Here is a 363,721-nt window from a genome sequence, read left to right on the forward strand (position 1 = left end):
TCCGCTGCTAGGTGAAATCCGCTTGGCCACCGGCCTCAGCTTCCAGAGCAGTGCCCTGCTTACCAGCTTGCCGGTGGTGTGCATGGGGCTGGTGGCGTTGGTGGGCGTGCGCGTGGAAGCGCAACTGGGCGAACGGCGCGGTATCGCCCTGGGTTTAATGATGATTCTGCTGGCGTGCCTGGCGCGCTGGGTGATGGGCCAAGCGTCGGCGCTGCTGGTCACGGCGTTGCTCGGCGGTGCCGGTGTGGCGCTGATCCAGGCGTTGGTGCCCGCGATGATCAAGCGTGAGTTCCATCATCGCGTGCCGGTGGCGATGGGCGTCTATTCGGCCTCGCTGATGGCCGGTGGTGGCTTGGCGGCGCTGCTCAGTCCGCTGGTGGCCACGCATTTCGAGGAGTGGCAGGCAGGATTGGGCGTGTGGCTGTTGCCAGCGCTGGGCGCCTTGTTGCTGTGGGCCTGGCTGCCGCTGGGCGCAGCAAAAAATCCCCAGGTGGTGCCCGCATTCAAGGGCCTGCGCAATCGTCGCGCCTGGCTGCTGGCGGTGTATTTCGGGCTGGTGAACTGTGGCTACATGAGCCTGGTGGCGTGGCTGCCGGCCTACTATCAGCAATTGGGCTGGGGCGTGCTGCCCAGCGGTTCGCTGCTGGCGTTCATGACCATCTTCCAAGTGATTGCCGCGCTGCTGATGCCAGTGCTCGCGCAACGCGGTATCGACCGTCGCCCCCTGCTCGGGATCAGCCTGCTGGCACAAACGGTGGGCTACCTCGGTCTGCTGCTGGCGCCGCTGCAATTTCCTCATCTGTGGGTGGCGTTGTGCGGCTTCGGTCTGGGCGCGTGTTTCGCCTTGAGCCTGCTGTTGACCCTCGACCACCATCGCGACCCTCGGCAAGCCGGGCAACTGGCGGCCTTCGTACAAGGCGTAGGCTTCCTGATCAACGCGATCTCGCCGTGGATGACCGGCTGGCTGCGCGAGATCACCGGCAACTTCACCAGCGCCTGGGTGGTATTGACGGTGACTGCAGTGGCGATGCTGATGGTGACGCGGGTGTTCAGCCCGACGAGTTACCGCGCGGCACCCGCTCTATAGATATGCTTTTAAGATCTAGTTAAACCAATAAAGCTTCGTTGACGACATAAGCAATCCCCTTAAAATCCCGGTTCTTTTAAAGGATGCCGGGCACACCATGGACCTTCGCCAACTGCGCTATTTCATCGCGCTGAATGAGTACCGCAGTTTTGTGCGCGGCGCCGAAGCCATGGGCATCACCCAGCCGGCTTTCAGCCGCAGCATCCAGGGCCTGGAGCAAGAGTTCGGCTGCGTGCTGGTGGATCGCGCCCATAAAGACCTGCGCCCGACCCCCGAAGGCCAGGTGGTGTTGCAGCATGCCTTGAGCCTGGTTCAAGGCGCCGCATTGCTCAGCCATGAAGTCACACGCATGACCAAGCTCGACGCCGGTGAAGTACGCTTTGGCAGCGATGCGGTGGCGGCGGTCAACTTGGTGCCCCAAGCGATGGCACGGTTCATCACCGCCTACCCCAAGGTACGCAGCGCGTTGCAAGTGGATAACTGGGAAAGACTCGGGCGCAGCCTGAGCCGTGAAGAGATCGATTTTTTTATCGCCGATGTGCGCCACTTCGAAGCCGACCCAAACTTCCAGACTCAGGCGCTCACGCCGCGGCGCAGTGTGTTTTTCTGCCGTGCCGGGCACCCGTTGCTGGCCAAGGACAGCCTGTCGACCAATGACCTGTTCGACTATCCCCTCGCCACGCCACTGATCGCACCGGGCATTCGAAAACTGTTGGCGAACCTGAGTGGGCGCATCGACTTTGCCCCCGCTATCGAGCTGGAGCAGTTTGCCGCGTTGGCCCTCATCGTGCGCGAGTCAGACACCATCGGCCTGGGCGCAGAAGAAGCCTTCGCCGCCCCCTTGGCCAGCGGCGAATTGAACGTGCTGCACTGGCGCAATGTGCCTCATGCCTTGGAAAGCCTGAACAACCGTTGCGCAGTGATCAGCCGCGCTGGGGTTCGCTTGTCGCCTGCGGCGAAGGCACTGATCGAAACGCTGCTGGCGGTGGAAAACCAAGCCGATTGGCCCGCGCAAACGTCCCAAAATCATTGAACCGCACGCCCATCTCGGCCATGACCTTGTGCGCCACCTTGGCGGTCATCTGGCGGATGTAAAACGGCTCTTTCACCACAAAATGGTGAATCCCGTGAGTGCTGCCGAAGTTGAAGCAAAACGCCTGCAACGGCCACATCCACCAGGGGTTCAGTACTTGGGTTTGCTGGATCACGTTGCCCAGTTCCACATCGCCGTAGTAGTGCATGTTGGAGCTGACAAAGTGCAAGCAAAAGGTGCGCAACACGTTGGGCCCGATGATCACCACGGCGGCAATATCGATCACCTGCATCATCTGCAGGGTGCCGGCGGACCATTCGATAGGCGCGCCCAGCAGACTGGCGACGCCGTTGGCTGCATGGAAGCCGAGGAAGATGTACCACGCCCCCCAATGCAGCAGTGCCAGCGGTGCGTAGACCAGCAGTGAGCGTTTCAGGATCTTGAGTTTGTGGCCCCAGGTTTTGGCGCGCAGCATGCGGATAAACGCCGACATCACGTTATCGCCCACCATCAGCAACCGCGCAAAGCCCCAAGGCTCGCCATTGGTGATGGCGCGCTCTTCCATATCGGTCTCGGTGCCGGAGACTTTGTGATGGTTAAGGTGCAGGTGCCGGCGAATCCACGGATTGATGGTGCTTGGCCGCGCAAGCCACACCAGGCCCATCATCAGATTGTGGGGCAGGCGCTGCTTGCGAAAGTACATGCTGTGGATCAGGTCGTGTTCCAGCTCGTGGGTCAGCGAGGCAAGGAAGGCGTTCAATAACAGGCACGCCCACCAGGCCATGTGACCGGTGATGTAGAGCGCCGCCGAGCCAATCATGCCCAGCAGCGCGAAGGCTAAAATGCCCGCGCCCAGGGCGTCTTGATGCAGCAACCACGGGTGCTGCTGGCGTAGGCGCACGCCTTCGGCGAGTACGACTTCACGGATATGCGCTGAACGCTGTTGTGCGTTCATCTGCTGGGGACTTGCAGAAGTACCGTCCATGCTCCCATCCTCTTGTTCATAGATGGTTACATCCTGCACCAGGCCTTCATGCAGGACGCTAGCCCCACACGCCAACCTGTTGACCGCAAGCGCCAATCGCCATGACAGAACCCACGTCCCTCGCCAGCTGGACCCGCGCCCTGCGCAAGCAGCTCGACGCCCTCGGCCTCGACAGCGCCGCGCTGTGCATCGAGGCTGGGCTCGACCCGCAGCAGATGGAAGATCCCAATGCGCGCTATCCGCTGTCGGCGACCACGCGCCTGTGGGAGCTGGCAGTGCAGGCCAGCGGCGATCCGGCAATTGGATTGCGCGTGTCGCGTTTTGTCAGCCCTACCACTTTTCACGCGTTGGGATACGCACTGGTGGCCAGCGGCAGTCTGCGGGAAGTGTTCGAACGCATCGTGCGTTATCACCAAGTGGTCAGCGATGCGCTGAAGCTGGAGCTGAGTCGGGACGGCGAACGCTACCGTTTCCGCCTGCTGCAACCCCAAGGCAGCCCCGCACCGGCACTGGAAGCCATCGATGCGTTCGCGGCGATCTATGTGCGCACCTGCCGCAATCGCCTGGGCCGTGACTACGCGCCCTTGGCCGTGCATTTGCGGCGCCCGGAACCGGCAGATCCCAAGCCTTGGCACACGGTGTTCCGCGCGCCGGTATTTTTTGGCGCCGATGAGGACTGCCTGGAATTTGCAGCCCAGGACTTCGACAGCCATCTGGACGACGCCAACCCCGAGTTGGCCGAACACAACGAAACTGTGCTCAAACGCACCCTCGCCCAGCTGCAACCGCTGACCTGGGAGCGCAAGGTGCGCGCCACGATCGAGGCACAATTGCCCGACGGCGAGCCGAGTGCCGAGCGGATTGCCCAGGCGCTGCACTTGAGTTTGCGCAGCTTGCAGCGGCACCTGGCGGATGAAGGGTGTCGGTTTGATGCGTTGCTCAACGAGTGCCGGCAGAACCTGGCGTTGCAGCATCTGCGGGACCCGCAGTGCTCATTGGCAGAGATCAGCCATTTGTTGGGGTTTGCCGATACCAGCAGTTTTAACCGGGCGTTCAAGCGTTGGACGGGGGTGACGCCAGGGCAGTTTCGCGATGGGTTGCGGTAGGTGGATTCGCGCAGAGGCTGAAGGCCTCATCGGGGCAAGCCCCCTCCCACAGGGGAACGCATTTCAAATGTGGGAGGGGACTTGCCCGCGATAGCAATGGTTCAGGCACTCAACATGCCGGGGCAATCAGAGCCCGCGATCGCGCCGCAATAACTTCCTCACCCGCGCCACCAACGCCTTGGCCTCAAACGGCTTGAGCAGGTAATCATCCTCATGTAATTCCAACCCACGCAGGCGATCTTCGATGCCGCCCGGCGTGGTCAGGAACAACACCGGCGTCTTGCCCTTGTGCCGAATCGCCTGCTGCAATTTCCAGGCATTCAAGCCCGGCAGCATCACGTCGAGAATGACCAAGTCGTATTCGGTGCTTTCCACAAAGCGCTGCGCCGCCATGCCATTGGCCGCGACTTCCACCGCGAAACCGGCCTCGCTTAAGCCTTGAGCCATGAGCTGCGCCAGTTGCGGCTGGTCTTCCACTAACAACACCTGCATGCCTTACCTCTGGGTTTGATTACAAACCTGTCATCAAATTGTGCGGTTTCTGACCCTGTTGACTGGCTACGGTAGCGGCCTGTTTTCCGGAGTCGTCTTTATGTCCCGCCATGCCTTGTTCTTGAGCCTCGCCGTCTGCACCGGTGCGTTCGCTGCACCGCAGCTGCCACGCCATGCCGAACTCGATTTGCACACCGCACGCCAACTGGCCGATGCCAGCCTTGCCCACTGCAGCGCCGCGCTGACGGTACTGGACCGGGGCGGCAACCTGCTGCTGAGCCTGCGCGCCGACGGCGTCGGCCCGCATAACAGCCTCGCCAGCCAGCGCAAAGCGTACACCGCGCTGTCGACCAAAACCCCGACGCGGCTGTTTGCCGAGCGCGCGCGTAACAACCCCGAGGCCGCCAACCTTAACAGCTTGCCCGAGTTGCTGTTACTCGGCGGCGGCGTGCCGCTGTTTGCCGAGGCCGAACTGGTCGGCGCGCTGGGCATCGCCGGTGCCGGCGGCGCAGCACAGGACGAGTCCTGCGCAATAAAAGCCGCCGAGCAACTGGGCCTGAAAACTTCCCTCTGATTCCCCTCCAAAGGATCTCTCGATGAAAACCCTCAGCATGACCCTCGCCGCCCTGAGCCTCAGCGGCCTGTGCAACCTGGCCCTGGCCGACGGCAACCCTCTGAGCGTGCATGTGCTCAACCTGGAAAACGGCCTGCCGAGCGCCGGTGTCAGCGTCACCCTGGAACAGCAGGTAGGCGACAAATGGCAGTCGCTGTCCGAAGGCGTCACCAACCAGCAGGGGCGCATCGCCGAACTGTTCCCCGCCAACCGCAGCATGACGCCGGGTGAGTACCGCGTGGTGTTCAAGACCGGCGACTACTACAAAAAGGCCAACCGCGAGACGTTCTTCCCTGAAGTGCCAGTGATCTTTCAGGTGAAACAGGCGGACCAGCATTACCACATCCCGTTGTTGCTCAGCCCTTACGGTTTCTCCACCTATCGCGGGTCGTAGTTCATAGGCCAGCGGCCTGCTGCAAACCGCGCAGGTCCAGCACTTCAATCGCGCCGTAACTCAGGCCGATAAGGCCTTGTTGCTCCAGCGCCTTGAGCAGACTGTTGGTGGTCTGGCGCGACAGGCCCAGCATCGCGGCCAGGTCCTCCTGGGGCAGTTGCAAGGTGCGGCGCGCCTGGTCTATTTCGCCGTAGCCCTGCGCGATCATCAGCAGCCGATGGGCCAGACGCGCCGACGCGGGCATCAGGCTCATCTGTTCAATATTGATCAACGACAAGCGCAGTTTGTGGCTCATCAACAGGGCCACATCGCGCCAATACGCCGGATGGTCTTCGAGCAGGGCGAGTATCGCCGCCTGCGGCACCTGCAACAACGTGCATGGCCCCATGGCCAGGGCATCGTGGGTGCGCGGCAGGTTATCGAACAGGCAGATTTCGCCGAACCAGTAAGGCGTTTCCACCAGGCTCAATACTGCCTCCTTGCCTTGGGCATTCACCGCGCTGATGCGCACCGCACCTTCCAGCACCGCATACAGGCCGCAAGGCGGGTCGCCGCGCTTGAACAGGCACTGCCCCGCCACGAGCGTGCGCAGCTGCGCCGCCGCCAGCAGACTACGCTGTAGATCTACAGGCAGATGGCTGAACCAATGGCCGCTGGCCAAGCGGGCGTGCCATTTCTCTGCGTCCATGAGAACTCCGAAGATTGTCGCCCAGCTGACAGTCAGGCGCAGGCTGACAGGGCATGATCAAACATCCTACAGGAGGAACAACAATGAAAAGCCTCGTCGACCACCTCAGTCAATACGCCGCCTACCACCGCGACCCGCGCAATATCGCCAGCCACTTTATTGGTATCCCGCTGATTGTGGTGGCAGTAGCCGTGCTGCTGTCGCGTCCCGAATGGACCGTGGGAGGCCTATGGATTTCACCGGCGGTAATCGTGGCGTTGTTTTCGGCGTGGTTTTACCTGCGCCTGGAACTGGCCCTGGGCGTGCTGATGACGGTGCTGATGGGCTTGTCGGTATGGGCCGGGCATGAGTTGGCGGCGCAGAGCACGATAGTGTGGCTCAGCAGCGGCATCGGCATGTTCGTGGTGGGTTGGGTGATTCAGTTTGTCGGGCACTACTACGAAGGCAAGAAGCCGGCGTTTGTGGATGATGTGTCGGGATTGATCGTAGGGCCGTTGTTTGTGGTGGCGGAGGTGGCGTTTTTGCTGGGGTTGCGGCAGGGCTTGAAACAACAGATTGAAGAGCGCTCGGGGCCGGTGGTTCGACGCGATCTGAAGCCGAGAGAGGTCTAAATGTGGGAGGGGGCTTGCTCCCGATGGCGGTGGGCCAGTGACATATTTATCAGCTGACCCACTGCTATCGGGAGCAAGCCCCCTCCCACATTGGCCCCATTTTCACATTAGGTAATGCGGGTTATCAGGCTTTTTGCCAGACCTTGGGCTTGAAGAACAAGGTTTCGCCCCGCGCCAAACCGGTCAGGCTGTCGTGGTCTTTCACCACTTCGGCTTCGATCAGGTCTGTCTGGCCTTCGACCTTCAAGGTCACCCGCGTGGTCGCGCCCAATGGACGAATATCACGCACTTCGGCCGCGTGGTGATCTTCCAGTTCATGGCGCGACAGCGACACTTCGTGGGGACGGAACAGCACGTGCTTGTCTTCACCCAGATGCAGGCGGTTGGAGTCACCAAGGAAGTGATAAACAAAGTCGCTGGCCGGGTTTTCGTAGACGTCGCCCGGTGAGCCGATCTGCTCGATCACGCCCTTGTTCATCACGACGATACGGTCGGCAACTTCCATGGCCTCTTCCTGGTCGTGGGTCACGAACACCGAGGTCAAGTTGATGTCTTCGTGCAGGCGCGCCAGCCAGCGGCGCAGTTCTTTACGCACCTTGGCGTCGAGGGCGCCGAACGGTTCGTCCAGCAGCAGCACTTTCGGCTCGACCGCCAGGGCGCGGGCCAGGGCGATACGCTGGCGCTGACCACCGGAGAGTTGTTCCGGATAACGATCAGACAGCCAATCGAGTTGCACCATGTTCAGCAGCTCGTGAACCTTGGCCGCGATCTGGCTTTCGTTCGGGCGCTGGTTCTTGGGCTTCATGCGCAGGCCGAACGCGACGTTGTCGAACACGGTCATGTGGCGGAACAGCGCGTAGTGCTGGAACACAAACCCGACGTTGCGATCGCGCACGTCGTGGCCGGAGACGTCTTCACCGTGGAACACGATGCTGCCGTCATCCGGAGTCTCCAGGCCTGCGATGATGCGCAGCAGGGTGGTCTTGCCGCACCCGGATGGGCCAAGCAACGCCACCAGCTCGCCACTCTGGATATCCAGATTGATGCTGTTCAGGGCCTTGAAGGCGTTGAAGTTCTTGCTGACATTACGGACTTCGATCGACATGACTTATTCCTCACCGGCACTTTTGCGCAGGCGGTTGATACGGTTCTCGCTCCACTGCTTGAGCAGCAGGATGAAGAGCGCCAGGATCAGCAGCAGGCTGGCCACCGCAAACGCGGCAACGTGGTTGTATTCGTTGTAGAGAATCTCGACGTGCAGCGGCAAGGTGTTGGTCACGCCGCGAATGTGGCCGGACACCACCGACACCGCGCCGAACTCACCCATGGCCCGCGCGGTACACAGCACGACGCCGTAGATCAGGCCCCATTTGATGTTCGGCACAGTCACATGCCAGAACATCTGCCAGCCATTGGCGCCGAGCAGGCGTGCAGCCTCTTCTTCCTGGGTGCCCTGCTCCTGCATCAGCGGGATCAGTTCACGGGCCACGAACGGCACAGTCACGAAGATGGTCGCCAGCACAATGCCGGGCAAGGCGAACACGATCTGGATGTCATGCTCCTGCAACCACGGGCCAAACAGGCCCTGGGCGCCGAACATCAGCACGTAGACCAGGCCTGCGATCACCGGGGAGACCGAGAACGGCAGGTCGATCAGCGTCACCAAGATGCTCTTGCCACGGAACGAGTACTTGCTCACGCACCAGGCGGCGCTGACGCCGAATACCAGGTTGAGCGGCACCGAAATCAGCACGGCGATCACCGTGAGTTTCAGCGCGGACAACGCGTCCGGTTCAAGGATCGCGGTGAAAAACGCACCGAGGCCGTTCTTCAAGCCCTGGGACACCACGATAAACAGCGGTAGCAGCAAAAACAGGAAGAACACCAGCCAGCCAAGGCCGATCAGGATACGTCGCGACACCGCACTGCCACGCCGGGCAGCGTTGGCCGAGGACGCGGCGGAAATAGACGATTGGGACATGTTCCGCGCCTCCTTATGGACGTTCGATGCGCCGCTGCAACAAGTTGATCAGCAGCAGCAGGACAAAGGAAACCACCAGCATCAACACGCCAATGGAGGTGGCGCCGCGGTAGTCGTACTGGTCAAGCTTGACCATGATCAGCAGCGGCAGGATCTCGGTTTTCATCGGCATGTTGCCGGCGATGAAGATCACCGAGCCGTACTCACCGACGCCACGGGCAAACGCCAGGGCGAAGCCGGTCAGCCAGGCGGGCAGCAGCGCGGGGACGAGGATGTAGCGGAACACCTGCAACGGCTTGGCGCCCAGGCAGGCAGCGGCTTCTTCGATTTCCCGGGGGATATCGGCGAGTACCGGCTGCACCGTGCGCACCACGAACGGCAGGGTCACAAAGGTCAGCGCCAGGGTGATGCCCAACGGGCTGTAGGCGATCTTGAAGCCCAGGTCAGCGGCGAACTGGCCCACCAGCCCGGTCGGCGTGTACAGCGCCGTCAGGGCGATACCGGCCACAGCGGTGGGCAGCGCGAACGGCAGGTCGATCATCGCATCGATAATCTTGCGGCCGGGGAAGGTGTAGCGCACCAACACCCAGGCCAGCAGCGTGCCGATCACGCCATTGATCAGGGCGGCGTACAGCGCGGTGCTGAAGCTCAGTTTCAACGCCGCCAGCACACGGGGTGCGGAGATGATGTTCCAGAACTGATCCCAGGTGAGTTGAGCGGCGTGTACAAACATCGCCGCGAGGGGGATGAGTACGATCAGGCTGAGGTACACCACGGTGTAGCCCAGCGTCAGCCCGAAGCCGGGTATGACGGGGGAAATACGACGCGACATAAGAGTCCTTGGTTAGCGGAACTGACACACAAAACCCGCAGGTGAATGCGGGCTCCGTGGGTGTGTATTTCTCGGGTTACTGCGCCGTGTAGATCTGGTCGAACACGCCACCGTCGTTAAAGAATTTCGGTTGGGCAGTTTTCCAGCCGCCGAAGTCTTTGTCGATAGTCACCAGGTCCAGTTTCGGGAACTGCTGGGCGTATTTGGCGGCTACTTTTGCATCGCGTGGGCGGTAGAAGTTTTTCGCCGCAATCTCCTGGCCAGCCGGGCTGTACAGGTGCTTGAGGTATTCAGTGGCGATCTCGGTATTGCCCTTTTTCTCGGCGTTCTTGTCGACCACGGCCACTGGCGGCTCTGCGAGGATCGACAGGGAAGGTACAACGATGTCGAACTTGTCGGCGCCGCCGTCTTCTTTCAGGGCCAGGAAGGCTTCGTTTTCCCAGGCCAGCAACACGTCGCCCTGACCGTTGTTGACGAACGTGATGGTCGAACCGCGCGCGCCGGTGTCGAGGATCGGCACGTGCTTGAACAGTTCTTTCACGTATTCCTGGGCCTTGGCTTCGCTGCCACCGGATTTCAGGCCGTAGGCCCACGCGGCAAGGAAGTTCCAGCGCGCACCGCCGGAGGTTTTCGGGTTCGGCGTGATCACGGAAACGTCTTTCTTGATCAGGTCGCCCCAGTCTTTGATGCCTTTAGGGTTGCCCTTACGCACCAGGAACACGATGGTCGAGGTGTACGGGGTGCTCGCATCCGGCAGGCGGGTCTGCCAGTTTTCCGGCAGGGTTTTTCCCAATTTGGCGATTTCGTCGATGTCGCCAGCCAAGGCCAGGGTCACTACGTCGGCGCGCAGGCCGTCGATCACCGCCCGGCCTTGCTTGCCCGAACCACCGTGGGACTGCTGGATCTTAACGGTGTCACCAGGGTGGGACTGCTTCCAGAAGTTGGTGAACTCAGCGTTGTAATCCTGGTACAGCTCGCGAGTCGGGTCGTACGAGACGTTGAGCAACTCGTAGTCCTTGGCAACAGCGGAACCGGCAAACACGGCGCTGGCCAGTGCGGCCAGGGCATAACGGCGAATCGACGACATAGAAGCTCCTGAAATTCTGGGGTGTTGGCTTTTTCTTATAGTGACGGGTCTATCGCCGCGGTTGCTTAGCTCGGTTTGTTACCCGGGTTCTGCAGACGGAATTTTTCTTTGCGTTCGATCTGGACCACTTGGGCGTTATGCACAGTGATTTCCACCGCGCCAAACCGCAGATCGCGCAGGGCGCTCTGGATCTCACGCAAAATGGCTGCTTCGTCCTGGCCGTCGACGCTACGTAGAGATGCGCTCATGGTCTCGCTCCTTAAATGAATAGTGCCTGGCAGTGGCGGCACTGCTTGCGGCGTAGGGCGATAGTAGATAAGCGCAGATATTCTTAAAAATACTATTTAAGAATGTTTATATAACCAGAAAGAATTTTCTGATGGGACGTGGGGTTGCGAGCGGGTTTTGCGCCCGAGCGCCGAAATAACGCGTTTTGAAGTTCCAAAATGCGGGTGGGGGCTTGCCACCGATGGTGGTGAATCAGGTACCAATGTTCGGCCTGACACACCGAAATCGGGGGTAAGCCCCCTCTCACATTGGAATGCGTTTCAAGTCTGGATGGTGGGCGCGCGGCCCCAGTCAACGTCCTGCGCCGGCACCGGCTTTCCAAACCAATACCCCTGCCCCAAATCGCAGCCCTGCTCCAACAAGAACCGCGCCTGTTCCATCTGCTCAATCCCCTCAGCGTGTACCTGCATGCCCATGCTTTTCGCTAATGCGATCACCACGCGCACAATCGCCGCGTCGTCGTCATCCCATGGCACCCCGGCAACAAAGCCCTGGTCGATCTTCAGCTTCTGCACCGGCAGGCGCTTGAGGCGCAGCAGGGACGAATAGCCGGTGCCAAAGTCATCAATGGCCAGGCGCAAGCCCAACTCACGCAGGCGGTGCAGTTGCTCCAGGGCTTCCTCAGGGTCGTCCATGACTGCACTCTCAGTGACTTCCAGCTCCAGGAAAGCCGGATCCAGGCCGGTGGCGTGCAGCACCTGGGCGACTTGCTCGTACAGTTCGCGACGGGCAAACAGACGGCTGGACACGTTGATCGCAATAAAGCTCAGCAGCACGCCATCGGCCAGCCATTGGCACATCTGGCGGCAGGCCTGCTCCAAGACCCACGCGTCGATATCGGCGATCAAACCGGTACGTTCGGCGATGGGGATGAACTCGCCCGGAGGCACCAGGCCACGTTCCGGATGTTGCCAGCGCACCAAGGCTTCGACGCCGACCAGACGGCTGCCTTGCAGGTCGTGTACAGGCTGGTAGTAGACGCGCAACTCCTGCTGGTCGAGGGCGCGGCGCAGTTCGCTGGCGATTTCCACACGGTTTTGCGCGTGGGCGGTGAGTTCTTCGGTGTACAGGGCATAGCCCTCGCGGCCCACGCTTTTGGCCTTGAACAGCGCAGAGTCGGCGTTGCGCAGCAGTTGTTCCGCGCTCAATGCATCGTTGGGAAACAGGCTGATGCCGATGCTGGCGCTGATAAACAGTTGATGGCCGTCGAAGATGAACGGTTGCTTCATCACGTCCAGCATGCGCTGCGCCAATGCCGCCGCCTGCATCACCTGTGAACAACTTTCCGCCAGCACCGCGAACTCATCGCCGCCCAGTCGCGCCAGGGTCACTCCGGGGCCGAACAGCGTATTGAGCCGCTCGCCCACCAGCTTGAGCAACTGGTCGCCGACGTTATGGCCAAGGCTGTCATTGATAATCTTGAAGTGGTCCAGGTCCAGCAACAGCAGCGCGCAGCCGCGTTTGTGCAGTTGCGCCGAGGCCAGCGCCTGCTCGGCGCGGTCGGTGAACAGTAGGCGGTTGGGCAGGTCGGTCAGTGGATCGTGATGCGCCAGGTGCGCCAACTCGTGCTCGGAATCCTTGATGGCACTGATGTCGGAAAACACCGCGACGTAATGGCTGATGTGGCCTTGGTCATCGTGAATCACCCGGATGGTTTGCCACTGTGGATAAATCTCGCCGCTTTTGCGCCGGTTCCAGATTTCTCCGCTCCATTCACCGGTGCGCTCCAGGGTCTGGAACATCTGCTGGTAAAAATTCGACGAATGGCGCCCGGACTTGAACAGGCTGGGCTGCTGACCCATGACGTCTGCGCGCTGGTAGCCGGTGATCTCCATGAATGCCCGGTTTACGTGCACGATCAGGCCCCTGGTGTCAGTGACCAACACGCCTTCACGGGTGCAGTCGAAGACCGCAGCCGCCTGGCGCAACCGATCGAGGTTTTCCTTCAGGGGTTGCTGCAACTGCTGGGCCCGAGCAAAGCGCGCGCATAAGAAGTAAATGGCCAAGGCACTCAGGGCCACCCACACGTAGCCGCGCATCTGCAGCCAATACCCCAACTCCCCCCGTTCATCGAGAAAGTTGATCAATATCTGATTGCTGAGCTGGAGCCACACAATCGAAACCAGCAGGTATACCAGCCCCACACGCAGGGCACCTCGGTATGAAAACAGCATATGGCCAGTAGTCCTTACTAAAAAAACAGAATCGTCCTACAACGCGCCGAGATTATAGATTAGGAAACACCTTGTAAGTCTTATCTGAAACGGTGACTGGTTTTATCCTTAAAGCCAGTGATAATGCGGGTGCTATTTTTTTCTTTATCAGAGGGCCAAACAGCCTATGTGGTACAACGGTTTTCTTGACCTGTCAGCCTGGCAACTGGTTGCAGTCACTCTGTTGATGACCCACGTGACAATTGTTGGGGTCACGGTTTATCTGCACCGCTATTCAGCCCATCGCTCCCTGGAGCTCAATGCCGGCCTGAAACACTTCTTCCGCTTCTGGCTGTGGCTGACCACGGCGCAGAACACCCGCGAGTGGACCGCTATCCACCGCAAACACCACGCCAAGTGCGAAACCGTCGACGACCCGCACAGCCCTGTGATCAAGGGCCTGTCCACGGTGCTGCGCAAAGGCGCCGAGCTCTACCGCGCCGAGGCCGAAAACCCCGAAACCCTGCGCATCTACGGCAAGAACTGCCCGGATGACTGGATCGAACGCAAGATTTACACCCCCTACCCGCTGCTGGGCGTGGCGATCATGGGCGTAATCGACCTCCTGCTGTTCGGCACCATCGGCATCACCATCTGGGCGATCCAGATGATGTGGATCCCGTTCTGGGCCGCCGGCGTAATCAACGGCCTGGGCCATGCCGTGGGCTATCGCAACTTCGAATGCCGTGACGCGGCGACCAACCTGGTGCCGTGGGGCATCATCGTCGGCGGCGAAGAGCTGCATAACAATCACCACACCTATCCCAACTCGGCCAAGCTGTCGGTTAAGAAGTGGGAGTTCGACCTGGGCTGGGCGTGGATCAAGCTGTTCAGTTTCCTGCGCTTGGCCAAGGTCCAGCGTGTGGCGCCGATTGCTCATCGCGTCGAGGGCAAAGGCCATCTGGACATGGACACTGCCATGGCGATCCTCAACAACCGCTTCCAGATCATGGCCCAGTACCGCAAGTTGGTGATCGGCCCGCTGGTCAAGCAGGAGCTGGAAAAGGTCGATCACTCGGTGCGCCACCAGTTCCACCGTGCCAAACGCCTGCTGTCGCGGGAAACCAGCCTGCTGGATGACCGCCACCACCTACGCATCCAAAGCATGTTGGAACACAGCCAGGCCTTGAAAGTGATCTACGAAAAGCGCCTGGCATTGCAGCAGATCTGGCTCAAGACCAGCACCAACGGCCACGATATGCTCGCCGCCATCAAGGAATGGGTGCACGAGGCCGAGGCCAGCGGCATCCAGTCCCTGCGGGATTTCGCCCACCAATTGAAGACCTATTCGCTGCGTCCTGCGGCAGTCTGACAAAGCCGTGGGAGGGCTTGCCCTCCCACGCATCCTCTTTTTGGCGTCATTTTCCGGGCACCGCCAATCGGCACCGTTCACGGAACTTCATCGCATTTACCCTCTCTCAATGAACACTTCGCCATCATGGTGGCCCCTTGTTGTGACCGCTGCTAAATCCTGCGGCGCGCCCAGAGAGAGTTGTGCCGATGGTTCACGAAATGCCCTTTCCTACCGACATCGCTACCGCTGACCCCCCGCGTCCGGCTGCGGCAGCGACCCTGCTGGCACTGGTGCATGCCCAGGGCGAAGTCGAGCGGTTGAGCGAGCGCGAGCAATTGCTGAGCTCACTGCTGGTCAGTGTGAATGCCGTGCTCTGGGCCATCGATTGGGAGACCCGCCGCGTGCTCTACGTGAGCCCGGCCTACGAGCGGATATTCGGCCGTTCGACCGGGCTGTTACTGGCCGATCATCGGGAATGGCGCAACAGCATTCACCCCGAAGACCTCGACTACGCCGAACACAGCCTGGCCCGCGTGCTGGAACAGGGCGCCGTGGAAGATCGCGAATACCGCATTATCACCGCCGACGGTCAGATCCGCTGGCTGAGCGACAAGTGCTACATCAACCAGCAGGCTGAGCCCGGCGAGCCGCTGATCGTCGTGGGCATGGCCGAAGACATCACTGACAAGAAGCAGCTGGAACTGGAGCTGCACCGTCTCGCCACCACCGACGTACTGACCCAGAGCAGCAACCGCCGGCACTTCTTCGAATGCGCCAACCAGGCCTTCGACACCGCCTGTGCCCAAGGCGCGCAACTGGCCTTCCTGTTGCTGGACATTGATGATTTCAAGGACGTCAACGACACCTATGGCCACCTGGAAGGCGACCAGGTGCTGCGGCGTATCGCCGAGAGTGGTCGTGGCGTATTACGCCGTGGTGATCTGTTCGGGCGCATTGGCGGCGAAGAATTTGCGGCCGTACTGCCGGGTTGCGCGCCGGAGATGGCCTTGCAAGTGGCTGAGCGCCTGGGCAAGGAAATCCAAGAGCTGAGTTTCAGCTACGAAGGCCAAGCGTTCGGCGTGACCATCAGCCAGGGCCTGGCCAGCCTCACTGAAGAAGACTCGACCCTGGACAGCCTGTTCGCCCGGGCCGATGCCGCCATGTATGAGGCGAAGCGCCAGGGCAAGAACCGCGTGATTGCGGGTTAGGCTCATCCCCCACTCTATGCAACAGCAGAGATGACCTGTGGGAAGGGCTTGAATGTCATCACCCTCTAGGCCTTGCGCACCCGCGTCAGCTCAGACAAACCGATCTTGAGCAAGCGCGCGGTCTTGCTCACGGCCAGCGCTTCCAGACCTTCATGTTCGGTCAGTCGTGCCATCTGCGCCGCCAGGTTCACCACTAGCGCATCCCGGGCATACACCCCGCCCTCCAGTGAATAAATCGCGGCGATCAGCTGGCGCAACTCCAGCGGCAAGCGCCAGCGCGCCCGCAACGCCGAACCAAAGGCGGCGCCGAAGGTGTAAAGGGACTCACCAATTGCTTCGTCATCCAACGCCCCGCCGCCCTGGCGCCAGTCTTCCAGGCAGCGCAGCAATGCCAAATCACCCAGCCGATGCAGAATGCCGGCGGCGTAACAGCGCTCGTGATCCAGCTCCAACATGCGCGCCAGGCGACCGGCAAAGTCGGCGGTGTCCTGGGACACCTGCCAATGACGCTCGGCGTAGGCCTCCAAGCCCGGGTCGCCCAGCACCACATTGTGCTTGAGAGCCAGGCCGAGGATCAGGTTCATGCTTTGCCCAGCGCCGAGCTTGTGCAAGGCCGACGGTAGCGTCTGCACCGGCTTGCCGTGATGGCCGGCGCTGTTGGCGGCAGCGACCAGCACGGCGGTGATCTGCGGGTCCATGCGCACGAGGTCTTCCAGGCGTTTGAGGTCCAGGCCATCAGGCCCGAGGCTGGCTTGTACGGCAGCTTTCACATCGACACGCAACGGCGCGCCATCAGACGCTTCGCGACGACGCTCCAGGAACACGGGCAACGTCATGCCGGGCGCCAGCGGCGGAATTTCGCAGTACACGTTTTCGCCTTCATTAAGCAGCAGATCCTGCAGGCGCTGGGTCAGGCTTTCCATGTTCAGGGGTTTGGTGAGGTACGCCGTGGGCGCCAGGGGCAAGGCTTCACGCACGCTGGCGCTGTCATTGCGACTGCTCAGCAAAATAAACGGTAACGCGGGCGAGCGGCGTTGCTGGCGGACATTGCGCAGCAGGCTCAGGCCGTCGATGCCCGGTAGCTCCCAATCCGCCAGGATCAGGTCGTAGCCCTTTTCGCGCAGCAACGTAGCCGCGTGCTGCCCATCGGCACACACATCCAGCCGCGCGTCGCAACGCACATTCAACAGCACTTGCTTGAGCAGATCCCGCGACCAGGGATCCGCCTCGGCAATCAACACACGGGGTACAGCCGGTAAATCAACAGCAGTCATCCAGCACGCTCCATCGGCAATGCTGCAACCTTAGACAACGCAAGCCCATACGTACAATGAACAAGGCCTGAATACGCGGCAACGGGCACAAAAAAACCCGCCGAAGCGGGTTTTTTCTGTCGCAGAGGTCAGCTTGCGCTTACAGCTCCGAGAAGCACTCTTCGATGATCGCCAAGCCTTTGTCCAACTGCTCGTCCGGCGAGGTCAGCGGGACCAGGACGCGCAACACGTTGCCGTAAGTGCCGCAGGACAGCAGGATCAGACCCTTGTCGCGCGCCTTGGCTACCACAGAGGCAACGGCCGCAGCGTTTGGCTTGTGGCTGTCGCCGTCTTCGAACAACTCGACCGCGATCATTGCGCCCAGGGCACGCACTTCACCGATCACCGGGTACTTGGCCTGGATAGCTTTCAGACCGGTCACCAGACGCTCGCCCACTGCTTTGCAGCGGTCCAGCAGGTGCTCTTCTTCGAACACTTCCATCACCGCCAGCGCAGCGGCGCACGCGATCGGGCTACCGGCGTAGGTGCCGCCCAGGCCGCCTGGAGCGATGGCGTCCATGTATTCAGCCTTGCCGCACACACCGGCCAGCGGGAAGCCGCCAGCGATGGATTTGGCGAAGGTGGTCAGGTCGGCGGCAACGCCCATCTGTTCCATGGCAAAGAAGGTACCGGTACGGCCGGCACCGGTTTGCACTTCGTCAGCGATCAGCAGGATGCCGTGCTTGTCGCACAGCTCGCGCAGGCGCTTCATGAACGATTTAGGCGCGACGTAGAAACCGCCTTCGCCCTGCACCGGCTCAATGATGATGGCTGCGATGTCACGCGGCTCGGCATCGTTCTTGAAGATGCGTTCGATGCTGGCGATGGAATCGTCGTCGCTCACACCGTGCAGCTCGTTCGGGTACAGCGCGCGGAACACGCCGCCTGGCATCAGGCCCATGCCGGCCGAGTAAGGCACGACTTTGCCGGTGAGGCCCAGGGTCATCATGGTGCGGCCGTGGTAAGCGCCGGTGAAAGCGATCACGCCAGCACGGCCCGTGGCGGCACGGGCGATTTTCACGGCGTTTTCAACGGCTTCGGAACCGGTGGTGACCAGTAGGGTTTTCTTGACGAAATCACCTGGCACCTTGGCGTTGATCTTTTCGCACACTTCTACGTACGGCTCGTAAGCCAGTACCTGGAAGCAGGTGTGGGTCAACTTGTTCAGTTGCTCGGTCACGGCGGCGATGATTTTCGGGTGCACGTGGCCGGTGTTCAGCACGGCGATACCGCCGGCGAAGTCGATGAACTCGCGACCTTCAACGTCGGTCACGGTGGCGTTCTTCGCGGATTCGGCGAAGATCGGGTGAATCTGGCCAACACCGCGTGGTACAGCGGCTTCGCGGCGTTTCATCAGAGATGCGTTGGTCTTGCTCATAAAGTCCTCATTCGCCACTCATCGGGTGGCGTGGTCCAAGGAATACGTGGCGGGGAGGCAACTACGGCAGCATGCGATGATCGACTGCCACAGCTTTCCCGGCCACTACGAATAACGGTGTGAAACACGCAAAGGGTCAGCGCTCTCGTGCCCTTTGCGTTTACTGCAATGCCAAACCGGGGCTTAGATGCCCAGGCAGAGGTATTTGATTTCCAGGTAGTCCTCGATCCCGTACTTGGAGCCTTCACGGCCCAGGCCTGAGGCCTTGATGCCGCCGAACGGCGCCACTTCGTTGGAGATCAACCCGGTGTTGACGCCGACCATGCCGTATTCCAGGGCTTCAGCCACGCGGAACACACGGCCCAGGTCGCGGGCGTAGAAGTAGGAAGCCAGGCCGAACTCGGTGTCGTTGGACATCGCGATCACTTCGGCTTCGTCCTTGAAACGGAACAGCGGCGCCAGCGGGCCGAAGGTTTCTTCCTTGGCGACAGCGGCGTTTTTCGGCACGTCGACCAGGATGGTCGGTTCGAAGAAGTTGCCTTCCATGACCTTGCCGCCGGCCAACAGCTTGGCGCCTTTGCTCAAGGCATCCGCGATGTGCTCCTGAACCTTGGCCACGGCTTTTTCGTCGATCAGCGGGCCGGTGGTGGTGCCGTCTTCCAGACCGTTGCCGATCTTCAATTTGGCCACCGCCACTTTCAGTTTTTCGGCGAACGCGTCGTAGACCGAGTCCTGGATGTACAAGCGGTTGGCGCAGACGCAGGTCTGACCGTTGTTGCGGTACTTGGAGATGATCGCGCCTTCGACGGCCTTATCCAGGTCCGCGTCGTCGAACACGATAAACGGCGCGTTGCCGCCCAGTTCCAGGGAGACTTTCTTGATGTCCTTGGCGCATTCAGCCATCAGTTGACGACCGATTTCAGTCGAGCCGGTGAAGGACAATTTACGCACGATCGGGTTGCTGGTCAGCTCGCCGCCGATGTCACCAGCGCTGCCGGTGACCACGCTCAACACGCCTTTCGGAATACCGGCACGGTGGGCCAGCTCAACCAGAGCCAGGGCCGAGAACGGGGTTTGCGACGCAGGCTTGATCACCATGGTGCAACCGGCGGCCAGGGCCGGGCCGGCTTTACGGGTGATCATCGCGGCAGGGAAGTTCCAAGGAGTGATAGCTGCGGTCACGCCGATTGGCTGCTTGATCACGATCAGGCGCTTGTCGGGCTGGTGGCCGGGGATCACGTCGCCATAGATGCGCTTGGCTTCTTCGGCGAACCACTCAATAAAGGACGCGGCGTAGACGATTTCGCCCTTGGCTTCGGCCAGCGGCTTACCTTGTTCGAGAGTCATCAGGCGACCGAGGTCGTCCTGGTTTTCAATCAGCAGTTCGAACCAACGGCGCAGCTTGTTGGCGCGCTCCTTGGCGGTCAGCGCACGCCAGGCCGGCAGGGCCTTGTCGGCGGCTTCGATGGCACGGCGGGTTTCCGCGGCGCCCATCTTTGGCACGGTACCGAGAATCTCGCCCGTGGCAGGGTTGTTGACCTTGATGGTTTGACCATTGTCCGCATCGACCCAAGCGCCATCGATAAAGGCTTGCTGGCGGAACAACTGGGTATCTTTAAGCTGCATGTCGGCTTTCCTTAACAGCACCGCGCGCACGCGGAGCGAATTAGAGTTGTTGAAAGGCGCCTTGTGGGCTGCCGTCAGGGAAATCAGCCCCAGCACGCGAGAAAGATGAATGCGCACGGGAGACAGAGCGTTTGAAATCTCAAACGAATCCTAGGATCAATGGGGGTACAGGGCAATAGTCTGTTCGAAAAAAAGAACGAAAATGGCGCATTAGCCAGAACTTTCAGATCAGCGCGCTCCCGCCACGTTCCCACACCGTTACTACCGGCGCCCGACTTAGGGCCTTTTCCTACCGGTCTAGCGCCAAACACCAGCATGGACGCCCAAGGACGACATGGGTATGATGTCGCCCGCACAAGCATCCGTAGCTCAGCTGGATAGAGTACTGCCCTCCGAAGGCAGGGGTCGTGGGTTCGAATCCCGCCGGGTGCACCACCTTCTTTCCCTTGTATTACAAGGGGATAGCGCTCCTGACAGAAACCTGTCCTAGTCCTGAAAGTCGTTTTTGCCACAAATTTGCCACACTCAAAAGTGGCGGGAATGGTCGAAATGGCAACAATCAGGAATCGCGGCGAGTATCAGTGGGAAGCGCAAATACGCCGTAAGGGCTACCCAGCCCAGCGCAAAACCTTCGAAACCAAATCCGATGCCCAAGCTTGGGCACGCATGATCGAAAGCGAAATCGACCGGGGTATTTTTGTCTCTCGCGTCGAGGCTGAACGCACCGCCTTTCATCAACTCATTGATCGCTACATCTCCGAGATCGCACCGAAACACAAAGGCGCGTATTCGGAAATCAAACGTCTGGAAGCGCTCAAGCGTCACCCGCTGGCGACACGCATCGTTGCCACCCTCACCTCTTCAGATTTTGCACGCTACCGTGATGAGCGCCTGAAGATCCGGAAGGGCAATACGGTGAAACGTGAACTCGCACTGTTCCAATGCGTGATTGAGGTCGCTCGCCGCGAATGGGGAATTCATCTTGCCGAGAACCCAGTCAGGATGGTCAGCCGTCCCAGCTACAACGACGAACGCTCGCGGCGGCTCGACCCAGTTGAAGAGCAATACATCCTCAACGCCCTGGAGCTTCGTGAACGCCGTGCTGACGGCACCTATGCCGACGCCTCACACAATCCATGGATACGGCCCATCGTCCAACTGGCGATCGAGACAGCCATGCGCCGTGGCGAAATTTTTGAGCTGCGCTGGAAGCACGTAAACTTAGATCGCAGAACCGCGCACCTTCCTGCTACGAAAAACGGCCTGTCCAGAACCGTCCCGCTGTCACCAAAGGCCGTTCAGTTGCTAAAAGACTTGCCTCGCTCGCTGTGCGGTCGCGTCTTCCCCACCACGCCTGATGCGCTCAAGAAGGCCTTTGTGCGGGGCCTGGAGCGAGCCAGGCTGAAATACTTGAAAGATTGCGGGGTGGAAAAAGTAACGCCACAGGAAGACTTCCTGATCGATCTACGGTTTCACGACCTGCGGCATGAAGCAACCTGTCGACTTGCGACTAAGCTGCCGAACTTGATTGAGCTGGCCAGCGTGACGGGGCATCGGGAGGTGAATATGCTGAAGCGTTATTACAACATTACCGCCGAAGAGCTCGCAGCAAAGCTAGCTTGAACGAACCACACCCGTCAGTGATTAATTGCACAGACGGGCCCTTATTTGCACTCGACTTGAACAGTCGTTTGCTTCGGACTTGACTAGTACAGTTGACCTAGGCTGGTAGAAGTCGCCCCATTACCGTCATTGTTCAACGGCCGAACCGGCCAGGAGCGTACAAGTCAGCAGAGACGACACGGCTGACGAAAACAGCAAACCGCTGCAAGAGGAACGTTAGCGACCATCTCAGGGCTTGGTAACTCGTTACTCCTCAAACTGAGGCCTTATAGCTACAGCTAAGGGAAACGCACGTTGCAGCTTAAACCGGCCCCATACGAAGCCTTCGCAAAAGCGTACTGGCCGTTATGAGCGTGAGATGGAACTTGAACGTAGAGTGTTCCTCGTTAGAGATTCCGGGATGCGACCCTTCGCTATGAAGCATCCGGAGCAACCCTTGTATGTAGCCCTTGCCGTCGTTCCCCCATTCGCCCCTAGGTTCTGACAAGAAACCCTCTCTACCCAGTAATTGAATTCGGTTGTTCAACGTGTGACTGGCAGCATCCTGTCCCGGAAATGCCTTGGCCGATATGTCATTAATCAACTGCTCTATGAAAGTCCTAAACTGTGCATTCGCGGCAGCCCAATCTCCGCGTGTATGACAGTCGATGGCCTGGTCTAGGTGGGCGACGGCTATACGCATATCGAAGTGATTGAGCAGAGCGTGAAGTTCGTTGTCGGCCTGAGGAAGATTCACATTCGTAGGTAGCGAGCACCGCAGCCAGGGAGGGGTGCCTTGAGCGCACGCGCCACCATTCCACGAGACCTCAAAACCATCCCTCGCCAAGCAACGCCTCAGGCGCTCCTGAGGCGCTTCTGTACTACCTTCATGCATCAGCGCAACAGCCTCCCGAATAAGCGCCTCCGCGACAGTTATTAGTCCTTCTTTCGTTACTAACTGTTGATGAGGGTTGAGCAAAACCTGGTGACTCAGTTGAACCACCTTCTTGGGCACGCTGGTTCCGTCTCCAGACGGTACTTGGTTGTCCAAGCTCAGTCGCTGAACCATCTGGTCAAATTTTGCCTGTGTCATCTTTTCCAGTAGTACAGCACTGGCCAAGATAGTCGCTCGAGTGAATTGAAGCGCTCCTTCCATGTTCCTCTCCATAAGGCTGTCGCAAAAAATCCATTGATCGTGTTGCCAACTTCTACCTTGGTCGAGCTGCTCGGGTGGGGCTGCGGTGGGTGTACAGGCTTAAGAATAGTACTGGAAAGACAATACCCATTACTCCGTTATTGACCTAGGAGCCAACATATCTGAACAGATCAGATTTGAAAAAGCTCTGGTGACTGCTGAAATGCTTCCTGATGAGCTATCCCAAGATGTGCTGTGATCTTAATTTCGTGCCAAACAGTAGGATGGTGTTTTTCGCTGATTTCAGCTCGTTTGCGCGTGAGGTCTGCCTGGCTGCTACCACTCTCTTTGAGCCTTGTATAGACGTCTAGGGAATCTTTGTAGCTCGCATATGCGTTCCTCCGCGCTCGGCTCAGGTAGTCCCTGGTATTCAAGCCAAGAATTTTGATGGTGTATTCGGCCCGTTGAAATTCGCGAGTATCTTTTGGCGGCAGTGGCACGAAAAGTCCGGTTTGCAAATCCAATGAAATAAACTCAGTAGGATCCTCGGATGTGGGGTCGATGAAAAGTGGGGAGCCTGTCAGTGGCTGTATGACCGGGTCATCTTTTTTTCGAACAATATCAAATCGATTTCCCTCAGCATTGAAAACTGAAAACTGATCCCTTTTATTAGAGCCATTGCAAGAGCCACAGGCGAATAAATAGTTTTGCCAGATGAACGTTTTTTCGGGGTAGAATTTTTTTGGCCATACGTGCTCGACTTCATCGGCCGCAGAATCCTCGCAGTAGTGGCAGCGTCGTGCCCCTGAGCAAATGATCTCCAATGTAGCGCGAACCTCCTCGAAAACAACCTTACTTTTACCATCCCAAGCCTTTTTTGCAGAAACTACTCTTTCGGTATAAGTGGGAAGGTTATCAATGAGCTGCTGCTGAGCCTCCAGATACGTTCGCGTACGGCCAAAGGCACTGATCTGTGGAAGTTTAAGCATCGCCCGCTGCCCCCACCGTTTCAGTCATCGAGCCAAATATCGATTGGAGCTCTGTACGTCGCACTAGCTCGATCTCATTAAGCGATCGACGGCGAGATTGGATATTTAGCGTAGCCAACTCGTAAAACATCTCTTTCGCTATTTCCGAGCGTTCAATGCCCTCACCGAACGCCCCAGAACTCAATGCTTCAAGAATATCTCCGAACAGTAGTCGATCTAGCGCGACGCCAGACACTCTTCCTTCATTCTCATCACCACCAGGTGAGGGCAGTCGTGTAATCGAGCCATTGACAGCACCTTGGCAGACTAGCGGACTATGGGTAGAAACAATAAATTGAATGGCAGGAAAGTGGGTGGTCATCCACGGACCAATGGCGCGTTGCCAGCGTGGGTGCAGATGGACGTCAATCTCGTCAATGATGACCACGCCAGGCACGACAATTTGGGTGCTGTCACTGCTAAACAAATGACCCTGCCCGAAATTGATACTTAATAGGCGAATTAATTCAAGCGTCATACTCAGGACGGATCGGAAGCCGTCACTAAGTTCAGTAATTTCAATAATTTCTCCATTAGGGTCTTTAAAGGTAATTCCTTTTGGAGTTACTTCTTCAAGCTTTGAACCGTTAGGAAGAAAGCCGTCCTGATTGATAAAGTTTTTAATGTTAGCCAGAAGGCGTCCCGACGAGGAGTTACTAACACCACTACTTTCGTCATTTAGTTTGGTATAGTGAAGATCTTTTAACCAGCTAAGCGTTTCACTGAGTGCTACGTCCTCTCCAAAAAGAGAAAGATGGCTTGCAAGTTTTGGCGTCGAATAAAACAACTTTTCATGATCTTTGTTACCACCCGAGAAGCGTCGATAAGGACCGAACGAAGACGTAAACCAGCCAGCACCACCCCAAACATGTCTGTTAGGTGACGGAGAAACTTCGGCAATGGTTATTCCGTGCTCATTGATCTTGACGGCAGCACGCAATTTTCCCGCAGTAGTGTTTCCTTTACCAGTCCACTGATCGACCGAATCTTGTGTAAAACCAATGCTGATCCTCGCTTCCTTTTCACCATGCTGAACCCAATCTTGCCAAGGCAACCTCAACCCCATTGCATTTTTAGGCCCCATCAGCGCAATGGCACAGGCTCTCAGGAATGTCGATTTTCCTGAACCGTTATCACCTAATAGAACATGCCATCCCGTAAGTGTATCGTCACCAGCTAATTCCCAAGTAAAGTTACCGAGCGACTTAAGATTTTTTATTTCTACTTTTGTAAGGTGCATTGTAATCCTTTGGGCTGACGATCTTACATATTTTCGAACGATACATAACTGTAACGGCTTATACTTTACAGCGTTTTTTAAATCAAAAAGTTAAAAAGCAGCTACCTAGTATAGCTAGAGCACGAAATTGCGACAGATTTGTTGTGAAGATTTTTTAGGTAATGGCCAACAAATTGGGGCGAGGTTGCTTTTGGCCGGTTTTTACCTGCCTTCACCGACAGCAATGGGTCGACCTCTGCGGGTCACCGCCACGCGTCAAGCATTACAAAGTGTAATGTACTTGATCAACTGGGTGGATGCGAAAAAGTGATCCCGTAAAATGCAATTACGCACGTCTGAACGGTCGTTTTCCAAAGCAGGCTACGACCCCTTCTTCCTCCCTCACAATCCATCTGTAAAAAAAATGTCCTAGCTGTTAACCGCTTAACTGGCGAAATCTGTATCGAACAGATCAATCGAGCGATAACCCGATGCCAGTAGATTACGAAACCATCCAAAAAATACAGAAGCTTGGCGACGACGTCCTAATTGGCGTATCTGAAGTTGCTGCGTTGACGGGATTCAGCGTGCTTACGGTCCGTCAGCGTAAGTTGCCAGGGCTTGAGCCTGTGCCAGGACTATCAAGGCTGCGATGGAGGCTAGGTGACTTAAGAGCGTGGATGCGCACCGGCAATACCAAAAACCCTCCTCGCCCCTCCCTGACAAACGCATCATCAAAACCAAAACACACAGGGAGGCCAACCAAGAAAGCGCAGGTGGAGGCGCGACAATGATCGTCCTTTACGTCATCCCCGTACGTTTGCACCAGGAGACGTGAGCATGGGCAGACAACGAACCATCAGGGATCAGAATTTTTGGCGCTGCCCGCGCCTGATGAATTGCACCACTGAAGACAAAGTTGCGTTGCTACACCTTCTAACAGCTCCTGACAGCAACATTACAGGCGTGTACCCACTTGTGCCACGCATCGCAGGAGCCGAGATTGGCTGGACGGCAGATCAATGGCTACAGGTCATTCATCGACTACAAGATGAGGGCTTGGCTAGATACGATCAAGTCAGATACGTCGTTTGGGTACGTATCTGGTGGGATCACCACACCGCTACTCAGGTGACGGGGCCAAAGCTAAGAGCGAGAGCTCTTGAAGAAATTCGCCGCATTCCGAGCGAGTGGCTTGACGATTTCCTGCGCGACTTTAAAGAAAGACTGACGGTGGATCAGCAGCGATGGATCAATGAGGCTCTCCGCCCGCCCTCAGAGCCAGGTTTGGAACAGATATCGATACCCCACGGATGCGGTATCGATACCGTATCGGACCAGGTTCGGCATAACACTAAACCTCAACCTCAACCATTAACTGAAACCCAAACGTCGTATTTTGCTTCCAACAAGCTGGATATGTCCGGAATTCCCGCAGAGCATCAGACGGATGTTCACAGAGCGATTGTGAAGGCAATGACCAGCGGAAAACTTCGATTTGGGCCTCAGCTCGTAGTCAATGCGATGGCAGAAAGCTACCGATCTGCATCAGGTAAGCCGCAGAATGCTATGGCCTTAACCTTGTATCTAGCTGAAAATTTGAGTGGATCTGTTCCACGGTGAGAAGTAGGTGGCAGGGCATGACAGAGGTCGGCCCCCATCGAGAGGAAGGATGCTGTGGCAGGAAGAAATCGTGGAGCTGTTGAGCGGATAATCGTCCAAGCCCGAATATGGAGGTGGGATATGTCATGGTCATTTAGCATGGCCACCGCTACGGATACCAAGCCAATCGGTGACTATTACTTAGAGCATGCTGCGCTTAGGCTCTACGGTTCCGTCCGACATCCCGAAGCATTCAAATATCCAACAATAGAGTGCTACCTATACGCTGACCCGCTACTTCTACAGGGCAAGTCAGCACCTCTCTGTATCGGCTCAATGCAGGGGTCTGACAAAAAGTTGGTCGTGTATGTAGCTATTCACAACGACCGCTTCAACAGCCTAGTCAACGCTGCAAGCCGCCTCGTTGCCTTGGAGATCAATGCAGAGCCATTGAAGTACCGCAAAGCAAGGATTATGGGCATCCACCTCAGCACAGAGCTAGAGCCTGATTGGTAACGGCATTACCTTTAATCGCGACGGCTTTGCCAAATGTAAGTTATGGCGCGATCAAAACCCTCTTTCTTCGTCAAAGTAATCGCTATCCAGTTTCGGAAGCTTGAGAAGCCTGGACGTTACGCCTACCTCGTGGTCCATCATCAGGTTAACTAGACGGATCCCGTCCACGAGCACCATGCCCTCCACAGAGCTGGCAAAGTCTATAGCTTGCTTGGTGAATCCGGAGGTGGTGATAAATACCCCTCGTTTGGCCTTTTGACCAGCAAGAGCACCATAGAATGCTTGCAACTCAGGCCGACCGACAGTGCCTTGCCAGCGCTTGGCCTGGACATACACTTTTTCCAGACCGAGCTTATCGAGGGAAATTACTCCATCAATTCCGCCATCTCCGCTACCTCCCACACGCTGCAAATCTGTTCGGCTAGCTCCGTAGCCGAGGCTGTGCAATACGTCGAGCACAATAACTTCAAAACGGTTTGGACTGACTTGAAGTAGGCTATCGAGTAGGTCTCTTGCGGTTGCATCACGTAGCTCGCGCAAAGCCTGATCCAACCGATCGTCAGGGCTAACTGTTGCTGATACTGGCGTGTCTTCGCCTTGCTCTACCCCGTCAAGCGGGACGGCATCGGTAGGGCTCCTCAGCCTCACGTCCATAAAACCTATGGCAAGTTTTTCCACCTGATCGGCTGTTAGCGGTGACGGGTGCTGGACGTAATAATCCGTCCCAGCTTCGGTAAGCTTCCAGTAGCCTCGCTTGGCGCTGGAAGATAAACCGGCACGTTTGAGGCGGTCGTGAGCCCATCCGGCGCGGTTTTTATAAGTCGCCTGCCCACTCGCGATTAGCTCTTGAAGTTGTGACTCGGATAAATCTAAAGCCCTGGCCGCAGCCTCATGGGTGTCGCGTGCTGTAGCGCCTTCGGGATTAGCTGCCAAGTAGCGCAAGATCGGTTCAATGAATTTGTCGTATGTCGGAACGGACATCAGGATTCCCTTCACAAGTGGCAGCGCATAAAAATAAATAGGGATTTTGTGTCAAAAAAAGCGCCCCGGAGCAAACGCGAAGTGGCAGCGCATGTCGGTGTCACCGAGCATCGCGAGGTAAACATGCTGAAGCGTTGGTAGCCAAGCTGGCCCGAGGCTAATCAGCTGTATCTAATCCCAGGGAGCGCGCGAGCTCTCTGACTTCATCGTATCTTCGAATAGATGGGACTGCTTTTTTCTCTTGCTCTAAGTCCTTGAGTGCGAGGTTTTCATAAAAGCGCGTGACCATTTCCTCTCTGCGTATTTCAGTCGCTGAAATAAGGCGCTTACGCTCGTTCAAAAGCTCGCGCGCACTGGTTTGAGCAACCTCGCAGAGATGGGCTTTCGATATCAAGTCGCAGCACGTCCACGTGCTAATCCACTTCTGTTCCCGCGCCCAGAAAACCAATCGTTGAAACGCCCACCATGTCATCCGGGCATGCCCGCTGACGTACCGCCGTAACGTCCTAGCCTCGACAGCAAGCTCTAATTTCGATATGGCCTCTTCAAGCTGAATTTTCGGCAAGCGAGATTTCCGCAAAATCCCAGTGAACAAATAGCTCACTAAATTTAAGGGCACTCGCACCGCAAAATTTTTCCGCCCGCTTGAAAAATGGGTATGGAGCTCCCGAGCCACGAGCTCGAATGCTTCATACTCCTCAATACCCAAAGTTTCTGATTCTGTTTTGTGCATGCAGCCATTCTTCAGCTAACAACAGCGTCTGTCAAAACGTGCCCTAGATCCCGGGATGTTGCACAGCTACCAATCGATGCAGTCCACAGCAGCCGAGCTACAGTCACGATGAGCATCGATTACGAAAGCATTCAAAATTCAGAAACTCGCACATAACGTACTGATCATGATCAGCAGGAGATCTCAACGATGATCCAACCATCAGATGCTCATAGACTGGAAATCGCCCAGGACGTCTTGGGCTGCTTGATAGCGCTCCGTTCCGAGTCAATATTCTACGAGCGAAAGAAAGCCGAGCCGAATGCTGAAATCATCAGCTTGTGGAAGGCGGAGCGAAACAGCTTTTTCGATCTGACCCGTAGTTTGAGCTGTAACGATCGGGATACCATCGAAAATGTCATCGCGACCTATGGCCCCTATGCCAGAGCTCTGTTTGATTCAGGAAAGTAGTCTGAGCAGCTAGCCCTGCGCTCCGGCTACGCAAGGTGCGTATCAGTTCACACGGTCCACTTTGACTCACATGCGTTCAGCCAACCTAGATGCTGCACTCAATCTGAATCCGGCAGCGTGGCGCGTCTGACAGGTTTTGACTCGGGAATGAGCTCAGATATCAGCTTGAGCTCACCCGAATAGACCATGAGGGTTCCGCACCTGGTAAAGGGCTTACCACCGTTCATCGCGTCTACAGATTTCCGTCCCAGTGCAAGCGACCACATTTTTTTCAGCCAGCTTTCACTCATAGCGTTTACTCCAGTCGTGGATGACGTACCCAGATTTGCCTACCGCATGCCTCCCTCAGCATCACCAGATTTACCTTTCGCTGTGCTGCCAGATGTTTTTCTCTTCTTGCCCGAGCGATGCACGCACAATCACCAACGGCAAACGCGCGCACTTCAAAATACTGACACCATCACAGGCAACGTCCCGCTTCGTACAGCGTCGTGCTGCGGTGTTTTCTGAAAATTACCGCGCTCACTTCGCAAAATATTTTGATGATTAATTTTGTTAGGCCGATGGCGTCTGATTCTTGTGTCTATCGAGTCATTGGACGATTCCCTGTGCCCGCCCAACGATGCTTTTATTTATCGAGGGCTAAAAAATTCAGGACCAACGTACAGACAACTTTTAGTCACCAACATCGTCCACAAAGGCTGCAACCATTTGGAGGATAACGACTGGGACAGGGTAGGGTTTGTACTCCCGCCATGAATGGCGTACGTACAACCGGCAACGCGGCAGTCGTTTCACTCCCTTGCTTTGCCTACCGTACCTGCTCAGGGCAAGCCCCGAGACCCCACTACACCCATTAGCCGGAAAGTTTTGTTGGAATCTGCTCCCGTCGATGGCTCACAACTCGGTAGAGATGCCCCGCAGCGCGAGAACCTCATGATACGCCAGCCCTTGCCCCCGCTGGGCCAATCCGAGGGGCGAAATGAGCGCCTTGTGCTCGACAATTTGCTGTTCAAGCAACCGCCCTAAAAGGAGCAGCTCTCCTTGCACCTCAAGTGCCCGAAGTCTTTCGGGAGAATTAAACGCCCAGCGATCAAGAATCTGCCAGCCGCATGCATGATACGAAGCGGATCGGCGGACAGACTCGATCGTCGTAGTAGCCAGAACGCCAGACGCGATTTTCAATGGCATGTGGTCAATGAGCATGTGCAGGCCCCCTTTTTTGTAAGCAATTGATCATTCGTGTGTTCTGCACAATGGAAGATGGCCTGAAGCAACCTTTGCGCCTCAGCTCTCGAATGTGAGCGAGCGAAAAACCGAGAGCGGCTAGGATGGCAACATCGTCAGAAGCCAGCGCTTGATTGGCCAAACGCATGGTGGCGTTAGCTAGCTTCAGTTGGGCGATATCTACCTGCCAAACACTGCGTGCGGTTACGTCGGTCATCGGCCACTCCGAATAGCTAAGTGAAGGCTCCATCATCCAGCTAAGTACTGAAGATTGAATGCAGCCGTGCCTCCGTATTGGTCACGTCCGCCGTTTTAAGCGCGAGGCTGAACGTCGGAATAGCCAAATCGCTCGTCAACAGCTCCAATCGATGGTTGCTCTTGCCGATTGGAAGGATGCGCCAGGAAAGAATCTCATCCAAACGGAAGAGATGACCATCCCGCCCAACGGGGTAGGCCAGCAACCTTTTCGATTGCAGGTCGATACCAACGTAGGCGTCATTGATCTTAGCGAACACCTCTACCTGCGGATGGAACCCTTCAGCCTGATAGCCAGCGACCATTCTCCTCAGTTTATCGGCATAGCGTTGGTTGACTCGCGAGAACAGCCATCCGCCCCCAACGAAGTAGAGAACCAACACCCAGAACATCCACCGAATCGCTGGGTCTTCGCTACTGGTCAAACCCAGAAAGAATGTCAGGTTGAAGCCAGAAAAAACCACCACGACTAGCAAAAGCGCGCCCACCGGCAAACACCCGACGGCCCATGCCACGCGAAACAACTCCCAGACCTGTCTCATGCAGCCTCCTAAACCATCGAAATACAAACAAAATAACTGAAAATCAGATATCCGAAAAGCAGATATAGCGTGATGAGCCGAACCATGAACGGATGCGGCAATGACCAAGGCTATTTATCGAAGGGAGCACGTTATCTTTTTGCAGGTGCTGAAGCGTACGCGCCTTGAATCAGGGATGACCCAAGCGGAGTGCTCAGCTGCATTAGGAAGACCGCAATCTTTCATGAGTGATGTAGAGAGAGGGGTGAGGCGGATAGATACGGTTCAACTCCGTGATTTGTGCCTGGTACTGAAGACCGACCTCATACGTTTTACGGAAAACTACGAACGGGCCTTAAATATAAGGAAGTAGGGGGCACGCCTCCCACAGAAGCTAATCCATATATGGGTAGTGATCTAATTTATCGACCCTTGAAATAACTAGCTCAGTCGTAGGTTTAACCGCTCCTCCACTACCTCCCATACTTGAGTACAGACAGGATACCTCCGGATAATTCATCGCCGCTAGTATTGATGCAAGAGCATGTGGCTTTGGTCCAAAAGGCACCATTACAATGCCAGCCTTGCCAAGATATGGAAAGAAAATCTCCCGGAGCACTGAATAACACTGAGCAACGCTATGAAGCGGAGGATATATAGTGCTCGATGAGAAATTATCCAAAAAGAACCTATTACACTGCAAAGTTCTTTCTGTATAGTCATCTAACGCCCCGGGGCGGGCAATGATAGAAAACGCTACATCCGGCTCAATTTTATGATGCAAACAAATTGGACCACCCTCATTAAACCCAAGACTGAATATACCAACTGTTTCTTTACTAAATGTTGAAACAGCTGCGCACCCTGGCAAGACTATAGGATCACTTAGCTGCTTAGCTTGCCCAATCCCCGAGTGTTCACCAATCGAATAAGCGAAATCACACCGCACCGGAATTGAAAACTCATAATTCTTAATAAAGTTCAAAATCTCCGAATACCACAATCGAGGCATAGAGGAATAATCAACGAGAATCTTAAAACTTTTATATTTCGAAAAGTCCACTAAGGACACAGCCCTAACAAGGTAAGAAAAAATCTTGTTGGCATCAGAATAATCGAGAAGCGTAGGCGAAACTTTATACCTAGAAGTACGCGCATAATAATTACTATTTAAAGCATAGTCTTCATTTCCTTCGCTACCTGCGAACCCGAATACCATAACATCATCATAGCTAGACTCGAATACACCGGGAAAAAATATTGAACGCTCTTCATAACCGCATGCGAAAAGCACTAGGTTATAGTGAGAACTTTCTACATCATCAAGCGAAATATCCGTTACATCTAGGTATACCATTACAACAACTCCATTTGCTGAGAGCCAATGTGACGTTCAACACCTCGATCCACGCCGAAGGATAATATGCTACTAAGCGCTACATCGTCGCCTCTTCTTGGAAGAAGACTAAAATGTGGTGCGAGAACATATGACAATCTGAAAACGCCGCTTTTCACGGGAAGCGTGTCGTAGCTCGATCGCTCAACAATAGGGCGTACAAGACCCAGCCCAATCGCATCAGCTATCACGCTCCAGATACTCTCATCATCCACGTTAAATCTGAACGAGAGAACCATATCAGTAGACAGCTTTTGATTGTGTAGACAATATTGAAAATATTTGCCTATTAGCGATAACACATCATGGACCTTTTGACCCTGATTCGGTTCGTAAACCATTCTTTTGTATTCATCATAGGAGTATGCTCGCAATGTCCTATCTTGAACTGCAGGCGAAATAGGTTTGAACCCGCCAGTCTCGCCGCTTGCATTATAAAATGCATTAAGCAAACTGATAAATCTTCTTGGGTTACCATCAGCGCAACGAATCACCATTTCGTAACCTGAAAAAGCGACTACGTGTGCATTGCCTCTATGAGAAGACTTAAGTTCCCTTATTAATAGAGCTCCTTTTAATTTGCGGCCTATTTCATCATCAAATCGCTGAGTTCCTGCTAGTTCTCGAGCCCTTAGCCGAGTTCTTTCATTACAATGCTTGTCCACCAACGAGAGCATTTTTTCCTGATCTATCTTCTCATCACTGGACAGTAGATATGACGTACCTAGCAACGATTTTAAATTCACACCACTGTCAGCCCAGGCACTATTCTTTAATCGCTTACTGAATATATCTTCACAAAATTTCTCAAGTATTTCAAACTCGTTACCTTTAGACGCCCTTGAGGCCACATCTAAATTATCTAAATATATATAAGAAAAATCATCTTTCCTATTTAAAGGAACACTTGTATTGGTCTCAAGCGTGTAATGCTTGTAAGGCATTGTAGTGATTTTAAAAACGAGACCATCCGCAAATGTACGCAGATGTGAGTTAAGTATCACATGGTGAAACTCACTCAGATATTCCGCCTCATCTAAACATACCGCCCAGGCGACATCTGGAGGAAATTGAATGTACTGCTTAGTAATTGCAATAGCACGCTTTAAAGGCTCAAAAAGTCCTAATTCAAAGGCGACACCAATTGCCGCTGGATTTATCTCCGAGTTAACCCTTGCCTTCTGCTCAGCAATTAACTTCTCGTACTCTAACTCCGAAAGCGTTTCCCTAAGTTCACGTAAGCTTACTATATCATCACGATCGAACCAAGCCATAGATATCTTACGGGCTATGCTTCTTTCAGTAATAATTTTTTGCGCAACATCCCCAGCATAGCAATCAATACAACTGCCCAAAGTATTTAGGTAGGACGCGCAACATGATGCATTCAACCGCCACTTGAAGTGCAACTCTTGTTCCGAGTCAGTAAGCCAAACGGAGCTTTTCAACTCACCAACCCATGACAATCTCATGGGTACATAAATACCAACAAAAGCTCTCGACTTGATAACCTGCTTGGCTTTAGGGTGATTAAGCTTAGCGAGATACTCATGCGACAGCATTTTAACGATCGCGGTTTTTCCTGACCCGCGAGCACCAAGTAAAATATGATTTTTCTGAGAAATCAAACGACCAAATATTTTTGTCCACACAAACTGCTTTGGTAAGTCCTCAATAGTACTGTTACGAGCATTATCATTTTCAAACGGGTTGATCAACTTCGTCGAATCGAAGATTGCCATCATTCACCCCTTGAGGATCACAAGTTTATCCAAGCCGAAAGCATCTATTTCATGAAGTATCAAACCCATAGAACCGGCGACTTCTTTTAACGATGCACGAAGAGTTTCACTAGTAAAATACCTAAACTCCGGATTGCTTGAAACAAAGTCCGCCCACTTAATAAACTGAGCGCTTATAAATATTTTTTGGAACTCAGCGGCGATTTTTATTACTAGCTGAGCGCGAGGTAGAAATGCGCCAAAGTTTTGATGATGTTCAGCCCCTGGCCTGCGCAGGCTAGGCATCCATCCCCGCCCTACGAAATGAGTCCAAGTTTTCACCGCGCCCCGTGCATAAGTACTTATTGGACAACGATCGTGAAATTCGACGAGATGAAATCGATTCCCCACAGCCTCAAAATATTTGTTATCCAAGTAAGCGCTAAAACTGCCTGCACATAATATATTTAAAGGATGACCTATATCTCTAATTTCCATATTAAAACGAGGTATGTGTTTGTGCCCGTGAACAACGAAGTCAAATTCATGCTTAGACAGCAGATCAAGAAGCCCGACAGCATTTGACATCACACTAAAATCCGGCTGATTAAAGGTGTCATCCAGATACTGAACAGGGTGATGATGGAACATAAAAAGCTTCAGCTTCTTTGTTCTTCCAATGCTAGAAAGATAGGCGTCTATTTTTTGCAATTGATCTGGCCTTACTTCACCACAGTGAGGCTTTTTATCAGGACCATCGAATACAGATGTATTCAAAGCGCAGATTAAAGCATCATCGAAATCCCAAACTGCCAAATACGGAGACTCATCAAAACTGCCAGTCGCGCTAGATAAATTTCGACTAAAAACAGACCCTGCTGAATTAAAATTAAAGTACTTAGCTTTTATTACCTGGGACTCTGGATGATTAAGGCTGCTTAATGCTTTAATTGTCTCCCAGTCGACATCATGGTTTCCAGGACAAAATAGAATATTTGACTCAGGTACGGTCAGGAATGACGCGATCTGGGAAATCCGCTCCGAAGCCAACTCGAACTCAGGCTTACATGCCGAGTTAGTAATATCCCCCGGAACTATTAGGTAATTGGCACGCAGTCCTTCTGACTCGACAAAATTACGAAACTCAGAAATATAGTTATCAACGATTCCGCCGCCAGCCCCAGGTAAAGAAAAATCCTTTGCCTTCGCGCCGCTGCCAATGTGGAGATCGCTGATTACAGCGACACCGATGTTCATCGAATACTCCACACTACGCTCCTTAGCAAGCTGAAAAATTGCTTACAATTAATTCGTCCACGACTTTCCTGTGGGCGTTAAAACCAGCAACGTGACGTCTGACACTAACAACCTCAACAACCCATTCACTTCGAAGATTTTGTCTAATAATTTCACAATCACTATACGAAAATATGAAAAAAGCGCCGACGGAGTTAATATATTCCAAAAATACAATCAATCGTTCTATATCGCTGAAGTGAAACGAACCTAATCCGTACTCACCTCGCTCACGACTTTCCGGCTTAGAATACGGCGGGTCCAAATACACCAAATCTCCAGATTTAATATTTTTAGCGGCCTCAGCAAAATCACCGCTTATAACTCGGGCATTTTGAAGCGCTTCTGAAATAGCTAACAGCCCTTCCAGCGTAGGCATTTTTCCCGTTTTCGAGCCCATCGGCACATTGAAAAAACCGGACTTGTTAGTACGATACACACCATTAAAACAGAGCTTATTCAAGTATATAAATCTTGCTGCCCTTTCGGCGTTAGTCATCGAACCTACATCTAGAGCTCTAATCTCATAGTACTTATCCTTCGATACTTCGTACGAAACTAGGTAATCAAATACTCCCTTAGGGCACTTCTGGAGTTCCTGATAAGCGAGAATAAGCTCTTCATTCATGTCAGAGAGAACAGCGTGACCAGGTAAGATATCAAAATAAAGACATGCGGAGCCGCAGAATGGCTCATGGTATGTGCCGTATGAACGCGGAAATCTTGACTTGATATTGGGTAGCAGCTTTCTTTTGCTCCCTGCCCATCTGAATAAGGGATCCACCCAGTACCTGCTTACTTATCTAAAATTAGGAAATTCCGGCACCGGTCGTGCGTGGCGTTATCCATCGTACTCCATAACCATTCGCCTGTGTATCAGCAAACGCCCCTTCCCTATCTGAAGGAACCTGTTCCGTCAACGGCAAAATGGCTCGATACGAAAATTCGACGCCAGCCGTATAAATCTGAAGCAATTGAAGTCACATTGGAATGGGATGGGTTACCGCCCGAATCACCGGCTAGTGAATCTCGATGTTGCCAAATTGAACACTTGTCAGCGTATCGATGACGATCTTAGGGCGCCGCACTTGTGGGTAACCTGCCACAATTTTGCCACACTCGCCCAGCTATCCGGGGCGAAAACTCGCTAACCCCAGCTAACACAACCCGTTGATTTCCCAGCTCATCCCCGCTAACGTATTGATTCTAAACGTCGACTTTTAGGACTCCGAAGGCAGGGGTCGTGGGTTCGAATCCCGCCGGGGCACCAGATACAGATAAAAAGCCCCAGGTCGAAAGACCTGGGGCTTTTTTGTGGGTCAATGCTTGTACAACGCCTCCAGCCGCGCTGGCAGGTCTTCCTCGGGGAAGCGCGCGTGCAGCGCCAGCAGTTTTTCATCCGCGGCTTTGCTTTCACCCGCTTCACGCAAGCGCACAATCGCCTGCAACTCCTCCTCCAATGACGGCAGCGCGAGCGGCGCGCGCTTGCTCAGCTTTGCCGCGGACTGATCTGCCAGCGCTCCGGCGATCTCAGCCTGAACCGGTGCACTTTCAACCTTGGGCGCGGCCGCAATGCGAGCCATCGGTGCAGGGGCGGACAACGCTTGCGGCGCAGGGCGGGCGGCTTCTTCGTGCAAGGCGGAGAAGGTCGCTGTGGATATCTCGGCTTGCGGCACCGGTGAGCGCATGACCACGCCGATCATCAGCGCCAAGCCGGCCACGGTGGCGAATGCCATTTGCCAGCGCGGGCGTTGGCAGGCGTGCAGCCAGCGTTGCCACAAGCTCGGTTGCGGCGCCGGGGCTTCGCGGCGGGCGGTGTTGAGGATGAAGGCGTCGAGGGACGCGGGCGGTTCGCCAGGGCTGTGTTGACGAAAGTGCTGGAGCAGCTCGTCGTCAGGGGTATGTCGGGAGTCAGTCATACAGGTACCTCCTCGGCCAGCAGACGACGCAATTTCTGCTGGGCGTAGCGCAAGCGGCTTTTTACGGTTTCCAGCGGCGCGTGGGTGAGCGCGGCGATTTGCGGCACGTCCAAATCGCCGTGCAGGCGCAGCAGGAAGACTTCGCGCTGGTCTTCGGGCAAGGCTTGCAGGGCGGCGTCGAGGCGCGCTTGGTCGCGGCTCAGGCTTAGCTGTTGCTCAGGACCGGCGCTATCGTCGGGCTGGGCGTGCAGTTGCTCGTCGTAGCTGTCGTGCAACGGGTTGTGGATGCCGTGCTTGCGCCAGTAATCGATCAGGCGGTTGCGGGCGATCTGGAACAGCCATGTACGAAAGCTCGCCCGACCTTGTGGCTGGGTGCTGCTGCGGATCAGGCTGAGCCAGGTCTCCTGGTAGATTTCCTCGGCCAGCTCGGCTTTGTTGCTCAGGGACACGAGGAAGCGGTAGAGGCCCTGGCGGTGGCGCGCGTACAAGACTTCGAACGCGGCGGCCTCGCCGGTGCGGTAGCGGGCCAGCAGGGATTCGTCGCTGGGTGGATCATCGGGAACAGCCATGTAGGGGGCAAACTCCTTTTGTAAAGTTAACGCTGTTCAAGTGTGGGAGGGGGCTTGCCCCCGATAGCAGTGGGTCAGTCAAAAATGTACTGATTGATCTACCGCCATCGGGGGCAAGCCCCCTCCCACATTTGATCCGTGTCGTGGTTAAGATCAGGGTTTTAGGCTTTGGGCCAATTCCACCAGTTGCACGAATTCATTTCTCAGGCCGAACGGGTCATCGCCTCGCGCCGAGCGGGCCAGTGCGGCGGTGTCCTTCAAGCTCATGTTGCCAGTGTAGCGGCCATCGCCCTTGAGCTGTTGGGCGAAGGCGGCCACCGCCGCCGCGAAACGCAGGTCGTCGCTGGCCTTAGTGGTTTCGTTGCTGATGGGCCGTTCGATCAAGCGGCTATCACCGCCCGCCGCAGGCTTGTAGCGCACGCGCACCATCGCCAGTTCATTGGACTTACCTTCCGCCGCAGGCGCGCTGGCATAACGCAAAGGCTCCAACCAGCCCTTCTCGCCCTTCGGCACAATTTCGTACAGCGCTGTCACGGTATGCCCTGCGCCGATCTCGCCGGCGTCTACCTTATCGTTGTTGAAATCCTCACGCTTCAAGGCGCGGTTTTCATAACCCAGCAGGCGATATTCGCTGACTTGGGCTGGGTTGAATTCCACCTGCAATTTCACATCCCGCGCAACCACTGCCAGGGTTGAACTAAGTTGGTCCACCAGCACCTTGCGGGCTTCGCGCAGGGTGTCGATGTAGGCGTAGTTGCCGTCGCCCGCATCGGCCAGTTGCTCCATCAGGTGTTCGTTGTAGTTATCCACTCCGAAGCCGAGGGTGGTCAGTGAGACACCGCTTTTTCGCTGCTCGGCGGCCATCTGCTTGAGGCTGTCGAAGTCGCTGATGCCGACGTTGAAGTCACCGTCAGTGGCCAGCAGGATGCGGTTGATGCCCTTGTCGATAAAGCCTTCGCGGGCCATCTGGTAGGCCAGTTCGATGCCGGATGCGCCTGCCGTGGAACCGCCGGCGGTGAGTTGATCAATGGCATTGCGGATCTTGGCCTTGTCGCGCCCCGATGTTGGCTTGAGCACCACGCGGGATTCACCGGCATACACCACCAATGAAACTCGGTCCTGATCACGCAACTGGTCCACCAGCAATTTCAGTGTGCTTTGCACCAGCGGCAAGCCTTCGCGGCGATCCATGGAGCCGGACACGTCCACCAGAAACACCAGATTGGCCGGTGCGAGCTCCGCCACTGCACGGTCGGTGGCCTTGATGCCGATGCGCAGCAGTTGGGTGCGCGGGTTCCATGGGGTGGCGGCAACTTCGGTGGTCACGCCAAACGGTGAGCCGTCGGTGGGGAGTGCGTAGCTGTAGGGAAAGTAGTTGACCATTTCCTCCAATCGCACAGCGCCTTCGGGCGGCAGGCTGCCTTGGTTGAGGAAGCGTCGTACGTTGGCGTAGCTGCCCGTGTCGACATCGACGCTGAAGGTGGACACCGGAGTCTCGGACGCACGGTGCACCGGGTTGTCCGGCAGGTTGGCGTATTGCTCGCGGGGTTCGCTGCGATAGTCCATCGCTGCTGATTCCTGCATGCGCATTGGGGCGGGCATTGCCATGCGTTTGACCAACGCGCCTTGGGCCGGCGCGCTTTGCAGCTCGGCGACGGGGGCCGCCGGTTGGGCCAGCTCAGGCGAAGACGATAGCCCACACCCGGCCAGCGCTACCAGCACGGTAACCGCAAAGCCTTGGGCAGCAGGACGCAGGAAGAGCAGAGGGTAGGACATGGGCTGAGCCTCGTGAGTGAATAATCCGTTCACAAGGTCAGACGCAAGGTGCGGGTGGTTCGGGTTAAACCTGATTCAGAAAACACTGCAGTTCAAGTGTGGGAGGGGGCTTGCCCCCGATGGGGATGGGTCAGTCACCCGATGCAGTGATTGACACTAAGCCATCGGAGGCAAGCCCCCTCCCACATTGATCTGAGGCGCGTTCAGAATCGAGGTCAGTCCGTGCCGTACTTCGGGTTACGCGGGCCGTACAGGATCCCGGCGCGTTGACCCGGCGACAGCAATCGCGCACTGGTGATGCCGGCAATCGGGTGCGCCGCATCGGTGGAGCTGTTGATCACCTGCTTGACCGCTGCCGTAATCAACATGCCCACCAGGCCACCACCGTTGTTGTTGCCTTCCTCGCTGGACGCACGTGCGGTGCCGGTCCACAGGGTGGTGCCGGTGCGCAGGTCCACCAGTTTGGCCGAGGCGGTCACGGCAGTGTCGCTGGTGATCAGCATGTACTTGGTGCCGTACTCGCTGACGGTGATGTACAGCGCCGCGTCCGCGCCGAAGATGTCATGCAGCTTGGTCGGCGCCAGGCCTTGGATATCGTTGGCGGTGGTCAGGCCGTTCTGGCGGAAGGTTTCGTCCACCAAAGCGATCGGCAACACGTAGTAACCAGCTTCGGCCAGCGGGTAGGTCACTTGCGAGACCAAGCTGTACGAGGCCTGCACTTCCGGCGATTCGTTGATCGGTGGCAGCACCAGGATCGATTTCGGCCGAGCCTGTTTATACGCCGTGTAATCCACGGTCTTTGGCGTCGCGCAACCGCCGAGCAAAGCCAAGGCCAGCAGGGCGCCAGTGAGTTTCAACAGGCTCATTTGGTGGCCACTCCGGTCTTGGCGTTTTTCAGCAGAAAGTCCATGTAAGCAGCGGACTCGGGGAACAGTGCCTTCTCGGTGCGGAACTCCTGCACCATCTGGTCATCCTTGCCCATGCTCAGGTACAGCATGCCCAGGTGCGCGTGGTAACCCGGCGGTGCCTTGCGACCACTGGCGTTGATCTTTTGCAGATCGCGCTCCAGTGCCTCGACCTGCGCTTCCTTGGGCTCGCCCTTGAAGTACTCGTAAACCTGCGGCTGGTAGCTTTCCCATTGATACAGGGGCTGGGGCGCCGTGTGGCACCCGGCGACCGCCGCGATTGCTGTCAGCATCAGCGCCAACTTCACTGCCTTGCTCATCCGTGTACTGCTCCTTGAGGTGTTGCTGATCAGTTGCGCGGGTTCCAGGCGCCGGCGTTGATGCCGTCGACAAGGCGGTTGATCGCTTCGCGCATGGCCAGGTCCAGAACCTTGCCATTGAGGGTGGAGTCGTAGCTGGCGGTGCCGCCGAAGCCGACCACTTCACGGTTGGACAGCGCGTATTCACCGGCGCCCTGGGTGGAATACACCACTTCGGACGTGTTGATGTTGACGATATTCAACGCGACTTTGGCGTAAGCCACTTGGGTCTTGCCACGGCCGAGGATGCCGAACAACTGGCGGTCGCCGGTTTCTTTACGACCGAACTCGGTCACGTCGCCCGTTACAACATAGTCAGCACCCTTGAGCTTCTGCGCGGTGCCTTTGATCGCAGCTTCCTGGGAGATTTCGCCCATGTTGTCGCGGTCCAGCACGCTGAAGCGATTGGTTTGCTGCAGGTGAGTGATAAGGATGGTCTTGGCCTGACCGCCGAGGCGGTCGACACCATCGGAGAAGATGCCGCGCATGTAGCTGGAGCGGTTGTCGAACTTACCTACAGCAATCGGCACGCGCACGCCGGAATAGGCGACGTTTGCACTGGCGACTTGCTCTACCGGCAGGGCTCGGTTGCTTTCGGTGGCGCAACCGGCCACGGTCAGCAGCGCTGCGGCGGTGAGGCCTGACAGCAGGATTTTGGAGAGTGCTTTCACGTAGTGCTCCTGGGGTGATAAATCGGGGGGTAGACAGCGTTAGCGAGAAGGAATGGCGCGCAGGTCATCGACGATGTCGCGACTCAAAACGCCGGTATAAAAACGCTCGACGCTGGAGTTACCGGAGTTGGTGATAATGCCGCCCATGGTTCTCCATTTTTGCGCCTCGCCCATTACGCCAGCAGGCACAAGGTTGTTACGCGTCTTGGCAAAATGCAGCACCTCGCCAGCGCCCTTCTTGACCTTGACCTGATAGCTGAAATCGACAGCGGCCAGAATGGTGTTGTCATCAACGATCAACGTCGAGAGGCCGCCTTTTGAGTCCGGGATATGGCGCGTATAGACAATGCTGACATCCAGCAGGTAATCGGCCTTTTCTTTGCTCGGCGCATAACGCTTGGCGCTGAGCAGACGGTCGACCAGATCGACGCCGAGTTGTTGGCGAACCTTGTCATCCGGCAAAAAACGCTCGTTCTTGCCCACGACCTCAACATCAAACGTGTCGAGCCAGTAAGTGGCGTTCTTGGGAATGGTGACCGGCGCCGGGGAGATGTAGTACTCCGGCTTGGAGGCGCAGCCCGCCATCAGGCAGGCAGCAATGAAAATGGCGAACACGCGCATGTATGACTTCTTCCCTGAAAAGTATCGTGCTTTAAACAATCGCGGCATTTTACGGGGTTGAGAGGGCTTCTCAAGTGCTTTTGGTCGCCTGCGTGCGCCGCCGCACATTCCTCAAGTTGTGTAACATCCTGTCGAGACACTGTTTTGTGTTTGTTTATTAATAGGGATATTGCGTGTTTAAAGTTTTCCTTCGGGCTACGGCCCTGATCGCGACGCTGTCGATGACCGGCTGCGTTTCCTACACCGTCACCGGCCCTATCGCCGCCCCGCTCCACCCGGTAGCTGTCAGCAGTCCACGCAGCGCGCAAATCGCTGATGTGGCGGTGAGTGCTGCCGACGTTAACGAGGCCAACAAGGCTGCCATCAGCAGCTCCCTGACGGCCCAGATCAGTCAGTACGTGCGCACTGCGGGTTACTTCAAGCAGGTCACCGAGTATCCGGTACGCCTGGGAGAGCAAGATGTAACGCTCAAATTCAACATGACTTCTCTCAAAGGCCATCGCAGCCCGCACCCGGCGTACGTACCCGGCGCGCTGCTGACGCTGACCATCTGGATCTGGGTCAACGGCCCGATCTACGTCGACAGCTTCGAGGTGGCCGGCGACCTGGTGATCGTCGACCGCAACGGTAAAGAGCTGGCCAAAGCCAAGGACTCGATCAAATTCGAACATAACGTCGGGCTTTACAGCGGCCAATATTGGGCACCTTCGATGGGCGGCCAACAGCTGACCAAACTGGTCGGGCAACTGCTCGATACCGCCACTGCCAACTTGGCCAAGCCATAATTTCAAGGAGCGAAGCATGAAAGGATTGATGAAACACAGCCTGGTACTGGCCGCCGTGTTGTTGACCGGTTGCGTGTCGTATTCACAGCACGAACTGCCAGCCGTGCAACCCTGGCCGCCAACCGCTAACACCCCGGCGCAAAAACCCACGGCGTACGTGCACACCACAGCGCAAAACCACGTCAACGGCGGCCCGGGCAACGCTGCGGTCGGCGCCCCGGTGGTGCTGTGGGAAAAGGCCGTGGCCGATTCCTTTCGCGAGTCCAACCGTTTTACGCGGGTGAGCACCGACAAGGTCGACTCGGATATCTACGTGGATGCCACGCTGCATAACAACGAAGAGTACAGCCCGGTGTCGGCGTTCATCACCGGCTTCACGTTCTTCATCATTCCGTCCACGGCGAAGAATATTTTCACCTTGGAGACGGTGTTCAAAGACAAGGATGGCAAGGAACTGGGTCGGGTCAAAAAGAGCGAATCGGTGCGCACCTGGATGCATCTGGTGCTGATCGTAGGCATCCCATTCCAGGCCGATACACGCGAAGTCGTGGAAGCGCTGACGCGCAGTACGCTGGATGAAGCGGTGCAGCGCAAATTGCTCTGACCTCACCCCACTGAAGCAGGCACAGTGGGACTTGTTATGTGATGAACAGAAGCTTTTTTGTGGTGAACAGGGGCTTTTTTGTAGTGAGCAGGGGCATTTTTGTGGTGAGCGGGCTTGCCCCGCGCTGGGCTGCGAAGCAGCCCCTGGTACAAACACCGCACCCTTTCAGACAGAACGCATTGTCTGGCCGTGGGGCCGCTTCGCAGCCCAGCGCGGGGCAAGCCCGCTCACCACAGATCGGTGTTGCAACCTGCTAACCCGTGCAGCGCAAGTTGCTCTGACCTCACACCACTGAAGCAGGCACAGTGGGACTTGTTATGTGATGAACAGAAGCTTTTTTGTGGTGAGCAGGGGCTTTTTTGTAGTGAGCTGGGGCATTTTTGTGGTGAGCGGGCTTGCCCCGCGCTGCGCTGCGAAGCAGCCCCTGGTACAAACACCGCATCCTTTCAGACAGAACGCATTGTCTGGCCGTGGGGCCGCTGCGCAGCCCCGCGCGGGGCAAGCCCGCTCACCACAGATCGGTGTTACAGCCTGCTAACCGGTGCAGCGCAAGTTGCTCTGACCTCACACCACTGAAGCAGGCCCAGTGGGGCTTGTTATGTGATGAACAGAAGCTTTTTTTGTGGTGAACAGGGGCTTTTTTGTAGTGAGCTGGGGCATTTTTGTGGTGAGCGGGCTTGCCCCGCGCTGGGCTGCGAAGCAGCCCCTGGTACAAACACCGCGTCCTTTCAGAAAGAACGCATTGTCTGGCCTTGGGGCCGCTTCGCAGCCCAGCGCGGGGCAAGCCCGCTCACCACAGATCGGTGTTGCAACCTGCTAACCGGTACAGCGCAAGTTGCCCTGATCACAACCCAAGCAGGGCTGATCTGTGGTGAACAGCCTCACCACAAATCAGTGTTACGGCCCGAAGGTTGCTTAGAACGCGTAGCGTGCTTTGAGCATTACGCCGTCAGCATCAAAACCACTGCGCGCCTGGCGCGTATAGCTGGCGCCCACGCTGAAGTCCGACACCTGATAGTTAACGCCAACACTGGCCTCATAGCTGTCACGCGCCACCGACGCACCGGTCACGGTAAACGCTGAACCACCGGCCACGAAGCTGGAGGTTTGCGCCACGCGATCACCCATCAGGTCGTGATAGGCCATCAAGGTCGCTTCCGGTTGCAGGCTACCAGCACCCATCGGCAGGTTGCCCGCCAGACGCACACCGGCGCCCAACTCACCCACTTCATAACGCTGCGAACGCGTGCTCAGTGCGGCCGAGGAGCCTTTCTCGTCGTAGCCATCCATGCGCACGTTGGAATAACGCGCAGCCACCCGTGGCTCGACCACCACCGCTTGCGACGGCTTGAAGCTGTAGCCACCGATCACACTGGCCGACAACACATTGCTGTCGTAGCTGCCCTTGGCCGTGGTACCGGCGATGTGGCGCTTGCTGTCGTTTTCGTTGTGGCCGTAGCTGAGGCTGCCATCGACAAACCAGTCTTGCAGCGACCAGTTGCCATACAGCGACAGTGCGTGCCCCTCGACGTCGGTCTTGTTGCCCAGGTCCGAATGAATATTCGAATTGAGGTAGCTGTAAGCCACGCCCAGGGTCGTGGTGTCGCTCACACGACTGTCCACACCCACCGCCATGCCGCTGCTGTTGGCCGAGTAGCCGTTGTTGCCGCCGCGACCGTCCTGATCCATGTTGCTGCTTAGGCCCTGCACCCACACACCGCCGGCTTTTTTGGCTTCACGCTGCTCGGTGAGGCGGTTGAAGATCGCGCCGTTGACCACGGTCTGCCCGGACAAGGCGATGTCCAACGCGCCACGGTTGACGTCCGGCGCGAGCTGGTCACCAACCCGTGCCAGTTGGTCGGCGGTGCCGGCGTTGGCCAGCGCCTGGAAGACTGCATCGTCTGCGCTGAGACGGCTCAGGACACCGTTCTTGAAGGTATTGACCGCCGTTGCCGACGCACGGCTCGCGCCCACGCCAGAGAGGTCTGTCTCAACTTGCTGGTCAGCCTTGACCGCCACCACGGCCTTGACCGTCTGCGCATCGGACGAGTAGCTGAGCACATTCAGCAACGCAGAAGAGCTGCCCACGGACAGCCCGTTGTCTTGCACGCTGGTGGCTTGCAACAGGGTGTATTGCGTGCCGTCGTTGGTGCTGGCGAAGTCGCCAGGGTTAGCGCTCACAGTCAGCTTCGACGCCTGGGCGAAATTGGCGGCACCGTTGACGGTCAGGTACGGCGTAGTCGGCACGACGCTGTCGGACAGGTGCATATCGATGCCCGCGCCGCTGGCGACGTTGAGGCTGCCGGTGATGGCGGTGCCGGGCGCCGACAGGTTCAGCGACCCTGAGTTGACCGACACCGGTGCGATGATGCGGTTGCCGGTGAACCCCGCCTGGCCGTCGATATTCACCGCGCTCAGGTTGAGTACATCGCCAATGATGTCGCCACCGGTCCAGTTCAGGGTTGCCAGGTTGCGCGCATCGATGGCCGTGCCGGCGTTGCTGCGGATTTCGCCGGCTTGCTGGTTGATCTCGAACGATGACGTTTGATCGGGGCCGACCAGAATCGCCGTGCCATCGGCGATGACCGTGCCACGGTTGACGATACCGCGCGAACCACTCGCGCTGTTCTGGGCGAAGGTGGCCTCCAGGAACTCAAAGGCATTGGCATTGGCGCCCTTGGCCTCAAGCGTGCCGGTGTTGAGGATGTAATCGATGGTGCCGTTATAAAAAAATATGCCTTTGGCGTCATTGCCGTTGGCAGAAATCAAACCGCTGTTTTCGATACGCAGCGGGCTGGTATCCGTTTCCACTTCGATGCCCCAAGCGCCTTCACCCGTGGCCTTGATAGTGCCGGAGTTGAGGATCTTGCCGCCGATGGTGGTGGGGGTGAAGTTGTCGCGATCCAGCACGATGCCGATCGCGCCTTCGCCGGCCATGTCGATCAGACCAGTGTTGGACACATCGCCGCCGATGGTGGTGCCGTGCAGGTAAATGCCCTCGCCCCCACCGATATAGAACGGCGGCGGTGCAGGCGCCGACGGTGCCGTCGAAATGATCGTGCCGGAGTTGATCACGCTGCCGCCAATGTTGGTCTTGCCGATTTCCAGGCCTTCGTCGCCACCGTTGTTCATCAGGATGTTGCCGGCCTGCACCACGTCACCGGTGACAGAGCCCGGGTTGAGGTTGGGCGGGCCAGTCCAGTACATCGGGTCCAGGGCAAAGCCTCGCACGGTGTAGCCGTCGGCATTCAGCGTGATGTCAGCGCGGTTGATCAACGAACCCTGGATATGGGTATCGGCGACACCCAGCCCGGCTGGGGGCGCACTGGTCGGTGTGGTCACTTGGGTGGTTTGCCCGGTGAGGATCAGCGACTCGTTGTAGGTCTCGCTGACAAACTGGGTCTTGCCCGCGCCAAGGTCCACTTCCACCGCGAGCACCTGCGTGCTGATGGCGCCGACCATGATTGCCAACAGGCTTTTCTGGAACTGCTTACGCTTCATTTCAAACTCCATGAACTACAGGTCAAAGCCGCCAACAGGCCCGGCGGCAGTAGGTGTATCGAGTGAGGGATCAACGGATCCAGAGGCATGCCCTCGGCGCGTTTGCGTAATACGCGCGCGCAGCCATTCGCACCGCACAAGGCAGTGGCGAAGAAGGGAATAGGGGGAAAAAGGCTCACATCAATCCTTAATGTTTTTGAAAACGCTGCAGTCCATGCAGCCCGACCGCGTGCGGGTGGGCGCGGTAAAGACCTTCAAATGTACGAAAAGGTTCAGGATTGTGTCGGAAAGTTGTGTAGTCGATCACAATGCGGCGGTGTTTGCGGGGAGCGGGATTCCGCTGGGCGGGGGCTTATCGTCCGGCCGTCGTCCAAATGGCAACCGGGTTTGGCGATAATTGAGTGAACCGCTCACCTGCTGGCGATTCTGCTGCGCAACGGCTTTGATCGGTTGGATGCGATCAGTCCAGGCTCAATGCCAACCCGGCCTGAGTTAAATCAGGCGGCCGTGGTGCCGCCCATCCCATCATTGCCCACGGCACACGTTGTAGGCCCGGTTCTCGGCGACCTCTTCCATATGCTTGCCGACGATTGAGTTCAGCACCAACAGGCGTTCCGACTTCCCCGTCGGTCGGTAGGCAGGTCCCTGAGCATCACTGTGCAGACTGAAACCGCTGGCGGCCAACGCCTTGACCAGTTGCGTGCGCTTGAGCACATCGCCGTTGCCACGAAAGTCGCTGACAGTCAGAAACACGATGCGGTCTTTCTGCAACAGCCAGATCGGCCGATCACTGGTCTGGCTTTCGAAGATGTAGGCACAGTCCACAACGGCAGCGGGAAAACTGGCCTGGCGAACATAACGCCCACTCTCATACCCCACCAGCGTCACCAGCCCAGGTTGCACCACGGCGATTGCATCCTTTGTCTGGCCGCCCTCCTGAACGCCGTAGTTCGTATAAGCCCAGCGCAACCTTGTGAACTCAGCGGGCGTCGCCTCCAGCGCCAGGTCGGCCCGGATCCGCGCCTGATCTTCCGCACCCCGGTAGGGCAGGCCCTGGCAGCCCGCGAGCGCCGTCAGGCAAAGGAGGATAAAAGCTCTGTACAGCATCTGAAATGTCCTTGTTTGTTGATTGTCAGCCACAGGATTTACCGCCATCAAAACGGTCCGCGAGGCTGAGCACCTGGGCCAGATTGCCGGGCTGGATCATGATGGTATTAGCGTCCAGCAATGCACGCTCAGGCTCAATCCAAAGCGTGCCGACCAAATAGGCGGCCGCTGCTGCGAGCACCCCCACCCCAGCAATCCGACTGACCATAAATCGCAGCGTTGCCCACGGCGTGCGAGGCTGCTCAAACACAAACGCGAACAACAGCCCGATGGCGCACCACAAAACACCGGCCGCCGCCGAGCCCAACATTGACGCACGCCTATCGAAGTAGACCCAGACCAGCATGAACGCAGTGGCACTGACGGCCATTACCAGCAGGCACAACCCCTGCGCGACTCGACAGCCGATACTCAACGTGCGCGCCAGTGGTGTCGGAATACGGGGATTCATTGATCATCCTTGAAGAGAGAAAATAACTCAGCGCGCCGATTATCCGGGTTGTCGAGGCCAGTCGTCCTGCACATTATAGCGACACACTAGTTTAAATTAAAAAAGCAGTTTCACTTAATAGCTCACCGATCAGAGTTACACCCTAACCAAGAGGTCTCTTCTATTACAGGAACACTAACGGACATTAAAAAACCAAAGCACGAAACCTAAAGCAAATCCAGCCACGGCCATTTGCAGATAGAAAAATACATGCGCCTCCAAGAGGCTAATAATATCCTCACCACCACTCAGCCAATAACCCGCCACCTGAAAAAACATACACATAAACACTAGCGCTAACGCCGAGGCACAAGGCAGATAAACAGCTACCCACCAAGGTTCATTTTTTCTCATGGCCACTCCTTGCTATGTAAATACGCTGTCTCCTTTCAACTTTATGCAGAGACGCTAAGTACGACGACACTTCCATACAATTGCATAAGGCAACTCATCATCCAGCGAGTCTAGCGACCGAAAATGATACACCACTGACGCGCTCTCCAAGCTTTTATGAATAAAGGCGCCATCAGACATTATTCGATAAGAAGCATGCTCCATGACGTCACCCATCGCCGTCAATGCTTGTTTTATTTGACTATAGGTCGCCCCTGCCCGCTCAGGTATTAGCACTTCTGGTGGATAACCGAGAGCCATATCATCACTTTCAACTTCTCTGAAACAGGCTCTCCGAAACGCACCCTGACTGGCAGCCCAGTAAAACGAGAGCACCCTCAGCGTGTCCTGTCCGTTCTCATTAATCACATCGGCCAGACAGTATTGAGTGTCTGAAATGCTGTAGACACCCTCATCAATGAGTGAACGGGAGCCCTCGGGTATATCAAGGACATCATCCTGTTTGAATCTAAGCAAGCGAGGCCATTGGATCATCACCGTGACTTCCTGATTTATTTGATAAATTCGTGGTTCCCTGTCAACTAGCAGGGGCAATGGGAAAACCACAGGGATCAGACCACTATTAATGTAATAGTGGTCTAACCCCTATTTCAAGGGCAGGGAAACTAACATCAAACTTTGACCAACCAAAGAATCCGAGCTAGTTGGACATTCGCGCTACTTAAAGCCCCAACACATTGATTGATAACAATAAATAATTATCAAAAAGTTTGGCGACCTGAGACCGAATCTATTAATCCGACAGGCGGCAGCTGTTTTGATATCGATTCGTCGGAGAACTTAGAAGCTGCCACTAGTTGGCCGCCAAGTTATTGCGCAGTAAATTAGTAATGGGAAATGCAGAAAAGTTCGCGGGGGTGGGCCTGGGAACTGGATCGCAATAATCACTATTGGCAGGATGAAACAGCCGCCGATGAGGGAGCGTCAGCTAATAAATCTGTAACTGACCCACCGCTACCGGTGCATGGATATAGACGCAAATATTAAAGGCTGCCACACGACTCTGTGGTGAGCGGGCTTGCCCCGCGCCGGGCTGCGAAGCAGCCCCATTAAGACCGGCGCGTTTACTCAGTAAAACGGCGGAGGCAGGTTTTGGGGCGGCTTCGCAGCCCAGCGCGGGGCAAGTCCGCTCACTTCAGAGTTATGGGTCGGCCTTTAGGCGTTGTTTAGCGCACTAGCTGGCGTCTTTGTTCTGGACAGCGCCAGGTACCAAGGTCAACCCCGGTTTCTCCACGTCACGAGAGACATGGGATTTCACTTCCGACACGCCGCCCTCTTCGTCGTTATGAATCACCAGCACGCCTGGCCGGCGCAGTTGCTCCAGGTCGCCTTCTGCCAGGCTGAAGCTTTCGCTTAGGCTCTTGTCGCTGAGGGCCTTGGCCTGGGCGCGACGCTGGGCGAACTTGCGCCCTTTGCGCTGCTGGTAGCGTGCCCAACTGACTAGGATCACGGCGTTGAACAACGCGATCCAGAGGTAGATCTGCAAGGTGTTGAGCGCCGCAAAAATCGGCGCGTCAATGCGCGGGCCGCCGTGGGTATCCAGCATCGAGGTAATCCCTCGCGCCAGCAGCCAAACCAATCCGGCCCAGGCCATCAGGGTCAACACCACGTCGATGATCCACATGACGGTACTTTGGCGAGTTCTGACCAGTTTCATGATCACGCCTCCTCTTCAACAGGTTTGATGCCACGATCCGGGCTGACCCAGCGCGCGCGCTTCTGGTGCTGGTTGAACAGCACCTTGGGGAAACTGACCAGGGTGGTGAATAGACTGACCAGCCAGAACACCATCGGGTACCACACGGTCCAGAACAGGGTTTTCCACAGGTCTTTCTCGTAGCGGCGGTCGATCAGGATGCTCACGGCAAATTGCAGCAGGCATACCATCGCCAACACCAGGCCGGTAAACGCGGGCGGCATCAGTGAGTCCACCGCGATCGCCTGGGGCAGCGGCGTGAATTTGCCCACGCCCCAAAAGATGACCGACAGCATGAAGGTGAACGCCCAACCGGTGGACAGGCAGTATTCGAACAACAGCGGCCACAGGTAGCGGTGACGCCATTGCCAGATGCCACGGATGTTTTTGAACAGTACTTCGGCGCCACCCTGGGCCCAGCGCAGCCGTTGTTTCCACAGGCCGCCGACGGTTTCGGGCATCAGAATCCAGCACAGCGCGCGGGGCTCGTAGAAGATGCTCCAGTGGTCGAGTTGCAGCTTCCAACTGACGTCGATGTCCTCGGTGATCATGTCGGTGGACCAGTAGTCGATGCGGTCCAGCGCCTTTTTACGAAACGCCACCACCACACCCGACACGGTGAAGATCCGACCAAACACTCGTTGCGTGCGCTTGATCAAGCCAATGATCGACGAGAACTCGCCCACCTGCACGCGGCCGATCAAGGTCGAGCGTGTGCGGATACGAGGGTTGCCGGTCACGGCACCCAGGCGCGGGTTGTCGAGCATCGGCGCGACCATATAAGCCGCCGCGTTTTTATCGAGCAATGCATCGCCGTCGATGCACACCAGGTATTCGCTGCGCGCCGCCACGGCACCCATGCGCAAGGCCACGGCCTTGCCCTGGTTCTGCGCCAGGTGCAGCACCCGCAGGCGTGGATGCTCCAGCGCCAGGGCGTCGAGCACTGCGGCGGTGTTGTCTTTGGAACCGTCGTTGACCGCGATCACTTCGATGTTCGGGTACATCTGACCGAGGGCCGCATGAATGGTGTCGGCGGCGTTATCACCCTCGTTGTAGCAAGGGATGATGATCGAGATCAGCGGGTTGCCGGCCAGGGTCGGCGCCGGGGTGTCTTCTTCCCAGGGCCAGTGGCGCTCCCAGTGCAGCCAGAAGTACAAGCCGCCGGAGATCCACAGCGCCGACATGAACAGCGGGTAGAAAAACACGAAGTCCATCAGGAACTGCCCGGTGACCAGGAAGATCAGTCCCAGGGGCACGCCTAATACCAGTGCCAGCACGAATAAAGCCAGGATTCTGTCGAACATGGTCAAGGGTTCCATTGGTTGGAAAGGGCCGGACGCACAGTCTTCAGGTCCGGGGAGTTTTCCAGGAAATTGTCCGGGTAGTAGCCAAAACTCGTGACACCCTGGCGCTTGAGTACACCCATCCATTCAGCCATTTGCTCGGCGGACAGGTCGGGGGCTGCTGGGGTGCGCCAGTCTTTGGCTTGCAGTTCGAATACCGTTCGCTGCATCGCACCGGGGCGGGCTTTGACCGTCGCCACCAGTTTCTCCAGCCAGGCGTTGGAGTTCTTCAGCGTCTCCCCTTCCATCAGCGGCATGGCCATGGGCGCGGTCCAGTCGTAGGTCTGGAGGAAATCGTCGAGGTTCTGCGCGAACCAGGCTTCGCTTTCTGGGTTGAGCATCGGCTGCGCGAAGATGTTGCGCGCGGTCAGCACCTGCGGCCCAGAGATAGCGCGGACCTTGGCGGTCAGCTCCTTGGTGAAGTCGATCAGGTAGCGGCTCTTGAAGCGCGTCCAGCGCTGCATCACCGCAGGGTCGGCGCGCAGGGCCTCGATGCTGCCCGGCAGGCCGTTGGCAGCATAGGCCTTGAGCGCGGCGGGGCTGGCGTCTTCGAAGTCCGAGAACACCGCATCGTCGTGGTACAGCACACCGTCGATGGCACTGTTGCGCGCCAGGTCTTCATAGATCTCGCCAATGATTTTGCGCACTTGCGGGTCGAACGGCGACAGGCGTTTGTATTGATCCGGGTCGATGCCCACTTTGCCGGTTTCCGGGTCCCAGCGCGTCACACGCGGCAGCTTGGGATCAAGGGCGAAACTCAGCACTGGCATCCAGGCATACACGCTGGCATGGGCACGGGTGTGCAGTTGCCAGGCGACGCGGTTGAACAGGTCGGCGCGCACTGGCAGGTGGCGGTTGGGGAAGTACAGCGAGCGGACCAGGCCGTCACCCTTGGGGTCGGCGAAGGCTTGCAGGAACACCGTGCCGGCGCCCATGTCCACCACGCGCTGCACCAACTGGTCGAGGTTGCGCGCCTGTTGGGCCGGGTCCGGGTCGTAGACGTTATCCAGGTCCACATGCAACACCCGCAGCGGTGCCGGGGTTTGCACAGCGACGATGCTGTTGGCGAAATGCTCGCCGTCCGGGTCGGAGGCCACCAGAAAGCGCGGGCTGTTCATCAGGTCATCGGAGCTGTCGAGGCCGTCTTCCAAGGTCAGGGCCATTTGGTAGCCCTGCTCGCCAACGATGGCCAGCGAGGTGCCTTTGGCGGCGCCATACGGCCATACCCAGACCCGTGGTTTCTTGCCGGTCACGGTTTGGATCTTGTTGGAGATCGCGACCATATCCGCACGCAACCGCGCATCGAACTGGGCCTGGCTTTCATAACGACCGGTGGCCGGGTCATAACGCAGGGAAGTCGCAGCTGGCTCCAGGTTGCCCTGGGGGTTGGCCAGGATGCCTTTGTGATTGGCATCGGTGTGCGCGGCGATTTCCACCAGGCCGGACTGGGACACTTCGCGAATCTGCTGCCAGGTCAGGAACTCACCACGCGGCCGGGGTGAACCGGCAAAATCCACCGGCTGGTTGAGCGGTGTGTCGATCCAGCTGCCCACCGGCGCCAGCAACGCCGGCCAGTGGTAGGCGCGCAGAATAGGCAGCACGCGGGTGTAGAAGCTCGAATAGCCGTCGTCGAAGCTGAGCATGATTGCTTTGGGCGGCAATGCCGGGCCGCCATGGCGGGCGGCCAGGATCTGGTCAACGCTGACCGCCTGGTAGCCGTTCTCGCGCAACCAAGCCAACTGCTCGATCAAACGCTCGGTACGCACCGCCACCACGGCCTGGTCAGGATCACGATCCGACACATCGTGGTAGGCAATGCCCAGGAAGTGGTTTTTCGGCCACGCCTGTTCGTTGAGCGGTGTCGGCCGCTCGGCGGGTGGAGTGAAAGGTGCGGGTTGCTGGGCGCAGGCACTGGCCAGCAATACGCCCAGAACCAACAAGCAACGGCTGAGGAAGGTCATGGTCAGGCTCTTTTAGAAACGGTAAGTGAGGTCGACGAGCAGGCGCAGATCGCGTTCGCGATCACCGTCGTAAGGTCGGCTGATCAGGCTCAGGTTGGCGCCAGCGTCGAGTACATCGTTCCAGCGATAGCGTTGGCCGTAGCCGATCAACGCCATGCCGCCGGTGGAGTAATCGCGCTGGCTATAGGTACCCGCACCGACCTGGAACTGCTGACTCCACTGGGTCTCGTAGCGGTGATAGAGCACATGGTTGATGTTGATGACGGGCAGCACGGTCAAATCCGACTTCGGATTGAAGTACACCGTGTCTTCCTTGCTGTTGCGGCTGGCGCCGACTTCCAGGCCCAGGTCCACTTGCACGCGCGGCGAGCTGTAGAGGCCCTCGCGGCCGCTGAGCAAGGCTTCGAAGCGGTCGTTGCCGTCGCTGAAGTGGGACGGGCTGAGGGTCAGTTTCCACTCGCGGCTTTCGTTGGCGCGCCAGCGAATAAAACCGCTGCCGCCGTTGGCGGTGATGCCATCATTCAGCGCGCGCAACGGCGTGGTGCTCAGCAGGTAGCCGAGGCTGCCGCCGTATTGCCAGTTGTCGTTGATGTCGCGGGCAATCGAGATCGCGGCGCCTTGTTTGGAGCCATCGCCGTAGGAATGGTTGGAGACCTCGGCTTCGATGGTCATGTCTCGGGTGCGCCGCTCCACGCCGACAACCTGCCAACGATGCTGGCCGGTACCCTCTTCGAAATCTGCGCGGGCATAGCCGGCACCGGCAAACAGGCGCCAGTCTTCGTCGATAGGCGGCGTGTAGAGACGGCTTTCGATGCCCCAGTCACGGCTCCCCGACACCGCACCCGATTCGCTGTCGTTACCGCCGCCGAAGCTTTTACCCGTGTAGGCCTCGACGCGCAGCTCGGCCATGTCATGCACATCGCGCAGGCGGCTGAGGCGCTGCACCTGACGGTTATCCGGGTTGCGCGCAACCACATCGTCGGTGAGCACGTCGAGCTGGCGCCACTCCTGCAGGTCCATGGCGGTGTAGGCCTGGCTCACTTCCAGGCCGATGTCGCGCGGGGCCTGGGCTTCGGTTTCCTTGAGAATGCCTTCGGCGCGCCGGGGCAGATCGCGGGCGCGGTACATGTCAGCCTGGGCCAGACGCAGGCCGACGTTGCCCGGTGCTTTTGCTACCAGCGCTTCCAAACCGGCTTCGCTGCCCGGCAGGTCGCCACCGTAGACGCCGGCCTGGGCCGACAGTTGCTGGGCGTCCATCCACGCGTCGTTGGGGTTGCCGATGGGCAAGCCCTTGAGTTCGACCCGAGGGTTCTGGCTGTTGGCGAGTCCTTTGGCGACCTCGTTGGCATCCTCGCCTTTGTCGCTTTCCTGCAAGGCGTAGAACAGCGCGGTGGTGTCTTCGACCCGATCATCGGGCTCCGCGTCGGTGGCGCTCAGCGCCTGGCGATACAGCGGCTCGGCTTTTTCCGGCTGGCGCTGGTCGAGGTAGGACGCGGCCACCCAACGCACGGCGTAGGTCGGCAGTTGCACACCTTCGGCCTTAAGCGTTTCGTACTCGCGGATCACCTCGGCGGTACGTGCACGCGCCTTGAGTGCACCCAGGCGGTCGATGCGCCAGCGCACCACATCGTCATGGGCGGTGGCGTCCGGGGTCCAGCGGGCGAGCAGTTTGTCGTAGTCCGCCAGGGCGCGGTCGGCAATCACATAGCGTTCTTTTTCGCTGCGCGTGGCGAACTCGGCCATGCGCACCCGTTCGGCGGCGAGGTCACCTTCGAGGCGGCGCTGGGTCACCGGGTCCAGCAGGCCCGGACGCTGGGCCGACAGGCGCAAAGCGGCTTCCGGCAAGCGAGCCTTTTGCAGGGCGACGATGTATTCGCGGGCGACTTCGGGCTTGTCGCCAGCACGGATAAACGCCTGATCGAATTCAAACAGCGCGTCGTAGTTCAAGCCGGCGCGGGTCAGCGCATATCCCAGGGCCATGCGCCGGTTGGGGTCGTCTGGCTTGGCGGCCACCAGCGCGCGGGTGCGTTGCACGGCTTCATTGGCTTTGCCGCCGTCAGCCTGGGTCAGGGCCAGGCCCAGTTGCAGGTCGACGTTATTTGGTTCACGCAGCAGCGCCTGGCGATAGGTCGCCTCAGCCTGGGGCCACTGCTTTTGATTGCGATAGGTGCGCGCCACGGTGGCGAGCGCCTGGGTACTGAGGTTGCGATGTTTACCCTCAGCTTCGTACACCTTCAGCACTTCGGCGTCCTGCCCGGCCCAACCGGCGATCACCACATGATCGCTGACCTGGCCTGGCGTCTGGCGCTCGGCAGACAGCTGACGCAATTGCGTAAGGGCGGGTGTGAAGTTGCCGTTGCGCGCCTGGATAATCAGCGCGTCATAGGCCGGATCGGCCATGGCGAAAGTAGGCATCAACAGCTGGCTGCATAAAGCTGCCCCGATGAGCAGTCGCAACCGGCCTGATGCACTGAGTGGTAGGTTTCGCAACATATCGTGAGCTTCCTTACACACGGAAAGCTGTAACGATAGGTGATCCTGAGCGACATGCTACAGGGTGCCGGCGTCTAATGACCCGGCCTAGCTTTCCTGTGTGAACTATCTCTTAGGAAAGTAGGGAGAAGACCAATTCAGAACAATTGTTCAGAATTGATGGGTAGCCGCTGAGTCGGGCCTGCACAAAACAAATGTGGGAGCGGGCTTGCTCGCGAATACGCAGTGGTGACTGATCCACTGCATTCGCGGGCAAGCCCGCTCCCACATTTTGACTGCATTTCAAGCAGCCTCACGAAGAGGCTGGGTGTTGAGGCGTTACTGTGCGCCGCTGACCGCGCCGACTTTGGCCATTACAAAACCAATGAACTGCTCGACGGTCATCTTCTGGCCGTTGAACGTCACTTCATTGTTGGCGTAGTGCAGCTTGGAGACCACGTCGCTACCGACCAACGTTGCCAACTGCGTGCCAACCGCCATGCCGCTGACCATCTCGGCGGCCATCTGGGATTGCTGCTCGATGGCTTTCGGGTCGGTCACGCCACCGAGTTGGGCTTGCAGTGCGGAAACGTCAGCGATCATCGGCTTGGAAAGGGTCAGATTGGCCTCCAGCAGCGCAATCATCTGCTTGCCCAGCTCAACTGGCGGCAGTTCCATGGACACCGGTTTAGCCAGGTCTACCAGCAGGCTGAACTTGCTTTCACCGTGGGTGGTTTTCAGCGACAGGTTTTCCACAGCCACTTGCGGCTTGGCAGCCAGGACCTGATTGACGTTGGCTTCAGCCAGGGCTTGCTCGGCTTCAGTCAGTTGCAGCTCGGGGGCCGGCTGGTTGGCGGCGGCGGCGGCTTGCACCGGTTGCATCTTGTCCTGGTACAGCTTGGTCAGCACCAGCATGGCCGGGATGTCGACATTCTTCATGCTCACGGCCAAGGCCGCCGAACCTACAGGTTTACCCTGGTAGCCGATCTCGTCGATCTTATAGTCGACACGGCCGGCCAGGTTGTTGTCCTTGGTTTCGCTGGAGTCTTTCTGCTCGAAGCCTTTGACGGTCAGCACGGCTTTCTGCGGGCCGAAGGTGAACTTGCTGTCGGTCAGCTCAACGGTGTTTTGCCCGGTGTAGAAGCCGAAGGTGGATTTTTCCAGGTTGCTGGCGATGGTCAGCCCAGACAGCTCAGCTTCGAAGTGCTCGCCCTTGGCGTCTACCGCGGCGACCTTGACGCTGTTCATGAAGCCGTCGGCCTTGACCTTCTGGCCTTCGGCAGTGCTGTCGAAATTCATGTTCGCGCCGGAGAAGCTCACCGAAGACGTATCGTCCTTGAACTCCAGGGGCAGCAATTCGATATTGCCGTTGACCGAACGGGTGTAACCAATGTTGGCCACGCCTTTGAGTGGCGATACGTCTTTGGCGGCGGCGAACCACTTCTCGGTGGTGGCGTTCTTTTCCAGCTCGTAGTGACTGGTGGCCATGACCGGCAGCCACTTGAGTGTCACCAGGCGCGAGAACGGCAGCGGGCCGTGTTCGATATGGTCGACGAACAGCAGTTCCGGGTTAGGATTTTCTTCGCCGAAGACCGACCCCTGGCCTTTCAAGCGGTAATGGGCGGTGCTGCTGAACACGCCACGGTCCAGGGAGACCAGCTCCAGGGCCACAGTGCCATCGACGCCGGCCATGGAGGTCTGCAGTTCCTTGTTGGCGTTCTGGATCGCGGTTTGCAGCACCGGCTCCAGTTGTTTACCCGTGTACCAGGCGCCGCCTGCACTGACGACGCCTACGGCGACAACAAAACCCAAAAGAACGACTGCTGGCTTATTCATGAAGTGACCTGATCAAATCCTGTGAGAAGTGGGCTGTCTTCCTTGAACCCCGATGGGGTTGGCTCAAGCCCGCCGAAAACGGGGGAAGATTAGCACTGGCGGCCGCGAAGGGCCCAGATTTCTCAGAGGTTCAGGCGAGCAGTTGGTTCACGAGTATTCCAGTTCGATCTCGTCGAGTTGGTGATCGAAACTCTTCAGCCGTGCGGTCCAGGTGTACACCAACACCTCAAATTCGCGGTGTATCACCGCGTTGCCGGGGGTATCGGCCTTGGGGTCGCAGAAATCCAGTTGGTAGCGTTCGCGGGCCATCTGCGTCGCGACGTCAGACAATTCACGCGCATTGTTAAGCCAATGCCTACCATCGGCGACCTGCTGATCGAGGGCCACGCACTGTTTTTTCAGAACTTCGAGGCTTTTTTCCAGGGGGGTGCCGGTGAGGTCGCCCATGACCTCCTGAAAGGTGCGACCCGGCTGCCAGTAGCTGCCCCAGAAATAACGATCGAACACGGTTTCCACACGCCGCAGCGCGACCTTGGTGTCCCAGATCGCCACGCGGGTCTTGCCTTGTTCGAGAAGTTTTTTCTTGATCCGTTGATTTTGGTAAGAGGCCCAGGCCACCACGCCGATGGACAAGGTGCCGATCACCAGGCAGGCGCTGTCGAGAAAGACCATGGCCTTGTCGAGCTGGTGGGCGAGCATGACGCCGTAGAAATACGCGGCCGATAACAGCACCAGTGCGAGGAGCACGCACCAGAAAGCGGGAGCATAAGGGTTTTTCATTATTGGAATCCCCATGAGCAAACGCGAGCAGTGTCAGGTAGGCCATCACGGCGGCCCACCTGACAAAGCATAGCTACCCGCTCAGGGTTTGCCGGGCTGTGACGCTTGCGTTCGTCCGCTTTCCCAACCGCCGCCCAGGGCCAGGAACAGATCGATCTGGCTCATGGCGACCTGGGTATTTGCCGCCGCCAATTGCGCACGCACATCGGTGTAAGTGCGGGTGGCTTGCAGGTCGGCCAGGAACGACGCGCGGCCGGCCTGGAAGAAGCGATGGGTCTGCCCCGCCGCTTCCTTGGCCGACTCGCCGGCTTCGGCCAACGCATCACGGCGTTGCAGTTGCGCGGTGTATTGCGCCAGACCGGTCTGGGTTTCGCGAATGGCGTTGAGCACCACCCCATCGAAATGCGCCAGGGCGCCCTGGGTGGCGGCTTCGGCTTCGTGGACGCGGGCCCGGGCGCCGTTGGTCGGCACGGTCCAGCTGATCATCGGGCCAAAACCCCAGCGGTTGGTCGCAGGCGTGCCGAGGTTGTCGAGCAAGCCGACGGTGCCTACGGTGGCGCCGATGGCGATGTCTGGGTACAGGGCGCCGGTGGCCACGCCGATACGTGCGGTGGCAGCGGCCAATTGGCGTTCGGCCTGGCGCACATCGGGACGCCGCTTGAGCAGCGCCGCGCCGTCACCCACTGGCAACAACTGGGCAATGTGCGGCAGCTCGGCGCAGTTGCCGGTGCCCGCCGGCAGTTGGTCCAACGGCTTGGCCAGCAGCATCGACAGGCGGAACAGCCCGGCCTGGCGCGCAGCTTCGTAGCGCGGCATGTCGGCGCGAAGGGATTTGTACTGGGTTTGCGAGCGGGTGACCTGGGTTTCATCGCCACGGCCGGCGTCACGCAGGCGTTGGGTCAGCTTGGTGCTCTGGGCTTGCAAGTCCAGGGACTCGTTGGCAATCGCCAGCTCTTCGTTGGCCGCACACACCTGGGTGTAGGAACGCACCACGTCGGCCACTAGGGTGATGCGCGCGATATCGGCAGCGGCCTGAGCGGCATCGGCGCTGGCCTGGGCGCTCTCGATGCCCCGTTGCAAGGTGCCGAACAGATCGAATTGATACGAGGTGGTAATACCGACGCTGCCGATGTTACCCACCGGCACTTTGTCGGCCAGCAAAAATGCTTCGCCGGACTCCTGCAGGCGCTGCGCCTCTGCCTTGGCGCCGAGGCTCCAGCCGCCGGCGGATTCAGCCTGTTGGGTCTGGAACCGCGCGCGCTGCAAATTGGCAGCGGCCACGCGCAAGTCGGTGTTGGACGCCATGGCCTGGCGCACCAGCTCATCCAGGCGCGGGTCTTTGTAGAGTTTCCACCAGTCGGTCGGCACCGGCGCTGACACCACGTTGGCGCCCTCGCCCGCGAGTTGCCCTTGCAGGTCGCCACGGTTGACCGCGGCCTTGTCCGGCAACTGGTAGTCCGGGCCTACCACTTGGCAGGCCGACAGCAGCAAACCCAACGCGGCGGTTGCCAACAGTTGCTTCATGGCGTGGCTCCGTCATTGGGCTTGTCGCCAATGATCGACACCGTGGCCGTACGCCCGGCGATCATGCGGAAGTCCGCCGGCACGTCGTCAAAGGCGATGCGTACCGGAATGCGCTGGGCCAGGCGCACCCAGCTAAACGCCGGGTTGACGTTGGGCAACAGGTTGGAGCCGCTGCTGCGGTCGCGATCTTCGATACCGGCGACGATGCTCTGCACGTGGCCGCGCAAGCGAGCGTTATCACCGATCACGCGGATATCCACCGCCATGCCGACGTGGATACCGTCGAGTTTGGTCTCTTCGAAATAGCCGTCGATATGGAAGGAATTGCTGTCCACCACTGACAGGACCGGCCGGCCGGCGGTGACGAATTCCTGGTTACGCGGCGCCCGGTCGTTGACGTAGCCGTCCACCGGGCTGCGGATTACTGAGCGATCCAGGTTCAGTTGGGCCGAATCCACCGTCACTTGCGCTTCAGCCAGGGCCGACTGGGCACGGGCCACGCGGGACTGGCTTTCTTCCAGTTGCTCGCTGGGCACCAGGTTGCCGAGGCCACGGTTACGCTTGTACTCGCGCTGGGCCTGGGCCAGGGTTTCCTGGCGGTCGGCCACGGCGGCCTGGGCTTGGCGCAGGGCCAGCTTGAAGCGGTCCTGGTCGACGGCAAACAGCACTTGGCCCTTGGTCACCAACTGGTTGTCGCGCACGTCCACGCGCTGGATCAGCCCGGACACGTCCGGGGCGATCTGCACGATGTCGGCACGGATGTGCCCGTCGCGGGTCCAGGGCGCAAACATGTAGTACATGACCATGCGCCACACAACGACGACCGCGAAGCTCACGATCAGCAGCGTCAGGACTACACGGCCGATGGTCAAAAAAGGTTTTTTCATGTCATCAGGTATCGACTGAGTGAGTCCACCGCGCCCAGCAACAGCGCGTAGAGCCCCACATTGAACAATGCCCGGTGCCAGACCAGGCGATAGAAGTGCATGCGCGTCAACAGCCCGTGCACCACCAGAAACAACACGTACGTAATGCCCATCAGCACCAGCAGCGTGGGCAGGAACACCCCGCTGATATCCAGATCACCGATCATAAAGGCGCTCCATCAGGCAGCGGCGCCTCCATCTCGGTGCCGCCAATAAATTCGACGCCAGGCAACAACGCCAGGCGCAGGCCGGCCAGGGCGTGCAACAGGTGCAGGCGAGTATCGTCCTCGTCTTGCAGACCCTGGCCGTTGAGGGCGCGGCGCGTGCGGTCGAGGGTCATCAGCAGACCGCTGGGCGCGGGCAAGCGTTCACCCGCCTTGAGGCAGGCTTTGAAGTAAGCGCCCACCCCTTCGACGACCTGGTTGAGCAACACCCGTGGCACTCCAAGGATGCGCGGCGAGTACGCCAGCAGGTCGAGCAGGTTCAGCGCCACGCGCAAATCGCGCAGGGCGATGCCGGTGTCCTGGCCGGTGAGTGCCAGGCGCGGCAGGTGCTGCATGAGGCGATCGAGCATCTGCACGGCGAGGTGTCGGTGTTCGGCCAGGGTTGCGGGCTCGGTGAGGCCGACGATGTCACGCCAGCTGAAACGGGTCAGGCGCTTGGCGGCGAATTCGGCGCCGAAAGGCCGCGCAACCAATGTCCACACAAACGCAAACAGCAGGCCCACGGGGCCGGCGAGGTTGACGTTGGCGAAGTTGAGAAAGTCCGCGTCGTAGGCACCCTGGATGCTGATGAACGACGAGGTGTTCACCAACGTCAGCAACATGCCCAGGTAGAAGCGCGGCTGCACAGTAAGGGTACCGATGCAGATGAACGGCACCGCAAACGCCAGCACCAGCATCGGGAAATCGTGCAGGTTGGGCAGCACCAGAAACAGATACAGGCTGGCGAACAGCACCGACATGGCGGTCCAGAAAAAGAACCGATAGATCTGTGGCGCCGGATCGTCCATCGAGGCGAAGAAGCTGCACGCCACGGCGGCCAGAATCACCGCGCTGCCGCCGTCGGTCCAGCCCAGCAGAATCCACAGCACCGAGGCGACGATGATCGCGGTGACGGTAGAAAACGCCGAATAGAACATCAGACCACGGTCAAGGAATGGCGTGAGCCGACCCAGCCGCCAGTGACGATACACGGCGCGCCAGCTGTCCTGGCTTTCGCACTGGATGGCCGCTTGCAGGCTGCGGCAGTCTTGCCACAGGTCGATCCATTCGCCCAGGCGATAAAGCGCGTTGGAAAACAGCAGGGTGTGGCGGTCGTCCAGCGCCTCGCCTTGGGGTTGCAGGGCGTCGACCTGGTCACGCAGGGCGCGCCAGCTTTCCAACGGTGCGCTTTGTTGAGTGTTTTCCAGCCACTGGCTTGTGGCTTCCAGAATCGGCTGGATGCGGTCGAGAAATTCCGGCGCCCGATGTTCGATGGCGTAGAGCGCATCGTCGAGGGCATCCACCACCGGCAGCAGGTGGATCATGCGCCCGCGCAGTTCCTTGGTGTTACGCACCGTTTGCGGCCGCGCGCCTTCGTGAGGCAATTGGCCGATCATCAATTCGAGGGTGTTGAAGGTGGCGACCATGCCGCTGCGCAAAGTGCTGACTTCTTCACGCTGCACATTGCGCGTCAGAAAGCGTTGGCTGTAGACCTGAGCATCGGCAAACCACTTGGCCACCGAGCCATCGAACACGGGCATCAGGCGGCGCGGCCAGAACATCGCACCCACTACGGCGGCGACCGCAATACCGAGGAAGATTTCTTCGGTTCGCGCCTCGGCCACATCCCATACCGCCAACGGGTTATCCACCACCGGCAGGGCGATCAGCGGCAAGGTGTAGCCAGCGAGCATCAAGGCATAGTTGTTGGCGGTGCGCAGGTGCATCGAGAGGAACAGCAAAGTGCCCGTCCACAGTGCGATCACCACCACCAAAATGTACGGCGACTGCACGAACATCGGCACAAAAAACACCGCCGCCGCCGCGCCCATCAAGGTGCCGATGGCGCGGTACAGGGCCTTGGAACTGGTAGGGCCGACAAACGGGCTGGAGACGATGTACACCGTGGCCATCGCCCAGTACGGACGCGGCATTTGCATCAGCATGGCGATATAGAGCGCGATCATCGACGCGGCGAAAGTACGCACGCCGTAGAACCAGTCGCGGGCCGGCGGAAAACCGGTAAAGAATCCGTTCAAAGCGTCGCTGCCTCAAAGGCCCGCAGCACACGCAGCGCGGCTTCCATATCGGTGGAGTCGATGTCCGCCAGCACTTCACGGCGCAGGCGCACCAATTGGACTTCCACCGCTTGCACCAGCTCACGGCCACGCTCGGTAAGGCTCAAGGCCTTGGCGCGACGGTCGTGGACATCTTCGGTGCGGCATACGTAGCCGTCACTGCACAGGCGATCGAGCAGGCGCACCAGGGATGGGCTCTCCATACCGGATGCCTGGGCAACTTTGACCTGGTGCACACCGTCGCCCAAGCGGCCGATCATCAACAGCGGCACGGCGCAGGCTTCGGAGATGCCATAGCTCACCAGCGTGGTCTGGCAGATTTTGCGCCAATTACGGGCGCCCACCACCATGCTGCTGCTGAGGTTCATCTGGAGTTGTTCGAGGGATTGGGGCACTGGATAGTTCGCATACAGTTAGTTTGCTAACTATCAATATGGTGGAAGGAGGAGGATGCGTCAAGTTTTGAAACAATTTTGCGGATGGGGAGGGGCTGATTTCTGCGCTTCGCAATATGGGCCGGCTTGCCCAACCATGGCGTCATGGTTTCGTACATACCCCCGACGTTTCAAAACTCACCGCTTTTTAGCGCGCTCATAAACATCGCTACGCTCACGCTTACCTACCGCGACGACCGCGACTACTACACGCGCCTCGATTACCTGATAAACCAAGCGATAGCCTGAAGCCTTGAGTTTTATCTTGTAGCAATCTGGCATTCCATGCAGCGCGTCAGACTGTATGCGCGGCAACAAAAGACGCTCGGCCAACTTCTTTTTAAACTGCTCTCGCAATGTGTGTCCGAGCTTGTCCCACTCCTTACGTGCCGAAGGCAGAAATTCAAGCTTATAGGTCATCCAGGTTCACCGGCTCAGGCGTCTCGTGGCTACGCTGACGAACGAGTTCAGCCAACTCCAAGTCATCTAAACGATCCATCATCGCTTCGAATACTTCGGCGGGGACCATGTAACCCATCACACGGTTATGGTTGAGCACAGCAACCGGGCCACCGTGCGCACCACTCAGCACTGCAGAGGGGTTTTTTTTAAGTTCGGAAACACTGACGGCCATATCGGCCAAGACAATCTGCATAATAAAGACCTCAATTAGGTGCTTTATTCTGGTCTATTTTTGTCCCACTCAGCAACACCGCAGTTTGATTACAGAGCGTTCTACACAGATCCTTCATCCTTTCATCAGATTTTTCAAATCCGACGGTGTTGCCTAAGCTTTCTGCCCTCCTCGCCTACCCCTCAACATCAAGTTCAACTCATCCACCACTTCAGCCCAATCCGCATCCTCCAGAATCTCCTCACGCAAAAACGCCCGTTGACTGCCCGTCCAGAAAAACGCGTCCGCCAGATGCAGCTCAGACTTGAGTGGCGAGTGAACGGCCACAAACTTTTCGATGCTCACCGGGTCATCCGGCAGGCCCAGCTGTTTGAACAATGACGACAAGCTATGCACAGGCGATTCCATGATGAGCTCCTGATAAAGGCGGTTGAAACGAGTCTAGCGGCAGCCCTCGGGTTGCGCCGATGGCGCGTTGCAAAGCACGAACAACCGCGCCCTGGCGCCACCACCGTCCTGGCGGCTGAGTTCGCGCCAGCCCGCAGGCAGTGGGGCGAAATCGTCCGGGGCTTCGTTGCTGCTGATCAGCCAAACGCGGCGGGTGCCTTCGGGCAATGCCGACAAGTGGTCGAGGTATATACGACCACCGTCCTGGTCCACCAGGGTGCCGAAGCCGTAGGCGTTGGGACGGGTCGGCGTGCCATCGGGTTTTGGCGGGGTGTAGAGCTGCAACTGGGCATCGGTCTGGTCGTAATACACGTAGCTGAGGTACCACATCATGTCGCTGAGCACGATGCGGTCGTCTTCCTGGTAGTTACGGTTGACGAATTCCACGGGCACGTTGAACTGGTCGTGTTCATCCACGGCAAAGTTGTTCTTCAGCCCCACCAACTCAACGCCGACAAACAGCACAAACACCGCCGCACCCAGCCACGACAAACGGTCGATGGCCAGCGCCAACAGGATCGGCAAAGCCAGGGCGTACACCGTGAGATAACGCTCGATAAACACCGGTGAAATAAACGACACGGCGTAGACCAGCAGCAGCGGCAGCAGAAAGAACAACGCCAGCAGGCTCGCCGGTCGATAGCGCTCGCGGTCGCGCCAGGCGGTCACCACGACGACCGCGACCAGCAGCAACGGAAACAGCCAGAACAGCGGCGGCCAGAAACCAACACCTTCATCCTGCAGCACGAACTGCCAGATCATCGACGGCAGGGACAGCAGGTTGACCGGTTCTTCCCAGCCAATGTCACCGCCCACTTTGAGCTGGTCGACGTGTTGCACCAGGTCCAGCAAGTTCGGCAACCAGGGCAGGTACAGCAACACAATCACGACATTGGCGCCCCACCACGCCGGGCGCTTGATCAAACGCTGACCGGGGGCGGCACTCAACAGCCCCAGGTACGCCCAATGCACCAGCACGCACAGTGCCGTGAAGTAGTGGGTATAAAACCCGGCACTCATCAGCAGTACATACACCGCCAGGTAGCGCGTGCGCTCAGGTTGGCGCACCCAGTACACCAACGCCAGCGTGGCACCCAGCAGCCACACACCGAGCAGTGAATACATGCGCACTTCCTGGCTGTAGCGCACGGCGGTCGGCAGCAGGGCCAGCAGCACGCCCGCCAGCACTGCAGCGCGACGGGTGGACAGTTTCCGCGTCAGCCAGATGCCCAGCCCCACCGCAATGACACCGGGAATGGCGCTCATGCCGCGAATGGACCAGATGCTGTCGCCAAACAGCTCGATCCAGCCGCGCAGCAGGAAGAAATACAGCGGCGGGTGCACATCATGGGCGGCGTGAAACCACAAGTCGCCAAGGGCGTACTCGCTGAGCAGGAGGCTGGAACCTTCATCTCCCCAGATCGCCGCCGACGTGAGGTGATAAAACCGCAGGGCCATGGCCAACGCCAGGATCGGCACCCACCAAAGACGGCTCAGCCAAGCAGCCCCCTCCCACGTGAGACGGTTGATTGCGGGCAACGCCCCGACCTTTTCATTTTGCTCTACCACAGACCGACGCACCCCGATTCCCCTGCCACTGCCTTGATTGCTCATGTGCAAACTCCCGCCACTCTAGGACAAAAGCCCCTGAGTCGCTGCTGGAATCGGACAAATCGGCAATTTGTGTAGGGCTTCAACGAAGCATGCGTCGGATCAGGCTATGATTGCCTCCCTCCAAGGACTCAGGATCAAGGACACGTCATGCGCATCGGTTTTCTGTCACCCCTGGCACTGGCCCTGCTGGCCGGTATTTCCCTGCCGGCCCAGGCCAGTTCCGACGATTCGTGCTACCCGGACTGGCGGGTGTCGCGTGACAGCCTCGATCCCTGCAACAACCTACCGTTTCTGAGCCCTGGCAATGACAGCCGGGCCAACCTGCGCCTATTGCTGGCCGACAAAAAGAACGCGGCGCTGACGCCCAACGCGCTGAGTGAAGATGATCTGTCCCAGGGCTTTGGCCCGGTGCCGTTTCCGGTGTATCGCCTGATACCCGCCTCAAGCGCAGAGACGCAGCCCGACTCCGACCAATCGCCCACCGCCGAGCTGGACACCTTGTTGACCGGTCTGGGGATCAAGCGCGAAGAGTACAAGACCGCTGGCGAAGCCTTCGTCGACGGCGAAGGCAGCCGCTGCCGCAGCAATGACGATGACAGCGCCACCGCGTTTATCAGCCAGGTCATCAACGCCGACATGCCGAGTACCGAGCGCACGGCGCTAGTGAAGGCCCGCCTGCAATTGCTCACCACCTGCGACTGGGATGGCCAGGTGGTGACCGATCCCATCGAGTCAGCCCACGGCCTGCTCTTTCGCACCTACCTGCAAGCCGCCGCTGACTTCTACAGCGGCCGCTTCAGTGACGCCGAACGCGGATTCGCCGCCGCTAACCTGTCGACGATCCCTTGGCTGAAGGAGACCGCGCTGTACATGACCGCGCGCAACTCACTCAACCAGGCCCAAGCTGAGGCCTTCGATGAGTACGGCATGCCGCAGCTTGAGCATGTGGATAAGTCTGCACTGGGCCAGGCGGAAGCTGGGTTTCTGGGCTACCTGAACACTTATCCACAAGGTGTTTACGCGACGTCCGCCCACGGCCTGCTGCGCCGCGTGCACTGGCTGGCGGACGACAACGACAAACTGGCCGAAGACTTCGCCTGGCAGTTGACCCAAGCCACCGACGCCCAGCGCAATGTGTCGGTGGACGAACTGGTGGAAGAAGCCGACCTCAAGCTGCTGATGGTCAACAGCGCCAACCTCAAAGAGCCGCTGCTGCAAACCGTCACCGATCTGATGCTGATGCGCGCCAACACTCCGCCACGCCTGACCCGCGAAGCCCTCGCCCAGCAGAAAGCCACGTTTGCCAACACGCCAGCACTGTACGACTACCTGCAGGCGGCCTTTGCGCTGTACGTCGAGCATCAGCCCGACACCGCCTTGAAGCACCTACCCCAGGACATGCCGTCGAACCTGGATTATTTCGCCTTCAGCCAACAAACGCTGCGTGCATTGGCGCTTGAAGATAAAAAGGACTGGAAAAGCGCCGAAGCACTGTGGCTGAAACTGCTCGCGCAGGCCAAGTTGCCATTGCAGCGTGACCAACTGGAACTGGCCCTGGCCATGAACTACGAACGCAGCGGCCAATTAGCCAAGGTGTTTGCCAGCGACTCGCCCATCAGCGCCAAGCAGGTGCGCTACATTCTGCTGCGCAACGTCGCTGGGCCTGAGTTACTGCGCCAGCAGATCGCCCAGGCCAGCGATCCGCTGGAGCGCCAGACCGCGCAATTCGTCCTGCTTTATAAAGACCTGCTGCGCGGCCAGTACGCCACCTTCGCCGAAGATCTCAAGCAACTGCCCGCCTCGCCCACTGAGGACAAATTGGGCACCAGCCTGGGTTACGTCTACAGCGGCAACCAGACCCTGAAGTTGTTCCAGTGGAGCGGTGACAAAGCCGAATCCGGCTACGCCTGCCCGAGCATCGCGCAAACCGCAGCGGCGTTGCAGGCTGACGCGAAAAACCCGCAAGCCCTGAACTGCTTCGGCGAGTTCATCCTGCGCAACAACTTGGACGGCATGCCCCTGGAACAGGCCCGCGCCGCCGGTAGCCTGGGCAGCACCGCGTCGGACTTCAAAGGAGAAACCTTCTCGCGCCTCGACGGTTACAAGCAGGTCATCGCCAATGCCAAGGCGCCGAAGAACGACAAGGCTTACGCGCTGTTCCGCGCCATCAACTGCTACGCGCCGGCCGGCTATAACAGCTGCGGCGGCCAGGACGTGGAACCGGCTGTGCGCAAAGCCTGGTTCCGCCAACTCAAGACCGGGTTTGGCGACACCCAGTGGGGCAAATCCCTGCAGTACTACTGGTGAAAAAGCTGTGGCTGGGCTTGCTGTTGCTGGCAAGCCCGGCCTTCGCCGCCGTCGACGCTCGCGACTATGACGCCTTCTGGCTGTGGAGCGGCGTCACGCCCCAGCCGGTACTCAAACAGGCGAAAACCCTGTACATCCTCCAGGGCCAGATCAACTCAACGCGCCGCGCGCCCCAACGCGGCGTGCAATTTATCGCCCAGGGCATCAGCGTGCCGCGCATCACTCAGGGTGAAGTCTGGGTGGTCTACCGCGCCCACACCCTGCATTGGCCGGAACGGGTCTACACCCAACTGCTCGGCCAGGTGCAACGCTGGCGCGACGCGGGCAACCCGGTGGTCGGAATCCAGATCGACTTCGACGCCCGCACCCAATACCTGCACGAATACGCCGACTTCCTGCGCGACCTGCGCCACCGCCTGCCCGCCGACCTGCGCCTGAGCATCACCGGCCTGATGGACTGGAGCAGCAACGCCGACCCGGCCGCCATCGCCCAACTCAAGGGCGTGGTGGATGAGGTGGTGGTGCAAACGTATCAAGGCCGCCACAGCATCCCGGATTACGCGGCGTATTTACCGCGTATGAATCGGTTGGGGCTGGCGTTCAAGATTGGTTTGATCCAGGGCGGGGCGTGGGAGGAGCCGGAGTATTTGAAGGGGAGTGAGTGGTTTCGGGGGTATGTGGTGTTTTTGCAGAACCGCTGATGAACGCTAGAAAAACATCAACAAATACGCGTGCATTCTGCATGCACGCGGCGACTGCTGGCCCTTCGCGAGCAAGCTCACGTCTACTAAGCGGTAAGGAACGCAGACGCTATTCCCAGCGCCCACAAACTCACGCCTATGACGATCCAAATTCCGTTGGCCCATGTAAAACGGCTGTTGGCTGTGCCTTTTGGATCATCCTCAAGGTGGTTCACCGCAAGCTGAATCTGCACCATCAGGGCAACCTGAACAATGGTGAAGCAGACACCCACTTTTACTACCGTCAAAGGCGATACAAACCAGATGTAGGTATAGGGTAAAAAGGCGCAGCCTATCCAGCCCAGGGCGAAGCAACGAGGCCACCATCGATAGGACGCATCTTTCAAATCGAGCGCCCGCTTGATTTTCAGGACGAGCGAATAAGCAAAAAAAATTGAAAAAAATGCCCGAACCACAGGCAGCACTCTGGCACCGGTAGCGCTGCGATAGGCATCCCAGTGCTTATACAACCAGTAAAAGCCATAAAGGCCGTAGGACAACAGCATCATCACCAGCAGCTTGCGGTGGGCCACCACAAAAAAGGCAGCGGGCCGGGCCGCTGCGAGGGTGAGATCGGCTTGCGGCGGTGCGTAAGGGTTTTCAGCAATGGACATAGCGAGGGCTCTTTAAGGAATAGCCCGCCACAGTACTGCTCGCGTTCCCGATTTTTTGGCCCGCGCCAAAATAGAGAGCCTTCCTACTCTCGACTTCGTGAGTTCATCGGTTAACAGCTTGCAGCGGATACACCGACTCCCATCCTCCCCCCAACGCCTTGTACAACCCCACCATCGCCAACGACACGCCGGTCGAGCTTTCCACCCACTGCTCTTGCGTCGCCAGCAACGCGCTTTGCACGGTGAGGACATTGACGAAATCTGCCACACCTTCCACGTACTGATGTTGCGCGGTGGTCAGGGCGATCTGGTTCTGACGCACGGCTTCGGCCAGGCTGTCGCGGCGCAGTTGGCTGGCGTTGTAGCGGGTCAGTTGGTCGTCGATTTCATGCCAGGCGCGCAGCACGGTTTGCTGATAGGCCAGCGCCGCTTCCTGTTGCTGGGCTTCGCGCAGATTCACCATGCCTTGCAGGCGCCCGCCGTTGAACAGCGGCAGGCTGAACTGTGGACCGAAGGCAAAGGCGCGTGAGCCCCAGGAGCCGAAATCCGACAGTTGCATGGCCTGTGAACCGAGGCTGCCGGACAGGGTGATACGCGGATAGAAATCGCCCTTGGCCACGCCGATGTTGGCGGTGGCGGCATGCAAGCGAGCTTCAGCCTGGCGGATATCCGGACGACGTTCGGCAAGCTCCGACGGTAGGCCGATAGCAACTTGGCGCTGGGTCTGCGGTACGGCGGCGTCCTTGGACAACTGCGCGTGCAGGGCTTGAGGTGGCTCGCCCATCAGCAGGCTAAGGGCGTTGATCAACTGGTCCTGGCGTTGCTGCAAATCCGGCAGGCGCGCTTCGATGGCGGCGACTTGGGCGGCGGCTTCGGCCACGTCCAGGTCGGTGGCGACGCCATCAGCCAGCCGCAGTTGCGAGAGCTTGAGGCTATGGCGTGCGACGTCGAGGTTTTGCTCGGTCACCGCGCGGGTATTTTGCACGCCGCGCAGTTGGATGTAGTCCTGGGCGGTCTCGGCCAGCACCGACAGCAGCACGGCACGACGGTCGTTTTCGGCGACTTGCAAGGTGGCATCGGCGGCTTCAGTTTCGCGTTTGACCCGGCCCCAGAAATCCAGCTCCCAAGAGGCGGAGAAACCCGAATCCCATTGGCTGAACGCCGCGCGGCCATTCTCGCCGGACGGGTCGTTCAAGCCTTTGCCACTGTTGCGTTTGCGCTGGTAAGCCCCCGTGGCATCAACCTTGGGGTAACGCTCGGCAGTGGTCACCTGGCGCACGGCGCGGCTTTGTTCCAGACGGCTGCTGGCCAGTTTCAAGTCGAGGTTATCGGTGAGGGCGCGGCGCGTCAGGGCCGAGAGTTGTGCATCGTGGAACACGTCCCACCAACGCTCCTGGAGCGGGTCGCTGACGGCGCGGCTGTCGGCTTGGCGGCCTTGGGGTGCGCTCCATTGCGTCACTTGAGCGTTCTGCGGGCGCTGAAAATCCGGGCCGACGGTGCATGCACTCAGGCTGATCAAACTGAGGGTGAGCCAGGCAACTCGTTTCATTGCTGGGCCACCTCAGGCTGACGTGCGACCGGCTGAGTGTCGACGCTGGCCTCCACCGACATACCGACGCGCAGGCGCTCGGTCAGCGGCTGGTTGGGCTCCAGCACAATTTTGACCGGAATGCGCTGCACCACCTTGGTGAAGTTACCCGTTGCGTTGTCCGGTTTGACCGCGGCGAAGGTCACCCCAGTCGCGGGTGCGAGGCTCTCCAGATGGCCGTTGAGCAACTCGCCGTCGAGGCTGTCGACACGCACCTGAACGGCTTGGCCGGCTCGCATGTGAGAGAGTTGGGTCTCTTGAAAGTTAGCCACCACGTATGCCTGCGCCAACGGCACCACGGCGAGGATCTTGCTGCCCGGCGTCACATAGGCGCCGACCCGCACGGCGCGCTCGCCGACCATGCCATCCACCGGCGCAACGATGCGCGTGTAGGACAGCTGATAGCTGGCCATCTCCAACGCGGCCTGGGCACGCTTGAGCCCGCCTTCAGCCGCATCGCGCTGGGCGGTGAGAATCTCCACCTGCTTACGTTCGGCCGCCAGCACCGCCGTAGCATTGGCCAGGCGTGCGGTGGCCTGGTCGATGCGAGTCTTGGCTTGCTGGGCGTTTTGCACAGTACCGGCGCCCACACCGGCGAGGTGGTTGTAGCGATTCAGTTCGTGCTCGGCGAAGGCCATTTCGGCGCGATCCGCCGCGACGGTGGCTTGGGCTTGGGCGATCACCGAGCTTTGGCGTTCCAGGGTCGCGGTGGCGTTTTTCAGCTGGGCCTGGGCAACCAATGTGTCCGCATCAGCGGCCTGGGCGGCGGCGCGAAAATCACGGTCGTCGATCAGCGCCAGTAACTGTCCGGCCTTAACTCGCTGGTTGTCCTCCACCAGCACTTCCTTGATAAAACCCGCCACGCGCGGGGCAACCAGGGTGAAGTCTGCCGCAACAAACGCGTCGTTAGTGCTCTGATGCTTGCTGCCCAGCAAGCCTGGCGCGACCAGATAGAACAGCACACCGACGGCAAATACGGTGATGACGGAGACGGCAATTTTGTCTTTGCGTTTCATGGAAAGTCCTTGTGGCTAGGTCGGTGCGCGAGGCGGGAAGATCCGCGTGGGCATCCAGAAAATCAGCAGGATCAACGCCACGGCGACACCGCCCATGACGTAATAAAGATCCGAAGAAGTGAGCACCACCGCCTGCTCGTGCAGCCGATGGGCGAGGCCCGGCGCGTCGCCGTCGGCCAGGGGCGAATTGCCCAGGCGATCCACCAACATGGTCGAGTGAAAGTGCAGGCGCTGGGTGGTCAGCGCGTCCAGCACGCCGGTGGCGACTACGGCCGCCAGGCCTTTTACGGTGTTGAACCAGGCCGAAGCGAACGGGCCGTCCTGTGGCTGAATGCTGCCGGTGGACAGCATCAACAGCGGTAACACAGCCATGGGCTGCCCAAAGATTTGCAGCACGTACAGGCCGTAAAAATCGTCGCGGATCCACGCCGAAGTGAGGTGCGCGCTGCCGATGCAGCACAGCACCAACATGCTCAAGCCGATCCCCAGCACCCAGCGGCAATCGACCCAGCGCAGGTTGCACAACGCGGCCACCAGCGGCAGCGCGATCAACTGCGGCAACGCCATCAGCAGCATCACTGGCGCGGTTTGCAGCGGTCGATAGCCTTGGACTTGGGCGAGGAAACTCGACGGGATGATGATCACTGAGGTCAGCACCATCAGCACGCCCGCCAGCACGATCAAAGCAAACGAGAGGTTACGCAGGCCGAGCATCTGCAACTTGAAAAACGGCATCGGGTGCGACCATTCATTGAGCATAAACAGCACCAGCAGCAGCGTGCCGCCACTCAGCAAAAAGGTGATCAGGCCCGACTCGAACCAGTCCAGCCGATTGCCTTGCAGGATGCCGATCACCAGCATGCAGATCGCCGGGAAGCCCAGCAGCAGACCGCGCCAATTGAACTGCTTGAAGCGCTCCAAGCGCAGCGGGTCTTGGGGCAAGCCATAGGCCACGGCCGCCATCGCCAGCAGGCATGGCGCGACGATCTGCCAGAACGCCCACTGCCAGCCGACGTATTCGGTCCACAGCGCCGCCAGTGGTGTGCCAAGGCTCGGGCCGAAGGTAGCGGTGAGCGCGTAGCCGGCCAGGCCATACAGCTTGACGTTGGCCGGCAGGAAGCGCAGCGCCACGGTCATTAGCATTGGCGGCAATGCGCCACCGGCCAAACCTTGCACGGTGCGCAGCAGCAACAGGCTTTCGTAGTTCGGCGCGAAGGGGCACAGGATCCCGAGTACGGTGAACAGGGCTATGGCGCACAGAGTGAAGCGGCGTAGGGAGAACGTCACCGAGCACCAGGGGGCAAAGGCCATGGCCGCGACCGAGGTGGCGGTGTAGGCCGCGACAAGCCAGGTGCCTTCGTCAAAACCGATGTAAAGCGCACCACGGATATCGGCGAGGGCCACCTTAGTGACCATCTCGTTGAGACCGGACACCAGCACCGCCAACAACACGCCGACCAGGCCGATGATGATGCGCGGGCCGAATACGGGCGGGGTGATGGCGGTGGATTTGGCTGCGGCCGCGAGGGTGGGGGCAGCGAGGGAAGTCATGAACGGGTAACTCAGGATTAGAAATACCCGAGCAGTTTAATCAGGCACACACATGACAAAAAGTTACATGTTGGCAGGGTATAAGTGCGCCAGACGCAATCCTGAATCCATCACAGATCTCTCGTGGGAGGGGGCTTGCCCCGATTGCCGTGTGGCAGGCTCAGACTCTCTGTCTGATCCACCGCGATCGGGGGCAAGCGCCCTCTCACATTTGCCCTGTGTACGCTTGATGTTCAGGTCGGCTGGGCTTCCAGCCACGTGGCGTGGCAGCTCTCGCGCATGGTTTCGCGCAGCCATTTGTGAGCGGGGTCTTTATCGAAGCGAGGGTGCCAGGATTGGGCCAGGACAAGGGTCGGCAAAGAGATCGGCAGCGGGAAGGCGCGCAGGGGCAGCTTCAGGCGATTAGCGCTGTAGAGCGCCTCCTTGGGCACCGGCAGGATCAAGTCGGAGTCAGGCAGCATGAACATCGCACCGTGAAACCCCGGGGCGATCATCGCCACACGGCGCTCCAAACCCTGGGCATTCAGCGCGGTATCGATCGGCCCCCGGGCGATGCCGCGTCGCGAGATGCTGATGTGGGAGTAACTGGCGAAACGTGCGGCGGTGATCTCCTCGTCGAATAACGGGTGATCCTGCCGGGCCAGGCCGACGAAGGTGGTGGAGAACAGGTTCTGCACCTTGACCTCGGGGCTTGCCGGCTGGGTGTTGCTCACGCGCAAATCCAAGCGTCCTTCGCGCAACGCTTCGTCGTCGGTGTCGCCTTCTGGCACGAAACACAGCTCACACAGCGGTGCCATACGCTCCATGGTGTCGAAGAGACGACCGCCATACACGCCAATAAAAAAGTCATTAGCGCGCACGCTGAAGCGACGGCGCAGGGTGGTCAGGTCCACTTGATCCGCCGACCGAAACAGCAGCGCCGCCTGTTCCACCACGTTGCGCACCTGACCTTGCAGTTGCAGGGCCTTGGGCGTTGGCACCAGGCCCCGACCGGCCCGCACCAGAATCGGGTCGCCCACCGCTTCGCGGATACGCGTGAGGGTACGGCTCATGGCTGCCGGACTGAGGTTCATCCGCCGGGCGGCGCCGACCACACTGCCCTCGTCGAGCAAGGCGTCGAGGGCGACCAGCAGGTTCATGTCCGGTAGTTGCATGCCAAGCACTCGTGATCAGAAGGGAGTGAACTGGGCGCAATCGTAGCAGGCTTTACAGGTAACGCTTGAGGTTGCGTGGCAGGTAGTCGGCGTAGGTTCGTTTGGGATTGGCCTGGCATTTGCGCACGATGTCCGGCAGAGCGCTTTCAAGCTCGTCGGCCTTGGACAGGCCTTCGTTGTAGTCGCTTTTACCGCTTAACGCCGGGAACATCACTGCCACACGGGTAATGGCAAAGCTCTTCATGGCGATCAGTGGCCGGGAGGGATGATCGCGCCGGAACTGGCTGACTTCCTCGTTCAACGCGCTGCAGGATTGATAGGTGGTTTGCGTAAAGGTCAGTCGCGTACTTTCTTCACTCGTCGGTACGGGCGAGAAAATCATGTCGTTCTGAGCATCGATTACCTCTGGCCGATCGGCATTCACCGTCCAGGGTTTGAAGCGCCATTTTGAGGCTGCAGCCACGGCCGCCTCACCGAACTCCGGCTTGGTGGCGCTGAGTGCTTTGACGTCACTGACGGTGCCGTCGCTGTGAATGTTCAGGCTGATGCGCGCATGCCCTTGGGTGTTAGTCAGGTTGCCAGGGTAGACCGGCTTGGGCATCGATACCGTTTCGGGTATGAACTCGGCCAACGCAGAGGTCGACAGCAACAAGGCCGCAGCCAAGACAAAAAAACGCATCGTCGTAAATCCTTTTACCAAGCCTATCCGACGCCGGAGCAGCGTCGAATTCGGCCGGCATTATCAGGTTCACGTCGGACAAAGAGCAATCATTCCTGTTTAGCGCTGCATGCCCCAACGCTTCACGGTGAGCCGCTCGAAGGTGTCAAACACGAGGTTTTCCACCAGTAGGCCGATCAGGATCACCACCGCCAACCCGGCAAACACCTTGTCGGTATACAGCTCATTGCGGTTCTGGAAGATGTACCAACCCAGCCCGCCCTTGCCGCTGGTGGCGCCGAACACCAACTCGGCGGCGATCAGCGTGCGCCAGGCAAACGCCCAGCCGATTTTCAGGCCGGCGAGGATCGACGGCAGTGCAGCCGGGATCAGGATAAACAGCACAAAGCGCATGCCCTTCAGACCATAGTTGCGACCCGCCATGCGCAGCGTCTCGGACACACCGAGGAACCCCGAATAGGTGTTGAGCGCCAGCGCCCACAACACCGAATGCACCAGCACGAAAATCAGGCTGTTCTGGCCCAGGCCGAACCACAGCAGCGCCAGCGGCAGCAACGCAATGGCCGGCAGTGGATTGAACATCGAGGTCAGGGTGCTCAGCAGGTCGCGGCCCAATTGGGTCGACACAGCCAAGGTGGTCAGGGCAAAGGCCAGCACTATGCCGATCAGGTAACCCTTGATCAGCACCACCAGCGAGATACTCACCTTGCTCAGCAGTTCACCGCTGAGCAGGCCGTCGGACAGCGCATTAAAAGTCTGCAGAAAACTCGGCAGCAGCAAGTCGTTGTTCTGATAGCGCGCCACGACTTCCCAGAGGATCGCAAGCACGATCAGGATCAGGCCCTTGCGCAGCCAGCCTTGTTGCCAAAGGCGTTGGCGCAGGCGCAACTCGCGCTCCACGGGGACACTGAGCAGCGGTTCGAGGGTGACTTCATATTCCTGGCGCATGGGTTACCCCCTTAGTAAGCGATGCGGATGTCGGCAAAACCCAACTCGGGTTCCGCTGCGCTGGTTTCATCGAACAACAAGCGATGAATACGCCGCGCCGACGCCTGGAAGTCCACACCGCCCAAGCTGTGCAGGTCGTATTGATGGCTGTGGATTTCTGCACGTACGCGCCCCGGATGGGGGGACAGCAACAGAATGCGATTGCCCACCACGAGTGCTTCTTCGATGGAGTGGGTGACGAACAACAAGGTGAAGCGCACCTCCTCCCAGAGCAGCAGCAATTCTTCCTGCATCTTGCGCCGGGTCAGGGCATCAAGGGCGGCGAAGGGTTCGTCCATCAGCAGGATTTTCGGCTGCATGGCCAGCGCGCGGGCGATGGCCACACGGGCTTTCATGCCGCCGGAAAGCGTGTGGGGGTAAGCGTCGGCGAAGGCACTCAGGCCCACCTTGTCCAGGTAGTGCAGCGCGCGTTCTTCGGCCTCACGGCGCTTGAGGGTCTTGGACGCCAACAGTGGGAACATCACGTTCTGTTTGACGGTTTTCCACGGTGGCAGTTGGTCGAATTCCTGGAACACCACAATGCGGTCCGGGCCGGGTTGTTCGACCTTTTGCCCCAGCAAACGAATCTCGCCTTCGCACGGTTTGATAAACCCGGCGATGGACTTGAGCAACGTGGATTTGCCGCAGCCCGAAGGGCCCAGCAGCACGTAACGGTCAGCCGGATCGATCTCGAAACTGACTTGGTGCGTAGCCCGTACCACGCGCTCGGGAGTACGGTATTCGAGGCTGACGCTATCCACCGCCAGCAACGGCTCGGCGGTGTGCAGGTCGCTGGCCGTGTGGCCTTGCAAGGGCGCGTTCATCTCAGCTTCCTTGCAGGGGCTTGGCGTCCTGGAAGAAATAGTCCTTCCACGATTCAGGCTTGTTTTTGATGGCGCCGACGCGGTAGAGGAATTCCGCCAGCGGGTAGGTGTTTTTCGGCGTGACGCTGAACTCGAACTGTGGGTTGTCGATGATCTTGAGCAGCTCGGCGCGGTCGATCTTGGCCTTGGTCACGCGGATGTAAGTGTCGGCTGCGGCGCCCTTATCGTTCTGGGCGAATTGTGCGGCTTCGGTCAACGCGTCCACAAAGGCCTTGTAGGTTTTCGGGTTGTCGTTGCGGAATTTTTCGGTGGCGAACAACACCGTCGGTGAGTTCGGCCCCAGCAGGTCATAGGTGTTCAGCACCACATGCACATTGGGGTTGGCCAGGGCTTGGTCCTGGAATGGCGGGTTGGAAAAGTGCCCGGTCAGTTCAGTACCGCCTGCGATCAATGCGGCGGTGGCGTCAGGGTGCGGGACGGCGACGGTGTACTTGTCAAGGCGATTGAATTCCTTATCACCCCACTGCTTGGCGGCGGCGTATTGCAGGAAGCGCGACTGTACCGAAACGCCCACCGCAGGCACGGCGATACGGTCCTGGTCGGTGAAATCGGCAATGGTTTTGACCTTGGGATTGTTGCTGACCAGGTAGTACGGGAAGTTACCCAGGGACGCTACGGCCTTGACGTTCTGCTTACCGTGGGTGCGATCCCAGATGGTCAGCAGCGGACCGACACCGGCACCGGCGATATCGATGGAGCCGGACAGCAGCGCATCGTTGACTGCCGCGCCACCGGAAAGTTGGGTCCAGTCGACCTTGATGTCGATGCCTTCCTGCTTGCCGTATTTCTCGATGAGGTTCTGGTCGCGCACCACGTTGAGCAGCAGGTAGACGATGCCGAATTGTTCGGCGATGCGGATCTCGCCTTCGGCCTGGGCCGCTGTTGGAGCGACGAGGCTGCCCGCCAACAGACTGATACCCAATCCAACTGTGGCGGCCAATCGTGCAAATGGAATGTTCCTGGACATGGTCATGCTCCGAATCAGAAAGGCGCGTCGCCCTGGATGGTGGTGCGAAACAGCTTGCGGCGCAGATGGCTCGGGCAACCGGCGGCCAAGTGGATCAGCGAACGGTTGTCCCAGAACACCAGGTCGTGGGGCTGCCATTGGTGGCGATAGATGTTGTGCGGCAGCACGCTGTGGGCGTACAGCTGAGCCAGCAGATCGCGGCTTTCGTCTTCCGGCAGGCCGACGATGCGGGTGGTGAACCCTTCACTGACGAACAACGCTTTGCGGCCGTTTTCCGGGTGGGTGCGCACAATCGGGTGTACCACTTCTGCGACTTGCGCCAACTGCTCGGGAGTAAGCGTGGGGCGCCAATTGCCTTCGAACTTGGTCTCGCTGTAGCGCGCGGTGTAGGAATGGGCGGCGCTGCGGCCTTCGACAGCTTTGCGCAGGTGCTCGGGCAGTTGATCCCAGGCTTTGTGCATGTCGGCGAACAAAGTATCGCCCCCTTCAGAGGGCAACTCCTGCGCATGGAGCATCGAGCCAAGGCTCGGCAGTTCTTTATAGGACAGATCCGAATGCCAGAATTTACCCGCGTCACCCAGGCCGATGGATTGGCCGTTTTCGATAATGTTGGAAACGATCAGGATTTCCGGGTGGTTGGCCAGCAGAAACTGTTTGAGTACGTGGATCTGCAGCACGCCAAAACGGCGACTGAAGGCAATCTGTTGTTCGGGGGTGATGCGCTGGTCGCGAAAGACCACCACATGGTGATCCAGGTGCGCGCGATGAATACGCGCGAAATCCTGGTCATTGACTGGCCGGGACAGGTCCAGACCGATAATCTCCGCACCGACGCTGCCGGGCAGCGGGCGAACCTCGAAATCCTGGGCGGAAAAGATCGCTGTTGGAACAGTAGAGGTGGCAGACATGAGTTCACTCCCGGTCAGACAGGAGAGTGACTTTATAGGTATAAGAACGGCATTTTAAATACCGTTAATGAATATCGATATGCGGGAATGTCGCAACATGGCAGCAGCGTGTAAGACCCCGGAAAGCTCGGATGTGGGCCGCCGGAGCCCCGCGTTGAAACGCTTACAAGCCGAAACCGTGGCCGTTTGACAAGCTTATTGGCAGCCACTAGTGTGCATTGGATCCAATTAGCCACCACTCTTTGAATAAGGAGGATAGCGTAGCCGTGACGCAGAAGCCGAACCCTTTGAACAGCATCAAGATCAGCGGTCCTATTCCCGCCCATCTCGCTCGCTCCGTGATTGAAGAAACATTGCGCAATGCCATCCTCGATGGCCGGTTGCCCTGCGGTACCGCCATGCGCCAGCAGGAGCTCGCCAGCCTGTTCGGGGTCAGCCGCATGCCCGTGCGTGAAGCCTTGCGCCAGTTAGAGGCGCAGTCACTGCTGCATGTGGTCACCCACAAGGGCGCCGTCGTGGCACCGTTGATCGAAGACAACTCAGCTGAGACCTATGAGCTGCGACTGTTGCTGGAGTCTGAAGCGCTACGCTTGTCGATTCCCTTGCTGACCGAAGCAGATCTGGCCGATGCAGAGAATTTCATTTGTGCCCTCGAACAGGAAAAGGACTACACCGAGATCGGTCGTCTCAACCGCCTGTTTCACATGACCCTTTACAGCAAGGCGCCTAACCAACGGCTACTCAAATTGGTAGAGCACGGGTTAAATGAGGAAGAGCGCTTCCTGCGTTTCAACCTAGAAGCGATGGGGCTGGGTGAGACATCCCAGGAAGATCACCGTGAACTGCTAAACCTTGTGGCGCAGAGGAAAACCGACGAAAGCATCCTGACACTGCGTAATCACTTGATGCGCGGAATGGAAGTGATCACAGCCTATCTCAACAGCCCGAATACCACTGTAAAAAACACCCCATAACAAAGCGCCAGGTCTCTCGTCTTGACGCTCAAGAGCTGCGGGGCTTCCTACCTGATCAGGTAGCACACCCCGCGCCGAAGAAACTTCTCACTCTTATAATGCAAGTTGCCGACAGCTAATATTATTTAGCAAAACATCTAATGCATTCATATGCTTACCAACTTGTTTAACCCGCTTATTATCCACCGCCACTAAACCAGACACTTAACTCGACGGCGCAGCCCCAATCGCGCGAGCGTTTGTGCGCGCCAAGTCTGGCTTATATCTCTTTATCTCCTTGCCACTCACAACAACCCAATACTGCTTAAACAGCAGACGCAACAACTCATAGGCATCAACCATGTACCCACCATTACTTGAAAAAAGAAAACTGAAGTTGTGCAACCATCCGTTATTTCTGGAAATAACCTCACTGCAAAAATTACAACTATTCATGGAGCACCATGTGTTTGCAGTTTGGGACTTCATGACACTCACCAAACGCCTGCAACAGGACCTGACATGCACTCGCCTGCCTTGGCTGCCACCGGCCGACCCGAACGCTGCACGCCTGATCAATGAGATAGTGCTGGGCGAAGAGTCGGACTCACACCCCAGGCAAGGCTATTGCAGCCACTTCGAGTTGTACTTGGAAGCCATGGTCGAAGTCGGCGCCAGCACCTCGTCGATAAACCGTTTCATTGCACTGCAACACCAAGGCGTTGATGCAAATACTGCCCTGAGCATGTCGAACGCTCCTGCTGGTGCTGCACGCTTCGTCAGCGACACATTGCACATGGCACTGAACGCACCCACCCATTGTGTAGCCGCCGTATTCCTTCATGGCCGTGAGTGTGTCGTCCCACGCATGTTCGAACGCATCCTGCAGACTGATACGTTTATCCATCGCCAAGCACCCACCTTGCGCGGCTACTTCGAGCGCCACATTGAGTTAGACGCTGAGCATCATGGGCCGGCAGCTGAGCAGTTGCTCGAACGCTTGCTGGCAGTGGCTCCGAGTTACCCGAAACAAGCCGACGAAGCAGCCCTCGCCGCCGTAGAAAGCCGTATCACGTTCTGGGACGAGGTGCGGGCCGCGCTGCAAGAGGTGCGCCCATGAATACCGCGGGCTACACCCCCATCGCCGACGACTGGGAACGCCGCGCGACCATCCGTACACGCCCTCGCCGCTTGCTGGAAAACGATGACAATCTGATCTATCCGATGTGCCGCCAACCCTTGGTACTCAGCAAGACCTTTGTTGAACACTGCGCACAATGGCGCGACTTCGTGCTGGTGCAAAGCTTCTACAAATTCATCAACGACGTGGTCATTTTTGAAACCGAAATCGTCGAAAAAACTGCGCGCAATATTGCCAAGAATCGCTTCTCGCTACCCTTCCCCCTAGCCTGTCGCGTTGATGCGATGACGGTGGTGGTGGATGAGGACTACCACGCCCTGGTAGCGCTGGATTTCCTGCAACAGGCAGTGGAAATGACCGGCATACAACCGCTCGACCTGCCGGAGCATATCGAACTGAGCCGTGCGCTGCCGGCGGCACAGGCGCAGGCCCCCGCCCATCTGAGCGATGCTGTAGAACTGATTGGCGTGGCTATCGCCGAAAACACCGTAACCCACGATGTCGCAGCGTTCTCTAAGGACAGCAGTGTCAAAGCTTCCGTTCGTGGCTTGATGGCCGACCACCTGTTTGACGAAGGCCGCCATGCGCAGTTCTGGACCCGGCTGGTGCGTATTTACTGGCAAACCGCGAGCCCGGACGACCGTGACAGCATCGCTCAGGTACTGCCCACATTCCTGGCGCATTACCTGACCAACGACCTGCAGAAAAACTTCGACCTGCAACTGATCGAGCACCTCGACATCAGCGCTCGCCTACGCGGGAATCTGCGCGATGAAGTCGCAGCGCTGGCGTTTCCCATCACCCGCCAGCACCCATTGATGGGCAATATCATGGGTTTCCTGCAACACAGCGGCTTGCTGCAAACGCCAAGTGTGACACAGGCGCTGAACGACTACCTGCCGGTGTCGCCATGAGGTGCCTGACAATCGGCTGGCTCGGAACAAGCAAGGCACTTGGCGCCATCAGGCCCGTATTGGAGCAATACGGGCATGTGTCGGGCGATAAGAACATCGACCTGTGGATTGAAGACGGTAGCCTGCCGTTGCCGGATGACGTGGGCAAAGCCTCCTGTATAAGTCTGCGCCTTGGGGTCGGTCCGGTAACCGATTGCGGGTTGCCCCTGTTGCAACTGCGCGCCTATGACCGTGAGCGACGTTTGTCTGCCGTGCTGGACATCGCCGAAGAACCCAGTGGTAACGGCCAGCGACTGCGTCGGCAGGTCACAGACACAGTGGTGGACTGGGTCGCGCTGCTCGTCAGTGGTTTTTCACGTGATCCCGGGGCTCTCTCTACGAGCGCGATTGCCACTGACTGGCCCGAGCAGAGCTTGCGGGGGCTGGAGACGCTGGCCTTTATGCACCGATTCAATCGTACGGCAGACCCCAACCTGATCCAGAAAGCCCAGGTGCCTGTGATCGAACAGCTCCAGTCCAGCCTTTATGCCTTCGCTGACCGGACGGCTCTGAATATCGCCGGGCACACGGTGACCTACCGCGAGTTGCACCTTCAAGCCATAGCAATCCAGCAACGATTACAGCCCTTGCTGGACGCTGTTGAAACACCGTGGATAGTTGGCGTGTGCATGGAAAAGTCCATCGAACTGTACGCCAGCATTCTTGCGCTGCTCGGCTGTGGCGCGGTGTACCTGCCACTGGAATCTGAGCAGCCTCTTAAACGGCATCAGACCATGCTCGCAAGCGCCGGGGCTCAAGTGTTGCTGGATACCGGCCAGCACCCGTTACGGGCGCATTTCACTTCACTCGATGTCAGCACCGTTAAGCCACACACCCTCAAATTTGCTCATCCGTTGATGCACAATCGCCCCTGCTCGGATATGCCGTGCATGGTGCTCTATACCTCTGGCAGCACGGGCCAGCCCAAGGGGGTGCTCCTCAGTCAAGGTAACCTGGCGCACTTCACTGCTTGGCTTGGGTCCTGCATGAAGCCAGATGAATGGAGCCGCGTTGTACAGTTTTCGCCCCTGGGTTTCGACTCGTCATTGATCGACATTTTCCCTGCGCTGATTGCAGGTGCGCAGTTGATCGTGCCCAGTGAAGAACAACGACGCGACCCTGAGCAACTGGTGGAACTGCTCCGTCGACAGTGCGTTACCCATGCCTTCCTACCGCCCGCGCTGCTCAATATCCTGCCGCTGGATCAACCCTTGGGTGTGACGCACCTGCTCACCGGTGGCGATGCCTGCGAACCCCATGTCGTCGAGCGACTGGCAGCGCAGTGTCAGCTTCACAACCTCTATGGCCCCACCGAAACCACAGTGCTGATTACGCACCGGACGCTCGCACCCGATGACAACAATCGCAACGTTGGCCACCCCATCGCCAATAGCCAGGTGCTGATACTCGATGACGATCTGCAACCTGTGGATGAACAGGTGATCGGCGAGTTGTACATCGTCGGCCCCGGATTAAGTCTGGGCTATGTGAATGCGCCGCATCAGGCTGACAGCCCATTCGTCGAACTGCTGATGCCGAGCGGCCAACCGCTGCGGGCCTACCGCAGCGGCGACTTGGCACAGTGGACGGCCCAAGGGATTGTGCTGGGTGGGCGTCGCGACGATCAGGTGAAGATCCGCGGTTTCCGGGTCGAACCCCGAGAGATTGAACAATGCCTACGCAATAGCCGGCTGTATCGCGAACTGGCGGTAGTGATCGACCATGAAAGCAGGATCTGCGTCTTTGTCGCCCAGCCCGCACCCGGCGCCACGCCGGTGGCCCTACAGCAGCATGCGCGCCACCGGCTACCGGACTATATGCAACCCGGTTTCTGGGTGGAACTGCCAGGCATGCCGTACACCAACAACGGCAAGGTCGACCGGAAGACGCTGCTGGCGCTCCCCTTCCAACCGATTTTCAGCGCTGCGCACCGGGCTGCACACACACCGCTTCAAGCACGATTGAGCGAGGTGTGGAGCGAGCTGCTGGGTGTGCCCAGCCATCAGTTGTCCATCGACGAAAGCTTCTTCGCGTTGGGCGGCCATTCAATTTTGCTGTCGACTCTCTTGTTGCGTGTACGCGAGCAATTTGGCCGTAGTTTCGCGTTGAGCCACTTCATTGAAGTTCCGACGATTCGTACGCTCGCAACGCTGATGGAGGACGGAGAACCACCCGACGCATCCTCTGGCCAGGCAGTCTTGGATGCCCAACGGGATTGGGTGATCACTCCCTTGCATAGGAATTGCGCTGGTGATCCGCACAAGGTGATTGTGACGGGGGCCAACAGTTTCGTCGGCGTCCATATTGTCGAAGCATTGCTGGCCTCTGGTGTAACCGAGGTGGCATGCCTGGTACGTGAGATGCCGGGGAAGCCTGCAATGGCACGCTTTACCCAGTCGCTGCGCGAATACCACCTGGAACACCTGGACTTGAGCCGGGTACGGGTAGTCTCCGCCGACATCAGCCTGCCGCGATTGGGTTTGACCTGCGAAGTGTATGACACGCTCGCCGCAGACTTTGGCGTGCTGGTGCATAACGCGGCGCAGGTCAACCACGTGATGGACTACGCGTCACTGGCCAGAGACAACGTTGAACCCATATTCGAATGCCTGCGCCTGTGCGAAACCCGCTGCAAGAAGGTCTTCAACTTTGTCTCAACGTTGTCGGCGTCCAGCAGCATCGACCCGCAAGGGTATGTGCTCGAAGCAGCGGCTGCGACCACCCTGCCGCTGTACATCCGCAATGGCTACAACCTATCCAAGTGGGCAGCCGAGCGAGTGTTGGGGCGTGCGGTCGCGCAAGGTGCCTGGGTAAATATCCATCGCCCTGGAAATATCAGCTTCAACAGTCGCAACGGTGTCTGCCAGCCGCAGAAGAATCGCCTGATGCTGATGCTTAAGGGGTCTCTGCAGTTGGGAATGTTGCCTCGGCTGGATCTGAATTTCGACCTAATGCCCGTGGACTTCCTGGCTCGATTCATTGCTTACCACTGCACGCGCTTTGAAGCGGACAAAAGCGTATTCAACCTGCACAACCCACAGCCATTGAGCTGGGATCACTACCTGGATGCGTTCAGCCGGGCGGGCCATCGGTTCGAACGAGTGAGTACTGCGCGTTGGCAGCAGGCGCTGCGAACAGCGGGCCAGGACAATGCGTTGTTTGGCGTAATCGGGTTTTACCTGGATCGACTGGATGAAGACATTGGCGACACGTTGATGATCCGTCATGACAACGCACAACACGGCGTCCAGCAGATGGGCGAGCAGTACCCCGAAAAGAACGCGGCGCTTCTGAGTAAAGGCTGCAATTACCTTAAGACCATCGGCTTTCTCTGAACCGCTTCAGGACAACTTCATGAAACCGCTGCAACCCGATACGTTAATTCATAACCCAAACGGCCGGCCGATCGTGGCCTCTGTGGTGATCGACTGCCATGCCACCCGCCTATGGAACACGGTGGGGCGGTTTGCAGGCTTCGATACCTTCATACCGGCCCTGACGCATATCGAAATGACCGGCACCGGTGTGGGCGCCTTACGCACGAAATTTTTCCGCGATGGCAACCGAGTGGTGGAACAGCTAAATAGCTGGGATGAGCACGCGATGCACATGACCTGGACCACGATCTACAACACCCTGGGCGTGGCCAGGCTGTGGGCGGCAATCAAAGTAGACGCTCTTGGAGAGCACTGCTCCAAGGTAACCTGGACCATCATTGCCGAGCCCTTAGACGCAGCACAGGTGGGATTTGAGCAGTTTGTGCAGGGGTTCGCCGATGGCGCCCTGGAGAATGTTCGCCGCTTGCTGGGTAAGCGATAGGAGCGAGATCGCTCGCTCCTACACACTCAGCAGATCAAATTTTGAAGCTATCGACCAACTGCTTCAACCGATTGGCCTGTTGAGACAGCGCATCGCAGTCTTTCAGGGTTTCGTTGAGGTTGGTCACACCTTGCTGGTTCAGCAGGTTGATCTGGTTGATGTCGACGTTGAGGGTTTCCACCACGGCAGTCTGTTCCTCAGTAGCGGCGGCCACGGACTGGTTCATGCCGTCGATCTCGACGATTCGCTGCGTTACGCTGACCAGGCGCTCACCGGCCTGGTTGGCCACCTGAACGCTTTCTTCGCTGGAGGTCTGGCTGGCATTCATGGTGGTCACCGCCTCACGCGAGCCCACTTGCAGCGAAGTGATCATCTTATGAATCTCTTCAGCCGACTCCTGGGTACGGTGAGCCAGGTTACGCACCTCATCGGCGACCACGGCGAACCCGCGTCCGGCTTCACCAGCACGTGCTGCTTCGATTGCCGCGTTCAATGCCAGCAAGTTGGTTTGCTGGGAGATGCCTTTGATCACATCAAGGATGTGGCCGATGTTGTCGGTGCTGGCGTTCAGCGTTTCGATCTGGGTGCAGGACAGGCTGATCTTTTGCGACAGTTCCGACATTGCCAGGATGGTTTGCTCAACCACTTTGCGCCCATCGTCGGCCTGCTCGCTGGCACCACTGGCGTGCTGTGAGGCGTCAGCGGCGTTACGGGCGATTTCCTGAGTAGCGGCGCCCAGCTCGTTGATTGCTGCGGCGACGCTGTTGGTACGTGCGCTCTGCTCGTCAGAGCCTATGATCGAAGCGTTGGATGACGCCATCACACGCTGGGACAGGTCATGCACCTGGCGCGTTGCTGAAGACACTTCGGAGATCGAGGCGTGGATACGTTCTACGAACCGGTTGAACGCACTGCCCACTTCACCGAACTCGTCTTTGCTGGTAACCGTCAAGCGGCGGGTCAGGTCACCCTCACCCTGGGCGATGTCCTGCATGGCAATGCCCATGGTGGTCAGAGGGCGCAGCAATACTTGAATAAGCAGGCTCAAGAGCACGGCAATCGCGACGACAGCGATCAGCATGGCGATCAACGCGGACGTGCGGAATTTGCCCAGCGGTGCATAGGCTTTGTCTTTATCGATCGACAGACCGATATACCAATCAGCACCGGGCAAACCGCTAATAGGCGTGAACGACAGGATGCGGTCCTGACCTTTGAGGACGACCTCTTGGTTAACTTTCTCAATACGGACGCTGGTACCTGGATAGATGTCCTTGAGGTTTTTCATCACTTGGTCTTCGTCAGGGCTGACGATGACTTGGCCGTCGCCGCTGACCAGGAACGCATGGCCGATACCGCCGAAGTCCACCGAGTTGATGATCTTCACCAGGGTTTGCAGGCTCAGGTCACCGCCGACCACACCGAGCAACTCGCCGTTCTTTTTCACCGGCATGGCGATCGTTACGATCTGCCCACCCACTGCGGCCATATAGGGCGGCGTCAGCATGGGCTTATCGGCAGCCACCGCTTGCTTGTACCAGGGACGCTGGCGAGGGTCGTAGCCGTCAGGCATCTTTGCGTCGGGACGCTGGGTGAACACGCCGTTGGTTTGACCAACGTAGGTGAACTGGAAGTTCGAGGTGAACGCCGGTTGATCGACCAACCCCGGGAGGTCAGCCGCACTGCCTTGGTGGGCAACGTTTTGCGTCAGACTTTCGAGCACCAATATCCGACCGCTGAGCCAGTTCTGCACACTGCTGGCGGTGAGCTCACCCGACTGCTGGATAGACGACTCCAGGTTCTGCTTGATGGTGCTGCGCTGCAGGTAGTCGTTGTAAAGAGTAAATAACGCGAAGGCTAGAACCACGACGCCTGACGCGGCCAACAAAATTTTATGACTGAACTTGAGATTCATTTCATCGACTTCTTTTTGCCAAAGGGGGGGTGAGCGGGCCGAATGGAGCATTCCATGTACGGTCTAGGCAGCGTCTCGGGCCGCTCTATTTCGGTGCACACATGGCTTATCAGGCTTTCGGCCACACCGAAGTAAAACTTAGTGATTTGTGGGAAAGATCTTCTTTTTAGGTAGGAAACCGACAAAAGGTTGTCGTACAAGGAGCGAAGTAAAAAATTTTTCCGCCTGCCAAGCACTGAGACAAATTGACATCTGTGACGTCTGGACGAGCTCGTCTACAGGCCTCTTTCTGAATACACCTCGCGTGAAGATAGCGTTGTGCAGACGCTTTACTGCACCCACCACAACTGGCTTAACACGTGGCTGCGCGGCCGTATGGCCAATGTCGCAGATGCAGCAGAACTGCCTCAAAACGCCTTCATGCGACTGCTGTAGAGAATCGAACGTTTTGAACTCAAGGCGTTACGGGCATTGTTGCGCACAAGTGCACGAGGGGTGGTCGTTGATCACTGGCGCCGCGAGGAGATCGAACGAGCCGATATCGAGTCAATCGCCCATCTGTCCGAAGCGCTGGCGCCAAGCGCTGAGGCGCGGGCGTTGATATTGGAGTTACTGGAGGACATCGCCCGGCTTTTGGAAGGGTTAAAACCTAAGGTGCGTAAGGTATTTCTGATGGTTCAGTGTGATTGGCTAACGTACAAGCTGATCACAAAACAGATGGGTATATCACTGAGGTCAGTTGAGCGTTATGTCGCCGAGGCGCTTTACTACTGCTCCGTCCTGCGTTACGGCGCCAATGAATAACACCACACGCTCCGGGCCAGACTCTAGGGTGGTCAAGCAGGCCATCAGTTGGATGCTGCGCTTACGTCACAACCCCGCCAATACACGGCTGCGCCTGCAATGCGAGCAATGGCGCGAAGCTCATCATGATCACGAACTGGCCTGGCAACGGGTACTGGCGCTACAACAGGAGCTCAATAGCCATCTGACCGCGATCCCCGGGGTACATAAAGCACTGGAAAACAGTACACAAGGCCTGGGACGGCGGCAGGCACTGAAGTTATTGGCCGGCGCACTGCTGGTGGGCTCAACAGTATGGCTAAGCCGGGACCTGACCGGTTTGCAGCGCTGGACTTCTGACCTCGCAACAGCCCCCGGCGAGCGCCGCAGCATGCAATTGCCCGATGGCACTCGCCTGCAACTCAACACAGACAGCGCGGTAGACCTGGACTTCAATCCGCAGCAGCGTCTGATCACATTGGTGCGTGGGGAAATACTGGTGACCTGCAGTGCTGCTTCCTCTGCCCCATTGTTGGTTCAAGCTCAACACGGCTTGCTGGAAGGCATCGAAGGGCGTTTTACAGTTCGTCAGTACAGTGACCGCACACGCTTGAATGTGGTCAGCGGTACTGTAGCGATTCACTCACCGCACAGGCCGGATGGACTTTCGACGCGCGTTCACGCAGGTGAGAGTTACGTCGTGCGTCAGACCGAAGCCATGCTTGCTCCGCCGCGAGATATGGACGTTGCTGCTTGGTCAGATGGGCTGCTAGTGACCCGAAATATGCGATTGATCGACTTCCTTGCAGAAGTTGGGCGTTATCGCCCTGGTTATCTGGGCTGCTCAATGGATATTGCAGATCTACGGCTGTCGGGTGCATTCCGCCTGGAGGACACCGATAAATTGCTAGCGATACTGCCACGCATACTGCCGGTACACGTGCGCTATCGCACGCGTTGGTGGGTGAGCCTGGAGCGAAGGGTCTAATTTTTCACTTTTTTGGCGGCTTTTTTCCGTGAGTCCGGCTTAGACAGTGAGCCAGTCAATCTGCGCTCACCAGGCATCTACAGATGCTGAACATGCCAGCGTGTTTTCCCCGCAACACACTCGACTCTTCTTACCCGCTATTGGGTCAAGCCATACGCGCAGCATTGCTGTTGAAAGCGCTGGGTAGCGGTACGGTACTCATCAGTGTCTCAGCGGCAGAAGCCCGCACCGAGCAGGTCAATCAACCCTACAAGATAGCTGCAGGCCCACTGAGCCAGGTACTCAATCAGTTCTCACGACCGATAGGCGTCACTATGTCCAGCATGCCAGCGCAAACTCAGGACCGGCACTCGGTGGGGTTACAGTGTGATGCGCTGCTTAAATGATCGCTCGGTGGATAACATTTACCTTGATGGCTTGAAGTCCATGAGGGACAGAGGCACCTATAGCACGATGTAAGTTGATCCGTACTTCTTGGAGCGCGTGGACATTCTCAAGGGTCCTTCCTCACTACTCTATGGGCGCAGATGTCCCGTCTGAGCATCGACTTTACCGATGACACTTCACTGACGTTACAGGCCTATCTCCACTAGGGCGACCAAGCAAACCATGCTGATAGGTGCGGGCTATCAAGGGCGTAAACAGTGGTGGATTGGACAAGTGGGTCGCTTGAGCCAATCAATGCGTTTAACCCAGCCTATGGTAACTCTGCTATCCGCTATTACAGCCCTACCAGCTACTTGCGCCGGGTGGAGCAGACCGGGTCTTATCTGCAAGACCTGATCGAATTGATCAGGAAAATCTGGCAACCAAGCTAACGCAGGAAAGCTTTTATCGTGCTGTCGGCGCTGTACGCTCGCTGGGGCTGGAATTGGAAGCACATATGGAGCTAAGTTCTTGGGCAGCTATACCTTTAAGGTAACGTCGACTTGAAGGGCGTGGATGTGAGGCTGAATGCTAAGAATCTGACCAATGAAACTTATGTAGCGTCCTATGCCAGTCTGAACTTCTGCTATCTGGGTGAAGAGCGCAGCGTAAGCGCAAGGTAAGTTACCAGTTCTGAGCCATTGTTGTGACCCCCACCCACCAGCGCCTCTAAACGACAAAACCCCTGTCTGTATAACAGACAGGGGTTTTGGAATTTAATCTTGACGATGACCTACTCTCACATGGGGAAACCCCACACTACCATCGGCGATGCATCGTTTCACTACTGAGTTCGGGATGGGATCAGGTGGTTCCAATGCTCTATGGTCGTCAAGAAATTCTGTGTATCGGATCGTTGCATTCGCATCGCGCCGATGAGATTCATGAGTTTCTACATAAAACAAAACCCCATCTGCTTTCGCAAATGGGGTTTCGGAATTTAATCTTGACGATGACCTACTCTCACATGGGGAAACCCCACACTACCATCGGCGATGCATCGTTTCACTACTGAGTTCGGGATGGGATCAGGTGGTTCCAATGCTCTATGGTCGTCAAGAAATTCGGGTACTGAGTCGTGACCAGCTGGCCTCGCTTCAGCAAATTGGGTATGTGATAGCTTTCGGTGTTTGCAAGAGTCGAACTTTCGGTTCATTTCGTCTTCACACACCGCAATCTGGTGCTCTTTCGCTTTTCAGCTCGAAGCAAGCAAATTGCTTGGGTGTTATATGGTCAAGCCTCACGGGCAATTAGTATTGGTTAGCTCAACGCCTCACAGCGCTTACACACCCAACCTATCAACGTCGTAGTCTTCGACGGCCCTTTAGGGAACTCAAGGTTCCAGTGAGATCTCATCTTGAGGCTAGTTTCCCGCTTAGATGCTTTCAGCGGTTATCTATTCCGAACATAGCTACCCGGCAATGCCACTGGCGTGACAACCGGAACACCAGAGGTTCGTCCACTCCGGTCCTCTCGTACTAGGAGCAGCCCCTCTCAAATCTCAAACGTCCACGGCAGATAGGGACCGAACTGTCTCACGACGTTCTAAACCCAGCTCGCGTACCACTTTAAATGGCGAACAGCCATACCCTTGGGACCGGCTTCAGCCCCAGGATGTGATGAGCCGACATCGAGGTGCCAAACACCGCCGTCGATATGAACTCTTGGGCGGTATCAGCCTGTTATCCCCGGAGTACCTTTTATCCGTTGAGCGATGGCCCTTCCATACAGAACCACCGGATCACTAAGACCTACTTTCGTACCTGCTCGACGTGTCTGTCTCGCAGTCAAGCGCGCTTTTGCCTTTATACTCTACGACCGATTTCCGACCGGTCTGAGCGCACCTTCGTACTCCTCCGTTACTCTTTAGGAGGAGACCGCCCCAGTCAAACTACCCACCATACACTGTCCTCGATCCGGATAACGGACCTGAGTTAGAACCTCAAAGTTGCCAGGGTGGTATTTCAAGGTTGGCTCCACGCAGACTGGCGTCCACGCTTCAAAGCCTCCCACCTATCCTACACAAGCAAATTCAAAGTCCAGTGCAAAGCTATAGTAAAGGTTCACGGGGTCTTTCCGTCTAGCCGCGGATACACTGCATCTTCACAGCGATTTCAATTTCACTGAGTCTCGGGTGGAGACAGCGCCGCCATCGTTACGCCATTCGTGCAGGTCGGAACTTACCCGACAAGGAATTTCGCTACCTTAGGACCGTTATAGTTACGGCCGCCGTTTACCGGGGCTTCGATCAAGAGCTTCGCGTTAGCTAACCCCATCAATTAACCTTCCGGCACCGGGCAGGCGTCACACCCTATACGTCCACTTTCGTGTTTGCAGAGTGCTGTGTTTTTAATAAACAGTCGCAGCGGCCTGGTATCTTCGACCGGCATGAGCTTACGGAGCAAGTCCTTCACCCTCACCGGCGCACCTTCTCCCGAAGTTACGGTGCCATTTTGCCTAGTTCCTTCACCCGAGTTCTCTCAAGCGCCTTGGTATTCTCTACCCAACCACCTGTGTCGGTTTGGGGTACGGTTCCTGGTTACCTGAAGCTTAGAAGCTTTTCTTGGAAGCATGGCATCAACCACTTCGTTAACTAAAAGTTAACTCGTCATCAGCTCTCGGCCTTAAGATCCCGGATTTACCTAAGATCTCAGCCTACCACCTTAAACTTGGACAACCAACGCCAAGCTGGCCTAGCCTTCTCCGTCCCTCCATCGCAATAACCAGAAGTACAGGAATATTAACCTGTTTTCCATCGACTACGCTTTTCAGCCTCGCCTTAGGGACCGACTAACCCTGCGTCGATTAACGTTGCGCAGGAAACCTTGGTCTTTCGGCGTGGGTGTTTTTCACACCCATTGTCGTTACTCATGTCAGCATTCGCACTTCTGATACCTCCAGCAAGCTTCTCAACTCACCTTCACAGGCTTACAGAACGCTCCTCTACCGCATCACTTACGTGATACCCGTAGCTTCGGTGTATGGTTTGAGCCCCGTTACATCTTCCGCGCAGGCCGACTCGACTAGTGAGCTATTACGCTTTCTTTAAAGGGTGGCTGCTTCTAAGCCAACCTCCTAGCTGTCTAAGCCTTCCCACATCGTTTCCCACTTAACCATAACTTTGGGACCTTAGCTGACGGTCTGGGTTGTTTCCCTTTTCACGACGGACGTTAGCACCCGCCGTGTGTCTCCCATGCTCGGCACTTGTAGGTATTCGGAGTTTGCATCGGTTTGGTAAGTCGGGATGACCCCCTAGCCGAAACAGTGCTCTACCCCCTACAGTGATACATGAGGCGCTACCTAAATAGCTTTCGAGGAGAACCAGCTATCTCCGAGCTTGATTAGCCTTTCACTCCGATCCACAGGTCATCCGCTAACTTTTCAACGGTAGTCGGTTCGGTCCTCCAGTTAGTGTTACCCAACCTTCAACCTGCCCATGGATAGATCGCCCGGTTTCGGGTCTATTCCCAGCGACTAGACGCCCTATTAAGACTCGCTTTCGCTACGCCTCCCCTATTCGGTTAAGCTCGCCACTGAAAATAAGTCGCTGACCCATTATACAAAAGGTACGCAGTCACCCAACAAAGTGGGCTCCCACTGCTTGTACGCATACGGTTTCAGGATCTATTTCACTCCCCTCTCCGGGGTTCTTTTCGCCTTTCCCTCACGGTACTAGTTCACTATCGGTCAGTCAGTAGTATTTAGCCTTGGAGGATGGTCCCCCCATATTCAGACAAAGTTTCTCGTGCTCCGTCCTACTCGATTTCATGACTAAGAGATTTTCGCGTACAGGGCTATCACCCACTATGGCCGCACTTTCCAGAGCGTTCCGCTAATCTCAAAGCCACTTAAGGGCTAGTCCCCGTTCGCTCGCCACTACTAAGGGAATCTCGGTTGATTTCTTTTCCTCAGGGTACTTAGATGTTTCAGTTCCCCTGGTTCGCCTCTTACGCCTATGTATTCAGCGTAAGATAACCATCTTATGATGGCTGGGTTCCCCCATTCAGACATCTCCGGATCAAAGTCTGTTTGCCGACTCCCCGAAGCTTTTCGCAGGCTACCACGTCTTTCATCGCCTCTGACTGCCAAGGCATCCACCGTATGCGCTTCTTCACTTGACCATATAACCCCAAGCAATCTGGTTATACTGTGAAGACAACATTCGCCGAAAATTCGATTTGGCTCTTTCGAGCCACTCACAAATTTTACCTTAGCCTGATCCGTTACCAGTGAAAGTAACGTTCAGTCTATCTTTCTATCACATACCCAAATTTTTAAAGAACGATCTAATCAAAGACTAGAAATCAACATTCACCATCATAACAATGGAATGCTCATTTCTAAGCTTTCAACAAACAGAAGCAGTAGTGGTGGAGCCAAACGGGATCGAACCGTTGACCTCCTGCGTGCAAGGCAGGCGCTCTCCCAGCTGAGCTATGGCCCCGTATTTCTACAGGCGTTTCCCACACAAAATTGGTGGGTCTGGGCAGATTCGAACTGCCGACCTCACCCTTATCAGGGGTGCGCTCTAACCAACTGAGCTACAGACCCAATTTCGGGCTGCTTCTTTATCGTCTTCTTCAATGAATCAAGCAATTCGTGTGGGAACTTATGGAGCAGCTGATGTCGTCGATTAAGGAGGTGATCCAGCCGCAGGTTCCCCTACGGCTACCTTGTTACGACTTCACCCCAGTCATGAATCACACCGTGGTAACCGTCCTCCCGAAGGTTAGACTAGCTACTTCTGGTGCAACCCACTCCCATGGTGTGACGGGCGGTGTGTACAAGGCCCGGGAACGTATTCACCGCGACATTCTGATTCGCGATTACTAGCGATTCCGACTTCACGCAGTCGAGTTGCAGACTGCGATCCGGACTACGATCGGTTTTATGGGATTAGCTCCACCTCGCGGCTTGGCAACCCTCTGTACCGACCATTGTAGCACGTGTGTAGCCCAGGCCGTAAGGGCCATGATGACTTGACGTCATCCCCACCTTCCTCCGGTTTGTCACCGGCAGTCTCCTTAGAGTGCCCACCATTACGTGCTGGTAACTAAGGACAAGGGTTGCGCTCGTTACGGGACTTAACCCAACATCTCACGACACGAGCTGACGACAGCCATGCAGCACCTGTCTCAATGTTCCCGAAGGCACCAATCTATCTCTAGAAAGTTCATTGGATGTCAAGGCCTGGTAAGGTTCTTCGCGTTGCTTCGAATTAAACCACATGCTCCACCGCTTGTGCGGGCCCCCGTCAATTCATTTGAGTTTTAACCTTGCGGCCGTACTCCCCAGGCGGTCAACTTAATGCGTTAGCTGCGCCACTAAGAGCTCAAGGCTCCCAACGGCTAGTTGACATCGTTTACGGCGTGGACTACCAGGGTATCTAATCCTGTTTGCTCCCCACGCTTTCGCACCTCAGTGTCAGTATCAGTCCAGGTGGTCGCCTTCGCCACTGGTGTTCCTTCCTATATCTACGCATTTCACCGCTACACAGGAAATTCCACCACCCTCTACCATACTCTAGTCAGTCAGTTTTGAATGCAGTTCCCAGGTTGAGCCCGGGGATTTCACATCCAACTTAACAAACCACCTACGCGCGCTTTACGCCCAGTAATTCCGATTAACGCTTGCACCCTCTGTATTACCGCGGCTGCTGGCACAGAGTTAGCCGGTGCTTATTCTGTCGGTAACGTCAAAACAATCACGTATTAGGTAACTGCCCTTCCTCCCAACTTAAAGTGCTTTACAATCCGAAGACCTTCTTCACACACGCGGCATGGCTGGATCAGGCTTTCGCCCATTGTCCAATATTCCCCACTGCTGCCTCCCGTAGGAGTCTGGACCGTGTCTCAGTTCCAGTGTGACTGATCATCCTCTCAGACCAGTTACGGATCGTCGCCTTGGTGAGCCATTACCTCACCAACTAGCTAATCCGACCTAGGCTCATCTGATAGCGCAAGGCCCGAAGGTCCCCTGCTTTCTCCCGTAGGACGTATGCGGTATTAGCGTCCGTTTCCGAACGTTATCCCCCACTACCAGGCAGATTCCTAGGCATTACTCACCCGTCCGCCGCTCTCAAGAGAAGCAAGCTTCTCTCTACCGCTCGACTTGCATGTGTTAGGCCTGCCGCCAGCGTTCAATCTGAGCCATGATCAAACTCTTCAGTTCAAACATCTTTGGGTTTTTAAGAAACCCTAAACTTGGCTCAGCAATCGTTGGTTACATCTTTGATTTCTCGCGGAGTAACTTGTGATGCTGATAATCTTGTTGACTATCAGTCTGACTCCACAAGCACCCACACGAATTGCTTGATTCAGTTGTTAAAGAGCGATTGGTTAAGATCTTTCGTCTCAACCGAGGCGCACATTCTACAGCAGCCTCATTTGCTGTCAAGTGATTATTTTCAGAAGCTTTCGAAGATTTCTTCAACAACTTCAACCACTTGCGCTTCTGATCTCTCATCAGCGGGAGGCGAATTCTACAGCGTTACACGCTGCTGTCAACACCTCTTTTTCAACTTCCTTTTGGCTTCGATGAACTGAAGCAACCTACTGCCGAAAACTGCGTAACTCATTGTTTACCAAGGAGTTTTCCGTTTCGACTGCACCGGAAGTGGGGCGAATTATAGGCTCCCAGAATCTCACGTCAACCTTTTAATTTGCTATATCTATCAATTGGCTAGGATTGATTAAAAAATGGTCAACCGAGCGCCTTATATATAGAACAGAACATCTAGATGACACCTGCCCCCCTTAAAGCAGCCACATTCGCAGCCCCCAACCCGAGCACACGCTGTAGTACCTGAGCTGTATGCTCACCCAACAGCGGAGGCGCACTGCGGTACTCCACAGGCGTCTTGGACAACCGAATGGGGCTGGCAACCTGAGGCACCATCCCCGCCAGCGCATGTGGTAGCTGCATAGCCAACCCACGCGCCTTGACCTGCGGATCAGCAAACACCTGGGCCAAATCATTGATCGGCCCACAAGGCACACCCACCCGCTCCAGCCGCGACACCCACTCAGCCGTCGTTTTGAAGACAGTAGCCTGGCGAATCAACGGAATCAGCTCTGCACGGTTAGCCACTCGTACCTTATTAGTAGAGAAGCGCGGATCATCCGCCCACTGCGGCTGACCAGCCACTTCGGCGAACTTGCGAAATTGGCTGTCATTTCCCACCGTCAGAATGAAATCACCATCGGCTGTAGGGAAGTCCTGATAAGGCACGATATTCGGATGAGCGTTACCCAGACGCTTTGGGGACACCCCTGTCGTTAGGTAATTCATCGCCTGATTAGCCAGACACGCCACCTGCACATCAAGCAATGCCATATCGATATGCTGACCGCCACCGTCGTGATCGCGATGCGCCAGCGCAGCAAGAATCGCCACCGTCGAGTAGAGCCCAGTAAGGATGTCAGTTAACGCCACCCCAACCTTCACCGGCCCCGCACCCTCATCACCCTCCGGTCGACCGGTCAGACTCATCAGCCCGCCCAGCCCCTGGATCATGAAGTCGTAGCCCGCACGGCCGGCATACGGTCCGGTCTGGCCAAACCCAGTGATGGAGCAATAGATCAACTCCGGATTAACGGCCTTGAGTGACTCATAGTCCAGCCCATATGCCGCCAGGCCACCGACCTTGAAGTTCTCGATCAGGATGTCGGACTTGGCCGCCAGGTCCCGCACCAATTGCTGACCCTCCGGTTGCGTAAAATCGATAGTCACCGACTCTTTATTACGATTAGCGGATAGGTAGTACGCCGCCTCACTGGTGTTCTCGCCATAAGCATCCTTAAGGAAGGGCGGGCCCCAGGCACGCGTATCGTCACCGTTACCGGGACGCTCGACCTTGATCACCTCAGCCCCAAGATCCGCAAGAATCTGTCCGGACCAAGGGCCCGCCAACACTCGCGATAAATCCAGTACCCGCAGATGCGAAAGCGCGCCCATACCGCTCTCCTATTAATAGAACGCCTGAAGACCGGTTTGCGCGCGCCCCAGAATCAAGGCGTGAACGTCATGTGTGCCCTCATAGGTGTTAACCACTTCAAGATTCACCAAATGACGCGCCACCCCGAACTCGTCGGAAATCCCATTGCCACCCAACATGTCCCGCGCCATACGAGCGATATCCAAAGACTTGCCGCACGAGTTGCGCTTCATGATCGACGTAATCTCAACCGCAGCCGTTCCCTCATCCTTCATACGCCCCAGACGCAAGCAACCTTGCAGCGCCAGAGTGATCTCGGTCTGCATATCCGCCAGTTTCTTTTGGATCAGTTGGGTAGCCGCCAATGGACGACCGAACTGCTGACGATCAAGCGTGTACTGGCGAGCGGTGTGCCAGCAGAACTCGGCAGCGCCCAACGCCCCCCAGGAGATGCCATAGCGCGCCGAGTTAAGGCAGGTGAAAGGACCTTTCAAGCCACGCACATCCGGGAAAATGTTCTCTTCCGGCACAAATACGTTGTCCATCACGATCTCACCAGTAATAGAGGCGCGAAGGCCGACCTTGCCGTGAATCGCTGGCGCACTCAGGCCCTTCCAGCCTTTCTCCAAGACAAAACCACGGATATCACCGGCGTCATCCTTACCCCACACCACAAACACGTCTGCAATCGGGCTATTGGTGATCCACATCTTGGCGCCCGTAAGGCTGTAGCCGCCGTCCACTTTGCGCGCACGCGTAATCATCGCGCCTGGATCAGAGCCGTGGTTAGGCTCGGTCAAACCAAAACAGCCAATCCATTCGCCGGAGGCCAGCTTGGGCAAGTACTTCTGCTTTTGCGCTTCGGTGCCGAACTCATTGATAGGCACCATTACCAATGACGACTGCACACTCATCATGGAACGGTAACCGGAGTCGACGCGCTCAACTTCACGCGCAATCAACCCGTAACTGACATAGTTCAAGCCACTGCCACCGTACTGCTCAGGAATCATCGCCCCCAGCAAGCCGGTTTCACCCATTTCACGGAAAATCGCCGGATCTGTTTTTTCATGGCGGAAGGCTTCGAGAACACGGGGCGCCAGCTTGTCCTGGGCAAATTGCTCAGCACTGTCACGCACCATGCGCTCTTCTTCGGTGAGCTGTTGATCCAGCAGTAGCGGATCGATCCAGTTAAAGCTTGCCTTGCCAGCCATGAATAAGTCCTCGCAAAGAAATCAGATGTCGTGGGGGGAGCCTAGGCCGAGCGAGCGGGGAGAGCAAACGAGGTTTCCGCATAGCCTTGTGCTAATTTCTCACTCCGTAACACTCAAAAACTGCGCAAGCGCGCTTTATATGTGAGTACAAGGTACATGCGCAGAAAAATACCCAGCACAACCGCCCTCGTCAGTTTTGAAGCGGCCGCACGCCACGAGAGCTTTACCAAGGCTGCGCACGAGCTCTCCATTACCCAGGGTGCCATTTGTCGGCAGATAGCCAGCCTTGAGGAGTTTTTGAGTGTCGAGCTATTTCGGCGATCACGGCGTGGGGTAAAGCTGACGGAAGCAGGTCTGTCCTACAGCCGCAGAGTGGCAACTCAGCTGGATGCCGTGGAACGCGACACCCTGTCAGTCATGGGCCAGCAGGGCGCCAACACTATCGAGTTGGCCGTAGTACCCACCTTTGGTACCCAATGGTTGATCCCTCGCCTCAAGGACTTTCAACGGCAGCACCCAGAGGTGACTGTAAATCTGACCAACCGCACACGCCCCTTTCTGTTCGCCGATACCGACTTCGACGCGGCGATCTACTTCGGCGACGCTGATTGGTCCGGCACCGAGTCCCACCGGCTGCTGGGAGAAAATCCCGTCCCCGTGTGCAGCCCGCGCCTTTTGGGTGACCGCAAGCGTTTCACGCCACAGGAGATCGGGGAACTGCCACTGCTTCAGCAGACCACCCGTCCGTATGCCTGGCGCCAATGGTTCAACGCTCAGCAGTTGAACGTCCCGCGCGACATGACAGGCCCGCGTTACGAGCTATTCTCGATGCTGTCCCAAGCAGCCATGCACGACATGGGCATTGCGCTGATCCCACCGTTCCTGATCCAGCGAGAACTGGACGAGCATCAACTGGTGATCGCCAACCCTGACGCGCTAACAAGCACCAAGGCTTATTACCTGATGATTCCTGACAGGAAAGTCGAATCAGCCTCATTGCAGGCGTTTCGGGACTGGCTCATTGACCAATCCCAGCGCTATAGCCCCAGCAATTAAAGGCCAAAGCCCTCATGCTGACTTTGTAGTCAGTTAATTTTTGATCCTACAGATATACGTATATGTCGCATTTTCACAGACTGTATCTATCCATCAAAAATAGGGCTTAACACCATGATTTTAGTGGCTTGCAGCGACTCCAACAGGCCAATGCCCGACTATTCACATCAATCATGGGCAAACACCAAAAAATCACCTAGGGCCCTTTAATTACCTGTATTTAAAGAGGTTATTTCAGCATGTTGCGACAATCAGTCACAGGGTGACTTGTAGTTAATTTTTCGTCACCCGTCATAATCCCTTGAAGGCCGTAAAGTTCGCCTGCAAAATGCCGCGCCCCGCTGTCATTTCAGCGGGATCGTGCTGATCGGCCGCCCCAGTTGCGCCACTCGCGGTGCACTGGCCTTTTTACAAAAAGATCAAAAGCAAAAAGATCATGCAGGAGATTTGACGTGCACATTGGTGTTCCTCTCGAAACCCAGACCGGTGAAACGCGGGTGGCTGCCACCCCGGAAACCATCAAGAAGCTGATCGGCCAGGGCCATAAGGTCACTGTACAAAGCGGGGCTGGCCTGAAAGCCAGTGTCGTCGACAGTGCCTATGAAACGGCAGGCGCAACCATTGGCAGTGCCAACGATGCTTTCGGCGCCGAGCTGATCCTCAAGGTGGTAGCGCCCAGCGACAGCGAACTTACGCTGATCAAAAGCGGCACCGTGTTGGTGGGCATGCTCAATCCGTTCAGCAACGAAACCATTGCCAAGCTGGCGGAGAAGGGCATCACCGCTTTCGCTCTTGAAGCCGCGCCACGCACTTCACGGGCACAGAGCCTCGACGTGTTGTCGTCTCAGGCCAACATCGCGGGCTATAAAGCCGTACTGCTGGCTGCTCATCACTATCCGCGCTTCATGCCGATGCTGATGACCGCCGCCGGCACCGTCAAAGCCGCGCGCGTGCTGATCCTCGGCGCCGGTGTTGCTGGTCTGCAGGCGATTGCCACGGCGAAACGCCTGGGCGCAGTGATCGAAGCGTCTGACGTGCGCCCGGCCGTCAAAGAGCAAATTGAATCCCTCGGCGCCAAGTTCGTCGACGTGCCCTACGAGACTGACGAAGAACGCGAATGCGCCGTCGGCGTCGGTGGTTACGCACGCCCGATGCCAACCAGTTGGATGCAGCGCCAGGCCCTGGCCGTGCACGAGCGCGCCAAGCAAGCCGATATCGTCATCACCACCGCACTGATTCCCGGGCGTAAAGCACCCACACTGCTCAGCGCCGAGACCGTCGCGCAGATGAAGCCTGGCTCGGTGGTCATCGACCTCGCCGCCGCCCAAGGTGGCAACTGCCCGCTCACCGTGGCTGACGAAACCGTCGTGGAAAACGGCGTGATCATCTGTGGCCCGACCAATCTCACCGGTGCTGTCGCCGCCGACGCGTCAGCCTTGTACGCGCGCAACCTGCTGGACTTCCTGAAGCTGGTCTTCAACAAGGAAGGGCAGTTTGAACTCAACCTCGAAGACGACATAGTCGCCGCGTGCCTGATGTGCCGCGACGGCCAAGTCATCCGCAAAAACGCCTAAGCAGGGATTCAGACGATGGAAGAGCTTATCTCCCCCGGTATCTACAACCTGATCATCTTTGTGCTGGCGATTTATGTCGGTTACCACGTGGTCTGGAACGTTACCCCCGCGCTGCACACGCCATTGATGGCGGTAACCAACGCCATTTCCGCGATTGTGATCGTCGGCGCCATGCTGGCCGCCGCCCTCACAGTGACGCCATTGGGCAAGACCATGGGCACGCTGGCGGTCGCTTTGGCGGCAGTCAATGTGTTCGGCGGCTTCCTGGTGACTCGTAGGATGCTTGAGATGTTCAAGAAGAAAGCGCCCAAAGCTGTGAAAGAAGAGGTGCAGAAGTAATGAGCATGAATCTGGTAACGACGCTCTACCTGATCGCGTCGATCTGCTTCATCCAGGCCCTTAAGGGCCTGTCGCACCCGACCACATCGCGACGCGGCAACCTGTTCGGCATGCTTGGCATGGCGCTGGCGGTGCTCACCACTGTGGGCCTCATCTATAAGCTGGGCGCTGAGCTCGCCACCGCCGGTATCGGCTACGTAATCGTCGGCCTGTTGGTCGGTGGTACCGCCGGCTCGATCATGGCCAAGCGCGTAGAGATGACCAAGATGCCGGAGCTGGTTGCCTTCATGCACAGCATGATCGGCCTGGCTGCGGTGTTTATCGCTATCGCAGCAGTGGTTGAGCCGCAATCGTTGGGCATCGTTAAGCACCTGGGCGATTCAATCCCTGCCGGTAACCGCCTGGAACTGTTCCTCGGCGCTGCTATCGGTGCAATCACCTTCTCGGGTTCGGTGATCGCCTTCGGCAAACTGTCGGGCAAGTACAAGTTCCGCCTGTTTCAGGGCGCACCGGTACAGTTCGGCGGTCAGCACAAACTGAACCTGGTGCTGGGCCTGCTGACCCTCGGCCTAGGCCTGGCCTTTATGTTCACCGGCAACCTCACCGCCTTCGCGCTGATGCTGGCCCTGGCCTTCGTGCTGGGCGTGCTGATCATCATCCCAATCGGCGGCGCCGACATGCCGGTCGTCGTGTCGATGCTCAACAGCTACTCCGGCTGGGCAGCGGCGGGTATCGGTTTCTCGCTGAACAACTCGATGCTGATCATCGCCGGCTCCCTGGTGGGCTCCAGCGGCGCGATCCTGTCGTACATCATGTGCAAGGCGATGAACCGTTCCTTCTTTAATGTACTGCTCGGCGGTTTCGGCAATGCGCCGGATGCCGGTGCTGCGGCAGGCTCGAAAGAAGCGCGCCCGGTGAAGTCCGGCTCGGCCGACGACGCAACCTTCCTGCTGACCAACGCCGACACCGTGATCATCGTTCCAGGCTACGGCTTAGCGGTGGCACGTGCGCAACACGCGCTGAAAGAACTGACCGAGAAGCTGACTCACCGCGGCGTGACCGTGAAGTACGCGATCCACCCGGTGGCAGGCCGCATGCCTGGGCATATGAACGTCCTGCTGGCCGAGGCGGAAGTGCCTTACGACCAAGTGTTCGAAATGGAAGACATCAACTCGGAATTCGGCCAGGCCGACGTAGTCCTCGTGCTGGGCGCAAACGACGTGGTCAACCCGGCCGCGAAGAACGATCCGAACTCGCCAATTGCAGGGATGCCGATTCTGGAAGCCTTCAAGGCCAAAACCATCATCGTCAACAAGCGATCGATGGCCAGCGGGTATGCCGGTTTGGATAACGAGTTGTTCTACTTGGACAAGACCATGATGGTCTTCGGTGACGCGAAGAAGGTCATCGAAGACATGGTCAAAGCCGTCGAGTAACACTGCTTCAGCGCAATACTCAAAACCCCGGCCTGCGATAGGCTGGGGTTTTTTATTACCGCATGAAACCCGACCAAAGGCTCTAAAACACTACTCGGCATTCGACCATGGTAGCGGGCCGAAACTTTTTGAAATCACTACACTGCCCACCTTGCTTCCGTAGCCTGAGATAACAATTCATGTACCGTGATCGTATCCGCTTGCCTTCGTTGTTGAACAAGGTCATGAGCGCGGCAGACGCCGCCGCACTGATCGAGGACGGCATGACCGTCGGCATGAGTGGCTTCACCCGAGCCGGTGAAGCCAAGGCCGTCCCCCACGCCCTGGCCGAACGCGCCAAGACGTCCCCGCTGAAAATCACCCTAATGACCGGTGCCAGCCTGGGTAATGACCTGGACAAGCAACTGACCGAAGCTGGCGTGCTGTCACGACGCATGCCGTTTCAAGTCGATAGCACGCTGCGCAAGGCAATCAATGCCGGCGAAGTCATGTTTATCGACCAGCATCTGTCGGAAACCGTCGAGCAACTGCGCAACAACCAGCTCAAGCTGCCAGACATTGCTGTGATCGAGGCCGTGGCGATCACCGAGCAAGGGCATATCGTGCCCACCACCTCTGTGGGTAACTCGGCCAGCTTCGCGATTTTCGCCAAGCAGGTGATCATCGAGATCAACCTGGCACACAACCCGAATCTCGAAGGGTTGCACGACATCTATATCCCAACCTACCGCCCGACTCGCACGCCGATCCCGCTGGTAAAGGTCGATGACCGCATCGGCAGCACCGCGATTCCCATCCCGCCGGAAAAGATTGTCGCCATTGTCATCACCAACCAGGCGGACTCAGCTTCTACTGTTACACCTCCTGACAGTGACACCCAAGGGATCGCCAATCACTTGATTCACTTCCTTAAACAGGAAGTGGATGCCGGTCGCATGACCAACAAGCTCGGCCCGCTGCAGGCGGGTATCGGAAACATCGCCAACGCGGTGATGTGCGGATTGATCGATTCGCCGTTCGAAGACCTGACGATGTATTCCGAAGTGCTGCAGGACTCGACTTTCGACCTGATCGACGCCGGCAAGCTGAGCTTTGCGTCGGGCAGCTCGATCACGCTGTCGGAACGGCGCAACGCCGATGTGTTCGGCAATCTGGAGCACTACAAGGACAAGCTGGTGCTGCGCCCGCAGGAAATCTCCAACCACCCCGAAGTGGTGCGTCGCCTGGGCATTATCGGCATCAACACGGCGCTGGAGTTCGACATCTACGGCAACGTCAACTCCACCCACGTCTGCGGCACGCGGATGATGAACGGCATTGGTGGCTCAGGCGATTTCGCGCGTAACGCGCACTTGGCGATCTTCGTAACCAAGTCAATTGCCAAGGGTGGCGCGATTTCCAGCGTGGTGCCGATGGTCAGTCATGTGGACCATACCGAGCATGATGTCGACATCCTTGTCACCGAAGTCGGCCTCGCTGACCTGCGCGGCCTGGCGCCACGGGAGCGCGCACGGGTGATCATCGACAACTGTGTGCACCCGGCGTACCGCGATGCGCTGAACAATTACTTCAATGCGGCCTGCGCCATCGGCGGACACACCCCACACATCCTGCGCGAAGCACTGAGTTGGCACATTAACCTGGAAGAAACCGGGCATATGCTCAAGGCTTGATTGATACAGATCCGGGCTGATGCAAACACACCTTCATCAGCTCGGCTTCCTGATCGTCACTTCTTAATAAAACTGTACTGCTGTACTGGTCTTTTCCGACAGAAAAATCTTACGCATATCCCCATAACTACCAATTTCGCACCATTAAAGTGCAGACAAGTACAGTTGCCCCATTTTCGTACCGTACAGCACCTATAAACAGTTAACTGGCCCCTCACAATACAGGTGAACTGTATCTAGAGAGTCTTGCGCCGGAGGAGGATCATTGGCATCAGTTAAACCACTACCTAATGCCGCCATAAGCGGAAGGATGTCATCATGGAACGTACACTCAGTTCCGAACTGTTCTTCGAAGAAAAAGCTGTAAACACCCAGGCTTCCATGCCTTTGCGCGTTCTGGCCAACCTGATGTTGTGGCAGCGCCGCATCTCCAGCCGCCACCAACTGGCTCGTCTGGATTCGCGTCTGCTGGCTGACGCCGGTATCAGCGAAGCTCAACGCTACGAAGAGCTGAGCAAGCCGTTCTGGCGCTAATTAGCGCTCGCTGGCCCTGACCCACCGGGTCCACTGCCAGCACTGATTTTTCAAAACAAAGCCCGCCCCGGGAGACCGGAGGCGGGCTTTGTTGTTTTAGGCGCGTGCGTTTCCAGCAATGCTTTTAGAGGAACAGGTACAGTTTCATAAATAAATAATATAATAGGTACAGTTTTCAGAACTGCACAAAACCTATCCGAACTGATAAGCCGCGGCCTAATATCCAATCAACATTCGGCGAGTCTCTGCGCCACCTTTATTGCTCATCTATAGGAGTCACCCCATGTCCCGTCTTCGCCTGCTCAGCGCCGCCGCCCTGTTGGTCCTGGCTGCAAACGCCAATGCCTCCAGCTTTATAGTGACCACCGACTCCATCGTCGGCGCATTGAAGGCCACTTCAGACGCCACCTCCGATGCAACTTCGTCCCTTCGCGATAACAAAGTCGTGCGTGCCGCCCGAGACGACGCTGCCAGCTTTGTCGCCAGCGAAGGAGCCATTCGTGGTGTGAAGCTGGAAAGCGCCTTGGCCCAGATCCGCCAACAAGCACCACAACTGAATACCGCGACTGACGCACAGCTGGCTCAAGCCATCCTGGCTATCTGATCGCACCTGATATGAGCGAGCGCCAGTTGCTCTTGAATGCCTCGGCGCTGGCTCTCGCCGGGGCATTGCGCTAGCCTTGGCGCTCGTTTTCAGTTGTCGAGTCCCATGGCTTTTTCATACCGCCTGTTAATTGTCCCTGTCGTGTTTTTCGCTGGCTGGTCGTCACTGGCTTCGGCCTTTGACCTGACCATCCAGAGCACCGTTGCGAGCGCGTATGCCACCAGCAAGGTGACCTCCGCACCGTTCGACCGCAAAGTAGTAGTGGCCGCTCAGGATGACGCCGCCGCGTTCATCGCCACTGACGGCCAATGGCGTGGAGCGCGGCTGGAATCGGCACTGGATTACCTGCGCCGGAACCAACCAAAACTTCATGCAAGCGACCTTGAACTGGCGCAGGCAATTCTCGTCCAATAATCATCTTTGTGTTTCCATCTTTGTATTCGGAGTTCTTCCATGCGTAGCCCGTTGATCGCCGCCACCCTTGGCCTGCTGTTGTTGGCCGACGTTGCCCAGGCGCATACCCTGGTGGCCACCAGTAACATCATTGTCCGCGCCTCCGGCCGCACCATTGATTTCACCTCGGACACCACCACCTCCATCCGCGACTCCAAAGTCGTGCGCGAAGCTCACGACGACGCCGCCAGTTTCGTCGCCACCAATGGCGAAATCCGAGGCGCACAGTTGGAAGCCGCCTTCGATACCCTGCGCACCCGCCTGCCGGAAGCCCGCGACGCCAGCGACCAGACCCTCGCCGAAGCCATCCTCGCTCTGTGAGGCGCCTTGCTGCCTGGCTCCTGGCCGGGACTGTGCTGCTGTGTGCCAGCGCAGCCCAGGCCAGCCTGCAACTGCGGCTCAAGACAGAAGGCTTGAGCCCGGCCGAACAGCAGGCCAGCCAGGCATTGCTCGATGAAGCGATGCGCTCACTGCCGCCGCGCTTTATCGAGCAGTTGGACCGACGCATCGATGTCGGCTGGACCGACAAGATGCCCGAAAATGCCTATGGTCAGGCCTCGTTGGTGTCCGAACTGGACCTCAACCGCAATCTGCTCGCTCCCCTGACCGATGGCAGCGCCGCCACCCAGAAAACCAATCGCCCCCACGGCACCGTGCGCCGGGAAATGCTCGCCACCGTGCTGCATGAATTGACCCATATCTATGACCGTGCGCGCCTGTGGTCCAAGGACGAGCGCGCGCTGATCCAGCGCTGCAGCCGCCAGAACAGCATCACCGGCCTGATCGGCCTGCCCGATCAATGCCGTGGCCAGAATGAACGCCGTTTCACCCTCAGCGATGACCCGCGCCTGCTGGACCTCGCCGGCTGGCCGCAGTATGTCGGCCGGCGCGGTGAGCGCGAGCAGCACAACCGCCAGATCGTGCGCAGCCCAGACATCTACGAAACCAGCAGCCCGCTGGAGTTCGTCGCGGTCAACATGGAGTACTTCCTCCTCGATCCAAGCTACGCCTGCCGACGCCCCGCACTGTTCCGCTATTACCAGCAACACTTCGGCTGGGCACCGCCTGAACAGGATGCCTGCGCCAAGGCCTACCCGTTCCTCAATGCGGGCAACGACTTTGCAAAGACGCCGTTGGGCCACGTGGACCCGGAGCGGGTCTATGAAATCGACTATCTGCTGGCCGAAGCCAACCAGAACCTGGTCAGCCGCTGGGGCCACAGCATGTTGCGCCTGGTGATCTGCGCACCGGGCCGTCCCCGCGGACCAGATTGCCGGCTGGACCTGGACCAGCATCTGGTCTTGTCCTACCGCGCGTTCGTCGGTGACGTACAACTGTCGAGTTGGGATGGCCTGGTGGGCAAGTACCCGTCACGCCTGTTTGTACTTCCGCTGGCCCAGGTGATCGACGAATACACCAAGACCGAGCTGCGCGGCCTGGCTTCCGTGCCGTTGAGACTGTCACGACAAGAAATCAACGACACCGTCGAACACGCTGCAGAGATGCACTGGAGCTACGACGGCAACTACTTCTTCCTGTCCAATAACTGCGCGGTCGAAAGCCTGAAGCTGTTACGCAGCGGCAGCGCCAACCCGCAACTCACCGGCCTGGACAACATCACCCCCAACGGCCTGCTTGAAGTGCTACAAGCCCGCGGCCTGGCCGATACCAGCGTGCTGAATGACAAACGTGAAGCCCTGCGCCTGGGCTATCACTTTGACTCGTTCCGCGAGCGTTATCAGGCGATGTTCGATGTGCTGCGCAAACACCTGCCGATCAAACAGACCCAGGTTGAAGATTGGCTATCGCTCAGCGCAGCGCAACGGCGCCCATGGTTCGACCAGGCCGATCTGCGCACCAGCGCCGCGTTGTTGCTGCTGGAACAGGCAAGCTTTCGCAAGCAGCTGATGCTGGCGCAGGATGAGGTTAAACAGCGCTATCTCGGTGCCCGCGAGCTGAAAAACGGCGGCATGGAAAAAGCCAACGCCACGCTGCAACAGATCCTCGCCAACAGTGGGTTCCTCAGCAGGCCAGCAGAATTGCTCGGCAGCGGCGGCTACGGCCTGCCACAACCGTCGGAAGCCAAACGCCTGGAATCGGAAAGCGCCGAACGCCAGAAACAGCTGCAATCGCTGACCGGCGAGCTGGATAAAGAGGTGAGGGCGCTGCTGGACCCTGCTCGCGCCGCAGAAATCGCCGCATGCGAAGCCAACCTCAAGCAGGTGGGCGAACACCTGCGCAAACTGCACAAAGCAGCGGGCGGCCTTGAGCTGCCCTGAAGCAGCCGAAATAAACACATATCAAATGTGGGAGGGGGCTTGCTCCCGATGGCGGTGGGTCAGCTTGCACATGCAGTGACTGACACTCTGCTATCGGGAGCAAGCCCCCTCCCACATTTTCACCTGTGCACCCTTGAAGACCGTGCGTCTTTTCCACATCACCTGTTTAGCCAGCGAAAGCTGGCTGAAAGCTTTCACGTCTAGGATCGCCCCCACTGCCGGCAAAAGACCGGCTGTTTACAACAACAATGGTGATTCCCGATGTCCGTCCGTACCCGCCTGTTCGCCCCAACTCCCCCCGTACGCCTCGTGCCTTTCGTTCTGCGCTGACCCATCCCGGTTCGCCATTCCCTAGCCGCGCTACGCCTGGAGTATTCCTATGCTGACTTTCCTTGGCTTTGCCATGGTCATCACGTTCATGTTCCTGATCATGACCAAGCGCCTGTCTGCGCTGATCGCCCTGATCATCGTGCCAATCCTGTTCGCGCTGTTCGGCGGTTTCGCACCGAAGATCGGCCCGATGATGCTCGAAGGCATCACCAAGCTCGCGCCAACCGGCGTGATGCTGATGTTCGCCATCCTCTACTTCGCCTTGATGATCGACTCCGGCCTGTTCGACCCGGCCGTGCGCAAGATCCTCAAGATGGTCAAAGGCGACCCGCTGAAGGTTTCAGTCGGCACCGCCGTACTGGCCCTGGTGGTGTCCCTGGACGGTGACGGCGCCACCACCTACATGATCTGCGTGGCCGCCATGCTGCCGCTGTACAAGCGCATCGGCATGAGCCCGCGGATCATGGCCGGCTTGATCATTCTCGCCGGTGGCGTGATGAATATGACCCCTTGGGGTGGCCCGACCGCCCGCGCCGCCAGTGCGCTGCATGTGGACCCTTCGGATATTTTCGTACCGATGATTCCGGCCATGGCCGCCGGCGTCGTCGCTATCCTCGCGATCGCCTATATGTACGGTAAGCGCGAACGTGCTCGCCTGGGCGAACTGCACCTGCAGGGCGACGAGATCGACCATAGCGAAATCAGCGTGTCGCAATTTCCAGACGCCCGCCGTCCGAAGCTGATCTGGTTCAACGGCGCACTGACCCTGGCCCTGATGTGCACACTGATCGCCGGCCTGTTGCCGCTGCCGGTGCTGTTCATGGTTGCGTTCAGTATCGCGATGATCGTGAACTACCCGTGCCTGCAACAGCAGAAAGACCGCGTCGCCGCCCATGCTGGCAGCGTACTGGCGGTGGTAGGGCTGATCTTCGCCGCGGGTATTTTTACCGGCATCCTGTCGGGCACCGGCATGGTCGATGCCATGTCCAAGAGCCTGCTGGCGGTCATCCCTGACGCCTTGGGCCCGTACCTGGCCGTTATCACCGCACTGGTGAGCATGCCGTTCACCTTCTTCATGTCCAACGATGCGTTCTACTACGGCGTACTGCCAGTACTGGCCGAAGCCGCCAGCCACTACGGCATCACCGCAGTGGAAATGGCCCGCGCCTCCATCGTTGGCCAACCGGTGCACTTGCTCAGCCCGCTGGTACCGTCGACCTACTTGCTGGTCGCCCTGGCCGGTATCGAATTTGGCGATCATCAGCGCTTCACCCTGAAGTGGGCAGTGCTGGTGTGCCTGTGCATAATGTTCGCCGCATTGCTGATGGGGATTTTTCCGCTGTTCAGCACTCTATAATCGTACAACCCAGCTGCGCCGGCCCTACGCCGGTGCGGTCTAACACACGCTCAAAGGAATACACATGGAATGGCTGACCAATCCGGAAATCTGGATTGCCTTCTTCACCCTGACGGCCCTAGAGATCGTCCTGGGCATCGATAACATCATCATGATTTCGATCCTGGTCAGCCGCATGCCTAAGCATATGCAGGCTCGCACCCGGATATTCGGCCTGGCGCTGGCCATGGTCACGCGCATCCTGTTGCTGCTGTCGATCACCTGGGTCATGCAACTGACTGCCGACCTGTTTGTGGTGTTTGGCCAAGGCATTTCCGGTCGCGATCTGATTCTGTTCTTCGGTGGCCTGTTCCTGCTGTGGAAAAGCTCCCAAGAGATGTACCACGCACTGGAAGGTGAAGACGAAACCCAGGACGAGCCGAAAGGCGCCGGTGGCAAGTTCATCTACACCATCATCCAGATCGCGATCATCGACATCGTGTTCTCCCTGGACTCGGTGATCACCGCCGTCGGCATGGTCTCCCACGTACCGGTCATGGTTGCCGCGATTGTGGTTGCCGTATTGGTGATGATGCTGGCTGCCGGCACCATCAGCGATTTCATCGACAAGCACCCGTCGTTGAAAATGCTGGCGCTGTCGTTCCTGCTGGTGGTGGGTACAGTGCTGATCGCCGAATCCTTCGACGTGCACGTGCCTAAAGGCTATGTCTACTTCGCCATGGCATTCTCGCTGGCGGTAGAAGCGGTGAACATCAAGATGCGCACCGCCATCGCGAAAAAGAAGAAACAGCAGGATCCTGTGAAACTGCGTAAGGACATCCCGGGTCAATAACCCGAGCCAGTCGTAAAAAACGGGGCGCTTGCGTCCCGTTTTTTTTCATCCGCAAAAAGCTGATTTCATGACAGTTTTGTTTCAATCCCCACTTTAGCTATGCGATGCTGGCGCCGAGCCCATTCGCCAACTACAGCTTAAGTACAAGACGTAGAGCGGCACGCGGCAACTTTCCTTCGCTCCTGTTGGAGCACACCTACACGGGGGGCCGAGCATGCTGACCTTGCTCAATCTGCTTTCCGCCGTGACCCTACTTATCTGGGGCACGCACATCGTCCGTACCGGGATCCTGCGGGTCTACGGTTCTAACTTGCGTCAAGTCATCGGGCATAACATGTCCAAACGCTGGCTTGCGTTTGTCGCCGGCATCCTGGTGACAGCCATGGTGCAGAGCAGCAACGCCACGGCCATGCTGGTGACCTCATTTGTGGGCCAGGGCCTGATGGGCCTGATGCCCGCACTGGCGACTATGCTCGGCGCCGACGTCGGTACCGCGCTGATGGCGCGGGTGCTGACCTTTGACTTGTCCTGGCTGTCGCCGCTGTTGATCTTTCTCGGCGTTATTTTCTTTCTGTCGCGCAAACAGACGCGGGCAGGGCAGTTGGGGCGAGTAGGAATAGGCCTCGGTCTGATCATCCTCGCGCTGCAATTGATCGTGGAAGCCGCCGGCCCGATTACCCACGCCCAGGGCGTGAAAGTGCTGTTCGCCTCGCTGACCGGCGACATTTTGCTCGACGCACTGGTCGGCGCCTTGTTTGCGATGATTTCCTACTCCAGCCTGGCCGCCGTATTGCTGACCGCCACCCTCGCCGGCGCCGGCGTGATCGGCTTGCACGTGGCCATCGGCCTGGTGATCGGCGCCAACATCGGCAGCGGCGTGCTGGCCTTCCTCAGCACCAGCATGCAGAACGCCGCCGGGCGCCAAGTGGCCCTGGGCAGTCTGTTGTACAAACTGATTGGCCTGCTGCTGATCATCCCGGTGCTCGACCCACTGGTACTGTGGATGGACGGCCTGGACTACAACACCCAAGGCATGGTCATCACCTTCCACCTGCTCTACAACGTCAGTCGCTGCCTGATCCTCCTACCGACCATCGGCCCAATGGCGCGCCTCTGCGCGTGGTTGCTGCCCGAGCGAGAAGAGGCCAACGGCAAGGCCAAACCCCGTCATCTTGACCCCACGGCCCTCACCACGCCCAGCTTGGCACTGGCCAATGCAGCCCGCGAAACCCTGCGCCTGGGCGACCTGATCGACAACATGCTCACCGCCATGCAAGAAGTACTGCGCGGCAAGCAAACTGCGATCACCCAGGAGATGCGCAGCCTCAGCGATGACGTCGAAGCGCTCTACAGCGCAATCAAGCTCTACCTGGCGCAAATGCCCCGCGAAGACCTGAGCGAACAGGACAGTCGCCGCTGGGCCGAGATCATCGAACTGTCGATCAACCTGAAGCTCGCCGGCGACCTGATCGAACGCATGCTGCGTAAAGTCCAGCAGCAGAAAACCTCTCAGCGCCGCCAGTTTTCCGAAGTAGGCCTGGAAGAACTCACCGGCCTGCACAGCCAGTTGATAGCCAATCTGCGACTCGGCCTTTCGGTATTCCTCAGCGCCGACCCGGAAAGCGCACGCCAATTGCTACGCGAAAAGCGCCGCTTTCGCGCTCAGGAGCGCCGCTTGGCCCACGCCCATGTGAGCCGTCTGCAACGCAAAATCGTACAGAGCCTAGAGACCAGTTCCCTGCACCTAGAGCTGATTGCCGACATGAAACGCCTCAATTCGTTGTTTTGTAGCAGTGCGTATGTAGTGTTGGAAACGTCCGACACAGGCGCGCTCTCGGCCGAAGATATTGCCGACATCACGCATTCGCCCTGAACGTACGATGGCCCGTGAAGTCAGTTAGAGCTGACCTCACTCGCCAGGAAGCCAGTTATGCGTCGCCTGTTATTCGCCTGCCTGCTTATGGGTTCTGCCCACGCTTTTGCCTTTGACCGCCTGCAAGTCGAGGGCTACACCTTGCCCAACGGCCTGCAATTGCTACTCAAGCCGGGCACCGAACGTGGGCACGTGGCGATCCGTTTGGTGGTCGGTGTGGGCCTGGATGACTTCGGCTGTGAGGAAAAGGAGTTGCCGCACTTGCTCGAACACTTGCTGTTCAGTGGCATCGACGGCGGCGGCGAAGGCGACCTCGAAGAGCGCATGCAGGCCCTGGGCGGCGAGTGGAACGCCTACACCAGCAATGCCGACACCACCTTCGTAATTGAGGCTCCCGCGAAAAACCAGCGCAAGGTGCTCGACCTGTTACTGGCAATCATCACCCGCACTGAATTGACCGACGCCAATATCAATGCGGCCAAACAAGTAGTAGAGCGCGAAGACGGCGGCCATTACTCGCACCTGCAACGCCTGCTGGACCGTCAGGACCTGGGTCACACCGCCAGCAATCAACTGGCCGTCGAGTTGGGCCTCAAATGCGCCGAACGCGCCGAGGTCGAGCAACTGACCCGCGACCAGTTGCAGACACTGCGCAAGAATTGGTACGCCCCCAACAACATGACCCTGATCGTCGTCGGCGAACTCGACAAACTGCTGCCGGCCTACCTGGAACGCACCTACGGCGAACTCGACCCGGTAGACCCCACCGAGCACAGGCCCCTGCCGGAAATCCAGCACACCGCCAACAGCCACCGCGAACTGATCCACGGCTGGGTAGGCAACAGCGCCAAACTGCACTGGCTGTTCCCAGAACCGGTACTGGACGACCAGCACGACGAAACCTACGACCTGCTTAAGGACTACCTCGACTGGGCGCTGTACCGTCAACTGCGCCTCAAGCACGGTTTGTCCTACGGCCCCTGGAGCGAACGCGAAGTGCTCGGCGGCGTCGGTTTCCTCAGCCTGAATGCCGACCTTGAGCGAGAAAACCTCCCTGAGGCCGAACAGGTACTGCACGACCTCACCGCGCAGTTGCTCAAAGACGGCCTCGACCCGGCCACCTTCGCCCGCCTGCAACAGGCCGCCATCGCTCGGCAAGCCTGGGCCGTGCAGGGAAATAGCGCGTTGGCCGACTACTATTGGGCGGCATTGGCCGACTACGACAAAGGCCGCTTCAGCGACCCGGTCAAACGCATCAAGGCCGTCAACTTGGATCAGGCGAACCAAGCCATGCGCCAGGTACTCAAGCAGCCTGGCTACTGGCGCATCGAAAAACCGCTGTTAAGTTACGACATGCTCAATTGGATCGGCGCCGGCGTGCTCGGCCTGATCGCCATTGTGTTGATCGGCGTGCGGCTTTATCGCAAACGGATCACGTAATCGGGCACCGAACGCCGGGCTAAGACGTTATTCTGTCTGGGATTTTTTCCTACAAAGACTGCGAACCGCCGAATGCAAAACGTAACCCGTTTAATCACCCGCATCCTCGAACTGATGAAGCGCTACCCAGGGGTGATTGCACTCGGCGGCTTCATCTCGGGTGTGTGCAGTTTCATTCTGGTGGACCGTCAGCAGGGCATGGCCAGTTGGATCGCGGTCATCATGCTGGTGAGCTGGTTGTGGCTGATGCTGGAGAACAGCTTTACCCAGCTGTTCACCAAGGTGTTCAAGCGGGAAATTCCCGAACCCCTGCTGCGCTACGCCACCCAGATGATCCACCAGGAAAGTCTGTTCTTCGTGCTGCCGTTCTTTTTCATCACCACGGCGTGGAACAGTGGCCAATCGATATTCACCGGCCTGCTCGGCGCAGCGGCACTGGTGTCGATCATCGACCCGCTGTACTACAAATGGCTGGCGCCCAAGCGCTCGCTGTTCCTGGCGCTGCACACCCTGACGCTGTTCGCCGCGCTGCTCACCGCGCTGCCGATCATCCTGCACCTGACCACCGCCGAGAGTTACAAGCTCGCCCTCGGCGTAGCCATGGCGTTGTCGATCCCGAGCCTGGCAGTGAGCATGCCGCTGCGCAGCCTCAAGGGCTGGGCGATGCTGCTGGGGGTGACCGCCGCGATTGGTTGCGCAGGCTGGTTCCTACGCAGCTGGGTACCGCCGGCCACGCTGTGGATGACCGAAGTGGCCATCAGCACCCAGCTGCAAGACCGCACGCCAGGCGATGACCTCAAGGAAGTGACCGTCGCTCAACTGCGCAGCAGCGGGCTGTATGCCTATACCGCAATCAACGCGCCACGCGGGCTGAATGAGCGGATCTACCACGTGTGGAAATTCAACGGCAAAGAGGTCGACCGCATTGCCCTGGACATCCACGGCGGGCGCAAGGAAGGCTATCGCGCCTGGACCCACAAACAGAACTTCCCGCCCGATTCGGCGGGCCGCTGGCAAGTTCAAGTGCTGACCGAAGACGGGCAGGTGATCGGCGTGCTGCGCTTCAAAGTGACTGACGCAGCACAAACGGACAACCCGAAGTAGGCTGTATCGTGCTATTACGTAGGAATTGTGGATAGCCAATACAAGCTCGGAGCTTATGACCAGTAGTCCCACGGCCGGCGCAGCCCACCTCGATACCTCCACCGCCCCTCCGTTACTGCGGATTACGGGGGACTGGACGCTGGCCCACTACGCAAACCTAAAGAAGCTGTCGGACAAACTCGACGGCCAATACGACGCCGGCGCACGCATAGACCTCAATGGGCTCGGCGCCCTGGATACCGCCGGCGCCTCGCTGCTGGTGGAACTGCTTGGGCCAACCCGTATCGAGCAATCCGCCGAACAGACCGATTGCAGCCTGTCCGCTGCCGACCGCGCGTTGCTCAAGACCGTCTACCGCTCACTCAACGATTTTTGCGTACCGGAAAAAGCACCGGAAGAGGCTGCCGGTATCCAGGTGTTGGCACGCATCGGGCGGGCGGTGGATACCGTCTGGCAGGACAGCAAGCAATTATTGGGTTTTGTCGGCCTGATCCTCGAAACCTTTGCCCGTGGCATTTTCCGCCCCAAGCGCTGGCGCCTGACGCCGATGGTTGCCCATCTCGAACAGGTCGGCCTCGATGCTGCGCCTATCGTGGCGTTGCTGACCTTTCTAGTCGGTGCCGTGGTGGCGTTTCTTGGCGCCACGGTACTCAAAAGCTTCGGCGCGACCATTTTTACGGTGGACCTGGTGGCGTTCTCCTTCCTGCGGGAATTCGGCGTGCTGCTCACTGCGATCCTGATCGCCGGCCGCACCGCTAGTGCGTTTACCGCGCAGATCGGTTCGATGAAGGCCAACGAAGAAATCGACGCCATCCGCACACTGGGCCTGGAGCCGATGGAGTTGCTGGTACTGCCCCGCGTACTCGCGCTGCTGGTCGCGCTGCCGATGCTGACCTTTCTGGCGATGCTCTCGGGGATCGTCGGCGGCGGCGTGGTGTGTGCCGTAGCGCTGGATATTTCCCCGGCGATGTTCCTCTCGCTACTGCAATCGGACATTGGCGTGCAGCACTTTTTGGTGGGCATGGTGAAAGCACCGATCTTCGCCTTTTTGATCGCGGCCATTGGCTGCCTGGAAGGCTTCAAGGTCAGCGGCAGTGCCGAATCGGTCGGCGCCCACACCACCTCCAGCGTGGTGCAATCGATCTTTGTGGTGATCGTGCTGGATGCGGTTGCCGCGCTGTTCTTCATGGAGATGGGCTGGTGAGTCGTCTACACCGTTCGCCCACCGAGGCGGTGATTGAAGTGCGTGGCCTGTGCAATCGCTTCGGCAGCCAGAGCGTGCACGAGAATCTCGACCTGGATTTGTACAAGGGCGAAATCCTTGCGGTGGTCGGCGGCTCCGGCAGTGGCAAGTCGGTGCTGTTGCGCAGCATCGTCGGCCTGCGCCGCCCCAGCGAGGGCGAAGTGCGGGTGTTCGGCAAGAATCTGCCGAACCTGCCGGAGCATGAGCGTTCGCTGGTAGAGCGGCGCTTCGGCGTGCTGTTCCAGAAGGGCGCGCTGTTTTCCTCGCTGACCGTGACCGAGAACGTCGCGCTGCCACTGATCGAGCACGCAGGCCTCAGCCGCCGAGACGCCGAGCACTTGGCGGCCGTCAAACTCGCCCTCGCTGGGCTGCCGCTGTCGGCCGCCGACAAATACCCCGCGTCGCTCTCCGGTGGCATGATCAAGCGCGCCGCACTGGCCCGGGCCCTGGCGCTGGACCCGGACATCCTGTTCCTCGACGAGCCCACCGCCGGCCTCGACCCGATTGGCGCGGCGCAATTCGACCAACTGATCCTGACCCTGCGCGACGCGCTGGGCCTGAGCGTGTTCCTGGTCACCCATGACTTGGACACGCTGTACACGATCACCGACCGCGTGGCGGTGCTGGCGCAGAAGAAAGTGCTGGTGGCGGACGCCATCGATATCGTCTCGGAAACGGACGACGCCTGGATTCACGAATACTTCCACGGCCCCCGGGGCCGCGCGGCATTGGATGCCGCTCAACCGCTCAACGAGGTATGACATGGAAACCCGAGCCCATCATGTGATGATCGGTCTGTTCAGCGTGATCGTGGTGGTCGGCGCGATGCTGTTTGGCCTGTGGCTGGCCAAATCCAGCGTCGACAGCGCCTTCCAGGATTACGAAGTGATCTTCAACGAGGCGGTCAGCGGCTTGTCTCAAGGCAGCTCGGTGCAATACAGCGGGATCAAGGTGGGCGACGTGATCAGCCTGAGCCTGGACCCCAACGACCCGCGCCGCGTACTCGCGCGTATCCGCCTGGCCGGGCAGACGCCGATCAAGGAAGACACCCAAGCCAAACTCGCGCTGACCGGCATCACGGGCACGTCGATCATCCAACTCAGCGGCGGGACACCTCAAAGTGCGGTGCTCAAGGGCAAGGATGGCAACCTGCCGCAGATCATCGCCTCGCCATCACCCATCGCGCGGCTGCTGAACAACAGCAATGACCTGATGACCGGCATCAACCTGCTGCTGCACAACGCCAACGAGATGTTCTCCTCGGATAACGTCGAGCGACTGAGCAAGACCCTGGATAACCTGCAACAAACCACTGGCGCCATTGCCGACCAACGCGGCGATATCAAGGTGGTGATGCAACAACTGATGCAAGTCAGCAAACAAGCCACCGCTGCTCTGGAGCAGACCACGGTGCTGATGCGTAACGCTAACGGGTTGCTCAACGATCAAGGCAAACAGGCGTTCGGCAGCGCCGAACAAGCGATGAAATCCCTGGAGCAAAGCACCGCCACCATCAATACCTTGCTGACCAATAACAAAGACTCGGTGAACAGTGGCATGCAGGGCCTCAACGAACTGGCGCCGGCGGTGCGCGAACTGCGCGAAACACTCGGTTCGCTGCGCGCCATCTCCCGCCGCCTGGAAGCCAACCCCAGCGGTTACCTGCTGGGCAGTGATAAGAACAAGGAGTTCACGCCATGAAGCGTGCTTATCAAATGATCGCTCCTGTGGCGCTGGCACTGGTGAGCGCATGCTCGATCCTGCCTAAAGCCGACCCGTCGGACGTCTACCGCCTGGCCTCCGCCCAGACGACGACTCAAGGCACCCCGGTAGGTTGGTCGCTACGCCTGACCAAGCCACAAACCAGCGAGTTCCTCGACAGCCCACGCATCGCCGTGGTGCCCAATGGCGACCTGATCAGCAGCTACGCTAACTCGCGCTGGAGTGATCCCGCGCCGGTGCTGTTGCGTAATCGCCTGCTGGACGGCTTTCAGCGCGACGGCCGAGTGACACTGTTGAGCACCGACGACACTAACCTGCAGGCCGACTATGAGCTGGGCGGGCAGTTGCAGGCGTTTCAGAGTGAGTACCGGGGCAGTGCGGTGGAGGTGGTGATCCGCCTCGACGCACGCCTGGTGCGTGGCAGTGATCAGCGGATTATTGCCAGCCGGCGGTTTGAAGTGCACCAAGCGGTGAGCGATACCAAGGTGCCGGCGGTGGTGGCCGGGTTTGGAGTGGCCGGGGATCAGTTGAGCAGGCAGGTGGTGGAGTGGGTTGTTCAGCAGGGCAACGGTGTTGCGAAACGCTGAGGGCCTCATCGGGGGCAAGCCCCCTCCCACATTTTGAATGTGTTCACAGATCAACATGTAGGAGGGGGCTTGCTCCCGATAGCGATCCGAGCCTCAGCCAAAGAACCAGTAGCACACCGCAATCGCCGCCACGACACCCGCAAACTCAGCCAGCAACGCACAGCCCACCGCATGCCGCGCCCGCTGAATGCCCACCGAGCCGAAGTACACCGCTAACACATAAAAGGTGGTTTCCGTACTGCCCTGGATCGTCGCCGCCACCAGGGCCGGGAAGCTGTCCACACCTTGAGTCTGCATGGTCTCGATCAACATCGCCCGCGCAGCGCTGCCGGAGAATGGTTTGACCATTGCAGTCGGCAAGGCATCGACAAAGCGCGTGTCCATGCCGGTCCAAGCGACCAGATGGCGAATCCCCTCAAGGCCAAAGTCCAAGGCCCCGGAGGCGCGCAAAACACCCACGGCACAGAGCATCGCAACCAAGTAAGGCAACAGGTTCTTGGCCACGTCGAAGCCTTCTTTGGCCCCTTCGACAAACGCCTCGTACACCTTCACCTTGCGCAACGCGCCGATCACCAGGAATAGCATGATCAATCCAAACAATGTGAGGTTGCCGAGGATCGACGACAAACCGGCCAGCGCCGTGGCAGATAGCGTGGCCAATAACGCCATAAAGCCGCCCAGCACCAACGCACCCGGAATCAGGTAAGCCAGCACCACCGGATCCCACAGCCGCAGACGCTGCATCACCGCCACCGACAGCAGGCCCACCAGAGTAGAAGCGCTGGTGGCCAACAGGATCGGCAGGAACACCAACGTCGGGTCGGCGGCGCCTTGCTGGGCGCGGTACATGAAGATGGTCACTGGCAGCAGTGTCAGAGACGAGGCGTTGAGCACCAGGAACAGAATCTGTGCATTACTCGCCGTGTTGGGGATGGGGTTGAGCTCCTGCAACGCCTTCATGGCCTTTAGGCCTATGGGAGTGGCCGCGTTATCCAGGCCCAGGCCGTTAGCGGCGAAGTTGAGGGTGATCAGACCGATGGCAGGGTGGCCGGCCGGCACTTCCGGCATCAGCCGGCGAAACAGCGGGCCAAGGGCCTTGGCCAGCCAATCGACGATCCCGGCTTTCTCGGCGATACGCAGAAAGCCCAGCCACAGGGTCAGGGTGCCGAACAGCAGCACCATCACTTCCACCGACAATTTGGCCATGGCGAAAATGCTTTCCACCATCGCCGCAAAAATCCCGGCGTTACCCCCCACCAGCCATTGCGCCAGTGCTGACACCATCGCCACGACAAAGAAGCCAAGCCACAGGCCATTGAGCATCAGTTAAATCCCCCGAAAGATGGGGCGAATGATAGCGGGGCTGGCAGAAACGACAAACCCCGGATTTACCGGGGTTTGTCTTAGAGCCGTCGGACTATCAGCCGCGAGTGGCTTGGGCAGTCGGCAGGGCTTGCTTGGTGCGCCAGTGCGGCAGCGAATTCCAGTAGCGCTCGCCTTTGGCGTCGTCGTACATGCCTTCCCAACGGGAGATGACCAATACCGCCAGGGCATTACCGATCACGTTGAGGGCGGTACGCGCCATGTCCATGATGCGGTCCACACCGGCGATGAACGCCAGGCCTTCAAGCGGGATGCCGACGCTGCCCAAGGTGGCCAGCAGCACCACGAAGGACACGCCCGGCACGCCGGCGATGCCTTTGGAGGTGACCATCAGAGTCAGCACCAGCATAAGTTGCTGGCCGATCGACAGGTCAATGCCATACAGCTGGGCGATAAAGATTGCCGCGATGCTCTGGTACAAGGTCGAACCGTCGAGGTTGAACGAGTAACCGGTCGGCACCACGAAGCTGCAGATAGCCTTTGGCGCGCCATAAGCTTCCATCTTCTCGATCACGCGCGGCAGCACGGTTTCGGAACTGGCGGTGGAGTAAGCCAGTACCAGCTCATCTTTGAAGATGCGGATCAGCTTGAGAATCGAGAAGCCGAACAGGCGGGCGATCAGGCCCAGTACTGCAAAAGCGAAGAACAGGATGGCGACGTAAACCAGGATCACCAGCTTGGCCAGCGGCAGCAAGGAGGCAAAGCCAAAGTTAGCGACAGTCACTGCGATCAGTGCGAATACGCCGATCGGGGCGTACTTCATGATCATGTGGGTGACTTTGAACATGCTCTCGGACACGCCTTGGAACATGGTCACAAGCGGCTCACGCAGCTCAGGCTTGAGGCTCGACAGACCCAGGCCGAACAGCACTGAGAAGAAAATGATCGGCAGCATCTCGCCACGGGCAACAGCGGCGAAGATGTTCGACGGGATCAGGTTGAGGATGGTCTCGATAAACGCATGCTCATGCTGCACCTCGGCGGCGGTCGCCTGGTACTTGGAGATATCCACCGTACCGAGGGTACTCATGTCGATGCCCGCGCCCGGATGGAACAGGTTGGCCAGCAACAGGCCGACCACAATGGCGATGGTGGTGACGACTTCGAAGTAAAGGATGGTTTTGACGCCGATACGACCGAGCTTTTTCGCGTCACCGACACCGGCAATGCCGACGATCAACGAGGAAATCACAATCGGGATCACGATCATCTTGATCAGGCGGATAAAGATATCGCCCGCTGGCTGCAGCACGTTGCTGATCCACCAGGCCTTTTCAGCACTGAAATGGTTGAGCACTGCGCCGATTGCGATCCCCAGCACCAAACCGATGAGGATCTGCCAGGCGAGGCTTAGCTTTGCCTTCTTCATGTCATTACCCTTACTTCAAGTGAACTTAAGGCAAATGCGCCAGCTGGACCGCTCGAAAGCGAAAAAGTGTGTGCATCTGCCTCCATGAAAGGTCACCGCAGCGTGGCCGAAATGGCTTACTGGCAGGCGAAAAAAGGCGCAACTATTCCGATGCAAGGGAGCGACGTCTAATGCCGTAAACGCCTACCCTATGCCGAATCGGCATGACTTTTTTTCATAATAACTGTCCGAACGGTCAGTTCATATGCGACATATTGTCAGGTGAATATGCCGTGAACCGGCCAATTTAGGCTCGCGCAGAGATTCTGCACGTGTTTGGTGCGTTGGCAGAAATGCCTGGGAATCACGCGGCATTGCGTCAGAAATGTCCTATAGCGGCGACAAAACTTTCTCGATAGATGGTCGTCCCGACACACCAAGTAATGGTTGGGAACAAGCAAAAAGAAAATTCGCAGCTATGGGCGGCATAAAAGGCAGGGATGAAAGTCATAAGCCCGCCGCAAGTTCAGCAAGCAGGGGGCTTGTGAACTTGCGTCGCAGCTTTTCGCCTGACCCGGCCCTTGCGCAGGCACTCCCTGTACCCGTAGGTCACGCCGATCCCATTTGATCAGAGCAACCCAGCCCCTTGGTCATGCACCGCTCTTGGCGAGCGGTGCAAACAGAAAGAAGCAAGGGTGCTTCTTTCTATGGACGCTGGCCCCGTAGCCGGGACCTAGTACCAATTCGGATCTTTCTTCAGCTGCTCCATCAGCAGCTTCTGCATGCCTTCATCCGGCTTACCGATAAAACGGTAATCGGCATGGCGTGTTGGGGATTTATCTGCCGGCAAACCGGCGGGCACTTCCACCAACATGGCGTAGGCATCTTCCTTGTCGAAGCTGAAGGCGACGATCAGGCGCTTGTTCTTGCACGTGTCTGCAGTTTCGCAAAGCGGCCCGACCAAGTACTTGTCACCATCTTCTTCCACGGCGTTCATCTGCTCGGCTGTGCCTGACAGGTTCATCACCCATTCCGGCAAGCGCTCTTCTTTTTTCACCACGTCTTGCCAAGTCTCGCGGTACTGCGGGTCCGCGGTCAGCAATTGGTTGGCCCGGGATTGGCCGTCATTGGCGGCCATCGCCAGGCCGCTGCCGCCCAAGAGCAGGGCGACAGCCATGGTTTTAAAGCACAGAGTGGTCATATTCAGCCTCGGCCGCGACGACCAAAGAAGAACGAAGCAATGAACATCACCAGGAAGACTACGAACAGGATCTTAGCGATCCCAGTGGCGGTGCCCGCGATACCACCAAAGCCCAGAACTGCAGCCACAATGGCGATGATCAGAAATGTGATTGCCCAACTCAACATGGTGATTCTCCTTACGCTTCGATAGAGGTAACAGCGGTAGTGCCGTGCCGTACGGCCGCCCTACACAAGCGGCCGCTTTTATTGCCTAAAACACCCAACGTTCTTGGGTTGGCAGCTCGCCCAGGGTGGAATCCTGCTCGGCCACTCTCAATTGCGGTGCAGTTACATCAGCAGAAGCAGCACCGACGGTACGGCTGCCAATGGAACTGAAATGTGTCTGCGTCATCGCCGGACGTTCGAAATGCGGGGTTTGCTGCTGACTCTGCTGCCAATGTTGCATCTGCTGGCCTGCTATCAGCGTGACCATTACGGCCAAGCTGGCAAACATGCCTTGCTGTAAGCGCAGTGGCGATACACACAATTGGCTGAGGATTTGGCGAGTCATGCTGATGTTCTCCCGCATTTTGATTATTCGTTGAGAGAGGTATTGCAGCGTGCATGCCAGCTTTTTTACAAAATAAAACTCAATAAAATCAGTAGCTTATGCATTAAAGACACAATGGCAGTGCAGCATCCTGCACGATCGCCCTTTATAGGCCGTGCGAAATGCACGACGGTCAGTGGTCGGATCAAAGGATCGAAAGCGATGGAGTAGTTGCCGAAGTGGCAAGAAGGCATGAAAACGCCATCAGGCGGGGCTCTGTAGGAAAAGATGCAGATACCTGCACGGCAATGCCTTTTATCAATCAGAATAAACCATGCAACTTGCCCGATTATTCCGGGACTAAACACCATCATTTATAGTTAAGGAGCGCGGGACAGATGGAATCAGCCAAGGAACTTCAAGGCCGCATTCTTTTAGTGGATGACGAGTCCGCGATCCTCCGCACCTTCCGTTATTGCCTGGAAGATGAAGGCTACACCGTCGCCACCGCCAACAGCGCCGCCCAGGCCGATGCCCTGATGCAACGCCAGGTGTTCGACCTGTGCTTCCTGGACCTGCGCCTGGGCGAAGACAACGGTCTGGATGTGCTGGCACACATGCGTATCCAGGCACCGTGGATGCGCGTGGTGATTGTCACCGCTCACTCCGCCGTCGATACCGCCGTAGACGCGATCCAGGCCGGTGCCGCCGATTACTTGGTCAAGCCTTGCAGCCCCGATCAACTGCGCCTCGCTACGGCCAAGCAATTGGAGGTGCGCCAACTGTCCGCGCGCTTGGAGGCTTTAGAAGGTGCAGTGCGCCAGCCCAAAGACGGCCTCGACTCTCATAGCCCGTCAATGATGGTGGTGCTGGAAACCGCGCGCCAGGTGGCGGGGACCGACGCCAACATCTTGATCCTTGGCGAGTCAGGCACCGGTAAAGGCGAACTGGCCCGCGCTATTCACGGCTGGAGCAAACGCGCCAAGAAATCCTGCGTGACCATCAATTGCCCGTCGCTGACCGCTGAGCTGATGGAAAGCGAGCTATTCGGTCATAGCCGTGGCGCCTTCACCGGCGCCAGTGAGAGCACGCTGGGCCGAGTCAATCAGGCAGACGGTGGCACGCTGTTTCTTGATGAGATCGGCGATTTTCCCCTCACGTTGCAGCCCAAGTTACTGCGCTTTATCCAGGACAAGGAATACGAGCGCGTGGGCGACCCGGTCACCCGCCGGGCCGACGTGCGTATCCTCGCCGCCACCAACTTGAACCTGGAAGACATGGTGCGCGACGGACGTTTCCGTGAAGACCTGCTGTACCGCCTCAACGTCATCACCCTGCACTTGCCGCCGCTGCGCGAGCGCAGTGAAGACATCCTGACGCTGGCAGACCGTTTCCTGGCGCGCTTCGTCAAGGAATACGCCCGGCCGGCGCGGGGTTTCAGTGATCAAGCACGTGAAGCGCTGCTCAACTATCGCTGGCCCGGCAACATCCGTGAGCTGCGTAACGTGGTGGAGCGGGCGAGCATCATCTGCCCGCAGGAAAAGGTAGAAATCGTCCACCTAGGCATGGCCGAACAACCGACCAACAATGCACCGCGTATCGGGGCGGCGTTGAGTCTGGACGAGCTGGAGAAAGCCCATATCGGTGCGGTTCTGGCCACCAGCGACACCTTGGACCAGGCGGCACGCACCCTCGGCATCGACGCGTCGACCCTGTATCGCAAACGCAAACAGTACAACCTGTGAGCTGCACCCTATGAAGTTAGCGATGAAACTGCGCACTCGTTTATTCCTGAGCATTTCAGCGCTGATAACCGTCGCTCTGCTGGGGTTGATCCTGGGCTTAGTCAGCGTGATGCAGATGGCTAAGACCCAGGAATCGCTGATCCGCAGCAACTTTGTCACCCTGGACCTGGGCCTCAAACTGCGCCAGATCCTTGGCGACCAGTTGATCATGATGCTGGAGCAGCGCCCTGACCCCGAGGCGCTGCAAGCCTCCAAAAAACGTTACTTCGACTTGCTGGAACAGGGTATCGCCCACGAACAGCGCGATGGCCATGGCAACGGTTTCAGCCAGGCACGCCTCCAATACCAAGACTTGCTTGAAGCCTTCGACCAATCCCAGCAAGCGTCGCCGCCGCCGGGCAGCAAGGAAAAACTCACCGAAACCTTCAATGTGCTGCGCAACGGGCTGATTACCGAACATAAGCAGGCCCTGGATAACATCAGCGCCAGCGAGCATAAATCCCGTGAGCGGGCGTTGCTGATCGCTGGTTTGCTGGGGTTGGTGGGGCTCGCGGTGCTGATCATCGGATTTGTCACCGCCCATGGCATCGCCCGGCGATTCGGCGGGCCAATTGAGGCGCTGGCCAAAGCGGCGGACAAGATCGGCCAAGGTGATTTCGAGGTGACGCTGCCGATTTCTTCAGCAGCGGAAATGAACCTGTTAACCCGCCGTTTTGGCCTGATGGCCGAGGCGGTTCGTCAGCATCAAGCGACCAACGTTGACGAACTGCTGGCCGGCCAGCAGCGCCTGCAAGCTGTGTTAGACAGCATCGACGATGGCCTGCTGATGATTGACCGCCAAGGCCGCCTGGAACATCTCAACCCCGTCGCGCAGCGCCAGTTGGGCTGGGACGAGGAACGCCTCGGCCAAGGCCTGGGCGAAGCCCTGATGCGTCCCGAACTGGATGAACAGCTGCAAATGGTGCTGCGCGGCGGCAACCTGGAACGGGCGCCGGATGATCTGGAAGTGGAAGTCGAGGGCGAACTGCGCCTGCTGACCTACAGCCTCACACCTGTCAGCCATACCGAGGGGCATATTCTCGGGGCGGTCATGGTGCTGCACGACGTGACCGAACAGCGCGCCTTTGAACGGGTACGCAGCGAGTTCGTCCTGCGGGCATCCCACGAATTGCGCACGCCGGTGACTGGCATGCACATGGCGTTCGGCCTGTTCCGCGAACGTGCGAAATTCCCGGCGGACTCCCGCGAAGCGGACCTGCTGGATACGGTCAATGAAGAGATGCAGCGCCTGATGCAGTTGATCAACGACTTGCTCAATTTTTCGCGCTACCAGAACGGCCTGCAGAAACTCACCCTGGGCCCGTGCGACGTGACCGACCTGCTTGAAAACGCTCGTGCGCGCTTTGTGGAGCCCGCCAATGCGCAGAACATAGAGTTGCTGGTAGAGGTTCAATCCGACCTGCCACGCCTGTATGCCGACCAGGCGCAATTGGAGCGTGTGCTCGACAACCTTTTGGGCAACGCCCTGCGTCACACCGCCGACGGCGGGCAGATTCACCTGCAGGCTCGACGCCATGGCGAGCGGGTAATCATCAGTGTCGAGGACAATGGCGAAGGTATCGCCTATGGCCAACAAGGGCGCATCTTCGAACCCTTCGTCCAGGTGGGCCGCAAGAAAGGCGGCGCCGGCCTTGGACTGGCGCTGTGCAAAGAGATTGTGCAACTGCACGGCGGTCGCATGGGGGTGTATTCGCGGCCGGGGCAGGGCACTCAGTTCTACATGGCGTTACCGCTTTAACCTTTAGCGCCGGTTGAGGGCACGCAAAATAGCGGCACTTTCGGCGTCCGGCTCCCCAGCAAACAGGGAAGGCCGAAAACGCATCTGGAACGCCGCGATCACATGACGCGTTGCGACATCCAACACACCGGTCTGGGGTGTCGGGTAACCAAGAAGCGCCAACTCCTCCTGGAACCAGGTGATGCTCGGCAGTTCAGCAGCATATTGCACCTGAAAGCGCGCGACCGCCTGAGCATCCGGCCACACACCCAGACCTTCATCGGCCAGGCGCTTCCAAGGGAACAACGGTCCCGGGTCCAGCTTGCGCAGCGGCGCTATATCGCTGTGACCAATGATGTTCTTGGGGTCGATGCCATTGCGCTTGCTGATGTCCTTGAGCAGCACTACCAGCGATTTTACCTGGGCCTCGGAATACGGGTACCACAGGCGACCTGTGGGCGTGTCCTTATAGCCGGGGTTCACAATTTCGATCCCGATGGAGCTGGAGTTGAGCCAGGTACGCCCCATCCACTCGCTTTCGCCCGCGTGCCAGGCGCGTTGGCTTTCATCCACCAGCTTGTAGATGGTGGCAGAGGCGTCGTCGCCGATCAGGTAATGCGCACTGACCTCGCCGTGGGTCAGCAGGGCCAGTGATTGTTCAAGATTGGTGGAGGTGTAGTGGACAACCACGAACTGCACGCGATTGTCGTGGTTCGCCGAGGGGTGGCTGGTGTTCAGGCGGGGACCGCTGGCGCAGCCGGCGAGCAGAAGAAGCACAAAGGTGAAGTACAAGAATTTCATGGCGGAAGACAGCACGCTGAAGACGATAATGCAACAGTGTAACGTACGGTCCGTGGCCAAGCGGTCAAGTTACAAAATAGAACAACTTTTATGCCGCTTGCACTTGGTTACGACCTGCCGCTTTAGCCCGGTACAGCGCCTCATCCGCTCGTTTGAGCGCCAGGTCACTGCGTTCTCCCGGTTGGAATTGCGCCACCCCCATGGATACCGTAATCGTCACCGGCTCGCCCTTGAAGTGGAACGGGCAGGCCTCGATCGCCGCACGCAGCACTTCACCCACGCCCAAGGCATCCGACAGGGATGAATCAGGCATCAGCAGCACAAACTCTTCACCGCCAAACCGCGCGATGAAATCGTTGGAGCGCAGGCGCTTGCGCAGCACGTTGGCGATAATCTTCAGCACCTTGTCACCGGCCAGGTGGCCGTAGCCATCGTTGATGCGCTTGAAGTGGTCCAGGTCCAGCATCGCCAGCGACAAATTATTGCCGTGCTGGTGCCAAGCATTGACCTCATGGTCGAGGCGCTCGCTCCAGGCGGCGCGGTTGGGCAAGTCGGTGAGCGGATCGATCAGCGCCTTCTGGCGCTGCACCTCGAGGTGCTCGCGATAGCCCTGGGCCTCCTGCTCCATATTGGCAACCCGCTCGGCCAGCCCTTTCAAGCGCGCCGCCACTTCCTGCTCGCGTTGGTCACGCTGCTGCTGGTGCTCGTCCATGGTGCCGAGCAAACCCTCAAGATGGCTTTCCAGCACCTGCTTGAGGCTGTCCAAGTCCGCGGCGTCCTGCACACTGCTTTGCAGGCCGTCGACCTGCTCGCGAATCTGCGTGTCCAGCTCCCGGGCTGCGGAGCGGCTGTCGGCATGGCCGTCGCTGGCCACTTGCAGGTGGCCCTGGAAGGCCTCAAGACGCTCGTTAAGCTGTTTCAGGTAGGCCTCGAACTCGTGCTGGCCGCTGTCGGTGATCGCCAGCATCAGCACCGCCAAGTCATCAAGGATCGGCAGCAGTTCGTACCAGTTCAGACCGTGGGCCAGGCGCTCGCGCATGGCTTCGGCCTGTGGCCGATGGCGCTCGGGCAGTGACAGCTCTTCCAGCAGGCCGAGCAGGGTGTCTTCAATATGCTTGGCCACGGAGCTGTAGGACGGCTCGGGTGAGTCAGGCAGGGAATAGGGGCCGTCCGATTGCAGCTCGTTGGGGTCAGGCTCATCGACCTCCAACACAGGCGGGAGCGAGAGACTACCGATCACCGTCTCATCCGGCGTCTCGACCGCTACCGGCGGGGTCTCGATTAAGGCCGCGAGGGCGCTTTCGGCCGCTGGCTCTTCCTCCTGAGGCTGTGGCGCCTTAGGCGCTGGAGCTTCGGCGACAGGCGCAACCTCTGCCACCCCCTGCGCAGGCGCCTCGTACACAAACGCTTCGCTGACGGCCTTGGCGGGTTCAGGTTGTGCAGCAACCGGCTCCTGAGTCTGCGGCGCAAAGGCCCGCAGGGCTTGCGTCAGCTCATCGTTTTGCTCAGGTTCCTGAGGCTCGGCGGCGGCGTGGGTCACAACGGGGGACGGCGCTGGGCTGGCAACGGGCTCAGTGGCTACCGTTTCGCTCGCGGCGTCCTTGGCACCAAACAGACGCTGCAACAAACCTGGCCCAGGACGCGGAGCTTCACCCTCCGGCTCCAGGTTATTCAGCGCCTGCCCTTGCAGGCTGCTCAGCTCGCTGAGCAACAAAGGAATCTCTCGAGCCTGGCTGACGCGGCCATCCAACTGCTTGGCAAAGGTTTTCAGCGGACGGGCTACCTCACGGGGCAGCGGCAACTTTTGCAACTGCGTAACCAGAGACGTCAGTGCGGTGCTCATCTGGTCAATGCGGGTTTCGCGGCGTTGCTCAGAATCGAGCACGGCTTTTTCCAGGCGCGGCAGCAAGGCCGCGAGGGCGGCGTCCATGTCGTCGGTGCGCACAACGTCGCGCATTTCCTTCATGCATTGATCAACGGCACGGTCGGTACCTTCCGCCGCCAGCGTGCTACGCACCAGCCCGCGGCGCAGCAGATCAAGGCGTGCAGCCCAACGGCGTTCGAGCTTTTCTTGTTGCTCGATACTTAGCAGGTATTTTTCTTTCCAGCGCTGGGCGTCGTCGCTCATGCAAGGGGTCCGCGAGGGCCAGGGCTCAACGCGGGTAATGCATCTGCCGTGAGCGAGCCCGGCAGACGAATCTCTACCGCGACCGGCAGGTGATCGGAAATGGGCTGCGCCAGCACCTGCACACTTTCCAGTGTGAGGCTCGGGCTGAGCAGGATATGGTCAAGACAGCGTTGCGGTCGCCAGCTCGGAAACGTGGCTTCGACTTGCGGCGCCAATAGCCCTAGGTCGCGCAACGGGGAATTCTGCAGCAGGTCGTTGGCATGGGTGTTCATATCCCCCATCAGCACCTGATGCTTGTATTTGCCAATCAAATCGCGCACGTAAGCCAACTGAAGGTTGCGCGTACGCCCCCCGAGCGCCAAGTGCATCATTACCACCACCAAGGCTTCAGGCCCTTCGCCAAAACGCACGAGGATCGCCCCACGCCCCTTTGGACCCGGCAATGGATGGTCTTCGATGGCAGTCGGCTTCAAGCGGCTGAGCACACCATTGCTGTGCTGCGCCAAGCGCCCGAGGTTGCGATTGAGTTGCTGATACCAGTAGGGGAAAGCCCCAAGATGGGCTAGATGCTCGACCTGATTGATGTAGCCCGAGCGAATGCTGCCACCATCGGCTTCCTGCAAGGCGACCAGGTCGAAGTCACTCAACAGGTCGCCGATCTTCTGCAGGTTACCGGCCCGCCCGTTGTGGGGCAGCAAATGCTGCCAACCACGGGTGATGTAGTGACGGTACTTCTCGGTGCTGTTACCCACCTGGATATTGAAACTGAGCAGACGCAGACGATTGTCCGCCGGCAAGCCTGTCGATTCCAGGTGATGTTCATTGACCTGCGGGTCATGCAGGCCAACGACACGTTCGGTGGTGCCCCAGCGGCGCATGGGAAGCCCCTTACTTGGCTGCGCGCTCTTTGGCGATCAGCTGGTCTGCAACGTTGAGGGTATTTTCAGGACCACCAGTAGTGCCCAGGTCGAAACGGTATTTGCCGTTGACGATCATGGTCGGTACGCCTTGTACGCCGTACTTCTGTGCCAGTTCCTTGGCCTGCTTGATCTGGCCTTGGATGGCGAACGAGTTGAAGGTGGCCAGGAACTTGTCTTTGTCGACGCCTTGGGTCGCGACGAAGTCAGCCATTTCTTCTGGCTTGGTCAGGCGCTTGCCTTCTTTCTGGATCGCGTTGAATACCGCGTTGTGGACCTTGTGCTCCACGCCCATGGCTTCCAGGGTCAGGAACAGCTGGCCGTGGGCATCCCATGGACCGCCGAACATGGCCGGGATGCGCTTGAAGTTCACGTCTTTAGGCAGCTTCTCGACCCAAGGGTTGATGACCGGCTCAAACGCGTAGCAATGCGGGCAGCCGTACCAGAACAGCTCCACCACTTCGACCTTTCCCGGCACAGAAACAGGCACTGGGTTGGCCAATTCCACATAGGTTTTACCGGCTTCAAGCGGCACGTCGGCAGCCTGTGCGGTCATGCCGAAAAGGCTGACAGTGACGAGAGCGGCGCTGAGGATCAGATTACGCATGCTTTACTCCTGGACAAATAAAGTCGCCTTACGCGACCTTTAGGTGTGACAGGTCTACGCGGGCATGAGTTCGTTAGTGTAACGGCACCGGCCACAAAAAAGGGCGGCCTGGGCCACCCTTTTTATGCTTGCATCGCGGGATTAATCGAGCGTTAACGTTGCAGGCGCTTAGTGCAGGCCCTGGATGTAACTGGAGAGGGCTGCGATGTCTTCATCGCTCAGCTTGCGGGCGATGGTACGCATGATCGCCGCGTCGCCATCGTTAGCTCGACCACCTTCTTCCTTGCGGAAATCCGTCAGCTGCTTGGCGATGTATTGAGCGTGCTGACCACTCAAGTGAGGAAAGGCCGCTGCCGCAATACCTGCGCCGTTCGGTGAATGGCAGCCGGTGCAGGCCGGCAGGCCTTTATCCAGATTGCCACCGCGAAATAGCTTCTTGCCGCGTGCCACCAATTTAGGATCAGCAGCTCCCACGCTGCCCTTCTGGCTGGCAAAATACGCCGCGATGTCTGCCAGGTCCTGATCGCTGGAGTTAGCCAGTAGGCCGGTCATTTCCAGCACAGTGCGCTTGCCGCTCTTGATATCCTGCATCTGCTTGGTCAGGTAACGTTCACCCTGGCCAGCGAGTTTGGGGAAGTTCGGCGCCGGGCTGTTGCCATCCGGTCCGTGGCAGGCACCACACACAGCGGCTTTCGCTTGACCGGCAGTGGCATCACCTTTAATGGGGCCCTCTGCAGCGACGGCAGCGCCAGTGATGCCCAAGGTCAACAGCAGACTCACGATCAGTTTGTTCATCAGCTAATCCAACTACGGCTAAGGGTTTAAGAGTTATCTACCGGGTTTACTCACCATCAACTCAATGACGGCATGGTAATCCTCAGTACTGCAGTCCATGCACAAACCACGCGGCGGCATTGCCTTGAAACCCTCGCTCACGTGTCGCACTGTCGTGGCCACGCAAACTCGGTTGTACAGCGCTTCCGGTTCCTGTGTAGCCTGAGCGCCGTAAAGCGGGATCAGGGCACCAAAAGCGAGCAACCATCAGGTCATACATCGACCTTTTCAGGGTTTGAGAGCGTTTTGCGTTCTAATGCGCAATAAAGGTCTTTCGCTCCCGTGTACCTCATCCTTCGCTGGGACAAAGCACACACAAAATCTGCGGCATTATATACTGGCGCTACTGAAACGGAAACGACACCGCTTGCCGCACCCTTTCTCGGCACCGCCCACATCGGAAATCTCATGCAACTCAAGAATCCCATCCTAGGCCTGTGCCAACAGTCCACCTTTATGCTCAGCGCCGCCAAAGTAGACCAATGCCCCGATGACGAGGGCTTTGAAGTCGCCTTTGCCGGCCGTTCCAACGCCGGTAAGTCCAGCGCGCTGAACACCCTGACCCACGCCAGCCTCGCGCGCACCTCAAAAACACCGGGCCGCACGCAACTGCTCAATTTCTTCAAGCTAGACGATGATCGGCGTCTGGTCGACCTTCCGGGCTATGGTTATGCAAAAGTACCTATCCCGCTGAAGCTGCACTGGCAGCGTCACCTGGAGGCTTACCTGGGTGGCCGGGAGAGTTTGAAGGGTTTGATTCTGATGATGGACATCCGTCATCCAATGACTGACTTCGACCTGCTGATGCTCGACTGGGCCGTCGCCAGCGGCATGCCCATGCATATCCTGCTGACCAAAGCCGACAAGCTGACCTACGGCGCCGCCAAGAACACTCTGCTCAAAGTGCAGGCCGAAATCCGCAAAGGTTGGGGTGACACAATCACCATCCAGCTGTTCTCGGCGCCTAAGCGCATGGGTCTGGAAGAGGCCTACACCGTACTGGCAGGCTGGATGGAATTAGCAGACAAGGGCGCGGAAATCGCCGAGTAACTTTTCTGCGGGCAAAAAAAACCCCGGACTTCGTATGGGGAGGGGAAGTTCGGGGTTCAAGTTCTGGACCGCTAGGGCGGGGCCCAGATATCTGCCAACACTTAACACAACATAGGAGCATTGAAGGGCTTCACCACCCATTCAGTAACTCTGAGTAGCAGTTCACGGGTTAAGTTCCGGCAGGATCAGAAAACTATTGGAAATAACCAACGTCGACTTTTGAACTAAAGCACTCTGCCACCACGCCTGGTGGTGGCAAACGCCCGATATCAGTGTGCTTCGTCCCAGTTATCGCCAACGCCCACGTCGACCACCAACGGCACATCCAACTGTGCCGCCGCACTCATGTATTCGCGAATCTTCTCACTGACCTGCTCGACCAAGTCCTCACGCACCTCAAGCACCAATTCGTCGTGTACCTGCAGGATCACCTTGGCATCGAGGCCCGAGTCGGTCAGCCAGTTATCCACCAGCACCATGGCTTTCTTGATGATGTCCGCCGCCGTGCCCTGCATCGGCGCGTTGATCGCGGTGCGTTCTGCAGCCGCGCGCTCCTGAGGCTTATTGGAATTGATATCCGGCAAATACAGCCGGCGACCGAAGAAGGTTTCCACGTACCCCTGATCGGCAGCCTGGGCGCGGGTGCGCTCCATGTAGTCGCGAACCCCTGGGTAGCGGGCGAAGTACACGTCGATGTAAGCCTTTGCAGTCTTGGTATCGACGCCGATGTCCTTGCCGAGCTTCTGTGCCCCCATGCCGTAGATCAGACCAAAGTTGATTGCCTTGGCACTGCGACGCTGATTGGACGTGACCTCAGCCAATTCGACCTTGAATACCTCAGCCGCCGTCGCGGTATGCACATCCAGGTCGTTGCGGAACGCATTCATAAGCCCCTCATCCTTGGACAAGTGCGCCATGATCCGCAGTTCGATCTGCGAATAGTCCGCCGCCAGCAGTTTGTAGCCCTTGGGCGCCACGAATGCCTGACGAATCCGCCGCCCTTCGGCGGTACGCACGGGGATGTTCTGCAGGTTCGGGTCACTGGAAGACAAGCGCCCGGTTGCCGCCACGGCCTGATGATATGACGTGTGAACACGCCCGGTGCGCGGGTTAATCTGCTCCGGCAGGCGATCGGTGTAAGTGCTTTTGAGCTTGCTCATGCTGCGGTACTGCATGAGTACCTTAGGCAGCGGATAGTCATCTTCGGCCAGCTTGGCCAGCACTTCTTCGGCGGTAGACGCCTGTCCTTTGCCTGTCTTCTTCAACACCGGCAGACCCAGCTTTTCGTAGAGAATCGCCCCGAGTTGCTTAGGTGAACCCAGGTTGAATTCCTCACCAGCGATCTCGAAGGCCTGGCGTTCCAGCTCAACCATCTTGTTGCCCAACTCAATACTCTGAACGCCGAGCAACTTCGCATCGACCAAAGCGCCCTGGCGTTCGATGCGGGCCAGCACGGGTACCAAAGGTATTTCGATGTCCGTCAGCACACTGGCCAGGCTCGGGATAGCAGCGAGTTGCGCATGCAGTTCCTGATGCAACCGCAAGGTTACATCTGCGTCTTCGGCCGCATAGGGACCCGCTTGTTCAAGCGCGATCTGGTCAAACGTCAACTGCTTGGCGCCTTTGCCAGCGATGTCCTGGAAGCTGACAGTGTCGTAGTCCAGGTACTTCTTGGCCAGGCTGTCCATATCATGGCGCGTCGCGGTGGAGTTCAGCACGTAGGACTCAAGCATTGTGTCGAACGCGATGCCACGCACGGTGATGCCGTTTGCCGGGTCGCCGCCAATGGCGCAGTTGGCCAAGATATTCATGTCGAATTTGGCGTGCTGGCCTACCTTGAGCTTGGACGGATCTTCCAGCAACGGCTTCAAGGCCAGCAGTACGGTGTCACGATCCAGCTGTTCCGGCGCGCCAATGTAGGAGTGGGTCAGCGGGATGTACGCAGCTTCATGGGGCTGCACAGCGAAGGAAACCCCGACCAGTTGCGCCTGTTGGGCGTCGATCCCGGTAGTTTCAGTGTCGAAAGCGAACAACTTCGCGTCGTTTAGCTTCTTCAGCCAAAGATCGAACGTGGCCTGGTCGAGGATTGTGGTGTACGAGGCTTCTACGGGCGCTTGGGGTTCAACAGCTTTCTCAGCCACCGGTACCGCCTTCAGTTCAACACGCTTGGCATCGCGCTGAATCTCATCAATCCAGCTCTTGAACTCCAACAGTGTGTAAAGCTCCAGCAGCTTCTCGCGGTCTGGTTCAATCAGGTGCAGATCGTCCAATCCCACGTCCAGCGGCACATCAATCTTGATCGTCGCCAGTTGGTAGGAAAGAAACGCCATCTCCCGGTGCTCTTCAAGCTTGGCCGGCAGCGTCTTGGCACCACGGATCGGCAGAGTCGGCACAATATCCAACTGTTCATAAAGCTCTTTGAGGCCGCCATTCACACCCACCAGCAAGCCGGAAGCGGTCTTAGGACCAATCCCCGGAACGCCCGGGATGTTGTCGGACGAGTCACCCATTAACGCCAGATAGTCGATGATCTGCTCCGGAGCGACGCCAAATTTCTCCTTTACGCCGTCCACGTCCATGGCGCTACCGGTCATGGTATTGACCAAGGTAATGTGCCCGTCGACCAACTGCGCCATGTCCTTATCGCCGGTGGAGATCACTACCGGACGGTCAGCCGCCGCGCTGCTGCGGGCCAGGGTGCCGATCACATCATCGGCCTCAACGCCTTCAACGCACAGCAGCGGGAAGCCCAAGGCGATCACACTCTGATGCAGCGGCTCAATCTGCACGCGCATGTCATCGGGCATGCTCGGACGGTTAGCCTTGTATTCGGCGTACATATCATCACGAAAAGTCCCACCCTTGGCGTCGAACACCACCGCAAAGGGGCTGTCCGGGTACTGCTTGCGCAGGCTTTTGAGCATATTCAACACGCCCTTGACCGCACCGGTCGGCAGGCCTTTGGAAGTGGTCAGCGGTGGCAGCGCGTGGAAGGCGCGGTACAGGTAAGAAGAACCGTCCACCAGGACGAGGGGCGCTTGGCTCATGAGCAGGATCAACCTTTTCGGCGGGTCTGGCGCTAGAATAGCCGGACCAATGAAAACAAAGGGACAAGGTTATCATGCGTACATTCAATCGCCTGCTGTTGACTGGCTTGATTGCACTCGCTCCGATGGCTGCCATGGCGGCAGACGATGCGCCTTCGGGCGACCCGGAAGTGACCATTCGCACGGAAGGCAACAGGACTATTCAGGAGTACCGTCAAAACGGCTTCCTGTATGCAATCAAGGTGACCGTTAAAGGTGCTCCTCCCTATTTCCTGGTGCGCGCGGACGGAACCGACGCAAACTTCATCCGCTCTGACCAGCCGGATATGCTGATCCCGTCATGGAAGATCTTCGAATGGAAATGATTTCTTAACTTCAATTGGCGCCGCCCACAGCGGCGCCCGTAATGGCAGTTTTAACCATGTCTGTGTTCACCCCCCTGGCTCGGCCCGAGCTGGAAACCTTTCTCGCCCCTTACGGGCTCGGCCGCCTGCTTGATTTCCAGGGGATTGCTGCCGGCAGCGAAAACACCAATTTCTTTATCAGCCTGGAGCAGGGCGAATTCGTCCTGACCCTCGTTGAGCGCGGCCCTGTCGCGGAGATGCCGTTCTTCATCGAACTGCTCGACGTGCTCCACGACGCCGATCTGCCTGTGCCATACGCCCTGCGGACCACCGATGGCATGGCTTTGCGCGAATTGAAGGGTAAACCGGCACTGCTGCAACCACGCCTGGCCGGCAAGCACATCAAAGACGCCAACGCACAGCATTGCGCCCAAGTAGGTGAGTTGCTTGGTCACCTGCACTTGGCGACGCAAGGCGAGAAGGTGCTGGAACGCAAAACTGATCGCGGCCTGGACTGGATGCTCAGCGAAGGTGCGCAGCTAATTTCGCATTTGAACGATGCACAGAAAAGCCTGCTGAACGCTGCATTGACTGAAATCGAAGCCCATAAGGCCGAGATTCTCGCCCTGCCGCGCGCCAACGTGCACGCCGACCTGTTCCGCGACAATGCAATGTTCGAAGGTACACACCTGACGGGCTTGATCGACTTCTACAATGCTTGCTCGGGCCCAATGCTCTACGACGTGGCAATCGCGCTGAATGACTGGTGTTCGGATGACGATGGTGTGATCGACGGACAACGCGCTCGTGCGTTGTTGGGCGCTTATGCTGGACTGCGACCGTTTACAGCGAAGGAAGCGGAGCTTTGGCCGACCATGTTGCGAGTGGCATGCGTGCGGTTCTGGCTGTCACGGCTGATTGCCGCTGAGTCATTTGCCGGCCAGGACGTGTTGATCCACGATCCCGCCGAGTTCGAACATCGGTTGGCGCAGCGCCAGCAGGTCACCGTCCACCTGCCATTCGCGCTCTAAGGACCAACCCGGTCAAAAATGTGGGAGGGGGCTTGCCCCCGATGGCGATGCATCAGTCAAATTATCATCGACTGAAGCGCCTTCATCGGGGGCAAGCCCCCTCCCACATTTGATCTTCGTTGTGAGGCTTACAACGACTCCAGGCAACCGGCCAAGTCATTCCCCAGCTTCTCCAGCACCTGCTCATAACCCTGAGCCGTCGCCGGTGTATACCCGCCCAACGCATCCAATTCAGCCAGTTTCACCGGCAGCCCGGCCACCAGCGTCTCTGCCAAGCGCGGGCGCAACGGCGGTTCACTGAACACGCAGGTCTTGCCCACTTCCTGCAAGCGAGTACGCATTGCCGCTACATGCTGGGCACCTGGCTGTACTTCGGAGGCGACGCTAAACACGCCGGTGTGCTTAAGCCCGTAAGCATCTTCGAAGTAATCAAAGGCTTCGTGGAACACGAAATAAGGCTTGTCGCCGATGCTCGCCATGCGTTTTTTCAGGCGTGCATCCAGGGCGTCCAGACGGCCGGCAAACGCCTTTGCGTTGCTCTGGTAACGCTCGGCATTCACTGGGTCAGCGGCGCTCAGGTCGGCTGCCATACGTGCAGCAATCACCCGGGCGTTTACCGTGGACAACCACAAATGCGCATCCAGGCTGCCCGGGCGGTGATCGTGGTCATGTTCGTCGGCATCGTCAGCGTGAGAATGGCTATCTTCGCCGAAACGACGCAGTTTCATTCCCGGCAAGTCTTGCACCGCTACCGTCGTCGCTGTACGACCTTTCAACACGCGAGGCAGGAAACTCTCCATATCCGGCCCAATCCAGTACAGCAGATCCACCGACTGCACACGCCGTACGTCGGATGGGCGCAACGCGAAGTTATGCGGCGATGCGCCGGGGGGCAACAACACCTCCGGCACGGCCACGCCGTCCTGCACAGCCGCGGCTATCAACTGCAGAGGCTTGATGCTGGTGAGTACCCGTACCTCGGCCTGAACTGTGCCTGCGATGAACAAACTGGTGATGAAAACGACAAAAACGGGAAAAAGTCGGGACACGATGACCACTCAATGACGTAGGAACGGGTAACATAATAACGTCTCTATCAAATATCTGTCGCCGCTCATGCCTAAAACACCGCTTGCCAGCCGTCCCCACGACCACTCTCACTGCGTGCACACCGCGCTGTCGGAAGCCGACACCCTGTGTGCGCAGAAAGGCCTGCGCCTGACCGCATTGCGTCGCCGGGTGCTGGAGCTCGTGTGGCAGAGCCACAAGCCGCTGGGCGCCTATGACATTCTGGGCGTGCTCAGCGAGCAGGACGGCCGCCGCGCCGCGCCTCCAACCGTGTACCGCGCGCTGGACTTCCTGTTGGAAAACGGCCTGGTACACCGCATCGCATCGCTCAACGCCTTTGTCGGCTGCAACCACCCAGAGCACGCACACCAGGGTCAGTTCCTCATCTGTCGCGAGTGCCACGCCGCCATCGAACTTGAACAAAAAAGCATCAGTGACGCCATTATCACAAGCTCCGCCGACGTTGGCTTCAGGGTCGAAGGGCAAACGGTCGAAGTGGTCGGCCTGTGCGCGGGCTGCCAGGGGGCTTGATGAGCAACGCGTTAATCCGACTGGAGCAGGTTGGGGTCACGTTCGCCGGGCAAAGCGTGCTGGATAACATCGCACTGAGCGTAGAGCCGGGGCAGATCGTTACCCTGATCGGCCCAAATGGCGCCGGCAAGACCACCCTGGTGCGTGCCGTGCTTGGCCTGCTCAAGCCCGACAGCGGCAGCGTATGGCGCAAGCCCAAGCTGCGCGTCGGTTACATGCCGCAGAAGCTGCACGTCGACCCGACCTTGCCCCTCTCTGTACTTCGCTTCCTGCGCCTGGTGCCTGGCGTAGACCGTGTCCGCGCACAGGCTGCACTTAAGGAAGTCGGCGCCGAACAAGTGATCGACAGCCCGGTGCAGAGCATCTCCGGCGGCGAAATGCAGCGCGTACTGCTGGCCCGCGCCCTGCTGCGCGAGCCCGAGTTGCTGGTGCTCGATGAGCCCGTGCAGGGCGTCGATGTCGCCGGCCAGGCCGAGTTGTACAGCCTGATCACACGCCTGCGCGACCGCCACGGCTGCGGCGTACTGATGGTCTCTCACGACCTGCACCTGGTCATGAGCACCACTGACCAAGTGGTGTGCCTCAACCGCCACGTGTGCTGCTCCGGCCACCCGGAACAGGTCAGCGGCGACCCGGCGTTTGTCGAGTTGTTCGGCAAAAATGCCCAGAGCCTGGCGATCTACCACCACCATCACGACCACGCCCATGACCTGCATGGCGCTGTGGTTGACGATCCGGCCACACCTCATACCCACGTTCATGGAGATAGCTGCAAGCATGGCTGATTTTCTGCTTTACGCCCTGCTGGCAGGCTTGGCTTTGGCGCTAGTGGCTGGCCCGCTGGGCTCATTCGTGGTCTGGCGTCGCATGGCGTACTTTGGCGACACCTTGTCCCACGCCGCGCTGCTGGGCGTGGCGATGGGCTTCCTGCTGGATGTAAGCCCGACCATTGCCGTGACCGTGGGCTGCCTGCTGCTGGCGGTGCTGCTGGTAACCCTGCAACAGCGCCAGCCGCTGGCCTCGGATACCCTGCTGGGCATTCTGGCGCCGAGCACGTTGTCACTAGGCCTGGTCGTACTGAGCTTTATGCATGAAGTCCGCATCGACCTGATGGCCTATCTGTTCGGCGATCTGTTGGCGATCAGCCCAACGGACCTGGCCTGGATCCTCGGCGGCAGTGCTGCTGTTCTGGTGCTTCTGGTAGTCCTGTGGCGCCCACTGCTGGCAATCACGGTGCATGAAGAACTGGCCAGGGTCGAAGGCTTGCCCGTATCGGCTTTGCGCATGGCCCTAATGTTGTTGATCGCCGTGGTGATCGCTGTCGCGATGAAGATTGTCGGCGTATTGTTGATCACGTCGCTGCTGATCATCCCCGCCGCCGCCGCCCAACGCCACGCCCGCTCACCAGAGCAGATGGCCATCGGTGCAAGCCTTCTGGGGATGCTGGCAGTGTGCGGAGGCCTGGCGCTGTCCTGGTTCAAGGACACGCCAGCCGGACCATCGATTGTGGTCGCGGCCGCCGCCCTGTTTCTGCTGAGTTTTGTCCTGCCCCGTCGAGGGGTGTAGACTTGCTCGCTTTTTGCGCAAATAGAGAGTCGCAGGAATGAAGCCGTTCACCTCCCGTTATCTGCTCCTTGCCGCATTTTCCCTGCTGCTGGGCGCCTGCCAAAGCACACCGCCCGCCGCCCCCGAGGCTCCGGACCCACGTGCTGCGGCCATCGCGCAGCTGGAGCAAAACCTCGCCAGCAGCGAGCTTGCCACTGCCGAAGACCAGTTGGCAGCGTTGCAGGCCCAGTCGCCTAACGACCCGACACTAGAGCCTTATCAGCGCCAATTGGCCGAAGCCTACCTGCAGCGCAGCCAGATCGTGCTGCAAAAAGGTGACGTCAACGCCGCCGCCACCGCCCTGAGCCGCGCCCGCGCGCTGATGCCCAAGGCGCCAGCCCTGACCGGCGGCGTCAACAGCGCTATTACCCACGCCCGCAAGGTGGAACTGGATAAAGCCGAAGAGGCGCTCAAGGCCGCCGAGGCCAAGCCCGCCGCCAAGGTCATCGACCCGGCGGCGCCCAGCACCACGGTGGCCTTGAACCTCACCAATATCGAAGAATTGCGCCATCAACTGGATGCGATTGCCACCGACGTGGTGAATTACCAGTGCGACGTGAGCATTCAGGCGCCACGCACCGAGGATTACCCGTGGTTGGCTACGCTGCTGACCAAACGGGTGAAACGCATTGATTCGGCGTATGAGCTGAAGATTCACAGGCAGATTCTGAAACACATCCCGGCGCAGGTTGTGTTGATTCCGCGCAAGGCGCAATAAACGCATCGGGAGCAAGCCCCCTCCCACATTTTGAGTGTATTCACAGTTCAAAATGTGGGAGGGGCATGCTCCCGATAGCGGTCTAACAGACACCCAATTAGTTAAGCCGGAATCGCTTTGGCCTTAGGCTCACGATCCCATACCCGATGCTGCCCAATCGCGGCAAAGAACGCTTTGAACGCCTTCGCATCCGACCCCACGATCAGCCCCGCATCCACCTCAAGCTTCAACAGATCCAACAGCGACTTGGCATCAGTGGCGACGGTAATAGCCTTCAAGTGCTTGTAAGCCTCCAGCACGTAGTGCAACGCCACACCATCCGCGCTCAACGCCTTCACTGACTCTTTACCGCCAGGCACAAAGACCGCATCAAACGCAATGGACGGCAACCCTTCCATCGTCGCGTCCACCGGCAGGCTCTTGCCATCCGCCGTGGTGACCGGTGCCGAGGTTGGACCCAGCAATTTGGCGTGCGCACCCTCGGCTTCCAAGGCCTTCTTCAATGCCGCAATCGCCACGCCGTCCACGCCATTCGCCGCCAAGATCGCCACCTTGCGCGTCTTGATATCCGCAGGCAGCAAGTTCGCCTGGCTCAAAGCAGGCGAGCGTGCCAACGCGGTCTCGCGTTCTTCCACTGTGCCTTTCTTCGGTACCGGCAGGCCGAGGTTCTGCGCCACGCGCTTGGCCAGCTCCAGGTCAATATTGGCCAGGATCTCGTTGACCTGCCGCGCACGAATAAACTCACGTTCGACCTTGCCCAGCTCAAAGCTGTACGCCGCAATGATGTGCTCTTGCTCATGCTTGCTCATGCTGCGGAAAAACAGGCGCGCCTGAGAGAAGTGGTCGCCGAACGATTCACTGCGCTCACGCACTTTATTGGCATCAACACGCTCGTAGTACGACTCGAAACCACCGTCCTGCGCCGCAGGTGGCGTTTCTTTCGGCCAACCGCCATCGATCGAATTGGGCTCGTAAGCAGCACGCCCCTTGTCAATCACCGTGCGGTGCATAGCATCGCGCTGGCCGTTATGAAATGGCGCTACCGGCCGATTGATCGGCAACTCATGAAAGTTCGGGCCGCCCAGGCGACTGATCTGCGTGTCGGTGTAGGAAAACAGGCGCCCCTGCAGCAGTGGGTCATTGGAGAAGTCGATGCCCGGAACGATATGCCCAGGGCAGAACGCCACCTGCTCAACTTCAGCAAAGAAGTTATCCGGATTGCGGTTCAGCACCATTTTGCCCAGCGGCGTAATCGGCACCAATTCCTCCGGAATCAGCTTCGTCGGGTCGAGAATATCGAAGTCGAAGGCGTGTTCCTTGTCTTCAGGGATTACCTGTACGCCCAGTTCCCACTCAGGGTAATCACCGGTTTCAATGGACTCCCACAGGTCGCGACGGTGGTAGTCGGTGTCTTTACCTGCGAGCTTTTGTGCTTCGTCCCACACCAACGAACACGTACCGGCGGTAGGGCGCCAGTGAAACTTAACGAAATTGGAGACGCCTTCGGCATTGATGAAGCGGAACGTATGTACGCCAAAACCCTGCATGCTCCGTAGGCTTTTAGGAATAGCCCGGTCGGACATGGCCCAGATCACCATGTGTGCCGACTCCGGTTGCAGAGAGACGAAATCCCAGAAGGTGTCGTGCGCCGAGCCGCCGGTAGGAATCTCGTTGTGCGGCTCAGGTTTTACCGCGTGCACAAAGTCCGGAAATTTGATCGCGTCCTGAATGAAGAACACTGGCATGTTGTTGCCCACCAGGTCGAAGTTGCCTTCATCAGTGAAGAACTTCACGGCAAAGCCACGCACGTCACGCACCGTATCGCCGGAACCACGCGGGCCTTGCACGGTGGAAAAACGCACGAACACCGGGGTTTTGTGCCCAGGGTCGCGTAGGAAGCCGGCCTTGGTCAGCGCCGAATGGTTCTCATAGGATTGGAAATAACCATGGGCGCCCGTACCTCGGGCATGCACGATGCGCTCGGGGATGCGTTCATGGTCAAAATGCGTGATCTTTTCACGCATGATGAAATCTTCCAGCAGCGAAGGCCCTCGCGCGCCGACCTTCAAGCTGTTCTGGTTGTCGGAAATCTTCACACCTTGGTTGGTGCGCAAGGCTTGGCCAGTAGCGTCTGAGCGAAACTGTTCCAGGCTGTGTAATTTGGCGTTGGTGTTACCACGATCCAGGGTATCGGTGCCCGCAAGGTCACTCTTCGGCGGTGTGGCTGGCTTCTTGGTACTCATCAGTCAAAACTCCTTATTCAAAGTGGCCAGAGCGGTGCCCGGCTCGTTTGAGCAAAACCCCAGGCACGGCACCTGGGAAATCGAGTTGCTTAAGTAGTGACTGATGGGGTTTTGGGCCGTTCCTTTTTTATGACCTTTGATCGCGTTATTGCCAAATCGCAGGTTGAATGCGAAATAAATGCTAAGAAACACTAGATGGACAGGCTAAAATGCGCGCCCGGCTAACCGCTGATCCCTTTTCAATGCGCCCCACAAGGTTCGCTACGTGATCGAGTTTCAAAACGTCCATAAAACCTACCGCGTCGCCGGTAAGGATATCCCAGCACTGCACCCCACCAGTCTGCGCGTCGAAAACGGCCAGGTGTTTGGCCTGATTGGCCACTCGGGTGCGGGTAAAAGCACCTTGCTGCGCCTGATCAACCGCCTGGAAGAGCCCAGTGGCGGCCAGATCACGGTCGACGGCGAAGAAGTCACCGCCCTGGACGCCAACGGCCTGCGCCGCTTCCGTCAGCAGGTCGGGATGATCTTCCAGCACTTCAACCTGCTGGCGTCCAAGACCGTCGCCGATAACGTGGCATTGCCACTGACCCTGGCCGGCGAACTGTCGCGTAAAGACATCGACCTGCGCGTGGCTGAACTGCTCGCCCGCGTCGGCTTGTCGGACCACGCCAAAAAGTACCCCGCGCAATTGTCCGGCGGCCAGAAGCAGCGCGTCGGCATCGCCCGCGCCCTGGCGACCAAGCCAAAGATCTTGCTGTGCGACGAAGCCACCAGCGCCCTCGACCCACAGACCACCGCGTCGGTCCTGCAACTGTTGGCTGAGATCAACCGCGAGCTGAAGCTGACCATCGTGCTGATCACCCATGAAATGGACGTGATCCGCCGCGTATGCGACCAGGTGGCCGTGATGGACGCCGGCGTGATCGTCGAGCAAGGTTCGGTAGCCGACGTTTTCCTGCATCCCAAGCACCCGACCACCAAACGTTTTGTACAAGAAGCCGAACAGGTCGACGAAGGCGAGCAGCGTGATGACTTCGCCCACGTACCGGGCCGCATCGTACGTCTGACGTTCCAGGGCGACGCAACCTACGCGCCGCTGCTGGGTACCGTCGCCCGCGAAACGGGTGTGGACTACAGCATCCTCGCCGGCCGTATCGACCGCATCAAAGACATCCCTTATGGGCAACTGACCCTCGCGGTCACCGGCGGTGACATGGAAGCGGCCTTTGCCCGCTTCACCGCCGCAGACGTCCACATGGAGGTGCTGCGCTAATGGAAATCTTCCTGAGTTTCTTCGCCAATATCGACTGGTCCGAAATCTGGCTCGCCACCGGCGACACCATGATCATGCTGTTCGGTTCGCTGTTTTTTACCGTGCTACTAGGCCTGCCGTTGGGCGTGCTGCTGTTCCTGACCAGCCCGCGCCAGCTGTTCGAGCAAAAAGGGCTGTACGCGCTGCTGTCGCTGATCGTGAATATCCTGCGCTCGCTGCCGTTCATCATCCTGCTGATTGTGATGATCCCGTTCACCGTACTGATCACCGGCACCTCGCTGGGCGTGGCCGGTGCAATCCCGCCGCTGGTGGTGGGCGCCACGCCATTCTTCGCGCGTCTGGTGGAAACCGCCTTGCGTGAAGTGGACCGCGGCATTATCGAAGCCACCCAGTCCATGGGCGCAACCACTCGCCAGATCATCACCAATGCACTGTTGCCCGAAGCACGCCCCGGCATCTTCGCGGCGATTACGGTGACGGCGATTACGCTGGTGTCCTACACGGCCATGGCCGGTGTGGTCGGCGCTGGCGGCCTGGGCGACCTGGCGATCCGTTTCGGTTACCAACGTTTCCAGACCGATGTGATGGTGGTCACCGTGGTGATGCTGTTGATCCTGGTGCAAATTCTGCAAACCGTCGGCGACAGGCTGGTGGTGCACTTTTCTCGAAAATAACGGCCATTGCCGGCCAAAAGCCGGCACATGCCCGAACAAGGAGCTTGTTGGATGAAAAAACTACTGGTTGCTTTCGCCGCCGTTGCCGCGTTTTCCGCCCATGCCGAGACCCTGACGGTCGCTGCTTCGCCGGTACCCCACGCGGAAATCCTGGAATTCGTGAAACCTGCCCTCGCCAAAGAAGGCGTGGACCTGCAGGTCAAAGTCTTCACCGACTACGTACAGCCCAACGTACAGGTAGCGGAAAAACGCCTGGACGCTAATTTCTTCCAGCACCAGCCGTACCTGGATGAATTCAACAAAGCCAAGGGCACTCACCTGGTGAGCGTCGGCGCGGTGCATTTGGAGCCTCTGGGCGCCTACTCCAGCAAGTACAAAAAGCTGGACGAGCTGCCAAGCGGTGCCAACGTCGTGATCCCTAACGACGCCACCAACGGCGGCCGCGCGCTGCTGCTGCTGGATAAAGCCGGCGTGATCAAATTGAAGGACTCGACCAACATCCTGTCGACCATCAAAGACATCACCGAAAACCCGAAAAACCTGAAGTTCCGCGAACTGGAAGCCGCCACCCTGCCGCGCGTGCTGACCCAGGTCGACCTGGCGTTGATCAACACCAACTACGCCTTGGAAGCCAAGCTGGACCCGTCCAAGGATGCATTGGTGATCGAAGGCAGCGACTCGCCTTACGTGAACATCCTGGTCACCCGCGAAGACAACAAGGATTCGGACGCGGTGAAGAAGCTGGTAGCCGCCCTGCACACGCCTGAAGTGAAGCAATTCATCGAAGAGAAGTACAAAGGCGCGATCAAGCCGGCGTTCTGATCTACCCGATCTCCAATACACCAGAGATCAAACAATGTGGGAGGGGGCTTGCCCCCGATAGCAGTGGGTCAGTCACCAGATGCAGTGACTGGCACTCAGCAATCGGGAGCAAGCCACCTCCCACATTTGTTTTGGGGGTGCATCTAATTGCGCTGCAACAACCCCGGCAACTGCGCCACCAATTTCTGGTTGTTCAACGGCGAACGAATAAACCCACGCTGCGTGCCATCCGGGCCGATGAGCGCCAGGTTACCGCTGTGATCGACGGTGTAGTTCGGCTTGCTGGTATCTGCCGGAATAAACGGGATGCTCACCGCATTCGACACCTTCTGCACATCCTCCACATTCGCGCCGGTCAGGCCCACAAATTGCGGATCGAAGTAGCCCAAGTACTGCTTGAGCTGAGTCGGGGTATCGCGATGCGGGTCGACGCTGACCAGGATCACTTGCAACTTATCCACAGCCTCTTTCGGCAGTTCGCTTTTGATCTGGCGCAATTGGGCGAGGGTGGTCGGGCAGATATCCGGGCAGAACGTGTAGCCGAAGAACAACAGGCTCCACTTCCCCTTCAACTCGTTGAACGCCACCGGCTGGCCGTCCTGATTTGTCATGGTCACAGGCGGTAGCTGACGGCTTTGCGGCAGCAGGATGATGCCGGCGTCGATCAGCGCGGTGGGGTCGCCCTGGCCTTTTCCGCTAAGTACTTTGTTGACGGTCAGGCCCATGATCAACGCGACGATGGCCACCAGGATGAAGACGGTTTTTTGAGTTCGAGTCATAGGTTCAACAGTAGGTAGTGGTCTACGAGCAGGGCGATAAACAGCAGGAACAAGTACCAGATAGAGTACTTGAAGGTGTTGATCGCCGCGTGCGGCCGACCGCCACGGTACAACACCCAGGCCCATTGCAGAAAGCGTGCGCCCAATACCAGCGCGCACGCCAGGTACAGTGGGCCGCTCATATGGATCACGTAGGGCATCAAGCTCACCGCCAGTAGGGCAAAGGTGTAGAGCAGGATATGCACCTTGGTGTAGTGCTCGCCGTGGGTCACTGGCAGCATGGGGATGTCGGCCTTGGCGTATTCCTCTTTGCGGTGGATGGCCAGGGCCCAAAAGTGCGGCGGGGTCCAAGCGAAGATGATCAGCACCAGCAGCAGCGGTTCAGCGCTGATGTGACCGGTGACGGCGACCCAACCCAACAGCGGCGGTGCAGCGCCAGCCAACCCGCCGATGACAATATTCTGCGGCGTCGCGCGCTTTAGGAATCCGGTGTAGATCACGGCGTAGCCGAGCAGCGAGGCCAAGGTCAGCCACGCCGCCAGGGCATTGGTGAACGCCAGCAACAGGCCCAGCCCTGCAACAGCCAAAAACAATGCAAAGGCCAGCGCCGCAACCGGCGACACGCGACCCTCCGCCAGGGGCCGCTTGTGAGTGCGTGCCATCACCGCATCGATCCGCCGATCCACAACATGGTTGACGGCCGCAGCGCCGCCCGCGCACAGGGCAATGCCCAAGTTGCCAAAAATCAGCACCGTCCACGGTACGCCCGCGCGGGTGGCGAGGAACATTCCCACCAGGGACGTGATGAGCATCAGCACCACTACTTTCGGCTTGGTCAGCTCTAGATAGTCACGCCAGATCGCCTGATCGTGACGCGCGCCGATCAAGGTCGCCATGGCATCTCTCCTTTAAGGGTGATGAGGCCTGATACGTGTTTGCGCGGGATGAAGCGCCAGCCGAACGGCAACTGATTGCGCACCCGAACCAGGCTGGTGCGGGCGTGGTAATTGACCAGCACCAGGGTCAGCAGCAACCCGGCACCGCCCGCGTTATGCCCGACCGCTACCGCCAGCGGCAGGCCGAACATCACATTGCTCAACCCCAGGCAGATTTGCACGCCGAGGGCGATCAGCAACAAGCCCGACAGACGCGTCATGCCCACCGCGCGCAGCTGCCAGGCCAGGCCGAGCAGGACCAGGGTCACGAGTACTGCGCCGATACGATGGGTCAGGTGAATGGCCGTGCGCGCCTCGCTGTCGAGCTGGCCGCCCAAATAATTTGGGCCGATGTGTTGGGTCAGGTGAAAGCCATTGGCAAAGTCTGCCGCCGGCCACCACTGTCCATGGCAGGTGGGCAAGTCGACACAGGCTACGGCCGCGTAATTGGAGCTGACCCAACCACCGAGCGCAATCTGCCCGATCACCAGCACCAAACCAGCCGTCGCCCAATATTGCAGGCGCTTGGGCACGATTAGCGCGGGCAGTACACCGGACAGGCGCAAGGTCAGCAAAAACAGCAGACTCAAGGTGGCAAAGCCGCCAAGCAGATGCCCTGTCACCACCTGCGGCCACAGCTTCAAGGTCACCGTCCACATCCCAAACGCCGCCTGGGCAAACACCACCGCCAGCAGAAACAACGGCAACTTGACCGGCTGGCCTGGGTCACGCCGATGACTCCAAGAGCGCGCCGCCAACAACGCAATCAAAAGACCCAGAGTGCCAGCGAAGTAGCGATGGGTCATTTCGGCCCAGCCTTTGTCGGCCTCCACTGGCGTGTCAGGAAAATGCAATTCGGCATGGGCCAACTGGGCTTCACTTTGCGGCACGCTGATAAAACCATAACAACCCGGCCAGTCCGGGCAACCGAGGCCGGCGTGAGTCAGGCGGGTATAGGCGCCGAGCAGCACGACGATCAGCGCCAGCAAGGTGGCAAACAACGCGAGGCGAAATCCAGGTTTGGCCATGACGATGCCCTTATCCGATGTTCGACAATTTCAGCAGGTGGCGCAGGTCGTTGAGCAGGTCCTTGCCCTTGACCTTGGCGTCGTAGCGCAGCACCAGGTTGCCGTGGGGATCGACGATCCACAGCTGCGCATCGCCCGGCGCGGTAGCGTTTTTGTTAAACGTCGAAAGGTCCAGTTGATAGCGCTGCAATTGCGGGTATTCGGCTTTCAGCTTGGCTTCGTAATCGGCACCGACCGGTTGCGCACCGGCCAACGCGTGACTGGCGCGCGAGGCATCGCGCCCCAGGCCGATCTGCAATTGCCGCGCGAGGTACACCAACTGCTGGCAATCGGCGGCGCAGGCGGCGGGCGCAGTCACCAGCAGTTGCCAGCGCAGTTCATCCGCCTGCACGCCGATATCGGCGCGGGTCTGGCCATTGCCGATCATCTCGCCGTGATAACTGCGGCTGTCCGGCACCCAGAACTGCAGCTTGTACATAAACGTGGCCAGCACCATCGGGCCGATCACCATCAGCAGAATCAGCAGCAGTTGCCAGCGGCCTTTGCGCCGATCGGGCAGGTCAGACATGTTGAGTGGATTCGTGGCCGCTCCCATGGGGCTTCTCCTTCTTGTTATGCGATCCGAGATAGAGGTAAAGAACCAGCAGCGCCAGCGCCATGGCGAACCACTGCACGGCATAGGCCAGGTGTTTCTCCGGGCCCATGGCGACCACCGGCCAAGTCGTTTCGTAGGTACCGGGGCCGGCTTCAGCGCGCAGTTCGTAGGCAAAGCCACTGCGGCCCAACTCTGTCCAAAGCGCTGCGGGATGCAGCGCCGTGAGTAATCGCGGCCATTGCGTGGCTGCGGGGTCGGCATGCAGTTGGAAAGTTTCGCCAGGGGCGACGTACACCCACGCGTCAATATTCAACGGCTGCTCTGGTGTGGTGAAGGCGGGCGGTGTGCGGCGGTCCGGCCAGGGCAGCCAGCCGCGATTGAGCAGTAGCCACAGGCCGCTGGCCTGATCGTGGAAGGGTTGCAGCAACTCGACACCGGCCTTGCCATTGCGCATGCGATTGTCGAGCAAGACGCTATGGTCGGCGTCGAATTGACCGCGCAAATGCACACGGCGAAACGCCGGATCTGCCGTGTCATTGAGTTGTTCACTGCTCATCGGCTCAGCCGCGCGGCGCTCGGCATAGCTGTCGAGCAACAGCTGCTTTTCATGCCCGCGCGACAGCTGCCAGCAACCCAATCCCACCATCAACGGCAGCAGGACCAACACCACCAATGTCGGCGCAATACCGGGGCGAAACTGTTTTATGGCGCTGGCTATACTTGTTTTCATTGCCCGCCGCTCTTCATCAATGCCCATCAAAATCCAGGAGCCAGACCATGCTCAAAGCAGCCATTGCCCTGATGCTGATCGCGACTGTTGTGAGCCTGTTCAGTGGCCTGTTCTTTCTGGTCAAGGACGAAGGCAACTCCAACCGCCTCGTCACTGCCTTGACCGTGCGTGTCGTACTGGCCGTGATCACCCTCATGCTGATCACCTGGGGATTTTTCAGCGGCCAGCTGGTTTCTCACGCGCCGTGGTAAGACGCCTCACAGTACGTAGACGAAGAAAAACAGCCCGATCCACACCACATCCACAAAGTGCCAATACCAACTGGCTGCCTGGAAACCAAACTGGTGCTCGGCGTTGAAGTGGCCACGCAGAATGCGCATCAGCATCACAAACAAAATGATCGTGCCGATGGTCACGTGGGCACCGTGGAATCCGGTGAGCATAAAGAACGTCGCGCCATACACACCGGAGCCCAGCGTAAGGCCCAGCTCTTTATAGGCGTGGATGTATTCCTCGGCCTGGAACCCGAGAAACGCCAGGCCCAGCAGCACGGTAAGCGCCAACCAGATTTTCAGCGCGCCACGATGGCCCTTGCGCAAGGCATGGTGGGCGATGGTGATGGTCACGCTGGAGCTCACCAGCAGGATGGTGTTGACCAGCGGCAAGCCCCACGGGCTGATGGTGCCCTCGGGGGCGGGATAGAGTTTCGGGTCAGGGTTGTTGAGCAATGGCCAGGCAAATTCGAAATTCGGCCACAGCATGTGCGCGACGCCCTTTGAGCCTTCACCGGCCAGCCAGGGCGCGGACATGTGCCGCAAATAAAACAGCGCACCGAAGAAGGCGATGAAGAACATCACTTCGGAAAAGATGAACCAGCTCATCCCCCAGCGAAACGAGCGGTCCATCTGCGGACTGTACAAACCCGCGCGGCTTTCTTTGATCACCGCACCGAACCAGCCGAACAACATATAGGCCAGCAGCAGCCCACCAACGAAAAAGATCCACGGGCCGTGGGATTCCGGGCGAGCAGCCTTGAGATCGTTGAACCACACGCCCAGGCCATACACGGTGATCAGCAGGCCAAACGTGGCAATTATCGGCCACTTGCTTTGTGCCGGTACGTAGTACGTATCATGATTCGACATGTATTCACTCTCCCGATTGAGGGGGCAAACAGTAGCTAGCCGCCGGTATGCAAAGCCACGGGCGGTTGGCGCGCAGTGATATCAAATAGCGTGTACGCCAGGGTCAAATGCTTCACATCCTTGGGCATGTCTCGATCGACGATGAAACGCACGGGCATCTCGATACGCTGGCCTGGCTGCAGCACTTGCTGGGTGAAGCAAAAACACTCGGTCTTGTGGAAGTACATCGCCGCTTCGGCCGGGGAAATACTTGGCACGGCCTGGGCGGTCATCGGCTTGTCAGTGGGGTTGTGGGCCACGAACAGCATCTCGGTCACAGCGCCTGGGTTGACCACCACCTCGTCCGCCTTGGCGTAGAAGTCCCAGACCATGTCGATGGCGTTTGTAGACAGGAACTGCACCCGCACCTGGCGCGTCGGGTCGACGATCTGCTCGCCTTCATACTGCCCGGCAGTCTTGCCGTTGATGCCAAACGCCTTGCACATCACGTCGTAGATCGGCACCAGGGCGAAACCAAAGGCGAACATCGCCACGACCATGATCAGCAGGCGAGTGACCAACCGTTTGAGGGGCAGGGATTCAGCCATGACACACCCCTGAAGCGAATGCGATCAATGCGTGAGGGTGCTTGCCGCCCTCACCGTTGCTGTGTGGCAACCGGTTCATTTGACCTCCGGCGGCGTGGTGAACGTGTGGTACGGCGCAGGCGAAGGAATGCTCCACTCCAGGCCTTCAGCGCCATCCCACGGTTTGGCCGGCGCCGGCGGTCCACCTCGAATGCACTTGATCACGATGAACAAAAAGAAGATCTGCGTGGCGCCAAACATAAACGCGCCAATCGACGAGACCATGTTGAAGTCGGCGAACTGCAGGTTGTAGTCCGGCACCCGACGCGGCATACCGGCCAGCCCCACAAAGTGCATCGGGAAGAACGCCATGTTCATGCCCACGAAAGACAGCCAGAAGTGCAGCTTGCCCAGGGTTTCGTCGTACATGTGGCCGGTCCATTTCGGCAACCAGTAGTAGGCCGACGCGAAGATCCCAAAGATCGCGCCGGGCACCAGTACGTAATGGAAGTGCGCCACCACAAAGTAGGTGTCGTGGTACTGGAAGTCAGCCGGAGCAATCGCCAGCATCAACCCGGAGAAGCCGCCGATGGTGAACAGGATCACGAAGGCCACCGCAAATAACATCGGCGTCTCGAACGTGAGCGAGCCTTGCCACATGGTGCTGACCCAGTTGAACACCTTTACCCCGGTCGGCACGGCGATCAGCAACGTGGCGTACATGAAGAACAATTCGCCCACCAGCGGGATACCGACCACGAACATGTGGTGCGCCCACACGATAAACGACAGGAACGCGATGCTTGCCGTGGCGTAAACCATTGAGGTGTAGCCGAACAGCGGCTTGCGCGAGAAGGTCGGAATGATCGAACTGACGGCGCCGAAGGCCGGCAGGATCATGATGTACACCTCCGGATGACCAAAGAACCAGAACACGTGCTGGAACAGCACCGGATCACCACCGCCAGCCGCACTAAAGAAGCTCGTGCCGAAGTGAATGTCCATCAGCATCATGGTCACGCAACCAGCCAGCACCGGCATCACCGCAATCAGCAGGAAAGCGGTAATCAGCCAGGTCCACACGAACAGCGGCATCTTCATCAACGTCATGCCCGGCGCGCGCAGGTTGAGGATGGTAGCGACCACGTTGATCGCGCCCATAATCGAACTGATGCCCATCAGGTGGATGGCGAAAATGAAGAATGTCACGCTTTCCGGCGCGTAGGTGGTGGAGAGCGGGGCGTAGAAGGTCCACCCGAAGTTCGGTCCGCCGCCGGGGGTGAACAGTGTCGAGACCAGCAACAGGAAAGCCGCTGGCAACAGCCAGAAGCTGAAGTTGTTCATGCGCGGCAAGGCCATGTCGGGCGCGCCGATCATCAGCGGGATCATCCAGTTGGCCAGGCCGACAAATGCCGGCATCACCGCGCCGAACACCATGATCAGGCCGTGCATGGTGGTCATCTGGTTGAAAAATGCCGGTTCGACGATCTGCAACCCGGGCTGGAACAGTTCGGCACGGATCACCATGGCGAACGAACCGCCCAGCAGGAACATCGTGAAGGCGAACCACAGGTACATCGTGCCGATGTCTTTGTGGTTGGTGGTCAGCACCCAACGCATTAACCCCTTGGCGGGGCCGTGGGCATGGTCACTGGTGTGTCCATGGTCATCGATCACAGCGCTCATGGCCGTTCTCCTGCAAACGAATGGGCGGGGCGGGGCGGCGCAAATGTAATGAGGGCTGTCATTTGCTTTCCGCCTGTTTGATGGCCAGCACGTCTTTTGGCGTGACCATGTCGCCTTTGTTGTTGCCCCAGGCGTTGCGCTCGTAGGTCACCACGGCGGCGATATCCACTTCCGAGAGCTGCTTGCCGAACGCGGCCATCGCAGTGCCCGGCTTGCCGTGATAGACGATGCTCAGGTGGTCGGCGGCCGGTCCGGTAGCGATTTTCGAGCCCTTGAGCGCCGGGAACATCGGCGGCAGGCCCTGGCCCTCGGCCTGGTGACAGGCCACGCAGGTGGTGTGATAAACCTTGTCACCACGGGCCACCAACTCTTCAAGGGTCCACTCTTTGGAGGTCAGTTCCTTGAGCTTGGCGGCCTCGGCCTTGCGTTCACCCAGCCAGGTTTCGTAGTCAGCCTTGGATTTGACCTCGACGACGATGGGCATGAAACCGTGGTCTTTACCGCACAATTCGGCGCACTGCCCACGGTAGATGCCGGGCTTCTCGACCCGAGTCCAGGCCTCGTTGACGAAGCCGGGAATAGCGTCGCGCTTGACCGCAAAAGCCGGCACCCACCAAGAGTGGATCACGTCAGCGGCGGTAACCAGAAAGCGCACTTTGGCGCCCACCGGCAGCACCAACGGCTGGTCGACTTCCAGCAGATAGTGCTCGCCCTTGGTGGCCTGGTTATGGATCTGCTCGGCGGGTGTGGCCAGGTTGCTGAAGAACTCCACATCCTGGCCCAGGTATTTGTAATGCCACTTCCACTGGTAGCCAGTGACCTGGATATCGATATCCGACTCACTGCTGTCGTAGATGTTGATCAAGGTCCTGGTTGCGGGAATAGCCATCGCGATCAGGATCAGCAAGGGCACGACGGTCCAGAGGATTTCCACGGTGGTGCTCTCGTGGAACTTGGCTGCGACCTGGCCGGTGGAGCGCCGGTGGACCATCATCGACCAAAACATGGCGCCAAACACGATGATGCCGATCACCACACAGATCCAGAAAATGGTCATGTGCAGATCGAACACAGCGTGACTGACTTCTGTTGCACCTGGCGCCATATTCGTTGTCCAGGCGGCGTGGGCCTGGCCGAATACTGACCACAACAGGAGGCCCATCCAAACGTGTGGATGTCGCATCATTGCGGGTTCCCCTTATCGTTCTTGTTATCCCGCCGGTTTGCACCTGCGTCGAAGGGAGCGGCTTCCATACTGCTTACAACCGCTTAGCCTTGCCTGCTTATGCAGTCTGGCGTCATCAGCTAATCGCGTACAAATCCGAGTATAGACAGGGTATGCAACCCCGCAATGTGTAGGGACAAATGAGGCAAAATGGCACGGCCGGAACCAATGAAACCGGGAGCGGAATCGATTTTCCGACGAACGATGGCAATTCAATATAACGCCTGCGCATAACCATGAAATAATTATGACAAATGCGTCTTAGGCGCTCGTATAAACGAGCTAACTTAACCTCTCCCTTTTCCTACGCCTGCATCACTGGAGCCTTCATGAACACCGCCGCATTGCGCGAGCAGATTTCCCGTGCCCATCAACACGAAGCCACTACGGGCCAGCTTGCCCAGCAACTGGAAAAACAATTGCCGCACCTGCATTCGGCCATTGCTCTGGCTGAAGGTGATCGCAACGTTGTCATGGCGCGTTTTGTCACCGCCTACATCGACTTGGTCCCGGATTTGCTCGACGCGGCCAATGAAGTTGCCCGCGAGGCCGGTATCGAAAGCCAGATCAAGCCGGTGCTGAAGATTGCCGAGCATTTCTTCCTGCAACCGCCAGCTATTCTGGCAGGCCACGAAGGCCTGGACGGGCTGCTGGACGAGGCCTACCTGGCTCATCGTCTGGTGGAGGAAGTAAACGATCTGTATATCAAGCACTTCGGTCGGCCGTTGATTCCGGCGGATACCACCGTGGCTAACTTGATTGCCCATCAGTTGATCGGCGAAGCGTTTGCCAACCAACTGGATGAAGCCGTCCACCTGGCGGTGGATGAGATGCTCAACGAAGACAGCTTTGCGCTGGAGTCGGTCGAGGCGTACCGCGAGCAGTTGAAAAGCCCTGACACAGACGCCGCGTGGAAGCGCTGGCCGTGCCTGTCTCGGCAACTGGGGGTTGAATTGGCGCTGGATCAACCCGCCTGAATCCTGAGGTAGACGCAGAAAAAATGTGGGAGGGGGCTTGCTCCCGATAGCGGTGGCTCAGTCACATATGCTTAGACTGACACTCTGCTATCGGGAGCAAGCCCCCTCCCACATTTTGATCCGGCTTCATCAGCCGATTGATGGCGCCGAGCCGATTCCCGTCGTCGTCCTAACCCGGCCTTCGAGCCGGCGCTTCAACCCGCGCGCCTCAATCACCAACTTCGAGCCCTTCGCCGCATTCGCCCGACCCCATTCTTCCAGTAACTCCAGGCAGGAATGGTCGATATAGCTGAGGTTGTTGAGCGGCACATGCACCGTGGTCCCCGCAGGTACCGTCGACAGCACTTGGGTCAGCGCAGGCACTTTGAGAAAGGTCGCCGCTCCGGTCAGCCGTAGCTCCATCTCTCCATCCTGAGGCAGGTCAATCAGGCTGACTTTCAGCCGGGACGCCTTGAGCGCCAGTTTGACCAACGTGAGGCCAAAGCCCACCAGCACACCCGTCAGCAGGTCAGTAAAGATGATCGCCAAGGCCGTGGCCGCATAGGTAAACATCGGCATCCGCCCGTAGCGCCCCAAGGCCTTGAACGCCTTGACGTCTACCAGCTTGATCCCGGTGTACACCAACACGCCGGCCAGGCTCGCCACCGGAATGCTTTGCAGCACGCTCGACAACAGCAACACGAAACCCAGCAACCACACGCCATGGAACATGGCAGACAGACGAGTGGTTGCACCCGCCTGGACGTTGGCTGAGCTGCGTACGATCACGCCGGTCATCGGCAAAGCACCGACCAGGCCGCAGAGCATGTTGCCGACACCTTGGGCGGACAGCTCTTTGTCGAAGTCGGAACGCTGGCCATTATGCATGCGGTCGACAGCCGCGGCGGAAAGCAGGGTTTCGGCGCTGGCGATAAATGCCACTGCGAAGGCAGCGATCAGTAGTTGAGGATCGGCCAGGTTCAGCAGGTCGCTGGGGCGCAGCCAGTCAATGGCGTCAGCCAGGTTTTCCGGGACTTCCACGCGTTTGACCTGCAACGCCAGCACCAGGCTGGTGACCGTAGCCAGGCCGACGCCAAGCAAAGCGCCCGGCACAAACCGCAGCGGTTGCGGACGGAATTTATCCCACAGGTACATCACCAGCATCGTCGACAGCCCAAGCAAACCCGCTTGCCAGCCAAGCCCGCCGCCAAAGGTCGGTATGGCTTCAGCCAGTGCAGCCGGGAAACCCGCCAGGTTGTCCAGCCCCGAAGGCTTGGGCGCACCGTCGAGCATCACATGAATCTGCGACAGCACAATCAACACGCCAATGCCCGCCAGCATGCCGTACACCACTGCGGGCGCTGTCACGCGGAACCAGCAGCCCAGGCGCAAACGTCCGGCCACCAGTTGCAGAAAGCCCGCCAGCAGCAGGATCGGGCCCAGCATCAACATGCCGTGCTGGCGCACCAATTCAAACACCAGCACAGCGAGACCCGCCGCCGGACCGCTGACCTGCAGCGGCGACCCCGCCAACCAACCCACCACCAGGCCACCGATGATCCCGGTGATCAGGCCCTTGGCCGGCGGCATGCCGGACGCAATCGCGATCCCCATGCACAGCGGCAGGGCGACCAGAAACACAACCACCGAGGCGAGCAGCTCCCGTGGCAATACAGCTTTCAATTGAGCAGCACGCATGATGACTCTCCCGAGGCATTCGCCGGGCGCGGTAAAGCCTGGCTGCATCCATGGCAGCCACCGCATTACCCGGCAGGGAAGTGTTTTAGAAGCGCGCTTTAGGCGTCGCTGAAGGGATCGGCCCGTCACCGCCCAACGGTCGGAACGCCGACTGGTCGGCATCGTAGGCGCGGATTTCGCTGGTCTCGATGTTGTAGATCCAACCGTGGATGAACAGCTGACCATTAGCCATGCGCGAAGCCACGGAAGGGTGGGTGCGCAAATGTTGCAACTGGGCGATGACGTTTTCTTCGGTGAGCACCTTCATGCTCTCGCCTTCGCTGGCGCAATCGCAGTTGTCATGGACCATGGTCTTGGCGACCTCGGCATGCCGCAACCAGGCTTTTACCGTCGGCATTTTTTCCAGGCTGTCGGGGTTGAGTACCGCCCGCATGGCGCCGCAATCGGAGTGTCCGCACACGATGATGTGCTGCACACCGAGGGCAAGTACCGCGTACTCGATGGCCGTGGAGACACCACCGTTCATTTGGCCGTAGGGCGGCACTACGTTGCCTACGTTACGGGTCACGAACAGGTCGCCAGGCGAGCTTTGGGTGATCAGCTCGGGCACGATGCGCGAGTCGGCGCAGGTAATGAACATCGCTCGCGGGCTCTGGGCCGTGGCGAGTTTCTTGAAGAGTTCTTCCTGCTGGGGGAAGACGTCGTGATGGAAATGCAAAAAACCGTCAACGATATGCTTTAGCGCTGCATCGGCGGACTCCGCCACTTGAGAGGCTGAAGCCGACGCAGCCAACGGCTGTTTATCCTTATCACTCATGATTCATCCTCTTGATTAGTGCAGGGGGCGTGTTCAGGACAGTTCGACGCCCGGCCAGTGGAATAGTTGTAAAACTCCAATAACCCGGGTGTCGACTCATCAGTCACTCGCTGAGCAAGGTAACCGCCGAAACTTAACTCAAACTGAATGAACCGCTCTAGATCGCGGGTTTCAGTGATGTCAAAACGCGACTATTCCTACAAGAAAGGTGCGTTCTTCCTGATAAGTCTACAACAATGCCATCTGTCTGCCCGGCGGACAGAACGCCGTGCAATCCAGATTGAATCCTTCACGGCGATTGAGCCCCAGGCGTTTGATTGCCTTGCTGAAACGCTGGGCCAACAAATCAGCAAAAGGTCCTTCGCCCCGCATACGCACACCGAAGCGGCTGTCATACACCTCGCCACCTCGCACCTGCCGCACCAGACTCATTACGTGGGCCGCACGCTGCGGGTAATGCGCCGTCAGCCACTCTTCGAACAACGGCGCCACTTCCAGGGGCAGGCGCAGCATCATGTACGCTGCGCTCTGCGCACCGGCGGCGTGCGCCTCGGTCAGCAGGCTCTCCAACTCACTGTCGTTGATCATCGGAATCATCGGCGAGCACAACACACCCACGGGAATCCCCGCCTCTCGCATCACACGGATCGCTCGCAACCGCGCCTTAGGCGCTGCCGTGCGCGGCTCCAGGATTCGCTTGAGCTCGTCGTCCAGACTGGTGAGGCTGATCATCACCGCCACCAGACGCTGGCGGGCCAACTCGGTGAGCAGGTCGAGGTCACGCAGGATCAGCGAACCTTTGGTAATGATGGTCACCGGATGTCGGTAGCGCAGCAGCACTTCGAGGGTCTGACGCGTGATCTTGTATTCACGCTCGATGGGCTGGTACGGATCGGTGTTGGAACCCAGGTTGATCGGCGCACACACATAGCCCGGCTTGGACAGCTGCTGCTCCAGCACGTCGGCCGCATTGCTCTTGGCGATCAGCTTGGTCTCGAAATCCAGCCCCGGTGACATGTCCCAATAGGCGTGGCTGGGCCGCGCATAGCAGTAGATGCAGCCATGCTCGCAACCGCGATACGGGTTGATCGAGCGATCAAACGGCAGGTCCGGTGAGTTGTTGCGGGTGATGATGGTTTTAGCCGTCTCAATACGCACCTCGGTGCCTTGGGTCGGCGGTACTTCCTGATACCAGCCATCGTCCTCGGCCACGCTGACCGAAGGCGCAAAGCGGTTGTGCAGGTTAGTGGCCGTGCCCCGGCCACGGGGCGGCAACGGAGTAGACATGAATACGCCTCGATACTGTTTTTATATACAGTATCGAGGCGCGACGTTTCTGACCAGTGCCGTTTGGCGGTCAGTGTTTTTGTGTGACCTGCCCCAGGTCATCGCCCGAGGTGGTGCGCATATCGTTTTTACGCTTATCAGCCACGTCGCTGGCTTTCACCGGCGCACCTTTATTGCCCCAACTGCCACGGATGAAACTGACTACGTCCGCCACTTCCTGGTCCGACAGGCGCCAGGCAAATGCCGGCATGGTGAAGGTCGATGGCGCCGCGTGAGTGGCTGGCAAGGTGCCGCCGTTCAACACGATGTTGATCAGCGAGGTGGTATCCGCCGTCTGCAATACCGGGTTGCCCGCCAGCGCCGGGAACACGCGTGTATAGCCATGGCCGTCGGTGCGGTGGCAGGCCGCACAGTTGTCGATGTACACCGACGCACCCGGCTGGCTGTCATCGCCTTTCCACAGCGCCTGCGCTACCTGCTTGTCGTACACATGCGGCTGGTCCTTGGGATCGACTGCAGGCAGGCTCTTGAGGTAACGGGCGATAGCGGTCAAATCGTCTTCCGACATGTACTGCATGCTGTGGACTACAACGTCGCTCATACCACCAAACACCGCGCTGCGATCACTGCGACCGGTCTTGAGGAATTGCACCAGTTGCTCCTCGCTCCAACTGCCGAGGCCGTCCTTGTGGTCGCCGCGCAGGCTCTTGGCGATCCAACCTTCCAACGGCGCGCTGCCGGACAGGAAGGCATCGCCGTCTGTGGCACTCAGGGCTTTTTCCTGCATGGTCAACGCACGGGGGGTGTGGCACGCCCCGCAGTGGCCGAGGCCTTCCACTAGGTAAGCGCCACGACTTGTCACCGGGTCGGCACCCGCTACCACTGGTGTGTCAGCCACTTCAGGGGCAAACATCCAACGCCACGCCGCCAACGGCCAACGCATGCTCAAGGGCCAGGGAATATCGCTGTCCTTATTTGCTTGGGCGACGGGCTCCACGCCCTTCATGAAGTACGCATACAACGCCTGCATATCGCTGTCGCTGACACGCGCGTAAGACGGGTACGGCATCGCTGGGTAAAGCGTACTACCGCTCTTGGCGACGCCATGGCGCACGGCCTTGTCGAAGTCTTCGAAGCTATAGTCGCCAAGGCCGGTCTTGTCCGGGGTGATGTTGGTGGAATAGATCACGCCAATCGGGGTTTCCATCGGCAGCCCGCCTGCGAAGGGTTTGCCGCCCTTGGCGGTGTGGCAAGCCACGCAGTCACCGGCGCGGGCCAGGTATTCGCCCTGTCTGATCAGGTCGGTTTCGGCGGCGCTTATCGAGCAACTGCTGAGCAGCGCAAACGTGGCGATAACAAGTGCTTTCATGGTCATCGCTCCTTATGCCTGAACCAGTGGGCCGGGGTTTTTCAGGTACTGCTCACGGATCGCCCGTGCCGACCAGTAGGTCAGCGCCGCCACCAGGCCGGTAGGGTTGTAGCCCAGGCCCTGTGGGAAAGCGGACGCGCCAGGGACAAACACGTTGTGTACGTCCCAGCTCTGCAGGTAACGGTTCAACGCACTGGTTTTCGGGTCGGTGCCCATGATCGCGCCACCATTGAGGTGGGTGGTCTGGTAAGACGCAGTGTTGAAATGCTCACCGACTTTTTTACCAAGTACAGCGATGGCCTTGGGGTTCATCGCTTCGGCAACCTTGCCCATTTTCTCGACCATGAAACGGTTCATCTTGATGTCGTTCTCCTGCCAATCGAACGTCATACGCAGCAGCGGCAGGCCGTAGGCATCGCGGTACACCGGGTCCAGATCCAGGTAGTTGCCTCGGTAGGATTGATGGGCACCGTGGGCGTCCATCGACACCTGATGGGTGTAGTAATCGGCGGTGGCGCGCTTCCACGCACTGCCCCAGGCCGGGGTGCCGGGCGGGTTGGACGTACCCGCAATCGGCCGACTGCCGGCCTGGTTGACCCACATCGGCGAGCCGCCCACAAAGCCGTGTGGGCCGTGGTCGAAGTTGTCCGCATTGAAGTCGTCCATCGCCACGCCATTACCGCCCGCGCCGATGAAATTGTTGGTGTGGGTGTCCTTATCGAAGAAGGCCTTGATGGTTGCCATGTTCTGGTAAGCGAAGTTCCGGCCCACCACGCCTTCATTGGTAATCGGGTCGTACGGCTTGCCGATGCCCGACAGCAGCATCAGGCGCACGTTGTGAAACTGGAACGCGCCGAGGATTACCAAGTCCGCCGGCTGCTCGATTTCACGGCCCTGGGCGTCGATATAGGTCACGCCCGTGGCTTTCTTCTTGGTGCTATCGAGGTTGACCTTGAGCACGTGGGAATTGGGCCGCAGTTCGAAATTCGGCACCTGACGCAGCGCCGGCAGGATGTTCACATTCGGCGAGGCCTTGGAGTACATGTAGCACACGTAGCCACTGCAAAAACCGCAGAAGTTGCACGGGCCCATCTGCGCGCCATAGGGGTTGGTGTAAGGCCCCGAGGTGTTGGCGGATGGTAAGTTGTAGGGTTTGTAACCCAGATCGGCAGCCGCTTTCTGAAACAGCTGTGCGGAGACCGTATTTTTCTGCGCTTCCAACGGAAACGGGTTGGAACGATCCGGCGCGTAAGGATTGCCGCCACGGCCTTCACCCACCAGCTGACCTTTAACGGTCCAAGCTTGGCCGGAGGTGCCGAAGACTTTTTCCGCATAGTCGAAGAACGGCTCCAGTTCTTCATAGCTGACGCCGAAGTCCTGGATAGTCATGTCCTTCGGAATGAAGTTTTTCCCGTAGCGTTCTTCGTAATGGCTGCGCATGCGCAACTCGATCGGGTCGACACGAAAGTGCACACCTGACCAGTGAAGGCCCGCGCCACCCACGCCATTGCCCGGCAAAAAAGCGCCGAGCTGACGGTTAGGTAGGGCGACATCATTCACGCTATGGCGAATGGTCACCGTCTCTTTGGAAATGTCCTGGAAGAGTTTCTTACGCACGCTGTAGGTCAATTCGTCGATGACCTGGGGATAGTTGCCGTCCGGGTACGTGTCCTGCATCGGGCCGCGCTCCAGCACCAGCACGTTGAGGCCCGCTTCTGTCAGCTCCTTTGCCATGATCGCGCCGGTCCAGCCGAAGCCGACGATCACTGCATCCACTTTCTTCATGATGGTCGCCACGTTTATGCCCTCTCGCCACGGATGGAAACAGCCGGGAAGGGGTATTGCTCGTTGCGTTCCACCCAATCCATAAAGTCGGCGCGCGCGCCGGGGAAGCCGATCATGGTCCAGCCGACCATGCCTTTATTGCCACCGTGGATCGGGTCGCAAAAGAAGCCTTCCTTGGTGTTTTGCAGTAACAGGTTGAAGAAGATTTTCGGCGGTACGGCGTCGAAATGCGCCGCCACTTCGCCGCCACCAGCCTCCAGACGGCGCAGCATATCGTCTCGGGTAGCGCTGTCTTGCGCAGCAAAAGCTTTACCGTTGAAAGCTTTCGACCACGCATCCGTCGCAGCAATGCCCAGGCGATAAATTTCTTTGGGGACCAACTTGCTCTGCCAGCCCATCTCCGGCGGGGCGTCCGCGTTGAACGGACCTTGCATGTACCACAGCGCGCCGCTGGCGTACGGCGTGTTCATCTGACGGTCGATGTATTCCGGCACGCCTGCTTCCAGGGCACCTGGGCCTTGAGCATCTGCGGGGATCAAACGCTCGACGGCGGCGTTGATGAACGCCCATTCCTCAGCGGTGAAATAGCTCGGCTCGTAGGCCTTGTCGTTCTTCGCAGGTTTGGCCGGCGCGGCGTGGGCAGGCTCAGGCGTGGCCATCAGTATCGAGCCACCAAGGCCGGTACTCGCAACCGTGACCACCGGGATCAAGGTCAAGGATTTGCGCAAAAAATCACGCCGGGGGTTGTCTTGATCTTGATCAGACATGGGTGCACCTCATCATGTGGTCACGGGTTTATTCGGCCACTTCTGGGGAGCGGCTCGTCGGTATTTGGGCAATCAATAGTTACAAATGATAGCAGGCTAAGGATGTAGATTATGGATTCAGCGACCTAAGTCGAATAATTGCAGGCAAAAAAATGTGGGAGGGGACTTGCTCCCGATAGCGGCGGGTCAGCCAATCCAGAGGCTGGCTGACCTTGCGCTATCGGGGGCAAGCCCCCTCCCACATTGGCCCGGGTAGGGCCGTTAGTCTTTTTTCAATTTCGGATTCGGGAAGAATTGCACTGCCTGAACCTTGGGATCGGCTGGCGCTTTAAGCGCAGACGTATTCACCCGCGTACCCAATTCCTTGGGCACCGACAGCCCTTGGTCATTGAGCGTATCGGTATACCCGCAGGCCACGCACTCGCGGTGCGGTACGTTGTCCTCGGTCCACATTTTCAGCTTGTCCGGCTCGCTGCACGCCGGGCAGACAGCCCCGGCGATGAATTGTTTTTTGGTGATCACAGGCCCGTCATTCATGCTGCCGCGTCCTCACTCAGGCCGCTGTGGCGCAAGAGCGCGTCAATCGACGGTTCGCGTCCGCGGAAGTCGACGAACAGCACCATCGGCGCCTGGGAACCACCACGCGCCAGGATCGCCTCGCGGAATGCGCGACCGGTCTCAGCGTTAAGTACGCCGTCCTCTTCGAACTTGGAGAAGGCATCCGCCGACAGCACTTCAGCCCACTTATAGCTGTAATAACCCGCCGCATAACCGCCCGCGAAGATGTGCGCAAAACTGTTAGGGAAGCGGTTGTAGGCTGGCGGACGCATGACCGACACCTCGTCGCGTACGCCTTCCAACACCTGCGCCACGCTGCGGCCATCACCGTGGGTGGCGTGCATTTCAAAGTCAAACAGCGAGAATTCCAACTGGCGGACCATCATCAAGCCGGATTGGAAATTCTTCGCCGCGAGCATTTTTTGCAGCAAATCCTGAGGCAGCGGCTCACCGCTTTCATAGTGGCCGGAGATCAGCGCCAGGCCTTCGGGCTCCCAGCACCAGTTCTCCATAAACTGGCTCGGTAACTCCACCGCATCCCAGGCGACACCGTTGATGCCGGACACGCCAGCGTGCTCGACGCGGGTCAGCAGGTGATGCAGGCCGTGGCCGAATTCGTGGAACAACGTGGTGACTTCATCGTGGGTCAGCAGGGCAGGCTTGCCACTGTCAGCCGGGGTGAAGTTGCACACCAGGTTGGCCACCGGGCTTTGCAGCGCGCCGTCAACGGTGCGGCGACGGTCGCGAGCGCCGTCCATCCAGGCACCGCCACGCTTGTTGGCGCGGGCGTAGAGGTCGAAAAAGAAACGGCCGACGTGCTGGCCGTTTTCCTTGATCTCAAACAGGCGAACATCCGGGTGCCAGGTGTCGAAGCCTTTCTGCTCGGCAATCTCGATGCCATACAGGCGCTGCACGATGGCAAACAGGCCGCCCAACACTTTATCGATGGGGAAGTAAGCGCGCAGGGCTTCCTGGGACACGCTGTAGCGCTGCTCGCGCAGTTTTTCGCCGTAGAAACCGCTGTCCCAGCTTTGCAGGTCGACGCAGCCTTGTTCGGCGGCATAGGCCTTGAGTTGCTGCAGATCCTGGGCGGCAAACGGCTTGCTGCGTTTGGCCAGGTCGCGCAGGAAACTCAGGACCTGATCGCTGGATTCAGCCATTTTGGTGGCTAGGCTCAGTTCGGAGAACGATGCGAAACCGAGCAGTTGCGCCAATTCCTGACGCAGGTCGAGGATCTGTTCCATCACCGGGCCGTTATCGTTCTGACCGGCATTCGGGCCTTGGTCCGACGCGCGGGTGCAGTAGGCCGCGTAAATTTCCTCACGCAGGGCGCGGTCGTGGGCGTAGGTCATCACCGCGTAGTAGCTGGGGAATTCCAGGGTGATCAGCCAGCCGTCGAGGCCTTTGGCTTGGGCAGCCGCTGCCATTTGCGCCTTGGCCGAGTCGGTCAGGCCAGCGAGGGTTGCCTCGTCGGTGACGTGTTTGGTCCAGGCCTGGGTCGCGTCCAACAGCTGGTTGGAGAACTTGCTGCCCAGCTCGGAGAGTTTGCTCTGCACTTCGGCATAACGCTTCTGCTGCTCGGGCGGCAGGTCGATACCCGACAGACGGAAGTCACGCAGAGAGTGCTCAAGGATGGTTTTTTGCGCCACGTCGAAGCCGGCGGCTTCAGGGCTGTTGGCCAGGGCTTCGAAGGCCTGGAACAGTTCGCGGTTCTGGCCCATCTCCGTGGAGTAGGCACTCAATGCCGGCAGGCAGCTTTCATAGGCCTCACGCAATTCGGCGCTGTTGCACACGGCGTTGAGGTGGCTAACGGGGCTCCAGGCGGCGCCCAGTCGGTCATTCAGTTCGTCCATGGCCAGCACCAGCCCGGCCCATGTCGGATTTTTACCCTGGCTTTGCAGGATGCCTTCGATGGCAACGCGGTTATCGGCGAGGATCTGTTCGATGGCCGGCTGCACGTGCTCGGCACGGATCGCCGAGAACGGCGGCAGGTCGTAGGACTGCAGAAGAGGGTTGTTCGCGCTCACGGTTGGCACCTTGGCTGAAGAAACATGTAAGAACAAAGATGGGGCCATCTTAATTACAATCAACGCCCACCGCAGCTATCAGCAGAAGAGAGAGAGGCTATCGTGACCCTTCGCACCTATCAGAACCACACGCCAACCCTGGGCGCCGGGGCTTTTGTCGATATTTCGGCGGTGGTGATCGGCGATGTCGAAATCGGCACCGACAGCTCGGTTTGGCCGCTGACCGTGATTCGCGGCGACATGCACCGCATCCGCATCGGTGCGCGCACCAGCGTGCAGGATGGCTGCGTGCTGCACATCACCCACGCAGGCCCCTTCAACCCGGACGGTTTCCCACTGCTGATCGGCGACGACGTGACCATCGCTCACAAAGTCATGCTGCACGGCTGCACCGTGGGCAACCGCATCCTGATCGGCATGGGCAGCATCGTGATGGACGGCGCCGTGGTGGAAGACGACGTGATTATCGGCGCCGGCAGCCTGGTGCCACCGGGCAAGAAACTCGACAGCGGCTTCTTGTATGTCGGCAGTCCGGTTAAACAAATCCGCGCGCTGACTGACAAGGAGCGCGCATTTTTCACCTACAGCGCCGCGAACTACGTGAAGCTCAAAGACCTGCACTTGGCTGAAGGATTTGACCAATGAGCCTGCATTACCAAACCGTTTTGTTCGACCTGGACGGCACCCTCACCGATCCACGCGAGGGCATTACCCGCTCGATCCAATACGCCCTCGGCAAACTGGGCATTGATGAACCGGACCTGACCAAACTCGAACACTTCATCGGCCCGCCGTTGCTGCAAGCATTCATGCAGTTCTACGACTTCGATGAAGCCAAGGCGTGGGAGGCGGTGAATTTCTATCGCGAGCGCTTCAAAGTCACGGGGCTGTATGAAAACCGCGTGTTCGACGGCGTGATGCCGCTGCTGGAAGACTTGAACAGCCAAGGTCGCCAGCTGTATGTAGCCACCTCAAAGCCGTGGGAATTCGCCCGTGAAATCGCCAGGCATTTCGACTTTGCCAAGCACTTCAAGGTGATCTACGGCAGCGAACTTGATGGGACGCGGACCAACAAGGTCGAGCTGATCGCCCATCTGATGCGCGAGGAAGGCCTGGACCCGGCGAACACCTTGATGATTGGTGATCGCAAGCACGACCTGATCGGCGCGCGTAGCAACGGGCTGGATTCGGCAGCCGTCGGTTATGGGTTTGGTAGTTTCGAAGAGTTGAACGCCGAGGCGCCGACCTGGCACTTCGAGACGTTGGCGCAGATGCATCAGGCGTTTTTGCAGCGCCCTTGAAGCCGCCATTGGGGGCAAGCGTCTTCCCGCATGTTGAAAAACTGTGGGGGACTTGCCCCCGATGAGTCCCTAGAGCTCAACCTCCCTCCAACTGCCTCAACGCAGCCTTGCGCTGCACTACAGGCAACCCACCCAACTTCTCCACCGCAGCATAGAACTTCAGCCAATCCCCACCTTCCTGCCGGAACAACGCCGCAAATGCCGGCACCCACTGGTCATACAGCCCGAACGGTAGCAACCGCGCGTTGTTCATCGGCTGGTTGATCCAAGCGTCATAGCGCTTGTCCCCACCCCATTGGTTGTCGCGCATCTTCCCGTACTCACGGCGCAAGTACTCGAATTCGGCCGCCTTGGCCTGGCGCATCTGCGCGGCGACCAAAGGCTGGGCGTAGAGCTTTTCCAGGCGCTTTCGAGTATCGAGGATCAGTTGGATAAATTGGTCACGCTGCTTTAACGTCGCATCGCTCAGCGGAGCCAGACCTCGGGCGGCGCGCCATTGGCGAGTGCCTTCCTGCTCGACAAAGTTGGCAAATGACTCGTTGAACTCGGTGTCGTCCTTCACATAAAAACGCTGATGCGCCAACTCATGGAAGATCAGCGTGGCCAGACGTTCATCGCCCCAGTTCATCATTGAACTGATGATCGGGTCATTAAACCAACCCAGCGTGGAATAGGCCTCAACACCGCCAATCGATACATCCATGCCTCGCTGGCGCAACAACGCAGCCTCACCCCGCGCGGCACCTTGGCTGTAATAGCCGCGATAAGCGACGCAACCAGCGATGGGGAAGCAGTGGTTTTCAGGAGACAGGGAAAATTCCTGCGTGGCGAACACATTCCAGACTACATAAGGCCGACCAATATCGGCGTACAGCCGGTAACTCTGATTGTCAGGCAGGTGCAGATGTTCACTGGCGAAGGTTCGCGCTTTCTGAGACTGCGCCAAATGGTCACGTAGCTGCTGCGGGCGGGAGGAGTCAGCGACGACCGCTGAAACCGGCTGCCGAGCCTGCAAAAGCTGCCATTGGCCACCCGCCAGTTGGCCGTAATAGCTAATGCTGGAACAACCGCTGAGCAGCACAACCATCAACCCCGGAAGAAAACGCCTGACCATGCCCTCACTGCTCCTGGGTGATAGGTTCGTGTTTATACTGACCGCGATACCCGTCCTATCACCGAGTGCCTGTCATGCGTCAGCTCTTGCTTTGTGTCGCCGCCGTGTTCATCAGCGCCTGTACGTCGACCCCGATGCCTGCCGCCGATCCGCAACAAGCCTGGATTGATTTTGCGACGCCGACGCCGGGTGCCAAGCTGGTGATGGCGCAGCGCCTGGACGGCAAGAACCTTAACGATGGACGTTACTTCCAATTCCCGGCTGGCAGCCACGAGCTGATGGTTCGTTTCGATTTTGAAGTGCCTACGGGCGGAAATTTCAGCAGCTTTGGCCAAACGACCGAGCGAACCTGCTTCATAACCCTGCAGTACGACCATTTCGAAGCTGGCCAACGCTATCGCCTGGAAGGGCGCTCACTGGGCTACACGCCGAATATCCGCCTGTATAACGCTGCCCGCCAATTACTGGCTGAAGAACGCAGCGTGAACTGCCTCTGATCAGTCGTTGTTTTTTTGGTAAACGATTGCTTTGGTGCCGTTCTCACAACTGCCGACGACCATGGCCACGTCGTGCTTCTCAGCTTCTTCCTTGCTAACGATCTCAAGCGTGTAGGACGGCACAGCGTTAGCCTGGATCTTGACCTCGATCTCTTTCCTAAGCTCTTCACAATCTTTCGGCGCGGCCACGGCCGAAGTGGCCAACACACCGCAGATGATCGCCAAGGCAAAACGTTTCATGTGTGAAGCTCCCTGAATACAGTGCGCACGGGTGTGCGCCTAGGCTGCATATGGCTATTCGACCACAGTTTGGAAACCCGAGTTCTGATTTAACTCAGAATTGAACGTGAAAGGGGGCTTGCTCCCGATAGCGGCGCATCAGTCAACATTTCTGTAACTGACCGACCGCTATCGGGAGCAAACCCCCTCCCACAGTGGACCTGCTGTGTTAGTTAACCAGCGTGGCATCCAGGCTGATTTTCGCATTCAGCACTTTGGACACCGGGCAGCCTTCTTTCGCCTTCTTGCTCAGCTCATCAAACTGCGCCTGGCTCGCGCCGGGAATTTTGGCCTTGAGGACCAGATGCACCGCAGTGATCGCGAAGCCGCCATCCACTTGGTCCAACGTCACTTCGGCCTGGGTGTCGATGCTGTCAGCCTTAAGCCCCGCATCGCCCAGAATCATGGAAAACGCCATGGAGAAGCAGCCGGCATGGGCCGCGCCGATCAGTTCTTCTGGGTTGGTACCCTTGCCACCCTCGAAACGGGCCTTGAAGCCGTAAGGCGCTTCGCGCAGCACGCCGGTTTCCGTGGAGATGGAACCCAGGCCAGTCTTAAGGTCGCCTTCCCAATGCGCGGATGCTTTTTTAACGATACTCATAGCTTTCTCCTCGAACGGTGGTTTTGCGTCAGTAAGGGTTCTGAGGATAGTCAGCATGGCAAAGTTCATCTTGTCGGAGAAACCTAGCAATTCAGTAGGAAATTTCCACCCTCGCTATTGAATCTCGGGTATATGCCCTCATTGCATAGAACATGCACATGAAGCGGCAGGTTTTGGATCGTCTAAAAAGCCTGCGCCCCAATTGGAGAAGCAGGCTTATGAAATCGCTGTCCGACGTGAAGTTCTCGACCCTCGACCTGGTGCCCGTACGGGCCAACGGCAGTGTGGCGCAGTCGTTGCGCAATTCCCTGGATTTGGCCCAGCACGTGGAAAAGTTTGGCTACAACCGTTTTTGGGTGGCTAAACACCACAATATGGACGGCATCGCCAGCTCGGCCACCTCGGTATTGCTGGGTTACCTGGCCGGCGGCACGTCGACTATCCGCGTCGGCTCCGGCGGCGTGATGCTGCCCAACCACGCGCCGCTGGTGATCGCCGAACAGTTCGGCACCCTGGAAAGCCTCTACCCCGGACGTATCGACCTGGGCCTTGGCCGTGCGCCAGGTTCCGACCAGATGACCGCCCGTGCCCTGCGCCGTGAGCGCTCCGGCAGCGCGGATGACTTCCCGCAAGACGTGGCCGAACTGATGGCCTACTTGGGCCCACGCACGCCGGACCAACGGGTGATCGCCGTACCCGGCACCGGCACCAACGTGCCGGTCTGGTTGCTCGGTTCCAGCCTGTTCAGCGCACAGCTGGCAGGCGAACGCGGTTTGCCCTACGCCTTCGCCTCGCATTTCGCACCGCGTCTGATGCACGAGGCGATTCGCGTCTACCGCAATCACTTCAAGCCGTCTGCTGTGCTGGACAAGCCCTACGTGATGCTCGGCATTCCGCTGGTGGCGGCCGACACTGACGAACAGGCCGACTACCTGGCCACCTCGGTTTACCAACGCATCCTTGCGCTAATGCGCGGGCAAAGCCTGGTGCAGCGACCGCCGGTCGATACCATGGATGGCCTGTGGCTGCCCCATGAAAAAGACGCTGTAGGCAGTTTCCTCGGCCTGGCGATGGTGGGTAGCCCGGCGAAGATCCGCGCCAAGCTGGAGGTGTTGGTAGAGCAGACCAGCGCCGATGAGTTGATCTTCACCAGCGACCTGTACGAACACGCCGACCGGATTCATTCCTACGAGCTGCTGGCGCAAGTGATGAAGGGCTAACACCCAGGCGAAAAAAAACCGACGCACCTGCGTCGGTTTTTTATGTCTGCAACACAGGATTAACCGCGCTTGTAGACGATTTCCTTGGTACCACCTTCACAGCTACCGACCACTTTAGCGTCGGTTGAGGCGCCTTTATCCACCACTTCCAGCGAATAACCCGAAGCGCCCTTGGCGTCGATTTTCGCTGCAATTTCGCTTTTCAGTTCGTCACAAGGCTTGCCCGCCGCCAGGGCTGTGCCCGCAATGCTCAACAAACCTACCGCTAACAGGAACTTCTTCATCCGTTACTTTCCTTGCGCTGATCGAAAAGAGTGTGCCGACGCTCATCACGTCGGCACCCATTGTTTGTAGCGCAGGTTATGGCAATCGGCCAGCCAGCAAAGTTCAACTCGCCCTATCAACTACTGGCAATTCGGAACCCCACCTTGAGGGTGACCTGGTAGTGGGCGACCTTGCCATTTTCGATATGCCCACGAGTTTCAGTCACCTCAAACCACTCCAAGTGCTTGATGCTTTTGTTGGCTTCAGCAATGGCGTTGTTGATGGCGTCTTCGATGCTCGTGGTCGACGAGCCAACCAATTCGACTTTCTTGTAGGTGTGATGATCACTCATGGCGTTTCTCCTAGGGGTCGTCAATCAAGACTAGCAGTGAATATTCGTACTGCTTCTGGCGGTCATTCCCACTCGAAAGTTCAGATTTACTGCACTTTCTGAAACCGCTGGAGTCGGTATCTACACACGCCACTCAATCACTTCAGGAGAGTCCAAATGGCCAACACTTCTTTACGTAAAGCGTCGCTGGAAAGCATGGAAGCCGAGATTTCGAGCCTGCTCAAGTCCCTTGAAAGCCTCAAGGACGATGCGTCCGATGAGTCGCGCAAAACGTTGAAGGCCCTGAAAAGTAACGCCGAGAATGCTCTCAAGCACTCCCGCCACCTGATCAGCGACGCCTATGAAGAAAGCAAAGTCAAAATCCGCGAAACCAGCGTTGCTACCCGCGACTACGCCCAAGAGCACCCATGGACTACAGCCGGTGTGGCGGTAGGCGCATTGGGCCTGCTGGCGGCGTACCTGCTCTGCAAACGCGGTGACTGATTGACCGGCTAAACAGGCTGGCGCATCAGCTCAGCTTTGAGCCACTGCGCCAGTTGCCCGGCGCGCCCGTCTGCGGCGCGCTTGGGTAGCCACAATGCCAGGTGCGCCGGGGTTTCACTGAAACCCCACGGCGCCACCAGGCGACCTGCACGCAAGTCCTCCGCCACCAACGGCTCCGGAGCGATCGCTACACCCAGCCCGGCCACCGCCGCTTCCAGCAAATAATACAAATGCTCAAAACCCTGGCCGTGTTTCAACGCGCCGGACGCGATGCCGTGTTGCTGCGCCCAACTGGGCCAGGCTTGCGGACGCGATGTGGTGTGCAGCAGCGCTTCGCCACATAAAGCCGAGGCGGGCGCGAGCCGCAGACGCTCGTAACCGATAAAGCGCGGGCTCATCACCGGGCCGATGCGTTCGCTGGCCAGCTCATACACCTGCATGTCCGCCGGCCAAGGTGGCTCGGCGAATAGCAGCAGGGCATCGAGACCGGGACGCCGAGGATCAAGGTCGCCGTCACCCGCCGACAAGTGCAGGCGCAAGTCCGGCAAGTCTGAGTTCAGACGCCCCAAGCGCGGGATCAACCAACGCGCCAGCAAACTCCCCGAGCAGCCGAGCACGAAGGGCGCATCGGCGCTGGCCTGAGTCAGTTCGGCGCAGACATCCCTTAAACGTTCGAACGCCTCGAAACTGGCATCCCGAAGTCGAACGCCGGAATCTGTGAGTTTAAGGCCGCGCCCATCTTTGGCGAAAAGGCTCACCCCCAGGTGCTCCTCCAGCACCCTCAACTGCCGGCTGACTGCACCGTGGGTCACGTTTAATTGCTCAGCAGCTTGGCTGACGCTATTAAGCCGAGCGGTGGCTTCAAAGGCGCGCAGGGCATTGAGGGGCGGAAGGTCTCGACTCATCTGTGAGTTTTCCTGACAGGTTGCGGCAATCTTATCGGTTTTCAGCCTGGGGCGTGAGAGGTAGAGTGGCCCTCATTGTTTCTTACACATCTTCTTTCCTGGAGCGTCCCATGACTCAGTCCCAGACCGATCTGCGCAACGGCCCTGACGCCAGCGGCTTGTTTGGCGCGTTCGGCGGCCGCTACGTCGCCGAAACCCTGATGCCGTTGATCCTCGACCTGGCCCGCGAATACGAAGCGGCCAAGATTGATCCGGCGTTCAATGAAGAATTGGCCTACTTCCAGCGCGACTACGTCGGCCGCCCAAGCCCACTCTATTTCGCCGAACGCCTGACCGAGTTCTGCGGCGGCGCCAAGATCTACCTCAAGCGTGAAGAGCTTAACCACACCGGCGCGCACAAGATCAACAACTGCATAGGCCAGATCCTGCTGGCACGGCGCATGGGCAAAAAACGCATCATCGCCGAGACCGGCGCCGGCATGCACGGTGTGGCCACTGCCACCGTCGCAGCGCGTTTCGGCCTGCAGTGCGTGATCTACATGGGCACTACCGACATCGAGCGCCAGCAGGCCAACGTATTCCGCATGAAACTGTTGGGCGCTGAAGTAATCCCCGTGGTCGCCGGCACAGGCACCCTGAAAGACGCCATGAACGAAGCCCTGCGTGACTGGGTAACCAACGTCGACGACACCTTCTACCTGATCGGCACCGTGGCCGGCCCACACCCGTACCCGGCGATGGTGCGCGACTTCCAGGCCGTGATCGGCAAGGAAACCCGCACTCAGCTGCAAGCCCAGGAAGGCCGCCTGCCGGACAGCCTGGTGGCGTGCATCGGCGGCGGGTCTAACGCCATGGGCCTGTTCCACCCCTTCCTGGACGACACCAGCGTCGAGATCATCGGCGTTGAAGCCGCCGGCCATGGCATCGAAACCGGCAAGCACGCCGCCAGCCTCAACGGCGGCGTACCGGGCGTGCTGCACGGCAACCGTACCTTCCTGCTGCAGGACGACGATGGCCAGATCATCGATGCCCACTCGATTTCCGCCGGTCTCGACTACCCCGGCATCGGCCCGGAACACGCCTGGTTGCACGATATCGGCCGCGTCCAGTACACCTCGGTGACTGACCACGAAGCCCTTGAGGCCTTCCACAAATGCTGCCGCTTGGAAGGGATCATTCCTGCCCTGGAAAGCGCCCACGCGCTGGCCGAAGTGTTCAAGCGCGCACCGTCCCTGCCGAAGGATCACCTGATGGTGGTCAACTTGTCCGGACGTGGCGACAAAGACATGCAGACCGTCATGCATCACATGGAAACCGCCCAGCAGGAGAAACACTGATGAGCCGCCTGCAAACCCGCTTTGCGCAACTGAAAGAACAAAACCGCGCCGCCTTGGTGACCTTCGTCACTGCCGGTGACCCCGGTTATGACACCTCGCTGGCGATCCTCAAAGGCTTGCCTGCTGCTGGCGCCGATGTGATCGAACTGGGCATGCCCTTCACAGATCCGATGGCCGACGGTCCAGCCATCCAACTGGCAAACATCCGTGCCCTGGAAGCCAAGCAGAACCTGCTGAAAACCCTGCAGATGGTTCGCGAGTTCCGTAAAGACAACAACGACACTCCGCTGGTGTTGATGGGTTACTTCAACCCAATCCACAAATACGGCGTGCCTAAGTTCATCGCCGACGCCAAAGAGGCCGGTGTAGATGGCCTGATCGTGGTCGACATGCCACCTGAGCATAACGGCGAGCTGTGCGACCCGGCGCAAGCGGCGGGTATCGACTTTATCCGCCTGACCACGCCGACCACCGACGACGTGCGTCTGCCAACCGTCCTCAACGGCAGCTCAGGCTTTGTGTACTACGTTTCGGTAGCCGGCGTGACCGGTGCCGGTGCCGCCACTCTGGAGCATGTCGAAGAGGCCGTGACCCGCCTGCGTCGCCATACCGACCTGCCGATCAGCATCGGTTTTGGTATCCGCACACCGGAACAAGCCGCCGCTATCGCGCGCTTGGCGGACGGTGTGGTGGTGGGGTCGGCGTTGATCGATCACATCGCCAATGCCAGCAACGACCAACAAGCCATCGACGGGGTGTTAAGCCATTGCGCGGCGCTGTCGGAAGGTGTGCGTAACGCCCGTAAGTAAGCGCCATGTAGCGAGAGGTAAAGTTCCTGATACAGAGGAATCAACTCGCAGCTTCACGGCCTAAACAGCAAGACCAAGGGATTTCGAACCTCGTTCGAAATCCCTTTTTTGTTTGTGTGCCCTGAGGAATACCCGATGAAAATGCCCAAATCCGTGATTGCAGGTCTAGGCGTACTGGTGCTTGGCGCCAGCGCCCTGGTGCAAGCCGCACCGCCTGACCAGCGAGGTGATGACCGTGGCGGCCCACAGGGCCAGCACGAGCAACGTGGCGACGACCATCGCGGTCCGCAGGCCAACCGTCGCGGCGGCCCACCTCAGGACTTCGGCCCGGTGCGCCAGATCATCCACGATAACCACGGCCAGTTCTCCCGTGGCGCGCCGCCGCCGCCGAATGTGCGCCTGGTACGCGGCCAGCCGCTACCGCGCGGTTACTACGGCGAACGCCTGGACAACCGCGCCCTGGCGCGCCTGCCGGTTTACCCGGGTTACGAATGGCGCCGTTCGGGGCCGGATGTGGTGTTGATCGCGGTGGGCACCGGCATCGTTTACGAAATTCTTGATGGTGTTCTGAACTAAGGTCTTACTGGCGAGCGGGCTTGCCAGAGCAAGCCCGCTCGCCACAGGTTATTCATTCAGCTCAATACGTTCGACTTTGCCTACAAGCAATATGTAAGAAAGCGCCCCAAGCAACGCCAGCACCGCAATATAGGTAATCGCCGGCGCAAACGAATCGCCGCTGGCCAAAAAGCCAATCACGATGGGCGTGGCAATCGCCGACAGGTTGCCGATGAAATTGAATACGCCGCCGGTCAGACCCAGCAAACGCGCAGGCGCGAGGGTCGATACCAGCGACCAGGTAATCGACGCCAGGCCGTTACCAAAGAACGCCACCGCCAGGAACGCAATCACCCACGCCGTTGAGTCCACGTAGTTGGCGCCGATGATCGCCGTGGAAATCAACAGCCCGCCAATGATCGGCAACTTACGCGCAAAACCCACCGAAGCGCCTCGGCGAATCAGCCAGTCGGAAAAAATCCCCGAACACAGCACACCCACAAACGCGGCCAGGAACGGCAGCGACGCCAGCAGGCCGGACTTGATGAAGTCCATGCCGCGATATTTCACCAGGTAGGTTGGGAACCACGTCAGGAAAAACCACAGCGTTGAGTTCAGGCAAAACTGGCCCAGGTAGATGCCCCAGAGCTTGCGCTTGCTCAGCACGATGCCCAGGTCGACCCAGCTGAATGGTGCCTTGGTGGCTTTTTCCTGCATATCCACGAGGCCGCCGCCATCACGGATCAGTTGGATTTCAGCGTCGTTGGCGCCTTTGAAGTCCTTCGGCTCGCGGTACACGGCGTACCAGATCCCCGCCCACAAAATACCGACACCACCGGTCACGACAAACACCATGTGCCAGCCGTAATAGTGTTGAAGCCAAGCCAGTACCGGCGTGAGGAACGCCAACCCGACGAATTGCCCGGAGGTGTAGAAACCGATCGCCGTCGCGCGCTCACGCTCAGGAAACCAAGTGGTGACCACGCGGCTGTTGATCGGGTAGGCCGGGGCTTCGAGCGCGCCAACGGCCATGCGCAATACAAACAGCGCGATGAAGCTGGCAGCGAAGCCGAGCATCACCGTGGCGATGGACCATAACAGCAAGGCGACGGTGTAGAGGATACGCGGCGGCACTCGATCCACCAGCCAACCGCCGGGGATCTGCATGGCGGCATAGGTCCAGCCGAACGCCGAGAAAATCAGCCCGACATGTACCGGGTCGATGCCCAGCTCGCTGGTCAACGCCGGGGCGGCAATCGACAGGTTGCTGCGGTCGAGGTAGTTGATCACCACGGTGATAAACAACAGCACCATGATGAAGAAGCGCTTTCTGGTAGGCGTGACTAAAGAAGCCTGCCCGGTGAAGGATTCAGGGTGCATGGGGGTTGCCTCTTCTTATGTTTGTTGAGGACTGAAACTGAGCTGACTGAAGAAATCGGATCAACCTGTGGGAGGGGGCTTGCCCCCGATTGCAGTCTGCCTGCTATGGATGTGCTAGCTGACACACCACTATCGGGGGCAAGCCCCCTCACACATTTTTTGACCGCATTAATTCAGTCAGAGGCTATTACCACTCGGCAAAGCTGCCATCAGCATGACGCCAGATCGGGTTGCGCCAGCGGTGGCCAATGGCGGCGCGTTCGATCACGTATTCCTCGTTGATCTCAATGCCCAGGCCCGGCCCGTTAGGGATCTTCACGAAACCCTGGTCATAGTCGAACACGCCCGGATCACGCACATAGTCGAGCAGGTCATTGCTCTCGTTGTAGTGAATGCCGAGGCTTTGCTCCTGGATAAACGCGTTGTAGCAAACCGCATCCAGTTGCAGGCACGCCGCCAGGGCGATCGGGCCCAGCGGGCAGTGCAGGGCCAGGGCCACGTCGTAGGCTTCGGCCATGTTGGCGATCTTGCGGGTTTCGGTGATGCCGCCGGCGTGGGAGGCATCCGGCTGGATGATGTCGACGTAGCCTTCACTGAGCACGCGCTTGAAGTCCCAACGCGAGAACAGGCGCTCGCCCAGGGCAATCGGCGTGCTGGTCAGCGGTGCCAGTTCCTTGAGCGCTTCGTAGTTTTCGCTAAGCACCGGCTCTTCGATAAACATCAGCTTGTACGGGTCCAGCTCTTTCATCAGCACCTTGGCCATGGGCTTGTGCACCCGGCCATGGAAGTCGACGCCGATGCCCACGTTAGGGCCGACCGCATCACGCACGGCAGCCACGTTGGCCAGGGCCAGGTCGACTTTTTCGAAGCTGTCGACGAATTGCAATTCTTCGGTGCCGTTCATTTTCACGGCGGTAAAACCGCGAGCCACGGCCTCTTTGGCAGCGCGGGCGGTGTCGGCCGGGCGGTCGCCGCCGATCCACGAGTACACGCGAATCTTGTCGCGCACCTGGCCACCCAACAGGTCGCTGACGGACACACCGAGGGCCTTGCCCTTGATGTCCCACAGCGCCTGGTCGATACCCGCGAGGGCGCTCATGTGAACAGCGCCGCCACGGTAGAAGCCGCCGCGGTAGAGCACGGTCCAGATGTCTTCGATATTGCGTGGGTCTTTGCCGATCAGGTAGTCGGACAGTTCCTCGACGGCAGCGGCCACAGTGTGAGCGCGGCCTTCGACCACGGGCTCACCCCAACCGGTCACGCCCTGGTCGGTTTCAACCTTGAGGAAGCACCAGCGCGGCGGGACGATAAAGGTCGTCAGTTTGGTGATTTTCATCTGTTATCTCTCTTATAGATGCAGCGCCAGGGGCGCGGAACTTGATATCAGCTCAGGGCTTTCCATGCGGCGACATACGCTTGGGCGCGGCTCGCTACCTGATCCACTGTCATACCCGGTTTGAACAACCCGGAACCCAGCCCGAACCCTTTGGCGCCGGCATCGGTAAACACCTGCATGTTGTCCGGGGTGATGCCGCCCACCGGCAGCAACAGCGTGCCGGCTGGCAATACTGCAAGCCACGCCTTGATCACCGCCGGGCCCATTTGCTCGGCCGGGAACAGCTTCAACACGTCGGCGCCTTCGTCCAGCGCGGCGAACGCTTCGGTGGGCGTGGCCACCCCCGGCGACAGGTACAGGCCTGCGGCTTTCGCGGCGCGCAAGACCTTGGCATCGCTGTGGGGCATAACGATCACCTGGCCGCCAGCGGCTTTGACCTGCTCGACCTGCTCCGGCGTCAACACCGTCCCGGCACCGATCAGGCAATCGGCGGGCAGGCTGTCGCGCAGGGTGCGGATGCTGGTGTAAGGGTCCGGCGAATTCAGCGGGACTTCGATCACACGAAAACCGGCGTCGTACAGCACCTGGCCGACCGCCTGGGCCTCGTCAGGGCGCAGGCCGCGCAGGATCGCGATCAAACCGTTTTGTGCGAGTGCTTGCTTGAGCATGTCAGGCCTCCGTTGCAGGTTGAGTGAGCCCGGCGGCCACTGCCAGTTGCCACAGGCCGCGCTCGGTCGCTTCCTGCGCCAGGCTGACGTGGGCGAAACCGCAGAGGGCGAGGGCGCGTTGGTAGCGCACGCACAGCGGGCCGGCGCCTACCAGGATGATGGGGATGTGCCGTGCACTGGCTGGCAAGCCGGCCAGTTCATGACCGATCAGCAGGCCGGATAAGTAATCGGGCTGCTGCTCAGGGGTGAGTTCGGCGGTCAGGCCCAGGGTGCGCGCACTGAACAAGGTCGACAGCACGCCGCGCTGGCCATCTTTTGACAGCGCCACTTGAACGCCGCGGTCGAAAGCCTCGGCCTGGAACTGCTCGGATACCTTTTGCGTACGCCCCAAGAGGCTGTGCTTGCTCAGCACCGCGAACAGTTCACCGGTCATGAAGGTATCGAAGTGGGTGATGCAACCTTCCACCACCTCGACCCATTTGGAATGACTGCCGGGCAGGCCGATCAGCAATTCACCAGCGACCGACAGGCTTTGCAGCACACCCAGCACCTGGGTTTCTTCGCCGCGCATCACGTTGGGCAAGCCGACCTGCTCGATCACGCCGGGCACGATATGCACATCGACACCGCGCAGGCTGCGTACCGTGTGCAACGCCTTGCCCAGGCTGGCGACGTCGACCGGCGTACTGCGATACGCCGCTTCGCTCCAGCCTTGGGCGCTGCCGACCATACCGCAGGCAATCACCGCAAGATTGGGTTGGGCGTCGAGCCAATCGCCGCACGCCGTATCGAACGCCAACTCGAAGCCATCGCTGCAGCGCACACCGGCGATGTCCCGGGGCTCGCTGGGCAAATGCATGATGCCCGACGCCAGCGAGCGCTGTTCCAGCACTACGCCCGCGGGGCCGAGTTTATAAGCACGAAGGGAGCTGGTCCCCCAATCGAGCGCGATCAATTGCGCCTGCATCGCTTCACCTGAAATGAGTGGGTGCTGAAAAAAGCAGATGGGCGAATATAAACCTATGGCCGGATATATCTCAATATATAAATAACAGTCCCATATAGTGAGACGAAACAAGATAAATCCTACAACTTCCTCGCCTTTTACTGCGGGAAGGAACGGGTTTCATCTGATAAAGAGAGGTTAAAAAACCGACAGGTCCAGCTCGCGCATCGCACCCATCCAGATCGCGTAGTCGGTGTGATCCTTCAAGTCATCACCGGTATCAGGGTGCAGGAACACCACCAAACCGTTGCGATGGATCACCAGCCACGGCAGCACCACGCCGATGTATTCGGGGTCGAACGCCAACTGGCAGCTCCAGTCCGGGTGTGGGCCTACGGGTTTTTCGTGCACACGTCCCATACGCAGTGGGAAGAGTTTGGCGGCGTCTTCGCACAGGGTGCGCGCCTGCTCAATGGTGCTTGCGTCAAAGTAGATATGGGCGTGGTAACCCTTGATACGTTGCATGACGGACTCCGGATCCAATGTGCGGCAAATCCTAGACCGCAATCGACGGCAGGGCCAGTCCGGTCAGGGACTGCGCGCTGCTGGCCTGTTCTGCCTGCAACCAGTCGACGAAACGTTCGACCAACTGTCCACGCCGCTTGCGCTGGGGCTGCACCACGTAATAGCCAAAGCGCGAAATCACCGTGTTGCCGATCGGTCGGCACAACCAGTTCTGTTCCAGCAGGTTATCCACCAAATGGCGCCAGCCGATCGCCACCCCTTGGCCGGCAATCGCTGCCTGGATCAGCAAGGTGTAGTTGTCGAAGCGAAGCTGGCCGGGAGTGGGCGCAGCGCTGATGCCCAGCTCGCGGAATACGCCACTCCAGTCGAACCACTGGCTGTTGTTTTCCTGGCGCAAGTGCAGCAAAGGCACATCGTGCAGATTCTGTAACGTCAGCGGCGCGGATTGGTCCTTGAGCCACTGCGGGCTGCACACCGGGAACACTTCCTCATTGAACAGCCACAGGCTGTCGCCCTGCTTGAAGCGGCCATCGCCAAACAGCACCGCCACGTCGATATCACTGCGCAAGGTGGCGTGGTTGCGCTCGCTGGTCACCAGGCTCACATCGACCTGAGGGTTGGCCTGATGGAAACGGTGCAGGCGCGGCATCAGCCAGTAGGCCGCGAAGGCGAAGTCGGTGGCCACTTGCAGGACTTCGTGCTGATCCTGCTGGGTGATGGCGCTGAGGCCCTGATTAATGGTTTGCAGGCCACCTTGCACATGCTCGAACAGCAAGGCGCCGGCGTCCGTCAGTTCGATGCCGCGGTAGATGCGATCAAACAGGCGGACCGCCAACTGTTCTTCCAGGCGCTTGATCTGCTGGCTGATCGCTGGTTGAGTGGTGCCCAGCTCCATCGCGGCGGCGGTAAAGCTGCGATGACGTGCCGCCGCTTCAAACGCGCGCAGCAGGTCGAGGGACAGGTCACCAAGGGATTCATACATAAGCTGTGCTTATCCTAGACATTGCTTTTCATGGGCTTTACCCCATTTTCCATGGGCCGCATGCTCAATCGCATAAACACCGCCTATGGAATGCCGAGAACCCATGAAGCGCAAGAACATTCTTTTCATCATGGCCGATCAAATGGCCGCGCCGATGCTGCCGTTCTACGGTTCCTCCCCGATCAAGCTGCCGAATCTGAGCCGCCTCGCCGAGCAAGGCGTGGTGTTCGACGCCGCCTATTGCAACAGCCCGCTGTGCGCGCCGTCGCGCTTTACCTTGGTCAGCGGCCAATTGCCGAGCAAGATTGGCGCCTACGACAACGCGGCTGATTTCCCCGCCGATGTACCGACCTACGCTCACTACCTGCGTCGTCTCGGTTACCGCACTGCGCTATCGGGCAAGATGCATTTCTGCGGCCCCGACCAACTGCACGGCTACGAGGAACGCCTGACCAGCGACATCTACCCCGCCGACTACGGCTGGGCAGTGAACTGGGACGAGCCGGACGTGCGCCCCAGCTGGTACCACAACATGTCCTCGGTGCTGCAAGCCGGTCCTTGCGTGCGCACCAATCAGCTGGATTTTGACGAAGAGGTGGTGTTCAAGGCCCAGCAGTACCTGTTCGACCATATTCGTGAGGACGGCGACCAGCCGTTCTGCCTGACCGTATCCATGACCCATCCCCACGACCCGTACACCATTCCCAAGCCGTTCTGGGATCTGTACGACGACAACGACATTCCCTTGCCTGCAACGCCCGCGCAAAGTGATCTCGACCCGCATTCCCAGCGCCTGCTCAAGGTTTATGACCTGTGGGACAAGCCGCTGCCTGTGGATAAGATCCGCGATGCGCGCCGGGCTTACTTTGGCGCCTGCAGTTACATCGACAGCAATGTCGGCAAGCTGCTGCAAACCCTGGAAGACACCGGCCTGGCCGACGACACGGTTATCGTGTTCTCCGGCGACCACGGCGACATGCTCGGCGAGCGCGGCCTCTGGTACAAAATGCACTGGTTTGAAATGGCAGCCCGCGTGCCGCTGCTGATCTGCGCTCCGGGGCAGTTTGCGGCGGGCCGCGTGTCCAACGCCGTGTCCACCGCCGACCTGCTGCCGACCCTGGTGGAACTGGCCGGCGGTCAACTCGACCCACACCTGCCACTCGATGGCCGCTCGCTGATCCCGCACTTGCAAGGGCAGGGCGGGCACGACGAAGTGTTCGGCGAATACATGGCCGAAGGCACCATCAGCCCGCTGATGATGATTCGCCGTGGCGCCTACAAATTCATCTACAGCGAAGACGACCCTTGTCTATTGTTCGATGTTCACAACGACCCACGGGAGCAGGAAGAACTCAGCCAGTCGCCGCAGCACCGGGCACTGTTCGACGCCTTCCTGGCTGAGGCGCGGGCCAAATGGGACATCCCGGCGATCCACCAGCAGGTGCTCGCCAGCCAACGCCGTCGACGCCTGGTGTTTGAGGCGCTGACCCAAGGCAAGCTGAAGAGCTGGGATCACCAGCCACTGGTCGACGCCAGTCAGCAATACATGCGCAACCATATCGACCTCGATGACCTGGAGCGCAAGGCACGTTATCCACAACCCTGCCAAAACCAATAAATACAGAGGGAAGGCCATGCAAAAGTTATCTGTGATAGTGGGCATGCTGGTGCTGGGCAGCGCCAATGTGTATGCAGACACCAGCTGTGAAACCGTAAAAATGGCCGATCCGGGCTGGAGCGATATCGCGGCCACCAATGCCATCACCGGTTTTCTGCTGACGGGCATGGGCTACAAACCCAAGGTCGACACCCTGGCGGTGCCGATTACCTTTGGCGGGCTCAAAGACGGCCAGGTGGATGTGTTCCTCGGCAACTGGATGCCCGCGCAGCAGGGTTTTTACGACAAGTTCGTGGCCAATGGCGATGTGGTGCAACTGGCGAAAAACCTCGACGGCACCGAGTTCACCCTCGCCGTGCCGGACTACGTGTGGGACGCGGGTGTGCATGACTTCGCCGACCTGAACAAATTTGCCGACAAGTTCGACAAGAAGATCTACGGCATCGGCTCCGGCGCGCCGGCGAATATCTCGTTGCAGGAGATCATCAAGAAGAATGACTTTGATCTGGGCCAATGGAAGCTGGTCGAGTCCAGCGAACAAGCGATGCTCGCGGAAGTGTCGCGGGCGGTGAAGAAACAGCGCTTCGTCACCTTCCTCGGTTGGACCCCGCATCCGATGAACGTGCAGTTGAAAATGCACTACCTCAAAGGTGGGGAAAAGTATTTTGGTGACACCGGCAGCGTTTATACCTTGACCCGCAAAGGTTATGCACAAGCCTGCCCGAACGTAGGAAAACTGCTGACCAACCTGAGTTTCACCCAGGAGATGGAGAACAGCATCATGGCCGAAGTGGCCAACAACAAGGTCAGCAACGCCGATGCGGCGAAGGCATGGATCAAGGCCAATCCGGCAGTATTGGATAAGTGGCTGGATGGGGTGAAAACCGTGGATGGCAAGGACGCGTTGCCGGCAGTAAAGGCCAAACTCTAGGGCCTTGCGCTATTCCAATGTGGGAGGGGGCTTGCTCCCGATAGCGGAGTGCCAGTCAGAGAGATTTAGACGGGTCCACCTATATCGGGAGCAAGCCCCCTCCCACAAGGACCAGTGTGTACTGATACCCTGAGTCAAACCTTTTCAGCCGAGTTATAAATGCCCCGGCCCAACCGCCATACACTCTTCCCCTTCCTCAGCTGGCTCCCGCGTCAAACCCGAGCCACTGTGGGCCGGGACGCGCTGGTCGGCCTCAGCGGCGCCGTGCTCGCACTGCCCCAATCGATTGCCTACGCGCTGATCGCCGGTCTTCCACCGGAGTACGGTCTGTACGCCGCCATCATCCCGGTGCTGATCGCGTGCCTGTGGGGTTCATCCTGGCACCTGATCTGTGGCCCCACGGCGGCGATTTCCATCGTGCTCTATGCCAGCGTGAGCCCATTGGCCGTGCCGGGGTCGCAGGACTACATCACCTTGATCCTGTTGCTCACCTTTCTCGCCGGCGTATTCCAGTGGCTGCTGGGCATGCTGCGCTTTGGCGCACTGGTGAACTTTGTCTCCCATTCGGTGGTGTTGGGTTTCACCTTGGGCGCCGCCGTGGTGATTGCCCTGGGGCAGTTGCCGAACCTGTTGGGGCTGGATTTGCCGAGCCAGGCCACCGCAATCAATAGCCTGCTGGCGCTGATCCACCATGCTGGCGAGTGGGACCACGCGTCCCTTGTCCTGGGGATCGGGACGTTGCTGGTGGGTGCTTTGCTCAAATACCTCGTGCCTCTCTGGCCAACGCTACTGATCGCACTGACCCTGGGTAGCCTGGCAACGTGGCTATGGCCGGCGATGCTCGGGCATGTGGCGTTGGTCAGTTCGTTTATCGGCAAACTGCCGCCGTTCAGCCCGTTACCGTTGGACCTGGACATGATCCTGCGCCTGCTGCCCAGTGCCGTGGCGGTGGGCATGCTGGGACTGGTAACCAGCCTGTCGATTGCCCGCTCGCTGTCGGCTCGTTCGCAACAGTTGCTCGACGCGAATCAGGAAGTTCGCGCGCAGGGTTTATCCAATATCGTAGGCGGATTTTTCTCCGGCTATCTGTCGGCCGGTTCCTTTACCCGCTCAGGCCTCAGCTACGAGGCAGGCGCCTGCTCGCCGTTGGCCGGGGTGTTTTCCGCGTTATGGGTGGCGCTGTTTGCGTTATTTGGTGCGGCATTGATCGCGCATATTCCAATTCCGAGCATGGCGGCGAGCATCCTGCTGATTTGCTGGGGCTTGGTGGATCATCGTGCTATTCGCGCGCTGTTTCGCGTCAGCCGTGCAGAGTTTGTGGTGATGAGCCTGACCTGTGTCGCCACGTTATTACTGGAGCTGCAAACGGCGATCTATGCAGGGGTGCTGGCGTCGCTGTTTTTCTATCTCAAACGCACGTCGCAGCCACGGGTTCAACAATGGCGAGACGGTGACGAAGATATATTGCGAGTCGGCGGCTCGATCTTTTTTGGCGCCAGCCATTACCTGCAAGTGCGCCTGCAAAGTTTGCAGGGCAAGCGGGTGGTGATCGAGGCGCAGCAGATCAACTTTATCGACTATTCCGGGGTAGAGATGCTGCACCAGGAGGCGCGGAGATTGAAGGGGTTGGGGCGTAGCCTGACACTGCGCGGGGCACGGCCGCAGGTGGTTGAAGAGCTGAAGAAACTGGAAGGGGCCGATAACTGCCCCATCCAGTTTGAAGATTGATTACTGCGCCAACTGACGGCGCAGTTCAGCCAACACCGGCGCCGAATCCGGGCGCACACCGCGCCATAGAAAGAACGCTTCAGCGGCCTGTTCAACCAGCATGCCCAGGCCATCCATTGCCACAGCTGCACCTTGCTCAGCCGCCCAGCAGCAAAACGCGGTCGGCTCCTTGGCATACATCATGTCGTAGCAAAAGGTCTTGCCCGGTTCTATCAAGCTGCCGGCAATCGGCGGTAAATCGCCTGACAGGCTGGCAGACGTGGCATTGATGATTACGTCCACCGGCTCACGCAGCCAGTCGAAACCACTGGCCGACACCGGGCCCAAGTCGTCGAACAACTCGGCGAGCAATTCAGCCTTTTCCACAGTGCGATTGGCGATGATCAATGAAGCAGGACGCTCAGCCAGTAACGGTTCCAACGCCCCGCGTACCGCGCCACCGGCACCCAGCAACAGGATGCGTTTGCCTTGCAGGCTCAACCCGGCGTTTACCGTCAGGTCGCGCACCAGGCCCGCGCCGTCGGTGTTATCACCCAGCAGCGTGCCATCGGCCAACTTGCTCAGGGTGTTCACCGCACCGGCGCGTTGAGCGCGCTCGGTGAGGCTATTGGCCAGACGGTAAGCGTCTTCCTTGAACGGTACGGTGACGTTAGCGCCACGGCCTTGCTGGAAAAACTCACGGGCACAACCGGTGAAATCCTCCAAGGGCGCAAGCAAAGTGCTGTAGTCCAATTGTTCGCCGGTCTGCTCGGCGAACATGCGGTGAATCAGCGGCGACTTGCTGTGACCGATGGGGTTGCCGAAGACAACATAACGATCCATCAGACCGCCGCCTTAGGCGCGACAACGCCAAGCCAGTCGCGGTCTTGCAGGAAGTAATCAGTGAGCCGCGCCTCTTCGCTGCCGGCCTCGGCCTTCCAGTCATAGCTCCAGCGCACTTGCGGCGGCAGCGACATCAGGATCGATTCGGTACGCCCGCCCGATTGCAGACCAAATAGGGTGCCACGGTCGTAGACCAGGTTGAATTCAACATAGCGGCCGCGACGGAATTCCTGAAACTGGCGCTGCTGCTCGGTATAGGCCATGGCTTTGCGACGCTGCACGATCGGCAGATAAGCATCGATATAGGCATCGCCGATGGCGCGGATGAAGGCGAAGCAGGTGTCGAAGTCCCACTCGTTCAAGTCATCGAAAAACAGGCCGCCGATACCACGGGGTTCGTTGCGATGCTTGATATGGAAGTAGGTGTCACACCAGGCCTTGTAGCGCGAGTACACGTCCGGGCCAAAAGGTGCGCAGGCCTGCTCGGCAACACGGTGCCAGTGGATGCAGTCTTCTTCGTTGCCGTAATACGGAGTGAGGTCAAAGCCACCACCGAACCACCACACCGGCTCTTCGCCTTCTTTTTCAGCGATGAAAAAACGCACGTTGGCATGGGACGTCGGCACATGAGGGTTGTGCGGGTGGATCACCAGCGACACGCCGAGGGCTTCAAAGCCACGACCGGCCAGCTCTGGGCGGTGTGCACTGGCGGACGGTGGCAAACCGCTGCCGAATACGTGAGAAAAGTTAACGCCGCCTTTTTCGATCACCGAACCGTTTTCGATCACACGGGTGCGACCGCCACCGCCGGCAGGCCGGGTCCAGGCGTCTTCGATAAAGCGAGTGTCCGTCTCAAAGGTTTCCAGGGCGCTGCAAATGCGGTCTTGCAGGTCAAGCAGGTAGGCCTTTACAGCCTCGGTGCGGGTAGTCATGGCATCACCTTGAATCGGGCAAAGCTACGCGAGGCCATTGGGCGTCGGCGGCAAATGGGCGCACAGGATACCACTGCACCCTATGCCGTCGCAGTTGACGAAGATCAAGCTTAGGAGTCCGATAGGGGGCTACGCGAATTCGACCCAAGGAGAAGTGCAGATGGCCAAACGTATCCAGTTCAGCGCCCATGGCGGCCCCGATGTACTTGAATATGTGGACTACACGCCGGCGGAGCCGGGCCCGCAGCAGGTTCGTGTGCGTAACGAGGCCATTGGCCTGAACTTCATCGACACCTATTTCCGCAGCGGCCTGTACGCGCCACCGGCCTTGCCGTCCGGTCTGGGCGCAGAAGGCGCCGGCGTAGTTGACGCGGTTGGCAGCGAAGTCACCCAATTCAAGGTCGGCGACCGCGTGGCCTACGGCAGCGGCCCGCTCGGCGCGTACAGCGAACTGCACGTACTGCCCGCCGCTAACCTGGTGCACCTGCCGGACGACATCAGCTTCGAACAAGCCGCCGGTGCCATGCTCAAGGGCCTGACCGTGCAGTACCTGTTGCGCCAGACCTATGAACTGAAGGGCGGCGAGACCATCCTGTTCCACGCTGCGGCCGGTGGCGTGGGCTCCCTGGCCTGCCAATGGGCCAAGGCGCTCGGCGTGAAGTTGATCGGTACCGTGAGTTCGCCAGAGAAAGCCGCTTTGGCCAAATCCCTCGGTGCCTGGGAAACCATCGACTACAGCAAGGAAAACGTCGCACAGCGCGTGCTGGAATTGACCGACGGCAAAAAGGTCCCGGTGGTGTACGACGGTGTCGGCAAGGACACGTGGCTGACTTCCCTGGACAGCGCGGCGCCCCGTGGGTTGGTGGTGAGCTTTGGCAATGCCTCTGGCGCGGTGGATGGGGTGAACTTGGGGATACTCTCGGCCAAGGGCTCGCTGTACGTGACCCGACCGACCCTGGCGACCTACGCCAACAACGCGGCGAACTTGCAGGCGATGGCGGATGATCTGTTTTCGATGATCCAAAGCGGCAAGGTGCGCATTGATATCAACCAGCGGTATTCGCTGGCGGACGCGGCGAAGGCACAGACGGAGTTGTCGGCGCGGCGTACCACTGGGTCGACCATCCTGTTGCCGTAAGGCTTCAGAACGCTATCGCCGGCAAGAGCACGTAACCCTCTGTAGGAGGTGCCTTGCCGGCGATCAGCCACACCTCAGTATTACGACGGTCGCACCACCTCACCGGTTGCCAGATTGCGAATCAGGCTTGGATTCTTGCGACCGCCGAGGGCGCCGCCCAGTACCAAGTCGACCTGACCACGGAAATACTGCTCCACGCGAATCCGCGAGCGCGCAGCCGGGCGGCCTTGAGGGTTGGCCGACGTGGAAATCAACGGCCCGACCAGCGAACACAAATCCCGCACCAGAGGATGGTCAGTGACCCGAAGCGCGACCGTGTCGTGCACACCGGTCACCCATGCCGGCAGCAAGTCCTGATGGGGCACCAGCCAAGTGTTCGGCCCTGGCCAGGTGCTGGCCATACGGTCGATCCAGTCTTGGGGGAAATCTTCGAAGAGAAAATCAAACTGACGAATGTTGTCGGCCACCAGGATCAGGCCCTTGTCCACCGAGCGATTCTTGATGGCGAGCAAACGGTCGACTGCTTCTTCGTTCCACGGGTCGCAGCCCAAGCCCCATACCGCCTCGGTTGGATAGGCAATCACCGCGCCTGCGCGAATTTCTCGTGCGGTTTCCAACACACGCCACCTGTTGACCATTGCTCATTCTCCGGACTAAAGCTCTGGGCAGTTTACCGATCTTCTTTACAAAACCTAGTTCCAAAAAACCGGCAGCTATAAAAGCTGACCACGCGCCAGCCAGCGACCGCTTTCGCAAATCACCTGGCCTTCAAGCTCCAGCTCCGTGAGGGTCGCCAACACTTGGGACAAAGGCCGACCGCTGGCAATCGCCAGGGCTTCGCTGGTGTGGGGCGCCGCGTGCAGCAACGCCACCAGCGGATGGATCACCGGCATCGGCGCCGGGCGCGACAAAGCCTGCCAGCCCCGCAAGCCTTCGAGGATGTGCTCAATGGTTTCCACCAGCATTGCACCATCGCGGATCAACTGATGACAGCCTTTGGCCCCAGGGTGATGGATGGAACCCGGGATGGCATACACCTCCCGGCCTTGCTCGGCCGCCAGCTTCGCGGTGATCAGCGAGCCACTGGCCACACTGGCTTCCACCACCAGCACGCCCAGCGACAGGCCACTGATGATTCGATTGCGCCGCGGAAAGTTGCTCGCCTGAGGCCCAGCGTCCAGTGGGAACTCGGAAACCACTGCGCTGCCCTGGGCAATCATCGCCTCTGCGAGCCTTCGGTGGCGCTGTGGATAAACATTTTCCAGGCCGGTGCCAAGCACGCCGATGGTGTGTCCACCCACATCCAATGCCGCTTGATGCGCCGCGCCGTCGATACCCAGTGCGAGGCCACTGGTGATGACAAAACCGGCGCTGGCCAAACTACGGGAAAAAGCGGCAGCGGTGTCCATGCCAGGGCGCGACGCGCGCCGGCTGCCGACCATCGCCAGTTGCGGTTTTTCGAGGATTGAAGGGTCGCCAGCGACGAATAACAGCGGTGGCGCATCGTCGATCTGGGCTAGTAATGCCGGATACTCAGGCTGGTCCCACATCAGCAAATGCTGGGCTGGGCGGCCCAACCACGCCAATGCCTCACTGGCGCCATCTCGGATTTCGGGACTGCGGCGAGCGTCTGCGCTGATGGGTGGCAAGCCCAGTGCACGCCAGGCACTGGCAGGTGCGCTGATGGCCTTTGAAGCGCTGCCGAACGCTTCGATCAACAACCTAAAACGCTTCGGGCCTACTTCTGGCAGCCTGTGCAAGCGTAGTCGGGCCTCCAGTTCTGAAGGGGAAATTTCACTGCTGTTTATCGGAAACATCTGATCATCCTTGACCGGAACAAGCTGTGGATAACTCTGTTGGTAACTTATTTAGCAGGCTATTTATTGCGTTTGCGCAGCAGTCTCGAAACGGTCCATGACTGCCAACGGGCGTGAGGCGCTGAGAACCAGGCCATAACTGAGTTTTTCGTAGGTGCGGAACACCAGCAGAGTGCCGGCGCGCTCATCGGGTAGCTTCGTGGGAACACCGGTGAGCGGGTCGCGGACGGTGGCGCCGGTTTTAATGACGGTCAGCAGTTGACCCTCCACCAGACCGTCGCGCCGGCCTTTGCTCAGGGTGACAGCGTCCAGCACGCCAATCTGGGTGACGCCCCTGGAGATATCGATGATTTTTCCTTCGATGAAAGGCGCTGACTTCACGGGCTCCAGCGCCGTAGGCAATTGCGCGCGGAGCAGGCGGTCGCCGGGGCGTACCTCCTGAGTTACCCGTTGCACAGCGAGGGTGGTGAGGTCGCCCGCCATCACAAAGCGCGCGGTACCGATGTCATCGGCGTTGATACCCAGCAATTCCTGCGTTTGAGGGTCGGCGTAAACCTTGCCTCGGCGAAAGATCCCATAGCTTGGCTGGGCCGGATCCAGGTCGCCTCTGGCGTGCACACGTTCGCCATTGGCCCCCAGCACGCGCCCGCCGTCGGTCGCGACAATGTAAGGCGCATTGTCCAGATCCTGAGGCGTATCAAGAATACGGTTATGCAATAAAAACCGCTGAATGGCCTGTTGCGTCGGTTGATCCAGACGCGAGCCAGGTTGGGGAAGCAGGGCTGCGGCGAACGGGGCCCATAGCAGCAAGACGAGTAGCGATTTCCTCATGGGGTGAATCTCCTTTATTATGTGCGTTCGCGTGAAATGCCAGAGCCTTCGCGGCTTTCGAACCTTTCACACCGGCCGTATGGGTCCATCCCACCGCCGATTTGCCTTTACCTCACATGTGCAGCAATTACGCTTATGGCTATTTTGAACATCCTCGAATTCCCCGACTCGCGCCTGCGCACGATCGCCAAACCGGTGGCCGTAGTGGACGACAAGGTTCGTCAGTTGGTCGATGACATGTTTGAAACAATGTATGAAGCCCCGGGCATTGGCCTCGCCGCCACCCAGGTCAACGTGCATCAGCGCGTCGTGGTCATGGACCTGTCGGAAGACCGTAGCGAGCCGATGGTGTACATCAACCCTGAGTTCGAACCACTGACCGAAGAGATGGGCGAATATCAGGAAGGCTGCCTGTCGGTGCCGGAGTTCTACGAGAACGTCGAGCGCCCGCTGCGCGTGAAGATCAAAGCCTTGGACCGTGACGGTAAGCCGTTCGAGCTGATTGCCGAAGGCCTGCTGGCAGTGTGCATCCAGCACGAATGCGACCACCTCAACGGCAAACTATTTGTCGATTACCTGTCCACGCTCAAGCGCGACAGGATCAAGAAGAAGCTGGAAAAAAAGCATCGCCAGCAAGCTTGATGCCCTCCTTCCAAAGGCTTGCTGCGGCAAGCCTTTTTCTTTTGTGACTGTTTTTAACCGAGACTTCCCATGACCGAGCCATTGCGCATTGTTTTTGCCGGCACCCCTGAATTCGCCGCCGAACACCTCAAGGCGCTGCTTGCCAGCCCTCACGATGTCATTGCGGTGTATACCCAGCCGGATCGCCCGGCCGGTCGCGGGCAAAAACTGATGCCGAGCCCGGTCAAGCAGTTGGCGCTTGAGCACAACATTCCTGTACTGCAGCCGCCTACCCTGCGCAACGCCGAGGCCCAGGCCGAGCTGGCTGCGCTCAATCCTGACCTACTGGTGGTGGTGGCTTACGGCTTGATCCTGCCGCAAGTGGTGCTGGATATCCCGCGCCTGGGTTGCATCAACAGCCATGCGTCGCTGCTGCCACGCTGGCGCGGTGCGGCGCCGATCCAGCGCGCGGTGGAAGCCGGTGATGCGCAAAGCGGTGTGACCGTGATGCGTATGGAGGCAGGTTTGGACACCGGCCCGATGCTGCTCAAAGTGGTTACGCCGATCACCGCCGAAGACACTGGCGGCAGCCTGCACGACCGCCTGGCCGAAATGGGCCCAACTGCCGTCATCCAAGCCATCGCCGGCCTCGCCGAAGGCACCTTGGAAGGCGAAGTGCAGGACGATAGCCTGGCCACCTACGCCCATAAATTGAACAAAGACGAAGCACGCATCGACTGGAGCCGCCCGGCGGTGGAGCTGGAACGGCTGGTGCGTGCCTTCAACCCGTGGCCGGTCTGCCACAGCACCCTCAACGGCGAAGCCTTGAAAGTGTTGGCTGCCCATTTGGCGGACGGCAAAGGCGCCCCCGGCGAGATCATCGGCGCCAGCAAGGAAGGCCTGTTGGTCGCCTGCGGTGAACAGGCGCTGTGCCTGACGCGTCTGCAATTGCCCGGCGGCAAGGCGCTGAATTTCAGCGACTTGTTCAACAGCCGTCGTGAGAAATTTTCCCTGGGCACTGTACTTGGGGTGGCCGCGCAATGAACCCACGTCTGGCCGCCGCCAAGGCTCTCGCCGCCGTACTCAACGGCAAGGCTTCGCTGAACAGTTCACTGCCCACGCAGTTGGATAAAGTCGAAGACCGTGATCGCGGCTTCACCCAGGACCTGGCCTTTGGCACCGCCCGTTGGCAACCTCGTTTGTCGGCGCTGGCGGCCAAGCTGCTGCAAAAGCCATTCAAGGCGGCCGATGCTGACGTCGAGGCGCTGCTGCTGGTAGGGCTTTATCAGTTGCTCTACACCCGCGTGCCGGCCCACGCCGCCATCGGTGAAACCGTCGGATGCGCCGACAAGCTGAAAAAACCTTGGGCCAAGGCCCTGCTCAACGCTGTGCTGCGCCGTGCCCAACGCGAAAGCGAGGCGCTGCTGGCGGAGCTGGAACATGACCCGGTAGTGCGCACCGCCCACCCGCGCTGGCTGCAAAAATCCCTCAAGGCGTTCTGGCCCGAGCAGTGGGAAGCCATTTGCGCGGCGAACAATGCGCACCCGCCGATGATCCTGCGGGTCAACCGTCGCCATCACAGCCGTGACGCGTACCTGCAATTGCTGACGGCCGCAGGCATCAACGCGACGCCGTGCGTGTACAGCACCGACGGCATCGTGCTGGAGGCCGCCGCCGATGTACGCAGCCTGCCGGGCTTTGCCGAGGGTTGGATCAGTGTGCAGGACGAAGCCGCGCAACTGGCCGCCGACCTGCTCGATCTGGCACCGGGCCAGCGCGTGCTGGACGCTTGTTGTGCACCAGGCGGTAAGACATGTCACATCCTGGAAGTCGAAAAAGGCTTGGCCGGTGTCGTCGCTGTTGACCTGGAAGCCAAGCGCCTCGTGCGTGTAAGGGAAAACCTCGCACGCCTGGGCCTGAGCGCCGAACTGATCGCCGCCGACGGCCGTGACACCGCCGCATGGTGGGACGGCAAACCGTTCCAGCGCATTCTGCTGGACGCGCCTTGCTCCGCGACCGGTGTGATCCGCCGCCACCCGGACATCAAGCTCACACGCCAACCCGACGACATCGCCGCCCTGGCCGCGCTGCAAGGTGAACTGTTGGACGCGATGTGGCCGACCCTCGAAGTCGGCGGCATTCTGCTCTACGCCACCTGCTCGACATTGCCCACCGAAAATACTGAGGTAATCGAAGCCTTCCTCGCTCGCACCAGCGGCGCCCGTGAGCTGGATCTCGCCACGACGGCCGGTATCAAGCAGCCTCACGGTCGCCAACTGCTCGCGCAAGAAGGCGGACACGATGGCTTCTACTACGCCAAACTGATCAAGATCGCCGCCGCGCGTGGCTGAATGGTTATTGAGGGAGTGACCGGATGAAAATCATCATCCTTGGGGCAGGGCAGGTCGGCGGCACACTGGCCGAACATTTGGCCAGTGAAGCCAACGACATTACAGTGGTCGACACCGATAGCGAACGCCTGCGCGACTTGGGCGACCGCCTGGATATCCGCACCGTACAAGGTCGTGCATCGTTTCCTACGGTGCTGCGTCAGGCCGGGGCCGACGATGCCGACATGCTCGTGGCCGTGACCAACAGCGACGAGACCAATATGGTCGCCTGCCAAGTCGCCCATACCCTGTTCCACACCCCGACCAAGATCGCCCGGGTCCGCGAAGCCGCCTACCTGACCCGCGCCGGTCTGTTCGATAACGACGCCATTCCTGTAGATGTGCTCATCAGTCCTGAGCAAGTGGTGACCCACTACATCAAGCGCCTGATCGAAATCCCGGGCGCCTTGCAGGTGATCGACTTCGCCGGTGGCAAAGCCCAATTGGTCGCAGTGAAGGCCTATTACGGCGGTCCACTGGTCGGCCAACAACTGCGCCAACTGCGTGAACACATGCCCAATGTGGAAACCCGCGTAGCGGCGATTTTTCGGCGTGACCGGCCGATCCTGCCGCAGGGCGATACAGTGATCGAAGCCGACGACGAGGTGTTTTTCATCGCGGCCAAAGCGAATATTCGCGCCGTCATGAGCGAAATGCGCCGGCTCGACGAGAACTACAAGCGCATCGTTATCGCCGGTGGCGGCCAGATCGGCGAACGGCTGGCCGAGGCCATCGAGAGTCGCTACCAAGTGAAGATCATCGAGATGAATCCGGCGCGCTGCCGGCATTTGTCCGACACCCTCGACAGCACCGTCGTCCTGCAAGGCAGCGCCTCGGACCGCGACCTGTTGATGGAAGAGAACATCGCCGACGCCGACATCTTCCTGGCCCTGACCAACGATGACGAAGCCAACATCATGTCGTCGCTGCTGGCCAAGCGGCTGGGGGCGAAGAAGGTGATGACCATCATCAACAACCCGGCCTATGTCGACCTGATCCAGGGCGGCGATATCGACATCGCCATCAGCCCGCAACTGGCGACCATCGGCACCTTGCTGGCCCACGTACGCCGTGGCGATATCGTCAGCGTGCACTCCCTGCGGCGCGGCGCGGCGGAAGCCATTGAGGCGATCGCCCATGGGGATTCGAAGTCGAGCAAAGTGATCGGCAAAGCCATCCGCGATATCGGCCTGCCGCCGGGCACAACCATTGGCGCGATCATTCGTGACGAAGAGGTGATCATTGCCCACGACGATACGATGATCGCCACGGGTGACCACGTGATCCTGTTCCTGGTGGATAAAAAACATATACGCGATGTGGAGAAGTTGTTCCACGTGGGATTGAGCTTTTTCTGATCAACCGGAGTGACCGACATGCTCGAATCCCTGGAAAAAATGCTCGCCAAGGGTGTGGATAACTCGCTGCTGCGCTTTGGACTGGGCAAGGGTTATTTGGATCTGAAGGACAACGCCAAGGCGGCGGAGCATTTGCAGAAATGCGTCGAGTTCGATCCGAAGTATTCGGCGGCGTGGAAGTTGTTGGGCAAGGCACAGTTAGGCCAGGGTGATAACTCCGCAGCGCGACAGGCGTGGGAGAAGGGCGTTGAAGCGGCCCAGGCCCATGGCGACAAGCAGGCCGAGAAAGAGATGACGGTGTTCCTGAAGAAACTCGACCGCCAAAGCTAAGCAGATCGAAAATGTGGGAGGGGCAAGTCGAATCGTCGCACCGCCCCTCCCACATTTGGTTTTGTATTGTCTTTGAGTCAATACCACCGCTCTTCACCCGGCGGGCGTTTCTTGAAGCGCTTCATGCTCCACATGTACTGGCTCGGGTAGGCGCCGACATAACGCTCAACGACCTTGCTCATGGCGGCGCAAGACGTGGCGGTGTCGGTGCTGTACATGTCTTCCGGCGCAGCTTCCAGGATCACTTTGTAGCCCGAACCATCCGGCAGTCGCAGGGCATGCAGGAATACACCGACCGCCTTATGGCCCGCGAGCATATTCGGCACGAACTTGCTGGTGAGCGCCTGGGTTGCAAAGAATGGCACGAAGATCCCCGCCGATTCCGCCGGCTCCGGGTCAGCGGGAATACCCACTTGGCCACCTTTACGCACTTCCTTGATCACACTGAGGATGCCTTCCTTAGTGGAAGCCGCCACACGGTTGCCCAACTGCACGCGCTGCTTGCGCAGCAACTCATCCACTGCCTTGAGCTTGGGCGGGCGGTAAAAAATGATCGGCTTGCACTGGTTGCAGTAAAAGTGGTTCAACACTTCCCAGTTGCCCAGGTGGCTGGTGATGCCGACTACGCCTTTGCCCGAGGCCAGAGCTTCGTGCAGCACTTCCAGGCCTTCGACTTCACGCACTAGGTCGATGGAACGCTGGGCCGGCCAGATCCAGGCGCAGGCGCTTTCAGTCAGGGACTTGCCGATGTCCATCAGGCTTTGGCCGACCAAGCGCTCCCGGGCGGCGGGGTCCATGTCCGGAAAGCATTTTGATAGGTTGATCCGCACCGTTTCGCGGGATCGGTTGGGGGTTTTCCACATGATCCAGCCGATGGCCGAACCCACGGCTTGCACTGCGCGCCATGGCAGCAGGGCAAACAACCGAAGAGCGCCTACCAGCAAGGCGCCTTTAAACTTTTCCACAGGTCACTCCTGATCGTGTGTGGTGCGCAAAGCGCGCATTCTAACCGGCGTTGACCAAGTCCGCGTAACGGTCGCAGTCCTGAGTGTGGTCCATGACCATGCCAGAGGCCTGCATGAACGCGTAACAGATGGTCGGGCCAACGAAGGTGAAACCGGCTTTCTTGAGTGCTTTGCTCATGGCTTCAGCCTCCGGCGTAATCGCCGGCACTTCGCTGCGGTCCTTGAAATGGTTGACCTTGGGCACCCCGCCGACAAACGACCAGAGCAACCCCACCGGGTCCTCCAGCGCCAGCCAAGCCGCAGCGTTGCGCCGGGTGGCGTTGAGCTTGAGGCGGTTGCGCACGATACCTGGGTCGAGCATCAGCGCTTCGATCTCGTCATCGCTCAATTGCGCCAACCGCTGCGGATCAAAACCGAACAAGACCTTTCGATAATGCTCGCGTTTGCGTAAAACGGTGATCCAGGAAAGGCCCGCCTGGAACCCTTCGAGTAAAAGCAACTCGAACAAACCCTGCGCATCGCGTAGCGGCGTTCCCCACTCCTGATCGTGATAAGCCATGTACAGCGGATCTTCAGAACACCAAAAGCAGCGTGGCATAAGGCTCCAGGGGATGGTGGCTCGGCCGAATCGGGTATACTCCCGCTCTTTAAATCGCAGCCCAAGTAACAGGTGAATTTCGTGAGCCAGCCTACGCCAGCCGTGCGTACCTTCCAAGACTTGATCCTCGCCCTCCAGCAATACTGGGCCGAGCAAGGTTGTGTGGTACTTCAGCCCTACGATATGGAAGTAGGCGCCGGCACTTTCCACACCGCTACCTTCCTGCGGGCCATTGGCCCGGAAACCTGGAACGCCGCTTATGTGCAGCCCAGTCGTCGCCCGACTGACGGCCGCTACGGCGAAAACCCGAACCGTCTGCAGCACTACTACCAGTTCCAGGTGGTATTGAAGCCGAACCCGGACAATTTCCAGGAACTGTACCTGGGCTCGCTCAAGCATGTTGGCCTGGATCCGCTGGTCCACGATATCCGCTTCGTCGAAGACAACTGGGAGTCGCCGACCCTGGGCGCCTGGGGCTTGGGCTGGGAAGTCTGGCTCAACGGCATGGAAGTGACGCAGTTCACTTACTTCCAGCAAGCCGGTGGCATCGAGTGCTACCCGGTGACCGGCGAAATCACCTACGGCCTTGAGCGCCTGGCCATGTACCTGCAAGGCGTGGACTCGGTCTACGACCTGGTGTGGGCTGACGGCCCGTTCGGCAAAGTGACCTACGGCGATGTGTTCCACCAGAACGAAGTGGAGCAATCCACCTACAACTTCGAACACGCCAACGTCGAGAAGCTGTTCGAACTGTTCGACTTCTACGAAAGCGAAGCCAAGCGTCTGATCGAACTCGATCAGCCGCTGCCGCTGCCAAGCTATGAAATGGTGTTGAAGGCATCCCATACCTTCAACCTGCTGGACGCCCGCCGTGCCATCTCGGTAACCGCGCGCCAGCAATACATCCTGCGTGTACGCACCCTGGCGCGTTCCGTCGCCCAAGCCTACCTGCTGGCTCGCGCCAAGCTGGGCTTCCCGATGGCAACCCCGGACCTGCGTGATGAAGTGTTGGCTAAGCTGGAGGCTGCACAATGAGTGCTCAAGATTTCCTGGTTGAACTGGGCACCGAAGAGCTGCCACCGAAGGCACTCAACACCCTGGCCGATGCGTTCCTGGCCGGGATCGAAAAAGGCCTGCAAAGCGCTGGCCTGAAGTTTGAAGCCAAGAAAGTCTACGCCGCGCCACGTCGCCTGGCCGTGTTGCTGACCGCGCTGGAAACCCAGCAACCGGACCGCAGCATTAACCTCGACGGCCCGCCGCGCCAGGCGGCTTTCGACGCTGAAGGCAATCCGACCCAGGCTGCCCTTGGTTTTGCCAAGAAGTGTGGCGTGGAACTGAGCGAGATCGACCAGAGCGGTCCGAAACTGCGTTTCAGCCAAGTCATCACCGGTAAGCCGACTGCCAGCCTGCTGCCGACCATCGTTGAAGACTCCCTGAACGACCTGCCGATCCCCAAGCGCATGCGCTGGGGTGCACGCAAAGAAGAGTTCGTCCGCCCAACCCAATGGCTGGTGATGCTGCTCGGTGACCAGGTCATTGACTGCACCATCCTCGCCCAGAAGGCCGGCCGCGATTCCCGCGGTCACCGCTTCCACCATCCAGAAGCCGTACGCATCACCTCGCCGGAGAACTATGCCGCCGATCTGCGTGCAGCCTATGTGCTGGCCGACGCCAACGAGCGTCGCGAGCTGATCAGCAAGCGCACCGAAGAACTGGCCCGCCTGCAGGAAGGCACCGCCATCGTGCCGCCAAGCCTGCTCGACGAAGTGACCGCGCTGGTTGAATGGCCTGTGCCGCTGGTGTGCTCGTTCGAAGAGCGCTTCCTCGATGTGCCGCAAGAAGCACTGATCACCACCATGCAGGACAACCAGAAGTACTTCTGCCTGCTGGACGTGGACGGTAAGTTGCTGCCGCGCTTTATCACCGTAGCCAACATTGAAAGCAAAGACCCGCAGCAGATCATCGCCGGTAACGAGAAAGTCGTTCGCCCGCGACTGACTGACGCTGAGTTCTTCTTCAAGCAAGACAAGAAGCAGAAGCTCGAAGACTTCAACCTGCGCCTGCAAAACGTGGTGTTCCAGGAAAAACTCGGTAGCGTCTACGACAAGGCTGTGCGTGTTTCCAAACTCGCTGCCTACATCGCACCACGCATCGGCGGCGATGCGGCCTCGGCCGCCCGCGCTGGTTTGCTGTCCAAGTGCGACCTGGCGACCGAGATGGTCGGCGAATTCCCAGAGATGCAAGGTGTTGCCGGCTATTACTACGCCCTCAACGATGGCGAGGCCGAAGACGTCGCCCTGGCGCTGAACGAGCAGTACATGCCACGCGGTGCTGGTGCAGAACTGCCAACTACCTTGACCGGTGCGGCCGTGGCCATCGCCGACAAGCTGGATACCCTAGTGGGCATCTTCGGTATCGGCATGCTGCCTACCGGTAGCAAAGACCCGTACGCCCTGCGCCGTGCGGCATTGGGCGTGCTGCGTATCCTGATCGACAAGAAGCTCGACCTGGACCTGACACAGGCCATCGTGTTCGCGGTGGGTCAGTTCGGTACCAAGGTCAAGCAAGCGGGTCTGGCCGAGCAAGTGCTGGAGTTCGTGTTCGACCGCCTGCGTGCGCGTTACGAAGACGAAGGCGTGGACGTTTCCGTCTACCTGTCGGTTCGCGCCCTGCAGCCGGGTTCGGCGCTGGACTTCGATCAGCGCGTACAAGCCGTACAGGCCTTCCGTAAGTTGCCGGAAGCCGATGCCCTGGCCGCTGTGAACAAGCGTGTGTCGAACCTGCTAAGCAAGGCCGAAGGCCTGGGCAATGGCGACGTCGACCCTGGCCTGTTTGCCGATGCCAAAGAGTTCTCGCTGAATTCGGCCATCGCCAAGGCAGAAAACGCCGTCAAGCCGCTGATCGCCGAGCGTAACTACGCCGAAGCGCTGGCGCGCCTGGCCACCCTGCGTGAGCCGGTGGATGCGTTCTTCGAAGCCGTGATGATCAATGCCGAAGATGCCGGCGTGCGGAAAAACCGTTACGCCATGCTGGCGCGTCTGCGCGGCTTGTTCGTCAACATCGCTGACATTTCGACACTGAGCTGACCATGTTGAAACTGCTGATTCTCGATCGGGACGGGGTGATCAACTACGACTCCGACGCTTACATCAAGTCGGTGGCGGAATGGATTCCACTGCCCGGTTCGATCGAGGCCATCGCGCAGTTGAGCAAAGCCGGCTGGACGGTGGCCATCGCCACCAACCAGTCCGGCATTGCCCGTGGCTATTACGACATCGCTACCCTGGACGCCATGCACGCGCGCTTGCGCACGCTGGTGGCGGAGCAGGGCGGTGAGGTGGGGCTGGTGGTGTACTGCCCTCACGGGCCGGATGAGGGCTGCGATTGCCGCAAACCCAAACCTGGCATGTTGAAAACCATTGCAGAACATTACAAGGTGCCCTTGGCTGGGATATGGTTCGTCGGGGACAGCCTCGGTGACCTGGAGGCGGCCAAAGCCGTCGACTCTCAGCCAGTTTTGGTAAAGACCGGGAAAGGCGAAAAGACCCAGGCGAAAAACCTGCCGGTAGGCACCTTGATTTTTGACGATCTGGCGGCGGTTGCCGCAGAACTTATCAACAACTAGCCGCCCTCGACTTCCTGACCAAGGACTGTTCGGGAGTGCGCTTTTAACAGGCGGGCCCTGTCCCGCAACGGTAAATGCCGCCATGTCGATTTTGCAGGCCATCAGAACCTTTTTCTTTTACCTGCTGCTGGGCACCAGTTCGTTTCTCTGGTGCACCCTGAGCTTTTTTATTGCGCCGTTCCTGCCGTTCAAGGCGCGCTATCGCTTTATCAACGTCTATTGGTGCCGCTGCGCGTTGTGGCTGACCAAGGTGTTCCTGAACATTCGTTTCGAGGTCAAGGGCGCGGAAAACGTACCGGACCAGCCGTGCGTGATTTTGTCGAATCACCAGAGCACCTGGGAGACCTTCTTTCTCTCGGCTTACTTCTCGCCATTGAGCCAAGTGCTCAAGCGTGAGCTGCTGTACGTGCCGTTCTTCGGCTGGGCCATGGCCATGTTGCGCCCGATTGCTATCGACCGTGACAACCCCAAGGCAGCGCTCAAGCATGTCGCCAAGAAGGGCGATGAGCTGCTCAAAGACGGCGTGTGGGTGCTGATCTTTCCGGAAGGAACACGAGTCCCCTTTGGGACCGTAGGCAAGTTCTCCCGTGGCGGTACAGCATTGGCGGTCAACGCCAACCTGCCAGTGTTGCCGATTGCACATAACGCCGGCAGGTTCTGGCCGAAGACCGGTTGGGCAAAACGCGAGGGCACCATCACGGTGGTGATTGGCGAGCCAATGTACGCAGAAGGCGAAGGCCCACGCGCTATTGCAGCGCTGAATGAGCGCGCCCAGGCGTGGAATGAGGCACAGCAGCGGGCCATGGGTTCTCTACCGCCGGAGCCAGTTGTTGTGGATACGCCGGTGATATGAGGATCTGTGGATAACCTGTGTACGGTTTGTTGGCGAATCAGCTTTTTTGAGTCATAAGAAGCTGATTTACTTACATATTTCCAGAGCCGATAAAATCTCGAAAAACGTGCATAAGTTTTTTCCGCATAAAAAAACCGGTCCTTGTGACCGGTTTTTTATGCACAGCAGAAAAGGACGTTTTAACAGTCTTCCAGCAAGGGCAATTGCAGTCTGAATGTGGTGCCTTTGCCTAGGGTGCTTTCACATTCGATACGTCCTCCATGGCGCTCCACGACTGCCTTGACCATGGTGAGCCCTAGCCCCAACCCTTCGCTGCCTTGGGCTGAATCAAAGCGTTTGTACTGGCTGAACAGCTCCGGTAAATCCTTGGAGGCTATCCCGGGGCCCTGGTCGCTGATAAGGCATTCCAACCAACCTTGTTCGCTGCTGTGTCTCAACCGGACGGTGGTGCCGGATGGCGAGTACTTGATCGCGTTCTCCAGCACATTGAATAACGCGCGAGTGAGTAGGGACTGATCGGCTGACACCATCCCTTCATCCGCCTCTTCAAGATCGTGGACCAGGTGAATACCTTTGAGCTGGGCGATCAGTGCTACCTGGTCAAAAGCATCCATTACCAGCATGGCAAACAGCGTCGGTTGGAAGTGGTAACCATCGGCCTCCGCTTTCGCCAACTGGACGAAGGATTCAGTCAGGCTCAAGGCTCGGCGTACTTGCTGCTCAATCTGAGAAAATACTGGCGACTCGGCGTTGTGCACGTCGAGCAGCGCGAGGATCGCCGAGTGCGGTGCACGCAGGTCATGGGAAAGGAAACGCAGCATGGTTTCCCGGTGCTGCTGGGCCTCGCGCTCTTTGCTCAGGTCTGTGAGGCTTAGCAACCAACCCAGCGCCACATCCCCTTCGGCAGGTAGTAAAGGAGCAAGCTCCATGCGCAGGCTGCGTTGGTGAATATCACGGAACTCAACAAGCTCCAACGCAGAAAGGGCAGGGCGCACGCCGTTGTGCAGGGGTGGATAACCCAGATCAACCAATTGGTCCAATAGGTTTTGGTTGACCAGATCGCTGCCGAACACGTCGCGGGCAATGCGATTGGCCAGCAGGATATTGCCTTGTGTGTCTGTGATCAGCGTCGCCACCGGCAGGCACTCCAGCCCATCGGCCATAAAGCGTCGTGTGTCCCTTGTACGGCTTACCGCTTGCTCTAGGGCAAAGATGCGCCCCTGCAACACATCACCTTTGCTGGCAGGCGCACGTCGGCGCTCGGGCAGAACTTTGGGTTCGTCATCCAATCGGGCCAACTCCCAGCCAAAGTACGCCAGGATCACGCTGAGACGTCGCCAGTTCCAGATCAGGTAGCTGAGCAGCAATCCGATCAGGCAGGCCGCAGGCGACCACCAGTAGCCGATACGCAATAGGGCAAATGAGCCGAGCAAAGCCGTGAACATACAGCCAAGGGTCATCCACAGTGCAAAGCGTGGGCGGTAGAGCAGCAGCCCCAGTAGTGCCGCCACCAGGGATGTTGCCATCAGGGCTGCCACCCAGTCGGGCAAGTCCACAATGCTGCGACCTTGCAGCAATCCATTGAGCACGTTGGCCTGAATCTCCACGCCCGCCGTGGTTCCCACCATGGGTGAGAGCGGCGTGACATAGCGATCACCCATTCCCGATGCTGGCGCTCCTACCAGAATCAGACGATTGCGCAGCCGCTCGGGGGAGACTTCTCCACGTAATACGCTGACATAAGAGACGCTTGGAAAATGGCTGTCGGGGGCGATATACGGGATGCGAACTGCATACTCTCGATGCCAATCCTGGGAATTCGAATCCACAGGCTCACCTGGCATCTCTGAAGGCTGGCCGCTCATCGTGAACGCCAACCACGCCAACTGAGGTGCCGTCGCATTGGGTGGGCCCTCACGTAAATAAAGGCTGCGCACCACGCCATCGCTGTCAGCCTCCACGTTGATATGCCCAACCCCCTTGGCACATTTGAGCAGCGGCCGCATTTGTACTCTGGGTGGGCTATAACTGGCAGAGTCGTCACGCCCCAAGGGCAACAGTACGTTGCCGGCGTTGCACACCGCATCTGCCAAACGTTTTTCTTGGAGGGGATCGGCGGGATCGCTGAAGATTACATCCAACAGAATGCTGGCGGGTTGTGCAGCGCTCAGACGATCGATCAGGTCGGCGTGCAAACTAGGGGGCCAAGGCCACTGGCCGAGCTTCTTCAGGCTGGCGTCATCGATAGTAACCAGCAAGATACGCGGATCCACCGGCAGCGGTGTTAGACGGCGAAGGCTGTCATACAGCGGGTTGTTCAAAGCCAGGCCAGTACTCATTGAGAGGTAGGCTGTGATCGGCAACAACAGCAAACCGATCCACAACCACTCACGAACCAGACCGTGGAACAGCCGTTGGGCATGGGTGGGTTGACGTTTTTCGGCCTTGCCCCAGAGCATCATTGATCAGCGTGTCCCTGTTGTTGGCATGCGGTAGAAGGTGGCATAGCGCCCAGTGAAGCTCATTTTTGACGCGGTGGAAAAGTTTTACTGCTTGGGACTCGTAAAGGTGCGAATTCCAAAGGGCATCCACTATCAGGGCACAGGAGTTTACGACAGCGCACGCGTCGGCTGATCCTTTTCCTTAAGGCTTGGAGCCGGTATCTTTCCCACGTAGGTACCGAGGACTTTAACTGGGTTAATCACTTATTGATCCCAGCGTACCGAGAGATCCAAGGGGCCGACGAATCTGCGCACAATTCTTCAGATTCGACGACCGGCATCTGTGTAGTACGTGCCTTCACTACGGCTGCAGTACTCTTCGAGAAGAAAGGACCCACCCATGCGTGTCGCAATACTGGATGACGAACCCGCTGAATTGAGACGGGTGGAACAGACACTGCGACAAATCCCCAGCACCGCCGAACAGCCCTGGACCCTTCATTGCTTCGAGCGTGGCGAAGACCTGCTGCGCCAATTGCGTCGGGAAACCTTTGACCTGCTGATACTCGACTGGCAACTGCCCGATATCACTGGCATCGCATTGCTGCGCTGGACCCGTGAACACATGGAGTCCCCACCCGCCGTGATCATGCTCACTAGCCGCGATGCTGAAAGCGATATCGTCACCGCGTTGAACAGTGGCGCCGATGATTACGTCAGCAAACCCTTTCGCCCCAATGAACTGAAGGCTCGGGTGACCGCCGTTCTACGTCGCCATGGCCTGCAGAAGCCGGCGACCCAGGAAGTACAGAGCTTCAATGATCTGACCTTTGACGATGCCGAATTGACCGTCACTCGTGCGGGAAAACCGATCAACCTCACCGAGCGGGAATACCGCTTGGCGAGCTGCTTGTTCGCCAACCTGGCCCGGCCACTGTCCCGCGAGTACCTCTATGAGCGGTTCTGGACCCATGAAGAAATGGTGTCATCGAGACCCTTGGATACGCATATCTATCGGTTGCGTAACAAGCTGGGGCTTACTGCTGACAGGGGTTGGCAGCTGTTGACGATCTATGGGTATGGGTACCGTTTGGAGAGTGTGGCGACAGCTTCCCATGGGTGAAAACGGTGATGTTCCACGTGGAGCATTTTAGAAAAACTGATTTTCACGTAATAAAAAAGGCCAACGCATAGCGTTGGCCTTTATTCTGTGGGTCTCGCCTGGATCAGAAATCCAGGTTAGACACTGCCAGAGCATTACTCTCGATGAAGTCACGGCGAGGCTCGACCGCATCACCCATCAGGGTGTTGAAGATCTGGTCTGCCCCAATGGCGTCTTCGATGGTCACGCGCAGCATGCGACGCTGAGCAGGGTCCATGGTGGTTTCCCACAATTGATCAGGGTTCATCTCACCCAAACCTTTGTATCGCTGGATGGTGTGGCGCTTGGTGCTTTCTGCCATCAACCAGTCCAGGGCCTCTTTGAACTCCTTGACTGCTTTCTTACGCTCGCCACGCTGAATGTAGGCGCCGTCGTCCAGCAGGGTGCTTAGTTGCGCGCCCAAGGTGACCACAGTTTTGTAGTCATTGCTGCCGAAGAAGTCGCGGTTGAAGGTGACGTAGTTCGACAGACCATGGGAGATCAGTTCGACCTCTGGCAGCCATACGTTACGTTCACGGTCTTCACGCAGACTGGCTTTGTACACCAGGCCAGATTTCTCCACAGTGCGCAGACGTACTTCGTACTGGGCCAGCCACTCCTGCATCGCTGCATGATCGCCCAACTGCTCCAGGCTCACGGCCGGCAGATAGATGAAGTGTTCGGTCAGTTCCTGTGGGTATAGGCGCGACAGCCGCTTGAGGGTCTTCATAACCATGCGGAAATCGTTAACCAGACGCTCCAACGCCTCACCGGAAATACCGGGTGCTTCGTCGTTCAAGTGCAGGCTCGCATCTTCCAGGGCCGACTGCGTCATGTACTCTTCCATGGCGTCGTCGTCTTTGATGTATTGCTCTTGCTTACCCTTTTTCACTTTGTACAAAGGTGGCTGGGCGATGTAGATGTAGCCACGCTCGATCAGCTCCGGCAACTGACGGAAGAAGAAAGTCAGCAGCAGAGTACGGATGTGAGAGCCGTCGACGTCAGCATCGGTCATGATGATGATGTTGTGATAGCGCAGCTTATCGATGTTGTACTCGTCGCGACCGATACCGCAGCCCAACGCCGTGATCAAGGTGCCAACTTCCTGGGAGGAAATCATCTTGTCGAAGCGAGCTTTCTCTACGTTAAGGATCTTACCCTTCAACGGCAGGATGGCCTGGGTGCGACGGTTACGGCCCTGCTTGGCGGAACCGCCAGCAGAGTCACCTTCCACCAGGTACAGTTCGGAGAGGGCAGGGTCTTTTTCCTGGCAGTCAGCCAGTTTGCCCGGCAAGCCGGCGATATCCAACGCGCCTTTACGACGGGTCATCTCGCGAGCCTTACGCGCGGCTTCCCGGGCGCGCGCAGCATCGATCATCTTACCGACGACCAGCTTGGCTTCGTTCGGATTCTCCAGCAGGAAGTCCGAGAAGTATTTACCCATTTCCTGTTCAACGGCTGTCTTCACTTCGGAAGACACCAGCTTGTCTTTAGTCTGGGAACTAAACTTAGGATCCGGCACTTTCACCGAGATAATCGCGGTCAGACCTTCACGCGCATCGTCACCGGTGGTGGCAACTTTATGCTTCTTCGCCAGGCCTTCGGCTTCGATGTAGGTGTTCAGGTTACGCGTCAGCGCGGAACGGAAACCCACCAAGTGAGTGCCGCCATCGCGCTGGGGAATGTTGTTGGTGAAGCACAACAGGTTCTCGTTGAAGCTGTCGTTCCACTGCAGGGCGATTTCCACGCCGATGCCGTCATCGCGCTGGATGTTGAAGTGAAACACCTGGTTGACCGCAGTCTTGTTGGTGTTCAGGTATTCAACGAATGCACGCAGACCACCTTCGTACTTGAACAGTTCTTCCTTGCCGCTGCGCTCATCCTTGAGGACGATACCCACACCGGAGTTGAGGAAGGAGAGTTCGCGAATACGCTTGGCCAGGATGTCCCAACTGAAGTGGATATTCTTGAATGTTTCATCGGACGGCTTGAAGTGGATCTGAGTACCGGTGGTTTCACTATCGCCAACGATTTTCATCGGCTCCTGTGGAACACCGTGGACGTAGGTCTGTTCCCAGATCTTTCCGCTGCGGCGAACGGTCAGGATCAGCTCTTCGGACAGCGCGTTTACTACCGAAACACCTACACCGTGCAACCCCCCAGATACTTTATAGGAGTTGTCGTCGAACTTACCGCCGGCGTGGAGCACGGTCATGATGACCTCTGCTGCCGAAACACCTTCTTCTTTGTGCACATCTACCGGAATGCCACGACCGTTGTCGCGCACGGTGATTGATTCGTCCGGGTGGATGATGATGCTGATGTCGTCGCAGTGACCGGCCAAAGCTTCGTCGATGGAGTTGTCGACCACCTCGAACACCATGTGGTGCAGACCGCTACCGTCATCAGTGTCGCCAATGTACATACCGGGACGTTTGCGTACGGCATCCAAACCTTTCAGCACTTTAATGCTGGTCGAGTCGTACGTGTTTTCTTCGCTCATGCCTTCACTCCCGATGGTCGTGGGTCTGGGTGATACGGCCTTGTTCCACGTGGAACAAAGCGACTGGCGTTTCCGTCTGCCAGCCTTCCCTCAATAATTCGTGGTCTACACAGGTGATAAAAACCTGGCAGCGTAATTCTTCCAACAAGCGGCATAACGCACGGCGATGTTGCTCGTCGAGTTCAGACGGCAAGTCATCCACCAGATAAATACACTGACCACGTCGGGCTTGGCTAACCAGATGACCCTGGGCGATACGCAGTGCACACACCACCAACTTCTGCTGGCCACGGGACAAGATGTCCGCAGCATTGTGTGCGCCTAATCTAAGACGCAAATCAGCCCGTTGGGGTCCGGCCTGGGTATGGCCAATTTGCTGATCCCGTTGCAGGGAAGTCGCGAGCACTGCACTCAGCTCACGCTCTTTATCCCAACCACGGTAGTAACTCAGCGTCAGCCCCTCGAGATCCAACAACTCACTCAAGGTCTGCTCAAAGACTGGTTTCAAGGCTTTGATATAGGCGCGGCGGTATTCATCTATTTCATCGCTGGCCAGGCACAATTCCCGGTCCCAGGCCGCTTGCGAAGCGGCGTCAAGTGTACCATGCCGCAGCCACGAGTTCCGCTGCCGCAGGGCCTTCTGCAGGCGCTGCCATGTGGCCATGAATCGTGGTTCCACGTGGAACACTCCCCAGTCGAGGAACTGCCTGCGGATTTTCGGCGCACCTTCCAGTAATCGGAAGCTGTCAGGGTTGATCAGTTGCAACGGCAGGATCTCTGCCAGTTGCGCAGCACTGCGAGCGTTTTGCCCGTCGATGCGAATCTGGAACTCACCGCCGCGATCACGAGAAATCCCCAGGCTGCTGTGGCCCCCTTCTGCCAGTTCGACTTGGCCGAAGACCGTGCAGGCCAGTTGTTCGTACTGAATCACCGGCAACAAGCGGGCACTGCGAAAGGAACGGGCAAGCCCTAGTAGGTGGATGGCTTCCAGCACGCTGGTTTTGCCACTACCGTTGGCGCCGTGGAGGATGTTGATGCGGGGGGAGGGGGAGAAGGTCACCGGGTGCAAATTGCGCACCGCGGTGACCGAGACGCGACTAAGGGACATCTAGCTTCTGCTGAGCATGATTACAGGCGCATCGGCATAACAACATAAGCCGAGTCGTCGTTGTCGGATTCCTGCACCAGAGCGCTGCTGTTGGAGTCAGACAGGATCAGGCGAACCTGTTCAGTGGTCATCACACCCAACACGTCCAGCAAGTAGCTCACGTTGAAGCCGATTTCCAGGGAACCACCGTTGTAGTCAACGCCGACTTCTTCTTCCGCTTCTTCCTGCTCCGGGTTATTGGCCTGAATTTTTAACTGACCGTTGGCCAATTGCAGACGAATACCACGGTACTTTTCGTTGGACAGAATCGCGGTACGGCTGAACGCTTCACGCAGGGCCTGACGGTCACCGATTACCAACTTGTCACCACCTTTAGGCAGCACACGCTCGTAATCCGGGAATTTGCCGTCGACCAGCTTGGACGTGAACGTGAATTCGCCGGTGGTCGCGCGGATATGGTGCTGACCCAGTACGATGCTGACATTGCCATCCGGCTCGGTGAGCAGGCGTGCCAGTTCGAGAATACCCTTACGCGGAACAATCACCTGGTGACGATCAGGTTGACCGATATCGGCCCGCATTGAGCACATTGCCAGACGGTGACCGTCGGTAGCCACGGCGCGGATGATGCCTTCCGACACTTCCAGCAGCATTCCGTTGAGGTAGTAACGCACGTCCTGCTGGGCCATGGCGAAGCTGGTGCGTTCGATAAGACGGCGCAGTTTACTTTGCTCAAGGCTGCAGGTCAGTGAGCCTGGGCCTTCTTCCACAGTCGGGAAATCATTGGCCGGCAAAGTGGACAGCGTGAAACGACTGCGACCCGCCTTGACCACCAACTTCTGCTCATCAACCTTAATGTCGATCAGCGCGTCGTTCGGCAGGCTCTTGCAGATGTCCATCAGCTTACGCGCTGGCACAGTAATCTCGCCAGGCTCTGCAGGCTCTTCCAGCTGCACGCGGCCAACCAATTCGACTTCCAGGTCGGTACCAGTCAGGGACAACTGCTGGCCCTCGACAACCAGCAATACGTTGGAGAGCACCGGCAAGGTCTGTCGGCGCTCGACGACGCCTGCGACCAGTTGCAGGGGTTTCAACAGGGCTTCGCGTTGAATGGTGAAATGCATGGTCTAGTCCCTTGCCTTAATAAGCTGCGCTGGTGTCATCAAGTGGTCAGTGTACGCAGCAGGTTCTTGTAGTCCTCGCGAATATCCGCGTCGGATTCCTTAAGTTCGTTGATCTTGCGGCATGCGTGCAAGACTGTGGTGTGGTCGCGACCACCAAACACATCGCCGATTTCCGGCAGGCTATGGTTGGTCAACTCCTTGGAGAGGGCCATGGCCACTTGTCGCGGACGAGCCACCGAGCGAGAACGGCGCTTGGACAGCAGGTCGGAAATCTTGATCTTGTAGTACTCGGCCACGGTGCGCTGGATGTTATCCACACTCACCAGTTTGTCCTGCAGTGCCAGCAAGTCTTTCAAGGATTCGCGAATCAGCTCGATGGTGATGTCGCGCCCCATGAAATGCGAGTGTGCGATGACTCGCTTGAGCGCGCCTTCGAGTTCACGCACGTTGGAACGAATACGCTGTGCGATAAAGAAAGCAGCGTCGTGTGGCAGATCGACTTTTGCCTGATCGGCTTTTTTCATCAGGATCGCAACGCGGGTTTCCAGCTCCGGCGGCTCTACCGCAACGGTGAGGCCCCAGCCAAAGCGCGACTTCAAGCGTTCTTCCAGGCCTTCGATTTCCTTCGGATAACGGTCACTGGTCAAGATGACCTGTTGGCCGCCTTCGAGCAGGGCGTTGAAGGTATGGAAAAACTCTTCCTGTGAACGTTCCTTACGAGCAAAGAACTGAATGTCATCGATCAGCAAGGCGTCAACGGAACGGTAGAACCGCTTGAACTCGTTGATGGCATTGAGCTGCAAGGCCTTAACCATGTCCGCCACAAAGCGCTCCGAGTGCAGGTACACGACCTTGGCATTCGGGTTCTTCTTTAATAGGTGGTTACCCACAGCGTGCATCAAGTGAGTTTTACCCAAGCCCACGCCACCATAAAGGAAGAGCGGGTTGTAACCATGCTTGGGGTTATCCGCCACTTGCCAGGCCGCAGCGCGAGCCAGCTGGTTAGATTTACCTTCGACGAAATTCTCGAAGGTAAAGGTGCGGTTCAAGTAGCTGGTGTGCTTGAGCGCGCCTTCGACCTGTACGGTGCGCTGTTCGGCGCGAATCGGTGCCTGCTGCGAGCTGGCACCAGCCATGGGGTCAAAGCTGTCGCGAGACGGCTCTTCATTAATAGGTGCGTTTTTCTGTGACGCCGATTTGGAAGGCGTCTGGGCAACGGGAGCAGGCGAGTTATTAACAGGTGCCGCTGCGGCCTGAGCTTGAGAAGCGCTCGCCGCCAATGGCGCATTCGGCGCAGCGCGAGGCGCCGAGCTGCGTTTGCTGCCTATTAATAAGGAGAGCACAGGCGCAAGGCCATTGCCGTGTTCGTCGAGCAATTCGAGAACGCGGCTCAGGTACTTCTCGTTGACCCAGTCGAGAACAAAACGATTAGGTGCGTAGACACGCAACTCGTCGCCTTCGGCTTCGACCTGTAGCGGACGGATCCAGGTGTTGAATTGCTGGGCAGGCAGCTCATCGCGCAAAAGCTCCACGCACTGCTGCCAAAGTTCCACTGACACGGATATCCCCTAAGTTGAAAGCCGGTGAGGCAAAAACAGCCGCCATTGTAGCGGCGAGCCGCCCACTTATCCACATGTAGGTTGCCCACAGGGCACCCAAAATCAATGTCTTATCCCGGAAAAAGCCGACCAGTGGTCTGTGCATAAGGTCTGTGGATAAGCGGCCCTGAGCTCGTTGTACAAGTGGGGGTGAAAGTCTGTGGGTAACTGGGCTGTGGATAACATGCCATTCCACACACAGCTTATCCGACAGCGCAGCACAGGCAGAGCACCGCTTCTCCCCCATGTTGTCATCCTCTGTACATCAAGTGGAATATGGCCTCAAGGCAGTTATCCACAGAGGATGGTCTGCATAGCTTTTATAAGCTTTACAGAAAAGCTTTAAATAACTTCCTTCTTTATTTTTATATCTATGACATTGCTCATGGAAGCCAGGCGGATAGAAGAGGGGGTTTTACCCGATAGAGATCTAATTGAAGGAAAAGCTGGTTGGAAATTGACCTAGAGGCTTGCTTTCTCTAGAATCGCCGGTCTCTTAAAACGGGGGCCATTCCGGCCCGTTGTGGACGAACCAGGTAACAACGCCATGAAACGTACTTTCCAACCAAGCACCATCAAACGCGCCCGTACTCACGGCTTCCGTGCTCGCATGGCTACCAAGAACGGCCGTGCTGTCCTGTCGCGTCGCCGCGCCAAAGGTCGTGCGCGTCTGGCAGTTTGATAATCCGGTACTGGTGGTGAGTCAGGACTTCAGTCGGGAAAAGCGTCTGCTAACACCCCGGCACTTCAAGGCAGTCTTTGACTCCCCCACCGGCAAGGTTCCGGGGAAAAATCTCCTGCTCCTTGCGCGTAACAACGATCTTGATCACCCCCGTCTCGGGTTGGTGATTGGCAAGAAGAGCGTAAAGCTCTCCGTTGAGCGCAATCGCCTCAAGCGTCTGATGCGCGAATCGTTTCGCCTCCACCAGGACACTCTGGTTGGTTGGGATATTGTTATCGTCGCGCGCAAAGGCTTGGGGGATGTAGAAAACCCCGAATTGATTCAGCATTTCGGCAAGCTCTGGAAACGTCTGGCGCGTACCAACAAACCAGCACCAGCAGTCAGCACCGAAACTGTAGGGGTAGACAGTACCAATGCGTAAACTGGCACTCGTTCCGATCCAGTTTTATCGCTATGCCATTAGTCCTCTGATGGCCAGTCACTGTCGTTTCTACCCCAGTTGTTCCTGCTACGCGTTAGAAGCCATAGAAAATCATGGTCTTCTGCGCGGTGGCTGGCTGACCTTTCGTCGTTTAGGTCGCTGTCATCCGTGGAATCCCGGTGGTTATGACCCGGTTCCACCTATCCCTACCTCCCGTTCTTCTTCGATGGCCGAGTAATCATGGATATTAAACGCACGATCCTGATCGTCGCCCTGGCAATCGTGTCCTACGTCATGGTTCTTAAGTGGAACCAGGATTATGGCCAAGCTGCCCTGCCGACTCAGAATGTTGCTACCAATCAGGCTGCCCCGGCTATTCCGGACACCCCGCTGGGTACCAATGCGTCCGCGAGTGCAGATGTTCCCAGCGCGAATGGCGAGACAAGCGCCCCTTTAGAAACGCCAGTGGTCACCAATAAAGACCTCATCCTCGTGAAAACGGATGTGCTCGACTTGGCTATCGACCCACAAGGTGGTGATATCGCGCAGTTGAAACTGCCGCTGTATCCACGTCGCCAAGACCATCCGGATGTACCGTTCCAACTGTTCGATAACGGTGGTGAACGTACTTATCTGGCGCAAAGCGGTCTGACCGGCACTAATGGTCCGGATGCGCGCGCTACCGGTCGTCCGGTTTATTCGACCGAAAAGAAGGTTTATCAACTGGCGGATGGCCAAAACCAGTTGAACGTCGACCTGAAATTCAGCCTCGACGGCGTCAACTACATCAAGCGTTTCAGCTTCACTCGCGGTTTGTACGACCTGAAGGTCACTTACCTGATCGACAACACCAGCGAAAAACCTTGGAGCGGCAATCTGTTTGCCCAACTCAAGCGTGATGGCAGCTCCGATCCTTCTTCCAGCACCGCTACTGGTACCGCTACCTACTTGGGCGCAGCCCTGTGGACAAGTAACGAGCCGTACAAAAAAGTGTCGATGAAAGATATCGACAAAGGCGCGCTGAAAGAAACCGTCCAAGGCGGCTGGGTTGCCTGGTTGCAACACTATTTCGTGACCGCCTGGATCCCGAACAAGGGTGAAGCCAACCTGGTTCAAACCCGTAAAGACAGCCAAGGTAACTACATCATTGGCTTTACTGGCCCGGCGTTGACCGTCGCTCCAGGTGCCAAGGCTGAAACCAGCGCTACCCTGTACGCCGGCCCGAAAAGCCAGGCCGTGCTGAAAGAGTTGTCCCCAGGTCTGGAACTGACTGTGGATTACGGCATTCTGTGGTTTATTGCCCAGCCTATCTTCTGGCTGCTGCAACATATCCACAGCATTGTGGGTAACTGGGGCTTCTCGATCATATTCCTGACCATGCTGATCAAGGGGATCTTCTTCCCACTGTCGGCTGCCAGCTACAAGTCGATGGCCCGTATGCGTGCCGTTGCTCCGAAACTGGCTGCGTTGAAAGAGCAGCATGGTGATGATCGGCAGAAAATGTCGCAGGCCATGATGGAGCTGTACAAGAAAGAGAAGATCAACCCGTTGGGTGGATGCTTGCCTATTCTGGTGCAGATGCCGGTGTTCCTCTCGCTGTACTGGGTACTCCTGGAAAGCGTGGAAATGCGCCAGGCACCGTTCATGCTGTGGATAACTGATCTGTCGATCAAGGACCCATTCTTTATCCTGCCGATCATCATGGGCGCGACCATGTTCATCCAGCAGCGTCTGAACCCAACACCGCCGGATCCGATGCAGGCTAAAGTGATGAAAATGATGCCAATCATCTTCACCTTCTTCTTCCTGTGGTTCCCAGCTGGTCTGGTTCTGTACTGGGTGGTCAACAACGTGTTGTCGATCTCTCAACAGTGGTACATCACACGTAAAATCGAAGCGGCTACCAAAAAAGCCGAGGCGTAATTTACTCTGTGGATAACCACTCAAGACGCCCCCTAGTGGGGCGTTTTGCTTTCCGTCACTTTTGTTATGGAACCTGCTGATGAGCGCTCCTCGTGAAACCATCGCTGCTGTCGCAACCGCTCAAGGTCGCGGCGGTGTGGGTATCGTTCGAATTTCCGGGCCCCTCGCCGGCATGGCAGCCAAGGCCATCAGCGGCCGGGAATTGAAACCGCGGTATGCCCATTACGGCCCGTTTCTGGATGCAGACCACAGCGTATTGGATGAGGGCCTGGCCCTCTATTTCCCTGGACCTAACTCTTTCACCGGTGAGGATGTCCTGGAACTGCAAGGCCACGGTGGTCCTGTAGTCCTGGATATGCTGCTGCAGCGTTGCTTGCAATTAGGCTGCCGTCTCGCCCGGCCGGGTGAGTTCAGTGAACGCGCGTTCTTGAATGACAAGCTCGATCTGGCCCAGGCCGAAGCTATCGCGGACCTGATCGAAGCGAGTTCCGCACAGGCCGCACGCAATGCGTTGCGTTCGCTGCAGGGGGCATTTTCCCTGCGTGTGCATAACTTGACCGAGCAATTGATCAGCCTGCGCATCTACGTAGAGGCGGCGATTGATTTTCCTGAGGAAGAGATCGACTTCCTCGCCGATGGCCACGTATTGGCAATGTTGGATAAAGTCCGCGAGGAGTTATCCACAGTGCTGCGTGAAGCGGGGCAAGGCGCCTTGCTGCGCGATGGCATGACGGTGGTCATTGCCGGTCGCCCCAACGCGGGTAAGTCCAGCCTTCTGAATGCCTTGGCCGGACGTGAGGCTGCCATCGTCACCGAGATTGCCGGCACCACCCGGGACATCCTGCGCGAACATATCCACATCGACGGCATGCCGCTGCACGTGGTTGATACCGCAGGCTTGCGCGATACCGATGACCAGGTGGAAAAGATCGGCGTAGAGCGCGCCCTCAAAGCCATCAGTGAAGCAGACCGCGTATTACTGGTGGTTGATGCCACTGCGCCTGAGGCTGCGGATCCTTTTGCCCTTTGGCCGGAGTTTCTTGAACAACGACCTGACCCGGCTAACGTCACCTTGATCCGCAACAAGGCTGACCTGACAGGCGAAGCCATCGCGCTTGAAATGGGTGAGGATGGCCACGTCACGATCAGCCTGAGCGCCAAGTCGGCGGGTAATGGCCTGGAATTGCTGCGCGACCATCTCAAGGCCTGCATGGGTTACGAGCAGACCTCGGAAAGCAGCTTCAGTGCGCGTCGCAGGCACCTGGAGGCACTGCGTCATGCCAGTGCGGCCCTTGAGCACGGACGCGCGCAGCTGACCTTGGCGGGGGCAGGGGAGCTGCTGGCCGAGGATCTACGTCAGGCACAGCAGCTGCTGGGGGAAATCACCGGCGCCTTCAGCTCCGATGATTTGTTGGGACGGATCTTTTCCAGCTTCTGCATCGGTAAATAGCAACGTTATCCACAATGGTTTACCAGTTGTAGGACACCGTACCGAGCAAGGTACGGCTGTCACCCCAGTAACAACGCCCTGCATCGTTGCAACCGGATACATATTCCTTGTCGAACAGGTTCTTGGCATTCACATCAACCGACCAGTTTTTGTCGAACTGATAGCCAACGGATGCATCCACCAAGGTGACGCTTCCCGCGTCCAATTTTCCGTACAGCGTGGGCGCGGTGTAGGAAAAGGTACTGTCGAAATAACGCACGCCCGCCCCCAGGGACAACCCCTTGAGCTGACTGTCGAGGAATCGGTATTTGCCCCATACAGACGCCTGATTCCGCGGCACCCCGGTCAGCTGGTGCCCTTCGACCAGAGAAGTAGCGGAGTCCTTAGTGATTCGAGCGTCAGTGTAGGTGTAGGCCGCCGTTAAATTCAGGTTAGGCGTGACGTTGCTGTTGACCTCGACTTCAACGCCCTTGGACCGACTTTCGCCTACTTGGCGGTAGCTGTTAGTGGTGGCGTCGAGGTAGGTGTCATCTTCCTTGCGCAAGTCATACACCGACACAGTCATCGCCGTATCCCAGCCGATCGGTTCGTACTTCACGCCTACTTCGTATTGGCTGCTGGTAATCGGCTTCAAGGGTGAACCGGCGTTGGAAATCTGCTGCACCGGCACGAATGCAGTGGAATAGCTCACATACGGCGTCAGGCCGTTGTCGAACTGGTACATCACCCCGCCCTGATAGGTGAACTTGCGATCTTCAGAGCCGGTATCGCTGGCCTTGTTGACCTTGTCGCGGAAATCACTCTCGACCCAGTCCTGACGGCCACCCAACAGGAATAACCAGCGGTCATACTTGCTCTGCAGCTGTGCATAAACCCCTTTCATCTGCTGTTCGAGCAACGTGTTCTGTACTGCCAGAGGTGTAGTCGGATCGCGCAAGTAAACAGGGTTATACACATCGATGGTGCCGGCGAACCCGGCATTCCAATCCTGATTGAAAGAAGTGCGGTCGTAGCTGGCGCCGAACAGCAGAGTATTTTCCAGCCCGCCGACCTGAAATTTGCCTTCCAGCTGGTTATCCAGGGAATAAACCATCGACTTGTTGTAGCGATCGTAGGCGTTCATGTTCAACCGGGTCCCGAAACCGCCGTTGTTCAATTGGCCCGGCCAGGTTTCGTGACGGTTGATACGCGACTGCATGTAGCGCGAGTTCTGGCGGAACTGCCAGTCGTCATTGAAGCTATGAGCGAGCTCATACCCCGTGCTCCAGGCTTCACGTTCGAAGGTGTTCCAGTCTGGATTCCCGAGCATGGTGTGCTTGGACAACTTACCGTTGGGATTCGTCAGTAACGTGCCGGCAGCTGGTAGGCCGAGTTCCAGGTTGGTGTGATCCTTCTGGTAGCTGGCGAGCAGGGTGAAGGTGTTGTAGTCGTCGAAATTCAGGGTCAGGGAGGGAGCAACGTAGAGGCGATCATCCGGCACATGATCAGTCTGGGTATCAGACTTGCGCCCCAGCATCACCACGCGTCCAAGGATGTCGCCGCTGTCGTTGAGCGGACCGGAGATATCTACACCCACCTGACGGCGGTTATTCGAACCATAGCCCAGTTGTACCTCGCCTTGCGGCGTGGCGGTTGGATGTTTACTGACCAGGTTTACCAAGCCACCGGGGGCATTTTCACCGTAGAGCAGCGACGAAGGCCCACGGAATATTTCGACCCGCTCCAGGCCATAAGGCTCGCTGGTGGTGTCGTACCGATTGCCCTGAACACGTAGTCCATCACGCAGCAGGCCGTAGCCATAGTCTGTGGCGTTGAAACCGCGAATGAAGAACAGGTCACCGGCCAGACTATCGCCGGCAGCGAAGGGCGGGGCGAAAATACCCGGCACGTAGCCCAGTACTTCGGTAAGGGACTGGGACTTCTGGTCCTTGATGCGCTGACCGGTGACGACCGATACCGACCGCGGTGTTTCCGACAGTGGCGTGCTGGTTTTGGTCCCAACCCGGCTGTTTTGAGCTTTGTAGCCCACATCCCCGGCGATCTCCTGATTGAAACCGTCCAGTTGAACCGTGCTTACAGTCGTGGGCGCAAGGGTCAGTTCGCCTGTGGGCGCCGCTTGCAATATGTAGCTACCAGGCGCCTGGGCCACAGCCTCTAACGCCGAGTTTTGCAACAGCAGCGCAAAGCCCTGCTCCACCGAATAGTCCCCCTCAAGCCCAGGGGTGTTCAAATGAGCGGTCTGCTGGGGCGAAAAGGACAGGATCACATTGGCCCTGGCCGCAAATTGGCTCAAGGCGCTGTCGAGCGGACCTGCGCCAATAGCGAAGTGCTGCACCACGCTGGCTGCAAGGGCGCCTGTTGATAACAACCCGCAGGCAGCGGCGGTAGAGGTAAGCAGCAAACCGTAGGTCAGGCCGTGGCAGGAGAGTCGCTGGCGAAGCTTAGGAGGAAGGCGCATAGGTGGATAAACCCTGAAGGTAGCGTCGTGATTACCTGTAGGGCCGCGTCAGGTAAAAAAAAGATAACCCTGTGGATTATTTTTTTGCTCAGCCGATTCGCTTCACCGAAACCCAGTAACGGGTGAAGTAATTGACCTGGATCGGCAGCGTCGCTTGCAGGTTGGCCAGCACCGCATCGGTGGAATCCAATCGGAATGTGCCGGAAACCCGCAGGCGCGCCGAAGCTGGATCGCATTGCAGGACCCCAGGTCGATAACGACCGAGCTCGTCGATCACATCGCCGAGCCGGGCATCGAGCACGATCAGTTGTCCGTCGACCCAAGCAGCTTCAGCCCCGCTGTAAGGTTGGCTTACCCCTACGCTTTGCCGATTGAATTGCGCACTCTCGCCTGCAATAAGCAGTCGGCTGAGGTCTGGTCGATCAGTGGGTGAAATGCTGACGCGGTCTTCCAGCACTCCGACCTGTGTGAAATCCGGCAGTTGGCGCACAGTAAAGTGTGTCCCCAAAGCCTGGATGCGACCCTGCTGAGTCTCAACATAGAAGGGCATCTGCGCGCCCGACTTGCCAGTGTGGATAAGAACTTCGCCTTCGCGCAGGCGTATCAAGCGCTGGCGTCCGTCGAACAGCACATCAATGGCGGTTTGGGTATTCAGGTCAATCCGGGTGCCGTCGGCCAGTTCGATGCGCCGGCGCTTGCCCAAAGGTGTACGGAAATCGGCCCAAACATTGCCCAGGGACGTATGTTGCTGAACATTCCACCCCAAGTAACCGGTGCTGCCGAGTACCAGCATCCACTTGAGCACCTGGCGACGTTGCTGTGTGGCCGACAAAGCGCGGCGAGTGAAATCCTGGGGCAAGGCACCCAGGCTGCGTTGCAATTGCTCCATCTGATTCCACGCCGCCTGATGGGACGGATCGATGTTGAGCCATTGCTGCCAGGCATGGCGCTCGGCCGCTGTGGGCGTCTGGGATTGAAACTGCACGTACCAGCCGGCGGCAGCCTCGAAGGTCTTGCGATCAGGCGCTGCCATTACAAGGAGGCCATGATCATTGAACATTCGGTCAACGCGCGAACCATGTGCTTCTTCACGGTCGTCAGTGACACCTGCAGTTGATCGGCGATCTGTTGATAAGTCAGGCCGTCAATCTGCGACAGCATGAAGATCCGCCGCGAGCGTTCGCCCAAGCTGGCGAGAGCTTTATCCACAGCCACCAGGGTTTCGATGATGATCGCCTTATCTTCTTCACTGATGGCAGTGGCATCAGGACGCTCGGCCAGGCTTTGCTTATAAGCCTGTTCAATGGCGTGACGCCTGTAGCGGTCAATTACCAGACCCCTGGCGATGGTCGCCAGATAATCACGTGGCTCAAGGATCTGCGCCGCATGGCGCCCACCAAGAATGCGCACGAACGTATCGTGTGCGACATCGGCCGCATCGCAGGCGTTATGCAACTTACCTCTGAGCCACCCGTGCAACCAAGAATGGTGCTGTTCGTAAATATGCTGGACGGCAACCGTGTGTGAAGGAGTAGGCATAGGGTGCGAGAGGGCAGGTTAATGATAATCGCTATTATTAACTGCACTGCAGATTTCTCACAATAGATCTCTTTTTACGCTGTTCACTTCCGAGTCGAAGGATTTCGGTGGCTTCACCGTGACCTCGGTATAGCGTGTTTGCTCGATTTCTGCGGATTAAGCCCTGTGAATAACCGCCCCTGTGCCCAGTTGATAACAGGGCTTGAAACCTGAGTAAAAACCCATCTGTGGATAAGTGAATGTTTAATCCACAGGCTTAGCGTACTTATCCAAGGGCCTCATTGGCACATGACCACAGACTTTTGAATCTCTGTACATACCGTAAATAAAGGCCTGTAGAGATCTATCCACAGAAATGATGCTCAGTAGAAATAAACATAAAAACAAAGATTTAATAAATTTCTCTCTTTTAATTTCTATTGTCTGTGATTCATCCACAGCTGGTTAAATTTTGTGCAAAGGGTTCTTTAGGAAGGGCTAAGTCCCTATACTTGCCGCCAAAGCTCTAAAACCAGTTCAATCAATCGATTCCTAATTACCTACTTAAGCAGGCACGAGGTGCGTGGTGGATTTCCCTTCCCGTTTTGAAGTGATCGTCATCGGCGGCGGTCATGCCGGTACCGAGGCAGCACTGGCGTCAGCACGCATGGGCGTAAAAACCCTGTTGCTCACGCACAACGTGGAAACCCTCGGTGCAATGAGTTGCAACCCCGCCATTGGTGGTATCGGCAAAAGCCATCTGGTCAAGGAAATCGACGCCCTTGGCGGCGTAATGGCCATGGCAACCGATAAGGGTGGTATTCAATTTCGCGTTCTCAACAGCCGCAAAGGCCCGGCAGTGCGCGCCACTCGGGCACAAGCTGACCGCATTCTGTACAAGGCTGCTGTACGTGAAACCCTGGAAAACCAGCCGAACCTGTGGATATTTCAACAAGCAGCGGATGACCTGATCGTCGAACAAGACGTGGTGAAGGGCGTTGTCACCCAAATGGGTCTGCGCTTCTTCGCAGAATCTGTGGTTTTGACCACCGGAACCTTCCTTGGCGGACTTATCCACATCGGAATGCAGAATTATTCCGGTGGCCGTGCCGGTGATCCTCCGTCGATTGCCTTGGCAAAACGCCTGCGTGAATTGCCGCTGCGTGTCGGTCGCCTGAAAACCGGAACCCCGCCGCGTATCGACGGGCGTTCTGTGGATTTCTCGTTGATGACTGAGCAAGCGGGCGATACGCCGATCCCGGTGATGTCGTTCATGGGTTCCAAGGAGCAACACCCCAAACAGGTGAGTTGCTGGATTACCCACACCAATGCCCGAACTCACGAGATCATTGCCGCGAACCTCGACCGTTCGCCGATGTATTCCGGTGTGATCGAGGGGATTGGCCCGCGCTATTGCCCATCGATCGAAGACAAGATCCACCGCTTTGCCGACAAGGAGAGCCATCAGGTCTTCATCGAACCCGAAGGTCTGACTACTCACGAGCTGTACCCGAACGGGATATCTACTTCCCTGCCGTTCGACGTGCAAATCCAGATCGTGCAATCGATTCGCGGCATGGAAAACGCACATATCGTGCGACCTGGCTATGCCATCGAGTATGACTACTTCGATCCTCGTGATCTGAAGTACAGCCTGGAGACCAAAGTGATCGGCGGGCTGTTCTTCGCCGGCCAAATCAATGGCACAACCGGTTACGAAGAAGCCGGCGCCCAAGGTTTGCTGGCCGGGACCAACGCCGCATTGCGTGCACAAGGCAAAGACAGTTGGTGCCCGCGTCGCGATGAAGCGTACATCGGTGTGTTGGTGGACGACCTGATTACCCTGGGTACCCAGGAACCGTACCGGATGTTCACTTCCCGGGCGGAATACCGTCTGATCCTGCGCGAAGACAACGCCGACCTGCGGCTGACCGAAAAAGGCCGCGAACTGGGGCTGGTCGATGACGTGCGCTGGGAAGCCTTCTGCAAAAAACGTGAAAGCATTGCGTTGGAAGAGCAGCGCCTGAAAGGCACTTGGGTTCGCCCCGGTACCGAACAAGGTGATGCAATTGCCGAGAAATTCGGCACGCCGCTGACTCACGAGTACAACTTGCTGAACCTGCTGTCACGTCCGGAAATCGACTACGCTGGCTTGGTCGAAGTGACGGGCGGCGGCGCAGAAGATCCACAGGTTGCCGAGCAGGTCGAAATCAAGACGAAGTACGCCGGTTACATTGACCGCCAGCAGGACGAGATTGCTCGTCTGCGCGCCAGTGAAGACACCAAGCTGCCTGTGGATATCGACTACACCGGGATTTCCGGGCTTTCGAAAGAAATTCAGAGCAAGCTGGGGATAACTCGACCAGAAACCCTGGGTCAGGCTTCACGTATTCCCGGCGTCACCCCGGCAGCCATTTCGCTGTTGATGATTCATTTGAAAAAACGCGGCGCGGGCCGTCAGTTGGAGCAAAGCGCTTGAGTTCGTTGGTCACCCTGCAACACGCCGAAGAGTTATCCACAGGTGCACGCCAATTGGGCGTCGATCTGACGTCCGCCCAGCATGAGTTGCTGTTGGGCTACCTAGCCCTGTTGATCAAATGGAACAAGGCTTACAACCTCACGGCAGTGCGCAATCCCGATGAGATGGTGTCCCGGCATTTGCTCGACAGCTTGAGCGTGATGCCATTTATTCAAAACGGTCGCTGGTTGGATGTGGGCAGTGGCGGCGGCATGCCAGGTATCCCCTTGGCCATCCTGTTTCCCGAGTCCCAAGTGACCTGCCTGGACAGCAATGGCAAGAAAACCCGCTTCCTGACCCAGGTCAAACTCGAACTCAAGCTGGATAACCTTCACGTTATCCACAGCCGTGTCGAAGAATTCACGCCTGAACTGCCTTTCAACGGAATTGTTTCCCGGGCGTTCAGCAGCATGGAGAACTTCAGCAACTGGACACGCCACCTGGGTGACCGCGATACCCGCTGGCTGGCAATGAAGGGCGTCCATCCGAGTGATGAGCTGTTAGCATTGCCGGCAGACTTCCACCTCGATAGCGAACACGCCTTGGCCGTACCCGGTTGCCAAGGCCAACGCCATCTGCTGATACTGCGCCGCACGGCATGATTGGGAACACAAGCAAGAATGGCTAAGGTATTCGCGATAGCGAACCAGAAAGGTGGCGTGGGCAAAACCACCACCTGCATCAACCTCGCAGCATCCTTGGTCGCTACCAAGCGACGGGTGCTGTTGATCGATCTCGATCCACAGGGCAACGCCACCATGGGTAGCGGTGTGGATAAACATGGCCTGGAAAACTCGGTCTACGACTTGCTGATCGGCGAGTGTGACCTGGCCCAGGCCATGCACTATTCCGAGCATGGCGGTTATCAATTGCTGCCGGCCAACCGCGATCTGACTGCGGCGGAAGTGGTGTTGCTGGAAATGCAGATGAAAGAAAGCCGTCTGCGCAGCGCCTTGGCGCCGATCCGCGAGAACTATGATTACATTTTGATCGATTGCCCACCGTCGCTGTCGATGCTGACGCTCAATGCGTTGGTGGCTGCCGATGGGGTGATTATCCCCATGCAGTGTGAGTACTACGCACTGGAAGGTTTGAGCGACCTTGTGGATAACATCAAGCGTATCGCCGAATTGCTCAACCCAAACCTGCAGATCGAAGGCCTGCTGCGGACCATGTTCGATCCGCGCCTGAGCCTGATGAACGATGTGTCGGCACAGCTCAAGGAACACTTCGGTGAGCAGCTTTACGACACCGTGATTCCGCGCAATATCCGTTTGGCCGAAGCGCCAAGCTATGGCATGCCTGCGTTGGCGTATGACAAATCGTCCCGTGGCGCCATCGCCTACCTGGCTCTGGCTGGCGAGATGGTTCGCCGCCAACGCCGCAACTCCCGCACCGCTGCAGCCCAGCCAACTTAAGGAATCCCCATGGCCGTCAAGAAACGAGGTCTCGGACGTGGACTGGATGCACTGTTGAGTGGTCCGACCGTCACATCGCTTGAAGAACAAGCGGTGCAGGCCGACGAGCGCGAGCTGCAGCACCTGCCTCTGGACTTGATCCAGCGCGGCAAATACCAGCCACGCCGTGACATGGATCCCCAGGCGTTGGAGGAACTGGCCAATTCGATCAAAGCTCAAGGCGTGATGCAGCCGATCGTGGTGCGCCCGATTGGTGGCGGTCGTTTTGAAATCATCGCCGGTGAACGTCGCTGGCGCGCCAGTCAGCAGGCCGGCAAAGAGACCATTCCCGCGATGGTGCGTGATGTGCCTGATGAAACGGCGATCGCCATGGCGTTGATCGAGAATATTCAGCGCGAAGACCTCAATCCGATCGAAGAAGCGATCGCCTTGCAGCGCCTGCAGCAGGAATTCCAGCTGACGCAGCAGCAAGTGGCCGAAGCGGTGGGTAAGTCCCGCGTCACCGTGTCCAACTTGCTGCGCCTGATCGCTTTGCCGGAAGTCATCAAGACCATGTTGTCCCATGGCGATCTGGAAATGGGCCACGCCCGTGCTTTGCTCGGTTTGCCGGAAAATCAACAGGTTGAAGGGGCGCGACACGTTGTCGCACGAGGGCTTACCGTTCGTCAGACTGAGGCCCTGGTTCGCCAGTGGCTGAGCGGCAAACCTGCACCGGTCGAAACGGCCAAACCTGATCCGGATATCGCGCGTCTCGAGCAGCGCCTGGCCGAGCGCCTGGGCTCTGCGGTACAAATTCGCCACGGCAAGAAAGGCAAAGGGCAATTGGTCATCGGATATAACTCCCTTGATGAGCTTCAGGGTGTCCTTGCCCACATCCGCTGAAACATTTGCTTATGTAGCGTGTGATCGGAAATCACTACCCGGCAGTTGAATAGGGGCAGAACCGCCCCTATACTCTGCGCGCATTTTGTCGGCACAAATTATGCCAAGTTATTGATTTCCGGCAGCCGACTATTGAGGAGCAAGAGTGATGGAAACCCGCACGCCAAACACGTTGCCCTTCCATCGCTTGGCTGTTTTTCCGGTTTTATTGGCTCAATTTGTCATTTTGCTAATCGCCGCATTGGCGCTTTGGTACCGGCATGGAGTCGTAGCCGGATATTCGGGACTTTGCGGAGGCCTGATAGCCTTGCTGCCCAATATGTATTTTGCTCACAGGGCCTTTCGGTTTTCCGGCGCCCGAGCAGCCCAGGCTATCGTCCGGTCTTTTTATGCCGGCGAGGCGGGGAAACTGATTTTGACGGCAGTGCTGTTTGCACTGACCTTTGCAGGTGTGAAGCCATTGGCGCCGCTGGCTGTATTCGGCGTCTTCGTGTTGACCCAACTGGTCAGCTGGTTCGCTCCCCTGCTAATGAAAACAAGACTTTCGAAACCTTAGGGCGTTTGAGGCAACCATGGCAGAAACAACCGCTTCGGGCTATATCCAGCACCACTTGCAGAACTTGACCTTCGGTCAGCTTCCCAACGGCGGCTGGGGCTTTGCCCACTCCGCAGCAGAAGCCAAAGAAATGGGCTTCTGGGCTTTCCACCTGGATACTCTGGGCTGGTCGGTCGCTTTGGGTCTGATCTTCGTCCTAATTTTCCGCATGGCGGCGAAGAAGGCGACTTCCGGTCAGCCAGGTGCTTTGCAGAACTTCGTTGAAGTATTGGTCGAATTCGTCGATGGCAGCGTGAAAGACAGCTTCCATGGCCGTAGCCCGGTGATTGCACCGTTGGCACTGACCATCTTCGTCTGGGTGTTCCTGATGAACGCCGTCGACTTGATCCCGGTTGACTGGATTCCTCAGTTGGCCATGGCGATTTCCGGCGACCCGCACATTCCATTCCGTGCCGTATCGACTACTGACCCGAACGCTACCCTGGGCATGGCCCTGTCGGTATTCGCGCTGATCATTTTCTACAGCATCAAGATCAAGGGCATCGGCGGCTTCATCGGCGAATTGACCCTGCACCCGTTCGGCAGCAAGAACATCTTTGTTCAAGCCCTGCTGATCCCGGTGAACTTCCTGCTGGAATTCGTGACCCTGATCGCCAAGCCGATCTCCCTGGCCCTGCGACTGTTCGGCAACATGTATGCCGGCGAGCTGGTGTTCATTCTGATCGCTGTGATGTTCGGCAGCGGCCTGCTCTGGCTTAGCGGCCTGGGCATTGTTCTGCAGTGGGCGTGGGCTGTGTTCCACATCCTGATCATCACCCTGCAGGCCTTCATCTTCATGATGCTGACCATCGTCTACCTGTCGATGGCGCACGAAGAGAACCATTAAGACCAGTCTCGACTAGTCTGATGTCCTTCCCGGTGAAACGGGAAGGTGGCCCACCAGGGCTATGAAACGATTTGTTTTACCGCTTTAAAATCTAAAAAACCTAAACCATACGACGTAAAAGTCGGGAGGAAAGATGGAAACTGTAGTTGGTCTAACCGCTATCGCTGTTGCACTGTTGATCGGCCTGGGCGCCCTGGGTACTGCCATTGGTTTCGGCCTGCTGGGCGGCAAATTCCTGGAAGGCGCAGCGCGTCAGCCAGAAATGGTTCCAATGCTGCAAGTTAAAATGTTCATCGTCGCCGGCCTGCTCGACGCCGTGACCATGATCGGTGTTGGTATCGCTCTGTTCTTCACCTTCGCGAACCCTTTCGTTGGTCAACTCGCCGGTTAATCACTCGTCTTTTCGAGTGATTGGTGTGTTGTGCAACGAATGAGCGAGGTATTGGCGTGAACATTAATGCAACCATTATTGGTCAGTCCTTAGCGTTCTTGATTTTTGTCGTTTTCTGCATGAAGTTCGTATGGCCTCCGGTCATCGCAGCTCTGCACGAACGTCAGAAGAAGATCGCGGATGGACTGGACGCTGCAGCACGAGCAGCTCGCGACCTGGAGTTGGCCCAAGATAAAGCGGGTCAACAACTGCGCGAAGCGAAAGCTCAAGCAGCCGAAATCATTGAGCAAGCCAAGAAACGCGGTAACCAGATCGTTGAAGAGGCTGTTGAAAAAGCCCGTATCGACGCTGACCGTGTGAAGGTTCAGGCTCAGGCCGAGATCGAGCAGGAACTGAACGGTGTCAAAGACGCGTTGCGTGCCCAACTGGGTGCTCTGGCCGTCGGCGGTGCTGAGAAGATCCTGGGTGCCACAATCGATCAAAACGCGCACGCGGAGCTGGTTAACAAACTGGCTGCTGAAATTTAAGCGAGGGCGATCATGGCAGAATTGACCACGTTGGCCCGACCTTACGCTAAGGCAGCCTTCGAGCACGCCCAGGCCCACCAGCAGCTGGCCTCTTGGTCAGCCATGCTCGGCCTGGCTGCAGCAGTGTCGCAAGACGACACCATGCAGCGCGTGCTCAAGGCCCCGCGACTGACGAGCGCAGACAAGGCCGCCACTTTTATTGAAGTGTGCGGCGACAAGTTTGATGTGAAAGTGCAGAACTTCTTGCACGTCGTTGCCGAAAACGACCGTCTCCTGCTTCTGCCGGAGATTGCCGCTCTGTTCGACCTGTACAAGGCCGAGCAAGAGAAATCGGTAGACGTTGAAGTCACCAGTGCTTTTGCATTGAACCAAGAACAGCAAGACAAACTCGCCAAGGTTCTCAGTGCACGACTCGACCGGGAAGTGCGCCTGCAAGTTGCGGAGGATGCCACCCTTATTGGTGGTGTCATCATTCGCGCCGGCGACCTGGTTATCGATGGCTCGATTCGCGGCAAACTCGCGAATCTTGCCGAAGCATTGAAATCTTGAGTTTGAAGGGGCAGCAGAGCAATGCAGCAACTCAATCCTTCCGAAATAAGTGAAATTATCAAGGGCCGCATCGACAAGCTCGATGTGACCTCCCAAGCCCGTAACGAAGGCACTGTCGTCAGCGTATCTGACGGCATCGTGCGGATTCACGGTCTGGCCGACGTAATGTACGGCGAGATGATCGAGTTTCCGGGCGGCGTCTACGGTATGGCCCTCAACCTGGAGCAAGACTCCGTAGGTGCCGTTGTATTGGGCGCATACACCAGTCTGGCTGAAGGTATGAGCGCCAAGTGCACAGGCCGCATCCTGGAAGTTCCGGTTGGTAAGGAACTGCTGGGTCGCGTAGTCGACGCACTGGGTAACCCTGTTGACGGTAAAGGTCCACTGGGCAACACCGAGACCGACGCGGTCGAGAAAGTTGCTCCAGGCGTGATCTGGCGTAAGTCGGTAGACCAGCCTGTACAGACTGGCTACAAGGCTGTCGATGCCATGATCCCTGTCGGCCGTGGCCAGCGTGAGCTGATCATTGGTGACCGTCAGATCGGTAAAACCGCTCTGGCAATCGACGCGATCATCAACCAGAAGAACAGCGGCATTTTCTGCGTCTACGTAGCTATTGGTCAGAAGCAATCGACCATCGCCAACGTGGTTCGCAAGCTGGAAGAAAACGGCGCCCTGGCCAACACGATCATCGTGGCTGCCAGTGCTTCGGAATCTCCTGCGCTGCAATTCCTGGCACCGTACTCCGGTTGCACCATGGGTGAATTCTTCCGCGACCGCGGTGAAGACGCGCTGATCGTTTATGACGATCTGTCCAAGCAAGCAGTGGCTTACCGCCAGATTTCCCTGCTGCTGCGCCGTCCACCAGGCCGTGAAGCTTACCCAGGCGACGTGTTCTATCTCCACTCCCGTCTGCTGGAGCGTGCATCGCGCGTTTCCGAAGAGTACGTAGAGAAGTTCACCAACGGCGCAGTGACCGGCAAAACCGGCTCCCTGACCGCTCTGCCGATCATCGAAACCCAGGCTGGCGACGTTTCCGCGTTCGTTCCGACCAACGTGATTTCCATCACCGACGGTCAGATCTTCCTGGAATCGGCCATGTTCAACTCGGGCATCCGCCCTGCAGTGAACGCCGGTGTTTCGGTATCCCGTGTGGGTGGTGCCGCTCAGACCAAGATCATCAAGAAGCTCTCCGGTGGTATCCGTACCGCTCTGGCTCAGTACCGTGAATTGGCGGCATTCGCCCAGTTCGCTTCTGACCTGGACGAAGCGACCCGTAAGCAACTTGAGCATGGTCAGCGCGTTACCGAGCTGATGAAGCAGAAGCAATACGCCCCAATGTCGATCGCTGACATGGCGTTGTCGCTGTATGCCGCTGAGCGTGGGTTCCTGACCGACGTTGAAATCGCCAAGGTCGGCAGCTTTGAACAAGCGCTGATTGCTTACTTCAACCGCGATCACGCCGAATTGATGGCGAAGATCAACGTGAAGGGTGACTTCAATGACGATATCGACGCTGGCATGAAAGCCGGTATCGAGAAGTTCAAGGCCACCCAAACCTGGTAAGCCGCAGCGGGAGCCGCAAGGCTCCCGCTTGCTAACCTGATAGGTGTTACATGGCAGGCGCAAAAGAGATTCGCAGTAAGATTGCGAGCATCAAAAGCACGCAAAAAATTACCAGCGCCATGGAAAAAGTGGCGGTAAGCAAAATGCGCAAGGCACAAATGCGCATGGCTGCTAGCCGTCCTTATGCGGAGCGTATCCGCCAGGTAATTGGGCATCTGGCCAACGCCAACCCGGAATACCGCCACCCGTTCATGATCGACCGCGAAGTTAAGCGTGTGGGTTATGTGGTAGTGAGCAGTGACCGTGGTTTGTGCGGTGGTTTGAATACCAACCTGTTCAAGGCCCTGGTCAAGGACATGGCGGTAAACCGCGAAAACGGCGTCGAGATCGATCTGTGTGTTGTTGGTAGCAAGGGTGCGGCCTTTTTCCGTAACTTCGGCGGTAACGTCGTTGCAGCTATCAGCCACCTGGGTGAAGAGCCGTCGATCAATGATTTGATCGGCAGTGTGAAGGTGATGCTGGATGCGTACCTGGAAGGCCGGATTGACCGCCTCTCCGTGGTATCCAACAAGTTCATCAACACCATGACCCAGCAGCCAACCGTGGAGCAATTGATTCCACTGGTGGCGACTCCGGATCAGGAACTCAAGCACCACTGGGACTACCTCTACGAACCAGACGCCAAAGAGCTGCTTGACGGCTTGATGGTGCGCTACGTGGAGTCGCAGGTGTACCAGGCGGTGGTCGAGAACAACGCAGCTGAACAAGCGGCGCGGATGATCGCGATGAAAAACGCTACCGATAACGCCGGTGATCTGATCAGCGATTTGCAGCTGATCTACAACAAGGCGCGTCAGGCTGCGATCACCCAAGAGATCTCGGAAATCGTCGGCGGCGCTGCCGCGGTTTAACGGTTCAAATATTCAGAGGATCCAGCTATGAGTAGCGGACGTATCGTTCAAATCATCGGCGCCGTTATCGACGTGGAATTTCCACGCGACAGCGTACCGAGCATCTACAACGCGCTGAAAGTACAAGGCGCGGAAACTACTCTGGAAGTTCAGCAGCAGCTGGGCGACGGCGTAGTTCGTACCATTGCGATGGGTTCCACCGAAGGCTTGAAGCGCGGTCTGGACGTAATCGACTCTGGCGCAGCCATCTCCGTACCGGTCGGTAAAGCGACTCTGGGCCGGATCATGGACGTGCTGGGCAACCCGATTGACGAAGCTGGTCCGATCGACACCGAAGAGCGCTGGGGCATTCACCGTCCAGCACCTTCGTTCGCGGAACAAGCTGGCGGCAACGACCTGCTGGAAACCGGCATCAAGGTTATCGACCTGGTTTGCCCGTTCGCCAAGGGCGGTAAAGTCGGTCTGTTCGGTGGTGCCGGTGTAGGCAAGACCGTAAACATGATGGAACTGATCCGTAACATCGCCATCGAGCACAGCGGTTATTCCGTGTTCGCCGGTGTGGGTGAGCGTACTCGTGAGGGTAACGACTTCTACCACGAGATGAAGGACTCCAACGTTCTGGACAAAGTGGCACTGGTTTACGGTCAGATGAACGAGCCGCCGGGAAACCGTCTGCGCGTAGCACTGACTGGCCTGACCATGGCCGAGAAGTTCCGTGACGAAGGTAACGACGTTCTGCTGTTCGTCGACAACATCTACCGTTACACCCTGGCCGGTACTGAAGTATCCGCACTGCTGGGCCGTATGCCTTCCGCAGTAGGTTACCAGCCGACCCTGGCTGAAGAGATGGGCGTTCTGCAAGAACGTATCACTTCGACCAAGGAAGGTTCGATCACTTCGATCCAAGCGGTATACGTACCTGCGGATGACTTGACCGACCCATCGCCTGCGACCACCTTCGCCCACTTGGACGCCACCGTCGTTCTGTCCCGTGACATCGCTTCCCTGGGTATCTACCCAGCGGTCGATCCACTCGACTCGACTTCGCGCCAGCTGGACCCGAACGTGATCGGCCAGGAGCACTACGACACCGCTCGCGGCGTTCAGTACGTGCTGCAGCGTTACAAAGAACTGAAGGACATCATTGCGATCCTGGGTATGGACGAGCTGTCGGAAGCCGACAAGCAGTTGGTAAACCGTGCTCGTAAGATCCAGCGCTTCTTGTCGCAGCCGTTCTTCGTGGCTGAAGTCTTCACCGGTGCTTCGGGTAAATACGTTTCCCTGAAAGACACCATTGCTGGCTTCAAAGGCATCCTCAACGGTGACTACGACCACCTGCCAGAACAAGCGTTCTACATGGTCGGCGGCATCGAAGAAGCGATCGAGAAAGCCAAGAAACTGTAATCCAGGCGCCCGGAAACGGGCGCTCATCAGGTTGAGGCAATCAGATGGCTATGACAGTCCATTGCGATATCGTCAGCGCGGAAGGGGAAATCTTCTCCGGTCTGGTAGAAATGGTGATTGCACACGGCGAACTCGGTGACCTGGGTATTGCCATGGGCCACGCGCCGTTGATCACCAGCTTGAAGCCAGGTCCGATCACTCTGACCAAGCAAGGCGGGGAACGTGAGGTGTTTTACATCTCCGGTGGTTTCCTTGAGGTTCAGCCGAACATGGTCAAGGTACTTGCCGACACTGTGCAACGTGCTGGCGATCTGGATGAAGCCTCCGCTCAGGAAGCCGTCAAGGCTGCTGAGAAGGCCCTGAACGAAAAGGGTGCGGACTTCGACTACAGCGCTGCTGCTGTACGTCTGGCCGAGGCTGCAGCTCAGCTGCGCACTCTCCAGCAGATCCGCAAGAAGTAAGCGGCTACGCCGTGATGCTTATGCGCGATTGATTAAAAAGGGTAGCCTCGGCTACCCTTTTTCTTTTTTAGCAAAACACATCTTTGGTCTGAAGCCGGACCGTCCAGGATTGGTAGCCATTCATGTCTCTTGAAATCGTCATTCTCGCCGCAGGCCAGGGCACCCGCATGCGCTCGGCCCTGCCCAAGGTGCTGCACCCGGTGGCCGGCAACTCCATGCTTGGCCATGTTATCCACAGCGCCCGGCAGTTGGACCCGCAACGCATCCACGTAGTGATCGGCCACGGTGCCGATGCAGTGCGTGAGCGCTTGGCTGCGGATGACCTGAATTTCGTATTGCAGGACAAACAACTGGGGACCGGCCACGCCACCGCGCAAGCTGTGCCGTTCATTACCGCTGACACCGTGCTGATCCTCTACGGCGACGTGCCGCTGATCGAAGTGGAAACCCTGCAACGCCTGCTTAAGCACGTAGTGCCTGGTCAGATGGGCCTGCTCACCGTGGAGCTGGAAGACCCCACCGGCTACGGACGCATCGTGCGCAATGCCGATGGCAAGGTCGCGGCCATCGTTGAGCACAAGGACGCCAGCGAGGCCCAACGTGCCATCACTGAAGGCAATACCGGTATTCTCGCCGTCCCTGGCAACAAGCTCGCCGACTGGATGAGCCGTCTGTCCAACAACAACGCTCAGGGTGAGTACTACCTCACCGACGTGATTGAGATGGCCGTGAGCGATGGCCTGCTGGTAGCTACCGAGCAGCCCCACGACCCTATGGAAGTGCAGGGCGCCAACGACCGCAAGCAGTTGGCCGAACTGGAGCGTCACTACCAACTGCGAGAAGGTCGCCGCCTGATGGCTGAGGGCGTGACCCTGCGCGACCCTGCGCGTTTTGACGTACGCGGTGAGGTCACCGTGGGGCGCGACGTGCTGATCGACATCAACGTGATCCTCGAAGGTCGCGTAATCATCGAAGACGACGTAGTCATCGGCCCGAACTGCGTGATCAAGGACAGCACCCTGCGCAAGGGCGTGGTGATCAAGGCCAACAGCCATATCGACGGCGCGGTGATGGGCGAGGGCAGCGATGCTGGCCCGTTTGCTCGGTTGCGTCCGGGCACTGTGATGGGGGCCAGGGCGCATGTCGGCAACTTCGTCGAACTGAAAAATGCACGAATGGGCGACGACGCAAAGGCCGGCCACCTGGCCTACCTTGGTGATGCGGTTATCGGTGCTCGCAGCAACATCGGCGCTGGCGCAATCACCTGCAACTACGACGGCGCCAACAAGTACCAGACCACTATTGGCGAGGACGTATTCATTGGCTCGAATAACTCGCTGATTGCGCCAGTGACGATCGGTGATGGTTCGAACACTGCCGCAGGCTCAACCATTAACCAGGATGTGGATAAATCCCAACTGGCCGTGGCTCGAGCCCGCCAACGCAATATCGACGGCTGGAAACGCCCGGTCAAAATCAAAAAGACCTGAGTTATCCACAGCCTCATCAGCAGTGCTATCCAAATGTGGGAGGGGGCTTGTCCCCGATGGCGGATTTTCAGTCAATGTTCTAGATCGACTGATCGACTGCAATCGGGGGCAAGCCCCCTCCCACATTTGGCCTGCGTTGTTTGAAGAATCTGTTCCAGACTCTTGACGATATAGTCCTAATAGGTTTTGATTGCCTTCGTTATCTTTCGAAACGAAACTTATCAATACCATGTCGAAACGAAATACACCCCAACGACGCCACAACATCCTGACCTTGCTCAACGAACAGGGCGAAGTCAGCGTGGACGAATTGGCCAAGCGTTTCGAAACCTCCGAAGTCACTATCCGCAAGGACTTGGCCGCCCTAGAAAGTAACGGCCTGTTGCTGCGCCGCTACGGTGGTGCGATCACCATGCCTCAGGAACTGGTAGGCGATCCTGCCCAACCGATCTCGGCCTACAAGCGTGCGATCGCCCGTGCTGCCGTGATGCGTTTGCGGGAACACGCCCGCATCATCATCGACAGCGGCAGCACCACCGCCGCCATGATCCCGGAACTGGGCCACCAGCCCGGACTCGTGGTCATGACCAACTCCCTGCACGTAGCCAGCGCCTTGAGCGAATTGGAACACGAGCCGGTGCTGTTGATGACCGGCGGCACCTGGGACCCGCATTCGGACTCTTTCCAGGGCCAGGTCGCCGAGCAGGTGTTGCGTTCCTACGACTTTGATCAATTGTTCATCGGCGCCGACGGCATCGATCTGCAGCGTGGCACTACCACCTTCAACGAATTACTGGGTCTGAGCCGTGTGATGGCCGAGGTCGCCCGTGAAGTGGTGGTGATGGTCGAATCCGACAAGATCGGCCGCAAGATTCCCAACCTGGAACTGCCCTGGAGCAGCGTCCATACCCTTATCACCGATGATCGCCTGCCGCTTGAGGCCCGCGACCAGATCCAAGCCCGCGGCATTACGCTGATATGCGCGGCAATCATCTAGGAGAAGCACCATGTGTGGAATTGTTGGCGCAGTCGCCGAACGTAACGTTACCGCCATTCTGATCGAAGGCCTCAAGCGCCTTGAATACCGTGGCTACGACAGCGCCGGCGTGGCCGTCTTCACCAACGCCGGCAAGCTTGAGCGCATGCGTCGCCCGGGCAAGGTCAGTGAGTTGGAGCAGGCCCTGGCCGGCGAACCGCTGGTAGGTCGTTTGGGGATTGCCCACACTCGCTGGGCCACTCACGGCGCACCGTGCGAACGTAACGCCCACCCGCACTTTTCCGGTGACCTGGCCGTGGTGCACAACGGCATCATCGAAAACCACGAAGTGCTGCGCGAACAGCTCAAGAGCCTGGGGTACGTGTTCACCTCAGACACCGACACTGAAGTCATCGCCCACCTGCTCAATCACAAGCTCAAGGACCACAGCGACCTGACCACCGCCCTCAAGGCCACGGTCAAGGAACTGCACGGCGCCTATGGCCTGGCCGTCGTCAGTGCCAGCCAACCGGACCGTGTGGTAGCCGCCCGCAGCGGCAGCCCGCTGGTGATCGGCCTGGGCCTGGGCGAGAACTTTCTCGCTTCCGACCAACTGGCCCTGCGTCAGGTCACCGACCGATTCATGTACTTGGAAGAAGGCGATATCGCCGACATACGCCGTGAAAGCGTGGCGATCTGGGACGTTAACGGTAATTCCGTCGAACGCGAAGCTGTGCAATACCGCGACGGTGCCGAAGCGGCCGATAAAGGCGAATACCGCCATTTCATGCTCAAGGAGATCCACGAGCAACCGGCCGTGGTCCAGCGCACGTTGGAAGGTCGACTGAGCCAGAGCCAAGTGCTGGTCAACGCATTCGGCCCCCAGGCCGCCGAGCTGTTCGCCAAAGTGCGCAATGTGCAGATCGTCGCTTGTGGCACCAGCTACCACGCCGGCATGGTTGCCCGTTATTGGCTGGAAGACCTGGCTGGCATCCCGTGCCAGGTCGAAGTCGCCAGTGAGTTCCGCTACCGCAAGGTGGTGGTGCAGCCCGATACCCTGTTCGTGACTATCTCCCAGTCCGGCGAAACCGCCGACACCCTGGCCGCGCTGCGCAACGCCAAAGAGTTGGGCTTCCTCGCCAGCCTGGCGATCTGCAACGTCAGTATCAGCTCCTTGGTACGTGAGTCCGACCTGACCCTGCTGACCCAGGCGGGTCGCGAAATCGGCGTAGCTTCCACCAAAGCCTTCACCACCCAACTGGTTGGTTTGTTGCTACTGACCCTGTCCCTGGGCCAAGTGCGAGGCACCCTGGCCGAAGGTGTTGAAGCTACCTTGGTGGAAGAATTGCGCCGCCTGCCGACTCGCCTGGGCGAAGCACTGGCCATGGACAGCGTCGTGGAAAAAGTTGCCGAGCTGTTCGCCGACAAGAACCACACCCTGTTCCTTGGCCGTGGCGCGCAGTACCCGGTGGCGATGGAAGGTGCCCTCAAGCTCAAGGAAATCTCGTACATCCACGCCGAAGCCTACCCGGCCGGCGAGTTGAAACACGGCCCGTTGGCCCTGGTGGATGACGACATGCCGGTGGTCACTGTGGCGCCGAACAACGAACTGCTGGAAAAGCTCAAATCCAACCTGCAGGAAGTACGCGCCCGTGGCGGCCAACTGGTGGTATTCGCCGACGAGAAGGCGAGCATGATCAATGGCGAAGGCACCCACGTCATCAACATGCCGCACATCAACGACACCTTGTCGCCGATCCTCTACACCATCCCGCTGCAGCTGCTGTCGTACTACGTGGCCGTGCTCAAGGGCACTGACGTAGACCAGCCACGTAATTTGGCCAAGTCGGTGACAGTCGAGTAATACCTCGCTCACCTGGAGGCCCATCGGGTCTCCAGGTTTCAACGCAAGGACGCCACGTTGATGCCATCTTCCTTTCCCCACCTCGGCGAGCGTTTGCACAATCGCCGATTTGTGGTCGCGAATAACACCCATGGGCTTTCCGGTACCGGCACGGTGTTTCATTACCGTGTCGACGGTGATGCCCTATCCAGCACCTACCAAGGCGGCCGAATCCGTACGGGGACGCAAGTCGGTCGCGTGACCGGCGCCGATACCATTGAGCTGCTTTTTCAGTGCCTGACGCTGGACGGTGAGCTGCTGTCCGGTTGGTCGCGAGGTACAGTGAGTGTGGATACGTCTGGGCGTACCAGCCTGAGCTTTGTATGGGGTTGGTTATCGGGTGCGACCGGAGGCGGGGAATCGAATTATGTTGAGCTTGCTGAGGGTGATAACTGCCCCTAAGGCACAAACTCCACCCGCAACCCCCGACTCGTGCTGCGCCCTTGATCATCACTCACCCGCAACCGATATTCCCCTGACTTGCCTGGCCTCCAGTTCAGCGTGGCTTGCGGCGGGCCTTGGCCGATCAAGGTTTGATCAGCGAACCAGTACAGCGTCGCCGCATCGCTGGCCGCATTCGCGTTCAGCGGGATGCTTTCCTGGGGTTGAGACAGGCGCAGTTGGTAGCTCACCTGAGTCAGTGGCGAGCGAATCTGCGGCGCTTCGCTCTGGTCGGTGATGCGGTTGGGTTGGCAGTTTTTCATCACGTTGGGCGGGGTTCGGCGGGGCAGGCCGGCTGCTCGGTACAGGCGTTGAACGTCGCTGGGCCAGAACTCGAAGATGTCCTCTCGTGTGTATTGCGGATCGAACGGCGGGCACGCGGCTTTGCCGGTGCGGGTGTCGATCAGCACCGGGCGGTGCAGGTTGGAAACACGGATCGGCGAGACGCCGGGGATGTACCAGGTCTTGCGGGTTTGCGGGCACCAGCGGTTGGGCAGCTCACCGGAGGCAGCGCAGACATCAATGCGCACCAGCCCCGCGGGCGGCTTGTCGGCTTTGATCGCGACGTTGGGTAATGCCAGGGGCAAAGCGTCAGCAATGCGGAAGAATAGCGGCGCGGCGGTCTTGGCACCAATAAACGCTGGATTTGGCCGACCATCGAAGTTACCCACCCACACCACCAACACATACGGGCCGACCAGTCCGGCGCTCCACGCATCGTGAAAACCCCATGACGTACCGGTTTTCCAGGCGGTTCGCCAATGGCGGCCGGGCAGGCCATCTGGGCGTGGGTTGCGGCGCAGCATGTCGCGCACCATAAACGCGGCCTGCGGGCTGAGCAGTTGTGCGCCAGTGGTTTGCGGCTGTTGCTGCAAGTAGCGCAACGGCCGTAAATGCCCGTCTCCCGCCAACATCACATACAGCCGCGCCAGCTCCTCCGGGGTCATCTCGCCGCCACCCAGTGCCAGGGCCAGGCCGTAATGGCTTTCGTCGCGTAGGCCTTTGATGCCGGCGCGTTGCAGCAAGCCGTATAGAGAAGGCGACTTGACCTGGCTGGCCAGCCACACGGCGGGGATATTGCGACTACGGATCAACGCATCCCGGGCCGTCAGTGGGCCGACAAAACTGCCGTCGAAGTTTTCCGGTTGGAAGTAGCCGAAGTTACTCGGTAAGTCTTTAAGGATGCTCATGGGGTGGATCACCCCTTGGTCCAGCGCCAGCCCGTAGAGAAACGGTTTGAGCGTAGACCCCGGCGAGCGCCGTGATAGCACACCATTCACCTGTCCATGGATGCCTGTGGATAAGTAGTCCGCTGAGCCTACCAGCGCCTTGACGCTCTGATCGCGGCTGTCGATCAGGATCGCGGTGGCGTTCTCCACCCCGGTGCTGCGCCGTTCGGCGATAAACCCGGTGATCAGACGTTCCAGCAATTGTTGCAAAGGCAGATTGAGCGTGCTGTTCAACTCATTACCAGCTTGAGATGCCAGCAATTGCTCGCTCAAGTGTGGCGCCAAAAAAGGAATTTGCTGGCGGTTGCGCGCTTCCAAGGGCAAGTCCAGCAAACTGTCATTACGCGGGTCTTGTGGATAAGTCTCGCGCCAATCAGCCATCAAGCGCAGCCGCGCGTTTTGCAGCGAAGGCCCGAAGCGTGCTCGACGGCCGGGCTGTTGGGGGATTACCGCCAATGCCAACGCTTCGGACAGCGACAACTGCGCCGCCGCCTTGCCAAAGTAGATGCGACTGGCCGCTTCGGCGCCTTCGATATTGCCGCCCATGGGCGCCAGGTTCAGGTAGGCCTCAAGGATGTCGTGCTTGCTGTAGCGCGCTTCCAGCCACAGCGCCAACGCCATCTGCTGCAATTTTCCGGGCACTTGGCGGGTGTTGAGATCCCACAGGCGACGCGCCAGTTGCATGCTCAACGTCGAGCCGCCTTGGCGCTGGCCTCCGCTGTAGGTGGCCATGGCCGCCCGCAACAACGCCGGGGGATTGATCCCCGGGTGCCAGTAGAAATTGCGGTCTTCCTTGAGCAGCAGTGCCTCAATCAATGAAGGTGAAATGCGCTCCAGTGGTAGCCATAGGCGATATTGACCGTCCTGGGCCAGCGTCATACGCAACAGCGAGCCGTCATCGGCCAATACGACCCTGGAGGAGGTAATGGCCTGTTCCAGCGGCGCATGGGGCCAAAGTCGCACGCCGGCCAGTAACGCCGCAGCTGCCAGCAGCGGCGTCAGACGTTTAAGGCTTGGTAATTTCAAGCTGGCCTACTTTGCCGCGTCCCTGCAGGGTGGTTTCGTACATGCCTTCGGCGTAGGCCGGTGGCGTATTGAACGTCCCTGCGTTGGTGGCGCGTACGCGGTAAACGAAAGTGCCTACATCACGTAGCGCAGTGCCGTACAACACCACCCGATCATCCCGCACATCCACGTAGTCTGGCTGCCAGTTGCTCAGCTCGGTTTCGCCGATGGGGGCCTGCCAGGTGTCAGCTTCTTCTTCGCTGGCTTCAACGTACTCGGATTCTTCGCCTTCGCTTTCCTCGCTGCTCGCGGCTTCCGGCTCTGGAGGCAAGTTATACACAGGCTCGACACCGCCGGGCAGCAAGTCGACCACGGCCACTTGCTGCACTTGGTCACGGTCGGTAGCCCGTAGGCGCAAGCGCACCAGGAACTCATCACCCACGGCTACCTTACTCACCGGCTCGCCTTTGAGGTCGAGGTATTCGTGGATGATTTCCAGGCCGTTGTTGATGGCTTTGAGCTTGGCTCCTTTATCAAAACCGGCTTCGCTGAGCATGTAGAACGCTGCCGGGCCATCGGATTTTTCCATGACCAGCTTCTGCGTGGCGCGCGGTACGGCGGCGCGCGGTGGCTGGCCGGCCATTTCCAGCAATTGTTGCTGTTTATCGCCCAGCCAGGCGGTGGCCTTGAGGGTCATGTCGCTTTGCGCGCGCTGGCCATAGTTGTCCAGGGCGCGCAGCAACAATGCCGCCGACAGCGAATTGTAGCGCTGCTCGTTGAGGCGTTTGCCGAGCTTATCCAGTAGCGCGGTGGGCACGTCATCCATCAGTTCAGGGAAATGGCGCGCCAGCAGATGCAAGTGTTCGGCGTCGTGCACCAGCGGGTCGTAGTACAGGCCGTCGCTGTCCCACTTATCCACAAGCGAACGCCACGGGATTTTGCGGAACAGCGTATCGGCCTGCCGATCCTGCTTGAGCAGTTTGTAGCTGGCAGCCAGGTAGGCGGCGCCCAGGTCGTTCTGCCAGCTGTCCTTGAAGTAACTCTCGTAGCGTTCGCGTATATCGCTCAAGGCGCCGCTCACCAGAATCCCCTGACGGCTCAGCAGGTAACTGGCGTAGGCACGGTTGCGCAATTCCGACAGGCCTTCGCTCGGGCCGTTGGCGAGGTCTGTCAGATACGCGTTGGAACGCACCAGCAGGTCTTCCGGCACCGGCAGCCCGCGCTCCTTGGCTTCGATCAGGAAATCAGTGGCGTACAGGCTGGCGTACGGCGCCACGTCAGGGTTGGCTGCCCACAATCCAAAGCCACCGGCCTGGTTTTGACGCTGGCGCAACATGCGGACCGCGCTGCTGAAGGCTTGTTCAGCCTCGGGTGCGGTGCCGCCCCAGATCAATGCCGGCATGGCCTTGGACACCAATTGCTCGGTGCATGCATAGCCGTAGTCATCCAGGTAATGCTTGAGGCCGTTGGCCCATACCAGCGGCGAGGCGGCCACGCCCAACTGCACATCACGCAGCTGGCTGAACAGTTCACGTGTGGGCTTGAGTTCTTTGCTGGCGCTCTCGAAACGGCCCAGGCTCAGAGCGACGCGGTGTTCGCTCAAGGGCCGGATTGACGTGGTTTCCGCCACCTGGATCCGTTTGCCATCCGGCAGCACCGCGACAAAGCGCAGGTCTGCCGAACCGAGGGTGTCGCCGACTTTGATCTTGAATTCGGCAGTGCCTTCTTTGCGCGGTTGCAGTGACAAGGTGCTGCCCTTGTCGCCCTGCACCACGAGGCCGGCGCTGGTCTGCACTTCAAATTTCACATCCGCTGCCGCGTCGAGGTTGCTGAACACCCCGGCGCTGACGTTGAACACATCCCCCGGCGCCACGAAGGCCGGCACATTGGGCGTGATCACGATCGGCCCGCGCACGTCGGTAGTGGTCTCGCTGACGCCCACGCTGTCGGTATCCACCGCGACGGCAAATAGGTGCAACTTGCCGTTGAAGCTGTCGGGTACCTGGTAATGCAGCACGGTTTCACCGACCGGCAAATCCACCAGCCCGGACCACCACGCCACTGGCGGCTGATGTTTACGTTTGAACGGGTTGAGGTGATTGGCCAGGGCGCCTTCCGTATCGCCTCCAGGCGCCGCCCCACTGAGCAGGCGGCTGAACTCCGGCAGGATCAGGTCAAGAATCTGACTGGTGCCGACTTCCAGCGCACGCTTCTGGAAGAAGAAACCCAGCGGATCAGGCGTTTGATAGCGCGCTACTTGCAGGATGCCTTCGTCCACCGCGTAGATCACGGCGCGGCCCGGGCGGTCGGTGTTGACCTTAATGTCGAGGATTTGCCCCGGCTCGATCTTCGCCGGGCCGTCGACCTTCAGTGCCATGCGCCGCGCGTCCAGGTTGATGCTGAAGGGCACCACACCGTAGGAAAGCGGGCTCATATAAACCTCGGACGAACCGATGTCTCGCACGAACTGCACGTTGACGTAGGCATTGCCCTCAAGGCCCGCAGGCACGCGGATATGTTGCACGCTGTTGGTACTGTCAGCCTTGAACCACTGCTGGGTGTAAACCTTGTCGCGCTCGATGGTGATCAAGCCCGCGCCGGTGTACGGCGCGCGAATGCTGATGGCGATCTCATCACCGGTGGCGTAGCTGCGTTTATCCAGGCGCAGTTGCAGCTCGGCGTTACGCTCCAGGGAGCGCGAGGTGTTGCCGCGCCCGGCCACGCTGTAGTCGATCTGGTTGAGCAGGTTGCCGTTGGCGTCCTTGAGTTGCAGGGTGAAATCCCCTGGCGTGCCGGTGTTCAGGGTCTGCTTGGCGCCGTCTTTGGTCATCACCAGCGGTGAGGCCGGTTGGCTGATGTTCTTGATACGTGACTCGTACTTGTAGGTGCCGTTGGATTGCTTCACCAGCACCGACACATAACGGTGCTCGACCACTTCGCTGGTCAAGCCATCCACGGCAAGCGGTGTGAGATCTGGCGCGACGGCCAGCCATTGCACCTGGCGTGGGGCGTCCTTAGCGACGTATGACAGCGAATCCTGACTTTTCACACCCACTAGGTACGGCGCGGACGACACCAGCAACGCACTTTGCGCCGCCACGTTGCGGCCACCTTCAGCCTCGAACACCTGGGTCATCACTTGCAAACGATAGGTGCTGTTGGCGAAACGTTGCAGGTTGAGGTCGAGCACGGCCTGGCCGTTATCGTCGACGGTGGTTTCGGCCAGGTCTTCGGTGCTGGCGTCTTCCAGGGAATCATTGAGGCGGAAGCGGTAATCGGGGTAACGGTCGAATGCCGCGAGCGTCGGGCTCAGTGACATTTTTGCAGTAACGCGACGGCCCGAGGCCGGGGCGCCGAACAGGTGCATGGCGGTGACTTTAGCCACCACTTGGTCCGGGGAAATCCAGCCCTGCACCGGCGTGTCGTGCAGGCTCAAACTGACCTTCATGCGGTCCGGCTCGAAATCGCGGACTTTGAAGCTGACACTGCCCAGGTCTGTGCGCGTTTGCTTCTGGCCAATCAACTGCAAGGTCGCGGTGTATTCCCCGGCTGGGGCCACTTCGCTGCTGGGGAAATCAAAGGTTTCAAACCCGCTGGCGGAGAGCTTCAGTGGCTGGCGAATCACTTCCAGACCGCGCGGGTCGGTGATTTGCAGCTCCACCGGCAGACCTTGCAAGGCGCCTTTCCAGTTGCCGCTGCGCACGATCATGCCCAGGTGGGCGGTTTCGCCGGGTCGGTACAGGCCGCGGTCGGTAAACAGGTAGGCGCTGAGGCGATCAATCGCACCGTCTTCTTCCAAACCGCCTACATCAAAGCGCGACAAATCCAGCTGCTGGGACTGACGGGCGATTGGCAGGAACGATTGGTCATTGCCGCGACTGACCACATACATAAGCGGCGTTTTCTCACGGCGCAGTTCATCCAGCTTGGCGAAATGCACATGGCCTTCGCCGTCCGTGTGACCGCTGCTCACCGGCAAGCCATTGCGACCGATGATGTCGACTTGCGCGTCGGCCACCGGCGAACCATTACCGATGGACTGCACATACACGTCATGACTGCCGTCGCTGGAGCGTTTGGCGATGATGCCGAGGTCGGTCACTACGATAAACCGCAGGTCGCTGGTACTGCTGCGTTCATATTCGAACGTACGCTCGGCCGGTTCATCCTGTGGGCTCAGCTTGAGCACGAAAATGCCGCGACGGCCGCCGTTGGCGGTGAGGTAGTGGCTCAAATCTACGTTGTCGTAGACGGTTTTGGCCGGGTCATTGGATGACAGAGGAATGTCCAGAGACTGACGCTCGACCATACGATCGAAGTACTCATTGCCAAAGTTCGGCCGCGCAAAACTGCCGCTGCTCTGGTCCACCAAGTGTTGCAACTGGTTGGGCAACAGGCGGGCGATTTCCACGTGGGCGCCGGGCACTCCCCTGGCCATGAAGCCCAGGCGTTTCTCGCCAGTGAGGCTGAGCAGGGCGCCGTCAGACAGGAACTGCAAGGTGCGCGGATACGCCGGCATGCTGACCAGCGACGCCGTAGGATCCTTCGCCAGATAGCCGCCGATGGCCTCCAGGTTAGCGGGCACGCGTACATACAGCGCACGTCCGGCAGGGGCCTTGAACTTGAAGGCGTGCAGGGTGTTCAGCGGTTCGACGCTGGGCACGTGGGTCAGGTTGACCTTGGTGCTGCGGGCGAGCAGGGCGTCGTCGATCTCATTGGTGTTATAGGGGCGGGTGTCGTCCTGGGCTTTTTCCGGCAACAGCCAGGCTTGGACTTTACCGGCGATGGTGTCATCGGCTACAGCGCTGGAACTGCTGAACATCAGCACAGGCTCTGGCTCTGCGCGTTCGTTATCCACAAAGCTGATTTCGGCGCCCGTAAAGGTCAGGCGATAGCGACCGGGTACGGTGACTTTGGCCACCAACGATGCGGCGCTGGCGTTGCCGCCATCGCGAGCCTTGATGCCTTCGTCGAGTTTGGCGCTGACCGGGGTGCTTTCCAGCGGGGTGGCCAAGGCTGCGGAGCGTACGTAGGCGTTGAGTTTTTTCTCGTCGAAGGTGATTTCCGGGCGATTTGGCAATTGGGCGTCGCGGTAGGTCAGGCCTTTGTCGAGGGTCACCGTTACGTGCTTGCGCAGGCTGTCTTCATCCACAGGGTGGGAAAAATGGAAGGTCGCCACCAGCTGCTTCAGCGTCGGGTTGGATGGATCCTGGTACAACTCGTTGGCGGCCAGGGTGGCGCGGAACGGTTGGGTGGAGAACTGAGTGCTGTACTGATCCAGCAATACGCCATCTGCCAACAGGTTTCTCTTGGCCAGATCAAGGGTGTAATGGGCGTCGATAGGCCAGTCTTTCTCCGGCACGAACAACAGGCTACGGTCATCCGCCCAGCGCCAGGTGCCTGCGACCTCGGGCTTTAGGGTAATGCCCTCGGTGACGGGTTTGCCGATGGCCGCAAGGGGCGCCACGGACTCGGCGAAGCGCACCTGTAAGTTATCCACAACTGGTGTTGGCTGGGTGTAGTCAGTCAGGTTGGGCTTGTGCAGCGAGTAGCTCGCGGTATGCGGCTGCGGCAGATTGGAATACCAGTGCCAGCCGTAGAAGCCAGCGGCCACGAGCAGTGCTAGCCCGAGCACTCCGGCACCCGTTTGACGCGGGTAAGCACGGGCTTTACTCCCAAGTTTTTCCACGCCACGGCCGATAGCACGCAGCCACAGCGGAGGATGCCATTGGCCGAAAACGGCCCCCACCACGGTCAGAAACACGCCGACAACACGACGGCTGATGGCTTTGAGCGAATCGAACATGGTGAGCATCCCTGGCTAAGTGCGGCGTATCTTACAGCGTCTTTGATACAAAAGATGACGCCGATACGCCGTATGGCGGGATGTTTATGGGGGGGTTAGTGAGCGCCCATGCATGCCAGCGAGCGGTCGACCATGAGGTTGGCCATGTCCTTCAGGTGTCCGGCGGCTTTTGTGGGAGTGGGCGAGCTCCCGATGACGGTGGATCAGTCAACATCTTCAGCGACTGACACTCCGCCATCGGGAGCAAGCCCCCTCCCACATTTATCGCTCCATTGGGCTGAGAATGCTGGTGGTCAGGTCCACCAGTAGCGTACGAGGTGGAAGAAAATCGGCGCGGCGAAGCACACCGAATCCAGCCTATCCAGCATGCCGCCGTGGCCTTCGATCATATGCCCCCAATCCTTAACGCCCCGATCCCGCTTGATGGCTGACATGACGATCCCACCGGCAAAACCGAGCAGGTTGATCAGCAAGGCGATCAGGAACGACTGCCATGGGTTGAACGGCGTGGTCCACCACAGCGCGGCGCCGATCAGGGAGGACAGCAGAATCCCGCCGACAAAACCTTCCACGGTTTTGGACGGTGACAGGTTGGGCGCGATCTTGTGTTTGCCGAACAGCTTGCCGCACACGTACTGCAACACGTCCGAGAGTTGCACCACGATCACTAGATAGGCGATCAGCAGCAGGTTGCGGCCTTCGTAGCCGGGGATGTCCAACGTCAGCAGGGCCGGGACGAAAGACACGCAGAACACCGCGATCATCAAGCCCCATTGCACTTTCGAGGCACGTTCGAGGAAGTGTGTGGTGTCGCCGCCCAATGAGGCGAGGATCGGCAGCAGCAAAAACACGTACACAGGGATGAAGATCGAGAACAGCCCGTACCAGTCCGAATAAATCAGCAGGTATTGCAGCGGCAGGGCGAGGTAGAACGCGGCCACCAGCGCCGGGTAGTCGCTGCGTCGGGTCGGGGTGAGGGTGAGGAACTCGCGCAGGGCGTAGAAGGACACCGCGTAGAACAACAGGATCACCGCACCGGTGCCGAGCCAGAAGGCGATACCGATCACCACCACCATCACCCACCAGGCATTGATGCGGGCGTTGAGGTTGTCGATCACCGCGTTCGGCGTGCCACGGGTGCGCAGTTTGAGGATCAGGCCGATCAGTGAGGCGAGCACCAGGATCGCGCCGATTCCGCCGAACAGCATCAGGGTTTGGCTATCCATGTCAGACATGCTCCGGGGCGAGGGCGAGCAGGGCGTCGCGTGTGCGGGCTAGAAACAGCGCCTTGTCTTCACCGTCTTCCAGTTGCAGCGGTGCACCGAAGCTGGTTGTGCATAACAACGGCAGCGGCAAAACGCGCCCCTTGGGCATGACCCGGTTGAGGTTGGCGATCCACACGGGGATCAATTCGGCCTGTGGGTAACTTTTTGCCAGGTGGTACAGGCCGCTTTTGAACGGCAGTAAGCCGTCCTCCGGATTGCGCGTGCCTTCAGGGAAGATGATCAGCGAATCGCCACCCTCCAGGGCAGCGAGCATAGGCTGTAGAGGGTTATCCACAGGGTCCTTGCGTTCGCGGTCGATCAGCACACCATTAAACACGCGGTTGATGATGTAACGACGCAGCGCGCTTTTATTCCAGTAATCACTGCCGGCCACCGGGCGCGTGAATTTGCGCAGGTTTTGCGGTAACGAGGCCCACAGCAGCACAAAGTCGCCGTGGCTGCTGTGGTTGGCGAAGTAGATGCGTTGCACCGGCACGGGGGCGCAACCCAGCCACAGGCTGCGGGCGCCGGTGACGGTGCGGGCCATGGAGGTAATCAGCGTGGCGACCACAGGTTCGAACATGGGGATTCCTTATCCGGCGAAAGGCAGCCAAGGGCTGGCGAGGATCACGCCCAGGGTCAGCAGCGCTTGCGCGCCCAGCAGCCAGGCTTGTTTGCGCAACAATTTGAGGGCGCCGCGACGGCGCTCGGCCCAAGGTCGGCCGGCCCGATTGGGCGATTGCAGGCCGAGGGTCTGCAGGGCTTGGTCGAGGTCGGCGGTGCGCTCAGTATCGCGGGCCAGCAGGGCGAACAGGTCGGCGTCGAAGGCCACGCGCAGCGCCCAGTACTTTTGCAGCAGGCCGAGGATAATCATCCACAGGCTGAGCAGCAGGCAGATGATCGAAATACTCGCCATCAGCAATTGGGCCAGGCCGAATAGCACACCGGCCACGGTCAGTCCTGTGGATAACTGATCCAGCGAACGGCCACGGCGCAGCAGGCTGGCCACCACCTGGAGTTCCATATCAGCGGGCATGGGGCAAACCCTCCAATGCTTCACGGTGAGCGGGGTGCAGGACCACATCGGTCCGTGCTGCACGAATAATAGTCAGCGCTTCGTCCACCGTCGTGGCGCGCCCGCTGTGTAACAGCCAGGCGGCGACGGCGGTAGCGCTGCGTGAGTAGCCGAGGGCGCAGCACACCAACAGCGGGCCGCGTGCGCGGAGGCGTTCGATGGCTTGAGCAGCTTGCCGGCATTCGGTGGGTGTCGGCGCTATCAGATCGAGCACCGGGATGCATTGATACGCGCGGCCCTGTGGATTAATCGGCAGTTCGGCACATAGATCCACAATGGCGCCGAATGAACTCTGCTCCTTTGAGGTAGGAATCCGCCCCAGCCAAACGTTATCCACAATCATGTTGGGCTGTGGATGGTTGCGTGTCCACAGCCGGGAATTGATCCAGGCAGCCACTAGATAGGGCGCATATAACCAGCGCGCGGCGGGTGTGAGCTGACCATCAGCGCGCTTCTGGAAACCCGCCGCGCCCAGCACGAAGTAATTCGCCTTGATCAACCCAAGGGAAACCGCTGGCCACAGCAGCCACAGCCACCAACCGCCCAGGCTTAACGCCACGATGATCAGCGCCAGGGCGCCCAGGCCGTAGCGCACGCCCAGCTGCCAGCGCTTGCGGTCTTGGGTAAGCCGCGTATTCAGCAGCGGGCTCGGATGTTCGAGCGGCCACAACCACACGCAAATCCAACCCGCGAGGGCGCCTGTGGGTAAGTCGATAAAGTGATGTTGATAAGTGGTCAGCACCGAAATTCCGATCAACGCGAACCAGCCATGCACCAGCCAGCGCCAGAAACCTTGGGTATGACGTTGGAACATGACCCACAGGATCACCAGCAGCGCGATGTGCAGCGACGGTGCCTGGTTGAATGGCTTGTCGAAGCCCGCCAACACCGCAAACAACCAGCCAAACACGCCATCCAGCTCGGGCCGCTCGAAGGTGAAACGCAGTGGCCAGATCAGGAAGCAGCTCACCGCGATCACCTGGGCACTCAGCAGGCGCAGTGCGTGTTGCTTGAGTTCATGACGGGTGCTGGGCAGCAGCAGGGAGAAACCGTAGAGCAGGTCGATGGACCAGTAAGGCACGATGGTCCAAGCCCAGAACGGCATATGGGTTTCCCAGCCGAACACCAGCGTGCCCACGTCGCTGCGCTGGCTGGTGACCCAGGTGGCAAAGCCGTAGGTGCTGAAGAACAACGGCGCTAATAGCAGCAGCCACAGGACGGCTGGTTTCAACAAACCGGGTTCGCGCATGCTCAGATCTTCTGTGCCAGGGACACGGTAAAGATGCCCCACTCATCCACACGCTGGGTGATTTTGCGGAAACCGGCGGCTTCCACCAGTTGGTCCATTTCCGCCTGGCTGCGACGGCGCATCACCCAGGCCTGGCCTTGGCGATGGCTGGTCAATGCGCGGGCAATCAGCTCCAGTTGCGGGTGCCATGGCTGGCCGGTGTACACCAAGTAGCCACCGGGTTCGACCGCTTCGGCGAGGCCGGCCAGCGAACCGCCGACCATGCTGTTATCGGCAAACAATTCATACAGCCCAGACACCACCGCCAACGTCGGCTTGGGTTCCAGCGCCGCCAGGTCCGCGCGATCAAACGCATCGCCTTTGACGAACTGCGCGATATCCCCCAGGCCTTTCTCGCGGATCAGCGCGCCACCGTCGCGCACGTTGATGTCGCTGTAGTCGCGCAGCAGGATCGATTCCGGCAGCGGCGTCACGCCCTGCAAGGCTTCCAGAATGTAACGCCCGTGGCCGGCGGCGATGTCGACGATACGTACTTCACGCTGTTCATCCCTCAACTTGGCCATGGCCAGGCGCAGCAGTTCTTCGACGTTCAGCTTGCGCTGACGGATGCCGCGCCAGCCGATGGAGTTGAGGTAGTTGGTGTCGATCATCCGCCCCAGCCCGCCCTTGCCGGTGGGTTTGTTGCGGTAGACGTAGTCCAGGGTACTGCCGGAGTCGAAACCGGTGTCGAAGCCCAGTTTCACCCCATCTGACAGGTTCTTGCCCAAGCCCATGCTGGCGCGGGTCATGCGCCAGTACAGGTCACGCAGGGAGTTGCGCGGCAGCGGCGCGGCGAGGGATTCGGACTCGGCGCAGGTGGCGCCCAGTTTGTCGGCGTCGAGCAGGGAGGCGCGGTCCAGCGGGTGAGCAAAGTTTTGCAGGATAAAGCGCCTGGCACTGCTCACCGCCACGGTGCGGTCACGTTCGCCGAGGGTGTCGTGGAAAAAACCGGGCAGGATATGCAGCTCTTTTTTCAGGCTGCCTAGGCGGTCGAAAAATTGCTGCTGGGGTTTGCGATGCACCACGAAGTCGGAGCCGGAGATGAGCAACTGAGTCGGCACTTGGATGGCCTGGGCATCCGCTACAACCCGGTCGGCTGCTTCGTACAGACCCAGCAGCACATTCACTGAAATCGCCTTGGTGATCAGCGGATCGCTGTCGTAGGACGCCACCCGCTCCGGGTCATGGCTGAGGAACTTGGCCTTGACGTAGCTGTTGACGAAAAAGTTGCCGCGAAACTTGCGCATCAGCGCCAGGCCTGGACGAGCGAACGGCACGTACAGCTTGACCTTGAACGCTGGCGAGGCGAGCACCAACGCGCGGATTTTCGGCGCGTAATCGTGCACCCATGTGGCCGCGATTACCGCACCGACGCTTTGGGCGATGACAGCGAAGTTTTCCTCTTCGATGCCGTAGGTGGCGCCGATATGGTCACAAAAGGTTTGCACGTCGCGGGCGCTGGTGGCGAAGCTGGGGCTGTCACCGCGCTCGCCGGGGGATTGGCCGTGGCCGCGGGCGTCCCAGGCGAAGAAGTCGAACTGGGGCAGGTTCAGCTCATCGACCAGATGGGCGATGCGGCCCGAATGCTCGTGGCCGCGATGGAACAGCACGATCGCCTGGCGTGGCTCGCCATCCGCAGGGGAAGTGGCCGGCCAGTGTCGGTAAAAAAGCTCGACGCCATCATGGGTACTGAAGGTGTGTGCTTGCTGTTCGCGCATCGCAAAATCCTTATGCAGAAGGGGAAGGGGTTTCTTTCAGGCCTTGTCGTACGCGGTTGACCAGGGTGTAGGCGAGCAGGGCGGCGACCAGCCACATCACTGTGTCGACCCAACCTGCGCCGAGCCAGCCCAGCGCTACACCGGTGGCCAGCACGCCGAGTACAAACGCCCGATCACTTTTGCCCATCGGCCCGTCGTAGCGCCGTGAAGCGCCGACCATGGGCCCGAGCACACCGGCGTATTCGCTGAATACCGCCAGCAATGCCACCAAGAGCACCGGCGCCAGGCTCACGCCCGGGATCAGTGCAAAGGGCAGGATCAGCGCGCTGTCCGCGATCACGTCACACAATTCATTGAGGTAGGCGCCCAGGCGCGACTGCTGACCGAATTCACGGGCGAGCATGCCGTCGATGGCATTAAGGGCCATGCGCGCAATCATCCACAGCGGGATCAACGCAAACAGCCACAGGTGTTGGGCGAAGCTGGCAATCAGCAGGCCCACCAGCAGGGAAATCACTCCGGCCAGAACGGTGATTTGATTGGCGGTGGTGCCGTTGTCGTAGAGGCGCTGCACGAGAGGACGCAGCAGGTTTTGAAAACGCGGTTTGAGCTGATAGATCGAAATCATGGGGGGTGACGCTTCCTTGTCCGTGAGCCCGCGAAAAACTGGTTTGGAGTGTGCCGATTAATCATGAGATCTACCAGTGATGGCTCGTGTTTATGGGGGTTTAGTCACGCTCTGGAGAGCACTGAGAAACAAATGTAGGAGGGGGCTTGCTCCCGATGGCGATGGATCAGCCAGCACAGGCACCAACTGACAGGTCGTTAACGGGAGCAAGCCCCCTGTCACAGGGGATGTGTGTCGTGTTCAAAAGCGCTTTTTGACGAACAAAAATTTCACGTCGCGTGTTATATCGTAACGAATTGTGTACAGACGGGCGTGTTGGGATGCAAGTGGATCTAGAAGCTGACGGCGCTTCTGTAGAAGGCCTCGCGCGCTTTCAACAGGGGCAGTTCCATGCCCGTCGATTGCGTCAGGCCGGTATCAGCCTGACAGTGCTGGCCGTCGCCGGTTGGGTGCTGGCGCTGTTTGTCGCCTTGTTTGCACCGCTGTCGATCTGGCCGGTGGTATTGATCAACAGCGCCTGCGCGTTGCTGGTGCTGGTGGCGGGTTTGCAGTCGGCGTGGTGGGTGGCCGATTGGCGCGCCCAGGCGCTGGAGGAACCCGCGGTTGAAGTACCGGTTGAGCAAACGGGCCGGTACGCGCGACTGGTTGGGCGCTTTGGCAAGCAGATTGGCGCGCCGGTGTTGTGGCTTGGCGGCTGGTCGCTGCTCGCGCTGGTTAGCGTTATCGAATTCTGGAACCTGGCGTTGCCGGCTTCGGCTGTAGGTCAGTCCGCCAGCATTGGCGCCGCGTTGGCCTTGGCCCTGGCGTTTGGCTTGCTGGTGTTCGAACGTCGCCTGGCCCAGGAAACCGCCGCGCAATGGCCGGAAGCTTCGCAACTGGCGCAGTTGAGCCGAGTGGCGATCAGTTGCCTGGTGGTCAGCGCGATTTGCCTGCTGTTTGCCGGTGCCGAGTCCGTGTGGCCGTTGCGTCTGGCGGTGTTGATTGGCCTGCTGCCGGCACTGGTGGCGGCGGAGTTTCTGCTCAGGGGCGCGTTGTCATTGTTCAGCCCGCGCCAACCGCATCTAGAACCCCGCCTGATGGCGCAAAGTTTTATCGCGGGTTTGCTGCGCTGGCCGCCACAACCGTTGCTGGCGTTGCAGCACGAGTTGCACAACCGCTTCGGCATTGACCTGCGTCAGATCTGGGCCTTTACCTACATGCGCCGCGCATTTTTTCCGGTGCTGCTGGTGGTGCTGGTGATCGGTTGGGCGCTGACCGGTGTGCATGAAGTGCCCCTGCAAGGCCGTGGGATCTATGAACGCTTCGGCAAACCGGTGCAAGTCTTCGGCCCCGGCCTGCATGCCGGGTTGCCTTGGCCATTGGGTCGCGTCATTAAAGTGGAAAACGGCGTGGTGCATGAATTGGCCACCAGCGTCAGCGAAACTGCTTCGCCCGAGCTGACACCTGCGGAAGGTCCAGCGCCGTTGATTGCCAATCGACTGTGGGACGCCAGCCATGTGAATGACAAATCCCAAGTCATCGCCAGCAGCAGCGGCGATAAGCAGGGCTTCCAGATCGTCAATATGGATGTGCGCTTCGTCTACCGCATTGGCCTTACCGACGAGGCCGCGCTGGCGGCGACGTATAACAGCGCGGATGTACCGACCCTGATCCGCAGCACCGCCAGCCGCATCCTCGTGCACGACTTTGCTTCGCGCACCCTCGACGAATTGCTCGGCGAACAACGCACCAGCCTGGCTGACGAAGTGGGGCGCGCGGTGCAGGCGGATCTGCAGAAACTCCACAGCGGTGTGGAAATCCTCGCCACCGTTGTGGAAGCCATCCACCCACCGGCCGGTGCCGCCAATGCCTATCACGGCGTGCAAGCTGCGCAGATCGGTGCTCAGGCCCTGATCTCCCGCGAGCGCGGAGCCGCCAGTGAGCAGACCAACCAGGCCCTGTTGCAAGCCAGCATTGCCCGCGATCAAGCCACGGCCACGGCCCATGAAGTGAATGCTGGCGCACAGGCGGGTGCCCTGCGTTTCGCCGCCGAACAAAAGGCCTATGCCAGTGCAGGCCAGGCCTTCGTGTTGGAGCAGTACCTTGGCCAACTCAGCCAGGGTCTGGCCCACGCCAAACTGCTGATTCTGGATCATCGCCTGGGCGCCGATGGCGCACCGACGATCGATCTGCGTTCTTTTACCTTGCCGGCCGATCCCTCGGTGCCGCGTAAAGCCGTTCAATAAGGAGTCTGTCTGTTGAGCGCTCATTCTCACGATCACGGTCATCACCATCATCACGGCCACCACCATCACGGTGATGAGCACGCTGCTGGCCCATTCCCTTGGCGGCGCATGGGCTGGGCCGTGTTGCTCGTATTGTTTGCGGTCGCTGCGGCAAGCCTGGTGCAAGTGCGGTCCGGCGAAGCCACGGTGATTACGCGGTTCGGCAACCCGTCGCGGGTGTTGCTGGAGCCGGGCCTTGGTTGGCGCTGGCCGGCGCCGTTCGAAGCGGCGATCCCGGTGGACCTGCGCCTGCGCACCACCTCCAGCGGCTTGCAGGACGTGGGCACCCGCGATGGCTTGCGCATCATCGTGCAGGCCTATGTGGCGTGGCAGGTGCAGGGCGATGCCGACAATGTGCAGCGCTTTATGCGTGCGGTGCAGAACCAGCCGGATGAGGCGGCGCGGCAGATTCGCACTTTCGTCGGCTCGGCACTGGAAACCACGGCGGCCAGTTTTGACCTGTCCAGCCTGATCAATACCGACGCCAGCCAGGTACGTATCGCCGATTTCGAGGCGCAGTTGCGCCAGCAAATTGATCAACAATTGCTCACTACCTACGGCGTACGCGTGGCCCAAGTCGGTATCGAGCGGCTGACGTTGCCCTCGGTGACGCTGACCGCCACCGTCGACCGCATGCGTGCCGAGCGCGAAACCATCGCCACCGAACGCACTGCCGTGGGTAAGCGCGAAGCGGCCCAAATCCGTTCCGCCGCCGAGCGCGACGCGCGCATCGTGCAGGCCGACGCCACGGTGAAAGCCGCCGATATCGAAGCGCAATCGCGTGTCGAGGCCGCGCAGATTTACGGGCGGGCCTACGCGGGTAATCCCCAGCTGTACAACTTGCTGCGCTCGCTGGATACCTTGGGCACGGTGGTGACGCCGGGCACCAAGATCATCCTGCGCACCGACGCCGCACCATTCCGTGCGCTGGTGGACGGACCGAAGGACGTCCAGCCATGACCGAGCGTGACAGCCCGGACAGCCCATGGATTCAGGCCGGGCGCCTGACGTTCATGGCGCTGTACGCGGTGACTGTGTTGGCGGCATTGGCCTGGGCATTTTCCAATGTGCGCCAGATCGACCCGCAGAACCGCGCCGTGGTGCTGCACTTCGGCGCCCTCGACCGTATTCAGAATGCTGGCTTGCTATTGGCCTGGCCGCAGCCATTTGAGCAGGTGGTGTTGCTGCCGGCCGCCGATCGGGTGATCGAGCGGCGGGTGGAAAACCTGCTGCGTTCGGAGGCGGCGGTGCAGGCTGACCGCGTGGCCAGTTTCGCCACGCCCTTGAGCGATGCCATGGCCGGCTCCGGCTACCTGCTGACCGGGGATGCCGGAGTGGTGCAGCTGGATGTGCGGGTGTTCTACAAGGTCACCGAACCGTATTCCTTTGTATTGCAGGGCGAGCATGTGTTGCCGGCGTTGGATCGCCTGGTCACGCGCAGCGCCGTGGTCCTGACGGCGGCGCGGGACCTGGACACGATTCTGGTGGCGCGCCCGGAACTGATCGGCGCCGACAATAGCGCCGCCGAGCGTCGTGAACGGTTGCGCGGTGACCTGGTGCAAGGCATCAATAAGCGGCTGGCGCAGTTGACCTCAAGCGGCTTGGGCTTGGGGATCGAAGTCACCCGTGTCGATGTGCAGTCGAGCCTGCCGGGCCCGGCGGTGAATGCGTTCAATGCGGTGCTGACGGCCAGTCAGCAAGCCGATAAAGCGGTGGCCAATGCGCGCACCGAAGCGGAAAAGCTCACCCAAACCGCCAATCAGCAAGCTGACCGTGTGGTGCAGGTTGCCCACGCCCAGGCCAGCGAACGCTTGGCCAACGCCCAGGCGCAAACCGCCACCGTCGCCAGCCTCGCCCAGGTCAAAGACCCGGGTTTGCTTCTGCGTCTGTACCGCGAGCGCTTGCCGAAGATTCTCGGCCAGGCGGGCTCCGTGACCACGGTCGACCCTAAAGACGACTCCCGCTTGATCATCCAGGGAGCCGAGCAATGAGCGCACCTATGTTGACGTCCGCCGAGCAGCGCAGCGCTGCCCGGCAATTGACCCTGGCCATGCTGGCCTTGGGATTACTCGTGCTGGGTCTGGTGTGGCGCTGGCTGGCGCCGGACCAGACTGGCGTCAGTCAGCTATTGCTGGGTGTGGCATCACTGCTGGTGGCCGTGCCGGTGATGCGTTCGGCGTGGTACAGCCTGCGGTTTCCCAGCCTGCATGGCATTACCGATCAACTTATCGCCTTGGCCATGCTTGGCGCCTGGGCTACGGGGGATCTGCTGACGGCGGCGTTGCTGCCGATCATCATGATCTTTGGGCATGTGCTGGAAGAGCGCAGCGTGATCGGTTCCCAGGAAGCGATCCATGCTTTGGGCAAACTGACCCGCAGCCATGCGCGGTTGGTGCAGGCCGACGGCAGCATTGTTGAAGTGGACAACGGCACGCTGAACACCGGCGATATCGTGGAAGTGCGCGCCGGTGACCGTGTGCCCGCCGATGGTGTGGTGTTGTCGGGCCAGGCGAGTCTGGACACGGCGCCGATCACCGGTGAGTCGGTGCCGTTGGAAGCCAGCGTCGGCGTGCAGGTGTTTGGCGGGGCGATCAACCTCGACGGTCTGCTGCGCCTTGAAGTGACGCGCACCGGCAACGAGTCGACCTTGGGCAAGGTCATCGCGCTGATGCAGAACGCCGAGCGGTCCAAGCCGCCGATCACGCGACTGCTGGAGCGCTATGCGGGCAGTTATATGGTGTTGGTGCTGCTGCTGGCGGCGGTCACCTGGTTTGTGACCAATGACGCCCAGGCGATGCTCGCCGTGCTGGTGGCGGCGTGCCCCTGTGCGTTGGTGTTGTCGGCACCTGCCACGGCGATTGCCGGGATCGCCGTGGCGGCGCGCCATGGGATTCTGATTCGCAGCTCGGCGTTCCTGGAAGAGCTGGCGGACTTGACCTCGCTGGTGGTCGACAAGACCGGCACCCTGACCTTTGGCACGCTGCGATTACAGTCCATCGAAACCCTTGAGCCGGACCGGCAGGCGTTGCTGAATCTGGCGGCCAGCCTGGGCTCGGCGAGCAGTCACCCAGTCAGCCGCGCGCTGGCGGGGTTGGCTACCCAGCAACAACTGTTGATGCTGACCGACATCCGCGAACGCCAGGGCCTCGGCGTGGTGGCGCAGACCGAGCAGGGCGAAGCGGCCCTTGGGCGTCCGGAGTTGTTCGAGCAGTTGGGCATTGCCACCACGGGCGTGCCCAACCATGACGGCCCGATTGCCGGGCTAGCCCTGAACGGGCGATTTCTCGCCTGGCTGTTGCTGGCTGACAGCGTCAAGCCGGAAGCCCGCCTGGCGCTGCAAGAATTGCGTGAGCTGGGCCTGGGCCGCCAATTGCTGCTGACCGGCGACCGTCAAAGCGTGGCCGACAGCTTGGCCTTGGACGTGGGCATCAGCGATGTCGAAGCCCAGGCGTTACCTGAGGACAAGCTCAACCGCGTGCTGGGCGAAATCGGCAGCGGCTTTCGGCCGATGGTGGTGGGCGACGGGATCAATGACTCCCTGGCGCTCAAGGCCGGCGTGGTGGGCGTGGCAATGGGCGCGGGCGGGGCGGACATCGCGCTGGCTTCGGCGGACGTGGTGCTGATCGGCAGCGACCTGCGCCGCCTCGGCACCTGTGTGCGCTTGAGTCGCCAGTGTCGGCACACGTTGCAGGTCAATGTGATCATCGGTCTGGGCTGGACGCTGGCGATTGTGGTGTTCGCCGCATTTGGCTGGTTGGGGGCCGCAGGGGCAATGATCGCGGCAGTGTTGCACAACCTCAGCACGTTGCTGGTGCTGGGTAACGCCGGGCGTTTGCTACGCTTCCACGAGCCGCTTTTGAAACTCGACGAATAATTTTCAGCAATATTTGCGCACCGCTGTAACGCCGGTGGGGGGCCTCACTCTAGTGGTGTGTCGAGACTGAACAATCCGTTCAGACCGACGCCACTACTGATCATGAGGAATACAACAATGAACATTAAATCCGCTGCTGCTGGTGCCGCTTTCGCGATGGCCGCCGCTACCATGTTTGCTGGTGTCGCCACCCAGGTACAAGCCGCAGACGCGCCAGTGCATTGCTACGGCGTAACCTCCTGCAAGGGCATGAACGACTGCAAGACCGCTGAAAACGCCTGCAAAGGCCAGGCAGAGTGCAAGGGCCACGGCTTCAAGGCTATGACCAAGGCAGCCTGTGACGCGGCTGGCGGCAAAGTCGGCGAATAACCGGCAAACGAGTGCAACCGCAGCGGCAGCCCCCCTCCGCTGCGGACACACTTTCCCCAGGAGTCAGCCATGTCCGCTTCCCTTCCAAGTCTGGGTTACGGCCTGGGTTTACGCAGTGAGTACTACCAGCAGATCCTTGAACAATCGCCGGCCGTGGATTGGTTCGAAGTGATCTCCGAGAATTATCTGGTGCAGGGCGGTAAAGCCTTGTACTTCCTGGACGCGATAGCCGAGCGCTATCCCCTGGTGATGCACGGGGTGTCCCTGTCCATTGGCGGGCCCCACGCCATCGATATCGATTACCTCAAGCAGATCAAACAGCTCGCCGAGCGTATTCACCCGGCGTGGGTTTCCGATCATCTGTGCTGGAGCCGCGGCAGTGCGCACCAGTTGCACGACCTGCTGCCTCTGCCTTACACCGAAGAAAGCCTCTATCACGTCGCCAGCCGCGTTCGCCAAGTGCAGGACGTGTTGCAGCGCCCGCTGGTGCTGGAAAACGTCTCCAGTTACGTGCGTTCCAAGGCAGATGAATTCACCGAGTGGGAATTCCTCAACGCCTTGGCTCATCTGTCGGGGTGCCAGTTGTTGCTGGACGTCAATAATGTGTATGTCAGCTCTCGCAACCATGGCTTCGATGCCTGGACCTTTATCCGCAACCTGCCGCCCGACAGCATTCGCCAGCTGCATTTGGCGGGGCATATGGACTATGGCGACTACGTGGTCGATACCCACGACCATCCGGTATGTGATCCGGTGTGGGCGCTGTACCAACAGACCCTGGAGCACGTGGGGCCTGTGTCGACGCTGTTGGAGCGCGATGACCATTTTCCGCCGTTCGAAGAGCTGCTCACCGAGTTGAGCAAGGCCCGCGAACTGGGCGCCACCGCCTTGGCGAGGAGAGCGGTATGCGCCTGACCGATTGGCAGTTGGCCTTCGAACAGCATTTATTAGCCCAAACCCCCGACGCCAACAGTGGCTTTGCCGCCACTTTATTGGGCGGGCCGACGCTGGACGTAGACACGGGCCTGGCGATCTATCACAACGCCTATATCGCGCGGTTGCAGGAAGTACTGCGGCACGACTTCAGCGCCATCCTCTATTGGCTGGGGGATGATGAGTTTGCGGCGCTGACCCACGCTTATGTACGCCGTTATCCGTCGGCCCATTACAGCTTGCGTTGGTTTGGCGAACGGTTGCCGGCGTTTATCCACGAGCACCTCGTGGCCGAACAAAGTGCACCGCTGGCAGAGCTGGCTAAGTTGGAGTGGGCTTTTACCCTGGCCTTCGATGCGCTGCAGGGTCAGCCGCTGTCCCTGAATGACATGGCGCTCCTGCCGCCCGAAGATTGGCCGGGTTTGCAGGTTGCCCTGACACCGTCCGTGCAGCAGCGACTGTGTCACTTCAACAGCGTGCGCATCTGGCGTGCCAGCAAAGATGGGGCGGATTTCCCAGGCAGCTATACCTTGGACCTGGCGCAGATCTGCCTGGTATGGCGCCTTCATCAGGTGTGCCATTACCGCAGCCTGGAACCTGCGGAAGCCTTAGCATTGGCCGGTATGGTGACGACCGGTTGGACCTTCGCAGAACTGTGTGAGCAGCTAGCAGTCACTTATGCAGAGGGTGCGCCGCTGCAGGCTGTTACATGGCTGAAACAGTGGGTCCAGGACGGTTTGCTCCAACGCCGAGCTCTATAGAAGAGGGCTATCAAATCGATAGCCTCCTACTTTTATTGGGATGGTCTACCCTCAGTTCAGACGTCTGAAACAAGGGGGGACTACTCATGCTCGCGCAACTTCCACCGGCCTTACAGAATCTTCAGCTACCGCTGCGTCTGCGACTCTGGGACGGCCATGAATTCAACTTGGGCCCAGAGCCCAGTGTGACCATCGTGGTGAAGGACCCCACGGTCGTCTCGCAACTGACCCATCCCACACTCGACTCACTGGGCGAAGCCTTCGTCGAGGGCAAACTGGAGCTGGAAGGTTCCATCAGCGAAGTGATCCGGGTCTGTGATGAGCTGAGTCATGCCTTGATCGAGGGCGACGGCGACAGTCATCCAGTGCGCTCGATCCACGACAAGGCCACGGATGCAGCGGCGATTTCCTACCATTACGACCTGTCCAATGAGTTCTATCAGCTGTGGCTGGATCAGGACATGGCGTACTCCTGCGGCTATTTCGAAACCGGCAGCGAATCCATCGACCAGGCCCAACAAGACAAATTCCGCCACCTGTGCCGCAAGCTACGCTTGCAGGCGGGGGAGTATTTGCTCGACGTCGGTTGCGGATGGGGCGGGCTGGCGCGGTTTGCGGCGCGGGAGTTCGGGGTGAAAGTGTTTGGCATCACCCTGAGCAAAGAGCAGTTGGTATTGGCTCGGGAGCGAGTCAAAGCCGAGGGACTGGAAGACCAGATCGACCTGCAACTGCTGGACTACCGTGATCTACCCCAGGACGGCCGATTCGACAAAGTCGTAAGCGTGGGCATGTTCGAACACGTCGGCCACGCCAACCTGGCGCAGTACTGCCAGACCCTGTTCGGTGCGGTGCGTGAAGGCGGCCTGGTGATGAACCATGGCATCACCGCCAAGCACACCGATGGCCGCCCGGTGGGCCGTGGCGCCGGGGAGTTTATCGAGCGGTACGTGTTCCCGAACGGTGAGTTGCCACACTTGGCAATGATGACCGCCGAGATCAGCGAAGTCGGGCTGGAAGTCGTCGACGTCGAAAGCCTGCGCCTGCACTACGCCCGAACCCTGGACCATTGGAGTGAGCGGCTGGAGGACAACCTGGAAGCGGCGGCCAAGATGGTGCCAGAACAGGCGTTGCGTATCTGGCGTTTGTACCTGGCCGGTTGCGCCTATGCGTTTGCACGGGGTTGGATCAACCTGCACCAGATCCTCGCGGTGAAGCCTCACGCGGATGGCAGCCATGAACTGCCGTGGACGCGGGAAGACATCTATCGCTGATCTGATGTTCCAGAAAGGTGGAGATCCAACTGTGGGAGGGGGCTTGCTCCCGATAGCGGTATATCAGTCGCCACCCGTTGACTGACCCCCCGCTATCGGGAGCAAGCCCCCTCCCACATTTTGTTTTGTGTTGTCTGGTTAAAGGATTGGTGAGATCAAGCGCGCCACACGCATCCCAAGTTGTTGCAGGCGCCGTGTTTCGCGGCTTTCTTCCTGGCTGACTTCATGGGCCTGCGCGAAGTCATCGAGCAGCATATGCTCCACCTCCTGGGCGAAGGCTTCATCGACGGTCAGCAGCATCACTTCAAAATTCAGCCGGAACGAACGGTTGTCCATGTTGGCACTGCCAATGGCGCTGATCTCGCTGTCCACCAACACCACCTTCTGATGCAGAAAGCCCGGCGTGTAGCGGAACACCCGCACTCCGGCGCGCACGGCTTCGATGGCGTAGAGGCTGGAGGCGGCATACACAATGCGGTGATCCGGCCGCGACGGCAGCAGCAGGCGCACATCCACTCCGCGTAGTACCGCCAGGCGCAGGGCGGCAAACACCGCTTCATCGGGGACGAAATACGGGCTGGTGATCCATACCCGCTCGGTCGCTGCGTGGATGGCCTCGACGAAAAACAGCGAACAGGTTTCATACGGATCGGCCGGACCGCTGGCGAGCAATTGGCAGAGCACGCCGTCTTCGGGATAGGTGTCCGGTAGGATCAGCGGCGGTAGTTCGCGCGCGGCCCAGAACCAGTCTTCGGCAAACGACTCCTGCAGGCACGCCACCACGGGACCGGTGACCTGTACATGGGTGTCGCGCCATGGCGCCAATGGCGGTTTTTTGCCCAGGTATTCATCACCCACGTTATGCCCGCCGACAAACCCGGTGATGCCATCCACCACCACGATTTTGCGATGGTTGCGAAAGTTGACCTGGAAGCGGTTGAGCCATCCACTGCGGGTGGCGAAGGCCTTGACCTGCACGCCGGCGTCGCGCAGTGATTGCACGTAGCGATGGGGCAGGGCGTGACTGCCAATGCGGTCGTAGAGCACGTAGATGGCCACGCCTTGGGCAGCCTTTTCTTTCAGCAGCGTATGTAATTGGCGGCCAAGTTCATCGTCATGAATGATGAAAAACTGAAACAACACAGCGGTTTTGGCGTTGCGAATGGCTTCAAAGATCGCGCTGAAGGTGGCGTCGCCATTGATCAGCAGGCGTACTTCATTGTTGGCCAGGCACGGCATGCGACCCAGTTTGGGCATGGCGCGCAACGAGGCGTAAGCGCTGGAGTTGCGCGCAGCGAGCGCCTCCTCAACCCAAGGACGCCAGTTCAGCGCGGTGATGGCGGTGTGCATTTCCTGATTGGCCTGGCGCCGCGCCTGGATATACGCGTCGAAGGTGCTGCGGCCAAAAATCAGGTAGGGGATCAACGTGAGATAGGGCATGAACATCAGCGACAAGGCCCAGGCTATCGAGCCTTGAGCGGTCCTGACGGTCAGCACCGCGTGGATCGCGGCGAGAGTCCCGAGAAAGTGCAGCGTGGCGATGAAGTAGGCGAGCAGGTGCGGGCCAAAGAAATCCATGGACGACAGTACTCCAGACAATCCAATGCCTAACAGACCATGTTCGGCTGCGAATGTCGCTATTTTATTTGGCGTGCAACACTGGCGCCTTTGCAGCGTCTAACGCCCACAATTGCCCAGGAGTTACCCGATGAATGCTCGTCTGCTCTGTTTATCCATGGTTGTTGGTTTGTCGTTGCCGGTGGCAGCGCAGGCGCAGATGCTGGCGCCGGGCTTGTGGGAATTGACCACCAGCAATATGAAAGTCGATAACCAGGACCTGCCGGACCTGTCGCTGATCCTCGGTCAGCTCAAGCAACAGATGACCCCCGAACAGCGCGCGATGCTCGAAAAGCAGGGCATCACCATGGCAGGTAAAGGCGTGCAGGTGTGCCTCACTCCAGCCCAGGTCGCCTCGGACTCAATCCCTTTGACCGACCCGCAATCGGGCTGCAAACAGGAAGTGACCGACAAAACCGGCAACCAGTGGAAATTCCGTTTCAGCTGCCCGAAAGCTCAGGGCACCGGAGTCGCCACTTTCCAAAGCCAGAAAGAATTCACCACGATCGTCAACGGCACCTTCAATGCCACCGGCATTCAGCAGAAGGGCAGCCTGGACACTCACGCCCAGTGGCTGGGCAACGATTGCGGTACGGTCAAACCACGCGCTTAACGCAGAAAGTGCAGCGGCAAACCCTGGCAGCTGTCGACCACCTTGCCGTTGTGCCAGGCCAGGTGGCCGGAGACCAGGGTGGTGCTGACGCTGTGGCGAAAGCTGCGCTCTGCAAAGGGCGTCCAGCCGCAGCGGGCAAGAATCGGCTCATCCCTGACCGGCTTACCTTCGGGCTCGGGTTTGATCAGCACCAGGTCGGCCCAATACCCTTCACGTAGATAACCACGGTCCGGGATAGCAAACAGGTCGGCGACCCGGTGGCTGGTCTTCGCGACCAGCGTGGCCAGCGGCAGCAGCCCGTCTGCCACCAGCTCCAGTAACGCCGGCAGCGCATGTTGCACCAGGGGCAATCCCGACGGCGCTTCGCGATAGGCCAGTTGTTTTTGCGCCCAGGTATGCGGCGCGTGGTCTGTGCCAATCACATCCAAACGATCATTCAATAACGCCTGGCGCAACGCGTCGCGGTCGGCACGGGTCTTGATCGCCGGGTTGCATTTGATCTGATGGCCGAGGCGGTGATAGTCCCGGTCATCGAACAGCAAGTGGTGCACACAGACTTCAGCGGTGATGCGTTTTTGTGCCAGGGGCTTGTCTTCAAACAGAGCCAATTCGCGCGCGCTGGTGAGGTGCAGCACATGCAGGCGCGTGCCGTGGCGCTGGGCTAACTCCACCGCGAAAGAGGACGAGCGATAGCAGGCCTCGGCGTCGCGGATCAGGGGGTGCGCGACGGCGGGGATGTCATCGCCGAAACGCTCGCGCAAGCGCCGTTCGTTGGCCTGGATACTGGGCGTGTGTTCGCAGTGGGCCAGGAGGATGGTCGGGACTTCGGCAAACAGACGCTCCAGGATCCGTGGGTCGTCCACCAGCATATTACCGGTGGACGCACCCATGAACACTTTGACTCCCGCCACCTCGCAGGGGTCGAGGGCGGCGACGATGTCGAGATTGTCGTTACTTACCCCGAAGTGAAAGCCGTAGTTGACCACCGAGTGCAGGGACGCGCGGCGTTTTTTATCGGCCAGCGCCTCCAGGTTCAGGGTGGGCGGGTTGGTGTTGGGCATGTCCATCACACTGGTGATGCCGCCAGCCGCGGCCGCGCGGGACTCACTGTAGAAACTGCCTTTGTCCGGCGCGCCGGGGTCACGAAAGTGCACCTGGTCGTCGATCATGCCCGGCAGTAGCCATTGCCCCTTGGCGTCGATGGCCAGTGGCGCGTTACAGCCGGTGATGCTGCTGGCGATCTTTTCGATGCGGCCATTGGCGACCAGCACGTCGGCGTCGAAAATCTGGCCCTCGTTGACCAGGCGGGCGTTGCGGATCAGCAGGCGGCTCATGGCTTAGAACTCGTTTTGCAGGGCTTTGTAACCGCGCACCAAGTCGACGTTGGTAAGTGCCACGTCTTCGGAAAACTCCGAGGCGCTGACGCTCACCGGTGGGAATTGCGACAGGTCGGTATTCGGTCCGATGCGGGTGGTGGAGGGCACGTAGAACGCGGCGGGTAAATCACGACCGTCGACCACCGAGTTATGGCGCACCACGCACCCATCGCCCACGGCGCAGTTGAACAGCACGCTGTTGAAACCGATGAATACGCGGTCGCCAACTGAGCACGGGCCGTGGACGATGGAGCGGTGGGCGATGGAGGTGAACTCACCGATGGTCACTGCTGCGCCGGATTTGGAGTGGATGACCACGCCGTCCTGAATATTGGAATTGGCGCCGATGGTGATCGGATCCATGGCGCCGCTGGCGTCGACTTCGTCTGCGCGGATCACCGCATACGGGCCGACGAAGACGTTCTCGCCAATGATGACCTTGCCGCAGATGATGGCGGTCTTGTCGACGTAGGCCGATTCGGCAATCACTGGCAGATCGCCGGAAGGGTTCTTGCGGATCATGCGCTGGGCTCCGTGATGATGTGGACGTAGTCGCCATCAATGGCGTTGTAGAAACAGGTGGGCCGGCCTGTGTGGCAAGCCGGGCCGAGTTGGTTGACGATCAGCAGCACCGCGTCGCCGTCGCAATCCAGGCGTGCTTCCACCAACTGCTGCCAGTGACCGGAGCGTTCACCTTTGCGCCACAGTTGCTGGCGCGAGCGTGACCAGTAGCAAACTTGCCCGGTAGTGAGGGTTTCGGTGAGGGCCCGGCGGTTCATCCAGGCCAGCATCAACACCTCGCCGCTACTGTGTTGCTGGGCGATGGCGGCAATCAGGCCATCGCTGTTCCATGGCAGGGCATCGAGCACCGGTTTGAGTGGGAAGCGACTGCCTTTGGCAGCCCCTTCCAGTTCGAGCATGCTCAGGTTCATGGCTTGCTCAGGGCGGCGCACAAGGTGTTGAGGTTGTATTCGAACAGCCCTGTAAACGTGCTGGCCGGGCCTTCGGCGGCGAGGGCGTCGGAGTACAGCGTGCCGCCGATCTGCGCGCCGCTTTCGTCGGCAATTTGCTTGAGCAGGCGCGAGTCCTTGATGTTTTCCATGAACACGGCTTTGACCTTGTCTTTGCGGATCTGTGTGATCAGCGCAGCGACTTCAGCGGCAGAGGGTTCACGTTCGGTAGACAGGCCTTGGGGGGCGAGGAACTGAATGCCATAGGCCTGGCCCAGGTAACCGAAAGCGTCATGGGAGGTGACGATGCGGCGGTTGCCTGGGGGCAGAGCACTGAACTTGGTCTTGGCTTCGGCCAGCAGGCGGTAGATTTCTTTCAGGTAGGTTTGGCTGTTGCGCAGGTAGTCGGCCTTGTTGGCCGGGTCGGCAGCCACCAGCGCCTTGGTGATGTTGTTCACATAGATTTCAGCGTTGGCCAGGTTATGCCAAGCGTGCGGGTCGGGGATGGTTTCGCCATCCTCTTCCATGGTGTGGGAGATCACGCCTTTGCTGGCGGTGACCACCGTGGCTTTGGTTTCGGTGCTGGTGACTAAGCGGTCCAGCCAGGGTTCGAAACCGAGGCCGTTCTTGATGATCAGCTTGGCCTTGAGCAGCGCCTTGGCATCGTCCGGTGTGGGCTCGTAGGTGTGGGCGTCGGCATCCGGGCCGACCATGTTGCTGATCTGAATGTGGTCGCCACCGATCTGGTGCGTAATGTCATTGAGAATACTGAAGCTGGTGACCACCTGGAGTTTGTCGGCGGCCTGGGCCATCGACAGCGGCAGCAGCAGGCTGAACAGCACGAGTAGAGCGCGCATCGGGAGACACCTCATTGGGATGTAAGCAGGGGCGGGCGGCGCATCAAACCGTGCACCGGACCGAATACCACGGACAGCAGGTACCCAGCGCCAGCCACCAGCACAATCGCTGGGCCGCTGGGCAGTGAGTAGTAGAACGACAACAACAAACCAAGCCATACCGACAGGCATCCCAGCACCGCCGACACCGCAATCAACACCGGCAGGCGCCGGCTCCAGAAACGTGAAGCGATGGCGGGTAACATCATCAGACCCACCACCATCAACGCGCCGATGGCCTGGAAACCGATCACCAGGTTCAGCACCACCAGGGTTAAAAACAGCCCATGGGCCAGCGGGCCAAGGCGGCTGACGGTTTGCAGGAACAGCGGGTCGAGGGTGTCCAGCAGCAGTGGTTTGTAGATCAGTCCCATGGCGATCAGGCTGAACCCGGACACCCAGAGCATTCCGGTAAGGGTGGTTGCGTCGACGGCCAAGGCAGAGCCGAACAGCAAGTGCAAAAGATCCAGGCGTTTACCGGCGAGGCCGAGGATCAGTACGCCAGCGGCAAGGGAAATGGGGTAGATGGCGGCGAGGCTGGCGTCTTCGCGCAGGCCGGTACGGCGAGTGATCCAAGCGGAGAGGCCAGCCATGCTCAGGCCGGCGCCGAGGCCACCGATGGTCAGCGCCGGCAGGCTGAGCCCGGCGAACCAGAAACCCAGCGCAGCGCCGGGCAGGATGCCGTGGGCCACGGCGTCACCGATCAGGCTCATGCGGCGCAGGATCAGGAAGACACCCAGCGGGGCAGTGCTGCACGCGAGTACAAGTCCGCCGATCAATGCGCGGCGCATAAAGACGAAGTCTAGGAAGGGCATCCATAAGTGGGCGGCGAAGTGCATCAGGCCACCTGCATCTGGGGCTGCGGGCGGATCAGCTCTTTGCTATCGCCGAACACACAACCGGTGTTTTTGATTTGCAGTACTTGCTCGGTGTGGTGGCGTACGGACGCCAAATCGTGGCAAACGATGACCAGCGTGCGGCCTTCGGCATGCCAGGCGTGGATATGTTTCCAGCACAGCGTCTGGCCGTCCTCATCGAGGGCTGCGTGGGGTTCATCGAGCAGCAACACCGGCGAATCGGCCAAACTCATGCGGGCGAGTAGGGCGCGTTGCAATTGGCCGCCGGACAACGCCATCAGCGGACGCTGTTCCAGGCCGCTGAGGCACCAGTCTTCCAGCACTGCTTGCAGGCGCTGATTGCGTTGTTGCGGGGGGAGTCGGGTGCCCCAGAAACCGGCGGCGACCAGTTCTTGCAGGCTAATGGGAAATTGGCGGTCAAGGTGTTGCTGCTGAGGCAGGAACGCTAGGCCGCCCCGGCGTGGAACATCGACGACCACCTTGCCAGCCAGCGGCTTTTGCAGGTCGGCGATGACTTTGAGCAGGCTACTTTTGCCGCAGCCATTGGGACCAATTACGCCGGTGAGGCTACCTTTTTCCAGGATGAGATCTATGGCGGGTGTGAGTGGTTGTCCGGGGGCGCCCCAGCGCAAAGCGTTGCAGGTGATCATTCAGGGTGTCTCGTCCAGCGGCTTTCAGCCACGGCATCGTGCGCGTGCAGGCTTTCGGCGTGGATCACTTTGAGGTGGAAGGCGTTGACGGCATCCGAGCGTTTCAAGGCGAGGTTCAGGCGGCGGGCGGCGTCTTCGCAGAACATTAGGTTCTGTCCGTTGGCCAGGGCGAAGGCTTGTTCGTCCGCACGTTTCACAGCGGTTTGTACGGCGGTGCCGAGTGCAGCTTCGGCGTCGTTGATGATGTCGGTCAGCGCCAGTTGCTCGCCTCGCAGGTGTACGTGCAACTGCGCGCTGCTGCGCTGGCTGTGGGGTGTGGCGACGATGCCGTCTGCGCTACCGAGCCAGGTGAGTACGTCTTCATGCTGCAACGGCGTGTCGGCGAAGTCTTCGAGAAATTGCTGCTGAATCAACTGCCTGGCCAGGGCAGCGGAACAGGGGCAAGTTGAGGAATAAGTAACGTTAATTTTTAGTTCCACGTGGAACATCTGGTTTTCCAGGCGCGCTTCGATGCTGACTGGGTAGCCTTTCCAGCCAGCTAAGGGGCTGACCAGCGCCGGGCGTTTCAACAGCAAATTCGTGTGCAGACGCAGGTAGGCGTTCTTAGATAAATCTTCATGACTGTCGAGAAAACGCTGAAGTACATTGCGCAGAAGTGCAGGCGTGAGGGGCTGCTGGTCGAGCATCTCCAGTGCCAGGTACAGGCGTGACATATGAATGCCACGGGCGGTGCCGTCATCCAGGCTCACGCCGGCATCGGCGGTGGCGGTCAGGCGCTGACCGTCGATCAGGATTGGCAGGGCGATGCCGCACATGCCGACCCAGTCGAGTGGCAAGGCTTGGCGTGAAGCCTGCGCGGCGATATCCGGCAGAGTCAGCGCGTTCATGAGCAGGTCCATCGTTGGAAATAATTCGACATGTTATAGTATAACAATAGAGTCTACGATGAATTTTCTGTCGTAGCCTTTTTTCAGTCATGTCGAGTACAGACGCTCATTTATCTGCGGTATTTGTCATGCACAGACGTCAGCTTCTCAATCTGCTCTTGGCCAGCCCCTTTTTTGTTTTGCCGTTCACGGCCCACGCCACGCAGATTCGTAACGCGCGTTTATGGCGCTCAGATGACAAGCTGCGGTTGGTGTTCGACCTCAGCGGTCCGGTGCAGTACAAGACCTTCTCCCTGACGGCGCCGGAGCGCCTGATCATCGACCTGAGCGGCGCGGCGCTCAGTGGCGACTTTTCTCAACTGGAGTTGAAGAACACCGGAATCACCTCGATTCGCTCGGGGCATTTCGGCAAATCGGATACGCGCATCGTGCTCGATCTGGCCGCACCGATGCGGCTCACCAGCTTTGTGTTGCCGCCTCAGGAGGGTCAGGGGCATCGCCTGGTGCTCGATCTCACTGGCGCCACTCAGGCGCCACGTCAGATCGCGGCTGCCCCTGCGCCTTTGGTGGCGCTAGAGGGCAAGGCGCATCCGAAGCGCGACATCATGGTGGTGGTCGACCCCGGCCACGGCGGCAAAGACCCGGGCGCTATCGGCTCCAAGGGCCAGCGCGAAAAAGACGTGGTGTTGTCCATCGCCCAACTGCTGGCCAAGCGTTTGAAGCGCGAGAAGGGCTTTGACGTGAAACTGGTGCGCAACGACGATTTCTTCGTGCCGTTGCGCAAGCGCGTGGACATCGCCCGTCAGCACAAGGCCGATATGTTTATCTCGGTGCACGCCGATGCAGCGCCGCGCCTCACCGCTTCAGGGGCGTCGGTGTATGCGCTGTCGGAGGGCGGCGCGACCTCGGCCACCGCACGCTTTATGGCCCAGCGCGAAAACGGCGCGGACCTGTTGGGCGCTACCACGTTGCTCAATCTGAAGGATAAAGACCCGATGCTGGCCGGCGTGATTCTCGACATGTCGATGAACGCCACCATCGCCTCAAGCCTGCAACTGGGCAGTTCGGTGCTCGGGAGCCTGCAAAGCATTACCAGCCTGCATCAGAAACGTGTGGAACAGGCCGCGTTTGCAGTGCTCAAGTCACCGGATGTGCCCTCGATCCTGGTGGAGACGGGCTTTATCTCCAATGCCCGAGACGCCCAGCGCTTGGTGACGGCGCGTCATCAACAGGCGGTGGCGGATGGCTTGTTCGATGGCCTGAAAAACTACTTCCAGAAGAATCCGCCGATGAACAGTTACATGGCGTGGGTGCAGGAACAAAAGAATGGTCAGGCCTAACAGCCGGTAATGCGGCTGCAGGTGAATTTGGCGCTGGCCCCGCCGGAGCTGGAGAAGCGATTGATCGTGGTCCAACCCACGCGCCGCGTGTAGCCGACCCACGCCTCCCCATCTGACGCCAAACCAGTAAAAAACGTCAGTTGCCCATAACGGCTGTTGGTCTGTGCCCAATAGCGTTTGCCGACCACCTCGAAACCGCGCAAGTACGTGGTACTGCCCTCGGTCGACACACTGTAGGCGTTGCCCAGTGGGTCGACACAGGCCAGCAGGTTGGCGCTGCGCGTGCAGTTGGCCAGCAGGCTGGGCGCTTGGGCGCAAGCAGTCCCGGCCGCTGCCAGTAACAGGGCGCACAACAGGTATTTCATAAGGTTTCTCGGGGCAGGGATGCGTTCAAGCATTGCCCTCTTTGTCGAAGCGAGCAAGGGGGGGATTGGATTATTTGTATTGTTATACTATAACATTGAAAAACAGCCTGACCCGTGAACCTCTCCCCATGACTGAACAAGACCTGCTGACCCAACCGCCTGCCGACTACATGAATGAAGCCCAGCATGGCTTCTTCCGCGAACTGTTGTTGGCTCAGCGCACTGAACTGCAAGCGCGTATCGAAGGCGAATTCCTGGTACTGCGCGAGCAGGAAACCAACAGCGACCCGGCTGACGTGGGCAGCGCCGAAGAGCAGCGCCAGTGGCAACTGCGCCTGCTGGAACGGGAGAAGAAGCTGCTGGACAAGATCGACGACGCCCTCGAACTGCTGGCCCGTGGCGAATATGGCTGGTGCCGCGAAACCGGCGAACCCATCGGCCTGCAACGTCTTCTGCTGCGTCCCACCGCCACCCTGTGTATCGAAGCCAAAGAACGTGAAGAGCTGCGCGAACGCCATAAACGGGCGATTTGACCGGCCAACCCTGATGAGGATTACCTGATGCCCAATCGTCTCCCCGTTACCGTGTTGTCCGGCTTTCTCGGCGCCGGTAAAAGCACATTGCTCAACTATGTCCTGCGCAACCGCGAAAATCTGCGCGTGGCGGTGATTGTCAACGACATGAGTGAAATCAACATCGACGGCAGCGAGGTGCAGCGTGACGTCACCCTCAACCGATCCGAAGAAAAGCTGGTGGAGATGAGCAACGGCTGTATCTGCTGCACCTTGCGTGAAGACTTGCTTGAAGAAGTCGGAAAACTCGCCAAGGAAGGTCGGTTCGATTACTTGTTGATTGAATCCACCGGTATCTCCGAACCGTTGCCGGTGGCAGAAACCTTCACCTTTCGCGATGAAAATGACCAAAGCCTGGCCGATGTTGCGCGCCTGGATACCATGGTTACCGTGGTCGATGGCATGAACTTCCTGCTCGACTACCAGGCCGCCGAAAGCCTGGCCTCACGGGGCGAAACCCTCGGGGAAGAAGACGAGCGTTCAATCACCGACCTGTTGATCGAGCAGATCGAATTCGCCGACGTCATCTTGATCAGCAAGATCGACCTGATCAGCAGCAGCGAACGTGAAGAGCTGATGGCTATCCTTGAGCGTCTCAATGCTCAGGCGGAAATCATCCCGATGGTCATGGGCGAGGTGCCGCTGCACAAGATCCTCAACACCGGCCGCTTTGACTTCGAGCGTGCGGCCCAAGCGCCAGGCTGGTTGCAGGAGCTGCGCGGTGAGCATGTACCGGAAACCGAAGAATATGGCATCGCGTCCATGGCCTATCGCGCACGCCGCCCGTTCCATCCGCAACGCTTCTTCGACTTTATCGATCGACCTTGGGTGAACGGCAAACTGCTGCGCTCAAAGGGCTTTTTCTGGCTGGCCAGCAAGCATCAGGACGCCGGTAGCTGGTCCCAGGCAGGCGGCCTGATGCGTCACGGGTTTGCCGGACGCTGGTGGCGTTTCGTACCGAAAAGCCAATGGCCACAAGACCAAGAAAGCGTCGCGGCGATTATGGGCAACTGGCAACTGAGCACCGGCGACTGCCGCCAGGAACTGGTGTTTATCGGGCAGAACATCGACTTCGCCCACATGCGCGTCGAGTTGGATGCGTGCTTGCTCACCGATGAAGAAATGGCCCTTGGCGTGGAAGGGTGGCGCCTTTTGGCTGATCCGTTTGGTCCCTGGTATGAAGAGGCAGCCTGATGCTGGCACCGGCTATCCCCCTGCGCCCCGTGATTCGCCAGACCCGCGGTGAAACCCCGCTGGCGCTGTCCGACATCCTCGAAGACGGCGTGAACCTGGCGCTGTGGCAGCGCCAGTTGCCGCTGCATATCGCTGAGTTCGGCGCCTTGCTTGTGGCACTCAACGAGCCGTTGGCTGATTCGATGGTGATCGAACTCAACAGCGAAGACGCCAAGCCGAACTTGCGAGGATTGGCGTCCAGTTGCCGCGATCTTGAAGGTTATGAAGGCTTTGTCGCCGATGTGTCGTGGCTGGTCAGTGCTTTTGCCTGTCTGCTCGGCGCCAAGCGCATAGGCGTTCGTCTGCGATTGTTGGATAAAGCCATGTGCCCGCGTTTTCACGTCGATCATGTGCCGGTGCGGCTGATCACCACCTATGCAGGTATCGGCAGCCAGTGGTTGCGTGAAGGGGTAATGGACCGGCGCAAACTCAGCCAAGCGGACGCCGAGCCCAGCGAGCGCATTGAGCAGATTCAGTGCGGTGAAGTGGCACTGCTCAAGGGCACCAAATGGCATGGCAACGAAGGCCACGGCCTGATCCACCGCTCCCCCGCGCTGAAAGCGGATGAGCGCCGATTGATTCTGACGCTGGATTGGCTCGCGTAACCGCGTAGGATCAAACGCTCTACACGGTCCGAACGATGGCACTTATGCTGCAGAACATTCCCACCCACGTGATTGCCGGGCCCCTTGGCGCTGGCAAGACCAGCCTGATCAAGCGCCTGCTCGCCCAACGCCCGGCCAACGAGCGCTGGGCGGTGCTGATTAATGAGTTTGGGCAGATCGGCCTGGATGCTGCGTTGCTGACCCAGGACGACGACGGCATTGCCTTGGGCGAGGTCGCCGGTGGCTGCCTGTGTTGTGTGAATGGCGCACCGTTCCAGGTAGGCCTGGGCCGGTTGCTGCGTAAGGCCAAGCCGGATCGGTTGTTTATCGAACCCTCGGGCCTGGGCCATCCTGCGCAGTTGCTCCAGCAGTTGCGCGAAGCGCCGTGGCAGACGGTGCTTGCGGTTCAGCCTTGTGTGCTGGTGCTGGATGCCCAAGCGCTGGCTGCGGGCAAACCCTTGCCGCCAGCGCAGCAGGAAGCGTTGGCCAGTGCCGGGCTGTTGGTGTTGAACAAGGATGAGGGGCTGGATGCTGCGCAACGCGAGGCCGTCGAACGACAGCTACCCGCCCGTGGCATTTATTGGACGCGGCAGGCGTACGTGCCGCTCGGCAAACTGCCAGGTTTGAATGCGCAGGCTGAAGAGGCTGTGGATAACGTCGAGGTGCCCAAGGGGCTGGCTCAATTGCCGGCTATCTGGAGCGATCCGGCATTGCCGATCTGCCTGAGCCAGGCCCAGGAGGGCGGTTGGAGTATCGGTTGGCGCTGGCACCCGAGCCAGAAATTCGATTCCGAGCGTCTGCACCTGTGGCTGACATCGCTTGAGTGGCGCCGCGCCAAACTGGTTATCCACAGCCGTGATGGGTGGATCTCGGCCAACGGTGTGGATAACAGCCCGCTCGCCTGGCACCCCAGCGAATGGCGCCGCGACTCACGTATCGAATTGATCTTCAGCACACCACAGGATATGGCTGCATTGCAGGCCGCGCTGACTGCCTGCCGTTACTGACGGTTTTTAGTCGCATGGTTCTGACGCCATTGGCTCAGCTCAATGACTTCAGCACTGGGCAGCGCTTCCTTGGCCTCGAACGGGTAGGGCGCCAGTTCGATCTGCGCGCTATGGGCGCCAAACTGCGTGATGGTCCCGCTGTGACGGGTCTCGCCCGTGACGGTGAACTCGAAATTATAGATACGCGCCAGACGCCGCCGGCCATTGGCGTCCTTCACAAAACCGATGCGTTTCAACGCTACGGCACCGTCGAGCAATTCGATATCGAGCTTGGCGCAATGCTGCTTCACCCGCGCGAGCGCCCGTTCGCGCAGGCCGTGGTTGTGCCAAACCCAGGCGGCGCCGGTCGCCAGCAGCATCAACACGAAGATGTTTCCCAGGGTCAGCATGCGAAAAACTCCAACAAAGTGAGAGCAGCTTAACTGTGTCGCTGGCCTGTCGTACAGGCTGTGTTTAGTCGCATACTGCGCGGCCAGAATTTCAATGGCTTTACGGAAATCCCCTGCATGAAACGCACACCTCATCTGCTTGCGATCCAGTCTCATGTGGTCTTTGGCCACGCCGGAAACAGCGCCGCCGTGTTCCCCATGCAGCGGGTCGGGGTGAACGTCTGGCCGCTTAACACTGTGCAGTTCTCCAACCACACCCAGTATGGCCAGTGGGCGGGCGAAGTGTTGGCGCCGCAGCAAATTCCGGCGTTGGTGGAAGGGATTGCCGCCATCGGTGAGTTGGGCAACTGTGATGCGGTGCTGTCCGGCTATCTGGGCAGCGCGGCTCAGGGCCGGGCGATTCTCACCGGTGTGGCGCGTATTAAAGCGATCAATCCCAAGGCCTTGTACCTGTGCGACCCGGTGATGGGTCATCCTGAAAAAGGCTGCATCGTGCCCCAGGAAGTCAGCGATTTCCTGCTCGATGAAGCCGTCGCCATGGCCGACTTCCTGTGCCCCAACCAACTGGAATTGGACAGCTTTGCCGGGCGCAAACCGCAATCGCTGTTCGATTGTCTGGCTATGGCCAAGGCGTTGCTGGCTCGCGGGCCTAAAGCCGTGCTGGTCAAACACTTGGATTACCCGGGCAAGTTGCCGGACGGTTTCGAGATGCTGCTGGTGACCGCCGACGGCAGCTGGCACCTGCGTCGACCGCTGCTGGCGTTCCCGCGCCAACCGGTGGGCGTGGGCGACCTGACCTCGGGGTTGTTCCTGGCGCGGGTGTTGTTAGGCGACAGCCTGCTGGCCGCGTTTGAATTCACCGCAGCGGCCGTGCACGAAGTGCTGCTGGAAACCCAGGCTTGCGCCAGTTACGAGTTGGAGTTGGTGCGGGCCCAGGATCGCATTGCCCACCCACGTGTGCGCTTTGAAGCCACCCCGATCGGATTGTAAGTACACAACACCCAATGTAGGAGGGGGCTTGCTCCCGATGGCGGTGTATCAGCTACCTAAGTAATGGCTGACCCACTGCAATCGGGGGCAAGCCCCCCACATTTTTGATCGGGTTTGCGGCTTGGGACTTACAGCGCGTCTGCCTTGATTTCCTGGTAGCGCTTCTCCAGCTCCTGGCGAATCTGCCGGCGTTGCTGGGCCTGCACGAACCGGCGCTTGTCTTCACTGTTATGGGGTTGCAGCGGTGGTACGGCAGCGGGTTTACGCTGGTCGTCCACCGCCACCATGGTGAAGAAGCAGCTGTTGGTATGACGCACCGAGCGCTCGCGGATGTTCTCGGTCACCACCTTGATGCCCACTTCCATCGACGTATTGCCGGTGTAGTTGACCGATGCAAGGAACGTCACCAATTCGCCGACATGGATCGGTTCGCGAAAAATCACCTGATCCACCGACAACGTCACCACATAGCGACCGGCATAACGGCTCGCACAGGCGTAGGCCACTTCGTCGAGGTACTTGAGCAGGGTGCCGCCGTGGACATTGCCTGAGAAGTTGGCCATGTCAGGGGTCATCAATACCGTCATCGACAGCTGGGCGTTTCCGGGTTCCATAACACACTCACGGGTTGTAGGCATTGGTTGGGGTGCACCTCTGCGGGTGCTGGAATCTTTGCAGCGCCATCCCTTACGGGACGCCGGTGGGCGGCTTGCCGTCACGCCTGCACCGATCTGTTTCCATATATTGCACCGGCTTTCTGCTGGAAGTCGCGGTGTTAACCTTCAAAAGCCCATGTCAGGGCATTTCTTACGATCAAGGCAGACTTTTCCTTCCGCACTTTGCGCATTTTCATGTGCGTGGGCGGAAGTGGGAAAAGCGCCAGTACCCTCAAGGAGCCCCTCGCCATGCACGCCATCAGCTTTATCCAGGACTTGGCCGTGATCATGCTGGTGGCAGGGGGGGTCACCATCCTGTTTCACCGCCTCAAGCAGCCGGTGGTGCTGGGTTACATCGTCGCCGGCTTCATCATCGGCCCCCACACGCCGCCGTTCGGTCTGATCCACGACGAAGACACCATCAAGACCCTCGCCGAGCTGGGGGTGATCTTCCTGATGTTCTGCCTGGGCCTGGAGTTCAGCCTGCGCAAGTTGTTCAAGGTGGGCGCGACGGCGTTTATCGCAGCCTTCCTGGAAATCATCCTGATGATCTGGATCGGCTACGAAATCGGCCGCTGGTTCGACTGGAACACCATGGACTCACTCTTCCTCGGCGCGATCCTGGCGATTTCCTCGACCACCATCATCGTCAAGGCCCTCAATGACCTGAAAATGAAGAACCAGCGTTTTGCCCAGCTGATTTTCGGCGTGTTGATCGTTGAAGACATCCTTGGCATCGGCATCATCGCCTTGCTGTCGAGCATCGCCGTCAGCGGCACCGTGAGCTCCGGCGAGGTGTTCTCCACCGTCGGCAAGCTCTCGCTGTTCATGATCGTCGCCTTGGTGATTGGCATCTTGCTGGTGCCGCGTCTGCTGGCTTACGTAGCTAAGTTCGAAAGCAATGAGATGCTGCTGATCACCGTATTGGGCCTGTGCTTCGGCTTTTGCCTACTGGTGGTCAAGCTGGAATACAGCATGGTGCTGGGGGCATTCCTTATCGGCGCGATCATGGCCGAGTCCAAGCAGTTGATTAAGATAGAACGCCTGATCGAGCCGGTTCGCGACATGTTCAGCGCCATCTTTTTTGTGGCGATTGGCTTGATGATTGACCCGCAGATCCTGCTGCAATATGCCTGGCCAATCGCGGTAATCACCGTGGCCGTGGTGCTGGGCAAGATGCTGTCCTGCGGCCTGGGCGCATTTATCGCCGGTAATGACGGCCGCACCTCACTGCGCGTGGGCATGGGGCTGTCACAGATTGGCGAGTTCTCCTTCATTATCGCCGCGCTGGGCATGACCTTGCAGGTAACCAGCGACTTCCTGTATCCGGTGGCGGTGGCGGTTTCGGCGATCACTACACTGCTCACGCCCTACCTGATTCGCGGTGCTGATCCCCTGTCGCTGAAGATTGCGGCAGTGATGCCCAAGCGCATGAGTCGGGTCTTCGGGATGTACGGCGAGTGGTTGCGCAGCATTCAGCCTCAGGGCGAGGGCGCGATGCTGGCGTCGATGATCCGCAAGATCATCCTGCAAGTAGGGGTGAACCTCGCGCTGGTGATCGCGATCTTCTTCGCTGGCAGCTTTTTTGCGGTGCGCATTGGTGGGTATCTGGAGGGTTGGATCAGTGATCCGAGCTGGCAGAAGGCGTTGATCTGGGGAGGGGCGTTGTTGTTGTCGCTGCCGTTCTTGATAGCGGCTTACCGCAAGCTCAAGGCGCTGTCGATGCTGCTGGCAGAAATGAGCGTGAAGCCGGAAATGGCCGGGCGACATACCCAGCGTGTGCGAAGGGTAATCTCGGAGCTGATCCCGATTCTGTCGCTGCTGGTGATCTTTCTGCTATTGGCAGCCTTGTCGGCCAGCATTTTGCCGACCAACAAGTTGCTGGTGCTGATTGCAGTAGTCGCGGCGGCGGTAGCGGCCGTTCTGTGGCGCTGGTTCATTCGCGTGCATACGCGGATGCAGGTGGCCTTGCTGGAGACTCTGGATAATCACAAGGACACGTCGGAGCACTAAGGTGCTGCGGTGCATTCGCTTGTGGCGAGCGAGCTTGCTCGCCACAAAAACCGGTCCGCCACGGGTGACAGGACTCAGCTTTCCAGCCAAACATCCCGCGCCCAGTGCCAAACCGATTCCCACGTCTCTTCAGTGACGAGTTCTTCTTCGCCGGACCACAGCACCACGGTGCCGTCTTCTTCAACGCAGTAGTAGTCGTCGCCATCCTGGCAGATCGGGATCATGCTGCGGTCAACGCCGGCATCCCAGGCGTTGGCTGCCACATCCGGCAGGTACGTGTGGGATTGCGGGTCGGTGACGGTCACCGGTTCCAGGCTGCCGTACACCACATCGCTGACGGTCAGCAGGAATTCACGGAAGACAAACGGGATGTCGATGAACAGTTGTTCTTCGATTTCCACCAGTTGATCTTCGTCAGGCAGTTCCAGAGGAACCGGGACCGGTTCGTTGGCTTCACGCAATTGTTCGATGATTTCTTCCACGGCCGGGATCCTCTTGCTAGATGGCGCGGTTTATAGGGGCGTTTTATACAGTAGCTCGCTATAAGTGCAACCGTGAAATAGAAAACCCCGGACATGAGACATGTCCGGGGTTTTTCGTTACGGCGTGCTCAAGCGCGTGGGTATCAGCCGTTTTGGCGAATACCGGCGACCAGCCATGGCTGGTTCTCGCCTTGAGGGCGTTCCATGTTCCAGCTTTCGCTGAACACTTCGCCCTGGTCGAAACGCGAGGTCTTCGACACACCGCTGAAGGTCAGGGTAGCGATGGTCTTGTCGGCGCGATCATCCACACCGTCCAACTGAACGCGCAGGTCGTCAATGTAGGTCGACTGGAACGCGTCGCCGATCTCGGCACGTTCGCGTTTGAGGAACTCCAGCAGTTGCGGGGTCACGAACTCGGCGATCTTGTCCATTTCGTTGGCGTCCCAGTGTTGCTGCAGGGACTGGAAGTGGCTGCGGGCCGCTTCGACGAAGCGCTCTTCATTGAACCAGGCCGGTGCGTTGATCACCGGACGGGCCGCAGCAGGCGCTGCCGAACCACCAAAGATCGAGCCCATGGCTGGTTTCTGCTCGAACACTTCACGCTGCATTGGCGCGCCGGCTGGAGCCAGGTGCTCCTGCTGCTTGCGGCGACGGGCGGCGATAAAGCGGAAGACCAGGAAGGCGATGACGGCCATGATCAGGATGTCGAAGATCTGCATGCCCTCGAAGCCGCCGCCCATGAACATGGAGGCGAGCAGGCCACCGGCCGCGATACCGGCCAGAGGGCCAAGCCAGCGTGAAGCACCGCCAGCCTTGGCTGCGGCGCCAGCAGCACCGGCTGCGCCTGCGGAAGCGGCAGCACCGCCTGCACCGGCGGATGGAGCCATTTGGCTGGTCTGGTGAGTCGGTGCCGCACCCGAGCTTTTGCCGCCACCGAAGCGTTTGGCGTTGGCGTCGAGGCTCATCGTCAGGCCGATGCACAACGCCATGGCGATGCTAAGAAAACGTTTCATAAAGGGAATTCCCATTTGTGGATTGCACGCGCGCCATGTTGCACAGGTGTAGTGGCAGTGGCTAGCGGCATAATGTTTCGGGCTTTTGCGTAAGACCGATTCCGAAGGATCTGTAGGACTGATTACTGATATTGGCCCGCGCTCGTTGAATACAAGGGCGGGCCAATAAGCTTCATGTAGGCAAATGTTTCAGACTGCTTCGAGCTTCGCGTAACCCATCATCAGCCATTTGCTGCCTTCGGCGAAGTTCACCTGCACTCGTGCCTGGGCGCCAGCGCCTTCGAAATTGAGGATCACGCCCTCACCGAAGACCGCATGCCTGACCTGCTGGCCCAAGCTGAACGGAGTTTCCGGAATCTCGGAACCGGCAAACATACTGCTGGAGTTCTGCTGTTGGCCGCCACCGAACGGGCGGCTGACGCTGTTGGACAGGCGAACTTCCTGAATCAGGCCCTTCGGTACTTCACGTACGAAGCGCGACACCTTGTTGTAGGTCTCGCTGCCGTACAGGCGTCGGGTCTCGGCGTAGGTCATGACCAGGTTCTGCATCGCCCGAGTGATACCCACGTAGGCCAGGCGACGTTCTTCTTCAAGACGGCCGGGCTCTTCCAGGCTCATCTTGTGGGGGAACAGGCCTTCTTCCATGCCCACCAGGAACACGTACGGGAATTCCAGGCCCTTGGCGCTGTGCAAGGTCATCAGCTGGATGCTGTCTTCATGCTCATCGGCCTGGGTATCACCGGCTTCCAGCGAGGCGTGGCCGAGGAATGCTGCGAGTGGAGTCAGCTCTTCGTCTTCTTCGGTGTTTTCGAACGCGCGGGCTGCGCTGACCAGTTCCTCAAGGTTTTCTACTCGGGCCTGGCCTTTTTCGCCTTTTTCCGCTTCGTGATAGGCGATCAGTCCGGACTGCTCGATCACGGTCTGGGTCATCAAGTGCAGGGGCATTTCCAGGCACTTGGCGGCCAGATTCTCGATCAGCTCTACAAACACGCCCAGCGCACCCGCTGCCCGCCCGGTCAGGCCTTTGTTGGCGATCAGCAAGCGCATGGCTTCCCACATCGACACGTCGGCGTGGCGCGCGTGGTCGCGGATTGCTTCGACGGTTTTTTCGCCGATACCGCGGGCCGGGATATTGATCACCCGCTCCAGCGCCGCATCATTGCCGCGACCTTCCAGCAAGCGCAGGTAGGCCATGGCGTTCTTGATTTCCGCACGCTCGAAGAAGCGCTGACCGCCATAGATGCGGTACGGGATGCGTTCGCGCAGCAAGGCTTCTTCCAATACCCGCGATTGGGCGTTGGAGCGGTACAGAATCGCGATATCGCTACGTGCCAGGCCGGTTTTCAGGGCGCTTTCAATGGTTTCCACCACGTAGCGCGCTTCATCGTGCTCATTGAAGGCGGCGTACAGGTTGATCGCTTCGCCTTCGCCGCCGTCGGTCCACAGCTCTTTGCCCAGGCGTCCGGTATTGTTGGCGATCAAGGCGTTGGCGGCCTTGAGGATGCCAGCGGTAGAACGGTAGTTCTGCTCCAGACGGATAGTGTCCGCGTCCGGGAAGTCTTCGGAATACTGGTAGATGTTCTCGATTTTCGCGCCACGCCAGCCGTAGATGGACTGGTCGTCGTCACCCACTACCATCAGGCTGTCGCCGCCCTTGGCCAGCAGGCGCAACCAGGCGTACTGCACGGCGTTGGTGTCCTGGAACTCATCCACCAGAATGTGGCGGAAGCGTTTCTGGTAATGGGCCAGCAAGCCGGGGTTGTCGCGCCACAGGTCGAGGGCGCGCAGCAGCAGTTCGGAGAAGTCGATCACGCCGGCACGTGCGCAAGCAGCCTCATAGGCTTCATAAATGCTGCGCATGGTGGCCAGGAAAAGATCGCCGCTGGCTTGAATATGTTGCGGGCGCAGGCCTTCGTCTTTCTGGCCGTTGATAAACCACTGCGCCTGGCGCACGGGCCAACGCTGTTCGTCGAGGCCGAGTTCGCGGATCACGCGCTTGACCAGGCGTTGCTGGTCGTCGCTGTCAAGGATCTGGAAGGTCTGGGCGAGGCCAGCTTCCTGCCAATGGGCCCGCAACAGGCGGTGCGCAAGGCCGTGGAAGGTGCCGACCCACATGCCGGCCGGGCTGATGCCCATCAACTGTTCGATGCGATGGCGCATCTCGGCAGCGGCCTTGTTGGTGAACGTCACCGACAGGATTGAGTGCGGAGACGCGTTTTCGACCTGGATCAACCAGGCGATACGGTGCACCAGCACTCGGGTTTTACCGGAGCCAGCACCGGCCAGGACCAACTGACGGCCAACGGGGGCCGCTACGGCCTGGCGTTGGGCATCGTTGAGGGAGTTCAGCAAAAGAGAGAGATCATCGCGCATCGGCGCATTCTAGGGTGCTGGGGGGAGTCGGGCAAATCCCAATGCCGGGTGGTCGATGGAAAATATTCAACGTGATCCGGGCCGGCTCAATATTCTGCTCAGGGTGATGACCGGTCGGTCAATGCCCACAGCCCGCGCCGGGTCTCGCTGAAGCCGTCTGGCACCGAGCTTTGCGGCGTGTGACCACGCAGTTTTTATGACGTGGAGCAGTTTGGCCCAAGCGTTTGCTTGTGTATGCTCCGTCCACGTTTCGGGCTCACCATTATAAGAACACTGCCTATGACCCTCAGCACCGACCTGCCTGGCCCCTCGATGGCGCCTGCGCAGGTTATCCGTAAACACTACGCCACTGAGATGGCGGTCGAGCGCACTCGCCTGTTGTATCAAGGTTCGCTGCTGCCGACCCTATTAATGTTGGTGAACGGCCTGGTATGCGCCTGGCTGCTGTGGAACCCCAAACAATACCTGCTCGACAGCATCTGGCTGGTGTGGCTCCTCGCCCTGGTGGCCATGCGCGTGATCCAGGTAGCGGCGTTTGATTCGGCGATGCCCAGCCGACAGGCGCAGCCGGTGTGGCGGCGCATGTTCATGCTCGGTTCGGCGGTCAGTGGCCTGACGCTGGCCACTGCGGCCATCGCCCTGGCGCCGGTTAACAGCTTCATGCAGCAAGCCTGGGTGTTCGGCCTGATCGGCGCGGCGACATTATCGGCCAGCGTGGCCTACGCCGTGAGCCTGCCGGCGTTTCTATCCTTCGCTGTGCCGTGCCTGGTGCCGTCTATTGTCTACCTGTTATGGGATGGTAGCCCGCAGCAACAAGGTTGGGGTGTGCTCGGCCTGATCCTGCTGGTGTCGCTGAACCTGGTGGCCTGGCAGGTCAACCGCCTGATCCAGCGTGAACTCCTGCGGCGTTTCCAGAACCAGGCGCTGATCGAGCATCTCCAGCAGGCGCAGCAGCGCAGCGAACAGTTGAATCAGGATTTGGTGCGTGAAGTCGAGCAGCGCCGTCAGGTCGAGCAAGAGCTGCGCGAAGCCCAGATCGGCCTGCAGGACCGTGTGGCGCAACGTAGCCAGGAGTTGGACGTCGCCAGCCTGGCCCTGAATAAAAGTGAAGCGCGTCTGGCCATGGCGTTGCAAGCCAGCGAACTGGGCTTGTGGGACTGGAACCTGCAAACCGACGAAGTCCACCACACCCAGCTCAAAGAGCTGTTCGGCCTGGAGCCGGAGTACGTCACGGCCATGCTCGGCCACCTCAAACCGCGCTTGCACCCGGATGACTTACCGTTGCTCAAACGCGCGTTGGTGGAGCACCTCAAGGGGCGCACCGAGGATTACCAGGTGGAATACCGCGTGCGCCATGGCGATGGTCACTGGGTATGGATCGAAGACCGTGGCCGCGCGGTGGAGCGCGCTGCGAGCGGGCGAGTAATTCGAATGCTCGGTACGCGGCGCGACATCAGTGCCGGCAAGGCGCTCGAAGAACAACAGCGGCTGGCCTCGACGGTGTTCGAAGCCGCCAGCGAAGGCATCGTGATCCTCGACCCGGATTACGCGCTGATCGCAGTCAACCAGGCCTTCAGTCGCGTCACCGGTTTTGACATTGATGACATGCTCGGTCGCAACGTGGTGGAGCTACCCAGCAGCCGCGATGCCCGACGCCACTTCCCGGTGATCCGCCAAGCTTTGCTCAGTCACGGCACCTGGCAGGGCGAACTGGTGGAAACACGCAAGAACGGCGAGCTTTACCCGCAGTGGCTGCAATTAAATGTTGTGCGTGATGTTCGTGGGAAAGTCAGTCACATCGTGGGCTTCTTCGCTGATCTGTCGGCGCGGCGCGAGTCCGAGGAGCGCATGCGCTATCTCACTCACTACGATGAATTGACCGGACTGGCCAACCGCTCGCTGTTCCGCGAACGGCTGCGCGAAGCCCACCAGCGCGTGCGCCAGGGCGGGCGCAGTCTGGCGTTGCTGCATATCAACCTAGATCGCTTCAAGCTGCTCAATGACAGCTTGGGCCATGAGGTGGCCGATCAGTTGCTGCAAAAGATGGCCCGCCGGTTGATCAACGCCTTGCCCGAAGCCGACACCATTGCACGCCTGTCCGGCGATGAGTTCGCTGTCTTGTTTGACGCCTACGGTAGCTTGTCGAGCCTGGCGCGGGTGGCCACGCGGCTGCTGGCCAAGCTGCGAGTGCCGGTGACGGTGGAGGGGCATGAGCTGGTGGTTAGCGCTTCGATGGGCGTGAGTTTGCTGCCGGACAATGCGCGTGAAATTTCCGAGCTGGTCAACCAATCGAATATGGCCATGCAACACGCCAAGCACCTGGGCGGCAACAACTTCCAGTTCTACACCGACAGCCTGCAAGGCAGCACCCTTGAGCGCCTGCAGTTGGAAAACCATCTGCGTAAAGCCATCGAGGAGCGCCAGCTTTCGGTGTTCTACCAGCCGAAACTGTGCCTGGCCACCGGTAGGCTCAATGCTGCTGAAGCGTTGGTGCGTTGGGAGCATCCACAATGGGGCATGGTGCCGCCCTGCGACTTTATCGGCCTGGCCGAAGAAACGGGCCTTATCGTGCCGCTGGGCGAATTCGTGTTGCGCGAGGCTTGCTGGCAAGCCTGTGAATGGCAGCGCCAGGGGTTGGCTTCGATTCGGGTGTCGGTGAATCTCTCGGTTCACCAATTGCGCCAGGGCAAGCTGGTCAGCCTGGTGCGCCAAGTATTGGAAGAAACCGGCCTGGACCCGCAATACCTGGAGCTGGAACTGACTGAGAGCCAACTGCTCGACAGCGTTGAACACATCATCGCCACTTTCCAGCAACTGCGTGACCTGGGGGTGAAGCTTGCCATCGATGACTTTGGCACGGGTTACTCGTCCCTCAGCTACCTCAAGCGCATCCCTGTGGACTACGTGAAAATCGACCAGACCTTTATCCGTGGGCTTGGACAGGGGCGCGAGGATGCGGCCATCACCCGAGCGATTATCGCCATGGCCCACGGCTTGGCGCTCAAGGTCGTGGCCGAAGGCGTGGAAGATCAGCAGCAGCTGGATTTCCTGCGGGCGGAGCGTTGCGACGAAGTGCAGGGGTATTTGATCAGCCGGCCGATGCAGGCTGACGGGTTGGCAGAATTGTTACGGAAAAATGCAGATTATCCTTAGCGACGCCAAGGGCGCCGGAGTGGCTACAAAGCTCCTGGCCTTTGAATATGAGGGTGGCAGGGCAATTAAGTGATGCGTCGGACGGGCAAAACGACAATTCTTGTAGTATAACTACAAGCTTGCTACATCCCCTGGCCCTGCCAATAACAAGAGTCCGTCCTTTGAACCTGTTGCAACATATCGCCCAGTCGCGCCACCTGTTACGCAAATCGGAACTCAAGGTTGCCGATCACGTGCTGCTTGACCCTGCGGCTGTGATGCACAGTTCCATGGCCGACTTGGCCCACAGCGTTGGCATCAGCGAGCCCACCATCGTGCGCTTCTGCCGCGCCATCGGTTGCTCCGGGTTCCAGGACCTGAAACTCAAATTGGCCCAAAGCCTGGCCGCCGGTGCCAGTTTTGGTCAGTTTGCAATCCATGAAGACGACTCCGTCGCCGATTACAGCCTCAAGATCTTTGACACCACCTTGCACACCCTCATGGAAGTGCGCGAGAAACTCGACCCGGTGGAGCTGCAAAAAGCCGTGACTGCCATGTCCCAGGCCCAGCGTGTGGAGTTCTACGGCTTCGGTGCGTCCGGCGCGGTGGCGGCAGATGCCCAGCACAAATTCTTCCGCCTGCTGCTGACAGCAGCGGCTTACAGCGACCCGCATATGCAGGCGATGTCGGCGGTGACTTTGAAGCCGACGGATGTGGCGATCTGTATTTCCCAGTCGGGCCGCTCCAAGGATCTGCTGATCACCGCCAATCTGGTGCGTGAAAGCGGCGCGTCGTTGATTACTCTGTGCCCGAGTCAGACGCCGTTGGCCGAACTGTCCACAGTCAACCTGGCGATCGACGTGCATGAAGACACCGAGATCTACACGCCTCTGACGTCACGCATCGCCCATCTGGTGGTAATCGATGTGTTGGCGATGGGCGTGGCCATGGCGCGCGGACCGAGCCTGGTCAACCACCTCAAGAGTGTGAAACGCAGCTTGCGTAGCCTGCGGTTGTCGCCCAAGTCCGTCAAAGCCCTCGACGACTGATCCAGGGCCATACACGCTCAAAATGTGGGAGGGGGTTTGCTCCCGATAGCAGTGGGTCAGTCAAAGAGAAATCGGCTGATGTACTGTAATCGGGAGCAAGCCCCCTCCCACATTTGGATTGTTTACCTATTCGGAAGATTCATCGTCCTGTAACCCCCGCGCCGTTAAACCGTCATCGCTACTACCCATCCTGTACTCCCCGTACTCGCTTTGGGAGACACCAAATGGCCCGTCCCTACGAAGACAGCAACAGCACTGTAAAGACCCGTCGTCAGCAGGAAGACCAGCGTCGCATGGCGTTCCGTCGCGCAATTGAAGACCGTTGCCAGGAGCGCCAACTGCTCCAGAGCATCAGTGACTACCCAGAACTCCACTGGCAGGCACCCGCGGCTGCCCAGCGAAGCGTTCAGCCAGCGCGCTGATTTGCACACGCTCGCTGCGAATAAAGCCCAGGAACGCATGGGCCACCGGTGAAAGGCGCTTGGCCTTGGCTTGCACCAGGCACCAACTGCGGTACAGCGGCAGCTCTTCCACCGGCAGCTCCTTGAGCCCGCCGGTGGCCAGTTCCATATTCACCGCATGGCGCGTCAGCAAAGCCACGCCCAAGCCTGCGCACACGCATTCACGCTGCGCCTCGGCCGAAGCCACTTCCACCGTCTGGGTGAAGTGCACGCGCTTCTCCTTGAAATACTCCTCGCAGGCCAGTCGCGTGCCGGAGCCCGGTTCGCGCACCAATAGTGTGTAAGGCTCCAGGTCTTGCAGACGCAGTGGCCCCTGCAGACTCAATGGATGATCGGGTGGAGCGACGGCAACAATCGGATTGTTGAGAAACGGCAGGAATTCCAACCCCATGTCTTGGGGCACCATGGACATAATCACGAGGTCGTCGCGGTTGTCGGAAAGACGCCGGATCACCTGGGCGCGGTTGACCACCGTCAGGTGCAGTTGTACTTCCGGATGCTGGTGCTTGAACGCGGCAAACAGGTGCGGCACGAAATACTTGGCACTGGATTCAATCGCGAGCTTTAGCTGACCTTGCAATGAACCTTGCATGTCCGACAGCTGCATATCGAGGTTTTCCAGGCGCCCGAAGATGTCACGACTGGCCCGTTGCAGCGCCTCGGCGGCCTCGGTCATGTAGAGTTTTTTACCGACGTAATCGAAGAGCGGCTGGCCGATCAGCTCCTCCAGCTGACGAATTTGCAGGCTGACGGCCGGTTGCGTCAGAGACATTTCCTCGGCTGCACGGCTGTAAGAGCGTAAATCGCACACTTCATTGAAAATCTGCAATTGACGCAATGTCATACGCATCAATGACTTACGCATAATTCAAATACCCATCCCGGCCGTAATGCGGTGACTATAAGTCTTTACTTATACACAACCCAATAATTATTGATTTTTGTTAATCCCTGCTGGGGCTTAGTGTGTGTCTCGCGACTGTCATGAAACATTTAGTCACGCGCCGACCTAGCTCCAGGGGTCGAAGAACGCAGCAATCGGCTCAAGGGAATTTCCAAGTGATAAAAAAGATCCTGATCGCCAACCGTGGTGAAATTGCCGTACGAATCGTGCGTGCTTGCGCCGAGATGGGCATTCGCTCGGTCGCGGTCTATTCCGACGCCGACCGCCACGCGTTGCACGTTAAACGTGCCGACGAAGCTCACAGCATTGGTGCCGAGCCTTTGGCCGGTTATCTGAACCCGCGCAAGCTGGTGAACCTGGCCGTGGAAACCGGTTGTGATGCGCTGCATCCTGGCTATGGCTTCCTGTCGGAAAATGCCGAGTTGGCAGACATCTGTGCTGAGCGTGGGATCAAGTTCATCGGCCCGTCCGCTGAAGTGATCCGCCGCATGGGCGACAAGACCGAAGCGCGCCGCAGCATGATCAAAGCCGGCGTGCCGGTCACGCCAGGCACCGAAGGCAACGTCGCCGACATCGCCGAAGCCCTCACCGAAGGCGACCGCATTGGTTACCCGGTGATGCTCAAGGCCACCTCGGGTGGTGGCGGTCGCGGGATTCGTCGTTGCAACAGTCGCGAAGAACTTGAACAAGCCTTCCCCCGCGTCATCTCCGAAGCCACCAAGGCCTTTGGTTCGGCGGAAGTGTTCCTGGAAAAATGCATCGTCAATCCCAAGCACATTGAGGCGCAGATCCTCGGTGACAGCTTCGGCAACGTGGTGCACCTGTTCGAGCGCGATTGCTCGATCCAGCGTCGCAACCAGAAGCTGATCGAGATCGCCCCAAGCCCACAGCTGACCCCTGAACAGCGCGCCTACATCGGCGACCTGTCGGTGCGCGCGGCCAAGGCCGTGGGCTACGAGAACGCCGGCACCGTGGAGTTCCTGCTCGCCGAGGGCGAGGTGTACTTCATGGAAATGAACACCCGGGTTCAGGTGGAACACACCATCACCGAAGAAATCACCGGGATCGACATCGTTCGTGAGCAGATCCGCATCGCCTCGGGCCTGCCTCTATCGGTGAAACAGGAAGACATCCAGCACCGTGGCTTCGCGTTGCAGTTCCGCATCAACGCGGAAGACCCGAAAAACAACTTCCTCCCAAGCTTCGGCAAGATCACTCGTTATTACGCGCCCGGCGGTCCCGGCGTGCGCACTGACACGGCTATCTATACCGGCTACACCATCCCACCGTTCTACGACTCCATGTGCCTCAAACTGGTGGTGTGGGCGTTGACCTGGGAAGAAGCCATGGACCGCGGCCTGCGTGCCCTGGACGACATGCGCCTGCAAGGCGTGAAGACCACTGCCGCCTACTACCAGGAAATCCTGCGCAACCCGGAATTCCGCAGCGGCCAGTTCAACACCAGTTTTGTGGAAAGCCACCCTGAGCTGACCAACTACTCGATCAAGCGCAAACCCGAAGAGCTGGCCCTGGCCATCGCCGCCGCCATCGCCGCCCACGCAGGCCTGTGAGGAACATAATAATGAGCAAGAAAATCTTCGTAACCGACACCATCCTGCGCGACGCCCACCAATCGTTGCTGGCGACCCGCATGCGTACCGACGACATGCTGCCGATCTGCGACAAGCTCGACAAAGTCGGCTACTGGTCCCTGGAAGTCTGGGGCGGCGCGACCTTCGACGCCTGCGTACGCTTTCTGAAAGAAGACCCGTGGGAGCGCCTGCGCAAACTGCGCGCCGCGTTGCCTAACACCCGCCTGCAAATGTTGCTGCGTGGTCAGAACCTGCTGGGCTACCGCCATTACAGCGACGATGTGGTGAAAGCCTTCGTCGCCAAGGCAGCAGTGAATGGCATCGATGTGTTCCGTATCTTCGATGCGATGAACGATGTGCGTAACCTGCGCGTGGCCATCGAAGCCGTAAAAGCCGCCGGCAAACATGCCCAAGGCACCATCGCTTACACCACGAGCCCGGTGCACACCATCGAGGCGTTCGTGGCGCAGGCCAAGCAACTGGAATCCATGGGTTGCGATTCGATCGCGATCAAGGACATGGCCGGCCTGCTGACCCCATACGCCACCGGCGAGCTGGTCAAGGCGCTGAAGGCCGAGCAGAACCTGCCGATATTCATCCACTCCCATGACACCGCCGGCTTGGCCGCGATGTGCCAACTCAAGGCCATCGAAAACGGTGCAGACCATATCGACACGGCCATCTCCAGCTTCGCCTGGGGCACCAGCCACCCGGGTACCGAGTCGATGGTCGCCGCCCTTAAAGGCAGCGAATTCGATACCGGCCTCGACTTGGAACTGCTGCAAGAGATCGGTCTGTACTTCTACGCCGTGCGCAAGAAGTACCACCAGTTCGAAAGCGAATTCACCGCCGTCGACACCCGTGTGCAAGTCAACCAGGTACCGGGCGGGATGATTTCCAACCTGGCCAACCAGTTGAAAGAGCAGGGCGCCCTCAACCGTATGAGCGAAGTACTGGCCGAAATCCCGCGTGTGCGTGAAGACCTCGGCTTCCCGCCGCTGGTCACGCCAACGTCGCAGATCGTCGGCACTCAAGCGTTCTTCAACGTGCTGGCCGGTGAGCGCTACAAGACCATCACCAATGAGGTGAAGCTTTACCTGCAAGGCGGCTACGGCAAAGCGCCGGGCACTGTGAACGAGCAGTTGCGTCGCCAGGCCATCGGCAGCGAAGAAGTGATCGACGTGCGCCCAGCCGACCTGCTTAAGCCAGAGATGACCAAGCTGCGCGGAGAAATCGGCGCATTGGCCAAATCCGAAGAAGACGTGCTGACCTACGCCATGTTCCCGGACATCGGCCGCAAGTTCCTCGAAGAACGCGACGCCGGCACCTTGGCCCCGGAAGTGTTGTTACCCATCCCTGAAGCCGGCGGCGTAGCCCGTGCCGGTGGCGAAGGTGTGCCGACCGAGTTCGTCATCGACGTACACGGCGAAAGCTACCGCGTGGACATCACCGGTGTCGGCGTGAAAGCCGAAGGTAAGCGTCATTTCTACCTGTCCATCGACGGTATGCCGGAAGAAGTGGTGTTCGAGCCGCTCAACGAATTTGTCGGCGGCGGCAGCAGCAAGCGCAAGCAGGCCAGCGAGCCGGGCCATGTCAGCACCGCAATGCCGGGCAATATCGTTGACGTGCTGGTCAAGGAAGGCGACGTGGTCAAGGCCGGTCAGGCAGTGTTGATTACCGAAGCCATGAAGATGGAAACCGAAGTGCAGGCACCGATTGCCGGCAAGGTGACCGCTGTCCATGTGGCCAAGGGCGACCGGGTGAACCCTGGCGAAATCTTGATTGAAGTCGAAGGCTGATACAGCCTTCGACACTAACGTTTAATCCTCGGGGGGCATGTGCCCCCTTTTTTTTCGCCTTTAAAACGCCATCGCCCACTGGCCCGTCAGACCCTGGTTGCGGCTGTTGCTGCCAAATTCCGCGGTGTAGGCCAGGCCGACGCTGTGTTCGGCCGACAGCGTCAGGTCCAGGCCGGTGCGCAGCGCGAGGCTGTTGCGGTCAAGAGACGTGCCGCCGATGGTGAACTCACTGTTGAAGTCCTCGCGTTTTTCATGGACGAAGGACTGGCGCACGCGGCTGTCGACATTGCCATACAGGTGTTTCCAACTGCTGCTCAGGTGCGGTTTGAGGGTCATGCGGTTGCCCAGCGCGAAGTCTTGGGAGACTCGCACGCCGAAGGTATTGCTGAGGTTCTGCTGGGTTTGTGTGCCAACGTTCAGCGCGCCGTAGCCGCCTTTTTCCTCGAAACGATCACGCTGGTAGCGCTGGAAGCCGACGGCGGCATAGGGCTCGGCACGCCAGCCGGCAGCGTCCAACTGATAGCCCAACTCGGCAAAAGCGTTCTGGCTGTGGGCCTTGTATTTGCCGCTGAGCTGCTCACGATAGTCGAGCAAGCCTAGATCGACCGAGCGTTTGTTCTGCCCGCGATGGCTGCTGTAAAGCGCACCGAGGCGCATCGAGAGCGGCCCGTCCTGACGTGCGGCGTAGGTGCCGAGGTGCCAGCTGTCCACTTCACCCTTGAAACCCTTGGTGCTCAAGTCGCTGCCGGACTTGCCGCCCACCACACCGATTCGCCACGCGTGGTCGATTGACCAGTCGGCGCCGAGCAGCACGCCTTGGGTGCTTTGGCTCAAGCCGGCGCTGCCGTGTTGGGCGTCGAGCCTGCCGCCGCTGTCCAGGCCCTGCAGCCAAACTCGGCCTGTCTCGCGGGTGTCCATATCTAACTGACGTACTGCCGAGAGCAGGCTGGCGTTCAACTGCTTCAGGGCGTTTTGCGTGGCGGTGCCCAGATTGGCGTTTTGGCTGCCGGCCAGTTGCTCAAGCGCGGCCCCGACCTGGCCGGGTGCAAGGCTGGACAGGTACTCGCCGTAATCGTCCAGCTCGTCCTTGGCCTGTTCGCTGATTTCGTCCGACGCGTACAGTTCATCCACGGCAGCGTCGAGCACGCGGGCGACGTTCAGGCCGTTGCGACTCGTCGCCCGATCCGCGAAGTAGAAGTCATCTGGCCCTGGGACGCCGGTTCGAACTGTCGGCTTTCATCGGGCATGACAATCCAATCAAGCCATTCGCTGTCCGGCTCCATATCGCCCCGTGCCTGCGCGTCTTGAGTACTCGCGACACCCAGCGACAGCATGATCGCCAGTGCGAGTTGTTTGTGTATGAACGGCATGTAGGCCCACCTCTTGATATTTGAGGCGGGGAATTTAGCGATGCTCAGGCGGGATAAATGTCAGGCGCAGTGCCGCTGGATTGCAGGAGACTTCCCAGGTCTTGTGCGATAAGGCGCGCGGTTTGCAGAGGGGGGGCGGGTGCGACGCGCGCTCTACTGACTTCACCCGCGCCGAACATAGCCCTTGCCAAAGTGACGTTCCATCCGCGCCTGGATCAATTCCAGGGCGAGGGACATCACCCAGTAGATGATCGCGGCAGTGGTGAGCATCTCGATGTAGCGATAGCTTGAGCGGCCGTAGGATTGCGCGAGGAACATCACTTCCCACACGCCCATCACCGAGATCAGGGACGAGTCCTTGAGCATCGAGATGAATTGGTTAGTCGCGGGCGGAACAATGGTGCGCATGGCTTGGGGCAGGGTGACGTGCCAGAAGATCGCGTTATCGCGCATGCCCAGCGCGAGGGCGGCTTCGCGTTGGCCGTGGGGCACGCCAAGGATGCCGGCGCGGAAGATTTCGCTCAGGTACGCGCCATAGTTCAGCGACAGTGCAATGATCCCAGCCGTGATCGCGCCGGGCACCAGGCCCAGTTGCGGCATGCCCAGATAGATCAGCAGGATCTGGATCAGCAACGGCGTGCCACGGAAGAACGAGGCGTAGAAGGTGGCGATGCCAAACGCCACCGCGCTGCTGGACAGGCGCCCCAGTGCCGTGACGAAGCCCAGCGCCGACGACACCAGAATCGAACACAGGCACAGGAACAGCGTTAACGCCGCGCCCTGCAGGAAACCATTGGGCGCCAGGTGCAGGCCGACCAGGTTGGGCAGCTTGTCGAGAATGATCGAGAACTTCAGGTCAAAGCTCAGGAAGAAGCTCGCAAACAGGGCGAACAGCGCCGCCCAGGTCAGGTAAAGCCGCGTGCGAAAACTCATCGGCTGATATCAGCGCCGATCCATTTTTGCGACAGCTTGCTCAAGGTGCCGTCCTGCTTGAGCTGGGCAAACACCTCACGCACTTTGCTGTCCCACGCGGCGTCGCCTTTTTCGATAGCTACCGAGTTGGGCTCCGAGTACAGCGGTTCGCCAGCAAGCTTGAAGCGTTTGTCCTGGGTCAGGCGAGGCTGTGCGGTCACCAGGTTGGTAAGGATCGCGTCCAGGCGCACGCCGGCGCCGAGACCGAGGTCCTGGAAGGCGACGTTGTCAGTGTCGTACGGCGCGATCTGCACCTCTTCGAACGGGTACTGCAGTTGTGTGTCTTCGGCGCCTTCGATCACCAGGTTCTTGTTCAGGTAGCTTTCATAGCTGGAGGCACTGGTGAGGCCGACTTTCTTGCCGCTCAAATCCTTGGCGGCGTGAATGCGGTCGTCCTTGGCATTGACCACGATCACGGCCGGCGAGGCGTAGTACTCCACCGGGAAGTCGAACACTTCGGCGCGAGCCTTGCTCGGGGTCATCGAGCAAATGCAAATATCGTAGCGCCCGCTCCAGCGGCCAGCGGCGATCACGTCCCACGATGGCGTTTCCAAACGCAGCTTCACACCCAATTTTTGCGCCACGGCCTTGGCCACATCGACGTCAAAACCATCCAGCTGGTTCTGGTCATTGAGAAACGAGAACGGCGGATAGCTTTCCATCAGCACGCCCACCAGCTCTTTTTTCTGTTCGATCCGGTCCAGGGTCGTACCGCCAAACGCCTGGGTGGAGGCAGCCAGTGTCATCAGGCCCAGGGCCAGCAGGGGTTTAAGTTTCACGAAGGACACCTTTAGAAAAAAGAGTTGGTATGAAGCGAATTGAACGTATTAAATAGTTATAAGAACGACTCTCATAGTGAGTTATTTTCATAAGCTTATGAGTAAAAAGCATATGGGCGCAGAAACAGTAATTCTCGATGGCGGCATGGGCCGTGAACTGCAGCGCCGTGGCGCGCCGTTTCGCCAGCCGGAGTGGTCGGCATTGGCGCTGAGCGAAGCGCCGCAGGCGGTGGAGGCTGTGCATGCGGCCTATATCGACAGCGGTGCCAACGTGATCACCAGCAACAGCTACGCGGTGGTGCCGTTTCATATCGGTGAAGCGCGGTTTGCTGCCGAAGGCCAGGCCTTGGCGGCGTTGGCCGGCGAATTGGCGCGTCGTGCGGTAACGGCGTCGGGCAAAAACGTGCGGGTGGCCGGTTCGCTGCCGCCGCTGTTTGGCTCCTATCGTCCGGACTTGTTTGAAGCACAGCGCGTGTCTGAGTTGCTCACCCCACTGGTGCAGGGTCTCGCGCCTCACGTCGACTTGTGGCTGGCGGAAACCCAGAGCTCAATCGTCGAGGCGCGGGCGATTCATGCCGGCCTGCCTCAGGATGGCAAGCCGTTCTGGCTGTCGTTTACCTTGAAAGATGAAGACACTGACGACGTCCCGCGCCTGCGCTCCGGCGAGCCGGTGGCAGACGCGGCCGAAGTGGCGGCGCAGTTGGGTGTGCAAGTGTTGTTGTTCAATTGCAGCCAGCCGGAAGTGATTGGCGCGGCCATCGACGCGGCGCGTCAAACCTTCGAGCGTCTGGGCGTGTCGATCCAGATCGGCGCCTACGCCAATGCCTTCCCGCCGCAACCCAAGGAAGCCACGGCCAACGATGGCCTGGATCCGTTGCGCGAGGACCTCGATCCGCCGGGCTACCTGCATTGGGCCGCGGACTGGCAGAAACGCGGTGCCAGCCACCTGGGCGGTTGCTGCGGGATCGGGCCGGAGCACATTGCGGTGCTGGCCCAGAAGCTGAACTAAGGCTTAAGCCTGGCGGCACTGCGCCAGGCTTTTTACCTGACCCGAGGCGGTTTGGTTGGACTCCGACAACCACGCCTCAAACCCCGCGCCCACCGTCGGCCATTCCGAATCCAAAATCGAATACCACGCCGTATCCCGGTTCTGCCCCTTGACCACCATATGCTGGCGGAACACCCCCTCAAAACTGAACCCCAACCGCTCAGCCGCATATTTGGAGCGGGCGTTGCCGTTGTTGCATTTCCATTCCAGGCGGCGGTAGCCCTGCTCGAACGCGTATTTGGCCAAGAGGTACACCGCTTCGGTGCTTTTGGGTGAGCGCTGCATCGGTGCGCCGAAGGTGACATGCCCGATTTCTATGCGGCCTTGGGCCGGGACGATGGACATCAGGCTGAGGATGCCCTGCACCTGGCCGGTCGCGCGGTCGACGATGCTGAAGAAGTACGGGTCGGTATTGGCCGCGTGGTTGTTCAGCCACGCATCGAACGCGGCGCGCTCGGTAAACGGGCCGTACGGCAAGTAATCCCACAGCTTGGGGTCGGCGCCGGGGCCTTCGAGGGCTTGCCACAGTTGATCGGCGTGGCGCGCCGGGTCGAGTTTTTCCAGGTGGATAAAGCGCCCTTCGAGCAGTTGAGCGGTGGGCGCCGGGACGCCTTTCCAGTCGGCGAGGGAAGTAGACATGCTGCGCTCCTTAAAGACCTTTACGAAATTGAATGAAGCCAGGGCGTTCGGCGATGCGCTCGTAGAGTTGGATCGCGGTGGCGTTGGTCTCGTGGGTCAGCCAGTGCACCTTGCAGCAGCCGTCGGCCTTGGCAGTGGCGTAGACGAACTCGATCAGTTTACGGCCGACACCGGTGCCGCGTTGGGCAGGGTCCACCAGCAAATCCTGCAAATAGCAGGAGTTCTCGATGCTCCAATTAGATCGGTGATAGATGAAGTTGACCATGCCCACCGCCTTGCCGTCCTGCCAGGCCAGTGCCGAATGGGTCGGCTCGCTGGCGTCGATCAGGCGCTGCCAGGTGCTTTGGCTGACGGCGTCCGGCAGTTCGGTGTTGTAGAACGTCAAGTACGCCTGCCACAGCGGCAACCAGGCGGCGTGGTCGGCTGCGGTGACCTGGCGGATGTCGATCTGGCTCATTCTGAAACTCCTTGGGGAATAAAACGTGCGAGGGTCTGGTCGCGCACGTCCGCGCTGGCGGCGAGGCCGTCGCGCACGCCGGCGATGTCCGCCGCGCTGCGGTTCTGGCTGAGTTTGCGTTTGCCGATCAGGCGATCGATGGGCAATGCAAAGCCGACGATGGCCTTGAGCATGCCGTCGATGTAATCAGCGGGGGCGTCGCTGACTTTCCATGGTTGCGCACGGTTACCTTCGTGGCGGTCGGTGAGGGCGCTGACCAGCGCCAGCAGGCGCTCGGCATCGGTAAACACCTCGGCCTTGCCGTAGGCATGCACGGCGATGTAATTCCAGGTCGGCACCACTTTGCCGTGCTCGGCCTTGGCCGGGTAAAACGCCGGGCTGATATACGCGTCGGCGCCGGCAAAAATCAGCAGGGCGTCGTTGCCATTCTGTAAATCGCGCCACTGCGGATTGGCCTTGGCCAAGTGCCCGTAAAGCGTGCCGTTGGGGCCTTCATCGGGGTTGAGCAGCAGCGGCAAGTGGCTGGCTTGCAGGCCTTGCTCGCCAAAGGTCACCAGTTGCGCCAGGCGGGTGTGCTGGATCAATTGATGCAGTTCGGGTAAGTCGTCGAGGGCAAAGGCGCGAGGTGTGTACATGAATATTTTCCTTGGCGAATGCCAGCATCCTAGGCAGGCTAATGGTCCGTTGTAAGAGCCATCTACGGCCAATTTCATAGGTCCAATATGTCGCCGACTGCGCCGCCTCTGTCATTCAACCCCGCCGGTATCGAGCTGGATCGCGGCCAGGGCCTGACGCGCCAGCTCTATGAAGCCCTACGCCAGCGCGTACTCGATGGTCGCCTGATCAGCGGCACGCGCCTGCCGGCCAGCCGTGACCTGGCCGCCGCGCTGTCGATTTCGCGCAACAGCGTGGTACGTGCCTACGATCAGCTGTATGCCGAGGGGTTTATCGAAGGGCGTGTCGGCGATGGCACTTACGTCGCTCAACTGCCCTCGGCGAAAAAACTGTCCACAAAAGTATCCACAGGGTTACACACAGGCTTATCCCCAGCCTTATCCACAAAATGGGAAAATTTGCCGGCGGATCTCGATGATGAAGTTATCCACAGACCGGCCCTGGGGCGACTGCAAAACCACTACCTGTCGCAGCCACCCGCAGGGCCGCCGAAGGCGTTTCGAGTCGGTGTGCCGGCTTTCGATCTGTTCCCGTTCGAGGTCTGGGCCAAGCTGAACGGGGCCTTCTGGCGCAAGCCGGACCTGCAACAGCTGTGCTATGGCGACCCCGCAGGCGATGGGCGTCTGCGCGGGCTGATCGCGGCATACCTGCGCAGTTCGCGGGGGATGCAATGTACGGCTGAGCAAATAGTGATCACCAGTGGTGCACAGCAGGCGATTAGCCTTTGTGCACAGTTGCTGGTGGAGCCCGGCGATGGCGTGGCCGTGGAAAACCCTGGCTATCGCGCCGCAGGCCATGCATTTGCCCTGGCCGGTGGGTGCCTGCATGGGGTGCCGGTGGACAGTGACGGCATCGACTGCCAGGCCCTCGATCAACTGGGCGACTGTCGCCTGGCGTACGTCACGCCTTCCCATCAATACCCTTTGGGCGTGGTGATGAGCCTGGCGCGGCGCTTGGAATTGCTGGCCTGGGCCGAGCGCCGAGGCGGCTGGATCGTCGAAGATGACTACGACGGCGAATACCGATACAGCGGCGCGCCCCTGTCACCGTTGGCCGCGCTGGACCGCAGTGGTCGCGTGCTCTACGTGGGCACCTTCGGCAAAGTCGCGTTTCCGGCGCTGCGCCTGGGTTATCTGGTGTTGCCGCCGGGTCTGGTGGACGCCTTCTCACGGCGCCGCGCGGTCGACATGCGCCACTCGGAAGTCAGCACTCAGGCAGTGATGGCCGAGTTCATGGCGGCGGGCCATTTTCAACGGCACATCCGCCGCATGCGCCGCGCAGCATTAAGCCGGCGCAATGCCTTGCTGGCCGGTTGGCCCAGCGGTCTGCCGGGGGTTGGCGAGTTGCCGAGCGTAGCGGCGGGGCTGCACATGACGGTGCGCGTGGACAGCTTGGCCCGCGAACAGCAACTGCTGGAGCAGGCCCGCTCGGCCGACGTTGAGGTCAATGGTCTGAGCAGCTACTGGCTGGCGCACTCCACCACACCGGCGGATCAACGCGCCGGCCTGGTATTGGGGTTTGCCGCCGTGCCTGAAGCCGCGATTGCCGACGCGCTGAAGCGTCTGCGCAAGGCCTGGGGCGCCGACAAGCAGTACGGTCAGCTGTCAAAAAACAGCGATTTGGCGAGTTTCGACCCGATCTGACTGCGGTAAATCGCGATCTGGTCGTGGTCGTTCAAGCCGGTGCGCTGCAGGCTTCCCCCTTGCTTCTGTTGTTCACGCGTCTTGAGGTGCCCGGCGATATATTCTTCGGCGGCCGCTTGCGCTGAGCTGTAGTGAAAGTGGGCATACCACAGCACGTTGTGGGTTTGATGGTCGCGTATTTCGTACTCGTCCAGAAAGTCTTTGCCCGGCCCTTTGAGGCGACGCCGGGTGATGACCTTGGCAATTTCCACCAAACCCCGGTCAAACAGCCACTCCACCCGTGCCGCTGTGGGCGGTTGCTGCTTGGTCATGCTGATCCGGGTCGTGGTGCCCAGCTCGTACAGGCGCTGCGCCGCGTCGTTGAGCTGCTTGTTAGTGGAGGCTGCGGAAGGGCGGTCGCTTTCGGTCAGATTACGTTGGGTCAACGCTTCTTCGATGCGGCTGACGGCACGCTCCAGGCGAGCGGCGTATTGGTGGAACATCTCCTCGATTTCGACCGGAATGCGCCCGGCCTTTTTTGAGTGGCCCAGGGTCCGCAAGGTCGCGGCAGGTTCGTCCTGAAGCAACTGGTCACCCTCTTCGAGGCTCACGTTCAGGTCTATTGCCTGGGGCGGTCGCGGTCCGGAAGGGCGGCTGTCGCGTTCGACCCACACCCCAGGCTCTTTCTCATGGAAGGTCGCAATGACTTTGCCCGTCAGCGGCGACTTTACATCCACCAGCCCTTCTTCGGCCGCGCGCGGTTCGCCGACCACCACGCCGTTGAAGCGTGTCTTGATGATCTTGCGCTTGGGGGGTGATGCGGTTTTCGAACTGCCGGGCTTGGGCTCCAACGCTTTGCTTTCCCTGAGCAACAGGGCCAGCTCGCGAACGACGTGCTGATTGAATTCGTTGATCTGCTTGCGCAGGGTTTCCAGGGGCTCGCGCTGTACCTGCTCGGGGTATTCGGCATGCAGGTCCAGCAGGCGCTGGTCAACGATGGAAAATTGATCGACCAGGCTGTTGAGCACGTCGATACGCTCCTCCAACGAGCGAATAGCCGTGTCGGCCAGCGCCTCCGTGCAGCTCTGTATGTGAAGATCGGCGGCATCGACGATGGTGTCGAGCAGCTCGCGCGCGGTATCGAACGCTTCGCCGTCGCCCTCTTGGACGCACAGGTGACGGGCCAGGGTGACTTGAAACGCCTTCAAGTCCCGCAATTGAAGCTTGGGCAGGGCGTGTTGCGTGCTCTGAATGACCTTGTTGCCGTCGATGCCAAGCGTTTCCAGTTCATGAAAACGTGTCTCCACGTACTCCATGCGTCTGATCATTTCGCCCGTCATGTCCGACATGGCCCGGGCGGTTTGTGTCTTGGTCTTGGCATCAATGCCGGTGACCGACTCAAGGCTCGGGACGGAGCTTTCCAGGGTTTCACGGAACCGCGGTAAGCGTTGGTTGATGGCGGAGCGCGTCAACAGCAGTTGCTTGTGCAAATAGTCGATCATGGAGCTCTGGTAGTTGGGCACGTTATCGATAATGCCCAGTGACCTGAGTTGGCGGATCGGCACGTCGTAATCCAGGATTCGGGCGTCGACCTTGTCGATGAAGCTCTGGCGGCGCAATTCGGTGGAGGGGCCTGCTTCGTCGCCTATCGCCGTGTGTGCGCCGGCGATTTCCGACTGCCTGCTGCGCTCATTGGCGTCGAATTCGTCGAGCTGCCTGCGCAGGTCGCCGATTCGAGACGTATTGCGGATTTGCACGGCCTTGCGCCGGTTTTTGAAGCCACCACCGCGCAGGCGCAGGCGTGTGTCCACAAACCATTGGCCCGCCTTGTTGTTGAGTAGCATGGGGCCCATTCGCGAGGGATTGCCTGGGTCGATGATGACCACGTTATCCGCTTCGTCTACGTTGACTTCGAACCAGCGCGTGCCGACCACGGCGTACCATTTCTGGGCGTTCGGGTAGAGGTGCAGATAGATACCAGGCTCTGTGACCTGAGGTTCCAGGCCCGCGGGCCTCTCGATTTTGAAGCTGTCCAGCGTGGCCTCCAGGCTTGGACGGTCGGTGGGGATGGCGCCGCGAATGTTCAGCAGGCCCTGGTGCCGACTCGGCAGCTCGGTGCCCGTTACGTTGTCCAGCCGGGCCACGGAGGTTTTGCTGGGCGGCGGCTCGATTTTTTCGGCGGGTTCGACCGCTGACGATTCTGTTTTCAGCCTGGTTTCTTCGCTGGGTTTTTCGACCGGCGCGTGACGCAAGGCCCCGTGCAGCGCCAGGGCCATGCCAAGGTTGAGTAACAGGTCGACCTGGGCTATCCAGGCGCCTTCGGGGTCCGCTTCGGTGTTGTCCTGCTGGGCGATGTCCTGCAAGTCATCCATGATCTGCCAGATCCAGGCGGCGATACCGGCCGTGCGCCCCAGGAACGGCAACGTCGCATTGAAGATTTGCCAGCCTGCCTGGCGCAAGGTTGCCCAGCGTTTTTGCGCATTGGAGATTGACTGGCGGCCCGCCAGTTCGACCATGGCCTCGGCATTGGCTTTGAACAGTGCGGCCAGCGGGGCTGCGCCAAGCACCTGGTCGCTCAAGGTAATGGAGCCACTCATGTACACCATGACCTGCGGCTCGACAAGCCCTTGAATGACCGTCCATGGCGATGGCCATTTATCGGGGAATACATACTGCGCGTAGTTGAAGCGCGCCGCCTCTGGCAGCCAGGCCAGCACCGAGTCGCGAAGTGGGCGCGTGTGTTTGATGGCGTAGATAAGGTTTTGCCGTGACGGATACTGCAGCAGCGTTGGTTCCAGCAAGGGACGGTACAGCAGGCACGGGCCCGCGGCGGCGTCTTTGGCGCCGATCACGAACATATTGGCAACCACATCCTGATCATTGCCGGGGCGCAAGGTCGGTAAGAATGCCAAGGGGCGAATGACAATCTCCTGCCCGTCGACGAGTCGCCCGTGGTCTTCGTCCTGCATTACGGCAGCGACGTAGCGCGCACCGAGTTCATCGACCCCGTGCTGTTGGCGAATCTTGAGTTGCAGTGCCAGCAAAGGCAGCTGTACGCGCAAATGGTTGATGTAGAGCGTTTGTCTGCCCTTGGCCTGAACCGTATCTTCCAGCAGCGTGCGCTTGATCAGCGCCGGGTAGTGCTGGCCGATATCGATGTTTTCAATCACGCTCTTCAGGTAGGTGTAAGACAGCCACGGGGGAGCTGCGCTGCCGTTATAGAGCACGCGGGGTTGGCCGGTCGGCAGGCCTGTGAGGTTTTCCAGGGCTAGGTCGATCAGGTTACGGCGTGTGATGTCCGGCGCCGTGGGCACGATGAACGTGCTTCCCCAAACAACCGGGCTTTCGATGTGAACTTCGATCTTGTCGACGTTGATGTTTGCACCTTGGGCGTGCGCACGAATCTGGCTCTGCAACTGATCGCGGGTGTATTCGCGGATCGGCGCAATATCGTCATTGAAGGACGCGCCCTTCTGGAGGGTATGCAACTCGGCAAGATCGATCAGGCGCCGACTGTAGGTGGAAATATCCAAGTCCGAGGCGTGGGCCAGCCAGTCGGGCAACCGCTCATGGATGTCACGGATATTGGATAGCGAGTGATCGCTCAAGTCCTCGACCACCGGCAGGACGTTGGCAACCGCGACCAGGGGGCTGGCGTCGGCGTCCACGTTGATCGCTTTGCGGTCGTCTTTGTCAATCGAGCCTATTGCGTCGAGTTGCAACGCAATCAGTGCGCCGGCCAGGCTGTCGAAGAAATTGCCCGGCGGTTCGTACAGCCGCCACTGCAGGCTTAGCTCATTGTTCCGTGCGTTCATTCGGTCGGGCAGTTGTTCTCCGAATTGCTCCAGCGAGTCGAATTTTTCGTAGCCGTTGACCAGTGAGTAAACCAGGACCCGCTGGCCCTGCTCATGCTCGCCAATCACTACGGCGATGTCCATGAGGGCGGTGTGAGCGGTCTGGCTGTCTTGCAGCGCATCGACGTCGATCAGGTAGGCGTGAGTGTTGTAGCTGTCCTGGGCAGAGCGTGTGGCTCGCTCCGGAAAAAGGAACAGCGACCTGGCTATGGCGCAATCATGTTCATCCCAGCCCTCTTGCGCCGTGACATTCCATACTTTGCGCAGGGATTGTGAGAACACTTTCCAGCGGTGCCCGCTCCTGCCATCGGAGGCATTCCAGTAATTGAGGTACTGCTCCTGGAAGGCAGACAGCATCAGTTCTGACAGCTCATTGATCATGCGCGCAATGGCATCGATTTTTACCGGTAAATGCACCGGTGGTCGGGCGTCGGGTTGCAGTGTCAGGAAGTGTTCGCCATCGAGGTAGATCACCGGCTTCGGGTTCAGCATCTGGCTTGCCAGCACCGAAGTGAGCGACATGGCATAGGCCGGGGCGGATAGGACTTGATCATCGACGACGCGCCAATTCGGCGTGACGACCATGGCCAGGTCCGGGTCGATGGCCAGGGTTGGATACAGCTCCTTGAGCGCCGAGCGCAGGGTCACGGCGGCCACCTCCCGGCTGTTCGGGCCGGAGGTCAGTTGAGTCAGTAGCTCATAGGTAGTAGGGGGTCGATTGTGGCTGGTGGCCGACGGATGATCAGGAAGCGTTGCTTCAGGCATAGGCAAGTCCTTTGCAGAAATGAAGGGCGCGTGAGCGTGGGTGGCTCGGGGCCCCTTCTTGGGAAGTACGGCGCCGGGGTGCGGCGCCGTTGCAGAGGACAACGGTAGTGAGGGGAGGATTGGCGCGGGCGGTAATTACTTAGCCTGAGCCTTGTGTGAGGGGCGGTCAGGTCCCCGATTTGATCTTGGTCCAGGCCCGGGTCCTGGCGCGTTCAGCTTTACTGTCCAACGGCTTCAAGGTGTACAACGTCGCCATCGCCGCCTCGGTCGGGTACAGGTTGGGGTTATTGCGGATGGTCGGGTCGACCCGTTCGGTGGCGTCCTTGTTCGGGTTGGGGTAGCCGACGAAATCGCTGATCGGCGCAATCACCTCAGGTTGCAGCAGGTAGTTGATGAAGGCGTAGGCGTCCTGCGGGTTCTTTGCGCCCTTGGGAATGGCGAGCATGTCGAACCAGATCGGCGCGCCTTCCTTGGGCAGGCGCATGTCCACGGTCACGCCGTTCCTGGCCTCCTTGGCGCGGTTGGCAGCCTGGGAGAAGCTGCCGGAATAACCGACGGCCACACAGATGTCGCCATTGGCGATATCGGCCATGTATTTGGAGGAGTGGAAGTAGGTGATGTACGGGCGGATTTTAAGCAGCAGGGCCTCGGCTTTCTCATAGTCCTTCGGGTTATTGCTGTTGGGGTCCAGGCCCAGGTACTGCAAGGCCAGCGGCAGAATTTCCGATGGCGAATCCAGCAGGGCGACGCCGCACTGCTTGAGCTTGCTGATGTTCTCTTCCTTGAAGATCAGGTCCCAGCTGTTCACGGGAGCGTTGTCGCCCAGCACGGCCTTGACCTTGGTCGGATTGAAGCCAATCAGGATGGTGCCGTACATGTAGGGCACGGCGAATTTATTACCGGGGTCATTGGCCTCGATCAGCTTCATCAGCTTGGGGTCGAGGTGGTTCCAGTTTGGTAACTGGCTGCGGTCCAGGGGCTGGAACACGCCGGCTTCAATCTGCTTGGCCAGGAACACGTTGGACGGCACCACCACGTCATAGCCGGAGTTGCCGGTGAGTAGCTTGGCTTCCAGGGCTTCATTGGTGTCGAAGATGTCGTAGACCAGTTTGATCTGAGGGTTCTGACCCTTGAAGTCTTCCAGCGCCTTGGGGGTGATGTAGTCGAACCAGTTGTAGACCCGCAGGGTTCTTTCTTCGGCGTGGACGGCGCTGCTTAATACGGCGGCGCACAGCGCAAGCGACTTGAGCATGTTCATTGGATTGACCCCTCAAAACCTTCGAGAACGTTGACGGCATTGATGCCGATTTCTTCCACCGCGTAGCCGCCTTCCATGACGAACAGCGTGGGCTTGCCCAGCCGGGCGATACGCGCACCCATCGCCAGGTAATCCGGGCTGTCGAGCTTGAACTGCGAGATGGGATCGTCCTTGAACGTGTCTACCCCCAGGGACACCACGATGATGTCGGCGCCATAGCGCTCGATTTGCGCGCAGGCCTGATCCAGCGCGGCGCTCCAGGTATCCCAGCCGGCACCGGCCGGCAGCGGGTAATTGAAATTGAAGCCCTTACCGGCGCCGTCGCCCAGCTCATCGGCATAGCCGAGGAAGAAAGGAAACTCGGCTTCCGGATGTCCGTGGATCGAGGTGAACAGCACGTCACTGCGGTCATAGAAAATCGATTGGGTGCCGTTGCCGTGGTGGTAATCCACATCAAGGATCGCGACCTTGGCATGGCCTTGATCGAGAAAGGCCTGGGCGGCAATTGCAGCGTTATTGAGGTAGCAATAGCCGCCCATCAAGTCGCCTGCAGCGTGGTGCCCCGGTGGGCGGCAGAGGGCAAAGGCACTTTGAGCACCTTGTTGAATCGCTTGTTGCGCGGTCAGCGCCACCTGCGCTGCGCTATAGGCCGCTTGCCAGGTGCCGGCGGTGATCGGCGCGCCGCCGTCGAAGCTGTAATAGCCCAATTGACCGTGCAGGCTGGTGGGCAGCACGCGGCGCAAGGTGCGGGCTGGCCACGTGTAGGGCAGCAGGTCGCCGTCCTGGCCGAACTTAACCCAGCGTGCCCAGGCCCCTTTGAAAAAATCCAGGTAGGCGTGGCTGTGGATGCGTTGCAGCGGTGCCAATCCAAAGTCCTCGGGGGCTCGCACCGGCCCCAGGTCACGGTCCTTGACCCGTTGCAGTACGTGATCAGCACGGGAGGGCATTTCGAAACAGGGCATCAGTTGCCCGTCCATCAGTTCGCATCGACCGTGGTGCAGATGATGATCGTCCGAGTAGATCGTCAGCATAGTGGTGTACTCGCAGGCGTTTGGCGGTGTCTTGCAGTGTTGCCTCGCCGACGCGGCAAGAGAACGGCAGGAGCGGCCAAAAGGGGATGAATATGGCCAAAGACACTGTCCGTATTCGCCCCGCCTGGACGTGGGGATCAGGGGCGGAACTGGCTTGGCGCGACCCCGCTCCAGCGCACAAAGGCATGACGGAAGCTGGCGGTCTCACTGAACCCCAGGTGCTCGGCAATGCGGTGGATGGGCATTGCATCGTTGGCCAGCCACTGCTTTGCCTGCTCGAAGCGCAGTTCGTCGAGCAACTCCTGATAGCTGCTGCCCAAGTCATGCAGGTGCCGGCGTAAGGTGCGTGGCGAGCAATTCAACTGCTCCGCCAGTTTATCCAGCCCTGGCGCGGCCGGCAGTTGCGCCGCCAGCAGTTGACGCACGCGGCCCAGCCAGGCCTGGCGTCCGGTGAACTCGGTGTTTTGTTTGCGGCAGCGCTCGGTCATGGCGCGATGGGTGACGGCGTCGGCCAAGGGCAGCGGTTGATCGAGCCACTGGCGGTCGAAGGCAAAGGCGTTGCTGGTGGCGTTGAATTCCAGCGGGCAGGCGAAGCGCTCTTCGTAACGCGCCTGGTAGGTTGGCGCCGGGTATTCAAAACGCGCACCCAGCAGAGGGAGCTGGCGACCGAGCAAGTCGTCGCAGATGACGTTGAGTGAAGCCAGGCACAACTCAATATTGAACGCGGCCAGCGCAGGGTCTTCACGGTAATCGCGGGCGGTGAACCAGACGCGTTGGCCGTCCTCCTCAAGGCTCAGCTCGAAAAGTGTTCCCAACAGCGCCGGGTAGCGTAGGGCCAGGCGCAAAGCGTCACCGAAGGTGGCACTGGTGAGCAGCGCGTAGCCCAACAGGCCGTAAGACGACACGCGCATGCGCTGGCCCAGTTCCAGGCCGATGGCTTGGCGCAGGGCCACCGCGTTGGCGCACACCTGCATTTCCTGGCGCGTGGTGATGCGTGTATCGGCGTGGTTCAGGTCCGCAGCTGCAATACCGCTGCCGGCCAACAGCACCTCAGGGCTGATGCCCTGGGCGCTGAAAGCCTCAAGCACCAGCGAAACGGCGTTGAGGGTGGTCAGGTGCGAGTGCAGCATGGGGATGATCCCGGCCAATGAATACTTGAACCGAGCAATTCCCATGCCGTGCGCCGTCGGGATCGTGGCGGGAGTGACGCTCTACCGGATCGCTTGAATCGGATCTCAAGCCAACTCGGCGCACAGGTCCAGTTCGACCAGTCGGCGAATCTCGGCGTTGGCCAGGCCTGCGCCGATCAACGCATTGAGCTTGCCGAACGCGGCCTCGCGGGTCATGCCGCCACCGGACAGCACGCCCACGCCGCGCAGGCGGCTGCCGGCTTCATACACATCCAGCTCCACGCCACCTTCATGGCATTGGGTGATTGCGACCACGACCACGCCCTGATCCTGCGCGCGCTGGAGGCTGGCGAGGAACGCCGGGTTGTCGCTGGGCCCGGTGCCGCTGCCATAGCATTCAAGCAGCAGCGCCTGGATGCCGCTGTCGACCAGTGCATCCAACTGCGCGGCGGCGATGCCCGGCACCAGCGGCAACACGCCGACGTTGGCCACGGCCTTGGGCTGGCGATAATCCAGGGCGGCGGGCAGTGCCTCGGCCTTGGCTACGCCACCGTTACGCTGCAGCGCGGCGAAGGGGTTGCGACCAAAGCTGCGCACTTTCGCGCAGCGGGTCGGCGCCATCAGCGCACCGTGGAAAAACAGGTGCACGCCGGCGTTCAGGCCTTCGCCCAGCGCCGTCAACGCGCCGCTGACGTTTTCCCAGGCATCGCTGTCAGGCACGCCGGCCGGCAGCATCGAGCCGGTAAACACCACCGGCGCCGGCAAACCCAACAGTTGGAAACTCATGGCCGCTGCGCTGTAGGCCAGGGTGTCGGTGCCGTGCAGGATCAACACCGCATCGCAGCCCTCGTCCACGGCCTCGACCACGGCACTGCGCAGGCGCTGCCAGTAAGCGGGGGTCATGTTGGCGCTGTCGATCAGCGGCGCCATTTCGCGAAAGCGCCAGGCTGGCAATGGCGCGTCGGCCAGTTGCTCGCGCATGCGCGCTTCGAAGCCGGACGCGGGCGCCAGGCCATTTGCGCTGGCCTGCATGCCAATGGTCCCGCCGGTGTAGAGCACCATCACGTTGTTAGCTGGTTGCATGAACAAATCTCCTGAACGAAAAACGCCGCCGGGCCCAGAGCATGCCCAAGGCCAGGCGGCGTGTCATCTATCTAGCTGCGCTCAGCGTTGTACTTGAGCGTTCAGTTCAGCCGATGGGGCCGCGTCCGGTTTTGCCGGGTTGGCCGGCCAGGCCTTGCGGTCCAGATCCAGGTCCGGGAATTGGCTGGAATCGAACACCGGGGTCTTGATGCCCGCAGCGCGTTGGCGGTCGTAGTCGTCCAGCACACGCATGGCGATCTTGAACAGGAACGCCAGGGCGAACAGGTTGACGAAGGCGAGCATGGTCATGGTGATGTCGGCGAAGGCGAATACGGTGCCCAGGTTCTCGATCGAGCCCCAGAAAATCAGCACCAGCACCAGCGCGCGATAACCCATCAGCACCTTACGGTTGTTGCCCACCAGGAAGCGCAGGTTGCTCTCGCCGAGGTAGTAGTTGTACATGATCGAGGTGAACACGAACAAAGCCAGGGCCACCGAGATGAACATGCGGCCCCAGTCACCGACCACAGCGGCCAGGGAGTTCTGGGTCAGGGCAATGCCGTCGCCTTCAAAGCCTGGGGTGTAGAAACCGGAGAGCAGGATCAGCAGCGCGGTGCAGGTGCAGATCACGAAAGTGTCGAGGAAAACGCTGAACGCCTGGACCACGCCTTGGGCGATCGGGTGTTCTACGGAAGCCACCGCTGCCACGTTAGGCGCACTGCCCAGACCGGCTTCGTTGGCGAACACGCCGCGTTTCACGCCCATGATGATCGCGCTGCCTACCAGGCCACCGAAGGCTTGGTCGAGGCCGAAAGCGCTCTTGACGATGGTCGCGAGCATGGCCGGCACGTGGTCGAATTGCAGCACGATCACGTACAGGGTCACGGCGATGTACACCAGGGTTTTGACCGGGACCAGCAGGTCGGCGATGGACGCGATGCGCTTGATCCCGCCGATGAACACCAGGCCCAGCAGCACCGCCAGCGCGAGGCCGGTGTAGGTGGTGTCGAGGCCGAAAGCGTTGTTCAGCGAGTGAGTCACGGCATGGGCCTGCAGGCCGTTGAAGGCGAAGCCAAAGGTCACCAGCAGCAGGAACGCCATGACCATACCCAGCCAGCGCTTCTGCAAACCGTGCTGGATGTAATAAGCCGGGCCGCCACGGTAGGTGCCCTCTGCGTCGGTGCGCTTGTACAGCTGGCCGAGGGAGCATTCGATGAAGCTCGACGACATACCCACAAGCGCGGTGACCCACATCCAGAACACGGCACCCGGGCCGCCGAGGGTTACGGCAATGCCGACACCGGCGATGTTACCGGCACCCACGCGACCGGCGAGGCTGAGCATCAGCGCCTGGAAGGAGCTGAGTTGGCCGGAGCTGCTCTTCAAGCTGTCTTTGAACACCGAGAACATGTGGAAAAAGTGACGCAATTGAACGAAACGCGAGCGGATCGTGAAATAACCGCCGAGCCCGACAATGAGCACGATCAGTACTTTCCCTGAGAGGAAGTCGTTGATGACTTCGAGCATGGAGTGTTCCTCGCTGATTTTTCTAATGGCAAACGCAGGACGGTCCGACACGTCGCATGGCACCAGGCAGTGCGCGACAGTTCGACCCCAATCCTTTTGCGGGTGTTGTTATTCATGCGGTTTCGCGCTGTACCGGGCCTCGTTACCGACGGCCGCAGACGCGAGAGGGGCGGCACTATACCTAGGAGTACGTGATACGTCTGCACGGGCCGATTAAAGGTTTCAGCGCCGCTGATTCGGGCAAGGCGGGTTTGCAGGGCGATATTGGAATTTTTATGGGCTTCATTTCACAACCTTGAGGCAAAAAAAAGGGCCTGAAGAACGAGCCTTCAGGCCCTCAAAAGGTGAGAGGTGTCTAGTCCCTCAACCTGGTGAGCGGTGCAACAAACGCTTAGGCCTTCAACGGGACCAAACGTGGAGCGATCATGTTTTCGGGGCGCAGGATGTCGTCGAGCATGGCGTCGTCGAGCAAGCCTTCTTCGCGCACCAGTTCCAGTACTCCGCGGCCGCTTTCAAGGGCGATACGCGCAATGCGGGTGGCGTTTTCATAGCCGATGTACGGGTTCAGCGCGGTGACAAGACCGATGGAATGTTCCACCAGTTCGCGGCAGCGTGCTTCGTTGGCGGTGATGCCGACGATGCAGTGCTCGCGCAGCATGTCCATGGCGCGTTGCAGCAGGCGGATCGAGTCGAAGATCTTGAAGGCGATCAGCGGCTCCATCACGTTCAACTGCAGTTGGCCGCCTTCGGCTGCCATGGTCAGGGCCAGGTCGTTGCCGATGACTTGGAACGCTACCTGGTTCACGGCTTCCGGGATGACCGGGTTGACCTTGCCGGGCATGATCGAGCTGCCTGGCTGACGCGCTGGCAGGTTGATCTCATTGATCCCTGTGCGTGGGCCGCTGGACAGCAGGCGCAGGTCGTTGCAGATCTTCGACAGCTTCACGGCGGTACGCTTGAGCATGCCGGAGAACAGCACGAAGGCGCCCATGTCGGAGGTGGCTTCGATCAGGTCGGCAGCCGGTACCAGCGGCTGGCCGCTGATGGTGGCCAGGCGTTGCACGGCCAGGGCCTGGTAACGCGGGTCGGCGTTGATGCCGGTGCCGATGGCGGTGCCGCCCAGGTTCACTTCGGTCAGCAGCTCTGGCGCCAGGGTTTTCAGGCGTGCCAGGTCTTCGCTGAGGGTGGTGGCGAAGGCGCGGAATTCCTGGCCGAGGGTCATCGGCACGGCGTCTTGCAATTGGGTGCGGCCCATTTTCAGCACGTGGCCGAACTCGACGCCTTTGGCGGCGAAGGCTTGGATCAGGCTGTCGAGGCTGGCCAGCAGCGCGTCATGGCCCAGCAGCAGACCCAAACGGATCGCGGTCGGGTAGGCGTCGTTGGTCGACTGCGCCATGTTCACGTCGTTGTTGGGGTGCAGGTATTGATATTCGCCCTTCTGGTGACCCATGGCCTCCAGCGCGATGTTGGCGATGACTTCGTTGGCATTCATGTTGGTTGAAGTGCCGGCGCCGCCTTGAATCATGTCCACCACGAACTCTTCGTGGAAATCGCCGCGGATCAGACGGGCACAGGCTTCGCTGATGGCAGCGTGCTTGGCTTCGCTAAGCTGACCCAACTCGCGGTTGGCATCAGCGGCTGCTTGCTTGACCATTGCCAGGCCGACCACCAATTTCGGGTAATGCGAAATCGGAACGCCCGAGAGGCGGAAGTTATTCACCGCTCGCAGGGTCTGGATGCCGTAATACGCTTGGGCGGGTACTTCGAGTACGCCAAGCAGGTCTTTTTCTGTGCGGAATGATGCAGCGGAGGACATGACGGAAATCATCTCAATATGGACCCGGAACAGGCCGGAACGCTGCGAATGCTAGGCCTGTAGGAAAATTTGGGCCAATGCTGTTAAGCACTGGCCTATGCATAAACGGCATAATGCAGATGTGACCCGGCTATCATGGCGGGCGTGTGTGCCAAAATGGTGCGTACCCGTGGGAGGCAGTGATGAACCTTGAGAGCAAATGGCTGGAAGACTTCAGCGCCTTGGCGGCGACGCGCAGCTTTTCCCAGGCGGCGGAGCGGCGCTTTGTCACTCAGCCAGCGTTCAGCCGACGTATCCGTAGCCTTGAGGCCGCGTTGGGCCTGACCCTGGTCAATCGCTCACGCACACCGGTGGAATTGACGGCAGCGGGGCAGCTGTTTCTGGTCACCGCGCGCACCGTGGTCGAACAGCTCGGCGAGGTCCTGCGCCATTTGCATCACTTGGAAGGCGGGCAGGGCGAAGTCATGCAAGTGGCCGCCGCCCACTCCCTGGCGCTGGGCTTCTTCCCGCGCTGGATCGCGCAGTTGCGCAATGAAGGTTTGAACATCGCCACCCGCCTGGTCGCCACCAACGTCGGCGACGCCGTGCACGCCCTGCGCGAAGGCGGTTGCGACCTGATGCTGGCGTTCTACGATCCGGACGCGGCGATGCAGATGGACGCCGAAATCTTCCCTTCGCTGCACCTGGGTAACACCGAAATGCTCCCGGTGTGCGCGGCCGATGCTGATGGCAAGCCGCTGTTCGATCTGGAAGGCGAGGGCAGCGTGCCGTTGCTGGCCTACAGCGCCGGCGCGTTCCTTGGTCGTTCGGTGCACTTGCTGCTGCGCCAGCGCGCGCTGCGCTTTACCACTGTTTACGAAACCGCCATGGCCGACAGTCTCAAGAGTATGGCCCTGGAAGGCCTGGGCATTGCCTGGGTGCCGCAGTTGAGCGTTCGTGCCGAACTTGCCCGAGGCGAACTGGTGGTCTGCGGTGGGCCGCAATGGCATGTGCCGCTGGAAATTCGGCTGTATCGCTGCGCGTTGGTGCGCAAGGCGAATGTGCGGTTGTTGTGGCGCAAGTTGGAAGGTGGCGCGGCGCAGAACACCTGAGCCCGATCTCGGACCGAATGTAGGGCAAATGTGGGAGGGGGCTTGCCCCCGATAGCGGTGTATCAGTGACAGATAAGTGCCTGGCACACCGCCATCGGGAGCAAGCCCCCTCCCACAGTATTTCGCGGTGTATGGGACTGACTCTTAAGTCAATAAAACCGCCGGTTTGCCCCGCTAGACAGATGGTCATCCGAGGGGCTGTTTATCTGGATTATTACGGTATACTGCGCGGCCTTCGGCCGGTCCAACCGGCCAAAATTCGTACAACAAGCCACGCCGGATTTCCCGCGTGGCTTGTTGTTTTTTGACGCGCCTGCGGGCGCCCAGAGAGAAGAGGCACGACGATGAGTGCATTGGTTGGCGTGATCATGGGCTCCAAGTCCGATTGGTCCACCCTTAGCCACACCGCCGATATGCTGGAAAAACTCGGCATTCCGTATGAAGTGAAAGTGGTCTCTGCCCACCGCACCCCGGATTTGCTGTTCCAGTATGCCGATGAAGCAGAATCCCGTGGCATCGAGGTGATCATCGCCGGTGCCGGCGGCGCAGCGCACCTGCCGGGCATGTGTGCAGCCAAGACTCACCTGCCAGTGCTTGGCGTACCGGTGCAGTCGGCAATGCTCTCGGGCGTCGATTCGCTGTTGTCCATCGTGCAGATGCCGGCCGGCATCCCGGTGGCGACCTTGGCAATCGGCAAGGCCGGCGCGATCAACGCAGCCCTGCTGTCCGCCAGTATCCTGGGCGCCAAGCACCCGCAGTTTCACGCGGTGCTGAAAAAATTCCGTGCTGAGCAGACAGACAGCGTGCTGGACAATCCAGACCCACGTATCGCCTGAGGTTGTTGACGATGAAAATCGGTGTAATCGGTGGCGGCCAACTGGGCCGTATGCTGGCCTTGGCGGGCACCCCGCTGGGTATGAACTTCGCTTTCCTGGACCCTGCGCCGGACGCCTGTGCGGCGGCCTTGGGTGAACACCTGCGCGCTGACTACAGCGACCCGGACCACCTGCGCCAACTGGCCGATGAAGTCGACCTGGTGACGTTCGAGTTCGAAAGCGTCCCGGCTGAAACCGTGGCCTTCCTGTCGCAGTTCGTGCCGGTGTACCCGAGCGCCGAAGCCCTACGCATCGCTCGCGATCGTTGGTTCGAAAAGAGCATGTTCAAGGACCTGGGAATTCCGACTCCAGCCTTCGCCGATATCCAATCGCAGGCGGACCTGGACGCCGCCGTCGCCAGCATCGGCCTGCCAGCCGTGCTGAAAACCCGCACCCTGGGTTACGACGGCAAGGGCCAGAAAGTCCTGCGCACTGCAGATGATGTGGTGGGCACCTTCGCCGAGCTGGGCAGCGTCGCTTGCCTGCTGGAAGGCTTCGTGCCGTTCACCGGTGAAGTCTCGCTGATCGCCGTGCGTGCCCGTGATGGTGAGACCCGCTTCTATCCGTTGGTGCACAACACCCACGACAGCGGCATCCTCAAGCTGTCCGTGGCCAGCACCGACCACCCGTTGCAGGCCCTGGCCGAAGACTATTCCAGCCGTGTGCTCAAGCAGCTGGATTATGTCGGCGTGATGGCGTTCGAGTTCTTTGAAGTCGACGGTGGCCTCAAGGCCAACGAAATCGCCCCGCGTGTGCACAACTCCGGGCATTGGACCACCGAAGGCGCCGAGTGCAGCCAGTTCGAAAACCACCTGCGGGCGGTGGCGGGCTTGCCACTGGGCTCCACGGCCAAGGTCGGCGAGAGCGCCATGCTCAACTTCATCGGCGTTGTGCCGCCGGTGGAAAAAGTCATCGCCATCGATGACTGCCACCTGCATCACTACGGCAAGGCCTTCAAGGCCGGGCGCAAGGTCGGCCACGCCAACCTACGCTGCAAGGACCGTGCGACGCTGCAAGCGCAGATCCTCAAGGTTGAAGCGCTGATCGCTGAGCAATAAGCCTGGTGGCGGCGGGAACCATTGGTTGCCGCCGTCTCTCTGATTGCAGGATGGCAAAGCCTGACTAGGCTTTGGCATGACTCACATTCAATCAGAGGGAAATGCCATGGGTATCATCGGAACCATCTTTATCGGCTTTATCGTCGGCCTGCTGGCGCGTTTCCTCAAGCCCGGCGACGACAGCATGGGCTGGATCATGACTATCCTGCTGGGTATCGCCGGCTCCCTGGCCGCGACCTACGGTGGTCAGGCACTGGGTATCTACCAGGCTGGTCAAGGTGCAGGCTTCCTCGGTGCGTTGGTCGGTGCCATTGTGCTGCTGGTGATCTACGGCCTGATCAAAAAGAAGTAATCAGCCGACAAAGTCCTCTGCGCTGCGCAGGCGCAGAGGGCTAGAATGCTCGGCACTTGTACTTGCCGAGCCTCTCCATGCGCCGTCTTCTGTTGACTCTCCTCCTGCTGGGCTCTGGCCTGGCGCACGCCGGCGAATTGCCGGAAACCGACTGGCTCGACCTGATGCCGCTGTCGGACCAAAAGGCTCTCGAAGCCATGCCCGAGATCGATCACAACTCCCCGGAAGCCCAAGGCACCTTTACCGATAAGGGCGGCCTCAAGCAGAGCAAAGGCTTGCCGGCGGTGATGTATTCCACCAAGACCGTGGCTGCGATGAACGGCAAGGACATCCGCATCGGCGGCTACCCGGTGCCGTTGGAAACCGATGCCAAGGGCCGCAGTACGTTGTTCTTCCTGGTGCCGTATCCAGGCGCGTGCATTCACGTCCCACCACCGCCGCCTAACCAGCTGGTGCTGGTGCGTTATCCCAAAGGGTTGAAGCTGGATGATATCTACACGCCGCTTTGGGTTACGGGTACGTTGAAGGTAGAGAAGGTGAATAACGACCTGGCGGATGCGGCGTATGCGCTGGATGCGGGCAAGGTGCGGGTGGTGAAGGAGTCAGATCTCTAAAATCCGGCGCATAACAATGTGGGAGGTGGCTTGCTCCCGATAGCGGTCTATCAGCAATAAATCTGCTGACTGACACTCTGCTATCGGGAGCAAGCCCCCTCCCACATTTTCGATTGGGTTTACAGGGCGATAGAGGTGATGCTCACGCCCAGTGTGTGGCTATCACCTGGGGCCAAGCTCACCACATCATCCAGCACATTCGCCGTCTCGATGCACAGCATGCCCTGCCAGCCATCGTCGGCCATGTCGTCGAAGGCCTTGGCGCGTTCGGTCCAGGGGTTCCAGATCACGGTCGATTTCGAGCCTTCACTGGTGAGTTGGATTTGGCGCTGCCAGTCTCTGTCGACAATGCTCAACTGCGCGGGCGTATCGAGGTAAATGCGGTCGGTTTCGGCACTGAAGTGCAGCAGGCCGGATTGCTTCTTCTCGCTCCAGCCATCGGCGGTATCGATGTACGCCGAGCCGTCCAGGCCGTCGACCTGCACGTTGCGCACATCGCTCACGGCGAAGTAGGTGTGCAGCGCCTGGCTCAGGGTTACGGCGTCGGTGCCACGGTTATGGCTGGTCAGGCGGATGTGTAGTTGATCGTTTAGCAGCAGACTCAAGGTCAGGTCGACCTGATGGGGCCAGCCGGGAAAGCCGCCTGCAGGAACGGGTAGTTTCAGGTCCACCCGCAGCGTTTCACCTTCAAGTATTGTCCCGGCCAATGCCCAGGTCGCGGTACGCACGAAACCGTGAGCGCCCGCAGGTTGATCACTTTGGCGCATCGCCTTCACGCTTTGCGGGTTGCGGTCGAACACCCCGAACCATGGCCAGCACACCGGTACGCCAGTGCGGATGCCTTTGCCTTGCTTGAATACCGCTTCAGGGTTCGGCCAGATCAGCGGCTGCTCGCCCTCACGCCCGTAACTGAAGATATGCGCGCCCTGCTGGGCAATCATCAGTTCAGCGCCGTTGTGGCGGATACGCCAGCAGTCCAGCTCGTCGATTTTCACGGTTTCAACGTGGGGCGTAGGCATACACAGCACTCTCAATGGCAGGCAATGGGGCAATTGACCGTCAAAACCCGGCGAGGTTTAACGCGCGCGCGACGGTACTGAGCGCGTGCGGCCGCTGCCATCGATAGCGACGAATACAAACACCGCCTCGGTCACCTTGCGCCATTCGCTGGACAGTGGGTCGTCGCTCCACACTTCGACCATCATCTGGATCGAGCTGCGGCCGATTTCCAGGGCCTGGGTATAGAAGGACAACTGCGCGCCCACGGCCACCGGCACCAGGAACGCCATGCGATCAATCGCCACGGTAGCCACGCGACCGCCCGCAACCTTGCTGGCCATGGCGGTACCGGCCAAGTCCATCTGCGCGACCAGCCAGCCGCCGAAGATATCGCCAAAGCCATTGGTTTCACGCGGGAGCGCGGTGATTTGCAGGGCGAGATCGCCTTGCGGGATAGGATCTTCTTGTTCGAGTTCGATCATGCCGTGGGGCCTCTGACCCGTGACGCTTTTATAGGTGGAGCAGGGTGGATAGCCGACTGTTAGAAAAACGTTTCAGCACAAACATACTCCGTTCGATACGTTTCTCGTAAGGCGTACTAAAGGGAAACTCTGCCAAATCGGCTGGATGGCACCCAACGACGTTTTGGCACAGCAGCCCCTCAAGGCTGCGGGTCTTGCGCTCGCAAGGGCCGAGTATATCGAGACCCTGGCGCCACGACGACCTCCCGGCGTTCATTTGGTCGGTAAATAGACGCTGTATCGCGGCTTTTGTGCACAACTGTTCTCCTGGCGCTGTGCTTTTACAAGCGATTTGCTATCTTGCCAGACCCGCCGCAAGTCCCGGGCGTGCCGTCCTTATTACGATGATTACTATAAGAGAAGCCTTGCCATGTCCTCCGTGCCCGCAAGCAGTGCGCAACCTTCGCGCCCGCTGACCCGCAACGACTACAAAACCCTGTCGCTGTCTGCCTTGGGCGGGGCGCTGGAATTTTATGATTTCATCATTTTCGTGTTTTTCGCCACCGTGGTCGGAAAGCTGTTCTTCCCTGCCGATATGCCCGAATGGCTGCGAATGATGCAGACCTTCGGCATCTTCGCCGCCGGTTACCTGGCCCGCCCGCTGGGCGGCATCATCATGGCGCACTTCGGCGACCTGCTGGGTCGCAAGAAAATGTTCACCCTGAGCATCTTCATGATGGCCGTACCGACCCTGATCATGGGCCTGCTGCCAACCTACGCGCAGATCGGCCTGTGGGCGCCGATCCTGCTGCTGCTGATGCGCGTCATCCAGGGCGCGGCGATTGGCGGTGAAGTGCCAGGCGCGTGGGTGTTCGTCTCCGAACACGTTCCGCCACGCCACATCGGCTACGCCTGCGGCACCCTGACCAGCGGCCTCACCGCCGGCATTCTGCTGGGTTCGCTGGTGGCTACCGCGATCAACACTATTTATAGCCCTGAGCAGGTCTCGGATTACGCCTGGCGTATCCCGTTCCTGCTTGGCGGCGTGTTTGGCCTGCTGTCGGTGTACCTGCGTCGCTGGCTGCATGAAACGCCGATCTTCGCCGAGATGCAGCAACGCAAAACCCTGGCCGCCGAGTTGCCATTGCGCGCGGTACTGCGCGACCACCGTGGCGCGATCGTGCTGTCGATGCTGCTGACCTGGCTGCTGTCGGCCGGCGTGGTAGTGGTGATCCTGATGACTCCGACCGTGCTGCAAACCATCTACCATTTCAGCCCGACCGTTGCGCTGCAAGCCAACAGCCTGGCTATCGTGACCTTGAGCCTGGGTTGCATCGCCTCCGGCGCCCTGGCCGACCGCTTTGGTGCAGGCCGCGTGCTGATCAGTGGTTGCGCGCTGCTGCTGGCGACCTCTTGGACGCTCTACCACAGCCTGCTGACTCACCCGGACTGGCTGTTCCCGCTGTACGCCTTGACCGGCCTGTTCGTCGGCACAATTGGCGTGGTGCCGTACGTGATGGTGAAAGCCTTCCCGCCAGTGGTGCGCTTCAGCGGCTTATCGTTTTCCTACAACGTGGCCTACGCCGTGTTTGGTGGTCTCACGCCGCTGGCGGTGTCGCTGCTGATGAAGGAAAGCCCGATGGGCCCGGCTTACTACGTGGCCGCGCTGTGTGTCATGGGGATGGTGGTAGGTGGGTATCTGTGGAAGCGTGGCCGCTAAAAGCAGCCCGATCCACCCGTGGCGAGAGAGCAAGCTCCCTCGCCACGGGGCAGGTGTCCGTTCATTGATTGCAGTGTGTAGCTGATTTACCGCGTTACCTGCGCATTACCCCCGTTTCTCCGCGCCATACCTTCCTGACCTGCTTGATCTCCCAATGCTGGCCTTTCATCCAATTGTCATATTTCAGACATAGAGTGTTCACACGGCCTCTCGATACTTGGCCCCGATCCAACTATCCCTATCTGCTAGGAGCAAGGCATGAAACTGAAACGTTTGATGGCGGCAATGACTTTTGTCGCTGCTGGCGTTGCGACCGCCAACGCGGTGGCCGCAGGTGTTGATCCGGCAATCCCGGCTTACGTTAAGACCACTGGTGTGTCGGGCAACTTGTCCAGCGTCGGTTCCGATACCCTGGCTAACCTGATGACCCTGTGGGCCGAGGGTTACAAAAAGGAATACCCGAACGTCAACATCCAGATTCAAGCTGCCGGCTCCGCTACCGCACCACCTGCGCTGACTGAAGGCACCTCCAACCTGGGCCCGATGAGCCGCAAGATGAAGGACACCGAACTGGCTGCCTTCGAGCAGAAGTACGGCTACAAGCCAACCGCTATCCCGGTTGCCGTGGATGCCCTGGCCGTGTTCGTGCACAAGGACAACCCGATCCAGCACCTGACCATGGAGCAAGTCGACGCGATCTTCTCCTCGACTCGCCTGTGCGGTGGCAAAGCCGACGTGAAAACCTGGGGCGACCTGGGTGTGACCGGCGACCTGGCCAACAAGCCAGTACAGCTGTTCGGTCGTAACTCGGTATCCGGCACCTACGGCTACTTCAAGGAAGAGGCCCTGTGCAAAGGTGACTACAAGCCTAACGTGAACGAACAACCAGGCTCGGCGTCGGTCGTGCAGTCGATCAGCTCCTCGCTGAACGGCATCGGTTACTCGGGCATCGGCTACAAGACCGCCAGCGTGAAGACCGTGGCCCTGGCCAAGAAAGGCAGCACTGACTTCATCGAAGACACCGAAGAAAACGCCCTGAACGGCAAATACCCGCTGTCGCGTTTCCTCTACGTTTACGTCAACAAAGCCCCGAACAAGCCTCTGGCTCCGCTGGAAGCTGAGTTCGTGAAGCTTGTGCTGTCGAAGCAAGGCCAGGAAGTTGTAGTGAAAGACGGCTACATCCCACTGCCAGCCAAAGTTGCCGCCAAGGCCCTGGCTGACCTGGGTTTGAAAGAAGGCAACTGATTGCCTCCGCGGGGCCGGCTCACCGGCCTCGCATCCGAATTTTCTAGTCCGCTGCCAGCTATGCTTCGCGGCGGATTTGTTGCGTCACTGCACTGTCATCTTTCTGTCATACAGGATCGCTAGGGTGTGCGCATGAATGATCTGGCCAATTCCACCATGACGACGACTTCTCCTCCCAAGCGCATTGATTTCAATACGCCTGAGCTGCAACGCAAGCGCCGCATTCGCGCGCTTAAAGATCGCCTGACCCGTTGGTACGTGCTGGTGGGCGGCCTCGCTGTCCTTGGCGCTATCACCCTGATCTTCTTCTTCCTCGCCTACGTCGTCGCGCCATTGTTTCAGGGCGCCTCGCTGACCAAGGAAGACGCGCTGACCCCGGCCTGGATTCAGGACGCCGGCAAGCCACTGATGATCTCCCTCGAAGAACAGAACCAAGTCGCCATGCGGGTTTCCGACAAGGGCCAGGCGCTGTTCTTTGAAGTCGAGACCGGTGCTGAACTCAAGCGCGTCGACCTGCCGCTTCCAGCCGGCACCAGCGTTGCTTCTATTGGTGAAGATCAGCCGGGCAGCCCGCTGGTGATCCTCGGTTTGTCCAATGGGCAGTCCTTGGTGTTCCGCCACACCTATAAGGTGTCTTACCCGGACGGCAAGAAAACCATCACCCCGGCGATTGAATACCCTTACGGTGAAACGCCGATCGTGCTGGATGACGCCGGCCGCCCGCTGGAGCATGTCGCCCTCAACGCCACTGATAGCTCGTTGGTGATCGCAGGCTCGGCCGGTTCGCACTTGAATGTGCTGACCCTGAGCCGCGAAGAAAACATGATGACTGGCGAAGTCACCAGTGAGCAGAAGCGTGTCGAGCTGCCGCAAATGACCGAGCCGGTGAAGGCGATCTTCATCGACCCGCGCCAGCAATGGCTGTATGTGATCAACGGCCGTGCCCTGGCCGATGTGTTCAGCCTGCGCGACAAGAGCCTCAACGGTCGCTACAAATTGTTGGAAGACGGCAACGCTGAAATCACGGCCAGCACCCAACTGGTGGGCGGTATCTCGCTGATCATCGGTAACTCCAAAGGCGGCCTGGCCCAGTGGTTCATGGCCCGCGACCCGGATGGCGAACAGCGCTTCAAGCAGATCCGCACCTTCCAGATGGGCACTGCGCCTATCGTCGAAATCACTGCCGAAGAGCGCCGCAAAGGCTTCACTGCCCTGGACGCATCCGGCAAGTTCGGCGTGTTCCACAGCACCGCCCACCGCACCCTGCTGGTGGACCCAGTGGTCGATGGCCAGGGCGTGTTCGGCCTGTCGCCGCGGGCCAACCGCGTGATCGTCGAAGCCGGCGGCAAGCTGCAACCGCTGCTGCTCGACAACCCGCACCCGGAAGTGTCATGGAGCGCGCTGTGGAGCAAGGTCTGGTACGAAAACTACGACGAGCCTAAATACGTGTGGCAGTCGACCGCCGCCAACACCGACTTTGAACCCAAAATGAGTCTGGCCCCGCTGACCTTCGGTACCTTGAAGGCCGCGTTCTACGCCATGCTGCTGGCTGCACCGCTGGCCGTTGCCGCTGCGATCTACACCGCCTACTTCATGGCCCCGAGCCTGCGCCGCAAGGTCAAGCCGGTGATCGAATTGATGGAAGCGATGCCGACGGTGATCCTCGGTTTCTTCGCCGGCCTGTTCCTGGCGCCGTATGTCGAAGGGCATCTGCCGGGGATTTTCAGCCTGCTGATGCTGTTGCCGATTGGCATCCTGGTGGCCGGGTTTGTCTTCAGCCGCCTGCCTGAATCCATCCGCCTGCGCGTTCCCGATGGTTGGGAAAGCGCAATCCTGATCCCGGTGATCCTGTTTGTGGGCTGGCTCTCGCTGTACATGAGCCCGTACCTGGAAACCTGGTTCTTCGGCGGCGACATGCGTATGTGGATCTCCCACGACCTAGGCATTACCTACGACCAGCGCAACGCCCTGGTAGTCGGCCTGGCCATGGGGTTTGCGGTGATTCCGAACATCTACTCCATCGCCGAAGACGCCGTATTCAGCGTGCCGCGCGGCCTGACCCTGGGCTCCCTGGCGCTGGGCGCCACGCCGTGGCAGACCATGACGCGCGTGGTGATCCTGACCGCCAGCCCGGGCATCTTCTCCGCACTGATGATCGGCATGGGCCGTGCAGTAGGCGAGACCATGATCGTGCTGATGGCCACCGGTAACACGCCGGTGATGGAGATGAACCTGTTCGAAGGCCTGCGAACGCTCGCGGCCAACGTCGCGGTGGAAATGCCGGAGTCGGAAGTGGGCGGCAGTCACTACCGCGTGCTGTTCCTCTCGGCGCTGGTGCTGCTGCTGTTCACCTTCGTCATGAACACCCTCGCCGAGCTGATCCGTCAGCGTCTGCGCAAGAAATACTCGTCGCTTTAAGAAAGGTAGAAGTCTGTGAAACAGAACTCCCTGAATGGATGGTTCAAGAGCGGCGCCCCCGGCGTCTGGATCAGCGGTGGCGCGGTGTCCATCGCGGTCATCATGACCATTGGTTTGCTGGCCGTGATTGCCGTACGTGGTTTGGGCCACTTCTGGCCAGCTGACCTGATCCAGGCCAACTACAACGTGCCGGGCCAGGAAAACCACATCGTCATCGGCGAAGTGGTGCAGAAAGAAGAAGTGCCCCGCGAGCGCCTGAAAAGTGCTGGCCTGCCGGTGCCTGATGAAGGCCCGGAGTTCATGACCCGCGAGCTGATCAAGGTCGGCAACCGAGATTTGAATGGCAACGACTTCACCTGGATCGTTGGCGAGTGGTTGAAAGACCAGAGCACACCGAAAAACCTCATGGCCATCGAGCGTCGTGAGTGGGGCAACTTCTACGGCACCCTGGTCAACGTCAAGCAGGATGGCAAGGTTATCGCCGAAGGCGAGGCCGCTTGGCCGGAGCTGCAGGCCCGTGTCGATCGCGTCAACAAGCTCGCCGCACAGCTCAAGAGCCTGGAAAAGACTGATATCGGCGCGATCAACGCCGGACTCGAACGCATTCGTCTGCACGGTCGCAAACTGGAGCTGGAAGGCAAGCTTGATGCCGCCGCCCAGGCCGATATGGATGCTGACCGCGCCGAGCTGAATGCCCGTTACCAGGACATCGAAGCGCGCCTTGCCGACCTGCACGCCCAGTTCAACCGCGATGCCTTGACTGCTCGCGATGGCAACGGCAAGGAAATTGAAATCGGCATCGGCAAAGTGGTCCACGCCTACCAGCCGAACGCCATGGGCACGATGACCAAGATCGGCTTCTACTTCAGCAAGGTCTGGGAATTCTTGAGCGATGACCCACGGGAAGCCAACACCGAAGGCGGGATTTTCCCGGCGATCTTCGGCACCGTGATGATGACCCTGATCATGGCGATGATCGTGACCCCGTTCGGCGTGCTGGCGGCCGTGTACCTGCGTGAATACGCCAAGCAGAACACCCTGACTCGAATCATCCGCATCGCCGTGAACAACTTGGCCGGTGTACCGGCCATCGTCTACGGCGTGTTCGGCCTGGGCTTCTTCGTGTATGTACTGGGTGGCTCAGTTGACCGCCTGTTCTTCGCCGAAGCCCTGCCGGCACCGACCTTCGGTACGCCGGGCCTGCTGTGGGCCTCGCTGACCCTGGCGCTGCTGGCGGTGCCGGTGGTGATCGTGGCCACCGAAGAAGGCCTGGCGCGGATTCCCCGCACCGTGCGTGAAGGCTCCCTGGCTCTGGGCGCGACCAAGGCGGAAACGCTGTGGAAGATCGTGCTGCCGATGGCCAGCCCGGCGATGATGACCGGCATGATCCTGGCCGTGGCCCGTGCCGCCGGTGAAGTGGCGCCGCTGATGCTGGTCGGCGTGGTGAAACTGGCCCCGTCGCTGCCGCTGGACGGCAACTACCCGTACCTGCACCTGGACCAGAAGATCATGCACTTGGGCTTCCATATTTATGACGTCGGCTTCCAGAGCCCCAACGTCGAAGCCGCACGGCCACTGGTGTACGCCACCGCCTTGCTGCTGGTGCTGGTGATCGCCACGCTCAACTTGTCGGCGGTGTGGATTCGTAACCACTTGCGCGAGAAGTACAAGGCGCTGGACAGCTGATCTGAATTGAACGCGGACTTATTTGTGGGAGGGGGCTTGCTCCCGAGCGGTGTGCCAGCCGGCACACATGTTCCTGAAGCATCGCTATCGGGGGCAAGCCCCCTCCCACACAACAGCACAGGGAGCATCCCATGCAACACGACACCCATTCCCATGGCATCAACATGTCTGCCCTGGGTCGCGACAAGCAGAGCCTGAGCCTGGCCCAGGAAACCGTGGCCATCGAAGTACCGGGCTTGAGCCTTTACTACGGTGACAAGCAGGCGCTCTTCGACGTCAGCATGAACATTCCCAAGCAGCGTGTGACTGCCTTTATCGGCCCGTCGGGCTGCGGTAAGTCCACGCTGTTGCGCACGTTCAACCGCATGAACGACCTGGTCGACGGTTGCCGTGTGGAAGGTGCGATCAACCTCTACGGCACCAACATCTACCGTAAGGGCGAAGACGTGGCCGAGCTGCGTCGCCGCGTGGGCATGGTGTTCCAGAAGCCGAACCCGTTCCCCAAGACCATTTACGAAAACGTGGTCTATGGCCTGCGTATCCAGGGCATCAACAAGAAGCGCATCCTCGACGAAGCCGTGGAGTGGGCCCTTAAAGGCGCGGCGCTGTGGGACGAGGTCAAAGACCGTCTGCATGAGTCGGCACTCGGCTTGTCCGGTGGTCAGCAGCAACGTCTGGTGATCGCCCGCACCATCGCCGTGGAGCCGGAAGTGTTGCTGCTCGACGAGCCGTGTTCGGCACTCGACCCGATCTCGACCCTGAAAGTGGAAGAGCTGATCTACGAGCTCAAGTCCAAGTTCACCATCGTTATCGTGACCCACAACATGCAACAGGCGGCGCGGGTTTCCGACTACACCGCCTTCATGTACATGGGCAAGCTGGTGGAGTTCGGCGATACCGATACCCTGTTCACCAATCCGGCGAAGAAGCAGACCGAAGACTACATCACCGGTCGCTACGGCTAGGAAGCTGTGGTTCTGTTTGCACTGACGCTGCGGTTCTCCGCACCTTACCGGACGCTCCAAGGACGCCAACATGATTAGCAAAGAAGGCCTTACCCATCACATCTCCGCGCAGTTCAACGCCGAGCTTGAGGAAGTGCGCAGCCACCTCCTGGCGATGGGCGGCTTGGTGGAGAAGCAAGTCAACGACGCCGTGACCGCGCTGATCGAGGCCGACTCGGGCCTGGCCCAGCAGGTGCGTGAGATCGATGACCAGATCAACCAGATGGAACGCAATATCGACGAAGAATGCCTGCGCATTCTGGCCCGTCGCCAGCCAGCGGCCTCGGACCTGCGTTTGATCATCAGCATCTCCAAGTCGGTAATCGACCTGGAGCGCATCGGCGATGAGGCCACCAAGATCGCCCGTCGCGCCATCCAGCTGTGCGAAGAAGGCGAAGCGCCGCGCGGCTACGTGGAGGTTCGCCACATCGGCGACCAGGTGCGCAACATGGTGCGCGATGCGCTTGACGCGTTTGCGCGTTTCGACGCCGATCTGGCGTTGTCGGTGGCGCAGTACGACAAAGTCATCGACCGCGAATACAAGACAGCCCTGCGTGAACTGGCCACCTACATGATGGAAGACCCGCGCTCTATCTCGCGGGTCTTGAGCATCATCTGGGTGCTGCGTTCCCTGGAGCGGATCGGCGATCACGCGCGCAATATCTCGGAACTGGTGATCTATTTGGTTCGTGGTACTGACGTACGGCACATGGGCCTTAAGCGCATGAAGGCTGAAGTTGAAGGTTCCGCCGATCAAATCCCTAATGTTCCGGGCGAATCTGACGATAAGTAAGGTTGCCCGAGAAATTAACGCCCGGCCTTTGGCCGGGCGTTTTCGTTTCTGGTGTCTGAATTTTTTGCGCAGCGGAATAAATAAAGTCCAGCTGTGACTACCGAGTTTTGGCAAAATGCCATCAGTCAGGCGTTCTGCGTGCCGAAGTTTTTATAGGATGAAGGGTCGATGAGTAAAGTCAGTGTATTGGTGGTGGATGACGCCTCGTTTATCCGCGATCTGGTGAAGAAGTGCCTGCGCAACTACTTCCCCGGGATCAAGCTTGAAGATGCGGTAAACGGCAAGAAGGCCCAGACCATACTGATGCGCGAGAGCTTCGACCTGGTGCTGTGCGACTGGGAAATGCCGGAGATGTCCGGCCTGGAGCTGTTGACCTGGTGCCGTGAGCAACCGCACCTCAAGGCCATGCCGTTTGTGATGGTGACCAGCCGGGGCGACAAAGAGAACGTAGTGCAGGCGATCCAGGCCGGGGTTTCTGGTTACGTCAGCAAACCGTTCACTAACGAGCAACTGCTGAACAAGGTCAAACAGGCCCTGCACAAGGTCGGTCGCCTCGACGCCCTGGTTGCCAGCGCGCCGACCAAAATGAACTCGGCCTTCGGCAACGATTCCCTGAGCGCCCTGACGGGCGGCAAGCCTGAAGCGTTGCGTTCGGCCCCCGTTGCAGCTGCGGCGTCAGCGCCCAGCAAAGGCCTGCTCAACAGCCCGCCAGTGCAGGCCCCTTCCGCCGCGCCGGCCGCCGGTCGTGGCCAGGGTCAACTGCGGCTGTCCAGTGGCACCCAGCAATGTGTCATCAAAGCGCTGAGCATCAAGGAGGCGCTGCTGGTAGTGCGTCGCACTGAAGTCCTGCCTCAGGTGCTGGAAAGTGCGGTGCTCGACCTTGAGCAAGGCGACAACGCCGAGGTGGCCCGTCTCAACGGCTACCTGCACGCCATCGTCGCCTTCGAGCCCAAGCCCGACAGCGACTGGCTGCAACTGACCTTCCGGTTTATTGACCAGGATGCGCAGAAACTCGACTACATCTCCCGCCTGATTGCGCGCGGTACGGCTCAGAAGCATTTTGTGCCGGGTGCCTGATCCTTTAAGGTTCAGCTGACCACAAGATTGTCATTAACCCTTGCTAACCTGCCGCTCAGTCATCCCGGCAGGTTCGCGCCATGCTCCTTCGTCTTTTGATCTGCTGCGGGTTGGCCACGGTCACCACCTCGACCTTGGCCATGACCCTCTACAAATCCACTGACGCCAATGGCGTGGTGTTTTTCAGCGACCGGCAAACCCCCGGCGCCCAGGCGTTTGTGATCCAGGAGCGCAAGGTCGAGCGTCCAATACTCGACAGGCCAACCCCCCGTTATCGACCCCAAGCCTACCGCTACCCCTTGCCCTGGCGCGGCGGTCCGTTCCGCTTGACCCAAGGTCCCAGCGGCAGCTTCAGTCACACCGACGTCAAGAGCCGCTACGCCATGGACATCGCCATGCCCGAAGGCACGCCGATCATCGCCGCGCGTAGTGGCGTGGTGGTGAAGACCGAGAACGAGCAGGCCGGGCGGGGCAATGATGCATCGGGGAATTTTGTGCGGGTGCAGCATGATGACGGCACCGAGGGGGTCTACCTGCATCTGAAGCAAGGGTCGGTCAGTGTGAGGGTAGGGCAGCGCGTGGCGGTGGGGAGTCCGCTGGCGTTGTCGGGCAATACCGGCAACAGCAGCGGGCCGCACCTGCACTTTGTGGTACAGCGCGCCACCGAGGCAGGGCTGGTGTCGATCCCGTATGAGTTCAACCAGCCGGTGGGCGCATTGCCCAACTTTGCGTTGGGCAATTGAGGGTCAATCGAGCATCAATACCTTGGCCAGTACGATCTTCGGTCCTTTCATCTTCTTGATGATGATCCGCAGGCCTTCAACCTCCAGCACTTCTTCCTCTTCCGGCACCCGTTTCAGGGTTTCGTAGACCAGGCCGGCCAGGGTTTCGGCTTCGATATGGTCCAGGTCGATGCCGAGCAGGCGTTCCACCTTGAACAACGGGGTATCGCCACGTACCAGCAGCTTGCCCGGCTGGTAGGCCAGGATGCCGCGTTCGGCCTTGCGGTGTTCGTCCTGGATATCGCCGACCAGCACTTCCAGCACGTCTTCCATGGTCAGGTAGCCGATGATGTTGCCGTCGGCCTCTTCAACCACGGCGAAGTGCGAGCCGCCTTTACGGAACTGCTCCAGCAACTGCGACAGCGGCATGTGGCGCGACACGCGCTCCAGCGGGCGAGTCAGCTCGGCCAGGTTGAACGACTCGGGGATATGGTCGAGTTCGGCCAGCTCCAGCAGCAAGTCCTTGATGTGCAGCAGGCCGACGAACTCTTGGCGGACGCTGTCGTACACCGGGTAGCGGCTGAACTTGTGGCGGCGGAACAGCGCGAGGATTTCCTTGAGCGGTGCGTTGAATTCCAGTGTCACTAGGTCTTCGCGGGAGTTGGCCCAGTCGACCACTTCCAGTTCGCCCATTTCCACGGCCGAGGCCAATACGCGCATGCCTTGGTCGCTAGGGTCCTGGCCACGGCTGGAGTGCAGGATCAACTTGAGTTCTTCGCGGCTGTAATGGTGCTCATGGTGCGGGCCAGGCTCGCCTTGGCCGGCGATGCGCAGGATCGCGTTGGCGCTGGCGTTGAGCAGGTAGATGGCCGGGTACATGGCCCAGTAGAACAGGTACAGCGGCACCGCCGTCCACAGCGACAGCAACTCGGGTTTGCGAATGGCCCAGGATTTGGGCGCCAGTTCACCGACCACGATGTGCAGGTAGGAAATCACGAAGAACGCCGCAAAGAACGACACGCCCTTGATCACTTCCGGCGATTCGACGCCCACGGCGGCCAACATCGGTTCAAGGATGTGCGCAAACGCCGGCTCACCGACCCAACCCAGGCCCAGGGAGGCGAGGGTGATACCCAGCTGGCAGGCCGACAGGTAAGCGTCGAGCTGGCTGTGTACGGTACGCAGGATCTGTCCACGCCAGCCGTTGGTGTGGGCGATGGCCTCGACTCGGGTGGAGCGCAACTTGACCATGGCAAATTCCGCCGCAACGAAAAAACCGTTGAGCAGTACCAGGATCAGAGCAAAAAGAATCATGCCGAAGTCGGCGAAGAGTGTAGAGAGGGTGATACCAGGGGAAGGGTCCATGATTGGGTTTTGCAGGTTCCATGTGTTCAATAAGGGGTGACAGGCAGGCCCGAGAGGCAGGCGCAAGTCGGCCAATGTAGCGGCTGGCGGGGCGCTTGCCTAGTGGTTACCGCCGGGTGGGGCCTGGAATGCCTTATTCGAAACAGCACAATTCCAATTGTGGGAGGGGGCTTGCTCCCGATAGCAGTGTGTCAGTCAGCATATCTGATACTGATGCACCGCCATCGGGAGCAAGCCCCCTCCCACATTTGGTTTTGTGCTGTGTTTGAGTTATTCGTCATTTCCGACAAGCCGCGAACGGGTCATCTGCGCCGGCGGAAAATGGCAGGTAAAGGTGCTGCCATGTCCCAGCACGCTGCTGATTTCCAGGCGCGCTCGGTGGCGCAGCAGCACATGCTTGACGATGGCAAGGCCCAGCCCGGTGCCGCCGGTGTTGGAGTTGCGGCTGGAGTCGACACGGTAGAAACGCTCGGTCAGGCGAGGCAAGTGCTTGGCGTCGATGCCGATGCCGGAGTCCTGCACGCTCAGGTGCGCGCCTTGCTCGTCGGCCCACCAGCGGATGCGGATGGCGCCTTTGTCCTGCGTGTACTTCACGGCGTTGAACACCAGGTTGGAGAACGCGCTACGCAATTCGCCTTCGCTGCCCTTGAGCAACACCTGTGGGTCGGCTTCCAGGCTGATCTGTTGCCCGCGCTCGCCGGAAAGGGCCTGCGCGTCATTCTTGATGGTCTGCAACAGGCTTTGCACCGCCACCGGATGATTGTCCGAGGGGTAATCGGTGGCTTCAAGCTTGGCCAGCAACAGCAGGTCGTTGAGCAGGGTCTGCATGCGCGAGCCTTGTTGCTGCATCTGCTGCAGGGCACGGCTCCAGCGTGGGTTAATCTCGTCGACGTTATCCAGCAGCGTCTCCAGATAGCCGCAGATCACCGTCAACGGCGTGCGCAGTTCATGGGAGACGTTGGCGACGAAGTCTTTGCGCATCTGCTCCAGTTGGTGGATGCGCGTTACGTCGCGAACCAGCATCAGGTGCTCGTTGTTGCCATAGCGCGTCAGGTACAGCTGGATGCGCACACGGTCGTTGGTCGGCGAGGGGATTTCCAAGGCTTCTTCGTAGTTGTCCTGCTCGAAGTATTCCTTGAAGCGCGGGTGGCGTACCAAGTTGGTCACCGGCTGGCCGCTGTCCTGGGGCGTTTTGAGGCCCAGCAAGGTCTCGGCGGCACGGTTCCACCATTCCAGGTTGCCGTCGCTGTCGAGCATGATCACCGCGTCCTTGAGCGCGGCGGTGGACTCCTGCACCCGGTCGATTACCGCTTGCAGGCGACCGCGTACCCGTTGGTCGCGGCGTTGCAGGTGGTAAATACTGTCGAACACCTCGCCCCACAGGCCGTAACCGTCGGGTGGTGCTTCGTCGGGTTTGTGCTGGCGCAGCCATTCGTGCAGACGCAGCAGTTGCTTGAGGGTCCAACCCAAGTACAGGCCGATGCCGATGGCCAGGCTCCAGCCGTAGTAGCCGCTGATCAGCCCGACCAACAGGCAGCCGGTGATCAAAAGAAGCATGTGGCGGATCAGGGTGCCATGCCAGTTCTGGTTCACTTAAACATGCGTCCTTGTCAGCTGTTAAGGAAGTAGAAGGGTTGGCTCAGCTTTTGGTGGAGAACCGGTAGCCAGTGCCGCGCACGGTTTGTACCAGATTCTCGTAGGCGTCGCCCAAGGCTTTGCGCAGGCGGCGGATATGCACGTCAACGGTGCGCTCCTCCACATACACATTGCCGCCCCACACCTGGTCCAGCAGCTGGCCACGGGTGTAGGCGCGTTCCTGGTGGGTCATGAAAAATTGCAGCAGGCGGTATTCGGTCGGGCCCATCTCGGCCGGTGTGCCGTCGATGGTGACGCGGTGGCTGATCGGGTCGAGAATCAGACCGCCGACTTCAATCGGCGCTTCGCCATCGGTCGGGCCGGCGCGGCGCAATACCGCCTTCAGGCGCGCTACCAACTCCCGTGGGGAAAAGGGTTTGGTGATGTAGTCATCAGCGCCGACTTCCAGGCCCTGAATCTTGTTGTCCTCTTCGCCCTTGGCGGTGAGCATGATGATCGGAATATCCCCGGTCAGTTCATCACGCTTGAGGCGGCGGGCCAGTTCGATGCCGGAAGTGCCAGGCAGCATCCAATCCAGCAGGATCAGGTCCGGCTTACGGTCGACGATAATGGCATGGGCCTGCTGGGAGTTCTCAGCCTCCAGGCAGTCATAGCCGGCCATTTCCAACGCAACGGCGATCATCTCGCGGATGGGCGCTTCGTCGTCAACAATCAGAATGCTCCTGCCAACCATGCTCAAAAATCCTCTTGTCATTTAACTGTCTTGCGCCGCATTAGATAACGGAATTATTGCAGTCGTGTGACAGTAATTTAGTCGCTTGGGCAAATCACGGCACTCTGGACTACCCTTTGGGTCCGAATCCTGACAACCACAAAAGGAAGGTTCCTATGACTTACCGTACTGTTTCCTGGAAAGCCCTGCTGGTAACGGCCGCGTTGACGCTGCCGACCCTGGCGTTCGCGGCGGAGCCGGCGATGACCAAAGACGGGATGCTGGTGGATCACAAGGAAATGACGCTCTATACCTTTGCCAAGGATGCCGATGGCAAATCCATGTGCAACGACAAGTGCGCGACTAACTGGCCGCCGTTGATGGCCGAGTCTACCGACAAGCCAATGGGCAAATGGACTGTGATCACCCGTGATGACCAAAAGAGCCAGTGGGCCTACAACGGTAAGCCGCTCTATACCTTCGTCATGGATAAAAAGGCCGGCGACATGACCGGCGACGGCAAAATGGACGGCGCCTGGAAAGTCGCCAAGCCCTGATTCAGGCCACTCTCGGTGAGGGGCCTCGCCCCTCATCGAAACCCGTAATCCGCCACAATCCCAACAAAAATTGCCAACCCGGCCCAGTGGTTGTGCAAAAACGCCTTGAAGCATTTCAGGCGGTCCCGGTCGCGGGTGTACCAGAACTCCCAAGCGAAACACCCCGCCGCAGCTAGCAGCCCCAGATGGAACCATCCGCCCAACTCAAACCGCGTCCCCGCCAGCAACAGGCACACCAGCGCCAGGCTTTGCAGGGTCAGGATGATCACGCGGTCGGCATCGCCAAACAGGATCGCGGTGGATTTCACGCCAATCTTCAGGTCGTCGTCACGGTCGGTCATCGCGTAATACGTGTCGTAGCCTACCGTCCACAGCAGGTTGGCGATGTACAACAGCCACGCAGCTGCGGGCAGGCTGCCGGTCTCGGCGGTGAAGGCCATCGGCATCCCCCAGGAGAACGCCGCGCCCAGCACCACTTGCGGGTAATAGGTGTAGCGCTTCATGAACGGGTAGCTCGCCGCCAGCGCCAATCCCCCAAGGGATAACAGGATCGTGGTGGCGTTGGTCAGCAGCACCAGCAGGAAACTGATACCCATCAGCACCGCAAAAAACACCAGCGCCTCTTTGGAGCTGATCTTTCCGCTCACCAGCGGGCGCTGCTCGGTGCGCTTCACATGGCCATCGACCTTGCGGTCAGCCCAGTCATTGATCACACAGCCGCCCGCCCGGGTCAGCACCACGCCCAACACGAAAATCACAATATTGATGAAAGAGGGAGAACCCTTGCCCGCAATCCACAACGCCCAAAGTGTCGGCCACAGCAGCAAGTAAATGCCGATGGGCTTGTCCATTCGGGTCAACTGAATGAAGTCCCAGGCCCTCGGGTTCAGGCGGTTCAGGGATTTGAGCAGACGTTGGTACATCAGCAGTTCTCCGGATGTTCATGCAGCACGTGCCAGAAGTCCGGCAGGAAGATTTCCGCTACCAACACGCTTAGCGATCCACGATCAAAACGTGAGCGGCGTGCCCATAGCCCATCCGCCTGATCGGCTGTCGGCAGCCATTGCCTTGGGTAATGGCACACCTCGATTGCCTGGCGCGTGAAGGCTTGATCGCAGAACAGCAACTCGCCCAGGGAGCGGCTGCCCAGTTCATCCATGTGCAGCCCATCGCCCTGCAAGGCACTGCGCGCCGCCACGCTGCGGGCAAACACCCACGGCTGATCGTGCCCACGTAAATACACCTCGCGCACCCAGCCGACAGTGGCCGGAGCCAAGTCCAGGGCGGCGCACTCGTCGTCTCGCAGCGGCTGCCAGCCTTCGAACAGTGGCGTTACGCTGAAACCGTCGTTGGACAGCCCTGTCAGCCGCCGTGTCAGCGAGCCGTCATCGAACAGCCAATTGAGGGTCAATGGTGTAGGCAGAGGGCTCAAACGGCTCTGGATCAGCCATTGGCAAGCATCGGGGAGGGCGATTGAGTGCGGCACGGTGAGTCAGTATTGGCAGCAAAAGAGGCGGCGAGCTTACCATGGCACCCTGGGCTTTTGCCGGGCTCAACCGGCACCTTGCGTCGATCGCGCTTGCATCTGCCGGCCCCGATCAGTACAAAACGCCCTGAGCCGCGCGGCAACGCTGGATCCAACGACCGCCGGCCAAGACGCCTGAACCTGAGGAAGCAAGTAATGAAGAAGTGGCAATGTATCGTCTGTGGCCTTATCTACAACGAAGCCGACGGCTGGCCGGATGACGGCATTGCGCCCGGCACTCGTTGGGAAGATGTCCCTGCAGACTGGCTGTGCCCGGATTGCGGCGTGGGCAAAATGGATTTCGAAATGATCGAAATCGCTTAATCCCGAATTTAAGAAACGTACTACAAGGAGAATGGAATGAACGCACCTGTCGTGATCATCGGCACAGGATTGGCCGGTTATAACGTGGCCCGGGAGTTTCGCAAGCTCGACAGCGAAACCCCCTTGCTGCTGATCACCGCAGATGACGGGCGCTCCTACTCCAAGCCCATGCTCTCCACCGGCTTTGGCAAAAACAAGGAGGCCGACGGCCTTAGCATGGCTGAGCCGGGCGCCATGGCCGAGCAACTCAAGGCCGAAGTGCGAACTCACACCCGTGTCAGCGGCATCGACCCGGGCCACAAACGCCTGTGGATCGGCGAGGAAGCGGTGGTTTACCGTGACCTCATCCTGGCCTGGGGTGCAGAAACCGTACGCGTCCCGGTTGAAGGCGACGCGGCGGAACTGATTTTCCCGATCAACGACCTTGAAGACTACGCACGCTTTCGCGCTGCCGCTGCTGGCAAACGCCGCGTGCTGCTGCTCGGCGCCGGCTTGATCGGCTGTGAATTCGCCAATGACCTGATCCTTGGCGGGTATGAAATCGACCTGGTCGCTCCGTGCGAGCAAGTGATGCCAACCCTGCTGCACCCGGCAGCCGCTGCCGCTGTACAAGCTGGCTTGGAAGGCCTGGGCGCGCGTTTCCACCTGGGTCCGGTGCTCAACCGCCTGCAGCGCACGGCGGACGGGCTGGAAGCGCACCTTTCTGACGGTGAAGTGATTCCCTGCGATCTGGTCGTTTCGGCCATCGGCCTGCGCCCACGTATCGACCTGGCTGCCGCCGCGGGCCTGCAAATCAACCGTGGGATCATGGTGGACCGTCACCTCAAGACCTCCCACGCCAACATCTACGCCCTGGGCGACTGCGCTGAGGTCGACGGCCTGAACCTGCTGTACGTCATGCCTCTGATGACCTGCGCCCGCGCTCTGGCCCAAACCCTGGCCGGCAATGCCACCGCCGTCAGCTACGGCCCGATGCCCGTCACCGTGAAAACCCCGGTCTGCCCGCTGGTGGTTTCGCCGCCGCCAAGGGGCTCCGAAGGCGTCTGGAGCGTCGAAGGCCAGGGCGCCGACATCAAGGCCCTGTGCCGCGACGCCAGCGGTCGCCTGCTGGGTTATGCGCTGACGGGCACGGCGGTGATGGAAAAACTGGCCCTCAACAAAGAACTTCCGCCTTTACTGGCGTAAATGCCGGTCGTTCTGTCGGAATTAGCACATTCCTACCCTCAGAAAGGTCGCCGCGAGACTGGCGGAGCGTGCGAGGGCATGCCATCCTCACTCCCGTCTGCCGCAGAGTAGAGCCTGCGGCGCTTTGGGCGCTGCTCCAGAAGAGAGCAGCACGGACATAACAACAAAAAACCGTCAAAGAGGCTTCACACATGCGTAAACCAGAACTCGCAGCCGCCATCGCTGAAAAAGCAGATCTCACCAAAGAACAGGCCAACCGCGTCCTCAACGCCGTTCTCGAAGAAATCACCGGCGCCCTGCACCGCAAGGACAGCGTCACCCTGGTTGGCTTCGGCACCTTCCTGCAACGCCATCGTGGCGCCCGCACCGGCAAAAACCCGCAAACCGGTGAGCCTGTGAAAATCAAGGCGAGCAATACCGTTGCATTCAAACCGGGTAAATCGCTGAAAGACACCGTTAACGCGTAATTGCAGTACCGTCTCGACAGGGGGCTGGGTGGTATAAAAAATGGGCACGCCGACTGGGTCGGGTGCCCATTTTTTGTGGGGGCGTACCATCCGGCTATGTTGAACAGCGCCAGCATACGGGGCGCGGCCCTATCTACCCGAACAAGTGCAACGCTTCTATCCGTTTGTGAGCTCACTCATAAACTCTTCAAATGATTCGCAAACAAATGCAAGCTCCTCTTCGTCCATCAAGTAAATATAAATGTATCCAAAGTCATTCTCCTTTACTGACAGGAGAAATGAGTTGCCGACCCTGTCATAAGCAAAGGGGATCATTTGTTTTAGCGATGGAATATCGTCAGTTAAATCTCTATAGATCGTTTCGATAGGTGCGTCACCATATTTAATAGGTGTAAAACCGCCCAAAAAAAAATCATTGTCGTCATTGCTGTCGGATAGATCACCGCCATTGTGCTTTAGATAAAACTGTCTAAAGGCCGTCGGTAATTGCACGTGGAATATTTCTTGGAACTCGTTCAGTTCCTGTACAGAAAGAGCCTGTTTGGAGTCTTCAAGTTTCAGCCGCATTTGGGTGCTCCCTTTGTTCTACTCTTAAAGCGACCTGGGTGGGTGTAAGCCCTGCCTGTCGCTGCTTTGTATTGGGCGGCACCACCTTTATGGGTTATGCCGTTATGAGCATCTTTTTTAATTAGTTGCATAGTGCCTTTGTTGGTCTCCGGGTCGTAATCATCCAGGTGGTGCCAGACATGCCCGGCCGGTGCGCGCTTTTGATTCAATTTTGCCGCTTTGTTGGCGAGCTCTTCGTCTTTTTGATAGTCACCAGTGTATTCAATTCTGACAATTGGATTAACACCGGGTTTTTTATTGTAAAGCGCATTGCTGTTTGAATAGTCGAGCCCTCCGCCGGGGGTCTTCGTAACGCCTGTGTAGCCGCGATCTTTCAGTTTTACCAGCGGGTCAACTGCGAGTCCCAGAGGGTCAGCATAGCCGACAGGGTTAGGTGCATAAGTGTAGAAATTGAGGCCTCCAGCCAAACCTATCGGGTCGGGAGTGGTAAAGCGGCCTATGTCGGGATCGTAGAAGCGTCGGGTGTTGTAGTGCAATCCGATCTCACGATCCAGATACTGCCCCTGAAACCTCAGGTTCTGCTCTTCAATAAAGTAAGGCTCCCGCACCTCCTCCACGGTATTGCCCCACACCCGATAAGTCGCCTGCCACAGGGTGTGCCCATCAGCCTCTGTCAGTTGCTCCGGCAGGCCGTTGAGATCGTTGTGGTAGTAGCGAATTTTTTGCAGCTCCCCGATGCCATCGACGCGGGCCAGGGGTTGGTAGCCTTCGTCTTCATAGACGTAAAGGCTGGTCTGGCTGTGCTTTTGCTCCTGTAACAGACGCAAGCCGTCCCACAGGAACTGGGTTTCGCTCAGTGGATAACCATTGCTGCCGTGTTCGGTCTTGCCGATGCGCCGGCCCAGTGGGTCGTAGGCCATGCGCACTACGCTGCCGCCTTCATTACGCACTTCAATCAGCCGGCTTTCGGCGTCGTACGCAAAGTGTTGTACGCCACGGGCGCCGCTGCGTTTTTCGATCATCCGCCCAAACGCGTCATAGCGATAACGTTTGTCCTGATAGGTCAGCAGCTTGTTATGCGCCACCAACCCGGCAGCGGCCTGCGGGCCGTCGAGCAGGTTGGCGGCGGCGTCGTAGGCGAAGGTTTCGCGTTGGCCGTGCAGGCTGTCCTGGCTGGCGATGATGCGGCCGGTGGCGTCGTAATGCAGCAGTTGGCGATGCTGCGTGGTGGGTTGCTGGTCGAGTTTGCCAATCAGGTTGTCGGCGGGGTCGTATTCGAAGTGCTTCTGTATCGCCGCCGGTACCAACGCCGGCTGGCTGGTGTGGCGGCGTTGGCGTGAGCGCAGGCGGCCGCTGCGGTCGTACTCGCTGCGGGTGCTGATCTGGCCTTGGGTGCGCAGTACTTCACGGTGCAGGCGGTCGCGCTCAAAGTCACTGATGACGTGGCCGTCGAGGTTGATCTGATGCAGATGACCACTGCCGTAATGTAGGCGATTGATCCAGCGCCCATCGGGCAGTTTGCTTTGGATCCGGTTCCCCAGTTCGTCGTAGTGATTTTGCAACGAGCCCGCTTGGCTCCGTTCTTCCAGCATTTACCCGAGAGCGTCGTACGAGAACCCCAGTGTCTGTGAATGACCGCTCGTGTCCATGAAGTGGACGCGAGTCAGTTGGTCCAACACATCGTAGGTGTATTGGGTGTGACCATCATCTGTCACCTTGGCGCTCAAGCGCCCCATTGCATCACGCTTGAGTCGATGAATAATGGGTTTTACAGCTATTTCCGGTACCAGCCCAATGGTGCTATGGCCGGCAGGATCCGTGTCAAAGAACAGGCCAACCGCGTCCTCAACGCCGTTCTCGAAGAAATCACCGGCGCCCTGCACCGCAAGGACAGCGTCACCCTGGTTGGCTTCGGCACCTTCCTGCAACGCCATCGTGGCGCCCGCACCGGCAAAAAACCGCAAACCGGTGAGCCTGTGAAAATCAAGGCGAGCAACACAGTTGCATTCAAGCCGGGTAAATCGCTGAAAGACACTGTTAACGCGTAATTGCAGTACCGTCTCGACAGGGGGCGGGGGTGGTAGAAAAAATGGGCACGCCGACTGGGTTGGGTGCCCATTTTTTAATGCTTCAAACCACCGAAACACTGCTTGTCTATCTCAACGGCAAAGGCAGTCGTCGGGTTAAAGGCCTGAGGTTTTCACGATCGTTCCAGAGCCCCGGAAAGACTTCATATTTCAAATCATCCCGGTTAACACCGGTATCGAAGTAGCGACACAGTCTGTCGCTGAGGTCCTCATCTCCCCACATATTGGTCAACTCATACTTTTCGATAATGTCGCGACTGTCCGAAAGTTGCAGATCTTCCTTTAGTGCAGGTACCAGGCTGTAGTCAGCATCGCAGTCGATGCCGAGGTCAACAAGATCAGCATCTCGAAACGGAAAGCCACCCTCAAAGCTGACGTGGGGCCTGAGCCAATAACGCTCATGATCCGAAAGGCTAAATGGCGTGACGGAAATTAGTTTTTCCGTTGCCAATCTCTGGGTCACCACCTTGCCGACAAAACCACTGAACAGGATCATACTCTTGTCCAGCGCAAGATCGGTCCAGACGCCGTCCACGCTTCTCACATCGTAGAAGCGCATGACGGAGTTCTTGATCATCTGGCCTACGGTGTATAAGTCATCTCGCAATTTGAGGCTGACTAGATCGCCTTCCTTCCAGAGGATGCGCTTGGCCATGGGCCCACTCCATTTTCAATAGTCATTGATGATATTCACGAGCAGCGGCCTGCTCGCGCACCTCTGCTTTTGCCGGCGACTTTGACAGGGGCTTTGCCCTTGGTTTTATTCGCGGCTTTTATGCGTTTATCCAGTGCTTTGCCTGAGTCTGTCTGAGACAAATGTTTATCCGCCGCAGCCAGGTATTCTTTCCTTCGGCCATTTCCTTTGCCGACCGGGTTTTGTGCGTTGGCGGTTCCATCTTTTCCTCCCAAGCCTTCATACACTCGTTGTTCCAGCCCTCGTGTAGTGTCCTTGCCATCCTGGCCGTAGGCGGTATGCAGGACTTGAGGTGCTTGGCCGCCAAAGCGATCGAAATTTGACCCGTAGCGATAGTTCAATACGTCTGAACCTACCTGTTTGCCTTGCATGCTGGCATAACCGACATAAGGTTTGCCGGTCGCTTTGTCGACGCCCAGGTAGGTGATATGAGTCGCTGTGGTTGGACTGCCTGCCAGCCCCCACGCATCACACCAGCCCATCGGATTAGGCCCGTACTGATAGAGGTTCAAGCCACCGGCGAGTCCTATGGGGTCCGGCGTGATAAACCGACCTATATCGGGGTCGTAAAACCTGAACGTGTTGTAGTGCAAACCGGTTTCCCGGTCCAAGTATTGCCCCTGAAACCTCAAGTTCTGTTCTTCGATGTAAGAAGACTCTCTGGTTTCCTCGGCAGTATTACCCCAAGCGTAATAACTGGCCTGCCATACGCGGTGCCCATCGTGGTCCGTCAATTCGTGCGGCAGTCCGTTAGGATCGTTGTGGTAGTACCTGATTCTTTGCAGTGGGCCGAGGCCATCAACACGTGCCAGTGCTTCATAGCTCCCATCTTCATAAAGATAAAGGCTGGTCTGGTTATTACGGTGCTCTTGTATCAGTTGCAACCCGTCCCAGACAAAACGAGTGGTACCAAGCGTATTACCGTTGCTGTTTTGTTCGGTTTTTGTAATCCGACGACCTAAAGGGTCGTAGGTCATTGTGATGACAGTTTCATTGGCGGCGTGCTGATTTCGTATTTCGACCACTCTGCTTTCAGCGTCGTACTTGAATAGTTGAACGGCGCGACGAGCACTACGTTTTTCAACCAGGCGACCGAAACTGTCATACCGGTAACGCTTGTCTTGGTAGGTTATTAATTTGTTATGTACCACCAGGCCTACACCCGGCCGGGGACCATCCAGAAGGTTGGCCGCTGCGTCATAAGCAAAGCTTTCCTGCGTCCCATGTATTGGATTCTGGCTGGCAATGATGCGATCAGTGGCGTCGTAGTGAAACGACTTTTGGTGTGCAATTCCTGCTTTTTGTTCGTGGCGGGCGATCAGGTTGTCGCTGGGATCAAAGTCGAAGTATGTCGAGCTCATTCCCGTCAGTGGTCGCGGCAGGGTACTTGGATACCGTACACGAGCGCGCAACCGCCCGCCCCGATCATATTCAGTGCGGGTGCTGATCTGACCTTGTGTGCGAAGTACTTCACGATGCAGGCGGTCCCGCTCGAAGTCACTGATGACTTGGCCATCGAGGTTGATCTGGTGCAAATGACCACTGCCGTAGTACAGACGGTTGATCCAGCGACCATCGGGTAATTGGGTCTGGGTCAGATTGCCCAATTCGTCATAGCGATGTTTCAAACTGCCGGCCGAGCTTTGCTCTTCGAGTGGCTGGCCGAGGGCGTCATAGCGATAACTCAATTTTTGTTCGTTGCCCTGGGCGTCCTTGAACGTGATTGCGATCAATTGATCCAGGAGATCGTATAAATAATCCGTGCGGCCATCGTCGGTGATTTTGACAACCAGGCGCCCGGCAGCGTCACGCTCCAAACAGTGAACAATAGGCTGTTCAGGGAGACCTGGCGCATTGCTGTCGTGAGTTGGTAAAGCAGTGACGCTGGTGATGCTGTTCAATGCATCGTAGTCATAGCGATGGGCGCTGCCATCTAGGTCGCGCTGCTCGACCAGGCGATCATTGGCATTCCACGTGAAACGATAACATTCGCCATTCTCGTTGGTCAGTGCTTGCAGCCGTGCGTAGCTGTCATAGCTGAATTGCACTTTGCGGCCGTGCGCATCCGTGCGCTGGCGAATGCGCCCGCGAGGGTTGTACTGATAATGAGTCGAGTGGCCTGACGGGTCGGTATGGACCGTCAATTGTCCACAGGCGTTACGTTGAAAATACTCGATACGACCATCTGGCAACTGCTGGCTGAGCATCCTGCCCATCGTGTCGTATGTGAAGGTTGTTCGTTCCCCTAGCGGGTCGGTAATGACCTGCAAATAACCGCGCTCGTCATAACTGAAACGCGTCGGGTAACCCGAACAATCAATATGCTCAACCAACTGCCCGAACGGGTTCCAGCGCATCTTCTTGCTTTTGCCGGTGGCGTCGATGATCTCCACGACCTGGCCGTGATCGTCATAGCGGTAGCGGGTGACGTAGCCCAGCGGATCGGTTTCGGCGATGCAGTTGCCGCGCTGATCGTAGCGATACGCCCAGCTATTATCGGCGGCGTCGGTCTCCACCAGCGGCAGTGCCCAGTGCTCAAGCCACAAGGTCGAGTCGCTGCGGCCCAGCGGGTCGGTCTCGCCGATCAGGTTGCCGGCGTCGTCGTAGCTGTATGCAAAGCGCCCGCCCAGCGGGTCGGTGGCGCTGAGCAATTGGCGCTCGTCGTTCCACTCGAACCGCCAGGTTTGCCCGAGGTTATCGCAGTAGCGAACGATCTGGTGCTGGGTGTTCCAGTGGCGGCTACTGACGCGTTGCAAGCCGTCGGTAATCCGCGTGATACCGGCCTGCAAGTCATAGTCGAACTGGTAGGCGTCGCCTTCGTCGGTCCAGTGCCGGACCACGCGCCATTCCACGTCTTCAACCAAGGCCCATTCGTAGAAACAGCGCAGACCGGTCGGCAACTGGTGCTCGACCATGCGCCGGCCGGCATCGTAGCTGAAGCGCCGCTGCACCTGGCCGGTGGCGTCGCGTACTTCAGCCAGATTACCGGCGGCATCATAGCCATAGCTGACCAGTACTTCGCGGCGTTGATCGGGGTAAAGACGTTCGAGCCGCATCACGTGGCCTTGATCGCGGATCAACTCCACTTGCACCAAGTCGAACGTATCGCGCAGCCGGATCAGCCGCCCGGCTTCGTCGTAATCAACATGGATGCGGTTGTTGTTGCGGTTGCCGAGCTGGCTGAGGCGCAGCAAAGCCGGGTTGGCGGAAGGCTCAAATAAGCGATACAGACCGTCATCGCTTTCGATCAGCAACTGCCCGTTGAGGTGTCGCCGCACGGCCAGCCCTTCACCGGCGCTGAACACCGCTCCGCCCAGCGGAATACTGCCCATGTCGATAGGCCGGCCCTGTTCATCGGTGTAGACCAGCGTTTCGCCGCCCTCGGGATGGGGACGAATTTCGACGCACACCTCATACGGCACGCTCCAACCCGCACCGAACAAACCGCCCGTGCGTTCGTCACGGCTGTTGTAGAAACGCTGCCAATCAATCGGCAGGATGCCAGGCAGTACGAAATCCAGCTCATCATCGCCGCCCAACACCTTGGCGCCGGTGGCCGCATGCACCGGGTTCGACGAGCCCATCGCCGCGTTGGCCATGGCCCCCATCGCACTGCTCACGGCCATCGAGGTCGCGCCGCCGATCAACATGCACGGCAGCTTGCTGAAGAACTTGCCCTTGCCACCCTTGAGCATCAACAACGCCGTCACCGCCAGCCCCACACCCGGGGTCTTGCCGCTGCGAATCTCGCGCACCACCACCGAGCCGCCGCCGATGGTCACGTTCGATGAAATCAACCCGGACGACACCACGGTCGCATCGCACGTACTGCGATCACCACTGCGCACCGCCGGCTGGCCGTTGATCGTGACCTTGTTCGAGCCCTCGGCAAGGAACTGCGGTGGCATAGGTGGGTGCTTCATGCACACCACCAGGTCCAGCGGCTTGGGCACGGCGCCGGGAGCGGGGGTTGCCACTGTAGGACGCCACATCTGCGAGAAGAAACTCTCGGCCATGTCCAGGTAGCTGGCTTCTGGCTCAGGCTCGGGTTCTTCCAGCTCGGTGCCGGCCGGCGCGACGTGGGAGCTGATCGCCCCGGCGGCACGGGCGGCGGGGATGTTGTTGGTGAGGGTGTCGGTGGAGCCCGTGAGAATGTTCGCCTGCACCGTGGGCGGGAACAGCGCATTGCTGAAGCTATCGCATAAATTCGTCAGACCTTTATCTGCCCCCGTCTTGCTCATGGCCAGGCCGACAATCGTGCCCACCACCGCGCCCAGCAGGAAGCAACCCAGCCCGCCAGTGGCGACGGTAATGCCGGTGGCCGCAACCACGGCCGCGGTCGCCACGGCGGTGATCGCGATATTGGCCGCCACCTCCAGCACACCGCCAAGGATGTCGGCCATCATCGAAGTGTGGGAAAGCGCATCCCCCATCCGGGCCGCCCATAGGGCATCAGACATAGGCTGCTCTGCTGGGCCAATCGGTGTTTAGCACGTTACCTTCCATAGTCACAGGATCCTTGTGTTTTAAGGCATACAGGTCAATGCGGTCTTCAGGCGCTTGATCAGGATAGGGTTGCCCAGACAATCCAATGGCCTTGACGGCGTAGCGGCTATAGCGAATATAAAATGTTGTAGAACACGGTTGGGCTATCGTTTATTGAGGAAAGATCGTGATCTGTCAGAATATTCCTGAAGCATTCTTTTTTGACAGACATCCGGCGAGAGATGATTGCTTGCACCACTTTTTCGAACACGGCTTTATCACGGGTATGCTTTTTAAGTCTCAATATTTCTTGAGGTTTATTTTTAATAATATAAAAGGCGTAGTTCATTAGGATGATGTTGGAAACAAAAAGATTGTGTGTGGATTGAAGTGGGTTGACCGTATCAACGATAGCGTCAAATAACGTTTGCCTGTCGTTAGCGTAAGCATGCAGAAATACATCTGGATACATGAATTCGCTGTGGCAATCATTAAATCGGAAACGATAATTCGTGTCGTTGGGTTTTGTCAGTAGTGTAATAATACTTTTTTGGTAGTCTTTTAAGACGCTAAAGATTACATTTTCTTTTCGGTCGTCGGCCTTGATTGCCTGATAAATCAGGTCAATAACGTCCAGTAGTGGGGTTGGCCCTAGAATATCTGCGTTTAGTATCAGTTTATTATTTTTGATGCTGAAACGCTTATAAATTTCGTCTTCAATGCTCAGTTCGAAAAGCAGGGATTTGAGTATGTGGTTTTTGAACTGTTCATTCGCATCGATCTGATTGTTTTTCAAAGTGATCAATTGAATTATATAGAAGAAGATAAAGTAGTCTTTATTGGTCCGTTGACGGTTGTCTATTTCAAGTAAATAACCGAAGCGTGACAGGACTGACAGGAGGGCATAACAGTCCGGTTCTGTGAAGCCGAGCTTCGACATGGCTTTTTCGAAGGTACTGATGGAAAACAGGTCATGCCAGCGGCTCACATAAAGCGTAGTCCCATTGAGCTTTCTGGCGGCGACAGAGAGTAGAGAAGGCTCATCTTCTCGGTAAAAAACATCACCGAACTCTGTCGGACATGGCCGGATGTTCAGGAAATTTTCAAGCTTGTATGAAAGGAGGTTGAACAGGTCCATTTTCCGCTATCCGCATGTCTTCCACTTTCCGTTCGGGCCTTTTTTCTCGACTCGAAAGGAGGTAATGGTTTTGTTAAATTTGTCGAGTAATCGGTTACCGATTCCTTTTGCCTTGGGTTCATTCGTTTTTGACAGCACGCCATCTTTCAACCCTGTCTCTTTATAGTCAACGTCAGAAATATCCTTATGATTGTTGAGCATGCTGACCCCTTCATTGTTGACTGTGGCCACTACCCGATACTGTTCCTTTCCAGGGTTGAAGCCGGGGTTGCTGTCATGATTGACCCAGATGGCTTTCTCACCCCTAATATTCGGAACCAAGCCCCCCTTACCGCCGTTGGCAGCCTTAGAGGCGACAGTTTCGCTTTTGCCCATGTAGCGAATGATTTCGTCCTCTTTTAGTCCGAGCGGATCGATCCAGGTGAATGGATTCGGTGCATAGCGATAAAGATTGAGGCTTCCTGTCAGACCCAACGGGTCGGGGCTGGTGAAGCGTCCTATGTCTGGGTCATAGAAACGAAAGGTGTTGTAGTGCAAGCCTGTTTCCCGGTCTAGGTACTGCCCCTGGAAACGCAGGTTCTGTTCCTCAATAAAGTAGGGCTCGCGGGTCTCATCGACTGTGTTGCCCCAAACCTGAAACTCTGCATGCCATAGCGGGTGACCGTCACTTTCCGTCAACGCGTGGGGCAGTCCATTGGGATCGTTGTGGTAGTAACGAATTCGTTGACCTTCACCAATACCATCGACCCTAGCCAGGGGCTCGTGACCATTATTGAGGTAGAGGTACAGGCTGATTTGACTATTTTTATGCTCTTTCAGTAATTGCAGGCCGTCCCAGTCGAAGCGGGTGTGGCCTATGAGCTGCCCTTTGCTGTTATGTTCGGTTTTCTCAATCCGTCGTCCCAGCGGGTCATAGCGCATTCTGACTACGCTTTCTCCCTCTGGTTTTTGCGTTCGGACTTCGATCAGCCGGTGATCAGTGTCATAGCTAAAATGCTGTAAACCGTGTCGTCTGCTGGATTTTTCAATCACTCTCCCGAACCCGTCGTAGCAGTACCGCTTATCCTGATAAGTGATCAGTTGGTTATGCGCTACCTGCTCTGTAGAACCGGATGAGCTGTCGAGAAGATTGGCAGCGGCATCGAAGCAAAATGATTCGTTCTGAGTTTGGCGGCCTCCCTGGGTTGCACGGATCCGCCCTGTCATATCGTAGTGCAGCAGTTGGCGTTGTTGTCCTTGTGGGCCCCGTTCGAGACGACCCACAAGATGGTCGCTGGGATCGAACTCAAAATGTATTTGTTCGGGCGCTGGCATCAAGGCCGCTAGGCTGGCATGCCGATGTTGGCGAGTGCGTAAGCGGCCGCTGCGGTCATATTCGCTTCGCGTACTGATGTGGCCTTGTGTCCGGATGACCTCTCGATACAGTCGATCATGCTCGAAGTCGCTTATTACATGGCCGTCGAGATTTAGCTGATGCAAATGGCCACTGCCATAGTGCAAGCGGTTAATCCGGCGGCCATCAGGCAATTGCGTCTGGATTAGATTGCCGAGTTCATCATAGTGATGCTTCAGGTTCCCGGCGGTGCTCTTTTCTTCGGTGAGATAACCCCGCGCGTCATAAGCGAAGCCCACTCGTTGTTGGTTGCCGTCGTTATCGATAGCGATTGCTTCGACTAACTGGTTCAACGGACTGTAGCGGAAGCAGGACTGTCCATCTGGTGTGATTCGGGTTGTCAGTCGGCCCATCGCATCCCGTTGCAGATGCTGGACGATAGTTTTTTCATTGGTCTGCTGACCTGTTCGCATCGCCGCGATGGTCTCGACTCTGTTTACGTTATCGAGGGCATCGTATGTATAACGTTTCGCGCTGCCATCAAGGTTACGCTGCTCCGTCAACCGATCCCCATCATCCCAGGCAAACCGGTAACGTTCCCCGTTCTCGTTGACCAGCGCTTGCAGCCGACCAAAGTTGTCATACCCGAACTGCACTTGCCGGCCATGGGCATCGGTGCGTTGGCGCACCTGGCCCCGGCGGTTGTGTTGATAGCGCGTGGTGTGGCCGGCCGGGTCGGTATAAGCGGTCAGTTGGCCGCTGATATCTCGTTGGTACTGCTCGCTACGGCCGTCGGGTAATTGGCTGCTGAGCAAGCGGCCTTGGGCGTCGTAGTGGAATTGGGTACGTTCGCCGAGGGCGTCGGTGATGACTTGCAAAAAGCCCTGCTCGTTGTAGCTGAACCGGGTCGGGTACCCCGAGCAATCGATGTGCTCGATCAGTTGCCCGAACGGGTTCCAACGCAGCTTTTTGCTTTTACCCGTGGCGTCGATGATCTCGACGACCTGGCCATGGTCGTCATAGCGATAGCGGGTGACATGGCCCAGCGGGTCAATGGCGGCGGTGCAGTTGCCGCGCTGATCATAGCGGTAGCGCCAACTGTTGCCGGCGGCGTCGGTTTGCGCCAACGGCAGGGCCCAGTGCTCCAGCCATAACGTCGAGTCGCTGCGCCCCAGGGGGTCGGTTTCGCCGATGAGGTTGCCTGCCTCGTCGTAGCTGTATTCATAGCGGCCGCCCTGTGGGTCGGTGGCGTTGAGCAGTTGGCGCTCGTCGTTCCATTCGAACAGCCAGGTCTGGCCGAGGTTGTCGCTGTAGAGGATGATCTGGTGTTGGCTGTTCCAGTGCCGGGTGCTGACACGCTGCAAGCTGTCGGTAATGCGTGTGGTGCCGGCCTGCAAGTCATAGTCGAACCGGTAGGCATCACCTTCATTGGTCCAATGTTTGACCACGCGCCATTCCAGACCATCTATCAGGGCCCACTCATAAAAGCAGTGCAAGCCGCTGGGCAACTGGTGCTCCACCATGCGTTGCCCGGTGTCATAGGCAAAGCGCCTTTGCACTTGGCCGCTGGCATCGCGTACCTCGGCCAGGTTGCCGATGGCGTCGTAATCGTAGCTTGCGAGTACTTCTCGGCGTTGATCGGGGTAGACGCGCTCGATGCGGGTCACGTGGAGTGGGTCGCGAATCAGTTCGACCTGAGTCAGGTCGAAGGTGTCGCGCAGCCGCACCAGGCCGTCGGCCTCGTCATAATCGAGATAGATGCGGTTGTCGTTACGGTCACCCAATTGGCTCAGGCGTAGCAGCGACGGGTTTGTCGGGGTGGGCTCGAACAAGCGGTACGCACCGTCGTCGCTTTCGATCAACAACTGCCCATTGCGGTTGCGCCGTACAGCAAGCCCCTCACCGGCGCTGAACACCGCGCCGCCCAAAGGAATGGTGCCCATATCGATGGGGCGCCCCTGTTCGTCGGTGTAGACCAGGGTGTCGCCGCCTTCGGGATGGGGCCGGATTTCGACGCACACTTCGTAGGCAACGCTCCAGCCCTTGCCGAACAGCGTGTTACGGCGTTCATCGCGGCTGTTGTAGAAGCGCTGCCAGTCAATCGGCAACAGGCCGGGTAGGACGAAATCCAGTTCGTCATCGCCGCCGAGCACCTTGGCCCCAGTGGCCGCATGGACCGGGTTCGACGAGCCCATGGCGGCGTTGGCCGCCGCGCCCATCGCACTGCTCACAGCCATCGACGCCGCCGCGCCAGCCAACATGCACGGCAATTTGCTGAAGAACTTGCCCTTGCCGCCCTTGAGCATCAGCAGCACAGTCACTGCCAACCCGACCCCCGGGGTTTTGCCGCTGCGAATCTCACGCACCACCACCGAGCCGCCGCCGATGGTGACGTCGGGGGAGATCAGACCGGAGGACACCACTTTCGCATCGCAGGTGCTGCGATCGCCGCTGCGCACCGCGGGCTGGCCGTTGATGGTCACCTTGTCCGAGCCTTCGGCCATGAACTGCGGCGGCATCGGTGGGTGCTTCATGCAAAGCACCAGGTCTTCGGGCTTAGTTTCTGTACCTGGCGCAGGCGAAGCCACGGTGGGGCGCCACATCTGTGAGAAGAACTCGCCGGCCATGTCCAGGTAACTGGCTTCGGCTTCAGGCTCTTCTTCCGGAGCCTGCATTTCCAACTCCGTGCCGGCCGGTGCTACATGGGAAACAACCGCCCCGGCAGCACGGGCAGAGGGGATGTTATTGGTAAAGGTATCGAGGGATCCTGTGAGGATATTGGCCTGTACCGTCGGTGGGAACAGCGCGTTGCCGATGCCCTCGCATAAATTGCTCAGGCCCTTGTCGGCTCCGGTCTTGCTCATCGCGAGGCCCACCACCACGCCGACTACTGCGCCCACCAGGAAGCACCCCAACCCGCCCGTGACAACGGTGATCCCGGTGGCGGCCACCACCGCCGCCGTGGCCAGTGCGGTAATCGCGATGTTCGCCGCCACCTCCAGCACGCCGCCGAGAATGTCGGCCATCATCGAGGTATGGTCGAGCGCATCGCCCATCCGGGCCGCCCAAAGTGCGTCAGACATGCAGGTCGCTCATCAAAGCGCGTCGAACGACAGCGAGTTCTTGATCAACGCCCAATGCGCCGCCTCGGCATCACCCAGCTTATCCGCCTTCACATAACTCAACGCGAGCATCTTGCGTGTGCCCGGTATCACCAGGGCCAACTGATACTGGAACACCTTGTCATTGCCCTTGTTGAACTGGCTGCGCAGCTCGATGCCTTCGACCTCTTGCGCGGCGCCCAGGCGCACATCGACACCCGGTTGGTAGCGCAAGTCCTGCACCTGTTTTTCCAGGCGCTGGAGTTGGTCGTTGAAGTTGCTGTGCAGGGTTTCGCCTTCGGCCAGCAGGCTGCGGCTGACGATCAGGGACGTGCCCAGTTCGGGGAACTTGAGGATGTTGATCGTCGCGTCCTGCAACTCACTGGCGGGCAGTTGAAACTGGAATTCGTTGATTCGGTACGTCATGGCAAACAGGTCTCGTCAGGAGCTTTTAGGTGCGGGGAACGCTGCCTTGATATTGGCGTCAATGGCGCCTTTCTGGCCTTGGCCATCGGGCGTGGCGCCGGGGCCGCCCCCGTTGTTCAGGTGCAGCACGCCGCCGGTGTTGAACTCGGCATCGCCGCTGGCGTGGAAGCTGATATTGACGCCGCTCAGGTTGATCTGCCCGCTGGCGTTCAACTCCAGAATGCTTTTACCGCAGACCAGACGTAGGTTTTCGCCGACTTCAATCACGTAGCTCTGGCTGATACTGTCGGTTTTCCTCTTGCCCACAGAAAGGATGTCTTCCTGCTTGACGATGCGCACACGGTTATTCCCAATCGTCACCGTCTCGTTGTGCCCAATGCTCTTATTGCGGTCATGCCCTACCGAGTGACTTTCGTCCACTTCGACGACGATGTCCTGGTTACGCTCGGCATGGATGTACAACTGCTCCAACCCCTTCTTGTCCTCCATGCGGATTTCATTGAAGTTGGCCGGTGTGCCGCCCTTGCTCGAACGGGTTTTCATGCCGCTCTGGGTCGCGTTTTCCGGCAGGTCGTACGGTACGGTCTGCTCAGCGTTGTACACGCGGCCGGTGATGATCGGCCGGTCGGGGTCGCCTTCGAGGAAGCTTACAATCACTTCCTGGCCAATCCGTGGAATCTGCATCGAGCCCCAGTTCTTGCCAGCCCAGGACTGCGATACGCGAATCCAGCACGAGCTGTTTTCGTTGGATTGGTCGTGGCGGTCCCAGTAGAAGTGCACCTTTACGCGGCCGTACTGGTCGGTCCAGATCTCCTCGCCTTTGGGGCCCACAACCAAGGCGGTCTGCGGGCCTTTGACGATGGGGCGGTGGGTGTTGGCCAGCGGGCGGAAGCTTTGTTGGGCGTCGATGCAGGTCAGGCTGCTTTCGAACTGCGCCGAGCCCGAGCCGCCGCCGCTTTCCAGGCTTTCCTGGACGATGTAATAGCGACAGCCGACGATCAGGTATTCGCGGTTCTGGTCCTGGCGGCTGAAGCCGGTGAGGCTGAACAGGTGGCCAGAACCTAGCCCGCGCGCGTTGCCGGCGAACTCGATTTGCTCATGCAGGGTTTGCAGGGCTTCGATGCGGGTGCGCGCGTAGTGTTCGCCGTCGGCGCTTTGCACGTAGGTGCCGGGGTAGTCGTACAGCGGGTAGTCGCCGGCAGTGTGCGGGCGCGGCATGGCCGAGCGCACGTCGATGCTGGCGCTGGGGCGCTGGAAGTCGTAGTCGTTGAGCTCCAGGGAGCCCGGTTGCACTTCCTGCGCCAGGTGCCAGTTGTGCATGTGGTCGCGTTCGCGCTGCTGCTCGTCCTTGGGGTAATACGGGATAGACGCGTAGCCTGGCACCGTGGTGTGGGCGCCATAGGCGTCGGCCAGCACCAGCACGTGACGGTCCTGTTCATGGCGGAAGAAGTAGTAGATGCCTTCCTGCTCCATCAAGCGGCTGATGAAATCGAAGCTGGTCTCGCGGTACTGCACGCAGTACTCCCACTCGCGGTACGGCCGGCTCAGGGCGTCTTCGAAGTCGGAAAAACCCAGGTCGCGGAACACCTGCTTGATGATCTGCGGGATGCTCAGGTTCTGGAAGATCCGGCAATCGGAGGTGCGGCTGAGCAGCCAGAACCACGGGCGCAGCGTCACCTGATAACTGGCGAACTGACCCTGATCGATGTTCTGGCTGCAACGCGCGACGATGCCGTGGAAGTGCCGCTCGCCACCGTCCGCCAGTTGCACGCCGACGCTCATCGGCTTGCCCAGCAACTGGTTGAGGTCGATGTTGGCGTCCAGGGACGTCAGTTGCAGCTCATAGTTGAACAGTCGGCCCAGCTCTTCGCCACCGCCCATTTCATTGAGCAGCAGCACATCCGGCCCGAGGGGGCTGGTGATCTTGGCCAGGCGTGAGGCTTGGTTGAATAGCATCGGGCGTCTCGAAAATGACTAAATAACTGAAGAAACTGAGTTCAAATGTGGGAGGGCGCTTGCCCCCCGATAGCAGTGTGTCAGTTGAGGTATCAGGCGACTGATTCACCGCCATCGGGGGCAAGCCCCCTCCCACACTTAAACCGCATTCCAACAGTCGTTATTCGGCGTCGCTGAAGTCGTAGTGCAATTCATTATCCCGGCTGCTGATGCGCACACCCGCCAGCGCCTTGCCCTCAAGCATGCGCGTGAGGAACTCACGGCTCATGTCCGGCAGCAGGCTGTTGGTGAGGATGGTGTCGATCATGCGTCCGCCGCTTTCGGTTTCGGTGCAGCGCGAGACGATCAGGTCGACCACCGCGTCGTCGTAGTCGAAGGCGACCTTGTGGGTATTCTCCACGCGCTTCTTGATGCGGTTGAGTTGCAGGCGGGTGATCGCCTTGAGCATCTCGTCGCTCAGCGGGTAGTAGGGGATCGTCACCAGGCGGCCGAGCAAGGCAGGCGGGAAGATCTCCAGCAATGGCTGACGCAGGGCCTTGGCGATTTCTTCTGGCTCGGGGATGTTCGCCGGGTCTTTGCAGACGCGGGAAATCAGCTCGGTACCGGCGTTCGTGGTCAGCAGGATCAGGGTGTTCTTGAAGTCGATCACCCGGCCTTCGCCGTCTTCCATCACGCCTTTGTCGAACACCTGGAAGAAAATTTCATGCACGTCCGGGTGGGCTTTCTCCACCTCGTCCAGCAGGACCACGCTGTAGGGTTTACGCCGCACTGCTTCGGTCAGCACGCCGCCTTCGCCGTAGCCGATATAGCCCGGTGGCGCGCCCTTGAGGGTCGACACCGTGTGAGCTTCCTGGAACTCGCTCATGTTGATGGTGATCACGTTCTGCTCACCGCCGTACATGGCCTCGGCCAAGGCCAGGGCGGTTTCGGTCTTGCCCACGCCGGAGGTGCCGGCGAGCATGAACACGCCAATCGGCTTGCTCGGGTTATCGAGGCCGGCTCGGGAGGTCTGGATGCGCTTGGCGATCATCTGCAGGGCGTGGTCCTGGCCGATGATGCGTTTCTTCAGATGCTGGTCGAGGTTAAGCACCGTCTCCAGTTCATTGCGAGCCATGCGGCCCACCGGGATACCGGTCCAATCAGCGACCACCGAGGCCACGGCCTGGTAATCCACGGTCGGTAGGATCAGCGGAGTTTCGCCTTGCAGCGCGGTCAGTCGCTGTTGCAGATCGACCAGTTTCGCACGCAACTCATCGCTCTCGTTGTTACCCGCATCGCTGTCCACAACCCCGGCCTTTTCACGCAGGGTGGCACGGGTGGCGAGCAACTCATCCACCAGGGTTTTCTCTTCGGCCCAGCGGCTTTCCAGGGTCGCCAGGCGCTCACGCTCGGCGCTTAACAGGGTTTCGCTGTTGCTCTGGCGCGCACCAATGTCGATGCCGATGGCATGCTCGCGGGCGATGATTTGCAGCTCGGTTTCCAGGGCTTCGATGCGGCGGCGGCTGTCGTCCACTTCGGCCGGTACGGCGTGCAGGCTGATGGCGACGCGGGCGCAGGCGGTGTCCAGCAGGCTTACGGATTTATCGGGCAACTGGCGCGCCGGGATATAGCGGTGAGACAGCTTTACCGAGGCTTCAAGGGCTTCGTCGAGGATCTGCACCTGGTGGTGTTTCTCCATGGTCGATGCCACGCCGCGCATCATCAGCAGAGCTTTGTCTTCCGACGGTTCAGCAACTTGCACGACCTGGAAGCGGCGGGTCAGCGCTGGGTCTTTCTCGATGTGCTTCTTGTACTCGGCCCAAGTGGTGGCGGCCACGGTACGCAAGGTGCCACGGGCGAGGGCGGGCTTGAGCAGGTTGGCTGCATCACCCGTCCCGGCGGCGCCACCGGCACCTACTAGGGTATGGGCTTCGTCGATAAACAGGATGATCGGCTTGGGCGAGGCCTGGACGTCTTCGATGACCTGGCGCAGGCGCTGTTCAAACTCGCCTTTCATGCTGGCGCCGGCTTGCAGCAGGCCTACATCGAGGCTGCGCAGTTCTACGTCTTTCAGTGCAGGCGGCACGTCACCGGCGACGATGCGAAGGGCGAAACCTTCGACCACGGCCGTCTTGCCGACGCCGGCTTCACCGGTGAGGATCGGGTTGTTCTGGCGGCGGCGCATGAGGATGTCCACCAGTTGGCGGATCTCTTCGTCACGGCCGACGATAGGGTCGAGCTTGCCGCTGCGAGCCTGTTCGGTCAGGTCGACGGTGAAACGCTTGAGGGCTTCCTGTTTGCCCATCGCACTCGGTGCCATGGCGCCGCTGGCCTCGCCTGGAACACCGGCGTTAAAGCCGTCGCTGGCGCTCAAGGCGTTTTCCGGCGAGTCGCCGACGTATTCGTCAAAGCGTTCGCTCAGGGCTTCGGCCTTGATCTTGTCGAACTCAGACGACAGGCCGAGCAACGCATGGCGCAGGCTTGGGGTCTTGAGGATGCCCAGCACCAGGTAACCGGTGCGCACCTGGCTTTCGCCGAACATCAGGCTGCCGTATACCCAGCCGCGCTCCACGGCTTCTTCCACATGGGACGACAGGTCGGTGATCGACGTCGAGCCACGCGGCAGGCGGTCCAGGGCTTCGGTGAGGTCACGGGCTAGGCGCGCCGGCTCGACGTTGAACTGGCGGATGATGCGGTGCAGGTCCGAGTCCTGCAGTTGCAGCAACTGGTGAAACCAGTGGGCCAGCTCCACATACGGATTGCCCCGCAACTTGCAGAACACGGTGGCGGCTTCGATGGCCTTGTAGGCCACGCTGTTGAGTTTGCCGAACAGTGCGGCGCGACTGATTTCACCCATGCTCTGGATTCCTTGAGGTGGTGGCTTGATCGGCGTAATGCCGGGCCAGGATTAGGTCGTTGGCGTCATGCTCGGGATTGCCGAGCCAGGTGTTAAAGCCCAGGCGGAACTGGCCATTGAGTTGCAGCGCCGGTACTTCGGGTTGTTGCAAAACCAGGTTCAAGTCCCAGTCCAATTCATGGCCCAGGTACTCGGCCACCCACGCCACCAGCTCGTTGAACGGCTGACTGCCGGGCAGCATGCCCATGTAGTCGTCCAGCTTGAGCGGGCCCAGGCGGATACGGAATTTGTGCTGGCGGTCCCACACATGGCTGCCCAGGCAAAAGTCCACACCCAGCCGGTTGGCGCTGACACTCACACGGCTGCGCTCTGGCAGTTCCAGCCATTGGCCGACGTATTCTTCAATCTCCACCGGCAGGCCGAAATACTCGCCGAGGATTGCCTTCAAACCGTCTGGGTAACGGGTTTGCGCTGATAAGTGACCGCTGTAATGCAGCTTCGCCGTGTCGGGAATCAGCCCTTGGTTGAGCAGACTCGGCATGCCTCGACCACTTAAGGCGGCGAGGCGTGCAGACCAGTAGTCATCATCCGGTCGGTCATGGCTGACCGTCGGCCGCGCCTCGGCCCAAGCCCGATAAAACAGGCTTAGCAGGCGGTGGTGGAAGACGTCCAGGAACTGCTTGCTGGTGCTGTCAGCATTGTTGCGCTGGCGCTCGCGTACGTACTCGGTGATGTGCAGCGGCAACGGGCCGTTCGGGCCGCCGAGGCCAAAGAAGAACTGCTCCAGGCGTGCGGGTTTGCCATCGCCGCCGGGGTCGACCGACGCCAGGGTGGCCGGGGCGAACGTGCAATCGGCCTGTTGCCCCAAGCGTAGCGGGTCGTCTGCCAGGCGCAGGGAATGGCCCAGGCGCGGCAGGTCCGGCGATTCGCACTCGATACGCCGCAACGCCTGGAAGAAATCGTATTCCCAGGGCTCCTGATGCATCGCATCCAAAGTACTCACAGGGTCGGACGACGCCCGGGCTTGGCTTTCCATCGCATGATCTCGCCGCGTTCGGTGGTACGGATCACCGTCTCGGTAAAACTGTTGATCGACACGTAGCGTGCCAGGAAGCGTTCCAGCACCGCACCGAGCAGGAACACGCCGGTACCGCGAAACGCGTTTTCATCGAACTCCAATGTGATCTCAAGACCGCGGCCAAATACGATCGGTCCGGGCATCGGCAGGCGCCGGGTGACGGCCTTGCTGCTGACGTCGCGCAGACCTTCGATCTGCAATTGCAGGGCGGCGTCATTGCTGTCGCCATACAGGCGCAGTAATTCGCGCAAGGCACCCGCGCCCTGGCCTTGTTCGCTCAGGGACAAATAGTTGAGCGACAACTGGCTGATCAGGCGCCAGGCCTTGGCATCATGGGCATGGCTGGCGCGCGGGCGGCTTGGGCCGGCGACGCAACGCACGGATAAAACTGGCGCGCTGTCGGAGAGGGTGAAGTCGGTCTTGCCATTGCCCACGCTCATGAACAACGGCAGATCGCGATTTGTGCACAGCGCTGTCACGCCCAGTTGGCGCAGGTCGTGGCCGTAGGGCGCCTGGCGGCTGTCCACCAGGCTGACGAAGGTTTCGCTGCCCACGTAGGTAGAGCGTGGGCCATTGCGGCGTTGGTCGCTGGATAGCACGCGCGGCTCGCGACGCACTGTGTAGTACGCCTGGTCGCGGCCATAACGGGATGGATCGCGTACTGCATAGAACGGCAAAAATGGCTGCTCTGGCCCAGTACCGTGGCCGGTGATGCCGCTCAGCGAGTGAATCTCGAAATCCATTGGCCGTGTGCGGTCGGCGATCACGTGGTGCTCGTTGACCCGGTCGGACAAGTAGATGCGGTCCACGCGCTTCGGGAACAAGTTGATCGCCGGGGTGCAGAACGGCAGGAATTGCGCCGCGCCGACGCTGCCTTCCAGGCTCGGTTCGTGACGGTCGAACAGCACGATCAGCTCCAGCTCCTGGCCGTCGCAACGTTTGACCGCGCGGCTCAGTTCGGCGAATTCGACGAACAGGAAACGGTGGGGCAGGGCGAAGTATTCCTGCAACAACCGATAGCCCTGGAATGCGCGCGCAACGACCGGCATAGCCGCGTCGGCATCGTCGAAACCCCGGGAGCGCAGTGCGTCCTGGGGCAACCGCTCAACCCAATCGCCACCGGGCTTGCGCGCAAACACCGCGCAGGCGTTGCCCAGCAGTTGTTCGTAAAGGCGGAACGGCTGTTCGTCGGCGCCGCTGAGGTACAGCGGCAGGTTGTCCAGGTCGAGGCTGTTGAACGGCAATTCTGCGCCGGTGCGTAGGGTCAGGCGCAGGCCGGCTTTGGCTTTCGGCTCACTGGCGGCCAGGCGACCGAGTACGGCGGCGGGGTTGCCGAAGTACTCGGCATTGCTGACCTGCAACGGCCACAACGTCACCGGGTGTGCGGTGCGGTACTCGCAGCAGGTCTGGGTTTCGCGGCCCAGGGCGGCACGCAACACGGTGTCGCGCGGCAGCGGGAAACCACTGGCCAGGGAGCCTTCGTCGGGGTCGGTCTGCAATTGCACCACGGTCATCGACGGGGTCGGCGCCAGGTAGTGCGGGTAAGCGATTTCCAGCAGGTTGTGGGTGAAGGTCGGGTACTCGGCGTCGAGTTTGAGCTGTACGCGGGCGGTGAGGTAAGCGAAGCCCTCAAGCAAACGTTCGACATACGGGTCGGCGCAGTCCATGCCAGACAACGTCAGCCGACTGGCGATCTTCGGGTATTCCTTGGCGAACTCGGCGGCGCTCTCGCGCACGTGATGCAGTTCTTGGTTGTACAGCTCCAGCAGGCGCGGATTCATGGGCGTCTCCGCTGGTCGGCATTGACCACGCGCACGTGGCCGGATTCAAGGTCGAGGTCGGTTTGCAGCAACAGGCGCAACGGCACTGGCTGCGCCCACAGGTCGCCTTCGATCTCGAAACTCAGGGCGTTGTGATTCATCTCGCCATGGCCGACGCGAGCCTTCACCCGCAGGGTATGGCGAAGGATGCGCGGTTCAAAGGTGGCAATCGCCTGGTAGATCAGGGCTTCCAGAGCCTTGATATCGACACTGGAAACGCTGTTGCCCGCCAATGCAGGTAGGCCGTAATTGACCACCGAGGTACCGGCCGGGGTGTGCAGCGTGGCGTCGGCATCGAGCAACGACGTGGTATTGAGCAACCACGCAAGGTCGCGCAGCACCGAGGCTTTCAATTGGGTCAGGGACAGCACGCGTTTGTCGGCGCTTTCCTTGGGATTGGTTGGGTCGTCGTCAGTCAGCCGGTCCAGCAAGGACGGTTGCAGACGGTCGCGGGAAGCGATTTCAGTTACCACCAAAGCAGCTCCACGGACGGGTTGTGAGAGGGACGATTGTTCTGAGGGGCAGGGCTAGTGGCCGTGGCATGAGACCACGGCCACCAGGGCTATCAGCGCTTGGTGTTGGAACGGATGTTCCAGCCAAACTTGATTGCACCGCCGTCTTTGGTGCCGTCGGCTTTCTGCGGCTGGTAGTCAACCATCACTTGGGCGAAGTTCAGGGTGACGTTCTCGGTCAGGCGATCATCGGAGCCCGAACCGCCGGTGCTCAGGGACGTGACCAGCACTTCTTCCAGGTTGATCACCATGTACTCGACCTGGCTTTCACCACCGGCCTTGCGCACAGTCAGCTTGACCTTGTCGATGTGCTTGCCGCTGGCGCAGTGCATCATCAGGTTCGGCGAAGCTTTGTCGACGTACTTGGTCAGCGACAGGTCCTGGATATTCACCTTGCCTGCACCACCACCACCGCCCACGTGCATGTTGCCGGACTGGGCCATGCCCCAGCTCCAGTTCAGTACGTCGATTTCGTCCTTGTGGGCCTTGTCCATAGACTCGCCCTTGATGTCGCCGATCTTGATGAAAATATCAACAGCCATGTTTTCTCCCTGTGTGGCGCTTGCCACTGAATTTGAGTAACTCCAAATGCGCAGTGCCTTTGTGTGGGAGGGGGCTTGCCCCCGATGCAGGCACCTCGGTGTGTCAGTCACACCCCAGTGATGCTATCGGGGGCAAGCCCCCTCCCACAGAAGAGCCAGCTCATCCGTGGGTTAGGCGCTTTTCGCCGAAGGCAGTTTCGATACCAGGCGCAGCGACACGGTCAGCCCTTCGAGCTGGTAGTGCGGGCGCAGGTAGAACTTGGAGTTGTAGTACCCCGGGTTGCCTTCGACGTCTTCCACGATCACTTCGGCGGCAGCCAATGGGTGCTGGGCCTTGGTGGTTTCGGTGGAGTGCGCCGGGTCACCGTCGACGTAGTTGAGGATCCAGTCCTGCAACCAGCGCTGCATCTCGTCCTTCTCTTTGAAGGACCCGATTTTGTCGCGCACGATGCACTTCAAGTAATGCGCGAAACGGCAGGTGGCGAACAGGTACGGCAGGCGCGCGGCCAGGTTGGCGTTGGCGGTGGCGTCCGGGTCGTCGTATTCGGCCGGTTTCTGCAACGACTGAGCGCCGATGAACGCGGCGAAGTCGGTGTTTTTCTTGTGCAGCAGCGGCATGAAACCGTTCTTCGCCAGCTCCGCTTCACGGCGGTCGCTGATGGCGATTTCGGTCGGGCACTTCATGTCCACACCACCGTCGTCGGTAGGGAACGTGTGGGCCGGCAGGTTTTCCACTTCACCACCGGACTCCACGCCACGGATGCGCGAGCACCAGCCGTAGTGCTTGAACGAACGGTTGATGTTCACCGCCATCGCGTATGCGGCGTTGGCCCAGGTGTACTTGGAGCTGTCGGCGCCGTCGGTGTTTTCTTCGAAGGCGAAAGCTTCCACCGGGTCGGTCTTGGCGCCATACGGCAGACGCGCCAGGAAGCGCGGCATGGTCAGGCCGATGTAGCGCGAATCTTCCGATTCACGCAGCGAGCGCCAGCCGGCGTATTCCGGGGTGGTGAAGATCTTGGTCAGGTCGCGCGGGTTCGACAGTTCCTGCCACGAGCCCATGCCCATCACGGTCGGCGAGGCCGCAGCGATGAACGGGGAGTGCATGGCCGCGCAGACTTTCGACAGCTCGCCCAGCAACTCGACGTCCGGAGGCGACTGATCGAAGTAGTAGTCGCCGACCAGGCAACCATACGGTTCGCCGCCGAACTGGCCGTATTCTTCTTCGTACATTTTCTTGAAGATCGGGCTCTGGTCCCACGCGGTGCCCTTGAATTTCTTCAGGGTCTTGTGCAGGTCCGGCTTGGAGATGTTGAGCACGCGGATCTTGAGCTGCTCATCGCTCTCGGTGTTGTTGACCAGGTAGTGCAAGCCACGCCAGGCGCTTTCCAGCTGCTGGAAGTCCTGATGGTGGATGATCTGATTGACCTGGGCGGTGAGCTTGGCGTCGATGGCGGCGATGATCGATTCGATCGACTTGATCGCGTCGTTGGACACCAGGTCTGTTTGCGCCAGAGCCTGTTCGGCCAAGGTGCGCACAGCGGTTTCCACGGCTTCGCGGGCACGCTCGGTCTTGGGTTTGAACTCTTGTAGCAGCAGGTTGGCGAACTCGCTGGCTTCTTCGGTGGCACCCAGGATCTGGCTGCCTTCGCGGGCGGTATTGTCAGTCATGATTATTGGTCCCCTGCAGGCTTAGGCGCGCTGGCAAGTGCCTGAAGCAGTGCCGGGTCCTTGATTGCCTTCATGATGATTTCTTCAGCGCCGGTCTTGCCGTCCATGTAGGTCAGCAGGTTGGCCAGCTGGGTGCGGGCTTCGAGCAACTGGTTCAGCGAGTCGACTTTGCGCGCCACGGCGGCCGGGCTGAAGTCGTCCATGCTTTCGAACGTGATATCCAGGCTCAGGTTGCCTTCGCCGGTCAATTCGTTCGGTACGTGGAACGCTACGCGCGGCTGCATGGCCTTGAGGCGCGAGTCGAAGTTGTCGACGTCCACTTCAAGGAACTTGCGATCAGCCACTGGCGCCAGAGGCTCGGCAGGTTTGCCGGCGAGGTCGGCCATCACACCCATCACGAAGGGCAGCTGGACCTTTTTCTCGGCGCCGTAGAGCTCGACGTCGTACTCGATCTGCACCCGAGGCGCGCGGTTGCGCGCGATGAATTTCTGAGAACTTTGCTTCGCCACGTTGCTGCTCCTGGTCGCTTGAGCGACGGTGTTGTTACTGCGCAGTCGGACGGCTTACTCGCCGTCCGGCCCACGCAGGTTTTCAAATTGGGACATGCCATCGGGAATCAGATTGCGCACGATCGCGGCAAAGTCGGCATGCACCAGATTCTTCGCTCGGTTCAACAGCACCGGCAGCGGGCTCGAAGGCTCGTGACGGGTGTAGTACGCAAGGATCTTGTCCAGGCTGCGCAGTACATCATCGCGGCTGGCGATATCGCCGGCCGGGCGCGATGCCGCATGGGCAGCGGCGTACTCGACCGAGGGGGCATTGTCGTCACTGACGGCCTCGGGTTCGCTGCTGCCTTGGGTGTCTGGAACCGCTTGATTAAGCACTTGCAGCGCCTGCTTGAGCGGTTGTTTCAAGAGGGTCAGGTCCACGCCTTGGGCTGAACCGACCTGGTCGCTGACCTGCTGCTCGATGGCTTCGCAAGCCGCACGCGCGGCGCGCAAGGCGTCGCGGGTGGCTTGCAGGTGTTCGGGGTCGCTGTCGAGGAACGCGGCGTTCAGTTGCTGGGCGCCGAGCTGTTCGTCGGGGAAATTCATCAGGCCGCTGGCATTCAGCGCGGCGCGCAGGCTCACGGGGCCGAAGGTGCGCGAGCGCGTGAGGATGCTTTCGCGCAGCAGGCGAATGGTCGCGTCACTGGTCAGGCCAGACAGGGCGTTGATGCGCACGGTCGGGTCGTTGTCGTCGTCGGCATCCAGGCGCGGGTGCAGGTCGGACCAGTATTCGCGCAACAGGGCGTCGATCAGTTTCAGGACGTCGGCCAGCCCGGCCACACCCTGGAGGGCGAGGGAACTTTGCAGGAGGAAATGGGTGATGCGCAGGTCTTTGCTGCGCTGCAGCAAGTCGAGGCTCTGCTGCTGGATGCTGCGCCAGTCCGGCGGCTCGGCGGGCAAGATGGAATCACCCATGCTGCGCTCAGGCTGGCCCTTGGCATCACGCTCCAGTTGGAGAAATTGCGCGTCATATTCCATGTCTTCGCCACAAGGCGAAGTCGCGGAAACGGCGGTGAGCAGCAACGGCACATCCACTGAAATTGATCTCCCTATCAGCCCGTTATATGGCGGGCAATTCATGCATTAGTTGCGCGAGGAACTTTGCATGTTTTCTTGGTCATATAAGCACGATGCTACTAATGTGCCATCATTGGTGTTCAAGAAGTTGTGCATTTTTGGTGTAGTAGTTAGGGCTTGTCAAGGTAAGCTATTCGCCCTCTGTGA

Annotated in this window: 323 protein-coding genes, 3 tRNA genes, 4 rRNA genes and 3 pseudogenes (1 of these 333 only partly in view); 144 read left to right on the forward strand and 189 right to left on the reverse strand. The window is 59.1% G+C overall.

Annotation, left to right across the window (positions count from 1 at the left end; all coding sequences use genetic code 11):
• Positions 1–1,087 carry the 3' portion of a CynX/NimT family MFS transporter gene (locus tag ACKZ62_RS27470; RefSeq protein ID WP_447096097.1) on the forward strand. The gene continues 83 nt to the left of window position 1, outside the view, so 1,087 of the gene's 1,170 nt are visible here — the last part of the coding sequence; its start codon lies off the left edge, out of view; the stop codon is at positions 1,085–1,087.
• Positions 1,088–1,184: 97 nt separating this feature from the next.
• Positions 1,185–2,120: a LysR family transcriptional regulator gene (locus ACKZ62_RS27475; protein ID WP_447096098.1), complete on the forward strand. Its 936-nt coding sequence runs from the start codon at positions 1,185–1,187 to the stop codon at positions 2,118–2,120.
• On the opposite strand, the gene ACKZ62_RS27480 is transcribed toward ACKZ62_RS27475, so the two are convergent.
• Positions 2,011–3,105, reverse strand: a complete 1,095-nt coding sequence (locus ACKZ62_RS27480) for a fatty acid desaturase (protein WP_099602153.1) — start codon at positions 3,103–3,105, stop codon at positions 2,011–2,013. The genes ACKZ62_RS27475 and ACKZ62_RS27480 overlap by 110 nt on opposite strands.
• Before the next feature lie 101 nt (positions 3,106–3,206).
• On the opposite strand from ACKZ62_RS27480, the gene ACKZ62_RS27485 reads away from it, so the two are divergent.
• Entirely contained in the window at positions 3,207–4,211 is a 1,005-nt protein-coding gene (locus ACKZ62_RS27485) for an AraC family transcriptional regulator (RefSeq protein ID WP_032884887.1), read from the forward strand.
• 126 nt (positions 4,212–4,337) lie between these two features.
• Here ACKZ62_RS27485 and ACKZ62_RS27490 read toward each other — a convergent pair whose 3' ends face one another.
• Positions 4,338–4,703 carry a response regulator gene (locus tag ACKZ62_RS27490; RefSeq protein ID WP_032884886.1) on the reverse strand — a complete coding sequence of 122 codons (366 nt, stop codon included), beginning with the start codon at positions 4,701–4,703 and terminating at the stop codon, positions 4,338–4,340.
• A gap of 100 nt (positions 4,704–4,803) precedes the next feature.
• On the opposite strand from ACKZ62_RS27490, the gene ACKZ62_RS27495 reads away from it, so the two are divergent.
• Entirely contained in the window at positions 4,804–5,277 is a 474-nt protein-coding gene (locus ACKZ62_RS27495; RefSeq protein WP_447096099.1) for a GlcG/HbpS family heme-binding protein, read from the forward strand.
• A 22-nt stretch (positions 5,278–5,299) separates the two neighbouring features.
• Positions 5,300–5,710: a hydroxyisourate hydrolase gene (gene uraH / locus ACKZ62_RS27500; protein WP_032884882.1), complete on the forward strand. Its 411-nt coding sequence runs from the start codon at positions 5,300–5,302 to the stop codon at positions 5,708–5,710.
• 1 nt (position 5,711) lies between these two features.
• Here uraH and ACKZ62_RS27505 read toward each other — a convergent pair whose 3' ends face one another.
• A complete protein-coding gene (locus ACKZ62_RS27505; protein WP_447096100.1) occupies positions 5,712–6,398 on the reverse strand; it encodes a Crp/Fnr family transcriptional regulator in 687 nt (228 codons plus the stop codon).
• A gap of 83 nt (positions 6,399–6,481) precedes the next feature.
• On the opposite strand from ACKZ62_RS27505, the gene ACKZ62_RS27510 reads away from it, so the two are divergent.
• The gene (locus ACKZ62_RS27510; protein ID WP_447096101.1) at positions 6,482–7,009 is read left to right on the forward strand and encodes an Mpo1 family 2-hydroxy fatty acid dioxygenase; all 528 of its coding nucleotides are present in this window, start codon (positions 6,482–6,484) and stop codon (positions 7,007–7,009) included.
• Positions 7,010–7,133: 124 nt separating this feature from the next.
• Here the strand turns inward: ACKZ62_RS27510 and ACKZ62_RS27515 are convergent, their stop codons facing one another.
• From ACKZ62_RS27515 to dibA, 6 genes are all read right to left on the reverse strand, one after another.
• The gene (locus ACKZ62_RS27515; RefSeq protein ID WP_032884878.1) at positions 7,134–8,114 is read right to left on the reverse strand and encodes a sulfate/molybdate ABC transporter ATP-binding protein; all 981 of its coding nucleotides are present in this window, start codon (positions 8,112–8,114) and stop codon (positions 7,134–7,136) included.
• Between the two features lie 3 nt (positions 8,115–8,117).
• The gene (cysW, locus tag ACKZ62_RS27520; RefSeq protein WP_032884876.1) at positions 8,118–8,990 is read right to left on the reverse strand and encodes a sulfate ABC transporter permease subunit CysW; all 873 of its coding nucleotides are present in this window, start codon (positions 8,988–8,990) and stop codon (positions 8,118–8,120) included.
• 13 nt (positions 8,991–9,003) lie between these two features.
• Positions 9,004–9,822 (reverse strand): sulfate ABC transporter permease subunit CysT, encoded by an 819-nt coding sequence (gene cysT / locus ACKZ62_RS27525; protein ID WP_027607868.1) that lies wholly within the window; start codon positions 9,820–9,822, stop codon positions 9,004–9,006.
• A gap of 76 nt (positions 9,823–9,898) precedes the next feature.
• The gene (locus ACKZ62_RS27530) at positions 9,899–10,909 is read right to left on the reverse strand and encodes a sulfate ABC transporter substrate-binding protein (RefSeq protein ID WP_027607869.1); all 1,011 of its coding nucleotides are present in this window, start codon (positions 10,907–10,909) and stop codon (positions 9,899–9,901) included.
• Positions 10,910–10,974: 65 nt separating this feature from the next.
• Positions 10,975–11,157 carry a sulfur starvation response protein OscA gene (gene oscA / locus ACKZ62_RS27535; RefSeq protein ID WP_003170956.1) on the reverse strand — a complete coding sequence of 61 codons (183 nt, stop codon included), beginning with the start codon at positions 11,155–11,157 and terminating at the stop codon, positions 10,975–10,977.
• A 300-nt stretch (positions 11,158–11,457) separates the two neighbouring features.
• Positions 11,458–13,371, reverse strand: a complete 1,914-nt coding sequence (gene dibA / locus ACKZ62_RS27540) for a phosphodiesterase DibA (RefSeq protein ID WP_099602115.1) — start codon at positions 13,369–13,371, stop codon at positions 11,458–11,460.
• 166 nt (positions 13,372–13,537) lie between these two features.
• Between dibA and desA the strand changes: the two genes are divergently transcribed.
• Entirely contained in the window at positions 13,538–14,722 is a 1,185-nt protein-coding gene (gene desA / locus ACKZ62_RS27545) for a delta-9 fatty acid desaturase DesA (protein WP_032884873.1), read from the forward strand.
• A gap of 188 nt (positions 14,723–14,910) precedes the next feature.
• Positions 14,911–15,912, forward strand: coding sequence for a sensor domain-containing diguanylate cyclase (locus ACKZ62_RS27550; RefSeq protein ID WP_032884871.1), 1,002 nt, complete (start codon positions 14,911–14,913; stop codon positions 15,910–15,912).
• Between the two features lie 65 nt (positions 15,913–15,977).
• Here the strand turns inward: ACKZ62_RS27550 and ACKZ62_RS27555 are convergent, their stop codons facing one another.
• From ACKZ62_RS27555 to gabD, 3 genes are all read right to left on the reverse strand, one after another.
• The gene (locus ACKZ62_RS27555) at positions 15,978–17,186 is read right to left on the reverse strand and encodes an HDOD domain-containing protein (RefSeq protein WP_032884869.1); all 1,209 of its coding nucleotides are present in this window, start codon (positions 17,184–17,186) and stop codon (positions 15,978–15,980) included.
• A 139-nt stretch (positions 17,187–17,325) separates the two neighbouring features.
• On the reverse strand, positions 17,326–18,603 hold the full coding sequence (gene gabT / locus ACKZ62_RS27560) for a 4-aminobutyrate--2-oxoglutarate transaminase (protein WP_032884867.1): 1,278 nt from the start codon (positions 18,601–18,603) through the stop codon (positions 17,326–17,328).
• A gap of 183 nt (positions 18,604–18,786) precedes the next feature.
• Entirely contained in the window at positions 18,787–20,229 is a 1,443-nt protein-coding gene (gabD, locus tag ACKZ62_RS27565; protein WP_095186318.1) for an NADP-dependent succinate-semialdehyde dehydrogenase, read from the reverse strand.
• A 358-nt stretch (positions 20,230–20,587) separates the two neighbouring features.
• Here gabD and ACKZ62_RS27570 point away from each other — a divergent pair.
• Positions 20,588–20,664: transfer RNA gene (locus ACKZ62_RS27570), tRNA-Arg, on the forward strand.
• A gap of 105 nt (positions 20,665–20,769) precedes the next feature.
• On the forward strand, positions 20,770–21,852 hold the full coding sequence (locus tag ACKZ62_RS27575; protein WP_447096102.1) for a site-specific integrase: 1,083 nt from the start codon (positions 20,770–20,772) through the stop codon (positions 21,850–21,852).
• A gap of 301 nt (positions 21,853–22,153) precedes the next feature.
• Here the strand turns inward: ACKZ62_RS27575 and ACKZ62_RS27580 are convergent, their stop codons facing one another.
• The 3 genes from ACKZ62_RS27580 to ACKZ62_RS27590 all read right to left on the reverse strand — a co-directional run bounded on the left by ACKZ62_RS27580 (position 22,154) and on the right by ACKZ62_RS27590 (position 25,234).
• The gene (locus tag ACKZ62_RS27580) at positions 22,154–22,987 is read right to left on the reverse strand and encodes a hypothetical protein (RefSeq protein ID WP_447096103.1); all 834 of its coding nucleotides are present in this window, start codon (positions 22,985–22,987) and stop codon (positions 22,154–22,156) included.
• 170 nt (positions 22,988–23,157) lie between these two features.
• Positions 23,158–23,955, reverse strand: coding sequence for an HNH endonuclease family protein (locus ACKZ62_RS27585; RefSeq protein ID WP_447096104.1), 798 nt, complete (start codon positions 23,953–23,955; stop codon positions 23,158–23,160).
• Positions 23,948–25,234, reverse strand: a complete 1,287-nt coding sequence (locus tag ACKZ62_RS27590) for an AAA family ATPase (protein WP_447096105.1) — start codon at positions 25,232–25,234, stop codon at positions 23,948–23,950. The genes ACKZ62_RS27585 and ACKZ62_RS27590 overlap by 8 nt, the downstream gene beginning before the upstream one ends.
• A gap of 819 nt (positions 25,235–26,053) precedes the next feature.
• Here ACKZ62_RS27590 and ACKZ62_RS27595 point away from each other — a divergent pair.
• A complete protein-coding gene (locus tag ACKZ62_RS27595) occupies positions 26,054–26,836 on the forward strand; it encodes a hypothetical protein (protein WP_447096106.1) in 783 nt (260 codons plus the stop codon).
• A gap of 120 nt (positions 26,837–26,956) precedes the next feature.
• Positions 26,957–27,331, forward strand: a complete 375-nt coding sequence (locus ACKZ62_RS27600; protein WP_447096107.1) for a hypothetical protein — start codon at positions 26,957–26,959, stop codon at positions 27,329–27,331.
• Between the two features lie 51 nt (positions 27,332–27,382).
• Here the strand turns inward: ACKZ62_RS27600 and ACKZ62_RS27605 are convergent, their stop codons facing one another.
• Positions 27,383–28,312: a restriction endonuclease gene (locus ACKZ62_RS27605; RefSeq protein WP_447096108.1), complete on the reverse strand. Its 930-nt coding sequence runs from the start codon at positions 28,310–28,312 to the stop codon at positions 27,383–27,385.
• Between the two features lie 157 nt (positions 28,313–28,469).
• Entirely contained in the window at positions 28,470–29,045 is a 576-nt protein-coding gene (locus ACKZ62_RS27610; RefSeq protein WP_447096109.1) for a hypothetical protein, read from the reverse strand.
• 189 nt (positions 29,046–29,234) lie between these two features.
• Between ACKZ62_RS27610 and ACKZ62_RS27615 the strand changes: the two genes are divergently transcribed.
• Positions 29,235–29,495, forward strand: coding sequence for a hypothetical protein (locus ACKZ62_RS27615; protein ID WP_096144435.1), 261 nt, complete (start codon positions 29,235–29,237; stop codon positions 29,493–29,495).
• 98 nt (positions 29,496–29,593) lie between these two features.
• Here ACKZ62_RS27615 and ACKZ62_RS27620 read toward each other — a convergent pair whose 3' ends face one another.
• The 4 genes from ACKZ62_RS27620 to ACKZ62_RS27635 all read right to left on the reverse strand — a co-directional run bounded on the left by ACKZ62_RS27620 (position 29,594) and on the right by ACKZ62_RS27635 (position 31,519).
• On the reverse strand, positions 29,594–29,785 hold the full coding sequence (locus tag ACKZ62_RS27620) for a hypothetical protein (RefSeq protein WP_447096110.1): 192 nt from the start codon (positions 29,783–29,785) through the stop codon (positions 29,594–29,596).
• 607 nt (positions 29,786–30,392) lie between these two features.
• Complete coding sequence (locus tag ACKZ62_RS27625; RefSeq protein WP_447096111.1) at positions 30,393–30,701, reverse strand: hypothetical protein; 309 nt, start codon at positions 30,699–30,701, stop codon at positions 30,393–30,395.
• Positions 30,691–30,939, reverse strand: coding sequence for a hypothetical protein (locus ACKZ62_RS27630; protein ID WP_447096112.1), 249 nt, complete (start codon positions 30,937–30,939; stop codon positions 30,691–30,693). The genes ACKZ62_RS27625 and ACKZ62_RS27630 overlap by 11 nt, the downstream gene beginning before the upstream one ends.
• Positions 30,940–30,979: 40 nt before the next feature.
• On the reverse strand, positions 30,980–31,519 hold the full coding sequence (locus ACKZ62_RS27635) for a hypothetical protein (protein WP_447096113.1): 540 nt from the start codon (positions 31,517–31,519) through the stop codon (positions 30,980–30,982).
• Positions 31,520–31,619: 100 nt separating this feature from the next.
• On the opposite strand from ACKZ62_RS27635, the gene ACKZ62_RS27640 reads away from it, so the two are divergent.
• Positions 31,620–31,871, forward strand: a complete 252-nt coding sequence (locus ACKZ62_RS27640) for a helix-turn-helix domain-containing protein (protein WP_447096114.1) — start codon at positions 31,620–31,622, stop codon at positions 31,869–31,871.
• A gap of 21 nt (positions 31,872–31,892) precedes the next feature.
• On the opposite strand, the gene ACKZ62_RS27645 is transcribed toward ACKZ62_RS27640, so the two are convergent.
• The 11 genes from ACKZ62_RS27645 to ACKZ62_RS27695 all read right to left on the reverse strand — a co-directional run bounded on the left by ACKZ62_RS27645 (position 31,893) and on the right by ACKZ62_RS27695 (position 42,731).
• Positions 31,893–32,855: a hypothetical protein gene (locus tag ACKZ62_RS27645; RefSeq protein ID WP_447096115.1), complete on the reverse strand. Its 963-nt coding sequence runs from the start codon at positions 32,853–32,855 to the stop codon at positions 31,893–31,895.
• Entirely contained in the window at positions 32,855–34,636 is a 1,782-nt protein-coding gene (locus tag ACKZ62_RS27650; protein ID WP_447096116.1) for an ORC-CDC6 family AAA ATPase, read from the reverse strand. Before ACKZ62_RS27650 ends, ACKZ62_RS27645 begins: the two co-directional genes overlap by 1 nt.
• 3 nt (positions 34,637–34,639) lie before the next feature.
• Positions 34,640–35,872 (reverse strand): metallophosphoesterase family protein, encoded by a 1,233-nt coding sequence (locus ACKZ62_RS27655; protein ID WP_447096117.1) that lies wholly within the window; start codon positions 35,870–35,872, stop codon positions 34,640–34,642.
• A 22-nt stretch (positions 35,873–35,894) separates the two neighbouring features.
• The gene (locus ACKZ62_RS27660; protein WP_447096118.1) at positions 35,895–36,695 is read right to left on the reverse strand and encodes a DNA adenine methylase; all 801 of its coding nucleotides are present in this window, start codon (positions 36,693–36,695) and stop codon (positions 35,895–35,897) included.
• 535 nt (positions 36,696–37,230) lie between these two features.
• A complete protein-coding gene (locus tag ACKZ62_RS27665; RefSeq protein WP_181640219.1) occupies positions 37,231–37,830 on the reverse strand; it encodes a hypothetical protein in 600 nt (199 codons plus the stop codon).
• A complete protein-coding gene (locus ACKZ62_RS27670) occupies positions 37,827–38,399 on the reverse strand; it encodes an RNA polymerase sigma factor (RefSeq protein WP_032884859.1) in 573 nt (190 codons plus the stop codon). Before ACKZ62_RS27670 ends, ACKZ62_RS27665 begins: the two co-directional genes overlap by 4 nt.
• A 153-nt stretch (positions 38,400–38,552) precedes the next feature.
• On the reverse strand, positions 38,553–40,175 hold the full coding sequence (locus ACKZ62_RS27675) for a vWA domain-containing protein (protein ID WP_447096119.1): 1,623 nt from the start codon (positions 40,173–40,175) through the stop codon (positions 38,553–38,555).
• A 215-nt stretch (positions 40,176–40,390) separates the two neighbouring features.
• Complete coding sequence (locus ACKZ62_RS27680; RefSeq protein ID WP_032884857.1) at positions 40,391–41,041, reverse strand: DUF799 domain-containing protein; 651 nt, start codon at positions 41,039–41,041, stop codon at positions 40,391–40,393.
• Positions 41,038–41,400 carry a DUF4810 domain-containing protein gene (locus ACKZ62_RS27685; RefSeq protein WP_032884856.1) on the reverse strand — a complete coding sequence of 121 codons (363 nt, stop codon included), beginning with the start codon at positions 41,398–41,400 and terminating at the stop codon, positions 41,038–41,040. Before ACKZ62_RS27685 ends, ACKZ62_RS27680 begins: the two co-directional genes overlap by 4 nt.
• Before the next feature lie 29 nt (positions 41,401–41,429).
• Positions 41,430–42,110, reverse strand: coding sequence for a CsgG/HfaB family protein (locus tag ACKZ62_RS27690; protein ID WP_032884854.1), 681 nt, complete (start codon positions 42,108–42,110; stop codon positions 41,430–41,432).
• Between the two features lie 39 nt (positions 42,111–42,149).
• Positions 42,150–42,731 (reverse strand): hypothetical protein, encoded by a 582-nt coding sequence (locus ACKZ62_RS27695; RefSeq protein ID WP_032884853.1) that lies wholly within the window; start codon positions 42,729–42,731, stop codon positions 42,150–42,152.
• Between the two features lie 173 nt (positions 42,732–42,904).
• On the opposite strand from ACKZ62_RS27695, the gene ACKZ62_RS27700 reads away from it, so the two are divergent.
• Together ACKZ62_RS27700 and ACKZ62_RS27705 are read left to right on the forward strand one after the other, a co-directional pair.
• Positions 42,905–43,516, forward strand: a complete 612-nt coding sequence (locus ACKZ62_RS27700; RefSeq protein WP_095186321.1) for a hypothetical protein — start codon at positions 42,905–42,907, stop codon at positions 43,514–43,516.
• Positions 43,517–43,532: 16 nt separating this feature from the next.
• The gene (locus ACKZ62_RS27705) at positions 43,533–44,120 is read left to right on the forward strand and encodes a lipoprotein (protein WP_032884850.1); all 588 of its coding nucleotides are present in this window, start codon (positions 43,533–43,535) and stop codon (positions 44,118–44,120) included.
• A gap of 915 nt (positions 44,121–45,035) precedes the next feature.
• On the opposite strand, the gene ACKZ62_RS27710 is transcribed toward ACKZ62_RS27705, so the two are convergent.
• The 20 genes from ACKZ62_RS27710 to ACKZ62_RS27805 all read right to left on the reverse strand — a co-directional run bounded on the left by ACKZ62_RS27710 (position 45,036) and on the right by ACKZ62_RS27805 (position 67,547).
• Positions 45,036–47,621, reverse strand: coding sequence for an autotransporter family protein (locus ACKZ62_RS27710; protein WP_447096120.1), 2,586 nt, complete (start codon positions 47,619–47,621; stop codon positions 45,036–45,038).
• Positions 47,622–48,146: 525 nt separating this feature from the next.
• Entirely contained in the window at positions 48,147–48,728 is a 582-nt protein-coding gene (locus ACKZ62_RS27715; RefSeq protein ID WP_095186323.1) for a hypothetical protein, read from the reverse strand.
• 25 nt (positions 48,729–48,753) lie between these two features.
• Positions 48,754–49,179: a hypothetical protein gene (locus tag ACKZ62_RS27720; protein ID WP_447096121.1), complete on the reverse strand. Its 426-nt coding sequence runs from the start codon at positions 49,177–49,179 to the stop codon at positions 48,754–48,756.
• Positions 49,180–49,353: 174 nt separating this feature from the next.
• The gene (locus ACKZ62_RS27725; RefSeq protein ID WP_122682194.1) at positions 49,354–49,572 is read right to left on the reverse strand and encodes a hypothetical protein; all 219 of its coding nucleotides are present in this window, start codon (positions 49,570–49,572) and stop codon (positions 49,354–49,356) included.
• Between the two features lie 54 nt (positions 49,573–49,626).
• Complete coding sequence (locus ACKZ62_RS27730) at positions 49,627–50,106, reverse strand: hypothetical protein (protein WP_032884845.1); 480 nt, start codon at positions 50,104–50,106, stop codon at positions 49,627–49,629.
• 700 nt (positions 50,107–50,806) lie between these two features.
• On the reverse strand, positions 50,807–51,289 hold the full coding sequence (gene pgaD, locus ACKZ62_RS27735) for a poly-beta-1,6-N-acetyl-D-glucosamine biosynthesis protein PgaD (protein WP_032884843.1): 483 nt from the start codon (positions 51,287–51,289) through the stop codon (positions 50,807–50,809).
• A gap of 2 nt (positions 51,290–51,291) precedes the next feature.
• Positions 51,292–52,632: a poly-beta-1,6-N-acetyl-D-glucosamine synthase gene (gene pgaC, locus ACKZ62_RS27740; protein ID WP_032884842.1), complete on the reverse strand. Its 1,341-nt coding sequence runs from the start codon at positions 52,630–52,632 to the stop codon at positions 51,292–51,294.
• A 2-nt stretch (positions 52,633–52,634) separates the two neighbouring features.
• Positions 52,635–54,632: a poly-beta-1,6-N-acetyl-D-glucosamine N-deacetylase PgaB gene (pgaB, locus tag ACKZ62_RS27745; RefSeq protein WP_447096122.1), complete on the reverse strand. Its 1,998-nt coding sequence runs from the start codon at positions 54,630–54,632 to the stop codon at positions 52,635–52,637.
• 12 nt (positions 54,633–54,644) lie between these two features.
• Complete coding sequence (gene pgaA / locus ACKZ62_RS27750; RefSeq protein WP_447096123.1) at positions 54,645–57,125, reverse strand: poly-beta-1,6 N-acetyl-D-glucosamine export porin PgaA; 2,481 nt, start codon at positions 57,123–57,125, stop codon at positions 54,645–54,647.
• 318 nt (positions 57,126–57,443) lie between these two features.
• Complete coding sequence (locus ACKZ62_RS27755) at positions 57,444–58,940, reverse strand: YdgA family protein (RefSeq protein WP_447096124.1); 1,497 nt, start codon at positions 58,938–58,940, stop codon at positions 57,444–57,446.
• A 147-nt stretch (positions 58,941–59,087) separates the two neighbouring features.
• Complete coding sequence (locus ACKZ62_RS27760; RefSeq protein ID WP_032884836.1) at positions 59,088–59,720, reverse strand: hypothetical protein; 633 nt, start codon at positions 59,718–59,720, stop codon at positions 59,088–59,090.
• A gap of 81 nt (positions 59,721–59,801) precedes the next feature.
• The gene (locus tag ACKZ62_RS27765) at positions 59,802–61,244 is read right to left on the reverse strand and encodes an efflux transporter outer membrane subunit (protein ID WP_122753755.1); all 1,443 of its coding nucleotides are present in this window, start codon (positions 61,242–61,244) and stop codon (positions 59,802–59,804) included.
• Positions 61,241–62,131, reverse strand: a complete 891-nt coding sequence (locus ACKZ62_RS27770) for an efflux RND transporter periplasmic adaptor subunit (protein ID WP_095186330.1) — start codon at positions 62,129–62,131, stop codon at positions 61,241–61,243. The genes ACKZ62_RS27765 and ACKZ62_RS27770 overlap by 4 nt, the downstream gene beginning before the upstream one ends.
• Positions 62,128–62,337, reverse strand: a complete 210-nt coding sequence (locus tag ACKZ62_RS27775; RefSeq protein ID WP_003187469.1) for a DUF1656 domain-containing protein — start codon at positions 62,335–62,337, stop codon at positions 62,128–62,130. Before ACKZ62_RS27775 ends, ACKZ62_RS27770 begins: the two co-directional genes overlap by 4 nt.
• On the reverse strand, positions 62,334–64,412 hold the full coding sequence (locus tag ACKZ62_RS27780) for an FUSC family protein (RefSeq protein ID WP_032884832.1): 2,079 nt from the start codon (positions 64,410–64,412) through the stop codon (positions 62,334–62,336). Before ACKZ62_RS27780 ends, ACKZ62_RS27775 begins: the two co-directional genes overlap by 4 nt.
• The gene (locus tag ACKZ62_RS27785; protein ID WP_032884831.1) at positions 64,409–64,819 is read right to left on the reverse strand and encodes a MarR family winged helix-turn-helix transcriptional regulator; all 411 of its coding nucleotides are present in this window, start codon (positions 64,817–64,819) and stop codon (positions 64,409–64,411) included. The genes ACKZ62_RS27780 and ACKZ62_RS27785 overlap by 4 nt, the downstream gene beginning before the upstream one ends.
• Before the next feature lie 204 nt (positions 64,820–65,023).
• Positions 65,024–65,305 carry a type II toxin-antitoxin system RelE family toxin gene (locus ACKZ62_RS27790; protein ID WP_099602105.1) on the reverse strand — a complete coding sequence of 94 codons (282 nt, stop codon included), beginning with the start codon at positions 65,303–65,305 and terminating at the stop codon, positions 65,024–65,026.
• Positions 65,295–65,540, reverse strand: coding sequence for a type II toxin-antitoxin system Phd/YefM family antitoxin (locus tag ACKZ62_RS27795; RefSeq protein WP_095186332.1), 246 nt, complete (start codon positions 65,538–65,540; stop codon positions 65,295–65,297). Before ACKZ62_RS27795 ends, ACKZ62_RS27790 begins: the two co-directional genes overlap by 11 nt.
• Positions 65,541–65,672: 132 nt before the next feature.
• Complete coding sequence (locus ACKZ62_RS27800; protein ID WP_447096125.1) at positions 65,673–65,927, reverse strand: DUF2789 domain-containing protein; 255 nt, start codon at positions 65,925–65,927, stop codon at positions 65,673–65,675.
• Positions 65,928–65,960: 33 nt separating this feature from the next.
• Positions 65,961–67,547, reverse strand: coding sequence for a glycosyltransferase family 39 protein (locus ACKZ62_RS27805; protein WP_032884992.1), 1,587 nt, complete (start codon positions 67,545–67,547; stop codon positions 65,961–65,963).
• A gap of 180 nt (positions 67,548–67,727) precedes the next feature.
• Here ACKZ62_RS27805 and ACKZ62_RS27810 point away from each other — a divergent pair, with 180 nt between their 5' ends.
• Together ACKZ62_RS27810 and ACKZ62_RS27815 are read left to right on the forward strand one after the other, a co-directional pair.
• Complete coding sequence (locus ACKZ62_RS27810; RefSeq protein WP_122753756.1) at positions 67,728–69,887, forward strand: PA5441 family protein; 2,160 nt, start codon at positions 67,728–67,730, stop codon at positions 69,885–69,887.
• Positions 69,884–70,588 carry a DUF3142 domain-containing protein gene (locus ACKZ62_RS27815; protein WP_122764465.1) on the forward strand — a complete coding sequence of 235 codons (705 nt, stop codon included), beginning with the start codon at positions 69,884–69,886 and terminating at the stop codon, positions 70,586–70,588. Before ACKZ62_RS27810 ends, ACKZ62_RS27815 begins: the two co-directional genes overlap by 4 nt.
• 86 nt (positions 70,589–70,674) lie before the next feature.
• Here the strand turns inward: ACKZ62_RS27815 and ACKZ62_RS27820 are convergent, their stop codons facing one another.
• From ACKZ62_RS27820 to ACKZ62_RS27865, 10 genes are all read right to left on the reverse strand, one after another.
• Positions 70,675–71,241 carry a hypothetical protein gene (locus ACKZ62_RS27820; RefSeq protein ID WP_122753757.1) on the reverse strand — a complete coding sequence of 189 codons (567 nt, stop codon included), beginning with the start codon at positions 71,239–71,241 and terminating at the stop codon, positions 70,675–70,677.
• A 103-nt stretch (positions 71,242–71,344) separates the two neighbouring features.
• On the reverse strand, positions 71,345–72,790 hold the full coding sequence (locus ACKZ62_RS27825; RefSeq protein ID WP_122756780.1) for an efflux transporter outer membrane subunit: 1,446 nt from the start codon (positions 72,788–72,790) through the stop codon (positions 71,345–71,347).
• Complete coding sequence (locus ACKZ62_RS27830; protein ID WP_122753758.1) at positions 72,787–73,845, reverse strand: HlyD family secretion protein; 1,059 nt, start codon at positions 73,843–73,845, stop codon at positions 72,787–72,789. Before ACKZ62_RS27830 ends, ACKZ62_RS27825 begins: the two co-directional genes overlap by 4 nt.
• A gap of 15 nt (positions 73,846–73,860) precedes the next feature.
• Entirely contained in the window at positions 73,861–75,396 is a 1,536-nt protein-coding gene (locus ACKZ62_RS27835; RefSeq protein ID WP_447096126.1) for an MFS transporter, read from the reverse strand.
• A 233-nt stretch (positions 75,397–75,629) separates the two neighbouring features.
• Positions 75,630–76,550: a LysR family transcriptional regulator gene (locus tag ACKZ62_RS27840; RefSeq protein ID WP_032884818.1), complete on the reverse strand. Its 921-nt coding sequence runs from the start codon at positions 76,548–76,550 to the stop codon at positions 75,630–75,632.
• A gap of 52 nt (positions 76,551–76,602) precedes the next feature.
• Entirely contained in the window at positions 76,603–77,229 is a 627-nt protein-coding gene (locus ACKZ62_RS27845) for an energy transducer TonB (RefSeq protein WP_099602097.1), read from the reverse strand.
• 99 nt (positions 77,230–77,328) lie between these two features.
• Positions 77,329–78,177 carry an ABC transporter permease gene (locus ACKZ62_RS27850; RefSeq protein WP_447096127.1) on the reverse strand — a complete coding sequence of 283 codons (849 nt, stop codon included), beginning with the start codon at positions 78,175–78,177 and terminating at the stop codon, positions 77,329–77,331.
• Between the two features lie 11 nt (positions 78,178–78,188).
• Positions 78,189–79,040 (reverse strand): ABC transporter ATP-binding protein, encoded by an 852-nt coding sequence (locus tag ACKZ62_RS27855; RefSeq protein ID WP_447096128.1) that lies wholly within the window; start codon positions 79,038–79,040, stop codon positions 78,189–78,191.
• A gap of 1 nt (position 79,041) precedes the next feature.
• Positions 79,042–80,067 (reverse strand): ABC transporter substrate-binding protein, encoded by a 1,026-nt coding sequence (locus ACKZ62_RS27860; RefSeq protein ID WP_447096129.1) that lies wholly within the window; start codon positions 80,065–80,067, stop codon positions 79,042–79,044.
• Positions 80,068–80,081: 14 nt separating this feature from the next.
• Positions 80,082–80,975, reverse strand: a complete 894-nt coding sequence (locus ACKZ62_RS27865) for a TauD/TfdA dioxygenase family protein (RefSeq protein WP_032884809.1) — start codon at positions 80,973–80,975, stop codon at positions 80,082–80,084.
• A gap of 266 nt (positions 80,976–81,241) precedes the next feature.
• Here ACKZ62_RS27865 and ACKZ62_RS27870 point away from each other — a divergent pair, with 266 nt between their 5' ends.
• The 5 genes from ACKZ62_RS27870 to ACKZ62_RS27890 all read left to right on the forward strand — a co-directional run bounded on the left by ACKZ62_RS27870 (position 81,242) and on the right by ACKZ62_RS27890 (position 87,841).
• Positions 81,242–81,949 carry a GntR family transcriptional regulator gene (locus ACKZ62_RS27870; RefSeq protein WP_032884807.1) on the forward strand — a complete coding sequence of 236 codons (708 nt, stop codon included), beginning with the start codon at positions 81,242–81,244 and terminating at the stop codon, positions 81,947–81,949.
• A gap of 340 nt (positions 81,950–82,289) precedes the next feature.
• Positions 82,290–83,048: a DUF3050 domain-containing protein gene (locus ACKZ62_RS27875; protein ID WP_447096130.1), complete on the forward strand. Its 759-nt coding sequence runs from the start codon at positions 82,290–82,292 to the stop codon at positions 83,046–83,048.
• Positions 83,045–83,983 carry a diiron oxygenase gene (locus ACKZ62_RS27880; protein WP_447096131.1) on the forward strand — a complete coding sequence of 313 codons (939 nt, stop codon included), beginning with the start codon at positions 83,045–83,047 and terminating at the stop codon, positions 83,981–83,983. Before ACKZ62_RS27875 ends, ACKZ62_RS27880 begins: the two co-directional genes overlap by 4 nt.
• The gene (locus tag ACKZ62_RS27885; RefSeq protein WP_447096132.1) at positions 83,980–87,357 is read left to right on the forward strand and encodes an amino acid adenylation domain-containing protein; all 3,378 of its coding nucleotides are present in this window, start codon (positions 83,980–83,982) and stop codon (positions 87,355–87,357) included. The genes ACKZ62_RS27880 and ACKZ62_RS27885 overlap by 4 nt, the downstream gene beginning before the upstream one ends.
• A gap of 19 nt (positions 87,358–87,376) precedes the next feature.
• Positions 87,377–87,841 carry an SRPBCC family protein gene (locus ACKZ62_RS27890; protein WP_095186346.1) on the forward strand — a complete coding sequence of 155 codons (465 nt, stop codon included), beginning with the start codon at positions 87,377–87,379 and terminating at the stop codon, positions 87,839–87,841.
• A 34-nt stretch (positions 87,842–87,875) separates the two neighbouring features.
• On the opposite strand, the gene ACKZ62_RS27895 is transcribed toward ACKZ62_RS27890, so the two are convergent.
• On the reverse strand, positions 87,876–89,756 hold the full coding sequence (locus tag ACKZ62_RS27895; protein WP_032884796.1) for a methyl-accepting chemotaxis protein: 1,881 nt from the start codon (positions 89,754–89,756) through the stop codon (positions 87,876–87,878).
• A gap of 375 nt (positions 89,757–90,131) precedes the next feature.
• Here ACKZ62_RS27895 and ACKZ62_RS27900 point away from each other — a divergent pair.
• The 3 genes and pseudogenes from ACKZ62_RS27900 to ACKZ62_RS27910 all read left to right on the forward strand — a co-directional run.
• A pseudogene (locus ACKZ62_RS27900) lies at positions 90,132–90,560 on the forward strand (sigma-70 family RNA polymerase sigma factor).
• A complete protein-coding gene (locus tag ACKZ62_RS27905) occupies positions 90,553–91,527 on the forward strand; it encodes a FecR domain-containing protein (protein ID WP_447096133.1) in 975 nt (324 codons plus the stop codon). The pseudogene ACKZ62_RS27900 and the gene ACKZ62_RS27905 overlap by 8 nt, the downstream one beginning before the upstream one ends.
• Positions 91,528–91,878: 351 nt before the next feature.
• A pseudogene (locus ACKZ62_RS27910) lies at positions 91,879–92,061 on the forward strand (TonB-dependent receptor plug domain-containing protein); the annotation flags it as partial.
• 612 nt (positions 92,062–92,673) lie between these two features.
• Here the strand turns inward: ACKZ62_RS27910 and rrf (ACKZ62_RS27915) are convergent.
• From rrf (ACKZ62_RS27915) to ACKZ62_RS27950, 8 genes are all read right to left on the reverse strand, one after another.
• Positions 92,674–92,789 (reverse strand): 5S ribosomal RNA (rrf, locus tag ACKZ62_RS27915).
• A gap of 108 nt (positions 92,790–92,897) precedes the next feature.
• Positions 92,898–93,013 (reverse strand): 5S ribosomal RNA (gene rrf, locus ACKZ62_RS27920).
• 169 nt (positions 93,014–93,182) lie between these two features.
• Positions 93,183–96,074: ribosomal RNA gene (locus tag ACKZ62_RS27925) — 23S ribosomal RNA — on the reverse strand.
• Positions 96,075–96,321: 247 nt separating this feature from the next.
• A tRNA-Ala gene (locus ACKZ62_RS27930) sits at positions 96,322–96,397 on the reverse strand.
• Between the two features lie 30 nt (positions 96,398–96,427).
• Positions 96,428–96,504 (reverse strand) — tRNA-Ile (locus ACKZ62_RS27935).
• A gap of 83 nt (positions 96,505–96,587) precedes the next feature.
• Positions 96,588–98,124 (reverse strand): 16S ribosomal RNA (locus ACKZ62_RS27940).
• Together the 16S, 23S and 5S rRNA genes with 2 tRNA genes alongside form the textbook arrangement of a ribosomal RNA operon.
• A gap of 564 nt (positions 98,125–98,688) precedes the next feature.
• A complete protein-coding gene (locus tag ACKZ62_RS27945) occupies positions 98,689–99,909 on the reverse strand; it encodes a CaiB/BaiF CoA transferase family protein (RefSeq protein WP_032885010.1) in 1,221 nt (406 codons plus the stop codon).
• 12 nt (positions 99,910–99,921) lie between these two features.
• A complete protein-coding gene (locus tag ACKZ62_RS27950; RefSeq protein ID WP_003187423.1) occupies positions 99,922–101,103 on the reverse strand; it encodes an acyl-CoA dehydrogenase in 1,182 nt (393 codons plus the stop codon).
• Positions 101,104–101,259: 156 nt separating this feature from the next.
• Here ACKZ62_RS27950 and ACKZ62_RS27955 point away from each other — a divergent pair, with 156 nt between their 5' ends.
• The 19 genes from ACKZ62_RS27955 to ACKZ62_RS28045 all read left to right on the forward strand — a co-directional run bounded on the left by ACKZ62_RS27955 (position 101,260) and on the right by ACKZ62_RS28045 (position 121,539).
• The gene (locus tag ACKZ62_RS27955; protein WP_032885011.1) at positions 101,260–102,159 is read left to right on the forward strand and encodes a LysR family transcriptional regulator; all 900 of its coding nucleotides are present in this window, start codon (positions 101,260–101,262) and stop codon (positions 102,157–102,159) included.
• Between the two features lie 452 nt (positions 102,160–102,611).
• Entirely contained in the window at positions 102,612–103,733 is a 1,122-nt protein-coding gene (locus ACKZ62_RS27960; RefSeq protein WP_447096134.1) for a Re/Si-specific NAD(P)(+) transhydrogenase subunit alpha, read from the forward strand.
• 15 nt (positions 103,734–103,748) lie between these two features.
• Complete coding sequence (locus tag ACKZ62_RS27965; protein WP_005783507.1) at positions 103,749–104,072, forward strand: NAD(P) transhydrogenase subunit alpha part 2; 324 nt, start codon at positions 103,749–103,751, stop codon at positions 104,070–104,072.
• The gene (locus ACKZ62_RS27970; RefSeq protein ID WP_095185312.1) at positions 104,072–105,508 is read left to right on the forward strand and encodes an NAD(P)(+) transhydrogenase (Re/Si-specific) subunit beta; all 1,437 of its coding nucleotides are present in this window, start codon (positions 104,072–104,074) and stop codon (positions 105,506–105,508) included. The genes ACKZ62_RS27965 and ACKZ62_RS27970 overlap by 1 nt, the downstream gene beginning before the upstream one ends.
• Before the next feature lie 179 nt (positions 105,509–105,687).
• Complete coding sequence (locus tag ACKZ62_RS27975; RefSeq protein WP_099601843.1) at positions 105,688–107,181, forward strand: succinyl-CoA:acetate CoA-transferase ScpC; 1,494 nt, start codon at positions 105,688–105,690, stop codon at positions 107,179–107,181.
• 318 nt (positions 107,182–107,499) lie between these two features.
• Positions 107,500–107,715, forward strand: coding sequence for a DUF1127 domain-containing protein (locus ACKZ62_RS27980; RefSeq protein ID WP_032885015.1), 216 nt, complete (start codon positions 107,500–107,502; stop codon positions 107,713–107,715).
• 283 nt (positions 107,716–107,998) lie between these two features.
• Complete coding sequence (locus ACKZ62_RS27985; RefSeq protein ID WP_032885017.1) at positions 107,999–108,319, forward strand: DUF2388 domain-containing protein; 321 nt, start codon at positions 107,999–108,001, stop codon at positions 108,317–108,319.
• A gap of 105 nt (positions 108,320–108,424) precedes the next feature.
• On the forward strand, positions 108,425–108,733 hold the full coding sequence (locus ACKZ62_RS27990; RefSeq protein WP_447096135.1) for a DUF2388 domain-containing protein: 309 nt from the start codon (positions 108,425–108,427) through the stop codon (positions 108,731–108,733).
• Positions 108,734–108,772: 39 nt separating this feature from the next.
• Positions 108,773–109,093 carry a DUF2388 domain-containing protein gene (locus ACKZ62_RS27995; protein ID WP_027608008.1) on the forward strand — a complete coding sequence of 107 codons (321 nt, stop codon included), beginning with the start codon at positions 108,773–108,775 and terminating at the stop codon, positions 109,091–109,093.
• A complete protein-coding gene (locus ACKZ62_RS28000; RefSeq protein WP_095185310.1) occupies positions 109,090–111,051 on the forward strand; it encodes a DUF7844 domain-containing protein in 1,962 nt (653 codons plus the stop codon). Before ACKZ62_RS27995 ends, ACKZ62_RS28000 begins: the two co-directional genes overlap by 4 nt.
• A gap of 379 nt (positions 111,052–111,430) precedes the next feature.
• Positions 111,431–112,738 carry a CitMHS family transporter gene (locus ACKZ62_RS28005; protein ID WP_032885023.1) on the forward strand — a complete coding sequence of 436 codons (1,308 nt, stop codon included), beginning with the start codon at positions 111,431–111,433 and terminating at the stop codon, positions 112,736–112,738.
• A gap of 64 nt (positions 112,739–112,802) precedes the next feature.
• On the forward strand, positions 112,803–113,570 hold the full coding sequence (locus ACKZ62_RS28010; protein WP_032885024.1) for a TerC family protein: 768 nt from the start codon (positions 112,803–112,805) through the stop codon (positions 113,568–113,570).
• A 214-nt stretch (positions 113,571–113,784) separates the two neighbouring features.
• On the forward strand, positions 113,785–115,443 hold the full coding sequence (locus tag ACKZ62_RS28015) for a Na/Pi cotransporter family protein (RefSeq protein ID WP_095185309.1): 1,659 nt from the start codon (positions 113,785–113,787) through the stop codon (positions 115,441–115,443).
• Between the two features lie 57 nt (positions 115,444–115,500).
• The gene (locus tag ACKZ62_RS28020) at positions 115,501–116,883 is read left to right on the forward strand and encodes a M16 family metallopeptidase (RefSeq protein WP_095185308.1); all 1,383 of its coding nucleotides are present in this window, start codon (positions 115,501–115,503) and stop codon (positions 116,881–116,883) included.
• Positions 116,884–116,955: 72 nt separating this feature from the next.
• Entirely contained in the window at positions 116,956–117,987 is a 1,032-nt protein-coding gene (locus tag ACKZ62_RS28025; RefSeq protein WP_032885028.1) for a DUF5924 family protein, read from the forward strand.
• A 55-nt stretch (positions 117,988–118,042) separates the two neighbouring features.
• Positions 118,043–119,191, forward strand: a complete 1,149-nt coding sequence (locus tag ACKZ62_RS28030) for an ABC transporter permease (RefSeq protein ID WP_447096136.1) — start codon at positions 118,043–118,045, stop codon at positions 119,189–119,191.
• The gene (locus ACKZ62_RS28035; RefSeq protein ID WP_032885031.1) at positions 119,188–119,991 is read left to right on the forward strand and encodes an ABC transporter ATP-binding protein; all 804 of its coding nucleotides are present in this window, start codon (positions 119,188–119,190) and stop codon (positions 119,989–119,991) included. The genes ACKZ62_RS28030 and ACKZ62_RS28035 overlap by 4 nt, the downstream gene beginning before the upstream one ends.
• Before the next feature lies 1 nt (position 119,992).
• The gene (locus tag ACKZ62_RS28040; RefSeq protein ID WP_032885033.1) at positions 119,993–120,931 is read left to right on the forward strand and encodes an MlaD family protein; all 939 of its coding nucleotides are present in this window, start codon (positions 119,993–119,995) and stop codon (positions 120,929–120,931) included.
• Positions 120,928–121,539, forward strand: a complete 612-nt coding sequence (locus tag ACKZ62_RS28045; RefSeq protein ID WP_095185305.1) for an ABC-type transport auxiliary lipoprotein family protein — start codon at positions 120,928–120,930, stop codon at positions 121,537–121,539. Before ACKZ62_RS28040 ends, ACKZ62_RS28045 begins: the two co-directional genes overlap by 4 nt.
• Before the next feature lie 93 nt (positions 121,540–121,632).
• On the opposite strand, the gene ACKZ62_RS28050 is transcribed toward ACKZ62_RS28045, so the two are convergent.
• From ACKZ62_RS28050 to ACKZ62_RS28070, 5 genes are all read right to left on the reverse strand, one after another.
• Positions 121,633–122,862: a spore maturation protein gene (locus ACKZ62_RS28050; protein WP_048721443.1), complete on the reverse strand. Its 1,230-nt coding sequence runs from the start codon at positions 122,860–122,862 to the stop codon at positions 121,633–121,635.
• 97 nt (positions 122,863–122,959) lie between these two features.
• The gene (gene gltP / locus ACKZ62_RS28055; RefSeq protein ID WP_032885038.1) at positions 122,960–124,291 is read right to left on the reverse strand and encodes a glutamate/aspartate:proton symporter GltP; all 1,332 of its coding nucleotides are present in this window, start codon (positions 124,289–124,291) and stop codon (positions 122,960–122,962) included.
• Positions 124,292–125,003: 712 nt separating this feature from the next.
• A complete protein-coding gene (locus tag ACKZ62_RS28060) occupies positions 125,004–125,471 on the reverse strand; it encodes an inhibitor of vertebrate lysozyme family protein (protein ID WP_032885040.1) in 468 nt (155 codons plus the stop codon).
• A gap of 2 nt (positions 125,472–125,473) precedes the next feature.
• Positions 125,474–125,638, reverse strand: a complete 165-nt coding sequence (locus ACKZ62_RS28065; protein ID WP_003170804.1) for a DUF1328 domain-containing protein — start codon at positions 125,636–125,638, stop codon at positions 125,474–125,476.
• Between the two features lie 85 nt (positions 125,639–125,723).
• Complete coding sequence (locus ACKZ62_RS28070; protein ID WP_032885189.1) at positions 125,724–126,023, reverse strand: hypothetical protein; 300 nt, start codon at positions 126,021–126,023, stop codon at positions 125,724–125,726.
• Positions 126,024–126,400: 377 nt separating this feature from the next.
• On the opposite strand from ACKZ62_RS28070, the gene algB reads away from it, so the two are divergent.
• Together algB and ACKZ62_RS28080 are read left to right on the forward strand one after the other, a co-directional pair.
• Positions 126,401–127,747, forward strand: coding sequence for a sigma-54-dependent response regulator transcription factor AlgB (gene algB, locus ACKZ62_RS28075; protein ID WP_032885041.1), 1,347 nt, complete (start codon positions 126,401–126,403; stop codon positions 127,745–127,747).
• A gap of 10 nt (positions 127,748–127,757) precedes the next feature.
• Complete coding sequence (locus tag ACKZ62_RS28080) at positions 127,758–129,545, forward strand: ATP-binding protein (protein ID WP_032885043.1); 1,788 nt, start codon at positions 127,758–127,760, stop codon at positions 129,543–129,545.
• Between the two features lie 3 nt (positions 129,546–129,548).
• Here the strand turns inward: ACKZ62_RS28080 and ACKZ62_RS28085 are convergent, their stop codons facing one another.
• The 6 genes from ACKZ62_RS28085 to ACKZ62_RS28110 form a co-directional block, all read right to left on the reverse strand.
• Positions 129,549–130,325 (reverse strand): N-acetylmuramoyl-L-alanine amidase, encoded by a 777-nt coding sequence (locus ACKZ62_RS28085; RefSeq protein ID WP_095185304.1) that lies wholly within the window; start codon positions 130,323–130,325, stop codon positions 129,549–129,551.
• A gap of 88 nt (positions 130,326–130,413) precedes the next feature.
• Positions 130,414–132,453, reverse strand: coding sequence for a diguanylate cyclase (locus ACKZ62_RS28090; protein ID WP_447096137.1), 2,040 nt, complete (start codon positions 132,451–132,453; stop codon positions 130,414–130,416).
• On the reverse strand, positions 132,450–133,331 hold the full coding sequence (locus tag ACKZ62_RS28095; RefSeq protein WP_032885046.1) for an endonuclease/exonuclease/phosphatase family protein: 882 nt from the start codon (positions 133,329–133,331) through the stop codon (positions 132,450–132,452). Before ACKZ62_RS28095 ends, ACKZ62_RS28090 begins: the two co-directional genes overlap by 4 nt.
• Positions 133,332–133,341: 10 nt before the next feature.
• Positions 133,342–133,977: a thiol:disulfide interchange protein DsbA gene (gene dsbA / locus ACKZ62_RS28100; protein ID WP_032885047.1), complete on the reverse strand. Its 636-nt coding sequence runs from the start codon at positions 133,975–133,977 to the stop codon at positions 133,342–133,344.
• A gap of 168 nt (positions 133,978–134,145) precedes the next feature.
• On the reverse strand, positions 134,146–134,772 hold the full coding sequence (locus ACKZ62_RS28105; protein WP_095185302.1) for a c-type cytochrome: 627 nt from the start codon (positions 134,770–134,772) through the stop codon (positions 134,146–134,148).
• 33 nt (positions 134,773–134,805) lie between these two features.
• Positions 134,806–135,015, reverse strand: a complete 210-nt coding sequence (locus tag ACKZ62_RS28110; protein WP_242460938.1) for a cytochrome — start codon at positions 135,013–135,015, stop codon at positions 134,806–134,808.
• A 204-nt stretch (positions 135,016–135,219) separates the two neighbouring features.
• Here ACKZ62_RS28110 and yihA point away from each other — a divergent pair, with 204 nt between their 5' ends.
• Complete coding sequence (yihA, locus tag ACKZ62_RS28115) at positions 135,220–135,861, forward strand: ribosome biogenesis GTP-binding protein YihA/YsxC (protein ID WP_032885049.1); 642 nt, start codon at positions 135,220–135,222, stop codon at positions 135,859–135,861.
• A gap of 269 nt (positions 135,862–136,130) precedes the next feature.
• On the opposite strand, the gene polA is transcribed toward yihA, so the two are convergent.
• Positions 136,131–138,908: a DNA polymerase I gene (gene polA / locus ACKZ62_RS28120; RefSeq protein WP_447096138.1), complete on the reverse strand. Its 2,778-nt coding sequence runs from the start codon at positions 138,906–138,908 to the stop codon at positions 136,131–136,133.
• A gap of 74 nt (positions 138,909–138,982) precedes the next feature.
• Here polA and ACKZ62_RS28125 point away from each other — a divergent pair, with 74 nt between their 5' ends.
• Both ACKZ62_RS28125 and ACKZ62_RS28130 read left to right on the forward strand, forming a co-directional pair.
• Entirely contained in the window at positions 138,983–139,273 is a 291-nt protein-coding gene (locus ACKZ62_RS28125; protein ID WP_032885051.1) for a DUF2782 domain-containing protein, read from the forward strand.
• 56 nt (positions 139,274–139,329) lie between these two features.
• Positions 139,330–140,283: a homoserine kinase gene (locus ACKZ62_RS28130; protein WP_447096139.1), complete on the forward strand. Its 954-nt coding sequence runs from the start codon at positions 139,330–139,332 to the stop codon at positions 140,281–140,283.
• Between the two features lie 128 nt (positions 140,284–140,411).
• Here the strand turns inward: ACKZ62_RS28130 and ACKZ62_RS28135 are convergent, their stop codons facing one another.
• Entirely contained in the window at positions 140,412–141,341 is a 930-nt protein-coding gene (locus tag ACKZ62_RS28135; RefSeq protein WP_032885054.1) for a zinc ABC transporter substrate-binding protein, read from the reverse strand.
• A gap of 58 nt (positions 141,342–141,399) precedes the next feature.
• On the opposite strand from ACKZ62_RS28135, the gene zur reads away from it, so the two are divergent.
• From zur to ACKZ62_RS28155, 4 genes are read left to right on the forward strand one after another with little or no spacing between them, the layout of a single operon-like run.
• On the forward strand, positions 141,400–141,882 hold the full coding sequence (gene zur / locus ACKZ62_RS28140; RefSeq protein WP_032885055.1) for a zinc uptake transcriptional repressor Zur: 483 nt from the start codon (positions 141,400–141,402) through the stop codon (positions 141,880–141,882).
• Entirely contained in the window at positions 141,882–142,667 is a 786-nt protein-coding gene (znuC, locus tag ACKZ62_RS28145; protein WP_032885056.1) for a zinc ABC transporter ATP-binding protein ZnuC, read from the forward strand. Before zur ends, znuC begins: the two co-directional genes overlap by 1 nt.
• Entirely contained in the window at positions 142,660–143,448 is a 789-nt protein-coding gene (gene znuB, locus ACKZ62_RS28150; RefSeq protein WP_032885058.1) for a zinc ABC transporter permease subunit ZnuB, read from the forward strand. Before znuC ends, znuB begins: the two co-directional genes overlap by 8 nt.
• A gap of 37 nt (positions 143,449–143,485) precedes the next feature.
• Positions 143,486–144,205: a PA5502 family lipoprotein gene (locus ACKZ62_RS28155; RefSeq protein ID WP_032885060.1), complete on the forward strand. Its 720-nt coding sequence runs from the start codon at positions 143,486–143,488 to the stop codon at positions 144,203–144,205.
• A gap of 101 nt (positions 144,206–144,306) precedes the next feature.
• On the opposite strand, the gene katE is transcribed toward ACKZ62_RS28155, so the two are convergent.
• Positions 144,307–146,448: a catalase HPII gene (gene katE, locus ACKZ62_RS28160; protein WP_122756174.1), complete on the reverse strand. Its 2,142-nt coding sequence runs from the start codon at positions 146,446–146,448 to the stop codon at positions 144,307–144,309.
• Positions 146,449–146,713: 265 nt separating this feature from the next.
• On the opposite strand from katE, the gene ACKZ62_RS28165 reads away from it, so the two are divergent.
• Genes ACKZ62_RS28165 through ACKZ62_RS28175 form a run of 3 tightly spaced genes read left to right on the forward strand, consistent with a single transcriptional unit; the run spans position 146,714 to position 149,217 of the window.
• The gene (locus ACKZ62_RS28165; protein WP_032885062.1) at positions 146,714–147,721 is read left to right on the forward strand and encodes a methionine ABC transporter ATP-binding protein; all 1,008 of its coding nucleotides are present in this window, start codon (positions 146,714–146,716) and stop codon (positions 147,719–147,721) included.
• Positions 147,721–148,395, forward strand: a complete 675-nt coding sequence (locus ACKZ62_RS28170) for a methionine ABC transporter permease (protein WP_032885064.1) — start codon at positions 147,721–147,723, stop codon at positions 148,393–148,395. Before ACKZ62_RS28165 ends, ACKZ62_RS28170 begins: the two co-directional genes overlap by 1 nt.
• 51 nt (positions 148,396–148,446) lie before the next feature.
• Positions 148,447–149,217, forward strand: coding sequence for a MetQ/NlpA family ABC transporter substrate-binding protein (locus ACKZ62_RS28175; RefSeq protein WP_032885066.1), 771 nt, complete (start codon positions 148,447–148,449; stop codon positions 149,215–149,217).
• A gap of 143 nt (positions 149,218–149,360) precedes the next feature.
• On the opposite strand, the gene ACKZ62_RS28180 is transcribed toward ACKZ62_RS28175, so the two are convergent.
• From ACKZ62_RS28180 to ACKZ62_RS28200, 5 genes are read right to left on the reverse strand one after another with little or no spacing between them, the layout of a single operon-like run.
• Positions 149,361–149,996, reverse strand: a complete 636-nt coding sequence (locus ACKZ62_RS28180; protein WP_032885068.1) for an SCO family protein — start codon at positions 149,994–149,996, stop codon at positions 149,361–149,363.
• Entirely contained in the window at positions 149,993–150,892 is a 900-nt protein-coding gene (cyoE, locus tag ACKZ62_RS28185) for a heme o synthase (RefSeq protein ID WP_032885070.1), read from the reverse strand. Before cyoE ends, ACKZ62_RS28180 begins: the two co-directional genes overlap by 4 nt.
• Entirely contained in the window at positions 150,880–151,959 is a 1,080-nt protein-coding gene (locus ACKZ62_RS28190; protein WP_032885071.1) for a COX15/CtaA family protein, read from the reverse strand. Before ACKZ62_RS28190 ends, cyoE begins: the two co-directional genes overlap by 13 nt.
• A 10-nt stretch (positions 151,960–151,969) precedes the next feature.
• Entirely contained in the window at positions 151,970–152,554 is a 585-nt protein-coding gene (locus ACKZ62_RS28195; protein ID WP_447096140.1) for a PA_0111/PP_0108 family redox-active disulfide protein, read from the reverse strand.
• Positions 152,520–153,284: an SURF1 family protein gene (locus ACKZ62_RS28200; protein ID WP_095185321.1), complete on the reverse strand. Its 765-nt coding sequence runs from the start codon at positions 153,282–153,284 to the stop codon at positions 152,520–152,522. Before ACKZ62_RS28200 ends, ACKZ62_RS28195 begins: the two co-directional genes overlap by 35 nt.
• 47 nt (positions 153,285–153,331) lie before the next feature.
• Between ACKZ62_RS28200 and ACKZ62_RS28205 the strand changes: the two genes are divergently transcribed.
• A complete protein-coding gene (locus ACKZ62_RS28205; protein ID WP_032885073.1) occupies positions 153,332–153,535 on the forward strand; it encodes a twin transmembrane helix small protein in 204 nt (67 codons plus the stop codon).
• Between the two features lie 6 nt (positions 153,536–153,541).
• Here the strand turns inward: ACKZ62_RS28205 and ACKZ62_RS28210 are convergent, their stop codons facing one another.
• From ACKZ62_RS28210 to coxB, 4 genes are all read right to left on the reverse strand, one after another.
• On the reverse strand, positions 153,542–154,429 hold the full coding sequence (locus ACKZ62_RS28210) for a cytochrome c oxidase subunit 3 (RefSeq protein ID WP_447096141.1): 888 nt from the start codon (positions 154,427–154,429) through the stop codon (positions 153,542–153,544).
• A 35-nt stretch (positions 154,430–154,464) separates the two neighbouring features.
• A complete protein-coding gene (locus ACKZ62_RS28215) occupies positions 154,465–155,016 on the reverse strand; it encodes a cytochrome c oxidase assembly protein (protein ID WP_181644033.1) in 552 nt (183 codons plus the stop codon).
• A gap of 75 nt (positions 155,017–155,091) precedes the next feature.
• A complete protein-coding gene (gene ctaD, locus ACKZ62_RS28220) occupies positions 155,092–156,681 on the reverse strand; it encodes a cytochrome c oxidase subunit I (RefSeq protein WP_032885076.1) in 1,590 nt (529 codons plus the stop codon).
• Between the two features lie 58 nt (positions 156,682–156,739).
• Entirely contained in the window at positions 156,740–157,867 is a 1,128-nt protein-coding gene (gene coxB, locus ACKZ62_RS28225) for a cytochrome c oxidase subunit II (RefSeq protein ID WP_447096142.1), read from the reverse strand.
• A 368-nt stretch (positions 157,868–158,235) separates the two neighbouring features.
• Between coxB and ACKZ62_RS28230 the strand changes: the two genes are divergently transcribed.
• Entirely contained in the window at positions 158,236–158,883 is a 648-nt protein-coding gene (locus ACKZ62_RS28230) for a hypothetical protein (RefSeq protein WP_095185293.1), read from the forward strand.
• A 129-nt stretch (positions 158,884–159,012) separates the two neighbouring features.
• On the opposite strand, the gene ACKZ62_RS28235 is transcribed toward ACKZ62_RS28230, so the two are convergent.
• The 8 genes from ACKZ62_RS28235 to prlC all read right to left on the reverse strand — a co-directional run bounded on the left by ACKZ62_RS28235 (position 159,013) and on the right by prlC (position 169,170).
• The gene (locus ACKZ62_RS28235; protein WP_447096143.1) at positions 159,013–160,560 is read right to left on the reverse strand and encodes a SulP family inorganic anion transporter; all 1,548 of its coding nucleotides are present in this window, start codon (positions 160,558–160,560) and stop codon (positions 159,013–159,015) included.
• A gap of 85 nt (positions 160,561–160,645) precedes the next feature.
• The gene (locus ACKZ62_RS28240; protein WP_032885083.1) at positions 160,646–161,377 is read right to left on the reverse strand and encodes a carbonic anhydrase; all 732 of its coding nucleotides are present in this window, start codon (positions 161,375–161,377) and stop codon (positions 160,646–160,648) included.
• Positions 161,378–161,605: 228 nt separating this feature from the next.
• Positions 161,606–162,664: a PA0069 family radical SAM protein gene (locus tag ACKZ62_RS28245; protein ID WP_095185290.1), complete on the reverse strand. Its 1,059-nt coding sequence runs from the start codon at positions 162,662–162,664 to the stop codon at positions 161,606–161,608.
• 70 nt (positions 162,665–162,734) lie between these two features.
• Positions 162,735–164,033: a cytochrome c gene (locus ACKZ62_RS28250; protein ID WP_447096144.1), complete on the reverse strand. Its 1,299-nt coding sequence runs from the start codon at positions 164,031–164,033 to the stop codon at positions 162,735–162,737.
• A gap of 12 nt (positions 164,034–164,045) precedes the next feature.
• Positions 164,046–165,830 (reverse strand): GMC family oxidoreductase, encoded by a 1,785-nt coding sequence (locus ACKZ62_RS28255; RefSeq protein ID WP_447096145.1) that lies wholly within the window; start codon positions 165,828–165,830, stop codon positions 164,046–164,048.
• 2 nt (positions 165,831–165,832) lie between these two features.
• Positions 165,833–166,585, reverse strand: coding sequence for a gluconate 2-dehydrogenase subunit 3 family protein (locus ACKZ62_RS28260; protein WP_032885088.1), 753 nt, complete (start codon positions 166,583–166,585; stop codon positions 165,833–165,835).
• 261 nt (positions 166,586–166,846) lie between these two features.
• Positions 166,847–167,122, reverse strand: a complete 276-nt coding sequence (locus ACKZ62_RS28265; RefSeq protein ID WP_032885090.1) for a YheV family putative zinc ribbon protein — start codon at positions 167,120–167,122, stop codon at positions 166,847–166,849.
• Positions 167,119–169,170, reverse strand: a complete 2,052-nt coding sequence (gene prlC / locus ACKZ62_RS28270) for an oligopeptidase A (protein WP_447096146.1) — start codon at positions 169,168–169,170, stop codon at positions 167,119–167,121. Before prlC ends, ACKZ62_RS28265 begins: the two co-directional genes overlap by 4 nt.
• 102 nt (positions 169,171–169,272) lie before the next feature.
• Here prlC and ACKZ62_RS28275 point away from each other — a divergent pair, with 102 nt between their 5' ends.
• Together ACKZ62_RS28275 and ACKZ62_RS28280 are read left to right on the forward strand one after the other, a co-directional pair.
• Positions 169,273–169,815, forward strand: a complete 543-nt coding sequence (locus ACKZ62_RS28275) for a gamma carbonic anhydrase family protein (RefSeq protein ID WP_099601826.1) — start codon at positions 169,273–169,275, stop codon at positions 169,813–169,815.
• Positions 169,812–170,471, forward strand: coding sequence for an HAD family hydrolase (locus tag ACKZ62_RS28280; RefSeq protein WP_339483993.1), 660 nt, complete (start codon positions 169,812–169,814; stop codon positions 170,469–170,471). The genes ACKZ62_RS28275 and ACKZ62_RS28280 overlap by 4 nt, the downstream gene beginning before the upstream one ends.
• A 76-nt stretch (positions 170,472–170,547) precedes the next feature.
• Here ACKZ62_RS28280 and ACKZ62_RS28285 read toward each other — a convergent pair whose 3' ends face one another.
• Entirely contained in the window at positions 170,548–171,585 is a 1,038-nt protein-coding gene (locus tag ACKZ62_RS28285) for an aminopeptidase (protein ID WP_099601824.1), read from the reverse strand.
• 74 nt (positions 171,586–171,659) lie between these two features.
• Between ACKZ62_RS28285 and ACKZ62_RS28290 the strand changes: the two genes are divergently transcribed.
• Entirely contained in the window at positions 171,660–172,082 is a 423-nt protein-coding gene (locus ACKZ62_RS28290) for a PA0061/PA0062 family lipoprotein (protein WP_122756180.1), read from the forward strand.
• Here the strand turns inward: ACKZ62_RS28290 and ACKZ62_RS28295 are convergent, their stop codons facing one another.
• Together ACKZ62_RS28295 and ACKZ62_RS28300 are read right to left on the reverse strand one after the other, a co-directional pair.
• The gene (locus ACKZ62_RS28295) at positions 172,083–172,322 is read right to left on the reverse strand and encodes a DUF1161 domain-containing protein (protein WP_032885100.1); all 240 of its coding nucleotides are present in this window, start codon (positions 172,320–172,322) and stop codon (positions 172,083–172,085) included.
• A 208-nt stretch (positions 172,323–172,530) separates the two neighbouring features.
• Positions 172,531–172,962 carry an OsmC family protein gene (locus ACKZ62_RS28300; RefSeq protein WP_065926832.1) on the reverse strand — a complete coding sequence of 144 codons (432 nt, stop codon included), beginning with the start codon at positions 172,960–172,962 and terminating at the stop codon, positions 172,531–172,533.
• A gap of 218 nt (positions 172,963–173,180) precedes the next feature.
• Here ACKZ62_RS28300 and ACKZ62_RS28305 point away from each other — a divergent pair, with 218 nt between their 5' ends.
• Positions 173,181–174,182 (forward strand): LLM class flavin-dependent oxidoreductase, encoded by a 1,002-nt coding sequence (locus ACKZ62_RS28305; protein WP_447096147.1) that lies wholly within the window; start codon positions 173,181–173,183, stop codon positions 174,180–174,182.
• A 59-nt stretch (positions 174,183–174,241) separates the two neighbouring features.
• On the opposite strand, the gene ACKZ62_RS28310 is transcribed toward ACKZ62_RS28305, so the two are convergent.
• Positions 174,242–174,466: a DUF1161 domain-containing protein gene (locus tag ACKZ62_RS28310; protein ID WP_032885104.1), complete on the reverse strand. Its 225-nt coding sequence runs from the start codon at positions 174,464–174,466 to the stop codon at positions 174,242–174,244.
• 116 nt (positions 174,467–174,582) lie between these two features.
• Positions 174,583–174,798 carry a dodecin gene (locus ACKZ62_RS28315; RefSeq protein WP_032885105.1) on the reverse strand — a complete coding sequence of 72 codons (216 nt, stop codon included), beginning with the start codon at positions 174,796–174,798 and terminating at the stop codon, positions 174,583–174,585.
• 156 nt (positions 174,799–174,954) lie between these two features.
• Here ACKZ62_RS28315 and ACKZ62_RS28320 point away from each other — a divergent pair, with 156 nt between their 5' ends.
• Positions 174,955–175,281 (forward strand): ElaB/YgaM/YqjD family protein, encoded by a 327-nt coding sequence (locus tag ACKZ62_RS28320; RefSeq protein ID WP_032885107.1) that lies wholly within the window; start codon positions 174,955–174,957, stop codon positions 175,279–175,281.
• Between the two features lie 8 nt (positions 175,282–175,289).
• On the opposite strand, the gene ACKZ62_RS28325 is transcribed toward ACKZ62_RS28320, so the two are convergent.
• The gene (locus ACKZ62_RS28325; RefSeq protein ID WP_447096148.1) at positions 175,290–176,186 is read right to left on the reverse strand and encodes a LysR family transcriptional regulator; all 897 of its coding nucleotides are present in this window, start codon (positions 176,184–176,186) and stop codon (positions 175,290–175,292) included.
• Positions 176,187–176,296: 110 nt separating this feature from the next.
• Here ACKZ62_RS28325 and trpB point away from each other — a divergent pair, with 110 nt between their 5' ends.
• From trpB to ACKZ62_RS28340, 3 genes are all read left to right on the forward strand, one after another.
• Positions 176,297–177,523: a tryptophan synthase subunit beta gene (gene trpB / locus ACKZ62_RS28330; protein ID WP_032885111.1), complete on the forward strand. Its 1,227-nt coding sequence runs from the start codon at positions 176,297–176,299 to the stop codon at positions 177,521–177,523.
• Positions 177,523–178,332, forward strand: a complete 810-nt coding sequence (gene trpA / locus ACKZ62_RS28335) for a tryptophan synthase subunit alpha (protein WP_032885112.1) — start codon at positions 177,523–177,525, stop codon at positions 178,330–178,332. The genes trpB and trpA overlap by 1 nt, the downstream gene beginning before the upstream one ends.
• 135 nt (positions 178,333–178,467) lie before the next feature.
• Positions 178,468–178,908 (forward strand): anti-virulence regulator CigR family protein, encoded by a 441-nt coding sequence (locus ACKZ62_RS28340; RefSeq protein WP_032885113.1) that lies wholly within the window; start codon positions 178,468–178,470, stop codon positions 178,906–178,908.
• 48 nt (positions 178,909–178,956) lie between these two features.
• On the opposite strand, the gene ACKZ62_RS28345 is transcribed toward ACKZ62_RS28340, so the two are convergent.
• The 6 genes from ACKZ62_RS28345 to ACKZ62_RS28370 all read right to left on the reverse strand — a co-directional run bounded on the left by ACKZ62_RS28345 (position 178,957) and on the right by ACKZ62_RS28370 (position 184,724).
• Positions 178,957–180,267: an MFS transporter gene (locus ACKZ62_RS28345; RefSeq protein WP_095185281.1), complete on the reverse strand. Its 1,311-nt coding sequence runs from the start codon at positions 180,265–180,267 to the stop codon at positions 178,957–178,959.
• A 187-nt stretch (positions 180,268–180,454) separates the two neighbouring features.
• Positions 180,455–181,603, reverse strand: a complete 1,149-nt coding sequence (dgoD, locus tag ACKZ62_RS28350) for a galactonate dehydratase (RefSeq protein WP_003170741.1) — start codon at positions 181,601–181,603, stop codon at positions 180,455–180,457.
• 47 nt (positions 181,604–181,650) lie between these two features.
• A complete protein-coding gene (locus ACKZ62_RS28355) occupies positions 181,651–182,271 on the reverse strand; it encodes a 2-dehydro-3-deoxy-6-phosphogalactonate aldolase (RefSeq protein ID WP_099601821.1) in 621 nt (206 codons plus the stop codon).
• A gap of 1 nt (position 182,272) precedes the next feature.
• Positions 182,273–183,238 (reverse strand): 2-dehydro-3-deoxygalactonokinase, encoded by a 966-nt coding sequence (locus ACKZ62_RS28360; RefSeq protein WP_032885118.1) that lies wholly within the window; start codon positions 183,236–183,238, stop codon positions 182,273–182,275.
• 177 nt (positions 183,239–183,415) lie between these two features.
• Positions 183,416–183,742 carry a DOPA 4,5-dioxygenase family protein gene (locus ACKZ62_RS28365; protein ID WP_032885120.1) on the reverse strand — a complete coding sequence of 109 codons (327 nt, stop codon included), beginning with the start codon at positions 183,740–183,742 and terminating at the stop codon, positions 183,416–183,418.
• A gap of 31 nt (positions 183,743–183,773) precedes the next feature.
• A complete protein-coding gene (locus ACKZ62_RS28370) occupies positions 183,774–184,724 on the reverse strand; it encodes a choline sulfate utilization transcriptional regulator (RefSeq protein ID WP_032885121.1) in 951 nt (316 codons plus the stop codon).
• A gap of 103 nt (positions 184,725–184,827) precedes the next feature.
• Here ACKZ62_RS28370 and betC point away from each other — a divergent pair, with 103 nt between their 5' ends.
• From betC to ACKZ62_RS28385, 3 genes are all read left to right on the forward strand, one after another.
• A complete protein-coding gene (betC, locus tag ACKZ62_RS28375; protein ID WP_447096149.1) occupies positions 184,828–186,342 on the forward strand; it encodes a choline-sulfatase in 1,515 nt (504 codons plus the stop codon).
• Positions 186,343–186,358: 16 nt separating this feature from the next.
• Positions 186,359–187,273: a choline ABC transporter substrate-binding protein gene (gene choX, locus ACKZ62_RS28380; protein WP_032885123.1), complete on the forward strand. Its 915-nt coding sequence runs from the start codon at positions 186,359–186,361 to the stop codon at positions 187,271–187,273.
• A 159-nt stretch (positions 187,274–187,432) separates the two neighbouring features.
• Positions 187,433–189,001 carry a SulP family inorganic anion transporter gene (locus tag ACKZ62_RS28385; RefSeq protein WP_447096150.1) on the forward strand — a complete coding sequence of 523 codons (1,569 nt, stop codon included), beginning with the start codon at positions 187,433–187,435 and terminating at the stop codon, positions 188,999–189,001.
• Here ACKZ62_RS28385 and aroE read toward each other — a convergent pair whose 3' ends face one another.
• Both aroE and hemF read right to left on the reverse strand, forming a co-directional pair.
• On the reverse strand, positions 189,002–189,823 hold the full coding sequence (gene aroE, locus ACKZ62_RS28390; RefSeq protein WP_447096151.1) for a shikimate dehydrogenase: 822 nt from the start codon (positions 189,821–189,823) through the stop codon (positions 189,002–189,004).
• The gene (hemF, locus tag ACKZ62_RS28395; RefSeq protein ID WP_032885127.1) at positions 189,823–190,755 is read right to left on the reverse strand and encodes an oxygen-dependent coproporphyrinogen oxidase; all 933 of its coding nucleotides are present in this window, start codon (positions 190,753–190,755) and stop codon (positions 189,823–189,825) included. The genes aroE and hemF overlap by 1 nt, the downstream gene beginning before the upstream one ends.
• A gap of 160 nt (positions 190,756–190,915) precedes the next feature.
• Between hemF and ACKZ62_RS28400 the strand changes: the two genes are divergently transcribed.
• The gene (locus ACKZ62_RS28400; protein WP_122754141.1) at positions 190,916–191,893 is read left to right on the forward strand and encodes a quinone oxidoreductase family protein; all 978 of its coding nucleotides are present in this window, start codon (positions 190,916–190,918) and stop codon (positions 191,891–191,893) included.
• A gap of 80 nt (positions 191,894–191,973) precedes the next feature.
• Here ACKZ62_RS28400 and ACKZ62_RS28405 read toward each other — a convergent pair whose 3' ends face one another.
• The 3 genes from ACKZ62_RS28405 to ACKZ62_RS28415 form a co-directional block, all read right to left on the reverse strand.
• Positions 191,974–192,531 (reverse strand): L-threonylcarbamoyladenylate synthase type 1 TsaC, encoded by a 558-nt coding sequence (locus tag ACKZ62_RS28405; RefSeq protein ID WP_032885130.1) that lies wholly within the window; start codon positions 192,529–192,531, stop codon positions 191,974–191,976.
• A 75-nt stretch (positions 192,532–192,606) separates the two neighbouring features.
• A complete protein-coding gene (gene dprA / locus ACKZ62_RS28410; protein WP_447096152.1) occupies positions 192,607–193,710 on the reverse strand; it encodes a DNA-processing protein DprA in 1,104 nt (367 codons plus the stop codon).
• A gap of 63 nt (positions 193,711–193,773) precedes the next feature.
• Positions 193,774–194,541 carry a peptidoglycan-binding protein gene (locus ACKZ62_RS28415; RefSeq protein WP_447096153.1) on the reverse strand — a complete coding sequence of 256 codons (768 nt, stop codon included), beginning with the start codon at positions 194,539–194,541 and terminating at the stop codon, positions 193,774–193,776.
• Positions 194,542–194,676: 135 nt separating this feature from the next.
• Between ACKZ62_RS28415 and def the strand changes: the two genes are divergently transcribed.
• From def to ACKZ62_RS28440, 5 genes are all read left to right on the forward strand, one after another.
• The gene (gene def, locus ACKZ62_RS28420; RefSeq protein ID WP_032885135.1) at positions 194,677–195,183 is read left to right on the forward strand and encodes a peptide deformylase; all 507 of its coding nucleotides are present in this window, start codon (positions 194,677–194,679) and stop codon (positions 195,181–195,183) included.
• A gap of 69 nt (positions 195,184–195,252) precedes the next feature.
• Positions 195,253–196,206, forward strand: a complete 954-nt coding sequence (fmt, locus tag ACKZ62_RS28425; protein WP_095185273.1) for a methionyl-tRNA formyltransferase — start codon at positions 195,253–195,255, stop codon at positions 196,204–196,206.
• Positions 196,203–197,513: a 16S rRNA (cytosine(967)-C(5))-methyltransferase RsmB gene (gene rsmB / locus ACKZ62_RS28430; protein ID WP_032885139.1), complete on the forward strand. Its 1,311-nt coding sequence runs from the start codon at positions 196,203–196,205 to the stop codon at positions 197,511–197,513. The genes fmt and rsmB overlap by 4 nt, the downstream gene beginning before the upstream one ends.
• A 23-nt stretch (positions 197,514–197,536) precedes the next feature.
• Positions 197,537–198,910, forward strand: a complete 1,374-nt coding sequence (trkA, locus tag ACKZ62_RS28435) for a Trk system potassium transporter TrkA (protein ID WP_032885140.1) — start codon at positions 197,537–197,539, stop codon at positions 198,908–198,910.
• Between the two features lie 18 nt (positions 198,911–198,928).
• The gene (locus ACKZ62_RS28440) at positions 198,929–199,240 is read left to right on the forward strand and encodes a tetratricopeptide repeat protein (RefSeq protein WP_032885141.1); all 312 of its coding nucleotides are present in this window, start codon (positions 198,929–198,931) and stop codon (positions 199,238–199,240) included.
• Between the two features lie 77 nt (positions 199,241–199,317).
• Here ACKZ62_RS28440 and ACKZ62_RS28445 read toward each other — a convergent pair whose 3' ends face one another.
• Positions 199,318–200,205 (reverse strand): lysophospholipid acyltransferase, encoded by an 888-nt coding sequence (locus ACKZ62_RS28445; protein WP_032885142.1) that lies wholly within the window; start codon positions 200,203–200,205, stop codon positions 199,318–199,320.
• Positions 200,206–200,245: 40 nt separating this feature from the next.
• Positions 200,246–200,803, reverse strand: coding sequence for a DNA-3-methyladenine glycosylase I (locus ACKZ62_RS28450; protein WP_099601810.1), 558 nt, complete (start codon positions 200,801–200,803; stop codon positions 200,246–200,248).
• Between the two features lie 81 nt (positions 200,804–200,884).
• Between ACKZ62_RS28450 and glyQ the strand changes: the two genes are divergently transcribed.
• From glyQ to ACKZ62_RS28470, 4 genes are all read left to right on the forward strand, one after another.
• Positions 200,885–201,838, forward strand: coding sequence for a glycine--tRNA ligase subunit alpha (glyQ, locus tag ACKZ62_RS28455; RefSeq protein ID WP_003213601.1), 954 nt, complete (start codon positions 200,885–200,887; stop codon positions 201,836–201,838).
• The gene (gene glyS, locus ACKZ62_RS28460; RefSeq protein WP_447096154.1) at positions 201,835–203,889 is read left to right on the forward strand and encodes a glycine--tRNA ligase subunit beta; all 2,055 of its coding nucleotides are present in this window, start codon (positions 201,835–201,837) and stop codon (positions 203,887–203,889) included. Before glyQ ends, glyS begins: the two co-directional genes overlap by 4 nt.
• Before the next feature lie 2 nt (positions 203,890–203,891).
• A complete protein-coding gene (gene gmhB / locus ACKZ62_RS28465) occupies positions 203,892–204,428 on the forward strand; it encodes a D-glycero-beta-D-manno-heptose 1,7-bisphosphate 7-phosphatase (protein WP_012721458.1) in 537 nt (178 codons plus the stop codon).
• A gap of 82 nt (positions 204,429–204,510) precedes the next feature.
• A complete protein-coding gene (locus ACKZ62_RS28470) occupies positions 204,511–205,281 on the forward strand; it encodes a lysophospholipid acyltransferase family protein (RefSeq protein ID WP_095185270.1) in 771 nt (256 codons plus the stop codon).
• Between the two features lie 179 nt (positions 205,282–205,460).
• Here the strand turns inward: ACKZ62_RS28470 and ACKZ62_RS28475 are convergent, their stop codons facing one another.
• Entirely contained in the window at positions 205,461–207,743 is a 2,283-nt protein-coding gene (locus tag ACKZ62_RS28475; protein ID WP_122764016.1) for a CHASE2 domain-containing protein, read from the reverse strand.
• Positions 207,744–208,122: 379 nt separating this feature from the next.
• On the opposite strand from ACKZ62_RS28475, the gene ACKZ62_RS28480 reads away from it, so the two are divergent.
• Complete coding sequence (locus ACKZ62_RS28480; protein WP_032885147.1) at positions 208,123–208,845, forward strand: response regulator transcription factor; 723 nt, start codon at positions 208,123–208,125, stop codon at positions 208,843–208,845.
• Between the two features lie 103 nt (positions 208,846–208,948).
• On the opposite strand, the gene gyrB is transcribed toward ACKZ62_RS28480, so the two are convergent.
• The 4 genes from gyrB to dnaA are packed head-to-tail and all read right to left on the reverse strand — an operon-like array spanning position 208,949 to position 215,157.
• On the reverse strand, positions 208,949–211,366 hold the full coding sequence (gene gyrB / locus ACKZ62_RS28485; protein ID WP_032885149.1) for a DNA topoisomerase (ATP-hydrolyzing) subunit B: 2,418 nt from the start codon (positions 211,364–211,366) through the stop codon (positions 208,949–208,951).
• Between the two features lie 4 nt (positions 211,367–211,370).
• Positions 211,371–212,474 carry a DNA replication/repair protein RecF gene (recF, locus tag ACKZ62_RS28490; RefSeq protein ID WP_012721452.1) on the reverse strand — a complete coding sequence of 368 codons (1,104 nt, stop codon included), beginning with the start codon at positions 212,472–212,474 and terminating at the stop codon, positions 211,371–211,373.
• Positions 212,475–212,494: 20 nt separating this feature from the next.
• Positions 212,495–213,598, reverse strand: coding sequence for a DNA polymerase III subunit beta (dnaN, locus tag ACKZ62_RS28495; protein ID WP_005783345.1), 1,104 nt, complete (start codon positions 213,596–213,598; stop codon positions 212,495–212,497).
• A gap of 38 nt (positions 213,599–213,636) precedes the next feature.
• Entirely contained in the window at positions 213,637–215,157 is a 1,521-nt protein-coding gene (dnaA, locus tag ACKZ62_RS28500; RefSeq protein ID WP_032885151.1) for a chromosomal replication initiator protein DnaA, read from the reverse strand.
• Positions 215,158–215,743: 586 nt separating this feature from the next.
• Here dnaA and rpmH point away from each other — a divergent pair.
• From rpmH to mnmE, 5 genes are all read left to right on the forward strand, one after another.
• Complete coding sequence (gene rpmH / locus ACKZ62_RS28505) at positions 215,744–215,878, forward strand: 50S ribosomal protein L34 (protein WP_003213577.1); 135 nt, start codon at positions 215,744–215,746, stop codon at positions 215,876–215,878.
• 16 nt (positions 215,879–215,894) lie between these two features.
• A complete protein-coding gene (gene rnpA / locus ACKZ62_RS28510; RefSeq protein ID WP_026013533.1) occupies positions 215,895–216,299 on the forward strand; it encodes a ribonuclease P protein component in 405 nt (134 codons plus the stop codon).
• A complete protein-coding gene (gene yidD / locus ACKZ62_RS28515; protein ID WP_010207715.1) occupies positions 216,292–216,537 on the forward strand; it encodes a membrane protein insertion efficiency factor YidD in 246 nt (81 codons plus the stop codon). The genes rnpA and yidD overlap by 8 nt, the downstream gene beginning before the upstream one ends.
• A 2-nt stretch (positions 216,538–216,539) precedes the next feature.
• Positions 216,540–218,222, forward strand: a complete 1,683-nt coding sequence (yidC, locus tag ACKZ62_RS28520; protein ID WP_032885153.1) for a membrane protein insertase YidC — start codon at positions 216,540–216,542, stop codon at positions 218,220–218,222.
• Between the two features lie 79 nt (positions 218,223–218,301).
• Positions 218,302–219,672, forward strand: coding sequence for a tRNA uridine-5-carboxymethylaminomethyl(34) synthesis GTPase MnmE (gene mnmE / locus ACKZ62_RS28525; protein ID WP_032885154.1), 1,371 nt, complete (start codon positions 218,302–218,304; stop codon positions 219,670–219,672).
• A 19-nt stretch (positions 219,673–219,691) separates the two neighbouring features.
• Here mnmE and ACKZ62_RS28530 read toward each other — a convergent pair whose 3' ends face one another.
• The 3 genes from ACKZ62_RS28530 to ACKZ62_RS28540 all read right to left on the reverse strand — a co-directional run bounded on the left by ACKZ62_RS28530 (position 219,692) and on the right by ACKZ62_RS28540 (position 223,669).
• Positions 219,692–222,130 carry a TonB-dependent siderophore receptor gene (locus tag ACKZ62_RS28530; protein WP_447096155.1) on the reverse strand — a complete coding sequence of 813 codons (2,439 nt, stop codon included), beginning with the start codon at positions 222,128–222,130 and terminating at the stop codon, positions 219,692–219,694.
• Between the two features lie 88 nt (positions 222,131–222,218).
• The gene (locus ACKZ62_RS28535; RefSeq protein ID WP_181644047.1) at positions 222,219–223,163 is read right to left on the reverse strand and encodes a FecR domain-containing protein; all 945 of its coding nucleotides are present in this window, start codon (positions 223,161–223,163) and stop codon (positions 222,219–222,221) included.
• A complete protein-coding gene (locus ACKZ62_RS28540; RefSeq protein ID WP_032885157.1) occupies positions 223,163–223,669 on the reverse strand; it encodes a sigma-70 family RNA polymerase sigma factor in 507 nt (168 codons plus the stop codon). The genes ACKZ62_RS28535 and ACKZ62_RS28540 overlap by 1 nt, the downstream gene beginning before the upstream one ends.
• A 565-nt stretch (positions 223,670–224,234) precedes the next feature.
• Between ACKZ62_RS28540 and mnmG the strand changes: the two genes are divergently transcribed.
• From mnmG to ACKZ62_RS28625, 17 genes are all read left to right on the forward strand, one after another.
• Positions 224,235–226,127 carry a tRNA uridine-5-carboxymethylaminomethyl(34) synthesis enzyme MnmG gene (gene mnmG / locus ACKZ62_RS28545; RefSeq protein ID WP_095185320.1) on the forward strand — a complete coding sequence of 631 codons (1,893 nt, stop codon included), beginning with the start codon at positions 224,235–224,237 and terminating at the stop codon, positions 226,125–226,127.
• Positions 226,124–226,768, forward strand: coding sequence for a 16S rRNA (guanine(527)-N(7))-methyltransferase RsmG (rsmG, locus tag ACKZ62_RS28550; RefSeq protein WP_032885159.1), 645 nt, complete (start codon positions 226,124–226,126; stop codon positions 226,766–226,768). Before mnmG ends, rsmG begins: the two co-directional genes overlap by 4 nt.
• Positions 226,769–226,786: 18 nt before the next feature.
• Positions 226,787–227,584: a ParA family protein gene (locus ACKZ62_RS28555; RefSeq protein WP_032885161.1), complete on the forward strand. Its 798-nt coding sequence runs from the start codon at positions 226,787–226,789 to the stop codon at positions 227,582–227,584.
• A gap of 9 nt (positions 227,585–227,593) precedes the next feature.
• Complete coding sequence (locus ACKZ62_RS28560; RefSeq protein WP_016970690.1) at positions 227,594–228,466, forward strand: ParB/RepB/Spo0J family partition protein; 873 nt, start codon at positions 227,594–227,596, stop codon at positions 228,464–228,466.
• A 148-nt stretch (positions 228,467–228,614) separates the two neighbouring features.
• Complete coding sequence (locus ACKZ62_RS28565; RefSeq protein WP_447096156.1) at positions 228,615–229,022, forward strand: F0F1 ATP synthase subunit I; 408 nt, start codon at positions 228,615–228,617, stop codon at positions 229,020–229,022.
• 16 nt (positions 229,023–229,038) lie between these two features.
• The gene (gene atpB, locus ACKZ62_RS28570; RefSeq protein WP_017736231.1) at positions 229,039–229,908 is read left to right on the forward strand and encodes a F0F1 ATP synthase subunit A; all 870 of its coding nucleotides are present in this window, start codon (positions 229,039–229,041) and stop codon (positions 229,906–229,908) included.
• Between the two features lie 133 nt (positions 229,909–230,041).
• Complete coding sequence (gene atpE, locus ACKZ62_RS28575) at positions 230,042–230,299, forward strand: F0F1 ATP synthase subunit C (protein WP_002555987.1); 258 nt, start codon at positions 230,042–230,044, stop codon at positions 230,297–230,299.
• Between the two features lie 56 nt (positions 230,300–230,355).
• On the forward strand, positions 230,356–230,826 hold the full coding sequence (locus ACKZ62_RS28580) for a F0F1 ATP synthase subunit B (RefSeq protein WP_008439543.1): 471 nt from the start codon (positions 230,356–230,358) through the stop codon (positions 230,824–230,826).
• 12 nt (positions 230,827–230,838) lie between these two features.
• A complete protein-coding gene (locus tag ACKZ62_RS28585) occupies positions 230,839–231,375 on the forward strand; it encodes a F0F1 ATP synthase subunit delta (protein ID WP_032885165.1) in 537 nt (178 codons plus the stop codon).
• A 21-nt stretch (positions 231,376–231,396) separates the two neighbouring features.
• Entirely contained in the window at positions 231,397–232,941 is a 1,545-nt protein-coding gene (gene atpA / locus ACKZ62_RS28590; protein WP_003177064.1) for a F0F1 ATP synthase subunit alpha, read from the forward strand.
• Positions 232,942–232,991: 50 nt separating this feature from the next.
• Positions 232,992–233,852 carry a F0F1 ATP synthase subunit gamma gene (gene atpG, locus ACKZ62_RS28595; protein ID WP_010565870.1) on the forward strand — a complete coding sequence of 287 codons (861 nt, stop codon included), beginning with the start codon at positions 232,992–232,994 and terminating at the stop codon, positions 233,850–233,852.
• A gap of 27 nt (positions 233,853–233,879) precedes the next feature.
• Positions 233,880–235,256: a F0F1 ATP synthase subunit beta gene (gene atpD, locus ACKZ62_RS28600; RefSeq protein WP_003177062.1), complete on the forward strand. Its 1,377-nt coding sequence runs from the start codon at positions 233,880–233,882 to the stop codon at positions 235,254–235,256.
• 44 nt (positions 235,257–235,300) lie between these two features.
• Positions 235,301–235,717, forward strand: a complete 417-nt coding sequence (locus ACKZ62_RS28605; RefSeq protein ID WP_032885166.1) for a F0F1 ATP synthase subunit epsilon — start codon at positions 235,301–235,303, stop codon at positions 235,715–235,717.
• A 122-nt stretch (positions 235,718–235,839) separates the two neighbouring features.
• Entirely contained in the window at positions 235,840–237,207 is a 1,368-nt protein-coding gene (gene glmU, locus ACKZ62_RS28610; protein ID WP_032885167.1) for a bifunctional UDP-N-acetylglucosamine diphosphorylase/glucosamine-1-phosphate N-acetyltransferase GlmU, read from the forward strand.
• Positions 237,208–237,436: 229 nt separating this feature from the next.
• On the forward strand, positions 237,437–238,204 hold the full coding sequence (locus ACKZ62_RS28615) for a DeoR/GlpR family DNA-binding transcription regulator (RefSeq protein ID WP_024078249.1): 768 nt from the start codon (positions 237,437–237,439) through the stop codon (positions 238,202–238,204).
• A 10-nt stretch (positions 238,205–238,214) separates the two neighbouring features.
• The gene (gene glmS / locus ACKZ62_RS28620) at positions 238,215–240,047 is read left to right on the forward strand and encodes a glutamine--fructose-6-phosphate transaminase (isomerizing) (protein WP_032885169.1); all 1,833 of its coding nucleotides are present in this window, start codon (positions 238,215–238,217) and stop codon (positions 240,045–240,047) included.
• A 60-nt stretch (positions 240,048–240,107) separates the two neighbouring features.
• On the forward strand, positions 240,108–240,488 hold the full coding sequence (locus tag ACKZ62_RS28625) for an avidin-fold protein (protein ID WP_179179724.1): 381 nt from the start codon (positions 240,108–240,110) through the stop codon (positions 240,486–240,488).
• Here the strand turns inward: ACKZ62_RS28625 and pbpC are convergent.
• The 8 genes from pbpC to ACKZ62_RS28665 all read right to left on the reverse strand — a co-directional run bounded on the left by pbpC (position 240,485) and on the right by ACKZ62_RS28665 (position 254,541).
• Complete coding sequence (pbpC, locus tag ACKZ62_RS28630) at positions 240,485–242,782, reverse strand: penicillin-binding protein 1C (protein WP_447096157.1); 2,298 nt, start codon at positions 242,780–242,782, stop codon at positions 240,485–240,487. The genes ACKZ62_RS28625 and pbpC overlap by 4 nt on opposite strands.
• A complete protein-coding gene (locus ACKZ62_RS28635; RefSeq protein WP_447096158.1) occupies positions 242,763–248,567 on the reverse strand; it encodes an alpha-2-macroglobulin in 5,805 nt (1,934 codons plus the stop codon). The genes pbpC and ACKZ62_RS28635 overlap by 20 nt, the downstream gene beginning before the upstream one ends.
• A 293-nt stretch (positions 248,568–248,860) precedes the next feature.
• The gene (locus ACKZ62_RS28640) at positions 248,861–249,793 is read right to left on the reverse strand and encodes a phosphatidate cytidylyltransferase (RefSeq protein WP_032885177.1); all 933 of its coding nucleotides are present in this window, start codon (positions 249,791–249,793) and stop codon (positions 248,861–248,863) included.
• A gap of 1 nt (position 249,794) precedes the next feature.
• Positions 249,795–250,415 carry a lysophospholipid acyltransferase family protein gene (locus ACKZ62_RS28645; RefSeq protein WP_032885179.1) on the reverse strand — a complete coding sequence of 207 codons (621 nt, stop codon included), beginning with the start codon at positions 250,413–250,415 and terminating at the stop codon, positions 249,795–249,797.
• 9 nt (positions 250,416–250,424) lie between these two features.
• Positions 250,425–250,868, reverse strand: coding sequence for a hypothetical protein (locus ACKZ62_RS28650; RefSeq protein ID WP_181639345.1), 444 nt, complete (start codon positions 250,866–250,868; stop codon positions 250,425–250,427).
• On the reverse strand, positions 250,858–252,156 hold the full coding sequence (locus ACKZ62_RS28655; RefSeq protein ID WP_447096159.1) for a phosphatase PAP2/dual specificity phosphatase family protein: 1,299 nt from the start codon (positions 252,154–252,156) through the stop codon (positions 250,858–250,860). Before ACKZ62_RS28655 ends, ACKZ62_RS28650 begins: the two co-directional genes overlap by 11 nt.
• Before the next feature lie 2 nt (positions 252,157–252,158).
• Entirely contained in the window at positions 252,159–253,913 is a 1,755-nt protein-coding gene (locus ACKZ62_RS28660; RefSeq protein WP_442116602.1) for a bifunctional alpha/beta hydrolase/class I SAM-dependent methyltransferase, read from the reverse strand.
• A 10-nt stretch (positions 253,914–253,923) separates the two neighbouring features.
• Positions 253,924–254,541, reverse strand: a complete 618-nt coding sequence (locus tag ACKZ62_RS28665) for a CDP-alcohol phosphatidyltransferase family protein (protein ID WP_032885184.1) — start codon at positions 254,539–254,541, stop codon at positions 253,924–253,926.
• 320 nt (positions 254,542–254,861) lie between these two features.
• On the opposite strand from ACKZ62_RS28665, the gene hflK (ACKZ62_RS28670) reads away from it, so the two are divergent.
• From hflK (ACKZ62_RS28670) to cfaB, 8 genes are all read left to right on the forward strand, one after another.
• Positions 254,862–256,766, forward strand: coding sequence for a protease modulator HflK (hflK, locus tag ACKZ62_RS28670; RefSeq protein WP_447096160.1), 1,905 nt, complete (start codon positions 254,862–254,864; stop codon positions 256,764–256,766).
• A gap of 9 nt (positions 256,767–256,775) precedes the next feature.
• A complete protein-coding gene (hflC, locus tag ACKZ62_RS28675) occupies positions 256,776–257,765 on the forward strand; it encodes a protease modulator HflC (RefSeq protein ID WP_371260679.1) in 990 nt (329 codons plus the stop codon).
• The gene (gene hflK, locus ACKZ62_RS28680) at positions 257,762–258,796 is read left to right on the forward strand and encodes a protease modulator HflK (RefSeq protein WP_447096161.1); all 1,035 of its coding nucleotides are present in this window, start codon (positions 257,762–257,764) and stop codon (positions 258,794–258,796) included. The genes hflC and hflK (ACKZ62_RS28680) overlap by 4 nt, the downstream gene beginning before the upstream one ends.
• A complete protein-coding gene (locus ACKZ62_RS28685; RefSeq protein WP_099601796.1) occupies positions 258,793–260,679 on the forward strand; it encodes a cation-translocating P-type ATPase in 1,887 nt (628 codons plus the stop codon). Before hflK (ACKZ62_RS28680) ends, ACKZ62_RS28685 begins: the two co-directional genes overlap by 4 nt.
• A gap of 117 nt (positions 260,680–260,796) precedes the next feature.
• The gene (gene bufA2, locus ACKZ62_RS28690) at positions 260,797–261,048 is read left to right on the forward strand and encodes a BufA2 family periplasmic bufferin-type metallophore (protein WP_032884507.1); all 252 of its coding nucleotides are present in this window, start codon (positions 260,797–260,799) and stop codon (positions 261,046–261,048) included.
• Between the two features lie 69 nt (positions 261,049–261,117).
• Complete coding sequence (bufB, locus tag ACKZ62_RS28695; protein WP_032884506.1) at positions 261,118–261,963, forward strand: MNIO family bufferin maturase; 846 nt, start codon at positions 261,118–261,120, stop codon at positions 261,961–261,963.
• Positions 261,954–262,742 carry an HvfC/BufC family peptide modification chaperone gene (locus ACKZ62_RS28700; protein ID WP_122681879.1) on the forward strand — a complete coding sequence of 263 codons (789 nt, stop codon included), beginning with the start codon at positions 261,954–261,956 and terminating at the stop codon, positions 262,740–262,742. The genes bufB and ACKZ62_RS28700 overlap by 10 nt, the downstream gene beginning before the upstream one ends.
• 86 nt (positions 262,743–262,828) lie before the next feature.
• Entirely contained in the window at positions 262,829–264,013 is a 1,185-nt protein-coding gene (cfaB, locus tag ACKZ62_RS28705; protein ID WP_032884504.1) for a C17 cyclopropane fatty acid synthase CfaB, read from the forward strand.
• A 138-nt stretch (positions 264,014–264,151) separates the two neighbouring features.
• Here the strand turns inward: cfaB and cls are convergent, their stop codons facing one another.
• Positions 264,152–265,591 carry a cardiolipin synthase gene (gene cls / locus ACKZ62_RS28710; RefSeq protein WP_095185255.1) on the reverse strand — a complete coding sequence of 480 codons (1,440 nt, stop codon included), beginning with the start codon at positions 265,589–265,591 and terminating at the stop codon, positions 264,152–264,154.
• A gap of 130 nt (positions 265,592–265,721) precedes the next feature.
• Here cls and ACKZ62_RS28715 point away from each other — a divergent pair, with 130 nt between their 5' ends.
• Positions 265,722–266,243 (forward strand): DUF3617 domain-containing protein, encoded by a 522-nt coding sequence (locus ACKZ62_RS28715; protein ID WP_447096162.1) that lies wholly within the window; start codon positions 265,722–265,724, stop codon positions 266,241–266,243.
• On the opposite strand, the gene ACKZ62_RS28720 is transcribed toward ACKZ62_RS28715, so the two are convergent.
• Genes ACKZ62_RS28720 through folE2 form a run of 7 tightly spaced genes read right to left on the reverse strand, consistent with a single transcriptional unit; the run spans position 266,240 to position 271,859 of the window.
• Complete coding sequence (locus ACKZ62_RS28720) at positions 266,240–267,577, reverse strand: dihydroorotase (protein WP_447096163.1); 1,338 nt, start codon at positions 267,575–267,577, stop codon at positions 266,240–266,242. The genes ACKZ62_RS28715 and ACKZ62_RS28720 overlap by 4 nt on opposite strands.
• Before the next feature lie 3 nt (positions 267,578–267,580).
• Complete coding sequence (locus tag ACKZ62_RS28725; protein WP_032884500.1) at positions 267,581–268,141, reverse strand: gamma carbonic anhydrase family protein; 561 nt, start codon at positions 268,139–268,141, stop codon at positions 267,581–267,583.
• Entirely contained in the window at positions 268,138–268,551 is a 414-nt protein-coding gene (gene hisI / locus ACKZ62_RS28730) for a phosphoribosyl-AMP cyclohydrolase (protein WP_095185253.1), read from the reverse strand. The genes ACKZ62_RS28725 and hisI overlap by 4 nt, the downstream gene beginning before the upstream one ends.
• On the reverse strand, positions 268,548–269,426 hold the full coding sequence (locus ACKZ62_RS28735) for a metal ABC transporter substrate-binding protein (protein ID WP_032884498.1): 879 nt from the start codon (positions 269,424–269,426) through the stop codon (positions 268,548–268,550). The genes hisI and ACKZ62_RS28735 overlap by 4 nt, the downstream gene beginning before the upstream one ends.
• Before the next feature lie 11 nt (positions 269,427–269,437).
• Positions 269,438–270,304: a metal ABC transporter permease gene (locus ACKZ62_RS28740; RefSeq protein ID WP_122754163.1), complete on the reverse strand. Its 867-nt coding sequence runs from the start codon at positions 270,302–270,304 to the stop codon at positions 269,438–269,440.
• On the reverse strand, positions 270,304–270,972 hold the full coding sequence (locus ACKZ62_RS28745) for a metal ABC transporter ATP-binding protein (RefSeq protein WP_122681884.1): 669 nt from the start codon (positions 270,970–270,972) through the stop codon (positions 270,304–270,306). Before ACKZ62_RS28745 ends, ACKZ62_RS28740 begins: the two co-directional genes overlap by 1 nt.
• Positions 270,969–271,859: a GTP cyclohydrolase FolE2 gene (gene folE2, locus ACKZ62_RS28750; RefSeq protein WP_032884495.1), complete on the reverse strand. Its 891-nt coding sequence runs from the start codon at positions 271,857–271,859 to the stop codon at positions 270,969–270,971. The genes ACKZ62_RS28745 and folE2 overlap by 4 nt, the downstream gene beginning before the upstream one ends.
• Before the next feature lie 128 nt (positions 271,860–271,987).
• On the opposite strand from folE2, the gene ACKZ62_RS28755 reads away from it, so the two are divergent.
• Positions 271,988–273,199 carry an N-acetylmuramoyl-L-alanine amidase gene (locus ACKZ62_RS28755; protein ID WP_447096164.1) on the forward strand — a complete coding sequence of 404 codons (1,212 nt, stop codon included), beginning with the start codon at positions 271,988–271,990 and terminating at the stop codon, positions 273,197–273,199.
• On the opposite strand, the gene ACKZ62_RS28760 is transcribed toward ACKZ62_RS28755, so the two are convergent.
• A complete protein-coding gene (locus ACKZ62_RS28760; protein ID WP_032884493.1) occupies positions 273,196–273,564 on the reverse strand; it encodes a hypothetical protein in 369 nt (122 codons plus the stop codon). The genes ACKZ62_RS28755 and ACKZ62_RS28760 overlap by 4 nt on opposite strands.
• A 128-nt stretch (positions 273,565–273,692) precedes the next feature.
• Between ACKZ62_RS28760 and dksA the strand changes: the two genes are divergently transcribed.
• From dksA to ACKZ62_RS28780, 4 genes are read left to right on the forward strand one after another with little or no spacing between them, the layout of a single operon-like run.
• Complete coding sequence (gene dksA / locus ACKZ62_RS28765) at positions 273,693–274,097, forward strand: RNA polymerase-binding protein DksA (RefSeq protein ID WP_032884492.1); 405 nt, start codon at positions 273,693–273,695, stop codon at positions 274,095–274,097.
• A gap of 27 nt (positions 274,098–274,124) precedes the next feature.
• Complete coding sequence (zigA, locus tag ACKZ62_RS28770; protein ID WP_095185249.1) at positions 274,125–275,330, forward strand: zinc metallochaperone GTPase ZigA; 1,206 nt, start codon at positions 274,125–274,127, stop codon at positions 275,328–275,330.
• Positions 275,330–275,974 carry a DUF1826 domain-containing protein gene (locus ACKZ62_RS28775; RefSeq protein ID WP_260366978.1) on the forward strand — a complete coding sequence of 215 codons (645 nt, stop codon included), beginning with the start codon at positions 275,330–275,332 and terminating at the stop codon, positions 275,972–275,974. Before zigA ends, ACKZ62_RS28775 begins: the two co-directional genes overlap by 1 nt.
• A 44-nt stretch (positions 275,975–276,018) precedes the next feature.
• Positions 276,019–276,981 carry a CobW family GTP-binding protein gene (locus tag ACKZ62_RS28780; protein ID WP_447096165.1) on the forward strand — a complete coding sequence of 321 codons (963 nt, stop codon included), beginning with the start codon at positions 276,019–276,021 and terminating at the stop codon, positions 276,979–276,981.
• Here the strand turns inward: ACKZ62_RS28780 and ACKZ62_RS28785 are convergent.
• Complete coding sequence (locus ACKZ62_RS28785; protein ID WP_032884488.1) at positions 276,975–277,370, reverse strand: DUF3301 domain-containing protein; 396 nt, start codon at positions 277,368–277,370, stop codon at positions 276,975–276,977. The two genes, ACKZ62_RS28780 and ACKZ62_RS28785, sit on opposite strands and share 7 nt — an antisense overlap.
• 117 nt (positions 277,371–277,487) lie before the next feature.
• Between ACKZ62_RS28785 and pdxY the strand changes: the two genes are divergently transcribed.
• Positions 277,488–278,360, forward strand: a complete 873-nt coding sequence (gene pdxY / locus ACKZ62_RS28790; protein WP_032884487.1) for a pyridoxal kinase PdxY — start codon at positions 277,488–277,490, stop codon at positions 278,358–278,360.
• A 128-nt stretch (positions 278,361–278,488) separates the two neighbouring features.
• Here the strand turns inward: pdxY and ACKZ62_RS28795 are convergent, their stop codons facing one another.
• Complete coding sequence (locus ACKZ62_RS28795) at positions 278,489–278,974, reverse strand: acyl-CoA thioesterase (protein WP_003177014.1); 486 nt, start codon at positions 278,972–278,974, stop codon at positions 278,489–278,491.
• Positions 278,975–279,265: 291 nt separating this feature from the next.
• Between ACKZ62_RS28795 and ACKZ62_RS28800 the strand changes: the two genes are divergently transcribed.
• Positions 279,266–281,029, forward strand: a complete 1,764-nt coding sequence (locus ACKZ62_RS28800; protein ID WP_447096166.1) for a cation:proton antiporter — start codon at positions 279,266–279,268, stop codon at positions 281,027–281,029.
• Between the two features lie 74 nt (positions 281,030–281,103).
• Here ACKZ62_RS28800 and ACKZ62_RS28805 read toward each other — a convergent pair whose 3' ends face one another.
• The 3 genes from ACKZ62_RS28805 to uvrD all read right to left on the reverse strand — a co-directional run bounded on the left by ACKZ62_RS28805 (position 281,104) and on the right by uvrD (position 284,897).
• Positions 281,104–281,511, reverse strand: a complete 408-nt coding sequence (locus tag ACKZ62_RS28805) for an SMI1/KNR4 family protein (RefSeq protein WP_017739032.1) — start codon at positions 281,509–281,511, stop codon at positions 281,104–281,106.
• Positions 281,512–281,654: 143 nt separating this feature from the next.
• Positions 281,655–282,524 carry a Tim44 domain-containing protein gene (locus tag ACKZ62_RS28810; RefSeq protein WP_032884485.1) on the reverse strand — a complete coding sequence of 290 codons (870 nt, stop codon included), beginning with the start codon at positions 282,522–282,524 and terminating at the stop codon, positions 281,655–281,657.
• A gap of 189 nt (positions 282,525–282,713) precedes the next feature.
• Positions 282,714–284,897, reverse strand: a complete 2,184-nt coding sequence (gene uvrD, locus ACKZ62_RS28815; protein ID WP_122681891.1) for a DNA helicase II — start codon at positions 284,895–284,897, stop codon at positions 282,714–282,716.
• Positions 284,898–285,176: 279 nt separating this feature from the next.
• Here uvrD and ACKZ62_RS28820 point away from each other — a divergent pair, with 279 nt between their 5' ends.
• The 3 genes from ACKZ62_RS28820 to ACKZ62_RS28830 all read left to right on the forward strand — a co-directional run bounded on the left by ACKZ62_RS28820 (position 285,177) and on the right by ACKZ62_RS28830 (position 289,500).
• Complete coding sequence (locus ACKZ62_RS28820; protein WP_122763996.1) at positions 285,177–288,050, forward strand: EAL domain-containing protein; 2,874 nt, start codon at positions 285,177–285,179, stop codon at positions 288,048–288,050.
• 161 nt (positions 288,051–288,211) lie between these two features.
• On the forward strand, positions 288,212–289,078 hold the full coding sequence (gene hexR / locus ACKZ62_RS28825; RefSeq protein WP_003177007.1) for a transcriptional regulator HexR: 867 nt from the start codon (positions 288,212–288,214) through the stop codon (positions 289,076–289,078).
• Positions 289,079–289,302: 224 nt separating this feature from the next.
• Positions 289,303–289,500, forward strand: coding sequence for a PA3496 family putative envelope integrity protein (locus ACKZ62_RS28830; RefSeq protein WP_081797576.1), 198 nt, complete (start codon positions 289,303–289,305; stop codon positions 289,498–289,500).
• Here the strand turns inward: ACKZ62_RS28830 and ACKZ62_RS28835 are convergent.
• A complete protein-coding gene (locus ACKZ62_RS28835; protein WP_447096167.1) occupies positions 289,430–290,404 on the reverse strand; it encodes a LysR family transcriptional regulator in 975 nt (324 codons plus the stop codon). The two genes, ACKZ62_RS28830 and ACKZ62_RS28835, sit on opposite strands and share 71 nt — an antisense overlap.
• A gap of 194 nt (positions 290,405–290,598) precedes the next feature.
• Here ACKZ62_RS28835 and ACKZ62_RS28840 point away from each other — a divergent pair, with 194 nt between their 5' ends.
• Positions 290,599–292,014 (forward strand): acetyl-CoA carboxylase biotin carboxylase subunit, encoded by a 1,416-nt coding sequence (locus ACKZ62_RS28840; RefSeq protein WP_003213442.1) that lies wholly within the window; start codon positions 290,599–290,601, stop codon positions 292,012–292,014.
• Positions 292,015–292,025: 11 nt separating this feature from the next.
• Entirely contained in the window at positions 292,026–293,834 is a 1,809-nt protein-coding gene (gene oadA, locus ACKZ62_RS28845; protein WP_447096168.1) for a sodium-extruding oxaloacetate decarboxylase subunit alpha, read from the forward strand.
• 60 nt (positions 293,835–293,894) lie between these two features.
• Here the strand turns inward: oadA and ACKZ62_RS28850 are convergent, their stop codons facing one another.
• The 4 genes from ACKZ62_RS28850 to ACKZ62_RS28865 form a co-directional block, all read right to left on the reverse strand.
• Positions 293,895–294,980, reverse strand: a complete 1,086-nt coding sequence (locus tag ACKZ62_RS28850; RefSeq protein WP_447096169.1) for an autotransporter outer membrane beta-barrel domain-containing protein — start codon at positions 294,978–294,980, stop codon at positions 293,895–293,897.
• Positions 294,981–294,991: 11 nt separating this feature from the next.
• Complete coding sequence (locus tag ACKZ62_RS28855; protein WP_447096170.1) at positions 294,992–295,204, reverse strand: hypothetical protein; 213 nt, start codon at positions 295,202–295,204, stop codon at positions 294,992–294,994.
• 162 nt (positions 295,205–295,366) lie between these two features.
• On the reverse strand, positions 295,367–296,137 hold the full coding sequence (locus ACKZ62_RS28860) for an amino acid ABC transporter permease (protein WP_032884479.1): 771 nt from the start codon (positions 296,135–296,137) through the stop codon (positions 295,367–295,369).
• The gene (locus ACKZ62_RS28865) at positions 296,134–296,955 is read right to left on the reverse strand and encodes an ABC transporter substrate-binding protein (RefSeq protein WP_032884478.1); all 822 of its coding nucleotides are present in this window, start codon (positions 296,953–296,955) and stop codon (positions 296,134–296,136) included. Before ACKZ62_RS28865 ends, ACKZ62_RS28860 begins: the two co-directional genes overlap by 4 nt.
• A gap of 112 nt (positions 296,956–297,067) precedes the next feature.
• On the opposite strand from ACKZ62_RS28865, the gene ACKZ62_RS28870 reads away from it, so the two are divergent.
• Positions 297,068–297,964, forward strand: a complete 897-nt coding sequence (locus ACKZ62_RS28870) for a homocysteine S-methyltransferase family protein (RefSeq protein ID WP_095185240.1) — start codon at positions 297,068–297,070, stop codon at positions 297,962–297,964.
• 3 nt (positions 297,965–297,967) lie between these two features.
• Here ACKZ62_RS28870 and ACKZ62_RS28875 read toward each other — a convergent pair whose 3' ends face one another.
• Genes ACKZ62_RS28875 through ACKZ62_RS28885 form a run of 3 tightly spaced genes read right to left on the reverse strand, consistent with a single transcriptional unit; the run spans position 297,968 to position 299,734 of the window.
• On the reverse strand, positions 297,968–298,642 hold the full coding sequence (locus ACKZ62_RS28875) for a GNAT family N-acetyltransferase (RefSeq protein WP_032884476.1): 675 nt from the start codon (positions 298,640–298,642) through the stop codon (positions 297,968–297,970).
• A gap of 10 nt (positions 298,643–298,652) precedes the next feature.
• Entirely contained in the window at positions 298,653–299,099 is a 447-nt protein-coding gene (locus ACKZ62_RS28880) for a GNAT family N-acetyltransferase (protein WP_032884475.1), read from the reverse strand.
• The gene (locus ACKZ62_RS28885) at positions 299,096–299,734 is read right to left on the reverse strand and encodes an FMN-binding negative transcriptional regulator (protein ID WP_122754173.1); all 639 of its coding nucleotides are present in this window, start codon (positions 299,732–299,734) and stop codon (positions 299,096–299,098) included. The genes ACKZ62_RS28880 and ACKZ62_RS28885 overlap by 4 nt, the downstream gene beginning before the upstream one ends.
• Before the next feature lie 87 nt (positions 299,735–299,821).
• Between ACKZ62_RS28885 and pdxR the strand changes: the two genes are divergently transcribed.
• A complete protein-coding gene (pdxR, locus tag ACKZ62_RS28890; RefSeq protein WP_447096171.1) occupies positions 299,822–301,417 on the forward strand; it encodes a MocR-like pyridoxine biosynthesis transcription factor PdxR in 1,596 nt (531 codons plus the stop codon).
• On the opposite strand, the gene ACKZ62_RS28895 is transcribed toward pdxR, so the two are convergent.
• The 7 genes from ACKZ62_RS28895 to aspA form a co-directional block, all read right to left on the reverse strand.
• On the reverse strand, positions 301,372–306,015 hold the full coding sequence (locus ACKZ62_RS28895) for a dermonecrotic toxin domain-containing protein (RefSeq protein ID WP_447096172.1): 4,644 nt from the start codon (positions 306,013–306,015) through the stop codon (positions 301,372–301,374). The genes pdxR and ACKZ62_RS28895 overlap by 46 nt on opposite strands.
• A gap of 166 nt (positions 306,016–306,181) precedes the next feature.
• The gene (locus ACKZ62_RS28900; RefSeq protein WP_122756215.1) at positions 306,182–307,273 is read right to left on the reverse strand and encodes an extracellular solute-binding protein; all 1,092 of its coding nucleotides are present in this window, start codon (positions 307,271–307,273) and stop codon (positions 306,182–306,184) included.
• Positions 307,270–308,304 (reverse strand): histone deacetylase family protein, encoded by a 1,035-nt coding sequence (locus ACKZ62_RS28905; RefSeq protein ID WP_122681897.1) that lies wholly within the window; start codon positions 308,302–308,304, stop codon positions 307,270–307,272. Before ACKZ62_RS28905 ends, ACKZ62_RS28900 begins: the two co-directional genes overlap by 4 nt.
• A 137-nt stretch (positions 308,305–308,441) precedes the next feature.
• Positions 308,442–309,434: an AraC family transcriptional regulator gene (locus ACKZ62_RS28910; RefSeq protein WP_447096173.1), complete on the reverse strand. Its 993-nt coding sequence runs from the start codon at positions 309,432–309,434 to the stop codon at positions 308,442–308,444.
• Between the two features lie 105 nt (positions 309,435–309,539).
• On the reverse strand, positions 309,540–310,517 hold the full coding sequence (locus ACKZ62_RS28915; RefSeq protein ID WP_032884468.1) for an asparaginase: 978 nt from the start codon (positions 310,515–310,517) through the stop codon (positions 309,540–309,542).
• A gap of 81 nt (positions 310,518–310,598) precedes the next feature.
• Positions 310,599–312,044 carry an alanine/glycine:cation symporter family protein gene (locus ACKZ62_RS28920; RefSeq protein ID WP_095185233.1) on the reverse strand — a complete coding sequence of 482 codons (1,446 nt, stop codon included), beginning with the start codon at positions 312,042–312,044 and terminating at the stop codon, positions 310,599–310,601.
• Positions 312,045–312,435: 391 nt separating this feature from the next.
• Entirely contained in the window at positions 312,436–313,860 is a 1,425-nt protein-coding gene (aspA, locus tag ACKZ62_RS28925) for an aspartate ammonia-lyase (protein ID WP_032884466.1), read from the reverse strand.
• 182 nt (positions 313,861–314,042) lie between these two features.
• On the opposite strand from aspA, the gene ACKZ62_RS28930 reads away from it, so the two are divergent.
• The 5 genes from ACKZ62_RS28930 to ACKZ62_RS28950 all read left to right on the forward strand — a co-directional run bounded on the left by ACKZ62_RS28930 (position 314,043) and on the right by ACKZ62_RS28950 (position 317,850).
• Entirely contained in the window at positions 314,043–314,951 is a 909-nt protein-coding gene (locus ACKZ62_RS28930) for a LysR substrate-binding domain-containing protein (RefSeq protein WP_010566930.1), read from the forward strand.
• 344 nt (positions 314,952–315,295) lie between these two features.
• Complete coding sequence (gene purE, locus ACKZ62_RS28935; RefSeq protein WP_003176980.1) at positions 315,296–315,787, forward strand: 5-(carboxyamino)imidazole ribonucleotide mutase; 492 nt, start codon at positions 315,296–315,298, stop codon at positions 315,785–315,787.
• Positions 315,788–315,798: 11 nt separating this feature from the next.
• Positions 315,799–316,884 carry a 5-(carboxyamino)imidazole ribonucleotide synthase gene (locus tag ACKZ62_RS28940; protein WP_095185232.1) on the forward strand — a complete coding sequence of 362 codons (1,086 nt, stop codon included), beginning with the start codon at positions 315,799–315,801 and terminating at the stop codon, positions 316,882–316,884.
• A 106-nt stretch (positions 316,885–316,990) separates the two neighbouring features.
• The gene (locus tag ACKZ62_RS28945) at positions 316,991–317,236 is read left to right on the forward strand and encodes a GlsB/YeaQ/YmgE family stress response membrane protein (protein ID WP_032884464.1); all 246 of its coding nucleotides are present in this window, start codon (positions 316,991–316,993) and stop codon (positions 317,234–317,236) included.
• A gap of 77 nt (positions 317,237–317,313) precedes the next feature.
• Positions 317,314–317,850 (forward strand): DUF3299 domain-containing protein, encoded by a 537-nt coding sequence (locus tag ACKZ62_RS28950; RefSeq protein ID WP_032884463.1) that lies wholly within the window; start codon positions 317,314–317,316, stop codon positions 317,848–317,850.
• Between the two features lie 119 nt (positions 317,851–317,969).
• Here the strand turns inward: ACKZ62_RS28950 and ACKZ62_RS28955 are convergent, their stop codons facing one another.
• Both ACKZ62_RS28955 and ACKZ62_RS28960 read right to left on the reverse strand, forming a co-directional pair.
• Entirely contained in the window at positions 317,970–318,869 is a 900-nt protein-coding gene (locus ACKZ62_RS28955) for a D-hexose-6-phosphate mutarotase (protein WP_447096174.1), read from the reverse strand.
• Positions 318,870–318,926: 57 nt separating this feature from the next.
• A complete protein-coding gene (locus ACKZ62_RS28960; protein ID WP_003176975.1) occupies positions 318,927–319,331 on the reverse strand; it encodes an acyl-CoA thioesterase in 405 nt (134 codons plus the stop codon).
• 409 nt (positions 319,332–319,740) lie between these two features.
• Between ACKZ62_RS28960 and ACKZ62_RS28965 the strand changes: the two genes are divergently transcribed.
• From ACKZ62_RS28965 to ACKZ62_RS29000, 8 genes are all read left to right on the forward strand, one after another.
• Positions 319,741–321,030 (forward strand): MFS transporter, encoded by a 1,290-nt coding sequence (locus ACKZ62_RS28965; protein WP_032884461.1) that lies wholly within the window; start codon positions 319,741–319,743, stop codon positions 321,028–321,030.
• A gap of 258 nt (positions 321,031–321,288) precedes the next feature.
• Positions 321,289–322,275, forward strand: a complete 987-nt coding sequence (locus ACKZ62_RS28970) for a phosphate ABC transporter substrate-binding protein PstS (RefSeq protein ID WP_032884460.1) — start codon at positions 321,289–321,291, stop codon at positions 322,273–322,275.
• Between the two features lie 384 nt (positions 322,276–322,659).
• Positions 322,660–324,693 (forward strand): ABC transporter permease subunit, encoded by a 2,034-nt coding sequence (locus ACKZ62_RS28975; RefSeq protein WP_177326410.1) that lies wholly within the window; start codon positions 322,660–322,662, stop codon positions 324,691–324,693.
• Between the two features lie 15 nt (positions 324,694–324,708).
• Complete coding sequence (pstA, locus tag ACKZ62_RS28980) at positions 324,709–326,379, forward strand: phosphate ABC transporter permease PstA (RefSeq protein WP_032884458.1); 1,671 nt, start codon at positions 324,709–324,711, stop codon at positions 326,377–326,379.
• A gap of 131 nt (positions 326,380–326,510) precedes the next feature.
• Positions 326,511–327,344, forward strand: a complete 834-nt coding sequence (pstB, locus tag ACKZ62_RS28985; protein ID WP_032884457.1) for a phosphate ABC transporter ATP-binding protein PstB — start codon at positions 326,511–326,513, stop codon at positions 327,342–327,344.
• Between the two features lie 70 nt (positions 327,345–327,414).
• Positions 327,415–328,176 (forward strand): phosphate signaling complex protein PhoU, encoded by a 762-nt coding sequence (gene phoU / locus ACKZ62_RS28990; RefSeq protein ID WP_032884456.1) that lies wholly within the window; start codon positions 327,415–327,417, stop codon positions 328,174–328,176.
• 168 nt (positions 328,177–328,344) lie between these two features.
• Positions 328,345–329,253: a response regulator gene (locus ACKZ62_RS28995; RefSeq protein ID WP_032884455.1), complete on the forward strand. Its 909-nt coding sequence runs from the start codon at positions 328,345–328,347 to the stop codon at positions 329,251–329,253.
• 80 nt (positions 329,254–329,333) lie between these two features.
• Complete coding sequence (locus ACKZ62_RS29000) at positions 329,334–329,996, forward strand: peptidoglycan DD-metalloendopeptidase family protein (RefSeq protein WP_447096175.1); 663 nt, start codon at positions 329,334–329,336, stop codon at positions 329,994–329,996.
• 3 nt (positions 329,997–329,999) lie between these two features.
• On the opposite strand, the gene ACKZ62_RS29005 is transcribed toward ACKZ62_RS29000, so the two are convergent.
• The 3 genes from ACKZ62_RS29005 to phoB form a co-directional block, all read right to left on the reverse strand.
• Positions 330,000–331,340, reverse strand: a complete 1,341-nt coding sequence (locus ACKZ62_RS29005; protein ID WP_032884453.1) for a hemolysin family protein — start codon at positions 331,338–331,340, stop codon at positions 330,000–330,002.
• Positions 331,341–331,610: 270 nt separating this feature from the next.
• Positions 331,611–332,897, reverse strand: coding sequence for a phosphate regulon sensor histidine kinase PhoR (phoR, locus tag ACKZ62_RS29010; protein ID WP_185168236.1), 1,287 nt, complete (start codon positions 332,895–332,897; stop codon positions 331,611–331,613).
• An 82-nt stretch (positions 332,898–332,979) separates the two neighbouring features.
• Complete coding sequence (gene phoB / locus ACKZ62_RS29015) at positions 332,980–333,669, reverse strand: phosphate regulon transcriptional regulator PhoB (protein ID WP_032884451.1); 690 nt, start codon at positions 333,667–333,669, stop codon at positions 332,980–332,982.
• 155 nt (positions 333,670–333,824) lie between these two features.
• Between phoB and ACKZ62_RS29020 the strand changes: the two genes are divergently transcribed.
• Positions 333,825–334,205 (forward strand): COG4315 family predicted lipoprotein, encoded by a 381-nt coding sequence (locus ACKZ62_RS29020; RefSeq protein ID WP_032884450.1) that lies wholly within the window; start codon positions 333,825–333,827, stop codon positions 334,203–334,205.
• 32 nt (positions 334,206–334,237) lie between these two features.
• Here ACKZ62_RS29020 and ubiA read toward each other — a convergent pair whose 3' ends face one another.
• Both ubiA and ACKZ62_RS29030 read right to left on the reverse strand, forming a co-directional pair.
• Positions 334,238–335,128, reverse strand: coding sequence for a 4-hydroxybenzoate octaprenyltransferase (ubiA, locus tag ACKZ62_RS29025; protein ID WP_032884449.1), 891 nt, complete (start codon positions 335,126–335,128; stop codon positions 334,238–334,240).
• The gene (locus ACKZ62_RS29030; RefSeq protein WP_447096176.1) at positions 335,128–335,691 is read right to left on the reverse strand and encodes a chorismate--pyruvate lyase family protein; all 564 of its coding nucleotides are present in this window, start codon (positions 335,689–335,691) and stop codon (positions 335,128–335,130) included. The genes ubiA and ACKZ62_RS29030 overlap by 1 nt, the downstream gene beginning before the upstream one ends.
• A 195-nt stretch (positions 335,692–335,886) precedes the next feature.
• Here ACKZ62_RS29030 and ACKZ62_RS29035 point away from each other — a divergent pair, with 195 nt between their 5' ends.
• The 3 genes from ACKZ62_RS29035 to ACKZ62_RS29045 all read left to right on the forward strand — a co-directional run bounded on the left by ACKZ62_RS29035 (position 335,887) and on the right by ACKZ62_RS29045 (position 337,706).
• Positions 335,887–336,054 (forward strand): rubredoxin, encoded by a 168-nt coding sequence (locus tag ACKZ62_RS29035; protein ID WP_032884447.1) that lies wholly within the window; start codon positions 335,887–335,889, stop codon positions 336,052–336,054.
• Positions 336,055–336,090: 36 nt separating this feature from the next.
• Positions 336,091–337,239 (forward strand): FAD-dependent oxidoreductase, encoded by a 1,149-nt coding sequence (locus ACKZ62_RS29040; RefSeq protein ID WP_122754182.1) that lies wholly within the window; start codon positions 336,091–336,093, stop codon positions 337,237–337,239.
• Between the two features lie 191 nt (positions 337,240–337,430).
• A complete protein-coding gene (locus ACKZ62_RS29045; protein WP_003176958.1) occupies positions 337,431–337,706 on the forward strand; it encodes an HU family DNA-binding protein in 276 nt (91 codons plus the stop codon).
• Between the two features lie 156 nt (positions 337,707–337,862).
• On the opposite strand, the gene ACKZ62_RS29050 is transcribed toward ACKZ62_RS29045, so the two are convergent.
• Both ACKZ62_RS29050 and ACKZ62_RS29055 read right to left on the reverse strand, forming a co-directional pair.
• The gene (locus ACKZ62_RS29050) at positions 337,863–338,273 is read right to left on the reverse strand and encodes an SMI1/KNR4 family protein (protein WP_447096177.1); all 411 of its coding nucleotides are present in this window, start codon (positions 338,271–338,273) and stop codon (positions 337,863–337,865) included.
• Positions 338,264–340,060: pseudogene (locus ACKZ62_RS29055) on the reverse strand (RHS repeat-associated core domain-containing protein); the annotation flags it as partial. The pseudogene ACKZ62_RS29055 and the gene ACKZ62_RS29050, both read right to left, overlap by 10 nt.
• A gap of 15 nt (positions 340,061–340,075) precedes the next feature.
• Between ACKZ62_RS29055 and ACKZ62_RS29060 the strand changes: the two are divergent.
• Positions 340,076–340,321, forward strand: a complete 246-nt coding sequence (locus tag ACKZ62_RS29060) for an HU family DNA-binding protein (protein ID WP_099601850.1) — start codon at positions 340,076–340,078, stop codon at positions 340,319–340,321.
• Positions 340,322–340,427: 106 nt separating this feature from the next.
• Here ACKZ62_RS29060 and ACKZ62_RS29065 read toward each other — a convergent pair whose 3' ends face one another.
• From ACKZ62_RS29065 to tssA, 14 genes are all read right to left on the reverse strand, one after another.
• A complete protein-coding gene (locus tag ACKZ62_RS29065) occupies positions 340,428–341,015 on the reverse strand; it encodes a DUF8309 domain-containing protein (protein ID WP_099601768.1) in 588 nt (195 codons plus the stop codon).
• A gap of 35 nt (positions 341,016–341,050) precedes the next feature.
• The gene (locus tag ACKZ62_RS29070) at positions 341,051–345,514 is read right to left on the reverse strand and encodes an RHS repeat-associated core domain-containing protein (RefSeq protein WP_447096178.1); all 4,464 of its coding nucleotides are present in this window, start codon (positions 345,512–345,514) and stop codon (positions 341,051–341,053) included.
• A gap of 152 nt (positions 345,515–345,666) precedes the next feature.
• Positions 345,667–346,677, reverse strand: coding sequence for a hypothetical protein (locus ACKZ62_RS29075; protein WP_099601766.1), 1,011 nt, complete (start codon positions 346,675–346,677; stop codon positions 345,667–345,669).
• Between the two features lie 6 nt (positions 346,678–346,683).
• The gene (locus tag ACKZ62_RS29080) at positions 346,684–351,093 is read right to left on the reverse strand and encodes an RHS repeat-associated core domain-containing protein (RefSeq protein WP_447096179.1); all 4,410 of its coding nucleotides are present in this window, start codon (positions 351,091–351,093) and stop codon (positions 346,684–346,686) included.
• A gap of 12 nt (positions 351,094–351,105) precedes the next feature.
• Positions 351,106–351,537: a DcrB-related protein gene (locus ACKZ62_RS29085; RefSeq protein ID WP_032884442.1), complete on the reverse strand. Its 432-nt coding sequence runs from the start codon at positions 351,535–351,537 to the stop codon at positions 351,106–351,108.
• A 15-nt stretch (positions 351,538–351,552) separates the two neighbouring features.
• On the reverse strand, positions 351,553–353,493 hold the full coding sequence (locus tag ACKZ62_RS29090) for a type VI secretion system Vgr family protein (RefSeq protein WP_447096180.1): 1,941 nt from the start codon (positions 353,491–353,493) through the stop codon (positions 351,553–351,555).
• A 160-nt stretch (positions 353,494–353,653) separates the two neighbouring features.
• On the reverse strand, positions 353,654–356,329 hold the full coding sequence (tssH, locus tag ACKZ62_RS29095; RefSeq protein ID WP_032884440.1) for a type VI secretion system ATPase TssH: 2,676 nt from the start codon (positions 356,327–356,329) through the stop codon (positions 353,654–353,656).
• A complete protein-coding gene (tssG, locus tag ACKZ62_RS29100) occupies positions 356,322–357,365 on the reverse strand; it encodes a type VI secretion system baseplate subunit TssG (RefSeq protein ID WP_032884439.1) in 1,044 nt (347 codons plus the stop codon). The genes tssH and tssG overlap by 8 nt, the downstream gene beginning before the upstream one ends.
• The gene (gene tssF / locus ACKZ62_RS29105) at positions 357,329–359,188 is read right to left on the reverse strand and encodes a type VI secretion system baseplate subunit TssF (protein WP_447096181.1); all 1,860 of its coding nucleotides are present in this window, start codon (positions 359,186–359,188) and stop codon (positions 357,329–357,331) included. Before tssF ends, tssG begins: the two co-directional genes overlap by 37 nt.
• Positions 359,185–359,700, reverse strand: a complete 516-nt coding sequence (gene tssE / locus ACKZ62_RS29110; RefSeq protein WP_005792513.1) for a type VI secretion system baseplate subunit TssE — start codon at positions 359,698–359,700, stop codon at positions 359,185–359,187. The genes tssF and tssE overlap by 4 nt, the downstream gene beginning before the upstream one ends.
• Positions 359,701–359,792: 92 nt before the next feature.
• Positions 359,793–360,281: an Hcp family type VI secretion system effector gene (locus tag ACKZ62_RS29115; RefSeq protein ID WP_017735732.1), complete on the reverse strand. Its 489-nt coding sequence runs from the start codon at positions 360,279–360,281 to the stop codon at positions 359,793–359,795.
• 171 nt (positions 360,282–360,452) lie between these two features.
• Positions 360,453–361,949 (reverse strand): type VI secretion system contractile sheath large subunit, encoded by a 1,497-nt coding sequence (gene tssC / locus ACKZ62_RS29120; protein ID WP_032884437.1) that lies wholly within the window; start codon positions 361,947–361,949, stop codon positions 360,453–360,455.
• 2 nt (positions 361,950–361,951) lie between these two features.
• Positions 361,952–362,458, reverse strand: coding sequence for a type VI secretion system contractile sheath small subunit (tssB, locus tag ACKZ62_RS29125; RefSeq protein ID WP_010207547.1), 507 nt, complete (start codon positions 362,456–362,458; stop codon positions 361,952–361,954).
• Positions 362,459–362,512: 54 nt separating this feature from the next.
• Positions 362,513–363,532 carry a type VI secretion system protein TssA gene (gene tssA, locus ACKZ62_RS29130; RefSeq protein ID WP_447096182.1) on the reverse strand — a complete coding sequence of 340 codons (1,020 nt, stop codon included), beginning with the start codon at positions 363,530–363,532 and terminating at the stop codon, positions 362,513–362,515.
• Positions 363,533–363,721 lie beyond the last annotated feature (189 nt).

It is taken from the genome of Pseudomonas sivasensis (assembly GCF_052938085.1).

Bases quoted from the DNA above. Each gene is read 5' to 3' on its own strand.
- ACKZ62_RS28735 (WP_032884498.1), bottom strand. From the start codon at position 269,426: ATGCGCGCTCTACTCGTGCTGTTCAGCCTGCTGCTGCCGCTGTCGATG.
- ACKZ62_RS27720 (WP_447096121.1), bottom strand. From the start codon at position 49,179: ATGAATCCCCGTATTCCGACACCACTGGCGCGCACGTTGAGTATCGGC.
- ACKZ62_RS28870 (WP_095185240.1), top strand. From the start codon at position 297,068: ATGGGCGCAGAAACAGTAATTCTCGATGGCGGCATGGGCCGTGAACTG.
- ACKZ62_RS29080 (WP_447096179.1), bottom strand. From the start codon at position 351,093: ATGTCTGACGCACTTTGGGCGGCCCGGATGGGCGATGCGCTCGACCAT.
- ACKZ62_RS27675 (WP_447096119.1), bottom strand. From the start codon at position 40,175: ATGTCCTACCCTCTGCTCTTCCTGCGTCCTGCTGCCCAAGGCTTTGCG.
- hflK (WP_447096161.1), top strand. From the start codon at position 257,762: ATGACCGAGCGTGACAGCCCGGACAGCCCATGGATTCAGGCCGGGCGC.
- ACKZ62_RS29090 (WP_447096180.1), bottom strand. From the start codon at position 353,493: ATGCTATTCAACCAAGCCTCACGCCTGGCCAAGATCACCAGCCCCCTC.
- trpB (WP_032885111.1), top strand. From the start codon at position 176,297: ATGACTCAGTCCCAGACCGATCTGCGCAACGGCCCTGACGCCAGCGGC.
- ACKZ62_RS27510 (WP_447096101.1), top strand. From the start codon at position 6,482: ATGAAAAGCCTCGTCGACCACCTCAGTCAATACGCCGCCTACCACCGC.
- ACKZ62_RS28875 (WP_032884476.1), bottom strand. From the start codon at position 298,642: ATGTCTACTTCCCTCGCCGACTGGAAAGGCGTCCCGGCGCCCACCGCT.
- atpD (WP_003177062.1), top strand. From the start codon at position 233,880: ATGAGTAGCGGACGTATCGTTCAAATCATCGGCGCCGTTATCGACGTG.
- ACKZ62_RS28440 (WP_032885141.1), top strand. From the start codon at position 198,929: ATGCTCGAATCCCTGGAAAAAATGCTCGCCAAGGGTGTGGATAACTCG.
- ACKZ62_RS28020 (WP_095185308.1), top strand. From the start codon at position 115,501: ATGCGTCGCCTGTTATTCGCCTGCCTGCTTATGGGTTCTGCCCACGCT.
- ACKZ62_RS28685 (WP_099601796.1), top strand. From the start codon at position 258,793: ATGAGCGCACCTATGTTGACGTCCGCCGAGCAGCGCAGCGCTGCCCGG.
- ACKZ62_RS27980 (WP_032885015.1), top strand. From the start codon at position 107,500: ATGGAACGTACACTCAGTTCCGAACTGTTCTTCGAAGAAAAAGCTGTA.
- ACKZ62_RS27905 (WP_447096133.1), top strand. From the start codon at position 90,553: ATGAATAACACCACACGCTCCGGGCCAGACTCTAGGGTGGTCAAGCAG.
- ACKZ62_RS27505 (WP_447096100.1), bottom strand. From the start codon at position 6,398: ATGGACGCAGAGAAATGGCACGCCCGCTTGGCCAGCGGCCATTGGTTC.
- ACKZ62_RS28205 (WP_032885073.1), top strand. From the start codon at position 153,332: ATGCTCAAAGCAGCCATTGCCCTGATGCTGATCGCGACTGTTGTGAGC.
- ACKZ62_RS28565 (WP_447096156.1), top strand. From the start codon at position 228,615: ATGGAAACCCGCACGCCAAACACGTTGCCCTTCCATCGCTTGGCTGTT.
- ACKZ62_RS28860 (WP_032884479.1), bottom strand. From the start codon at position 296,137: ATGAGTTTTCGCACGCGGCTTTACCTGACCTGGGCGGCGCTGTTCGCC.
- ACKZ62_RS28190 (WP_032885071.1), bottom strand. From the start codon at position 151,959: ATGGCCAAACCTGGATTTCGCCTCGCGTTGTTTGCCACCTTGCTGGCG.
- ACKZ62_RS28280 (WP_339483993.1), top strand. From the start codon at position 169,812: ATGAGCCTGCATTACCAAACCGTTTTGTTCGACCTGGACGGCACCCTC.
- ACKZ62_RS28715 (WP_447096162.1), top strand. From the start codon at position 265,722: ATGAATGCTCGTCTGCTCTGTTTATCCATGGTTGTTGGTTTGTCGTTG.
- ACKZ62_RS29115 (WP_017735732.1), bottom strand. From the start codon at position 360,281: ATGGCTGTTGATATTTTCATCAAGATCGGCGACATCAAGGGCGAGTCT.
- ACKZ62_RS27760 (WP_032884836.1), bottom strand. From the start codon at position 59,720: ATGAAAAACCCTTATGCTCCCGCTTTCTGGTGCGTGCTCCTCGCACTG.
- cls (WP_095185255.1), bottom strand. From the start codon at position 265,591: ATGGATTTCTTTGGCCCGCACCTGCTCGCCTACTTCATCGCCACGCTG.
- ACKZ62_RS28295 (WP_032885100.1), bottom strand. From the start codon at position 172,322: ATGAAACGTTTTGCCTTGGCGATCATCTGCGGTGTGTTGGCCACTTCG.
- ACKZ62_RS27715 (WP_095186323.1), bottom strand. From the start codon at position 48,728: ATGCTGTACAGAGCTTTTATCCTCCTTTGCCTGACGGCGCTCGCGGGC.
- ACKZ62_RS27820 (WP_122753757.1), bottom strand. From the start codon at position 71,241: ATGTCCATTGCTGAAAACCCTTACGCACCGCCGCAAGCCGATCTCACC.
- ACKZ62_RS27885 (WP_447096132.1), top strand. From the start codon at position 83,980: ATGAGGTGCCTGACAATCGGCTGGCTCGGAACAAGCAAGGCACTTGGC.
- dnaN (WP_005783345.1), bottom strand. From the start codon at position 213,598: ATGCATTTCACCATTCAACGCGAAGCCCTGTTGAAACCCCTGCAACTG.
- tssF (WP_447096181.1), bottom strand. From the start codon at position 359,188: ATGAATCCGCGCCTGCTGGAGCTGTACAACCAAGAACTGCATCACGTG.
- ACKZ62_RS29075 (WP_099601766.1), bottom strand. From the start codon at position 346,677: ATGGACCTGTTCAACCTCCTTTCATACAAGCTTGAAAATTTCCTGAAC.
- ACKZ62_RS28285 (WP_099601824.1), bottom strand. From the start codon at position 171,585: ATGGTCAGGCGTTTTCTTCCGGGGTTGATGGTTGTGCTGCTCAGCGGT.
- ACKZ62_RS28775 (WP_260366978.1), top strand. From the start codon at position 275,330: ATGCTGGCACCGGCTATCCCCCTGCGCCCCGTGATTCGCCAGACCCGC.
- ACKZ62_RS28230 (WP_095185293.1), top strand. From the start codon at position 158,236: ATGAACACCGCCGCATTGCGCGAGCAGATTTCCCGTGCCCATCAACAC.
- ACKZ62_RS27755 (WP_447096124.1), bottom strand. From the start codon at position 58,940: ATGAATAAGCCAGCAGTCGTTCTTTTGGGTTTTGTTGTCGCCGTAGGC.
- fmt (WP_095185273.1), top strand. From the start codon at position 195,253: ATGACCGAGCCATTGCGCATTGTTTTTGCCGGCACCCCTGAATTCGCC.
- ACKZ62_RS28325 (WP_447096148.1), bottom strand. From the start codon at position 176,186: ATGAGTCGAGACCTTCCGCCCCTCAATGCCCTGCGCGCCTTTGAAGCC.
- ACKZ62_RS28910 (WP_447096173.1), bottom strand. From the start codon at position 309,434: ATGCTGCACTCGCACCTGACCACCCTCAACGCCGTTTCGCTGGTGCTT.
- ACKZ62_RS27825 (WP_122756780.1), bottom strand. From the start codon at position 72,790: ATGAAACGAGTTGCCTGGCTCACCCTCAGTTTGATCAGCCTGAGTGCA.
- ACKZ62_RS28200 (WP_095185321.1), bottom strand. From the start codon at position 153,284: ATGAAAACAAGTATAGCCAGCGCCATAAAACAGTTTCGCCCCGGTATT.
- ACKZ62_RS28315 (WP_032885105.1), bottom strand. From the start codon at position 174,798: ATGAGTGATCATCACACCTACAAGAAAGTCGAATTGGTTGGCTCGTCG.
- ACKZ62_RS28050 (WP_048721443.1), bottom strand. From the start codon at position 122,862: ATGCTCAATGGCCTGTGGCTTGGCTTCTTTGTCGTGGCGATGGTGTCA.
- ACKZ62_RS27595 (WP_447096106.1), top strand. From the start codon at position 26,054: ATGGGCAGACAACGAACCATCAGGGATCAGAATTTTTGGCGCTGCCCG.
- yidD (WP_010207715.1), top strand. From the start codon at position 216,292: ATGCGTAAACTGGCACTCGTTCCGATCCAGTTTTATCGCTATGCCATT.
- phoU (WP_032884456.1), top strand. From the start codon at position 327,415: ATGATTAGCAAAGAAGGCCTTACCCATCACATCTCCGCGCAGTTCAAC.
- ACKZ62_RS27840 (WP_032884818.1), bottom strand. From the start codon at position 76,550: ATGCAACTACCGGACATGAACCTGCTGGTCGCCCTCGACGCCTTGCTC.
- polA (WP_447096138.1), bottom strand. From the start codon at position 138,908: ATGAGCCAAGCGCCCCTCGTCCTGGTGGACGGTTCTTCTTACCTGTAC.
- dsbA (WP_032885047.1), bottom strand. From the start codon at position 133,977: ATGCGTAATCTGATCCTCAGCGCCGCTCTCGTCACTGTCAGCCTTTTC.
- oscA (WP_003170956.1), bottom strand. From the start codon at position 11,157: ATGAGCGCATCTCTACGTAGCGTCGACGGCCAGGACGAAGCAGCCATT.
- gmhB (WP_012721458.1), top strand. From the start codon at position 203,892: ATGTTGAAACTGCTGATTCTCGATCGGGACGGGGTGATCAACTACGAC.
- ACKZ62_RS27645 (WP_447096115.1), bottom strand. From the start codon at position 32,855: ATGGTATACCTAGATGTAACGGATATTTCGCTTGATGATGTAGAAAGT.
- znuC (WP_032885056.1), top strand. From the start codon at position 141,882: ATGAGCAACGCGTTAATCCGACTGGAGCAGGTTGGGGTCACGTTCGCC.
- purE (WP_003176980.1), top strand. From the start codon at position 315,296: ATGAGTGCATTGGTTGGCGTGATCATGGGCTCCAAGTCCGATTGGTCC.
- ACKZ62_RS28005 (WP_032885023.1), top strand. From the start codon at position 111,431: ATGCTGACTTTCCTTGGCTTTGCCATGGTCATCACGTTCATGTTCCTG.
- ACKZ62_RS27785 (WP_032884831.1), bottom strand. From the start codon at position 64,819: ATGAACCTCAGCAGCAGCATGGTGGTGGGCGCCCGTAATTGGCGCAAA.
- ACKZ62_RS28300 (WP_065926832.1), bottom strand. From the start codon at position 172,962: ATGAGTATCGTTAAAAAAGCATCCGCGCATTGGGAAGGCGACCTTAAG.
- cyoE (WP_032885070.1), bottom strand. From the start codon at position 150,892: ATGGCGACCTTGATCGGCGCGCGTCACGATCAGGCGATCTGGCGTGAC.
- ACKZ62_RS27865 (WP_032884809.1), bottom strand. From the start codon at position 80,975: ATGTCTGCCACCTCTACTGTTCCAACAGCGATCTTTTCCGCCCAGGAT.
- ACKZ62_RS28305 (WP_447096147.1), top strand. From the start codon at position 173,181: ATGAAATCGCTGTCCGACGTGAAGTTCTCGACCCTCGACCTGGTGCCC.
- dibA (WP_099602115.1), bottom strand. From the start codon at position 13,371: ATGCTGTTTTCATACCGAGGTGCCCTGCGTGTGGGGCTGGTATACCTG.
- ACKZ62_RS28155 (WP_032885060.1), top strand. From the start codon at position 143,486: ATGAAGCCGTTCACCTCCCGTTATCTGCTCCTTGCCGCATTTTCCCTG.
- ACKZ62_RS27775 (WP_003187469.1), bottom strand. From the start codon at position 62,337: ATGATCGGTGATCTGGATATCAGCGGGGTGTTCCTGCCCACGCTGCTG.
- ACKZ62_RS28820 (WP_122763996.1), top strand. From the start codon at position 285,177: ATGACCCTCAGCACCGACCTGCCTGGCCCCTCGATGGCGCCTGCGCAG.
- ACKZ62_RS28095 (WP_032885046.1), bottom strand. From the start codon at position 133,331: ATGCGCCGCTGGGGCACCACCGAACGTGTCGTTGGCCTGCATGACCCG.
- ACKZ62_RS27490 (WP_032884886.1), bottom strand. From the start codon at position 4,703: ATGCAGGTGTTGTTAGTGGAAGACCAGCCGCAACTGGCGCAGCTCATG.
- ACKZ62_RS27480 (WP_099602153.1), bottom strand. From the start codon at position 3,105: ATGGACGGTACTTCTGCAAGTCCCCAGCAGATGAACGCACAACAGCGT.
- ACKZ62_RS28965 (WP_032884461.1), top strand. From the start codon at position 319,741: ATGTCCTCCGTGCCCGCAAGCAGTGCGCAACCTTCGCGCCCGCTGACC.
- ACKZ62_RS27860 (WP_447096129.1), bottom strand. From the start codon at position 80,067: ATGTCCAGGAACATTCCATTTGCACGATTGGCCGCCACAGTTGGATTG.
- ACKZ62_RS27970 (WP_095185312.1), top strand. From the start codon at position 104,072: ATGAGCATGAATCTGGTAACGACGCTCTACCTGATCGCGTCGATCTGC.
- ACKZ62_RS28800 (WP_447096166.1), top strand. From the start codon at position 279,266: ATGCACGCCATCAGCTTTATCCAGGACTTGGCCGTGATCATGCTGGTG.
- ACKZ62_RS27485 (WP_032884887.1), top strand. From the start codon at position 3,207: ATGACAGAACCCACGTCCCTCGCCAGCTGGACCCGCGCCCTGCGCAAG.
- ACKZ62_RS27880 (WP_447096131.1), top strand. From the start codon at position 83,045: ATGAATACCGCGGGCTACACCCCCATCGCCGACGACTGGGAACGCCGC.
- ctaD (WP_032885076.1), bottom strand. From the start codon at position 156,681: ATGAGCGCTGTGATCGATGACCATGGACACACCAGTGACCATGCCCAC.
- ACKZ62_RS29020 (WP_032884450.1), top strand. From the start codon at position 333,825: ATGACTTACCGTACTGTTTCCTGGAAAGCCCTGCTGGTAACGGCCGCG.
- gyrB (WP_032885149.1), bottom strand. From the start codon at position 211,366: ATGAGCGAAGAAAACACGTACGACTCGACCAGCATTAAAGTGCTGAAA.
- ACKZ62_RS28240 (WP_032885083.1), bottom strand. From the start codon at position 161,377: ATGAGTGATAAGGATAAACAGCCGTTGGCTGCGTCGGCTTCAGCCTCT.
- ACKZ62_RS27530 (WP_027607869.1), bottom strand. From the start codon at position 10,909: ATGTCGTCGATTCGCCGTTATGCCCTGGCCGCACTGGCCAGCGCCGTG.
- ACKZ62_RS27650 (WP_447096116.1), bottom strand. From the start codon at position 34,636: ATGGCAATCTTCGATTCGACGAAGTTGATCAACCCGTTTGAAAATGAT.
- ACKZ62_RS27945 (WP_032885010.1), bottom strand. From the start codon at position 99,909: ATGGGCGCGCTTTCGCATCTGCGGGTACTGGATTTATCGCGAGTGTTG.
- ACKZ62_RS27640 (WP_447096114.1), top strand. From the start codon at position 31,620: ATGACCAAGGCTATTTATCGAAGGGAGCACGTTATCTTTTTGCAGGTG.
- ACKZ62_RS27655 (WP_447096117.1), bottom strand. From the start codon at position 35,872: ATGAACATCGGTGTCGCTGTAATCAGCGATCTCCACATTGGCAGCGGC.
- tssG (WP_032884439.1), bottom strand. From the start codon at position 357,365: ATGGAAAGCCAAGCCCGGGCGTCGTCCGACCCTGTGAGTACTTTGGAT.
- ACKZ62_RS29045 (WP_003176958.1), top strand. From the start codon at position 337,431: ATGCGTAAACCAGAACTCGCAGCCGCCATCGCTGAAAAAGCAGATCTC.
- ACKZ62_RS28530 (WP_447096155.1), bottom strand. From the start codon at position 222,130: ATGCGCCTTCCTCCTAAGCTTCGCCAGCGACTCTCCTGCCACGGCCTG.
- ACKZ62_RS27685 (WP_032884856.1), bottom strand. From the start codon at position 41,400: ATGAGCAAGGCAGTGAAGTTGGCGCTGATGCTGACAGCAATCGCGGCG.
- pgaA (WP_447096123.1), bottom strand. From the start codon at position 57,125: ATGTTGCGAAACCTACCACTCAGTGCATCAGGCCGGTTGCGACTGCTC.
- ACKZ62_RS28830 (WP_081797576.1), top strand. From the start codon at position 289,303: ATGGCCCGTCCCTACGAAGACAGCAACAGCACTGTAAAGACCCGTCGT.
- znuB (WP_032885058.1), top strand. From the start codon at position 142,660: ATGGCTGATTTTCTGCTTTACGCCCTGCTGGCAGGCTTGGCTTTGGCG.
- ACKZ62_RS28745 (WP_122681884.1), bottom strand. From the start codon at position 270,972: ATGATCACCTGCAACGCTTTGCGCTGGGGCGCCCCCGGACAACCACTC.
- ACKZ62_RS28560 (WP_016970690.1), top strand. From the start codon at position 227,594: ATGGCCGTCAAGAAACGAGGTCTCGGACGTGGACTGGATGCACTGTTG.
- dgoD (WP_003170741.1), bottom strand. From the start codon at position 181,603: ATGAAAATCACCAAACTGACGACCTTTATCGTCCCGCCGCGCTGGTGC.
- recF (WP_012721452.1), bottom strand. From the start codon at position 212,474: ATGTCCCTTAGTCGCGTCTCGGTCACCGCGGTGCGCAATTTGCACCCG.
- hemF (WP_032885127.1), bottom strand. From the start codon at position 190,755: ATGACTACCCGCACCGAGGCTGTAAAGGCCTACCTGCTTGACCTGCAA.
- ACKZ62_RS28855 (WP_447096170.1), bottom strand. From the start codon at position 295,204: ATGCCGTTCATACACAAACAACTCGCACTGGCGATCATGCTGTCGCTG.
- pstB (WP_032884457.1), top strand. From the start codon at position 326,511: ATGCAACACGACACCCATTCCCATGGCATCAACATGTCTGCCCTGGGT.
- ACKZ62_RS28105 (WP_095185302.1), bottom strand. From the start codon at position 134,772: ATGAACAAACTGATCGTGAGTCTGCTGTTGACCTTGGGCATCACTGGC.
- bufB (WP_032884506.1), top strand. From the start codon at position 261,118: ATGTCCGCTTCCCTTCCAAGTCTGGGTTACGGCCTGGGTTTACGCAGT.
- ACKZ62_RS28025 (WP_032885028.1), top strand. From the start codon at position 116,956: ATGCAAAACGTAACCCGTTTAATCACCCGCATCCTCGAACTGATGAAG.
- ACKZ62_RS27590 (WP_447096105.1), bottom strand. From the start codon at position 25,234: ATGCACCTTACAAAAGTAGAAATAAAAAATCTTAAGTCGCTCGGTAAC.
- ACKZ62_RS28345 (WP_095185281.1), bottom strand. From the start codon at position 180,267: ATGCACCCTGAATCCTTCACCGGGCAGGCTTCTTTAGTCACGCCTACC.
- hisI (WP_095185253.1), bottom strand. From the start codon at position 268,551: ATGAACCTGAGCATGCTCGAACTGGAAGGGGCTGCCAAAGGCAGTCGC.
- trkA (WP_032885140.1), top strand. From the start codon at position 197,537: ATGAAAATCATCATCCTTGGGGCAGGGCAGGTCGGCGGCACACTGGCC.
- ACKZ62_RS28995 (WP_032884455.1), top strand. From the start codon at position 328,345: ATGAGTAAAGTCAGTGTATTGGTGGTGGATGACGCCTCGTTTATCCGC.
- ACKZ62_RS27670 (WP_032884859.1), bottom strand. From the start codon at position 38,399: ATGGCTGTTCCCGATGATCCACCCAGCGACGAATCCCTGCTGGCCCGC.
- uraH (WP_032884882.1), top strand. From the start codon at position 5,300: ATGAAAACCCTCAGCATGACCCTCGCCGCCCTGAGCCTCAGCGGCCTG.
- ACKZ62_RS28060 (WP_032885040.1), bottom strand. From the start codon at position 125,471: ATGACCACTCTGTGCTTTAAAACCATGGCTGTCGCCCTGCTCTTGGGC.
- dksA (WP_032884492.1), top strand. From the start codon at position 273,693: ATGACTGAACAAGACCTGCTGACCCAACCGCCTGCCGACTACATGAAT.
- ACKZ62_RS27975 (WP_099601843.1), top strand. From the start codon at position 105,688: ATGTACCGTGATCGTATCCGCTTGCCTTCGTTGTTGAACAAGGTCATG.
- ACKZ62_RS28400 (WP_122754141.1), top strand. From the start codon at position 190,916: ATGGCCAAACGTATCCAGTTCAGCGCCCATGGCGGCCCCGATGTACTT.
- tssC (WP_032884437.1), bottom strand. From the start codon at position 361,949: ATGACTGACAATACCGCCCGCGAAGGCAGCCAGATCCTGGGTGCCACC.
- ACKZ62_RS27600 (WP_447096107.1), top strand. From the start codon at position 26,957: ATGTCATGGTCATTTAGCATGGCCACCGCTACGGATACCAAGCCAATC.
- ACKZ62_RS29060 (WP_099601850.1), top strand. From the start codon at position 340,076: ATGGCCGGCAGGATCCGTGTCAAAGAACAGGCCAACCGCGTCCTCAAC.
- pgaD (WP_032884843.1), bottom strand. From the start codon at position 51,289: ATGAAACTGGTCAGAACTCGCCAAAGTACCGTCATGTGGATCATCGAC.
- ACKZ62_RS28960 (WP_003176975.1), bottom strand. From the start codon at position 319,331: ATGATCGAACTCGAACAAGAAGATCCTATCCCGCAAGGCGATCTCGCC.
- ACKZ62_RS27615 (WP_096144435.1), top strand. From the start codon at position 29,235: ATGATCCAACCATCAGATGCTCATAGACTGGAAATCGCCCAGGACGTC.
- ACKZ62_RS29040 (WP_122754182.1), top strand. From the start codon at position 336,091: ATGAACGCACCTGTCGTGATCATCGGCACAGGATTGGCCGGTTATAAC.
- ACKZ62_RS28740 (WP_122754163.1), bottom strand. From the start codon at position 270,304: ATGCACTTCGCCGCCCACTTATGGATGCCCTTCCTAGACTTCGTCTTT.
- ACKZ62_RS28030 (WP_447096136.1), top strand. From the start codon at position 118,043: ATGACCAGTAGTCCCACGGCCGGCGCAGCCCACCTCGATACCTCCACC.
- choX (WP_032885123.1), top strand. From the start codon at position 186,359: ATGCAAAAGTTATCTGTGATAGTGGGCATGCTGGTGCTGGGCAGCGCC.
- ACKZ62_RS27605 (WP_447096108.1), bottom strand. From the start codon at position 28,312: ATGTCCGTTCCGACATACGACAAATTCATTGAACCGATCTTGCGCTAC.
- ACKZ62_RS27895 (WP_032884796.1), bottom strand. From the start codon at position 89,756: ATGAATCTCAAGTTCAGTCATAAAATTTTGTTGGCCGCGTCAGGCGTC.
- ACKZ62_RS27710 (WP_447096120.1), bottom strand. From the start codon at position 47,621: ATGAAGCGTAAGCAGTTCCAGAAAAGCCTGTTGGCAATCATGGTCGGC.
- ACKZ62_RS28195 (WP_447096140.1), bottom strand. From the start codon at position 152,554: ATGGGAGCGGCCACGAATCCACTCAACATGTCTGACCTGCCCGATCGG.
- ACKZ62_RS28215 (WP_181644033.1), bottom strand. From the start codon at position 155,016: ATGGCTGAATCCCTGCCCCTCAAACGGTTGGTCACTCGCCTGCTGATC.
- cfaB (WP_032884504.1), top strand. From the start codon at position 262,829: ATGCTCGCGCAACTTCCACCGGCCTTACAGAATCTTCAGCTACCGCTG.
- ACKZ62_RS27810 (WP_122753756.1), top strand. From the start codon at position 67,728: ATGCGCATCGGTTTTCTGTCACCCCTGGCACTGGCCCTGCTGGCCGGT.
- ACKZ62_RS28895 (WP_447096172.1), bottom strand. From the start codon at position 306,015: ATGCCTGAAGCAACGCTTCCTGATCATCCGTCGGCCACCAGCCACAAT.
- ACKZ62_RS27515 (WP_032884878.1), bottom strand. From the start codon at position 8,114: ATGTCGATCGAAGTCCGTAATGTCAGCAAGAACTTCAACGCCTTCAAG.
- ACKZ62_RS28370 (WP_032885121.1), bottom strand. From the start codon at position 184,724: ATGTATGAATCCCTTGGTGACCTGTCCCTCGACCTGCTGCGCGCGTTT.
- ACKZ62_RS27790 (WP_099602105.1), bottom strand. From the start codon at position 65,305: ATGACCTATAAGCTTGAATTTCTGCCTTCGGCACGTAAGGAGTGGGAC.
- ACKZ62_RS28920 (WP_095185233.1), bottom strand. From the start codon at position 312,044: ATGCTCGAAGTCATCAACGACTTCCTCTCAGGGAAAGTACTGATCGTG.
- ACKZ62_RS27730 (WP_032884845.1), bottom strand. From the start codon at position 50,106: ATGATCCAATGGCCTCGCTTGCTTAGATTCAAACAGGATGATGTCCTT.
- ACKZ62_RS28660 (WP_442116602.1), bottom strand. From the start codon at position 253,913: ATGCGCGAACAGCAAGCACACACCTTCAGTACCCATGATGGCGTCGAG.
- rsmB (WP_032885139.1), top strand. From the start codon at position 196,203: ATGAACCCACGTCTGGCCGCCGCCAAGGCTCTCGCCGCCGTACTCAAC.
- ACKZ62_RS27635 (WP_447096113.1), bottom strand. From the start codon at position 31,519: ATGAGACAGGTCTGGGAGTTGTTTCGCGTGGCATGGGCCGTCGGGTGT.
- ACKZ62_RS28130 (WP_447096139.1), top strand. From the start codon at position 139,330: ATGTCTGTGTTCACCCCCCTGGCTCGGCCCGAGCTGGAAACCTTTCTC.
- def (WP_032885135.1), top strand. From the start codon at position 194,677: ATGGCTATTTTGAACATCCTCGAATTCCCCGACTCGCGCCTGCGCACG.
- folE2 (WP_032884495.1), bottom strand. From the start codon at position 271,859: ATGAACGCGCTGACTCTGCCGGATATCGCCGCGCAGGCTTCACGCCAA.
- ACKZ62_RS27845 (WP_099602097.1), bottom strand. From the start codon at position 77,229: ATGCGTTTTTTTGTCTTGGCTGCGGCCTTGTTGCTGTCGACCTCTGCG.
- yidC (WP_032885153.1), top strand. From the start codon at position 216,540: ATGGATATTAAACGCACGATCCTGATCGTCGCCCTGGCAATCGTGTCC.
- ACKZ62_RS27630 (WP_447096112.1), bottom strand. From the start codon at position 30,939: ATGACCGACGTAACCGCACGCAGTGTTTGGCAGGTAGATATCGCCCAA.
- ACKZ62_RS28250 (WP_447096144.1), bottom strand. From the start codon at position 164,033: ATGAAAGCACTTGTTATCGCCACGTTTGCGCTGCTCAGCAGTTGCTCG.
- mnmE (WP_032885154.1), top strand. From the start codon at position 218,302: ATGAGCGCTCCTCGTGAAACCATCGCTGCTGTCGCAACCGCTCAAGGT.
- ACKZ62_RS28905 (WP_122681897.1), bottom strand. From the start codon at position 308,304: ATGCTGACGATCTACTCGGACGATCATCATCTGCACCACGGTCGATGC.
- ACKZ62_RS28360 (WP_032885118.1), bottom strand. From the start codon at position 183,238: ATGCAGGCGCAATTGATCGCGCTCGATTGGGGGACCAGCTCCCTTCGT.
- atpA (WP_003177064.1), top strand. From the start codon at position 231,397: ATGCAGCAACTCAATCCTTCCGAAATAAGTGAAATTATCAAGGGCCGC.
- ACKZ62_RS28340 (WP_032885113.1), top strand. From the start codon at position 178,468: ATGAAAATGCCCAAATCCGTGATTGCAGGTCTAGGCGTACTGGTGCTT.
- ACKZ62_RS29050 (WP_447096177.1), bottom strand. From the start codon at position 338,273: ATGCGGCTGAAACTTGAAGACTCCAAACAGGCTCTTTCTGTACAGGAA.
- atpB (WP_017736231.1), top strand. From the start codon at position 229,039: ATGGCAGAAACAACCGCTTCGGGCTATATCCAGCACCACTTGCAGAAC.
- ACKZ62_RS28415 (WP_447096153.1), bottom strand. From the start codon at position 194,541: ATGAGGAAATCGCTACTCGTCTTGCTGCTATGGGCCCCGTTCGCCGCA.
- betC (WP_447096149.1), top strand. From the start codon at position 184,828: ATGAAGCGCAAGAACATTCTTTTCATCATGGCCGATCAAATGGCCGCG.
- ACKZ62_RS28795 (WP_003177014.1), bottom strand. From the start codon at position 278,974: ATGGAACCCGGAAACGCCCAGCTGTCGATGACGGTATTGATGACCCCT.
- ACKZ62_RS27985 (WP_032885017.1), top strand. From the start codon at position 107,999: ATGTCCCGTCTTCGCCTGCTCAGCGCCGCCGCCCTGTTGGTCCTGGCT.
- ACKZ62_RS28080 (WP_032885043.1), top strand. From the start codon at position 127,758: ATGAAGTTAGCGATGAAACTGCGCACTCGTTTATTCCTGAGCATTTCA.
- ACKZ62_RS28605 (WP_032885166.1), top strand. From the start codon at position 235,301: ATGGCTATGACAGTCCATTGCGATATCGTCAGCGCGGAAGGGGAAATC.
- ACKZ62_RS27475 (WP_447096098.1), top strand. From the start codon at position 1,185: ATGGACCTTCGCCAACTGCGCTATTTCATCGCGCTGAATGAGTACCGC.
- ACKZ62_RS28355 (WP_099601821.1), bottom strand. From the start codon at position 182,271: ATGCTCAAGCAAGCACTCGCACAAAACGGTTTGATCGCGATCCTGCGC.
- ACKZ62_RS28085 (WP_095185304.1), bottom strand. From the start codon at position 130,325: ATGAAATTCTTGTACTTCACCTTTGTGCTTCTTCTGCTCGCCGGCTGC.
- ACKZ62_RS27795 (WP_095186332.1), bottom strand. From the start codon at position 65,540: ATGCAGATTGTCTTGGCCGATATGGCCGTCAGTGTTTCCGAACTTAAA.
- ACKZ62_RS28450 (WP_099601810.1), bottom strand. From the start codon at position 200,803: ATGCCACGCTGCTTTTGGTGTTCTGAAGATCCGCTGTACATGGCTTAT.
- ACKZ62_RS27695 (WP_032884853.1), bottom strand. From the start codon at position 42,731: ATGCGCGTGTTCGCCATTTTCATTGCTGCCTGCCTGATGGCGGGCTGC.
- ACKZ62_RS27890 (WP_095186346.1), top strand. From the start codon at position 87,377: ATGAAACCGCTGCAACCCGATACGTTAATTCATAACCCAAACGGCCGG.
- ACKZ62_RS28540 (WP_032885157.1), bottom strand. From the start codon at position 223,669: ATGCCTACTCCTTCACACACGGTTGCCGTCCAGCATATTTACGAACAG.
- ACKZ62_RS27875 (WP_447096130.1), top strand. From the start codon at position 82,290: ATGTACCCACCATTACTTGAAAAAAGAAAACTGAAGTTGTGCAACCAT.
- ACKZ62_RS28260 (WP_032885088.1), bottom strand. From the start codon at position 166,585: ATGTCTGATCAAGATCAAGACAACCCCCGGCGTGATTTTTTGCGCAAA.
- ACKZ62_RS28900 (WP_122756215.1), bottom strand. From the start codon at position 307,273: ATGAACATGCTCAAGTCGCTTGCGCTGTGCGCCGCCGTATTAAGCAGC.
- ACKZ62_RS27955 (WP_032885011.1), top strand. From the start codon at position 101,260: ATGCGCAGAAAAATACCCAGCACAACCGCCCTCGTCAGTTTTGAAGCG.
- yihA (WP_032885049.1), top strand. From the start codon at position 135,220: ATGCAACTCAAGAATCCCATCCTAGGCCTGTGCCAACAGTCCACCTTT.
- zur (WP_032885055.1), top strand. From the start codon at position 141,400: ATGCCTAAAACACCGCTTGCCAGCCGTCCCCACGACCACTCTCACTGC.
- ACKZ62_RS29000 (WP_447096175.1), top strand. From the start codon at position 329,334: ATGCTCCTTCGTCTTTTGATCTGCTGCGGGTTGGCCACGGTCACCACC.
- dprA (WP_447096152.1), bottom strand. From the start codon at position 193,710: ATGTTTCCGATAAACAGCAGTGAAATTTCCCCTTCAGAACTGGAGGCC.
- ACKZ62_RS28930 (WP_010566930.1), top strand. From the start codon at position 314,043: ATGAACCTTGAGAGCAAATGGCTGGAAGACTTCAGCGCCTTGGCGGCG.
- ACKZ62_RS28700 (WP_122681879.1), top strand. From the start codon at position 261,954: ATGCGCCTGACCGATTGGCAGTTGGCCTTCGAACAGCATTTATTAGCC.
- coxB (WP_447096142.1), bottom strand. From the start codon at position 157,867: ATGATGCGACATCCACACGTTTGGATGGGCCTCCTGTTGTGGTCAGTA.
- ACKZ62_RS27705 (WP_032884850.1), top strand. From the start codon at position 43,533: ATGAAAGGATTGATGAAACACAGCCTGGTACTGGCCGCCGTGTTGTTG.
- ACKZ62_RS27550 (WP_032884871.1), top strand. From the start codon at position 14,911: ATGGTTCACGAAATGCCCTTTCCTACCGACATCGCTACCGCTGACCCC.
- ACKZ62_RS29070 (WP_447096178.1), bottom strand. From the start codon at position 345,514: ATGTCTGATGCCCTATGGGCGGCCCGGATGGGGGATGCGCTTTCCCAC.
- ACKZ62_RS27580 (WP_447096103.1), bottom strand. From the start codon at position 22,987: ATGGAAGGAGCGCTTCAATTCACTCGAGCGACTATCTTGGCCAGTGCT.
- atpE (WP_002555987.1), top strand. From the start codon at position 230,042: ATGGAAACTGTAGTTGGTCTAACCGCTATCGCTGTTGCACTGTTGATC.
- gltP (WP_032885038.1), bottom strand. From the start codon at position 124,291: ATGAAGAAGGCAAAGCTAAGCCTCGCCTGGCAGATCCTCATCGGTTTG.
- ACKZ62_RS28940 (WP_095185232.1), top strand. From the start codon at position 315,799: ATGAAAATCGGTGTAATCGGTGGCGGCCAACTGGGCCGTATGCTGGCC.
- ACKZ62_RS27610 (WP_447096109.1), bottom strand. From the start codon at position 29,045: ATGCACAAAACAGAATCAGAAACTTTGGGTATTGAGGAGTATGAAGCA.
- ACKZ62_RS28235 (WP_447096143.1), bottom strand. From the start codon at position 160,560: ATGCGTGCTGCTCAATTGAAAGCTGTATTGCCACGGGAGCTGCTCGCC.
- ACKZ62_RS28310 (WP_032885104.1), bottom strand. From the start codon at position 174,466: ATGAAGAAGTTCCTGTTAGCGGTAGGTTTGTTGAGCATTGCGGGCACA.
- glmU (WP_032885167.1), top strand. From the start codon at position 235,840: ATGTCTCTTGAAATCGTCATTCTCGCCGCAGGCCAGGGCACCCGCATG.
- ACKZ62_RS28725 (WP_032884500.1), bottom strand. From the start codon at position 268,141: ATGATCCGCAAGAACCCTTCCGGCGATCTGCCAGTGATTGCCGAATCG.
- ACKZ62_RS28760 (WP_032884493.1), bottom strand. From the start codon at position 273,564: ATGAAATACCTGTTGTGCGCCCTGTTACTGGCAGCGGCCGGGACTGCT.
- ACKZ62_RS28945 (WP_032884464.1), top strand. From the start codon at position 316,991: ATGGGTATCATCGGAACCATCTTTATCGGCTTTATCGTCGGCCTGCTG.
- ACKZ62_RS28065 (WP_003170804.1), bottom strand. From the start codon at position 125,638: ATGTTGAGTTGGGCAATCACATTTCTGATCATCGCCATTGTGGCTGCA.
- trpA (WP_032885112.1), top strand. From the start codon at position 177,523: ATGAGCCGCCTGCAAACCCGCTTTGCGCAACTGAAAGAACAAAACCGC.
- ACKZ62_RS27585 (WP_447096104.1), bottom strand. From the start codon at position 23,955: ATGCTTAAACTTCCACAGATCAGTGCCTTTGGCCGTACGCGAACGTAT.
- ACKZ62_RS27575 (WP_447096102.1), top strand. From the start codon at position 20,770: ATGGTCGAAATGGCAACAATCAGGAATCGCGGCGAGTATCAGTGGGAA.
- ACKZ62_RS28405 (WP_032885130.1), bottom strand. From the start codon at position 192,531: ATGGTCAACAGGTGGCGTGTGTTGGAAACCGCACGAGAAATTCGCGCA.
- ACKZ62_RS29085 (WP_032884442.1), bottom strand. From the start codon at position 351,537: ATGACGTACCGAATCAACGAATTCCAGTTTCAACTGCCCGCCAGTGAG.
- cysT (WP_027607868.1), bottom strand. From the start codon at position 9,822: ATGTCGCGTCGTATTTCCCCCGTCATACCCGGCTTCGGGCTGACGCTG.
- zigA (WP_095185249.1), top strand. From the start codon at position 274,125: ATGCCCAATCGTCTCCCCGTTACCGTGTTGTCCGGCTTTCTCGGCGCC.
- uvrD (WP_122681891.1), bottom strand. From the start codon at position 284,897: ATGCGCGATGATCTCTCTCTTTTGCTGAACTCCCTCAACGATGCCCAA.
- ACKZ62_RS28010 (WP_032885024.1), top strand. From the start codon at position 112,803: ATGGAATGGCTGACCAATCCGGAAATCTGGATTGCCTTCTTCACCCTG.
- ACKZ62_RS28585 (WP_032885165.1), top strand. From the start codon at position 230,839: ATGGCAGAATTGACCACGTTGGCCCGACCTTACGCTAAGGCAGCCTTC.
- ACKZ62_RS28615 (WP_024078249.1), top strand. From the start codon at position 237,437: ATGTCGAAACGAAATACACCCCAACGACGCCACAACATCCTGACCTTG.
- ACKZ62_RS28645 (WP_032885179.1), bottom strand. From the start codon at position 250,415: ATGTTCGAACCTGTGGTCGCCACGCTGATTACCTCCATGGCCCGCACC.
- hflK (WP_447096160.1), top strand. From the start codon at position 254,862: ATGCAAGTGGATCTAGAAGCTGACGGCGCTTCTGTAGAAGGCCTCGCG.
- ACKZ62_RS28365 (WP_032885120.1), bottom strand. From the start codon at position 183,742: ATGCAACGTATCAAGGGTTACCACGCCCATATCTACTTTGACGCAAGC.
- ACKZ62_RS27495 (WP_447096099.1), top strand. From the start codon at position 4,804: ATGTCCCGCCATGCCTTGTTCTTGAGCCTCGCCGTCTGCACCGGTGCG.
- ACKZ62_RS29035 (WP_032884447.1), top strand. From the start codon at position 335,887: ATGAAGAAGTGGCAATGTATCGTCTGTGGCCTTATCTACAACGAAGCC.
- ACKZ62_RS27665 (WP_181640219.1), bottom strand. From the start codon at position 37,830: ATGACTGACTCCCGACATACCCCTGACGACGAGCTGCTCCAGCACTTT.
- cysW (WP_032884876.1), bottom strand. From the start codon at position 8,990: ATGTCCCAATCGTCTATTTCCGCCGCGTCCTCGGCCAACGCTGCCCGG.
- phoB (WP_032884451.1), bottom strand. From the start codon at position 333,669: ATGGTTGGCAGGAGCATTCTGATTGTTGACGACGAAGCGCCCATCCGC.
- ubiA (WP_032884449.1), bottom strand. From the start codon at position 335,128: ATGTACCAACGTCTGCTCAAATCCCTGAACCGCCTGAACCCGAGGGCC.
- ACKZ62_RS27965 (WP_005783507.1), top strand. From the start codon at position 103,749: ATGGAAGAGCTTATCTCCCCCGGTATCTACAACCTGATCATCTTTGTG.
- oadA (WP_447096168.1), top strand. From the start codon at position 292,026: ATGAGCAAGAAAATCTTCGTAACCGACACCATCCTGCGCGACGCCCAC.
- ACKZ62_RS28835 (WP_447096167.1), bottom strand. From the start codon at position 290,404: ATGCGTAAGTCATTGATGCGTATGACATTGCGTCAATTGCAGATTTTC.
- ACKZ62_RS28555 (WP_032885161.1), top strand. From the start codon at position 226,787: ATGGCTAAGGTATTCGCGATAGCGAACCAGAAAGGTGGCGTGGGCAAA.
- ACKZ62_RS27555 (WP_032884869.1), bottom strand. From the start codon at position 17,186: ATGACTGCTGTTGATTTACCGGCTGTACCCCGTGTGTTGATTGCCGAG.
- glyS (WP_447096154.1), top strand. From the start codon at position 201,835: ATGAGTGCTCAAGATTTCCTGGTTGAACTGGGCACCGAAGAGCTGCCA.
- ACKZ62_RS28385 (WP_447096150.1), top strand. From the start codon at position 187,433: ATGCCCCGGCCCAACCGCCATACACTCTTCCCCTTCCTCAGCTGGCTC.
- phoR (WP_185168236.1), bottom strand. From the start codon at position 332,897: ATGCTTCTTTTGATCACCGGCTGCCTGTTGGTCGGGCTGATCAGCGGC.
- aspA (WP_032884466.1), bottom strand. From the start codon at position 313,860: ATGTCCTCCGCTGCATCATTCCGCACAGAAAAAGACCTGCTTGGCGTA.
- ACKZ62_RS29005 (WP_032884453.1), bottom strand. From the start codon at position 331,340: ATGGACCCTTCCCCTGGTATCACCCTCTCTACACTCTTCGCCGACTTC.
- ACKZ62_RS27835 (WP_447096126.1), bottom strand. From the start codon at position 75,396: ATGACTTCCCTCGCTGCCCCCACCCTCGCGGCCGCAGCCAAATCCACC.
- gabD (WP_095186318.1), bottom strand. From the start codon at position 20,229: ATGCAGCTTAAAGATACCCAGTTGTTCCGCCAGCAAGCCTTTATCGAT.
- ACKZ62_RS29065 (WP_099601768.1), bottom strand. From the start codon at position 341,015: ATGGCCAAGCGCATCCTCTGGAAGGAAGGCGATCTAGTCAGCCTCAAA.
- tssH (WP_032884440.1), bottom strand. From the start codon at position 356,329: ATGGGTGAAATCAGTCGCGCCGCACTGTTCGGCAAACTCAACAGCGTG.
- ACKZ62_RS28290 (WP_122756180.1), top strand. From the start codon at position 171,660: ATGCGTCAGCTCTTGCTTTGTGTCGCCGCCGTGTTCATCAGCGCCTGT.
- ACKZ62_RS28475 (WP_122764016.1), bottom strand. From the start codon at position 207,743: ATGATGCTCTGGGGCAAGGCCGAAAAACGTCAACCCACCCATGCCCAA.
- ACKZ62_RS28320 (WP_032885107.1), top strand. From the start codon at position 174,955: ATGGCCAACACTTCTTTACGTAAAGCGTCGCTGGAAAGCATGGAAGCC.
- ACKZ62_RS27850 (WP_447096127.1), bottom strand. From the start codon at position 78,177: ATGCGCCAGGAATATGAAGTCACCCTCGAACCGCTGCTCAGTGTCCCC.
- ACKZ62_RS28125 (WP_032885051.1), top strand. From the start codon at position 138,983: ATGCGTACATTCAATCGCCTGCTGTTGACTGGCTTGATTGCACTCGCT.
- pgaB (WP_447096122.1), bottom strand. From the start codon at position 54,632: ATGACCTTCCTCAGCCGTTGCTTGTTGGTTCTGGGCGTATTGCTGGCC.
- ACKZ62_RS28070 (WP_032885189.1), bottom strand. From the start codon at position 126,023: ATGACTCGCCAAATCCTCAGCCAATTGTGTGTATCGCCACTGCGCTTA.
- aroE (WP_447096151.1), bottom strand. From the start codon at position 189,823: ATGGATCGTTATGTTGTCTTCGGCAACCCCATCGGTCACAGCAAGTCG.
- ACKZ62_RS27620 (WP_447096110.1), bottom strand. From the start codon at position 29,785: ATGAGTGAAAGCTGGCTGAAAAAAATGTGGTCGCTTGCACTGGGACGG.
- ACKZ62_RS28665 (WP_032885184.1), bottom strand. From the start codon at position 254,541: ATGATTTCGATCTATCAGCTCAAACCGCGTTTTCAAAACCTGCTGCGT.
- ACKZ62_RS28655 (WP_447096159.1), bottom strand. From the start codon at position 252,156: ATGCGCGAACCCGGTTTGTTGAAACCAGCCGTCCTGTGGCTGCTGCTA.
- ACKZ62_RS28640 (WP_032885177.1), bottom strand. From the start codon at position 249,793: ATGGATAGCCAAACCCTGATGCTGTTCGGCGGAATCGGCGCGATCCTG.
- ACKZ62_RS28470 (WP_095185270.1), top strand. From the start codon at position 204,511: ATGTCGATTTTGCAGGCCATCAGAACCTTTTTCTTTTACCTGCTGCTG.
- ACKZ62_RS28180 (WP_032885068.1), bottom strand. From the start codon at position 149,996: ATGACTCGAACTCAAAAAACCGTCTTCATCCTGGTGGCCATCGTCGCG.
- ACKZ62_RS28210 (WP_447096141.1), bottom strand. From the start codon at position 154,429: ATGTCGAATCATGATACGTACTACGTACCGGCACAAAGCAAGTGGCCG.
- ACKZ62_RS28780 (WP_447096165.1), top strand. From the start codon at position 276,019: ATGCTGCAGAACATTCCCACCCACGTGATTGCCGGGCCCCTTGGCGCT.
- ACKZ62_RS27765 (WP_122753755.1), bottom strand. From the start codon at position 61,244: ATGAAGCAACTGTTGGCAACCGCCGCGTTGGGTTTGCTGCTGTCGGCC.
- ACKZ62_RS27990 (WP_447096135.1), top strand. From the start codon at position 108,425: ATGGCTTTTTCATACCGCCTGTTAATTGTCCCTGTCGTGTTTTTCGCT.
- ACKZ62_RS28720 (WP_447096163.1), bottom strand. From the start codon at position 267,577: ATGAGCCGCCTGCTGATCCGCAACGCCCGCCTGGTCAACGAGGGCCAG.
- ACKZ62_RS28535 (WP_181644047.1), bottom strand. From the start codon at position 223,163: ATGGCAGCGCCTGATCGCAAGACCTTCGAGGCTGCCGCCGGCTGGTAC.
- ACKZ62_RS27680 (WP_032884857.1), bottom strand. From the start codon at position 41,041: ATGAGCCTGTTGAAACTCACTGGCGCCCTGCTGGCCTTGGCTTTGCTC.
- pgaC (WP_032884842.1), bottom strand. From the start codon at position 52,632: ATGTTCGACAGAATCCTGGCTTTATTCGTGCTGGCACTGGTATTAGGC.
- ACKZ62_RS28040 (WP_032885033.1), top strand. From the start codon at position 119,993: ATGGAAACCCGAGCCCATCATGTGATGATCGGTCTGTTCAGCGTGATC.
- ACKZ62_RS27855 (WP_447096128.1), bottom strand. From the start codon at position 79,040: ATGAACGCGCCCTTGCAAGGCCACACGGCCAGCGACCTGCACACCGCC.
- ACKZ62_RS28755 (WP_447096164.1), top strand. From the start codon at position 271,988: ATGCACAGACGTCAGCTTCTCAATCTGCTCTTGGCCAGCCCCTTTTTT.
- ACKZ62_RS28955 (WP_447096174.1), bottom strand. From the start codon at position 318,869: ATGCCTACGCCCCACGTTGAAACCGTGAAAATCGACGAGCTGGACTGC.
- ACKZ62_RS28045 (WP_095185305.1), top strand. From the start codon at position 120,928: ATGAAGCGTGCTTATCAAATGATCGCTCCTGTGGCGCTGGCACTGGTG.
- glmS (WP_032885169.1), top strand. From the start codon at position 238,215: ATGTGTGGAATTGTTGGCGCAGTCGCCGAACGTAACGTTACCGCCATT.
- ACKZ62_RS28970 (WP_032884460.1), top strand. From the start codon at position 321,289: ATGAAACTGAAACGTTTGATGGCGGCAATGACTTTTGTCGCTGCTGGC.
- ACKZ62_RS27995 (WP_027608008.1), top strand. From the start codon at position 108,773: ATGCGTAGCCCGTTGATCGCCGCCACCCTTGGCCTGCTGTTGTTGGCC.
- desA (WP_032884873.1), top strand. From the start codon at position 13,538: ATGTGGTACAACGGTTTTCTTGACCTGTCAGCCTGGCAACTGGTTGCA.
- pdxY (WP_032884487.1), top strand. From the start codon at position 277,488: ATGAAACGCACACCTCATCTGCTTGCGATCCAGTCTCATGTGGTCTTT.
- ACKZ62_RS28650 (WP_181639345.1), bottom strand. From the start codon at position 250,868: ATGCCCGCTGATATGGAACTCCAGGTGGTGGCCAGCCTGCTGCGCCGT.
- pdxR (WP_447096171.1), top strand. From the start codon at position 299,822: ATGTCGCCGACTGCGCCGCCTCTGTCATTCAACCCCGCCGGTATCGAG.
- bufA2 (WP_032884507.1), top strand. From the start codon at position 260,797: ATGAACATTAAATCCGCTGCTGCTGGTGCCGCTTTCGCGATGGCCGCC.
- gabT (WP_032884867.1), bottom strand. From the start codon at position 18,603: ATGAGCAAGACCAACGCATCTCTGATGAAACGCCGCGAAGCCGCTGTA.
- ACKZ62_RS28810 (WP_032884485.1), bottom strand. From the start codon at position 282,524: ATGAAACGTTTTCTTAGCATCGCCATGGCGTTGTGCATCGGCCTGACG.
- ACKZ62_RS27725 (WP_122682194.1), bottom strand. From the start codon at position 49,572: ATGAGAAAAAATGAACCTTGGTGGGTAGCTGTTTATCTGCCTTGTGCC.
- ACKZ62_RS28480 (WP_032885147.1), top strand. From the start codon at position 208,123: ATGCGTGTCGCAATACTGGATGACGAACCCGCTGAATTGAGACGGGTG.
- atpG (WP_010565870.1), top strand. From the start codon at position 232,992: ATGGCAGGCGCAAAAGAGATTCGCAGTAAGATTGCGAGCATCAAAAGC.
- ACKZ62_RS27625 (WP_447096111.1), bottom strand. From the start codon at position 30,701: ATGCTCATTGACCACATGCCATTGAAAATCGCGTCTGGCGTTCTGGCT.
- ACKZ62_RS28265 (WP_032885090.1), bottom strand. From the start codon at position 167,122: ATGAATGACGGGCCTGTGATCACCAAAAAACAATTCATCGCCGGGGCT.
- ACKZ62_RS28635 (WP_447096158.1), bottom strand. From the start codon at position 248,567: ATGTTCGATTCGCTCAAAGCCATCAGCCGTCGTGTTGTCGGCGTGTTT.
- ACKZ62_RS27950 (WP_003187423.1), bottom strand. From the start codon at position 101,103: ATGGCTGGCAAGGCAAGCTTTAACTGGATCGATCCGCTACTGCTGGAT.
- ACKZ62_RS28880 (WP_032884475.1), bottom strand. From the start codon at position 299,099: ATGAGCCAGATCGACATCCGCCAGGTCACCGCAGCCGACCACGCCGCC.
- ACKZ62_RS28625 (WP_179179724.1), top strand. From the start codon at position 240,108: ATGCCATCTTCCTTTCCCCACCTCGGCGAGCGTTTGCACAATCGCCGA.
- ACKZ62_RS27830 (WP_122753758.1), bottom strand. From the start codon at position 73,845: ATGAAACGCAAAGACAAAATTGCCGTCTCCGTCATCACCGTATTTGCC.
- ACKZ62_RS28785 (WP_032884488.1), bottom strand. From the start codon at position 277,370: ATGCTGACCCTGGGAAACATCTTCGTGTTGATGCTGCTGGCGACCGGC.
- katE (WP_122756174.1), bottom strand. From the start codon at position 146,448: ATGAGTACCAAGAAGCCAGCCACACCGCCGAAGAGTGACCTTGCGGGC.
- ACKZ62_RS28245 (WP_095185290.1), bottom strand. From the start codon at position 162,664: ATGTCTACTCCGTTGCCGCCCCGTGGCCGGGGCACGGCCACTAACCTG.
- algB (WP_032885041.1), top strand. From the start codon at position 126,401: ATGGAATCAGCCAAGGAACTTCAAGGCCGCATTCTTTTAGTGGATGAC.
- ACKZ62_RS28090 (WP_447096137.1), bottom strand. From the start codon at position 132,453: ATGAGCGACGACGCCCAGCGCTGGAAAGAAAAATACCTGCTAAGTATC.
- ACKZ62_RS28175 (WP_032885066.1), top strand. From the start codon at position 148,447: ATGAAAAAACTACTGGTTGCTTTCGCCGCCGTTGCCGCGTTTTCCGCC.
- ACKZ62_RS27770 (WP_095186330.1), bottom strand. From the start codon at position 62,131: ATGAAAAAACCTTTTTTGACCATCGGCCGTGTAGTCCTGACGCTGCTG.
- ACKZ62_RS28915 (WP_032884468.1), bottom strand. From the start codon at position 310,517: ATGCAACCAGCTAACAACGTGATGGTGCTCTACACCGGCGGGACCATT.
- ACKZ62_RS28015 (WP_095185309.1), top strand. From the start codon at position 113,785: ATGCTGACCTTGCTCAATCTGCTTTCCGCCGTGACCCTACTTATCTGG.
- ACKZ62_RS28885 (WP_122754173.1), bottom strand. From the start codon at position 299,734: ATGTACACACCTCGCGCCTTTGCCCTCGACGACTTACCCGAACTGCAT.
- rpmH (WP_003213577.1), top strand. From the start codon at position 215,744: ATGAAACGTACTTTCCAACCAAGCACCATCAAACGCGCCCGTACTCAC.
- ACKZ62_RS27800 (WP_447096125.1), bottom strand. From the start codon at position 65,927: ATGGAATCGCCTGTGCATAGCTTGTCGTCATTGTTCAAACAGCTGGGC.
- ACKZ62_RS28170 (WP_032885064.1), top strand. From the start codon at position 147,721: ATGGAAATCTTCCTGAGTTTCTTCGCCAATATCGACTGGTCCGAAATC.
- ACKZ62_RS28950 (WP_032884463.1), top strand. From the start codon at position 317,314: ATGCGCCGTCTTCTGTTGACTCTCCTCCTGCTGGGCTCTGGCCTGGCG.